Source organism: Streptomyces scopuliridis (assembly GCF_042790125.1).
Classification (GTDB): domain Bacteria; phylum Actinomycetota; class Actinomycetes; order Streptomycetales; family Streptomycetaceae; genus Streptomyces; species Streptomyces scopuliridis_A.
Window position 1 is genome coordinate 57,672 of record NZ_JBHTZS010000002.1, and the last position, 368,598, is coordinate 426,269.

Genomic DNA, 368,598 nt, shown 5'->3' on the forward strand with positions numbered 1-368,598 from the left:
TACGACACTGTGCGGGTGATCCGCGACGACATCCTCGGCACTCTGCCCGTACACACCGCCGTCCCCGCCCTGGAGCGGGCCCTCGACGCGCACGGGTGCGCGGTGCTGTGCGCGCCGCCCGGGACGGGCAAGACCACGCTGGTGCCGCTGGTGCTGGCCGGGCTGCTCGGGGACGGCTCCGTGCCGCGGCCGGTACGGCGGGTGATCGTCGCCGAGCCGCGCAGGATCGCCGCGCGTGCGGCGGCCCGCCGGATGGCCTGGCTGCTCGGGGAGCGGGTCGGGGAGCGCGTCGGTTTCACCGTGCGCGGGGAGCGCGCGGTGGGGCGCGCGACGGTGGTGGAGGTGGTGACCACCGGGGTGCTGCTCCAGCGGCTCCAGCGCGACCAGGAGCTGGCCGGGGTCGATGTGGTGATCCTCGACGAGTGCCATGAGCGGCATCTGGACGCGGACACGGTGGCGGCGTTCCTGCTGGACGTACGGGCCGCGCTGCGGCCGGAGCTGCGGCTCGTCGCGGCGTCGGCGACCACCGACGCGGCCGGGTGGGCGCGGCTGCTCGGGGACGCGCCGGTGGTGGAGGCGCGGGGCGTGTCGCATCCGGTGGAGGTGGTCTGGGCGCCGCCCGTCACGCCCGTACGGCCGCCGCACGGGATGCGGGTCGATCCGGCGCTGCTCGCGCATGTCGCGTCGGTGGTGCGGCGGGCGCTGGCCGAGCGGGACGGCGATGTGCTCTGTTTCCTGCCCGGCGTGGGGGAGATCGGCCGGGTGGCGGGGCTGCTGGGGGATGCCGGGGCCGAGGTCCTTCAGGTGCACGGGCGGGCGCCGGCGGATGTGCAGGACGCGGTCCTGGCGGGGTCGGCGGCTTCTGCGGGCTCGTCGGGCGGGCGTCGCGTCGTACTGGCCACGGCGGTGGCCGAGTCGAGCCTGACGGTGCCGGGCGTACGGGTCGTCGTGGACGCGGGGCTGGCGCGCGAGCCGCGGACCGACCACGCGCGGGGGCTGAGCGCGCTGACGACCGTGCGGGTGTCGCAGGCGGGCGCGCGGCAGCGGGCGGGCCGGGCCGGGCGTGAGGCGCCCGGCGTGGTCTACCGCTGCTGGACGGAGGCCGAGGACACCCGGCTGGCCCGCTTCCCCTCCCCCGAGATCAAGGTCGCGGATCTGGCGGCGTTCGCGCTCCAGGCCGCGTGCTGGGGCGACCCGTCCGCGGCGGGCCTCGCGCTGCTGGACCCACCGCCGGCCGGGGCGCTGGCGGCGGCGCGGTCCGTACTGACCGCGATCGGCGCGGTGGAGCCGGTGGAAGGGGACGGGAGCGGGGACCGGGGCGGGCGGGTCACGGACCGGGGCGTACGGATGGCCAGGCTCGGGCTGCACCCCCGGCTGGCGCGCGCCCTGCTGGACGGGGCGCCCGAGGTGGGCACGCGGCGCGCGGCCGAGGTGGTGGCCCTGCTGAGCGAGGAGCCGCCGCGGTCGTACGGGGACGATCTCGCGGCGGCGTGGCGTACGGCCCGCCGGGGCGAGGACGGTTACGCGGCGCGCTGGCGCCAGGAGGTACGGCGGCTGGAGCGGGCTCCGGAACTGGTCTCGTCCGCCGGAAGCCGGGGTTCCGGGTCCGATGACGCCGTCGCCGGGCTGATCGCCGCGCTCGCCTTTCCCGAGCGCGTGGCGCGGGCCCGCGGTGAGGGCGCCTGTCTCATGGTGTCGGGCACCGGCGGCGAGCTGGGCGCGGGCTCCCGGCTGCGCGGCGCGCCCTGGCTCGCGGTGGCGGTCGCGGATCGTCCCGCCACGGCGGCCTCCGCGCGGGTACGGCTCGCCGCGGTCATCGACGAGGACACCGCGCGCCTCGCGGCCGGCCGGCTGCTGGTGGCGGGCGAGGAGGTGCGCTGGGAGGACGGCGATGTGGTCGCCCGGGAGGTGGAGCGGCTCGGCGCGGTCGAGCTGTCCGTACGCGCCCTGCGCGCGCCGGACGCGCGGCTGGTGCGTGCGGCGCTGCTGGACGGCCTGCGTCGCGAAGGGCTCGGGTTGCTGCGCTGGACCCGCGAGGCGCGGCAGCTGCGCGACCGACTGGGCTTCCTGCACCGGGAGTTGGGCGGCGGCTGGCCCGATGTCTCGGACGCCGCGCTGCTGGCACGCGCGGACGCGTGGCTGGAGCCGGAGCTGTCCAGGGCCCGGCGCCGGTCGGATCTCGGCCGGCTGGACGCGGGACAGGCGCTGCGCCGGCTGCTGCCCTGGACGACGGGCGAGGCGGCGCGGCTGGACGAGCTGGCGCCGGAGCGGATCGAGGTGCCGAGCGGTTCGCGGGTACGGGTGGAGTACGGCGGGCCGCAGCCCGTACTGGCCGTGAAGCTGCAGGAGTTGTTCGGTCTGGGCGAGACGCCTCGGGTCGCGGGGGTGCCGGTGCTGGTGCATCTGCTGTCCCCGGCAGGCCGGCCGGCGGCGGTGACGGCCGATCTTGCGTCCTTCTGGCGTGAGGGCTATCGCGCCGTACGGGCGGAGCTGCGGGGCCGCTACCCGCGTCATCCCTGGCCGGAGGACCCCTCGACGGCGGTGCCCACGCGCCGTCTGAACCAGCGGCGTTGAGCGCGGACGCGCCGCCGCCCTCCGGCGGTTCGCACGGAGGGCGGCGGCGTTCGGGACATGACGGTCATGCCGCCGGCGGAGCGGTGACCTTCAGTTCGACGGTCAGCGTGGCGCCGCCCTCGGTCTCGATGCGGAGCAGGAACGTGCCTGTGGTGTCGTCCGCGTAGATCTTCGGGAGCTGGAGGGCGCCGTTGGCGTCGGTCTTCAGGTCCTTCAGCTCACGCAGCGGATTGCCGTCCGCGTCCTTGAAGTAGGGCCCGTCGGCGCGCGGGGCGGAGCCGCCCGCGGACGTGATCATGGTGGCGGTCGCGGCGACACCCGACGCGGCCTCTCCCTTGTAGGTGGCCTTGACCGAGATCTGGTCGGCGAACTCCCCGCCGGTCTCGGCCGTCAGCTCCTTGTCGCCGGTCCTGGTGAGTCCGTCCGCCTGGCGGGGCGTGACCGTCGCGGTGTACTCGACGCCGGCGACATCCTTGACGTCCACCGTGGCCCGGATCGTGAACTCGCCGGTCTGCTCGCCCGCCTGGACGGGCGGGGCGGTCGCCTCGCCGTCCTCGCCGGTGGTGAGGGTCAGCGCGGACTTGCCGGCCGTGAAGCGGGCGTCGGTGTCGCCGACGATCTCGAACCGCACCGGGACGCCGGCGACGGGCTCGCCCGCCGCGTCCACGGCGCGTACCGAGGTCCGCTCCGTGAACTGGCTGCCCGCCACGGCCGTGAGCGTGCCCGTAGCGGTCTTCTCGATCCGCTTGACGACGGGCTTCGGGGCGGGGGTGCCGGGGTCGCCCGTGGGGGGAGGCGTCGTGCCTCCGCCACCCGGCTGGGACGGGGTTTCCGGGCCGCCGGCCCCGGGGGTGGACGGATCGGTGCCGGGCTTGGACGGCTTCGGCGGCTTGGGGCTCGGCGGCGGGGTCGGGGTCGGGGTCGGAGTGGGTGAGGGGCCCGGGTCGGCGGGGCCGGTGCCGGCGGGCAGCACGCCCGTGCCGTCCGGGACCTCGTGCGTGCCCCTGTTGTAGTACTCGAACCAGGTCAGGACGGTGCTCAGATACTCCTGCGAGTGGTTGTAGCTGAGGATCGCCTGCCGCAGATCGGCGTCCACGGAGAGATCGCGGTCCGCGTGGCAGAGGTACTGCGCTGCCGCGAGCGCCGCGTCGTAGATGTTGTTGGGGTCCTTGCGGCCGTCGCCGTTGGCGTCCTGGCCCCAGGTCGCCCAGGTCGACGGGATGAACTGCATCGGGCCGACCGCGCGGTCGTGCGTGGAGTCGCCGTCGTACGCGCCGTTGTCGGTGTCGGAGATGTTCGCGAAGCCGTTGCCGTTGAGCACCGGGCCGAGGATCGGCGCCAGCGTGGTGCCGTTGGCGTCCACCCGGCCGCCGCGCGCCTGGCCGGACTCGACCTTCCCGATGGCGGCGAGCAGCTGCCACGGCAGGTTGCAGCCGGGCTTGGTCTCCGCGAGGGACTGCTCCGCCTGCTTGTACGCGGCCAGCACCGAGGCCGGTATGCCCGCTTCCGCCGGTCCGGTGCCGAGGGCCGGCAGATCGATCGAGGTGCCGGGCTTGTCGGGCGTGACGAGCGGCGGAAGCTCGGTGTAGTACGGGGAGTTGCCGGTGGCCGACGAGTCGGCGGGCGGGTTCGCGTCGGCCGCGGCCTGGGCACCACCCGGGCCGGAGGGAATGGCGCCCGGTGCCTGGGAGGCGGAGAGGGCCGCGATCGCGGCGGCGGCCACCGCGGTGGTGGTCGCTCCTCTGCGCAGGCGCCTGCCGAATAGCGCGGACATATGTCTGGCCCCTCCCGGTGGACGGCTGTTCGCGCTCCCCGCGCGAGGACTCAGGCGACCCTATGTCAACTCCTGGCCGCAGCACACCGGTCCGTGCCCGCTTTTCACCAGTTCGCTACCTGTGAGTCGCCTGGATGCCCGAAGAGCCCCCCGTCGAGGGCCCCTCGGGCCTCACTGTTCGGGCATCGCGGACCGGTGAGTACGACAGCCGTGAACGCGACAGCCATGAGTGCGGCAGCCATGAGTGCGGCAGTCGTGGGTGCGACACCCTTCGGCGCGCCGCCGGTCAGTGCGCCGCCGACTCCCAGTCCCTGCCCACGCCCACCGACACGTCCAGCGGCGCGCGCAGTTCGACCGCCGTCGACATCTCGCGGCGCAGCAGCTCCTCCACCGGCTCGCGCTCGCCCGGCGCGATCTCCAGGACGATTTCGTCATGGACCTGGAGGAGCATCCGGGAGGTCAGCCCCGCCTCGGTCATCGCGCGGTCGACGTTGAGCATGGCGACCTTGACGATGTCCGCGGCGGTGCCCTGGATGGGGGCGTTGAGCGCCATCCGCTCGGCCATCTCCCTGCGCTGCCTGTTGTCGCTGTTGAGGTCCGGGAGATAGCGGCGGCGGCCGAGCATCGTCTCCGTATAGCCGGTGGCCCTGGCCTCCACGACCGCGCGGTGCAGATAGTCCCGCACGCCCCCGAAGCGCTCGAAGAACGTGTCCATCAGGGCGCGCGCCTCGGCCGCCTCGATGTTCAGCTGCTGCGAGAGCCCGAACGCCGAGAGCCCGTAGGCCAGCCCGTACGACATCGCCTTGATCTTGCGGCGCATCTCGGGGTCGACCGCGGACTTCTTCACCCCGAACACCTGGGAGGCGACCGTCGTGTGCAGGTCCTCGCCGGAGGTGAACGCCTCGATCAGCCCGGCGTCCTCGGAGAGATGGGCCATCACGCGCAGCTCGATCTGGCTGTAGTCGGCCGTCATCAGCGACTCGTAGCCCTCGCCCACGACGAAGCCGCGGCGGATCGCCCGGCCCTCGTCGGTGCGGACCGGGATGTTCTGCAGATTGGGATCGGTGGAGGAGAGCCGGCCGGTCGCCGCCACCGTCTGGTTGAAGGTGGTGTGGATCCGGCCGTCCGCCGCGATCGACTTGATCAGGCCCTCGACCGTGACCCGCAGCTTCGCCTGCTCGCGGTGGCGCAGCATGATGACCGGCAGTTCGTGCTCGGTCTGGGCGGCCAGCCAGGCGAGCGCGTCGGCGTCCGTCGTATAACCGGTCTTGGTCTTCTTCGTCTTGGGCAGCCCCAGCTCGCCGAAGAGGACTTCCTGGAGCTGCTTGGGCGAGCCGAGGTTGAACTCATGGCCGACAGCGGCGTGCGCCTCCTTCACGGCCTGCTGCACGGCGCCCGCGAACTGCTGCTCCATGGCCTCCAGATGGGCGCGGTCGGCGGCGATGCCGTGCCGCTCCAGCCGGGCGAGCAGCTCGGAGGTGGGCAGCTCCACGTCATGGAGCAGTCCGGTGGCACCGACCTCGCCCAGCCGCTCGGTGAAGGCGTCGCCCAGATCGAGGACGGCGCGGGCCTGGGCCATCAGCGCCTCGGCCTCGGCCTGTTCGTCGGTCCCGAAGGCGAGCTGTCCGTCGGCGGTGGCGGGGGCCAGCTCACGGCCCAGGTATTCGATGGCGAGCGCGTCCAGCGCGAACGAGCGGCGGCCGGGCTTGACCAGATAGGCGGCGAGAGCGGTGTCCATCGTGACGCCGCCGACCCGCCAGCCCTGCTCGGGGGCGACGCGCATCACGCCCTTCGCGTTGTGCATGACCTTGGGCCCGGCCTCGTCGGCGAGCCAGGCCGCGAAGGCCCGTTCGTCGGCCTCGTCCAGCTGCGTGGGGTCGAACCAGGCCGCCGCGCCGCCGGCCGCGGCGAGCGCGACCTCGCTGACGCTGCCCGTGCCCAGCGACCAGGTGTCGGCCGTGGCGACACCGAGCGGCTGCCCGCCGTGCTCCGCGAGCCAGGGCGCCAGCTCGCCGGAGGCCAGCACCGAGCCGTCCAGCTCCACCCCGGCGGCCGGCGCCGGGGCCTCGTCCTCGGCGGCGCCGGGATCCACCGCGAGCAGCCGCTCGCGCAGGCTGGGGTTCCGGATCTCCAGGACCTCCAGCACGCCGATCAGGGCCGTACGGTCGTACGGAACTCGCTCCAGCTCGTGCGGGGTCTTGGGCAGCCCGACATCGCACGACAGCTCCGTGAGCCTGCGGTTGAGCTTGACCGACTCCAGATGGTCCCGGAAGTTCTGCCCGGCCTTGCCCTTCACCTCGTCGGCGCGCGCGACCAGTTCGTCGAACGAGCCGAACTGGTTGATCCACTTCGCGGCGGTCTTCTCACCGACGCCCGGAATACCGGGGAGATTGTCGGACGGGTCGCCGCGCAGGGCCGCGAAGTCCGGGTACTGCGCCGGGGTCAGTCCGTACTTCTCCTGGACCTTCTCCGGGGTGAAGCGGGTCAGCTCGGAGACGCCCTTGGTGGGGTACAGCACCGTCGTGTGCTCGGAGATGAGCTGGAACGAGTCCCGGTCGCCGGTGACGATCAGCACCTCGAAGCCCGCGGCCTCGGCCTGGCGGGCGAGCGTCGCGATGACGTCGTCCGCCTCGAACCCCTCGATCGCGAACCGGTCCGCGCGCATCGCGTCCAGCAGCTCGCCGATCAGCTCGACCTGTCCCTTGAACTCGTCGGGCGTCTTGGAGCGGTTGGCCTTGTACTCCGGGAACTCCTGGGAGCGCCAGGTCTTGCGGGACACGTCGAAAGCGACGGCGAAATGCGTGGGCGACTCGTCACGCAATGTGTTCGCCAGCATCGACGCGAAGCCGTAGATGGCGTTCGTCGGCTGACCGGTGGCGGTCGTGAAATTCTCCGCGGGCAGCGCGAAGAACGCCCGGTACGCCAGGGAGTGCCCGTCCATGAGGAGCAGGCGAGGACGGTTGTCTGCGGTCTTCTTCGATGCTGTCTCAGCCACGCACCCGATCCTGCCACGTCGCACTGACAGTCCCGGCCGCCCGGACGGTCCGCGGCGGCCCCGTACCCCTCTCTCCCCGTCCCCATACGCCCTGCGCGCGTGACGAGCCCGACATGGGCCGGATGTATCCCGGACGTATCGTGGCCACAGAGGCATGCCAAGATTGTCTACTGTAGACAATCTTGTTCAGCTCACTGAGCTCAAGGAGAGCGTGATGGCCAGCAAGCCGCCGGCAGGTGATCCAGTACAGGATTCGCCGCAGGTAACGGCGCCCAAGCACGCCGCGGCGGGAATCCCCGCGGTCGCGCATTCCCTGCTCATCTCGCACCAGCAGATGGGCGCGCGCCGGACCGCGCGGACACTCCTGAAGGTCAACCAGAAGAACGGTTTCGACTGTCCCGGCTGCGCCTGGCCGGAGGGCGACCACCGGCACACCGCCGAGTTCTGCGAGAACGGCGCCAAGGCCGTCGCGGAGGAGGCGACCGTACGCAGGGTCACGCCGGAGTTCTTCGCCGAGCACCCGGTGTCCGACCTCTTCGAGCGCAGCGGCTACTGGCTCGGCCAACAGGGCCGGATCACGCACCCGATGTATCTGCCGGAGGGCGCCGACCAGTACGAACCCATCAGCTGGGAGCGCGCCTTCGCGATCATCGCCGAGGAGCTCAACGCCCTCGGCTCCCCCGACGAGGCCTGCTTCTACACCTCGGGGCGCACCAGCAACGAGGCCGCGTTCCTTCTCCAGCTCTTCGCGCGCGAGTTCGGTACGAACAACCTGCCCGACTGCTCGAACATGTGCCACGAGTCCTCCGGCTCCGCCCTCACGGAGACCATCGGCATAGGCAAGGGCAGCGTCTCCCTCGACGACATGCACCAGGCCGATCTGATCATCGTCGCCGGCCAGAACCCGGGCACAAACCACCCCCGGATGCTCTCCGCGCTGGAGAAGGCCAAGGCCGCCGGTGCGAAGATCATTTCGGTGAACCCGCTGCCCGAAGCCGGCCTCGAGCGGTTCAAGAACCCGCAGACCCCGCTCGGCATGGTCAGGGGCGCCGCCCTCACCGACCTCTTCCTCCAGATCCGCATCGGCGGCGACCAGGCGCTGTTCCGGCTGCTCAACAGGCTCGTCCTGGAGACCCCGGGCGCCGTGGACGACGCGTTCATCGAGGAACACACCCACGGGTACGAGGAGTTCAGGGCCGCCGCGCTGACCGCCGACTGGGACGAGACCCTTGTCGCCACCGGTCTCCAGCGGGCCGAGATCGAGCGGGCCGCCGAGATGGCCCTCGCCTCGAAGCGCACCATCGTCTGCTGGGCGATGGGCCTGACGCAGCACAAGCACTCCGTGCCGACCATCCGTGAAGTCGTCAACTTCCTGCTGCTGCGCGGCAATATCGGCCGCGCCGGCGCCGGGGTCTGCCCGGTGCGCGGACACTCCAATGTGCAGGGCGACCGCACGATGGGCATCTTCGAGCGGCCCGCCCCGGCCTTTCTCGACGCCCTGGACCGGGAGTTCTCCATCACCTCGCCCCGCCACCACGGCTATGACGTGGTGCGCTCCATCGAGGCGATGCGCGACGGCGACGCCAAGGTCTTCTTCGCCATGGGCGGCAACTTCGTGGGGGCGACGCCCGACACCGAGGTCACCGAGGCCGCGATGCGCAACACCCGGCTGACGGTGCACGTGTCCACCAAGCTCAACCGCTCGCATGTGGTGACCGGCGTACGCGCGCTGATCCTGCCCACCCTCGGCCGCACCGACAAGGACATCCAGGCCGGCGTCAAGCAGATCGTCACCGTCGAGGACTCCATGGGCATGGTGCACGCCTCGCGCGGCAACCTGCCGCCCGCCAGCCCTCATCTGCTCTCCGAGCCGGCCATCATCACCCACATGGCGCGCGCCGTCCTCGGCCCCTCCTCGACCACGCCCTGGGAGGACTTCGAGAAGGACTACGCGAACATCCGCGACCGGATCGCGCGCGTCGTCCCCGGCTTCGAGGACTTCAACGCGCGGGTGGCCCGCCCCGGCGGCTTCGAACTGCCGCACGCGCCGCGCGACGAGCGCCGCTTCCCCACCGCCACCGGCAAGGCCAACTTCACCGCCGCGCCCGTGGAGTACCCCAAGCTGCCCGCGGGCCGGCTGCTGCTCCAGACGATGCGCTCGCACGACCAGTACAACACCACCATCTACGGGCTGGACGACCGCTACCGCGGCATCAAGGGCGGCCGCCGCATCGTCATGGTCAACCCCGACGACGCGCGCGAACTCGGGCTCGCGGACGGCGCGTTCACCGACATCGTCAGCGAGTGGAAGGACGGTGTGGAGCGCCGGGCCCCGGGCTTCCGGGTGGTGCACTATCCGACCGCCCGCGGCTGCGCGGCCGCCTACTACCCGGAGACCAATGTGCTGGTGCCGCTCGACGCCACGGCCGACACGAGCAACACCCCGACGAGCAAGTCCGTCGTCGTGCGGTTCGAGTAGCCGTGCCCCTCGAACAGCGGAATGAGCCGACGGCGCTAAGCGTTTGCTCAGTCATCTGATATGCAAGACGGTGCACAGAGCACGTACTTCATGTAGCGCGGGTGGTTCACATGCGCCATGCCGCCGCGTACCCCCGCACACCATCACCGCAGCCGATCGGAGCCGGGCCCATGGGTGAGCAGCCCTCCACGAAGTTCCCTCAGGAGATCATCGACGAGTACGCCGAGCTCGGCGTCGATCTGCCCGCGCTCTTCTCCGCGGGCCACCTCGGCACGCGCATGGAGGTGCAGATCGTCGAGGCTTCGGCGGAACGCGTCGTCGGCACGATGCCGGTGGAGGGCAACACCCAGCCGTACGGGCTGCTGCACGGCGGCGCCTCCGCCGTCCTCGCCGAGACCCTCGGCTCCATCGGCTCCATGCTGCACGGCGGCACGAGCAAGATCGCCGTGGGCGTGGATCTCAACTGCACCCACCACCGGGGCGTACGGAGCGGACTGGTCACGGGCGTCGCCACCCCCGTCCACCGCGGCCGCTCCACCGCGACGTACGAGATCGTCATCACCGACGAGCGGGACAAGCGGGTCTGCACCGCCCGGCTGACCTGCCTGCTGCGCGACGCCGGAACCGGCACGGACGCCGGGCCCCAGTAACGTCCGGAGCACCCCGGCCCACCCGCCCCACCCGCCAGGGCGCGTACGGAATGCCCGTACGCGCCCTTGTGCGTGCCCGGAGCGCCGCCTACCCTGCGCCCATGACCACGGCCGGACAGTGCGGGCTCCGCCCGGCCGCCCGACGCTCGCTCGCACTCTGCGCCGCCCTCCTCAGTGGCGCACTGACCGGTTGTGGAGGTGGCGGAACCGCCGCGCCCGACCCGGACACCACCCCCACCGCACACCACACCAGCCCCGCCGAGATCTGCGCCGCACTCGTCTCGTACTGGGCGAAGGAAGCCCTCAAGGGCTCCCAGTGGGCAGGGCTCGACTGGGAACAGAAGGGGTTGTCCAATGAGCAGTACGCCATCCACGAGGAGGTCGTGGCCGAGGCGCGCGCCGAGCAGGCGAAGCACGGCGACGCGGCGGCCGGAACTCTGATCGACCGCAGGACCGCCGAACGGTGCGCCGCCGCGAACGGCGCCACCGGCAGTTCGGAGAATTGGCGCGAACCGGACTGGACAGCGACCGGCACACCGCCCTCATGAGCCCCGCCAGACATCACGCTGTGTAACAACCAGGTGAACGAGGACGCCCGCGCCGCCCGCACACACATCCACGCTGCCCGCTTTCCCGCCCTCCCATGCCCGATTGGGCAGTCAGCACCAAAATGGGCCCAAGTACCTTAGCGGAACTGCGCGTTCTCAGCATGTGGTCGATTGAGGGAAAGCACGGAAACGCCCCATTCGCCCCGGCTGCAACCGCCAAGCGTTGGCCCCGGCATAACAAGACAGTCACATCCTTCGCGCACTACTCCACGACCCCCTCACCTGCGCTTAGAGTCACGGCCAGTCACCGCGCCGCCGGACAGGCGTTCGGCTCGCTCCACCTACCCGCCGGAGCGGCCCGGCGAACGCGAACGGCACCTCAGCAGAGGAGGCCGCGCCAGGGAAAGGATTCATCGTGCGACACCGTTCCTTGCTCATCCTCACCACCGTGATCACCACGGGAGCACTCACACTCACCGCCTGTGGATCTCGCGACGAAGGCAAGAGCACCGGGGGAAGCGACAAGATAACCGTCGTCATCGGTGTCGACGCGCCGCTCACCGGATCGCTGTCCGCGCTCGGCCAGGGCATCAAGAACTCGGTCGACCTCGCCGCCAAGACCGCGAACAAGACCAACGAGGTCCCCGGCGTCGAGTTCAAGATCGAGGCCCTCGACGACCAGGCCGTCCCGGCCTCCGGCCAGGCCAACGCCACCAAGCTCGTCGGCAACAAGGACGTCCTCGGCGTCGTCGGCCCGCTGAACTCCGGCGTCGCCCAGTCGATGCAGGGCGTCTTCAACTCCGCCAACCTGCTCCAGGTCTCCCCCGCCAACACCAACCCGTCGCTGAGCCAGGGCGACAACTGGGCCAAGGGCGACCTCAAGCGTCCCTTCGCGTCGTACTTCCGCACGGCCGCCACGGACGTCGTCCAGGGCAAGTTCGCCGCGCAGTACTACTACAACGACGCCAAGAAGCGGAAGGTCTTCGTCGTCGACGACAAGCAGACCTACGGCGCCGGCCTCGCCTCCATCTTCTCCGAGGAGTTCAAGCGCCTCGGCGGCACCGTCGTCGGCACCGACCACGTCACGGTCAAGGAGACCGACTTCTCCTCCACCGCCGACAAGGTCAAGGCCGCGGGCGCCGACTCCGTCTACTTCGGTGGCCAGTACCCCGAGGGCGGACTGCTCTCCGACCAGATCAAGAAGACGGGCGCCAAGATCCCCACCATGGGTGGCGACGGCATCTACGACCCGAACTTCATCTCGGCCTCCGGTGAGTCCAACGACGGCGACTTCGCCACCTCCATCGGCTACCCCGTGGAGAAGCTCGACACCGCCAAGAAGTTCATCGCCGACTACGCGGCCGGCGGCTACAAGGACCCGTACGCGGCCTACGGCGGTTACTCGTACGACGCCGGCTGGACGATCATCCAGGCCGTCAAGGCCGTCGTCGCCGCCAACGACGGCAAGCTCCCCGACGACGCCCGCAAGCAGGTCGTCGAGGCCACCAGCAAGGTCAGCTTCGACGGTGTGACCGGCAAGGTCTCCTTCGACGAGTACGGCGACACCACCAACAAGCAGCTCACCGTGTACAAGGTCGAAGGCGGTACCTGGAAGGACGTCAAGAGCGCCACGTTCCAGGACTGACCTCCCGGACGCAGCCCCCACAACACGACCGGACCGCGCGAGGGCGCAACAGCGCCCTCGCGCGGTGTCATATCCGACACGCTCATCGGAGGCCCTGCGGTGAACGAACTGCCGCAACAGCTGGCCAACGGCCTTGCCCTCGGTGCCCTTTACGGCTTGATCGCCATCGGGTACACCATGGTCTACGGCATCGTCCAGCTCATCAACTTCGCCCATGGCGAGATCTTCATGATCGGGGGCTTCGGCGCCCTCACCACCTACACCTGGCTCCCTGGCGGAACCTCCCTGGTGGTGGCGATCCCGCTCATGATCATAGGCGGCGCCATAGCCGCGGTGGTCGTGGCCACCGCCGCCGAACGCTTCGCCTACCGCCCCCTGCGCGGAGCGCCCAGGCTCGCGCCGCTGATCACCGCGATCGGCCTGTCCATCACACTGCAGCAGCTCATCTGGGCCTTCTACCCCGACGCCAAGAAGGCCGTCAGCTTTCCCGAATTCAAGGGTGAGTCCTTCCAGCTGACGGACAACCTCTACATCCAGCGGGCCGACGCCTTCATCTTCGTCCTCGCCCCCCTGTGCATGCTCGCCCTCGGCGTCTTCGTCTCCAAGAGCCGCAGCGGACGCGCCATGCAGGCCACGTCCCAGGACCGGGACACCGCCAAGCTCATGGGCATCAACACCGACCGCATCATCGTGATGGCCTTCGCCATCGGCGCCGCCTTCGCCGCGGTCGCCGCGGTCGCCTACGGACTCGACAAGGGCCAGATCAACTTCGAGATGGGCTTCCTCCTCGGACTCAAGGCGTTCACCGCCGCCGTCCTCGGAGGCATCGGCAACATCTACGGAGCCATGGTCGGCGGCGTCGTCCTCGGCCTCGCCGAAGCCATGTCGATCGCCTACATCGAGGAAATCCCCGGCATGCAGCAGCTCGGCGGCGGCGCCTGGGCCAACGTCTGGGCGTTCGTACTTCTCATCGTCGTACTCCTCGTCAGGCCACAGGGCCTGCTCGGTGAGCGCGTCGCGGATCGGGCGTGAGAACTATGACCGACACAGCCTCCTCCCGCACCACGCAGCTGCGCGTACTCGCCCTCGCCGGCGGCATCGCCACCGTGGCCAGCACCTTCCTCTCCTGGACCTACACCACCGAGTTCCCCGGCGACCTCACCGTCTACGGCTACCCGGGCGGCCTCCAGGTCCTCACCCTCACCGCCGGGCTGCTCATCGCGCTCTTCGCGCTGTCCGCACTCGGCGTCAAGGGTCTGCGCTGGCTCACCCCCACCGGCTCCACCAAGGCGCTCCAGCTGTTCGCCCTCGGCGCCCTGGCCACCACCTGGTTCACCGTCATCGCCATCGCGGTCGAACTCGGCGGCATCGTCAACCTCGAACCCGGCGGATTCGTCGCGGCGGTCGCCACCGTCATCCCCGTCGTCGCGGCCTTCCTGCTCCCCGACGACACCCGCAAGGCCACGCGGCCCAAGGAACTCGCCTCCTGGGCAGAGATCCTGATCATCGTCGCCGCGTTCGCCATCGGGCTCTTCGTCTTCACCTACGGCATCGACACCGAGTACGCCGAACTCTTCACCGGCTACCTGCTCACCGTCGGCTTCGCCGCCACCGCGCTCTTCAAGGCCGGCCTCATCGCCCGCCTCAACGGGCTCACCACCAAGTACCGGATGATCGCCGTCTCGGCCGCGTTCGTCGCCGCCGCGGCCTTCCCCTTCACCCAGAGCACCGACCAGTTCACCCTGATCGCGGTCAACATCCTCATCTTCGCGACCGTCGCCCTCGGACTGAACATCGTCGTCGGCCTCGCCGGCCTCCTCGACCTCGGATACGTCGCGTTCCTCGGCGTCGGCGCCTACACGGCCGCCCTCGTCTCCGGAACCACCGCGTCCGTCTTCGATGTGCACTTCCCGTTCTGGGCCGCCGTCCTCACCGGCGCCGTCGTCTCACTGGTCTTCGGCGTCCTCATCGGCGCGCCCACCCTGCGGCTGCGCGGCGACTATCTCGCCATCGTGACCCTCGGCTTCGGAGAGATCTTCCGTATCGCCGTCGGCAACCTCGACGGAGTCTCCGGCCCCCGCATCACCAACGGCCCCAACGGTGTCCCGAACATCCCCGACCTCAACTTCTTCGGGTACAACTTCGGCGAATCCCACACCGTCCTCGGCATCGAACTCGGCTCCTACGCCAACTACTACCTGCTGATGCTGCTCGCCATGATCCTCGTGGTGATCGTCTTCAGCCGCGCGGGCAACTCCCGTATCGGCCGCGCCTGGGTCGCCATCCGCGAGGACGAGACCGCCGCCACCGCCATGGGCATCAACGGCTTCCGCGTCAAACTCATCGCCTTCGCCCTCGGCGCCACCCTCGCCGGCCTCGCCGGCACCGTACAGGCGCACGTCCAGCACACCGTGGTCCCCGAGATGTACGTCTTCGCCGGCCCGGTCCCGCCGAACTCCGCCTTCCTGCTCGCCGCCGTCATCCTCGGCGGCATGGGCACCATCACCGGCCCCCTCATCGGCGCCTCGCTGCTCTACCTCATCCCGGCGAAGCTCCAGTTCCTCCAGGACTACCAGCTCCTCGGCTTCGGAATCGCGCTCATCCTCCTCATGCGCTTCCGCCCCGAAGGACTCATCGCCAACCGGCGCGCACAGCTCGAATTCCACGAGACCGGCCAGCTCGACGTACCCGACGACAAACCCGGCGCGGGCGTCAGCACCGCCAAGGCGGGGGCGTGAACGACATGACCACCACGACCACGAGCACAAGCACCAAGACCACCGTGCTCGACGCCAGCGGCGTCACCATGCGCTTCGGCGGACTCACCGCCGTACGCTCCGTCGACCTCCAGGTCAGCAGCGGCGAGATCGTCGGTCTCATCGGCCCCAACGGCGCCGGCAAGACCACCTTCTTCAACTGCCTCACCGGGCTCTACGTACCCACCGAAGGCAGGGTCAGCTACAAGGGCACCGTCCTGCCGCCCAAACCCCACCTGGTCACCCAGGCGGGCATCGCGCGCACCTTCCAGAACATCAGGCTCTTCTCCAACATGACCGTCCTGGAGAACGTCCTCGTCGGACGCCACACCAGGACCAAGGAAGGCCTCTGGTCCGCACTCCTGCGCGGCCCCGGCTTCAAGAAGGCCGAAGCCGCCTCCCATGAGCGCGCCATGGAACTCCTCGAATTCATCGGCCTCCAGCACAAGGCCGACCACCTCGCCCGCAACCTCCCCTACGGCGAACAGCGCAAGCTCGAAATCGCGCGCGCCCTCGCCAGCGAACCCGGCCTGCTGCTCCTCGACGAGCCCACCGCCGGAATGAACCCGCAGGAAACCCGCGTCACCGAAGACCTCGTCTTCGCCATCCGCGACCAGGGCATCGCCGTACTCGTCATCGAGCACGACATGCGCTTCATCTTCAACCTCTGCGACCGCGTCGCCTGCCTCGTCCAGGGCGAGAAACTCGTCGAAGGCACCGCGGAAGTCGTCCAGGGCGACGAACGCGTCATCGCCGCCTACCTCGGCACCCCCTTCGAAGGCGCCCCCGGCGCCGAGGAAGTCGCCGAAGTCGAGGCGGCCGAAGCGGACGCGCACCGCGACACCAGCACCACCGGTTCGGAAGGGGACGCGAAGTGACCGCACTCCTGGAGGTCGAAGACCTCAAAGTCGCCTACGGCAAGATCGAGGCGGTCAAGGGCATCTCCTTCAGCGTCGAAGCCGGCCAGGTCGTTACCCTCATCGGCACCAACGGCGCGGGCAAGACCACCACCCTGCGCACCCTCTCCGGGCTCCTCAAGCCCTCCGGCGGGCGCATCACCTTCGACGGGAAGCCCCTCTCGGGAGTCCCCGCGCACAAGATCGTCGCGCTGGGCCTCGCCCACTCCCCCGAAGGCCGGCATATCTTCCCCCGGCTCACCATCACGGAGAACCTCCAGCTCGGAGCGTTCCTCCGGACCGACAAGGCCGGGATCGAGAAGGACATCCAGCGCGCCTACGACCTCTTCCCCATCCTGGGCGAACGACGGAAGCAGGCCGCGGGCACCCTCTCCGGCGGCGAACAGCAAATGCTCGCCATGGGACGCGCGCTGATGTCCCAGCCCAAGCTGCTCATGCTGGACGAGCCCTCCATGGGCCTCTCCCCGATCATGATGCAGAAGATCATGGAGACCATCGTCGAGCTGCGCCAGCAGGGCACGACGATCCTGCTCGTCGAACAGAACGCCCAGGCGGCGCTCTCCCTCGCCGACCAGGGCCATGTCATGGAGATCGGCAGCATCGTCCTCTCCGGCACCGGCCAGGACCTGCTGCACGACGAATCCGTACGCAAGGCGTACCTCGGCGAGGACTGACCCCGCATACGTCAGGAGGCCCGCCCCGAGAGAAACGGGGCGGGCCTCCTGACGTAGGTGCGTACGGTGAGAGCCGCGGGCCTACTGGCCGCCGCCCTTCGCCGCCTTCTTCTCCGCCGCGTCCTCGATGACCGCCTCCGCCACCTGCTGCATCGACATCCGGCGGTCCATCGACGTCTTCTGGATCCACCGGAACGCCGCCGGCTCCGTCAGCCCGTACTGCGTCTGCAGCACCGACTTCGCCCGGTCCACCAGCTTCCGCGTCTCCAGTCGCAGCGTCAGATCCGCGACCTCCCGCTCCAGCGTCTTCAGCTCCGTGAACCGCGACACCGCCATCTCGATGGCCGGCACCACATCACTCTTGCTGAACGGCTTCACGAGATACGCCATCGCCCCCGCGTCCCGCGCCCGCTCCACCAGATCCCGCTGCGAGAACGCGGTCAGCATCAGCACCGGCGCGATGGACTCCTCGGCGATCCTCTCGGCCGCGGAGATCCCGTCCAGGACGGGCATCTTCACATCCAGGATCACCAGATCCGGCCGATGCTCCCGCGCGAGCTCCACGGCCCGCTCACCGTCACCGGCCTCGCCGACGACCGAATAACCCTCTTCCTCAAGCATCTCCTTGAGATCGAGACGGATCAGCGCCTCGTCCTCGGCGATGACGACACGCGTCGTCAGCGGCGGAACGTGCGACTTGTCGTCATCGTCGACGGGCTGGGGCGACTCGGGGGCGGTCACGGGGGCTCCTCGTTCCAGACAGGGTGCTGCTCCCCATGAGCCTACCGAGCTGCGGTATTGTGGTCGTGCAGCGGGTCTGGCAAAACCTTTGATTCCGTGAGCCCCGGTAGCCCAATCGGTAGCAGGCAATGCTCTCAAACAGCATTCAGTGTGGGTTCGAGTCCCACCCGGGGCACTTTTCCTTTGATTCCAAGGTGGATCACTGGGCTGGCGATCTTCACTCTTCATAGTGAACGCATCCCGATACCCCACACGGGCGGCAAAGATCCGGCGAGACTCGCGCCATGGAACCGCACAACCCTTCGATTCGCGACGAAGCGCTCGCCCTCTTGAGGCGGGGCATCCCCAATCGAGTCGTGGCCGAACGGCTCAACGTACCCCGTGGAACGGTCGGCTGGTGGCGCCACGAAGACCGCAGGAAGCGCGTAGAGCCCGTCCCACCGCGCCCTTCGCTGCTCTGCCCCATCTGCGGTGACCGCCCGCTCGACAAAGTCGCCTACTCGTATGTGCTGGGGCTGTATCTCGGCGACGGCCACATCAGCCACTACGTCAAGCACAGAGTCCCGAGCCTGCTGGTCACCATGGACGATGCGTGGCCAGGATTACAGGACGCGGCGGAGGCGGCCCTGAGGGCCGTGTTCCCGAACAACGCCATCTGTCGCCAGCAGCGCGAGGGCTGCCAGAACATCAAGGTCTACTTCAAACACCTTCCCTGCCTGTTCCCCCAGAGCGGCCCTGGCAAGAAGCACGAGCGGAAGATCGAACTGGCGGCCTGGCAGCAGGACATCGTCGACGCGCACCCGTGGGAGTTCATACGCGGCCTGATCCACTCCGACGGCTGTCGCATCACCAATTGGACCGAGAAGATCATCGGCGGCGAACGCAAGCGGTACGAGTACCCGCGCTACTTCTTCTCCAACGCCTCCGCCGACATCCTGCGGCTCTTCACGGACACCCTAGATGCCGTCGGCGTCGAGTGGAGGCACACCAACCAGCGCCGCAGCGTCCAGAACATCTCCATCGCCAAGCGCGCGTCCGTCGCCCTCATGGACGCGCGCATCGGGTCCAAGTACTGACGCCCCCGACTACTTCGGGCTGTCGTCCTCGCCGATGTGGTGTACGCGCACCAGGTTCGTGGAGCCCGCGACTCCCGGCGGGGAGCCCGCCGTGATGACGACGATGTCGCCCTTGTCGCAGCGGCCGATCTTCAGGAGCTGGTCGTCCACCTGGGCGACCATCGCGTCCGTCGAGTCGACGTGCGGGCCGAGGAAGGCTTCCACGCCCCATGTGAGGTTCAGCTGGGCGCGGGTGGCCGGGTCCGGGGTGAAGGCGAGCAGGGGGATCGGGGAGCGGTAGCGGGAGAGGCGCTTGACCGTGTCGCCGGACTGGGTGAAGGCGACCAGGAACTTCGCACCGAGGAAGTCGCCCATCTCGGCCGCCGCGCGGGCCACCGCGCCGCCCTGGGTGCGGGGCTTGCTGCTCTCCGTGATCGGGGGGAGGCCCTTGGCGAGGAGGTCTTCCTCGGCGGCCTCGACGATGCGGCCCATGGTCTTGACCGTCTCGATGGGGTACTTGCCGACGCTGGTCTCGCCGGAGAGCATCACCGCGTCCGTGCCGTCGATCACCGCGTTGGCCACGTCGGACGCCTCGGCGCGGGTCGGGCGGGAGTTGTCGATCATCGAGTCGAGCATCTGGGTGGCGACGATGACCGGCTTGGCGTTGCGCCGGGCCAGTTTGATGGCGCGCTTCTGGACGATCGGCACCTGTTCGAGGGGCATTTCGACGCCGAGGTCGCCCCGGGCGACCATGATGCCGTCGAAGGCGGCCACGATGTCGTCGATGTTCTCGACGGCCTGCGGCTTCTCGATCTTGGCGATCACGGGGACCCGGCGGCGCTCCTCGTCCATGATGCGGTGGACGTCGTTGATGTCGTCGCCGCTGCGTACGAAGGAGAGCGCGATGGCGTCGGCGCCGGCGCGCAGCGCCCAGCGGAGGTCCTCGACGTCCTTGTCGGAGAGTGCGGGGACGGAGACGGCGACGCCGGGGAGGTTGAGGCCCTTGTTGTCGGAGACCATGCCGCCCTCGATGACGAGGGTGTGGACGCGGGGTCCGTCGACGGAGGTGACTTCGAGGGTGACTTTGCCGTCGTCCACGAGGATGCGCTCCCCGGTGGTGACGTCAGCGGCGAGTCCTTCGTAGGTCGTGCCGCAGGTGTGGCGGTCGCCTTCGAGGGGTTCGACGGTGATGGTGAATTCGTCGCCGCGTTCAAGGAGTACGGGTCCTTCGCGGAACCGGCCGAGCCGGATCTTCGGACCTTGAAGGTCGGCGAGGATTCCGACGCTGCGGCCGGTTTCTTCCGCGGCTTCCCGCACGCGCTGATAGCGCTCCTCGTGCTCGGCGTAGGTGCCGTGGCTGAGGTTGAGTCTGGCGACGTCCATTCCGGCTTCGACCAGTGCCTTGATCTGGTCGTACGAGTCGGTGGCGGGCCCCAGGGTACAAACGATCTTTGCTCGGCGCATATATCGAGCCTAGAGCTTACCGACCGGTAGGGAATTGGCGCTGCATGACTACTCAACAACCGTTGCGTGAAAGGTTATTGACAAGTGTTGAATGGGCGCGTGGGCGCTCCTATGAGCATTTCTTCGGCGTCAGATCCGGTGGGGTCATCGTGAAGCGCGCGTTCACCTGGGCATAGACGGTCTGGCGCTGTGGTTCGAGATCGAGCGCCGGCGCCGCCTCGGCCGATCCCGCGCCCCCGTAGGCGCTGCGGCTGCGCAGGCCGCCGGGCGGGGCGGGCTGTCCGTACGCGGCGGTGTTCTCCGCGCCGAGGTCGGCCAGCTCGACCAGCGCGGCGAGCTGGGCGCCGAGGGCTTCGGCGTACTCGCGGGCGCGCTGGACGGCTTCCCGTACGGCCTGGCGCCGGGCGTTGCCGTGGGCCGGCGAGTCGGGGCGCAGGGCCCACCAGGGGCCGCTGACACGGGTCAGTTCGAGGTCGGCGAGACGGGTGGTGAGTTCACCCAGAGCGGTGAAGTCGGCCAGTTCGGCGGTGAGATGAACCCGGCCGTGGTACGCGCGGATACGTTCGCCGCGGCCGTGCTTGGCGAGTTCGGGGCTGATGGAGAACGCGCCGGTCTCCAGCTTCTCGACGGCGTCGCCGTAGGACTTGACGAGCGCGAGGACTTCTCCGTTGCGGCGGGTGAGGTCGTCGAGGGCGGTGCGCCGGTCGGTGCCGCGCGCGCTGACGGCGATGCCGATCCTGGCGATCTCCGGGTCGACCTCCAGCCGCGCTTCGCCGCGGACGGCGACCCTCGGCGTCTCGGGCGTGCCGTAGGGCGCGGCGGGGGTCGGTACGTCGGCGGTGGTCACGGGCGGCTCCCTCGTTGGACGGCTGCGGCTGCAACCGCGACTGCACGTACACCTTCGGCTCCACTCTCGCACCCGGGTACGACAGTCGGGTGCTGTAGCGCCGTACGACAACCGGCAGTCATCTGATCGAAACCCTGTGGGGGTGTTGCGGACGTCGCGTTTGAGCCAGAATCTACGCGCGTTGTGCAATGTTCCGAGGGAGAAGAGAAGGAAATGCCGCTGAACCGTAGGACGTTCCTGGGCAGTTCGGCTGTCGCCGGCGCGGGTGTGGCGCTGGTGGGCGGCGCGACCGTCCCGGCGGAGGCCACCGGCCAGGCTCATGGTCCCGTCACCGGACGTCCGCCCAAGCGGTACTCGTTCACCGTGCTGGGGACCACCGATCTGCATGGCAATGTCTTCAACTGGGACTACTTCACCGACAAGGAGTTCGACGACTCCGCTCACAATGATGTCGGCCTGGCCAAGATCTCCACGCTGGTCGACCGGATCCGTAAGGAGAAGGGCCGCCAGAACACGCTGCTGATCGACGCGGGTGACACCATTCAGGGCACCCAGCTGTCGTACTACTACGCCAAGGTCGACCCGATCACCGCCAAGCGCGGTCCGGTGCATCCGATGGCGCAGGCGATGAACGCGATCGGCTATGACGCGGCGGCGCTGGGCAACCACGAGTTCAATTACGGCATTCCGGTGCTGCGGAAGTTCGAGGAGCAGTGCGATTTCCCGCTGCTCGGTGCCAACGCGCTGGACGCGAAGACCCTGAAGCCGGCTTTCGCGCCGTATGTGATCAAGAAGCTGCGCACGCCGTACGGCCGTGATGTGCGGGTCGCGATCCTCGGGCTGACGAACCCGGGCATCGCGATCTGGGACAAGGCGAACGTCCAGGGCAAGATGACGTTCCCGGGTCTGGAGGAGCAGGCCGCGAAGTGGGTGCCGAAGCTGCGTTCGATGGGCGCGGACGTCGTCATCGTCTCCGCGCACTCCGGTACGAGCGGGACGTCCTCGTACGGCGATCAGGTGCCGTATGTGGAGAACGCCGCGACGCTGGTGGCGGAGCAGGTGCCGGGGATCGACGCGATCCTGGTCGGGCACGCGCACGCCGAGATCCCGGAGCGCCGGGTGGTCAACAAGAAGACGGGCAAGGACGTCGTCCTGTCCGAGCCGCTCAAGTGGGGCCAGCGGCTGACGCTCTTCGATTTCGATCTGGTGTGGGAGCGGGGCTCCTGGACGGTCGAGAAGGTCGGCTCGCAGGTCCTGAACTCCAACACGGTCCCCGAGGACAAGAAGATCACCGGTCTGCTCTCCGATGAGCACCGCAAGGTCGTGGCCTACGTCAACCAGGTGATCGGTACGTCCACGGCCGCCATGTCCACGGTCGACGCGCCGTGGAAGGACGAGCCGATCATCGATCTGATCAACCATGTGCAGACGGAGACGGTGAAGGCGGCGCTGGCGGGCGGCGAGTGGGCGGCGCTGCCGGTGCTGTCGCAGGCGTCGTGCTTCTCGCGCACGGCGGCGATCCCGGCCGGCCAGGTGACCATCAAGGACGCGGCGGGGCTGTACCCGTTCGAGAACACGATGGAGGCGCGGCTCCTGACCGGCGCGCAGATCAGGGCGTATCTGGAGTTCTCGGCGGGGTATTACGTGCAGACGGCGGCGGGCTCGCCGGTGGACACGTCGAAGCTGACGAACGCCAACAACACGCCGGACTACAACTACGACGTGGTGTCCGGTCTGACGTATGAGATCGACATCGCGAAGCCGGCCGGGTCGCGGATCGTGAACCTGAGGTTCGAGGGCAAGGATCTGGACCCGGCGGCGAAGTTCGTACTGGCCGTCAACAACTACCGGGCGAGCGGCGGCGGGAACTTCCCGCATGTGGCCGCCGCGCAGCAGCTGTGGGCCAACTCGGACGAGATCCGCAACACGATCATCGGGTGGGTACAGAAGGCGGGGACGGTCGATCCGGCGCAGTTCGCCTCGGTGGACTGGAAGCTGACGCGGGACGGCACGCCGGTCTTCTGACCCACTGGCCGTCAAGGCGCTTCGGCTGCTGTCACCGTACTTCGGTGAGCGGGACCAGACCCCTCGGTGCGGGCACCGTGCGGGTCCGGTCCCGTCCGTCGAGTCCGAAGCTGGTGAACGCGGTGCGCCGGGGCAGGGGGTAGGACTCCTTGCCGGTGAGGTGGTTGAGGATGGTGGCGCCGCGCCAGGCCGCGAGCCCGAGGTCGGGCGCGCCGACGCCATGGGTGTGGCGTTCACCGTTCTGTACGTAGACGGAGCCGGTGACTCCGGGGTCCAGGGTGATCCGGTGGTGCTGGTCGATCCGGGGCCGTCCCGAGCTGTCCCGGCGCATATACGGATCGAGTCCGGCGAGGATCCGGTCGAGCGGACGCTCCCGGTAGCCGGTGGCGAGGACGACGGCGTCGGTGGTGAGCCGGGACCTGGACGCCTGCTGGGCGTGTTCCAGATGGAGTTCGATCTTGGTCATGGCGACGCGGCCCGCGGTACGGACGGAGACGCCGGGGGTGAGGACGGCGTCGGGCCAGCCGCCGTGCAGCGTGCGCCGGTACAGCTCGTCGTGGATGGCGGCGATGGTGTCGGCGTCGATGCCCTTGTGGAGCTGCCACTGCCGGGGGATCAGATCGTCGCGTACATGCTCGGGCAGGGCGTGGAAGTAGCGGGTGTAGTCGGGGGTGAACTGTTCCAGGCCGAGCTTGGAGTACTCCATGGGCGCGAAGGCTTCGGTGCGGGCCAGCCAGTGGATCCGCTCGGCTCCGGTGGGCCTGGCGCGCAGCAGGTCGAGGAAGATCTCGGCGCCGGACTGTCCTGATCCGATGACGGTGATGTGTCCGGCGGCGAGCAGCCGGTCGCGGTGGCCGAGATAGTCGGAGGAGTGGATGACCGGCGCGGCGGGGGCTTCGACGAGTGGTTTGAGCGGGTCGGGGACATACGGCTCGGTGCCGATGCCGAGGGCGATATGGCGGGCGTGGGCGCGGCCGAGGGCTTCGACCTCGCCGTCCTGGTCGAGCTGGGTGAAGTCGACTTCGAACAGATCGCGTTCGGGGTTCCAGCGCACCGCGTCGACCTGGTGGCCGAAGTGGAGCCCGGGGAGCTGTTCGCTGACCCAGCGGCAGTACGCGTCGTACTCGGCGCGCTGGATGTGGAAGCGCTCGGCGAAGTAGAAGGGGAAGAGCCGGTCGCGGGCCCGCAGATAGCTGAGGAAGGACCAGGGGCTGGCGGGGTTGGCGAGGGTGACCAGGTCGGCGAGGAAGGGGACCTGGAGGCTGGCGCCCTCGATGAGCAGGCCGGGGTGCCAGCGGAAGACGGGGTTCTGGTCGAAGAAGGTGGTGGCGAGTCCGCCGCGGATTCCGTCGGCGAGTGCGGCGAGGGAGAGATTGAACGGGCCGATGCCGACACCCACCAGGTCGCAGGGCTGGGTGAGGTCGGTTGGCTGGGCGGTCATCGGCGGGCGCTGCCTTCCACGAGTCGGGCACCGGGGGGTCCGGGGTCGGTGGTGGTGCCTACGAAGCTCAACGAGCCTGCCCGCGAGGGGTATTGGCGCCTGGCGAAGGACGCCGGAAGTCGGCTGAAAACGCTCGTGGATCCGGCGTGCGCGACACGGGTGAGCGTGTAGGCGTACGCCGGATCACGGGCGGATCGGCCGCCGGTCCCGGACCGGTGGACCGGCGGCGGAGCGGTCAGGAGCCGGTACGCACCCGCAGCGCCCGGTGCAGGTCGTCGAGCTGGTCGACGAGCTTGCGGCGCAGCGCCGGGATCATCTCCGCGCTGTCCAGGCACGTCCGGCCGAGGCGCAGTGCCTCCTCGTCGACGGCGTACAGCGGGAAGGCGTAGCGGCCCGCCGCGTCGGCGATGGCCGGGCCGCGCCGGTCGGCGAGTGCGACGGCGTCGGCGTAGTAGCGGGGCACGTACTCCCGTACCAGCGCGGCCTGTTCGGGCTGCCAGAAGCCCTGGGCGGTGGCGGTGAAGAGGTAGTTGGAGAGGTCGTCGGTCTCGAAGAGCGTGGCCCACGCGCGGGCCTTGGCCCCGGGGTCGGGCAGGGCGGCGTGGCAGCGGGCGGCGCCTTCCTGGCCGGTGGCGCTGGGGTCGCGTGCCAGTTCGGCGTCGATGGCGTCGGGGTCGACGGCGCCGAGGACGGCGAGCCGGGTGAGGACGCGCCAGCGCAGTTCGGGGTCGAGCTCGGGGCCGCCGGGGACACTGCCGGATTCCAGCCATTCCTGGAGAGCGCCGGGCTGGGTGGCGGCGTCGATGAAGTGGCGTACGGCGGTGAGGCGCAGCCCGGGGTCCTCGCCGTCCTCGGTGCGGCGGATCAGGTCGCGGGAGATCGCGGTGAGGGTGGCGAGCGCGGCGGGCCGGTCCGTGTCGGACAGATAGCGGTCGGTGAGGTGGATGGCGGCGAAGGCCAGGACGCCCTGGACGACGGCGAGGTCCGTCTCACGCGGCAGCTGGACACGGGCGGCGTCCAGATAGGCGGTGGGGGCGAGGTCGCCGTCGCGGACCATGTCGCGGGCGGCGTTCCAGATGACGGTGCGGGTGAGCGGGTCGGGGACGCCGGAGAGTGCGCGCAGCGCGGTGTCCCAGGACGCGGCGTCGAGCCGGACCTTGGCATAGGTCAGATCGCCGTCGTTGAGGACGACGAGGGCGGGGCGGCGGCCGGCCGCGGTGACGGGCCCGGCCAGCGGCAGGTCGAGTGCGAGGAGGTCGCGCCGGGTCAGCCGGGCCGGGTCGGCGGGGTCGAGGTCGTACGCGCCGACGGTGACGCGGTGCGGGCGGCTGCCGTCGCGTACGACATCGAGGGTCCAGCCGGTGTCGGTGCCGGAGATCCGGGGGGTGAGGGTGTCGACGCCGGTGGTGCGCAGCCACTGCCCGGCCCAGGCGTGTACGTCGCGGTCGGTGGCGTGGGCGAGGGAGTCGATGAAGTCGGCGAGGGTGGCGTTGGCGAACTTGTGCCGGGCGAAGTGGGTGTTGATACCGGCGAGGAAGTCCTTCTCGCCGAGCCAGGCGACGAGCTGGCGCAGCGCGGAGGCGCCCTTGGCGTAGGAGATGCCGTCGAAGTTGAGCAGCGCGGAGGCGGTGTCGGGGACGGCGTCGGGGTCGGGGGCGACGGGGTGGGTGGAGGGCCGCTGGTCGGCGTCGTACCCCCAGGACTTGCGGCCGATGCCGAAGTCGACCCAGGTGTCGGTGAAGCGGGTGGCTTCGGTGAGGGTCTGGTAGCCCATGTACTCGGCGAAGGACTCGTTCAGCCAGATGTCGTCCCACCAGGCGAGAGTGACCAGGTCGCCGAACCACATGTGGGCCATCTCGTGGGCGATCACCATGGCGCGGGTCTGGCGCTCGGTGTCGGTGACGGCGGAGCGGTAGACGAACTCGTCGCGGAAGGTGACCAGTCCGGGGTTCTCCATGGCGCCGGCGTTGAACTCGGGCACGAAGGCCTGGTCGTACGAGTCGAAGGGGTACGGCTCGGTGAACTTCTCGTGGTACCGGTCGTAGCAGGCGCGGGTGATGTCGAGGATCTCCTCGGCGTCGGCGTCGAGATGGGGCGCGAGGGAGCGCCGGCAGTGGATGCCGAAGGGCAGCCCGGCGTGTTCGGTGCGTACGGAGTGCCAGGGGCCCGCGGCGACCGCGACGAGGTAGGTGGAGATGAGCGGGGTGGCGGCGAGGGTCCAGTGGCGTCCTTCGGTCCGGGTGGCGACGCCGTTGCCGAGGACGGTCCAGTCGTCGGGCGCGGTGACGGTCAGCTCGAAGACGGCTTTGAGATCGGGCTGGTCGAAGGCGGCGAAGACCCGCTGGACGTCGTCCATGAAGAGCTGGGTGTAGACGTAGGTCTCGCCGTCGGCGGGGTCGGTGAAGCGGTGCATGCCCTCGCCGGTACGGGAGTACCGCATCGCGGCGTCGACGCGCAGCTCGTGTTCCCCGGCGGTGAGCCCGGTGAGCGGGAGCCGGTTCCCGGCGAGCGCGGCCGGGTCGAGGGGCCGGCCGTCGAGCGTGACGGAGCGCAGGCTGGCTGGCTTGAGTTCGACGAAGGTGTCTCCGGCAGCCTGAGCGGTGAACTGTATGACGGTGCGGGAGTCGAAGGTGTCCTCGCCGGTGGTCAGATCGAGTGCGATCGTGTACCGGTGGACATCGAGGAACTGGGCTCGGGTCTGCGCTTCGTCGCGCGTCAGTACGGACATGGTGGCCATGCTGCCCGATGTGCCGCGAGCGGCGCATCAGGGTTCATTGCGCTCTGAGCGCACCCGCTGCGGAAGCTCTCAGCCGGTGCTGTCCCGTGCCTCGCCCGCGATCGTCTCGTGGTGTCTGATCACCTCGGCGATGATGAAGTTGAGGAGTTTCTCGGCGAAGGCCGGGTCCAGTCTGGCGCTCTCGGCGAGTTCCCGGAGGCGGGTGATCTGGCGGGATTCACGGGCCGGGTCGGCGGGCGGCAGCTGGTGTTCGGCTTTGAGGACGCCGACCTGCTGGGTGCATTTGAAGCGCTCGGCGAGCATGTGGACGACGGCCGCGTCGATGTTGTCGATGGACTCGCGCAGCCGGTTCAGCTCGGCCCGCACCGTCTCGTCGACGCCGGGCTGGTCGGTACCGGGGGCGTCCGTGCCGGGATGGCCGGTTCCGGGGTCACTCATGGTCATGGTCCAGCAGCGTAGAGGAGCGCGGCGCGATGGTCGGCGGGTGATCAGGATGCGGGATCTCGTTGCTCCAGCCGCCGGGGACGGCGCGCCCCTGCTGGTCGCGGAAGCGGATGGGCGGGATGCCGACGCGGCGGGTGAACAGCCGTGAGAAGTACGCCGGGTCGTCGTACCCCACGCGCCGGGCGACGGCGGCGACCGGCAGTTCCGTCGCGGCGAGCAGTTCTTTGGCGCGGCCGAGGCGGATGGCCAGCAGATAGTCCTTGGGGCTGCACCCGGCGGCCCTGCGTACGGCCGTGCGCAGTTCGGCGGGGGTCATGCCGTGGCGGGCCGCGTGCTCGGCGACCGAGAGCGTCCGGCAGGCGTCGCGGGCCAGCGCCTGGAGGACCGGCTCGCCCTCGGCGCCGGTGTCGGCGCGGGCCCGGCGCAGCGCGACGAGCAGTTCGTGGACGGCGGCGCCGGTCTCGACTTCGAGCAGCGGGTTGCCGCGGCGGGCGGCGCGGGCGATCCGCGCGATGGCCGCGCGCGGCCCCGTCGCGTCGGAGAGCGGTACGACGGGCCGGTCCGGCTCGATATAGCCGAGTTCCGTGTACGTGACGGTGGCCGGTCCGGTGAAGTCGACGAAGCACTCGTCCCAGCCGTGCTCCTCGTCGGGCCCGTAGTGGTGCGCGGTGCCGGGGGTCAGCCAGAGCAGCGCGGGCGCGGTGACGGGGGTGCGCCGCCCGTCGGCCGCGCGGAACCAGCCGCTGCCCGCGCTGATCACGACCGCCACATGGTGATCGAGGGTGCGCGGCCCGACCGTCGGCAGACAGCCGTGCTGGAGTCCGACGCCGAGGCAGACGAGCCCGAGCCGGTGGTGGACCGGGCTGGGGGTGAAGTACCGCATCCACGTGTGATACATCCGCCGCCACCTCGCCCGTTCATCGTCCGTCGGCCCGGTTGCCCCGCCGCGTCCACCGCGTCCGCTGCGTCCAAACAGAGACGATCTTTGTCCATGGACCCTGTCGCCGCCAGAGGGAGAGGGTGGATCACGGCCCGGAACCGGACGAAGACGCGGTGGAAGAACCGGGACGTGGGACGGGAGAGCGGGGACAGTGGCTGAGTTCATGGTGGGGGACGAAGACTTTCTGCTGGACGGACGGCCGGTGCGGCTGCTCTCCGGGGCGCTGCACTACTTCCGGGTCCATGAGGAGCTGTGGGACCACCGGCTCGGGATGCTGCGCGCCATGGGCCTCAACTGTGTCGAGACGTACGTCCCGTGGAATCTGCACGAGCCGGAGCCCGGCCGCTACCACGATGTGGCCGCGCTCGGCCGGTTCCTGGACGCCGTGCGCGAGGCGGGGCTGTGGGCGATCGTGCGGCCGGGCCCGTACATCTGCGCCGAGTGGGAGAACGGCGGGCTGCCGCACTGGCTGACCGGTCCGCTGGGCGCGCGGGTTCGGACCGGGGACGGCGGATTCCTCGCGCCCGTGGAGCGGTGGTACCGCGAGCTGCTCCCCCAGGTCGCCGAGCGAGAGATCGGCCGGGGCGGTCCGGTGATCATGGTGCAGATCGAGAACGAGTACGGGAGTTACGGCACCGACCAGACCTATCTGGCCCGGCTGACCGAGCTGACCCGGGCATGCGGGATCTCCGTACCGCTGTTCACCTCGGACGGCCCCGAGGACCATATGCTCACCGGCGGCTCCGTCCCCGGTCTGCTGGCGACGGTCAACTTCGGCTCGGGCGCCCGCGACGCCTTCGGGACGCTGCGCCGGCACCGCCCCGACGGGCCGCTGATGTGCATGGAGTTCTGGTGCGGCTGGTTCGACCACTGGGGCGGTGATCATGTCGTACGGGATCCGGCGGACGCGGCCGGCGCGCTGCGCGAGATCCTGGAGTGCGGTGCCTCGGTCAATCTGTATATGGCGCACGGCGGTACGAGCGCCGGCGGCTGGGCGGGCGCCAACCGGTCCGGTGAGCTGAACGACGGCGCGCTGCTGCCGGACGTCACCTCCTACGACTACGACGCGCCGGTCGACGAGGCGGGCCGCCCGACGGAGAAGTTCTGGCGGTTCCGCGAGGTGCTGGCGGACTACCGGAGCGGCCCGCTGCCCGAACCGCCGCGGCCGTGGCCCGCGCTCGCCGCTCCCGTACGCGCCGAGTTCACCGCGTGGGCGCCGCTGGACGAGGTCATGGAGACGCTCGGCGGACCGGAGTCGGAGACGGCGCTGCCGCTCACCTTCGAGGAACTGGACGTGGACCGCGGGCTGGTGCGCTACCGGCTGGAGGTGCCGGGCCCCCGGACGCCCCGGGCGCTCACGCTGGCCGGGCTGCGCGATCTGGCCGTGGTGTACGTGGACGGGGTGGGGGCGGAGGTGCTCGACAGCGAGACCGCCGCCCTGGCGAAGCCGGTGGCCGGGCCCGCGTCCGTCGAGATCTGGGTGGAGTCGCTGGGCCGGGTCAACTACGGGCGCCGGCTGGGCGAGTCCAAGGGCGTCACGGACGGGGTGCTGCACGAGCGCCAGTATCTGCACGGGGTACGGGCCCGGGGGCTGCGGCTCGACGCCTTCGACGACGCGCGGGCGGTGGCGGCGGTCCCGTTCCGCGAGCCGGACGGCGGGCCGGGGCGGGGGCTCCACCGCGCCGCGTTCGAGGTCACGGGCGCGGGCGACGCCCGGCTCTCGCTCCCCTCCTGGACCCGGGGCTTCGTCTGGGTGAACGGCCACTGCCTGGGCCGCTACTGGTCGCGCGGACCACAGGAGTCGCTGTATGTGCCCGGTCCGGTGCTGCGCGAGGGGAACAACGAGGTGTGGGTGCTGGAGCTGGAGGCCGCGGGCGAGCCGTACGTACGGCTCGCCGCGTACTAGTGCCGCGACCGGCAAGGTTTGCCCGGTCGGAGTGTCGTCCGGTGCGTGTGATCGCAAGGCGGCCGGGAGCCCTTGTAGCGGAGCTACCTGGGCTTTTGGCCAACGCGGCGAGCGCGCGTGCTGGGCGTCACGACGGGGCAAACGTTGCCGGGAGGGGCACTAGCCACGTACGTGCCGGGTTCTGGACGTACGGAGGGGCCGGTCCCGGCAGCGCGCCCGGGACCGGCCCCTCTTCAGTGCTCTACGCCTCCCGCACCTCGAACGCGTCGAGCACGAACTCCGCCGTCCTGTCGTTGCCCGTCTTGCGCAGCCCCACCCACGCCACGCCCTCGGCCGGCGCGGTGAACTCGTAGCTCAGTACGGCCGGTTCGGTCGCGACGGGCAGTTGCACACGCTCCAGTTCCCGCACCGCCGGCTCGTCCACGGCCGTCACCCAGGCGTACTGGCCCGCCTTCTCGTTCTCGTACCGGAACGAGACCCGGTAGCGGCGGCCCGGCTCGAAGCGGGCGGTGTGCGGGACGGTCCGGTAGACCAGTCCCTCGTTCTCGCCGCGCGACTTGAGCGATTCGGTGCCGTCGATGACATCGTCGATCGCCTTGCCGTTCCAGCCGCGCTGGGTGAACGGCGCGTGCCGCTGGGCGATATGCGTACGGGGGTCGGTGACATCGCCCGCGTCGCCCTTCACGAAGGCGCCCCAGCCCTGCGGCACCTGCTGGAAGTCCTCGAAGACCAGGGCGCCCGGCTTGAGGGCCGGCCGCGCGCGGACGATCCGTACGTTGTCGAACCGCACCCGCGCGCCGCCCTCCGCCGCCCGCAGTGTGAGCCGGACCGGGCCGCCGCCCTCCGGGACGGTGAAGTACGTGAACATCCGCTGGAAGCGGGTGCCGTGCTTGCGGTCGGCGGCGACATAGTTGCCGGCGGTGGAGGAGTCGGTCCAGTTCACGGCCGTGACGCCGTCGGCGGTACGCACCTCCAGGGCGGCCCTGCGCCGGAGCCCGGCCGTCTCACCGACCTCGACCTGTACGGACGCCGCGTACGCGCCGGGCGCGAGCCGCTCCAGACGCTGGCCGACCGCCGCCGCGCCCGCGCCGATCACCAGCTCGTAGTCTCCGCGGGTGTTCCGCTCCACGGCCGCCGGGCCGCTGACCGTCCAGCCGTCGAGCGAGCCGGACTGGAAGCCCGGGTCGTGCAGCGGGGTGGCCTGGCCCCAGTCCGGGTCCGCGGGGGTCTGCCGGACACGGCTCCGGTAGAGCACGTACGGCTGTCCCGCCTCGGCGTCCAGCGTCACCCGGCCGCCGCGTACCGGCAGGTCGCGCACATGCACCCGGCCCTGGTCGGTGAGCCGGTACAGGGCGGCCTTCGACAGCCCCGCCCAGCCGCGCGGCAGCCGCCATTCGCTGCTGCCACCGGCCGGGTTGAAGTGGTAGAGCTTCTCCGGGTCGGTGGCCCGGCGCGGCTCCCAGGGGAGCAGATAGCGTCCGTCCTCGTACACGACCCGTCCGTCGGTCGTGATGCGGCGGGTGCCGTCCGCGTCGGAGACGACTGTCCGTGTCGGTCCTGAGAAGCGGATCTCGTTCTCGCTCCAGCGCGCGATCGGATACGCCTGGAGGTACTTCGCGGCCAGGGAGTGCGTCCAGATCAGCTGGTAGAAGGCCGTCCAGTCGGTCTTGCCGATCCAGCCCTCGAAGCCGCCCATCCGCGGGATGCCGAGCAGCGTCGGCCACTTGTCGGCGAAGACGTCCTTCTGGTGGTTGCGGATGAACCGGATCAGCTGGGAGTTGACGCCCCGGGAGGTGTCGGCGGAGCCGTAGTCGGTCTCGGTCGCCCAGTGCGTCCAGAGCGATGAGCGCTCCAGGCCGTGGCCGTACTCGGTGGTGACCTGCCAGCCCTGCTCGCGCAGTGCGCGCTGGAGCCGGTCGGAGTTCCAGCCGGACTCCTTGAAGACGTCGATGTACAGGGTGTTCAGCGCGGGGTCGGCCTGATCGCGCAGATCCTGGAAGCGTTTGATGATGTCGCCGGAGACCAGATCGCGGCGGGCGTCGATGCGATAGCTCTGGTCGAGCCAGTCCCACTGCCTGTCGTTCTTGTCCACGAGCGTCTCGGAGAAGGCGTGGGCGACGGGGTACGACTCGGTGGCGTTGACATGGACCCCGAAGTCGCTCTGCCACCTCCTGCCCTCCCTGACCAGGGTGTTGAGGTCGTCGAGGCCGCCCGCGCGCTGGTTGTAGTTGCCCGCGTAGTCGGGGTGGGCGGAGTCGTGGCCCTCCGACTGGTAGCCCTTGAGCAGGGTGTACTGCCGCAGCCCGTCCGTGGCCAGCGAGATCCGCTTGACCTGGTCGAGCACGGCCAGGAACGGGTTGGTGGCCTGGCTGGCGAAGTTGAACGGGATGTGCGGGACGACCCGCAGATGCTGCTGTTCGGCGCCGAGCGGGCTGACCATGATGTCGCGGAAGGCGATGGCCGCGTCCTGCCAGTCGACCGCGCGGTCGGCTCCGCCCGCGCCCGCGTCGTCCCGTTTCCGGGTGACGATGACGGTGGCGTACGGCAGCGGTTCGGTGGCGTCCACCGGTGCGGTCGCCGCGCGGTGGGTCCACTGCCCGCAGCGCAGCCGCCCCTCGGTGACGCCGTCGTCGGCGCGCACGACGCGATGCCACAGCCGGCCGTTGTCCCAGGCGGCGCCGGGCGTGTCGGCGGGCCGGTCGTAGACGGTGTTGGTCTCGACCGCGCCGCCGAGCCGGTCGTGCACGACGACGGCGTACGCGCAGCCCGCCGGGTCCCGCTCCGGGGTGCCGGCGGTGATCGCGGTCAGCGTGTCGCCGCTCTTGGCCTTGTCCAGTTCGACGCGCGCGGTGAGCAGGACGGCGCCGGGCTGGTCGGCGCGTACGGACAGCAGCGCCAGCCCGGGCAGTTCCAGGGTGCCGACGCGCAGGGCGGGGGTGTCGGAGATCCGGGTGACCCGCCAGTCGACGCGCCATCCGGAGACGGCGATCTCGATGTCGATCCCGGTGCCGCCGTCGAAGGCGAGGGCGTACGCGATCCGGCCGCTCCCGGCGCGCCGGGCCGTCACATTCGGCGTGTGGTCCGTGCCGTCGATCCGTACGGAGGTGACCGGGTCGCGCTGCCCGTACAGCAGGGCGCCGGTCTCCCGGTCGGTGTACGAGATGACGCGCGGGAAGCCGGTGTCGACCCGTACGTCCAGCTCGCGGGAGCGCAGCACGGTCCCGGTCCCCCGCGCCCCGTCGGACGACGGGCCGGCGGCCGGGGCGGGGGACGCACCGAGGGCGACGCCGGCGCCCGCGAGTGCGGTGGCGGCGACGACGGTTCTGCGGCGGGGGCCGCGGTCTGCTGCGTTGGCGTACACGCTCGCTCCTCTTTCGTTCACGGATTCGGCACACGGATGGAGGGATCCGTGCACGTCAATGTGCGTCGCGAGGTGCGGGTGCGCCCATGGACAAAGGCGGGGCAGGTGTTGGACTAACCGTCCAACCGCCTGCCCCGCCTCAGTGTTCTACGGGGTGTACTGCGGGGTGTGCCGCGGGGTCACATCACAGAGTCGACGCGGCCGAGGCGATCTGCGAGGCGAAGGTCGAGACCTCGGTGTAGACACCGGGGTAGTTGGGCCGGGCGCAGCCGTTGCCCCAGCTCACGATGCCGACCTGGATGAAGGCTCCGGCGTTGTCCTTGCGGAACATCGGACCGCCCGAGTCACCCTGGCAGGTGTCCGTGCCGCCCTGGGGGTAGCCGGCGCAGATCTCCTCGCTCGCTATGATGTCGCCGCCGTACGACGCGTTGCAGCTGGCGTCGGAGACGAACGGGACGGTGGCCTTGAGGAGGTAGCGCTGCTGGGCGCCGCCCTCGGTGGCCGCACCCCAGCCGGCGACGGTGAAGTTGCCGGTGTTGTACTGCGTGGTGGTGGCGATCTTCAGCGTCGGCAGGTTGATGGGCGCGGCGAGCTTGATCAGCGCCCAGTCCTTGCCCACGCCGTTGTAGCCGGGGGCCTGGAGCACCTTGGTGGACTTGACCTTGATGGCGCTGGTGCTCTGGAGGTCGACGACACCGGCGGTGGCGGTGATGCTGGTGTTGTTGCCCGATCCGCTCACACAGTGCGCGGCGGTCAGCACGATGGTCGGCGAGTACAGCGCGCCACCACAGCCCATGGAAAGCCGGACCATGAAGGGGAATTCGCCCTGAGCGGCGCGGGTGCCGCCGACGACGGGCGGTGCGAGCGGCGCCGCGGCCTGGGTCTTGGGCGCGACCGGCGCGGGCGCGGCAGAAGCGGAGGACGGCTGGAGGCTGATGGCGGCGAGCACGACCGCACCGGCGGCGGCGGTTCTCTTGAGGACACCCAGAATGCTCAACGGTCTGCCTTTCATGGGGGGCATGAGGGATTCGCCCTCAAGGCGGGCCCCGGTCAACGCGCGTTGCACGGCGGTGACATGAGCCCGACAAGAAGGCGTGATCCGGATTATGCGGAGGGGATCAGCCACGCCACAAGAACCTGCTTTCGGCCACCCGGCAGAACCATCCGTCGGCCACCGTCCCCTGATCGGACACCCCGTCCTCTGACCGGACGCGCCGTCCTCTCAACGGACGCGCCGTCCACCGGTCAGACATGCCGCCCACCGGTCGGACGCGCCGTCCGCTGAACGGACGCGCCCGCCGGGCGTGACCCTCCGGCGCCCGGGGTGCCCCCGTACAGTTGACGCGAGCGGGCCCGGCCGTCCCGCGCGGGTGAATCCGGACGCGGGGCCGCGGGACGCAGGGGGTACGGACGTGACGAACGGCGGCGAGGTCCAGCACGGCTATCCGCATCTCGACACGGCGCGCGCGGCCATCACGGCGCTCTACCGGCGGCTCTCGGCCGACGGAATCCGCGCGTACGCCCCCAGCGTGGCCCCCGCCGATGTCGCCTTCTCCGACGTGGACGATCTCTATCTGGGCACCCAGCGCGTGGCCCACGCCCTGGTCCAGCAGCTGCGGCTGCCGGACGCGCGGGTGATCGTGAGCTTCCGCGACATGGAGCACGCGGCGAATGTCGAGCTGACCGCCGGGCCGGAGTACTTCATCGAGCTGAACAACCGCTTCCGTACCCACCGCAGGGACATCGGGGCGGCCCTCGCCCATGAGATCACCCATGTCCTGCTGCACCGCCTCGGCCTCTCCTTCCCCGGCACCCGCGACAACGAGATCCTCACCGACACCGCCACGACCTATCTGGGCGCGGGCTGGCTGCTGCTGGACGCCTATCGCAAGGACCGCGATTCCAGCCAGAAACTCGGCTACCTCACCCCCGAGGAGTTCGGCTATGTGCTGGCGAAGCGCGCGCTCGTGTTCGACGAGGACCCCCGGATCTGGTTCACCAGCCCGCAGGGGTACACGTCGTACACGAAGGGCAGGGCGCAGTCGCTGCGCGACGAGCAGCAGCCGCCGCTGACCACCGCCGGCTGGTCGGGCCGGCACCGGTACGCCAAGGACCGCCGCTACGCGCTGGACCACCCGGGCGCCGTGCCCGCCCCCGCCGCGCCCCACGCGCCGTACACCTTCGAGCGGCTGGCGGACGGGCTGCGCGTCTCGTTCCCCTGCCCCACCTGCCTCCAGCGCATCCGGGTGCCGGTCCGCGGCCGGGTGCGGGCGCGGTGCGGACTGTGCGGGAGCGTGCTGGACTGCGACACCTGAGCGGGCGGGCCCCGCCGCCGTATGCGGGTCCCCTCTCTCTCCCGTATCCCGGGCTCCCGTATCCCGGGCGACGGCGGAACCCTGGCGAACGTAGGGTCGAAGCATGACGAATGAGCCGACAGCGGGCGCCGGCGTCGAAGAGCTGTTCGCGGCGGTGGGCGGCGGCGCCGACGACACGGTGGTCCGGCTGCTGCGCGCCGGTGTCTCCGCCGAGTCGGCCGACGGAGACGGCGAAACGATCCTCTACCGCGCGGCGGTCAGCGACGAGCCCGGTCTCGTACGGCTGCTGCTCACGGCCGGCGCCGACCCCCGCCGGGCCAGCGGCCGGGACGGCGGCGATCTGCCGCTGTGCGGTGCGGCCTGCGGCGGGCACACCGAGGTCGTCCGTGCGCTGCTCGCCGCCGGTGCCCCGCCCGACGGCCGCGAGGAGTTCGGCTTCACGGCGGTCGCCTGGGCGGTCGTGCAGGGCTTCGCGGACACCGTCGAAGCGCTGCTGGAGTACGGCGCCGACCCCGATCTGCCGGGCCCCGGCGGGGAGTCGCCGCTGCTGCTGGCCGCCCGCCGCGGCTCCGCGCCCGCCGTGCGGGTCCTGCTGCGCTACGGCGCGGGCGCGCCGGACGGGGTGTACGCGCGGACGCGCGACGCGGCGCTCGCCGAGGCGCGGCGCTGGCTGACCCGCGACGTGGAACAGGAGCTGCGGGCCGGGCTGCTGAGCGCCTACGGCGACGGTTACGAGACGGTGGTGCGCCGGATCGAGGAGGACGGCTCGGAGACCGTCGTCGTCGAACTGCTGCGGGACGGCGAGCCGGTGGCCGGCCGCGAGCAGCAGAACGGGCACGCGGCCGTCGCGACGATACTCGAAACGGAGCTGGGCATTCCGACCCCGTACGAGGAGCTGGCGGGGCGGGCCCTGCACTGCGGGGACCCCGGCAGGGACGACTGGACGGAGTCGGTGTCCGCGCTCTGGCGGCGCGGTGACGAGGAGACGTTCCAGGCCGCCGCCGCGTGGTGCGCGAGCGACGAGCCGCTGCGGCGGGCGTTCGCCGCCGATGTGCTGGCGCGGCTGGGCGCGGCGGACGGGGAGAGTCCGTTCGCCGCCCGCGCGGTGCCCCTGCTGCGCGAACTGTCCCGGCACGCCGTGGAACCGGAGCTGGTCCGCGCGGTCGTGGTGGCGCTCGGCCAGCACGGCGACCCCGCCGCGCTCCCGGAGATCCTGCGCCACACCGGCCACCCGGACGCCGGGGTACGCCGCAGGGCGGCCCTCGCGCTGACCGGGCTCGTACCGGGGGACGACGGCGACGCGCTCTGGGCGCTGACGCTGCTGAGCAGGGACGCGGACGCGTCGGTCAGGGACCGCGCGGTCGTGGCGCTGGCGGGCCTGGACGCGGATACGCGCGAGCTGCGCGAGGCACTGGCGGCCCGGCTGAACGACCCGGACGCGAATACGGCCGCCGAGGCGGCCAAGGGGCTGGCGGCGCGCCGCGATCCGCGCGCGGTCGACGCGCTGGCCCGGATCCTGGGCGACGAGGACCCGGAGGGATACGCGCGCAGGACGGCGCTGGAGGCCGTGCGGTACGTGCCGCGCGGCCCGGAGCGACGGCGCCTGGAGCGGACACTCCCGCGCCGCCGCTGACGGGAGGAGCCTCAGAGGAGCCGGAGCACCCCGGGCGCCTCTTCCTCGATCAGTCGCACCAGTTCGTCGAAGACGGTCGGGCCGCCGCCGGCCCGGACGGCGTCCAACCGTCCTTGGATGGCAGCCCTGTTGTCGGGGTGCGCACGCTCCAGCCGCCGCTGGAGCGTACGCACGGTCTCCTCCTGGCCGAGTGCGCGGCGCGAGAGTTCGTGCCGGCGCCATTCGATGACGAAGTCGCCGTCGTCCGGCGTCCCGTACCCGCCGCTCAGGCAGTCGGCGAGCGCGTCGAGATTGCTCCCGAAGTATCCGCCGGGCCCGTTCACGGCCGCGCCGATCACCCGCCAGAAGCTTTCGAGGCCGGTGACCTCCGCCCCGTCGATCACATATGTCACCGTCATGGGACGGAGGTTACCTTCCGGTTCCGGTCGGCGACCGGTCAGCAGCTGTAGTTGACGAGCGAGAACGACGCGTAGTGGTCGGCGGTGTAGTAGTCCTCATTGGTCTTGTTGCCCGTGACGATGCGGCGGGCGCCGCGGGTCGAGGAGCCGGGCGTCTTGACGGTGTACTCGTGGTAGTAGCCGTTCGACTGGCTCGGCAGGATGCCTTCCCGGTTCTGGAAGACGCCACCGTCCTGCGGGTACGGGAACGGCCCGCCCGCGTCGATGAGGTCGAGGGTGTCATGGGCCTGGACCGGCAGCCTGGAGTAGCAGATGCTGCCGACCGCGGTGGGGGCGGCGGTGGCGGTGGCGGTGACTCCGCCGACGAGGAGCGTGGAGGCCAGAGCGGCGATGCCACCGAGGGTGGCGATCCGTGGGGGAATTCGCATGCCCCCATGATGACGCGCGTAGACGCGTACACGTCAATGGCAACTCTGTGGAATTTCCCGGAAGTTAACCCACCGTCCCGGGCAGCGGGCGCCCGCCCGCGCCGGGCGGCGGTCAGGAGCCGGTCTTGATGTTCTTCATGGTCAGATGGGATTCGAGACGCAGGACGCAGGACAGGCCGCTGAGTTTTCCGGTGAGGAACGCCTCGTAGGCGGCATGGTCGGCGACGGCGACGCGGACGAAGTAGTCGGGGCGGCCGAACATGCGGCGGAACTCGATGACCTCCTCGAAGGACGCCACGGTGTTCTCGAACTCCTCGAAGGTCTTGCGGTCGTTGGCACTGACTTCGACGTCGATGAGGACTTCCAGTCCACGGCCGAGGGCTTCGGGGTCGACGACGGCCCGGTAGCCCGTGATGACGCCCGCTTCCTCCAGCCGCTTGACCCGGCGCAGGCACGGCGGCGGGGTCAGACCGACACGTCTCGCCAGTTCGACGTTGGTCAGCCGCCCGTCCTGGCGCAGCTGAAACAAAATTTCACTGTCGATGCGATCGATATGCACTTCATTGCCCATAGCCAGATCCTAGAGCCACTTTCGGCAACCACATAAGGCCGATTCTTCCCTAATATTTCCATATGGGAATACCTCCGACCGTGGCCCGCGAACCTGCCACCGCGCCCCCGGCGCCCCCGGCGCTCCCGGCGCCCCCGGCTCTGGCCGCGTTCAAGGACTCCGCTTCCGTGGGGCTGGCGCTGGTGCCGCTCGGTCTCGCCTTCGGGGTCCTCGTCACACAGTCCGGTCTGGCCTGGTGGTGGGCGAGCGCGTTCACCGCCCTCATCTACGCCGGGTCGTTCGAGTTCCTGCTCGTCGGCCTGGTCGCCGCCGTCGCACCGCTGGGGACGGTCGCCCTGACCGCCTTCCTGGTCAACATCCGGCACGTCTTCTACACGCTCTCCTTCCCGCTGCACCGCGTGGGCGGGCGCCTCGCGAAGGGCTACAGCACCTTCGCCCTGACGGACGAGGCGTACGCCCTGACCACCGGCGAGCGGGCCCGTTCCTGGACGGGCCGGCGCATCCTGTGGCTCCAGCTGTACATGCACCTGTACTGGGTGGGCGGCGCCACCGTCGGCGGGCTGCTCGGCTCGCTCGTCCCCGACAGCGTCACCGGCCTGGACTTCGCCCTCACGGCCCTGTTCACCGTCCTGGCCCTCGACGCGATCCGGGACCGGCGCGATGACCTGCCCACCCCGGTCCTCGCCCTGCTCAGCGCGCTCGCGGCCCGCCTTCTTCTCCCCGGCCAGATGATGCTCGCCGCCTGCGTCCTGTTCACCACCGCCCTGCTGGCCAGGCGCCTCATCACCCGCGGGAGGACCCGCCGTGCCTGACACCCCCTATCTGATCGCCGCGGTCGCCGTCTCCGCCGCCGTCACCTGGGCCCTGCGCGCCCTGCCCTTCGCGGCCCTCTCCCGGCTGCGCGCCAGCGGCACCGTCCAGTACCTCAGCACCCGTATGCCGGCCGGCGTCATGGTGATCCTGCTCGCCTACTGCCTGCGCGACCTCCCGTTGACCACATCACGCGCCACCGCTCCCCTGGTGGCTCTGGCCGTCACCATCGGCCTGCACCTGTGGCGACGCGACGCCCTGCTGAGCATCCTCGGCGGCACCACGGTCCATGTGGTCCTGGCCAGCACCCTCTTCGCGCACTGACGGGGGACGGGGCCCGCCGGGGCGTGGTACCGCCGGTGCCACGGACACACGGAAGCCCGGCGGCGCGCCGAGCGCGGCACCGGGCTTCCGTTCCCCGTGTACGGGACTACGTGCGTCCGCTTCAGGCGGCCGTGCGGCGTCCGCCCTCGGCGCCGCGGTCCGGACGGCCGCGACGGCCACGGCTGCCGCGTGACGCACCGCCGAGACGGGCCGCGCCACCCCCGGCGCCCGAGCCTCCGCCCGCGCCCCCGCCGGTGTTCTTCCTGGCCGGACGCGACGCGCGCGTCTTCGGCTTCGCCTGGACGGGCTGCTGCGGCACCTCGATGGTGACGGCCACCCCGGAGGGCACCCGCGCGCCCGTGAGCGTCGCCAGTTCCTCGTCCGTGGACTTGATCCGCGCGGACCGGGGAGCGATCCCCGCGTCCGACATCAGTCGTGTCATCTCGCGCCGCTGCTCGGGCAGTACGAGCGTCACGACACTGCCGGACTCCCCCGCCCTGGCGGTGCGTCCGCCGCGGTGCAGATAGTCCTTGTGGTCGACCGGCGGGTCCACGTTCACGACCAGGTCGAGATCGTCGACATGGATGCCGCGGGCCGCGACGTTCGTCGCGACGAGGCAGGTGACCAGACCGTTCTTGAACTGTTCCAGCGTCCGGTTGCGCTGCGGCTGCGAACGGCCGCCGTGCAGCCCCGAGGCCCGTACGCCGCTCGCCAGCAGCCGCTTGACCAGCCGGTCCACCGACCGCTTGGTGTCCAGGAAGAGCAGCACCCGGCCGTCGCGCGCCGCGATCCGCGTGGTGATCTCCTTCTTGTCCGTCTCGTCCAGGACGTAGAGCACATGGTGCTCCATCGTCGTGACCGCGCCCTGCGACGGGTCGACGGAGTGCACGACCGGGTCGGTCAGGTACTGCCGTACGAGCCGGTCGATGTTCTTGTCCAGCGTCGCCGAGAACAGCATCCGCTGCCCGTCCGGCTCGACCTGCTTGAGCAGCGCGGTGACCTGCGGCATGAAGCCCATGTCGGCCATCTGGTCGGCCTCGTCGAGCACCGTGACCGACACCTGGTCGAGCCTGCAGTCGCCGCGCTCGATGAGGTCCTTCAGCCGCCCGGGGGTCGCGACGAGCACCTCGGCGCCGCGCCGCAGCGACCCCGCCTGCTTGCTGATCGAGAGCCCGCCGACCACCGTCGTCAGCTTCAGATTGACGGCGGTGGCGTACGGGGTGAGCGCGTCGGTCACCTGCTGCGCCAGCTCACGCGTGGGTACGAGGACCAGCGCGAGCGGAGCGCGCGGCTCGGCACGCCGGCCCGCCGTACGCGCCAGCAGCGCCAGTCCGAAGGCGAGCGTCTTGCCGGAACCGGTACGTCCACGGCCCAGAATGTCGCGGCCCGCGAGGGAGTTGGGGAGAGTCGCGCCCTGGATGGGGAACGGGGTGGTCACGCCCTGTGCGGTGAGCGTCTTGAGCAGTCCTGCGGGCATGTCCAGCTCGTCGAACGCCTCGACGGCGGGCAGCGCGGGGGTAAGGGTCTCCGGCAGCGTGAACTCCTGCGGGCGCGCGGCGGGGCGGCGGGCGGCCGACCTCGCCGAGCCGTTCGCGGGCGCCTTCGCGCGGGAGTTCACCGGGCGCCTGCCGGCGGGGCGGGCAGCGCGAGCCGGGCGTTCGGATCGAGTCATTCGGAAAAAGCCTTCCTGGGCCTGAGAACAGCGCGAGCCGGGACCCGCACCTGCACGGTGCGGGCCCCGGCTGCGAGGTACACGTCCGGAAATTAGGCCGGGACGATGTTCTCCGCCTGCGGGCCCTTCTGGCCCTGCGTGACGTCGAACGAGACCTTCTGGCCCTCCTGGAGCTCACGGAAGCCCTGGGTGGCGATGTTCGAGTAGTGGGCGAAGACGTCGGCGCCGCCGCCGTCCTGCTCAATGAAGCCGAAGCCCTTTTCCGAGTTGAACCACTTCACGGTGCCAGTAGCCATGTCATTCTCCTAAAACAGGTGCAGAGCCGGAAATCCGCACTTCACGGATTCCTCGTCGCCGCATTGAGCCCCATCCGGAGAAGCCGGCAAAAACAATAATGCGCCTGAGGAACATTCCCGTCAGGCGCACATAAAGTTCATGGGTACCAAAACTGCAACGCGGTCAGCCTAGCACGGCCCGGCACCCACGCGACGGTCACCCGTGATCCTCACGGGGCGGGCTGTCGTCGCCCCCGCGCCGTACGGTGCGCAGCGGCCGGCCCGGCCGCCAGATCTGTACGACCAGGTCGTCGCCGTCGATTCCGGTCCGCACCACCTCGCCGAGTTCCACCCGGAAGAGGTGGAACGGCAGCGGAGGCTCGACCGTCGCCGCGAACCGCGCAAGCGTCTCCTCGTCCGTGACCTCGATGGCCCGTCCGGCGACTTTGACGTCACCGTCCGCCATCTCGCCGCCCTCCCCGGGATTCGCGTGCAGCGCGAAGCGCGGGTCGCGCATCAGATCGAGCGCCTTACGCGAATTCGGCATCATGCCGAACCACAACTCCCCGAACCTGAAGGGGACTTCGAGCCCCGTCAGGCGCGGGGAACCGTCCTTGCGGAGGGTGGCCAGGACATGGTGGGTGTGCTTCGCGAATCGGCGCTGAACGGTCTCGGCGAAGCGCGGCTCCGCCGAGACGAAATCGGACCAGGTGAATGTCATGCGTCCAGCCAACACGGAATACCGGACATCTTCTGTCTCCATTTATGGCTCGTGCGTGGCGGGGCCGAGACGGACCCCCAGGGTCTCCAGGTCGGGGACGAACCAGAGCTGTGTGCCGCGGTTGCTCTCGCGGACGAAGTCCCGCAGCGAGGTGCTGTCGGCCGCGTGCCGCGCGATGTCGCCGACGACGGCGACGCGGAGCCGGTAGCTGGCGAACTTCTGGACGATGTCTCCGGCGACGCGGGTGCGCAGCCGGAAGAAGGCGTCCTCGAACCGGGTGGCCGGGATGACGACCCAGGCGGCGCCGAGGTAGAACGCGTCACCGATGAGGTCGAGCGCCTCGCGCTCGCCGCGCAGGGGGTCACCGTCGGGAGCGCAGAGGAGAACGGGTACGCCGTGGATGTGCCGGAGTTCCCAGGGGGCCTGGGGTACCTGGGGTGCCTGGAGGGGCTGCGGGGCCTGAATAAGCCGTGGGGTCTCGGTGGGTTCGCTCATGTCCGGGTCCTCCGGGTTCCTGTTCAATCCGGTTGCCCGATCAGGGCGTTGACGATCTTCAGCAGCTCGGCGGTACTGTCCAGGCCGCCCAGGATGATGACCTTCAGCACGGCCCGTTCCTCGTCGTAGACGGTCTCGACGCGCAGGCGTTCACCACCGTCCCGGCCGTGCGCGATGGCGGCCATGACCGTGTTCGTCAGACGGATGGCCGCCTCGGGGCCGATCGCGTCGATCCGCACGATGGCGGATGCCTCGGCATGGCGCCGCCCCGGTCCGGAGGACGGGACGGGAGAGGCCGCCGGGCGGCCGGTGAACGCCTCCAGATCCTCGCGCGCGATCCGGTACTGCTTGCCGATACGGGTCGCCTTCAGCCGGCCGTCCCGTACGTAACCGCGCACCGTTCGCACATGGAGGTCCAGCAGCTCAGCCACCTGGTCCACCGAGTAGTACTGCTGCGGCAATGACTCCAGCCCCTTCAGATTCCTCATCCTTCCTCAAAATACCATTCCATTGAGCGTTTCAGGGAAGGTTAGGGAAGGTCAGGGAAGCCTGCCGGTCGGATGGCGACTGTGGCCGGTCGGACCGCGAGCGTGGCCGGTCGGCCGATGCGGCGGCACGGGACGGACACCTAGCGTCGTTCGCGGATCGGCCGGCCCACCGGCACCCACACCACAAGGGGAATCGCCCGATGGAGAATCACCCACAACTCACCTCCACGAACACGGAGTTCGAGACCGATGTCAGCGAACTTCTCGTGGAGACGCTCCAGCGCGCGGTCACGTGCGAGTCGCGGACCGTGGGCACGGAGGACCTGCTCGCCACCCTGGTCATGGGCGACTCGGCGGCCGGCGAGGCGATCGCCCCCGGCATGCGGGAGGCCGGTGCGCTGAGCGGACTGATCCGCGGCCGGGCGGGGCGCGGTTGGGTGAGCGACGACCACGACGACGAGACGTCGGGCGAACCCGCCGATGAGCACGAGGTCGCCGCCGCGTGGCGCGTCGCGCAGTGGCAGACCGCACTGCGCGCCCGGAAGACGACGAAGGTGCCCAAAACGGCAGAGGCTGCGGAGGCGGCGGAGGCGGCAGGGTCGGCGGAGACGACGGAGACGGTCTCCCGGGCGGACCGGGAATGGCCCGAGCCGTCCGGGGCCCTGCGCGCCTGCCTGTTCCTCGCCCTCGGGCTCGCCCGTCTGGAGGCGTCCCCCGGTGTGTACACCCGGCATGTGGCCCGTGCCCTGCTGGATCTCCCCAACAGCAGGGCGCGGGAAGCGTACGCGCTGCGCCGGCTGGACCGGACCGCCGCGTACGCCGCACTGGACGTGCTGGACGCACGCGGCTCGCGGGAGTCGCCGGACGGGCCCGCGACCGACCGCCCGCTCTCGCACGCCGCGACCGTCCTGCGCCGGGCCGGGCTGCTGGAGGACCGGAGCAACTGGCTGGCGCGCAAGGTGATGGCGTGGACGACCCAGCACCCCGGCGACGGCACGTCCATGCTGTTCGCGGTGACGGTCGAGGCGAGTCGCCAGGCCGTACGGTGCGGGCGGAGTGCGGTGGAGCCGGTCCATCTGCTGCTGGCCGTCCTGGCCCTGGACCGGGCGCTGTCCGTCGCGGGACGGTCGCTGCCGGCCGAGGTCGCCGCCGCCAACGGGGCCGCCGGTCTGCTCCGTACGCATGGAGTACGGCCGGACGAGCTGGCCCTGTCCGCCCTCGCCGCCGACCCGTCCCCCGTACCCGATGAGGTGCCGCTCTCCGCCGCCGCCGAGCGGACCCTCGCCTCGGCCCGGCTCATCGCGGCCGAGCACCGGGCCTCCTCGGCCGGAACGGTGCACCTCCTGGCCGCGCTCCTCGATGACATGGCGGACGACGAGGAGGGCTCGGTCTCCCGGCGGCTGCGCGCGCACGGCGTGGAGCCGACCGCGCTGACGGCGGACCTGGCTCCGCGACTGAGCGCGTGAGGGGCGGCCGACCCCGCGAGGCACCCGGCGGTCCGGCCGACGCTACCGTTGCCGCCCGGAGAGACGCCGGTCAGGGACCGTCCACCGGGCAGGGGCCATCGGCCGGGCAGGGGACTGGACGAGGGGCGAGGGCAGGGATGGACATGAGCCGGCTGCCGCCGGGACGCGCGCGGCGGGCCTGGGCGCGCGCGAGGTCCGGGACGGCGCACGCCGTACGGTCGGTACGGCGCGAGGCGGCGGGAGTATGGCCCGCCGTGCGCCGGGCCCCGCGCCGTACCGTCGCCACCGAGACACTGGCCGTGGTGCCGGCGGTGGCCCTCGGGCTGATCCCCTTGCTGCTGTTGCCGCCGGAGCGGCCGGTACTGGCGGTGCTGGAGGCGCTGTACGCGGCGTGCCTGATACCCCTGCGGCGATACCGGCCGGTGGCGGCGGTGCTGGGCACGGGACCGTTGCTGGTGGGCCCCAACGTCTGGGTACTGGCGGTGGTACCGCTGATCGTGCTGTCCGCCACCCGCCGCATCACGCCGCCGCGCCGGGCCTGGCGCGCGGCGGGGATCGCCTGCGCGGTCTGTGTCGGAATGACCATCACGGGAAGCCTAATCGTGCCCGGCGCCTGGGTGGAGCATCTGGCGGGGAACGCCGCCTCGGCCGTTCTCCTCGTACTGCTCCCCGCGCTCGCCGGGACACTGCTCGGCCGGCGCCGCCCCCTGGTGAGTCTGCTGCGGGAACGCAACACGTATCTGGAGCAGGCCCGTTCACTGACGGCGGCGGCGGCGCGGATGGAGGAACGTACCCGTATCGCCGGTGAGATGCACGATCTCCTCGGCCACCGGCTCAGCCTGATCTCGGTGCACGCCGGGGCGCTGGAGATGGCCGCCGCGCGCCAGGCACCGCCACTGGCCGGGCAGGCCGAGCTGCTGCGTACGACGGCCGGTACGGCGATGGAGGAACTACGCGACATCCTGGGCCTGTTGCGGCGCGAGGAGGCGACGTCGGAGCCGGAACGGGACCGGGGGACGCGCGAGGACATCAGCGCCCTGGTGGCCGAATCCCGGCTGGCGGGCGTCAGCGTGGAGCTGGACTGGTCGGTCCCCGACTCGGCTGATCCGAGCCCGCGCACCCGTCAGTCGGTGCACCGTGTGGTCCGCGAGGCGCTGACGAACGTACTGAAGCACGCGTCCGGGGCGCCCACGCGCGTGGAGATCAGGAACAGGGACGGCGGGATCGAGGTCTCCGTCACCAACAAGGCGCCGCGCGAGGGCCGTCACCCACAGCCCGGAAACCGCAGCGGGCTGGTCGGCCTGGAGGAGCGGATCGCCCTGCTCGGGGGCTGGTTCACGGCGGGCCCGCTGCCGGACGGCGGGTTCCGGGTGGCCGCCCTGCTGCCGTCGCGTCCGCACGGAATGCCCACGGCCGCCGTCCCCCTGCCGCCCGCGAGCGAGACCGCCGGCGGACGGACGGTGGGGACCCGCCCTCCCCTGTCGACGGAAGTCCTCACCTGGCCACGGGTGCTGGGAGCGGGCTGTGCGGCGGCGCTCGTCATACTGCCCACCGCGACTTTCCTGATAATTCTTCTGACAACGGCCGTCCTAAGATGAACGCGTGATACGAGTCCTCATAGCCGACGACGAGACGCTGATGCGCGCCGGCATCCGGCTGATCCTGGAGAACGCCGAGGACATCGAGGTAGTGGCCGAAGCGGCCGACGGCCGCGAAGCCGTCGCCGCCTGCCGCGACCGGACCATCGATGTGGCGCTGCTCGACATCCAGATGCCGGGCAGGGACGGAATCGCCGCCGCCGAGGAGATCACCCGTATCTCGCCCGCCACGAACGTGGTGATGCTCACGGCCTTCGGCGAGGAGCAGAGCGTGACGCGCTCCCTGCGGGTCGGCGCGAGCGGCTTCCTGCTCAAGGACACCGGCCCCACGGACCTGATCCACTCGGTACGGCGCGCCGCCAACGGCGAACCGGTGCTGGCCCCCCGTATCGCCCGCCGGCTGATGGAACAGCACGTACGGTCCACGGAGGACGCCCAGGCCGCCCTGCGCCGGACGGAGAAGCTGACCGCCGCCGAACGGGAAGTCCTGCGGCTGGTCGGGACCGGGCTGTCGAACGCGGAGATCGCCGACCAGCTGTATCTGAGCGCCGGTACGGTCAAGGCCCACATCAGCCGGATCCTGACGACCACGGGCTGCGCCAACCGCGTACAGGCGGCGGTCCTGGCCCACGACGCGGAGTTGCTGGCGGAGCGCTGAGCGCTGAGCTGACACTCGGAGGCCGCACAATGTCCACCGTCGCGGACGCGGCGATGAGTTTGTCCGGCCCGGGGGGTCTCACCACCGTTGTCACCACCATGGGAGGAACACGTGGTTCAGCTACTGAGGGTCCAGAACTTCAATGTCTCAAGTGACGGAATCGGCGCCGGTGAGGACCAGACCCTTGAGCGGCCGTTCGGTCATGTCGATCCCGAGAGGCTGTTCGCCTGGGCCGGTGCCACAGCGAGCTGGCCCATGCGCACAGACCCGGGCGGGAGCCGGGGACTCGACGATTACCTCACGCGGGACTACGCCCGCAACATCGGTGCCGAGATCATGGGCCGCAACAAGTTCGGGCCCCAGCGGGGGCCCTGGCAGGACGACGAGTGGCGCGGGTGGTGGGGTGACGAGCCCCCGTTCCACACTCCGGTGTTCGTCATGACCCACCACTGGCGTCCCTCGTTCACGCTCTCCGACACCACGTTCCACTTCGTGGACGACGACCCGGCCACCGTCCTTGAGCGGGCGCGGGAAGCGGCGCGGGGGAGGGACGTCCGGCTGGGCGGCGGAGCCACCACCATCCGGCAGTTCCTCGACGCCGACCTCGTCGACACCCTGCATGTGGCGGTCTCGCCGGTGAAGCTCGGGTCCGGAGTACGGCTCTGGGAGTCCCCCGACGAACTGCTCGACCGGTTCCACCTGGACGTCGTGCCCAGCCCGAGCGGGGTGACGCACCACCTGTTCTGGCGGAAGTGACCGGACAGCTCTCGGGGACCTGCTCAGCCTGGCGCAGCTCCGGACGCTGCCGGAGTTCCGCGGCCGGGTGATGGCGATCTTCCAACTCGTCCACCGCGCGGGCTGGTTCCGACGCATGGGGGGTACGTGCCGCCGGGCGGTTCAGCCCGCGAGGGAACGGGACTGTTCGGCCCGAGCGGGGAACCACTCCTCCTGATCGGTCATCAGAACTTTCGACGCGGAAATTCCACGCGGAAATTCGACGCGAACAACAGAAAGGGACATCTTCCAGAGGCGGGAAACCGACGTGCCGCACGACGACATGCCGGCGCACTCGGCCCGACTCCCCACCGCACAGCCCATAAGGAACACGCTTGTCTTCTCAGATATCCATCCTTCCCCGTCGCCTGCGGCGCACGGCGACGGTGTCCGTCCTCGTCGGCACCGTCGCCGCGCTCATGGCCACGGCCTCCCCGGCCGGCGCGACACCCGTCACCGGCGCCGAGCAGCCCCGGTCCGAGGTCTCCTGCACGTCCGGCAAGGCCGGCCTCGCGGACCGGCTCCGCGAGGACATCCAGGCCGTGGTGGGGGACGCCACCCTCACGGGACGGGTCTCCGTCGCTCTGTACGACCGCACCACAGGCACCACGTGCGCGTTCAACGCGGAGCAGCGGTACGACTCGGCGAGCGTCGTCAAGGTCATCGTTCTGGGCGCGCTCCTGCGCCAGGCCCAGGACGAGAACCGGGACCTGACCTCGTCCGAGCGCACCCTCACCAGCAAAATGATCACGGCGTCCGACAACGACGCGACGACCACGCTGTGGAAGCGGCTCGGTCTCGCCCGTATCTCGGACTTCCTGCGCCTCGCGGGCATGGAGGACACGGTCCCCGATCCGGACGGCTACTGGGGGCTGACCCAGATCAACGCCTCCGACCAGGTCACGCTGATGCAGCTGCTCACCTCGGCGAACTCCGTTCTCGACGACGACCGCCGTGCCTACGCACTGGACCTGATGAACCGCGTGATCCCCGCTCAGCGCTGGGGCGTCCCCGCGGGCGCGCCGAGCGGAGCGACAGTACACGTCAAGAACGGCTGGCTGCAGCGCAGCAGCGGAGGCTGGCGTGTGCACAGCGTCGGCGCGTTCACCGGGCAGGGGCATGACTACGGCCTCGCCGTGCTGACCGCCGACAACACGGACATGCCCGCCAGCGTCACGGTGATCGAGGACATCGCCCGGAAGGTCCACGCGGACCTCAACGGGACCACGATCGCCCCGCTCCAGGAGCAGCGCCTGCAGGCCCTGCCCGACACCTCCGACGGTTCCCTGGTGCCCGACGGCAACCGGTGACCCCAGCCCCGCCGCCCGGCCCGACAGGGCCCGGACGGGCCCTCGGACGTACGCGTCCCAGGGCCGGGCGGCAGGGCCTCGGTTGACTCCCGCGACGGCTAACCGCTATCTATAAGCGGGTCGTGAGGAGGACGCATGCAGGACGTGGTGCTGGCGATGCTCGCGAAGGAGCCATCGCACGGCTACCACCTCCGCGCGTGGCTGCGGCGGGTACTCGGTCCGCTCGGGGAATCGATGAACGCGGGCCAGATCTATGTGACGTTGGCCCGGCTGGAACGAGCGGGTCTGGTCGTCCGCGAACGAACGGACGGGCCGCAGGACCGGAAGGTGTACGCGCTGACGCCGGCCGGACAGCAACGGGTGGCCACCTGGCTGACCGAGGTGAACTGGCCGAAGCAGGACCTGGCCGAGCTCCACCTCAAGCTGGCCGCGGCGCGAGCGGCCGGGCTCGCCGATCCGGTGGAGCTGGTCGCCGTGCACCGCCGCGAGTTGATGGGACGCCTGCGCCAGGCGCAGCGCGCGCTACTGGCCGAGCCGGACGGCTCGGCCGCCGGCTTGCTGCTGGAGGGTGTCGCTCTGCGGTTGCAGGCGGACCTGCGCTGGCTGCGGGCCTGCGAGCAGTTCTGGTCGAAGCCGAGGGTCGAGAACGAAGCCGAGGATGGATGAACCAGTTCGACGCGGTGTTGCGGACCCGCGACCTGTCAAGGACCCATGGCCGGGGGGAAAGCCTGGTTCACGCGGTCGACGGCGTCGACCTCGACGTACGGACCGGACAGATGCTGGCCGTCATGGGGCCCAGTGGCTGCGGGAAGTCCACCCTGCTGCACCTGCTGGGCGGCCTGGAGCGGCCCACCGGCGGAGAGGTGTGGCTGGCCGGCCGGCGCATCGACACCCTCGGCGAACGGGCCCTGGCCCAACTGCGGCGCCGGTCGGTGGGCTTCGTCTTCCAGGCCTTCCACCTGGTCGAGGAACTGTCGGCGGCGGAGAACGTGGAGCTGCCCGTACTGCTGGCCGGACGCTCGCCGCGTACGGCCCGGCGTCGCACGGACCAGTTGCTGGAGCAGGTCGGGCTGGCCGACCGTGCCCGGCATCTGCCCTGGCAGCTGTCGGGCGGACAGCGCCAGCGGGTGGCCATCGCCCGCGCCCTGGCCAACGAGCCGCTGGTGCTGCTGGCCGACGAGCCGACCGGGAACCTGGACACGGCTGCCACCCTCGACGTGCTGCGGCTTTTTGAGGGCTTGCGTACCGCGGGGCAGACCCTCGTGATCGTCACGCACGACGAGCGGGTCGCGGCCACCGCGGACCGGCTCGTGTCGATGCGCGACGGCCAACTCGTCGACGACACCTGGATGACGGACCACGGGCAGCCGGTGGGCGGCATCCACGGCTGGGAGGGCTGACCGTCATGGGCCGTATCCTGCTCGTGTTCCGCCTCGTCCGGTCCGATGTACGCCACCACCCCGGCCAGGCCGCGATTCTTCTGCTCTCCCTCACGGTCGCCACCTGCATGCTGGCCCTGGGCGCGTCGCTGGGCGCGGCGACCGAGACGCTCTACCGCCACACACGCGCCGTCACGGCCGGGCCGGACGTGGTGGCGGTCTCACCCGACAACTCCCCCGCCACGACCGCGACTCAGGTCTCGTTGACGAGCGACCCCGCGGTCACCGCCCACAGCGGTCCCTACCTCCAGTACTACTCGGAACTCACGGCGAACGGCTCCACCTCGCAGGTGGTGGTGACTGCCGCCGACGCGAAACCGGGCCCGGTGGACCGCCCTCTGGTGACCTCCGGCAGCTGGGTACGCTCCGGAGGCGTCGTGGTCGAACGCGGCTTCGCCACCGCGCTGCGCGTCCGCGTCGGCGACCACGTCACCGTCGCCGGCCGCTCCCTGCCGGTCGTCGGGACGGCCGTGAGCGCTGCCGGCACCGTCTATCCGTTCGCGCAGTTGACCGGTCCCGGCGGCGGGCCGAGTGACTACAGCGGTCTGGTCTGGATGAGCGAACAGGACACCCGGGAGCTGGCCTCCAGGGATCTGCCGGTGGCCTCCCTCCTCTACCTGAAGCTGCGCGACCCGGACGCGACCCAGGCGTTCATCGACTCGCACCGTGGCCCCTCGGTCCACGCGAACTTCCAGAGCTGGCAGTTCATGATCGTCCAGGACGCCACGATCATCGAGGCGAGCCAGCCGATCCTGGTCATCGGCAGCTGGCTGCTGAGCTTCCTCGCCATCGCGGGCGTGGCCACTCTCGCCGCGGGACGCGCCGCCCGGCAGACCCGCCGCGTGGGACTGCTCAAGGCCGTCGGCGCCACGCCCGGCCTCATCGCCGCCGTCCTGCTCACCGAGTACGTGACCCTGGCACTGATCGCCGACGCACTCGGCCTGCTGGCCGCGCGGCTCACCCAGCCCGCCATCGTCAACCCCACCGCCAGCCTGCTGACCGTCTCCGCCGGACCGAGCGGCGGCACCATCGCCCTCACCACCGTCGTCGCCCTGGCCGTGGCCGTCCTCACCACCCTCGGCCCGACCCTGCGGGCCGTGCGCACCGAAACCGTCGCCGCGCTGGCCGACACCGCGCACCGACCCGCCCACCGGGCCCGTCTGACACGGCTGTCCGCGATGCTGCCGGTCCCTGTCCTGCTCGGGCTGCGCCTGATCGCCCGTCGGCCCGGCCGCGCCTTCTCGCAGGCATGCGGCATCGCGGCCACCGTCATCACGATCACGGCACTGCTGATCATCTTCGTCCAGCGCCAGGTGAGCTACGGGATCGGCTCGTCCCACCTGGGCAGCCTGAAGGACGCGCAAAGCCGGCAGATGATAGTCGTCGTCGCCGCGGCGTTGGTCACCCTCGCCGCCGTGAACACCCTCACGACCACGTGGACCACGGCGCTGGAGGCCCGGCACACCATGGCCGTCGCCCGTACTCTCGGCGCCACCCCCGGACAGATCACGGCCGGGCTCTCGGCCGCACAACTCCTGCCCACCGTGCCCGGCGCCCTCGTCGGCGTCCCCCTGGGAATCGCCTTCTGCTGGCCCTTCAGCAACGCGGGGACGGTCTCCCCTCCGGCCTGGTGGCTGTTCGGCGCCGCGCTCACGGCCGTACTGACGACAGCCGTACTCACCGCCCTGCCCGCCCGCATCGCGGCCCGCCGGTCCGTCGCACAGACCCTCAGCGCCGAAACAACGTGAGCGGGTGCTTCCCCGAGGGAGTCACTTCTCGCCGAGGACGACCGCACCGCGCCGCCCGCTCTCCGCCCGTACCTCCGTCACCGACACCGCGATCGCGGCCAGGAGCAGGGGGAACGCGACCGCGTTGGCGACCTGGGGGATGTCGGCGGCTCGCAGCAGGCTGGCCGCGGTGGACAGCGCGAGAAGGCTCAGGGGGAGGAATCTGCGCCAGGTGGGCAGGTCACGCAGCTTGGTGACGCGCAGCGAGTACCACAGGGTGAGGCCCAGCAGGGAGATTCCGATGAGGGCGATGACGAACGGCATGAGGGGTCTCCGGTGCGGGTCGGCGGGGCTTCGGGGGGATGGCGGTGGCGATCCGCAGAGTGGTCCGCGGATCGCCACACTACTCAGGGTCGGTCAGCGGTCCGGTCAGCCTCGTGTGTAGACGATCCGGTACGAGGAGACGTAGGTCCGTGATGTACGGGTCCCAGAACCAGTGGTCCGCGGCGACCCGTCGAAGCCGTTGACGCTACGGGTCGGAGCGCCGGTCGCGGTGTCCTCCACGGTCCAGCGCGAGGTGTCGTCGTCGGAGCTGTAGTGATTGAGTTTGGACACACCGCCGTCGGCGTCGGTGTACGAGATCAGACGGCCGAGCTGGTCGTAGCTCTTTTTGATGGTGCCACCGAGGACTGGCGTACGGACGCCCTCGCGATCATGGCCCAGGAGACGCAGGACCCGCGCGGCTGGGTGACGCTCGACTGGGACAGCGAGAGCGATCCGGCAGAAGCCGAGCAACGGCCGCGCTCGTTCCCCTTCACCCTGTCCCCGGAAAGCGCCCTCGGTGAAGGTCTCCATGAGATCTCCCTGGACTCGGCCGCACCATTGATTGTGGCGTTGACCGATGAATGGTTCGAGGTCAAGAACATTCCGGACTTCGTCAACAGGAAAGAGCAACTACTCGCCGACGCCCGCATCCTGCTCGCACGGTTCGGGCGCGATGCCATCTGTTACACGACAGCCGGAAACGCTCGCACCACAAGGGATCCGGATTTCTTCCAGCCCATCAGAGGTGGAGTCGGAATCACGGAGCACCTGATGGACCTCGGGCTCCTCGTCGTATCGGCCTCCGAGGTCGGCGTTTTCTGGCGGTTCAACGCTTACTGAGCCGAAGGCGATGACCATGCGCAACTCGTTCTGCCACATACCCCGACCACGAGACCGCCCAGTGGGCCACCCAGCAGGCCGTGACCCGCAATCCGTCGACCGGCTCACCCCGTGCGGCCCCATGGCGACGCTCCTGCCGGAAAGCGGTCTCCTTCACGGGTAAACAGCCAACAGTCCCGCCGCGCTCAGCCGACACCGGGAGCCGGGTCCGTGCCCGTCAGGGAGACGCTGGCCGTCCACAGGTGTCGCGCCGTGGCGGTGTCGGCGAGGTGTTCCCGCGGCCGCTCGAACCGTGGTCTGCCGCGCAGGCCGAGTACCCGGGGGCCGATCAACAGGCCGCCGTGTACGGACGGGTCGAGGACGGCTCGGACCGCCGGCCACGCGCCCGCTTCCTTGCCCTGGACCAGGAGTCCCAGCGGCAGACCGCGCAGCCGCCGGCCCGTGGTGCGCACGTGCAGCGGCGGGCGGGAAGGTGTCAGGGCGTCCAGGGCGCCGCCGGGGTGGGACACCACGCTGATGGTGGTGGTGTGTGACGCCCGCAGCCGGCGGTCGAGTTCGAGGCCGAACAGCATCTGCGCCAGTTTCGAGCGCCCGTAGGTGCGCTTGGGCCGGTAGTCGCGGGTGCTCTGGAGGTCGTCGAGGTCCATCCGTTCGCTTCCGGCGGCGAAGCTGCCCGTGGTGACGACCCGGGCGGCGGGCGCGGCGTGGAGCAGCGGGGCGAGATACGCGGTCAGGGCGAAGTGTCCCAGGTGGTTGGTGGCGAACATCAGCTCATGGCCGGCGGCGGTCTCGCGGCGCGGTGGATCGTCCAGCAGGACACCGGCGTTCAGGACCACCGCGTCGAGGGCCTCGACGTCGAGCGCGTACACGCTCTTCCCGATCGAGGCGGGATCGGCGAGGTCCAGCGGTATGTGGCGCACGCGCGCGCCCGGTACGCGCGAGCGGATCGAGTCCGTCGCCGCTTCGGCTTTCGACGTGCTGCGGCCGGCGATGACGACCACGGCCCCGGTCGTGGCGAGCTGCTCCGCGACGAAGTAGCCGATCCCCGCGTTCCCGCCGGTGACCAGGAAGGTCTTGCCCTCGGCGCGCGGCAGGCGGTGTACGTCCCAGGTCATGACGGGTCTCCTTCGGAGGGAGCGAACGAGGCGGAACGAACGGTGTTCGTCAATGGCAGACTGCCCTTAGCGAACGTCGTTCGTCAAGCTAGGATGAGGGCCATGCCCGCCCGCCCCCGGACCAGGTCCGCGAAAACCACACTGAGCCTCGACGCGATCGTGGCCGCCACCCTGGCCCTCGTGGACGAGCTGGGGTGCGAGGCGGTGAGCATGCGGCGGGTCTCCCAGGCCGTACAGACGGGGCCCGCCTCTCTGTATGTGTATGTGCCCGACCGGGGCGCGCTGATGGCCCTCGCCCATGACCTGGCCGTGGCGGGTGTCGAGTTGCCCACCGAGGCGGACGGGGACTGGCGCACCCGGCTCGAACTGCTCGTGGACCGCGCCGTGACCGCGCTCGCCGCCCACAACGACATCGCCACCGTCGGTATGACAGGCGCTCTGCCCGGTCCGCACATCCTGCGTATCACCGAGGAGTTGCTGCGGCTGCTGCGGTCCGGCGGGATCAGCGACGCCGCCTGCGCCTGGGCCGCGGATCTGATCGGCCAGTACATCGCCTCGTCCGCGCTGGAGGAGGCGATGTGGTCCCGCGCCCGGCGGAGCCAGGAGCGGCCGGGTGGCTCGTCGGCCGAGGCGGAGAAGGCGTTCACCGGCCGGCTCGACGCCCTCTACCGGTCGCTGCCCGCCGAGCGCTACCCCACGATCCGCGCGCTGACCCCGCTGCTGACCGGGGGTGACGGGGCGACCCGTGCCGCGTGGAAGCTTCGCGTGCTCATCGACGGGCTGCTCGCCGGAGCGTGACCAGCGCCGCCGGTCCCTCGCTCCGGAGCGTCAGGGGCGCGCTCCCCGGCCCCGGCGCCGACTCCGGCCCCAGCGCCGGCCCCGACACCGACCCCGGCTCCAGTCCGGACACCGGCTCCGCCGGCCCCGGCGTCGCCTCCCACTCCCGGCCCGGCGCCGGCGCCCCCGTGGCCGCCCCCGAGGTCAGAAGCACCGCGTCGTACCGGGTCAGCATGACGCTCCCGAGCGTCGCCGGACCCTCCAGCGCGACGGCCACCACCGTCGCCCCCGGTGGTACGGGGACCGGGAGGCAGCCGCGTACGACCGCGACCGACGCCGAGACCCGCTCCCGGTGCCACATGACGTTGAAGTTGACGACCGGGCCCGCCAGCAGCAGGCAGTGCGTGGGGAGATCGCCCGGGAAGTCCGCCGGGACACCGCGCTCGTCGACCAGCTCGCGCCGGTCGCCGACCATGAGGTCCATGCCCGCGCCCTCGACCACGGTCAGCGTCCGGTCGACCCCGGGAAACGTGGAGAACGGGCCGTCGGCCGCGACGTCCGCGACGCTGATCCGCCAGTCGAAGTCCGCCGTACCCGCGCCCTCGGGCCAGGAGGCGATCTCGCGGGTGACTCCGCCGCCGTTCTTCCACGGCACGGCCGCCCGCCCCGCCGCGCGCAGGATCCGGGGCCTCATGTGACGATGCCCAACTCCCGTGCCCGGCTCAGCCATTGGGGGAACTCGCCGACCAGCCGGTCGTACAGGACGGAGTCCTCGACCCGGCGCGGGTCCTTGCCCGCGTGGAAGAACCCGGCGTTGTCGACGCGCCGCTTCGCCGGGACGGCGAGTTCGTCGAGCTTCCTGAGGAAGTCGAACTGTCTGCTGTCCGGGTCGCCGAAGCCGATGAACTGCCAGAACAGCGGCAGTTCGGCCGCCTTGCAGAGATACCGCTCGGCGGCCGGCTTGCTGACCGGGCCGCCGTCCGTCTGGAAGACCACCAGCGCCGGGGCGGTCGAGCCGCTGTCCAGGTAGTGGTCGATGACGGCGTCCATGGCCAGGTGGTAACTGGTCTTGCCCATGTGACCGAGCCCGGCGATGATCGCGTCGATCCGTCCGTGGTGGCCGGCCAGCGAGATGTCCGACTCCGCGTCGATGTCCGTGGAGAAGACGACGACGGGCACGGTGCCGTCGTCGTCGAGATGCGCGGAGAGTCCCAGCACCCGGTCGGCCAGGGCCTGAACGCTGCCGTCCTTGTAGTACTCCCGCATGGAGCCTGAGTAGTCGAGCACCAGATAGACGGCCGCCCGCTCTCCGCCCAGTCCGTTCTTCGCCAGCGAGACCGCCGCGCTCTTGTAGAGGCTGACCAGCGCCGGGGCCGTCTCCTCCACCTTCCGGAGGCTGATGGCCGGTCCGGAGGGCGCCGTTTCCGGGGCGGATGCGGTGACCATGCTGGATCCTCTGCGGTCGACGGGTGGCGAGTCTCGCGGAGTGGCAAGTCTCGCGAGGTGGCGAGTCTCGCGATTATGCCAGCCGTTACGCACGCCACGGCGCCTGCCATCGTCCGGTCGGGGACTGGGGGCAGGCGCCGCGTCTTGCGGGACGGCCCGGGAGACGCTCCCCGGGCCGACACCGCCCGTACGCCGTTGTACGGGAGTCTTTGAAACCGATGGCGCCGATGGCGCCGGTGACGTATCAGACCGTCAGCGCACGGTCCGTCGGACGGATCGGGGCCGGCAGATCGCTCGCGCCGGTCAGCATCCGGTCCACACCGCGCGCCGCCGAGCGGCCCTCGGCGATCGCCCACACGATCAGGGACTGACCGCGGCCCGCGTCCCCGGCGACATACACGCCGGGCACGTTGGTCGCGAAGTCCGCGTCCCGCGCGATGTTGCCGCGCTCGTCCAGCTCCAGACCGAACTGCTCGACCAGACCGTTCTCCTGGTCGGTGCCGGTGAAGCCCATGGCGAGCGTGACCAGCTGGGCCGGGATCTTCCGCTCCGTGCCCGGCTTCTGCTCCAGCTTGCCGCCCTTGAACTCCACCTCGACCAGGTGCAGGAACTGGACGTTGCCGTCCTCGTCGCCCTCGAAGTGGGTGGTGGAGACGGAGTAGACCCGCTCGCCGCCCTCCTCGTGCGCGGAGGTGACCTTGTAGAGCATCGGGAAGGTCGGCCACGGCTGGTGCGCGGCGCGCGCGTCGCCCGGCTTCGGCATGATCTCCAGCTGGGTGACGGAGGCGGCGCCCTGGCGGTGCGCCGTACCGACGCAGTCCGCGCCGGTGTCGCCGCCGCCGATGACCACGACGTGCTTGCCCTCGGCGGAGATCGGGGAGACGGTCAGGTCGCCCTCCTGCACCTTGTTGGAGAGCGGCAGGTACTCCATCGCGAAGTGGACACCGTTCAGCTCACGGCCCGGGACGGGCAGATCGCGCGAGACGGTGGCGCCCGCGGCGATGACGACGGCGTCGTACCGCTTGCGCAGCTTCGCCGCGTCGATGTCCCGGCCGATCTCGATCTCGGTGCGGAACTTCGTACCCTCCGCGCGCATCTGCTCGATACGGCGGTTGATGTGCGACTTCTCCATCTTGAACTCGGGGATGCCGTACCGCAGCAGTCCGCCGATCCGGTCGGCGCGCTCGTACACCGCGACGGTGTGACCGGCCCGGGTCAGCTGCTGGGCGGCGGCCAGTCCGGCCGGGCCCGAGCCGATGACGGCGACGGTCTTGCCGGAGAGCCGCTCCGGCGGCTGCGGGGTGACATCGCCGCTGTCCCACGCCTTGTCGATGATCGAGACTTCGACGTTCTTGATGGTGACGGCGGGCTGGTTGATCGCGAGAACACACGCCGACTCACAGGGGGCCGGGCAGAGCCGCCCGGTGAACTCCGGGAAGTTGTTGGTGGCGTGCAGCCGCTCGCTCGCGGCCGTCCAGTCCTCGCGGTACGCGTAGTCGTTCCACTCGGGGATCAGATTCCCGAGCGGACAGCCGTTGTGGCAGAACGGGATGCCGCAGTCCATGCAGCGTCCGGCCTGCTTGCTGATGATCGGGAGCAGCGAGCCCGGAACGTAGACCTCGTTCCAGTCCTTGACGCGCTCCTCGGCGGGGCGGGTCCTGGCGACCTCGCGCCCGGTGGTGAGAAAGCCCTTCGGGTCAGCCATTGGTCGCCGCCTCCATCATCTTCTCGGTGGTCTCGGTCTCCGAGAGACCGGCCAGCTCGGCGGCGTCCTTGGCGGCGAGCACTGCCTTGTACGTGGTCGGGATGATCTTGCTGAAGCGGTCCACCGCGGTGTCCCACTCGGCGAGCAGCTTCTCCGCGACGGTGGAGCCCGTCTCCTCCTGGTGGCGGCGCACCACATCGTGCAGCCACTGCTTGTCGGTGTCGTCGAGCTGTTCGACGGCGCCCAGATTGCCGGCGTTGACGTTGTCGGCGTCGAGGTCGATGACGTACGCGATGCCGCCCGACATACCGGCCGCGAAGTTACGGCCGGTCTCGCCGAGGACGACGGCGTGGCCACCGGTCATGTACTCGCAGCCGTGGTCGCCCACGCCCTCGGAGACGACGGTGGCGCCGGAGTTGCGGACGCAGAAGCGCTCGCCGGTCCGGCCGCGCAGGAACAGCTCGCCGCCGGTCGCGCCGTAGGCGATGGTGTTGCCCGCGATGGTGGAGTACTCCGCGAGGTGGTCGGCGCCGCGGTCGGGCCGTACGACGACCCGGCCGCCGGAGAGGCCCTTGCCGACGTAGTCGTTGGCGTCGCCCTCCAGGCGGAGCGTGACACCGCGCGGCAGGAACGCGCCGAAGGACTGGCCCGCGGAGCCGGTGAAGGTGATGTCGATGGTGTCGTCGGGCAGGCCCGCGCCACCGAACTTCTTCGTCACCTGGTTGCCGAGCATGGTGCCGACGGTCCGGTTGATGTTCCGGATGCCGATCTGGGCGCGTACGGGCTGGGCGGCCTCGGCGCTCTCGGCGCTCAGCGCGTCGGCGGCGAGCTTGATCAGCTCGTTGTCGAGCGCCTTCTCCAGGCCGTGGTCCTGGCCGATGACCTGGTGGCGTACGGCGTTCTCGGGCAGCGCGGGCACATGGAAGAGCGGCTTCAGGTCGAGGCCCTGCGCCTTCCAGTGGTTCACGGCCCGCTCGGTGTCGAGCAGTTCGGCGTGGCCGACGGCCTCTTCGAGCGTACGGAAGCCCAGCTCCGCGAGGAGTTCGCGGACCTCCTCGGCGACGAACTGGAAGAAGTTGACGATGTACTCGGCCTTGCCGGAGAACCGCTCGCGCAGCACCGGGTTCTGGGTGGCGATACCGACCGGGCAGGTGTCCAGATGGCAGACGCGCATCATGACGCAGCCGGAGACGACGAGCGGCGCGGTCGCGAAACCGAACTCCTCGGCGCCCAGCAGCGCGGCGATGACGACATCGCGGCCGGTCTTCAGCTGGCCGTCGGTCTGTACGACGATGCGGTCGCGCAGGCCGTTGAGCAGCAGGGTCTGCTGGGTCTCGGCGAGGCCCAGCTCCCAGGGGCCGCCCGCGTGCTTGAGCGAGGTGAGCGGCGAGGCGCCCGTACCGCCGTCGTGGCCGGAGATCAGGACGACATCGGCGTGCGCCTTGGAGACGCCCGCGGCGACGGTGCCGACGCCGACCTCGGAGACCAGCTTCACATGGATGCGGGCCTGCGGGTTGGCGTTCTTGAGGTCGTGGATCAGCTGGGCGAGATCCTCGATGGAGTAGATGTCGTGGTGCGGCGGCGGGGAGATCAGCCCGACGCCCGGGGTGGAGTGCCGGGTCTTGGCGACCCACGGGTAGACCTTGTGGCCGGGCAGCTGGCCGCCCTCGCCGGGCTTGGCGCCCTGGGCCATCTTGATCTGGATGTCGTCGGCGTTGACCAGGTACTCGCTGGTGACGCCGAAGCGGCCGGAGGCGACCTGCTTGATGGAGGAGCGGCGGGCCGGGTCGTAGAGCCGGTCCGCGTCCTCGCCGCCCTCGCCGGTGTTGGACTTGCCGCCCAGCTGGTTCATGGCGATGGCGAGGGTCTCGTGCGCCTCGCGGGAGATCGAGCCGTACGACATGGCGCCGGTGGAGAAGCGCTTGACGATCTCGGAGGCGGGCTCGACCTCGTCCAGCGGTACGGGCGTACGGCCGGAGGCGAAGTTGAACAGGCCGCGCAGCGTCATCAGCCGCTCGGACTGCTCGTTCACCCGGTTCGTGTACTGCTTGAAGATGTCGTAGCTGCGCGAGCGCGTGGCGTGCTGGAGCCGGAAGACGGTCTCCGGGTCGAAGAGATGCGGCTCGCCCTCGCGGCGCCACTGGTACTCGCCGCCGATCTCCAGCTTGCGGTGGCTCGCGGAGATCCCGGAGGCCGGGTAGCCCTTGGCGTGCCGGGCGGCGACCTCCTCGGCGACGACATCGAGACCGGCGCCGCCGATCTTGGTGGCGGTGCCGTTGAAGTACTTGTCGACGAAGGACTGGTCCAGGCCGACGGCCTCGAAGACCTGCGCGCCCCGGTAGGAGGCGACGGTGGAGATGCCCATCTTGGACATCACCTTCAGGACGCCCTTGCCGAGCGCGTGGATCAGGTTCCTGATCGCCTGCTCGGGCGCCAGCCCCTCGATGAACGTACCGGCGCGGACCAGGTCCTCGACGGACTCCATGGCGAGGTACGGGTTGACAGCGGCGGCGCCGTAGCCGATGAGCAGCGCGACATGGTGCACCTCGCGGACGTCGCCGGCCTCGACCAGCAGCCCGACCTGGGTGCGCTGCTTGGTACGGATGAGGTGGTGGTGCACGGCCGCGGTCAGCAGCAGCGAGGGGATCGGGGCGTGCTCGGCGTCGGAGTGCCGGTCGGAGAGCACGATGATCCGGGCGCCGCTCTCGATCGCGGCGTCGGTCTCGGCGCAGATCTCGTCGATACGGGTGGCGAGGGCGTCACCGCCGCCGCCGACCCGGTAGAGACCGGAGAGCGTGGCGGCCTTCATGCCGGGCATGTCGCCGTCGGCGTTTATGTGGACGAGCTTGGCCAGCTCGTCGTTGTCGATCACCGGGAAGGGCAGCGTGACGCTGCGGCACGACGCGGCGACCGGCTCCAGCAGATTGCCCTGCGGGCCGAGCGAGGAGCGCAGCGAGGTGACCAGCTCCTCGCGGATGGCGTCCAGCGGCGGGTTGGTGACCTGCGCGAAGAGCTGGGTGAAGTAGTCGAAGAGCAGCCGGGGCCGGGAGGAGAGCGCGGCGATCGGCGAGTCCGTGCCCATGGAGCCGATCGGCTCGGCGCCGGCCCGTGCCATCGGGGCGAGCAGGACGCGCAGCTCCTCCTCGGTGTAGCCGAAGGTCTGCTGGCGGCGGGTGACGGAGGCGTGGGTGTGCACGATGTGTTCGCGCTCGGGCAGATCCGACAGCTCGATCTCGCCGGACTCCAGCCACTCCTGGTAGGGCTGCTCGGCAGCGAGGGACGCCTTGATCTCGTCGTCCTCGATGATGCGGTGCTCGGCGGTGTCGACGAGGAACATCCGGCCGGGCTGGAGGCGGCCCTTGCGGACGACCTTGGCCGGGTCGATGTCGAGGACGCCGACCTCGGAGGAGAGGACGACGAGCCCTTCGTCGGTCACCCAGTAGCGGCCCGGACGCAGTCCGTTGCGGTCGAGGACCGCGCCGACCTGGGTGCCGTCGGTGAAGGTGACACAGGCGGGGCCGTCCCAGGGCTCCATCATCGTGGCGTGGAACTGGTAGAAGGCGCGCCGGGCCGGGTCCATGGAGTCATGGTTCTCCCACGCCTCGGGGACCATCATCAGCACGGAGTGCGGCAGCGACCGGCCGCCGAGGTGGATCAGTTCGAGTACCTCGTCGAAGGACGCGGAGTCGGAGGCGTCCGGCGTACAGACGGGGAAGATCCGCTCCAGCGCTTCCGTACCACCGCGTCCACTGTCGGCGGAGCCGAACGCCGTCGAAGCCAGCTGCGACTCGCGGGCGCGCATCCAGTTGCGGTTGCCCTTGACCGTGTTGATCTCGCCGTTGTGCGCGACGAAACGGTACGGGTGGGCGAGCGGCCAGCTCGGAAAGGTGTTGGTGGAGAACCGCGAGTGGACCAGCGCGATCGCGGTCGCGAAGCGGCGGTCGGAGAGGTCCGGGAAGAACGGCTCCAGCTGCCCGGTGGTGAGCATGCCCTTGTAGACGATCGTCCGGGCGGAGAGGGACGGGAAGTAGACACCGGCCTCGCGCTCGGCGCGCTTGCGCAGCAGGAACGCCTTGCGGTCCAGTGCGATACCCGCGCTCACGCCGTCCGCGACGAACAGCTGGCGGAAGGCCGGCATCGTCGAGCGGGCGGTGGAGCCGAGCAGCTCGGGGGCGACGGGGACCTCGCGCCAGCCGAGGACGGTCAGGCCCTCCTCGGCGGCGATCGTCTCGATACGTGAGACGGCGTCCGTGGCGTCGTCGGCGGGCAGGAAGCCGATGCCGACGGCGTACGAGCCGGCCTCGGGCAGCTCGAATCCGGCGACCTCGCGGAGGAAGACGTCGGGGATCTGAAGGAGGATTCCGGCGCCGTCGCCGGAGTCGGGCTCGGAGCCGGTGGCGCCGCGGTGTTCGAGATTGCGCAGTACGGTCAGCGCCTGCTCCACCAGCGCATGGCTGGCTACACCGGTGAGGGTGGCCACGAACCCGACGCCACAGGCGTCGTGCTCGTTACGGGGGTCGTACATCCCTTGCGGGGCGGGGCGACCGTCCATGGGCGACCAGGCGTCGGAACGCATCGGCTCTCCCGTCGTCGTCGTGGCATATGCGAGTACCGAGGGACGACGTTGGCCCTCCAAGAAATTTCGTGCAGGTTACATGATGGGCAGCTTCTCGGGAAGCGGATAGCGTGTTCCAACATGTGGACACCGCGCATTGCGGTGAATGGGGGAGCGGACGGACAGATCGCCGTCCGGTCGGCTGGGGGGAGACGGAGCAGGCTTCGTTGCCCGCGGCGCCTCCGGCTCATGCCCGGTGATTACCGACTCGAAACCGCCGGGTAACGGCTGTGGGTATGGCGCTGGCAAAGTGTCGCATCCCGGAGGCCGGAACGCGCGGGGACGTACGTTACAGGGCGGGCGTTTCCGCCCGCCCACCCTCGGGGGCCCTGTCCAGATTAGAGCCTCGCACCCGATTTCGGGACGGCCGGGACGAGGGGAAAAGTCCCGCCTCAGACGGCCGCGCCGAACAGCGCCCCGAGCCCGTACGTGAGCGCCGCGGCCGTTCCGCCGAGGAACAGCTGCCGCAGTCCGCTGTACCACCAGCTGCGTGCCGTCACCCGCGCCACCAGCGCACCACAGGCGAAGAGGCCGGTCAGCGCGAGCAGCACGGCGGGCCACAGGGCAGTGGCGCCGAGCAGATACGGCAGGACGGGCAGCAGCGCGCCCAGGGCGAACGAGCCGAACGACGACACGGCGGCGACCAGCGGCGACGGCAGATCGTCCGGGTCGACCCCCAGCTCCTCGCGCGCGTGGATCTCCAGCGCCTGCTCGGGGTCCTTCGAGAGCTGCCGGGCCACCTCGCGGGCGAGCTCGGGCTCCACGCCGCGTGACACATAGAGCGCGGCCAGCTCCTCCATCTCGTCGGCGGGGTGCTTCCGCAGCTCCCCGCGCTCCACCTCCAGCTCGGCCTGGACCAGCTCGCGCTGGGAGGCGACCGAGGTGTACTCGCCGGCCGCCATGGAGAACGCGCCGGCCGCCAGGCCCGCGAGGCCCGTGATCACGATCGTCTGCTGGGAGAGCGCGCCGCCCGCGACACCGGTCATCAGCGCCAGGTTGGAGACCAGCCCGTCCATCGCGCCGAACACCGCGGGGCGCAGCCAGCCGCCGTTCACATCGCGATGCGTGTGGTTGTCGCGGTGAGCCTCGTGGAGCGTTGCCTCGGTCTCGATGATGGACATGCTTCTCCCCCTTTTTCCTTTTCGCGGGGGCGGATCGATCCCGGCCCGCCGGAGACCGGTGCCACCCCTCTCAACGCTTCGAAAATACGCACGAAAAATGGCTCCCGCCAGCAAGGAAGGCCGTACTTACCGGCCTTGGAGCATGGCTCGGAGGAGACGTCACCCGGGTGACAGCGGGGTTTCCCGGACTCCCCCGGCCCTCCGTGTGGCAGAGATGCCGTGACACGGATGCGGTGTCACAGGCTCGTGCGAAAGGGCCACACCATGGAGTCACTCCCTCGCGACCCCGCCGTCGACGCGGTCGCGGTACTCCGAGACCGGGCGCGCGGTGCCCTGCTCGGGCTCGCCGTGGGCGACGCGATCGGCGCCCCGGCGGAGAACATGCGGCCCTCGGAGATCCGCCGCCGGTGGGGCCGTATCGAAGGGTTCGTGGCCGAGAGCCCGGCGGGCACGGACGACACCGAGTACGCGATCTTCTCCGGGCTGCTGCTCGCCCGGCACGGCTCGGCCCTGACCGTCGCCCATGTGGAGAACGCCTGGCACCACTGGCTCGCGGACCATGACGAGGGCCCCTTCCGCGGGGCCGGTTTCAGCGAGCGCGGCACGCTGGAGAATCTGCGGCGCGGGCTCGCCGCGCCCATCACGGCCCAGCACCGGCACGCCTGGAGCGACGGGCTCGCGATGCGCGCGGCGCCGTTCGGTGTCTTCGCCGCGGGCCGCCCCGAGGAGGCCGCGCGGCTGGTCGCCGTCGACGGCCGGGTCAGCCACGACGGCGAGGGCATCTACGGCGGCCGGGCGGTGGCGGCCGGGGTCGCCGCCGCGATGGGCGGCGCGGGGCCCGCGTCGGTGATCGCCGCCGCGCTCTCCGTGGTCCCGATGGACTCCTGGACGGCCCGCACCCTGCGCCGCGGGGTCGTCGCGGCGCAGCGCGCCTACCCCGACACGCTCACGATGGAGCGCGCCGTCCGCTCCTCGGTGGTCATCGGCGGCTACCCCTGGACGGATCTGGCCCCCGAGGCGGTGGGCCTGGCCTTCGGCGCCTTCGCGGCGGCGCGCGGGGACTTCCGTACGTCGGTCCTGACGGCGGTCAACATGGGCCGGGACGCCGACACCACGGCGGCGGTGGCGGGCGCCCTGGCGGGGGCGATGTCGGGGGCGGCGGCGATCCCGGAGGAGTGGTCCTCGGTCATCGGCCCGGTCCGGGGCAGCTGCCTGCCCTCGATGCGCGGCTACCACGTTCTGGACATCGCGGACCTGCTCATGCCGGACTACGACGAAAGGGTGGCGTCATGACAGCGATCGAGCGGGACCGGACACATAAGGACCAGACGTGCGAGGACCGGGCGCGCGAGGACCGGGCGGGGGCCGACGCGTCCCGCGCGCCGGAACCTTCCGGCACCGGCTGCCCGGCGACGACGGAGAACGTGGAGCCTGCGGAGGCCTCAGAGGCCTCAGAGGCCTCCGAGAATCCGTACGTTCCGGGCTCGGGCACGTTCCCGGGCGCCACCGAAGGACCGCCGGCGCCGCCCGAGGCCGGGGCTCCCCGCGGATCGGCCGGAACCGGCCCACGGTCCGCACCCGGCACGGACGGCTCCCGCGGCCTCCGGCAGGTGCCGGCCGTAGGCGGGCCGGTCAACGAGGCACCGCCGTCCGCCGCACCCGGCTCCCGGTACGCGGCGGCCGAAGACGGCGCCCCCGAGGCCCCCGGCGCCCCCCTCCGCCGGATCGAGGGGCTGCTCCTCGGGCTCGCCGCCGGGGACGCCGCCGGGTGGCCCGCCGCCCGCCACCGGGCCGCGCGGATGCCCGAGTGGACGCGCCGGCTCACCCGGGAGCTGGACACCTTCGCCGAGCAGAACGCGACCACCACCCTCCCCGTGCCCATCGCGCTCAACCAGCCGCCCGAGCCGCTCAGGCTCGGCCCGTCCGACGACGCCGAGTGGGCCGCCTTCGCCGCCGAGTCCGTCCTCACCGCCGCCGGTGATCTCTTCCAGCACCTGGGCGCCGACCGCCGGATGCGGGCCGCCGTCGACCGCGCGTGGAACTCCCTCGCCGGCGAGATCGCCGCCGCGGCTGCCCGCGCGCCCGAGGTGGAGTCGGCCGTACCGCCCCTGCGGGCGCGGATCTCCGTACGCGCGGGCCTCGGGAATCTCGCCACCGGGCTGCGCCCGCCCGCCACCGGCCATGACAACCCGCACTACTTCGACGACGCCGCGTGCGTACGGGCCGCCGTCCTCGCCGTCGTCCACCCCGGCGATCCGGCCGCCGCCGCCGCACTCGCCGAGTTCGACGCCCGGTACACCCAGGACGGCGACGGGGTGCACGGCGCCCGCGCCATGGCGGCGGCCGTCGCGACCGCGCTCGGCGGCGGGGACACCGAGGCCGCCGTCGAGGCCGCCCTCGACCAGCTGCCCGAGTCCACGGAGATCGGCCGCAATGCCCGCCACGCCGTCAAACTGGCCCATGACTTCGCCGGTGAACCGGCCGGCGCCTTCGCGCTCGTACCGCTGCTGGAGCATCAGATCGTCGACCACGTCTACAGCTACGGCATCGCCGCGGCCGAGACCGTCCCGGTCGCGCTCGCCCTGGCCCTCGCCGCCGGGGGCGGTGTCGCCGGAGCGGTGCCCGCCGCCGCCTGTCTCTCCAGGGTCGCCGACTCCGCGCCCGCCCTGGCCGGTGCGCTGACCGGCGCGCTCGGCGGGGGCGACGCCGTGCCGGCCGCCTGGCGGGACGCCTGCCGGACGCTGGCGGGGTGCGCGCTCCCCCGGCTCGCGGGGACCGATCTCGTCGAACTCGCCGGACTGCTCGCAGCCACGGAACTGACCACTCCGGGTGGACAATTCCGACATGACACCACAGAGCGCATCTCCGGCGACACCACCCCTCACTGACCGGATCACCGGCTGTCTGATCGGCGCGGCCGTCGGTGACGCGCTCGGCGGTCCCGTCGAGGGGTACTCCCCCGAGCAGATCGTGGAACGGCACGGCGGCCGGGTGTCCGGCATCGTCGGACCGTGGAACGAGGACTGGCGCACCGCCCGCCCGCTCGCCCCGTACCACAAGGGCGACGGGCACATCACCGATGACACCCTGATGACCCACGCGCTGATCCGGGTGTACGAGCGGGTCCGCGACCATCTCGACGCGTACGCGGTCGCCGACCACCTCGTCCCCGACCTGATCTCCACCCCGCGCTGGATCCCCGAGCTGGAGGCCGAGGCGCTGCCGCTCCAGCGGATCTTCCTCGCGGAGAAGTGGCTGGTCACCCGGTTGCACTACGGACATGCCGATCCACGCGAGGCGGGCGTCGGCAATATCGTCAACTGCGGTGCGGCGATGTACATGGCACCCGTCGGGCTGGTCAACGCGGCGCATCCGGCCGCCGCCTACGCCGAGGCGATCGAGGTGGCCGGCGCGCACCAGTCCTCGTACGGGCGGGAGGCGGCCGGGGTGTTCGCCGCCGCCGTGGCCGCCGCGTGTCTGCCGGCCGCCACGCCCGCGTCGGTCGTGGCGGCCTGTCTGGGCCTGGCGAAGGACGGCACCCGCGCGGCGATCGAGGCGGTGTGCGCGGTGGCCGCCCGGCACCGCGATACGGAGTCCGCGCTGCGCGGACTGCGCGAGGCGGTCGCACCGTTCGACACGGTCGGCCCGCACTACCGCGCCCCGTCGCTCGGCGCCCGCCGCCCCTCCCGGCTGCACTCCATCGAGGAACTCCCCATCGCGCTCGGCATGTTGCTGATCGGCGGGGGCGACTACCGCCGTACCGTCCTCGGCTCGGTCAACTACGGCCGGGACTGCGACTCGATCGCCACCATGAGCGGCGCGCTCGCCGGGGCGCTGGGCGGTGAGGCGGCCGTCCCCGCCGAGTGGGCGCGGGACGTGGCCGAGGCCAGCCGCCTCGATCTGCACGCCCCGGCGCGGGCGCTGACGAAGGTGGCGTACGAGGTGTTCGCCCGCGATACGGAACGCCGTCGCGCGCACGAGGCGGCCTTCATCGAACTGACGCCCTCGCAGGTGACGTCCCCTCATATCGCCGACGTTCAGCAACCGGCGGGCGTGCGATGACGGATCTGCGTCTCACCTGGGTACAGCCCGAGGATCTGATCGGCCACGAACTGCGGCAGGCCGCGCAGGACGGCCGCGACGCGACCCGGCTCGCCGACCGCTGGCACGCGGCGGGCGGCCTGCCCGCCCCGGACCGCGCGGGCGCCTCCCCCGCCCCTGCCACCCCTCGACTGCGCGCACTCGCCGGTGAGTTACTGGACGAACTGGCCGCGCTTCCCACCCCCCTCGCAGCGACCGAACCGACGGATCTGTCCGCGATCAGAGCCGCGTGCCCCTCCTGGCCGGACCCCCCGGCCGAGCCGTCGCCCGCCCTCCCCGTCCCCCGGCTGCACGCCGCCTGGCTCGGCCGGGCCGTGGGCTGTCTGCTGGGCAAACCCGTCGAGAAGCTGCCGCTCTCCGGCATCCGGGCTCTCGCCCGCGCCACCGGCAACTGGCCGCTGCGCACCTGGTTCACGGCCGAAGGGGTGCCGGACGAGCTGGCCGCCGCGTATCCGTGGAACCGCCGCTCGGCGCCGGTCTCGCTCGCCGAGAACATTGACGGGATGCCCGAGGACGACGACCTCAACTACCCCTTGCTCACGGTGCTTCTGCTCCAACGCCACGGCCGCGGTTTCAGCACCGCCGAGGTCGCGCGGCTCTGGCTGGACGAGCTGCCGGCCGGGCGTACGTTCACCGCCGAGCGGGTCGCGTACCGCAATCTGCTCGCCGGGATCGAGCCGCCGGAGACCGCCCGGTACCGCAATCCGTTCCGTGAGTGGATCGGGGCGGCCATCCGCGCCGACGTCCACGGCTGGACGAACCCCGGCGACCCGGCCGCCGCCGCCGCGCAGGCGCACCGGGAGGCGACCCTCACGCATACGGCGAACGGGGTGTACGGGGCGATGTTCGTCGCGGCCGTCATCGCCGCCGCGGCCCGGACCGGCGATGTGCACGGCTGTCTGCGGGCCGGGCTGTCCGTCGTACCCCCGCGCTCCCGCCTCGCCGGGGCGGTCGCCTTCGGGATCGCGTCCGCCCGCGCCCACCGGGACTTCGAGACCGTGGCCGACGCGCTCCACGCCGCGTACGGCCACTACCACTGGGTCCATGTCCTGCCCAACGCCGCGCTGCTGGCCGCCGCGCTCACCCACGCGGACGGCGACTTCAGCGGCTCCATCTGCCGTGCGGTGTCCGGAGGCTGGGACACCGACTCGAACGGGGCGACCGCCGGTTCCGTCGCCGGACTGCTGGCCGGCCATCCTGCCGGACTGCCCGAGCGCTGGACCGCCCCGCTCAAGAACCGGCTCGCCACCTCCGTCGCCGGGTTAGACGGCACCGGCTTCGACGCCCTGGCCGAGCTGACCCGCACCGTCACCGCCGGCCCGGCCGGGGAGGAGGCGCGTCGCACATGAGCGGCATCGTGGTGCTCGGCAGCGCCAATATGGATCTCGTCGTGTATGTCGAGCACGCCCCGAAGCACGGGGAGACCGTGACCGGCCGGGAGTTCCGCACGATCCCCGGCGGCAAGGGCGCCAACCAGGCCGTCGCCGCCGCCCGCGCGGGCGGTGAGGTCGCGATGATCGGCGCGGTCGGCGCGGACGAGTACGGCGAGCTGCTGCGGCACACCCTCGAAGCCTCCGGGGTCGACACGGATCTCCTGCGCACCGACGAGGGCGCCTCGGGCACCGCCCATATCGTCGTCGACGACCAGGGCCGCAACGCGATCGTCGTCATCCCGGGGGCGAACGGTACGGTCAGCGGGCTCGGCCCCGGCGACGAGACCGTGATCGCCGCCGCCGACGCCCTGCTCCTCCAGCTCGAACTTCCGCTGAACGCCGTGCTGGAGGGGGCGGAGGCGGCGCGCCGCCACTCCGTACGCACCGTCCTCACCCCGGCGCCCGCCCAGCCCCTGCCGCCGGAACTCCTCGCCACCGTCGATCTGCTGGTCCCCAACGAGCACGAGGCGGCCACCCTTACCGGGATCGCCGCTCCGCGCAAGGCCGCCGAGGCCCTGCTCCGGCAGGTCCCCGAGGTCGTGATCACCATGGGAGCGGCGGGGAGTCTGTACGCGACCCGCGACGCGGCGCCCGTCACCGTGACCGCTCCCCGGGTGCCCGCCGTGGACACCACCGGCGCCGGCGACACCTATGTGGGCGCCCTCACCGTCGCACTGTGCGAGGGCCGCCCCATGCCCGAGGCGATGCGCTGGGCGTCGGCCGCCGCCGCGCTCTGTGTGCGGCGCCCCGGGGCGTCCACCTCCATGCCGTACCGCACCGAGATCGAGATCGAGGTCCGATGACCGTGCCCGCCTTCAACGGCCCCGCCCCCAGCTCTCCCGCGTCTCAGCGGCCAGTACCCGCACCGCCGCTCACCGGGCTGCGCGTCCTGGACCTCGCGACGCTCTTCGCGGGCCCGCTCGCCGCCACCATGCTCGGTGACTTCGGCGCCGAGGTGATCAAGATCGAGCACCCCACCCGCCCCGACCCGTCGCGCGGCCATGGCCCCGCGAAGGACGGCGTGGGCCTATGGTGGAAGCTCCTCGGCCGCAACAAGCGCCCCATCACGCTCGATCTCGCCACTCCGGGCGGCCGTGATCTGCTGCTCCGGCTCGCCGCCGGGGCCGATGTGATCATCGAGAACTTCCGGCCGGGCACCCTGGAGAAATGGGGCCTGGGCTGGGACGAGCTGTCGGCCGCCAACCCCCGGCTCGTCCTGGCCCGGGTCACGGGCTTCGGACAGTTCGGCCCGTACTCCCACCGCCCGGGGTTCGGCACGCTCGCCGAGGCGATGAGCGGGTTCGCCGCGGTCACGGGCGAGCCGGACGGCCCGCCCACGCTGCCGCCCTTCGGCCTGGCCGACTCGATCGCCGCGCTGGCCACGGCGTACGCGGTGATGACGGCGCTCAGCGGCCGGTCCGTCACGGACCGTGGCCAGGTGGTGGATCTGGCGATCATCGAACCGATCCTCACCGTCCTCGGGCCGCAGCCGCTCTGGTACGACCAGCTCGGCTACGTACAGCCACGCACCGGCAACCGCTCCCGCAACAACGCCCCGCGCAACACGTACCGCACGGCCGACGGCTCCTGGCTGGCGGTCTCGACCTCCGCGCAGTCCATCGCGGAGCGCGTGATGCGCCTGGTGGGCCGCCCGGAGCTGATCGACGAGCCGTGGTTCACCACCGGCAGCGGGCGCGCGGACCACGCGGACGTGCTGGACGGCGCCGTCGGCGACTGGATGGCCCGGCACACCCGTGAGGAGGCCATGGCCGCGTTCGAGAAGGCCGAGGCGGCGGTCGCGCCCGTCTACGACATCCGCGATGTCATGGCGGACCCCCAATACCGGGCCCTGGACACCGTCACCGAGGTCCCCGACCCGGAGCTGGGGCCCCTCCGGATGCAGAACGTCCTCTTCCGGCTCTCCGAGACCCCTGGTGCCATCCGCTGGGCGGGCCGCCCGCACGGCGCGGACACCGACACCGTCCTGGCCGAGCTGGGCCTGTCCGGGCCCGAGATCGCCGCGCTCCGCTCGGCGGGCGCGCTGTGACGGCGCCGCTCACCTGGCTCTATGTGCCCGGGGACCGTCCGGAGGTGATGGCGAAGGCGCTGTCCTGCGGCGCCGACGTGGTGATCGTCGACCTGGAGGACGCGGTGGCGCCGGACCGCAAGGAGTACGCGCGCGCCGCCACCGCCGAGTTCCTGTCGTCCCCCCACGAGACCCCGGTCCATGCCGGATCGCCGATGAACGGGACCTGCCGTCGCTGGCCGGCCTCGCGGGACTCTCCGGGCTGCGCGTCCCGAAGGTCAGCCACGCCTCGGACATCCATCGCGTCGCCTCGCGGGCGCCCGATGTCGCGCTCTACGCGCTGCTCGAATCGGCGCTCGCCGTGGAACACGCCCACGCCATCGCCACTGCCCACCCGGCGGTCCATGGCATCGCCCTGGGCGAGGCGGATCTCCGCGCCGATCTGGGGGTACGGGACGACGCGGGCCTGGACTGGTCGCGCAGCCGGGCCGTGGTCGCGGCCCGCGCGGCGGGCCTGGCGCCGCCCGCCCAGTCCGTCTACCCCGACGTACGGGATCTGGACGGCCTCGCGGCGTCCTGCCGCCACGGCAGGACGCTGGGACTCGTCGGCAGGGCGGCGATCCATCCGCGCCAGCTGCCGGTCATCGAGCGGGCGTATCTGCCCACCGCCCAGGAGATCGTCGAGGCCGAGGAGATCATCGAGGCGGCGGCGGCCGACGCGGGAGCGCACGCGCTGCCGGACGGCCGCTTCGTGGACGCGGCGATCGTGGCGGCGGCCCGCAGGACACTGTCGCTGGCGAGCCGCCGGTGAGCCGGAAGGCTCAGCTGCCGTCCTCGGCCGCTCCGGACACCGGATCCTCGGCCTTCTCGGTGGTCACCGCGACCGGACCGGACTCATCCTCCGCGGATTCCCCGGCGTCGGCGTCCTTCGCCGGGACGACGGCGTCCTTGTCGGGCTCCACGATCTCCTCACGGCCGGGCCGCACCTTGCTGGAGACGACCAGATAGACCACGGCGAGGATGAAGACGATCATCGCGGTCCACAGATTGAGCCGGAGGCCCAGGATGTGGTGCGCCTCGTCGACCCGCATGTACTCGATCCAGGCGCGGCCCGCGCAGTACGCCGCGACATAGAGCGCGAAGACCCGCCCGTGTCCGAGCCTGAAGCGACGCTCGGCCCAGATGACCAGGGCGGCGACGCCGAGGCACCACAGGGACTCGTACAGGAACGTCGGGTGGTAGAGACCGGCCTCGCGGTTGGGCCCCTCGCTGATCTTCAGCGCCCACGGCAGATCGGTCGGCTTGCCGTACAGCTCCTGGTTGAACCAGTTGCCCCAGCGCCCGAAGGCCTGGGCGATGGCGAGACCGGGGGCCAGCGCGTCGGCGTACGGCGGAAGCGCGATCCCCCGGCGGCGGCAGCCGATCCAGGCGCCCACCGCGCCCAGCGCCACCGCGCCCCAGATGCCGAGGCCGCCTTCCCAGATCTTGAAGGCGTCGACCCAGTTGCGTCCCTCACCGAAGTACAGCTCGTAGTCGGTGATGACGTGGTACAGCCGGCCGCCGAGCAGACCGAACGGTACGGCCCAGACGGCGATGTCCGTGGTCGTCCCCGGCTTGCCGCCGCGAGCGACCCAACGCCGGTTGACGATCCAGAGGGCGACGAACAGCCCGACGAGAATGGCGAAGGCATAGCCGCGCAGCGGGAGCGGTCCGAGATGGAGCACTCCGGTCGACGGGCTGGGAATGTATGCAAGGTCCATGGCAGAACCGACGCTACAGTGCCGGGCGGGACCTACGGCAACCCGCCCGGCAACTTCTGCATAACGAGCTCACCCCGCGGGCGCCGAGCCGACCGGGATCGAGGAGGGCGCGGACGGCGTGGTCGTCCCCGCCTTCTTGCCCTTGTTGGCCTCCTTGACCCACTTCTTCAGGTTGTCGGGCGTGATGTTCTCGCTGCCCTTCTTCGGGAAGACCGACTCACCGTTGAGCAGCACGGTCGGCGTCCCGGAGAAGCCACCCGTCCGGAACGCCTCGGCGGACTTGTTCACCCAGTCGTCGTGCTTGCCGCCGTCCACGCACTCCCGGAAGCCGGGCGCGGACTCCAGCCCGTCGACCTTGCCCGCCAGATCCAGCAGATGGCTGTTCTTGGCGAAGGCGTCGTCCGTCTCCGCGGGCTGGTTCTGGTAGAGCACGTCGTGGTACGGGGCGAACTGTCCGGCGTCCTGCGCGCACGCCGCCGCGTTGGCCGCGCGCAGCGAGCCCGTACCGCCCATATTGCCGTCGATGATCGTGGCGAGGTGGTACTCGACCTTGAGCTCCCCCGCCTTCTCCAGCTCGTGAATGGTGCTCCGGAAGCCGTTCTCGAACTGGGCGCAGGCCGGGCAGCGGAAGTCCTCCCACACCGTGAGCGTGGACGGCGCGTCCGTCGCTCCCACGGGGATCGCCAGATCGTCCTTGCCCGTCAGCCCCGACGGCGCGCTGATCGGGCCGCCCGCGCTGTCGGCCTTGTCCTTGCCGGCGTTCGCGACGAGCACCCCGACCACCGCGACCAGGCCGAGGACCCCGACCACCGCCGCGGAGACGACCAGGGTCCGCCGGCGCTTCTCCCGCGTCCTGTCCGCCGCACGTTCCTGCTGGAGCCGCTCTCTCGCGCTCCGCTTTTCCTCACGGTTCTTCTCGCTCACGCCCACAGCAACGAACCGGGGAGGCGCCTACGCACCTCCCCGGTCCCAGGTCCACCCGTACGGGTGAGATCACCCGTCAGCGCTTGCGAACGCCCTCGGCCAGCTCACCCGCGAGCGCGCGCACCGCGGCCAGCCCCGCCACTTCGTCGGCCGCGTCCAGCATCCGCTTCACGAACGCGGACCCGACGATCACACCGTCCGCGAATCCGGCGACCTCGGCCGCCTGCTCCGCGTTGGACACCCCGAGCCCGACACAGACCGGCAGCGCGGTCGTGGCGCGCGTACGCCCCACCAGGTTCTTGGCCTCCAGACCCACCGAGGCACGCGTACCGGTGACGCCCATCAGCGACGCCGCGTACACAAAACCACTGCCCGCTGCCGTGATCTTCGCCAGCCGCTCGTCCTTGCTGCTCGGAGCCACCACGAACACGGTCGCCAGCCCGTGCTTCTCGGCGTGCTCACGCCACAGCGCGGACTCCTGTACGGGCAGATCCGGCAGAATGCACCCGGCGCCGCCCGCCTCGGCCAGCTCGGCGGTGAACCGCTCGATCCCGTACCGGTCGATCGGATTCCAGTACGTCATCACGAGCACCGGCTTACCGGTCGCCTCGTACGCCTCGCGGACCGTACGCATCACATCCGCGATCTTCACCCCGCCCCGCAGCGCGATGTCGTCGGCGGTCTGGATGACGGGCCCGTCGAGCACCGGGTCGCTGTGCGGCAGCCCCACCTCGACCACGTCCGCGCCCCCGTCGAAGACGGCCTTCACGGCCTCGATCCCGCCGTCCACGCTCGGGAACCCGGCGGGCAGATAGGCGATCAGCGCGGCGCGGTTCTCGGCCTTCGCCGCCGCCAGCGTGTCACTCAACAGCTGGATGTTCCCGCTCACTTGGTGCCCTCCCCGTCATACAGCCCGAAGTAGCGGGCGGCCGTGTCCATGTCCTTGTCGCCGCGCCCGGACAGGTTGACGATGATCAGCCCGTCCTCGCCCAGCTCCCGCCCCACCTCCAGCGCACCGGCCAGCGCGTGCGCGCTCTCGATCGCCGGGATGATGCCTTCCGTACGCGACAGCAGCAGCAGCGCCCGCATCGCGTCGTCATCGGTCACCGCCCGGTACTCCCCGCGCCCGCTGTCCTTGAGATACGCGTGCTCGGGGCCGATGCCGGGATAGTCGAGACCGGCCGAGATCGAGTACGGCTCGGTGATCTGGCCCTCCTCGTCCTGGAGGACGTACGACCGCGACCCGTGCAGGATGCCGGGCTCGCCCGCGGTCAGGGTGGCGGCGTGCTCACCCGTCCCGATCCCGTGCCCGGCCGGCTCACAGCCCACCAGCCGTACGTCCGCGTCGGGGATGAACGCGTGGAACAGACCGATCGCGTTGGAGCCGCCCCCCACACACGCCACAGCGGCATCGGGCAACCGCCCGGCCCGCTCCAGGATCTGCCGGCGCGCCTCGACGCCGATGACCCGGTGGAAGTCCCGCACCATCGCGGGGAAGGGATGCGGCCCCGCGACCGTCCCGAACAGATAGTGCGTACGGTCCACATTGGCGACCCAGTCGCGGAACGCCTCGTTGATGGCGTCCTTCAGCGTCCGGCTCCCGGACTTCACGGGCACGACCTCGGCACCGAGCATCCGCATCCGGGCCACGTTCAGAGCCTGGCGCTCGGTGTCGATCTCGCCCATGTAGATGGTGCATTCAAGCCCGAACAACGCGCAGGCGGTCGCGGTCGCGACCCCGTGCTGCCCGGCCCCGGTCTCGGCGATGACCCGGGTCTTGCCCATCCGCTTCGTCAGCAATGCCTGCCCCAGCACATTGTTGATCTTGTGGGAGCCGGTGTGGTTCAGATCTTCCCGCTTCAGGAACACCCGAGCGCCACCGGCGTGCTCGGCGAACCGCGGGACATCGGTCAGCGCGCTGGGGCGCCCGGTGTAGTGGACCAGGAGGTCTTCGAGCTCGGCGGCGAAGGCGGGGTCGCCCTTGGCCTTCTCGTACTCGACGGCGACCTCGTCGACGGCGGCGACGAGCGCCTCGGGAATGAACTTGCCGCCGAAGGCACCGAAGTACCCTTCGGCGCTGGGCACATGACCGTCAGGATCAGGAACGAAAAACTCGGACATCGACGAACGACTCCTCGGAGAGCGGCAGACGGGATTCACCGTATGCGCCAAAGCGAGGCACCCCCGGCATCCGGCAACGGACGCGAGGGGACGGGCCGCAGTGGCCGGTTTCTGGACGTAAAGCGTCGCAGCTCGCGCGAAGCGCGGTGACCACGCGGCGGAGCCGCATATGGACACTGCGCAGTCCAGGAACCGGTCACGGAGGCACGGCACCGTACGCACAACGCACAGCCACCGCACCCCGGGCACGGCACCGCACAACGCACAGCCACCGCACCCACAACGCACCCGCACACGGCGCGGCACCGCACACACATCCCGCGGACACCGCACCGCAAAGGCCACGCCTAACGCGCGGCCCCGCGCCATCGCATCCCGTTGACCTGACCGGGCTCGTCACCGATCACGTACCGCACCCGCCGTCCGTGCACCCGCCGCGCCGGCGCCCGGCAGCCACGCGGACGGCACCCGCGCGCGAGAGGCGCGTGGGTGTCCGGCGTCGCGGCTGCGGAGCGGGCGGCGGGCATGGCGGGTTCAGTCCCTCCCGTGCCGCAGCGCCGGATGCGCACCCGCCGCCACCAGATCCGCCACCGCCGACTTCGGGTCCCGCCCGGTCACCAGCGACTCACCGACGAGCACCGCGTCCGCCCCGGCGTTCGCGTACGCGATCAGGTCGTGCGGCCCGCGCACCCCCGACTCGGCGATCTTCACGATCCCGGCCGGAATCTCGGGCGCGACCCGTTCGAACGTGCTCCGGTCGACCTTCAGCGTCTTCAGATCGCGCGCGTTGACACCGATGATCTTCGCCCCGGCGTCCACGGCCCGCTCGACCTCGTCCTCGTCGTGCACCTCGACGAGCGGGGTGAGCCCGATCGACTCGGCACGCTCGATCAGCGAGACCAGGGCCGGCTGCTCCAGCGCGGAGACGATCAGCAGCGCCAGGTCGGCGCCGTACGCCCGTGCCTCCCACAGCTGGTACGAGGTGACGATGAAGTCCTTGCGCAGGACAGGGATGTCGACCTTGGCGCGTACGGCCTCCAGGTCGGCCAGCGAGCCGCCGAAGCGCCGCTGCTCGGTCAGTACGGAGATGACGGTCGCGCCGCCCGCCTCGTAGTCGGCGGCCAGGGCCGCGGGGTCGGCGATCGCGGCCAGCGCGCCCTTCGACGGGCTGGAACGCTTGACCTCGCAGATCACATGCACGCCCTCGCCGCGCAGCGCGGCGACCCCGTCCCTGGCCTGGGGCGCCTTCGCCGCGCGCTCCTTGAGTTCGTCAAGGCCCACGCGCGCCTGCCGCTCTGCGAGGTCGGCGCGTACGCCTTCGATGATCTCGTCGAGCACACTCACGCGAGCGGCCCCCTTCCGGGACTGGTTCGAATCAAGCTCGGTCGCTGATCAGATCGGCCATTGGATCAGGATCAGCCATATCGATGCTATCCGGAACTGGCCGGAGGACCCGCATCCGGTGGGCCGAGCATGACACCGCTCGGACCATCATGGCGCGAGCCACGAGCCGAAGGGCAGGTTTCTGATGACGCTGAAGGCCAGGATCACCCCGCCGAGGGCCCACCACCAGACGGGCCGCAGCGTGATCGTGACAGGGAGTGCCTTCCGGGCACGGACAGCCCACACCACCCAGAGGACGGCGAAGACCGGGTAGCCGACGGTGGCGAGGGCGTTGTCGCCGAGGGCGCCCAACCAGTCGCCGTGCGCGACGGCGTGGGCGCTGCGCAGCCCGCCGCAGCCGAAGCAGAGAATGCCGGTCAGGCCGTACAGCGGGCAGACCGGGTAGTGGCCGGTTTCGTTCGGGTCGACCAGCCCGACGTACGTGAAGGCGGCGGCCACCCCGGCGAGGGTGGCGAGCGGCGGCAGCAGCCGCCGCGCGGTCGACGGCGGCCCGGCGGAGGCCGCCGGAGGAGCCGGCTGGTCGGGCGCGGGCACAGGCAGGGCGTCATCCACCCGGTGATTGTCCCCGCTCGTACGAGAAGACGCAGCCCGGTCTGGCCGGACTGCGCCTCGGTGCGTTGCGGTATGCGCGAAAGGTCGCGGTATGCGCGAAAGTACGTGCGAAGGGGGAACGCGTCGCGCCGACCCGGTCCGTCAGACTGTCTGCGCCTGCGCCTGGCCCTTGGCCTGGGGCTCGGCCTCGGGCCGGACCTGCGTCCCGGCGGAGTTCTCGATCTGCTGCCGCACCGCCGCGGCCCTGGCCTCCGCCATCGCCGCCGACTCCTTCGGCTTGCCAAGACCCATGGCCCTCATCGCCATGCCGACGACACCACCGAGCAGGACCACGCCGACACCGCCCCAGAACCCGGGCTGGTTCGCCGCCACCATGAAGACTCCCGCGATGCAGAAGCCGATGATGGAGATGGTGACGCCGGTCCAGGCGGCCGGGGTGTGTCCGTGGCTGGTGCCCGCCATGAGTTGCTCCTCGTTGCTGTTGCGCTGGGTGAGTCGGACGCTCAACCCACATTGTCCCGCACGCGGTACCCGTACCGGCCCGTGGGGTCCACCGATGTGAGTCAGCTCTCCCCGCCGGTCTGCCCACCGGTCTCTGCGCCGGTCTCTTCGGGGTCTCTTCGCCGGTGGGTCAGCTCTCGCGCGTGGGATCCTCGCCCCGGTCCAGCGCCTTCCACAGGTCCTCGGGACGGTCGGGGTCCACCGCTGGCGCCGTACGGCCCGCGCGCCCGCGCCCGCCGGGACCGCCGCCGGACCCGCCCGCACCCGCGGACGCGCCGGGCCGCTCGTAGCGGCCGGACATCCCCGGCCAGCGCCGCCCGTACAGCAGGGCCAGCGCCCCCGCGAGCAGGATCAGCACGCCCCCGGCCGCGGTCACGTACGGCCACGCGGTATGGGTCAGGGCGTCGACGGTGGCGGCGCTGTCGCCGGTGGTCTTCGCGGCCTTCTCGTCGAGGGCCGCGCTGTCGGACGCGCCGAGGAACGCGGCGACGGCCGCGCCCGCTCCGCTCAGCGCCAGCAGCGCGGCGACGAGCACGCGCCCCGCTCCGCGTACGGCGAAGACGGCGACGAGCGCCGCGAGTCCGACGATGCCGAGCGCGGCCGGAACGCCGGTGACATCCCGGCCGTCGGCGTTCAGCGGCACGGAACCGCCGCCGACGGCCGCCGTGCCCTCGGCCCAGATCTGGCCGGAGGCGATCAGCGCGACGGCGGCGCCGGCGGCACCGAGCAGCAGCGCCGCGGCGAGAGCGCGACGGCCGCCACCGCCGCTCCTGGCGGTGGCCGCGGGTCCTGCGGTACGGGGCTGGGGTACGGGTACGGCACTCACGCACCCCACTATCCCCTACGGCTTCTCCCGCCCGTCCGCCCGGGGGTTACCCGGCGTTCAGCCGGTTCGCCGTGTGGACGGCGCGGAGCACCGCGGCGGCCTTGTTACGGCATTCCGTGTCTTCCGAGACCGGGTCGGAGTCGGCCACGACACCCGCTCCCGCCTGCACATACGCCGTCCCGTCGCGCAGCAGGGCGGTACGGATGGCGATGGCGGTGTCGGAGTCGCCGGCGAAGTCGAGATAGCCGACGCAGCCGCCGTACAGCCCCCGCCGGGTGGGCTCCAGTTCGTCGATGATCTGCATGGCGCGCGGCTTGGGGGCCCCGGAGAGGGTGCCCGCCGGGAAGCAGGCGGTCAGTACGTCGAAGGCACCGCGCCCCTCGGCGACCCGTCCGGTCACCGTCGACACGATGTGCATGACGTGCGAGTAGCGCTCGACGGACATGAAGTCGACCACCTCGACCGTACCGGGCTCGCAGACCCGGCCGAGGTCGTTGCGGCCGAGGTCCACGAGCATCAGATGCTCGGCGCGCTCCTTGGGATCGGCGAGCAGTTCGTCGGCCAGGGCCTGGTCCTCCTGCGGTGTGGCGCCGCGCGGCCGGGTGCCGGCGATGGGGTGGACCATCGCCCGGCCGTCCTCGACCTTGACCAGCGCCTCCGGGCTGGAGCCCACGACGTCGAAGCCCTCGAAGCGGAAGAGATACATGTAGGGCGACGGGTTGGTGGCCCGCAGGACCCGGTAGACATCCAGCGCGCTCGCGGTGACGGGGGTCTCGAAGCGCTGGGAGGGGACGACCTGGAAGGCCTCGCCCGCCCTGATGCGCTCCTTGATGTCCTCGACCACGGCCTGGTAGTCGGGGCCGCCCCAGAGCGCGGTGTACTCGGGCAGTTCGGAGGCGGGCAGCGCGGTGGGCGCGGACCGTACCGGCTCGGCCAGATCGGCGGCCATGGCGTCGAGCCGGGCGACGGCGTCCGCGTACGCCTCCTCCACACCGGTGTCGCGGTCGTTGTGGTTGATGGCGTTGGCGATCAGCAGGACGGTGCCGTCCCAGTGGTCCAGTACGGCGAGATCCGAGGTGAGCAGCATGGTCAGCTCGGGGATGCGCAGATCGTCACGGCCGTGCTCGCCGATCCGCTCCAGCCGCCGGACGATGTCGTAGCCGAGGTAGCCGACCATGCCGCCGGTGAACGGCGGCATGCCGGAGGAGAGGTCGCGGGGGGTGTGCAGGGCCACCACGGTGGCGCGCAGGGCCGCCAGCGGATCCCCGTCGAGGGGGACACCGACGGGCGGGGTGCCGAGCCAGTGGGTGACGCCGTCGCGTTCGGTGAGGGTGGCGGCGGACCGTACCCCGATGAAGGAGTAGCGGGACCAGGAGCGGCCGTTCTCGGCGGATTCCAGCAGGAACGTGCCGGGGCGCTCGGCGGCGAGCTTGCGGTACAGGCCGACCGGGGTGTCGCCGTCCGCGAGGAGGCGCCGGCTGACGGGGATGACGCGGCGGTCCACCGCCAGCTTGCGGAAGGTCTCAAGGTCCATGGTCGCTGACCCTACTCGTCGGACGGGAGGCGTTGGGTGCGGACGGTGGATCGTCGGCTCCGTACGGTCACCGGCGTGCGGGCACCCGCGTACGGTCACCGCCCGGACGTCAGCGGCCGAGCGGCAGTACGTCGGCGTCGAAGCAGGTGCGCGCGCCGGTGTGGCAGGCGGCGCCGACCTGGTCGACCTGGACCAGGACGGTGTCGGCGTCACAGTCCAGGGCGACGGACTTGACGTGCTGGACATGGCCCGAGGTGTCGCCCTTGACCCAGTACTCCCGCCGGCTGCGCGACCAGTAGGTGCAGCGGCCGGTGGTCAGGGTGCGGTGCAGGGCCTCGTCGTCCATCCAACCCAGCATCAGCACCTCGCCGGTGTCGTACTGCTGGGCGATGGCCGGGACGAGGCCGTCGGCGCTGCGCTTGAGCCGGTCGGCGATGGCGGGGTCGAGCCCGCCGGCCGGGCCCGCGGGTGGGGGCGTGCTGGTCATACGGCCATTGTGCCGCGCCCGCGGGGCGCGCGACCGGGACGTCCACTGGGCGGACGGGGCCGGGCCGCCGTAGGCTTGCCGGTATGTCGACCCATGCGAAGCGTGAACGACTTCTGCTCGCCGACCTGTTGGAGGCGGCGGGCCCCGATGCGCCGACGCTCTGCGAAGGCTGGCTGACCCGCGATCTCGCGGCCCATGTCGTGGTCCGCGAGCGCCGCCCCGACGCGGCGGGCGGGACGGTGCTGGCCGCCCTCAAGAACCGGCTCGACCGGGTGCAGGCGGAGTATCTCGCCAAGCCGTACGAGGAGCTGATCCAGCTGATCCGTACGGGCCCGCCGCGGATGTCCCCGTTCGGGCTCAAACAGATCGACGAGGTCGCGAACACCGTCGAGTTCTATGTCCACGCCGAGGACGTACGGCGGGCGCAGCCGGACTGGTCGCCCCGGGAGCTGGACAGCGTCTTCGCGAACACGCTGTGGTCGCGGCTGGAGAAGGGCGGCCGGATGATGGGCCGCAAGTCCCCGGTCGGCCTGGTGCTGCGCCGCCCGGACGGCCAGACGGCCGTGGCGCACCGCGGCACACCGGTGGTGACGGTCACCGGCGAGCCGGGTGAGCTGCTGCTCTTCGCGTTCGGCCGGCAGGCGGCGGCGCATGTGGAGCTGGACGGCGACAAGGACGCGATCGCCCGGCTCCAGGAAGCGCGCCTCGGTATCTAGTGCTGTGACCGGAAAGGTTCACCGGCTCGCGACGCCCGGCACGGCACCTCGCCGCGTTGTCGGACGCGCGCGAGTACGTCCAGTACGAGCGCGATCCTCCGCCTTGCGATGCACCGCACCGGACGCCGCGAGCCCCCGACAAACCTTTCCGGCCACAGCACTAGATCCTGTCCGCCTCAGGTTCTGGGCAGTTCGGCGCGGCGGAGGGCCTTGAAGCAGAGGCCGAGCACGCCCCCCGTACCGCATACGGCCGCGCTGACGACGAAGACCGGACCCGTGCCCCACAGGCCGACCGCCGCGCCGGTGACCGGATAGCAGAGCGGTGCGAGGCCGAGCGAGAAGAGTGTCGCCACGGAGGTCACCCGGCCCAGATAGGCCGGGTCGGCCGCCGTCTGGAGCAGGGCTCCGGTCAGCGCGCCGCTCAGCCCCGCCAGCAGTCCGATGAAGATGCCCGCGAGGACCGCGAGGGCGAGCGAGGGCGCGTAGGCGAGTGCGGCGACGGCGACTGCGCCGCCGCACAGGACGGCGGACTGTACGAGTCCGGCGCGCGGCATCCGTCCGCGCACGGTGAGCAGCAGGGAACTGACGCCCGCGCCGACGCCGAAGGCCGCGACGATCCATCCCATGCCGTCGGCGCCCCAGCCGCGCTCCTGGACGAGCAGGGTGAGTCCGATGTTGAGCGGGCCGACGAAGCCCAGTTCACCGACGGCGATCACCAGCATCAGCGGGGCGAGCACGCGATGGCGGCGGATGTGGCGCAGCCCGTCCCGCAGTTCGCTCCAGGCGGTGCCGGCCGCCGCGCCGTCCGCCGGGGGTTTCACCGTCCTTGTCGTCAGTCGTACGGCGAGCAGCAGCGGGAGCGACAGCGCGAACAGCGCCCCGGCGACGGCGAAGGCCATGACCGAGCCGCCGAGCGCCACCGCGAGCCCGCCGAGCGGCGCGCCGGTGACATTGGCGATACGGGCCGCGAGCCCCCGCATGCCCTGGACACGCGCCAGTTGGCCGGGCGCGGTGATCAGGGGCGGCAGGGCGCCGACGGCGGGCAGGAAGAGCGCGTCCACGGCCCCGAAGACGAGCGCGACCGTGATCAGCAGCCAGAGGGAGGGGGAGGTGAACAGCAGCGCCACCGCGATGCCCAGGATGACGACACAGCGCGCGGCGTCGCTGCCGATGACGACCCGGCGCGGCCCGAAACGGTCGGCGAGCACTCCCCCGCCGAGCATCAGCACGGCGCGCGGAACGGCACCGAGGGCGAGTACGAGACCGGCCTGCCCGGGGCTGCCGGTGCGGATCGCGGCCCAGGACAGGGCCATGTAGTAGACGCTGTCGCCGACCATGGAGGCGGTGTAGGCGGCGAGCCAGCGCAGTACGTTGCGGTCACGGTGAGCGGGTCTCTCCGGGACCGGGGCGGCGGGCGTGGGCAGGGCGGTGGCGCTCATGACGGCGCGATCCTCTCGGGGGCCGGGCAGGGCGGTGCCCTGGGCTGACGGTCCGGTCTCTGGCGCGGAACGGGAATCCGTACCTCAGGCGCGGAACGGGAATCCGTACACCTCAGGCGCGGAACGGGAATCCGTACAGGTGCAGCGCGACGTTCTTGCGCCCCTCGGTGTCCCCCGCGTCCTCGGCGGCCCGGCCGGCGGCCTCGTACTTCTTGACCAGCTGGTGCAGCTCGTCACTGAGCTCGGCCAGCTCCGAGGCGGTGAGCGGGGCCAGGTACTCATTGCTGAAGGCGGCGGAACGCCAGTCGGCGCCCAAGGCGCTCTGAGTGTCGAGATAGCCGCGGTAGAGATCGGCGCGCTGCTCGAAGGACATCCGGACCAGCGCGGCGTGGGTGGCGGCCTCCTCCGGCGCGTCGTGGAAGTCCGCGTCATGGAAGCTCAGCCCCTGCGAGGCCGGCCGCCACCATCGCTCCCGTCCGTCCTTCCCCTGCGGCTCGGCCTCCTCGATCAGTCCGTGATCGGCGAGTTTGCGCAGGTGGTAACTGACCAGTGAGACAGCCTCGTCCACCTGGTCGGCCAGCTGCGAGGCGGTGGCCGTACGCGCGATGTAGAGCGCCCGGTAGAGCTTCATGCGCAGCGGATGACCGAACGCCTTGAGCGTGCCGAGGTCCGTGATCCTGCGGGGTTCCGTGTCCGACATGCCTCCGAGGCTAGACAGGAAAGAAAAGTTGCGCAATATAAACTGCGCAATAAATCCTGCGGATCAGGACCGGTGCGGGCAGTTCCCTCGGTACTCCGCGATCGCCGGGCCCGGCTGGGGCAGCGGGCAGAGGAACTTCTCGTAGCGGGTGTCACTGTCGATGAACCGCTTCAGCCAGGAGACGCTGTACTTCGCGATGGTGGTGTTCGCGGTGTTCGGCGCGTTGTGGGTGGCTCCCTTCAGTTCCAGATACGCCTTGTCGAGCGAGCCCGGCAGCGAGGTGTAGAACGGCTCGGAGTGCGTGGCGACGGGCGCGACGGTGTCGCCGTCGGCCCCGACCACCAGGGTGGGGGTACGCACCTCGGGCCAGGTCTTGTCCAGGTTCCAGCCGGTCAGCGGGATGGCCGCCTTCAGTGAGGTGCGGGACTTGGCGGCCTCCAGCGTGCCGCCCCCGCCCATCGAGTGGCCCATGACGCCCAGCCGCGCCTTGTCGATCCGGCCGCTGACGGCCGAACGCCCCGTCAGATAGTCGAGCGCGGCGAGGAGTTGACGGCCCCGGCTCGCGGGCTGGTCGAGGACGGTGATGGTGTCGATGGTGAAGACGACGAAGCCCTGGGAGGCGAGCCGCGGCCCGAGCCAGGCGAGGCTCGACTGCGTGCCGGTGAAGCCGGGCACGATGGCCACGGCGCCGAAGGTGCCGTCCGCGGTGGACGTCGGGTAGTAGATCGTGCCGCCGCCGAATCCGCTGACGCCGACCGGGGAGACCGGCGTCTGCGAGACGGCGTACGGGCCCCGGGCGGCCTCGATGGACGCCACGGTCGGGGCCGGTCCGCGCTCGTACGGATTGTCCGCGGCCCCGGCGGGGCCGGCGGCGCGCGCGCCGGACGCGCCGGGGATCAGCGCCGCGGCCAGGGCGGCGGTCGCGAGCGCCCCCGCCCATAAACGCGGCGAGGGGGAGGTGGCGGGGCGTGCTGGGGAGTACGGATACACGGCGGGTGCCTCTCGGTCGTGACGGAGCCACACCGGAAGCCGCCTGAAGCCGCCGCGAAATGCCGGATGCCGCCGGGCGCACCGGAGTGGAACCGCGATGATGACTGGCGATTCCACTGTCGCGCCGCAACCGGCCGATGAGCACCGGCGAGTTCACCGGTCTTCACCAGTTCCCGCCGGTTCTCACCGGTTCTCGGCAGTTCTCACCGGACCTGACCGGCCTTCACGCGGGGAAGCCGGCCCACCGGACCCGCGCCGGGGGTCAACACCCCGGATCAGCGCACCGGATGGCCCGCCTCCCGCAGCGCCCCCTTGACCTCGGAGATCCGCAGATCGCCGAAGTGGAAGACGGAGGCGGCCAGTACGGCGTCGGCGCCCGACTCGATGGCCGGCGCGAAGTCCGCGAGCCTGCCCGCGCCTCCGGACGCGATGACGGGCACGGTGACCCGCGCGCGTACGGCCGCGATCATCTCCGTGTCGTAGCCGTCCTTCGTACCGTCCGCGTCCATCGAGTTGAGCAGGATCTCCCCCGCGCCCAACTCGGCCGCGCGGTGCGCCCATTCGACGGCGTCGATGCCGGTGCCCCTGCGTCCGCCGTGCGTCGTGACCTCGAAGGACCCCGACGGCGTGCGGCGCGCGTCGACCGACAGCACCAGCACCTGGCGCCCGAAGCGTTCGGCGATCTCCCGTATGAGGTCGGGGCGCGCGATGGCCGCGGTGTTGACGCCGACCTTGTCCGCGCCCGCCCGCAGCAGCCTGTCGACGTCTTCCGGAGTGCGTACGCCACCGCCGACCGTGAGCGGGATGAAGACCTGCTCGGCCGTGCGGCGCACCACGTCGTAGGTCGTCTCGCGGTCGCCGGAGGAGGCGGTGATGTCGAGGAACGTCAGCTCGTCGGCGCCCTCGGCGTCGTACAGCTTGGCCATCTCGACCGGGTCGCCCGCGTCCCGCAGGTTCTGGAAGTTGACGCCCTTCACCACCCGGCCGTTGTCCACGTCCAGGCAGGGAATGACGCGTACGGCGAGAGTCATCCGGCACCTCCTCGGTGTGCCTCGGGCCGGTGTGTCCCGGTCCGGTACGCCTCGACCTCCACCTCGACCACCAGACTCGGGTCGATGAAGCCGGAGACGACGATCATCGACGCGGCCGGACGTACGGCGTCGAACAGCTCCTTGTGGGCGCGGCCCACCTCGTCGGCATCCCGTACATGGGTGATGTACATACGTGTGCGGACCACATGTTCGGCGCCGAGCCCCAGCTCCTCCAGCGCCTTGACGGCGACCCCGAAGGCGGCCCTGGCCTGCTCGTACGGGCCGCCCGCCGCGATCCTGCCGTCGACCATCGCCGTGCAGCCGGCCACCAGGACAAGGCCGTTGGGGAGTTCCACCGCCCGGGAGTAGCCGATGGAGTCCTCCCACGGACCGCCGGACGCGATCTTCCGTACCTCTCCGGCGCGTGCGTCTTCCCGTACGCCGTCGCTCATCCGGACACCGTCGCCAACGCCTCTTCCAGGGTGAACGCCTTGGCGTACAGCGCCTTGCCGACGATCGCGCCCTCGACACCCTCGGGCACGAGCGTGGCGATCGCGCGCAGATCGTCCAGCGAGGAGACCCCGCCGGAGGCGACGACCGGCTTGTCGGTGACGGCGCAGACGTTCTTGAGCAGCTCCAGGTTGGGGCCCTGGAGGGTGCCGTCCTTGGCGATGTCGGTGACGACGTACCGCGCGCACCCCTCGGAGTCCAGCCGGGCCAGTGTCTCGTAGAGATCACCGCCGTCACGGGTCCAGCCGCGCCCGCGCAGGGTCGTCCCCCGTACGTCGAGGCCGACCGCGATCCGGTCGCCGTGCTCGGCGATGATCTTGGCGACCCACTCGGGGCTCTCCAGCGCGGCCGTACCGAGGTTGACCCGGGTGCAGCCGGTGGCGAGGGCCGCGGCGAGCGAGGCGTCGTCGCGGATGCCGCCGGACAGCTCGACCTTGATGTCCATGGCTTCGGTGACCTCGGCGATGAGCGCGCGATTGTCACCGGTGCCGAACGCCGCGTCGAGGTCGACCAGATGCAGCCATTCGGCGCCCGAGCGCTGCCAGGCGAGGGCCGCTTCGAGCGGGGAGCCGTACGACGTCTCCGTACCGGACTCGCCATGGACCAGCCGGACGGCCTGGCCGTCGCGGACGTCGACGGCGGGCAGGAGTTCGAGCTTCGGCACAGAGGGCCCCGGGGGCACAGATGGCATCAGAGGGTTCCGATCCAGTTGGTCAGCAGCTGGGCGCCGGCGTCGCCGGACTTCTCGGGGTGGAACTGGGTGGCCCACAGGGCGCCGTTCTCCACGGCGGCGACGAACCGCTCGCCGTGCGTGGCCCAGGTGACCTTGGGGGCGCGGATCTTGGGGTTGGTCACCTCAAGGCCCCACTCGTGCACGGCGTACGAGTGCACGAAGTAGAAGCGGGCCTCCGGGTCGAGCCCGGCGAACAGCTCACTGCCCTCCGGCGCCTCGACGGTGTTCCACCCCATGTGCGGGACGACCGGGGCCTTGAGCGGCGCGACCGTACCGGGCCACTCGTCGAGGCCCTCGGTCTCCACGCCGTGCTCGATCCCGCGCTCGAAGAGGATCTGCATCCCGACACAGATCCCCATGACGGGCCGGCCGCCGGCGAGCCTGCGGCCGATGATCCACTCGCCGCGGGCGGCGGTGAGCCCCCGCATACAGGCGGAGAAGGCCCCTACGCCCGGGACGAGCAGCCCGTCGGCGTTCATGGCGCGGTCGAAGTCGCGGGTGATCTCGACATCGGCGCCGGCCCTGGCGAGGGCGCGCTCCGCGGAGCGGACATTGCCGAAGCCGTAGTCGAAGACGACGACGTTCTTGCTCATTCCCAGATCCCTTGGATGCGCAGGACTCCGGCGATCAGACACAGCACGGAGGCGCTGCCCAACAGCACGATCACGCCTTTGGGCAGCTTCTGCTTGTGGAAGGAGTACACACCGCCGGCGAGGAAGAGCCCCACGACGATCAGAATGGTGGAGAGACCGGTCACAGGGCGCCCTTGGTCGAAGGAAGAATTCCCACCGCGCGCGGGTCGCGCTCGGAGGCGTACCGCAGAGCGCGGGCCAGGGCCTTGAACTGGCACTCCACGATGTGGTGCGCGTTGCGCCCGTACGGCACGTGTACGTGCAGCGCGATCTGCGCCTGGGCGACGAACGACTCCAGGATGTGCCGGGTCATGGTCGTGTCGTACTCGCCGATCATCGGCGCCATGTTCTCGGGCTCGGTGTGCACGAGATACGGCCGCCCCGACAGGTCCACCGTCACCTGGGCCAGCGACTCGTCCAGCGGGACGGTGCAGTTGCCGAAGCGGTAGATGCCGACCTTGTCGCCGAGGGCCTGCTTGAAGGCGGCGCCGAGGGCCAGCGCGGTGTCCTCGATGGTGTGGTGCGAGTCGATGTGCAGATCGCCCTCGGTCTTCACCGTGAGGTCGAACAGGCCGTGCCTGCCGAGCTGGTCGAGCATGTGGTCGTAGAAGCCGACCCCCGTCGAAACGTCCACATCGCCGTTACCGTCGAGATCGATCTCGACGACGACGGAGGTCTCCTTCGTACTGCGTTCCACGCGGCCGATGCGGCTCATGCGCGCTGCTCCTTCTTCAGGTCACGTACCGCGTCGAGGAACGCGTCGTTCTCGGACGGGGTGCCCGCGGTGACCCGCAGCCAGCCCGGTACGCCGTTGTCACGGATGAGGACACCCCGGTCGAGGATCCGCTGCCAGGCCGCGTGGGAGTCCTCGAAGCGGCCGAACTGGACGAAGTTCGCGTCGGACTCGGTGACCTCGTAACCGATCGCCCGCAACTCCCCTACCAGCCGGTCCCGCTCGGCCTTGAGCGTTTCGACGTACCCGAGCAGCGTATCGGTGTGCTCCAGCGCGGCGAGCGCGGTGGCCTGTGTGACGGCGGAGAGGTGGTACGGCAGGCGCACCAGCTGGACGGCGTCGACCACGGCGGGGTGCGCGGCGAGATAGCCCAGACGCAGCCCGGCCGCCCCGAACGCCTTGGACATCGTGCGGGACACGATGAGCAGCGGCCGGCCCTCGATGAGGGGCAGCAGGGAGTCGCGGTGGCTGAACTCGACGTACGCCTCGTCGACCACCACCAGGGACGGCCCGGCGGCCTGGGCGGCCTCGTAGAGCGCGAGGACGGTCCCGGCGTCGACCGCGGTGCCCGTGGGGTTGTTGGGTGAGGTGATGAAGACGACATCGGGGCGGTGCTCGGCGATGGCCTTCCGCGCCGCCTCCACGTCGATGGTGAAGTCCTCGTTGCGCGGGCCGGAGAGCCAGCCGGTGCCGGTGCCGCGGGCGATCAGGCCGTGCATCGAGTACGAGGGCTCGAAGCCGATGGCCGTACGGCCGGGACCGCCGAAGGTCTGCAGCAGCTGCTGGATGACCTCGTTGGAGCCATTGGCGGCCCAGACGTTCGCCGCGGTCAGCGGGTGCTTTCCGGTGCGGCTCAGATACCGGGCCAGCTCGGTGCGCAGCTCCACCGCGTCCCGGTCGGGGTAGCGGTTGAGGCTCCGGGCGGCCTCGCGGACACGCTCGGCGATCCGCTCGACCAGCGGCTCGGGCAGCGGGTACGGGTTCTCGTTGGTGTTCAGCTGTACGGGGACGTCCAGCTGGGGCGCGCCGTAGGGAGACTTGCCGCGCAGCTCGTCCCGTACGGGCAGATCGTCAATACCGAACGTCACTTTCCGGGCACCTTCCACGCGAACCTCGCCTTGATCGCCGCGCCGTGCGCGGGCAGGTCCTCGGCCTCGGCGAGCGTCACCACATGGTGGGCGACCTCGGCGAGCGCGTCCTCGCTGTAATCCACGATGTGGATACCGCGCAGGAAGGACTGGACGGAGAGTCCCGAGGAGTGACAGGCGCAACCGCCGGTCGGCAGTACGTGGTTGGAGCCCGCGCAGTAGTCGCCGAGCGAGACCGGGGCGTACGGTCCGACGAAGATCGCGCCCGCGTTGCGCACCCGCGCGGCCAGCGCGGCGGCGTCGGCGGTCTGGATCTCCAGGTGCTCGGCGCCGTACGCGTCGACGACCCGCAGGCCGTCCTCGACGGAGTCGACCAGCACGATCGCGGACTGCCGGCCGGAGAGCGCGGGGACCACCCGGTCCTCGATGTGCTTGGTCGCCGCGACCTGCGGCTCCAGCTCCTTCTCTACGGCGTCGGCCAGCTCGGCGGAGTCGGTGACCAGGACGGCGGCGGCCAGCGGGTCGTGCTCGGCCTGGCTGATCAGGTCGGCCGCGACATGGACCGGGTCGGCGGTCGCGTCCGCGAGGACCGCGATCTCGGTCGGACCCGCCTCGGCGTCGATGCCGATCCGGCCGGTGAAGTAGCGCTTGGCGGCGGCGACCCAGATATTGCCGGGGCCCGTGACCATGTTGGCGGGCGCGCAGCCGTCGGGGCCCGGGGTGCCGTACGCGAACATCGCGACGGCGGAGGCGCCACCGGCCGCGTACACCTCGTCGATCCCGAGCAGCGCGCACGCGGCCAGGATCGTCGGGTGCGGCAGCCCGCCGGCGGCGTCTCCTGGGTAACGGGGTTTCTGCGCCGGAGAGGCCAGGGCGATGGACTCGACGCCCGCCTCCTGGGCCGGCACCACGTTCATGATCACTGACGACGGGTAGACGGACCGGCCGCCGGGCGCGTAGAGCCCGACCCGCCCGACCGGCACCCACTTCTCGGTGACCGTGCCGCCGGGCACGACCTGGGTGGTGTGCGAGGAGCGCCGCTGCGCGCGGTGCACGAGCCTGGCGCGCCGGATCGACTCCTCCAACGCGGCCCGTACGGCCGGATCAAGCGCTTCCAGGGCGTCAACAAGGGCTTTCGCGGGCACCCGGACCCGCTCCAGCCTCACTCCGTCGAACGTCTCCGCGGCATCGATCAGCGCCGCCGTACCCCTATGGCGCACGTCCTCGCAGAGCGGGCGCACCTTCTCCAGTGCGGCTTCCACGTCGAACTCGGCTCGGGGCAGCAGGTCACGCAGGTCTCCACCCTCGGGGAGGGTGTCGCCGCGCAGATCGATTCGTGAGATCACGGGGTCAATTCTCGCAGACCGGATCAGGCCGCCGGTCGCGCGTATCACTGGCTGATACACGCCATGTTCACTCCGGGTCACCATTAGCGTTCAGCACGTCACTCAGCGGGAACAACGCATGTACGACCACCTTTCATCAGTCGCACGGACCATCCGTCATCAGTTGTACGGATCATCCGTACGCACAGGGGAAGCGGAGGCGCGGCAGTGACCGAGCCGCAGAACGACGAATCTCCCGACTGGCTCAGCGCGGCGGAACTCGGCATGTGGCAGTCGTTCCGCAACGGCAGCACCTACGACCTGAGCACGTCGGACGCCTTACTGAACGACCCCTTCGCGCCGCGTCCCTGGGGCACGGACCGCAGTGTCCGCGCCAGGGTCATCGCGCTGCTGCTGCTCAACGGCCCTGCCGCGCTGCCCGGCCGGGTCTCCGCGCTCAAGCTCCGCGGGGTGCAGATCACCGGCACGCTCAATCTCGCGGGCGGCACGATCGCCCCGTACGTCGAGCTGAACCAGTGCCGGTTCGAGAACGAGGTGGTGCTGCCCGAGTCGCGGTTCACCACCCTGCGGATGGTGGGCTGCGCCATTCCCCGGCTGGAGGCCGCCCGGCTGCACACCGAGGGAGATCTCCATCTGCCGCGCTGCCGGGTCGAGCGGGGCATCCGGCTGACCGACGCGCAAATCGGTACGGATCTGCTGATCAGCCAGATCGATGTACGGCCCGACCGGCTGGGCCGGGCGATCACCGCGGACGGAATGTCCGTCGCCCAGGACCTCCAGGCCGATCAGATCGAGACATATGGCGAGGTCAGTCTGCGCGGCGCCAAGATCGGTGTGTCGCTGAGCCTGCGGGGCAGCCGGCTGCGCGCGGCGGAGGAGCGGCGGGCGCTCAACGCCCCGCAGCTGACGGTGGAGCGGTCGCTGTACATGACGGGCGCGTGGGTGAGCACGGAGACGGGCGACCCCGGGATGACGCCCCCGCACGGCGTCGGCAACGTGGCCACGCCGTTCCTCGGCACGCGCTTGCAGCGCTTCGAGTGCCGGGGCGGGGTCCGGCTGGACGACGGGCGCTTCGGCGACGCGGTCGACATGGACCAGGCGCGGTTCTATCTCGCCCCCACGGAGGAGTTGTCGCTGCGCCGGATCAGCACCCCCGAGCTGCGGTTCAAGTGCGAGCGGGTGGAGGACGGCCGGGTCGTCCTGAGCGGCGCGAAGATCATCACGCTGGTCGACATGTCGACCAGCTGGCCGGGCCCCGGCGGGCTCGCCATGGGCGGCTTCGTGTACGAGAACCTCGTCCCGTTCGGTCACTTCCCGCTGATCAGGCGGCTGGAGTGGGTGGCGGCGGCGACCCCGGAGTACTCCCCGGAGCCGTATGAGCGCCTGGCCCAGGTCCTGCGCAACAGCGGCGAGGACGCGGACGCGCGCGAGGTTCTGCTCGCCAAACAGCGGCGGCGTCGCGAGACGCTGCCGCTCGCGGCGAAGCTCTGGGGCTACCTCCAGGACTGGACGGTGGCCTACGGCTACCGGCCGGGCCGGGCGGCGCTGTGGATGGCGGTGCTGTGGGGAGCGAGTACGGTCGCCTTCGCCCGCCACGCCCCGCCGGCGATCAAGGGCGACGGCCACCCGGCGTGGAACCCCGCGCTGTTCACCCTGGATCTGCTGATCCCGGTGATCAACCTGGGCCAGGACGGCTACTGGCTGCTGGAGGGCGGCTGGCAGTGGGCGGCGGCGATGCTGATCATGCTGGGCTGGATCCTGGCGACGACGGTGGCGGCGGGCGCGTCACGGCTCCTGCGGCGCGGGTGATTTTCACGGCTCCGTTCACCTCCGAAGGCCGGAGCCAGGTTTCTTTACTCTGCCTTGACTTTGGGCGCTACAACCTTTTCGCCCGATACGAAAGCTTCACAGCTGCCCTCTGGCGCGTCTGCGACCTGCGGTTTTCAATGGTCCGCACCATGTCATTGCTCCGCGCCCTGATCAGCACCGCGCGTATGGTCCGGCACACCCCGCAGCTCGCCGCCGGGCTGCCGCCGGACGACGCGGTGCTGCTCGACGCTCCCGACGAGCGGCTCGCTCCCGCGCTCGTCGCCGCCGCCCTCGGCGAGTACGAGCCCGCGGCGAAGCTGCTCGCGACGACGCGCGAGGCCGCCGAGTGGGAGAACCGCGACCGCTATGTGATGCGGCTGGCCGCCTTCGCGTACGGCCGGGACGGCTGGCTCACGGCCTGGCTGCGCGCCGCGCCCCGCGATCCCGACGCGCTGCTGGTCCGGGCCGAGCTGACCATCCGCAGGGCCTGGGAGTCACCGGCCCGCGCCGAGCGGCTCCGGGAGACGGGCCCGATGATCGACGCGGCGGCGGCCGGGGATCCGCGCGATCCGGTGCCCTGGCGCGTCGCGCTCGACCATGCCCGGGGCACGCACGCCACCCACACCGCGTTCGAGTCGCTGTGGGAGCAGGCCGTGCGCCGCGCCTCGCACCACTACGGCTGCCATGTCGCGGCCCTCCAGTACCTGTCCGCCGAGTGGTACGGCTCGCACCGCGAGTGCTTCGACTTCGCCGAACAGGCGGCGCACGACGCCCTGCCCGGCTCCCTCGTCCGCGCGCTGCCCGTGCGCGCCGCCTTCACGCTGCTGCTGAGCGGCGAGCCCACCTCCGTACAGGCGGACCGGATCGACGCGGCGGCCGATCTCGCGATCGCGGTCTCCGCCGAGTACGGGACGGGCGACCCGTGGCCGGCCGAGGTGCGCAATCTGCTGGCGTACGTGCTGGTGGAGCGGGGGCGGTGGGAGGAGGCGCTGGAGCAGTTCCGGCTGATCGGCCCGTACGCGACCTCCTTCCCGTGGACCTCGTTCACCGACGATCCGCTGGGCCAGTTCCTCGAATCGCGGCACGCCGTACGGATCCAAGTGGCTTCGGCGATGCCTTTGCGGAGCAGGACAGAACGGAGAGGGCCCCGCGGCCACTACGCTTGACCGTTGTGACCACCGCAAGCCTCCCTCTCTTCCCGCTGAACGCGGTGCTGTTCCCCGGCCTCGTCCTGCCTCTGAACGTCTTCGAGGAGCGCTACCGCGCGATGATGCGCGAGCTGCTCAAAACCGATGAGTCCGAGCCGCGCCGCTTCGCCGTGGTCGCCATCCGCGACGGGCACGAAGTCGCGCCGACAGCGCCCGGAATGCCGGACGGAACCGCCCTGACCGACCGCGGGCCCGCCGCCGGCTTCGGCCCCGATCCCCTGAAATCCTTCCACCCGGTGGGCTGCGTCGCCGACGCGGCGACCATCCGCGAACGGCCCGACGGCAGCTTCGAGGTGGTGGCCACCGGCACCACCCGCGTCCGGCTGCTCTCGGTCGACGCGAGCGGCCCGTATCTGACGGCCGAGGTGGAAGAACTCTCCGAGGAGACGGGCGACGGCGCGGGCACGCTCGCCGAGGGCGTGCTGCGCGCGTTCCGGAGCTACCAGAAGCGGCTGGCCGGGGCGCGTGAGCGCTCGCTCTCCGGCGACGAACTGCCCGACGAGCCCTCGGTGGTGTCCTATCTCGTCGCCGCGGCGGCGGTGCTCGACACCCCGGCCAAACAGCGGCTGCTGGAGGCCCCGGACATCGCGGCCCGGCTGCGCGAGGAGCTGAAGCTCCTGCGGGCCGAGACGGCGGTGATCCGCCATCTCCCCTCGCTGCCCGCCGTCACCCTGACGCACACACCGCCCAGCGCCAACTGACACGCCTCAACTCACCCCGGGAAGAACCGCCTTGGCGAAGAAGTCCAAGAAGCAGCAGTCCGGAGGCACCCCGGCGACGGTCGCCCTGACGGCCGCGGGCACGCCGTACACCCTGCACGCGTACGAGCACGACCCGGCGTCGCCCTCGTACGGCGAGGAGGCGGCCGAGGCCCTCGGGGTCTCTCCCGACCGGGTCTTCAAAACCCTGGTCGCGGAGGTCGACGGTGAACTGACCGTGGCCGTCGTGCCGGTCGCCGGTTCGCTCGATCTGAAGGCCCTCGCGGCGGCCGTCGGCGGCAAACGCGCCTCGATGGCGGACCCGGCGGCCGCGGAACGTACGACAGGTTATGTACGCGGGGGAATCTCCCCCCTGGGGCAGCGCAAGCGGCTACGCACCGTAGTGGACGCGTCGGCGGAGGCCCATGCGACGGTCTGTGTCTCGGCGGGCCGCCGGGGCCTGGAGGTCGAGCTGTCCCCGGCGGATCTGGCGGCCCTCACGTCGGCGGTCCTGGCGCCCATCGGCCGGAGCTGACGCCCGTCTAGGCCCTGTGCCGGCCGTCCGGCGCGGTGTCCTCGGGCGCCGGACCGTACGGCACCGGGCCCCAGTCGTCCCAGCGGGGCTCCGGATCGCGCGGACCGAACAGCGCCGTCAGGGCCAGATGGACCACCATCGCCGCGATCGGCCACGCCAGCAGCGCGCCCTTCGCGTTCAGCGCGAGCGGCGCGTCGAACGTGACGCCCTTGCCGACCGCCCTGGCATGCGCCACCACGTCCGACGTGGGGCCGAACCAGACGCCGACCCGCCAGGCGAGCACCGCGCCCAGCAGCCCGCCCAGCGCCAGGCCCACCACCAGCGGGATACCGCCGCGCCTGCGGAAGAGGAAGACCAGCACCGCGCTGACCACCCCGAACGCGAGCGCCAGCAGCATGAACGTACCGTCCGCCGCGATCGCCTCCTCGCCCTCGGTGTCCTTGAGGAAGACCGCCGTCTCGTCCGAGATCAACGGGACACGGGGCGACAGCCACAGCCACAGCAGCCCGAGCCCCAGACCCAGAACGGCGACCGCCACCATCACCACGACGGCCTGGCGCAGTTCGGTCCTCATATCGGGCCCCTTCTCCGCTTCGGCCCCGGGATAGGGCGATCCCCCGGCCGGCGGTGTCTGCCAGGGATCGTCGTGCGGCGGTTGGTGGGGCGGCGTCAAAGGTGCGGTCACTGTGCCATCGTGCCAGTCCTGGCCAGGGGGTGCCTCATCGGACCGCCGCCCTCCGGTACGCCCAGGTCGCCACGGCCAGCGAGCAGACACCGACAGCCGCGCACACCGCGAGGTCGAAAGCGACCACCGGCCAGTCGGGACGGGCATCGAACGAACGGGCAAGAGCCTCCACCCCGTACGTGGAGGGCAGCAGGTCACGCGCGTAACCGATCGGTGCCGGCAGCCGGTCCGCGGGCAGCACACCCAGCAGCAGCGCCGCCGACATGCCCAGCTGGCCCAGCAGCGTCGCCAGCTCCTGACGGGGCGCGAGCAGACCGAGCGCCGCGCCCAGACCGGCGAGCGCCGCGCCCGACAGCGGAATCACCGCGACCAGCACCCAGAGATGGGTGAGCGGCAGCTGGAAGAGCACACTGCCGGCGACGGCCGTGACCGCGGCGCCGGGCACCGTGAACGAGGCATAGGCACCGGCCGCGCCGAGCACCACCGCCGCGGGCGGCACGGGCAGGGTGGCGTAGTGGTCGAGCCCACCGCTCGCGCGCAACTGACCGAAGTACTGGGCGAGCAGATTGAGCGCCACGAACGCGACGACGAGCACACTCGACCCCGCGACCACCGCCCGCGCCTCGTCGCCCCCGTCCACAACGCCCCGCATCAGGATCATGATCCCGACCGACTGGAACGTCGCCACGAAAAGCAGCGGGATCCGCGCGACCCGGGCCCGGGACAACTGGGCGCGGTACACGGCGGCGAGCGAGGGCAGCAGCCGCGCCCGGGGCGCGAGCGGCGCGGGCGCGCCGTCCACCGGCCCGTTCACGGTCTCCGCCGCCGTCCTGACGCTCCCGGACACGGCCTCCGCAGGCACGATGCTCACCTGGTGCTGCTCCTGTTCGGTACGGGCGTACGTACGTCGCTCGCGAAACGGCCGCTCACGCCTTGACCAGCCCCTTCGCCCGGCCGCCGAGCGCCAGATAGACATCTTCCAGACTCGGCGTCGCCAGCGTGAAATCGTCCAGCGCCGCGAAGGCCGCGCCGCCGGTCACCGCGGCGACCGCCGCGCGCGCCTCGTCCGGCGCGAGCCGCAGCACCCAGCGGCGCCCCGACTCCTGCGCCGAATCGCGCAGCGCCGCGACCTCGGGAACGTCGAGCGGCGCGCGCTCGCGCCACACGAGCTCCACCCGCACCTCACCGGCGATCTCTTCCTTGAGCCCGGACGGGGTGTCGCAGGCGATGACCTTGCCCCGCTCCAGCACGGCGACCCGGTCGAGCACGGTCTCGGCCTCGATGACGTTATGGGTGACGAGCAGTACGGTCACGCCGTGCTCGGCCCGCCGCCGGTCCACGGCGGCCCACACCGCGCGTCGCGCGACCGGGTCCATACCGGTGGTCGGCTCGTCCAGAACCAGCACGGGCCGCTCCCCCACCAGCGCGGCGGCGAAGCAGGCCAGCCGCCGCTGGCCCCCCGACAGCTTCTTCAGCGGGCGTCCGGCGATCTCGGTGAGCCCCAACTCCGCGAGCACATCGTCCCGCTCGGCCCGAGCCACCCGCAGCGGCAGCCCACGCAGCCGGCCGGTGGTCTCCGCCGCGAGCGCGACGGTCAGCTCGTCCAGCGCGGTCGACTCCTGGCCGAGGTAACCGATGAGCCGCGAGGCGCGCTCGGGATGCCGCACCAGATCGTGCCCGAGGACCTCGACGTCACCGGAGTCGGGCCGCATCAGGCCGGTGAGCTGGCGTACGAGCGTGGACTTGCCCGCGCCGTTGGGCCCGAGCAGCCCGAAGATCTCACCGCGCCGCACGTCGAGCGAAACCCCATCGGTGGCCCGCACCGCGGACGTCCCGGGGACGCCACGCCTGCCGCGCGCGGCGGGGTACGTCTTGACCAAGTCGCGCACCACGCACACCGTACTCACGAGGAAGGACCTTACGTTGTACGGGTCCGGCCCGTTTCGGCTGGGGCCGGTTTCCGGTGCGGGTGCGCCTCCCGGCGGGGGGCCGTGGGTCCGGGGTGCGTTTCGGCTGGGGTCGGCGGTTGTGTGCGGGTTGTCGCCGGGTGGCGCTCCGGGGCTCGCGCCCGGGACGGCATGATTTACGGCGCGTACCGGGCCACAGTCAGGACACGGGCGTTCGCGCGCCACAAATCACGCTTTAGTGTCCCGGACACGACCCCTGCGCGCCCCCCTTCACCGCCCGCACAGGCGGCCCGGGTCGTGCGCGGGGGCGAGCGGGCCCGCCGGGGGGAGGGGGTCGGGGTCGGAGGAGGTGCGTGTCCGGACGTAAAGCGTCGCAGCTCGCGCGAAGCGCGGTGACCACGCGCCGGAGTCGCACATCGATCGCAGCGCAGCCCGGAACCTACGGCGAAGCCGTATCCGCCGCCGCGCGCACATCGATCTCCCGCCAGAACCCCGCCCGAATCGCATACCGGTCATGCTCATCGATCTGGTCGTCCTTGTGCGCCAGCAGACCGAACCGCGCCGCATACCGCAGCAGCTCCCCGTCGATACGGTGCGGCACCCGCGGATACATCACCGACAGCTTCTGCACATGCCCCGCCTCCGGCAGCCGCTCCATCCACCGCCGTGCGAACACCTGCCCCACCTCGAAGGGATCGCCCCCCACCGTGGTGATGTCCTCCTCCCGGTCCGCCCAGCGCTGCTCCGCGCTGGTCAGCTGGGCCAGCGTCGGCAGCGAGGCCGTCTCGGGCGGCTCGCCCGCCGTGCCGCTGCCCGGGCGCTCGATCCACCCCTTGTCGGAGGACCACCGCAGCGTCGCCCCCGCCGGATGCTGCGCGGACTGCTGCCCGGACGGGCCCGGCGTCGGGGCGCCGGGGCCGCGCAGGCCCGCCAGGTCCTTGGGGGTCGGGACGCCCTTGCCGCCCGTGCCGGCCGATGGGGGCTCCGCGCCGGCTCCCGCGGGGGCAGGCGCGGGCGATGAGCCGTTCCGCCCGGCACCCCCGGAGGCGGAGGCCGCGGCGCCCGCCGCCTCCGCCTCCGCCGCCCGCTCCGCGGACGCGGCCAGCGCCGACTCGGGCAGCGGCGCCGAGAGAATCGCCGCGATCTCGGGCCGTGGCGCGGGCGGAGGCGCGCAGACGCCGCCCAGGTCCTTGGCCCGTACCGCCTTGGTGATCCAGGCCCGGTCGAGCACCCGCCGCTCGTCGGCCTCGGCCACCAGGTCCTCGGACTGGTTGTAGTCGCCGTCGGCGGCCTGCACGGCCCAGAGATGGACGGCGACGCCATGCTCCTTCGCGGACATCAGGCCGGGCAGCAGATCCCCGTCCCCCGTCACCAGCACCACGTCCGAGCAGGCGCGATTTCTGGCCAGCTCGGTCAGCTCCGCGTGCATCGCCGCGTCCACACCCTTCTGCGCCCAGCGCCCGTCGCTGCGGGTGAGGGCGCCGAGCCGGACGGTGACGCGCGGCATGACCCGCAGCCGGCGGTGCTCGGGTTGCGGGACCCGGTCGGGGGCACCGTCGAACCAGTAGATACGGAGCAGCGGCTGTTCCGTATCGGCCTCGGCCCGTTCTCGCAGGCCCTGGATGAGGGCGGCGTGGTCGACGGTGATGCGGGAACGGGCCGGTTCTCCGGCGAGGAGACTCGCGGCGGCGCCCAGCAGATAGCCGGCGTCCACCAGGACGACGCAGCGGTCCACGTGTTCCACCTTCTTTCGGGAACCTCGGGATCGTGAGATCGGGAGTTACTGCGGGTTTCCTTCGAGTCTGCCCGACGGCAAGAGGCTTAACGTCCGGAACTCGATCATCGGCGTGGCGTATCCGCGCGACAGAACCGCTCAGGCCCCTGACGAGGGACCACTACACACGGCAATGATCCAAAATGCGCCGTTTGGCGGTGTATGTGAGGCTTGACGCGGCCTGGCATCCAACCCCCGGCAGGAGGCAGCACCATGGCCAAGAACAAGAACCGGGATCGCAGCAACAGGCAGCAGGCCCGCTCGGACGCCGAGCGCGGCAGCGAAGAATCGAAGTCCTCGCCGATGGAGGACCGGTCCGAGCAGGTGCAGTCGAGGATCACGCCGCCGGATGAAGCCCACAAGGGCAAGCAGAAGCGTTTCGGCCACAACTGACCCCACCACCGCCGTCCGTAACCGTATGAGGGGCATCCCACGAGCTGTGGGTGCCCCTCATACGCGTCTTCATCGAACCGTGGCTGTTATCCGGCCAGGCAGGACGGGCCCAGCAGGACCTTCAGGTCACCGAAGAGCGCCGGGTCGGGCTGGACGCGGTGCCGGTCGAGCCGGAGCACCGTGGTCTTCCGCGCGCCCTGGAGCTTGATCCTGACCTCGGAGTTGCCCCGGTGGTGGCTGAGGATCTCACCGAGCCTGCTGACCATGGGCGGGGTGAGCTTCACCGTCGGGATGGTGATGGTGACAGGCGCGTCGGTACCCGCCGATGACACGTCCGGGACCTGGAGCTCCATGGCGACCAGGCGGGGGACGTCCTCGCGCTTGTCGAGCCGGCCCTTGACGAAGACGACGGTGTCCTCGACCAGTTGTGTGGAGACCAGCTGATATGTCGCGGGGAAGAACATGCACTCGATGGAGCCGGCCAGATCCTCGACCGTCGCGATCGCCCACGCGTTGCCCTGCTTGGTCATCTTCCGCTGGAGACCGGAGATGATGCCGCCGATGGTGACCACCGCGCCGTCCGCGTGCTCACCGCCGGTCAGCTGGGAGATCGCGGCGTCGGACTTGTCGGACAGGACATGCTCGATACCGAACAGCGGGTGATCGGAGACATACAGACCGAGCATCTCCCGCTCCTGCGCGAGGAGATACGACTTGTCCCACTCGATGTCCGAGAACTCGACGTCGAGTCCGAAGCCGGGCTCGCTGGTCTCCTCATCGCCCATCCCGCCGAAGAGGTCGAACTGCCCCTCGGCCTCCTTGCGCTTGACCTGGACCACGTTGTCGATCATCGGCTCGTGATGGGCGACCAGCCCCTTGCGGGTATGGCCCATCTCGTCGAAGGCACCGGCCTTGATCAGCGATTCGATGGTCCGCTTGTTGCAGACGACCGCCTCGACCTTGTCGAGGAAGTCGGGGAACGTCGCGTACTTCCCCTTCGCCTTACGGCATCGGATGATCGAGTCGACCACGTTCTGGCCGACGTTGCGGACGGCCGTCAGGCCGAACAGGATCACGTCGTCGCCCTGCGCGGCGAAGTTCGACAGCGACTCGTTGACGTTGGGCGGCAGCACCTTGATGCCCATGCGCCGGCACTCGTTCAGGTAGACGGCCGACTTGTCCTTGTCGTCCTTCACGGAGGTCAGGAGCGCCGCCATGTACTCGGCGGGGTGGTTGGCCTTGAGGTACGCGGTCCAGTAGGTGACCAGTCCGTACGCGGAGGAGTGCGCCTTGTTGAACGCGTATCCGGCGAACGGCACCAGGACGTCCCACAGCGCCTTGATCGCCTCGTCCGAGAAGCCGTTCTTCTTGGCGCCCGCCTCGAAGAGGACGAAGTTCTTCGCCAGTTCGTCGGCCTTCTTCTTGCCCATCACGCGGCGCAGGATGTCGGCCTCGCCGAGCGAGTACCCCGCGACGATCTGGGCGGCCTTCTGCACCTGCTCCTGGTAGACGATCAGACCGTAGGTGAGCCCGAGCACCTCCTTGAGGGGCTCCTCCAGCTCCGGGTGGATCGGGGTGATCTCCTGGCGGGCGTTCTTGCGCTCCGCGTAGTTCGTGTGCGAGTTCATTCCCATCGGGCCCGGCCGGTAGAGGGCCGAAACGGCGGAAATGTCCTCGAAGTTGTCGGGCTGCATCTGGCGCAGCAGGGAGCGCATGGGGCCGCCGTCGAACTGGAAGACACCGAGCGTGTCGCCGCGGCAGAGCAGTTCGTAGGTCTTCGGGTCGTCGAGCGGCAGCGAGAGCAGGTCGAGGTCGATGCCCTTGTTGGACTTCACCATCTTGACGGCGTCGTCCATGATGGTCAGGTTGCGCAGGCCGAGGAAGTCCATCTTCAGCAGGCCGAGCGACTCGCACTGCGGGTAGTCCCACTGTGTGATCGTCACACCGTCGGTGTGCCGGACCCAGACGGGGACGTGGTCGGTGATCGTCTCGCTGGACATGATCACGCCGGCCGCGTGCACGCCCATCTGCCGGACCAGGCCCTCCACACCCTTCGCGGTGTCGATGACCTTCTTCACATCCGGCTCGTTCTCGTACATCCCCCGGATCTCCCCCGCCTCGCTGTAGCGGGGGTGCTTGGGGTCGGTGATGCCGTTGAGGTCGATGCCCTTGCCGAGGACGTCGGCGGGCATGGCCTTCGTGAGCCGGTCGCCCATCGCGTACGGGTAACCCAGCACCCGCGCCGAGTCCTTGATGGCGTTCTTCGCCTTGATCTTGCCGTACGTGCCGATCATGGCGACCTTGTCGGCGCCGTACTTCTCGGTCACGTAGCGGATGACCTCACCGCGCCGGCGCTCGTCGAAGTCGATGTCGACATCGGGCATGGAGATGCGCTCGGGGTTGAGGAACCGCTCGAAGATCAGGCCGTGCTCGATCGGGTCGAGGTCGGTGATGCCCATGGCGTACGACACGATCGAACCGGCGGCGGAGCCACGGCCGGGGCCGACCGCGATGCCGTTGTTCTTCGCCCACATGATGAAGTCGGCGACCACGAGGAAGTACCCCGGGAAGCCCATGTCGATGATGATGCCCATCTCGTACTCGACCTGGCGCATACGGTCTTCCGGGATGCCGTTCGGGAAGCGGCGGGCCATGCCGCGCATGGTCTCCTCGCGGAACCAGGAGACCTCGGTGAAGCCCTCGGGCACCTCGAACTTCGGCATCAGGTTCCGCTCCTGGAACCAGCCCTCGGTGTCGATCTGGTCGGCGACCAGGCGGGTGTTGGCGCACCCCTCCTGCCAGGCGTCGGACAGGTCCACCGCGTACATCTCGTCGGTCGACTTGAGGTAGTAGCCGGTGCCGTCGAAGCGGAAGCGGTCCGGGTCGGAGAGGTTCTTGCCGGTCTGGATGCAGAGCAGCGCGTCGTGGGCGGTGGCCTCGTTCGCGTACGTGTAGTGCGAGTCGTTGGTGACCAGCGGCGGGATGCCCAGCTTCTTGCCGACCTCCAGCAGCCCGTCCCGCACCCGGCGTTCGATCTCGATGCCGTGGTCCATCAGCTCCAGGAAATACCGGTCCTTGCCGAAGATGTCCTGGTACTCGGAGGCCGCCTTCAGCGCCTCGTCGAACTGGCCCAGCCGCAGCCGCGTCTGGAGCTCCCCCGACGGGCAGCCGGTCGAGGCGATCAGCCCCTCCGACCACTGCGCGATGGTCTCCTTGTCCATCCGGGGCCACTTCTGGAGCCAGCCCTCCTTGTACGCGTCCGAGGAGAGCCGGAAGAGGTTGTGCAGCCCGGTCCGGTTCGCCGCCCAGATCGTCTTGTGCGTATAACCACCGGAACCGGACACGTCGTCCCGCTTCTGGTGCGGCTGGCCCCACTGCACCTTCCGCTTCAGCCGCCGGGATTCGGGCGCCACGTACGCCTCGATCCCGATGATCGGCGTCACCCCCGCCTTCTTCGCCTGATGGAAGAAGTCATAGGCGCCATGCAAATTGCCATGGTCCGTCATCGCGATATGCGACATGCCCATCTCTTTGCAGGCGTTGAACATGTCCCCCAGCCGCGCGGCACCGTCCAGCAGCGAGTACTGGGTGTGGACATGCAGGTGCGTGAACGGCGGCTTGGTCACGGCGAGGGCCTCCAGCGAGCGGACGACACGGTGTGGTTTCCAGAGGTGAATCTGTTGTTCTCCAGGGGTGAACCCGGGGTCCCACAGCGCTGCGGACAGTCTGGGGGGACAGCCTCGAAGTCTACGTCTCGGGACTGACAGTGGCGGGCACTCGCGAGTAGCGTCACGCGTTGCCCACTCCGAGGGGCGCCGGGCCCCTCACTCCACTGTCATGCACCAGGAGGCACCCCGCGATGTCGGTCCCGCGACCCGTTGAAGCAGCTGACGAGCAGCGCGGCGAGGAGATCCTCGCCGTTTTCGACACCGCGTTCGGTGAACTCCTGGCGGCCGATCCCGCCGCGTTCCGGGTGAAGTTCCGGAAGATGGCGGCCTCCGCGTTCGCCTTCTACCGCGGCACGGCGTGCCTCTTCTACCACGACCTGGAGCGGGAGCGTGCGGCGAGCGGGGTCACCGGCCCCTTCCTCGACGAGCGCACCGGACGGGTGTGGATCCACGGCGATCTGCACGCCGAGAACTTCGGTACGTACATGGACGCCAACGGCCGGCTGATCTTCAACGTCAATGACTTCGACGAGGCGTATGTGGGCCCCTTCACCTGGGACCTGAAGCGCTTCGCCGCCTCCCTCGCCCTGATCGGCTACACCAAGGCACTCAGTGACGAGCAGATCACCGAACTGGTGGAGATCTACGCGGGCGCCTACCGCGAGCGGATCCACGCGCTGGCCACCGGTGCCAAGAACGACGAGGTCCCGCCCTTCACCCTGGACACGGCGCAGGGCCCGCTGCTCGACGCCCTGCGCTCGGCCCGCTCGCTGACCCGCTTCGGGCTGCTCGACTCGATGACCGAGATCAGGGAGTACGAGCGCCGCTTCGCGCCCGGCGGTGGCTCCATAGAGCTGGACGCCGCCACCCGCTACAAGATCCTCGCGGCCTTCGACGGCTATCTGGAGACCCTCCCCGAGTCCAGCCTGGCCCGCCCCGACTCGTACCGCGTGAAGGATGTCGTCGGGCGGCGGGGCATCGGTATCGGCTCCGCGGGGCTGCCCTCGTACAACATCCTGCTGGAGGGCAACAGCGACGCCCTGGAGAACGATGTCGTGATCTATATGAAGCAGGCGCAGACCCCGGCGGTCTCGCGGCACATCACGGACCGGGCCGTACGGGAGTACTTCCAGCACGAGGGCCACCGCACAGTGATCTCCCAGCGGGCGCTCCAGGCCCACGCCGACCCCTGGCTGGGCTGGACCGAGCTGGCCGGGACGGGGCAGCTGGTGGCGGAGGTCTCGCCGTACGCCGTGGATCTGGACTGGTCGGATCTGGACGATCCCGAGGAGATCGCGGCGGTCGTCGCCGACCTGGGCCGCGCGACGGCCACGATGCACGCGGCGGCGGACAACGAGAGCGGCCACTCGCTGGTGCCGTTCTCCACGGAGCGCTCCATCGACGCGGCGATCATGGCCGACGAGGAGGGCTTCGGCGCGCTGCTGGTGGGGTTCGCGCACGCGTACGGGGCGCGGGCCAGGGCCGACCACCAGATCTTCGTCGACCTGTTCCGCAACGGCCGGCTGGGCTGAGACCGGCGCGGGACAAGGCCGGGGCCCGGGCCCCGGCCCGCCGGACTTTTAAGGACCGCTTACAGGGACGCATGGCACACTCGGCGACGATGGACATATCAGGGACGCGGCTCAGGGCGGCGCGGGCAGCACTGTTCACGGCACTGGTCGTGACACTGTCCGCGGGCTCGCATGTGCTGCTGTCCCGGGCCCCGCTGCCCCTGACCGTCGTCGCCGCGCTCAGCGTCGTGGTGTTCCTGGTCGCCTACGCGGCGGCGGGCCGCGAGCGGGGCTTCTGGCGGATCGCGGCCCTGCTCGTCCCGCTCGAACTGGCCGCGGACACCGTCTTCACCAGCGGCCAGAGCGTCTGTTACGGCCCGGCCGGCGGCCCCGTCGCGGGGCCGCTGCGCTCGGTCGGCCTCGATGTCCTGTGCGGGGGCGCCTTCGGTACGCCGCTGCCCGGGGTGGTTTCCCCCGAGTCCACCGCGTCCACGCTGCTGAACTCTCCCGACCCGGCGCTGCCCTGGCTGCTGCTGGCCGCGCATGTCGCGATCGGGCTGCTCGCCTCGCTCTGGCTGCGGCACGGCGAGTCCGCGCTCTCCCGGCTGGTCAGGGCCGCGGGCGCGGGCGCCTTCCGCCCGCTGCTGATCGCCGTCGCGGCGGCGGGCACGGTCCGCCGGGCCGTACGGCGCGGGCCGCGCCCGGCCGCCCGCCCGCGGCCGTCCCGTACCCGCCTTCTCGTGCACTCCGTAGGACGGCGGGGGCCGCCGCGCCCCGCGCTCAGCGCTGTCTGAGCCGCGCCCCGTCCCCCAGCAGTTACGTCATCACACGGAGTGAACCATCATGAGCGCACGCAACAACCAGGCCAACAAGGCGGCAGCCCGCGAACGGCTGCGCGAGGAGCGCGAGCGGCAGGCGAAGAAGGACAGGATCCGCCGCCAACTCGTCGTCCTCGGCTCGGCCGTCGTGGTCCTCGCGATAGCCGGCGGTGTGGGCTTCGCCGTCGTCCAGGCCAACAAGCCCTCGCACTGGGAAGCGGTGAAGGACGAGACGTCCGTCGTCGCCCCCAAGAACACCGAGGGCACGGACGGTACGACCGTCGTCATCGGCAAGGCCGACGCCAAGAACACACTGGAGCTGTACGAGGACTCCCGCTGCCCGGTCTGCGCGACCTTCGAGCAGACGGTCGGCGAGACCGTCCAGAACGGTGTCGACTCCGGCAAATTCAAGATCAAGTATGTCGGCGCGACCTTCATCGACAACTCCGACAACGGCACGGGCTCCAAGAACGCCCTGTCGGCGCTCGGCGCGGCGCTCAATGTGAGCCCCGAGGCGTTCCTCCAGTACAAGACCGCGCTGTACTCGGCGAAGTTCCACCCCGAGGAGACCAACGACAAGTTCGCCAAGGACAGTTATCTGATCCAGGTGGCGGACTCGGTGAGCGCGCTCAAGGGCAACAAGGCGTTCCAGAAGGACGTCACGGACGGTACGTACGACGCCTGGGCGATGAAGATGTCCGCCACCTTCGACAAGAGCGGGGTGACCGGCACCCCGACGCTGAAGATGGACGGCAAGAAGCTCACCGCCGAGGGCACCGACAACCCGCCGATGACGGTCGCGGAGTTCAACGCGGCGGTCACCAAGGCCCTCAAGGGCTGAGGCGCCGAGACGGGGCCGCGCCCGGCGCGCGGCCCCCGGAGCGGTCGCAGAGCGGCCCTCAGAGCGAGTCGATGAAGGCGAGCGCGGTCCGCCAGGTCTCCTCGGCGGCCCGCTCGTCGTAATCCGGCAGCTCGGGGTCGGTGTAGAGGTGCCCTGCCCCCGGGTAGCGGTAGATCTCCACATCGGCCCCGGCCTGCCGCATCTTGAGGTACCAGGCGGTCAGCCAGTCGTGCGACTCGAACGGGTCCGGGTCCGCGACATGCAGTTGTACGGGCAGGTCGTCCACGGACGCGTTCTCCGCGATCTCGGACGTACCGTGCAACAGCAGCAGCCCGCGCGCCTTGGTGTCGCCGAGCGCCAGGGTCTGCGCGATCGAGCCGCCGAGCGAGAAACCCGCGTACACCAGACCGCGTTCCGAGTACGGCGCGGCGGCCAGCACCGCGCGGCGCAGCAGCTCGTCCTTTCCGATCTTCTCCTTCAAGGCCATACCCTCCTCCACAGAGGTCGCGGTTTGGCCCTCGAAGAGGTCGGGCACGCGCACCTGATGCCCGGCGGCACGCAGCCGGTCCGCCGCGGCGTGCACGGCCGGGCGCGGACCGTAAACGGAATGGAAGAGCATGATGTCCATCCGGCCATCCTGCCAGCCCGTACCGGAACCCGATGAGGGAGCCATGGAGAACGTACTGCGCCCACTTCTCGTGCTCGGCGGCTCGGTGCTGCTGACGCTCGCGCTCGGCTGGGCCGTCGATCTGGTGCTGCGCCGCGCGGACACCCGGCACTCCGAGACCCCGCTGTGGGGTCTGCTGCGGCGCTGCCGGCTGCCGCTCCAGGTGGTCCTGCTCACGGCCCTGCTGCGCGGTTCGTTCCGGGAGACCGGGTGGCGGATCATCGAGGACCACCACGACGGGATCGGCCGGGCGCTCTCGCTGGTGCTCATCGGCGCCGGTGCCTGGCTGGTGGTACGGATCGTGTGGGCGGCGGTGGAGTCCACGTACGCCCGCTACGCGGCCACGACCCGGGACGCCGCCCGGATCCGCCGGGTCCGTACGCAGGTGACGCTGATCATGCGGATCGTGACGGCGGTCGTCGTGGTGGTCGCCGCGGCGGCGATCCTGCTCACCTTCCCGGACATGCGGGCCGTCGGCACCTCGATACTCGCCTCCGCGGGCATCATCGGCATCGTCGCCGGTGTGGCCGCCCAGTCCACGCTCGGCAATCTCTTCGCGGGCTTCCAGATCGCGTTCGGGGACATGGTGCGGATCGGCGACACGGTGGTGGTGGACGGCGAGTGGGGCGTGGTCGAGGAGGTCACGCTCACCTTCCTCGCCGTACGGACCTGGGACGAGCGGCGCATCACGATGCCGGTGTCGTACTTCACCAGCAAGCCCTTCGAGAACTGGTCGCGCGGCGGGGTCCAGATGACGGGCACCGTCTTCTTCCAGCTGGATCACTCGGCGCCGATGGGGCCGATGCGCGAGAAGCTCCACGAGATCCTGCTGGCGTGCCCGGCCTGGGACGGCAGGGCCTGGAATCTGGCGGTCACCGACACCGCCACGACCACGATGGAGGTGCGCGCCGTGGTCACGGCCAAGGACGCGGACGACATCTGGACGGTGCGCTGCGCGGTACGGGAGCAGCTGATCGGCTGGCTGGTGGAGAACCATCCGTACGCGCTGCCGAGGATCTCGACGGATCTCGCGCATGGACTCCTCCCGCGCGGCCGGAGCCCGCTGCCCACCGAGCGGACCGAACGGACCGAACGCACGGAGCGGAACGAGCGGAACGAACGCGCCGAGCACGACGAGGGAGCGCGCGAGGAGGGAGCGCGCGACGAGGGCACCGGGCGGCCCCGCACGGGCCGCGGCTGAGACCCCGCACACGCCGCACACGCTCACTCAGCGCATGCTGCGCACGTCCAGGTGGCGCAGGACGCGGTCCACGATCTCGGGGTCCGAGCCCGGCTCGTTGCGGGCCGAGAGCACCTCGTGGCGGGCCGCCGACATCATCTCGCGCTGAATGCGCTGGACGGTCTTGATGCGCTCCACCCGCTTGGTGACCCACTCGCGCCGCTCGTCGTCGATCAGATCGGGGCTGATCCGCACCCCGATGTCGCTCGCGCCGCGCTGGAGCCGCTCGCTGATCTCCTCCGGCAGGTCCTCGACCTCCTCGATCTCCCTGAGCCGGCGCTTGGCGGCCTTGGCGGCGCGGATCGCGAGCGAGTGCTCCAGCTCGCGTTCCGCGTCCGTGTCCGCCCGTACGCCCAGCTTCCGCACCAGCCAGGGCAGGGTCAGGCCCTGGATGACCAGGGTGGCCATGATGACCGCGAACGCGATGAAGATGATCTCCTCGCGGCCGGGGAACGGCTCGCCGCTCTCGGTCTTCAGCGGGATCGCCAGCGCCAGGGCGACCGAGGCCACCCCGCGCATCCCGGCCCACCACATGACCACGGTCTCGCGCCAGCTGGTCGGGATCTCCTCGTCGTAGTTCCGGAGTTTGTGCATCCGCAGGGCCAGCCAGGTCGCGGGCAGCAGCCACAGCAGCCGTACGAACACGACGACCCCGATGACCGCCGCGCCCCAGCCGAGCATCTCGTACGCGTGGCCGCCGGCGGCGCCGAAGGCGTTGTGGAGCTCCAGCCCGATCAGCCCGAAGGCGACCCCGGTCACCAGGGTGTCGACGATCTGCCAGAAGGAGTTGCCGGCCAGCCGCCCCATCACGTCGTCGGCGTCCGCCGTGTGCGTGGCCAGGAACAGCGCGGTGGTCAGGACGGCGAGCACACCCGAGCCGTGCAGCTCCTCCGCCAGCACATAGCTGACGAACGGCACCAGCAGCGAGAGTCCGATCTGCAGCGTCGCGTCACCGAGCACCGACATCAGCTTGTTGGAGATCCAGCCGAGCGCCAGCCCCACCGCCACGGCGACCACCGCGGAAAGGACGAGCGAGCCGACCGCGCTCGGCCAGGAGAACGTTCCGGTGACGGCCGCGGCGATCGCCACGTGGTAGAGCACGATCGCGGTGACATCGTTGAAGAGCCCCTCGCCCTCCAGGATCGAGACCAGCCGCCGGGGCAGTCCGAGGGAGCCCGCGACAGCGGTCGCGGCCACCGGATCGGGCGGGGCGACGAGCGCGCCGAGCGCGACCGCGGCGGCGAGCGGCAGTCCGGGCACGACGGAGTTGGCCACCGCCGCGACCGCCGCCGTCGTCACGAAGACCAGCGCGACCGCGAGCAGCAGGATGGGGCGCACATTCGCCGTGAACTGCCGCCAGGAGGTGCGCTGTACGGCGGCGTACAGCAGGGGCGGCAGCAGAAGCGGAAGGATGAAGTCCGGCGGCACCTGCACGTTCGGCACGAACGGCAGCAGCGCCAGGACGATCCCCACCAGGGTCATCAGCACCGGCGAGGGCAGCCCCAGCCGCTCCCCGAGCGGCACCATGACCACCGCGCCCAGCAACAGCACGAGCAGCAGCGCCAACTGGTCCACGGCGGCCCCTCCAGTGTGATCGAAAGCGTTACGGCAGGAGCGTCCGGCGCATCGACCGGTGCGCGATGCCCGCGTCCTGGAACTCGGGGCCGTACGCCGCGTATCCCAGCCGCTCGTAGAAGCCCAGCGCGTGCGACTGCGCGTGCAGGTCCACCACCGTGAGACCGCGTTCGCGGGCGGCGTCCTCGACGGCCCGTACGAGCGCCACGCCGATACCGAGACCGCGGGCCGACGCGACGACCGCCAGCCGTCCCAGCGAGCCGACGGACGGGTCACCGCCGGTCCTGTCGGCGGCCTCGGGCCCGTACAGCAGCCGCGCGGTGCCCAGCGGCGCCCCGTCCTCGCGGATCGCGAGCAGCTGGAGCGCCTTCTCGTCACGGCCGTCGTACTCGATGTCCTCGGAGACCCGCTGCTCGACGACGAAGACCTCCTTGCGGACCGCGAAACACGCCTCGATGTCCGCCGGTCCGGCCGCGATCCGCACCTGGAAGCCGGCGCCCCGGCCGCGCGGGGTCATCCGTTGCTCTCCGCCCTGACCTTGTCCAGCGCGGCCTGGAGGTCGTCGGGGTAGTCGCTGGAGTACTCCACCCACCGCCCGTCCGAGGGGTGCTCGAAGCCGAGCCGCACGGCGTGCAGCCACTGCCGGGTCAGCCCCAGCCGCTTGGCCAGCGTCGGATCGGCGCCGTAGGTCAGATCGCCCACGCAGGGGTGGCGGTGGGCGGACATATGCACCCGGATCTGGTGCGTACGGCCCGTCTCCAGCTTGATGTCCAGCAGCGAGGCCGACCGGAACGCCTCGATCAGGTCGTAGTGCGTCACCGACGGCTTGCCGTCGGCGGTGACCGCCCACTTGTAGTCGTGGTTCGGATGGCGTCCGATGGGGGCGTCGATGGTCCCGCTCATCGGGTCCGGATGGCCCTGCACCAGCGCGTGGTAGCGCTTGTCGACGACCCGCTCCTTGAACTGCGCCTTGAGCAGCGTGTACGCGCGCTCCGACTTGGCCACCACCATCAGGCCGGAGGTCCCGACATCCAGCCGGTGCACGATGCCCTGCCGTTCGGCCGCCCCGGAGGTGGAGATGCGGTAGCCGGCGGCGGCCAGGCCGCCGATGACGGTCGTACCGCTCCAGCCGGGGCTGGGATGCGCGGCGACGCCGACCGGCTTGACGATCACCACGATGTCGTCGTCGTCGTGCACGATCTCCATGCCCTCGACGGGCTCGGCCACGATCTGCACGGGGACGGCGGCCCCCGGCATCTCGACCTCCAGCCAGGCCCCGCCGTTCACACGCTCGGACTTCCCGACCACGGAGCCGTCGACCAGGACCTTCCCGGAGGCGGCCAGCTCGGCCGCCTTCGTACGGGAGAACCCGAACATACGGGCGATGGCGGCGTCGACGCGCTCGCCCTCCAGGCCATCGGGCACGGGCAGGGTTCTGATCTCGGGAAAGCTCACCTGTCGAGTATGCCTTGTGGCGACAGGGCGCCGGACCGCGCGCCCTCGCACCCCCGGTCCCTGCGTAATGCTCAGTCCTTGTGAACGGTCCCGTCCGGGTCCAGACCACGGAACGACAGCAGCACGATGAGGATGCCGCCGCAGACGATCGCGGAGTCGGCGAGATTGAAGACCGCGAAGTGCGCGGGCGCGATGAAGTCGACCACGGCACCCTGGAAGACGCCGGGCGAACGGAAGATCCGGTCGGTGAGATTGCCCAGCGCGCCGCCGAGCAGCAGACCCAGCGCGATCGCCCAGGGCAGGCTGTAGAGCTTGCGGGCCAGCCGCGCGATCACCACGATCACGGCCGCGGCGATACACGTGAAGATCACCGTGAACGCCTCGCCGATACCGAACGCGGCGCCCGGATTCCTGATCGCCTCGAACTTCAGCAGATCGCCGATCACTTCGATCGGCTCGTGGTGCTCCAGCTTGGCCACCACGAGCATCTTGCTGCCGAGGTCCAGCAGATAAGCCACCACGGCCACGGCGAAGAGAGCGGCGATCCTGCGCTTCCCTCTGGGCTGCTCGGCGGCAGCCGCAGCCTCGTCGTCAACCTCCGGCGTACCGATGCTGCGCTCCGCCTCTGCCACGTAAGTTCCTCAACCCTAGGTGCCTGACTGAGGACGAGCGTACGGCACACGCGTACGCGTTCAGCCGCGACGTTCCTGTTTCTGCTTGTCCTCCACACAGAGTGTGGCCCGCGGAAACGCCTGCATCCTGGCCTTTCCGATCGGCTTTCCGCAGACCTCGCAGAGCCCGTACGTACCGGTGTCGAGCCGCTGGAGGGCCCGCTCGGTCTGCTCCAGCATCTCGCGGGCGTTGGCGGCGAGCGACATCTCGTGCTCGCGCGTGATGTTCTTCGTGCCGGTGTCCGCGTCGTCGTCACCGGCCCCGTCCCCGGAGTCCCGCATCAGCCCGGCCAGCGCGGTCTCCGACGAGGTGATCTCGGCGCGCAGCCGGGCCGCCTCGCTCTCCAGCACCGCGCGGGCCGCCGCGACCTCCTCCGGCGTCCAGGGATCCTCGCCCGGCCGTACGGCCAGCTCCTCCGGGGGTGTGGCGGCGGCGCGCGCGGTGGCGACCGCCGTCACGGCCCCCGATCCACGCCGGCCGGCCGCCGGACCCCCGCCGCCCGCGGTCTTCTTCGCTCCCACCGTGCTGGCTCCCGTCTGTTCCGCGGCCTGGGCCGCCCCCTCGGCCGCGGACGCGGCCTTCTTCGCGGTCTCACCGGCGGCCGCCCGGCCGGGCGCCGCCTTCCCGGCCGCGGACTTCTTCGCGGCCGCCTTCTTCGCCGGTGCCTTCTTGGCCGCTTTCCCGGCCGTCTTCCTTGCCGTCTTCTTGGCCGCTTTCCTGGCCGCGGACTTCTTCGCCGGCGCTTTCCTGACCGGTGCTTTCTTGGCCGCTGTCTTCTTCGCCGCTGTCTTCTTCGCCGCCGACTTCGCCGTGGTCCTGGCCGCGCTCCCGGTCGCCGGTTTCGCCGCGGTCGTCTTCTTCGCGGCGGTCTTCTTCGCCACCATGGCCGCGGCCCCTTCACATAGCGTGATCTTGCTCGCGAATCGTGCTGGGACGATAAATCGACCCCAGCCCCGCGGCAACGGGGCACGCCGCCGGATCGACCCTCCCCACGTCGGCGACAAGACCAGCCTGCATCGGTTGTGCCCAGCTCGCCGCCCGGTAATCCGCCGAGCGGCCACCGCCGGTCCCGCTGCCGAGCCCACCAGGGCCGGTATAACCATTCGGGTCATACGTTCGGCCGTACGGCGCTGCCGGCGTAAACCGGTCGGCCGCGCCCCGCCCGGCCCCGTACACTGGGCCGAGCGAGAGGCGTGGATGGGGACGAGTAGCGTCGTACGCGGCCATGAGCGACCCGGGGACGGTGAGAGCCCGGGGGCAGAGCGCGAGGTGAAGCATCACCCCGGAGCCGCCGGAAGAAAGCCCCGGTCCCACCGGAGCGAGTAGAACCGGCAGCGCGAACCCCAATGAGGGGGCCGCGGGCGGCGCACGCCCGGGGCCAAGGAGGGTGGTACCGCGGGAGCACTGCTCTCGTCCCTCCGACGGAGATGCCGCAGTTCCGCCGGAGGAAGCGCCCCATGACACCAGTGACCCCGCCCCAGTACCGCCAGGTGCCCGCCCAGGTCGACCTGCCCGCGCTGGAGCACGCCGTGCTCGATTTCTGGCGCGAGAGCAAGGTCTTCGACAAGAGCCTCGAACAGTCCGAGGGCCGCCCCGAGTGGGTCTTCTACGAGGGCCCGCCCACCGCCAACGGCATGCCGGGCGCGCACCACATCGAGGCCCGGGTCTTCAAGGACGTCTTCCCGCGCTTCCGCACCATGCGCGGCTACCACGTCGCCCGCAAGGCCGGCTGGGACTGCCACGGCCTGCCCGTGGAGCTGGCCGTCGAGAAAGAGCTGGGCTTCACCGGCAAGAAGGACATCGAGGCGTACGGCATCGCCGAGTTCAACGCCAAGTGCCGCGAGTCCGTCACCCGGCACACGGACGCCTTCGCCGAGCTGACGACCCGCATGGGGTACTGGGTCGATCTGGACGACGCGTACCGCACGATGGACCCGGAGTACGTCGAGTCCGTCTGGTGGTCGCTGAAGGAGATCTTCAACAAGGGCCTGCTGGTCCAGGACTACCGCGTCGCGCCCTGGTGTCCGCGCGACCAGACGGGCCTGTCCGACCATGAGCTGGCCCAGGGCTACGAGACGGTCGTCGACCCCTCGGTCTTCGTCCGCTTCCCGCTCACCTCGGGACCGCTCGCGGGCGAGGCGGCGCTGCTGGTCTGGACGACCACCCCCTGGACCCTGGTCTCGAACACCGCCGTCGCCGCGCACCCCGATGTCACCTATGTCGTCGCGACGAACGGCGAGGAGAAGCTCGTCGTCGCCCGGCCGCTGGTGGAGAAGGCGCTGGGCGAGGGATGGGAGACCACCGGCGAGTCGTTCACCGGCCGCGAGATGGAGCGCTGGACGTACGAGCGCCCCTTCGCGCTGATCGACTTCCCGGACGGGACCGAGGCGCACTACCTCGTCAACGCCGAGTACGTCACGACCGAGGACGGTACGGGCCTGGTCCACCAGTCCCCGGCCTTCGGCGAGGACGACCTCAAGGTCTGCCGCGCGTACGGCCTCCCGGTCGTGAACCCGGTCCGCCCCGACGGCACGTTCGAGGAGAGCGTCCCGCTGGTCGGCGGGGTCTTCTTCAAGAAGGCGGACGAAGCACTCACCGAGGACCTGCGCGAGCGCGGCCTGCTGCTGCGCCATGTGCCCTACGAGCACAGCTACCCGCACTGCTGGCGCTGCCACACCGCGCTGCTCTACTACGCGCAGCCGTCCTGGTACATCCGTACGACGGCCATCAAGGACCGGCTGCTGGAGGAGAACGAGAGGACCAACTGGTTCCCGGACTCGGTCAAGCACGGCCGGTACGGGGACTGGCTGAACAACAACGTCGACTGGGCGCTGTCCCGTAACCGGTACTGGGGCACCCCGCTGCCCATCTGGCGCTGCGAGGACAACCACCTGACGTGCGTGGGCTCGCGCGCGGAACTGAGCGCGCTGACGGGCACCGACCAGTCGGCGCTGGACCCGCACCGTCCGTTCATCGACGAGGTCACGTTCGGCTGCCCCACCGAGGGCTGCTCACTGGAGGCCGTCCGGGTCCCGGAGGTCATCGACGCCTGGTACGACTCGGGTTCGATGCCGTTCGCGCAGTGGGGCTACCCGTACAAGAACAAGGACCTCTTCGAGAAGCGCTACCCGGCGCAGTTCATCTCGGAGGCGATCGACCAGACGCGCGGCTGGTTCTACACGCTGATGGCCGTCGGCACGCTGGTCTTCGACAAGTCGTCGTACGAGAACGTGGTCTGCCTCGGCCATATCCTCGCCGAGGACGGCCGCAAGATGTCCAAGCACCTGGGCAATATCCTCCAGCCGATCCCGCTGATGGACCAGCACGGCGCGGACGCGGTCCGCTGGTTCATGGCGGCCGGCGGCTCCCCGTGGGCGGCCCGACGCGTCGGCAACGGCACGATCCAGGAGGTCGTCCGCAAGACGCTGCTCACGTACTGGAACACGGTCGCCTTCCAGGCCCTGTACGCGCGCACCTCCAACTGGGCGCCGAGCGAGGCCGATCCGGCGCCGGCCGACCGCCCGCTGCTCGACCGCTGGCTGCTGAGCGAGCTGCACGCGCTGGTCGACCAGACCACCCAGGCCATGGAGGCGTACGACACCCAGCGCACCGGCAAGCTGCTCTCGGCCTTCGTCGACGATCTCTCCAACTGGTACGTACGCCGCTCGCGCCGACGCTTCTGGCAGGGCGACAAGGCGGCGCTGCGCACGCTGCACGAGGTGGTCGAGACGGTCACGCGGCTGATGGCCCCGCTGACCCCGTTCATCACCGAGCGGGTCTGGCAGGACATGATCGTTCCGGTGACGGCCGAGGCGGAGGAGTCGGTCCACCTGGCCAGCTGGCCGGAGGCCGACCTCACGGCGATCGATCCGGCGCTCTCGCGGCAGATGACGCTGGTGCGCAGGCTGGTCGAGCTGGGTCGCGCGACGCGCGCCGAGTCGGGCGTGAAGACCCGCCAGCCGCTCTCCCGCGCGCTGATCGCGGCGACGGGCTTCGAGGACCTCTCCCCCGAGCTGCGCGCCCAGATCACCGAGGAACTGAACGTCTCCGCGCTGGCGACGCTCTCCGAGGTGGGCGGCTCGCTGGTCGACACCACGGCCAAGGCGAACTTCCGCGCACTGGGCAAGCGCTTCGGCAAGGGCGTCCAGGCGGTGGCCAAGGCCGTCGCCGAAGCGGACGCGGCGGCCCTCTCCGCCGCGCTGCGCGACGGTACGGCCACGGTGACCGTGGACGGCGAACCGGTCTCGCTCGCCCCCGACGAGGTGATCATCACGGAGACCCCGCGCGAGGGCTGGTCGGTCGCCTCGGACTCCGGCGCGACGGTCGCCCTGGACCTGGAGATCACCCCGGAACTGCGTCTCGCGGGCCTGGCCCGTGACGCGATCCGCCTCATCCAGGAGGCCCGCAAGAACAGCGGCCTCGACGTGGCGGACCGCATCGCGGTCCGCTGGACGGCGTCCAGCCCGTCCACCACGGAGGCCCTGACCGCGCACGCCCCGCTGATCTCCGAGGAGGTCCTCGCCACGGACTTCGCCACGGGCGAGGCGGACGACGCATACGGCACCCCCTTCACGGACGAGGGCCTGTCGCTCACGTTCCGCCTGCGCAAGATCTAACGCCCCACCCGGAACGGCCCGGCCCGGCACCCCCGGTCCGGGCCGTTCCGGGTGCCCGCGGCGGGGCTCGGCCCCAGCCGCGGGTGCGCCCAGGGGCCAGGGAGCCGGCGCACCGAAGCCGGGCCGCACCGGCGCCGCGAAGCCGGCGCACCCGGGGGCGCGGGCCCGGCCCCGCCGTCCGCACCCCCACCGGAACGGTGAGGGGCCGGGGCCCAGGGCAGCGCCCCACGCCGCGAAGCCAGCACACCCCGGCCGCACCGGAACGGAACAGCCCAACGCATCAGCGCCGCGAAGCCGGCGCACCCGGGGCGCGGGGCCCGGCCCCGCCGCCGCCGCATCCACCCCACCGGAACGGTGAGGGGCCGGGGTCCGGGGCAGCGCCCCGGTTTCGGGAAGGGGCGGGTCAGGGGAGAGCCCCGCGCAGCGGCCCACCCACGCGCCCGCGCCAGCCACCGCACCCGCACCCGCACCCGCACCCGCCCACAAAAAGGGCTGGACCCGAGGTAAAAACCCCGGGCCCAGCCCCTCAGCCTGCCGACGGCTACGCGCTGCTCACGCGCACCCCGCCCCTCAGTTGTCGTCCTCGTCGATCAGAAAGCCCCGCATCGGCGACGGCGCCTGCTGCATCGGCTGCGGCGCCTGCGGCCGCACCGGTGCCATCGGCTGGGTCATCGCCGGCGACATCTGCTGCTGACCGCCGTACGACGGACCGGGCGAGGGCGTGTGGCCACCCATGGAGCCGCCCATGGACGGGTTGCCGCCCATGCTGTGCCCCATCGCGCCCGCACCGGCCGGAGCCATGGACGGCGACGGCGGCAGCGACGCGGTCGCCGGGGTCCGCGGCGGGGCCAGCGAGTCGTCGGCCTGGGTCTCCAGCTGGCGCAGCTGGCTCTCCAGGTAGGACTTCAGCCGCGTACGGTACTCGCGCTCGAAGCCGCGCAGGTCCTCGACCTTGCGCTCCAGCGTCGCGCGCGCGGACTCCAGGGAGCCCATCGCCACGCGGTGCTTCTCCTGCGCGTCCCGCTCCAGCGCGTCCGCCTTGGCACGTGCGTCCCGCTCCAGACCCTCGGCCCGGCTGCGCGCCTCGCCGACGATCTTGTTGGCTTCGGAGCGCGCCTCGGCGATCGCCTGGTCGGCGGTCTGCTGGGCGAGCGAGAGAACCCGCGCGGCGCTGTCGCCGCCGGGGCCCTGACCGGGCTGCGGCATCCCCGGGCCGTGGCCGCCCATGGGGCCGCCCATCGGACCACCCATGGGGCCGCCCTGCTGCATGGGACCGCCCTGGCCCATCGGACCGCCCTGCTGCATGGGACCGCCCTGCTGCATGGGGCCGCCCTGCATCGGGCCGCCCTGCTGCATGGGGCCGCCCTGGCCCATCGGGCCGGGGCCGTGCTGGCCGCGCGGGTCGTGACCCTGCGGACCGGGGCCGTGGCCGTGCGCACTCGGACCCGCGGGCAGCTGCGGAGCACCACCGGGCAGCTGGGGCGGACCCATCTGCGGGGGCTGCTGCTGCTGCGGCGGTCCGGATATGGCGGCGGGTACCGGAGCACCCGGCCGTTCCTGCTGTTCAGGAGGCTTCCGCATACCCTGCTGCTGTTGGTTCTGCGCGGCGGCACGCGTGGCGGCGGCCAGCTTGGCGCGCAGGTCCTCGTTCTCGCGGAGCAGGCGGGTCAGTTCGGCCTCGACCTCGTCGAGAAAGGCATCGACCTCGTCCTCGTCGTAGCCTTCTCGGAGGCGGACGGTCGTGAACTGCTTGTTCCGCACGTCCTCAGGGGTCAACGGCATCTCTACTTCACCTCTACGTAGTCGTCGGCAGTCGGCAAGACCGTATCGTTCACATTCCCCTCGCCAGGTTGCTCACAAGCGAGATCAGGATGTAAACGATGATCATCAGAACGAAGAAGGACAGGTCGAGTGCCACGCCCCCGAGACGCAGCGGCGGAATGAACCGCCGCAGAAGCTTGAGCGGTGGATCGGTGACAGTGTAGGTGGCCTCCAGAACGACCACCATCGCCTTGCCGGGCTGCCATGAGCGGGCGAACTGGAAGACGTAGTCCATGACCAACCGGAAAATAAGCACGATGAGGAAGCACATCAGAGCGATGTAAACCACCTGTAGTGCGACGCCCATCCCGCTGCTTCCCTCTCCCCTGGCTCACTCTGGTCCGGCCGCCCGCCGGGACTTTCCCGCCGTGCGACCGGGTCGTTCCCGGTGCTGCTTCCTAGCTCTGGTTGAAGAACCCGCCCTCTGCGATGCGGGCCTTGTCCTCCGCCGTGACATCGACGTTAGCAGGAGACAGCAGGAACACCTTCTGGGTCACTCGCTCAATGCTGCCATGGAGACCGAAGACAAGTCCCGCGGCAAAGTCGACAAGTCGCTTCGCATCGGTGTCGTCCATCTCGGTCAGATTCATGATCACGGGAGTGCCCTCACGGAAGTGTTCCCCGATAGTACGGGCCTCGTTGTAGGTCCTCGGGTGCAGTGTGGTGATGCGGTAGGGCTCCCGCTCGGACACAACCTTGGGCATGATCACCGGTGCGTTCTTCTCCAGGCTCGGACGTTCAGGTGTGATGGACGCCACGGGGGCGATTCGGGCGGGACGTCCGCTTTCTGCCGCTAGCGACACCGGCTCGCGTTCACGCTGCGCGGGTGGCTGGGGCACCCGTACCGGCTCCTCCCGCTCCTGCTGGCGCACGGGCTGGTGACGCCGGTGTTCCCGCTCGGGCTCCGGCTCGGGTTCGAAATCATCGTCGGGGTCGAAGCCCCGGCCGTCGTACCCATCGTCCTCCACGAGGCCGAGGTAGACCGCCATCTTGCGCATCGCGCCGGCCATGCTCTGAGTCCTCCGCTCTGTGGTGGATCGGCCTCGTCACCAAGTGCCCGCGATCCACGAGGTCTGTCCGCTTTTTGGCGAAATGACCATATTTTCTGCTGTGGTCCGACTTGCTTCGCGACGTTACCCGAGGCTGGGTCGGACTCCGAGTACCGCCGTACCGACGCGTACATGTGTCGCACCGGCCTTCACAGCGTCCTCAAGGTCCGCACTCATCCCTGCTGAGACCATGTTCGCAGCCGGATGGTCCGCGCGCAGGCGGGATGAGAATTCCAGCAGCCGCTCGAACGCCGCCTGTTGCCGTCCCGCGTACGGTCCGGCGAGCGGCGCCACGGTCATCAGACCGCCGAGCCGCAGTCCTGGTGCACCGGCCACCGCTGTGGCCAACTCCTCAATTCCGTCGGGTGCCGTGCCGCCCCGCGCACCGCGTTCGCCGGACTCGGCGTCGAGGGCGACCTGAATCAGACAGGTCAGCTCGCGCTCCGCGCGCACCGCCGCGGCGGAGAGTGCGGAAACGAGCTTGATCCGGTCGACAGACTGCACGACTTCGGCGTAACTGGCTACGGAACGGGCCTTGTTCGTCTGCAATTGACCAACGAAGTGCCAGGTCAGCGACAAATCCGCACACGCGGCGGCCTTGGGCGCGGCATCCTGGTCACGGTTCTCGGCGACGTGCCGCACGCCGAGTTCATGCAGCAGCCGGACATCGCTCGCGGGGTAGGTCTTGGTGACCACGATCAGGGTCACCTCGTCCCGCGCGCGCCCGGCGGCGGCGCAGGCGGCGGAGATACGTTCCTCCACCGCCGCCAGATTCGCGGCGAGTTCGGTCTTCCGGTCCTTCATGTGCTTATCAGTCCAGCCAGACATAGCCGGCGAGCCGTCCGGTGGTGCGGTCGCGGCGGTACGAATAGTGGTCGTCCGACTCCAGTGTGCAGACGACCGAGCGCTGCCGGTCCCGGACCCCGAGCGTGTCGAGCTGTGCGTGGACCCCGGCGACGACATCCACGGCCGGGGTGTCCCAACTGGTCTCGGAACGGGCCTCCGGCACGGCGGCGGCGACCTCGTCCCGCATCCGCGCCGGGACTTCGTAGCAACGGCCGCAGACGGCCGGTCCGGTACGGGCGGTGATCCGGGACGGTTCCGCGCCGAGTGTGATCATCGCCTCGACGGCGGCCGGTACGACCCCCGCGACCAGACCGGGACGGCCGGCATGGGCGGCGGCCACGATCCCGGCGGCCGGATCGGCCAGCAGCAGGGGGACGCAGTCCGCGGTGAGTACGGCGAGTGCCAGTCCGCGCCGCCGCGTGACGATCGCGTCGACGGCCGGGATGTCCGAGCTCGTCCACGGTCCGTCGACGACGGCCACCTCGCGGCCGTGCACCTGGTTCATCCAGACGACCCGCGCGGGGTCGATCGCCAGGGACTTCGCGGCGAGTTCGCGGTTGGTGCGGACGGCGCCGGGGTCGTCGCCGACCGCGCCGCCGAGATTGAGCTGATCGTACGGAGCGGCGCTCACCCCGCCCCACCGGTCGGTGAAGGCGAAGTGCGCGCCGCTCCGTGTTTCGTGCTGTCGTATCACTTCAAGAAGTCCGGGACGTCCAGTTCCTCGGCCTGGCTGTCCTGGTAGGGACGGGCCGGGGGAACCTGCGGCGGGTTCACCGGGGAGAGCGGCTTCTCGTTGACCGTCGGAACGGGCTCGGGCCTGGCCGGAACGTCCTCGCGCGGGGGTACGGTGCCGAGCCCGGAGGAGCGGCCGGTGTCCGAGGACCGGGAGGGCGCCGGCTGCTCGTCGCGCTTCGCGGAGCCCGCGCCGAGAACCGTCTCGCGCCGGGTCGGCGGCTGTCCGCCGTCGAAGCCGGCCGCGATCACGGTGACCCGTACCTCGTCGCCCAGGGCGTCGTCGATGACGGCGCCGAAGATGATGTTGGCCTCGGGGTGGGCGGCCTCGCTGACCAGTTGCGCCGCCTCGTTGATCTCGAAGAGACCGAGGTCGGAACCGCCGGAGATGGAGAGCAGGACACCGCGGGCGCCGTCGATGGACGCTTCGAGGAGCGGCGAGGAGATCGCCATCTCGGCGGCGGCCACCGCGCGGTCGTCGCCGCGGGCCGAGCCGATGCCCATGAGCGCGGAGCCCGCCTCGGACATCACGGACTTGACGTCGGCGAAGTCGAGGTTGATCAGGCCCGGGGTGGTGATCAGGTCCGTGATGCCCTGGACACCCGACAGCAGCACCTGGTCCGCGGACTTGAACGCGTCGAGGACGCTGACCTGGCGGTCCGAGATGGACAGCAGCCGGTCGTTGGGGATGACGATGAGGGTGTCGACCTCTTCGCGGAGTTCGGCGATGCCGTCCTCCGCCTGGTTCGCGCGACGGCGGCCCTCGAAGGTGAACGGGCGGGTGACCACACCGATCGTGAGGGCGCCCAGCGAGCGGGCGATATTGGCGACGACGGGCGCGCCGCCGGTGCCGGTGCCGCCGCCCTCGCCGGCGGTGACGAAGACCATGTCGGCCCCCTTGAGGACCTCTTCGATCTCCTCGCGGTGGTCCTCCGCCGCCTTGCGGCCGACTGCCGGGTTGGCTCCGGCGCCAAGGCCGCGGGTGAGTTCGCGGCCGACGTCGAGCTTGACGTCGGCGTCGCTCATCAACAGGGCTTGCGCGTCGGTGTTGATCGCGATGAACTCGACGCCCTTGAGGCCGACCTCGATCATTCGGTTGATGGCATTGACACCACCGCCGCCGACACCGATGACCTTGATGACTGCGAGGTAGTTCTGCGGTGCTGCCACGTCGAAGGCCTCTCGCCTCGAGTTACGTGTCGTCGCTTCGCTGATGTGGCGCCGCGACGACTGATGCCGATGGGACGGTCCGAAACGCCGACCCAAACCCTCACGTTGAAGTTCAGGGTTACCAGTGTGTCCGCTTCTTGGACTCTTCCGGACAGGACACTAAGTCGACAAGTGGCGCACGTTCAACGAACACGCCGAACCTCCCGTTTTTCTTTTCACCCTATGTGATCACCCATAGCGCTGACCAACCAGGGTGCTGGCCAGCACATATGCGCGTCAACTCCCTGACGCCGCAGGCGCGGTGGGTGCGCTCACATCGAAGTGCCCCGCCCTGGGGACGGCTTTCATGAGAGCGGTGAGCGCACGCGCCTTGGCCGTGCCGTCCTCTCCGCTTCCCCACATCACCGTACGGCCGCCGGTCAGCTCCAGGGAGATCGAGTCGTACGAACGGACCCGTACGACCCTGATGTCCCTGGCCACTTTCTCCGGCACTTCGGCCCGGACCCGTACCGCTTCACGCATCAGCCGCTCCGTTCCGAAGCGTTGCGTCCCGGCTGACCTGGCCACCGTCAATTCGAGGAGGGGGACACTCTTGGGTGCCTTCTCGACCGTGGCGAAACGTACACCCCCGGCGTCCACTTCGATGAACTTTGCTCCCTTTTCGAGAAGCAGCGCGGGCTTTCGCTCGATCACTTTCAGCCCGATGCCGTTCGGCCATGAACGGACCACCTCGACCGAATCGATACGCGGCAGCTTCCGGCGCAGCCGGGCCTCAATCCGGTCCGTGTCGACGGAAATCAGCGGAGCCCCGACCGGCACGGCGGCGGCGGTCTCGACCTCGGCGCGGGTGAGCACGTCGGTGCCCGAGGCGTTCACCTTCTCCACCCGCAGCCACGAGGAGCCGTACAGCGCCCAGATCCCGCCGCCGACCAGCAGGGCGGCGGCGATGAGCGCGATCAGCACACGGGGAGAGAGACGGAGGCGGCGGAGGCCGAACCGGCGGGCCGGCGGCCCCTCGTCGGGGCGGCCGGACTCCGACCGCGGTCGGGCGCCACGCTCTGCGGTCGTCGGTCCGGCCACGCTCCCCTGCCTCCCTGCGCCGCTACGCCTGGCGGCGTGCGGCGATCGCCTCGTACACCATTCCTACGAGCAGATCATCGGCGTCCCGACGGCCGAACTCGGAGGCCGCGCGGGACATCTCGTACAGCCGGTGCGGATCGGCGAGCACCGGGAGCACATGGCCCTGGACCCACTCGGGGGTCAGTTCGGCGTCGTCAACCAGCAGTCCACCGCCGGCCTTCACCACCGGCTGGGCGTTGAGCCGCTGTTCACCGTTGCCGATGGGCAGCGGTACATAGGCGGCCGGCAGTCCGACGGCGGAGAGTTCGGCGACGGTCATCGCGCCCGCGCGGCAGAGCATCATGTCGGCCGCGGCGTACGCGAGGTCCATCCGGTCCACATACGGTACCGGGATATAAGGCGGCATTCCGGGCATGTTGTCCACGCGCGGCATTTCATTCTTCGGACCGACCGCGTGCAGGATCTGAATTCCCGAGCGCTGGAGCACCGGAGCGGTCTGCTGGATCACCTCGTTGAGCCGGCGCGCGCCCTGCGAGCCGCCGGAGACGAGCAGCGTCGGCAGATTGGGGTCGAGGCCGAACGCCGCGCGCGCCTCGGGGCGTACGCGAGCGCGGTCGAGGGTGGCGATGGTGCGGCGCAGCGGGATGCCGATGTAGCGGGCGCCGCGCAGCTTGCTGTCCGGGGTGGAGACGGCCACACCGGCCGCGTACCGAGAGCCGATCTTGTTGGCCAGTCCCGGCCTCGCGTTGGCCTCATGGACGATGATCGGCACCCCGAGCCGTTTGGCGGCCAGATAGCCGGGCAGCGCGACATAGCCGCCGAAGCCCACCACGCAGTCCGCCTTGGTGCGCTCCAGGATCTGCTCGGCGGCCTTGATCGTGCCGCGCAGCCGCCCGGGGACGGTGATCAGTTCGGGCGTGGGTTTGCGCGGCAGCGGCACGGCGGGGATCAGCCCCAGCTCGTACCCCCGCTCCGGTACGAGCCTGGTCTCCAGTCCGCGCTCCGTGCCGAGGGCCGTGATCCCCACGGTGGGGTCCTGCCTGCGCAGGGCGTCCGCGAGGGCGAGCGCGGGCTCGATGTGGCCGGCGGTCCCCCCACCGGCGAGTACGACATGCACCGAAATTCACCGCTCTCCGGACGGACGCTTCTTGACGCGCCGTCTCATCGTCTTCCATCTCACCCCGGGCCGTCGCATGGCCAGGGCCGCTTTCGCGGCGGGATCCTCTCGCGCGAACGCGATCAGCAGCCCGATAGCGAACATGGTCGGCAGCAGGGCCGACCCTCCGTAGGAGAACAGCGGGAGCGGGACTCCGGCGATCGGCAGCAGGCCGAGCACCGCACCAATGTTGATCACGGCCTGCACCGTGATCCAGGTGGTCACACCTCCCGCGGCGTACCTCACGAAGGGATCCTCCGTGCGTCCGGCCACGCGGATACCCGCATAGCCTAGAGCCGCGAACAGCGCGAGTACCGACAGCGTCCCCGCCAGACCCAGTTCCTCCCCAGTGATGGCGAAAATGAAGTCGGTGTGCGGTTCAGGCAGTTGACCCCACTTTTCCACACTCGCGCCGAGGCCGGAACCGAACCATCCGCCGGAGGCCAGCGCATAGATCCCGTGGACCGCCTGCCAGCACTCCCCGTCCGGGCCCAGATCGATCGCGCCGACGCAGGAGAACCGGGACAGCCTGTTCTCGCTGGTCTTGATCAGCGCGAAGCCGATCAGCCCGGCGACGGCCAGCACCCCGGCGAAGAGCCGGGTGGGCGCCCCGGCCAGCCAGAGCAGTCCGAAGAGGATCGCCGCGAGAATGATCGCGGTCCCCATGTCGCCGCCGAGCATGATCAGTCCGAGCAGCAGCAGCGCGACCGGGACGAACGGCACCAGCAGATGTTTCCACTGGGTCAGCAGCCGCTTGTCCTGTTTACGGGCGAGCAGATCGGCGCCCCAGAGGATCAGCGCCAGTTTGCCGAACTCGCTGGGCTGGAGCTGGAACGGGCCGCCCAGATAGATCCAGTTCTGGTTGCCGTTGACGGAACGCCCTATCCCCGGGATCTGGACGAGCGCCATCAGGAAGACCGTACCGACCAGCAGCGGATACGAGAGCGCGCGGTTGAGCTTGACCGGCATCCGGGAGGCGAGCAGCAACAGGCCGGTGCCGAGGACCACGGCGAGGAACTGCTTGCGGAAGAAGTACGTGGAGGGCAGCGACAGCTGGAGCGCGTAGATCATCGACGCGGAGTAGACCATCACCAGACCGAGCACGGTGATCAGCAGTCCGCTGCCGAGGATCAGGTAGTACGCGGTGAGCGGCCGGTCCCAGGCGCGCCGCATCCGCTCGTAGAAGCGCCGGGGGCCGCCGCGGGGGCGGCGGGGGGCGCCGCTCCTGCCGCCCCGGCGCCCGGCGGCGGGCGGCCGGCGTACGGCGGCTCCGGCGGCCCGGCCGTGCAGCAGGAGCCCTGCCAGGCGCCCCACGCGGGCGCCCGCACCGGCGTGTGCGCTCTCCTCGGGGGTCTTCGCACCACCCGGCGCCCCCACGAGCGCGGGAGCGCCCGGAAGCGCGCCCAGGTAGCCCCAGCCGCGCCGGACAGGCCCCGGCGCGGGCCACGGATCTCGGTCCGTGGTGTCGTCGGCCGGCATCGTCGCTGTCCCCTCCAGTCGTGCCTGGCGCGGCTGGCGCGGGTGGTCAGTGGGCTGCGGCCTGCTGCTGCGACACCGGGTCAGGCGTGCTCGGCGGCGAGGGCGTGTACCGCGTCCGCGAACGCCTCGCCCCGCTTGTTGTAGTTGACGAACATGTCCATCGAGGCACAGGCCGGGGCCATCAGCACCGTGTCCCCCGGCTGCGCGAGCCGTGCCGCTTCGCGGACCGCGGCCGACATCGCCCCAGTGTCGGTCCGGTCGAGGTCCACGACCGGGACTTCGGGGGCGTGTCGCGCGAGGGCTTCCCGGATGAGCGCGCGGTCCTTGCCGATCAGGACCGCACCGCGCAGCCGCTTCGCGGACGCCCCGACGAGTTCGTCGAAGGTCGCGCCCTTGGCGAGACCGCCCGCGATCCAGACGATCGGGTCGTACGCCGCGAGCGACGCCTCCGCGGCATGGGTGTTGGTGGCCTTGGAGTCGTCGATGTACGTGACGCCGGCGATCTCCGCGACGCGCTCGATCCGGTGCGGGTCGGGGCGGAAGGCGCGCAGCCCGTCACGTACGGCGGCCGGTTCGACACCGTACGCGCGTGCCAGCGCCGCGGCGGCGAGCGCGTTGGCGATGTTGTGCGGCACGGGCGGGTTGACGTCGGAGACGTGGGCGAGCTCCTGGGCCCGCTCGCGGCGGTTCTCGACGAAGGCGCGGTCGACCAGGATGCCGTCCACGACGCCGAGTTGGGACGGTCCGGGGGTGCCGAGGGTGAAGCCGATCGCGCGGCAGCCCTCCTCGACGTCGGCCGCGCGCACCAGGTCCTCGGTGGCCGGGTCGGCCACGTTGTAGACGCAGGCGACGCTGTTGCCCTCGTAGATCCGGCCCTTGTCGGCCGCGTACGCCGCCATGGAGCCGTGCCAGTCCAGATGGTCGGGCGCGAGGTTGAGCACGGCGCCGGAGTGGGCGCGCAGGCTCGGCGCCCTGTGCAGCTGGTAGCTGGACAGCTCGACGGCGAGTACGTCGTACGTCTCCTCGCCGGTGACCGCGTCCAGCAGCGAGACGCCGATATTGCCGACGGCGGCCGTACGCAGGCCCGCGGCGGCCAGGATCGAGGCGAGCATCCTGACGGTCGTCGTCTTGCCGTTGGTGCCGGTGACGGCGAGCCAGGGGGGCGCGCCGGGTTCGCGCAGCCGCCAGGCCAGCTCGACGTCGCCCCAGATCTCCACCCCGGCCGCCTCGGCGGCCAGGAAGAGCGGCTTGTCCGGCTTCCAGCCGGGGGCCGTGACGATGAGTTCGGTGCCGTCGGGGAGCGTCGCCCCGTCGCCGAGGCGGACGGTGACGCCCAGCTTCTCCAGCTCGGCGGCCTGGGCGCGGGCCCGCTCGTCGTCGCCGTCGTTGACGACGGTGACCTCCGCGCCCAGTCCGCGCAGCACCCGGGCCGCCGGGATCCCGGAGACCCCGAGACCCGCGACGGTGACCCGCTTGCCCTGCCAGTTCACTTCTCGGCCGCCCAGCCCGCGTAGAAGAGCCCCAGACCCACGATGACGCACATGCCCTGGATGATCCAGAAGCGGACCACCACAAGGACTTCGGACCACCCCTTGAGTTCGAAGTGGTGCTGGAGTGGCGCCATCCGGAAGACGCGCTTGCCGGTCATCTTGAACGAACCGACCTGGATGACCACGGACATGGTGATCATCACGAAGAGGCCGCCGAGGATGGCCAGCAGGAACTCCGTACGGGAGCAGATCGCCAGACCGGCGAGAGCGCCGCCGAGTGCGAGCGAGCCGGTGTCCCCCATGAAGATCTTGGCCGGTGAGGTGTTCCACCACAGGAAGCCGAAGCAGGAGCCCATCAGCGCCGAGGCGACGACCGCGAGGTCCAGCGGATCTCGTACCTCGAAACAGGCGTTGGGGTTGGTCAGGGTCGTCGCGTTGGCGCAGGACTCCTGGAACTGCCACAGACCGATGAAGGTGTACGCGCCGAAGACCATCACCGAGGCTCCGGTGGCGAGACCGTCGAGACCGTCCGTCAGGTTCACACCGTTGGACATCGCGAGAATCATGAACAGCGCCCAGACCACGAACAGCACGGGGCCGATCGACCAGCCGAAGTCCGTGACGAACGACAGCCTGGTGGAGGCGGGGGTGTTGCCGCGGTAGTCGGCGAACTGGAGCGACAGCACCGCGAAGGCGATACCGACGATCAGCTGCCCGGCCATCTTCGCCTTGGCCCGCAGGCCGAGCGACCGCTGCTTCACGATCTTGATGTAGTCGTCGAGGAACCCGACGAGCCCCATCCCCGCCATCAGGAACAGCACCAGCACACCCGAGAAGGTCGGGTCCTCACCGGTGATCACCTTCGCCAGGGCGTACGCGATGAGCGTGGCCAGGATGAAGGCGATGCCGCCCATGGTGGGCGTGCCCTTCTTGCTGCCGTGCGTGCGCGGGCCGTCGTCCCGGATGAACTGCCCGTATCCCTTGCGGGCCAGGAGCTTGATCAGCAGCGGGGTGCCGATCAGGGTCAGGAAGAGCCCGATGGCTCCCGCGAAGAGGATCTGCCTCATCGGCCGGCGACCTCGCCCTCGGTGGCGTTCTCGACCAGTGCCTCGGCGACTCGCTCAAGACCGGCTGACCTCGAAGCCTTCACCAGCACGACGTCTCCCGGACGCAGTTCACTGCGCAACAGGTCGATCGCCGCCTGCGCGTCGGACACGTGCACCGACTCCTCACCCCACGAACCCTCGTTGTAAGCGCCCAGTCGCAGCCAGGACGCTTCCCTGCCCCCGACTGCCACGAGCTTGCTGACGTTGAGCCGGACGGCGAGCCGTCCGACCGCGTCGTGCTCGGCGAGCGATTCGTCACCCAGCTCGGCCATCGGGCCGAGCACCGCCCACGTACGGCCCCCCGTGGCCCGTGAGGCACCACCCATGGCGACCAGCGCGCGGAGCGCCGCTCTCATGGATTCTGGGTTCGCGTTGTAGGCGTCGTTGACGATCGTCACGCCGTCCGAGCGCTCGGTGACCTCCATACGCCAGCGGGAGAGGGTTCCCGCCTCGGAGAGCGCCACGGCGATCTCGTCGACGGACATGCCCAACTCATGGGCGACGGCGGCCGCGGCGAGCGCGTTCGACACGTGGTGCTCACCGTACAGCCGCAGCGTCACGTCGCTGCACCCGGAGGGTGTTCGAAGCCGGAAAGCGGGCTGTCCGGTCTCGGTGAGGCGGACGTTCTCTGCCCGTACGTCTGCTTCGTCTGACTCTCCGAACAGGACGGTACGGGCCTTGGTGCGGGTGACCATCGCGCGCACCAGCGGGTCGTCGGCGTTGAGCACCGCCACCCCGCCCTCGGCCGCGGACGGCAGGGACTCGACCATCTCCCCCTTGGCCTGGGCGATCTGCTCCCGGCCGCCGAACTCGCCGATGTGGGCGGTGCCGACGTTGAGTACGAGGCCGATCCGGGGCGGGACGAGTCCGGTGAGGTAGCGGATGTCGCCGATATAGCGCGCGCCCATTTCGAGGACGAGATAGCGGGTGTCCTCGACGGCCCGCAGGGCGGTCACCGGCAGGCCGATCTCGTTGTTGAGATTGCCCTCCGGCCAGATCGTGGGCCCGCTGCGCTGGAGCAGCTGGGCGATGAGGTCCTTGGTGCTGGTCTTGCCGGCCGAGCCGGTCAGCGCGACAGCGGTGGCGCCGAGGCGCTCCACGACGGTACGGGCGAGGGCGCCGAGGGCGCGTACGACATCGTCCACGACGATCGCGGGCACCCCGACGGGGCGGGTGGCCAGTACGGCCACCGCGCCCGCCTCGACGGCACGCCGCGCGTAGTCGTGGCCGTCCACGCGCTCTCCGGCGAAGGCGGCGAACAGGCTGCCGGTCTCCACCGCGCGGGAGTCGTAGACGACGGATCCGGTGACACGGACGGCCGGATCCGGTATGTCGTGCGGCTGCCCGCCGACGATGGCGGCGATCTCGGCGAGAGAGAGGGCGATCACTGGGTCATCCCTGACTGTTGTTCTCGTGACGGTGCTCGTGGCCGGGCTCATGGCCCGGCTTCTGGCGGAGGGAGCGCTCGATGGCCTCGCGCAGGACCTGGCGGTCGTCGAAGGCGCGTACCACCCCGGCGATGTCCTGGCCCTGCTCATGGCCCTTGCCGGCGACCAGTACGGTGTCGTCGTCCTGGGCCAGGGCCACCGCGGCGGCGATGGCGGAGGCCCGGTCGGCGTCGACCAGGACCTCCCCGCGCTCATGGACCGGCACCTCCGCGGCGCCCGCGAGCATCGTGGCGAGGATCGCGAGGGGGTCCTCGCCGCGCGGGTTGTCGGAGGTCAGTACGGCGGTGTCGGCGAGCCGGGCCGCCGCCGCGCCCATCGGGCCGCGCTTGGTCTTGTCGCGGTCGCCGCCGCAGCCGAGGACGATGTGCACCTTGCCCTTGGTGACCTTGCGCAGGGAGCGCAGGACCGATTCGACGGCGTCCGTCTTGTGCGCGTAGTCGACGACCGCGAGATACGGCTGGCCGGCCTCCACCCGCTCCAGCCGGCCCGGCACCCCGGGGACGGCGGCGATGCCGTCGGCGGCGGTGTGCGGGTCGATCCCGGCGACGGCGAGGGTGACGATGGCCGCCAGGGTGTTGGCGACGTTGAACGGTCCCGGCAGCGGCGCCTCGGCCCGGACCCGCTCCCCCTGGGGGCCGATCGCGGTGAAGGTGGAGCCGCCCGAGCCGACCTCGACGTCCTCGGCGCGCCAGTCGGCGTCCGGGTGGCCCTCCGCGGAGAAGGTGGTGACCGGTACGGTCGCCTCCGCGACGAGCCGGCGGCCGTACTCGTCGTCGAAGTTCACCACGCCGGTCTTGCTGCGCTCCGGGGTGAAGAGCCGCGCCTTCGCCTGGAAGTAGTCCTCCATGCCGGAGTGGAACTCCATGTGCTCCGGGCTGAGGTTGCTGAAGACGGCGACATCGAACACACAGCCGTCGACGCGGCCGAGCACCAGCGCGTGGCTGGAGACCTCCATCGCGACCGATTCGACGCCCCGCTCGCGCATGACGGCGAAGAGCGCCTGGAGGTCGGTGGCCTCGGGGGTGGTGCGCTCCGACTTGATGCGCTCGTCGTCGATGCGCATCTCCACGGTGCCGATGAGGCCGGTGCGGTGGCCGGCGCCGCGCAGTCCGCCCTCGATGAGATACGCCGTGGTGGTCTTGCCGGAGGTGCCGGTGATCCCGATCTGGAGCAGATCCCTGCCGGGGTGCCCGTAGATCTCGGCGGCCAGCTGCCCCATGCGGCCCCGCGGGTCCGGGACGACCAGGACCGGCAGGCCGGTGGCCTCGGCCCGCTCGGCGCCCGCCGGGTCCGTCAGGATCGCGGCGGCCCCGAGGTCGGCGGCCTGGGCGGCGAAGTCGGCGCCGTGGAAGCGCGCGCCGGGGAGGGCGGCGTACACGTCCCCGGGGCGTACGGCCCGCGAGTCGTGGGTGATGCCGGTCGCTTCCCCGGGGCCCCTCACCTCCTCCCGGTCCGGTGCCGCGGCGCCCAGCCGGGCCGCCAGCTCCGCGAGGGAGGTCGGGCGTACCCGGTCCGGACGGGGCGCTCCCGGATGGTTCACAGGGGCGTCCTTCGGGGTGGTTCGGTACTGATCAGCTTGTGGCACGGCGGTGAGCGTACCGGGCTCCGCGGGCCCTGAGCCACGTGAGGGGGAGTGGTGCGCGGGGGGTTCCGGGTGGTTCCCGGAATCGGGGGTGATGGTTGTCACTGGGGCTTTCCCTGGGGTCACTCGCCGGGTTTGAAGGTGACCGGCAGCCGGGCGGGTTTACTGCCGGTCGGTTCGACCTGCAGGGTCTTGAGAGCGAACTCCATGACCTTTTTGTAGATGGGGCCGCAGATCTGTCCGCCGAAGTAGCTGCCCTTGGTGGGGTTCTGGATGGCGCAGTAGACGGTGATCTGCGGGTCGTCGGCGGGCGCGAAACCGGCGAAGGAGGCGGTGTAGCCCTTGTAGACGCCGAGCTTCGGGTCGACCCGGTTGGCCGTACCCGTCTTGCCCGCGACGCGGTAGCCGGGGATGGCGGCCTTGGTGCCGGTCCCCTCCTCGTTGCCGACGACCGACTCCAGCATGGTGGCGAGCGTCCTGGCGGTCTGCTCGCTCACCACACGGGTCTTCTTGGGCGCGGGGGCGGCGGTGAAGCGGCCGTCGGGGCCCTGCGTGCCGCGGACCAGGGTGGGTTCGATCCGTACGCCGCCGTTGGCGATGGTCGAGTAGACCGAGGCGGCCTGCATCGCGTTGAGGGAGAGGCCCTGGCCGAAGGGGATCGTGTACTGCTGTGAGGTGGACCAGTCCTGCGGCTCGGCCAGGATGCCCTGGGTCTCGCCGGGATAGCCGAGACCGGTGGGCCGGCCGATGCCGAACTTGGTCAGATACGAGTGGAGGACCTTGTTGGCCTCGGGCTGCGTCTTGCCGAGCTGGCCGGTCGCCAGGATGGTGCCGATGTTGCTGGACTTGGCGAGAACGCCGTTGAGGGTCAGGTTCCAGGTGGGATGGTCGATGTCGTCCTTGAAGAGCCGGTCACCGCGGTGCAGCCGGTTCGGGACGACCACATGGGTGCCGGGGGTGGCGGCCTTCTCCTCCAGTACGGCGGCCATCGACATGACCTTGCTGGTGGAGCCGGGCTCGTACACGTCCTGGAGGGCCGCGTTGCCCATGGCGGCGGAGTTGGCCGCGGAGACGTCGTTGGGGTCGAAGCCGGGCGCGTTGGCCATGGCGAGCACCTCGCCCGTCCTGGTGTTCTGGACCACCACATAGCCGCGGTCCGCCCTGGACTCCGTCACCTGCTCGCTGATGGCCTGCTGGGCGGCCCACTGGATGTCACGGTCGATGGTCAGCTCGATGTCGGAGCCGGGCACGGCGGGGGTTTCGTGGGAGCTGGCGGTGGGGACGCGGCGGCCACCCGACTGGGCGTAGGTGACCTTTCCGTCCTCGCCCGCCAGCTGCTTGTCCAGCATGGATTCGACACCGCCCGCGCCGCGGCCCGCGGCGTTGACGTATCCCAGTATCCCGGCGGCGAGGTCGCCGTTGGGGTACACGCGCTTGCTGCTGGTCTCCTGGAGGACGCCCGACAGCACGCTGACGGTGCCGCCGGCGGCCTTCCCCCTGGCGGCCCTGCTCGCCTTGCTCGCCTTCTCGGCGAGCACGCGCTTGAGGTCCTTGATCTGGTTCCAGACCTGCGGGGTCTGGCGGCGTGACAGCACGGTGTAGCGGGGGGAGTCGGGGGTCCTGAGCTTCTTCACGATGACCTCGGTGTCCACCCCCAGGATCGGGGCGAGCAGCGCGGCGGCCTGTTCCGGGGCGTCCGGGACCTTGGTGAAGTCGGCGGTGAACATCGACGGGTCGGCGGTGATGTCGTACGCGTCGACGCTGGTGGCGAGGGCGATCCCGGAGCGGTCGGTGATCTTCCCGCGCTCGGCCGCGATGGTGTGGCTGAGGTAGCGGCTCTTCTCCGCCTTGGCCGCGTACGCGCTGGCGTCGACCGCCTGCACCTGGAGGAGCCTGACGACGAACACCAGCATGACGAGGGTCAGTCCGAGGCTGACCAGCCGCAGCCGGGGGCGGGGGCTGCCGAGCCTGATCTGCCGCGGGCCCCGGGGCCCTGGGCGGCGGGCGGCGGGCCGGGACGCGGGGCGGGACCGTCCGTCGTTCCCGGACCGCGCGGGCTTGGGCACCCGGCGGCGCGGGGGTTCCTGGGAGGGCACTGGGTCACCTGCCGGGGGTCGTCGGGGCCGGCGTGCCGGTTGCCGGTGCGGGGGCCTGCCCGGGGATCTCACGGGCGGCGGTGGCGGAAGGGGACGCAAGAGGGGAGGTGAAGGGGGAGGAGGAGACCGGGGCGGAAGGCGCGGGAGACGGCGACGAGACCGCCGAGGGCGGGATCTCCTCCATGGGGGAGGCCCCGTCGGCCGACTGGGCCGACGGCTGGGCGGAGGGCGACGCCCCCGCGCCGGGCACACCGCGGACCGTACCGTCCGGGTTGAGGAAGGCGGGGCTGCCGCCGGGCACCATGCCGAGCTGACGGGCCCGGCGCTCCAGGGCGTACGGCGCGGAGCGGTCGTCCACGTCCCGTTGCAGGGCCTGCTCCTCGTCGGTGAGGTCGGTCGTCCGTTTCTTGAGCTCGCTCAGCTGGAACGAGCCCTCGTTGAGGGAGGAGTTCAGCAGCAGCAGGGTGATCAGACCGCCGCCGAGGAGCAGCACGACCAGCAGGACGAAGGGGGTGCGCGCCGCCGAACTGGCTCCGGAGGGCATCAGCTGGGCGAGCCGCGCGGCCCGCCCCCTCAACTGCTTGGCCGGTCCGCTCACAGAGCGTCCTCCCGGATCCGCTGCGCCCCCCGCAGCCGCGCCGGGGCCGCGCGGCGGTTCTCCTCGATCTCTTCCTCGGTGGGCAGTTCGGCGCCGCGGGTGAGGAGTTTCAGCCGGGGCTGATAGCGCTCGGGGACGACCGGCAGACCGGGCGGCGCGGTGTTGGCGGCCCCGGCGGCGAAGACCTGCTTGACGAGACGGTCCTCCAGCGAGTGGTACGAGAGGACGGCGATCCGGCCGCCGACGGCGAGGGAGGCCACGGCGGCCGGGACGGCCCGCTCCAGGACGGACAGCTCGCCGTTGACCTCGATGCGCAGGGCCTGGAAGGTGCGCTTGGCGGGGTTGCCGCCGGTGCGCTTGGCGGCCTGCGGGAGGGCGTCGCGGATCAGCTCGACCAGCCGGGCGCTGTGCGAGAAGGGCTCCTTCTCGCGCTCCCTGACGACCGCGGAGACGATGCGCTTGGCCTGCTTCTCCTCGCCGTAGGCGCGCAGGATCCGGACCAGTTCGCCGGGCGGGTAGGTATTGAGGACCTCGGCGGCGCTGACGCCGGAGGACTGGTCCATGCGCATGTCGAGGGGGGAGTCCTGGGCGTAGGCGAAGCCGCGCTCCGCCTCGTCCAGTTGCATCGAGGAGACGCCGAGGTCGAAGAGCACGCCCTGGACGCGGGGGATCTCCAGCCGGGCGAGCACGTCGGGCAGTTCGTCGTAGACCGCGTGGACGAGGGTGGCGCGGTCGCCGAACGGGGCGAGCCGCTCGCCGGAGAGCCGCAGCGCCTCCTGGTCGCGGTCGAGCGCGACGAGCCGTGCCTCGGGGAAGGTGGAGAGCAGGGCCTCGCTGTGTCCGCCGAGACCGAGGGTGCAGTCGACGACGACCGCGCCGGGCTCGGCGAGGGCGGGGGCCAGCAGGTCGAGACACCGCTGGAGCATCACGGGAACGTGCCGGACCTGATTCATGCGCGCCCCTCACGGTCCGCGGGCGCGCGGCTGCCCGTGATTCGCTCGCTGCGCTCGCTCATGCGCCCTCTCAGATCCGGCGCGGCCGTACGTACCGCCGGGTCCCCGCCCGCTCAGAAGGGGAGGTGGTCCGCCGGCGCCGGAAGAGGCGTCGGCCGACCGCCGAGCGGGAGGAGGCCGAGCCGCACGTACGCCGCGACATGCGGGAATATTGTGGTGGGTTCGGAATGTGTTCGGGATGTGTCCGTGAACTTCGCGTCACTTTAGTCCACTCGCTCTTCCGGTCAATCAACCGGTCAGCGCGTCGCAAGGGTCACTCACCACAAGACCATAAACCGCACAATTCACTCACTCGGCCTCGCCGGACTCACCCGTGTGGGTTAGGTCACACCAAGGTACGTTGACGTTCTTTGTCCGCTCTCGCAGCAGGCTGAACGGCGCGGCGACGACTACCGTCATAGGTATGTCGACTTCCGCACACCTCCCCGCAGAGCCCGTCCAGGCTCCCACCGGCGCGGCCCGCACCGGCGGGACGGTCACCGACCGGCTCATCGACGCCAATCTCCTCTACGCCGCCGGGTTCGGCGATCCCGGCATGGACGCGCGCCCCGTACTGCGGGTCGCCGTGGTCGCCTGCATGGACGCCAGGCTCGACCTGCACGGCGCGCTCGGGCTCTCCCTGGGCGACTGCCACACCATCCGCAACGCGGGCGGCGTCGTCACGGACGACGTCATCCGCTCCCTCACCATCAGCCAGCGGGCGCTGGGCACACGCAGCGTTGTCCTGATCCATCACACCGGCTGCGGCCTGGAGAGCCTGACCGAGGAGTTCCGGCACGAGCTGGAAATGGAGGTCGGGCAGCGTCCGGCCTGGGCCGTGGAGGCGTTCCGCGATGTCGATCAGGACGTACGGCAGTCGATGCAGCGAGTAAGGACGTCGCCCTTCCTGCCGCACACCGACGACATCCGGGGTTTCGTCTTCGACGTGAAGACGGGGCTGCTGCGGGAGATCGACCCCGACGCCGGCGCCGGCGCGGGCGCCTGAGCACCGTCACCGGACAGGCCGTCACGAGATAAACAGCAAAGCCGACATATCACACCCACTTATCCACAGGCGGATGACACGAAGCGGTAACGGCAACAAGAATGCGTGTGTGACACCGCTCCGGAACCATCCGGAGACGGTGTCCGTGTTTCGGGGAGGGCCGGGCCGTCTGATGAGCGTCGGCCCGAGGAAAGGGCCGAGGAGGGCCGGGTGACGACCTATGACGATCGAGCGAGCCTCACAGATCTGACCACCACAGCGGAGCGGGTGCGCGCGTCGGTGGAGGGTGTGATCGAGGGCAAGCCGGAGGTCGTACGGCTTTCGCTGACCGTGCTGCTCGCCGAGGGACATCTTCTGATCGAGGATGTCCCCGGCGTGGGCAAGACGATGCTGGCCAAAGCGCTCGCGCGCTCCATCGACTGTTCGGTGCGGCGCATTCAGTTCACCCCCGACCTGCTGCCCTCGGACATCACCGGGGTGTCGATCTACGACCAGCAGCGGCGGGACTTCGAGTTCAAGCCGGGCGCGATCTTCGCTCAGCTCGTGATCGGCGACGAGATCAACCGCGCCTCGCCCAAGACCCAGTCGGCGCTGCTGGAGTCCATGGAGGAGCGCCAGGTCACGATCGACGGGCAGACCTATGAACTGCCCAGCCCCTTCATGGTGGTGGCCACGCAGAACCCGGTGGAGATGGAGGGGACGTACCCCCTGCCCGAGGCACAGCGCGACCGCTTCATGGCCAGGGTCTCGATCGGCTACCCGAGCGCGGAGGCCGAGTTGCAGATGCTGGACGTGCACGGCGGGATATCGCCGCTGGACGACCTCCAGCCGGTGGCCCACGCGCACGACATCGTGAAGCTGATCGACGCGGTGCGTACGGTCCATGTCGCCGAGTCCGTGCGGCGGTACGCGGTCGAGCTGGTCGCGGCGACCCGTAACCACCCCGACCTCAGACTCGGCGCCTCGCCCCGCGCGACGCTCCATCTGCTGCGCGCCGCGAAGGCCGCGGCGGCGCTGAGCGGACGGGACTACGCGCTGCCGGACGATGTGCAGTCCCTGGCGACGGCGGTGCTCGCGCACCGGCTGCTGCCCACGGCCCAGGCACAGCTGAACCGCCGTACCGCCGAGCAGGTCGTGCTGGAGATCCTGCGGCGCGTTCCGGTGCCGACGGCGGGCGGCGGCCAGGGCCCCGGGCGCCAGGCGCCGGGCGGCGGACCGCTCTACGGCCAGCAGCCCGGCGTACGGCGGCTGTGATGACGGCCGGGGGGCCGGTGGCCGAGGGCGGCGAGGAGAAGGACGGGATGCGGGCCGCGCTGTCCGGACTGACCACGCGCGGCCGGTCGTTCCTCGCGGCCGGGGTCGCGGCGGCCGTCTGCGCCTATGTCCTGGGCCAGTCCGATCTGCTGCGCGTGGGACTCCTGCTCGCCGTGCTGCCGCTGATCTGCGTGGCGGTCCTCTACCGCACCCGCTACCGGGTCGCGGGCAGCCGGCGGCTGTCGCCCTCCCGGGTCCCCGCGGGCTCCGAGGCGCGGGTGCAGCTGCGGATGGACAACGTCACGCGGATGCCCACCGGGCTGCTGATGCTCCAGGACCATGTGCCGTACGTGCTCGGGCCGCGCCCCCGGTTCGTGCTGGACCGGGTCGAGCCGGGCGGCCGGCGCGAGGTGTCCTACCGGGTGCGCTCGGACCTGCGCGGGCGGTATCCGCTCGGACCGCTCCAGCTGCGGCTGAGCGACCCCTTCGGGATGTGCGAGCTGACCCGCTCGTTCAGCGCGTACGACACCCTGACCGTCGTCCCGCGCACCGAACCGCTGCCACCGGTACGGCTCGGGGGCGAGGCGTCGGGGTACGGCGAGGGGCGGCAGCGCTCGCTGTCGCTGGCCGGCGAGGACGATGTGATCCCCCGCGGCTACCGGCACGGCGACGATCTGCGCCGGGTGCACTGGCGCTCCACGGCCCGCTACGGCGAGCTGATGGTGCGCCGCGAGGAGCAGCCGCAGCGGGCCAGATGCACGGTCCTGCTGGACACCCGGCGAAGCGCCTACCAGGGCGCGGGCCCCGACTCCGCCTTCGAATGGGCGGTGTCGGGCGCGGCCTCCGCCGTGGTGCATCTGCTGGAACGCGGCTTCGCGGTACGGCTGTTGACCGACACCGGCAGCTCGATGCCCGGCGAGAGCGCCGACGGCTTCACCGGGGCGACGCAGGACTCCGCCGACTCCGCCGGACTGATGATGGACGCGCTCGCGGTCGTGGAGCACTCCGACGGCATGGACCTCTCCCCCGCGTACGCGGTCCTGCGCGGCGGCACCGAAGGACTGCTGGTCGCGTTCCTCGGCGATCTGGACGAGGAGCAGACGGCGGTGGCGGCCCGGATGCGGCAGCGCAGCGGCGTGGCCGTCGCCTTCGTCCTGGACAGCACCGGCTGGACGCAGGGCGACGGACCCGCGGGGCCCGTCGAGGACCGGCTGCGGCAGCTGCGCGAGGCCGGCTGGACGGCGCTCGCCGTGCCTTCGGGGGCCGCGCTGCCCGAGCTGTGGCAGCGGGCCGCGCGGCAGCGATCGGAATCGGCCGTCACGGGCGGTACGACAGGCTTCTCCGGAGGATGGTCATGAGCGGTAGCGGAAGGCTGGCGCTGTGCGCTTTCGCCGCCACGCTGATGGCGGCGGGCGCACTGCTGCCGCTGGTCGAACCGGCCCTCTGGCTGCTGCACGCCGGGATCATGACGGCGGTCGTCGGCGGGGTCGGCGCGCTGACCCGCCGGGTGCCGCTGGCCAGGACCCTGACCGTGGCGCTCCAGGGCCTCGCCGCCCTGCTGATGCTCACGGTGGTCTTCGCCCGGGACCAGGCGCTGCTCGGCTTCGTACCGACCCCCGAGGTCTTCGCGCAGTTCGGCCGGCTGCTCACCGAGGGCGGCGAGGACGTCGGGCGGTACGCGATACCGGCGCCCGCGACCGACGGCATCAGGCTGATGCTGATCGGCGGCGTGCTGGTCATCGGGCTGGCGGTGGACGCGATCGCGGTGACCTTCCGCAGCGCGGCCCCGGCCGGGCTGCCGCTGCTCGCGCTCTACTCGGTCGCGGCGGGGCTCTCCGGCGGCGCCGGGGGCTGGCTGTGGTTCCTGCTCGCGGCCGCCGGATATCTGCTGCTGCTCCTGGCGGAGGGCCGGGACCGCCTGTCGCAGTGGGGCCGGGTGTTCGGCGGCGCGCCGCGTACGGGCCGGTTCCCGTCCGGCCCCGACGCCTCGGACGGGCGCGCCCCGGTCCGTACGGGACGCCGTATCGGTGTGGTGGCGCTGGGTGTCGCGCTGGTGGTCCCGGCCGCCCTGCCCGCGCTGGACGGCGGTCTGCTGGCCGGCACCGGCGGCGGAAGCGGCTCGGGGGTGGGCGGCGGGGGCACGATCTCCGCGGTCAACCCGCTGATCTCGCTCCAGGACAATCTGAACCAGCCGGAGGACCGCGAGGCGCTGCGGTACCGGACGAACGCGCCGGACACCCAGGACATGTATCTGCGGATCATGGCGCTGGACAGGTTCGACGGCACGTCCTGGCGGTTCTCGCAGCGCAAGGTCGAGGACGTGCCCGACCGGCTGCCCGGCTCCCCCGGGCTGGGCCCCGGGGTCAGCACGACCGAGATCAGGACCAATATCACCGCCGCCGGCTGGTACCGGCAGAACTATCTGCCGATGCCCTATCCGGCGACCCAGGTGGACATCGAGGGGCGCTGGCGCTTCGAGCCCGCGGGCCGGACGCTGGTGGGCGACCGCGGGCAGTCGACGCGCGGCGCGCGGTACGAGGTCAGCAGCCTGCTGGTGAACCCGACCCGGGAACAGCTCGCCTCGGCGCCCCCGGCGCCGTCGGCCCTGCGCCGTGAGTACACGGAGGTACCGGCGGTCCTGCCGGACATGGTGAAGTCGACCGCGCTCGATGTCACCCGGGGCGCGGCCAACGACTACGAGAAGGCCGTCAGGCTCCAGGACTGGTTCGCGCGGGACGGCGGCTTCACCTACAACACCGAGGTCGACTCGGGCACCGGCGTCACGGCGATCACACGGTTCCTCAGGAACAAGGAAGGCTTCTGCGTCCACTTCTCCTTCGCGATGGCGGCGATGTCCCGCACGCTGGGCATCCCGGCCCGGGTCGCGGTGGGCTTCACACCGGGCACCCCGCAGCCGGACGGCAGCATGTCCGTCGGGCTGCGTGACGCGCACGCCTGGCCCGAGCTGTATTTCGAGGGCGTCGGGTGGACCCGGTTCGAGCCGACGCCGAGCCGGGGCAGCGCGCCCGACTACACCCGCCAGGACGTGCCGTCCGACGGGCCGAGCGACGCGGCCAGTCCCGACACGAGCGACACGGCCGCCCCGTCCGTCGAGCCGTCCGCCTCGGACAGCTGCCCCGCGCCGTCGCGGCAGCTGGGCGAGTGCGGCACGGTCGCTCCCGGCGCCGCCCTGCCGCCTACGGACTCGGGTTTCCCGCTGGGGACCGTGATGTGGATCGTCCTGGGCGGGCTGGCGGTGGTGGCGCTGCCACTGCTGCCTCTGCTCTGGCGGACCAGGATCCGGGCCCGGCGGCTGGGCTCCGGGGGGCGCACCTCCGCGGACGCGACGGCGCGCACGCTGGCGGCCTGGCGCGAGATCACCGATACGGCCTGGGACCACGGCGTCCCGCCCGATGAATCACGGACGCCGCGGAAGGCGGCGGAGCGCATCGTGCGTCTGGGCCGGCTGGAGGGGGCGGCGGCCGACGCGGTGCACCGCGTGGCCGGATCCGTGGAGCAGGTGCTGTACGCGCCGGAGCCACGGCCGGGTACGGGCCTCGCCGACGACGCCCGGCGGGTCCGGGAGGGGCTGGGCGCCTCGGCCGGCCGCTGGACCCGGCTGCGCGCACTCCTCGCGCCCCGATCGTCCGTACGGGTGGTCTGGGCCGCCTCGGAGCAGTGGACGTCCCTCACGGCCCGCTGGGGCCCTCAGCGGCTCTCTCAGGCCACCAGGGCGGCCACTGTGCGCTGGCGCCCCTCGCGTCAGCGCGGCTGAGCGCGCCGGGGCCGGAAGCGCCGCTCAGGCGCCCCCGGCCCCGGGAAACAGCCCCGGGAAACAGCTTCGGCGAACGGCCTGGAGAAACACGTAGCGAAACCTGGAGAAACGGCCTCGCGGAAACGACCGAGGGGCGAACGCCTGACGCGTTCGCCCCTCGGTCGTACCGTTCGTCGTCCGGGTCACTGACCCTGTTCGTCGCGGCGGCGCTGCCACCGCTGCTCGATGCGGTTCATCATCGAGCGGCGCTGTCTCGATGGTGCGGCCGCGGGGCCGCCGGATGGGCCGCCCGCCGCCTGCTGCTGACCTGGTTTGGGCGCTTTGCGCCAGCCGGTGACCGCCAGGACCGCACAGCCCAGCATGACGAGGAACCCCACCACGCTGATCCAGATCTGCTGGGCGACCATTCCGGCCATGAGGAGCGCGATACCCACCAGGAAGCCTGCGACCGCCTGGTAGACCCGTCGCCGGGTGTACGTACGCAGCCCGCTTCCCTCAAGCGCTGTCGCGAACTTGGGATCTTCGGCGTACAGCGCTCGCTCCATTTGCTCGAGCATTCGCTGCTCGTGCTCCGAGAGCGGCACGGAGTCCTCCTAGTCGTCGGTCGCGGGGGGCGACCGGTATGCGGCTCCTTCAAGGATAGGCAGGGAATCGCCCCCGTGAAACCCGCCCTCAACGCCAATTCGCCATTCCGGGCCGCCATGTCGGCTCGGCCGCTGAGGCGTTGATTCCCCAACCATCGATCCGTCATGCCGGATGGTGTACCCCGATCATACGGCGCCCAACGCCCCACCGGGGGGCCTGTGGCGTACTCCATGTACGGCTGCGTGGCTGATCAGCCACGTGACCAGCGTCCCGGACGTGCTCCGGACGGCCCAGGACGGCTCCCCGACGGCTCCCGGACAGCCCCGGGATCGCTTCGCTCCGGCTCATCGGCGGCTCATCGGCGGGGGAAAACGCGTCAGTCCCGCTTCTCGCCCAGGACGTGCAGCTGGGTGGCGATGGAGTGGAAGGCGGGCAGCTCCGCCGCCGCGGCTTCCAGCTGGAGCAGCGCGTCCAGGGCGCCCGGCTGAGTGTCCACGAGACCGCCCGGGACCAGGTCCGCGAAGACCCGTACGCCGTGCACGGCGCTGACCCGGAGGCCGGCTCCGGAGGCAAGTTCCGTGAGCTGCTCGGCCGTGAAGCGCCGGGGCACCGGGTCGCCCGCGCCCCAGCGGCCCGCCGGGTCGGTGAGCGCCTGCCGGGCATCGGTGAAATGCCCGGCGAGCGCCCTGGCGAGCACGGCGCCGCCCAGCCCCGCCGCGAGCAGGCTGAGCGCCCCGGCCGGGCGCAGGGCCTCCACGGCGTTCCGTACGCCCTCGGCCGGATCGTCCACGTACTCCAGGACGCCGTGGCAGAGCACCGCGTCACAGCCGCCGCGCTCGACCACGTCGAAGAGACCGTGGATGTCCCCCTGCACCCCGCGCACGCGATCGGCGACCCCGGCCTCGGCCGCCCGGCGCTCCAGCGCGAAGAGCGCGTTCGGGCTGGGGTCCACCACGGTCACGCGATGCCCCAGACGGGCGACGGGCACCGCGAAGCTGCCCGTCCCCCCTCCGGTGTCGAGCACGTCCAGAACGTCGCTGCCCGCCGCCTTGGCGCGGCGGCCGAGGGCGTCTTTGAGGACCTCCCAGACCACGGCGGTACGCAGGGAGCCGCGAGGGCGGGAGGGCGTCTCCCCACCGGCAACAGGGGAACGGTCCGACACGGCAGTTGACTCCTCGGCGCGGTGCCGCCCCTGGTGGCGGGGCGTGAACGGTGCAGGCTCCGCCCACCCTATTGCCTTGGCCGCGCCTCCCGGTCACCCAGCGGCATCGCCCTGCCGGGGATGTTCGGCGCCCGGCCGGGGCAGGACCGGTTCGAGCACGAGCAGCCGCTCGACCAGGCGCAGGAACATGCCGGCGTCGCGCAGCAGATCGTCCGCGTCACGGCCGGAGGCCGCGCCGGGTATGCCCGCCTCGGCGCGCGCCCTGCGCGGGGCGCCCGAGGCGAAGAGCGCGCTCCATTCGGACAGCTCGGGCGCGATCTCGGTGAGGACCTCCCAGGCGCTCCTGATACGCCGCCGCCGCTGCGGGGTGGTCTCCGGGCGGCCACGGGCGGCGAGCACCGCGGCGGCAGTGCGCAGGGCGGCGAGATGGGCGGTGGCGTAGCGCTCGTTCGGAACGTCCAGCGCGGCGGCCTCGTCCAGGCCCGCGTGTGCCTGGGCGAGGAGAGCGAGGGCCGCGGGCGGGGCCGTGGCCCGGCGCAGGACGGGGTGGACATCGCCCGGCGGACCGGTCGGGGCAGGGGCAGGGCCGTCTGTACGGCGCCGACGTGCGGCACCGGCGTAGGAGCTGGCCATGACGGAACCTCCTGTCGTCGTGTGACGGTGCTGTAGCCGTATGTGTCCATGGTGCGGGGCACCACTGACAATCAGCCCTGACCTGCGACTTTGCCTCGCACGTGGGTTCGGAGTAGCTTTTGAACTGACCAGTCAGTACAAAAGGTGGGGGCGGCCCGTGGACAGCCGGGAACGCGCGGACAGCGACGAACGCGAGGGCGGCGGGGAACGCGCGGACAGCCGACGGGACGGTCCGCACGGCGCGGCCGTCGTCGCCGAGGACTTCGGGCTCAAGGGCGCGCGTGGCTGGGCGTTCCGCCATGTCCACGTCGACGCCGCGCCCGGCACGGTCATCGTGATCGAGGGCCCCTCGGGCTCGGGGCGCACCTGTCTGCTGCTCGCGCTCACCGGCCGCATGCGCCCCACCGAGGGCCGCGCCGAGATCGCCGGTCTGCCCCTGCCCCGCGCCATGGCGGGCGTACGCCGGATCAGCGGCCTCGGCCACGTCCCGGGCGTCAGCGATCTCGATCCGGCGCTGACCGTCGCCGAGCATCTGCGCGAACGCGCGCTGCTGCAAAGCCGGTTCGGCGGATCGCCGCGCGCCCTGCTGCGGCCACGCGCCCGGCGGACGGCCGAGGCCCGGGACCGTATCGACGCCGCGCTGACGGCCGCCGGGCTCCACACGTCCGCGCTGCCCAAGGGCGAGCGCACAGCGGTGCGCGATCTGGAGCGGCTGGAGGCGCTGCGCCTCTCGGTCGCCCTCGCGCTGATCGGCCGGCCCCGGCTGCTCGCGGTGGACGATCTGGACCTCAAGCTCTCCGACGCCGACCGCGCGGAGGCCTGGCGGCTGCTGGGGTCGGTCGCCAAGGCCGGCACGACCGTGCTCGCCGTGTGCGGCCAGGCCCCCGAGGGCGCGGACGCCGCCGTCCGGGACACCGTCATCCGTACGAACGAGGAGGGGGCGGCCGATGCGCTCGCCGAAACTGGCCGCGCTTGAGCTGAGGCGGTTCGGCAGGGGGAAGCTGCCGCGCGCCGCGCTCGTCGCGATCCTGCTGCTGCCGCTGCTGTACGGCGCGCTGTATCTGTGGTCGTTCTGGGATCCGTACGGACGGCTCGACCGGATCCCCGTCGCGCTCGTCAACGACGACAAGGGCGCCACCGCGGCGGGCCGCACGATCGCGGCCGGTGACGAGATCACCCGGGGCCTGCGCGAGAGCAAGGTCTTCGCCTGGCACGAGGTGAGCGCGGCCGAGGCGCGCGAGGGCGTGGAGGACGGTTCGTACTACCTCTCCCTGACCATGCCGGCCGATCTCAGCGAGCGGATCGCCTCCAGCTCCGGCGACGCCCCCGAGACAGGCGCGCTCCAGGTGCGGACGAACGACGCGAACAACTACATCGTCGGGCAGATCTCCAGGACCGTGTTCTCCGAAGTACGGACCGCCGCCTCGACCAACGCCTCCCGCTCCTTCCTCGACCGGATCTTCATCTCCTTCTCGGACATCCATGACGCCACCGCGAAGGCCGCCGAGGGCGCCGACGAGCTCAAGGGCGGTATCGGAAGGGCCCAGAAGGGTTCGAAGGACCTCGTCGACGGGCTGAAGACCGCCAAGGAGGGCAGCGGTGAACTGGCCGGCGGACTGAAGAGGCTCGGCACCGGCGCCAGTGATCTGGACACCGGTGCCCACCAGGTCGCCGCCGGCACCCAGTCGCTCGCCGACAAGATCAACTCAATGGCCGGGAACGTCCGTCCGTACCTCAAGGACAACGGGAAGACGATCGGCGACGCGGCGCGGCTCGTGGCGGACTCCTCCCGGTCGATACGGGACGACCTCGGGCTGCTCGTGAAGGCCGCGCCCGGCGCCGCGTCGAAGGCCCGCCTGGCCTCCGACGAGCTGAACTCCCTCTATGCGGAGCGCTGCGAGAACGTCCCCGCCGCCCCCGATCCCGCCGCCGGCGGCGACGCCGGCACCGCCTCCGCGGGTCCGGACACCGGCGCCTGCCCGTCCCTCAAGCGCGCCAGGACCGCCGCCGCGGACGTGGCCGCCGTCGCCGATGACGTCAACACCCTGGTGACGAACAGCCACGGCGATCTGAGGGCGCTGGACGGCCGGCTCGCCACGCTCCAGAAGCAGGCGAAGGCGCTCGCCGAGCACGCGCCGAAGCTGGACGAGGATCTGGAGACCGCCGTCACGAAGATCAACGCCCTCAACACCGGTGCTCAGAAGGTCGCCGAAGGGGCGGGCCGACTGCACACCGGACTGACCGACGCCAAGAAGGGCTCCGCCACCCTCAACACCGGTGTCGGCAAGCTCAGTACCGGCGCGGACACCCTCGACGGCGGGCTGTTCAAGCTGGCCGACGGGTCGGCCGAGCTGGCCGGAGGGCTCAGCGACGGCGTCGGAAAGATCCCCGACTACGACAAGACCGACCGGGACCGGCGGACGGAAGTGATGGCCGACCCCGTCCAGCTCGCCTCACGCTCGCTGCACGCCGCGCCCAACTACGGCACCGGCTTCGCCCCGTACTTCATCCCGCTCTCCCTCTGGGTCGGCGCGATGGTGGCGTACATGCTGATCCAGCCGCTGAACCGGCGCGCGCTCGCCGCCGGTGCCCCGGCCTGGCGGATCGCCCTCGCCGGCTGGCTGCCGGTCGCGGCGATCGGAGTGCTCCAGGTCGGCGCGCTGATCTCCGTACTGCACTGGGCCATCGGCCTGGAGATGGCGCGCGCCGCCGGAACGGTCGGCTTCCTGGCGCTGGTCACCTGCTGTTTCACCGCGATCGTCCAGTGGCTCAACGCCCGCTTCGGACCCGCGGGCCGGATCCTCGTACTGGCCCTGCTGATGCTCCAGCTGACCTCGGCGGGCGGCACCTACCCCGTCCAGACCAGTCCGGGCTTCTTCGGCGCCATCCACCCCTTCCTGCCGATGAGTTACGTGGTCGACGCGCTGCGCAGGCTCATCTCGGGCGGCGGACTCGGCCCCGTATGGCAGGCCTGTGCCGTGCTCGCCGCCTTCACCGCGGGCGCGCTGGCGCTGACCGCCCTGTCCGCGCGGCGCAGGCAGGTGTGGACGCTCGACCGGCTCCACCCCGAGCTGAGCCTGTGAACACGGAGGACCTGTGACAGCGGAGGACCGGTGGCAGCGAGGCACCTGTGGCAGCGAAGGACCTGTGACAATCGTCGCCATGGACAGCAGTAGCACCCGCCGTCAGGCCACCCGGCAGAAGCTCTACGAGGCCGCGGTGACCCTCATCGCCGAACAGGGCTTCTCGGCGACGACGGTGGACGAGATCGCCGAGCGCGCCGGAGTCGCCAAGGGCACGGTCTACTACAACTTCAAGAGCAAGACGGAGCTGTTCGAAGAGCTGCTGCGGCACGGCGTCGGGCTGCTCGCCTCGTCCCTGCGTACCGCGGCCGACACGACGGCGGAGCGCGGCGGCAGCAGGATCGAGGCGCTGGACGCGATGATCGGGGCCGGTCTGGTCTTCATCGACCGCTATCCCGCCTTCACGCAGTTGTACGTCGCCGAGCTGTGGCGGACCAACCGGGCCTGGCAGTCCACGCTGCTGGTGGTACGGCAGGAAGCCGTCGCGGTGGTCGAGCGCGTGCTCCGGGAGGCCGTCGAGGGCGGTGAGCTGAGCGACGAGATCGACGTTCCGCTGACGGCGGCGGCGCTGGTCGGGATGGTGCTCGTGGCGGCGCTCGACTGGCAGGCGTTCCAGCCGGAGCGGTCGATGGACGACGTGCACGCGGCGCTCTCGCGGCTGCTGCACGGCCGGGTCGGCGGACGCTGAAACCGGCCCGTACAGCGGGGACAGCGCGGACATACGTGCGCCGGTCCGGTGAGGCTCCATCCCTCTGAGCCTCACCGGACCGGCGCGTTCCCCCGTACCCCGTTATTCCCCGTACCCCCCTGCCCCCGTACCCCCGTTCCCCGTTCCCCGTTCCCCCGTGATGCCGGAGAGCCCGCTCCCCCGTGATCCCCCGTGATCCCCCGTGGTCGCTGGGCTCCCCGTCTGCACCCCCGTTACGTCAGGGGAGCCGCGCCGTTCCGCCACCCCGTGTCGGCGGTACCGGCGCCGCGCCCCTTCCGTGGTCCCCACTCTTCCGTCCGAGCAGGTCGGAGCCCATCCGCGTGCCTACTCATCTCCCCCACTAGGTACCGGTACTCAGTCCTGCGTACTCCCGCCTAAAATCGCTGCCATGGCACGGATTGCGGTGATCGGCGCCGGGATGGGCGCCATGGCGGCGGCCGCCCGGCTCGCGGTGGCGGGTCAGCGGGTGACGGTGTACGAACGCGCGGCGACGTACGGCGGATCGGTGGGCCGGTTCGAGCGGGACGGGTTCGTCTTCGACACCGGGCCCGGTCTGCTGCATCTGCCTGCCGTCTACCGCGATCTGTTCGTCAAGACCGGCAAGGAGCCCCTGGAGAGCCGCGTCCGGCTCGGCCAGGTGGATCCGGCGAGCCGGCACGTCTTCGCCGACGGCACCGACGTACGGCTGCCCAACGCGTCGCGCGGCGGGGTGGTCTCCGCCCTGGACGCGGCGCTGGGCGCGGGCGCCGGGGAGCGCTGGGGGGAGTTCCTCGGCCGGGCCCGGGACGCCTGGGACCGCTCGCGCCGTCCGTTGCTGGAGGAGCCGCTGTGGCCGGACTGGCGGGTGCTCGGCCGGGATCCGTATCCGGCCGTACGGCAGCGACGGCTGCTCCGCGGCGCCCGGCAGGCCACGACGGTCGCGGAGATCGGCGCCTGGGAGCTGGCCGACCCGCGGCTGGCGGCCCTGTTGGACGGTTACGCCCTGTCGTACGGGCTCGACCCGCGGCACGCCCCGGCGAGCGCCGCCCTGCTGCCGTATCTGGAGCAGACCTTCGGCAGCTGGTATGTCGGGGGCGGCATGCGGGAGTTGGCCCGCGCGGTGTACGAACGGTGCCTGGCCCGCCGGGTGGAGTTCGTCTTCGGCGCCGAGGTCACCCGGATCGTGGAGAAGGACGGCGCGGCGACGGGCATCGAGCTCGCGGACGGTACGGTCGCGGAGGCCGACCACGTGGTGGCGGGGATCGCGCCCGGCCCTCTCGTGGAAGGGCGGCTCGACGCGGACGGTGACGTACGGCCGGCGGCCGTCGCCGCCCTGCCGCCCGGCCGGTTCACGGTGCTGCTGGCGCTGCGCGGCGCCCGCGAACCCGGCGCCGCGCACCGGACGGTGGTGCACTCCCCCGACGGAAGCGCCGAGGCGGCCGAGGTCTTCGCGGGCCGGACCGCCGCGCGGCCCACGGTCACGGTGCTACGGCCCGACGACGCGGAGACGCGCCCCGACGACGGCCACGAGGCGGTCACGCTCACCGCGACAGTGGCCGCGCACGGCCAGGTCGACTGGTCCGACGCGGCGCTGCGCGAGCGGTTCGCCGAGGTGCTGGTGGCGGCTGCCGGGGCGGCCGTGCCGGAGATCGCGGAGCGGCTCATGTGGCGCGAGGTGCGTACCCCGGCCGATACGGCGGCGCTGACGGGGGCCGCGGGCGGTTCCGTACCGGCGCCCGCACTGGCCGGGGCCGGGGGCCGGCTGCTGCTTCCGGCGAACTCGACCCGGTTGTCCGGGCTGTACCGCGCGGGAGGCTGGGCGCATCCGGGCGGCGGGCTCGCCCACTCCGGGATGTCGGGGGCGCTGGTCGCCGGACTGATCGTCGAGGGGGCGGACTTCCGCGGCTCCCAGTGAGCCACGCCCACCGCCACCGCGCCCGCTCAGTCAACAGGCGCCCCGCCGAAGACTTCTGACGTTCCGCCACACCATCCCGCCATCGATCAGTAGCGGTACTGCTGCTCGTTGTAGTCGGGGTCCGGATAGCCCTGCCGTCGCGGCTCTTCGTGGGGCATCGGCGGAAACTGCTCCCCGTCGCGCTCGCGCTGCTGCGGGACCCAGACGCCGCCGGGCGGGGTGTCGCCCGCGTACTGCTGCTGGCCGCCGTACGGGTCGGCGTACTGCTGCTGGCCGCCGAAGCTGTCGTACGAGCCGTACTGCTGGCCGCCGTTGGCCGAGCCGGCGTACGGATCGCTGTACGCGGCGTACTGCTGCTGGCCGGCGTCGTAGCCGTACTGCTGCGCGTAGGCGTCCTGGCCCCGATACATGTCCTGGCCGGAGTGGTAGGCGTCCTGGGGTACGTAGCCCTCCTGGCCCGCCGGCTGCTGCTGCCCGTACCCCGGATACGCGTCGTATCCGCCGCCGTACTCATGCGCGCCGACGCCGGCCGTCGCGCCCGCGCCCCCATGAGGCTGCTGGGGCTGATGTGCCGCACGGGCCGCGTCGTCGTATATCCCGTACTGCCCGGTGTCATCGGGCAGCGGCTCCGGCTCGTACACCGCGGTGGCCGGCGCGGGCGGCTGCTCCGGCTCGTACGCGGCCGGTTCGTACGCCACCGGCTCGTACTCCAGGTCCGAGACCTCGAGCGCGGGCTCGCGCTCCTCCGCCTGCTGCTGCCCGGCCTTGCGGCGACGGCTCGCGCCCGGACTGCCGCCTATCGCCCAGCCCGTCGAGAAACCGCGGCGGAAGGACAGCGTCACATACGTCTGGCCGACCGCGAACGCGATCGCGCCCAGCGCGATGACGAATATGGAGGGGATCAGTACGCCGAGGACGACGCCCATGAACCCGGTGAAGGCGAGCAGTCGCCAGCGCAGCCGCGCCTTGTACTGGAGCAGCACCTCACCGAGCAGCCACAGGGCCACGATGCCGAATGCGATGTAGAGGACCGTCCAGCCCATGCCCGCCCCTCTCCTGGGCCCACCACCCCGGGACAGGGCGGGTACGACCGGTCACGACTGCTCGTGCAGTCCGAGATTCTCGTAGATTTCGAGCGTCGCCGTGGAGTTGTTGAGCGTGATGAAGTGCAAGCCGGGGACACCCTCGGAGAGCAGCTCGGCACAGAACTCCGTCGCGAACTCGATGCCAATGGAGCGTACAGCGGCGGGATCCTCCTTGACCGAGAGGATCCGCTCTTTCAGCTCGGCCGGGAAGACCGCGGTGGAGAGCTGCGGCAATCGCTCCAGCATCTTCACACTGGTGACCGGCATGATTTCCGGAATGATCGGCGTCGCGCAACCTGCCGCGGCGACCTGGTCGCGCAACCGCAGATAGCCCTCGGGGTCGAAGAACATCTGCGTGATCGCGTAATCGGCGCCCGCGCGGCACTTGTCCACGAAGTGCCTGATGTCGGTGTCCCAGTCGGTGGAGCGCGGATGCATCTCCGGGAAGGCCGCCACTCCGACGCAGAAGTCCCCTGACTCCTTGATCAGCCTGACCAGTTCGGCGGCGTAGCGCACACCGTCGGGGTGCTTGATCCACTCACCCATGGGGTCACCGGGCGGATCGCCGCGTACGGCGAGGATGTTGCGGATGCCGGCGTCGGCGTACTGCCCGACCATGTTGCGCAGTTCGGCGACGGACTGGCCGACGGCCGTGAGGTGCGCGACCGGTGTGAGTGTGGTGTCGGCGGCGATCCGCTCGGTGGCCCTGACCGTGCCCGCCCGGGTGGAACCGCCCGCGCCATAGGTCACCGAGACGAAGCTCGGGGCGACCGCTTCGATCCGGCGCAGCGCGTTCCAGAGGTTCCGCTCGCCCTTCTCCGTCTTAGGCGCCCAGAACTCGAACGAGAACGAAGTTTTGCCGGTCGCGAGCAGATCACGCACGGTCAGCGCGTGATCCGATCTGGTCGAAGCTGTGCCTAGGGCCATATGTGCAGGCTATCGAGGGTGCGGCGGTCTCCCAACTGGACGAGGGGCTTTTGCCCGGATTGCCGGTTAAGTGGCCGCGCTCCCGTACGGGGCACTCCGGTACGCCGCACGGCCGTCATCTGTACGCCGCACAGCCGTCATACGGCCCGGTCGCGCACACGCTTCGCCAGGGCCGCGGTCGCCGCCGCCGGGTCGTCGGCCTCGGTGATCGCCCGCACGACCACGACCCTGCGCGCCCCGGCGTCCAGCACCTCGTCGAGATTGCCCGCGTCGATCCCGCCGATCGCGAACCACGGCCGCTCCGTGGCACGGGACGCGGCGTACCGCACCAGACCGAGCCCCGGCGCGTGCCGGCCCGGCTTGGTGGGGGTGGGCCAGCAGGGGCCCGTACAGAAGTAGTCCACACCGGGCTCGGCGACCGCCACGTCCACCTCGGCCTCGGCGTGGGTGGAACGGCCGATCAGCGGCCCGTCCCCGAGGATCGCGCGCGCGGCGGGGACGGGCAGATCGCCCTGTCCCAGATGCAGCACGTCGGAGCCGATGGCATGGGCCACATCGGCGCGGTCGTTCACGGCGAGCAGCCGGCCGTGCCGACGGCAGGCGTCGGCGAAGACCCGCAGATGGTCCAGCTCCTCGGCCGCCTCCATGCCCTTGTCGCGCAGCTGCACGATGTCCACACCCGACGCGAGCACGGCGTCGAGGAACTCGGGGAGATCCCCCTGCCGCTTACGGGCGTCCGTGCACAGATAGAGCCGGGCGTCGGACAGCGACGCGGAAGCCGCGGACTCGGAAGCCGTGGACATGGAAGGTCCCCCCGTGGTGTTGGGTCGGCGGCGCACGGCGGCCTGCGCACGACCGGAGGGTCGTACGGGGCCGCCGCACACCGCGGATGGTGATGTCAGACGGCGAGCGCCTGGGCCCGGCGCTTCACCTCCGTGCCGCGATTCTCACTGAGCGCCTGCGCGGGCGTGCCCGGCAGGCTGGGGTCGGGGGTGAAGAGCCACTCAAGCATCTCTTCGACGGTGAAGCTGTCGTCCCTCAGGAGCGTCAGGGTGCCGGCGAGGCCCTTGACCACCTTGCTGCCGTCGATGAAGGCGGCGGGCACCTGGAGCGTCCTGTCCTCGCCGCGGCGCACCGCGATCAGCTGGCCTTCCTTCACCAGCTGCCGCACACGCGTCACCTCGACATCGAGCATTTCCGCGATGTCGGGCAGGTGAAGCCACGCGGGGACGAGAGCATCGATCTTTGCGTCAATCTCGGTCACAAGGACAAGCGTGCCATCCCGGACTGACAGACGGTAGCCGAGGAGCCCCAATCGGGAGCCCGCCCCGGCGTCCCCGCGGTCCCGGCCCGGATCAGAGCACGGCCTTGCGCAGCGGTACGGACGGGTCCGCGGTCCGCTCCGGGTCCAGCCGCGCGCCCGCCTCGATCAGCTTGCGCCCCTGCGCCAGATCCCGGGGCCTGCCGACGGCCAGCAGCGCGGTCGGCGCCCCGTCCCGCAGCCACACCACCGACCAGGCGCTCTCGGCCGGATCCCCGCGCCACACCAGGGTGTCGCCGTCCGCGTGATGGCCCGCGTACTGCACGAAGCGGCCGAACTGCTCGGACCAGAAGTACGGCACGGGATCGTAGACCTCGTCGGTCTCGCCGGTCACCTGCGCGGCGACCGTGCGCGGCCCCTGGAGCGCGTTGTCCCAGTGATGTACGAGCAGTCGCTCTCCGTAACGGGCCGAGGGGAACGAGGCGCAGTCACCGACCGCGTACACCCCCGGCAGCGAGGTCCGCAGCCGCTCGTCCGCCACGATGGCGCCGTCCGGGCCCAGCTCGATCCCCGATCCGGCCAGCCAGCCCGTCGCGGGCCGCGCGCCGATACCCACGACCACCGCGTCGGCGGCCAGCCGGCGGCCGTCCGCGAGGATCACCGCGCCCGGTTCGACCCCGGCCACCCGGGCGTCCGTCAGCAGGTCGGCCCCGCACTCCGCGTACCAGCCGGTCATGGGCGCGGCGACCTCGGCGGGCAGCGCGCCCGCGAGCGGCCGGCCGGCCGCCTCGACGACCGTGACGGCGCAGCCCGCCTCCCGGGCGGCCGTGGTGAACTCCGCGCCGATCCACCCGGCGCCGACGACCACGACCCGCTGCCGGCGGCCGAGCACGGGACGCAGCCGCTCCGCGTCGTCCAGCGTGCGCAGCAGATGGATCCCGGGCAGCGACTCGGTGCCCGGCAGCGTGATCGGCTCCGCGCCGGTCGCGATGACCAGCACGTCGTACGGGACGGGTCCGCGCGCGGTGTCCACTTCCCGTGCGCCGGGGCGCAGTCCGGTCACGTCCAGGCCGAGCCGGAGCCGGACGCACAACGCCGCGAAGTCGATGTCGAAGGCCGAACTCTCCGCCGTACCCAGCAGGACCGCCTTGGAGAGCGGGGGCCGGTCGTACGGCGGATGCGGCTCGGCGCCGAGCACGGTGACGGGGCCGCCGAAGCCCCTCTCCCGCAGGGCCACCGCGGTCTGCACCCCCGCCATGCCCGCGCCGACGACGACCACCCGCGGCTGCCCGGCCGGTTCGGGCTCCCGCTGTCCCTGCTCTTGCTCGCTCACCCGATCACCTTAGAGGCCGGACAGCTGACGGAACGTCGGCCGGGACCTGTTCCACCACGCTCGTGCCGCTGCCCTCCTGGGACTCCCACTCCCAGGTCTCCTCCAGCCGCACCCGGCCGTCGGGCAGGTCGGTCACGGTGGAGACGCAGTGCCCGGACGAGGTCGCGCCGTCCCGTTTCAGCTGTACGTACCGGAAGTCCAGCCGGTCGCCCTCGCGCGTCCCGACGAGATATCCGCGGACCACGTCACCGCCCTCGTACTCGGCGCGGATCAGACCGTCCTCCTCGTGGTAGACGAAGCGGGTGCTGGTGCCCACCTGCCCCGGTGCCTGGTCGGCGACCGGCGAAAGGACGAGTCCGTCCAGTGAACGGGCCACGGTGATCGCTCCCTTACAGCGCGGGGGACAGAGCGTTAGTCTGGCTTTCGACACTACCTCGCGGGAGTCCGGACGCACCGGGCTGAGAGGGAGGCTGAGGCGGCCTCCGACCGTACGAACCTGATCCGGGTCATGCCGGCGAAGGGAGGGGCTGGATGCCCATGCAGTCACCCCATGAAGGAACCGGTACGGGCTTCGACGTCCTCGTCATCGGGGGCGGGATCATCGGCCTGGTCACCGCCTGGCGGGCCGCGCAGCGCGGGCTGCGTACCGCCGTCGCCGACCCCGATCCGGGCGGCGGCGCGGCGCGGGTCGCGGCGGGGATGCTCGCCGCCGTCACCGAACTCCACTACGGCGAGGAGACGTTGCTCGCCCTCAACCTCGCCTCCGCCGCCCGCTACCCCGGCTTCGTCGCCGAACTGGAGGCGGCGAGCGGGCAGGACACCGGCTATCGCACCTGCGGCACCCTCGCCGTCGCCCTCGACACCGACGACCGCGCCCAGTTGCGCGAACTGCACGCCTTCCAGCAGCGCTCGGGGCTGACGTCCCAGTGGCTCACGGGCCGTGAGTGCCGGCGCCTGGAGCCCATGCTCGCGCCAGGCGTGCGCGGCGGTCTGCGCGTCGACGACGACCACCAGATCGATCCGCGCCGGCTGGCGGCGGCCCTGCTGACCGCGTGCGAACGGGCCGGAGTGGTCTTCCACCGCGCCCACGCCGACCGGCTCTCCGTCGTACGCGACCGGGCCACGGGCGCCGTCCTGGCCGACGGCCGCGCGCTCACCGCGGACCAGGTGGTACTGGCGGGCGGCAGCCTCAGCGGCCGGCTCGGCGGCCTGCCGGCCGATGTCCTGCCGCCCGTACGGCCCGTCAAGGGCCAGGTCCTGCGGCTGACCGTGCCCCGTACGTACGCGCCGTTCCTCTCCAGGACGGTACGGGCCGTCGTGCGCGGCAGCCATGTCTATCTGGTGCCGCGCGAGAACGGCGACCTGATCGTCGGCGCCACCAGCGAGGAACTCGGCTGGGACACCACGGTCACGGCGGGCGGGGTGTACGAACTGCTGCGGGACGCGCACGAACTCGTCCCCGGCATCACGGAACTCCCGCTCACCGAAACCCTCGCCGGGCTGCGCCCCGGCTCACCGGACAACGCGCCGCTGCTCGGGCCCACCGCGCTGCCGGGACTGTCCCTGGCCACCGGCCACTACCGCAACGGGGTGCTGCTCACGCCCGTCACCGGCGACGTGATGGCCGCGGTGCTGACGACCGGTGAACTGCCCCCGGAGGCCCGCGCCTTCTCCCCGTCGCGTTTCCCTTCGCGCCCCGCGGCCGTCGCGCCCATCCGTCAGGAGCAGACCGCATGAACATCTCCGTGAACGGCGAGCCCCGCGAGCTCGCCCCCGCCACCACCCTCGACGCCGTCGTCGCCACGCTCACCGCCGCGCCCTCGGGGGTCGCCGCGGCCGTCAACGAGACGGTGGTCCCGCGCACCCGCTGGTCCGGCACACCGCTCAGCGACGGCGACCGCGTCGAAATCCTCACCGCGGTCCAGGGGGGCTGAACCATGGACGATCCGCTGACCATCGGCTCCACCACGTTCGCCTCCCGGCTGATCATGGGCACGGGCGGCGCGCCCAGCCTCGACATACTGGAACGGTCCCTGATCGCCTCCGGCACCGAACTCACCACGGTCGCGATGCGCCGCCTCGACCCCGCGGTGCATGGCTCCGTCCTGTCCGTACTCGACGCGCTCGGCATCCGCGCGCTGCCCAACACGGCGGGCTGCTTCACCGCCGGCGAGGCGGTGCTCACGGCGCGTCTCGCCCGCGAGGCGCTCGGTACGGACTGGATCAAGCTGGAGGTGGTCGCCGACGAGCGCACGCTGCTGCCCGACCCCGTCGAGCTGCTGGACGCGGCGGAGACCCTGGTCGACGACGGCTTCACGGTCCTGCCGTACACCAACGACGATCCCGTGCTCGCCGCGAAGCTGGAGGACGTGGGGTGCGCCGCGATCATGCCCCTGGGCTCGCCGATCGGCTCCGGGCTCGGTATCCGCAACCCGCACAACTTCGAGCTGATCGTGGAGCGGGCGGGGGTGCCGGTGATCCTGGACGCGGGCGCGGGTACGGCGTCGGACGCGGCGCTGGCGATGGAGCTGGGGTGCGCGGCGGTGATGCTGGCGTCGGCGGTGACGCGGGCGCGGGAGCCGGTGCTGATGGCGGAGGCGATGCGGTACGCGGTGTCGGCGGGGCGGCTGGCGTGGCGGGCGGGACGGATGCCGCGGCGGCGGTTCGCCCGGGCGTCGTCGCCGGCGGAGGGGGTGGCGTGGCTGGACCCGGAACGCCCGGCGTTCCCCTAGAGCGGGGGGCGGCGGGTCGGGGTGCGTTTCGGTCGCGGTTTCGTACGGCAGGTGCCGGAGGCGGTGCGCCGTCCGGCGGGGTACGGGTGCGTGCGTCGTCGGCCGGGGGCCGGGGGCTCCGGAGGTACATGTCCGGACGGCATGCTGTGCTTTCCCGGGGGACACCCCCGGACCCCCGTACGGCGCACCTGGCCACAGTCGGAAGACGGGCGTCCACGCGCCACAAATCACGCTTTAGTGTCCGGACACGCACCTCCTACACCCCCGGCCCCCGGCACCAGCGACAGCCCGCACCACGCCCCCGCCGGACGGCGCACCGCACCCGGCACCCCACGGACCAGCACACGAACACCGGCACCAGCCGAAACGAACCGGACCCCGGACAACGGCCCCCGGCCGACTCGTAGACTCGGGCGCGTGGATACGACCCTCAAGGACCCCATCGTCGGGCACGTGCTCGACGGCCGCTACCGCGTAGACGCGCGGATCGCCGTCGGCGGTATGGCCACGGTCTACCGGGCCGTCGACACCCGGCTCGACCGGGTCCTCGCGCTCAAGGTGATGCACCCCGCCCTCGCCGCCGACGCCACCTTCGTGGAGCGCTTCATCCGTGAGGCCAAGTCCGTGGCCCGGCTGTCGCATCCCAATGTCGTCGCGGTCTTCGACCAGGGCGCCGAGGGCGCGTACGTCTATCTGGCGATGGAGTACGTCGCGGGGTGCACGCTGCGCGATGTCGTGCGGGAGCGCGGGGCGCTGCGGCCGCGGGCCGCGCTGGACATTCTGGAGCCGGTGCTCGCCGCGCTGGGGGCGGCGCACCGCGCGGGGTTCGTGCACCGGGACATGAAGCCGGAGAACGTGCTGATAGGGGACGACGGCCGGGTCAAGGTCGCCGACTTCGGACTCGTGCGGGCGGTGGACGATGTCACGAACACCACCGGGACCGTCCTCGGCACGGTGTCGTATCTGGCTCCCGAGCAGATCGAGCACGGCACGTCCGACCCCCGCGTCGATGTGTACGCCTGCGGGGTCGTCCTCCACGAGATGCTGACCGGCGCGAAGCCGCACGGCGGGGAGACCCCCGCGCAGGTGCTGTACCGGCATCTGAACGAGGACGTGCCCGCGCCGTCGGCCGCCGTGCCCGGGCTCGCCGTGGAGCTGGACGAGCTGGTCGCGGCGGCGACCGCCCGTAACCCCGAAGTGCGCCCCGCCGACGCGGTGGCGCTGCTCGCGCTGGTCCGGGAGGCGCGGGCCGCGCTGACGGACGCGCAGCTGGACGCCGTACCGCCGGGGGCCAGGCCCGAGCCGGAGGCAGGGGCCGGGGCCGACAACCGTACGGCGGTGATTCCGCGCGTCCGGCCGGTCGAGCCGTTGGAGGACGAGGCGCAGAACCGCACCAGCCGGCTCGACATGGCGCCTCCGTCCGACCGCCCGTCGGGCGGCCGCCCGGCCATGCCCCGTCGCGGCGTCGTCGCGGCGGTGGTCGCCGTACTGCTGGTGCTCGGTATCGGTACCGGCGTCTGGTACATCAACTCCGGGCAGTTTACGCGCGTCCCCTCGCTGCTCGGCCAGAGCGAGCAGGAGGCCAGGAAGCGACTCTCCGACGCGGGGCTGGAGGTGAAGGTCACCAGGGACTTCAGCGACTCCTTCGACCGCGGCACGGTCATGGGCAGCGACCCCGAACCGCGCGCCCGTATCCGCGGCAACGGCTCGGTGACGGTCGTGATCTCGCGCGGCCCGGAGATCGTCAAGGTCCCGGATCTGGAGAGCATGCCGCTGGGCGAGGCCAGGCGGGCGCTGCAGAAGGCGGGACTCGCGGCCGGGGTCGTCACGCGGGAGTTCAACGACAGCATCCCGCAGGGCACCGTGATCGGTTCGACCCCGGCGTCCGGGAGCGAGGTACGGCCCGATTCCGGGGTCGCGCTCGTGGTGAGCAAGGGCAGCCCGGTCGACGTTCCGGATGTGACCGGTCAGTCCGTGCGGGATGCCACGGCGGAGCTGGCGGACAAGGGTCTGAAGGCCAAGGTCGCGGCCGAGCGCGTGAACGCCCCCGAGGACGCGGGGTCGGTCGCCCGGCAGTCCGCGGCCGGGGGCGACCGGCTGGCCCGGGGCGATACGGTCACGCTGACGGTCTCCAAGGGGCCGCGGATGATCTCCGTACCCGATGTGACCGGCAAGAAGACCGGCGAGGCCAGGCAGCTGCTGGAGGACGCCGGCTTCGAGGTCACCGTGGACCGGGGCTTCCCGTTCCTGGGGGACACCGTGAACAAGCAGTCGGTCGAGGGCGGTCAGGAGGCCCCCGAGGGCAGCACCATCACCATCACGACCAAGGGGCTCTAGGAGCTATGCGCAACCCTGTCGGCGGCCATGTCCCCGTGGCCGGCGGCCTCGCCTCGACCGGCCTGGCCTACGCACGGGAGCTGGGCGCCGAGACCGTCCAGGTCTTCGCGGCCAATCCGCGCGGCTGGGCGACGCCTCCGGGCAATCCGGCGCAGGACGAGGAGTTCCGCGCGCGGTGCGCGGCGGAGGAGATCCCGGCGTATGTGCACGCGCCGTATCTGATCAACTTCGGTTCGCATACGGAGGCGACCGCCGAGAAGTCGGTGGAGTCGCTGCGGCACAGCCTGCGCCGGGGCCGGGAGATCGGCGCGCGGGGCGTCGTGGTGCATACGGGCTCGGCGACCGGCGGACGGCCCCGCGAGGTGGCGCTCGCGCAGGTACGGGAGCGGATGCTGCCGCTTCTCGACGAGCTGACCCATGACGACGATCCGTTCCTGCTGCTGGAGTCGACCGCCGGACAGGGCTTCTCGCTCTGCTCCAGGACCTGGGACTTCGGCCCGTACTTCGAGGCGCTCGACGCCCACCCCAAGCTGGGCATCTGTCTGGACACCTGCCATATCTTCGCGGCCGGGCACGATCTGGCGGGCCCGCACGGGATGCGGCAGACGCTGGATCTGCTGGTGGACACGGTCGGCGAGGGGCGGCTCAAGCTGATCCACGCCAATGACTCCAAGGACGTGGCGGGCGCGCACAAGGACCGTCACGAGAACATTGGCGCGGGACACATCGGCGAGGAGCCGTTCCGTGAGCTGTTCGCGCATCCGGCGACCGAGAACGTTCCGCTGGTGATCGAGACCCCGGGTGGCAAGGAGGGGCACGCGGCGGATGTGGCGCTGCTGAAGAAGCTGCGCGACGGCTGACGCCGGGTCACGGACGGCTTACAACTCCGGGCCTTCGCCCGGGAGTTCCTGGTAGGAGTAGCGCTGCTCGGCCCAGGGGTCGCCGATGTTGTGATAGCCGCGCTCCTCCCAGAAACCGCGACGGTCGGCGGTCATGTATTCCACGCCCCGGACCCACTTGGGCCCCTTCCAGGCATACAGATGCGGTACGACGAGCCGTACGGGGAAGCCGTGCTCGGCGGTGAGCAGTTCACCGTCCTTGTGGGTGGCGAATATCGTGCGGTCCGAGAGAAAGTCGGCGAGGCGCAGATTCGAGCTGAAGCCGTACTCGGCCCAGACCATGACATGGGTGACGCCCGGCGCGGGCGGCGCGAGTTCCACGACCGTACGGGCCGGGACGCCGCCCCATTCGGCCCCCACCATGCTGAACTTCGTGACGCAGTGAAGATCACCCACGACCGTGGAGAACGGCAGCGCCGAGAACTCCTCGTGGTTCCAGCAGTGCTTGTCGCCGTCGGCGGTGGCTCCGAAGACCCGGAACTCCCAGCGTTCCTGCCGGAATTTCGGTACGGGCCCATAGTGGGTCACCGGCCAGCCGCGCTGTAGACGCTGCCCCGGTGGTAGCTCGGACTGTTCCGGCTCGTGACGTTCCCGGCTTTCCGGCTGACCCATGCCTTCCATGGTGACAGACCGCGAGGGGTGGTCATGACCAGGTGCGGGACATAATCGGGCAACTCACACTAAGCATGCACTTACTGGACGGTGCTCGGTGACGGTGCGAGGATGCGCGCATTCTGCCCCGTCACTCGCCTGGAAGGAGCCTCTGCGATGCAGGGCGACCCCGAGGTCATCGAATTCCTCAATGAGCAGCTGACCGCCGAATTGACCGCCATCAATCAATATTTCCTGCACAGCAAAATGCAGGAGAACAACGGGTGGACCAAGCTCGCGAAATACACCCGGGCCGAGTCGTTCGACGAGATGAGGCACGCGGAGCTGCTCACCGACCGGCTCCTTTTTCTGGAGGGGCTGCCGAACTACCAGCGGCTTTTCCATGTGCGGGTCGGACAGACGGTGACCGAGATGTTCGAGGCGGACCGGGAGGTCGAGGTCGAGGCCATCGACCGGCTGAAGCGCGGAATCGAAGTCATGCGGAGCAAGGCCGACCACACCTCGAAGGGGATTTTCGAATCGATCCTCAAGGACGAGGAGCACCACATCGACTATCTCGAAACGCAACTGGAGCTGATCGAGAAGCTCGGTGAGCCGCTCTATATCGCCCAGCAGATCGAGCAGCCCGACAGCTAGGCCGCTAGGCCGCTTTTCGAAGGGCCGGCGGGGCCGCGCTCTCCGGTACGTCGAGCTCCGCGAGCGCGGGGACGCCGCGGTCGAGCAGCTCGCGGCGGGGGCAGCCGCCACGGCCGAGAAGGGACTGGATACGGCGTACACACGAACCGCAGTCGGTGCCGGCCTTGCTGGCCGACGCTATCTGGCGGGGGGTGCAGGCGCCGGCGGCCGCGTGTTCCTTCACCTGTGCTTCGGTGATGCCGAAGCAGGAGCAGACGTACACGCGGTTCACCTCCCGGAGGGTTCGCTGGTTCAGGCCACCCCGTATTCCCGGTGAGGCTAACCTAACCTTACCTGCCACCCCCGCCGGACAAAAGCCCGGGAAACACCGATGGGGCACGGATCACATCGATCCGTGCCCCATCGTGGCGTTCCGGCCCGCCCGGGCGTTCCTACTGGTCGCGGTACATCTCGGCGACCAGGAAGGCCAGGTCGAGCGACTGGCTGCGGTTGAGCCGCGGGTCGCAGGCCGTCTCGTAGCGCTGGTGCAGATCGTCGACGAAGATCTCGTCGCCGCCGCCCACGCACTCGGTGACATCGTCGCCGGTCAGCTCCACATGGATACCGCCCGGGTGGGTGCCGAGGCCCTTGTGGACCTCGAAGAAGCCCTTGACCTCGTCGAGCACATCGTCGAAGCGGCGGGTCTTGTGGCCGGAGGCCGCCTCGAAGGTGTTGCCGTGCATCGGGTCGGTCACCCACGCCACCGTGGCCCCGGAGGCCGTGACCTTCTCGACCAGCTCGGGGAGCTTGTCCCTGACCTTGTCGGCGCCCATGCGGACGATGAAGGTCAGCCGGCCCGGCTCGCGGTCGGGGTCGAGGCGGTCGATGTAGGTCAGCGCCTCGTCGACCGTCGTCGTCGGGCCGAGCTTGATCCCGATCGGGTTGTTGATCTTCGAAGCGAACTCGATGTGCGCGCCGTCCAGCTGGCGGGTGCGCTCACCGATCCAGACCATGTGACCGGAGACGTCGTACAGCCGGCCGGTACGGGAGTCGATCCGGGTCAGCGCCGACTCGTAGTCCAGCAGCAGCGCCTCGTGCGAGGAGAAGAACTCGACCGTGCGGAACTCCGCCGGGTCGGTGCCCGCGGCCTTCATGAAGTTCAGCGCGTTGTCGATCTCGCGGGCGAGCTGCTCGTAACGCTGGCCCGACGGGGACGACTTCACGAAGTCCTGGTTCCAGGCGTGCACCTGACGCAGATCGGCGTAGCCGCCGGTGGTGAAGGCGCGGACCAGATTGAGCGTGGCGGCGGACGCGTGGTACATCCGCTTGAGCCGCTCGGGGTCCGGGATCCGGGCCTTCTCGTTGAAGTCAAAACCGTTGACGGAGTCACCGCGGTACGTCGGCAGCGTCACACCGTCACGGGTCTCGGTGCCCTTGGAGCGCGGCTTCGAGTACTGCCCGGCGATCCGGCCGACCTTCACCACCGGCACGGACGCCGCGTAGGTGAGGACGGCACCCATCTGAAGGAGCGTCTTCAGCTTGCTGCGGATGTGATCCGCGGAGACGGCGTCGAACGCCTCCGCGCAGTCGCCGCCCTGGAGCAGGAACGCCTCGCCCCTGGCGACGGCTCCCATCCGGGCGCGCAGCTGGTCGCACTCCCCCGCGAAGACGAGCGGAGGATAGCTCTCCAGCTCGGCCACGACCCCGCGCAGGGCTTCCTGGTCCGGATACTCCGGCTGCTGGGCAGCGGGAAGATCTTGCCAGGAGGGCACATGGGCCGCGGGGTTCTCAGCGTTGACTGTCACGCGCTCCAGATTACGTGGTCGCGGGCAGTGGTACAGGCGGCGCTCACAGTGTGGAACGGCGGATGCGCTAGGGTGCCGCTCATGTTCGCGCTTTCGCATCAGACCTGGTGGTGGACCGCTCGCTCGGCGGCCCACTGATTCACGCGCGCACCACGCATCGCGAAGGCCGCCCGAGGGGCGGCCTTCAGTGTTTTCCGGGTCCGGGCTTCGGACCGGAGAAGCGGGCCGTTCCTCCCCCTCCACCCGGAAGGAACACCCCCGATGACCGACGGAACACCGCGGACGCTCGTCGCACGACTCCTGGACGACGACGGCCCGCCCTTCGCCCTCCTCCGCCGCCGCACGCCCGGCCGGGACCACGATGTCGTCGAGCTGCTGATCGGATCCGTACACGAGGCCGGCCGGCTCGCCGAGCTGCCGGACGGCGCCGGGCCCTCGCTCGCGCTCGTACCGTTCCGGCAGATCAGGGAGCGCGGCTTCGACGTACGGGACGACGGGACCCCGCTGGCCGTGCTGGTCGCGGACGAGTCGTACGAACTGCCGCTCGGTGAGCTCCTCGCCCGGCTGCCCGGCCATGCCGTACGGGTCGAGGACGGCGCGTTCGACATCGACGACGAGCGGTACGCGGAGATCGTGCGGCGGGTGATCGAGGACGAGATCGGCCGGGGCGAAGGCGCGAACTTCGTCATCCGGCGGACCTTCGAGGGCCGGGTCCCCGGCTTCGCACGGGCCGACGCCCTCGCCCTCTTCCGGCGGCTGCTCACCGGCGAGCGCGGCGCGTACTGGACGTTCCTCGTCCACACCGGCGACCGCACCCTGGTCGGCGCCAGCCCCGAGGTCCATGTCCGGATGAGCGGCGGGACCGTCGTGATGAACCCGATCAGCGGGACCTTCCGCTATCCGCCGGAGGGCCCGGCCCCGGAAGCGCTGCTGGAGTTCCTGAGCGACCGCAAGGAGACGGAGGAGCTCTCCATGGTCGTCGACGAGGAGCTGAAGATGATGTGCACCGTCGGCGACCGGGGCGGGGTGGTGATCGGCCCCCGGCTCAAGGAAATGGCCCATCTCGCGCACACGGAGTACGAGTTGCGGGGCCGTTCGTCGCTCGATGTGCGCGAGGTGCTGAAGGAGACGATGTTCGCGGCGACGGTCACCGGCTCGCCGGTGCAGAACGCCTGCCGGGTCATCGAGCGCCATGAGGCCGGCGGGCGCGGCTACTACGGGGGCGCGCTCGCGCTCATCGGGCGCGACGCCGGCGGGGCGCAGACCCTCGACTCCCCCATCCTGATCCGTACCGCCGACATCGACCCCGGCGGCGGGCTGCGGGTGTCGGTCGGGGCGACGCTCGTACGTCATTCGCGCCCGGCGAGCGAGGTCGCCGAGACCCACGCCAAGGCTGCGGGCGTGCTGGCGGCGCTGGGCGTACGGCCGGGCCGGCCGCGCGACGAGTCCGCCCGCCCGCGGCTCGCCGACGACCCGAGGATCCGGGCCGCACTCGACGCGCGGCGCGCGGACCTCGCGCCGTTCTGGCTGAAGATGCGGACGGCGTCCGCGACGCTCACCGGGCACGCGCTGGTCGTCGACGGCGAGGACACGTTCACCGCGATGCTGGCGCATGTGCTGCGGTCGTCGGGCCTGGAGGTGACGGTGCGGCGCTACGACGAACCGGGTCTGCGCGCGGCCGTGTACGGACACGAGGGTCCGGTCGTCCTGGGCCCCGGCCCCGGCGACCCGGCGGACACGACCGACCCGAAGATGCGGCTGCTGCGCGGGCTGGCGGCGGGACTGCTCGGTGACCGGCGGCACGGGCTGCTCGGGGTCTGCCTCGGACATGAGCTGATCGCGGCAGAGCTGGGCCTGGAGACGGTACGCAAGCGGGAGCCGTACCAGGGCGCGCAGACCAGGATCGATCTGTTCGGGCGGGAGGAGACGGTCGGCTTCTACAACAGCTTCACCGCGCGGTGCGATGACGCGACGGCGGGGGAGCTGGCGGCGCGGGGGGTGGAGGTGAGCCGGGACGCGGGCAGTGGGGAGGTGTACGGGCTGCGGGGCGACGGGTTCGCGTCGGTGCAGTTCCATCCGGAGTCGGTGCTGACGCTGAACGGGGCGGGGCTGGTGGCGTCGCTGCTGGCGATGGCGTGCGGCGGGGGTGCGGTTCGGCTGGGGCCGGTTTCCGGGTGCGGGTAGTTCGGTACGGGTGGCGCGGTGCGCCTCCGGCGGGGGGCGTTGTCCCGGGTACGTTTCGGCTCGGGCCGGTGGTGCGGTGCGGGTTGTCGCCGGGGTGCGCTCCGGGGCTCGCGCCCGGGACGGCATGATTTACGGCGCAACTGGCCACAGTTGGAAGACGGGCGGTCGCGCGCCACAAATCACGCTTTAGTGTCCCGGACACGACCCCTGCGCGCCCCCCTTCACCGCCCGCACAGGCGGCCCGGGTCGTGCGCGGGGGCGAGCGGGTCGGGGTCGGAGGAGGTGCGTGTCCGGACGTAAAGCGTCGCAGCTCGCGCGAAGCGCGGTGACCACGCGACGGAGTCGCATATCGATCGCAGCGCAGTCCGGACACGCACCTCCGGAGGCCCCGGCCCCCGGCACCACCCACCGCGCCCCGCACCACGGCCCCCGCCGGACGGCGCACCGCACCACGACCCCCCGCCGGACGGCGTTCAGCCGAAGAAGACCCCCGCCTCCTCGTACAACTCCGGCCGCACCGTCTTCAGTTGCGCCGTCGCCTCCGAGATCGGGACGCGCACGATGTCCGTACCCCGCAGCGCGACCATCTTGCCGTAGTCGCCGTCGCGCACCGCCTCGATCGCGTGCAGGCCGAAGCGCGTGGCCAGCCAGCGGTCGAAGGCGCTCGGGGTGCCGCCCCGCTGGACGTGGCCGAGGACCGTCGTCCTGGCCTCCTTGCCCGTGCGGCGCTCGATCTCCTTGGCCAGCCATTCGCCGACGCCCGACAGCCGGACATGGCCGAAGGAGTCCAGCGTGCCGTCCTTCAGGACCAGGTCGCCGTCCTTCGGCATCGCACCCTCGGCGATGACCACGATCGGGGCGTACGACGCCTTGAACCGGGAGGTCACCCAGGCGCAGACCTGGTCGACGTCGAAGCGCTGCTCCGGTATGAGGATGACGTTCGCGCCGCCGGCCAGGCCGGAGTGAAGGGCGATCCAGCCCGCATGACGGCCCATCACCTCGCAGACCAGAACGCGCATATGGGATTCGGCGGTGGTGTGCAGCCGGTCGATCGCCTCGGTGGCGATGCCGACCGCGGTGTCGAAGCCGAAGGTGTAGTCCGTGGCCGAGAGGTCGTTGTCGATGGTCTTGGGTACGCCGACGCAGGGGATGCCGTGCGTGTCGGAGAGCTGGGCCGCCACCCCGAGGGTGTCCTCGCCGCCTATCACGATCAGCGCGTCGACGCCCTGCGCGGCGAGGGTCTCCCTGATGCGGCGGACACCGTCCTCGGCCTTGAGGGGGTTGGTCCGCGAGGAGCCGAGGATGGTGCCGCCGCGGGGCAGGATGCCGCGTACCGCGGGGATGTCGAGCCGTAGGGTGTCGCCGTCCAGCGGTCCTCGCCAGCCGTCCCTGAACCCGGTGAATTCGTAGCCGTACTCCTGGACACCCTTGCGTACGATGCCGCGGATGACCGCGTTGAGCCCGGGACAGTCGCCGCCCCCGGTCAGTACTCCGACGCGCATGGAAAACACTCCCCTTCGCCATCGATCGGGTACCCGGGCCACAGGAAGGGTGACTCAGGTCACTCCGGCATGGTGCGCAGGGTCAATTGCGTTGCACCAGAGGGCGGATGGAGGCTTGTGAGGATTCTCCGGGCGCGGGCCGGCTCAGACGTCGTCGAGGCCGCGTTCGATGGCGTACCGCACCAGCTCGACGCGGTTGTGGAGCTGGAGCTTGCCGAGGGTGTTCTGCACATGGTTCTGCACGGTGCGGTGCGAGATGACCAGACGTTCGGCGATCTGTTTGTACGAGAGGCCCTTGGCGACCAGCCGCAGCACTTCGGTCTCGCGCTCGGTCAGTTCCGGGGCCTTCGGTTCGTCGGGGGCGGCGGGCGCGGGCTCGGAGGCGAGTCTGCGGTATTCCCCGAGCACCAGGCCGGCGAGGCCGGGGGTGAAGACCGGGTCGCCGACGGCGGTGCGGCGTACGGCGTCGGTCAGGTCTTCCGTACGGGCCGACTTGAGCAGATAGCCGGTCGCGCCGGACTTCACCGCCTCCAGGACATCGGCGTGCTCGCCGCTGGCGGAGAGCACCAGGACGCGGAGTCCGGGAAGGGAGCCGACCAGCTCCTTGCAGACCTGAACGCCCGGCATACCGGGCAGATTGAGGTCGAGGACGAGCACCCGCGGGGTGGTGGCCTTCGCGCGGCGCACCGCCTGCGGACCGTCCTCGGCGGTCGCGACCACCTCGAAGCCGGCGGCCTCCAGATCGCGGGCGACTGCGTCGCGCCACATCGGGTGGTCGTCGACCACCATCACCCTGATCGGGTCGGTCTGTTCGCTCATCGCCGTGTCTCCCCCCGTGGAACCTTCAACTCGACTTCCGTGCCCTGCCCCGGCACCGAGATCAGCTCGGCCGTGCCGCCCAGGTCCCGCAGCCGGCCGCGGATCGAGAGGGCGACGCCGAGCCGGCCCTCGCCCTCGGCCTGGGCGAGCCGGCCCTCCGGGATGCCGGGGCCGTCGTCCCGTACGGTCACGATCACTTCGTCCGGCCATTCCTCGACCAGGATCCAGGCGCGGGCGTCGGTGCCCGCGTGTCTGCGGACATTGTCCAGGGCGGCACTGACAGCGGCCGCCAGTTCCTGGGCGGCGGCCGGCGGCAGGAGGACCGGAGCGCCCGGTTCCGAGAAGGTGATCCGGGAACCGGCGTACGGCGCGAGGAGCGTGCGCAGGTCGCACGGTTCGTCGTTCCGGCCGGCCGCGGGGACCGCCGTGTCCTCGGTCGCGCGGGAGGCGGGCACCAGTCCGCTGGAGACCAGGGTGCGCAGGGCGATCTCCTGTTCCCCCGCCAGCCTGCCCAGTTCGGCGGCCTCGCCGCCCAGCGCCGTACCGCGCCGCTGCACCATCGCGAGCACCTGGAGCACGCTGTCGTGGATGTCACGGGCCAGCCGCTCGCGCTCCCGGGTCGCGGCCTCGATCTCCAGGGCGCGGGCGAGGGTGCGTTCGGAGGCGCGGGCGACCTCGACGACGTATCCGATGGCGATGGAGGCGACCCAGACGAGCAGGACGTTGTGGAGAGTGTCCCGGCTGGGGTGCGCGCGCTCGATGAGGTTGGCGACGGCGACGACGGAGGAGGCGACCGCTGCCCAGCGCCAGCCGCCCTTGATGGCGAAGGCGAGGACCGAGCCCGCGGCCCATATCGACGGCAGGGTGGGGCCGTCGATCTGCTGGGCGTGGGTGTCGGCGAGCGGCGTGAGCAGGATGCCGGTGACCGCGACGGTCAGATCGGCGACGAGGAAGCGCTTGGTGCAGCTGACGGCGTTGGCGACTCTGGGGAGCGTGGCGAGGGTCCATACGGCCAGGAACGCGAGGAACCAGGCGGCGATCCAGGGGCGTTCGAACCGCTCCCGCTCATAGACGAAGATCAGGACCGCGTAGACCATCGTCAGCACGCGGTACGCGGTCAGCGCCCGCCACAGCGGCTGCTCCACGGACATCCGTACGACGCGCTCGCGCCTGGCCACTCGCCCCCCCTGTCCCACCGCGGCCGGTTCGCCCCGGGCTCACTCCCCGGCGGAGCCCGCCGACTTCGCCGCTTCCGCGAGTTGGCGCTTGGCCGCCGTCGCGTAGATGTCGACATACTCCTGGCCCGAGAGCTTCATGATCTCGTACATCACCTGGTCGGTGACCGAACGCAGGATGAACCGGTCGCCCTCCATGCCCTGGTAGCGCGTGAAGTCCAGCGGCTTGCCGATCCTGATCCCCGGGCGCATCAGCTTCGGGACGACCTTGCCGGGCGGCTGGATCTTCTCCGTGTCGATCATGGCGATCGGGATGACCGGCGCACCGGAGGCGAGCGCCACGCGTGCGAGGCCGCCGGGCTTGCCGCGGTAGAGACGGCCGTCGGGCGAGCGGGTGCCTTCCGGGTAGATACCGAAGAGTTCACCGTTCGCCAGGACCTTGATGCCGCTCTGGATCGCGGCCTCGCCCGCGCCCCGGGCGCCCGAGCGGTCCACCGGAAGCTGTCCCACGCCCTTGAAGAAGGCGGCGGTGAGCTTGCCCTTCACGCCGGGCGAGGTGAAGTACTCGGCCTTGGCGATAAAGGTGACCTTGCGGTCGAGCACGGCCGGGAGGAAGAACGAGTCCGAGAACGAGAGATGGTTGCTCGCGAGGATCGCCGGACCGTCGGCGGGAATGTTCTCCAGGCCCTCCACCCAGGGCCTGAAGGCAAGCTTCAGCGACCCTCCGATGGAGAACTTCATGGCGCCGTAGATCAACTCGAATGCCTCCTGTGTGCTGTCGCACTGACCTTAACCCGTGGGGCTCGCGCGCTCTCCTTCATGGGTACCCGACGGATCTGGTCGGTGTCGGTCCGGTCGCGTACGGTGAAGGACATCGTCCGATCCCCACGAACAGGAGACCCCGGTGCCGGTCCTTCCCGGAGCCGAGCCGTACCGCCATGAGGGCGGCGAGGTCGGCGTCCTTCTCTGTCACGGATTCACCGGTTCCCCGCAGTCGCTGCGCCCCTGGGCCGAGTACCTGGCCGAGCGCGGGCTGACCGTATCGCTGCCGCTGCTCCCCGGGCACGGCACGCGCTGGCAGGACATGCAGGTCACCGGCTGGCAGGACTGGTACGCGGAGGTCGACCGGGCGCTGCGGGAGTTGCTGGAGCGGTGTGCGCGGGTCTTCGTCCTGGGGCTCTCGATGGGCGGGGCGCTGGCGCTGCGGCTGGCGGCCAGGCACGGCGAGGAGGTCGGCGGGGTCGTGGTGGTCAACCCCGGGATCAAGGTGCACGGAGCGGCGGCGTACGCGCTGCCGGTGATCCGTCATCTGGTTCCGACGACCAGGGGCCTGACGAGCGATATCGCCAAGGAGGGCGCGCGGGAGGTGGGTTACGACCGGGTGCCGCTGCACGCCGCGTACTCACTGCGGAATTTCTTCCGGCTGGTGGACACGGATCTGCCGCAGGTCACCCAGCCGTTGCTGCTGCTGCACAGCTCCCGGGACCATGTGGTGCCGCCGGCCGACTCGGCCAGGATCCTGTCCCGGGTCTCGTCGGTGGATGTCCGTGAGGTCCTGCTGGAACAGAGCTACCACGTGGCGACGTTGGACCATGACGCGGAGCGGATTTTCGAGGAGAGTCACGCGTTCATCGGCCGGCTCGCTCCGAGTGTCGGGAAGAAGGGGAGCACCACCGGTGGCTGAGCATGACGCGGACCGTGAGCCGCAGCCGATCGACGAGGACGCGGCCTGGGCCGCGATCGTGGCCGGGTACGGGGAGGAGCCGGCGGATCCGCCGGGCACCAAGCCGTTCAAGTCGGTGGACGATCAGGCCCTGCTGGAGAGCGAGCGGAACAGTACAAGCCCGGGGGCCGGGCCGGAGGCGGCGGCTCCGGACAAGAAGCTGAGCAAGCCCCCCGAGAAGGACCCGGAGAAGAAGGCCGCGAAGGAGCCGGATCCGGACGCCGAGGACGGGAAGCCCGCGCTGGGCGGTTCGGTGATCTTCGCGCCCGGCGTCGGCGGGCCGCGTGACTACCAGCTGGCGGAGGCGCGGGAGGACGACCTCGACGAGAGCGACGAGGGCCATTTCGTCCCGCCGGAGCCGCCGCCGCTGCCGGAGTCCGACGCGACGGCCCGATTCGCCTGGCTCGCGGTGATCGGCGGTCCGGTGCTGATGCTGATCGCCGTTCTGCTGCGCTGGGACATGACGTGGTGGCTGAGCACGCTCTGCATCGGCGGCTTCCTGGGCGGTTTCGCCACGTTGGTGGCGCGGATGAAGCACGATGACGACGACAGCGACGACCCGGGGCGCGGCGCGGTGGTCTGACGGGCTCGGGGAGATTCAGAAGGCTCGGGGAGATTCAGAAGGCCGGTACGCGGAGGGCGGCCAGCACCGGAAGGTGATCCGTCGCCGCCCTCAGATCGGCCTCGTCGAGGCCCGGCAGACCGTGCGGCACCCCGCAGCCGAGCACCTCGATGCCGCGCGTGGCGAAGATCGCGTCGATGCGCCGGCGCGGGTGCTCGGCGGGCGAGGTGTACTCGCCGCCCCAGGGCGCGACGGCCCGGCAGTCCTGGAGTTCCCCGGCCAGCAGCCGGAAACTCCGGCCGGTGGGGCGGTCGTTGAGGTCCCCGGCGACGATGGTGTGCGGCACGTCCATGGCCTTGAGCCGGTCGAGCGCCATCCCCGCCTGCGCGTGGCGCTCGGCGGACTGGAGGCTCAGATGGCAGCTGAGCAGCCCGATCCGGGCGCCCCCGATCCGTACCACCGCCGTCGCGAATCCCCGCCGGTGGAGGCCCGGGGTGAGCGGCAGCAGGATGTCCTCCGTCCGTTCGACCGTGGCGCGCAGCGAGCAGAGCAGCAGCGGTCCCGCCGCGGTGGCGCCGCCGCCGAGCACCACGAGATCGGTGTGCGCCGCCAGCCAGGCCGCTCGTTTGCGCCAGCGGAAGAAGCGCGGCGCTTCCTGGACGAGGACCAGATCGGGCGCACAGGCCCTGATCACCCGGGCCAGAGCCTCGTTGTCGTCGCGCATCGACCGGATGTTGTAGCTGAGCACCCGGATCACCGCCGAACCATCCGGCTCGGTACGGGAGTCGGGCAGCGTGGGCATCGCCATGCGGCCAAGATATCGGCAGGCGGGGACGGCCGTACACGCCGACACCAGGGGCCCCGGACATGACGGCGCCCGCCGCACCGATGACACGGTGGCGGCGGGCGCGATCGCGTCGCGTCAGCCCGCGGTCAGCCCTGCCGGGCCAGGTCCGCGGCTCCCACGAGCCCTGCCTCGCCGCCCAGTTGGGCCGCGAGCACCTGGGCGTGCGGGCGCCACTCGCCGCCGATCAGCCAGCGCCGGAAGGACTTGCGGATCGGGTCGAGGACCAGTTCGCCCTCGTCCGACACCCCGCCGCCGACGATGAACGCGGACGGGTCGAAGAGCGAGGCCAGATCGGCGAGACCGGCACCCGCCCAACGGGCCAGCTCACGGAAGGAGTCGATGGCGACGGGGTCACCGGCGCGGGCCGCCGCGCTGATGTGCCGGCCCTCGATGCCCTCCGGGGTGCCGTCGCCGAGACCGAGCAGCGTCGCGGCGTTCTCGGGCGTCGCGTTGGCGCGCTGCCTGGCGTACCGGACGAGAGCACGCCCTGACGCGTACTGCTCCCAGCAGCCCTGGCTGCCGCAACCGCACAGCAGTCCGTCGGGCACGACCCGGATGTGCCCGAACTCGGCGGCCACACCGAAGCGTCCGCGGCGCAGCTTGTTGCCGATGATGATGCCGCCGCCGAGCCCCGTGCCGAGCGTGATGCAGATGACGTCGTCATGGCCCTGCCCGGCGCCGAACCGGTACTCGCCCCAGGCGGCGGCGTTGGCGTCGTTCTCCACGACGACCGGCAGTCCGACCCGCTGCTCGACCTTGTCCTTGAGCGGTTCGTGACGCCAGTTGATGTTCGGCGCGAAGAGGACGGTCGCGCGCTTGTCGTCCACATAACCGGCGGCGCCGATGCCGACGGCCTCGATCTGGTGCCCCTCGCCGGCACCGGAGACCGCGGCGCAGATCGCGTCCACGATGCCTTCGGCGGTCGGCGGTGTGGGTACCTTGTGCGTTTCCAGGATGGTGCCCTCTTCGTCGACCACGCCGGCCGCGATCTTCGTGCCGCCGATGTCGACGCCGATGGTGAGTCCCATGTGTCCCTCAGTTTTCGGTCGAGCCCCGCTAGGCCGGACAGGGCCTAGGGCCAACCGTACCCGAGGGCGGGCACCGCCCCGGCCGCTCCGGCCAGGGACATCGCTGTCCGCCCGGTGGTCAGTCCAGGTCGATCCGGCCGTCCGGACCAGGTCCTTCGTCCCTCGGGTCGGTGGGATCGCCGGCCTTCTCCGTCTCCCGTGCGGGGCCGGCCGGCGGCGGCGTCCCCTGGGTCCAGCGGGCTTCCTGGGACTCGACGGCGGAGCGGTAGGCGGCGAGCAGTTCATTGCCCGCGGCGGCGAGATGGTCGAAGACTCCGGGGTTGCGCTCGATGACCGGCTCGACGGCGGCCTTGGCCTGGTTGATGAACTGCTGAACGGCGCCCTGCGCGGCCACGCCGAACAGCGGGCCGGGCAGCGAGGACACCTTGTCGGCGACGGCGTCGACCAGCTTGCGCAGTTCCTCGGTGGCGGAGCCTGGCTGCGGTCCGTAGGTGGCGCGGCGGCGCGCCTTCTCGGCCTCCAGATCCTCGGCGCATGCCGTGGCCCAGGCGTCCGAGTCGGCGGCGGGGCGCTCGGTGGCATCGCTCATGCGGCACTCCTGCGTCAGAGACAGGGTCTTCCGCCATGGGCAGCGGAAGGGTTCGTACCTTCGACCGTACCCGAACGGAGGTACGTCGTTCAGTGCGCGCGCGGCCACAGATCGGGGTCCGGGGTGAATCTCACCCGCAGCACACCGTCCGTGAGGGCCGCCCCGGTGACGGTGCAGCGGCGGAGCGCGGACGGCAGCGGAACGATCCGGCGGAACGGGCCGACGGTGAGCAGGAGTTCGTCGTCCCTGCGTACCAGCGCCAGTTCGCTCTTGACCGCGCCGGGCAGCGGCAGGCACCAGACGAGCAGATTCTCCTCGGCGAGCCGGTCCTCGACCGGCCAGGGGTCCGCGACGGGGGTCCCGGCGGCGCCCTCGGGCGCGCTGTCGAGCAGGGCGAGGTCGTCGAGACCGCGCGGGTCCCGGCCCAGATGACCCACCACATGGACGGGCGTCCCGGCCGGCCATGCCTCGTGCCACTCGTCGAGGCACTTGCGCTGCTGGGCGACGAGCGTCGCGAGCCAGGGGTCCGCGGCGTCGCCGGGCAGTATGCGGTTGGGTACGAGCGCGTCGACGCGCAGTCCGTGCAGCGCGATCCCGGCGCGGGCGGCGCGCAGGGCCTCGGCCGCCGCGGGACCGGGCTCGGCGACCAGCCGCAGGGTCGTCGCGGGGTCCTCGACGAGCGACTGGACGGCGGCCAGTTCGGCGTCCCACCGGGCGGCCGTCTCGTACAGCCACTGCGCGGGCATGGGTATCCCGGCGAGCTGGGCCATCACCGGGCGCAGCGCGCGGGCGGCCTGCCGCTCCTGGGGCAGCAGCCGGCGCAGATAGCGGCGCAGTTGCGCGGGCAGGGCGAGCAGGGCCAGGGCGTCCCGCAGCGGCGGCAGGTCGACGACGAGGACGTCCCAGTCGCCGGCCGCGGCCCGGCGCAGGGCGTGCAGCAGGGCGGACTGTTCGCTGCCCGGCAGCTCGGTGAGTTCCTCACCGGCCAGCTTGCGGGCGCCGAGGAGGTCGAGCACGGTGGCGGCCCGTTCCTGGAAGGCGAGCGTCTCCGTACGGAAGTGCACGCCCGGGTCGACGCGCGCGGCCCACAGGCCGTCCCGTACCGGAGCGGGGTCGTCCGGCGGGCCGGCCGGGGTTCCGAGGACATCGCCGAGCGGGTCGGCGGAGAGCAGCAGGACACGTCCGCCGCGCCGGGCGGCGGCGAGCGCGGTGGCGGCGGCGATGGTCGTACGACCCGCCCCGCCGGGGCCGGTGACGAGGACCGTACGCATCGGCGTCAGGCTCCGGGGACGGATTCGACGCGCTTCTTGAGGCCCGCGAGGGCCCGGTCGATGATGACCTTCTCGGCCTTGCGCTTGATCATGCCGAGCATCGGGATCTTGACGTCGACGGTCAGCCGGTAGGTGACCTCGGTGCCGGAGCCGGCCGGCGTCAGCAGGTACGAGCCGTCGAGGGCGCGCAGCATCTGGGACTTCACCAGTGTCCAGCTGACCTCGTTGTCGCCGGTCCAGGTGTAGGCGAGGGTGTGGTCGTCCTTGATCGCTCCGGCGTCCAGCACCAGCCTGACCTGCTCGGCACGGCCCCGGCTGTCGGTGGCCAGCACCTCGGCCTCCTTCACCTCGCCGGTCCACTCGGGGTAGCGGTCGAAGTCGGCGATCACGCCCATGACGTCGGCCGGTGCCGCCTCGATCGTGATGCTCGAACTGGTGTGTTCCGCCATCGCCGTGCTCCTCCGGTGCTGGGGCTGTCCCGGCTTCTGGATATGTGTGGTGCAGGCTATCGCGAGTGCGCCGGTCACCATTCCATGGCCCACGGCCGCCCGGTCGACGCGAAGTGCCCCACGTTCACGCACTCCGTGGCGCCGATACGCATCCGGCGGGCCAGCGGCTGATGGACATGCCCGAACAGGGAGTACCGCGGCTTCGTACGGCGGATCGCGTCCAGCAGCGCGGTGCTGCCGCGCTCGAAGCGGCGGGCGACCGTGTCGTACGTCAGCTCGGGCACGTCGGGCGGAATGTGCGAGCACAGCACATCCACCTCGCCGAGTGCCTCGACCTTGGCCGCGTACTCCTCGTCGGAGATCTCGTACGGGGTGCTCATGGGGGTACGCAGGCCGCCGCCGACGAAGCCGAAGACCCGGCCGCCCAGCTCCACCCGGTCACCGTCCAGCACGGTGGTGCCCGGCCGCGCGTACTCCGGCCAGAGGTCCGGGATATCGACATTGCCGTATGTCGCGTACGTCGGGGTGGGGAACGCCGCGAACAACTCGGCGTACTGGCGCCGTACGCCCTGCTCGATGGCGGTCCTCGGATCGAGCCCGGACTCCGCCCACAGCTCCCGGCCGAACCGCCGGGCCTCGTCGAAACGGCGGGCGGTGCGCAGCGCCACGATCCGGTCGGCGTTCCCGACGCCGAAGAGATCGGGGAAGATGCCGCGCGAGTGGTCCGCGTAGTCCAGAAAGAGAACGAGGTCACCGAGACAGATCAGGGCGTCGGCGCCGTCGCCCGCCTTCGCGAGATCCCGCGCGTTCCCATGGACATCACTGATCACATTGACTCGCATACCTCGCATGGCGATCACCCTAGAACCCCGATTGCGGCCCTGGTAGAGGGGCCGGACCTGCGGTTCCTTCCGCCCTGACCGCGGTGTCGGACGGGTTGGACTACTCTGCGCGAAGTACCGCACAGTACGTGTGACGCACGGAACATCTGGCCGGGACCCTCTATCGGTACGTCAGTACCGATGGGTAACGTCCGGGCAGTCCAGTCGTGCTCGCCCCACCGAGCACCTGCCCGATCTTGGACCGCAGCCGGCGCGCACAAAGCCGTGGCGCCGGCGCCCGATGAGGAGCAGCAGTCTTGCGCGAGTTCAGCCTTCCGGCCCTGTACGAGGTCCCCTCGGACGGCAACCTGACGGATCTCATCCGCCGCAATGCCGCGCAGCACCCCGATGTCGCGGTCCTCGGCCGCAAGGTGGCGGGCGCCTGGACGGACGTCACCGCCACCCAGTTCCTCGCCGAGGTACGGGCCGCCGCCAAGGGCCTGATCGCGGCCGGCATCCAGCCCGGCGACCGGGTCGCACTGATGTCCCGTACCCGCTTCGAATGGGTACAGCTCGACTTCGCGATCTGGAGCGCCGGCGGGGTCACCGTCCCGGTGTACGAGACCAGCTCGGCCGAGCAGGTGCAGTGGATCCTCGGCGACTCGGGCGCGGTCGCGGCGATCGTGGAGAGCCCGGAGCACACCGCGAAGGTGGAATCGGTACGGGACGGCCTCCCCGGTCTGCGCGACGTCTGGCAGATCGACAACGGCGCGATCGCGGAACTGACCGCCGCCGGCGCCGGGATCACGGACGCGACGGTCGACGAACGCGCCGCGACCGCGAAGGCCGACGACCCGGCGACCATCGTCTACACCTCGGGCACCACCGGCCGCCCCAAGGGCTGTGTGCTGACGCACCGCAGCTTCTTCGCGGAGTGCGGCAACGCGGTGGAACGCCTCAAACCCCTCTTCCGCACGGGCGAGTGCTCCGTACTGCTCTTCCTGCCCGCCGCGCATGTCTTCGGGCGGCTGGTCGAGGTGGCGGCCGTGATGGCACCGATCAAGCTCGGCTGCCTGCCCGACATCAAGAACCTCACCGACGACCTGGCGACCTTCCGGCCGACGCTGATCCTCGGCGTCCCGCGCGTCTTCGAGAAGGTCTACAACTCGGCCCGCGCCAAAGCGCGGGCGGACGGCAAGGGCCGGATCTTCGACAAGGCCGCGCACACGGCGATCGCGTACAGCCGCGCGCTGTCCACCCCGCAGGGCCCGTCCCTCGGGCTGAGGATCCGGCACAAGATCTTCGACAAACTCGTCTACGGCAAACTCCGGGCGGTCCTCGGCGGACGCGGCGAGTACGCGATCTCGGGCGGCGCCCCGCTGGGCGAGCGGCTGGGCCACTTCTACCGGGGCATCGGCTTCACGGTGCTGGAGGGCTACGGCCTCACCGAATCCTGCGCGGCGACGGCCTTCAACCCGTGGGACCGGCAGAAGATCGGCACGGTCGGCCAGCCCCTGCCGGGCTCCGTCATCCGCATCGCCGACGACGGAGAGGTCCTGCTCCACGGCGAGCACCTGTTCACGGGCTACTGGAACAACCCCGAGGCGACCTCCGAGGCCCTCGCGGACGGCTGGTTCCACACCGGCGACATCGGCACGCTCGACGAGGACGGCTACCTCGCGATCACCGGCCGCAAGAAGGAGATCCTGGTCACCGCGGGCGGCAAGAACGTCGCCCCGGCCGTCATCGAGGACCGCATCCGGGCGCACGCGCTGATCGCCGAGTGCATGGTCGTCGGCGACGGGCGCCCGTTCGTGGGCGCGCTGATCACCCTGGACGAGGAGTTCCTGACCCGCTGGGCCAAGGACCACGGCAAACCCTCCGACGCGACGGCGGCGACGCTGCGCCTGGACCCGGAGCTGCTGGCGGAGGTGCAGCGGGCGGTGGACGAGGGGAACGCGGCGGTGTCGAAGGCGGAGTCGGTACGGAAGTTCCGGGTGCTGACGCGGCAGTTCACGGAGGAGGCGGGGCATATCACGCCGTCGCTGAAGCTGAAGAGGAACGTGGTGGCCAAGGACTTCGCCGACGAAATCGAAGCGATTTATCAGGGCTGAGGGGGGTTCGTTTCGGCTGGGGCCGGTGGGTGTGTGCGGGTTGTCGCCGGGGTGCGCTCCGGGGCTCGCGCCCGGGACGGCATGATTTACGGCGCGCAGCTGGCCAGCGTTTAGACACTGGCGTTCGCGCGCCACAAATCACGCTTTAGTGTCCCGGACACGACCCCTGCGCGCCCCCCTTCACCGCCCGCACAGGCGGCCCGGGTCGGGCGCGGAGGCGAGCGGGCCCACCGGCGGGAGGGGGCCGGGGGTGTAGGAGGTGCGTGTCCGGACACTAAAGCGTGATTTGTGGCGCGCGGACGCCCGTCTTCCGACTGTGGCCAGGTGCGCCGTACGGGGGTCCGGGGGTGTCCCCCGGGAAAGCACAGCATGCCGTCCGGACATGTACCTCCGGAGCCCCCGGCCCCCGGCCGACGACGCACGCACCCGTACCCCGCACAGCGCAGCGCAGCGCACCGCCGGACGGCTAAAGCAACGACCTGAGCCGCGACGCCAGCAAGTCCCAGCGCCACTTCTCCTCCACCCAGTCCCGCCCCCGCTCCCCCATCCGCCGTCTCAGCTCCGGGTCCAGCAGCAGTGCCACCACCCGCTCCGCCGTCTCCGCCGAGGCGACCCCCGGCGGCCCCCCACGCACCACCCACCCCGTCTCGCCCTCCAGCACCGCGTCCGGCGCCCCGCCCGAGTCGCCCGCGATCACCGGGAGCCCCGTCGCCGACGCCTCCAGGTAGACGATCCCCAGGCCCTCGACGTCGAGGCCGCCGCGACGGGTGCGGCATGGCATCGCGAAGACGTCTCCCGCGCCGAAGTGGGCGGGCAGTTCCGACCAGGGGACGGCGCCGGTGAAGCGTACGGAGTCGGCCACGCCCGTGTCGGCCGCCAGCTTCCGCAGCGCCGCCTCGTACGGTCCGCCGCCCACGATCAGCAGCACCGTGTCCGGCACCCGCGCCAGGATCGCGGGCAGCGCGAGGATCAGCGTGTCCTGGCCCTTGCGCGGGACCAGCCGGGAGACGCAGACCACGACGGGCCGGTCCGCGAGGCCGAGCCGTTCGCGGACGGCCTGGCCGCCCGAGCCCGGGTGGAAGGTCTTGTCGTCGACGCCGGGCGGCAGTTGGACCATGCGCGCCGCCGCCTCCGGGGTGAGCGCGGCGGCGATGCGCGAGCGCGTGTACTCGCCGAGGTAGGTGATCGTGTCCGTACCTTCGCCGATACGGCGCAGCAGTTGCCGGGAGGCGGGCAGCTGGGCCCAGCCGGCCTCGTGGCCGTGTGTGGTGGCGACCAGACGCCGTGCGCCGGCCGCGCGCAGGGCGGGGGCCATCAGGCCGAGCGGGGCCGCCGCGCCGAACCAGACCGACTCGCAGCCGTGCTCGCGCAGCAGCCGGGTGGCTCTGCGGGTGACGCGCGGGGTCGGCAGCAGCATCGTCGTACGGTCGCGCACGACGGTGAACGGCTGCTCCGCGTCGAACGCCGCCGTCGCCTCCGCGCCCTCGCGCCCGCGCTTCCACGTGGACGCGTAGACGACGACCCGCTCGGGGTCCAGCCGGAGCGCCATGTTGTGCAGGAACGCCTGGATGCCACCGGGCCTGGGCGGAAAGTCATTGGTCACGATCAATGTCTTGTGCATCGCCGCAGACAGTACCCAACGCACCGGCGGCCCCGCCTCGTGGCTCCCGCACAGCCCCGCCCGGCATCATGACTCCCGCGAGCACGTACGAGTCGGACGAGGATGAGGCGGTCATGACGGGCGCGCACGGCACACGGTTCCCGGTCGCGGTGTGGGCCCTCACCAGGGCGGCGCTGCTGCTCTGCGTCTTCAAGGTCATCACGCTGCCGGGGCCAGACGTCACCGGGGACGTCGCGGTGATCTACCACGGCTGGTACGAGGTGCTGAAGACCGGCACGTACCCGCTGGACGATGTGACCTGGCAGTATCCGCCGGCCGCGGCGCTGGCGATCGTCTCGCCCGCGGTGCTGCCGTTCCTCGGCTACGCCTCCGCCTTCTTCGTGCTGGCGCTGCTCTGTGACGCGCTGGCGTTCGGTCTGCTGCTGTACGCGGGCAGGCGGACGGGCCGGTCCATACGTGGTGCGTGGGTATGGGTGGTGGGGGTGCCGCTGCTGGGTCCGACGGCGTACGCGCGCTATGACCTGATGGTGACGGCGGTGGCGGTCGCGGCCCTGCTCGCCGGGGTGCGCCGGCCGCGGCTGCTGGGGGCGCTCGCCGGGTTCGGCGCGCTGCTGAAGGTGTGGCCGGTCCTGCTGCTGGTGGGCACCCCGCGCGGCCGGGCCACCCGGCGGTCCTGGGCGACGGCCGCGGCGGTGGCGGCCCTGCTGGTGGTGGTCTGTTCCCTCGCGATGCCCGGGGCGCTGGCGTTCCTCACCTTCCAGCGTGACCGGGGCACGGAGATCGAGTCGCTGGGCGCGCTGGTCTTCCAGGTGGCGAGGCATTACGGCTGGAACGGGAGCGTGCTGCTCAACTACGGCTCCGTGGAGTTCGTCGGGCCGTATGTCGCGCTGGTCAGCAACGCCGCGCTGGCGCTGACCGTGCTGGCCTTCGGCTGGCTGCTGGTGTGGCGGCTGAGGGCGCGCGAGTTCAGCGCGGGCACGCCGTACGACGCGGCGTTCGCGGCCGTGCTGCTGTTCACCACCACGAGCCGGGTGATCAGTCCGCAGTACATGCTCTGGCTGGTCGGTCTGGCGGCCGTCTGTCTGACGCTACGGGCGAGCCGGATGGCCCTGCCCGCGCGGCTGGTGGTGGCCGCGACCGGCGTGACGCTGCTCGAATTCCCGCTGCTGTTCTCGCATGTGGTGGCCGGTGACCCCTTGGGGATCCTGCTGCTGGCCGTACGGAACGGGCTGCTGGTCGCGGCGACCCTGACCGCGTGTGTGCGGCTGTGGCGGGACACGGTCTCCGGGCCCCGGCGCGACAGGGACGCGCTCGCGGTCAGGCCAGACGCTGACGCAGAAAGTCGCGCCAGCGCGCGGTGAGGTTCTCCGGCGTGGTGGAGAGCACGTCGTGCGCCGCCTTCTCCACCGCCCCCGCGCGCCCCGGGTGCGCGCCGACCGCCCGGTAGAAGTCGGTCAGCCGCCGCTCGCCCCAGTCCCGGGCGATCAGTTCGCAGGCCAGCCAGCCGCCCTCGTAGGAGCGGGCCAGCCGGTCGGCGTCGCCGCCGAAGGCGAAGTCCTGGTCGGTCGGCAGCCCGGCGGGCGTCTCCCCTCGGCGTACGGCGCGCTGGAGTTCGGGGGCGATCTCGCCGGCCGTCCGGTCCGTACGCCGGTACGCGACCCAGTCGGCGAAGCCCTCCGAGAGCCAGGCCGGGGTGGCGGCCGAGGTGGCGGCGCGGGTCGCGACATGGGTGGTCTCGTGGGTGAGGACGATCCGCTGTCCGTAGGCGCTCAGGGCGCCGTACGCCTCGGGATTCACCACGATCCGGTCGGCGGGCGCCGCGCCGGGGGAGCCGACCTCGCCGGTGGTGACCGCCGCGATGCCGCGGTATCCGGCGGCGGGCGCCCCCAGCAGTCCGGCCATGGATTCCAGGGAGTCCGGTACGAGCAGCACCACCCGGCGCGCCCACGGGCCCGGCCAGGCGCCGTCCACGGCGGGTACGGCCCGGTCGGCGGCGGCCGCGATCCCCCGCAGCCGCGCGGCGGCGGCTTCTCCGGCCCCGACGCCGAGGACGAGGCTGTGGGCGCCGCGTACGGCTCGTACCTCGCCCTGCTGCCAGAGCTGTGGGGAGCCGCCCGCGCCCGGCCGGTCCCCGGTCACGTACCAGCGTCCCCCGCTCTCCTCCAGCGTCAGCGTGCGCGGGGTGGAGACGGGCGCGGTGTCGTAGCCGGCGAGGCGGTAGCGCAGTTCGGTCTGGACGGTGGCCCGGCCGCCGGTCCGGTCGATGCCGGTGAGGTGGTACGTCCAGGAGCCGAGCGGCACGTCCGCGAGGTTCTCGAACTCCTCGCGCGCGGTGGCGCGCAGGGTGCGCGCGGAGGGGGCGAGGACGGCGAGATACGCGTCCTCGTCCCGGTCCAGCACGGCCGCGGCCCGGCGCTCCAGGGTCCGCCCGATCGCGTCGGTGGCGGTGTCCGTGGTCTTCTCGGGGGCGGTGCAGCCCGCCGCCAGCAGCAGCGCGACGAGCCACGGCACGGCCGTACGTCCCCACGCGCCGTGCCGTCCTGCCGCGGTACGCGCCCGACCTGCCACGCCGCCGATCGTACGGGGTGGCGGGTCCGGATCAGACGCGTGTGACCGACGAGACCGGCATCATGCCGACGGGGTCGTAGCGCACCGAGGCTCCCGGGTACGGGGCGTGGATCACCTGGCCGTTGCCCACGTACATGCCGATGTGGCTGGCGTCGTCGCGGTACGCCACGAGGTCACCGGGGCGCGCGGCGGAGAGCGGGACCTGCCGGCCCGCGTAGCGCTGCGCCTGGGAGGTGCGCGGGAGTCCGACGCCCGCCTGCGCGTACGACCACTGGGTGAGCCCGGAACAGTCGAAGCCCGAGGGCCCGTTGGCGCCCCAGACGTAGGGCCGGCCCACCGCGTTCTGGGCGGCGCGTACCGCCGCGGCGGCGCGTGCCGAGGCCGGCGCGCCGCCCAGGAGCGCGGAGCCCTCGCCGCGGTCGGAGCGGGAGGCCCGGTCGTAGGAGTCGCGGTCGGCGGTGGGCAGCGAGTCGAGCAGCCGCCGCGCCTCGGCGAGTTTGCGCTCGACGGTGCGCTTGTGCCGGGATACGGCGGCCCGGCTGCGCTCCAGCTCGGTGAGGTCGTGGGCGGCTTCCATACGCACCTGTCCCAGCCTCCGCTGGGCCTGCTGGAGTTCTCTCAGGGTGCCGGACTGGCGGGCGCCGACCCGGTCCAGGACGGAGGCCTTGTCGAGATAGCTGTCGGGGTCGGAGGAGAGCAGCAGGGCGAGGGCGGGATCGATACCGCCCGAGCGGTACTGGGCGCCGGCGAGCGAACCGAGCGCCCCGCGCATCGTGTTGACGCGCTCCTGGCCACGGGCGGCGCTGTCCTGGGCCCGGTCGACCAGGCCGCGCAGCCGTCCCGCCTGTTCGTTGGCCTTGTTGTACAACTCGGTGGCCTTCTCGGCCTGTTCAAACAGCCGGTCGACCTTGGCGCGGGTGGCCTCCGGCGTCTGCTGCGGGTCGGCGCCCGCGGGGGCGGCTCCGAGCGCAGCCGCTGCCGTGGCCGCCGCGGCGGACACTGCGATGGCGCTGCCGCGGGCGCCGAGGCCCAGGCCGGGCTGTGAGGGGCGGCGATGGGACACCACAGGAAGCCGCACTTCCTTCCGCTGTACGCACTGACGCAGCCCCTGCCGCCCGACGGGCGGACCGCTGGCCGGAGCTGCGCGCAGCAGACAGTAGCCGTGCGACCACGGAGCGACCAACGACCGCCCCGGGCACACAAAGCGGCGCCCCGCCGGAGACCACAAGGTCATCGGCGGGGCGCGGCGTCAGCGTACGTAGCGTGAATTCGCCCGAATGGGCGGGTGTCAGCGCCCGTCAGACCATCCGGACACCGAACTGGAAGGGCATGTTGTTGATGGACTCGTAGCGGACGTTGGCACCGGGCTTGGGGGCGTGCAGCACTTGGCCGTTGCCCGCGTAGAAGCCGACGTGGTGCAGGTCGCCGTAGAAGATGACCAGGTCGCCCTGCTTGAGCTGGCTCATGCCGATGCGCGTACCGGCGCTGGCCTGGGCCTGGGAGGTACGGGGTATGGCGGCGCCGGCCTGCGCGTACGCCCAGGAGGTCAGTCCGGAGCAGTCGAACGAGCTGGGGCCGCTGGCGCCGTAGACGTACGGGGTGCCGATCTTGCTCTGGGCGGCGGCGAACGCGGCGGCGGCGACCTGCGAAGAGGGCACGGAGTTGCCGAGGTCGGCGCGCGAGGAGGTGCCGCCGTCGCGGCTGGCGCGGGACTCCTCCTCCTTGGCGAGCGCGGCGCGCTCCTGCGCGGTGAGCGTGTTGAGCAGCTTCTGCGCCTCGGCGAGCTTGGCCCGGACCTCGTCCTTCTTCTCGCCGAGCTGCTTACGGGTGTCCGCGAGGTCCTTGACCTTGGTCTGGGCCTCCTGGCGCTGCTGCGCGAGGTTCCGCTGCTTGGACTGGATCTGCTGGAGCGTGTCGGCCTGCTTGGCGCTGACCTGGTCGAGCGTGGACGCCTTCTCCAGGTAGCTGTCCGGGTCCGAGGAGAGGAACAGCTGGACGGCGGGGTCGATGCCGCCGGTGCGGTACTGGGCGCTGGCCATCGAACCGAGGCCGTCGCGCAGGTCGTTGAGCTCGTCCTGGCCGCGGGCGACCTTGTCCTGGAGGGCTTCGACCTGCTTTTCGAGCTTGCCCTGCGTCTCCTTGGCCCCGTTGTACTTCTCGGTGGCCTTCTCCGCGTCCTCGTAGAGCTTGTCGACCTTCTCCTTGACGTCTTCCTTGCTCGGCTTCGGCTCGGCGGCCTGTGCGGCCTGGGAGCTGAGAGCAACCGCGGCGGCGGCGGTAGCGGTGAGCACGGTCACACGGGCGCGGCTCGGCTGCTTGGGTCGACGGTGGGACGCCACGGAGGCGAGCTCCTTCTTCCTCAGCCGCCTACCGGGCCATGGGGACGTGACGTCCCGGCTTCCTGCGTCCATCCCTCCAGCGAACTGGACCGAAACGGGCTGAACTGCATGAAATCGGCGGTCCCTTCGCTGCCACCCCGGATGGATGATCAACCGCGCGAAGGTTCGAGGCCTGACCTTAGTGACCTCCTCGTGATCAGTTCAAATCCTTCCAAGGAAAAACTCCGTCGGGACGCACATAATTTACAGACACCGCACAGGCAGTCATGGACATTTGACGCTGCGCTCCGACAATGAGCGATCAATTCGGTCATTGTTCGCATGACTTGACCAGTGCCGCGATCGGCGCGCGATCGGTATCAGACGCGCGAAAGCCGCTTCAGCAGCAAGGCGGACGCGACCGGCCTGGCACCGGCCTTGGCGACCCCGTCCGCGACCTCCCGGTCGGTGGAGACGACCACCACGGGCCGGCCCGGCGGCTCGGCCCTGACGAGCTGGCGGATCAACTCGTCCGCCGTCACGCCCGGTTTGGAGAACAGCACCCGCACCCCGCGCGGCGGGGCGAGCAGCACCGGCGCCGCCAGCTCCGCGCCGTCGAAGACACAGGTCATCTCGGCGCCCGTCTGCGCCGCGAGCATGGCGAGCCCGCCCAGCAGCCGCAGCCGCTGCTTCTCCAGCGGCATCGTCGGATAGCCGGTCTTGGTGACGTTGTAGCCGTCCACGATCAGATGCGCCTGCGGCAGCGCGAGCAACTGGTCGAGCAGCGCCGGATCCGTCTCGGAGAGCGCGCGGGCCGCCACGTCCTTGGGCGACATCCGGCCGGGCTCCACCGCGTCGACCGTGTCCGCGGGACGGGCGGCGGCGGGCGGCAGCGCCAGTTCGCGCCGTAGCCCCTGCGCCGACTCCAGCACCGTGTCCAGCAGCAGCCGCAGCCGCATGTCCTCCACCGAGCGGCCCTCACGGGCGGCCCGGCGGCTCGCCTCGACGGACGCCTCCGCCTCGGCGAGACGCGCCCTGATCCGGCGCGTCTCGCTCTCCGCGGCCGAGACCTGCGCCGCCGACTCGGCCCGGAACGCCTCGGACTCCGCGTGCGCGCGGCGCAGCGCGGCCTCGCCCCGCTTCACATCGCTCTGGGCGCTGCGCAGCTTGCGATGGAGCGATTCGGCCTCCTTGCGGGCCGCCTCCAGCTCCGTACGCAGCCGTTCGGTCTCGCTCTTCGTCAGCGCCCGTGCGACGGCCAGCTCCTCACGGAGCCGCTCCAGCTCCCGCCGGGTCTCCGCGCCGGCCCGCTCGGCGTCCGCCCGCTGGGCCTCCTCGCCCGCGGCGGCCACCAGCTTCACCCACCCCGGCGGTCTGAGGACATACGCGGCGGCGGCGACATCGACGGGATCGGCCGCGGCGGGGGGCGAGCCCGCTTCCAGGGCCGAGGCCAGCTCGGGCTGGGAGTGACTGATCCGCTCCCCGATCCGCTGCCGGAACACCGGATCGCTCTCCAGGGCGGCGGCCATCGCGTTCCCCGCGAACTTCGCCCGTCTGTTCGGGGTGAACCGGGCGTACTGCCGCAATTGCGCGGGGAGTTCGGTGACGGTCAGCCCGCCGAAGGCGTCGGAGACCAGCGCGACGACCCGGCGCCGTACCCCGTCCGGGAGCGGGCGGTCGAGCGCCTCCGCGGCGTCACCGCCGGCCGCGCCGGCCGGCTCAGCACCGCTCGCGGGCTGCTCCACGATCCGTCACCCCATCTACCCCTTTCGGGCGGCTCCCTCAGGAACCGGTCCCCGGCCTGTCCACCAGCTCGATCTGGTCCACGGCGTTGCACCAGCGGCACCGCACCGACTCGATGGTCTCACTGACCACCTCGCGCTCCTCGACCTTCGGCTCCCCGGCCAGGTCCAGATGGACGTACTCCACGGTCTTCGACGAGCGGGTCACATCGAAGCGCGTGAGATTGCCGCACAGCGTGCAGCGCCATCGGGTAGCGGCCGTCGGCTGGGGAACCGTCGTCATCGTCGCCGTCCTCTTTTCGCAGTTTCCGTCGTCCCTCGTGCGGTGTCCCGCGGTGTTCCGTCGGAGCGCGGATATGCCGGAACACGTTGTGATGCCAGCAACCCTACGGCCTGGCGGCCACTCCAGGGGGCGGCGAGGCGCTCTGTACCAGTCGGTCCCGGTAGGCGATGCTCTGTCCATGATCAAGTGGCGGACGGCGGCCGACGGCCCGGTCGTGACGTATGGACTGATCGGCCTCTGCTGTCTGGCCTTCCTGGTCAGCCCGCTGTCGGGGTTCAATCCGGGGTACGGGAAGGGGGACACGCTCCTCGCGACCCAGAGCGCGTATTTCGAACGGTGGGGCGTCATCCCGGTCAATCTGATGCACGGCACCGCGCACGCCCTGCTCACCCCGCTGACCGCGCTCTTCGTCCACGGCAGCTGGCTGCATCTGCTGGGGAACATGCTCTTTCTGTATGTCTTCGGGGCGATGGCCGAAGAGCGGATGGGCCGGGCGCGGTTCGCGCTCTTCTATCTCGCCACCGGCTACTTCGCGCTGTTCGTGTACGCGGCGGCCAACGCCGACTCGGACCAGACGCTGGTGGGGGCCTCGGGCGCGATCTCGGGGGTGCTCGGCGCGTTCCTCTATCTCTTCCCCAGAGCCCGGGTCACCAGCCTCTTCCCGTTCCTTCTCTTCCTGCCGCTGCGCTTCCCCGCCTGGATCGTGCTGATCTTCTGGTTCGTGCTCCAGTGGGTGGCGGCGCACGGCGCGGACGCCGGCCCCGGGGTCGCCTATCTCGCGCACCTGGTGGGGTTCGGCGCGGGCTTCCTCTACGCCTGGGTGCGGTACTGGCGTACCGATAGAGTGAAAGACCAAACCGCGGCCACCGAGGGAGAACGCCAACCGTGATCACCGCGATCGTGCTCATCAAGACCAGCGTCGACCGGATCCCCGAGATCGCGGAGTCGATCGCGGCCCTCGACAGCGTCAGCGAGGTCTTCTCGGTCACCGGTACGTACGACCTGATCGCCATGGTCCGGGTCCCCAAGCACGACGATCTGGCCGATGTGATCCCCGGCCGGATCAGCAAGATCGAGGGCGTCGAGGCCACGGACACGCATGTGGCGTTCCGTACCTACTCGCAGCACGACCTCGAAGCCGCCTTCGCCATCGGGCTCGACGCGTAGGGCCTGTCCGGCCGCCGTCAGTGCACGGCGTCGGCGGCAGAGGGTGCGCGGCGTGCGCGGATGAAGAAATCCTCATCCGGCCCTCATCCCCGCCTCTCCCCCGCTCGGCACGATGACGGACATGGCCTTCTCTCCTCGCCTGGCGGCCCTGGCGGCAGTCGTCGCCATCCCGCTCGGTATCGCCGCGACCAGCTACGCGATGACGGACAGTCCCGACGCGCCCAGGGTGCCGCCCAAGGTGGAGCTGACGCCGAGCCCCTCGGGGAGCGGCAGCCCCGGCGGCACCCCGGGCGACGCCGTCGTACCGGGGCCCTCGGCCACCGACGGTGACGACGATGACGACCGCGGTGACGACACCGGTGAAGACGGCTGACTCCCGCCGTATCTCCGCCCGGGTACGGATCCTCCTCTGGCTGCTGGTGGTGATGGCGGTCGCGCTGGCCGCCGTGGCCGCCACCACCCGCTCGATCCTGCTCCGGGACGTCGACCAGCGGATCAGCCAGCTGCTCACCCAGGAGACCGGCGAGTTCGCGAACTTCGTCAGCCAGGGTGTCGATCCGGAGACCGGCCGGCCGTTCAGCGATCCGCGCCGGCTGCTCCGGGTGTTTCTGCAGCGCCAGTACTCCGACCCGGACGAGGAACTGCTCGGCCTGACCCGGGCCTCCGTACCCGAACCGCATGTGATCCGGCAGCGCCGCGATCTGCCCGACCGGACCGCCCTGTGGCGGGACGACGCGGCGCTGACCCGGATCTTCGCCTCCGAGGCGGCCTCCGGCACGCTGCACCGCCCGCAGGGTGAGCTGCGCTGGGCGAAGGTCGTCATCGACCCCGCCGGAGACGCGGCGCCCGGCGCGTTCGTCGTCGCCTTCCACGCGGACCAGGAGCGGGCCGTCGCGAACGAGACGTTCCGTACGCTGCTGGCCATCTCGGGGGTCGCGCTGCTGATGACGACCGGCATCGGCTGGGCGGTCGCGGGCCGCATACTCGCGCCGGTACGGGTCGTACGGATGACCGCGGCGCAACTCACCGAGCAGGACCTCACCCGCCGTATCCCGGTCGAGGGCCGGGACGACATCGCCGCGCTCGCCGAGACCTTCAACGGGATGCTCGACCGGCTGGAGCGGGCGTTCGCCGCGCAGCGGGAGTTCGTCGACGACGCCGGGCACGAGCTGCGTACGCCCATCACGATCGTGCGCGGCCATCTGGAGGTGATGGGCGACGACCCGGCCGACCGGGAGGAGACCGTACGTCTGGTCACCGACGAGCTGGACCGGATGAGCCGCATCGTGGAGGATCTGCTGCTGCTCGCCAAGGCCGAACGGCCCGACTTCATCAGCCAGGAGCCGGTCCAGCTCGCCGAGCTGACCGCCGACGTCTTCGTGAAGGCGCGGACACTGGGCGACCGGGAATGGCTGCTGGACGGGGTCGCGGACCGCGAGGCGCGGCTCGATCCGCAGCGGATCACCCAGGCGATGGTGCAGCTCGCGCAGAACGCCGTGCAGCACACCGTGCCGGGGCAGCGCATCCGGATCGGCTCGCGCGCGCACGGCGACCGGATCGAGCTCCATGTCACCGACAACGGCCCCGGCGTCCAGCCGCAGGACGCGGAGGTGATCTTCGAACGGTTCCGGCGCGGTACGGCCCGCCGCGGCGCCCGCACCAGCGGCGCCGGCCTCGGCCTGGCGATCGTCAGGGCGATCGCCGAAGGCCACCGGGGCCGGGTCGAACTGCGCCCCACCGAAGGCGGCGGCGCCACCTTCGTACTCATCCTGGAGACGAGTTCATGAACCGCATCCTGATCGCCGAGGACGAGGAGCGCATCGCCTCCTTCGTGGAGAAGGGGCTGCGCGCCAACGGCTTCACCACCACCGTGGCCGCCGACGGCGACGCCGCCCTGGAGTACGCCGTCACCGGCGGCTTCGATCTGGTCCTGCTCGACATCGGGCTGCCGGGACGCGACGGCTTCACCGTGCTGCGGGAGCTGCGCGAGGCGCGGGTGACCCTGCCGGTGATCGTGCTGACGGCGCGCGATTCCGTACGGGACACCGTGGCCGGACTGGAGGGCGGCGCCGACGACTGGATGACGAAGCCGTTCCGCTTCGAGGAGCTGCTGGCGCGGATACGGCTGCGGCTGCGCACGGCGGCCCGCGCGCCCGAGGTGACGATGTTGCGCAGCGGCGACCTCAGCCTGGATCTGCGTACCCGCAGGGCGCGTTCGGGCGAGGAGACCGTCGATCTGACGGCCCGTGAGTTCGTGCTGCTCGAACTGTTCCTGCGCCATCCGGGCCAGGTGCTCTCACGCGAACAGATCCTCTCCCATGTCTGGGGCTACGACTTCGACCCGGGCTCCAACATCGTGGACGTATACGTACGCGCCCTGCGCAAGAAGCTGGGCGCGCAGCGGCTGGAGACCGTACGGGGCATGGGCTACCGGATGCCGTGACGGCGCCGGCCGCGTCTCGGCGGCCAGATGAACTTCCTTTCACAAAGCGCTCATTCGGGGCTCACCGCGCGGTCCGAGACTGATCGTCGTGACCCTCTCGTTCCGGCAGGCCAGCTGGCTCTGCGCCGTACTCAGCCTCTGCGCGCTGCTCGCCGTGCCCGGTTCCCTCCCGGGCCTGAGCGGCGACGCGCGGCTCACCCTGGGCGTCTTCGCCCTCGCCACCTGCGCCTGGATCGCCACCCCGGTGGACGACACGTATATCGCCCTGGGCGCCGGGCTCGCGCTGACCGCGACGGGGGTGATCAGCAGCGAGACGCTGTTCGCGACGCTCGGCGACGAGACGGTGTGGCTGCTGATCTGCGCGTTCGTCCTGGCGGCCGCGGTCACCGGAACCGGGCTCGCGGGACGGGCCGCGGCCTTCCTGGTCGGCGGGGCCCGTACCGTACGGCAGTTGACGCATCTGACCACGGCGGCGCTGGTGGTCACCGCCTTCGCCGTCCCGGCCACCTCGGGGCGCGCGGCCCTCGCCCTGCCGGTCTTCCTGGCGCTCGCCAAGGCGCTCGCCGACCGCAGGCGCCTCGTGGTGATGCTCGCGCTGCTCTTCCCGACCGTCATCCTGCTCTCCGCCGTCGCCACGCTGATCGGCGCGGGCGCGCATCTGATCACCGTCAGCGTGCTCTGGGAACAGACCGGACAGCGGCTGGGGTTCGTCGAATGGCTGCTGCTCGGGCTGCCGCTCGCCGTCGTCTGCTCCCATCTCGCCGCCGAGGCGGTGCTTCTGACGACCACGACACGCGCCGACCGGCGCGGACCCGTCCGGATCACCGCCGCGCAGATCCAGGAGCACTCGGACACCCCGGTCGACGGCCCGCTGACCTCGTCCGAGGCGCGCTGCGCGCTGCTGCTCGGGACCGTGGTCGTGCTGTGGTGCAGCGAGCCGCTGCACGGAGTGTCCCCCGCGGTGGTCGCTTTGATCGGCGCGGTCGTCGCCGCGTCCCCCGCGCTCGGGACCGTCGGGCTCAGGGACGGGCTGCGGACCGTGCCCTGGCCGCTGCTGCTCTTCATGGCGGCGACCATGGCGATGGGGGTCGCGCTCGCCGAATCGGGAGCCGCCGCGTGGCTGGTCAGCTGGGTGCCCGGCGGCTCCGCCATCCCGCCGTGGGCGTTCCTCACCGGGGTGGTGCTGATCAGTACGGCGGCCCATCTGGCCCTCCAGTCCCGCTCCGCCAGATCCTCCGTACTGGTCCCGCTGGTGGTCGTCGCGGCCATCGGCGCGGGCGTCAACCCGATGGCCGCCGCGCTCGCCTCGACCGCCGCGGCCGGGTTCTGCCACACCCTGCCCGCCTCCGCGAAACCCGTCGCGCTCTTCGCCGACCTGCCCGGCACCCCCACCTACACCCCGCGTGATCTGCTCCGGCTCTCCGCCGTCCTCGCGCCGCTCACAGCAGCCCTCGTCCTGCTCTTCGCCCTCGCCGTCTGGCCGCTGCTCGGCGTGCCCGTTCGTCTGGAGACCCAGCCATGAGCTATCGCATCGCCATCGCCCCCAGCGGTTTCAAGGAGTCCCTCTCCGCCCGCCAGGTCGCCGAGTCCATCGCCGAGGGCCTGCTCAGGGTGGTCCCCGACGCGGAGGTCGATCTGATCCCACTGGTGGACGGGGGCGAGGGCACCGCCGAGGCGCTGGCCGCCGCGACGGGCGGCAGGCTCGTCCCGTACACCGCGACCGGCCCGGTCGGTGACCCCGTCAGCAGCCACTTCGCGCTCCTCGGGGAGACCAGGCCCGGTACGGCGACCGCCGTCGTCGAGATGGCCGCCGTCGCGGGCCTCTCGCTCGTACCGGCCGGCCGCCGCGACCCGGGCGCCACCACGACCCATGGCGTGGGGCAACTCATCGGCGCCGCACTGGACCTGGGCGTCCGGCGCGTCCTCGTCGGCTGCGGCGACTCCGGTACATCGGACGGCGGCGCCGGGGCGCTGCGCGCACTGGGCGCCCGGCTCCTGGACGTCCACGGCCGGGAACTTCCCCCGGGCGGCGCGGCGCTGCGCGGACTGGACCGTATCGATACGAGCGGACTCGACCCGCGGCTGTCCGGCACCGAACTGCTGGTCGCCTGCAATCCGTTCAACGTGCTGTGCGGCCCGCGCGGGGTGGCCCGGGTGTTCGGCCCGCAGAAGGGCGCGGGCCCGGCCCGGGTGGAGGAACTGTCCCTGGCGCTGGAGCGCTGGGCGGCCGTCCTCACCCGGGACCTCGCTCCCGGAACCGACCTGCGCACCGCCCCCGGCACCGGCGCCTCCGGCGGACTGGGAGCCGGTCTGGCCGCCCTCGGCGCGCGCCTGCTGCCCCGCTTCGACGTACTGCTCGACCGGCTCGACCTCGACGCCCGGCTGGCCCGCGCCGATCTGGTGATCACCGCCGAGGGCGCGCTCGACCACCAGACCGTACGCGGCAAGATCCCGGCCGAAGTGGCCCGCCGCGCCCACGCGTCGGGAGTGCCCGTCCTGGTGCTGGCCGGCACCATCGGACAGGGCGCGCACGAGGTGCGGGCCGTGGGGGTCGACGCGTACAGCTCGATCCTGCCCGCGCCGGTGGCGCTGCCCGAAGCCCTGGACCGCGGGGGCGAGTTCCTCGCCGACGCGACCGAACGCGCCCTGCGGATGGTGCTGTTGGGCACCCGTCTCGCACCCGCCGCGGCCTGAGGCTCAGCCCCGGTCGGGGACGCAGCGGCCGTCCTCCGTACGGTAGTTCCACCGCGCGCCGTCGGTCACCAGCTCCCGCACGGCCCGGACGAACCGGTCGACATGCTCGTCCGGCGTCCCGGCGCCGAAGCTGACCCGGATCGCGTTGAGCGACCGCTCGCCCGGCTCGGCCTCCGGGGCTCCGCACTCCCCAGGGTCCTGCGGGTCGCTGCCCAGCAGCGTCCGTACGAGCGGGTGGGCGCAGAAGAGCCCGTCCCGTACACCGATGCCGTACTCCGCGGAGAGCGCGGCGGCGAAGTGCGAGCTGTTCCACCCCTCGACCACGAACGAGAGCACGCCGACCCGCGGCGCGTCCTCGCCGAACAGCGAGAGCACCTTCACCTCCGGCACCCCGGCCAGCCCGTCCCGCACCCGGGCCACCAGCCGCTGCTCGCGCGCGACCAGCGTGTTGAACCCGGCGTCGGTGAGCGCCTTGCACGCCGAGGCGATCGCGTACACCCCGATGACATTGGGCGAACCGGCCTCATGACGGGCCGCCGTGGTGTGCCAGTCGACATCCACCCCGCCGTCGGCCCGGCGCGCCACCTTACGGCTGGCGCCCCCGCCCGCGAGATACGGCTCCGCGCCCTGGAGCCAGTCGGCCCGCCCCGCGAGCACCCCGGACCCGAACGGCGCGTACAGCTTGTGCCCGGAGAACGCTACCCAGTCGACATCCAGCCCGGCGATGTCCACGGGGTGGTGCGGCGCGAGCTGAGCGGCGTCCAGCACGATCCGGGCACCCCCGGCGTGCGCGGCGGCGGCCAACTCCCGTACGGGCCACAGCTCACCGGTCACATTGGACGCACCGGTCACACAGACCAGCGCCGGCCCCTCGGCCCCCCGCCCGGCGAGCGCCCGCTCCAGCGTGGCGACGGCCTCGCCCGGCGTCCGGGGAGCGTTCAGATACGTCACCCGCGCGTCCCGCCAGGGCAGCAGGGAAGCGTGGTGCTCGGCCTCGAACACGAACACCTCGCACTCCGCGGGGACCACGGCCGCCAGCAGATTGAGCGAGTCGGTGGTCGAGCGCGTGAAGACGACCTGGTCATCGGGGCGGCAGCCGAGGAACTCCGCGACCGTGCGGCGGCTGTTCTCGAACAGGTCGGTCGAGAGCTGCGAGAGATAACCGGCGCCCCGGTGGACACTGCCGTAGTACGGGGCGTACGCGGCGACGTCGTCCCACACGCGCTGAAGGGCGGGGGCGCTGGCCGCGTAGTCGAGCGCGGCGTAGGTCACCTCGCCACCGGTGACAAGCGGAACGGTCACCTCACGCCCGAGCACGGGCAGCGGGGCGGCGCAGGCGGGGTCGTCGGACGGGGTCGTGGTGGCGGCGGCGTTCGGGCGTGCGGACATGGCGATATCTCCCGGCGGGACAAGTCGGAACGGCTTCAAGTCCCCCGCGGCGCGCGGCTGGCGCCGCGGTGGTGGCAGGGGTGTGCCTCGACACACGGGGCTTCCGTGCGGAGGGTGTTGAAGAGGGGGCGCGACCGCCCTAACGCATTCGCTTGCTCACGAGACTGCTCCCTTGAGGACCAGGACCCCAAAGGTGGCAGGGGTCCGCGCTTGCCGCAGACCTCGCTGCCTACGGCCTGGTCTTCACCCGGGGCACCCCGCCACGGACGGAGGGTTGCCGGACAGCGAGCCGGGGCCGTAATCGCTGTCACTCATGACCTTGCCGACGATTATGCCATATGGGGTAGGCGGGTTCGTGGCTGGGGTGCGGTGTCATGGCGCCGGGGGCCGCTACCAGCCGCCGCCTCGGCTGAGCGCCTGGGGCCGCGCACGGCCACGTGGGCCGTGGCGGGAGGGGGCCGGGGTCGGAGGAGGTGCGTGTCCGGACGTAAAGCGTCGCAGCTCGCGCGAAGCGCGGTGAGGAAAGCAGTCCGGACACGCACCTCCGGAGACCCCGGCCCCCGGCACCAGCGACGCACCGCACCACGACCCCCCGCCGGACGGCGCACCGCACCACGGCCCCCGCCGGACGGCGCACCGCACCACGGCCCCCGCCGGACGGCGCACCGCACCCCGGCCCCCGCCGGACGGCGCACCGCACCCCGGCCCCCGCGGGACGGCGCACCGCACCCCGGCCCCCGCGGGACGGCGCACCGCACCACGGCCCCCGCCGGACGGCGCACCGCACCACGACCCCCCGCCGGACGGCGCACCGCACCACGACCCCCCGCCGGGAGGCGCACCGCACCGCTACCCTCAGGTCCCATGACGCACCAGCACACCAGCGAGCACCACTTCGAGACCCGCGCCATCCATGCGGGCAACACCGCGGACCCCCTCACCGGCGCCGTCGTCCCGCCCATCTACCAGGTGTCCACCTACAAGCAGGACGGCGTCGGCGGCCTCCGCGGCGGTTACGAGTACAGCCGCAGCGCCAACCCCACCCGTACGGCGCTGGAGGAGAACCTCGCGGCCCTTGAGGGCGGCCGGCGTGGGCTCGCCTTCGCGTCCGGGCTCGCCGCCGAGGACTGCCTGCTGCGTACGCTGCTGGCGCCCGGCGACCACGTCGTGATCCCGAACGACGCCTACGGCGGCACCTTCCGGCTCTTCGCCAAGGTCGTCTCCCGCTGGGGTGTGGACTTCTCGGTCGTGGACACCTCGGACCCGGCGGCCGTACAGGCCGCGCTCACCCCGCGTACGAAGGCGATCTGGGTCGAGACCCCCTCGAACCCGCTCCTCAACATCACCGACATCGCCCAGCTCGCCGGGATCGCGCGCTCGGCCGGGGTGCGGCTCGTCGTCGACAACACCTTCGCCAGCCCCTACCTCCAGCAGCCGCTGGCGCTCGGCGCCGACGTCGTCGTCCACTCGACGACCAAGTACATGGGCGGTCACTCCGACGTCGTCGGCGGCGCCCTGATCGTCGACGACGCGGAGCTGGCCGACGAGCTGGCCTACCACCAGAACGCGATGGGCGCCGTCGCCGGTCCCTTCGACGCCTGGCTGGTGCTGCGCGGCATCAAGACCCTCGCCGTACGGATGGACCGGCACAGCGAGAACGCCACGCGCATCACCGAGATGCTCACCTCGCACCCCCGTGTCTCCAAGGTCCTCTACCCGGGGCTGCCCGAGCACCCGGGGCACGAGGTCGCCGCCAAGCAGATGAAGGCGTTCGGCGGGATGATCTCCTTCCAGGTCAAGGACGGCGAGGAGGCGGCGGTCGCGGTCTGCGACCGCGCGAAGCTGTTCACGCTCGGTGAGTCCCTCGGCGGCGTCGAGTCCCTGATCGAGCACCCCGGCCGGATGACGCACGCCTCGGCGGCGGGCTCGGCGCTGGAGGTGCCTTCCGACCTGGTCAGGCTCTCGGTGGGGATCGAGTCCGCCGACGATCTGCTGGCGGACCTTCAGCAGGCGCTGGGCTGAGCGGCCCTTCACCGCTGACCGCTCACCGCCGCTGGAGGCCGACCGGCCGGACCGTCACCCGGTCCCGGACCGTCACCCGGTACGGGCCCCCGGTCCCGGACCGTCACCCGGTCCCGGTCCCGGACCCGTCACCGGTCCGGACCCTCACCAGTCCTCCAGCGGCGGTGTCGTCTCCGTCGGCGGCACCGACCACGGATGCGCGGCCGACGCCCAGACGCCGAACACGATCACCGCGACGATCAGCAGCGTCCAGAACACCCGCCGCGCGGCCCGGCGTCTGCGCAGCAGCCGGGCGCCGCGCCGGGTGGCGCGGCGGACCATATCGGCGGGTACGTCGGGGCGTGCCGAATCCAGCATCATCCGCAGCACCTCGGCGCGCTTCCGGTCGACGCCTCTCATGGGCCCGCCCCGGTGCGCCGCCGCCGCGACGGCTCCCGCATCTCCGCGACCGCCCGCGCGCACACCACGCGGACCCGCTCCTCCGTGAGCCCGATCAGCGCCGCCGTCTGCTCCTCGGCCAGCCCTTCGTACAGGCGCAGCACCAGGACGATACGTTCCTGCGGACCGAGCCGGCCGAGCACGCCACCCGCCCGGCCGTCCCGCCGGGCCGGGTCGCGCCAGGCGGCCTCGCGGGCGAAGCGCAGCACCAGCTCCCGGCGGGCCCGGTCGTACGGATCCTCGCCGTCGGCGCCGCTGAGCCGGTCCCACTCCGCGTACGTACGGGACAGTGCGGTGATCAGCAGGCGCTGGGCCCGGGGGGTGGCGTCGGGCGGCTCGCCCGTGAGCAGTACGGCCGCATGCAGCAGCCGGCCGGCCGCGCCCGCTGCGAACGCCTCGAACTCCCGGGCGCGGCGGCGATCCAGGGCAGCCCGTCGCTCTCGCACGACCTCATATGAGGCCAGTCAGGGGTGCAGGGTCAAGAGGGCGTACCCGCGCGGGCGCCCGCGCCCACGTCCGCGCCCACGCCCGGCTCATCCGTTCCGCCCGTACCGCCCATACCGTCCGTGCCGCCTTCATCACCCGTACCGCCGTCACCGGAGGGCAGTCCGGCCGCCCGCGCCGAGAGCGCGCCGTTGAACCGGGTGAGCAAGGTGGTGAAGGAGTTCCGCTCCTCCTCCGTCCAGCCGCCCGTGACCTGCGCCATCAGCTCGCGCCGTGACGAGCGGACCTCTTCGAGTCTGGCCAGTCCGCGCGGCGACAGTTCGAGCACGACCGCGCGGCCGTCCTCCGGGTGCGAGGTGCGCTTGACCAGGCCGCTGTCGACCAGCGGCGCGACCTGCCGGGTGACCGTCGAGGAGTCGATGCCCATCCCGGCGGCCAGCGCCTTGACGCCCATCGGGCCTTCCTGGTCGAGCCGGTTGAGCAGCAGATACGCGGCGCGGTCCATCGAGTTGCGGACCTGGCCCACACCGCCGAGCCGGGTCTGTTCGGCCCGCCGGGCGAAGACGGCCACCTGGTGCTGGAGGGCATCGAGGAGGGCGGCGTCGTCCGTGGGTTCGGAGGCCGTCTCCCTGGAGACCGACGCAGCGGAAGTCATGTCCTGAATGGGGGGCATGGCTGGGGGCTCTCTCGTGCGGGGGTCGGTTGGTGGGGGACAGAGTACGCGGGGATGGCTTGGACCGTACCTGTCCTGCGTAAACCTAACGCCGTACCCGAACCTGTATCCGATCCTTCCCCACCCCGGACCTGCCCCGGGCCGGAGTCCGTGCCCGCTCCGTACCCACCCCCGGCCGGCGCCCGTCCGTGAACGTCGACGGCCGTGCGGCCCATGAGCTGCGAGACTGGCACTCATGAGCTTCGGTACGTCCCGCCCGGTGCCGCGCCGCCAGGCGCGCCACCACGCACACCGTCCTCCGTACCCCCTGATGCTCGATGACATCCGGGGGGCCCAGAAGATGCTGTCCGGCGTGGCGCGGATGACCGCGATGGAGGGGAGCAGATATCTGACGCAGCTGGTCGGCGCACCGGTCCTCTTCAAGTGCGAGAACCTCCAGCGGACCGGCTCGTTCAAGCTGCGCGGCGCGTACGTACGGATCGCCGGCCTCTCCCCGGAGGAGCGCGCGGCGGGCGTCGTCGCGGCCAGCGCCGGCAACCACGCCCAGGGTGTCGCGCTCGCCTCCACCCTCCTGGGCGTCCGGTCGACCGTGTTCATGCCGGTCGGAGCGCCCCTGCCGAAGGTCGCGGCGACCCGTGACTACGGCGCGGAGGTGCGGCTGCACGGACAGGTCGTGGACGAGACGCTGGCCGCCGCCGAGGAGTACGCCAGGAACACCGGCGCGGTCTTCATCCACCCCTTCGACCACCCGGACATCATCGCCGGACAGGGCACGGTCGGCCTGGAGATCCTGGAGCAGTGCCCGGAGGTACGGACGATCGTCGTCGGGATCGGCGGCGGCGGGCTGGCCGGGGGCATCGCCCTCGCGGTGAAGTCGCTGCGGCCCGACGTCCGGGTGATCGGCGTCCAGGCGGCGGGCGCCGCCGCGTATCCGCCCTCGCTCGCGGCGGGCCGGCCGATGGTGGTCGAGTCACCGCAGACGATGGCGGACGGCATCATGGTGGGCCGCCCCGGCGACATACCGTTCCAGCTGGTCCAGGAGCTGGTCGACGAGGTGCGTACGGTCTCCGAGGACGAGCTGTCCAGCGCCCTGCTGCTCTGTCTGGAGCGGGCGAAGCTGGTGGTGGAACCGGCCGGGGCGAGCCCGGTGGCAGCGCTCCTCAGCGATCCCGGCTCCTTCCGCGGCCCGGTGGTCGCGGTGCTCTCGGGCGGCAACGTCGATCCCGTACTGATGCAGCGGATCCTGCGTCATGGCATGGCGGCGGCCGGGCGCTATCTGAGCCTGCGGCTGCGGGTGACGGACCGGCCGGGCGCGCTGGCGACGATGCTCGGTGTGCTGTCGGTGGCCGACGCCAATGTGCTCGATGTGAGCCATGTACGGACCGATCCGCGGCTCGGGCTGACCGAGGCGGACGTGGAAGTGCATCTGGAGACGAAGGGGCCCGCGCACTGCACGCAGGTGGCGGCGGCGCTGCGGGAGGCGGGCTACACGATCCTGGGCTGAGAGCCGAGAACACATGAAGGCCGGTACACCCGTGGGTGTACCGGCCTTGCCTCAGCCCTGGTAGGGCTTGGCGTTGAGGATCTTCACGGAGGCGGTCCTGCCGTTCGGCAGCTCGTACTCCGCGTCCTCGCCGACCTTCTTGCCGTTGACACCGCTGCCCAGCGGGGACTGCGGCGAATAGGTCTCGATGTCCGAGCTGGCGTACTCACGCGAGGCCAGCAGGAAGTCCAGGGTGTCGTCCGGGTCCCCGTCGAAGGCGATCGTCACGACCATGCCGGGCTCGACGATCCCGTCGTCCGCCGGGGCCTCGCCGACCTTCGCGTTCTGCAGGAGCTGGGTCAGCTGGCGCACTCGGAGCTCCTGCTTGCCCTGCTCCTCCTTGGCCGCGTGGTACCCGCCGTTCTCCCGCAGATCGCCCTCCTCACGGGCCGCCGCGATCTTCATAGAGATCTCCGTGCGCGCGGGACCAGACAGGTACTCCAGCTCGGCCTTCAGCTGGTTGTACGCCTCCTGGGTGAGCCAGGTGACGTTCTCACTGGTCTGGGTCACAGGTGCTCCTCGTAGGTACCGGGAATACAAAGCAACGCCCTACCCAGAAGAATGTGCCTTCTCGGGTGGGCGAAACCACGAGCCTAACAATTTCGTGGCGCAAGGGGGAGGACGAAAGCCATCAGAATTACATCGGCGCAGGTCAGCGTGGGCCATCGGGGGCACTGGCGGCGGGTCCCCACGCCGTTTCCGTCCGCTTGACGCCGGGAAACCCGCGTCGCCCGGGGCAGGGGCTCAGTCCGACGTACAGCCCAGCAGCTCGGTACTGGTCGCGCTGCCCGTGGTACGCACCGTGACGACCCGGTCGATCCGCGTCTCGCCCGCGCCGAAGCGCATGTCCAGCCGGCCGACCTCCGCGCCGTTCTCCGCGAGGGAGCGCAACGTACAGCTGCCGGCGGCGTCCCGGTCCTTGCGGACCTCCAGATGCGCCTCGACCTCGGTGGCGGAAACCCGCTTGAACTTGATGAGCTCGCCGGAGACACTCCGTTCGACCACGTAGTGATAGCCGAACCAGCCGATCAGGCCGAGCAGCGCGACGCCGAGCACCGCGCCGACGATCTTCAGCCCGCGGTCCGCGCGCTGGTCCGCCGAGCGGCCGTAGCGGCTCCGAAGAGGCTCCTCGCGCACCACGGACATGATCGTTTCCCTTCGGAGTCGGGCAACCCGGAATTTCCGCCCCCCGATATCCGTCACTATAGAAGCCGTCCGATGCGACACATCACTGAGGATCGAGTCTTGACTGAGCAGCTGCGACTGATGGCCGTTCACGCCCACCCCGACGACGAGTCGAGCAAGGGCGCGGCCACCATGGCCAAGTACGTGTCCGAGGGGGTGGACGTGCTGGTCGTGACCTGCACGGGAGGCGAGCGCGGCTCCATCCTCAACCCGAAGCTCCAGGGTGACGCCTATATCGAGGAGCACATCCACGAGGTACGCAAGAAGGAGATGGACGAGGCGCGGGAGATCCTCGGCGTCAAGCAGGAGTGGCTGGGGTACGTCGACTCGGGTCTGCCCGAGGGCGACCCGCTGCCGCCGCTGCCCGAGGGCTGCTTCGCGCTGGAGGACGTGGACGAGGCGGCGGGCCGTCTCGTACGCCTGATCCGGTCGTTCCGGCCGCAGGTCATCACCACGTACGACGAGAACGGCGGGTATCCGCACCCGGACCACATCATGACCCACAAGATCTCGATGGTGGCGTTCGAGGCCGCGGCGGACAAGGAGAAGTACCCGGAGGACGACTTCGGTCCCGTCTGGCAGCCGGAGAAGCTCTACTACAACCAGGGCTTCAACCGGCCGCGTACGGTCGCGCTCCACGAGGCGCTGCTCGCCCGGGGACTTGAGTCCCCGTACGGCGAGTGGCTGGAGCGCTGGAAGGAGTTCGAGCGCGTGGAGCGGACGCTGACCACGCATGTTCCGTGTGCCGACTTCTTCGAGATCCGCGACAAGGCGCTGATCGCGCACGCCACCCAGATCGACCCCGACGGCGGCTGGTTCCGTATCCCGATGGACATCCAGCGGGAGGTCTGGCCGACGGAGGAGTACGAGCTCGCGAAGTCGCTCGTCGATACATCCCTCCCCGAGAGCGACCTGTTCGCGGGCATCCGCGACAATGGCTGATATGTATGCGACTCAGGCGATGGCGTTCGCGGCTCCTCTCGCCAAGGAGCTCGACGAGAACAAGGTGACGCCCGGTGTGCTCGGGTTCATCGTGTTCGCGGTGATGGCGGGGGGCGTGTGGATGCTGATGAAGTCGATGAACCGGCACATGAGCATGGTCAACTTCGAGGAGACCCCGGCGCAGACGCCCGCCGCGTCCGCGCAGTCCCCGGAGCAGCCCGCGGCGCAGTCCGCGAAGAGCGAGCCGAAGCCGGCCGCCTCGCAGGGCGAGTAGCGGGGCCTTCGCTTCCCGCGCCCGGCCCCATGACACCCGCGGGTGTCATGGGGCCACAGGCGATGGTCATGTGACGGCCGTCACCGGTACGCCCATCACCTCCCGTGCGTGGCGGTTCGGGACCATCCCCAGGTGCCAGGCCTGCCAGCCGTCCTCCAGCCGTACGCCCCGGCCCAGCATGACCCCGAGCGTTGCCACGGACTCCGCGAGTTTGCCGTCGCGGAAGGCGTGGCCCGCGGCCGAGAGCTCGGAGAGTTCCTGTTCGGCGACGACCGAGCCGACCTCGATGCCGCCCGCCGAGGCGTACGGCAGGAGCGTGCAGCGCAGGAAGCGGGACCAGTCGGCGCCGCGGTGGTCGTCGTACGAGGCGAAGAGGGCCGCCGCCTCGTCGCAGAGCTGGAGCGCCTGGCCCGGACGGTTGTTGCCGGCGTCGATGATGGCCAGCTCCAGACAGGTCCACGCCTCGCCGTGGGCGACGCCGATGCGGCGGAAGTCCGCGCGGGCGTCGGTGAGCAGCTGGCGGGCGAAGCCCGAGTTGCGGAGGTTGCCGGTCTGGGCGGCGCGCTGGTCGCGGGTGACCCGGCCCGAGTGGTGCCGGGCGCAGGCCAGTCCGTACACGTCGCGCATCCGGGAGAACATCGTGCGCGCCCGCTCCAGTTCGCGTACCGCCTGGTCGCGGTCGCCGGTCTCCTCCAGCGCCTGGCCCAGGTAGTAGAGCGTCCACGCCTCGCCGCGCGCGTCCTCGTTGTCGCGGTGGCGGGCGAGGGCGTCGCGCAGTTCGCCGACCGCCGGGGCCGGGTCGCCGTCCACCAGGCGGGTACGGGCGAGCTGGGTCATCGCCCATGCCTCGCCGCGGCCGTCACGGGTCCTGCCGTACAGATCGAGGGCCGCGCGCAGCTCCGCCTCCGCCCGCGCCACCTCGCCCAGCCGCAGGTACAGCTGGCCCAGCTGGAAGTGCGTCCACGCCTCGCCGTGCAGGGACTCGTTCTCACGGTGCAGGACGAGCGCGCGGGAGAGGAGCGTGAGCGCCTCGGCCACCGAACCCCGGTCGCGTTCGACGGCCGCCAGGGCGTGCAGCGTCCAGCCCCGGTCACCGGCCAGCGGTTCAGGGGACTGGAGTGCCAGTGCCTCGCGCAGCTTCGCCGACGCCTCGGTCAGATTGCCCTGGTGGTGCAGGGTGATGCCGAGCGAGCAGAGCGCGCGGGCGGCGCCCGCGTCGTGGTCCGCCTCCCGGTAGAGACCGACGACCGTGGTCAGAGTCGTACGCGCCTTGTCCAGCTCGCCGAGCTGGCGGGCCGCGATGCCCGTGCGCCACTGGACCGAGCGGAGCAGCAGCCCCTGGCCCACCGCCTGCGTCAGCTCGTTGATCTCGCCCAGCCGGTAGAGGTCGCCGCGCAGCAGGCAGTAGTCGCAGAGCGCGCCCAGCAGGTTCAGTACGGCCTGCTGGTCGACGCCCTCGGCGTGCCGCAGCGCGGCCGTGATGAAGCTCGACTCGTCGTCCAGCCAGCGCAGCGCGGACTCCAGCGAGGAGAAGCCGTGCGCGCCCGCGGCGGTCTTGAAGAGGTCCGCGCGGGTGGAGGTCTTGCCGTCGACCAGCCGGATCACGGAGTCGGCCAGCTCGCCGTAGTTCCGGATCAGCCGCTCCTGGGCGGCCGTTCGGTCCTCGGCGCCCTCCTCGTCCCGCAGCCGTGAGTGCGCGAAGATCCTGACGACGTCGTGCAGCCGGTAGCGGCTGGCCCGTACGTGGTCGATCAGCCCCGCCCGGGACAGCTCGGCCAGCAGTCGGCTCGCCTCCTGCTCGTCCGTCGCGAGCAGCGCCGCCGCCGCTGCCGCGCCCAGGGAGGCGCGGCCGGCCAGCGCGAGGCGGCGCAGCAGTCTGCGGGCCTGGTCGCTCTGGTCGGTGTAGCGCACCCACAGGGCCCGTTCGACCGGGTCGACCGGGCCGTACGCGTCGAGGTCCGTGGCCAGCTGCTGGGCCGTGCGCTCCCCGAGCGAGGACCCGGCGATCCGCAGGGCGAGCGGCAGACCGCCGCACAACTCGCCGACGCGGTCGGTGGACTGCGCGTCGTACGGTCCCTCCGCCGACGCGGCGGACGGTCCGGCCACGGCCCGCAGCAGCTCTTCCGCGCCCGCCGTGTCCAGCGGCTCGACGGGCAGCTGGTGCACCCAGGCCGGTACGTCGTCCGGCAGAGCGAGCCGTTCGCGCGCCGTCACCAGCACCAGGCTGTCGGACCGTTCGGGCACCAGCGTCCGCACCTGCTCAGGATCGGAGGCGTCGTCCAGGACGACCGTCACCGGAAGGCCCGTCAGATGCTGGTGGTACAGCTCGTTCAGCCGGCGCAGCTGCTGCTCCGGGGAGGACCCCTCGCGGAACAGCAGCTGTTCGCGCGGCGCGCCCAGCCGGTTGAGCAGATGCAGCAGCGCGTCACGGGTCGACAGCGGCGCCTCGAAGGAGCCGCCGCCGCGCAGGTCGACCACGCAGGCGCCCCTGAACTGGTCCTTGAGCTGATGCGCGGCCCGTACGGCGAGTTCGGTACGGCCGGAGCCCGGGGCGCCGTACAGCACCACGACCGTCGGCTTCGTCTCCGTCGACACGCGGGCCGCGTGCACCCACTGCGCGATCTGCGCCATCGCCGCGCGCCGTCCGGCGAACGGCCCGTCCGGCTCGGGCAGATGACCGAAGGACTGCTCCAGCACGCTGCGCCGGCGGGCGGCCGCGCTGCGGTCCCCGCCGCGCAGCTGCGGGACGACGGTGGGCTTCTTGGCGGTGCGCCGGGTCGCGGACGTCAGCACCCGCTGCTGGTCGAGGAACGGGCGGATGCCCCGTACCTCCAGCGCCGTCAGCCACTGGAGCCGCAACTGCTCGGTGCCGCCCGGCTGGCCGGCGGCCCCGGCCCTGCGGTGCGCGGCCGGCCAGTGCGAGGCGGTCACCTTGGCGACGGTGGTCGCGGCCCCGGCGACCGCGACGACGGCTCCGGCGCTGAGCGCGATGCCCGTGGCGGTGCCCAGCGCGACATCCGCGCCGACGGCGGCGACGGCGGCGACGGACGTGACCAGTGCGGGCGTTCCGAGGGACTGCCTGCTGAACCGCTCCGACAGCGGAGGCCGCTCGGCGCGCTCCGCGTCCAGCGCCCGTACGTACGCGGCGTACTCCTCGTCCGCACCCGCGGCCATGGCATCCAGGGCGCCGCGCCCGCGGGCCAGCAGTGTGTTCCCCTCGGTCCGCCCGCCGGAGCGCCGTACCTCTTCCTCCACGGCACGTACCAACAGCCTTTCGGCTTCGGCCCGGTGGCTTTCCCGCATATGCGTCCCCCTCCGAGAGCATGGGTGAGAACCGACATTGTCCTGCGTGCGCGGCGCGAGCGCGAGGGGCGCCCGCCGGTGCGTGTGTCTTCCGCGGTCGCCCGCGGGCTGCGGCAGGATGGGACGCATGGCGAACCGACTGGCCCATGAGACCTCCCCGTACCTCCTCCAGCACGCCGACAACCCCGTCGACTGGTGGCCGTGGTCGCCCGCGGCGTTCGAGGAGGCGCGGCGGCGGGATGTGCCGGTGCTGCTGAGTGTCGGGTACAGCAGCTGTCACTGGTGCCATGTGATGGCGGGCGAGAGCTTCGAGGACCCGACGACGGCCAGGTACATGAACGCCCACTTCGTCAACGTCAAGGTCGACCGCGAGGAGCGGCCCGATGTGGACGCCGTGTACATGGAGGCCGTCCAGGCGGCCACCGGGCAGGGCGGGTGGCCGATGACGGTGTTTCTGACGGCGGACGGGGAGCCGTTCTACTTCGGTACGTACTTCCCGCCCGCGCCCCGCCACGGCATGGCGTCCTTCCCGCAGGTCCTGGAGGGGGTCAGTGCCGCGTGGCGGGACCGGCGCGGGGAGATCGCGGAGGTCGCGGCGCGGATCGTGGGGGAGCTGGCCGGGCGGTCGCTCGCGTACCGGGGGGAGGGGGTGCCCGGTGAGGAGGATCTGGCGCAGGCGCTGCTGGCGCTGACCCGGGAGTACGACGCGGTACGGGGCGGGTTCGGCGGGGCGCCGAAGTTCCCGCCGTCGATGGTGGTCGAGTTCCTGCTGCGCCACTACGCCCGTACCGGCGCGCAGGGCGCGCTCCAGATGGCGGCCGACACCTGTGAGGCGATGGCCAGGGGCGGGATCTACGACCAGCTGGGCGGCGGGTTCGCCCGGTATTCGGTGGACCGTGAGTGGACGGTGCCGCACTTCGAGAAAATGCTGTACGACAACGCGCTGCTGTGCCGGGTGTACGCGCATCTGTGGCGGGCCACCGGATCCGATCTGGCGCGGCGGGTGGCGCTGGAGACGGCCGACTTCATGGTGCGTGAACTGCGCACGGCCGAGGGCGGGTTCGCCTCCGCGCTGGACGCGGACAGCGACGACGGCAGCGGCGCGCATGTGGAGGGCGCCTTCTACGTGTGGACGCCGGACCAGCTGCGCGAGGTGCTGGGGGAGCCGGACGCGGCCTTCGCGGCGCGGTACTTCGGGGTGACGGAGGAGGGCACGTTCGAGGAGGGCGCGTCCGTGCTGCAACTGCCGCTGGACGGCGGGGTGGTGGACGCCGAGCGGGTCGACTCCGTACGGCGGCGGCTGCTCGCGGCGCGCGACGGGCGGCCGAGGCCGGGGCGGGACGACAAGGTCGTGGCCGCCTGGAACGGGCTCGCGATCGCCGCGCTGGCCGAGACCGGCGCCTACTTCGACCGGCCGGATCTGGTGGAACGCGCCACCGAGGCCGCCGATCTGCTGGTGCGGGTGCATCTGGACGACGCGGCGCGGCTCGCCCGTACGTCGAAGGACGGCCGCGCCGGCGCCAACGCGGGGGTGCTGGAGGACTACGGCGATGTCGCCGAGGGTTTTCTGACGCTCGCGGGGGTCACCGGCGAGGGGGCGTGGCTGGAATTCGCCGGGTTCTTGCTGGACATTGTGCTCGACCAGTTCGTGGCCGAGAGCGGGACGCTGTACGACACCGCGCACGACGCCGAACACTTGATCAGGCGGCCCCAGGACCCCACGGACAACGCCACACCGTCCGGCTGGACGGCCGCCGCCGGGGCGCTCCTCTCGTATGCCGCGCACACCGGCTCCGAGCCCCATCGCACGGCCGCCGAAGGGGCGTTGGGCGTGGTGAAGGCGCTCGGGCCGCGGGCGCCGCGCTTCATCGGCTGGGGGCTCGCGGTGGCCGAGGCGCTGCTCGACGGGCCGCGCGAGATCGCGGTCGTGGAGACGCCGGGGACAGCGGCTGAGGGTGCGGCGGCTGCGGCGGGCGGGAACGGGCCGGAGTGGAGCGCGCTGCACCGTACGGCCCTGCTGGGCACCGCGCCCGGCGCCGTCGTCGCGGCGGGAGTGGCCGGAAGCGATGAGTTCCCGCTGCTGGCGGACCGTCCGCTGGTCGGCGGGGAGGCCGCCGCGTATGTGTGCCGCAGGTTCGTCTGTGCCGCGCCGATGACGGAAGTAAGCGCACTAAAGGGAGAGTTGGGCGTTTTCGAGTAACGTATGGCCGATTTCCGACGGGTGGTGAATCGGCCTGAAACGCAGAATTCACCCAATCGGCCCCCCGGCGGTCACAGGTCCCCCTTATTGTCTCCACAAGAGTCACAACAGGTGCGCACGGGGGGACTGTGCGCACGAGGGGGATGCAGGGGTCTGCCGACGGCCAGGGGGGCCTGCCGCGGCGGGCCCTGGCCGAGGGGGGCCATGTGTTCACGTCCTTATTCATCGCTGCCATTTCACTGGCGCTGTTCTGGATGGCCGCGTTCACGCTCTGGTGGCAGATGCATGCCTGGCGTACGCCGGAAACGCTGGCGGCGACCAGGTTCGACCGGCCCGACGGGGGTCGCGAGAGTTCGTTCTCGCTGCTCCTGCCGGCCCGTCATGAACAGGCCGTACTGGAGCACACCATCGAGCGGCTGCTGGAGTCCGGCCACAGCGCGTTCGAGATCATCGTCATTGTCGGGCACGACGACCCGGAGACCGCGGCGGTCGCCGAACGGGCCGCCGCCCGCGCCCCGCACCGGGTCAGGGTCGTCGTCGACACTCATGAGGCCAAGAACAAACCCAAGGCGCTCAACACGGCGCTGCCGTACTGCACCGGCGAGGTCGTCGGGGTCTTCGACGCCGAGGACCAGGTCCATCCGGAGCTGCTGACCCATGTCGACCACGCCTTCCGCACCACCGGCGCCGATGTCGTCCAGGGCGGCGTCCAGCTGATCAACTTCCACTCCAGCTGGTACAGCCTGCGCAACTGCCTGGAGTACTTCTTCTGGTTCCGCAGCCGGCTCCATCTGCACGCCCAGAAGGGCTTCATCCCGCTCGGCGGCAACACCGTCTTCGTCCGGACCGACGTGCTGCGCGAGGCGGGCGGCTGGGACCAGAACTGCCTGGCGGAGGACTGCGATCTGGGCGTACGGCTCTCCAGCGCCGGCAAGAAGGTCGTCGTCGCGTACGACTCCGACATGGTGACCCGCGAGGAGACCCCGGGCTCGCTCCTGGCCCTGCTCAAACAGCGCACCCGCTGGAACCAGGGCTTCCTCCAGGTGTACCGCAAGAGGGACTGGCGCCAACTGCCCACGCGCGGGCAGCGGATGCTCGCCCGCTACACGCTGATGACACCCTTCCTCCAGGCGTTCACCGGTCTGATCATCCCGCTCAACGTGGCGGTCGCGCTCCTCCTCGACGTACCGGTGACGGTCGCGTTCGTGACGTTCCTGCCGCTGGTCACCGCCATGGTGACGTTCGTCTTCGAGGTCGTCGGGCTCCATGACTTCGGCAGGCAGTACGGACTGCGCGTCCGGCTCACGCACTATCTGAAGCTCATCATCGGCGGCCCCTTCTACCAGGTGCTCCTGGCGGGCGCGGCGATCCGCGCCGTCTGGCGCGAGCAACGGGGGCGCGGCGACTGGGAGCTGACCAGTCATGTCGGCGCGCATCTCATCCGAGAGGACGTCCACGCGTGACCTCCACCCTCCCCGCGGTGACGACGGAGCAGCCGGCCACCGTCCCCGCGCAGCCGGGACATGCCCGCGGCGGCAGCGGGACCCGGCTCACCGTCCGCCCGGTCGTACGCTTCCGCCGCTCCCGCGCCGATCTGCTCCTGTGCGGGGTGCTCCTCGTCGCGATCCTGCTCGTCCAGGGCTGGAACATCCAGCACTATCCGGCGCTCAGCGACGACGAGGGCACCTATCTCGCCCAGGCGTGGGCCGTCCAGGAGGGCAGGGGCCTCGCCCACTACACCTACTGGTACGACCATCCGCCGCTCGGCTGGATGCAGATCGCCCTTCTGACCTGGCTGCCCTCGCTCCTCTCACCCGAGACGATGACGGTCGCCCCGATGCGCCTCGCGATGCTGCTGGTCAGCGCGGCGAGCGCGGTCTTCCTCTACGTACTGGCCCGGCGGCTCCGGCTGCCGCGCTGGGCCGCCGGACTGGCGATGGTCCTGTTCGGGCTCTCGCCGCTCTCCGTGGTGCTCCAGCGGGAGATCTTCCTCGACAACATCGCCGTGATGTGGATGCTGCTCGCGTTCTGTCTCGCGGCCTCGCCCAGCAGGCATCTGTGGCACCACTTCGCGGCCGGACTCGCCGCCGCCGTCGGGGTGCTCACGAAGGAGACCATGCTGGTCGTCCTGCCCGCGCTGCTCGTGACGTTATGGCGGCACAGCCATCGCGACACCCGGAAGTTCGCGGTGACCGGCGCGGTCACCGCGTGCGCGCTGGTCGGGCTCTGCTATCCGCTGATGGCCCTGCTCAAGGGGGAGTTGCTGCCCGGCGACGGCCATGTCTCGCTCTGGGACGGCATCACGTACCAGATGAGCAGGCCCGGATCCGGCTTCGTCCTCGACCCGGGCAGCGGTTCGTACGAGGTGCTCCAGTCCTGGCTGTACTACGACCGGGTGCTGCCGCTCGGCGGGATCGCGGGCGCCGTCCTGCTGACGCTCACCCTGCGCTGGTCGGTCACCGCGCGGGCGCTCGCGGGGCCCGCGCTGGCCGTGCTGATCCTCACCGCCGTCGCCCTGCGCCCGTCCGGCTATCTGCCCGCGATGTATGTCATCCAGGGGCTGCCGTTCCTGGCGCTGGTGCTGGCGGGCGGCGCCGCGTCCGTCACCCACGCGATCCTGCGCAGACGGCGCGGCCCGCGGGAGGGCCGTACGCTCACCACCCTCCGCTGGACGGCGCTGGCGGCGCTCGCCGTGACCGCGCTGGCCGTCGTCGTACCCCGGTGGTACGACGGCGCTCGCACCGCGCTGACGGCCGACGCCAACGCCCCCTATCAGCAGGCCGCTTCCTGGATGGCGACGGAGGTGCCCGACCCGTCGCGGGCGCGGGTGCTGGTCGATGACGCGCTCTGGCTGGACCTGGTGCACGCCGGGTACGAGCCGGGGCTCGGCGCGATCTGGTTCTACAAGGCCGACCTCGACCCGGCCGTCACCAGGACCATGCCGGACGGCTGGCGCGATCTGGACTATGTGGTCGCGTCCCCGACCGTACGGCGCGACGCGCGCGATCTGCCCATGGTGCGGGACGCGCTGGAGCACTCGACCGCCGTCGCCGTCTTCGGCGACGGCGAGGACCGGATCGAGATCCGACAGATCGCGGGAGGCGACGCGCGATGAGCATTCTTCCCCCCATCGGTGCCGGGGAGCGCGGTGAACCGGAGCTGGAGGCGACCGTCGTCGCCGAGCCGGGCGCCGTCACCGTCATCATCCCGACCTTCAACGAGTCGGCGAACGTACGGGAGTTGCTGCGGCAGCTCACCGACGCCGTACCGGCCAGGCTGCCCTGCGAGGTGCTCTTCGTCGACGACTCGACCGACGACACCCCCGAGGTCATCGCATCCGCCGCACAGGACTGCCCGTTCCCGGTGAGTGTCATCCACCGCGAGAGGCCCGAGGGCGGTCTCGGCGGAGCGGTCGTCGAAGGGCTCAAGGCCGCCGGGTCCGACTGGATCGTCGTCATGGACGCCGATCTCCAGCATCCGCCCGCGCTCGTACCCGATCTGGTCGCGGCCGGGGAGCGGGCCTCCGCCGATCTCGTCGTCGCCAGCCGCTATGCCGACGGCGGCAGCCGGGCCGGACTGGCCGGCGGCTACCGCGTCGCCGTCTCCCGCGCGGCGACCTGGCTGACCAAGGGGATCTTCCCGGCCGGGCTGCGCGGGATCAGCGACCCGATGAGCGGGTTCTTCGCGATCCGGCGCTCCGCCGTCACCCCCGAGGCGCTGCGTCCGCTCGGCTACAAGATCCTGCTGGAGCTGGCCGTACGCTGCCGGCCCGAGCGGCCGGCCGAGGTGCCGTTCGTCTTCCGCGACCGGTTCGCGGGCGAGTCGAAGTCCACCGCGAAGGAGGGACTGCGCTTCCTGCGCCACCTCGTGGAGCTGCGTACGGCCGCGCCTCTGCCCCGGATGATCGCCTTCGGACTGATCGGGCTCACCGGCTTCGTACCGAACCTGCTCGCGCTGCACGGGCTGACGGCGGCCGGGGTGCACTATCTGCCGGCCGAGGTGGTGGCCAACCAGTTCGGTGTCCTGTGGAACTTCCTGCTGATCGAGGTGCTGCTGTTCCGCGACCGGCGGGCGCACCGGCACTGGGCGGACCGGATCGGCCGGTTCGCGCTGCTCGCCAACGCCGATCTGCTGCTCCGTATCCCGCTGATCGCGCTGTTCGTCGGGCGGCTCGGGATGGGCGTGCTGACGGCGACCGCGTGCGCGCTGCTGGCGACGTTCGTGCTCCGGTTCGTGGGGACGGAGGCGCTGGTCTATCTGCCGAAGCGGAAGCGGAAGCGGCAGCGGCAGCGGCCGGGCGGGCGCGCGGGGCGCGCTCAGGCCCATGTCACGAGTGACGCGCCGGCCGCGCGTACCGAGGGGAGCGTGCGCCGATGAGCCCCGTCCTCGCCCGTGTCTCACCGCGCCGGTTCCGTACGTCGCGCCGTACCGCCCTTCTCGCCCTCCTCGCCATGACCGGCGGCCTGTTGTTCGCCACCCAGCAGCCCGCGGCGGCCGGGGCGAACCTCGTCAGGAACCCCGGGTTCGAGACGCCCGGCACGGACGGCATGCCGTACTGCTGGGAGCGGTCCGGCTGGGGCGACAACGACTTCTCCTTCGACACCGTCGCCGACGCCCACTCCGGAACCGCCGCGCTGCGGGTCACGCTGACCCGCCGGACCGACGGCGACCGCAAGGCGCTGATCACGGAGTCCGCGCAGTGCGCGCCCGCGGTGGTGCCGGAGCGGCAGTACGACCTGTCCCTCTGGTACAAGTCGACGACCCCCGACGCCGCGATCACGCTCTTCCGGCATGACACCACGGCCGGCTGGCAGTACTGGACCGACCTCAAAACCCTTGAGCCGAGCGCCGGTTACCAGCGGGCCGAGGTCCGTACCCCCGTCATCCCGCCCGGCACCGACCGGATCAGCTGGGGCGTGTCGGTGTACGGCACGGGCAGTGTGACCACCGATGACTATGTGATGGAGGAGGTCGCCCCGCCGCCCGTCGAACCGGAGTGCACCGGCACCGCCGAGGAGTGCGCCAACGGCCGCTGGCAGGTGCTGCCGACGGAGAACCCGGTGCGTTCGATGCACTCGGTCGTGCTGCACAACGGCAAGGTGCTGCTGATCGCGGGCTCCGGCAACGACCCGGAGATGTTCGAGGCCGGTACGTTCACCTCCGCGGTCTACGACCCGGCCGACGGCTCGTACCGTACGGTCCCCACCCCCGACGACATGTTCTGCTCCGGCCATGTCCAGCTCTCCGACGGCCGGGTGCTGGTGATGAGCGGCAACAAGGGCTATCCGTCGGCGGACGGCACGGTCGGCTACCAGGGCTTCAAGGACTCGTACGTCTTCGACCCCGCCACCGAGACGTACACCAGGACCAACGACATGAACGACGGGCACTGGTATCCGTCGGCCACGATCATGGGCAACGGCGATGTGATGTCCTTCGGCGGGCTGCGTGAGGACTCCAGCGGTTCGGTGACCGCCGAGCGCTGGTCGGCGGCGCAGGACAAGTGGCTGCCGACCGGACAGGTCAACCAGACCTGGTCGTACTGGGGGCTGTACCCGTCGATGATCCTGATGCAGGACGGACGGCTCTTCTACTCCGGCAGCCATGTCTTCGGCAACGGCACGCCCGGCACCGGCTCGTCGGTCTACGACTACGACGCCAACACGGTGACCGACATCCCGGGGCTCCAGAACAAGGACGAGCGCGACCAGTCGGCCAGCGTGCTGCTGCCGCCCGCGCAGGACCAGCGGGTGCTGACCATCGGCGGCGGCAATATCGACTCCAACCCGGAGGCGAACCGGCTGACGGACCTGATCGACCTCAAGCAGCCCAACCCCCGTTACACACCGGGCCCGTCGCTGCCGCAGGGCACGGTCGACCTCGGCAACGGACCCCAGCCGCAGACGGGGGCGCAGGGCAAGATGTACGGCTCCGCCGTGCTGCTGCCCGACGGCAAGGTCCTGGAGACGGGCGGCGCGCTGCACAACCGCGCCAACCCCGTCTACGAGTCCTCGCTGTTCGACCCGGTGACGGACACCTTCGATCCGGTGGCGGCCGACCCGGAGGCGCGCGGCTACCACTCGTCGGCGTTCCTGCTGCCCGACGGCCGGGTGATGACGACCGGCGACAACCCGGGCAACGGCTCCTGGAACCACCGGGTGTCGCTCTACACCCCGCCGTATCTCCTCAAGGGGCCCCGTCCGCGGATCACATCACTGCCCGACAACCAGTGGCTGTACGGAGACACGCAGCGGATCACGGTCGACCGGCCGATCGCCAAGGCCGAGCTGATCCGGCCGGCCGCGGTCACCCACTCCTCCGACCCCAATCAGCGGTTCGTGGATCTGCCGCTCTCGGTGGACGGGAACACCGTCGATCTCAATGTCACGAGCAACCCGAATCTGGCGCCTCCCGGCTGGTACATGCTCTTCGCGGTCGACGCCAACGGCGTTCCCTCGGTGGCCGAGTGGGTCCAGCTGGGCGGGCCGCCGGCGCTCGCGGCCGAGGCGGCGGAGTCGGCGCACGTCCACGACTTCGCGGGCGAACTCGCCAAGAGCCCCGAGAAGCCGCGGAAGAAACGGACCTCGGCGCCGGTGAGCCCGCGGGTAGCGGGGTGCGACCGGCACTACGGCACGGCGGACGTCTGCGTACCGACGGTCTTCCCCGAGACGGTGCGCGGGAGCACGAAGGCGGCGACGACGAAGGCGCGCTGCGACTGGCTCGCGGCGAACGACTACGGGCGGCTGAGGGTCAACGGCGGGGACGATCCGCTCCGGCTGGACCCGGACGGGGACGGGACGGCGTGCGGGAAGGGGGACGTGGGGACGCGGCGCTGAGGCAACGCGTACGCGGCGCCCGGCACTTCACCGCGTACGCGCCCTTTCGCACTTCATTGCGATGTCAGTGCTCCGCCATATCATCTGTTCCAGCTGTTCCCGGTCGCGGTCCTACGATGCGATCGTGGTCGACAACGCGAGGGGGGCGTTGATGTCCGACGTGGAATCCGGTTCCGGCACACCCGGGCTGCGAGGCATGGAACGGCTGTCGCGCGACCTGCCCCACGGGGTGGAGCTGTTCCATCTCAAACCCGAGGGCAGCGTGTTGTTCGCCGACCGGGACGGGGCGCGCGAGCTGGGCCCGAGCGAGGAGTTCCTGCGCTTCATCGACGACGGGCAGTTCGCCCACTATCTCGTCGGTGACGCGCGGACCTCGCCCGAGCGCCCGTCCAACGCCACGTTCAAGCTCGGGGTCGTCGGCCCGCGCAGCGCGTTCACGCCGCACGCGCACGGCGGCGAGCACATCGTGCTGAGCCTCGGTCACGCCGCCTGCGGTCTCTACGACGCGCCGCGCGGCCGGGTCACCGAGATCCGGCTGTTCCCCGGGGCCATGATCCGGATCCCCGAGATGATGCCCCACTCCTTCGCCAACCGCGGCTCGAAACCGCTCAACATCCTCGCCGCCAACACCGGTTTCGGTATCGACCACGAGGACTACGCGATCACCGCCGACGAGGCCGAGCGCCGCGCCGTGGACGAGGCCAGTGACGACGGCGTACGGCACGGCCACGGCACGCTCGGCACCGTCACGCGCGTGGGCACCGACTACGGGCTGCTGGCCGCCGCGCTGCGCGACATCGAACGAATCCAGCGCGTCAGGGGCATCGGCGCCACCACCGTGCGGGAGCGGCTCGCCGCCGGGCTCCGGCGCGCCGCGTCCGCGCTGGAGGGCCCACGATGATCTGCCCGTTCTGCTCGGCGAACCTGCTCTACAAGGAGCGGCCCAACCGCACGTGCTCCCGGTGCGACCGGCGCTTCGCCCTGGAGCCCAGGACCAACTCGCTGCGGATGAGCGACCTGCGGCTGCGCCGCCTGCTGGAGAAGCGCACCGACGGCGGCCGGCTGAAGATCTCCGTCAACCAGCTCGGGGCCGCGGCGCTGCCCAGGACGGCGGGCAAGAGCCAGAGCCCGGTCGTGGAGGCCCTGGGATGTCTGTGGGTCCCGCTGCTGGTCGGCACCATCCTGCTGGTCGCCGGACTGGGCCCCGCGGACATGGACGGCTTCGTCATCGCCGGCGGAATCCTCGTCCTGATCTTCGTCATCGGTATGCTCGCGGCCCTGATAGGCGGCCGGAAGCAGCAGACGACGGATCCGCTCAGCGGATTCCGCTCGCTCATACGCAACGACTGGACGGATGTGTACGGTTCGCTGCCGTCCGGGGTCGTGGACGACTTCCCGTACCGGACCGTCCATGTGCCGGAGGGCGCGCGGATCGCGCTGCTCTGTCCCGACCGGGCCGTCGCCGCCTTCGTGGTCGCCAACGGGATACCGGAGCGGTACGGAGTCGTCGTCGCCACCGAGATCGAGCGGCTGCCCGAGGGGATGCCCGTCGTCGTCCTGCACGACGCGAGCGCGCCGGGCTGCCGGCTCGTCATGCGGGCGCGTGAGGAGCTGCCCGGCCGTACGGTGATCGACGCGGGGCTGCCGCCGCGCGCCGTCATGAGTACGCCGGGCGTGCCGGCGCGGCGCGGCGACAAGCCGGCCCGGGACCTCGTCCAGTGGCTGGGCGGGAGCGGCACGCTCACCAAGGCCGAACTGGAGTGGCTGGCCAGGGGCTGGACCGTCTCCCTGGTCGCCGTCCGGCCCGCCAGGCTGTACGCGGCCGTCACCAGGACCGTCGAACGCGTGGCCGCCACGACGCGTACGGACCCCGAGCGGCGCGAGGCGGAGGCCGTCGGATTCCTCACCTGGCCCGGCGAGGCCGGCCGATGACCCCACGCGTCGCCGCGGGCATCGGCGACCGGCTGCTCGACCGCGCCCTCGCCACCGCCGTCGAGCGCGCGGGCGCGCCCGGCCGGATCCGGTTCACCGAGCGTCAGCTGTACTACGAGATGTGCCGCGTCCTGCGCCCGCTGCGCGCGGTCCCGCGCAGGCTCCCGCTGACGCCCGCGCCGCCCGTACGGTACGAGCGGTACGAGGAGGCCCTGCGGCGGTACGGGGCGGTGCCGGGACTGCTGGCGTCCGGGCCTGCCGCCGCTCCGGCCCCCGCGCGTCGCGAGCCCTCGGAGCGCGCAGAGCCCTCCGAGCCCTCCGAGCCCGATCTCTATGACTACGGACTGCCCCGGCTGCTCGTGTGCCAGAGCCGCCAGGTGGCCCGGATGCTCCTCGCCAACGATGTGCATCTGGAGGCCGCCTGCCCGGTGTTCGCCGCCGACGATCTGCCCCTCGACCCCCGGCTGGTGACCGGGCTCGGCAGGGTGGACGGCGCGACCGTGCACGTACTGCACGACGCGAGCGCGGACGGCATCGCGCTCACCGCGCGGGTGCGTGACGCGGTCCCCGGCGTACGGGTCTCCTCGATGGGCCTCGTGCCCCGGCACGCGACCGCGCTGCATCTGATCGCGCCGCGCGGCCCGGCACCGGACCCCGGCGCGCCCGCACTGCCCGCCGCGCTCGAACCCCGCGAGCGCGACTGGCTCGCCGAAGGGCGCTACGCCGAGGTGGAGTCCGTCCCACCGGCCCGGCTGCTGCGTACCGTGCTGCGGCTCGTACGCGGACCGAGGACGCCCGGCCCCTCGGTGTGGACCGGGCTGCGTGAGCTGCGTACGGCCGGATTCATGACATGGCCGACGAACCGACCAGGGGATACGAGGACTACAGGCGATGAACCGGCCCCGCGAGACCCCGTACAGGGATGAGCTGCTCGCCGACAGCAGCGTCCACCGCCGCTACGAGGACGGACGTGAGGAGTGGCGGCGGCGCGACGGCGGCACGCGCGTGCGCTGGCACGACAACCAGGGCGCTGCCGGCACCGACGAACTGCTGGGCGGGCGCGTCATCAAGCGCAGTTACTCCGACGGCAGGGTGACCTACGGCCGGGACATCGGCTACGGCCGTACGGTCTGGGACCGGGGCGGCACGGTCCTGGTCAACAGGACCTCGTTCGGCGGGCGCATGGGCGTGCTGCTGGGCGGGCTCGGGCTGGTCACCCTCGCCCTCACGGCCGCCCAGCTCCCGCCGGAGCAGCTCACGCCCGAAGAGGAGGAGGAACTGCGCCAGCAGCAGCAACAGCAGGCGGCGGCCCAGAACTCCTCCGGCGGGGGCGACGCGGGCGGCGACAGCGGCGACTGGGACGCGGGCGACGGCTGGAACTCCGACGACGACGGCGGCTGGAGCGACGACGACTTCGGGTGATCCGGCGTCCGGCCGGCCGTGCCCGCCGGTGGGAGAGACCGTAGGGATTCGTGCATCGAGGGGAACTGAGAGGAGGGGCGACCGTGGCGCGCTTCTGTGCCTGCCTGGCGGCGACACCCGAACGGGCGGCGGGACATCTCGCGGCGATGGGCTCCGCCGTGGGCGCCGGTGCGCCGGGCGCGGCGCTGATCGAGGACGAACCGGGCCCCGCCACCGGCCCGTTCACCGCGTACGGCCGTACCGCCGTCGGCGAGGTCACCCTCCACAACCGGCCCGAGCTGTTCGCCGCGCTCGCCGGTGCCGGTGCCCCCGCCCCGCCCGGCTGCCCGGACGGCGAGCTGCTGCTGCGCTGCTGGGTACGGCTCGGCGCGGCCGGGATCCGGGCGGCGGAAGGCATGTTCGCGCTCGCCGTCCACGACGCCGGTGAACTGGTCCTGATCCGCGACCATATGGGCGCCCGTACGCTCTTCTACGCCCGTGCCGACGGCTGCTGGGCCGCGTCGACCTCGCTGCGCGCCCTGCGCCGCTGGCCCGCGCTCGGCACCGGCCTCGAACTGGCCGCCGTACGCTCCTTCCTGACCTTCGCCTACCTCCCCGGGGAGGAGACGCTGCTGCGCGGCGTACGCGAAGTGCTCCCCGGGCGCTGTCTGCGGCTCGCGGCGGACGGGGCCGTCACGGAGGAGCACTACTGGGAGCCCCGGGAGCTGATCGAGGACGACGGCGCGCCGCCCGAGAGCTACGCCCTGCGCCTGCGCGAGCTGCTGGAGGACGCCACGGCATGCCGGCTGCCGGAGGCCGAGGCCGTGGGGGTGCTGCTCTCCGGCGGGGTCGACAGCTCGCTGGTGACCGCGCTCGCCGCCAAGCTGCACGCCCATCCCGTGCACACGTACTCCATCAGCTTCGGGGACGAACTCCCCAACGAGCTGGGGTACTCGGGCCTGGTCGCCCAGCACTGCCACACCCGCCACCGGGTGCTCACCGTGTCCGGCGACGCGGTGGCCGCGCGGCTCGCGGAGGCCGCCGCGCTGCTCGACAGCCCGGTGGGCGACCCGCTGACCGTGCCCAATCTGATGCTCGCCGAGGCCGTGGCGGGCGACGGGCTCGGGGTCGTGCTCAACGGCGAGGGCGGCGACCCGGTGTTCGGCGGGCCGAAGAACCTGCCCATGCTGGTGTACGAGATGCACCGCGGCGAGGTGGCGGGCGGTGACGCCGAGGACGCGCGCGAGACGGCGTATCTGCGCTCGTACCGCAAATGCTTCACCGATCTGCCCGAACTGCTCACCGCCGACGCGCTGGACGCCCTGGCCACCGCGCCGGGGCCCGAGCGGTTCGTCGCCCCGTATCTGCGGCCCGCGGCCCGGGACGGCAGGATGGACCATCTGCTCAACCAGCTGCTGCACTGCAATCTGCGTACCAAGGGCGCCCACCACATCCTCACCAAGGTCGAACGGCTCACCGCCTCCCAGGGGATCCAGGGCCGCGCCCCGCTCTTCGACCGCCGGGTGGTGGACCACGCCTTCGCCACGCCGCCCCGGTGGAAGCTGCACGGCGCGGCCGAGAAGTGGGTGCTGAAGGAGGCCGTACGGGACCTGCTGCCCGACACGGTCGTGGACCGGCCGAAGAGCGGTATGCGGGTGCCGGTCCAGCAGTGGCTCGGCGGGCCGCTGCGGGAGCTGGCGGGCGATCTGCTGCTGGGCCGCGAGGCGCGCGCCCGGGGGCTGTTCCGGCCGGACACGGTGCGCTCGTGGATGCGGGGGGAGGGCACGCTGCTGCCCAGGCAGGGCGGCAAACTGTGGCTCGTGCTCACCCTCGAACTGTGGCTGCGCGCCTACGACGTCAGCTGATGGAGGCTTCCTTGAACACCGTGCCGCTCGTCGATCCCCGTACCGGCCGGATACGCGGCAGCTCGCCCGTCGCGCGAGGCCCGCAGGTCACCGCCGCCATCGGCGCGGCCCGCCGGGCCTTCGACGGCTGGCGGGCGCGCACCCCGAGGGAGCGGTCCCGGGCGCTCGACCGGCTGGCCGGGCTGATCGAGGAGCACGCCGGAGAGTACGCAGCTCTGGAGCGGGCGGGCACCGGCAAGCCGGCGCACGAGGCGGCCGGCGAGGTGGCGAACGCGGCGGACCTGTTCCGGTTCTACGCCTGGGCGGCGCGCACCCAGCCCGCGCCCGCCGCCGGAGGCTTTGTCGCCGGACACGAGAGCTGGGTTCGCTGGGAACCGCTCGGTGTGGCCGGGGTCGTCGTCCCCTGGAACTATCCGCTGATGATGGCCACATGGCGCTGCGCGCCCGCGCTCGCCGCCGGGAACACCGTCGTCGTCAAGCCCGCCGAGACCACCCCCGACTCCCTGCTGCTGCTCGCCGAACACGCGAGGGAGGCGCTGGGCGAGGCGGTCGTGCGGACGCTGCCCGGCGACCGGGAGACCGGGCGGCTGCTGGTGGGCGGCGCGATCGACATGGTGGCGTTCACCGGGAGCGCGGCGGCCGGGGCCGATGTGGCGGCGCGCGCGGGCACCCGGCGCGTCAGCCTGGAACTGGGCGGCAACAGCCCGGTCGTCGTCCTGCCGGACGCCCCGGAGGACACCTGGACGGAGCTGGCGCTCGCGACCACGTACAACGCGGGCCAGAGCTGCGCCGTCCCGGCGCGGGTGATCACGCTCCGCGAGAACTACGAGGCGGCCGTTTCCCTGCTCGGCGACGCGATGCGGGAGCGCCGGGCGGGCCGGGACTTCGGCCCGCTCAACAGCGCGGACCAGGCGGCGCGTTACGACCGGATCGTCGCCGCCTCGGCGGCGAAGGTGACGGCCACGGCCGAGAGCGCGCTCGACCCGGGCGAGGAGGGCGGCTTCTGGCGGCCCGCGTGCGTGCTCGCCGACCTGCCGGACGACGATCCGGCGGTGGTGGACGAGGTGTTCGGCCCGCTGCTGACGGTGCAGGCGGCGGAGAGCGTGGAAGACGCGGTGGCGCTGGCGAACGGCGTTCCGCAGGCACTGGCCGCCAGCGTATGGACCCGGGACGTGGCGGCGGGGCTCGACCTGGCCGGCCGGCTGAACGCGGGCGAGGTCTGGCTCAACTGCCATCTGGTCCAGACGGCGGAACTGCCGCACGGCGGCCGGGGTTCGTCGGGGCACGGCACGGACCTGAGCACGCTGGCCCTGCACGAGTACCAGCGCCCGAAGACGATCACGGCGCGTCTGACGCTGACGCCCCGCTTCCGCTGAGGGGGAGGTGGGCGAGGCCCTGGGTTTCCCAGCGGCAAGCCCCCGGCGGCCGGGGCCGATGGACCCGGACAAGACCTAGAGACGCAGACCGTCGGCGACGCTGTCCAGGGCGTCGTGGACCAGGACGCGCAGATCGTCCTGGTTACCGCGCTCGCCCCAGTAGAGAGTGACCTCGCGCACCACACTCAGCATGGCCGCGATGAAGATCCGCAGCTCCAGATCGTCCGGCGCGCGGCCGGTGCGCTCCGCGAGCACATCGCCGAGCAGCTTCGCCGACACCGACATGGTCTCGGTCATCCGGGCACGCACGGCCGGGACTTCGACCATCAGCTTCGTGCGCTGTATCGCCTCGTCGTACTCGCTCGTCAGCATGGACTGAAGCGTCTGGTCGAAGAGGAAGCGAATGGATTCGAGGGGGGATTCACCGGCCGGTCGGGAGCGCAGGACGGACGCCATCACCGGGTCGTACTCGTCGGTGAGGACGATGTCCTCCTTGGTCGGGAAGTAGCGGAAGACGGTGGACGGGGAGACCTCCGACGCCTCCGCGATCTGCTCGACGGTCGTCGCCTCGTACCCCTGCTCCGCGATCAGTCCGTAGGCGGCTCTGCGGATCGCGGCCCTGGTCTTGCGCTTCTTGCGTTCACGCAGGCCGGGCTGGGGCTGCTGCGTGGTGAGGGGAGTGTGAGAGAGGGCGGCCATGCTCCTCATTGTCGGGCATCCCGGGGCGCCGGGGCCATGAGCGGACCGGGATCCCCGTGCGTCAGGAGTGCTGGTACGCCACGAGCGAGATACCGACGAAGTGCGTGACGAACGCGGCGAGGGTGAAGGAGTGGAACACCTCGTGGAAGCCGAACCAGCGCGGTGACGGGTTGGGGCGCTTGAGTCCGTAGATCACGCCGCCCGCGCTGTAGAGCAGCCCGCCGACGACCACGAGCACGAGCACGGCGATCCCGCCCGCGCGCATGAAGTCGGGCAGGAAGAACACGGCGGCCCAGCCCATCGCGATATAGCACGGGGTGTAGAGCCAGCGCGGCGCCCCGACCCAGAAGACCCGGAAGGCGATGCCCGCGGCGGCGGCGGCCCACACCGCCCAGAGCAGGGTCCGGCCCGTCGAGTCGGGCAGCAGCAGCATGGTCAGCGGGGTGTAGGTGCCCGCGATGATCAGGAAGATATTGGCGTGATCGAGGCGGCGCAGGACGGCCTCGCCGCGCGGGCCCCAGGTGCCGCGGTGATATATCGCGCTGACGCCGAAGAGCAGGCACGCTGTGAGTACGTAGATCCCGCACGCGATCCGCGCGCGGGTCGAGTCGGTCAGGGCGATCAGGGCCAGCCCCGCGATCAGGACGGCGGGGAACATCCCCGCGTGCAGCCAGCCGCGCAGTTTCGGCTTGACCGGGCTCGGCAGCTGGATCTCGACGGGCCCCCCTTCCGCGTGCTGGGGGACGGTCCGCGAGGGGTTGTCGAGCGGATCGGGAGCGGCGTTAGTCATGACTTCATGCTACCTACGGGCCCGTAGGTTACGACCTGGTACGGAAGATCCTTACGGACTGGCCGGAAGATCCGGGGTGCCATGTATGTGCCGTCGAGATGACGTGTGCGTGCCGCGCGAGTGGCGATGCTCACGTGTGAGGCCCTCTGGACAGATGGGCGGATGAGTCGGATGATCAAATGAGTGCGGTCGGCACCGGATGAGCGGCTACGAAGCATCCGGGTCGCAGCCCCCAAGGGGCACAACCTCAAACACCCTCATCAAGGAGCAATCGTGGCGCGCGACATCGCGGCTCCCACTACCGTCCCCACCAACCACCAGGAGCTGATCTCCTGGGTGGACGAGATCGCAGCACTCACGCAGCCGGACAGGGTGGTCTGGTGCGACGGGTCCGAGAGCGAGTACGAGCGCCTGTGCGAGGAGCTCGTCGCCAAGGGCACCTTCACGAAACTCGACCCGGTCAAGCGGCCGAACTCCTACTACGCCGCCTCCGACCCCACCGATGTGGCGCGCGTCGAGGACCGCACCTTCATCTGCTCCGAGAAGGAGGAGGACGCGGGCCCGACCAACCACTGGAAGGCGCCGGCGGAGATGCGGGAGATCTTCACGGGGGACGAGGGTGTCTTCCGCGGCTCGATGCGCGGCCGGACGATGTACGTCGTCCCGTTCTGCATGGGCCCGCTGGGCTCATCGCTCTCCGCGATCGGCGTCGAGATCACCGACTCCGCGTATGTCGCGGCCTCCATGCGCACCATGACCCGCATGGGACAGCCGGTCCTCGACGAACTGGGCTCCGACGGCTTCTTCGTGAAGGCGGTCCACACGCTGGGCGCGCCGCTCGCCGAGGGCGAGGCGGACGTGCCGTGGCCGTGCAACTCGACCAAGTACATCTCGCACTTCCCCGAGTCCCGCGAGATCTGGTCGTACGGCTCCGGCTACGGCGGCAACGCCCTGCTGGGCAAGAAGTGCTACGCGCTGCGTATCGCCTCCGTCATGGCGCGTGACGAGGGCTGGCTCGCCGAGCACATGCTGATCCTCAAGCTCACGCCCCCGCAGGGCGAGTCGAAGTACGTCGCCGCGGCCTTCCCCTCCGCGTGCGGCAAGACCAACCTCGCCATGCTGGAGCCCACCATCTCCGGCTGGACCGTGGAGACCATCGGCGACGACATCGCCTGGATGCGGTTCGGTGAGGACGGCCGGCTCTACGCGATCAACCCCGAGGCGGGCTTCTTCGGTGTCGCGCCCGGCACCGGCGAGCACACCAACGCCAACGCGATGAAGACGATGTGGGGCAACTCGGTCTTCACCAATGTGGCGCTCACCGACGACGGCGACGTCTGGTGGGAGGGCATGACGGAGGAACCGCCCGCCCATCTCACCGACTGGAAGGGCAACGACTGGACACCGGAGTCCGGCACGCCCGCCGCCCACCCCAACGCCCGCTTCACCGTCCCGGCCGGGCAGTGCCCGATCATCGCGCCCGAGTGGGAGGACCCCAAGGGGGTCCCGATCTCGGCCATCCTCTTCGGCGGCCGCCGCGCCTCCGCCGTACCGCTGGTCACCGAGTCCTTCGACTGGCAGCACGGCGTCTTCCTCGGAGCCAATGTCGCCTCCGAGAAGACGGCGGCCGCCGAGGGCAAGGTCGGCGAGCTGCGCCGCGACCCGTTCGCCATGCTGCCGTTCTGCGGCTACAACATGGGGGATTACATGGGTCACTGGGTCAAGGTCGGTGCCGGCAAAGACCAGTCGAAGCTGCCGAAGATCTACTACGTGAACTGGTTCCGCAAGAACGAGGCGGGCAAGTTCGTCTGGCCCGGCTTCGGTGAGAACAGCCGCGTCCTGAAGTGGATCGTGGAGCGGCTGGAGGGCAAGGCCGAGGGCGTCGAGACCCCGATCGGCATCCTGCCGACCAAGGAGGCCCTGGACACCGCGGGCCTGGCGCTGTCGGACCCCGAGCTGGACTTCCTGCTCTCGGTCGACAAGGAGGTCTGGCGCGAGGAGGCGGCGCTCGTCCCCGAGCACCTCAACACCTTCGGCGACCACGCGCCCAAGGAGCTGTGGGACGAGTACCACGCCCTGGTCGAGCGCCTGAGCTGACCCGCCGCCCCACCGGCACCCGCTGACCCGCACCCCCGGAGCCCCCGCACGGCTCCGGGGGTGCGGCGGTCCCGGGGCACCGTCCCGGCCGTGACCGTATGCGTCGAGTGCGGCAGGGGACGACATGACTCCGTCGCCTGAGTCGTCGCCTAAGTTGGCGTCCATGCGGTGGCGTTCCGGTCGGCCAGTAGGAGGGCCAGTGGCCCGGCGGGCAGCAGGAAACGGCCTTCTTCCGCGGCTGTGAGGGCATCGCCGACGCGCCACCACGTGAGCTTGAAGTCGGCTTCGGTGGGGGTGAGTTCCTGGGGTCCGCAGGTGAGTTCACGCGCCTCGAACAGGTGGACGCGGGCGGTGGAGCCCAGCGTCATGGCGTACGAGCCGAGCGGGCGCCATGATTCGGCGGTGACGCCTGCTTCCTCGCGCAGTTCCCGGCGTGCGCATTCCCAGGAGGTTTCGCCGTCTTCGCGGCGTCCGCCGGGCAGGAAGAGGTATTCGCCTCCGTGGGCAGGAAAGTGGGCGCTCAGCAGGGCGACCAGGCCATCCGCGTCGCGCGCCACGACCACGGAGGCATCGCGCGTTACTCCCTCGCTCATGGGGCCCGAGCGTAGCGGTCAGCCGTGCACCCAGGCCGCGTACGGCACGTTCCACACCGTGGGGTGAGCGATGCCGCGCCCGTGGTAGCCGTCGTCTCCGTACGCGTCGCCGTGGTCGGCGCACAGGATGACCAGCCACTGTTTCTTTGCGGTGAGTCCGTCGAGCAGCCGCCCCAGGTGTGCGTCGGCATACGCGAGGGCCGCGGTCTGCGAAGCCGTGGTGTCCGCGCTGCTGTTGAGGTAGTGCCCGTGCGGTACATGCGTGGCGGAGATGTTGACGAACAGGAACAGTGGGCGTCGTCCGTCGTATGTGTCGGCGAGTTCGAGGGCAAGGTCGACCTGATGGCGGGTGGAATCGATCTCCGGGGAGCAGAACTCGGGCCGCCAGTGGGCTTCATGAAACATGGCGGGCAGGACTGATCCGAGGGGAGTTTCAGCAGAGAAGTACGTGACGCCGCCGACGCACACGGTGCGGTAGCCGTGCAGGGTCAGGCCGTCGAGCAGATTGGGGGCGTCGAACTGGAACGTCTGGGGCGGGACGGTCTTGAAGGCCGGCGGGCGGCATTCCCACAGCCGAGGCGGTTGGTGGGGCTGTGGGAGCTTGGGCAGGAAGCCGGAGAAGAACGCCATGTGGGCGGGCAGGGTGAAGGTGCCGGGGGTCTGCCGGCGCTCCCACTTTCCGCCGGGCAGAAGACCGGCGAGGCGTGGGGTGCGACCTTCGCCGAGGGCGCTGTGGGCGACGTCGTGGCGCAGTGAGTCGAGGGTGACGAACAGGATGTCGGTCCCGGATTCGATGATCTGGGCTGCGTCGATCACAGGCGGTCTCCGTCGGTGAGCAGGGGATGCCAGGGCTCGATGGTTCCTTTGGCCTGCGTGTTCACGGGGAGCGGGACGCGGTCTTCGGCGATCAGGCGTCGAATGTCCGCCAGACCGTTGGAGTCGTCGAGGAGGCGGCCCTGCTGGCTGTAGAGCCGGATGTGCACGGTGACGTCGTTCCCGGGGCCGTCCACGGACAGCCATGCGCCGGGAACTCCTCGTAAGTCCTTCAGCGTGAGGAGCAGCCGGTCTTCGGTCTGGTGGCCGAGGTAGCGGACGTTGCAGGCGTAGTGCTGGGCGTTGATCGCGCCGCGGCAGAAGGAGTCGGCGAACGCGGTGGTGGCAGGGTGTCCGTCGTGCGCCACGGCGATGCGTGTCGCCTTCTGGGTGACGACCAGGCAGGCAGCAAGCCACCAGGCAACACCCTCGTGGATCTGACCAGGGAACCGGCCGACCGCGCCGCCGTTGCGGATGACAGCGTCAGAGTCGATGGGGTTGAGCATGCTCGTTCTCCAGGTAGGTGGTGATCCAGTCGGCGAGGGTCTCGGGGGTCTTGCCGTCGGTATCGACCCAGATCGCACTACGGTCAGTGGCGGCCACCGTCGCGAAGTTCTTCAGGAGTTGGGGCAGACGACCCGGAACGGCGAGGAGGTCGGTGTCGTCCCTTTTCACGTCCGCCTTGCCGGCCAGCCGCTCGCGCAGCGTGGCCTCGGAGCAGCGCAGGTAGAAGGTGTGGGTAGGAGTCTCCAGGTAGGCGCGGAACGGCTCCAGGAGACGGGTGACGTGGTCGACGTCCACGCGGTGTACGGCCGCGTGGCAGGCGATCACGGAGGAGACGTAGCGGTCGGCGAGGACCGGGCCGAGGGCGCGAGTCAGACGCATCGAGTCGGAGGCGTGAAGTACGCCGGACAGGTAGAACGCGAACTGGGGCAGGGGCCGCAGTTCGGTGTTCACCGCTGAGGACCAGTCGGTGTGCGGTCGCGGCAGCGTGTGCACACTGGTTGCCCCCATGCGCTTCGTCAGCAGACGGGTCAGTGTGGTCTTCCCGATGCCTGAGACGCCTTCGAGCACGATGAACGGACTGCGCGGACTCTCGTCGTACAGGGGCTGGTAGGCGGGCGGCAGGCTCACAGGGTCCCCTCGGTGAAATGAGTGATGTGCCGGGCAACGGCCTCGACGAGGCGCTCCGGGTTCGCCAAGAGGTTGTTGACGTTCATGCGCAGGTCGTCGCGGAGCAGGCAGGGCTGTACGCCTCCGTTGTGGTCGACGCGCAGGGCCCAGAAGCCCTCGACGCACTGCGCGCGCAGCGGGCAGGTGCCGCACTGGCCAACGTGGTGGCGGCCCAGATTCCGATGGATCACATCGATCTCGACTCCGTCGACGCGGAAGACGCGGCGGCCCTGCCCGACACCGACGACTTCGGCGTGCTCGTCCGAGGTGAGCGTGCGCAGGTAGGTCACGATCGCGTCGGCGGACACAGCGGAGGCGGCTCGCGCTTCGTTGAAGTCGGTGCTGACCAACTCGATGAACTGCACCGGCAGGCGCCGCTCAAGTGCGAAGTCGACAATGTGCTCGACTTCGTGGGCGTTCTCCTTCTGGAGCAGAGTGTTCAGCTCCACCCGCTCAAAGGTCTCGCGGGCTGCCTCGATGCCGTCGATCACGGTGTCGATGCCGACGCGGGTGCCGGCGATGGCGCGCAGGGTGTCGTCGGAGAGGTAATGCAGCGACACCTTCACCTTGTCCAGACGGGTGCGGGCCAGCCAGGACTGGTGAGTGCGGATGCGGGTGCCGTTGGTGATCAGGGTGTACGAGGCGTCCAAGGCGTGTTCAGGCAGTCGCTCCAGAACAGTGCGGGCCATCGGGGAGGTCAGGGGCTCTCCGCCCGTGAAGTAGACGCGTTTGAGCCCCGCGTTCATCAGGGCATCGATCAGTGTCAGGTAGCCGTCCGGGGTGAGCGTGCGGCTGCGCGGCTGCTGCGAGCGGTCGTGTCGGGTCAACGGGGGCGGCACATCGCCTTCGTTGTGGCAGAACCAGCAGGCGATGTTGCACCGCGGGGTGAAGGAGACACGGAGCTGGCCACGCAGGGCCGCGAAGTTCTGTAAGGCTGTGCGGTCGACGTCGGCGACGGCAACAGGATCGGGCAGTGGGTACATCCTGACCTCCAGACAAAGTGCACGCGCCGCGGCGGATACCGCTCGCGTTCTACAGATCCACGCTTTGGCAGGTTGTGCCTTGCATCCCGGTACGGGGCGCCATGCTCTGCGGTTGGGTGAGCACGTCACGCGTCGTCTCCCATCAGGTCAAGGACGGCGAGGATGGCGAACGCGAACCTGCGGAGGTGGGCTACGGCCCGGTCCGGGTCCGGACGCTCGTCGCTCAGGGCGATGAGAAGCCGCAGTTCCTCGGCGGGGTACATCGCGACACGGTGCGGCACAACCTGCATGAGGTGACTCGTCGCACGGCGGAAACGGTTGGTGATCCGCCCGGCTTCCTCTGGAAGCAGAAGGGTGGCCTTCCCCTGGTGGCGACGCTTCGGCAGAGGCAAGCCGAGGCGGACCAGGAGGTCGTCCGTCCTGCGGGCTCGCCCTGCCGGCGCGGGCAGGGCCCGATCCCCGAGGACGTCCTCCAGCGTGTCGAACAGATCGTCGCTGATCTCCTCGTCCGCCAGAGAACGGGACAGTGAGAAGGCGAGCCTTCGCAGCGTCTCGTCTTCGGAGGAGAATGAACGGAAAAGCAGGTTGCCTGTGGCGTTGTCCACGGCGACCATCACGACCTTCCCTCAGGGGCGCGGAGGATGGCCCAGGTCGTGGTGCCGTCGTTGCTGACACCCCAGGTCCAGGCGAGCTCGGCGACGAGGAACAGGCCGCGGCCCGACTCGTCATCGTGGCCGGCCGGGCGCATCCGGGCCGGAGTTGGGCTGCTGTCGGTGACCTCGATGCGGACTTCTTCGTCGCGGTGGCGGACTCGCAGCCGGCCGTCTCCCTTTCCGTGTTCGACGGCGTTGGTGACCAACTCGGAGACGACGAGCACGACGTTCTCGGTGAGTGGCCCGTGGACGTTCCACTGCCGTAGGAAGGCCCTGGTGATCCGGCGCATGTGGCCGACGCGAACAGGGTCCGGGGTGAATGCCACGTCGAAGACACGCGAGGTCCGCTGCAGCCGCTTCGCAGCGGGCGACGGGAAGGAAGTGGCAGGCCTCATCGGCGGTCTCCAAAGAGGGTGGAGCGGGGGAGCACGCGGCAGGCGGCGTCGATCCGCCCTGGCGGACGTTCCGCCTCGTGTTCGGTGGCCTCGGCTCTTCAGGGGCTGTTGGGTGGACGACCTGACTGACTCACAGAGAGTCACGGGAATGGAGCCGTCTGTGAGAATCCTCCCGATTGGGCAACGGACGGAGCTACCCCCAGACCGCCCTCGGATCGCTATCCCCGGAGTGAAGGCAGTCCTCGGATCCTCCTCGGAATGGGTAACTACCTTTGGAACGGCTCCTGTTCGGGAATTCATTGTTCTATCGTCGCCAGTGGTGACGTGCTGGGCTTACCTCGCCAAGGAGGGACGATGAAGACGGTCTTCCGGCATCTGCTCGAGGCCCAGGGGATCAAGGGGTATGAGGCGTTTCTGCCGTTCTACCGGGCTGCGGCAAAGACTCTTCCCGGGGGGCCGTACGACGAACCCGCGGATAAGACGTTCCAGGGGTGGGTGTACGAGGGCAGACGACCCCAGAACGCCTTCCGACCCCCGATCGTCGCGATGTTCGGCCGCGGCATCGAAGACCTTTGGCAACAGGTTCCAGACGGAGCCCAACCTCAGTCGATGCCGCGGCTTCCCAGTGGATCACTTTCTGAGTGCCACATCGACTCCGGTATGGCACTGGGCGAAATGAAAAGGACGGGCGCAATGGCCGTACGACGCGCAAGAAAGTTCCTCATGGACGCAGACCGGGCACGTGTGGGTGAGAACTCGCTTCCTCTCCTGGAAAGCGAAGTGGCGCGATTGGTCACCAAATACCCGCGTGTACCGCTGGGCGACATCTGGGAGGACTTGCTCGATGCGCATGACCGCGTCCTTCACCTCATTGAGACGGCGCGATTCAGCCCGTCGCAACTCCGGGATGCCAACTTCCTGGCCGGCGTCCTGAGCTTCGTCGTTGCGAAGGGCTGTAACGACCTCGAAGACCGCGACCAGGCCCGGACGATGACGCTTGTGGCGGCGGCCTTCGCCAAGGACGCACAGCACGCCGGGCTGATGGCTCTCGTCAACGGCCTCCAGTCGCTCATCGAGTACTGGGCTGACCGACCCACGGACGCCTTCTTCTACGCGCAGAGGGGAGCGGCCCTTGCGGCCGATCTGCGAGGCACTGTCGCCCCTTGGCTGCTCGGTCTCAAGGCCCGTGCCGCGGCCAGTCTGGGCAATGACGATGCGGTGCGTGCAGCCAATGAGACAGCGGCTGCCATGCGCGAGCGGATCGTTCCGGACGAACTCGACCAACTGGGTGGCCTGCTCACCTACTCCGACACCAAGCAGCTCTACTACACGGTGGAGGCCGAAACTTTCCTTCGTCATGGCGACGACGGTCTGGCCCGCCAGGCGGAGCAGGCCGTGGTGGGATTCAGCGACCGGGAATCCCCCGACTGGGCCTTCGGTGATCTCGCCGGCGCACAGTGCAACCTGGCGCTTGTCCGATTGTTCACCGGAGACGTGGACGGTGCTCGTGAAGCCATGAACTCTGTTCTGTCCCTGCCTCCGGCCTACCGCAACAACGGCATCGTGGTTTCGGCCGTGCGCGTGCGTGAAGCCCTTGGCCACGGCCCAGTACGAACAGCGGTTGCCGCGAGGGACCTTCGCGAGGAGATCGCGGCCTTCCCGCCTCGGCGAGCAGCCCTCCTGCCGGGTGGCCGGTCCTAGACGAGTAGGGTGCGCTCCGTGTACCCGATCACGCGCTCCAGCCGCCGCCTCGCACTCCGTGAGTTGTGCCTCAACGACGTGGACGCCGTGTTCGCGATCTATGGCAGCAGCGAGGCGACGCAACACCTCTCGTTTGAGCCCCGCAGCAAGGCTGAGGTGGAGAACATAGCGGTTCGGGCCATCGCGTCTGCCCAAGCTACGCCGCGCAGCGAATACGCGCTCGCCGTGACCGATACGCATACAGGCGAGATGATCGGGTTCGGTCGGCTGGCTGTCGACCCGCATCAGCAACGTGCCGCAACCATGGGCTTCGCCCTGCGCCCCGCGTCCTGGGGCGTGGGGTACGGCCTGGAAACGGTGCGACTTCTCTGCGGCCTCGCCTTCGAGGAACTGAATCTGCACCGAGTATGGGGCGCCCGATCTCCGGAGAACCTAGCCTCCGACCGCACCATGACCGCGGCGGGCATGGTGCGCGAGGGCATCATCCGCGAGCACATCCGGAAGAACGGCGAATGGCGGGACTCCGTGGTGCACGCGATCCTCGACCGGGAGTGGTCTCCCGGCGAGCACTGATCGCACGCAGCGTCCCGTGACAACCCGCAACTACTCGTACTGACAAGGGGATGCACTGGAGGGTTCGCTGCGTACACGTGCTGATTCCGGTCAGTGCTTGCCGCGGTCCTCCAAGTACCGCGTATGCGTCTCCTGTCTGCGGGACTCCGCCTCCCGCAGCGCCGTCGCCACCGCGTGCGCCTCGTCGTACAGCACCGTCAGCTGGCGCTCCAGATGGCGTTCCGGCGGCTCGGTGCCCGGTTGGAGGCGGGTCCACCAGCGGGTGCGTACGAAGGTGTCCACCGACTCCGGGATGTCCTGGCGGACCGCCCTGGACAGGGTGTGGACCGCCTCCGGGTCCAGGGCCAGGGCGTCCGTGACCCAGCCGGGTTCCAGCAGGGCGGCCAGCGTTTCGGTCAGCTCGGTGAGCCGGCCGGCCGCCGCGGGAGGCAGGTCCACCTCGTCCAGATAGGTCATGAGCTGTGTGAAGTCGCCGCGCAGCTCGTCCAGTTGCTCCGAAGGATCGGTGAAGGGCGGCGCCTCGGGGCGCTCGGGCGGGGCGAGCAGCGCGCCCGCGCCGTACAGCCCGGCGACGACCACCGGCCAGTACGCGCCCGCGAGTCCGGTGAAGGTGAGGGCCAGTCCCGCCAGCCCCGCCGCGCTGCCCGTGAGGTTCTTGCGGGACTCCAGGTATCCGAGAAATCTACTGGTAGCCACGGATCTCCTCGAAGGCCCCGTCGAGCGAGCCGCGCGTCGCGTCGAACAGCCGCCCGCCCGTCAGTTCCGCGATCCGCGTCAGCTCCGCGCGGTCCGAGTCGCCGAAGAGGACCGGGAAGACGGGCGTGGCCCGCTGGGCGGCCGGCAGCTTCGCGTAGAAGGCGTCGAAGTCGCCGGGCCCGCTCCCCGCCGTGTTCTCGCCGTCCGTCATCAGCACGATCGAGGTGAAGGCGTCGGCCCCGCCCGTGCCCAGCCGCTCGTACGCCTCCCGCAGGCTGCTGTAGACGGCCGTGTCGCCGGACGCGGTCAGCGCCCCGGCGTCCCGGCGGATCCCGTCCAGCGCGGCGGCCGGGTCGCGCGGGTCCACCGTATGCGTACGGACCCGCTTCACCGACGAGCCGAACGGCATCAGCGTCACCTCCTCGCGGTCCCGGAAGCGCTCCCCGGTCGCGGAGTCGTCCGTGCCGGTGAGCCCGGCCAGCGCCGCCTTCAGCCGGGACAGCCGTTCGCCCTCCATCGAGCCCGAGGTGTCCAGTACGTACACGGTGCGCGAGGGCCTGCGCAGCTGGTTCTCGTACGAGTCGAGCAGCCCGTCCGCGACCGAACGCGAGCCGGGGAAGGGCAGTTCGCGCCGCTTCTCGGTGTCCAGTCCCGCCGCGGGCTTCACCGACGGGACGACCGGGCGGCGGAAGGTCTGCTCGGCCAGCGCCCGCTGCGCCTGCTCACCGCGCAGATACGCGGTGAGCGCCTGGCCGGACTCCCGGGCCTCCTGGGAAGCCGAAGTCAGCAGTGTCAGTGGGTAGTCGGCGGTCACCACCCCGTCCTTCGGGCGGATCACGGTGAGCCCGGTGTGGCTGTCGCGGTTCATGGAGAGCAGCACCGACTCGTAGTTGACCAGCGCGTCCACGCTGCCGCGCCGGGTGTACGCCGTCGCGAGCCAGCCGGAGGAACCGGACGTCAGCTGCTGCCCGGTGAAGAACTCCTTCAGCTTCGGCGCCGCCCGGCGCACATCCGCGTCCGTCAGCGCGGACTGCGCGCCCGACAGCCCGGAGGCGACCGAGATCAGCGCGGAGAAGCCGGAGTTGGAGCGTACGGGGTCGGTCATCCCGTACGTCAGCTTCCCGGCCAGCACCGCCTGGTGGACCTGGGACCAGGTGACCTCGTCCGGCCGCCAGCCGAGCCGGGCGACGGTGGCCGCCTTGACGCCGAGGGCGACGGGGGAGGACATGACGGGTGTCTCGTTGGTCAGGCGCTCGGCCGCGCCCGGACGCAGCCGCAGATAGTCGTTGGACGACAGCCACACCGCGTCGTACCTCCCGTCGGCCTTGCCGGACGCGATCAGCTCGGCGGCGTCCAGCGTGCCGGTCCAGGTGGGGCGCACCTTCACGCCGGTCTTCTGCTCGGCCTCGTCCAGCACGCCTTGCATATCGGCGAGTTCGCTGGAGGCGAGCACCCGCAGCGTGCCCGGGTGGTACGCGGTGTCGGCGCCTTTCCCGGACCCCTCGGAACCGCCGCCCGACGAGCAGGCGGTGGCGGTGAGCAGGGCCGCGATCAGCGCGGCCGTCAGCCTCAGCCGTCGTCTCACTGGTCTCACTGATCTCACTGATCTCGCCGATCTCACCGGTCTCACTGGAGGCCGCCTTCCAGCGCGCCCGCGGACCGGGTCCGCTCCAGATGCGTGCTCGCGATCTTGAGCTCCGCCGTCAGAGATTCCACGGTCGACGCCATCGACTCCGTCGCCTGGATCTTGTACGTGTCGATCGCGTCCAGCGTCCGGTAGATCTGCTGGAACGCCGACCGCAGCGTCTCCGCCCCGACCGCCGGGTCCGCCGCGATGCGCTGGATCTCACCGCTCTGGGTGGCGAGCATTTCCGCGTTGCCCCGGATCAGGTCCTCGGTGGTCGAGCGCAACACGTTCACCTGCTCGGTCACCTTGCGCTGGTTGTCCAGGGCCGAGGCCAGCATCACGGCGATCCGCAGCGCGGAGACCGTGGTGGTCGCGGCCCGGTCGACGCCCTTGATCAGCTCCTCGTTGTTGCGCCGTACGACATCCATCGCCAGATAGCCCTGCGCGCACACCGCGAGCTGGGTCAGCAGGTCCTGGTGCTTCTGCCGGACCGGGAAGAGGACATCGGCGCGCAGCGCGTCGGCCTGCGCGGGGTCCGTCGCGTCGACGGCCGCGATGCGCTCCCCGACCGCGGTGTCGAGCGCGTCGGTGAGGACCGCGTACTCCTGGAGCTTGCCCATGGTCTCCCACAGGCGGGTGCGCTCGGTGTGCAGCGCGGCGTTGTCGCGCCGCAGTTCGTCCTGGCCGCCCCTGAGCGAGCTGACGATCCGGTTCAACGTGGCCTGCGAGGAGGCGTACTTGGCGGCGTGGTCGCGCAGCTTGTTGCCGCCGGGCAGCCGGGAGAGGAGCCGGCGGGCGCCCTTGCCCGGGGTGTCGCGCGGGTCCAGGTCCTCGACCGTACGGCGCAGTTCGACGAGCGAGGACGACACCCGGGCCTGGGCGTCCTCGCCGCCGGACGCGAGCGAGCGGACCGTACGGTCCAGCATCCGGTTGGACTGCTGGGCGGCGCCGCGGATCTCGCCGGAGCCGAGGGCCGCGATCTCCCCGATGCGCGTGGTGAATTCGGGCGAGCGCGCGTCGAGGCCGGCGAGCGAGCCGACATAGTCCGTGGCGCGCCGGGTCATCTCCTCGCGTACGGAGGCGTCGAGCGGTACGAGCCCCGCCGCCTGTTCGGTACGGACCGGGGCGACGGGCTCGGGCGGCGTGAGAATCAGCTCGCTCGGCGCGCCCGCCGTGTTCTCCGTGGTCATCTGGTCCCCCTGGGTGTGTGCCGATGCCGGGAAGGCATCAGGACCGGCTCCGCCGCGCCATCGCCTGAAGCCACTGGGTGGTGGGCACGGGCGCCTGGTGGACGCTGGTCAGTGTCTGGTCGAGATGGGCCGTGTAGGCGGCGGTCGCGGCGGTGAACTCGGCCGGGACGCCCTGCGGGCGGAAGCCGTGGCGTACCGCCAGCTCGCGCAGCCGCTTGTCGGTGGTGAGCAGCTCGCCAAGCGCGCGGCCGTCGTCGGTGAGCGGGACGAGGGTGTGGTCGCTGGTGACCGTGGTGTCCGGATAGAGCACCACCAGATCGCCGACGTCCTGCTTCTGGAGCAGCATCGACGCCACCTGCGACTCGTACACCAGCACCAGCGGATTGCCCGCGCCGCTGATGAAGTCGCGGAACGGCGCGTCGGAGCTGGTCTTCTGGGCGCCCTGCGGCGCGATCAGTTTCCTGAGCAGCGGCGCGGTACGGTCGACGCCGCCCGCGTCGCTGACGAGTCCGCCGTTGGCGACGAAGGACGCGGCGGCGAGATAGAGCGCCCCGGAGTTGGAGGTCTCGGGGTCGGTGCTGCTGATGAAGACCGTCCCGTTCAGCTCGGCGTGCGCCGAGGCGCCCTTGAGCTGCTGCCAGGTGCGGTCCGCGCGGACCGCGTCCAGGAACGGGCCCATCCGGAACGTGCCACGCCCTTCCGCGCCCGGCTTCCCGGTGAGAGCGGCCAGCCCGTTGCGCGCCAGCACCTCGGCGACCGGGCGGTGCGCGACGACGACCAGCGGCGAGTAGAAGGGCCGCAGCACGCCGCCCTGTACGCCCTGCTTCGTGGCCAGCTCCTTGCCCGGGGCCTCGGACGCGGGAAAGGCGAAGTCATAGCCGGTGAGCGGCAGTTCCTCCATGGCCCAGGAGCCCGAGGCCTCCGTCCTGACGGCGAAGCCCTTGTCCGCCAGGGCCTTCACCACATCGGGGTCCGCGAAGAACTCGCTCTTCTCCGAACCGATCACACCCCGCACGGTCTTCGTTGCCGTGCCCGAGCCCTGGTCTTCCCGTCCTGCTACGACGGCCGCTGCCACGCCGCCGATCAGCAGCACCGCCAGAACGATTCCTACGATGCGTTTCACGAGGGAAGCGTGCTCCCAGAAGCCAATGTTCTGGGGGGAGTTGGGTGTACGGAAGGTGAAGGGCCGATCCCGGTGCGGAACCGGAGGGGCGCGTTCACGTGCGGCGCGCCCGCACCTGGACGCGACCTGGCTCACGTCATGTGTGGCACCCGGTCCGCGCGCCTCCGCGGCCCGTGGACCGGGGCCGTCAGGGGGCGCCGACGAGACGCGGTTCGCGCAGCGCGGCGGTATGCGCGTCCATCCGCTCGGCGGAGAGGATCGCCGCCGCCGTGTCGGCGCGCGAGGCGGCGACGACCAGGGCGCGGCCCGCGAGGGCGAGGGCACGGCGGTGCAGCGCGGCCGGATCGGCGCCGGTGAGCCCCGCGTGCCGGGCCGGCGGGGCCCCGCGCAGCCTGGCGATCTGTCCGGCGATGGACTCGGCGGCCTCGTCGAGCCCCAGCTCGTCCGTGACGGCGAGCAGCGCGGAGAGATGCCCGGCGAGCTGGATGTTCAGCTCTTCCTCGCGGCTGCGGTGCGGAAAGTCGGCGGTGTCGGCCAGCGCGTGGACCGACTTGGTACGGATCGGCTCGTACATGGGAGGGCCTCCTGGCATCGTCAGGAGACCATCCTACCTTGGATTCAGTCTAAAGTTGAGTGCGGTCCGGCAACTGGGTGCGGTCCGGCAGCTGTCGGCGGGTGATCACGTGATCGAGCCCTACGGCTGCGCGTATCCGCCCAGGAAGGTCCCGATCCTGGTCACCGCGTCGGCCAGATCCTGCGCCGCCGGCAGCGTCACGATCCGGAAGTGGTCCGGCTCCGGCCAGTTGAACCCCGTACCGTGCACGACCATGATCTTCTCGGCCCGCAGCAGATCGAGCACCATCTGCCGGTCGTCCTTGATCTTGTAGACCTTGGGGTCCAGCCGGGGGAAGAGGTACAGCGCGCCCTTGGGCTTGACGCAGGTCACGCCCGGGATCGAGGTGAGCAGTTCGTACGCGGTGTTCCGCTGCTCCAGTATCCGGCCGCCCGGCAGCACCAGATCCTGGATCGACTGCCGGCCGTTCAGCGCCGTGGCCACCGCGTGCTGCGACGGCATATTGGCGCACAGCCGCATATTGGCCAGAATCGTCAGCCCCTCGATGTACGAGCCGGCGTGCCCCTTGGGCCCGCAGACCGCCAGCCAGCCGGAGCGGAACCCGGCCACCCGGTAGTTCTTGGAGAGCCCGTTGAAGGTGAGGGTGAGCAGATCGGGCGCGACGGCGGCGGTCGGGGTGTGCGTGGCCCCGTCGTAGAGGATCCGGTCGTAGATCTCGTCGGAGCAGACGACCAGATCGTGGCGCCGGGCGATCTCGGTGAGCGCGCCGAGCATCTCCTCGCCGTATACGGCGCCGGTCGGATTGTTCGGGTTGATGATCACGATCGCCTTGGTCCGGTCGGTGATCTTCCGCTCGATGTCGGCGAGGTCCGGCATCCACTCCGCCTGCTCGTCGCAGCGGTAGTGCACGGCCGTCCCGCCCGCGAGGGAGACCGACGCGGTCCACAGCGGATAGTCCGGGGCGGGGACGAGCACCTCGTCGCCGTCGTCCAGCAGCGCCTGCATCGACATCTGGATCAGCTCGGAGACGCCGTTGCCGAGGTAGATGTCCTCGACGCCCAGCTCGATGCCCTTGGTCTGGTAGTGCTGCATCACCGCGCGCCGCGCGGACAGCAGCCCCTTCGCGTCGCCGTAGCCGTGTGCCCCGGACAGATTGCGGAGCATGTCCTCAAGGATCTCCGGCGGGCACTCGAAGCCGAAGGCCGCGGGGTTGCCGGTGTTGAGCTTGAGGATGCGGTGGCCCGCTGCTTCCAGCGCCATCGCCTCATCGAGGACCGGGCCCCGGATCTCGTAACAGACGTTGGCGAGCTTCGTCGACTGGATGACCTGCATGGCGGCCACCTTACGGCGCTGTGGGCGGGGGTGCTCGGTGGTTTTGGCCACGTCCGGGCGGGTTCGCCCCCCGCCGCGCCGTCGCGCGGGCCGGGTCGCACCGGGTAACGAGTGGATTTCTCCGGTTAATTTCCGCGGTCGGGGGGTTGGCGCGGTCGTGGCGGCTGGCTATCGTTCACGCACTTCACCCAATCGTTCGACTGAACGAATAACGCGAAGGGTGCCCGGTACATGTCCGACACCTCCCAGCGAACACCGCCCGGGACACCCCGGCAGACAGCCGAGCAGTCGATACCCCGGCGGTCCCTCCTCGCCGCCGCGGCGGCGGGCGGCGCCGCACTCGGCGCCTCCTGGCTGCTCACCGGCTGCTCCGGCGCGGGCTCCGGGCCGGGCGCGGGCCCCGCCGCCGGCGCCGTGCCCGCCGCCGCCCCGTCCGGCCGGCCCGCCCCCGGCGGCACCCTGCGCATCGCCCGGCCGCCCGCCTCCGAGGCCGAGACCCTGGACCCGGCGAGCGCGCTGTCCGCGTACGAATACCTGGGCGCCCTCTACAACCGGCTCGTCCGCATCGGCCCCGACGGTCATCTCGCCCCCGACCTCGCCGAGTCCTGGGAGCCCGACGACCGGGCCAGGACCTGGACCTTCCGGCTCCGCCGGGGCGTCGCCTTCCACGACGGCCGCCCCTTCACCGCCGCCGACGCCGCCTACACCCTGCGCCATATCCTCGACGCCGCGACCGCCTCCCCGCAGGCCGCCGTCCTCGCCCCGCTCGTCGACCCGAAGACGCTGCGCACCCCCGACCCGCACACGCTTGTCGTACCGCTGAAGACCGCCAACGCCGAGTTCCCCAGCCTGCTCACGCACTACAACTGCTACGTCGTCCCCGACGGCAGCGCCCGCTCCATCGGCCGCACCGGCATCGGCACCGGCCCCTTCAAGCTGTCCTCCTTCACCTCCGCGGGACCCGGCCGCGTCACCGCGTACGAGGACCACTGGGCCGGCCGCCCGGTCCTGGACGCCATCGACTTCTCCTCCGTCGCCGATATGCAGGCCCGCTCCAACGCCCTGCTCGCCGGACAGGTCGATCTGCTCTCCCAGACCAATCTGGACTTCGCCACCGCCCGGGTCGTCGCCGCCTCCGACCGCGCCACCATCGCCCGCGCCAAGGCCGCCCAGTGGTACGTCCTGCCGATGCTCACCACCGAGAAGCCCTTCACGGACGTACGGGTACGGCAGGCGATGAAGCTCGCGTACGACCCCGAGCACATCCTCAAGGTCGCTCTCCAGGGCGCGGGCACCGCCGGCTGGGACAACCCCGTACCGCCCATCGACCCCCATCACATCGCCGCGCACCCGGTCCACGACCCCGAGCAGGCCCGCCATCTGCTCAAGCGGGCCGGTCACGAACGGCTCGCGGTCGACCTCTACACCTCCTCCTACGACCCGATCTTCACGCCCATGGCCCTCGCCTATCAGGAGTCCGCCGCGCGCGCCGGGATCCGGATCCGGGTGAAGACGGCCGCCGCGGACTCCTACTACACCCAGATCTGGATGAAGAAGCCGCTGATGGCCACGTACTGGTTCACCGGCAGGCCCGTCGACCAGCTCCTCAACCAGGTCTTCCGCGGCGGCTCCGGCTACAACGAGACGGCCTGGTCCGACCCGGCGTTCGACGCGCTCCTCGACCGGGCGCGGGCCGAGACCGACGACGCCCGCCGACGCGAGCTGTACGGCGAGGCGCAGACCTTCGTCATCGAGAAGGGCGGGGCGATCACCCCGATGTTCGCCGACCGGCTCGTCGGGATCTCCCGGCAGGTGCGCGGCTACGCGGAGTACGGCTTCGAGTTCGACTATCTCGGCATCGGCCTGAAGGGGGCGTGAGGAGCGTGTTCACCTTCATCGCCCGCCGGGTCGTCTCCGCGCTCGGCACGCTGCTGCTCTCGTCCGTCCTGGTCTTCCTCGCCGTCCAGGCGCTGCCCGGCGATGTCGCCACGCAGGTGCTCGGCAAGGACGCCACCCCCTCCGCCGTCGCCGCGCTCCGCGAGAAACTCAGCCTCGACCAGCCCGCCTGGGAGCGTTACACCGAGTGGGTGAAGGGCGCGCTGCACGGCGACTTCGGCGTCTCGCTCGTCTCGGGCAAGGCCGTGGGCGGCGAGGTCGCGCAGTATCTCGGCAACTCGCTGCTGATCGCCCTCGTCACCGTCCTCTTCGCGGTCACCGGCTCGCTCGTGCTCGGCGTCGTCGCGGGGCTGTACCGGGACCGCTGGCCCGACCACCTCATCTCCACCGTCAGCCTGGTCGGGATGAGCGTCCCGGAGTTCGTCGTGGCGACCGTGCTGGTGCTCGCCTTCTCCGTCGCCCTGCCGCTGTTCCCCGCCGTGGTGCTCTACGGCCCCGGCGCCACCACCGGACAGCTGCTGCCGGCGGTCTGGCTGCCCGCCGCCTCGCTCGCGGTCGTGATGGCCGCGTACATCGTGCGCATGGCCCGTACCTCGGTCATCGACGTGATGGCGAGCGAGTACGTCACCACCGCCCGGCTCAAGGGCCTGTCCTCCTGGCGCGTGGTCACCCGCCACGCGCTGCCCAGTGCCCTGCTGCCCACCCTGCATGTGATCGCGCTGAACGTGGCCTGGCTGATCGGCGGCGTCGCCGTCGTCGAGAACGTCTTCAACTACCCGGGCATCGGCAAGCTGATGCTCTCCTCCGTACAGAACCGCGATCTGCCCGTCATCCAGGCCATCGCCCTGATCAGCGCGGTCGTGTACGTCCTGTGCAATCTCGCCGCCGACCTCGGCGCGATGGCCCTGAACCCCAAGCTCCGTACCCGAGGAGGCAGGGCCCGATGAGCACCGCAGTCATCAGAACCTGGCGGACCGTACGCTCCTCCCGCGCCGCCACCATCGGACTCGCGATCGTCGCCGTCCATGTGGCCGTCGCGCTGCTCGCACCGCTGCTGACGTCCTACGCGCCGACCGTGGGCGACTCCTCCCGGGCGCTGCTCGGACCGGGCGCGGACCACTGGGCGGGCACCGACCAGTACGGGCGCGACGTACTGACCCGGGTGCTGTACGGCGGGCGGTACGCGCTCGGCGTCTCGGCCGCCGCGACCGTCCTGACCGTCGCGCTCGGTACCGTGCTCGGCTGCGCCGCCGCCCTGCGCGGGGGCCGGCTGGACGACGCGCTGATGCGGGTGCTCGACGCGGTGCTGTCCGTGCCGTCGATCCTCGCCCTGCTGGTCATCGTCACGGCGCTCGGCTCGGGGCCGTGGGTGATCGTGCCGGCCATCGCCGTCGTCTACGTACCCCAGGTGGTACGGGTCGTACGCGGCGCCGCGCTCGCCGTCGTCCCCGCCGACTACGTCACCGCCGCCCGCGCCCGGGGCGAGGGGATCTGGCCGGTCCTGCGCCGCGAGGTGCTCCCCAACATCACCGACGTGGTGTGTGTCGAGTTCGCGATGCGCGCCTCCTGGGTGGTGCTGCTGATCAGCTCCCTGTCGTTCCTCGGCTTCGGCGCCAATCCGCCCACCCCCGACTGGGGGCTGATGGTCGCCGAGAACCGCACCGCCATCACCGTCGTACCGATGGCGAGCCTCGCGCCGATCATCGCCCTGGCCACGCTCGTGGTCGGGCTCAACCTCGCCGCCGACGGCCTCTCCAAGGCGTGGGGCGTCGACCGGACAAGGGAGGGATCCTGATGGACCCCATCGTTTCCGTGACCGGACTGGGTGTCGCCTACCGCTCGGGCGGCGCGGACATCCCCGTCGTCGCCGATGTCTCCGCCGAGGTCCACCCGGGGCAGACCCTGGCCCTGGTGGGCGAGTCGGGCAGCGGGAAGTCGACCGTCGCCGCCACGCTCCTCGGCCATCTGCGGCATGGCTCGCGGATCACGGCGGGCACGGTACGGGTCGACGGCAAGGACGTATTCGCCCTGCCCGCACGGGAGTTGAGACGGCTGCGCGGCGGTACGGTCGCGATGGTCGCGCAGAACGCCGGACACGCGCTGACCCCGTCCATGCGGATCGGCAAGCAGATCGGGGAAGCGCTGCGGGACAAGGCCGCCGGACGGGCCGCCACTTCCGCCGCCGTGCTGGAACTCCTCGAACAGGTCCGTCTGCCACGCCCCGCCGAACTCGCCCGCCGCTACCCGCACGAACTCTCCGGCGGCCAGCAGCAGCGCGTGGCCATCGCCATGGCCATCGCGGCACGTCCCCGGATCCTCGTCCTCGACGAACCCACCACCGGCCTCGATGTCGTCACCCAGCGCGGCGTCCTGGACCTCATCGGCGCGCTGCGCGCCGAACTCGGCCTCGCCGCCGTCCTGGTCAGCCATGACCTCGGGGTGGTCGCGCACATGGCGGACCAGGTGACCGTGCTGCGCGCGGGCCGCGTCGTGGAGTCCGCGCCCACGCGCCGGCTCTTCGCCGCCCCCGCCGAGCCGTACACCCGGCGCCTGCTGGCCAGCGTCCCGCGCCTGACGGACGAGGGGCTGGCGCTGGTCGGGGAGGACGGCAGCCGGGAGATCCGGCCGAGGGCCGTCCTGCCCGCCGACGCGCCGGAGGCCGTGGCCGTAAGGGATGTGACCATCGACTACGGCTCCACCCGCGCCGTCCACGGCGTCTCCTTCCAGGTACGGCGCGGCGAGATCCTGGCGCTGGTGGGGGAGTCGGGCAGCGGAAAGTCCACGCTCGCCTGGTCGCTGGCGGGCCTGCGGGCGCCGTCCGGCGGCACGATGACCCACGAGGCGGGCGACCTCACCCGCCCTTCACGCCGGCGTCCGCCGTCGCTGCGGCGGAAGATCCAGCTCGTCTTCCAGAACGCCGACACCTCGCTGAACCCCCGGCGCTCGGTGGGCGACGCGGTACGGCGCCCGCTGCGCTTCTTCGGCACGACGGCCACCCGCCCCGAAACCGCCGCCCGCGCCCGCCGACTCATCGCCGACGTACGCCTCGACCCGGCCCTCGCCGACCGGCTGCCCGCACAGCTCTCCGGCGGCCAGCGCCAGCGCATCGGCATCGCCCGTGCGCTGGCCGGCGAACCGGACGTGCTGATCGCCGACGAGATCACCACCGCGCTCGATGTCTCCGTCCAGGCGGAGGTGCTGCGGCTGCTCGACGATCTGCGCAGGGAGCGGCAGCTGGCCTGCCTCTTCATCAGCCATGACCTCGCGGTGGTACGCGGGATCGCCGACCGGGTGATCGTGCTGCGCGACGGGGTGGTGGTGGAGGAGGGGCCCACGGAGGAGGTGTTCGGGGCGCCGAAGCACGCGTATACGCGGGGCTTGATGGCGGCGACGCTGAATGGCAGCCCGTCCGGCGATTGAGGACCGGGGTCCGGGGCGGAGCCCCGGTTACGGGAAGGGGCGGGTTGGGGAACAGCCCGCCGCAGGCGCATCGCACCCGCACAAGAGGAGCAACGTGAAGTACCGGCACCACTTCGACCACGAGGTCCACGTAGAGGACCTCCACATCCCCACCCGCGACGGCACCCGCCTCCACGCCCGCGTCTGGCGCCCTGCCGGCGCCGGCACCGCCCCCGTCCCCGCCCTCCTCGAATACCTCCCGTACCGCAAGAGCGACTGGACCGCCCCCCGCGACGCCCAGCGCCATCCCTGGTACGCCGGGCACGGCTACGCCTCCGTGCGGGTCGATCTGCGCGGCAGCGGGGACTCCGAGGGCGTGATGCTCGACGAGTACACGGAGACCGAGCTGGCCGACGGCGTCGATGTCGTCAACTGGCTCGCCGCGCAGCCCTGGTGCTCGGGCAAGGTCGGCATGTTCGGGATCTCCTGGGGCGGCTTCAACGCCCTCCAGATCGCCGCCCTGCGCCCCGAACCGCTCAAGGCGATCGTCACCGTCTGCTCCACGGACGACCGTTACGACAACGACGTGCACTACACCGGCGGCGCCGTCCTCGGGATCGACATGCTCGCCTGGGCCGGCACGATGCTCGCCTTCACCGGCCGGCCGCCGGACCCGGCGCACGTCGGCGCGGACCGGTGGCTGCCCATGTGGCGGGAGCGGCTCGACGCGATCGAACCGTATCTGCACACCTGGCTCGCCCATCAGGAACGCGACGACTACTGGCGGCACGGCAGTGTCTGCGAGGACTACACGGCCCTCGACGCGGCCGTCCTCGCGGTGGGCGGCTGGGCCGATCCGTACCGGGACACCGTGCTGCGGCTGGTCGAGCATCTGGACCCGGCGCGGGTACGGGGGCTGATCGGGCCCTGGTCGCACCAGTACCCGGACCGGGGGCTGCCGCCGGGCCCGGCGATCGGCTTCCTCCAGGAGACCCTGCGCTGGTGGGACCACTGGCTGAAGGACGAGGAGACCGGGGTGATGTCCGAGCCGCTGCTGCGCTCCTGGCTCAACGACCCCGTCCCGCCCGCCCCTTCGTACGCGACGATGCCGGGCCGCTGGGTCGGCGACGACAACTGGCCGTCGCCGTCCGTGAGCTGGGACGCGCGTCCGCTGGGCGACAGGGGCGCGGCTCCCGTGGTCGTTCGGTCGCCGCAGCACACCGGGGTCGACGCGGGCCGCTTCTTCCCCTTCGGCAACCCCGCCGATCTGCCGCCCGACCAGCGCGAGGAGGACGGCCGTTCCGTCTGCTTCGACTCGGCGCCACTGACGGGGCGGGTGGAGATCCTGGGCCGTCCGCGTGTCCGGCTGCGGCTCGACAGCGCCACCCCGCGCGCCCATGTCATCGCCCGGATCTGCGATGTCGCGCCCGACGGCTCGTCCACGCTCGTCACCCGGGGCGTGCTCAACCTGATGTCGCGGCACGGCCGGGAGCGGGCGGACGCGTGGGTGCCGGGGACGTACGAGGACGTCGAGTGGGAACTGACCGCCACCGGCTACGCGTTCCCGCCGGGACACCGCGTCCGTGTCGCCGTCTCCGACGCGTACTGGCCCTGGGTCTGGCCGCACGGCGAGCGCGGCCGGCTGACGGTGCTCCCCGGTGAGAGCGCGGTGCTGCTGCCCGTACGGGACCCGGCGTACGACAGGGGCCGCGCCCCCCTCCGCTTCGAGGAGCCGGAGCAGGCCCCGCCGCTGCCGGTGACGGCCGGCCCGCCCGCCGGGCCGCGTACCCCCGAGCGAGTCGTACGGCACGAGGTCGCGACCGGGGAATGGACCCTGGAGGTGGACCCGAACTACGGCGGCTCGCGCACCTATCCGGACGGCCTGCGGTACGAGGAGAGCGCGCGCGAGACGTACCGTATCCGTGCGGACGATCCCCTGTCGGCCGTGGCGGAGTCCCGGTGGACGATCCGGCTGCGGCGCCCGGACGGCTGGGACGCCGAGATCACCACCCGTACGGAACTGAGCGCCACGGCAACGGAGTTCGTCATGGACAGCGGGCTCGAAGCACGGGCGAACGGAGAGACAGTGGCCAAGCGCGGCTGGCACAGGACGACCCCCAGGACATCCGGATGACGGCGCGGACACCGCGGCGCGCGGTCGACGCCTCCCGGCGCACCCGCCAGCCCACCGAGGTCCGCCGCCGGCTCATCGCGGAGGCCGCGGTGCCGCTGATAGCGGAGCGCGGCTCGGCGGCGGTCGGGGTACGCGATGTCGCGGCGGCGGCGGGGGTGTCGGTCGGCACGGTCACGTACCACTTCGAGAGCGTGCAGGAAGTCCTCTCCGAGGCGATGGTGCTGCACATCGAGCGCTACTACGGCGCGCTCAGCGAGGCCGCGGACCGGGCGACCCGCGCGGCGGAGGGGCTGCGGCTGCTCATCGACGCGCTCTTCACGGACGACACCGACCGGCACTGGCGGATGTGGTTCGACTACTGGAACGCGGGCGACCGCGACCAGGCGTTCGCCCGCGGCCAGGCCGCCCGCTACGAGAGCTGGCACGGCGAGATCCGCGCCCTGGTCGAACGCGGCCGTGCCGAGGGCGACTTCCACTGCGACGACCCGGCCGACTTCGCCGTACGCTTCGCCGCGCTGGCCGACGGCCTGGCCCTCCAACGCCTCCGCCAGTCCCCACCCCTCACGACGACGGACGCGCGCCGGCATCTCCGCCGGCTGGTCGAGGTGGAACTGGAGGGATAGCGGAACGCGGGTGTGCGCGGGCCTGGCCTTCGTAACTTACTTAAAGTAAGGTGCTGAGGAATTCGGCCATGCCTGGCCGATGGCGGCCCTGTCCAGCCGGGCCCGCCCGTGTCTTCCGAGAGGTCATCGTGTTCATCGCCTATGCCGTCGTCGGCATCCTGCTCGCCGCCGTCCTGACCGGCTCCGCCGTCGGTACCTTCACCCGGCAGGAGAAGATCGTCGGCTCGATGACCGGGCTCGGCGTGCCCGAGAGCTGGCTCCCGCGCCTTGCCACGCTGAAGACGGCGGGCGCCGTCGGGCTGATCGTCGGACTCTGGGTGCCGCCGCTCGGCGTCGCCGCCGCGATCGGCGTGGTCCTCTACTTCATCGGCGCCGCCGTCGCGCATCTGCGGGCCAAGGACTACGCGATCGCGCCGGTTGTCGTCATCTTCCTGCTCGCTGTCGCGGCGCTGGTGCTGCGTCTGGCCTCGGTCTGAGGGCAATCCCGGTTCGGGCCACCGCGTCGGCCGGGTCCGGATCACCCATCAAATCGCTGGTTGAATTCGCGTTCATGATGGACGAACAAACAGGACCAGGAATCGGTGAAGGGCGTAATCAGGCGGCACTGGCGTATCTGGAGGGGTACGAGCGGGAGCACGGCGCCTTTACTTCTGCGGAGAAGCAGGAAGCCGCAGACGTCTGGGCGCGGGCCGAGGAGCGGGAGCGGCAGCGGTGCGACCCTCATCTACGCGATGGTCGATCAACCTGATCGATCTGGTGGTGATGCTCACCGTCCCGTCCGGCGCACCGACCTTCCCGCCAGGGCGCTTGTCCGGCGGCCGTCCTCGATCACGAAGCGGCCGTCGATCAGCACATGCGGAATGCCCACCGGCAGCGTGCGCGGTTTCTCGAAGGTGGAGCCCGCCGCGACGGTGTCCGGGTCGAAGAGGACCAGGTCCGCGCGGTAGCCCTCGCGGACCAGGCCACGGTCGGGGAGGCGGAGGCGGGCGGCCGGGCGGGCGGTGAGGTGGGCCACGCACTCCTCCAGGGTCAGGACGCCCAGCTCCCGCGCGTACCGGCCCAGATACTGCGGGAACGTGCCGTACGCGCGCGGATGCGGCTTCGCGCCCTGGAGGATGCCGTCGCTGCCGCCCGTGTGGACGCGGTGGCGCATGATCTGCCGGACGTTCTCCTCGTGGCCCACATGCTGGAGGATCGTCGAGCCGAGCCGGTCCTCGATCAGCAGCCGGCGCGCCGTGGTCCACGGCGCCTCGCCCGCCCGCGCCGCCGAGTCCGCGACCGTCCTGCCGACATGGTCCGCGAGAGCGGGGGCCGTGACCCCGGAGATCTCGATGGTGTCCCACTCGATGGGCACGCCATGACAGCCGTCCGCGCCGATGACCTCCATGTGATGGCGGATCCTCTCGGCGGTCGCCTCGTCGCGCAGCCGCTCCAGGATCGCGTCGGGACCGCCCTCGCTCGCCCAGCTCGGCAGCATCGCGACGAGCGTCGTACACCCCGGCGTGTACGGATACGTGTCGAGCGAGATGTCCGCGCCCGCGGCCAGCGCCTCGTCGAGGAGCGTGAGCAGTTCGGGCGCCCTGCCCTTGTTCACGCCGAAGTTCATGGTGGCGTGGGCGAGGTGGAGGGCGCAGCCCGCGTCCCGGGTCAGCGTCACCATCTCCTCGTACGCCTGGAGCGCCCCGGCGCCGTACGAGCGGTGATGCGGGCAGTAGTAGCCGTCGTAGCCCGCCACCACCCGGCACAGCTCGGTGAGTTCGGCGTCGGCCGCGTACATGCCCGGCGTGTAGGTCAGCCCCGAGGACATCCCGACCGCGCCCTGCTCCATCGACTCGGCCACCAGCCGCTTCATACGGGCGAGTTCGGCGTCCGTCGCGGGCCGGTCGTCCCAGCCGACCGCGTACATACGGACCGTGCCCTGCGGGATCAGATACGCCGCGTTGACCGCGATGCCGCGATCCAGCCGGTCGAGATATTCGCCGACCGTGCGCCAGTCGAAGTCGACGGTCGTATCCCCGGGCGCACCGCCGTTCCAGCCGGTGATCGTCTGCCGGACCTGCGTGAGCGTCGCGTCGTCCACCGGCGCGTACGACAGCCCGTCCTGGCCGATCACTTCGAGCGTGACGCCCTGCGCGGCCTTCGCGGTGTGCTCGGGGTCGCGCAGCAGGGCGAGATCGCTGTGCGCGTGCATGTCGATGAAGCCGGGGGAGAGGGCCAGCCCGGCCGCGTCGAGGACGCGGGCGCCGGACGGGCGCGGCTCGCCCTCGCGCCGTATCGCCGCGATCCGGCCGTCCTCGATGCCGACATCGGCGCGGTACGACGGGCCGCCCGTGCCGTCGATGACCCGTGCGTCGCGAATGACGAGATCCATGTGCGAAGGCCCCCCGGAGGTCAGAAGAATGTACGGATGAGATCGGTGACCGTGCCGTCCGCCTCCACCAGCGGGATCAGCTGCCACTTGTCGAACGACGTACAGGGGTGGGACAGCCCCATCCCGACCCAGTCACCGACCTCCAGAGCGGCGTCGGATGTCGTGGTCAGCCAGCCGTGCTGGTCGGACAGGCGCGCCACGGTGATCCCCGTCGCGGGGCGGATCTCGCCGGTGCGGCCGTCCCGTACGACCTGTGCCACCGGCATGTCGAGGTCGTACGCCGCGTCCCGCTTACCGGCGTTGACGAACGCCTGCTCCGGCGACGGGCGGGAGACGACCTGCGCCCAGAGCCGGAAGGCGGGCTGGAGGGAGCCCTCCTCGGGGACCCGGTTGAAGGGGGTGAGATGGCGGTAGTGGACGTCGTCGTGCGAGACGTACGCGCCGGAGCGCAGCAGCTTCAGCACGGGCCGGGAGAGGGCGGGGACGTCCGCGAACACGTCGGCGACCGCGTCGAACCAGGCGCTGCCGCCCGCGCTGAGCACGATCTCGTCCGTGCCGTCGAACCGCCCCGCCGCGTCGAACTCCGCCGCCAGCGCGACCAGTCGGCGCAGCCAGGCGCGGACGCTCTCGCCGTCCGCCCCGGGCACCTCGCCCTCGTAACCGGCGACGCCGGTCAGCCGCAGGGTCGGTACGGCCGCCACCGCGTCGGCGACCGCCGCGCACTCCGCCTCCGTACGCGCGCCGGTACGCGCCCCCTCGCCCGCGCCCAGCTCGACCACGACCTCCACCGGACGGCCGGCTCCGGCGGCCCGCAGGGCCTCGTCCATCAGCTCGACGCCGCGTACGGAGTCGACGTAGCAGACGAAGCGGAAGCCGGGGTCGCTGTCCAGCTCGGCGGCGAGCCAGCGCAGCGCCGCCGCGTCGACCACTTCATTGGCGAGAAAGATCCGCTGGACGCCGAACGCGCGGTAGACGCGGGCCTGGTGGGGTACGGCGGCGGTGATGCCCCAGGCGCCGTGCTCCAGCTGGCGCGCGAAGAGCCGAGGGGACATGGAGGTCTTGCCGTGCGGGGCGAAGGCGAGGCCGTGGCGCTCGGAGTAGGTCTCCAGGAGCGCGAGGTTGTGCTCGACCGACTCGGCGGAGAGGGCGAGGACCGGGGTGGTGAAGCCGCCGGTGAACAGGGAGCGGCGCTCGGCGGCGAGAGCGCCGACGGTCAGGCCGTCCGCGTCCGGAGGGAGGGACTTGAAGCGGTGGTCGACGCGTTCGCCGCTGAGTGCGTCGAGCGCCTTGAGCACGCTCGGACTGCTCGCCTCCTTCGCCTCCTTCGCCTCCTTCGGCCCGTCCAGTCCGTCCGGCCCGTGCAGCCCGTTCAGCTCGTCCGTTCGTCGGCCGGCGGCCATGGAGCCTCCCCACTATCGATCTCGTTGCACTACATGCAATGGCCATTGCGCATATCGCTGAGGGCTGTCTAACATCCGAGCCGACAGCGGGTCAATGGTGACCCCTCCACGGTGACCGACCCAGGGTCGGCCGAGCGGCGAGGAGCCTCAGAGTGACCGGAACCGTAGACACGGACCTCCACCCCGGCGTGGAGGTCGTCTGCCTCGGTGAATCCATGGTCACCTTCCTGCCCTCGCTCCCGGGCCGCCTCGCCGACGTCCCCTCCTTCGCCCGTACGATCGGCGGCGCCGAATCCAATGTCGCCTGCGCGCTGGCCGCCGCCGGGCACACCGTGAAGTGGGTCAGCCGGGTCGGCGCCGACGGCTTCGGCGACCATCTCGTCGACGCGATCGCCGCGTACGGGGTCGACACCTCGGGCGTACTCCGCGACCCGGACCGGCCCACCGGCATCTACTTCCGTACCGCGACGGACCGCGCCACCGACGCGCACGAGGTCGCCTACTACCGGGCCGGCTCCGCCGCCTCCGCGATGGCGCCCGGGACCCTGCCGTACGACGACCTGTGGGCCGGGCGCGTGCTGCATGTATCGGGCATCACGGCCGCGCTCTCGGACGACTGCCTCGCCCTGATGCGCGAGCTGACCGGCCGCGCGCCGGGCCGCCCGCTGGTCTCCTTCGACGTCAACCACCGGCCGGGACTCTGGCGCGACGGCTCGGGCGCCCGCGTCCTGCTGGACCTCGCGCGGGGCGCCGATCTGGTCTTCGTCGGCGAGGACGAGGCGGCCGAGGCGTGGGGCCTGCACGGCGGGGACGCGATCCGGGCGGCGCTCCCGGAGCCGGCGACGCTGGTGGTGAAGCGGGGGAGCGCGGGGGCGACGGTGTACGAACGCGAGGTGGGCGGCACGGTCCGTACGGGCCTGGCTCCCGTGCCGGGCGCCGACACGGGCCCGGCCTTCGTGAGGGGCGCCGACACGGGCCCGGCCTCCGTGAGGGGCGCCGACGCCGTCACCTCCGTGCCCGCCCTGCGCGTCGATGTCGTCGCGCCCGTCGGCGCCGGGGACGCCTTCGCCGCCGGATTCCTCTCCGCGACCCTCCGCGGCCTGCCCGCCGCCGCCCGCCTCCGGCACGGCCACCTGATGGCCGCCGCGACCCTCACCGTCCCCGGAGACCTCGGCACACCACCCTCCCGGGCCGACGCCGACCGGCTCGTGGACCTCGACGACACCGCCTGGGGCACACTTCGTCTCGGCCCCGGCTGGACGGCGGCCACGGAGCGAGAGGTACGTACCCCATGAGCCAGACCGTCGACCGGGCGCTGAGCATTCTGCCGCTGCTCGCCCAGGGCCCCGCCGATCTCGGGCAGGTCGCCGACCGGCTCGGCGTGCACAAGTCCACCGCGCTCCGGCTCCTCCGTACGCTCCATGAACACGGGCTCGTCTACCGCCAGCAGGACAACCGCTACCGCCTGGGCGCGCGGCTCTTCGCGCTCGCGCAAGAGGCCGTCGAGAACCTCGACATGCGCGACATCGCCCACTCCCATCTGGTCGCTCTCAACAGCCAGTGCGGTCACACCGTCCACCTAGCCGTGCACGAGGACGGTGAAGTCCTCTATATCGACAAGGTCGAGAGCCGCTACCCGGTCCGGATGTACTCGCGGATCGGCAAACCGGTCGCGATCACCGTGGCCGCCGTCGCCAAGCTGCTGCTCGCCGACCTCCCCGAGGCCGAGCGCCGCGTGCTCGCGGAACGCCTCGACTACCCCATGTACACGCCCCGTTCGAGCCCCAATGCGGCCGCCTTCCTCAAGGAGCTGGCGACCGTGCGCGAACAGGGCTGGGCCACCGATCTCGGCGGCCACGAGGAATCCATCAACTGCGTCGGCGCGCCCATCCGCGGCGCGGACGGCCGGGTCGTCGCCGCCATGTCGGTCTCCGCGCCGAATGTCGTCGTCACCGCGGAGGAACTCCTCACCCTGCTCCCGCTGGTGCGCCGTACCGCCGACGCGATCAGCAGGGAGTACTCCGGCAACACCCACCCCAGCAAGGACGCTTCATGACCGAGAAGACCGAGAAGACCGAGAAGACCGCGCCGACCTCCAAGACCGCGCTCACCCCGGCGACCCACACCACCCCGCCCGCGAAGTTCTCGCACGGCGTCCGCAAGGGCAACATCCTCCAGGTCGCGGGCCAGGTCGGCTTCCTCCCGGCCGTCGAGGGGCAGCCGCCCACCGTCGCGGGCCCGACGCTGCGCGAGCAGACCCTCCAGACCTTCGCCAACGTCAAGGCGATCCTGGAGGAGGGCGGCGCGAGCTGGGACGACGTGATGATGATGCGCGTCTACCTCACCGACGTCGACCACTTCGCCGAGATGAACGAGATCTACAACACCTACTTCGGTGAGCAGGGTCTGAAGGAGGCGCCCGCCGCGCGCACGACGGTGTACGTGGGCCTGCCCAAGGGGCTGTTGATCGAGATCGACGCGCTGGCCGTCCTCGGCTGAGCCGCGTCTCCGTACCGCCATACGGCACGACACCGTACGGCACGGCGCCCCGGCCACCTGCCCGCCCGCCCGGGTGCCGTGCCGTGACCCCCCCTGCCCACGAACCAGAGGCTCCCCATGCTGCTCGCCGCTGACGCACCACCGGAGACCCCGCCCCACACGGGGGGTCTGCTGCTCCTGATCGACGGTACCGCCGGTCTGCTGACCGTCGCCGCCCTCGGCATCGTCCTGCTCCTCTTCCTGATCATCAAGGTCAGGCTCCAGCCCTTCGTGGCGCTGCTCGGTGTCTCCATAGCCGTCGGTCTCGCGGCCGGCCTGTCCGTCACCGAACTCTTCGGTACGGTCCAGAAGTCCGCCGCCGTCTCGATGATCGAGACCGGGATGGGCGGCATCCTCGGCCATGTCGCGATCATCATCGGACTCGGCACCATGCTCGGCGCGATCCTCGAAGTGTCCGGCGGCGCCGAGGTGCTGAGCGCCCGCCTGCTGAACCTCTTCGGCGAGAAGCGCGCCCCGCTCGCCATGGGCGTCACCGGTGTCGTCTTCGGTATCCCGGTCTTCTTCGACGTCGGCATCTTCGTCCTCGCGCCGATCGTGTACGCCGCCGCCAAGCGGTCCGGCAAATCGATCCTGCTGTACGCGATGCCGCTGCTCGCCGGTCTCTCGATGACCCACGCCTTCCTGCCCCCGCACCCGGGCCCCGTCGCCGCGGCCGGACTCTTCAAGGTGGATCTCGGCTGGGTCATCCTGATGGGCGTCATCGTCGGCGTCCCGGCCGTCCTCGCCGCGTGGGCCTACGCCGCCTGGATCGGGCGGCGCATCTTCGTCGAGGTCCCGCAGGACATGGTCGAGGCGGCGGAGGAGTCCAAGGCCGCGGTCGCCGCCGAGCAGCGCGCCTCGGGTATCACGCCCCGGGAGACGCCGGTCGCGCTCGGCACGGTCCTCGCGATCATCGGCACCCCGTTGATCCTGATCCTGCTCGCGACCTTCTCGTCCATCGCCCTCGACCCGTCGACGGGCCGCTCGGTCATCGAGTTCTTCGGCCACCCCTTCGTGGCGCTGACGATCGCGCTGCTGCTCGCGTACTACCTGCTGGGCATCAGGCGCGGCTGGTCCCGCAAGTCCCTGGAGACGGTCTCCACCGCCTCGCTCAAGCCGGTCGGCAACATCCTGCTCGTGGTCGGCGCCGGCGGTGTCTTCGGCGCGGTCCTCAAGGGCAGCGGGATCGCGGACGCCCTCGCCGACACCTTCAACGACGTCGGCCTGCCGGTCATCCTGCTGGCCTGGCTGATCTCGGTCGTCCTGCGCGTCGCCCAGGGCTCGGCCACGGTCGCGATCGTCACCACGGCCGGGATCGTCGTCCCGCTGGTCGAGGGCCAGGGGCTCTCGCAGGCGCATCTCGCCCTGATCATCATGGCGATCTCGGCGGGCTCGATCTTCGCCTCGCACGTCAACGACGGCGGGTTCTGGATGGTCGCGAAGTACTTCGGCATCTCGGAGCGCGACACCCTGAAGTCCTGGACGGTCCTGGAGACCGTGCTGTCGGTGGCGGGCTTCGTGGTGGCGGCGCTGCTGAGTCTGATCATCTAGGTCCGGCAGGTCTCGTACGTCCTGTAGGTCTCGTAGGTCCCGTAGGTCGTTCAGGTCATGCAGGGCATGTAGGTCAGGTCGGGATGGGCTTGGTCTGCGTGCAGTTCTTCCACTCGACCCAGGGGCGGGCGCCGCCGCTCTTGGGGCCGGTGGCATAGGTGGGGTTGCCGGTGATGGTCTGTTCCTTGCCTTCGTGGGTGATCTCGATGCCGAAGAGTTTGAAGCCGAGGGTGAACTGCCCGGCGGAGATACCGAAGCCGACGCCGAGCGACGCGTTCCACCAGTCGGTGTTGGCCTTGTAGTCGAGTCTGCTGAGCTTTCCCTTGTCGTGGAGGAGCCGTTCGAGAGGGCTCGCGTCGGAGCCCGGGACTTCGGCGGCGTCGGAGGGGGAGGGCAGTGGGTTGCTGGCGGGGGCGTCGCCGCGCCCGCGCAGCCAGTCCTCGACGAGGGTGCTGTCGGTGTCGTTGTCGAGGATGAGTTCGGCCGACTCGGTGTGGATCTGTGACTGGGTGCTTCCGCCACCGCCGCCGACGTCGATCGTCACGGGACCGGCGTTGGCGCCTCCTTCGACCTTGATGCCGGTGCCGTCCCCGGCTTCCTGGCTGGTGGTGATGACCAGCTTCTCCGGGCGGTGTTCGGCGCCGTCCTTCTCCTCCTGGTCGTAGGCGGCGGCGTCGTAGGTGACCGCGACCTGCTGCATCCGCTCGCCCGTGGCGACCCCGCCCAGACCGGCCGAACCCTTGACGGTGAAGGTGTAGATGAAGGTGATCTTCCCCGCGTTGGCGCCGGTGTTGGTGCGCATGACCACGACGTCCTCGGTCATGGTGCCGTTGAGGACCTCGCCGGAGATCTTGCCGAGGTCCTTGGGACCGTCGCTCTTCCCGGAGTCCTTGCCGCTCTTGCCGTTGCTCTTGAACTTTCCGCCGAAGCTGACATTGCCGGAGGCTTCGATGGAGGTCTTGGTGATGTCGACGTCCGGCGCCAGCTCCGGTTCGAGATCGGGTTTCTTGGAGGCCGCGTCCTGGGTGCAAGCTCCCATCGCGGCCCCGGGGTTGTAGCCGCTCTGGTATTTGCAACCGTCGTTCGCCTTGAGGTACGCGGCGAACTTCTGCGCGTCCTCCAGGTTGGCCGCCAGGTCCGCCTGGGGATCGCCGGACTTGTTCCCGTTGAAGAGCCACTGCCCGCCATTGCCGCTGCCCGCCAGGAAGGTGCCGCTCAGCTTGGCGCTGCCGCCCCAGTCCTTGAGGCCCGGGATGCCGGCGGAGATGCTCGCTGTCACCCCGCCGCCGGTCTCGGTCACCCGCTCCAGGGTGACGGTGCCGTCGGACCACTGCTGGAGCTTGACCGTCTCCGAGGTGCTGATCTTGATGAAGGCCACCTGGATGACGACGGTGTCCTTGGTCTGGTCCTGGGACAGCAGACATCTCGCGGGCTCGAACGGATCGCCGTTGGGCACGAAGGGATCCCCGGGACCCCCGCCTCCGTTTCCGCCATCCCCGTTTCCGCCGTCACCGTCGTCGCCCGCGTAGTCGCCGGTGGAGCATGCCTCGGCCCCGCTGAGCGGGTGAAGTATTCGGCACACCGCGCTCTTCAGCCCGGTCGCCTCGTCGGCAGGCACGCTCAGACCGACGATGGCCGCCACGACCAGGGACACGACGCCGACCATCGCGGCGTACTCGGCGCCGCTCTGCCCCCGGTCGCTCCGTCCCCGGCCATGTCCGTGCCTCTGCCCATGCCTCTGCCCATGCCAACTGTGGAACCCGCCGGCGTCCTTCACTTGTTCTCCCAGCTCACGCCATTGTCGTGACCCCCCGAGCGGGCAGCAGCCTAAGGACGGGGCAGGGCCCATACGCAGGCCCACGGGCCCACACAGGGGCCCAGCCGGGGCCGTCCTGGCAGGAGTTCACCTATCGGTTGATCAAAGGTCCCCACAGGGCCGCCTGTTGGCTTCCGTACGAGCCCCGGGTCCCATTTCCCGGCGATCGGCCGCCCGCCACCGAACCCTCACCGCAGGCCCTCTTGCGCGATCACCCTCACCCCGCTTTGGTGACTCGGGTTACGTAGAGAGACAAGTGGGAGGCGACGACACGCATGGCAGACACCACGGACACCGGCACGGATGAGGCCGTCTCCCGTCCCCGCAAGTCGAGTTGGACGTATATCGGCCCCGGCATCGTCGTCGCGGCGACCGGTGTGGGCGCGGGCGATCTCGTCGCCACGCTCATCGCGGGCAGCAAGTTCGGCTACACCCTGATGTGGGCGGCGGTCATCGGGTGCGTCGTGAAGATCTCGCTCGCCGAGGCCACCGGCCGCTGGCATCTCGCCACCGGCCGCACCCTCTTCGAGGGCTGGCGCAGCCTGGGCCGCTGGACGACGGTGTATTTCGCGGTGTACGTGCTCGTCTGGGGCTTCGTGTACGGCGCCACGGCGATGTCCTCCAGCGCACTGCCGATCGTCGCGCTCTTCCCGGACGGGCCGGGGCTCAAGACCTGGGCGGTCATCACGGGGCTGATCGGGCTCGTCTTCGTCTGGTTCAACCAGTACGCCGTCTTCGAGCGGGTCATGACGGTCCTGATCGGTGTGATGTTCGTGGTCGTCATGTACGTCGCGATCCGTGTCGCGCCCGACCTCGGCGCGAGCTTCGCGGGCCTGGCGCCGGTCCTGCCGGACGGCTCACTGCTCTACACACTCGGCCTGATCGGCGGGGTGGGCGGCACGATCACCATGGCCGCGTACGGCTACTGGGTCAACGCCAAGGGCTGGACCAACACCGGCTGGATGAAGGTGATGCGCCTCGACAACCGGGTCGCGTACATCACCACCGGCCTCTTCGTCGTCGCCATGCTCATCATCGGCGCCGAGCTGCTGCACTCCTCGCACATCGCCCTGACGAAGGGCGACCGCGGCCTGATCGACCTCGGCACGATCCTGGAGGACCGCTTCGGCGGGACCACGGCGAAGCTGTTCCTGGTCGGTTTCTTCGCGACGTCGTTCTCGTCGCTGATCGGGGTGTGGCACGGGGTGAGCCTGATGTTCGCGGACTTCGTGGAGCGGATCCGCAAGGACCGCGTGGGGGTGGCGGCCGACGAGACGAGGAAGACGACGGAGGAGGTCGCCTCCGGCGAGCGCGAACGCTCGGTGCCGTTCCGCGCGTATCTGCTCTGGCTGACCTTCCCGCCGATCTCGCTGCTGTTCCTGGACGAGCCGTTCGGCCTGGTGGTCGTGTACGGGGTGCTGGGGGCGTTCTTCATGCCGTTCCTGGCGCTGACGCTGGTGTGGCTGCTCAACTCGTCGCGTACGCCGAAGGAATGGCGGAACGGGATTCTGAGCAATGTGATGCTGTCGGCGGCGGGGTTGTTGTTCGTGGTGCTGTGTGTGCAGCAGGTGCGGGACATTCCCTGGTAGGGCCTATGGCTCGGCTCGGGGGGCGTTGAAAGTATCGAGCCACCCCTGCGTGGAGAGCGTGTATGGGTGCTCGGGACCGAGTACGCGCCGTCGTGCGGAGAGTACGGCGGCCATTTCCACCGCCGCGAGGTCGTGGTGGCCTTGGTCGTGGAGGACGCAGGCCAAGTTGTGGCGGATGGTGAGGGTGGTGGGGTGGTTTTCGCCGAGGGTGTTGCGTTGGGTGGTGAGGATGTCTTCGTAGATGGTGCGTGCTTGGTCGAAGTGTCCTTGCTCGTGCAGCAAGCCGGCGAGGTTGTTGCGGGTGCTGAGGGTGGTGGGGTGGTTTTCGCCGAGGGTGCCGCGTCGGGTGGTGAGGATGTCTTCGTAGATGGTGCGTGCTTGGTCGAAGTGTCCTTGGCCCGTCAGGACGCCGGCGAGGTTGTGGCGGACGATGAGGGTGTCAGGGTGGTTTTCGCCGAAGGTGCCGCGTCGGGTGGTGAGGATGTCTTCGTAGAGGGCGCGTGCTTGGTCGAGGTGGCCTTGGTCCTCCAGGACGCTGGCGAGGTTGTTGCGGGACACCAGAGTGCGGGAGTGGTCGTCGCCCAGGACGCTGCCCAGCTGGCGCACGAGCTCTTCGAGTAGCGTTCTGGCCTGGCTCAGCTGTCCCTGGGCATGCAGGCTTCGGGCCACCAGATCGGCCGCCGACGAGCTGTCCAGGAACAGTCCGTTGTCGTCCGAGTCACCCTCGAAGGTCAGGATGTGCACGGCATGCGGCGTCAGCGCCGACCACAGCGGCCATCGCTCCACATCCTCCGGCATGCCTGCCTCGTCGCTCTCGGCGGCCTTGTCCAGCAGCCGCGCATTCAGCGCGTACCGCCCCGGACTGCCGTGCGCGTCCCGGACCAGCGGGTGCAGCGCGACCGTGTCCACCCCGCTCGCCGCAGCCAGATCCACCAGCCCCAGCCCCGCCAGCGCCTGCAACGTGTTCCAGATCTCGGCCCCGCTCACCCCCGCGAACGCCTCGTCCTCGCCCAGCACCGCCGGGTCGGCCAGGATCAACGGCACCGGCGCGTCCGCGAAGTTGGCCAGTACCTCCAGCAGCGGCCGTACGCAGCGGTGACCGCGCTCGGTCAGCAGGTCCAGGGACATCCGCCAGATGCCCGCCAGCGCGGTGGCCGTGCCGGCGTGCGGGAAGGCGCCGCCGTCGTCCAGTGACGCGCGGAACTCCGCGAAGGTCGCCGTCTCCCCGGCGTCCCGGAAGCGTGCCGGACGGTGCCCCACGGCCTCCAGATAGCGGCCCACGGTGTTGAGCGCGAGCGGCAGCCCGCCCAGCCGGCGGGCCAGTTCCGCCGCTTCCTCGCGGGAACCGGCGGTGGGGCCCGCCAGGCCCAGCAGGACGTCCGCGCCATGCTCGTCGCCGAGAGGCGTCAGCCGGTGCAGGACCGCGTGAGCGCCCCAGGTGCCCGGCTGCCCGTCGCGGCTGGTGACCAGGACCAGCCCGCCCGGCGACCGGTGCGGGCGTATGAGACCCGTGCCCCGCGCGAGCTGCCCCGGGCCGTCCAGCAGCCGCGCGTCGTCCGCGTTGTCGACCACCAGCAGCCAGGGGTCGGTCAGCGCCGACAGCCGTCGCCAGAGCTGGTCGACCAGTTGGCCCCCGGTGATCTCCGCGTCCGGTACGCCGAGTTGGCGGGCGAGTGCGGTCAGGCCGCCCATGAAGCGGGACGCGTCCTGGGCGCCGATCCACCAGACCTGGTCGGTCTCGCGTTGGAAGCGGTGGGCGAGGGACACGGCGACGCTCGTCTTGCCGACCCCGCCCAGCCCCTGTACGACATGGACCCGCCCGGCGTCCACGCCGCGTACCGAGTTCTGGAGGCGGTCCAGCAACGCGTCCCGGCCCCTCAGCGTGCGCTGGGACGCCGAGCCGTGCGGGACCGCGAGCGTGATCTGGTCGCTCTCCCGCGTCGAGAAGCCGGAACCGGTCAGGGCTGGCCCGGCTCCGGCGCGGGAGGGTTTACGGGTGCCGGTGCCGATCCGGTCGTGCCGTAGTAGTGGTTCGTGTTGTTGATGACGGCCGCCGTGCTGCCGCTGCCCTTCACGTCCACCTTGTCGGTGGCGATCAAGGAGCCCGCGCCGCTGCTGGTGATGGTCGTCCCGCCCCCGGACTTCAGTTCGGCCCGCAGTTCTTCGCTGAACGTCGCCAGCTCCCGGGCCAGTTCGGCCCTCAGCTCCTCCGGCGCGGCCTCCAGGACGTCCACGAAGCGGTCTTCCCACCTGTCGGCCTGGCGTGTCTGCCCCGCCTCGTCCGCCCCGTCCAGCTCCGCCGCCGTACGGTCCAGCCGCTCCAGCGTCACCCGTTCCAGCTCCGCGTTCCCGGAGCCCCGCCCGAACCAGCCCGCGACGCGCGTACGGAACGACTCCCACGCCTGCGTACCGGCGGCCGACGCCGCGCCCTCGACCACCGCGATCCCACCGGCCGCCGCTGCCGCCGTCACTGCCTCCGCCAACATGAATCCCCCCGAATCCCGCATCCCGGATCCCGGATCGCGCATCCCGGATCTCCGAACTCCGTTGCATCTGAGGGTCCTTCTTATCGCAATTCCTCCGGCCCCGGACACACGGCAGCGCCGTCGGGTGGGGTACGACGGCGCTGCCGGCCCTGTGGGGGCTCGGGGTGGTATCGCGGACTACGGGAGGCTGTGGACGTGCGGGCCGACCGCGTTGGACCAGGCGTTGCCGGCCGTCGCGTCCCAGTTGGTGGACCAGGTCATGGCGCCACGGATACCGGGGTAGGTCCTGGACGGCTTGAACGAGCCGCAGTTCGTGCCCCGGGCCAGGCAGTCCAGCGCGTTCTTCACGATGGACGGATCCACGTAGCCGCTGCCCGCGCCGCGCGTGGAGGCGGGGACGCCGAGGCCGACCTGGGAGGCGTCGAGGCCGCCTTCGAGCTGGATGCAGGCGAGGGCGGTGAGGAAGTCGACGGAGCCCTGGGAGTAGACCTTGCCGTCGCAGCCGAGCATCGAACCGCTGTTGTAATACTGCATGTTGACGACGGTGAGGATGTCCTTCACGTTCAGCGCGGTCTTGAAGTACTCACCGGACGTGGACTGCATGTCGATCGTCTGCGGCGCCATCGTCAGCACCATGCCCGCGCCCGCCTTCGCGGACAGCTGGCGCAGAGCCTTTGTCATATAGGTGGAGTTGAGGCCGTTCTCCAGGTCGATGTCGACGCCGTTGAAGCCGTACTCCTGCATCAGGGCGTACGCGCTGTTGGCGAAGGCGGTCGCGGAGGCGTCGCTGTTGACGGAGATGGTGCCCTTCTCGCCGCCGACCGAGATGATCACCGACTTGCCCGCGGCCTTCTTCGCGGCGATGTCCGCCTTGAAGTCGGCGACCGAGGCGTAACCGACCGCCGGGTCGAGGTTGAAGGTGATCTGACCGGGCGTGGTCGTCGCGTCGGCGAACGAGACGGCGATGATGTCGTACTGCGACTGCACGTCACGGAGCTTCTGGACGGCCGCGCCGTTGTTGAAGTTCTGCCAGTAGCCGGTCACCGCGTGCTTCGGAACGCCGGGGCCCGGGTTGCCGCCGCCGCTCTGGGCGGTCCTGGCGGTGACGGTCGCGGACTTCGCGGACTCACCGGCCGCGTTGGTGGCGGTCACCTGGAAGTCGTACGAGGTGTCCGCGGCCAGCCCTGTCACGGTCGAGGACGTGCCGCTCGCCGACTGGACCTTCGTGCCGGACCGGTAGACGTTGTAGCCGGTCGCGCCGGACACCGCGCCCCAGTTGAGGGTCACGGACGACGAGGTCACCGACCCGGCCGCCAGCCCGGAGGGCGCGCCGGGCACCTGGGGCCCGGGGTCGCCGCCCCCGCCGCCGTCGGGGCCGAAGACGGACACGTCGTCGGCGTAGTAGGCGCTCTGGCCGTACCACCCGTGGGTGTAGACGGTGACGGACCTGGTCGAGGCGCCGGTCCTGAAGGTGGTGGTGAGCTGCTTCCAGCCGGAGCTGTCCGGGGTCCAGGTCGACACATCGGTGGTGCCGGTCCCCTCGGCCCCGAGGTACGCGTATCCGCCCTGGACCCAGGCGCTCAGTGTGTACGTCGAGTTGGGCTGTACGGCGACGGCCTGGACGCACTTGGCGTTGTCCTGGCCGGCGGGGGTGGCCCGGAGCGCGGCGGCGCCTCCGTGCACGGGAGATCCGACCGTGACACCGCTGCCCGCGGAGCAGGTCCAGTTGGTGAGCCCGGACTCGAAGCCCGCGTTCTTGGCCACATTGACGTCGGCGGCCTGCGCGGTGCCGGTGAGCCCGGTCAGGCTCAGCGCGCCGGCGGCCAGTACGGCCACCGTCCCGCCGATCCAGGTTCTGATACGTCCTCTGCCGCCTGGTGCACGTTCCACTTGCTGCCTCCGGCTGGGGTTCGGGGATGGAGGTACCTGAGAGGGGGAACGGTGGCCACCGTCGGGCGTAAAACTGGTCCAGACCAATCAAGTTGTCAAGACCTGTGGCAGGAGGTCGTATACGAAGGGAGGGGGCGGAGGGGATGGGTACGGGGGCCGGGTGCGCTACGTGGCGTCCCCCGGCGCTCCGCCGGCCGCGAAGGTGACCACGAGATCGGCGGCGGACCGGCCGGGGGCGACCAGGCGGGCGTTGGCCTCGTCGGACTCCAGGACGAAGCGTTCGGCCTCGGCGGGCTCCTTGCCGAAGCGCTCGTGGCGGGCGATCAGCCTCCGTACCCGCTCCTCGTCCGCCAGATCGACCCACCAGGTCTCGTCGAGCAGCCCGCGCACCTCGCTCCAGGGGCCGCCCGGCCCGTCGTCCAGCAGGAGATAGTTCCCCTCCGTGATCACGAGCGGCACTTCGGGCGGGACCGGGATGGTCCCCGCGACCGGCTGCTCCAGCTCCCGGTCGAAGCCGGGCGCGTACACCGTCTCGCCCGCCCGCGCGGCCCGCAGCCGGCGCAGCAGGGCGGTGTAGCCGTACGGGTCGAAGGTCTCCGGAGCGCCCTTGCGGCCCAGCAGCCCCAGCCGGCGCAGCTCGGTGTCGGCCAGGTGGAAGCCGTCCATCGGGACCAGGACCGCGCGGTCCGCGCCGAGTTCACCGGCCACATGGGCGGCGAGCGTGGTCTTGCCGGCGCCGGGCGGCCCGGCGATTCCGAGGATGCGGCGGTGGCCGGGGCCGTCCGCGCCGCCCGCGCCCGCGCCCGCGCCTGCGGCGGCCAGGCGCCGCGCGCGCTCAAGGAGTTGGCGGAGCTGCTGTGGTTGCCGGAGCTGCTGGGGTTGCCCGGGTCGCTGCGGAGTCATGCGCAGAGCGTATTTCGGGGACGCGGCCCAGGCGTCAGTCCTCCTGGAGCCGCTCCGTCGCGTACCCCGTCACGCACCCGACCACCAGCACCGCGTTCGACATCAGCAGCCCTTCGGCCGCCAGGTCCTGCCACTGGAGCGACATGTTCAGCGCCTGCGCGGCCACCGGCACGGCGAGGACCGCCGTCAGATGCTGCGCCGGGGCGTCGCGGTACGGCTCCCGGTGGACACGGCCCGCCGCCCACGCGGCGACGGCGATGCAGGTGGCGTTCGGCAGATGGATCAGCAGCAGGCGGCCGACGAACGTCTCCAGCTTCTCCTCCGAGGCCAGGTGGTCGTAGACCAGCGTGGCCTGGAGGTACTCCGTGATGAGCAGCATGACGATGCCGGCCGCCCAGGCGCGCATGAGCGCGAACACCGGCGCTCCGCCTCCGTCGTCCCGGCGTGCGGGCGCTCTCGGGTAGTCGTACCGCGTCATCGCCTCTCGCCTCCGAACGGATGGCTGAACAGATCGCCGTGCATCAATTCCTCGTACTTCAGATCGTTCGTCAGATCGTTTTCAGATCGCCGTGAACACCAGCACCGCCGCGAAGCAGGCCGCCGCCAGCCCGCACCCCGTCACCAGCAGTACGTACTGCGCCACCGGCGACCAGTTGCCGCGCCCCGCGACCGTCGCGGTGCGCTCGGGGGCCGCCGGATCGTACGCCACCGTGACCTGCGAGCCCACCCGCACGGCGCCCGTCGCCAGATCCTCGAACTCGACGCTCCGCCCGTCCGGGGTGCGGAAGGAGAAGACGTACCGGCGCGCCTCCGAGCGGTTGTACGGCTCGCTCTCGATCCGTACGCACACACCGGCCGCCCGGCCGCCCGGCCGCCCGCCCGCAGCGCGCGCGCAACCGCCGCCAGCCGCCGCGCGTAGTGCGCCGCCAGCCAGCCGAACAGCAGGGTCATGCCCCCGAAGAAGACGTAGTCACCGCCCGGGATGTCCATGCCGGCCGCCTACGTGAGCGTGATCGAGTCGATGATCTTCGTCAGATCGCCGTCGCCGAGTCTCCCCTTGGCCGCGTCGACCCGTACCGCGTACGACGTCTGCGCGGAGTCCAGCCCCGCGACGATCACGCCCTTGATCCGGGAGCCCTTCTCGGTGAACTCGAAGTCGATGCGCCGGGCCTCCGTCCTGCCCTCGGGGCCCGCCACCTCGATCTTCCGCTGCTTGCCCAGCGTCGAGCCGAGGGCGATGCCCGCCTCGGCGCCGATCGCCGCCTCCTCCACCGAGTCGGCGTTGGTGAAGTCCAGCTGGACGGTGATCATTCCGATGTCCTTGCCGCCCTCGGAGAGCGTCGCCGCCGCCGCGTTGTACTTACTGCGTTCACCGGCGCTCTGCGGGGCGAAGGCGGGCGGGTGGGCGACCGTGAGCGCGGAGGTCCTGAGCGTGCCCCAGCCCTCGGGCACCACGCCGGCCGTCGTGTCCGTACCGCACCCGGCCACCAGCGCGACGGCGGCGGCGCAGGCGGCTGCCGCGGCCGGCCACCGGACTGTCCTCGCGCTGCTCGGGCTGGTCGGGGTGGTCATGGCGGGTGTCCTCATGGCGGGTGTGCTCCTGTCGCCGGCCGGGTCAGTTCGCACAGTAGCTGTACGGGAGGTAGGTGCGGCTGTCCCCATGGGGTGCCCCCAGGAACTGCGCCTTGTCGAGCGTCTCCTCCTTCTTCTCGGTGGAAACCGAGAAGCCGAGGCTCAGCCCCAGATTGAGTTCGAAGCCGTACTCCGCGGCCTCCGTCTTTCCGGTGTAGTCCGTCCGGCTGGAGAGCCCCTCGTCGAAGAGCAGTTGCCCGAACGGATCGTCCGCGCCGGGGCGCTTCGTCGGCGCGTGGTCGTCGAACATGTAGGTGAAGGGCGCGGCGTTGTCGCCATGGCCGTCCAGCCACTCCTGGGCGATCCGGCGCTGCTTGTCGCCGTCGGAGCCCGGCGGGATGACCACCGAGTTGGTGACGACCTCGATACCGGTGGACCCGTCGGTGCCCTTCGCCCCGCCGCTGCCGCCGCGCTTGTCGTCGCCGTCCTTGCCGTTGTCGCCACCGGCCTTCACACCGTCCTTCGTGGCGCCGTTCTCGACCGTGCGGGTCATGTCGATACGCAGCAGCTCGCCGGTCTTCTTGTCGTGCGTGACCGTGATCGTGCCGGTCCGGGTGGTGGACGCGGAGGCGTCCCCGCTGATGGGCCCGGCCTCGTAGCCGACCTTGCCGCCGTACTCGACGGCCGCGCTGTACGTGTACGCCTTCGTGCCCTTGAAGTCGTTGTCGGTCCAGGTCACCTCGGGCGAGAACTTGAAGTTGCCGCCGAGGGTGGCGCTCAGCTTCTTCTCGTCGCCCGCCGACAGCTTGAGCCCGCCCGCCGCGCTCGCTTCCAGGCCGACCTTGCCGTAGCTGATGTGGCGGTTGCCGAGCTTCTCCTCGATCCGCTCGCGCAGCTCCTCCTCCTTGGCCATCGGGCCCTTGCCGAAGAGGTAGAGGATGCTGTTGCCGAGGCCGCCGCCGCGCGCGTTGGTGTTGCGGTTGGCCAGCTCGTACGTCTTGAGCTCCTCGATGTCGTCACGGAACGACGCGGCCTGCTCCTCGCTGTCGAAGACCCAGGTGTCGCCGTTGGTGACCTTGATGCCGGCGCCGAGTTCGACCTTGTCCGCGCCGAACTTGCCTATCATCGCGCCCGGTTTCCAGTCCTTCTTGGCGGCGACGGAGGCGGCGTCCGTGAACGTCATCATGACCTGCTGGTCGTTGGCGTCGACCTTGCCGTCCTTGTTGAGGTCCTTGTTCGACTGGAACGTCGTCTGCTGGAAGCCGTACTCCTCGCCCCACTCGATGAAGAGGACCTTGGCCTTGGCGCCGGCCTTGTCGGTGACCGAGGAGATCTGGCAGAGCGGCGGTTCGTAGTCGGCGTCGGTCCGGGGCGCGGACCGGTCCTTGCCTCCGCCGCCGCCCGCGTCGCAGGGGCCGCTGAAGGTGACGAGACAGCGCAGACCGGCGGCGAGGGTCTGGTCGACCCCGGTACCGACCAGTGCCCCGACGACCGCCGCCACGACCACGATGACCCCCGCGTACTCGGTGGCCGTGGCCCCTCGGTCGGGCGCGTGGCCCGGCGGTGTCTGTCGTCGTATCCGGCGTCTCATCCGGCCCGTCCCCCTCCGTGACCGAGTGCCTTTCGCACGCGGAATCGGAATGGGAGCGTACGGGCGCGGTCCATGCCCGTTCGTGGGCCCGTGGGCCCAACTCGGGCCCAAACTGGAGCGATTGGATGCGGAATTCGACCAAATGGAATATTAATTGAAACGGCAGTGAACAACTGACTGCTTCGCCCGCTTTGCCGGAGGTTGAGGCCCGTACGCCTGGCATCGTCATCTGATAGGTGTTCTCTGCACGGTACGAGGTGGATAAAGTGCTGAAGCAGAAGCACGGAGCAGCAGAGAACTGCTGGCCGTCGGGACTCCGGCGGCCGGAGCCGAACGGGGAACCAGCGTGCCGACCGCGATTGCTGTCACCAGCCCTGATCTGGTGCTACCACCGACGGACCAGCAGACGCCGACCGCGGCGCTGCTCCAGTCACCCGACGCCCAGCCACTGGACGCCGCGCTCGCCGACATGCAGGTCCTCGTGGAGCAGCACGGCTATGTCGTGGCGCTCTACCCGGCGTCGATCTCCGCTGCTCATGAACGACGTCTGCACACCGTCCGGTCGGTCCTGGAGACCGACCGGATCGCGCTGCTCAAGCTCGATCTGCCGCCGCTCGGCGTGGCCGTACTCGTACGCCAGCTCAGACAGTTGTCCATCTGTGATTTCAGTGCCGGTATCGTCGCCTCCGCGGCCCGGCTGCTCTCGCACTACATCTACGCCGGGGCGCTGCTCAACACCGTGACCAGGCTCGACCGGGTGCCCGTGAGCCTCAAGACCCACGCGAAGTCCTGGGTGCCCGGCTCCCAGTTCGGGGTGCTCGCCAACCCCACGCCCCAACTGATCAAGATCGGCGGTTCCGGTGAGCTCGCGGGACCCGAGTTCGGGACCCAACTGATCGTCGGGAAGGGGCAGTCGCAATCCGACTGGGTGACCAAGACCCTCGCCCCCGCCTGGCGCGTCCAGGGAATCCAGGAAAGCGCTCTCCCGGCGGATTCGCCGCGCTGGTGGGGCACTTCCAAGATGATCGAGTTCGCCGCGTTCCTGCCTGACATCTCCGTGCTCTATCAGCTGGTCTCGTCCGTACGAAGAGAGGTGTGTTCCTGGTGCGGTATCGAACTCATAGGTGACCGCTGCGGATTCTGCTCGGCGCCGCTCGCCGCGCCGGAGAACCACCTGGGCGCCCCGGGTGTCCTGAACCACGGAACGTCCACCTAGCTCCATCCGGACGGCGGCGCCGCGCGCAGCGCCGTACGTGGCCGGAAGCGCTCTCTCGCACGGGAACCTCCGGCCTCCCGGTTCCGTCTCCTCCCCCGACTTCCCCTACCCCCGCCCGCGCGTCAGACTCCCCACCCCGGCCTCACGCACCGACCTCACACTCCGACTTCACACCCCGCCCTCACACTCACGTCACCGAACGAGGTTGTCCCGCTCATGAATTCACGGCAACGCCGCGGCGTCATACTCCTTCTTCTCTCGGTCCTCTGCGCCTTCGCCGCGTTCGCCGGTGTCCTCTCCGTGATCAGCGATGTGAATTCGAAGGTCGGACCCGAGGTGGCCGCGTACCGGCTGAAGGCGGATGTCGCGCCGTACACCCCGCTCACCGAGGGCCAGTTCGAGAAGATCAGCATGCCCAAGCGCTGGCTCTCCGAGAACGCGGTGACCGATCTGTCCGTCGTCAACGGAAAGATCGCCGTCACCCAGCTCAAGCAGGGCTCGCTGCTCCAGGACGACATGATCGTCAAGCGGCCCGCGCTCGCCAATGACGAGCAGGAGATCGCCATCATGATCGACGCGTCGACCGGTGTCGCCGGGAAGATCCTCCCCGGCGACCTCGTCAATATCTTCGCGACCTTCGCCGCCGAGAACCAGGGGACCGAGGCCCAGTCCCGGATCATCGTCCCCAACGCCAAGGTCCTCGACGTCGGCAAGCTCACCGCGCTGCAGCCCGACGAGAGCAACAACAGCCGCAGCGCGGCGACGAAAGCGGTGCCGATCACCTTCGCGCTGAAGACCAAGGACGCCCAGCGCGTCGCGTACGCCGAGTCCTTCGCGAAGCACGTACGCCTCGCGCTCCTCGCCGACGGCAGCCCCACCACGCTGCGCCCGGGGGAGAACACCTACACCCTCGAAGGGGACAAGTGAGGGACGCATGAGCACCAGAATCCTGCCGGTCGTCGGGGACGCCGACGCCGCCCGGTCCATCACGACTCTGCTCAGCCAGCTCCCCGACGCCGAGCCGGCCGGACCCGTCGGTGACTCGACCTCGCTGATCGACACCCTGGCCAGGCTGGCCGCCGAGTCGATCGACGAGCTGCCGGAAGTGGTTCTGGTCCATGAACGGATCGGTCCGGTACCGGCGCTCGAACTGATCCGGGAAGTGGCCCTGCGCTTCCCGGCCGTCGGGGTCATCCTCGTCACCACGGACGCCGGTCCCGGGCTCTTCGCCGCCGCGATGGACTCCGGTGCCCGCGGTCTGGTCGGACTGCCGCTCTCGTACGAGGAACTCGCCCAGCGCGTACAGGCGGCGGCTGCCTGGTCGGTGGGCGTACGGCGCCATCTCGGCCAGGGCGCCGATGTGTTCACCGGCCCCGGCGGTACGGTCATCACGGTCAGCGGCGCCAAGGGCGGCGTCGGTACGACCATGGTCGCCGTCCAACTGGCGCTGGCGGCCCGGACGTCCGGCATGAACACCGCGCTCGCGGACCTCGACCTCCAGGCCGGCGACATCGCCTCGTACCTCGATGTCCAGTTCCGGCGGTCGATCGTGGACCTCGCCTCCATCCAGGACATATCTCCCCGGGTTCTCCAGGACGCGGTCTACATCCACCCGAGCGGCATAGGAATGCTGCTGGCGCCGGGGGAGGGGGAGCGCGGCGAAGAGGTCAACGAACGGTCCGTACGGCAGATCGTCAGCGCCCTGCGCAACCGCTACGAGGTCGTGGTCATCGACTGCGGCACGCAGATGAACAGCGCCAACGCCGCCGCGATCGAGATGGCCGACACGACCTTGCTGCTGACGACCCCCGACGTGGTGTCGGTCCGGGCGGCCAAGCGCATGGTGCGGCTGTGGGACCGGCTCCAGATCCGCAAGGCGGAGGAGACCGTGATCGTCGTCAACCGCCATACGCGTAACACCGAGATCCAGCCGCCGCTGATCGAACGGATCACCAGCACCCAGGTCGCGCGCGTGACCATCCCGGCCAACTTCAAGGAACTCCAGGCCGCGGTCGACGCGGGCCGGATGCAGGACCTGGAGTCCAAGTCCACGGTGAAGCAGGCGATGTGGGGGCTGGCCGGGGAGCTGGGGCTGGTGAAGACGACCGAAGGCGGGGAGAAGAACAGCAAGTTCAAGGGAGACCGCGGATCGGTCGGGGTCCTGCGCGGACGACCGAGGCAGCACGACTGATGAGGCCAGCCCACCAGCCGGAGGGGGAGCGTTGAAACATGAGTGTCCCAGGAACAGACGCACGACGATACGGAGAGGGCCCGGCCACGCGGCCGGGCCGCGGCGACCGCCGGCGCGCTGAGCGGTCGCGACTCCGGGAGGACCGGCCGCGCGGTGCGTGGTCGCGCGGTGCGTGGCTCCGTGACGACCGGGGGCAGCTCGCCGTCGAGTTCGTCGGCATGGCCCCGGTCATCCTGGCCACGGTGATCCTGCTCTGGCAGGCCGCCCTGGTCGGCTACACCTTCTCGCTCGCGGGCAACGCGGCGGACGAGGCGGCGCGCGCGGGCACGGTCGCCGAGACGGAGACACGGAACGCGGCCTGCGAACGGGCCGGGGCCGAGGATCTTCCCGAGGCCTGGAGCGCCACGATCAGGTGCACGGACGACGGCGAGGACCTGGTGAAGGCCGAGGTCGATCTCGAAGTGCCGGTGCTCTTCCCCGGCTTCAACATCCCGGTCACGGTCCCGGGCCGGGCCTCGGCCATAAGGGAGAGCTGACCCATGGCGAAGCGCACAGCGCGCGACGCGCGCGAACGCGGACAGATCGCCCTCGAATACGTCGGCGTCGTCACCATCCTGCTCTTCCTCGCCCTCGCGGCGATCCAGCTGGGGCTGGCCGGGTACGCCGTACAGCAGGCGAGTACGGCGGCGCGGGCGGCGGCCCGCGCGGAGACGTACAACGATGTCACCCTGACGGCACAAGCGGCCGGGGAGGCCGCGACGAGTGACTGGCTGACGGTCGAGATCGACGGTCCGGACGTGAGCGGTGACGAGGTGACGATGACCGCGAGGGTCAAGATCCCCGCCATCCTGCCCATCTTCGACAATCTCGGCGAGGCCCGCAGGAGCGCCACCATGCCCCTCGACTGACCCGGCCGTCCGGCCGCACCCTGGCCGTAGACGTACCACCGCACCACCGCACCACCCGAGCACACCAGCAGAACCTGGGAGTTGAGGACATGAGCCTGCGGGCGCGCATCAACAGCCCCGAGCCGACGAACGGGCAGAGCGAGGAGAGCCTCCTCGTCGGGGTCTACCGCGCCAAGCTCCTGGAGGAGATCGACCTCGCCGAGATGTCCGCGCTCGCCGCGGCCGAGCGCCGGGCCCGCCTGGAGCGGGTCCTGAGCCACATCATCAGCAGGGAGGGCCCGGTCCTCTCCACCATGGAGCGGTCCCAGCTCATCCGCCGGGTCGTCGACGAGGCCCTCGGCCTCGGCATCCTGGAGCCCCTGCTCGAAGACGCCTCCATCAGCGAGATCATGGTGAACGGCGCGGACCAGGTCTTCGTCGAGCGCGGCGGCCGGCTGGAGCAGCTGCCGATGCGGTTCACCTCCAACGAGCAGCTGATGCAGACCATCGAGCGCATCGTCTCCACGGTCAACCGCCGCGTGGACGAGGCGAATCCGATGGTCGACGCGCGGCTGCCGTCCGGTGAGCGTGTCAACGTGATCATTCCGCCGCTCTCGCTGACCGGGCCGATCCTCACCATCCGGCGCTTCCCGAGGGCCTTCACCCTCCAGGAGATGATCGGCCTCGGCTCGCTGGACGAGCAGATGATGATCCTGCTGGCCGGGCTGGTGCGCGCGAAGTTCAATGTGATCGTCTCCGGGGCCACCGGTACGGGGAAGACGACGCTGCTCAACGCCCTCTCCGGACTCATCCCCGACGGCGAACGCATCGTCACCATCGAGGACTCCGCCGAGCTCCAGCTCCAGCAGTCCCATGTGATCACGCTGGAGAGCCGCCCCTCGAACGTGGAGGGCAAGGGCCAGGTCACCATCCGCGACCTCGTCCGCAACTCCCTGCGTATGCGCCCCGACCGCATCATCGTCGGTGAGGTCCGCGGCGGCGAGACGCTCGACATGCTCCAGGCGATGTCCACCGGTCACGACGGATCGCTCGCCACCGTCCACGCCAACAGCGCCGAGGACGCGCTGATGCGACTCCAGACCCTGGCCTCCATGTCGGAGGTCGAGATCCCGTTCGTGGCGATCAAGGACCAGATCAACAGCGCCGTCGATGTCATCGTGCAGCTCACCCGGCACGCCGACGGCTCCCGCCGGGTCACCGAGATCGCCATCGTGGACTCGCACGGCCGCGAGGAGTACCGGATCGTCTCCGTCTGCCGCTATATCGCCCAGCCCGTCTCCCCGGACGGGCGGGTGCACGGGAAGTTCGAGTACTACCCGCTGCCGCGCCGGATCGCCGACCGGCTCTACCTCAAGAGCGAACCCGTCCCGCCGGCCTTCGGGGTCGCGCACGCGGAGGAGGAGCTGGCCGTACGCAGAACGGCGGCCTGAACCAGTCCGACTCCGTCCCGCCCCGACACCGTCCCCTCTCCCCTCTCCACTCCCCACCTCGTCCACCGAGAAGGTCCCGCACGACATGGATAATCTTCCGCTCCTGACGATCGGCGTCACGCTGCTCACCTGTGTGCTCGCCGTCATCGGTGTGCACGTCTACTCGTCGGGGAAGGCCCAGCGGCAGGTACTCGTCGCGCGCATGTCCCAGACAGGACAGATCAACACGGCGTCCGGCCGCCGCCGGCGCTTCGTCGGCATCGACCAGTGGCTGCGTACGACGAAGCTCGGCAAGCGCATCGAGCGCAAGATCGCGGTGACGGGCCTCGATCTGACCCCCGGCGAGTACTTCGTGTACGTGGTGGCCGGGCTGCTGGCGCTGTACTTCACCATCGGCGCGATCTTCGCCCAGTTCTTCGGCATCCTGGCCGCGCTGATCGGCGTCTGGGGCGGAAACGCCTTCCTCAACTGGCAGCGCGCCAAGCGCACGGAAGCCTTCATCAACCAGCTGCCCGAGCTGACCCGCGTACTCGCCAACGCCACCCAGGCCGGACTGGCGCTGCGTACCGCCCTGGCGATGGCCGCCGAGGAACTCGACGATCCGGCGGGCGAGGAGCTGCGCAGGGTCGCCGACCAGCTCGCCGTCGGCCACTCCATGGACGACGCGCTCGGCGAGCTGGCCGACCGGCTGCCCTCGCGCGAGCTGGTCGTCCTCGTCACCACGCTGGTGCTCTCCAGCCGGGCCGGCGGCCAGGTGGTGAGCTCGCTGCGCAACCTCACGGAGACGCTGGACGAGCGCAAGGAAACCCGCCGAGAGGTCAAGACCATGCTCTCCCAGATCAGGGTCACCGCCGTGGCGGTGCCGATGCTCGGACTCGGCTTCCTGCTGGTGATCAACTCCATGTCCGCGGGAGCGCTGGACAAGATGACGGGATCGGTGCTCGGCCAGGCCGCGGTCGTCGTGGCCTTCGCGATGTACGGCGTGGGCTTCTTCCTGATTCAGCGTATGTCCCGGGTCCAGGTCTGAGTCCGGGTCCGAGGAAGGAGGAGAGAACATGATGGGTCTGCTGCTCGCGGTCGTCGTCGGACTGTCCGTCTACGGAGCGTTCCAGGGCGTCCGCCTCTATCGCGCCGACGCCAAACTGCCCGGTGACCTCGCCATCGCGCTGGAGGTCGGCGCCACCCGTACCACCGCCGTCGGCTCCGGGATAGACCGGCTCGGCATGCGTTACGCCCCGTCCGTGCTCCGCATGATGGGCCCCAAGCGCGTCGACGCGCTGCGCCGACGGCTCGACATGGCCGGTAACCCCGGCGGTATGACGGTGGACCGCTACGCCGCCCGGCGCGCGGTCTACGGATTCCTCGGCGTGTTCGCCGCGCTGGCGCTCGTCGTGCGCGGCCAGCCGATCATCGCGATACTGGCCCTCGCGTACGGCCTGGTGTGGACGGACGTCATCATCCGCTCGCACATCGCCCGCCGGAAAGAGGACATCGAGCGCACCCTGCCCGACTTCCTCGACGTCCTCGCCGTCGTCGTCTCCGCCGGTCTCGGCTTCCGGCAGGCGCTGGAGCGCGTTGCGGAGAAGTACAAGGGGCCCTGGTCCGACGAACTCCGGATCACCCTGCGGCAGATGGACATGGGCGTCAGCAGGCGCGAGGCGTTCGACCAGCTGCGCCGGCGCAACGCCTCCGAGCAGGTGTCGATGTTCGTCACCGCGCTCCAGCAGGGCGAGGAGCTGGGTGCCCCGATCGTGGACACGCTGATACAGATCGCCAATGACATGCGGCGCACCGACGCGCAGAACGCACGGCGCCGGGCCGCCCAGGCCGTACCGAAGACCACGCTCGTCGTGACGATGGTCATGCTCCCGGCCACCATGCTGCTGATCGTCCTCAGCTTCTACTACGGCTCCGGTGTCGACTTCGGGGACATCCTCGGCCAGTGACCCCACCACGGTGGCGGTGGCCCGGCACAGGGGCCCGGCACCGGCGACCACATGACGCGTGAGCCCGATCCCCAGTACGGGAGGTGACCCCCATGGCCCAGAAGACCCTCATCCTCACGGGCGGCAACAACAGTGAGGTGCCGCGTTCTGCCACCGCCGACCCGAAGCACGTGCCGGCGCTGCCGATCCAGGTGAACGCCCTTCAGGCGCTGTGCCGGCAGGTCTTCGGTTTCCGGCTCGCGATGATCGCCCTCGCCGCGCCCTTCGCCCTCAGGAGTACCGCGTCGGGCGTGGGGATCTGGCTCGTCGGCTCGGCCGTGCTCGTCACCTTCATGGTCTCCTACGTCCTGCTGCGCGACTGGGAACGCTTCGGACCGTTTCTGCTGCGCCACCCGCTGCTGCTCGCCGCCGACATGTTCTTCGGCGCGCTGCTGCTGGCCACGGCCTCCCCGGACTCGACGCTCGCGTATGTCACCATCTGCACCCCGCTGCTCGCCGGGCTGGTGTACGGCTGGCGCGGCGCCGCGCTCTTCGCCGTACTCCAGTCACTGATCGTCGCCGGGGCGTACGCCGTCAACAGCGAGGCGGAGGCGGGCTTCAACGCGCTGCTGCTGCCGGGGCTGTGCGTCATGGCGGGCGCGATCGGCAGCACGCTGCGCAACCTCATGCTGGGCTTCGGCACCGCGAGCCAGGCGCTGACCGAGGCCCGCGCCCGGCTCGCGGTCAGCGGCGCGGTCGAGGAGGAACGCGCCAGGCTCGCCCGCGAGATGCACGACTCGGTGGCCAAGACGCTGCACGGTCTGGCCATGGCGGCGGACGGGCTGGCCGGCTCGGCGGACCGGATGGAACCGCGCACCGTCAAGCACCAGGCCGAACTGGTGGCCCGCTCGGCGCGCCGGGCCGCCGCCGAGTCGCGGGAGCTGCTGTCGGACCTGCGGCGGCAGTCCGGACTGGACGGCGGAATCGACGTCCTGGGCGAACTCCACTCCCGTACCGACGACTTCGGCCGCCGCCACAGCGTGTCCGCCACCTTCCGGCGGCTCGGTGACCTCCCCGTACCGCCGATCCCGCACGCCGTGGCCCGGCACGCGCTGACCATCGCCACCGAGGCGATGGAGAACGCCCAGCGCCACGCGAAGGCCGAATCCGTCCATGTCTCGGCGGGCGTCGCCGGGGACCTGCTGCGTATCAGCGTGTACGACGACGGACAGGGCCTGCCGCCCGGCACCACCCTCGACGATCTGCGCCGGGCCGGGCACTTCGGGCTGGTCGGCATGGTCGAGCGGGCCGCCTCCATCGGCGCCCGTATCCGCATCGGCAGGGGCCGGGCGGCGAAGGGGACGGAGGTACGGCTGGAACTGCCGCTGAACGCCCTGCGACCTACAGAGGGGGGACAGTGGCCGCCGAGCCCCGTCCCCCAGCTCAACTGAACCCGAACGAACCATTCATTCGTCCCCACACCTGAGAGGAGGCCGCAGCCATGCCGGACGACATCTCCAGCACTTCCGGGCAGCACTGGACGCAACAGGCCCATGCCTCGCAGCACACGTCCTCGCACACCACACCGCTCAGCTCGGAACAGACCGCCGGAGTCCCCACATCCGCACCGCCGGCGGCATCCGGAGAACTCCCCGACTTCCCCCGGACGATGCCGGCCGCGCCGCCCCTGCGCGTCGTGGTCGCCGACGACAACCCGGTGGTACGGGCGGGCCTTACCGTCCTGCTGTCCGGACGCGACGACATCGAGGTCGCCGCGGAGGCCCAGGACGGCCGCCAGGCGTACGAACAGGCCGTACAGCACCGGCCGGACGTGATCCTGCTCGATGTGCGTATGCCGGGCGTGGACGGGATCTCCGCCCTGCCTCATCTGGTGCGGCTGGCCCCGGTCCTGATGATGACGTACAGCCGTGAGAGCGAGATCGTCCACGAGGCGCTGCGACTGGGCGCGGGCGGCTATCTCGTCCACGGCGAGTTCACGGCGGACCAACTGGTCGAGGCCGTACGGGACATCAAGCAGGGCAGGGCCCACTTCACCTACTCCGCGTCCAGCGCGCTGCTGGCGACGGTACGGGGCGGCGCCGGCGGGCGGCCGGAGGGCGGGCAGCTGCCGGAGGGACTGGGCACGGCGTTCACCGGCCCCGGATATTTGCCCAGCGTTCCCGAGCAAACGTCCGCGTCTGCACATGCAACCCCTGCTGGGCATTCGCCGTACTTTCCGTCAACCGACGCCCAGGTCGGTGCGGTTGACCCAGAGTTGAGCACGCAACAATTTGCTCAAGACCCTTCGCTTTCGCAAGCGAATGTGGGACATTCTCTTCAGGGGCGGCAATCGTCCGGGGCGGCCTCGGCGGCCCTGTACTCCGAACTGAGCCAGCGGGAGGTGGAGATCATGGACCTGATCGGGTCGGGAATGACCAATCAGCAGATCGCCGCGGCCTGCTTCATCAGTCAGAAGACCGTCAAGAACCACATCAACCGCATCTTCGCCAAGCTCAACGCGGGCAGCCGCGGGGAGGCCATCGCCCTGTGGCACGGCATCGCGCGCGGGGGGTCGGCGAACCATGGCTGAACGCGCGCGAGACGACCGGACGTCCGGGACGGCGGCGGGCTCCCGCATGCCGGGCTCCGGGATACCGGGGTCCGCGATACCCGGCGGGGCCCAATCCCCGCGTTGGGCCCTGAGTTGGGCCCGCAGGCCCATGCTGAGGGGGGCGTCCCCGGCGTACGTTTCTCATGTCGCCAGCGAGACCGGCCAGGAGGAAGCCGGAAACGCGAGTGACACCAAAGACTCGTACGAGTCGGCCGGTACACGGCCGGCCGACACCGGAGGAGAACACCATGTCGAACATCACGCTGAAGGCCGCCACCAACGCCAAGCTCTACGTCGGCACCTGGGCGAACACGGCCGTCACGGCGATGAAGCGCCGCAGCGACAAGGGTCAGGGCGCCGTCGAGTACGTGGGCGTGATCGTTCTGGTGGCGCTGATCATCGTGGCCATCGTGGGCACCGGTGTCGCGGACGACATCGCGAACGGCCTGTCGGACAAGGTCAGCGAGATTCTGGACGCCAGCTGACCGTGAAGCGTTCCGGTGAGGCAGGGCAGGCCGCTCCCATCTACATCACGATGGTGGCGGGCCTGCTCTTTCTCGCGCTCGCGCTCTTCACGGTCGGTCAGGCCGGTGCGAAGCACAGTGGTGCGCAGTCCGCGGCGGACGCCGCGGCCTTGGCGGCGGCCCAGGAGTCCCGCGACGATTTCGTCAGCGTGAAGGTCCTGGAGAATCTGCTGAACCCCGCATTTTTGGACGACATCTTCAACGGCGACCCCATGGGCACCGCGGTCGGATGCGACGCCGCGGAACGTTTCGCCGACCGGAACGAGGCCGTTCTGGTGACGGACGAACGCGGCGAAGGCTGCCGCGCCATGGAGGACAGGTGGGGCTTCACGGTCCACGTCGAGACCAAGAAGCCGATGGGTGCCACCATCCTGCCGGGAACCGCGGACAAGAAGGCCGAGGCGTTCGCCACGGCGGTCGTGGAACCCCGGTGCACCTTCAAGCCCGCTGAGGATGAGGAGAATCCGCCCACAGACGGCGAGGAACCGCCGCCGGACGGGGAAAACCCGGACGACACCGAGCAGGCATCACCGGGCTCGCTCGAATGTGGCGGCACTATGTGGCCCATCGATCCGGAGCATCTCGACCTGCTCCCGGACTCGGCCGATCTATTCTCCGTCCGACTGGCCCAGGACTGACCACCGCGAGCGAACGCAAAGGAACAGGATTAATGAGTCTGTGGCATGGGGCGAAGGCCCGTAGGGCGGCCGGGGCCGCTCTCGCTGTCGTGGCGTTGAGCGTCTCCCTGACAGCCTGTGGGGGCGGCGACGCGGACAACAAGGAGCAGAACACCGGCGCGTCGTCCTCCGCTCCTGGCGACGAGAAGCCCAAGGAGAGTGAGGGGAGCGGCGGCACCACCGTCCCCGACACCAGCAAGACCTTGGCAACGATCAACGGCAGCAACGGGTTCCAGTTCGTCATCCACACCGCGACCCGCGACGACGGTGGCTTCCTCACGGTGACGGGGACGATCAAGAACACCAGCGGCAGTGACCAGTCGGCCCCGGTCCAGTGGAACGGCTCCGAGTCGCAAGTGAAGCGGACGGGCCGTTCCCTGGCGGGTATGACGCTGGTGGACAAAGCGGAGAAGAAGCGTTACTACGTCCTGCGCGACACGGATGGCTACCCGCTGACCACGACCGGCATCAGCCGTATCGACGGCGGTGGGAGCGAAGCCTTCTTCGCTCAGTTCCCGGCTCCGCCGTCATCCACGAACCAGGTCGACCTCCAACTGCCGCTGATGCCCTCCGCGACGATTGAGATCTCCTGATGCGTGCCACGACGCCCCGCGCACGCAGGGCATCCAGGCGCCCGGCGGCGACGGCGCTCGCCGCCGTCGTGCTCCTCGCCGGTGTGCAGTTCACCATGGCACCCGGCGCGCGCGCCGACGAGACCCCCAGTACGCCACCCGGCACCGAGTCGACCTCGCCACCACCCCAGGTCGACGGCAACGCCCCCGGCCTCAAGCTCCGGGCGGGCGCCACCCTCGCGCCGGCCAAGGTGCTCGACATCATCTCCGTCGTCGAGTCCGAGGGCGGTGAAGAGCGCCGCGAGGACACGAACGAGAACGTCAAGTTCGCGCTCCAGGCCGAGGTCCTCTTCGGCAAGGACAGCGCCAGGCTGTCGTCCGCCGCGAACTCCCGTATCGCCGCCATCGCCGAGGAGATCAAGAAGCAGGGCGCGACGAAGGTCCGGGTCTTCGGCTTCACGGACGACCTCGGCTCGGCCGCGCACGGCGACGTGCTCTCCAAGCAGCGCGCCGAAGCCGTGCACGGTGTGCTGCAGGGGCAACTGACCTCCGCCGGGGTCACGTTCGAGATCCGTGGCTACGGCGAGCAGTACCCGATTGCGGACAACAGCACCGAAGAAGGCCGCAAGAAGAACCGTCGCGTGGAGGTCTCCTTCCCGCGCGGGGAGAGCTCGTAGGCTTCCGAGTCACCAGTCACCAGTCACCAGTCACCAGTCAGCTGCCGAGGGGGCGGGTCCACAGCCGGTTTGTGGACCCGCCCCCTCGGCGCGTGCGCGGTCAGAGCAGGTGGTCGGCCTTGCCGGCCTTGATCTCGCGGATCAGATTGCGCAGGGCGTCGCGGCTGTCGGTGAGGTAGTGGTCCTCTTGGCCGCGTACGGAGATGTAGCCGTTGCCGTCGTCGTCCGTGCCTATGCGGAAGCAGTTGTTGCCCTCGCCACAGAAGGCGTCTTCCCAGTGGATCTCTGACATGTCGGCCTCTCTCAGAGCTCGTGTGCGATCCCGTGGATGAAGTCACGCGACTGTTCGGTGCTCAGAGCGTGCTCCTCCATCCAAGCGAAGTGCGCCCGGTATTTCATGAGTTCGCCCTCGGCATGGCTGAACACGGGGCCGTGGGCCGAATCGAGCTGAACGGTGTCCAACTGCGGCACAGGTCCCTCGGCATAGAGAACGGCATGACCCGCGCCCGGGAAGGCCCCGGCCCGAACCGGCAGTATGCGCAGTTCGATGTGGTCGCGCTCGGACATGGTGCACAGATGACGAAGCTGCTCGCGGGTGGCCCGGCGTCCCCCGAACTGCATACGGAGCGCCGCTTCGTGGACGTACCCGGCGTACCGCAGCGGGTCGGGCCGGTCGAGCACTTGCTGACGCTCAAGACGGTGGGCCACACGCAGTTCGACCTCGGACGCGGAGAGCGGAGGGAGGACGGCGGTGAACACGGCGCGTGCGTAATCGCTCAGGTGCAGAAGCCCCGGAAGGTGAACTGTCTGGAGCGTGCTCAAACGCGTGGCGTGCCACTCCAACTCGGCGATGTCCAGCAGCCCTTGAGGCAGGGCGCCGCGGTACGTCTCCCACCACCCCTTGCCTCTGGCCACCGCCATCGAGGCGAGGGCGTCGACCAGCGCCTTGTCCTCGCACCCGTAATTGCCGGACAGCGTACGTACGCGCTCGACGCTGAGCCCGGAGCGGCCGGACTCCATGTTGGGCACGTTGGTGCGGGGAACGTCCAGCAGTCCGGCGGCGAACTCCGTGGTCATGCCCGCCGCCAGGCGCATCTTCCGCAACTCGGCGCCGAGCCGGCGCTGTCGCTCCGTGGGTGAACTCCTCGGCGGCATTCCGACCCTCCCGCTCATTCCTGCCTGAGAGACCTCAGTCTGCCGATGGAGCGCATACCCGGTCCACCGACCGGCGACATCCACGAAGAGTAGTACACGTACTCCCGAATGCCCTACAGTCGGTAACGCATCGCTCACGCAGCTGAGTTGAAGTGCATCACGCGGTCCTGCCCGCAGCTCCTCCCCTGGGAGGGCCGGTCCCGCGTCAGGGAGACAAGCCACTGCTCAGCCGCGACGCGGAACATGACCCAACTCGCCCCGTCCGAGGGAGACATCCATGCCGCTCATGCGCGCCACGCACTGCCCGGTGGCCCAACCCGTCCTCGCCCACGCGGGCCTCGCCGGCCGCCGCCGCAACCGGTTGCCCCGTCTTGAGAGCCTGGCCTACAGCTTCACCCTTCCCGGTGAACCCCATTGCGCGGCCGCCGCGCGTGCCGCGATCCGGTCCGCGCTGGAGGTGCATGGACTCGCCCCGTACGCGGACCTGGCTGTACTCGTCGCCACAGAACTGATCGCCACAGCGGTCAGACTGACGCCGGACCGGGAGCTCTACCTCTCCCTCCGCCACCGCACGGACGCCCTCCGCCTCGTCCTCTGGGACCAGCATCCGCGCCACGCCGACCCCGACGACGTGAGCCTCTGCGCGGAACGTCGCCGGGGCGCGCTCTGGCTGCTCGCGGCCAGTGTCGATGAGTGCGGTGGCGAATGGGGCACGGCCGAGGCGGAGCCGCCGCAGCGAGGGGTCAAGTCGTGGGCGGTACTGCCGTGTCGACGCCTCGACGCGGGCGGGAAGCGTCCCTGAACCGGCGTTCGTCGGGTCGGGGCCCGGGGGCCCGGGACCTATTCGTGGGTCCCGGGCCCGTGGGATCACTGCCCGCGCGGTGCTGCTTTCAGGGGGATGGGGACGGGATCGGGCTATTAGCTGACCAGAAGTCGGAATGGACGGACGGATCAGGGACCTTCGACCCTTCGAAGGGGGTCCCGTTGGCACTCGTCCTGGGTGGGGCGACCTCCGACTCGATGAAACACGGAGTGACGACGCTGAAGAAGAACTGGCCCTTGCCGCCGACAAGGACACTCATGCGGAAGTCCTCGGGGGTCCGAGCGTTGATGGCCGGGAATTCCTTGCTGGCGTTCATGCTGGTGATCGTGTAACCCTGTTTCTTCCAGTGGCGCTCGACCACGCCGAGCAGACTTCCGCGTCTGGCCTCCGAGACGATGGTCATGACCGCAACGCGCCGAGTCACAGAGCTGGTGGTCTTGCCGTCGATGGTGTAGTCGCCACATCCGCCGTCCGTGGACCCGTCATGCACCCAGTTCAACGTCGGCTGGACTGACGACATGGTGCTCAGCAGGATCGCGTCGGCCTTCTCGGCTGCCTCCTGAAGACTGATCTTGCTGACCACGCGCTTTTCCATTCCTTGCTCCCCTGGCGTTTCCAGAATTGAACATCCGGTTGCACTGATCGCGAGAGCCGTGACCAGAGCAATGCGTAGCACCTTCACCGAGGCTCCTGGGTCGTGATCTGGTCGCTGCGACCCGCGACGATCAGAGCAATGTTCTGGGCGGACATGGGGTCCTTTTCGGGGTCGAAGTAGTTCGAGTGGGCCGGCGTGGGCCCCTGACCGTCGATGAACGGGCGCGGTCCGTCATCTACCTTGAAGCGCTTCGCGCCGAAGTCATCGTGGGCCGGATCCGTCCCGAACCAGAGTTGACTCTCGTCCTCCGACGACATGTATCCGGCTGTGCCACCGGCAACGCCGCCCACCACGCCGCCGGCAATGCCACTGATCGGGCCTCCTACGAGCCCCAAGGAGGCTCCGGCGGAGGCGCCGCCTGCCACACCGGCGCCGAGAGCACTCGACTCGTCCTCGCTCGGCAGCATGGTCACGGGGTCGTTGTCCGCGGCGCCGACGTACACATGGCCCTTGCCCACCCCGAGGTCCTCGGCGGAACTCGCACCGGTGCCGGGGCTGCCGAGCAGGACGATGTCATCCGCTCCTGGGATTCCGCCGTCCCGCTGCGCCGCCTGTCCCACGGTGAATGAACCGTACGAATGGCCGATGGCGGTCACATGCGGATCAGGGTTCTGGTTCGTCGCCGAGATCCCCGCCATGAACTCGTTGTACGCAACGGCCCCGACCTTGCCATCTCGCTCGAACATCACGCCCGCGTTGTCGATCAGCTTCTCTGCGGGCAACTGCGGTGCGTCATATCCGAGCCACACGATCGCGGCGCTGGAATCGTCGATGTCACTTGCGGCCTTGGCGGTGTCGCGTGCGCGCTGCACATCGTTACGGGCGAATGCCTCGTCCAAGGATGTCCCGAGACCCGGAACGTACGCGGACACATTCCTCGACGCGTCCGGGTTGCCGAACGACACGATCGCGCGGCCGTTGCCCTCGTCCCCGATACCCAGCAGATACATCGGCGGCACGCCCTTCTCCGGCTCCGCCCGTAACTGCTCGTCGATCGACCTCAGCCCCGCCAACTGGGCCCGCGCCTGTTCCCCGTCCTGCCCCTCCAGCTTGCCGATCAGCAGCTGCAAGTTGTCTCTGTTGGCCGTGTCGCGCACGTCGGAGGGGATTCCGTCCAAGTTGCCGATCTCATTCGGGTACACCGCCAGATACTCCTCGCGCTGCTCCCGCGTGAGGGACGTCCACCAGGCCTTGCGCTCCGCCGGGGACTTGTCGCCGGGGATGTCCTTCTTCAAGTAGTCGTCCGCCGCGCCCCGAACGGCCGCGGCGTCGGCGGCGGCGTCCGTCCAGGTCTTCGTATCGACGGTGAGGCCCGGGGCCGCCTTGAGTCTGCCGAGCGTCTTGCTGAAGCGGCTGTCGATGTCCTGGGCCTCGTTGACCGCACGCAGGATGCGGTCGGCGATGGCCTGTGCCTTGGCGTGGTTGGGGTTGGGATTGGTCAGCGGTGGTGCGCCCGAGGGGGCTCCCAGCGAGGGGCCGTACGGCGTGCCCGCCGGAGACCCGTTCGTGCTGCCGCCCGGGAGTTCCTTGCCGTCGATGATGTTCTCGCCACCGGCCGGGTAACTGACGGACCCGTCCGCTCGCACCGCGAACTTCAGATTCGCCGCGTCCTCCAGAGCGTCCTTCAACCTCCGCTGCGCTCCGCTGCGCTCCGCTGCGCTCCGCTGCGCTCCGCTGCGCTCCGCTGCGCTCCGCTGCGCTCCGCTGCGCTCCGCTGCGCTCCGCTCAGTTCGAACGCGAGGCTGTTCAGCGTCGTACGGACCAGTCCGCACTCCGTGTAGATGTACTCGAAGTTCCGGTCGAGCCGCTTCAGCCGCCCCAGTGCGGCCGTCGCCGCCTCGCCCTTCTGCGACTTCGAGAGCTGGTTGGCCATCTCATTGCTCACCCGGTCGCGAGCCGCGTCGGCTCGGTTACTGGCCTCGCCCCAGCCGTCCGCCGCGTCCTGGAACTCCGACCACTTCAGGTCGCGTAATCGCTGCCACGTCAGCACAGCGGTCACTTCTCCCTCGGGTCACTCGGCGTGTCGATCCCCTGCAGCGACGATTTCACCTTCACGTCCTGCTCTCCCAGGTCCTTGCCGACCAAGCGCAGCTTCGGGGCGAGGGATCCGCATTCGTCCCGCACGGACCCCAGCCGGTCCTCCCACGAGGTGAGCACCGACGTCAGCACGCTCGCACTCGCCAGTCCTTCATTGCGCGCGGCGACACCCGTATGCGCGGATGACAGCCTGCTCTTGGCGGTCGCGGTGCTCGTCCGTAAGGATTCGGCGACTCCGGCCGCGGTCGTCCACGGCCGGCCGGTGTGTTTCAGGTCGCCGTCGGAGGCCGCGTTGCTCGATCCGCCTGCCGACGCCGACGCCGACGCCAACGACATCCGCGCGTTCGCGGCATTCCCTCTTTCCTGACCAGCCAGGTCGATCAGCTGTCTCCAGGATTCCGAGTACGCCTCGGTTGTCATGTTCGCCCTTCCCCAATTATCCGTGTTGCGGCTCGTGCCGGATCAAGCTATCCAATGCGCTCTGCTGCACCGTCGTGAAAATCGCGCACTTCGATTGCCGTGCGGGAGCCGTGAGTTGGGTCCTGGGGCCCAAGACCGGCCAGGTATACGCGGATATCCTGGCTGGATGTCGCCATCGGGGGTTGTGCGTCAATTGCGTTGTGTGCGTCGTCGCGCGCGGAGGGCCTTACGGAGGTCCATGCCGCGTACCGGCACCAGGTTGCTCGGGCTGCGTCGGGCGCAGCGGGGGCAGGGGGCCGTGGAGTATGTCGGTCTCGTGGCGGTCGTCGCCGCGATCGTCGGCACGCTGGTGCTGACCGGTGTGGGTCCGACCATCGCCGAAGGGCTCAGCACGCAGGTGTGCCGGATCACCAGCGGCGACAACTGCGGGGGCGGCGGTGGAGGCGGGGACAACACCGAAGCCGCGGACGACCAGGGGGACCAGGGAGACCAGGAGGATCCCGCCTCCGACTCCGCCGACTCCGCTGATTCGGGCGGTGGCGAGAAGCCGCAGACCCAGATCGACTACGAGGCCGCCCTCAAGGAACTCCACGACGCCCAGGCCGCCGAGAAGTCCGACTCCGACAAGGCCAAGGAGGCCGCGAAGGAGCTGGCGAAGATCCTGGCCGACGAGCTGGGGATCACCGACGCCCTGGACTGCGTCACCAAGGGCGACATGGGCGCCTGTACGGAGACGCTCGTCAACGTGCTGCTCAGCCTCATCGGCGGGGCCGTGGGCAAGCTCGCCGCGAAGTACGGCGCGCCGTGGAAGTGGAAGAAGGCCGTCGAGCTGATCAGAAAGCTGAAGAAGCACGGCGGTGATCTGTACGACGGCATCAAGGGCCTGATCAAGAACCGCAAACGCGTCAGCGAGGCCGAGGACAAACTCGCCGACGCGAAGCGGAAACTCGACGCCGAGAACAAGGGCAAACCCAAAGACGGCGACAAGGAGACACCGGACAAGAAACCCACCACATGCCCCGTCCGGCACAGCTTCCTGCCCGGTACGCCGGTGCTGCTCGCCGACGGCACACGACGCGCCATCGACCGTATCCCGGTGGGCACCCGCGTCCTCGCCACCGACCCGGTGACGGGCGTGACGGAGCCCCGTGCCGTGCAGCGGACCATCGTCACGTACGACGACAAGCACTTCACCCGGCTCACGGTGCTGGGCGGCGGCGTACCGGCCCGCCTCACGGCCACGGACACGCACCCGTTCTGGCTGAGCGACGAGCGCCGCTGGGCCGAGGCCGGCGAGCTGTCCCCGGGTGACGAACTGCGTACCCCGACGGGCTCGACGCGTACGGTCACCGCCGTCTCCCGCTACACACAGCGGCAGACCACATACGACCTGACCGTCGCCGGCATCCACACCTACTACGTAGGGATCGGCTCCGCCGCCGCACTCGTCCACAACAACGACTGCGACATGTCCCCGGAGGACGTCGAGGCGGCCAGGAAGCCGGACGTCGGCGAGGGCGACGCCAAGAAGTTCAAGGACCACTTCCTCCGGCACAAGAAGCTCATCGAGGACGCCCTCGGCACGAAGTACAAGAAGCTGAAGGAGGACGGTCCCCGGTTCCGTGAGGACATCGGAAAAGCCATCAAGGACGGCACATTCGAGCTGGTCGGGAAGGGTACGTTGAAGAAGGGCGAGCCGGAGGGGCTGATCTATCGTGGCAAGGGCGTGACGGTCGTCCTGCGGGAGAACGGCGACTTCTGGACGGCGCTCAAGAGCGGCGAAGGACTCGACACCTCGATCGAGATCACCCAGAAGGTCCCCAAGAAGAAGTAGCCGAAGCGGAAACGGCCCGAGCGGAAACACGCGAAGAAGGGGTAGCCGGGATGAGCAGCCAGTGGCGGCCGGTCGAAGGGGCGCTCCGCGCCCACCATGTCCGCGATGTGCTCGTCCCCGGCTGGATCGACCGGGACGGCGACGTACCGGAGTTCCGGCCGCAGCCGATGGCCGTATGGCTGCGGCTGGACGACGGCTTCCTGCGTTTCGAGTCCACCGGCCAGTACGACCGGCTGGCCTCCGCCCAGGTGCCGACGGTCAGTTGGGCGGACATCGGGGTACTGGCCGACGCCGAGGACGAGGTGATCGTCGCCTCGTACGGCGAGCAGCTCTTCGGCGACGGCAGGAGCGAATGGCGCTGTACGCGGATCCGGGTCTATCCGGGCGGCGGCGCGGAATGCCGGTGCCTCGCCCTGGACTTCGAGGGCGGCCATACGCTCTTCCTCGACCCCACCTGGACGTTCGGCATCCGGCTCGGCAACGAGGCGCAGGAGAAGTGCTGGGTGGAGCTGTACGGGGACGGCGCCTGCGGAGTCGAGACCACGCTCGTGCCGGGCGGATAAGCAGGACAAGGCGCGGACCGGGAACGGACCGGGCCCCCGGTTTGGGCCCGGACCCACGCGTGTACGGGGCCCCAGGGCCCATGACCCGGCGCCCCGGAGCGCATAGCGTCCGCCTCGCTGGAGTCGCGTACGTCCGGAACACAGAACCCGGACGCCCACGCGCGAGCCGCCGGAGACATCGACGGGGGAACGTGCACATGCTCTGCAACTTCTTGATCAGCCAACGGCTTGAACCGTCCGAGCTCATCGCCGCACTGGCGTACGCGACGAGGGTGCGGCCCGGCCAGGTGGACATCTGCGCCGAGGTGGACAGCCAGGACGCGCGCGACTGGGAGGCGTTCGTCCTCTGTACACACCACCGGGTGCGGGGCGATGTGGCGATGAGCCTGGACATACAGGTGCAGCCCGCGACCGTCGCGTACGGCGCGCCCGAGACCGAGGCGGAGCTGGCCGTGGCCTTCGCCGCCCGTACGGGGGTCGCGGTGCTCTATCCGGACGACCGCGTCGACTCGGAGACGTACTGGCTGGCGGCCCCGGCAGGCGGATCGTCCGCCACGCTGGTGACCCGGGCGCGGCTGGTGGCCTCGGATGTCGCCTCGGCCGACGAGCGGCCGGTGTACACCGTGAGCGCCGTGGAGGCAGCGGTGGCCGCCTTCCCCGGTGCCGAGGTGACACGGCTCGCCGAGCCGGCCGGCCTGAACGTGCCGAGCGACACGAGCCAGTTGGGGGTGTCCGGATGAGCACACGCGGCGAAGACACGCGGGCGCCGGCCACACCCGGGCTTCACACACCCGCGCTTCACACACAGGGGCCGGACACACGGAGCCGGGTCACACGGAGCCCGCACACAAAGAGCCCGCACACACGGAGCCGGCTCACACAGAGCCCGGACACACGGTGCCCGGACACCCCCGGAACGGCACGGCGGGTGGGCCTGGCCGCCGTGACCGCCGCGCTCGCGCTCGGCCTCATCGGCGCCTGCGGGGGCGGGGAGCAGAGCGACGCGAAGGAAGCCGGCAGCGAGGCCCCGGCCACCCCGCCCCCTGCCACCTCGTCGGCCACCCCGTCGCCCGCCGCACCCTCGCTCGCGGCCACCCCCCGCCCGGATCTCACCGGTATCGGAGCGAGCGGCGGAAAGGTCCTCACACAGGGCGAGTTGGACCGGGCGGTCCTCGCCGACGGCGATGTGTCCGGCTTCACGTCCGGCCCGATGGACGCCCCGCCGCCCGGGGGCGAGACCGCCGACAGGAGCGAGTGCCTGCCCCTCACCGCCGTGCTCAACGGCAAACCGGAACCTCTCGCGAAAGCCGTCGCGTACCGCCAGCTCGTCGGCCCCGAGAACGACCGCCCCGCCGTCTCCGAATTCCTCACCACCCACGGCACACGGGACGCGAGCACCCTGTTCAACCGGCTGCGGGCCGCCGTCACGGCGTGTGCGGACGGCTTTACGGCCTCCGGAGGTGACAGCCCCTCGAAGTACCCGGGCGTGAAGCCGCTGAGCCCGGTCAAGGCCGGGGACGACGCGCTCGCCTATCAGCTGACGGGGGACTTCGAGGGCGATCCGGTCCCGCTCGTCTTCCATCTCGTACGGGTGGGCGGCACGGTCGCCACGTTCTACACCGCGAACTTCGAGAACGGCGCGACCCCGCAGCTGCCGCCCGCCCTGCTCACCGCCCAGGCCACCAAGCTCATGTAGCTCGCCCCTCGACCTACGCGGAGGGCTCCCCGTCCACGCTCACACTCAGCCGCACCCCGCGCCGCAGCCCCCACCGCTCCATCGCCCCGCCCTCCGCCTCCAGCACATGGCGGGCCCGCCAGCGCGGCAGGGGGAGCCGGCCCGGCTTCAGCGTGTGGACGTCGATGACCTTCAACTCCTTGTCCAGGTACGCCACATCGATGGTGAAGCGCATCCTGAAGGTGTGCACGCTGTTGCACGGAGTGATCAGCAGCGCGCCCGCCATCCCGTCGCGCCCGAGCAGCCCGCGCCGCCGTGTCCCGTACGACGCGGCGATCTCCAGCGCCACCGGTACGTCCTGCCCCGCCACCGTCAACTGCCCTGTGCCGTTACGCCAAGTGCCCATGGCCGTAGACCGTAGCGCCCGGAGTCCGGCCGGGCGGCCCCGGAGGGGTGAAGACGGGCCCTGGGACGCCGGGAGTGGGCCCCTGGACCCATGACCGGGCCCGGCGGGGCGCCCTAGGGTCGGTGGTGTGTACGCCACGTTGATCGTCGTCGCCGCGCTCTGGGGTACGGCCACCGGACTGCTCCTGCCGCGTGCCGCCTACCGGCTCTCCGTCGATCCGGAGGACGCGTGGCGGGACAGCTGCCCGGCCGGACACCCGATCACGGGGCCCGCCGGCGGATGGCTCGGCGTCGCGAGGTGTACGGGGTGCGCGGTGGCCGCGTCCTCCGGTACGGCGGAGAGCACCGGTGCCGACGTCAAAAACCCTGGCGTCGGCACCGGCCACTCCGCCGCGACCGCCCCCGCCGGTACAGCGAGCGATACGGCGACGGGTCCCGAAGCCGACAGCGAGTCGGGCTCCCACACCGGCTCAGGCTCAGGCCCAGGCACAGGCGCAGGCTCCGCGGGCGCTTCCACGAGCACGGCGGTCGGCGAATCCAGTGCCCGCGCCCGCTACGCGCCCTCCCTCCCCATACCTCTCCTCACCGCCCTCGTCTGCGCGGTCCTCGCCGCCGCCACCGGCCCCCGCCCCGAACTCGCCGTATGGCTGCTGCTCACGCCCTTCGCCGTACTGCTGGCCCTCGTCGACCGCGCCGTCCACCGGCTGCCGGACCGGCTGACCCTGCCGCTCGCGGCGGCGGCCGTCGTACTGCTGGGCGTGGCCGCACTGCTCCCCGACGGCGGAGGCGGCGGCAACGACGGCACGGGCCCCGGCGGCTCGTGGCCGACCGCGCTGCTCGGCGGACTCGTCCTCGGCGCCTGCTACTTCGTGCTGTTCCTGATCAACCCGAACGGCCTGGGCTTCGGCGATGTCAAGCTCGCCCTCTCGCTCGGCGTCGTGCTCGGCTGGTACGGCTGGCTCGTCCTGTTCGTCGGGGCCTTCGCCGGTTTCCTGCTGGGCTCGCTCTACGGGTTCGGGCTCATCCTGCTGCGCCGGGCCGGGCGCAAGTCCGCGTTTCCCTTCGGCCCCTTCATGATCGTCGGCGCGCTGGCCGGCATCGTCCTCGGCGCCCTCGCCGCCGCGTAACGGACCCCCGCGTAACCGACCGCCGCCCGACGGTCCGTACGGCCCGACAGACCGTACGGACCGTACGGCCCGAAAAGCGTTCGCGGGCCCGGCGGCGCCACTGCCACGATCACCCCATGCCGCATACCCACACCCGCACCTTCGAAGAGCTGATCGCCGAGGCTGAGGCGGTCTCCGTCGACGGCTGGGATTTCTCCTGGCTGGACGGCCGGGCCACCGAGGAGCGCCCCGCCTGGGGTTACGCCCGGTCGATGGCGGACCGGATGTCGCGCGCCACCGCCGCCCTGGACATCCAGACCGGCGGCGGCGAGGTCCTCGCGTCCGTACCGACGCTTCCGCCGCTCACCGTGGCCACCGAGTCCTGGCCGCCGAACGTGGCCCGTGCCACCGCCCTGCTGCACCCGCTCGGCGTCGCGGTCGTCGCCGACCCGGACGAGCCGCCGCTGCCCTTCGCGGACGGCGCCTTCGATCTGGTCGTCAGCCGCCACCCCGTACACGCCTGGTGGGAGGAGATCGCGCGGGTGCTGCGCCCCGGCGGCCGGTACTTCTCCCAGGAGGTCGGCCCGGCCAGCGTCTTCGAACTCGTCGAGTACTTCCTGGGGCCGCAGCCGCCCGAGGCACGGGCCGCCCGCGACCCCGAGCGGGCCAGGGAGACGGCCACGGCGGCGGGCCTGGAGGTGGTCGATCTGCGCTCGGCCTCCCTCCGTACGGAGTTCCGCGACATCGGGGCCGTCGTCTACTTCCTGCGCAAGGTGATCTGGATGGTGCCGGGCTTCACCGTCGAGGAGCACCGCGACCGGCTCGCGGCGCTGCATCGCCGTATCGAGGCCGAGGGGCCCTTCGTGGCGACCACGACACGCTTTCTCATCGAGGCGGTCAAGCCCGTACGCGGTCACTGAGGCCCCGTACGCGGTCACCGGGGTTCCCGTACGCAGCCGCTGAGGCCCCCGCGTCAAGCCGGCACCCTCGCGGAGCTCGCTCCCGAGGGTCACGGCGCGGGGTGGCAACTACTCGCCATCGCGCGCGCCGGGAGCCCTGAAATGCCTGGTGCCACGGGCCTCACTCCACCGACCACCGTTTTCGGAGCGCCGGCACGGCCCGTCGCGGCGCCCACCATCAGTTATGAAGGGTTATGGTGGAAACCCCCCCTCGGGCCGGTCCGTATCCCCCCCACGGACCGGCCCGTTTTCTGTGTCAGCTTCTGTGTCAGCCCCGTCCGGCCCAGATGTTCGTGCCCGCCGTGTCCACCGCGAAGCCGTCGATCTCCTTCAGCTCCTCGGCGGAGAGCTCCGGCCCGGCCAGCGCCGCGACGTTCTCCTCCAGCTGCTTCGTACTCGACGCCCCGATCAGCGCGGATGTCATCCGCGGGTCGCGCAGCACCCACGTCAGCGCCAGCTGCGCCAGCGACTGACCGCGCCGCCGCGCGATCTCGTTCAGCCCGGTCAGCCGCCGCACGACCTCGTCCGACAGCAGACCGGGGTCCAGGGACTTGCCCTGGGTGGCCCGCGACCCCTCCGGGATGCCCTTCAGATACTTGTCCGTCAGCAGCCCCTGGGCGAGCGGCACGAAGGAGATACAGCCCATCCCGGCCGCCTCCAGGGTGTCCAGCAGCCCGTCGTCCTCGGTCCAGCGGTTGATCATCGAGTACGAGGGCTGGTGGATGAGCGCGGGCACGCCCATCTCCTTCAGCAGCCCGGCCGCCTCCGCGGTCTGCTCCGCGGTGTACGAGGACACCCCGACGTACAGCGCCTTGCCCTGCCGCACGGCGGACGCCAGCGCCCCCATCGTCTCTTCCAGCGGGGTGTTCGGGTCGAATCGGTGGGAGTAGAAGATATCGACGTGGTCGAGCCCCATCCGCTTCAGGGACGCGTCCAGCGACGACAGCAGATACTTACGGGAACCCCATTCACCGTAAGGACCGGGATGCATCAAATAACCGGCCTTGGTCGAAATGATGAGTTCATCCCGATAGGCCGAGAAGTCCTGCGCGAAGATCTTGCCGAAATTCAGCTCGGCGGATCCCGGCGGCGGACCGTAGTTGTTCGCCAGATCGAAGTGCGTGATGCCGAGATCGAAGGCGCGGCGCAGGATCGCGCGCTGTGAATCGAGGGTGCGGTCGTCGCCGAAGTTGTGCCAGAGGCCGAGCGAGATCGCGGGCAGTTTCAGGCCACTGCGTCCGCTGCGCCGGTACTCCATGGAGTCGTACCGGTCGTCGGCTGCGAGGTATGAGGGAAAATCAGTCACGCTTCTCTCCTTATCACGTACTTGTGACAGCCCGGGTTGGGTTCCCGTGGGGCCCGCGCAGTAATGTGACGGCTTCGGGGTCCCCGGGCCGGCCCCAGGATCCCGTCAGTGGACGCGCCGGTCCCCATGGAATCGAGAGGGTGGACTCAGTGAACCTGCGCGACCTGGTGTATCGGCTCTACGCACGCCGGGTGGAAGGCCGCCTCGACCACACCCAGGTGCCCAAGCACATCGGAGTCATCCTCGATGGCAACCGTCGCTGGGCGCGGGCGGCCGGTGGCACGGCCGAGCAAGGACACAAGGCCGGCGCCAACAAGATCCAGGAGCTGCTGGGCTGGTGCTCGGAGACCAAGGTCGAGGTGGTCACGCTGTGGCTGCTCTCCACGGACAATCTCGACCGTCCCGAGAACGAACTGACTCCGCTCGTCGCCATCGTCGAGAACGCGGTCCGCGATCTGGCGGCCGACGGCCGCTGGCGCGTGCACCACGTCGGCACGCTCGATCTGCTGCCCGCCCATACGCAGACCGTTCTCAAGGAGGCCGAACAGGCCACCGTCGACAATGAGGGAATACTCGTCAATGTCGCCGTGGGTTACGGCGGCCGGCAGGAGATCGCGGACGCGGTCAGCTCTCTTCTGCTCGACCACGCGAGCAAGGGAACCTCTTTCGAGGAGCTCGCCGAGATCGTCGACGTCGACCTGATCTCCTCCCATCTCTACACGCGCGGCCAGCCGGATCCGGATCTGGTCATCCGCACCAGCGGAGAGCAGCGTCTCTCGGGCTTCATGCTCTGGCAGAGCGCCCATTCGGAGTACTACTTCTGCGAAGTCTTCTGGCCGGCCTTCCGTAAAGTCGACTTTCTGCGCGCGCTGCGCGACTACGCCGCACGTCACCGGCGTTACGGGACCTGACCTCCCCCTTCTTCCGCCAGGACGCCACGAGGCGACCGCTCGGCGCCGCCCGGTGCCCGGCCGATTCCGCCGGGCCGGCCCGCTCGCTTCACCCACGGTTCATCCACCGTCCGCCCTACGCCCTGGCATGGCGGCGCGTGTTCGAGGGAATACCTCCCCCAGGTCGACGTCCAGAACAAGTCAGCGGGCGTCGCATCTCAGCGGACGGCATGGGGCCGTCCGCCCGGGAGGCCCTTTGCACCAGGACGACCGTGCGCCGAGTCGTACGGGCGACATGGAGGGCCGGAGTCCGGCCCGCGCATGGGGTCAGGACCCGGCCCACCCGCCCGCGACGCCGTCGCACCCCGACCTCATCCGAGGGGGTACGTCCTTCCGTGGTGACCAGCACAAAGCGCCGCATGCCCGACAGGCGCACCTACGTTCTCGACACCAGCGTCCTGCTGGCCGATCCGAACGCCATGTCCCGCTTCGACGAGCACGAAGTGGTGCTCCCGATCGTGGTGATCACGGAGTTGGAGGCCAAGAGACACCATCCGGAGCTCGGCTACTTCGCCCGGCAGGCGCTGCGCCTGCTCGACGACTTCCGAATCCGGTACGGCCGTCTCGATGCCCCCATCCCCCTGGGCGACCTGGGAGGCACGCTGCGCGTCGAGCTCAACCACTCTGATCCCGGCATCCTGCCCGCCGGCTTCCGCTTGGGGGACAACGACTCACGGATTCTCGCGGTGGCCCGCAATCTGCAGGCCGAGGGGTATGACGTCACGGTGGTCTCCAAGGACCTGCCGCTGCGTATCAAGGCGTCATCGGTCGGGCTTCTCGCCGAGGAGTACCGCGCCGAACTCGCCATCACCGAGTCGTCCAGCTCCTCCGGCTGGACGGGGATGAGCGAGCTGGCCCTCGCCGCGGATCAGGTGGACCTTCTGTTCACCGAGGACTCCCTCTATGTGCCCGAGGTGAGCGACCTGCCCGTGCACACGGGTCTGGTGCTCCAGTCCGAGCGCGGCAAGGCGCTCGGCCGGATCACCGCGGAGGGCCAGGTCCGGCTCGTCCGCGGGGACCGCGAGGCCTTCGGGATCCACGGCCGCAGCGCCGAGCAGCGCATCGCGCTCGATCTCCTTCTCGACCAGGAGATCGGCATCGTGTCGATGGGCGGCCGGGCGGGGACCGGCAAGTCGGCGCTGGCTCTCTGCGCGGGGCTGGAGGCGGTCCTGGAGCGCAGGCAGCATCAGAAGGTGATGGTCTTCCGGCCGTTGTACGCGGTCGGCGGACAGGAGCTGGGCTATCTGCCCGGCACCGAGGCCGAGAAGATGAGCCCGTGGGCGCAGGCCGTCTTCGACACCCTCTCCGCCGTCGCCGGCCGTGAGGTCATCGAGGAGGTGCTGGGGCGCGGCATGCTCGAAGTGCTGCCGCTCACGCATATCCGGGGCCGGTCCCTGCATGACGCTTTCGTCATCGTCGACGAGGCCCAGTCCCTGGAACGGAACGTACTGCTGACCGTTCTGTCCCGTATCGGGGCGAACTCCCGGGTGGTGCTCACGCATGATGTCGCCCAGCGCGACAATCTCCGGGTGGGGCGTTACGACGGAATTGTCGCCGTCGTCGAGAAGCTCAAGGGACATCCGCTCTTCGCGCATGTCACGCTCACCCGCTCCGAGCGTTCACCGATCGCGGCGCTGGTGACCGAAATGCTGGAGGACGGTCAGATCTAACCCCGTATCACCCCACTTGGCGCCGCCCGGCGAAAGCGCAGCAGCTTAGCCGGGCGGCGCTGTGTCGCGCCGCAATTTCCGTGATTCTCCTGGGACAAACAGGATGTGAGCTTTCCCACGCAACGAAGAATTGCCTCCCGCCGTTACCTTCCGGCAGAGTCTTGCTTCCGTCAGGCCCCGCATGCGGCACACGCGCATCTCCAGAGATGCGGCACCACACAACTCAACAACTGCCGCCGTATGCCGCCCGTGCACCACGCGGCAGTCCCCGTAGGGGGGTTGCCCACCGGGCCCGTGTCTCCCGTGACCCCGCAGTACGGAGACCAGTGCCAGGGGCACGATTGCGTCCGCGAGGTCACGTGTGCGGATGATGCTGGAAGGACACCGTGTGAGCCGGATCTCGGTCCGGGGATTCGCCGTGGCATCTGCCACTGCGGTCACCACCGTCGGCGCTGTCGTGGGTGTCGCCTCGGGCGACCCCCAGGTCTCGGACGACAATTTCGAGGCGACCGCAGCCGACATGACGCTCCTCGCTGACATCCCCGCGGGCCAGCAGGCCCAGGTGCAGACCGCGTCGCTGACGCAGCAGGCCGATGTACAGGCCGCCGCCGCCGACGCGACCGCCAAGAAGTCGGCGGAGGAAGCGGCCCGTATCCAGGCTGCCAAGGACGCCAAGGCGAAGAAGCAGGCCGCGGACGACGCGGCCGAGCGCGAGCGCAAGGAGGCCGAGGAGCGCGCGAGCCGTGAAGAGGCCCGCTCCAAGGCGACGTCCGGCTCCTTCCCCCAGCAGGCCTCGTACACCGTCGCCGAGGTCAAGGCGATGGCGCGGCAGATGGTCCCCGCGGACCAGTTCCAGTGCTTCAGCAACATCGTGAACCACGAGTCCACCTGGAACTACCGGGCGCAGAACCCGTCTTCCGGTGCCTACGGTCTCGTGCAGGCGCTGCCCGGCTCCAAGATGTCCTCGGCCGGCGCCGACTGGCAGACCAACCCGGCCACGCAGATCAAGTGGGGTCTGAACTACATGGACGGCCGTTACGGCAGCCCCTGCGGCGCCTGGTCGTTCTGGCAGGCCAACAACTGGTACTAGACGACGTGACCGGCTGAACCAGGTCCCGCCGACGCTCAACCTCACGAGGCCCCCCGCCGTCCTACGGCGGGGGGCCTCGCACGTGTACGGTCGATTCGAACGTGCTCCGGGGGGAGTGAGTTGGGGACAGCGCAGGGGGGAAGAGGAAGCTTCATGTCGAAAGTGCCCGCATGGCTCGGTCAGGTCGGTGCCGAACTGACCCGTATGGGAGAGCGGCTGGACCAGCGCAGGGCCGAGGCCGAGGAGGCCGACCGGCCGGTCCCCAGGACCGCGCCCGAGAACGTCCCCCCGCCCCCGGCGTACGCCCCCTCCGTCGCCACCAAGCCCGACCCCGTCTCCGCCATCCCCTGGGGGATGCGGGTCGCGGGCGAGGCGGCCTGGCGGCTGCTCGTCCTCGCCGGGCTCCTCTGGGTGCTGATGCGGGTCATCGGCGCCGTACAGCTGGTCGTCATGGCCTTCGCCGCCGGTCTGCTGATCACGGCGCTCCTCCAGCCCACGGTCGCCTGGCTCAAGCGGCACGGCATGCCGCGCGGGCTGGCCACGGCCCTCACCGCGGTCGCCGGCTTCGTCCTCATGGGACTGGTCGGCTGGTTCGTGGTGTGGCAGGTCATGGAGAACATCGACGATCTCTCCAACCGCGTCACGGACGGCATCAACGAGCTGAAGCGCTGGCTGCTGGACAGCCCGTTCCATGTGACCGAGGCCCAGATCAATGACATCGCGAAGACCCTGAGCGATGCCGTCGGTTCCAACACCGAGAAGATCACGTCCGCCGGGCTCCAGGGCCTGACCGTGATCGTCGAGCTGCTGACCGGCATCGTCCTCGCGATGTTCTCGACGCTCTTCCTGCTGTACGACGGCAGGAAGATCTGGCACTGGACGCTCAAGCTCGTCCCGGCCCAGGCCCGTGAGGGCGTCGCCGGAGCCGGGCCGCGCGCCTGGCGCACCCTGACCGCGTATGTGCGCGGCACGGTCCTGGTGGCGCTGATCGACGCGCTCTTCATCGGCCTGGGGCTCTACTTCCTCAATGTCCCGCTGGCCGTGCCGCTCGCGGTCTTCATCTTCCTCGGCGCCTTCATCCCGCTGGTGGGCGCGCTGGTGTCGGGCGCGCTGGCGGTGGTCGTCGCGCTGGTGACCCAGGACGTGTTCACGGCGCTGATGGTGCTGTGCGTCGTCCTCGGGGTCCAGCAGATCGAGGGGCATGTGCTGCAGCCCTTCATCCTGGGCCGCGCGGTACGGGTGCATCCGCTCGCCGTCGTGCTCTCCGTGGCGATCGGCAGTCTGGTCGCGGGCATCGGTGGGGCGGTGGTGGCGGTGCCGCTGGTGGCGGTGACCAATACGGTCGTCGGCTATCTCCGGGCGTACAGCGCGGGCCAGACCCTGCCTGCCGCGCCGGTGCGGGAACCGGCCCCGTCTCCGTCCTCCCCGGCCCCGTCCCCCTCCGAGGAGACTCCGGAAGCCCCGGCCGCGGCTCCGGCGGCCGGGCCCGTCACCGCCGAGGCGGGGGACGGCCGGGAGTGATCTCCGAGCCGGAACTGGAAGGCGAGGACGGCGGGCGGGACCGTACGCGACCGCCGGCCCCGGAGGCTCCCGGACCGCCCGACGGGTCCGGGCCGCCTGACGGGTCCGGGGCGTACCGGTCCGGGACGGACGGGTTCGGGACGGTCGTCGGCGACGGACTGCCGACGCTGCCGCCGCACCGCGTCCGGTGGCTCTGGGCCCTCGGCGGCGCGGTGGTCGCCTCCGCCGTCTGGGCGGGCGGACTGTACGCGTACGACAGGACCGGGCCGGATCTGCGCGGCTACCGGATCAGCGAGGACGTCTGCCAGGACGCCGATCTGTCCGCGCTCTCCGAGATCCTCGGTGCGCGGCGGGAGTCGCGGCACGCGGTGGAGGAACAGCGCGCCATCGACCGGTCCTTCTGCGATGTCACGATGATGCCGGGACGGCCGGGCGAGGCGAAGGACGACGCCCTGCCGACGTCGTACTCGTCCGTCACCGTCAACTACAGCCTGCACAAGGAGACCGATCCGGCACCGGAGTTCGAGGCGACGCTGACGCCGCTCGCGCTCTCTCATGTCATCGAGCGCAAGACCAAGCGGATCCCGGAACTGGGCGAGCGCGCCTATCTGATGACGGACTCGGGCGGCTACACGCCGGAGCTGAAGGTCCTCGACGGCCGGGCCGTGTTCTCGATCGGGATCGTGAGCCAGTCCGTCGTCCAGGGCCCGCCCGGCGACGGAGAGCCCGCGGATCCGGAACCGATCGATCCCGCGGTCCTCGAACCCGCCATGGTCGAGGACATGAAGGCGCTGATGGCCGCCGTCAAGGAATAACGAGGAAAGACGAGGCATGACGCGGCGGACAGGCTGACGGGACCGGCCCCCGTGCTCCACCCGGAGGCCGGAGCGCGGGGGCCGGTCCCGTACGGGCCCTACTCGGCGGGTACGGCCTCCGCGAGCACGGCCTCGGCGTCGAGCGTTGTACCGACCGCCTGGATCACCGAGGCGATCTTGAAGGCTTCCTGGATCGTCTCCCGGTCCACACCGGCCGTGCGGAGCACCTGCTCGTGCGAGTCGAGGCACTGGCCACAGCCGTTGACGGCCGAGACGGCGAGCGACCACAGCTCGAAGTCGACCTTCTCCACACCGGGGTTGCCGATGACGTTCATCCGCAGACCGGCCCGCAGCGTCCCGTACTCGGGGTCCGACAGCAGATGCCGGGTCCGGTAGAAGACATTGTTCATCGCCATGATCGCGGCGGCCGACTTGGCGGCGGTGTACGCCTCGGCGCTCAGGTTCGCCTTCGCCTCCGGCTCCAGCTCGCGCAGCACCCGCGCCGAGCGCGAGGCGATCGCGCAGGCCAGCACGGTGCCCCAGAGCTGCTGGGCCGGCAGCCCGCTGTTGCCGATGACCGAACCGAGGTTCAGCCGCAGGTCCTTGGCGTAGTCGGGCAGGGCCGACTTCAGTTCATCGAGGGCCATCGGAGATCACTCGCCCGACAGGAGCTTGACGGGGTCGAGGGTGTTCTCGCCCTTGTTCCAGTTGCACGGGCACAGCTCGTCGGTCTGCAGGGCGTCGAGCACCCGCAGGACCTCCTTGGGGTTACGGCCCACGGAACCGGCGGTCACCATCGTGAACTGGATCTCGTTGTTCGGGTCGACGATGAAGACGGCACGCTGCGCGAAGCCGTCCGCGCCCTCGATGCCGAGGTCGCGCATCAGCTCGTGCTTGGAGTCGGCGAGCATCGGGAAGGGCAGGTCGCGCAGGTCCGGGTGGTCCTTGCGCCAGGCGTGGTGCACGAACTCGGAGTCGCCGGAGAAGCCGAGGATCTGGGCGTCACGGTCGGCGAACTCGTCGTTCAGCCGGCCGAAGGCCGCGATCTCGGTCGGGCACACGAAGGTGAAGTCCTTGGGCCAGGCGAAGATGACCTTCCACTTGCCCTCGTAGGTCTTGTGGTTGATCTCCTCGAACTCCTTGCCCTTCTCCAGCGAGACACAGGCAGTCAGTTCGAACGAGGGGAACTTGTCACCAACGGTGAGCACGGGCGCTCCTTGCGGGGGCGGGAAGTCCCTTTTGGGGGCTTCCGGGTGGTCGGACGGCTCACTGATGGTGGCACAGTCGGCATTGATCACAGAAATAGCTAGACTCGGTCGCCGTGATCGGAGGTGCCTATCAGTGAGGTCGGTTCAGTGGGGTCGGGGTCGGGGTCGGGGTCGGTGAGGTCGGAGCCGGTGGGGTCGGGGTCGGTCGCGCAGCATGTCAGGCAGTCCGGCCCGCGGGGCAAACAGCCCAGCCTGTCCCAGCTGCGCGCCTTCGCGGCGGTGGCCGAGCATCTGCACTTCCGGGACGCGGCCGCCGCGATCGGGATGAGCCAGCCCGCGCTCTCCGGCGCTCTCTCGGCGCTGGAGGAGGTCCTCGGCGTCCAGCTCGTGGAGCGTACGACCCGTAAGGTGCTGCTCTCCCCGGCCGGTGAGCGGCTGGCCTCCCGGGCGATGGCCGTACTGGACGCGGTGGGCGCGCTGGTGGACGAGGCCGAGGCGGTACGCGCGCCCTTCACCGGCGTTCTCAGGCTCGGCGTGATCCCGACCGTCGCGCCGTATCTGCTGCCGACGGTGCTCCGGCTGGTCCACGAGCGTTACCCGGAGCTGGACCTCCAGGTGCACGAGGAGCAGACCTCCTCCCTGCTGGACGGTCTGGCGGCGGGCCGGCTGGATCTGCTGCTGCTCGCCGTGCCGCTCGGCCAGCCCTCGGTCACCGAACTGCCGCTCTTCGACGAGGACTTCGTTCTGGTCACCCCCGACGGTCACCCCCTCGGCGGCTGTCACGGCCTGCCGCGCGAGGCGCTGCGCGAGCTGCCGCTGCTGCTCCTGGACGAGGGACACTGCCTGCGCGACCAGGCGCTGGACATCTGCCGGGAGGCGGGCCGCACCGACGGGGTGCCCGTGACGACCACGGCGGCCGGTCTGTCCACGCTGGTACAACTCGTCGCGGGCGGCCTCGGGGTCACGCTGCTGCCGCGTACGGCCGTACAGGTCGAGACCGGCCGCAACGACCGGCTCGCCACGGGATACTTCGCGGACCCCGCCCCGGCGCGCAGGATCGCGCTGGCGATGCGCACGGGGGCGGCGCGCGGCGGGGAGTTCGAGACCTTCGCGGACGCGCTGCGGGAGTCCCTGCGAGCCCTCCCGGTGCGCCTGGCCGCTCCGGCTCCGGGGCCCGCGCGCGCGCCGGGGCAGGGCTGACACCGCACGCGCCGTACGGTCACTCCGACCGCAGGCCGTCCGGTCGCGTCATCCGCCACAGCGCCGGCAGCCCGGCCAGCGTCACCAGCAGGATCATCGCGATGCCCGCGCCCGCGAAGGGGACGAAGACCCACCAGTCGGCGACCGGTTTGGCGACCATGTCCAGCAGTACGGCACCGAGGGTCAGGCCGCCCGCGATGGCCAGCAGCGTGCCGAGCGCGACCGGGATCGCGGTCTGCCAGAGCACCGACCAGGCGAGTGTCGAGCGGCGGGTGCCGAAGGCCACCAGGACCGACAGCAGGCGTCGGCGCTCGCGCAGTTGCTCGATCTGGGCGACCAGCATGCTCGCGGCGATCAGGGCCATCGTGGCGGTGCCGCCGGCCAGCAGGCCGGTCTGTACGCTCGCGTACTGTTTGTCGCGTTCGATGGCCTTGGGGGTGAACACCTGCATCGTCGGGTCGAGCGCGGCCGCCGTGTTGCGTACGTACTCCTCGGCGTCCGCGACCCGTTCGTCGATCCGGATCGTGGCGGTGGTCAGCGCGTCGGGCATGCGGCCCGGGTCGAGGGCGCCCGGGGTGGCGAGGATGCCGTCGGTCTTCCTGCCCACCGGGTCGGTCCTGGCCTCGACCGTACGGGCCGACGCGGGCAGCGTCCACAGCGAGGGCGCCGGAGCGCCGTTCACGGTTCGGGTGCCGAGGCTGACCGGTTTGCCCGGCCTGGCCGTCTCGTCGACCCAGTCGTTCTGCTCCTGCTGCCCCGGGACATGGGACACGAAGGCGTCTCCGTCCTCGCAGGACGGCAGCTCGGCCAGCTCCCGCAGGGTGGCGCAGGCGCCGACGGTCAGGGTGGTGGTGGGCTGGATCTCGTGCCGGGCCACGGGCCCCGGCCTGACCGCATAGCTCTCGGCCACGGCGACGGCCGCCGTGACGCCCTCGGTGCCGCGGAAGCCGTCGGTCATCTCCTGGGCCAGCCGCCCGCTGCCGTACGACGCCTGGACGGTGATGTTCGCGCGGGTCGGGTCCTGGCCGGTGGGCCTGACGAACTCCTCGTGCATCGCGGCGAACATCATCTGGACGGCGATGGCGCCCGCCACCGCCGCGGTGATGCCGATGACCGCCCGGGACGCCGAGCCGCCGCTCAGCTGGAGCCGGCGGGCGGCGAGCTGCCAAGGCACCGGTCCGCCGGTCAGTCCCGCCACCACGGCCTCGACGAGCCAGGGCAGCAGGGTGGTCAGCCCGGCCAGCACCAGGACCGCACCCGCCGCGATGGGGTACGGGTCGACGGCGGTGCCCTCGCCGACCGTTCCGACCGTACTCAGGACGGTGACACCGGCGACCGGCATCAGCAGCCGCCACCACAGCCGCCGGCGCCGGGGGCGGGCCTCGCGTACGACACCCAGCGGTTCGATGGTGACCGAGCGCAGCGCGACCAGCGTCACCACGACCGCCGTCACCGGTACGGCCGCCACGATCAGCGCGGCGAGCGCCGGAGCCGGAGCCAGATCGGCGGGGAAGGCGCTGAGGTTCCACAGCCGCACCCCGCCCGCCAGCGGCCGCAGCGCCATGAAGAGCCCGAATCCGGCGAGCAGACCGAGCGCCGCGCCGAACAGCGCCTCCCCGGCCGCGATGCGCCGGGTCATCGCGATGTCGGCGCCCACCAGCCGCAGCGCGGCGAGTCTGCGGTCCCTGCGCTCGCCGCCGAAGCGGACGGCGGTGGCGATGAAGATGACCACCGGCATCAGCAGCACCACGGAGATCAGGACGATCAGCACGATCAGGTACGGGTCGAGCGGCGAGGGCTGGACGACGGAGCCGTAACCGGCCGTCCGATGGCCGCCCTTGGCCTGGGTGAGGGTGTCGCTGCCCGCGTAGAAGCGCAGTTCCTCCGGGTCGAGCAGACCGGCGTCGGTGATGGTGCCGGTGACGCGGTGGCCCAGCCGCTCCTTGAGCAGCGCGCCGCCGGGCGAGTCCAGCAGCTCCCGCAGCGCGGGGGAGACCACCATCTCGCCGGGCCCCGGGATCTCCGCGACACCGGGCGGCAGTGGCGGGCGGGCGCCGTCCGGGCGCAGCAGCCGGCCGCCTACGGTGGAACCGCGGTACTCGGTCCCGGCGTTGATCCACACCAGCGTCGTGTCCGAGCGCGGTACCGGCGCCGCGTCCGCCGCCTCCGCGACGGCGCGGGCGCCCTCGCGCTCGGCGCGCGCGTCGATCATCCGCGGTACGGACGCGGCGAAGAAGAGCAGCGTGACACCGAGCCCGACCCCCACGGCGGTCAGGAGGGTACGGATCCAGCCCTCGCGTCCGCCCGCGGCGGCGAACCGTATACCGAGCCCGAGATCACGGGGCCAGGTGCGGAGCCGGCCGGGCGCCCGCTTCGGGACCGGGGGAGCGTATGCGGTGGACGGGGGGCGGTCGAGGAGCGTCATACGGTGAACTCCGACTCGCGGACCCTTCCGTCCCGCACGATCACCTCTCGGTCCGAGTAGGCGGCGACCCGCGCCTCATGGGTGACCAGGACGACGGCGGCGCTGGTGGACCTGGCCGCCTCGGTCAGCAGCTCCATCACCCGCTCGCCGTTGAAGGAGTCGAGCGCGCCGGTCGGTTCGTCGGCGAAGATCACGCGCGGTGAGCCGGCCAGGGAACGGGCGACCGCGACGCGCTGGCCCTGTCCGCCGGAGACCTCGCCGGGGCGCTTGGCCCCGATGTCGGCGACCTCCAGCCGCTCCAGCCACTCCCGCGCGGCGCGTTGGGCGTCCTTGCGCCGGACGCCGGTGAGCCGCAGGGGCAGCGCCACGTTCTCCAGGCAGGTCAGTTCGGGTACGAGCTGGCCGAACTGGAAGACGAAGCCGAACTCGGAACGGCGCAGGGCGCTGCGCTCCGCGTCCGGCATATCGGTCAGCACCCGGCCCCGATAGGTGATCGTGCCCGAGTCGGGGGACACGATCCCGGCGAGGCAGTGCAGCAGCGTCGACTTGCCGGAGCCCGACGGACCCATGAGGGCGACGACTTCGCCCGGGTGGATCGAGAACGTCACTCCGTCGAGCGCGGGGGTCGGTCCGTACGACTTGCGCAGTCCGTCGGCGATGAGCAGGGAGCCGGCGGGGGTCATCGGCGTACCGCGGTGGCGAGCCGGTCCAGCCGGGCCGCGGTCAGCTCCAGCCAGCGCAGATCGGCCTCCAGATGGAACAGCGCGTGATCGCAGATCAGCTGGTCGGCGAGGTCGCCCTCGCGCTTGCGCGCGGTGAGTTCGCGCATCTTCCGCAGATGCTCGGCGCGCTGCGTGTCGAGCAGATCGGCGGCGCTGCGGCCGGTGAGCAGCGCGATGACGACCTTGGTGTAGAGGGTCGACTGGAGGTACGGCTCCGGGCTCTCCGGCTGTGCGAGCCATGTGGTGACATCGGTGACACCGGCCTCGGTGATCGCGTATCTCTTGCGCTCGGGACCGCCGCCGCTCTCGACGCCGTCGACCGCGACGAGCCCGTTCTTCAGCAGCCGGGACATGGTCGAGTAGACCTGTCCGTAGTGCAGGGGGCGGTCGCGGCCGAATTGATCGTCGAAGGACCGCTTGAGGTCGTATCCGTGGCGCGGTCCCGACTCCAGGAGTCCGAGAAGAGTGTGACCGATTGACATGTGAAGCACTCTACACCGTGTGTATACATCACTTGCATAGCGTGTGTCCGGCGGGCTTGTCCGGCGGCCGTACGAGAGTAGGTCACTCCGGCTCGGGTGTCACCGGAGTAGCTGATTCCGCACCCGTCGGCGGGCGCGACTTCGGCGGCCGGCCCCGGCGCGGGATCGGCGCCGTGTCGGTGGGGAGGCGGCCCGCCTCGCCCAGGGCCCGGCGGAGCAGGAACTCGATCTGCGCGTTGGCGCTGCGCAGCTCGTCGGACGCCCACCGCGCGAGGGCGTCGTACACCGCCGGGTCCAGTCGCAGGAGAACCTGCTTGCGTTCGGTCACTGGTAGAGCGTGCCCGTGTTCACGACCGGCTGGGCGGCCCGGTCCCCGCAGAGCACGACCAGCAGATTGCTCACCATCGCCGCCTTGCGCTCCGAGTCCAGCTCCACGATGTCCTGCTCGGTGAGCCGGGTGAGCGCCGCCTCGACCATGCCGACCGCGCCGTCCACGATCAGCCGGCGGGCCGCGACGACCGCGCCCGCCTGCTGGCGCTGGAGCATCGCCGAGGCGATCTCGGGCGCGTAGGCGAGATGCGTGAAGCGGGACTCGATGATGTGGACACCGGCCGCCTCCACCCGTGCGTGCAGTTCGACGGCCAGCTTCTCGGTGATCTCCTCGGCGTTGCCGCGCAGCGAGAGACCGGACTCCTCGTGGGCGTCGTACGGGTACTCGATGGCGATGTGCCGTACGGCCGCCTCGGTCTGCGTGGAGACGAACTCCAGGAAGTCGTCCACCTCGAACATCGCCTGCGCGGTGTCCTCGACCTTCCAGACCACGACCGCGGCCAGCTCGATCGGGTTGCCGTAGGCGTCATTGACCTTGAGGACGGCCGTCTCGTGGTTCCGTACCCGCGTCGAGATCTTGGTGCGGGAGGTGAGCGGGTTCACCCAGCGCAGTCCGTCGGTACGGATCGTGCCGCGGTAGCGGCCGAAGAGCTGGACGACCCGGGCCTCGCCCGGCGCCACCATGTTCAGCCCGCACATCGCGAAGAACGCGGCGATCCCGACGAGTACGCCGATCACGATCAGCGCCGCGCTCAGCCCGGCAGGGCCGACCGTCGCGCCCAGGACGACCAGGGCGACGCCGGCCACGAGGCCGAGCAGTCCGAGCAGCAGGGCGAGCCCGCCGCCGATGCTGTGGGCGGGATTCTCCCGGACCCGTGGTGCGGGCATCTCGGGTATGTCGTCCGTCGCCGATGACGTAGGTGTGCTGGTGGAGGCCATGTTCCATCCCCGTTTCCGGTCCGCTGCCGCCGATGGGCGGTAGCTAGCATTGTGATTACACATTATGCCCTGACGCAACCCTCCGGCGCTCCCAGGAGTCGGTTCACGTAGGTAGGTGCTGATTGTCACGTCCCAAAAGCCATGATCAGCGCCCTTTTGTCACAGCGAGCGGTGTTAGCTTTCTGAGCTGATTCCGGTGGGTGAGCAGCTACGGACACGTTCAGACGGAGCGGACAAGAGAGCGGAGCGAGACGGCGATGAGCCGAGCGGAAGCCAGACGGGGGAGCCGGCGCGGAGCGCGCCGCGCCGCGAAACCGGGCGGCATACGCCGCTTCTTCACGCTGAGAAGACTGCTCGGTACGTTCTTCGGGCTCTGTCTGCTCGCCATGGGCGGGCTGCTCGTGCTCTATTGGCTGGTCCCCGTGCCGAGCGCCAACGCGCAGGCCGAGATGCAGAGCAACGTCTACAAGTACAGCGACGGCACGATCCTCACCCGCACCGGCGAGATCAACCGCGAGATCGTCGGGCTGGAGAAGATCCCCAAGGATGTCCAGCACACCTTCGTCGCCGCCGAGAACAAGTCCTTCTACCGGGACTCCGGCGTCGACATCAAGGGCACGACCCGCGGCCTGATCAACACCCTCTCCGGCAAGGGCAAGCAGGGCGGCTCGACCATCACCCAGCAGTACGTCAAGAACTACTACCTGAACCAGGACCAGACGGTCACCCGCAAGCTCAAGGAGCTGGTGATCTCCCTGAAGGTGGACCGGAACACGAGCAAGAGCGAGATCCTCGCCGGGTACATCAACACCAGCTACTACGGCCGCGGGGCGTACGGCATCCAGGCCGCTGCCCAGGCGTACTACGGGATCGACGCCTCCGCGCTGAACGTCTCGCAGGGCGCGTATCTCGCCGCGCTGCTCCAGGCCCCCAGCCAGTACGACTGGGCGGCGGCCACCGCCACCGGCAAGAAGCTGGTCACCGAGCGCTGGAACTATGTCCTCGACAACATGGTCGAGCAGAAATGGCTCGATTCCACCACCCGCTCGGGGCTGAAGTTCCCGGTGCCGCAAGCGCCGAAGGCCGCCCCCGGGATGGAGGGCCAGGCCGGCTATCTCGTCGAGGCCGCCAATGACGAACTGGCCCGCGAGGGCGTCGACAAGGCGGAGATCGCCAAGGGCGGCTGGACGATCACCCTCAATATCGACGCGAAGCGGCAGCGGGAACTCGTCCAGTCCGTCGACAAGCAGTTGGAGAGCAAGCTCGACCGCAAGAACAACAAGACGGACGCGACGGTGCAGGCCGGCGCCACCTCCGTCGACCCGAAGACCGGCCGGGTGGTCGCGCTCTACGGCGGTACGGGCGCCACCGAGCACTGGATATCCAACGCCACCCGCACCGACTACCAGCCCGCCTCGACCTTCAAGCCGATCGTGCTCGCCTCCGCGCTGGAGAACGGCGCCGAGACCCAGGACGGCCGGAAGATCGGCGTCGACACGAGATACGACGGCACCAGCAAGCGGCCGGTCGAGGGCAGCGACACCCCGTTCGCCCCGGAGAACGAGGACAATCGCGACTACGGCCGGGTCAGCGTCCAGACCGCGATGAACAAGTCCATCAACTCCGTCTTCGCGCAGATGGTCGTGGACGTCGGCCCGCCCGAGGTCAAGAAGACCGCCCTGGACCTGGGGATGCGGGACAGGGGCTTCCCCGAGCGGCCCGCGATCACCCTCGGCACGATGAACGCCTCCACGTGGGACATGGCGGGGGTGTACGCGACGCTCGACAACCACGGCAGGAAGATCACGCCGACGATCGTGAAGTCCGCCGAGCACAAGGACCGTACGGTCGAGCTCCCCGACCCGGTCGGGGATCAGGTGATCAGCCGGGAGACGGCCGACACCGTGACCCATGTCCTCCAGGGCGTCGTCGACAACGGCTCGGGCTTCGAGGCCAGCACCCCCGCCTACGACGCGGCGGGCAAGACCGGTACCTCCGAGAACAACAAGTCCGCGTGGTTCGCCGGCTACACCCCGCAGCTCACCACCGTCGTCGCGCTGTTCGGCGAGTCCACGAAGGAGGGCGGCGGACAGGTCACGCTCACCGGCACGGCCAACTCCGGCCGGGCCAACGGCGGCGGCTTCCCCGCCAGGATCTGGGCCGGCTACACCCTGGACGCGCTCAACGGCGGCTCCGACGCGACGTTCGACCTGGACATCGCGACGCCCGTGCCGGAGACGCCGTCGACGCCGGCGGCCCCGAGCACCCCGGAAGAGACCCCGTCCACGGATCCCTCGCCGTCGGCGCCCCCGGAGCCCGCCCCGTCCGACCCGACCCCGAGCCCGCCGCCCTCCGAGCCACCGGTGGAGAGCTCACCGGGCACCGAGCCCGGCGGAGGAGGCCCGAGCAGCCCGGGGAACAGCGAGTCGCCCGGGGTCCCGCCGGGCGCGGACAGCCGCCCCGACGACTGGTCCTTGCCCGGCCGCCCGTAGGCCCTGTCCGACGCCGTCGCGGGAGGCGGTCGCCGTGCGGGGCGTGGTCGCCGTGCGGGACGCGGGGGGCCGCCGCGCGGGGGGGGGCGCCGCCCGCCGGCCCCGCGCCCCCGCAGCCCCCCGGCCGCGAGCTGGCGATCCCGGGGGGGGGGGGGTGGGGGCGGGGGGGGCGGGGGTGGCGGGACGCGCTGTGATCAGCGCCTCCGGCGACCGCGTCCGCACGTCAGCCGCCGTTCGCCTTCTTGGCGATCCGGTCGCCGATCTTCTTGTCGATGTTGCGCCAGTACTGGAGCGCCCGGTCCAGAACGGGACGGGACACCCCCTGCTTCAGATGCCCGGAGACATTCGACACCAGCCGGTCACGCTGCGCGTCGTCCAGCACCTGGCGGACCTGGGTGCCCGCCTGGCCCCAGTCGTCGTCCTCGCGGTGCAGCTTGTACGCCTCGCGCACCATCTCACCGGCCGCCGCCCAGCCCGCCGGGTCGCCGAACCGGTCCACATCGGCCGCGGGACCGCCGTACGAGTTCGGCGCGTACGGCCTCGCCGCGTTCGCCGCCTCGTACCGCATCGGGCCGTCCTTGGCGTACGAATTGACCTGCGAGCGCGCCCTGTTGGGCGGCAGCTGCGCGTAGTTCGGGCCGATCCGGTAGCGGTGCGTGTCCGGGTACGAGAAGAGCCGGCCGAGCAGCATCTTGTCCGGGGACGGGCCGATGCCCGGCACCAGATTCGAGGGCTCGAACGCGGCCTGCTCGATATGGATGAAGAAGTTGTCCGGATTCTTGTTGAGCGTCATCCGGCCGACATCGATCAGCGGGTAGTCGCCGTGCGGCCACACCTTGGTCAGATCGAACGGATTGAAGCGGTAGTCGGCCGCGTCCTCGAACGGCATGATCTGGACCTTCAGGCTCCAGGTCGGCGCGTTCCCGGACTCGATCGACTCGTACAGATCACGGCGGTGGTGGTCACCGTCCGAGCCCGCCATCTCGTCGGCGTCGGACTGGCTCAGGTAATCGATGCCCTGATCCGTCTTGAAGTGGTACTTCACCCAGAACCGCTCACCGGCGCGGTTCACCCACATATAGGTGTGCGAGCTGTAGCCGTTCATGTGCCGGAAGGACTTCGGGATGCCCCGGTCGCCCATCAGCCAGGTGACCATGTGCGCGGACTCGGGGGAGAGCGTCCAGAAGTCCCACTGCATGTCGTTGTTGCGCAGCCCGGTGGCCGGGTGGCGCTTCTGCGAGCGGATGAAGTCCTGGAACTTCATCGGGTCGCGGACGAAGAAGATCGGCGTGTTGTTGCCGACCATGTCGTAATTGCCGTGTTCGGTGTAGAACTTCAGCGCGAAGCCACGGGGGTCGCGCCAGGTGTCGGGCGAGCCGAGCTCACCCGCGACCGTCGAGAACCGGGCCAGCATGTCGGTGCGCCTGCCCGGCTGGAAGAGGTCGGCCTTGGTGAACTGGCTGACATCATGGGTCACTTCGAAGAATCCGTAGGCACCCGCGCCCTTCGCGTGGACCACTCGCTCAGGGACCCGTTCCCGGTTGAACTGGGCCATTTTCTCGATGAGGTAGTGGTCCTGCATCAGGATGGGGCCGTCGGGGCTGATGGAGAGCGAGTGCTCGTCGCTCTCCACCGGAATGCCGGCGTTGTTGGTCGTGTAGGGAGTCTTGGGGGATGACGCGGACACGTGCGGGCCTCCCGTCGCTAGCGGGCCCGGGAGCTGAGGGGGCCAGGGGACCAGGGAGTGATCCCAGGCCCTGTCCCGGGCTGGGACAGCGGTCACTACGGCCGCCTGCCCCAGCTAACCTCTACGACACCTTGTCGGCAACATGTGCCTTTGGGGTGGTTTCACCCGCTGCGTGCTTCAGACCTGTCCCGACGTACTCGCCTAGGCCCGTGTGGGGATCTCGAACCAGACCACCTTGCCGGTGGAGAGCCGGGTCGCCCCCCAGCGCCGCGCCAGCCGGTTGACCAGGAACAGCCCCCGGCCGCCCTCGTCGGTGTCACGGGCCCGCCGCTGCCGGGGCAGCTGCGGGGAGTCGTCCCCGACCTCACAGCGCAGTACGTCCGTACGGAGCAGCCGCAGCGTCACCGGCCGCTCCGCGTACCGCACGGCATTGGTCACGACCTCGCTGATCAGCAGCTCGACCGAGTCGCTCAGCTCCTCCAGGTCCCAGCGGGCCAGCGCCCGCCGGGCCAGCCGCCGTGCCCGGCCCGGAGCCGCGTCCTCCGGTTCCAGGAACCAGTACGCGACATCACTGGGCGCGATCCCGTCGAAACGGGCCGCGAGCAGCGCGATGTCATCGTCCCGGTCACCGGGGCCCAGTACGTCGAGGACGTCGTCGCAGAGCGCCTCCAGCGGCGGCGAATGGTCGGGCCCGGTCAGCTGCGCGGTGGCCGCGAGCCGCTCCCGGAGCTGCTCGATCCCCGTCCACACGTCACGCAGCCGGGACTCGACGAGCCCGTCCGTGTAGAGGAGCAGGGTCGCTCCGGCGGGCGCGTCCAGCTCGACGGCCTCGAAGTCCACCCCGCCGACCCCGATCGGCGCGCCGGGCGGCACCCGGAGCACCTCCGCCCGGCCGCCCAGGTGCAGCAGTATGGGCGGCGGATGACCGGCGTTGGCGATGGTGATCCGGTGCGAGACCGGGTCGTACACCGCGTAGAGGCAGGTCGCCATCCGGTCCGTGCCGAGCCGCTGCGCCTGCTCGTCCAGATGGTGCAGCACCTCCTGGGGCGGCAGGTCGAGACCGGCGAGCGTCTGCGCCGTCGTCCGCAGCTGGCCCATGATCGCCGCGGAGGTCATGGAGTGGCCCATGACATCGCCGACGACCAGCGCGACCCGGCTGCCGGGCAGCGGGATCGCGTCGTACCAGTCGCCGCCGACCCGCGCGGTCTCGGCGGCCGGCAGATAGCGGGAGGCCAGCCGTACGCCGGTGGGCTGGGGCAGATTCTCCGGCAGCATCGTGCGCTGGAGCTCGTCGGCGATATACGCCTCGCGGCCGTACAGCACCGCCTTGTCGATGCCCAGCGCCGTGTGCGTCGCCAGCTGCGCCGCGACCAGCAGATCGTTCGGCTCGAAGGCGGCGCGGTCCGGCCTGCGCAGGAAGACCGCGGCGCCGATGACCCGCCGCCGGCCGCGCAGCGGCGCGAGGATCGCGCGGTGCCCGGACGGTACGGTCCGGTCGGCACCGAGCAGCTCGGGCAGCGCGGCGCGGGCCGCGGCCGAGTCGCCGAAGACCGGGCGTACGCCCCGCAGCACCTCGGAGAGCGCGCCGCCCGAGCGCACCTCGCACAGCTCGGCGGCCGGCATCACATCCGACTGCGGGTCGAGGATCGGCAGCCGCAGACCCTCGCTGATCTGGAGCGGGATACCGCCGCTGCCCTCCGTGTCGTCGTCGGTCAGCCGCAGCCGGTCCGTACGCCGCAGCCGCAGCACGAACGGCGACACCGGGCGCTCGTCACCGACGGGCAGCGGATCGCGCAGATAGACCAGTATGGCGTCGGAGAACGTCGGCACGGTCGCCCGGCAGAGCCCGAGCACGATCTCGTCCAGGTCTATGCCGCGTGCGATACGCCGGGTCGCGGCCCCCACGAAGCGCAGCCGGTCGCCTTCGCGCCGCGCCGTCGCGACGGGGTCCGGCGCCGGGGCCGGCACCGCGGGCTGCGGCACGGCGGAGGCACCGGCCTCCTGCCGCGGCCGGGTGCGTTCCTGCGGCCGGGCAACCAGGGGCTGCCGGCCTTCGTGGGAGGGGGGATGCTCCGTCACGCGTGGGATTCCGTCCGTCCGGGCCGGGGGTGCGATGCGATCGTTTCGACTGGCGAAACTACCGCTCGGCAGGCGGCGTCGACAGGGCGGCAGCCCTTGCGCACGGCTCCACCCCCTCGTAGTGGCTCACGGTCGTAGTTGTGCGGTCGTCGCGGGCGAACAGTGTGACGTGCGGTGTCGTGTCATGTGCGGGGTGACCAACAGTCAGTTGGCTTTCCGCACCGGTCTGTTGCCCCGCTCCGGTCTTCCGGAGGACGATCCTACGTTTCAACCCCGGGGGCGTATCAAGGATCTCACGAGGTCGTATGCGTCCGAGCGCGTTCCCGGACGTGAATCAGTCACTTCACCCGCCCGTTCTCCGCGTTTCCCTCAGGGCATCAGCCGTGCCGCTGTACGGCCCCAGTCCGCGGGCAGTTCCGGCACCGGCCAGTGCGGCTCGGGCCGCCAGTGCTCCCAGCCGTCGCTGAACGGGGCGCCCCATGCGTTGATCACCTCGACCGCCGCGCGGCCGGCCTCCCTGACGCGGCGGGCCTGCGCCGGTGCCATCAGGCCGTCGTGCTGTGCCTGCGCGAACTCGTCCTCGTCGCGCCAGCGCCAACTGCGGTCCGGGTAGACGTCGATGTCGAGGAAGTGGTCCTCGGAGTCGATACCGCCGGCCCAACGGGTGTGCGGCTCCTCCAGGTTGACGTACCAGTTCTGGAACCGCCAGCCGCGCTCCCACCACAGCCACACCGACCAGGGCTCGCCGGGTCTGGCCAGCTTCAGCACGCCCATCCCGTACCACCGGTCGCGCACCACCGTGCGCGGCTTGGTGTAGCGGGAGGCCAGCGGCTCGCGGTGGACCGGGGTGCCGTCCGCGAGGGCCGGCCGCACACACGGGGTGTCCGGCGCGAGCCAGGCCGCGAGCAGGTCGTCGGTGTCCCGCACGACCGTGACGGGACGGCAGATGTGCACGCGGTCCCCGGCGTTCTCCCGGTACCGCCACAGGATCTGTGTGCCGGGCGCCCAGTGCTGCCCGTTCGTCGCCCTCACCGTCGCTGTCATGCGCAGATCTTAGGCGGTGTCGTACGGGGTGCCACGGCACTCCTCACGTATTCACGCCCGCGTCATCCGAGGCTTCACGGGCGCGTCATCCGCAGCACATCCAGCGCCTCGTCGAGCTGCTCCAGTGTGAGATCCCCGCGCTCCACATAGCCGCCCGCCAGCACCGCCTCGCGGATCGTCATGTCCTCGGCGAGGGACCTCTTGGCGACCTTCGCGGCCTCCTCGTACCCGAGGTACTTGTTCAGCGGGGTGACCACGGACGGCGACGACTCGGCGTACTGGCGGGCCCGCCCGGCATGGGCCGTGATGCCGTCGACCGTACGGTCCGCGAGCAGCCGGGAGGCGTTCGTGAGCAGCCGTACGGACTCCAGAAGGTTCTTGGCGATCACCGGGAGCATCACGTTCAGCTCGAAGTTCCCGGCGGCGCCGGCCGTCGCGACCGTGGCGTCATTGCCGATGACCTGCGCGGCGACCATCAGCACGGCCTCCGGGATCACCGGATTGACCTTGCCGGGCATGATCGAGGAGCCGGGCTGGAGATCGGGGAGGCTGATTTCGGCCAGTCCGGTGCGCGGGCCCGAGGCCATCCAGCGCAGATCGTTGGCGATCTTGGTGAGGGAGACGGCGAGCGTACGGAGCTGGCCCGAGGTCTCCACGAGTCCGTCGCGGGCGCCCTGCGCCTCGAAGTGGTTACGGGCCTCCGTCAGCGGCAGCCCGGTCGCGCGGGCGACTTCCGCGATGACGGCCGCGGCGAATCCCGGCGGCGTGTTGATGCCGGTGCCCACCGCCGTACCGCCGAGGGGAAGCTCGGCGAGCCGGGGCAGCGAGGCGGTCAGCCGCTCGCCCGCGTACCGGATCTGCGCGGCGTAGCCGCCGAACTCCTGGCCCAGGGTGACGGGCGTGGCGTCCATCAGATGCGTACGGCCCGACTTCACGACGTCCCGGAACTCCTCGGCCTTGCGCTCCAGGGAGGCGGCGAGATGGTCCAGCGCCGGCATCAGTTCGCCGGTGACGGCGGCGGTCGCGGCGATATGGATGCTCGACGGGAAGACGTCGTTGGAGCTCTGCGAGGCGTTCACATGGTCGTTCGGATGGACCTCACGGCCGAGGCGCTCCGTGGCGAGCGTGGCGATCACCTCGTTGGTGTTCATGTTCGAGGAGGTACCGGAACCCGTCTGGAAGACATCCACCGGGAAGTGCTCGTCCCAGCGGCCCTCCGCGACCTCGGCCGCCGCGTCCTGGACGGCGTTCGCGATGTCCTTGTCGATCACGCCGAGACCGGCGTTGACCTTGGCGGCGGCGGACTTGATCCGGGCCAGGGCCTCGATATGGGCGCGTTCCAGCCGCTGTCCCGAGACGGGGAAGTTCTCCACCGCGCGCTGCGTCTGGGCACGCCACTTCGCGTGCGCGGGGACCCGTACCTCGCCCATGGAGTCGTGCTCGGTCCGGTACTGGTGCTCGTCGGTCGTCATCGTCGTCGTACCTCCTGCAAGGGTGAGCGTCCGGCTGATCCGATGTGTTCCCCGTACGTTCCCGGGGACGTTCCCCCGGGACGTTCCTCCGGGAGTGTCGTGGAGACGGGAACGCCCTCCCCGGAGGAAGGCCGGGGAGGGCGCGTCGAAGAGGCCGTGCGGGGCCTGTGCGGGAGAGCGTCAGGCGAGACCGGGGCCGCGGACCGGGATGCTGGTGAACGTCGGCGCCGGGGCCGGCTCGGTGAAGAAGTCGTTGCCCTTGTCGTCCACGACGATGAACGCGGGGAAGTCCTCCACCTCGATCTTCCAGACCGCCTCCATGCCCAGCTCCTCGTACTCGACGACCTCGACCTTCTTGATGCAGTCCTGGGCGAGCCGGGCGGCCGGGCCGCCGATCGAGCCGAGATAGAAGCCGCCGTGCGCCCCGCAGGCTTCGGTGACCTGCCGGGAGCGGTTGCCCTTGGCGAGCATGACCTTCGAGCCGCCCGCCGCCTGGAACTGCTCCACGTACGAGTCCATCCGGCCGGCGGTCGTCGGGCCGAACGAGCCGGAGGCGTACCCCTCGGGCGTCTTCGCCGGGCCCGCGTAGTAGACCGGGTGGTCCTTCAGATACCGCGGCATCTCCTCGCCCGCGTCCAGCCGCTCCTTGATCTTGGCGTGCGCGATGTCGCGGGCCACGACGAGCGGGCCGGTGAGCGAGAGCCGCGTCTTGACCGGATACTTCGTCAACTCGGCGAGGATGTCGTCCATCGGACGGTTGAGGTCGACCCGCACCACCTGTCCTTCGTCGAGGTGCTCGTCGGTGGTCTCCGGGAGGAAGCGCGCCGGGTCCGTCTCCAGCTGCTCCAGGAAGACGCCCTCTGCGGTGATCTTCGCGACGGCCTGCCGGTCGGCCGAGCAGGAGACGGCGATGGCGACCGGCAGCGAGGCGCCGTGCCGCGGCAGCCGCACCACCCGGACGTCATGGCAGAAGTACTTGCCGCCGAACTGGGCGCCGATACCGATCTTCTGCGTCAGCTCGAAGACCTTCTCCTCCAGCTCCTTGTCACGGAAGCCGTGGCCGGTCGGTGAGCCCTCGGACGGCAGCTCGTCCAGGTAGTGCGCGGAAGCGTACTTCGCGGTCTTGAGCGCGAACTCGGCGGAGGTACCGCCCACCACGATCGCCAGATGGTACGGCGGGCACGCGGCCGTACCGAGCGAACGGATCTTCTCCTCCAGGAACTTCATCATGGAGGACTCGTTGAGGACGGCCTTGGTCTCCTGGTAGAGGAACGACTTGTTGGCGGAGCCGCCGCCCTTCGCCATGAAAAGGAACTTGTACGCGCCGCCGTCGGTCGCGTACAGCTCGATCTGCGCGGGCAGGTTCGAGCCGGTGTTCTTCTCCTCCCACATGGTGAGCGGAGCCATCTGCGAATAGCGCAGATTCAGCTTCGTGTACGCGTCGTAGATACCGTGCGAAAGGGCTTCCTCGTCGCCGCCGCTGGTCAGTACGTTCTGCCCGCGCTTGCCCATCACGATCGCCGTGCCGGTGTCCTGGCACATGGGTAGCACGCCGGCCGCCGCGATGTTCGCGTTCTTGAGGAGGTCGAGCGCGACGAACTTGTCGTTCGAGGACGCCTCGGGGTCGTCCACGATCCTGCGCAGCTGGGCGAGATGGGCCGGGCGCAGATAGTGCGAGATGTCATGCATCGCCTCCGCGGCGAGCGTACGCAGCGCCTCCGGCTCGACCTTGAGGAACGTACGGCCGTCGGCCTCGAAGGTGGAGACACCTTCGGCGGTCACCAGCCGGTACGGGGTGGTGTCCTCTCCCAGCGGAAGCAGATCCGAGTACGCAAACTCCGGCATTACGGCCATTCCTCACTCGACAGACAGCGGCGTGGCCTCCATTGGCGACGCGCGACGCGTCCTCCAGCGTAGGGCGCGGCACCGACAGTGACGCTGTGAGGTAAGGCTCAGTCGCGACGCCACGCCGGGGCCTGGCGGTTCTGCTACTAGTCGCGATCTATCGCGTTTCGCTACCCTGGGGCCGTGGACCTCGAAAAGCACCCTCAGAAGCCGGTCGCGCAGCAGCCGGTCGCGCCGGCGGAGCCCCCGGCCATCCGGGCCTCCGACGCCGACCGTGACCGGATCGCGGACATCCTCCGCGAGGCCCTGGCGGAGGGCCGGCTGGACGCCGAGGAGCATGCCGAGCGGATCGACTCCGTCTACCGGGCCAAGACCCTGGCCGAACTGGAGCCGCTGGTACGTGACTTGCCGGCCACCGGCGCCGACGGACGCCGTGCCGTGCCGGGCGCGTCCTCGTCGGCCTCGTACGGATACGGCCCGGAGGACCCCACGGCCCCTGCCGAGAACCTGGTCGCCGTCTTCAGCAGCACGACCCGCAAGGGCCGCTGGCGCATCGGCAGCAAGACCAACGCCTTCTCGCTCTTCGGCAATATCGAGATCGATCTGACCGAGGCGCTCTTCGGGCAGCGCACCACCGTGATCAACGCGACGTCCATCTTCGGCAATGTCGAGATCACGGTCCCCCAGAACATCTCGCTGCGCGGCAACGGCACCGGTATTTTCGGCAATTTCGAGGTGCTCACGCTGGAGGCGGAGGAGCAGGACGCGCCGACCGTGGTCGTGAACGGATACTCGGTGTTCGGCAATGTCGAGGCCAAACCGAAGCGCGGCAAGTTCATCGCCGATCTCCGCCATCAGCTCCGCAAGCACCTCGGCCACTGACCCACCTCGGCCACTGACCACTGACCGGCCCGTTGTGGGGGCGCGTCCGTAATTCCGTACCGCGTTCCGGACTCCGAACTGGCTGCCACTCAGTGCATAGGCGTGCGTACAGCGGGTAGGGAAAGCCTCATCGTCTCTCGCTCGCGAAGCCGTCGTCAGGAGTAGACCGTGCTGCAACTGCCGCATCAGCCCCTGCAGGTCGCCGCCGTACCGCCCCAGCGGAGTCCCGCTCGGGAGGATCAGGCCGGGCCCTGGCATTCGGAGGCGGTATGCCGCCGGGACGAAGCCGGATTGTTCTTCGCCCCTTCCAAGGAGCCGACAGCCGCGAGACTGGCGCGGGAGGAGGCCGCGAAGCGGGTCTGCGCCCGCTGTCCGGTCATGGTCGACTGCCGGGAGCATGCCCTGCTCCAGCCCGAGCCGTACGGGGTGTGGGGCGGGCTGACCGCGGCCGAGCGCCGGGTGGTGCTGGCCCGTCGCCGGCGCCGCGAGGTGGAGCTGCGCAAGGCCGCCGCGGCGGGCGAGCGGATCGCCGCCGCCGGTTGAGGCGTGGCGGTACGGGCAGGCCGACGCGTATGCCGTCGGCACATAGTCGGTCCAGGTCGGCACATGGTCGGTACGCAGGGGGCCGGTACGCACCACGTGGACGCGTGTCCGGAGGGGGCGCCCCGCCGCACAGCTGGGGCGCCCCTCCGCTGACTACTTGGCCCGGTCGAAGTCGATCGTGCTGTAGGCCCGCAGCTTCGAGAGCCGATGGGTCGAGTCGATCTGCCGGATCGTGCCCGACTTCGAGCGCATGACCAGGGACTGGGTGGTCGCGGTCTCCGAGCGGTAGCGCACTCCGCGCAGCAGCTCGCCGTCCGTGATGCCGGTGGCGACGAAGAAGACATTGTCGCCACTGACCAGATCGTCGGTGGACAGGACGCGGTCCAGATCGTGCCCGGCGTCGATCGCGCGCTGCCGCTCGACGTCGTCCTTGGGCCACAGCTTGCCCTGGATGACACCGCCGAGGCACTTTATGGCGCACGCCGAGATGATGCCCTCGGGCGTGCCGCCGATGCCCATCAGCAGGTCGATGCCGGTGCCTTCGCGCGCGGCCATGATCGAACCGGCCACATCGCCGTCGGAGATGAACTTGATCCGGGCGCCCGTCTCCCTGATCTCCTTGACGATGCCCTCGTGGCGGGGGCGGTCGAGGATGACGACGGTGACATCGTCCGGCGAGGAGTGCTTGGCCTTGGCGACCCGGCGGATATTGACCGCGACGGGCGCGTTGATGTCGACGAAGTCGGCCGCCTCGGGGCCGGTGACCAGCTTGTCCATGTAGAAGACCGCGGACGGGTCGAACATGGCCCCGCGGTCGGCGGCGGCCAGGACGGCGATCGCGTTCGGCATGCCCTTGGCGTTCAGGGTGGTGCCGTCGATCGGGTCCACGGCGATGTCGACCTCGGCGCCGGTGCCGTCACCGACATGCTCGCCGTTGAACAGCATCGGGGCTTCGTCCTTCTCGCCCTCGCCGATGACGACCACGCCGTTCATCGACACGGTGGAGACGAGCGTGCGCATGGCGTTCACCGCCGCGCCGTCCGCGCCGTTCTTGTCGCCGCGTCCGACCCACCGGCCGGCCGCCATCGCGGCTGCTTCGGTGACCCGGACCAGCTCCAGGGCCAGGTTGCGGTCGGGTGCCTCGGGAGACACCTCAAGGGGAGGCGGAAGTTGATGCTCGGTCATCGGAGCGCACCTTTCTGTACGGCGACGGCCGGAAAAGAGGGTGATACGACTCTATCCGTACATCGACAAATTGAGCAGAGGGCCCCACGTATGAGCGCCGTGCCGTGATGCGACGATGGTGCGGTGGCGAGTAAGCGAGGCAAACAGACGGTGCGGGACCTGGTCCTGTCGATGGCGGTCATCGGACTCGTCGTCGCCGGGATGTATGTGTTCATCCCGCATGACGAGAAGGCGACCCCGGTCAAGGCGGTCGACTACCGGGTCGAGCTGCTGACCGCGCGGCGCGCGGCGCCGTACCCGGTGCTGGCGCCGGCGGGCCTGGCGGAGACCTGGAAGCCGACGTCCGTCTCGTACAAGCGTGAGAGCGACAACGCCTGGCACCTCGGGTATCTGGCCCCGGACGGCGAGTACGTCGCGGTCGAGCAGTCGACGGGGGCCCCGGAGAGGTATGCCGCCAAGGTCAGCCAGCAGGCCGCGGACACCGGTAGGACGCAGCAGGTGGCGGGCGAGACCTGGCAGCGCTGGGAGGGGCCGAAGTACGACGCCCTGGTCCGCACGGACGGGGACGCGACGACGGTGGTGACGGGTACGGCGTCCTACGAGCGGCTGGCCGAGATGGCCGCCGCGCTGGAGGCCGAGGCCCCCGAGTCCGGGAAGGCCGAGTCCGGGAAGGTCTGAGGTCGCGGAGTCCTGACGGACGAGGCCGCCGTCTCTCGTACGGGTTGTACGGGACGGCGGCCTCGTTCGTGTGCCGGGCTCGGGCGCCGGGCCGCCCGGCTCGGCTCAGACGGTGGTGATGGCCTCGTCGAAGGAGAGGCGCGGGGAGCGCGGGTACCAGGCGTTGTCGCCGGGCTTGCCGATGTTGATGATCATCAGCGGGGTGTGGTCGCCGTCCAGGAACTCCTTCTGGACACCGGCGGCGTCGAAGCCGGTCATGGGGCCGGCGGCGAGACCGGCGGCGCGGACGCCGACGATGAAGTAACCGGCCTGGAGGGCGGCGTTCAGCGAGGCGGCCCGCTCACGGGCTGGGCGCTCGCTGAAGAACGCGTCCTTGGCCTGCGGGAAGGCGGGGAAGAGGTGGGGAAGCTCCTCGTGGAACTCGTTGTCGGCGGCCAGGATCGCGACCAGCGGGGCGGTGGCGGTCTTGGCCTGGTTGCCCTCGGCCATGAGCGGTACGAGGCGCTCGCGGGCCTCGGCGGAGCGGACGAGGACGACGCGCAGCGGTGACTGGTTGAAGGCGGTCGGGCCGTACTTGACCAGGTCGTAGATGGCCTGCACCTGCTCCTCGGTCACCGGCTCGTCGGAGAACGTATTGGCCGTGCGTGCCTCACGGAAGAGGAGGTCCTGAGCGGCGGGGTCGAGAACGAGGGACATCTGGAAAACCTTCCGGGGGCGATGGATCAGGCAAACAGCATTCACCGTACAAGTGGATGTGTGAACCTTCAACTAAAACCTGGGTGACTCGACTCACAGCCGCCCGGCAGCCCCCGGACGTCAGATCACCGCATGTCAGCGCCGTCCTGTTCCGGGGACTCGTCCGCCAGCGACGCGTCGAGCCGCGCCCTGGCTCCGTCCAGCCAGCGGCGGCACACCTTCGCCAGCTCTTCGCCCCGCTCCCACAGCGCCAGCGAGTCCTCCAGTGACGTACCGCCCGCCTCCAGCCGCCGTACGACCTCGATCAATTCGTCCCGCGCCTGCTCGTAACCGAGCGTCGTGCCCTCGTCCGTCCTGGCCATATGGTCCACCCTCGTTACGCGTAGTTACGCGCGCGTGCGCGCGGTCCGACAACGATTTCTTCAGTGATCACGTCAGCGATCACGTCTGCGATTCCGTCAGCGCTCACATCTGCGCTCACGTCTCGCTCACTCGGCGACCCGCACCGTGAACTCGCCCTCCGCCACCCTGGCCCGCAGCTCCTCGGCCGCGGTGACCTCCTCCGGGGAGCGTACGACCGTCCCGTCCGGCCGCTGGAGCACCGCGTACCCCCGCTCCAGCGTCGCCGCCGGAGACAGCGCGACCACCCGGGCGCGGGTGTGCGACAGCTCCGAGTCCGCGCGGTCCAGCAGATGGCGCAGCACCCGCCGGCTCCGGTCGGCGAGCGCGTCCACCTCGGCCGCCCGCTCGTCCACCATCCGGTGCGGGCGCTCCATCACAGGCCTGGCCAGCGCGTGGGCGAGACCGCGCTCCTCGCGATCGAGCAGCCCCCGCACCGTTCGCAGCGCCCGGTCCCGCAGGGCCTGTACGCGCTCCTGCTCCTCCCCGACGTCCGGCACGATCCGCTTCGCGGCGTCGGTCGGCGTCGACGCCCGTACGTCCGCCACCAGGTCGAGCAGCGGCGCGTCCGGCTCATGGCCGATCGCGGAGACCACGGGCGTACGGCACGCGGCCACCGCCCGTACCAGCTGCTCGTCCGAGAACGGCAGCAGATCCTCCACGCTGCCGCCGCCGCGCGCCACGACGATCACATCCACCTCCGGCAGCGTGTCCAGCTCCTTGACCGCCTGGACGACCTGCGCCACCGCGTTGACCCCCTGCACCGCGGTGTTACGGACCTCGAAGCGCACCGCGGGCCACCGCCGCCGCGCGTTCTCCAGCACATCGCGCTCGGCCGCCGAGGCCCGCCCGCACACCAGCCCGATCAGCTGAGGCAGAAACGGCAGCGGCTTCTTGCGGTCGGCGGCGAACAGCCCCTCGGCGCTCAGGGACTTCCTCAACAGCTCCAGCCGCACGAGCAGTTCACCGATCCCGACGGGCCGTATCTCCGTCGCCCGCAGCGACAGCTGCCCACGCGGCGCGTACCACTCGGGCTTGGCCAGCACCACGACCCGCGCGCCCTCGGAGACCACATCCGCGATCGCGTCGAAGACCTGCCGGTAGCAGGTCACGCTCACCGAGATGTCGTACGACGGATCGCGCAGCGTCAGAAAGACGACGCCCGCCCCCGGTCTGCGCGAGAGCTGGGTGATCTGTCCCTCGACCCAGACCGCACCGAGCCGGTCGATCCACCCGCCGATGAGCCGCGACACCTCGCCGACGGGCAGCGGAGCCTCCGCGGATGTATTGAGAGCCATATACGGGAGCGTATCGGCCGCCTCTGACATCGTTCCGGAATCGGCCCCGCGGGCACGGATCCGCCGGTACGGCCTTCCCCGGCCCCGGCTACGGCGTACCGGAGCGCCCCGCCTGCGGCGTATCGGTGAGCCCCGGCTACGGCGCGCCGGAGAGCGGGGCGGGCCTGCCGCGTCCCCGCTGCACCAGCAGCACCACCAGACCCACCGCCAGCCAGATCGCGCCCACCAGCCGCGCCGAGCCCGCCGCCTCCACGATCACCGCGATCAGGATCCCCGCGCCGATCACCGGCAGGACCACATGGGCGAACCAGCGCACCGGCCTCTCCCGGCGCCGTACCGCGAACCACCCCACCACCGACGCGTGCAGCAGCACGAACGCCGTCAGCGCCCCGACGTCCACCACCGAGACCAGCCGGTCGAGACCGTCGGCGCGGCGGGCCGCCCACACGGCCGCCAGCAGCGTCACCACCGCGGCCAGCAGCAGCGCCACCCGGGGTACGCCCGAGTCCGTACGCGCGAGCGCACGCGGCAGCCGGCGCTCGCGGCCCATGGCGAAGAGCAGCCGGCCGGCCGCCGCCTGCGCGGCCAGCGCCGCGAACGCCGCGCCGATCGCCTTGCTCACCGCCACCAGATCGTGCAGCCAGGTGCCGACCGAGGTGTCCACCGCGTCATAGAACGCGGAGCCCTGCGCGGCCGGATCCGCGGCCAGTTCCGCCGAGGTCATCGGTTCGAGCAGCGCCACCAGATAGGTCTGCGCGATGAACAGCGCGCCCGCCAGCACCAGACAGAACAGCACGGCGCGCGCCACCTGCCGCGATCCGCCCGTCACCTCTTCCGCGAACGACGCGATCGCGTCGAAGCCCAGATAGGACAGCACGGCCACGGACACCCCGCTGAGCACGGCGGCCGGGGAGAAGCCCACATCGCTCGTGAACGGCGTGGACCAGCCGCGCGTCCCGCCGTCCTGCACGAGCACCGCGACGGCCGACACGACGAACACCAGCAGGACGAGAATCTCCAGGGCGAGCACCGCCATCCCGACCCGGGCCGCCGCCCGTACCCCCCAGAGGTTGAGCAGGGTGGTGATCACGACCGCGATCGCGGTCCACACCCAGCGGTCCACGGACGGAATCAGCGCCTCCATCGCGATCCCGGCGAAGAGATAGGCGACCGCCGGGATCAGCAGATAGTCGAGCATCGCCATCCAGCCGGCGATGAATCCGGCCTCTTCGCCGAGACCCTTGCGCGCGTACGCGAAGACGGAGCCGGCCTGCGGGGCGACCCGCACCATCTGCGCGTAACTGAAGGCGGTGAAGGCCATCGCGACGGTCGCCACGACGTAGACCAGAGCCACGGCGCCATGGGACTTGGCGTCGAGCGTGCCGAAGACGCCGACGGGCGCCATGGGGGCGATGAAGAGGAGCCCGTAGACGACGAGGTCGCGGAAGCCCAGCGTCCGCCGCAGTTGGCCGCTCCCGGATTGCCGGGGCGCGGCCCCTGGAGGGGCGTCGGGCGAGGCGTCCGGCCGGTCCTGTGGCGACCCGTCCGGCGGCCGGTCCGACGACCCGTCCGGTGACCTGCCCGACGGCCTGTCCGGTGACCTGTCTGACGGCCTGTCCGACGGCCTGTCCGGTGGCTGGTCCGACGACCGGTCCGATGACCTGTTCGACGACCCGCCCGACGGCCCGTCCGTACCGGCGCCGGTGTCGGCCATCGCGTCCCTCCGTCGATCGCGTAGGCCCAGTCTCGGGCCGCCGCCCGCCGTCCCGCCTCTTCTGGGCGGCCTTACGATGGGACACATGACTGCCACGTCCCGCCCGTCGCCCGCCGCCACCCCCAGTGGAGACGCCGCGCGCCGCGCCGGCAAACGCGTCCTGCTCGCCGCTCCCCGTGGTTACTGCGCCGGTGTCGACCGCGCCGTGATCGCCGTGGAGAAAGCCCTGGAGCAGTACGGGGCTCCGATCTACGTCCGTCACGAGATCGTCCACAACAAGTACGTCGTCAGGACCCTGGAGAAGAAGGGCGCGATCTTCGTCGAGGAGACGGCGGAGGTCCCCGAGGGCTCGATCGTCATGTTCTCGGCCCACGGCGTCGCGCCCGTCGTCCACCAGGAGGCGGCCGACCGCAGGCTCGCCACGATCGACGCGACCTGCCCGCTGGTCACCAAGGTGCACAAGGAAGCCGTCCGGTTCGCGCAGGAGGATTACGACATCCTGCTCATCGGCCACGACGGTCACGAAGAGGTCATCGGCACGTCGGGCGAGGCCCCGGACCACATCACGCTGGTCGACGGCCCGGACGATGTCGCCCGGGTCGAGGTGCGCGACGAGTCGAAGGTCGTCTGGCTCTCCCAGACCACGCTGTCGGTGGACGAGACGATGGAGACGGTCGGGGCGCTCAAGGAGAAGTTCCCGCTGCTGATCTCGCCGCCGAGCGACGACATCTGCTACGCCACCCAGAACCGTCAGATCGCGGTCAAGCAGATGGGCGCCGACGCCGATCTCGTGATCGTCGTCGGTTCCAAGAACTCCTCCAACTCGGTCCGGCTGGTCGAGGTCGCCCTCGGCGCGGGCGCGGGCGCCTCGCACCTGGTGGACGGCGCCGACGAGATCGACGAGGCATGGCTCGACGGCGTCTCCACGGTCGGTCTCACCTCGGGCGCGTCCGTCCCGGAGGTCCTGGTCGAAGGCGTGCTGGAGTGGCTCTCGCAGCGCGGCTTCGAGGATGTCGAGATCGTCAAGGCGGCCGAGGAGTCGATCACGTTCTCACTGCCGAAGGAGCTGCGCCGCGACCTGCGCGCCGAGGCGGCGGCCCTCTCGGAGAAGTAGGGCGCGGGCGGTATCCGACGGGTCGGCGGGACCAAAGAGGCCGTCCGGGAAGTCGCTGTCAGCATCTGCCCGTAACGTTGTGTCCATGAACGTCTTCGGAGTGGACATCGGTGGCTCGGGCATCAAGGGTGCGCCCGTGGACCTGGAGCGCGGCGATCTGGTCGAACCTCGCCACAAGGTGCTGACCCCGCACCCGGCGACGCCCGAGAGCGTCGCCGACGGTGTGGTGGAGGTCGTGCGGCATTTCGGCTGGTCGGGCCCGGTCGGCATCACCTTCCCCGGGGTGGTCACGGGCTCGGTGATCCGTACGGCCGCCAATGTCGACAAGGCCTGGATCGACACGGACGCGGGGCAGGTGCTCGGTGAGCGGCTGGGCCTGCGGACGACCGTCCTCAACGACGCCGACGCGGCGGGGGTGGCCGAGATGGCCTTCGGCGCGGGCAGGGGCCGGAAGGGCACGGTATTCCTGCTGACCTTCGGCACGGGCATCGGCAGCGCGCTCTTCATGGACGGCAAGCTGGTGCCCAACACCGAGCTGGGCCATCTGGAGCTGGACGGCCACGAGGCGGAGAAGCGTGCCTCCACGAAGGCCAAGGAAGACGCGGACATGAGCTGGCACCACTGGGCGCACCGCGTCCAGAAGTATCTGGCCCATATGGAGATGCTGTTCTCGCCGGAGCTGTTCATCATCGGCGGCGGGGTGAGCCGCAAGGCCGACAAGTTCATCCCCCTCATCGAGGGGATCAGGGCGGAGATCCTCCCGGCGGAGCTCCAGAACAACGCGGGGATCGTGGGCGCGGCGATGTCGGCGGCGGGCAGGTAAGGCAGCGGACAGGCCCCTAGGACCGGTCCGCCGGGCAGGGCCTAGCCGCGCCGTACGGCGCGGGGGACGGTGGCTCTGGGCGCCCTGTTCCCGGGTCCGGGGCCGGGACCGGCCGCTCGGTACGCCGTGGCCCCGGCCCGGGTCGCGCCTGCCCTGGCCGCCGCGTCCCGGGCGCGCTGGCGCCGCCCCATCTGCCGTACCTTCCGTACGGAGGCGATGAGCCCGGCGATGAGCGTGCCGCCGTACAGCCAGCCCGCGTGAACGGCGAGGGTGGTGACGAGCGCCATCGTCTGCGCGCCGAAGCCGCCGCTGCCGTCGGCGATCGGATACGCGCCGACCGCGAAGGCGATCGGCACGCTGATCGGAGCCGTGACCAGGTCGGCCGTCCGTACCCAGAGCGCGGTCACCGCGCTGACCAGCAAGAACAGCACCCCGTACACCAGCGGCGCGCCGTCGAGGAGCAGCCGGTCCAGAAACGCGATGGCCAGCATCGTGGCGGCGGCGAACAGGCCCGCGCCGAGCCCGGTGAACCGCGGATTGGGCAGTCCGCGCAGCCGCTGCGCCAACGGCGACACCCGAGGCCGGGGCGGCCGGGACGGGCGGGGCGGCCGTGGCGTCATCGGAGCCCGGTAGACACCGGTGGCCCCGGTACCGGTCGCGGTACGGGGCCCCGGGGGGCGCTGTCGACGCTGCTGCGGCTGACGTGTCCTGTGCTGCTCCACCGGACCAACGTAGGTGGCCCGGGGCGACGAAGCGGGCGTTGGACACGCCCTTTGGGCGAGCTTGGCGTTGAGTTCGACGTCAGGGGGCGGGGCCGAGGCACCCGGCGCCCGTCGCTCGCGGCTTCGGCCGCCCGTAAACTGGGAGATCGGCCCGTCCAGGGTCACCCAGGCCATCAGCCGGTCCTCACTTCAGGAAGTCGCCAACGTGTCGCTCACGATCGGAATCGTCGGCCTGCCGAATGTCGGCAAGTCGACCCTGTTCAACGCCCTGACCAAGAACGACGTGCTGGCGGCCAACTACCCGTTCGCCACCATCGAGCCCAACGTCGGCGTGGTCGGCGTGCCGGACCCGCGTCTGGACAAGCTCGCGGAGGTCTTCGGCTCGCAGAAGATCCTTCCGGCCACGGTCGACTTCGTCGACATCGCCGGCATCGTGCGCGGCGCCTCCGAGGGCGAGGGCCTGGGCAACAAGTTCCTGGCGAACATCCGCGAATCGGACGCGATCTGCCAGGTCATCCGGGCCTTCAAGGACGAGAACGTCGTCCATGTCGACGGCAAGGTCTCGCCCAAGAACGACATCGAGACGATCAACACCGAGCTGATCCTCGCCGACCTCCAGACGATCGAGAAGGTCCTCCCGCGCCTCCAGCGCGAGTCGCGCATCAAGAAAGAGGTTGTGGGCCAGGTCAAGGCCATCGAGGAGGCCCAGGCCATCCTGGAGACCGGCGAGACCCTCTTCTCGGCCGGCATCGTCCAGGGCACCGAGAAGGCCGAGCCGCTGCGCGAGCTGCACCTGCTCACCACGAAGCCGTTCCTCTACGTCTTCAACGTCGACGAGGACGAGCTGACGGACGACACCTTCAAGGACGAACAGCGCGCCCTGGTCGCCCCCGCCGAGGCGATCTTCCTCAACGCCAAGCTGGAGTCCGACCTCGCGGAACTGGACGACGACGAGGCCCTCGAACTCCTCCAGTCGGTAGGCCAGCAAGAGCCGGGCCTCGCCACCCTCGCCCACGTCGGCTTCCGCACCCTGGGCCTCCAGACCTACCTCACGGCGGGCCCCAAGGAATCCCGAGCCTGGACGATCAAAAAGGGCGCGACGGCCCCCGAGGCGGCCGGCGTGATCCACACCGACTTCCAGAAGGGCTTCATCAAGGCCGAGGTCATCTCCTTCGCCGACCTGATCGAAACGGGCTCGGTGGCGGACGCCCGCGCGGCGGGCAAGGCCCGCATGGAGGGCAAGGAATACGTGATGCAGGACGGCGACGTGGTCGAGTTCCGCTTCAACGTGTGAGCGGTTCGCTCCTGCGGGCCAGGTCCCGGGACTGGCCGCATTCGAGCATGGAGGCGGTGCGCCACTCAGCTCACCGTCAGTTCGCTGATGCCCGACCGCCGTTCGCCCGCCGGCGCGTGCACCGTCACCCGGACGTGGCGCGCCGGGGTTCCCGGTTGTAGTGGCTGCCAGGTCGTTCCGTCCGTCGAGGTGTGCACCTCGTACGACGCCGGGCGCGGGGGCGTCCAGTGTGGGGTGACCGAGGTGACCGGGAGCGGGTGGCTCAGGTCCACCGTGAGTGCGGCCGTGGCGTCCGTGGGTACCCAGGAGGTGGCTGGGCTGCCGTCGACGGCGGCCGGGGCGTAGAGGCCGGGTTCTTCCGAGGTGGCGGTCGTCGGGTGGCAGCGGGCCGCGTTCGGTGTCGGGGCGAGGTCCGGGCGGCGGGTGGGCAGCGTGAGGGTCGAGCTCAGCCGTCGGTCGCCGGCCGGGGTGTGCACGGTGAACGGGGTGCCGGAGGTCAGCCGGACCGTCGTCTCGCGGGTGCCGATGGCCAGGTCGTACGTACGTCCCTGCCAGCGCAGCCCGCGCAGGTGCACGCCGTTCGGCAGTTGCGGCGGCAGCGTGGGGTCCAGCCGTACGCCGTCGGCGCGCAGCCGCAGCCCCGTCAGTCCGTGCGTGAAAACCTGGAGGAAACCACCCTTTCCGGTGAGGAAGTCCTGCGCGGGTGAGCCGGAGTGCGGATCGTCCGCCCCCGCCTTGGTGCCGCGCGCCTCCGAGAAGAGCGCGAACGGCCCCCGGACGAAGGGCCGGACCGCCCGCTGGAGGTATGTGTACACCGCGCACCCCGGCTCCCCGATGGCGGCGGCGTCGATCGCGTGGACCGAGTCCGTCATCGCGGGTCCGTCCGGGTCGGTGCGCTCGGCGTAGTAGTCGAGGGTGGCCGCGGCGGCCCCGGCGGGCATCGGCCACTCCAGCGGATAGGTCAGCAGGACCGTGTCCGCCTGTTTGATCCGCGAGCCGTCGTACCCCGCGTACTGGAGATAGATCGTGCGCCGCGCGTCGTACGGGATCCGGATCCGGTCGGCGATGTCCGTCCACCGCGCGGGGGCGCGCTCACCGACGAGCGCGGCGGTACGGGTGGCGTCGCGCAATACGGTGGCGGCGCCCGCGTTCGTGAAGACCCCGTCGGTGACGCCGTTGCTGTACTCGTCGGGGCCCGCCACCTCCCTGACCGAGTAACTGCCGTCGTCGTTGGCCGTGACCCGGGAGGCCCAGAACTCCGCGATCCCCTTCAGCAGCGGCCAGCCGCGCTCCCGCAGCCAGGCCCGGTCGCCGGTCGCTTCGTAGTACTGGCGGACGGCGAGCGCGATATCGCTCTGGAGGTGGTTCTGCGTGACGCAGTGCGGCGGGTTCCAGCTCTGGCACTCGTTCCAGAGCTCGCCCCGGCCTCCGCTGGTCCATGGATAGAACAGTCCCCTGAAGCCGAGCTTCCCGGCGTTCTCGGCCGCCGCGGCGCGGGTGCGGTAGCGGTACTCGACGACGGAGCGCGCCAGTTCGGGGCGAGTGACCAGCAGACCCGGGAACATCCAGGTCTCGGCGTCCCAGAAGACCAGGCCCGCGTAGTTGTCGCTGCTCAGCCCGGTCGGCGCGAGGCTGTCGGCGGAGCCCTCGCGGGTACCGGTCAGCAGCCCGTACTGGGCCGCGCGCAGCCACGCCTGGAGTTCCGGCTGCCCCGGTACGTCGATATCGGCGGCCCACAGGGGCGACCAGGCGGCCTCGTTGGCGGCGAACAGCGCGGGCCAGCCGCGCCCGGCCGCCCGCCGGGACGCCTCCACGGCGGCGGCGCGCGGGTCGCGCGAGGTGAGGGCCGTGTCGATGCCGACGTACTTCACGAAGTCGTACGTACGGTCCGCCCGGACCGTGACCGGGCCCCGGACGGCGGGCCGCAGCGCCGAGGCGACGGCGCCCGCCGTCCCCGTACCGTTCGCCCGGAAGGTGTCGACCCGTGAACCGTCCCAGGAACGGGAACGGGAACGGGACCCGTCCTGCGGTCCGGTACGGGTGACGCGCCGCGCGCCGCGCCAGTCGAGACCCCCGTCGAGGTCCACCGCCCCGGTCCAGCGCGGGGTCAGGCGCAGCCGTACGGCGCCGGTGTGCGGGTCGGAGCGGTCGGTGAGGATCTCGTACGTCAGGTCGGTGGCGCGGCCGTCGGCCGTCGTCCAGCGCAGGCTGGTGCGGACCACTCCGCAGCGCAGCAGAACGCTCTGGCGGTAGCGCGAGATCCGGCTGTCCGTCCCGAACGTCTCGCCGCCCACCCGTACGTTGAGGGTCGTCCAGGCGGGAAGCGCGGCGATGACCTGCCGCCCGGCGGTGACGGTCGGTTCATGGGCGTACAGCCCGGCCGCGAAGGCGCCGTCGTAGCGCGGAGTGTAGAGCGGCCAGCCGGTCGTGGTGCCGGTCTCGGCGTAACCGGCGCCCGTGGGCGGGACGCGCGTCCCGAGATAGCCGTTTCCGGTGTACGCGTGGTGGCTGTCGGCGGGGTCGATCCGGGTGGCGGTGGGCGACCAGCCGGGGTCGGCCTCCTCCCCGCAGCGCGTGCCGCCCGTCCCGTCGTCGGCGTACGAGACCGGAGGGACGGCGACCACGAGCGCGCCCGCGAGAAGGGGCGCGACAAGGGGCGTGAAGAGGGGCGCGAGGGCGTGTGTACGCGAGAAACTCACGGGGACGACCGTAGGAACGCCGGTACGGTGCGGGTGCGCACGGCGCGCGTGGTGAACGGCTGAACGGCCGGACCGGCTGATGGGAGCAGAGGACATGTCATATCCGGAGCCCCGCTACACCGGCGACCAGGGCGAGATCAACGTGACCCACCGGCCCGCCGGCACCCCCGCCGACGTGCGGTCACCGTCTGGCGGCCGGACGCATTTCGTGGCGTCCTCGCAGTCCACCGGGGGCGAGTTCGGGCTGTACCGGATGGACATGGTCCCGCACGGCGGCGGGCCGGGACCGCACTTCCACAAGACGATCTCGGAGTCCTTCTACGTACTCGACGGGACGGTACGGCTCTACACCGGGGAGGGCTGGATCGACGCGGAGAAGGGCGACTTCCTGTACGTGCCGCCGGGCGGGCTGCACGGATTCCGCAACGACGCGGACGAACCGGCGTCGCTCCTGATCCTGTTCGCGCCGGGGGCGCCCCGCGAGGAGTACTTCGAAAAGGTCTCCACGGTCGGCGGGATGACGGAGGAGGAACGGTCCGCCTTCTACATCAGGCACGACACCTACTGGGCGGACTGACCGTCTGCCCTGACCGCTTGCGCCGACCGCCTGCGCCGACCGCCTGCCCCGACCGCCTGATCTACGACCCGGCGCGCGCGGCGCGGTCGCGCGGTGGTGCGCCCGGTGCGGCAGCGGGGCGCGATGGGGCGTACCTGCGGTAAGTGCCTGCTTAAACGCAAGTCATCACTTCGGGTGAAACTCTGGCCCATGCTTGCGGTGATCAACCGACGGTTGCCACGCTGTTGCTGTCTGTCAACCTGATGGGAGTGGCCCGTGGCCTTCGGTGAGCAGCCCGCCTATCTCCGCGTTGCGAGCGATCTACGCGAGAAGATCGCCAATGGCGCCCTGCCGCCGCATACCCGGCTGCCCTCGCAGGCCCGTATCCGCGAGGAGTACGGCGTCTCCGACACGGTCGCGCTGGAGGCGCGCAAGGTGCTGATGGCCGAGGGACTGGTCGAGGGCCGCTCCGGGTCGGGTACGTACGTCCGCGAGCGCCCCGTCCCCCGCCGGATCGCCCGGTCCGGGTACCGGCCGCCGTCCGGCTCCAGCCCGTTCCGCCAGGAGCAGGCGGCGACGGGCGCGCGGGGCACCTGGGAGTCCCGCAGCGAGCAGGACCAGGCCGGGCCGGAGGTCGCCGCCCGGCTGGGGATCGAGCCGGGCGACCGTGTGATGCGTACGCGCTATGTCTTCCGGGAAGGGGGCGAGCCGATGATGCTCTCCACCTCCTGGGAGCCCCTGGCGGTCACGGGGCGTACGCCGGTGATGCTGCCCGAGGAGGGGCCGCTCGGCGGCTGCGGGGTGGTCGAGCGGATGGCCGCCATCGACATCGTCGTGGACAACGTGCTGGAGGAGGTCGGCGCGCGCCCCGGGCTGGCGGAGGAGCTGATGGCCCTCGGCGGGGTGCCCGGCCATGTCGTGATGGTCCTGGAGCGGACGTACTACGCGTCGGGGCGGGCCGTGGAGACCGCGGAGGTCGTCGTTCCCGCGGACCGGTACCGCATCGCGTACCACCTCTCCGTGAAGTGAAGTGCAGTGCAGTGAACTGAAGTCACGGCAGGTCAGGTCGAGTGACGGGCGGTCCGGCCGCCCGGCCTACGGCCCGGCGCGCGCGGGGAGTTGACGGCGCGTACGGCCCGACGTGTGCGGGTGTATGCCGGCCGCCGTCCATGGGCCGAACGGGCATGCCCGCGTCCCGCCGTACGGGCCGATCGGGCGCGCCCTGGGAGCCCGATCGGGCGTGCGGGACGGCCAGGGGGCGCGCGGGGTCCGTCGCCGCCCCGGTTTTCGGCGTTTTCTTGGCCGGATGCGTATCTCTTTGTACAAACACGTATCCGCTCTGTGAAGGTCAGGCGTAGGCTCCGGCATATGCGGATTGCGGTTTCCTGGAGATCTTCGGAGAGATGCAGGTCGGCGGCGGGAGGAGCGCGATGAACGACGGCGGAGCCATGCTCCCGTGGCTCGTCATACGGGAGGACGACAACGGCAACCGCTATCGCGTCGGCAGATATGCCACCCAGGACGAGGCGCAGAAGATAGTCGAGAGCCTCGACGGCCGCGGAGCGCAGCGGATCTACTGGGTGGAGCGCGTCAGCCAGACCACCGGCTAGCGTCTCCCCGTGCGCCGTACGGCACGCCCCTGGTCGAGCCCGCGTTACGCTCCGGCGCATGAGTGATCGTGTGGTGGTGGCGGGAGCGGTGTACGACCGGGGGCGGTTGCTGGCCGCCCGGCGCAGCGCGCCCCCCGATGTGGCCGGCCGCTGGGAGCTTCCCGGCGGCAAGCTGGAGCCGGGGGAGACGCCCGAACAGGCGCTGGTGCGTGAGCTGCGGGAAGAACTCGGCGTGGAGACGGAGCCGGTGGAGCGGATCCCCGGTGAGTGGCCGCTCAAGCCCGGCTATGTGCTCCAGGTCTGGACGGCCCGGCTGCTCTCCGGCGAGCCCCTGCCGCTGGAGGACCACGACGAACTCCGCTGGCTGGGGCCGGACGAGATCCATACGGTGGACTGGCTCGACCAGGACCGGCCGGCCGTGGCCGAGGCGGCCCGCCGGCTGCCCGCCGCCTCCACGCCGACCCGTCGGATCCCCTGAACTGGGCGTCGCCCGGGGCGCGGAGAGTACGCGAGAAGCGCGCGACGCACGCGCGGGCGATGCGCGGCGCGCGAGGAATGGCCGGCGCGCGAGCAATGCGTGGCGAGTGCGCGGCGAGTGCGCGGCGGTGTGACCACCGGTACGTCATGTGCGCGGGGGGCGTAGTCCGTTTGTCCCGGTGGACATCCCCTGTGGCGACGGCTGCGACGGTAGCCGCGATGGATATCGGGTATGTGCTGATTAACCCCCGTAAAAGGGACGCGGGTCTGCCGTCGGTCTGGGGATGTGATCGGCTTGATCGACACAGAGGGTGACGCATGTGCCGAATGGACCTTCCCTGCCGAACTCGATGCCGTACGCTCCGCCCGCCACGCCGTCCGTGACACGCTCCACGCCTGGCGTCTGCCACCGTCGGTCGGCGATATGGCAGTCCTGCTGGTGAGCGAGCTGGTGACCAATGCCCTGCGCTACACCTCGGGGCCGATCGGTGTCCGGCTCGCCGTACGCCCCGTCGAGCCGGGGCCTGGCGACCCGGGCGGTCCCGACGGCGCCGAGGGCACCGCCGTCACGGAGCGTGCCGCGCTGCTGGTGGAAGTCTCCGACCCGCTGCCCGAACCCCCCACCGAACGTCCCGCCGGTCCCGACGACGAGGGAGGCCGGGGGCTCCAGCTTCTGGCGGTTTCCGCCCGGCGTTGGGGCACGCGCCGGGGGAAGACTGGTAAGACCGTGTGGTTCGAGCTGCCCCTCCCTGGTTAGAAGTCTGGAAGGGAGAACGATCACAGCGGACTCGGCTCAAAAAGAACGAGACCGTGCTGTGATCGTGAACGCCGTGTCGGCTGGGGCCGTAGTGCTGAATACTGCGGGCATGGCCGGTCCGGTGCGTGAGCTGGAGGGGACGGTCGCGTGAGCGAGATATCTGGGGCGGCGGGCGACGTCGTATGGCAGAGCAGTCCGCCGGGCTCGATCTATGACTACATCAAGGTCGCTTCGTTCTCGATCGGCCCCGACGGGCTGGTCGACCAGTGGAGCGAGCGGGCCGCAGAGCTGTTCGGGGTAGGTGCCGACGAGGTCAGGGGCCGGGACCCGGTCGAGGTGTTCATGCCCGCCGACCAGCGCCCGCGAGGCCATCGCAGGGTCAAGGAGATCCTCGACGGCAAGGAGTGGACCGGCCTCGTCCCGTTCCGTACGAACGGCGTCGGCGGGCAGTACGGGCTCGCCGAGGTCTATGTGATGCCGAGCGAGACGGAGCGTGGTGAACGCGCCGCGCTCTGTGTCGTTGTCGACGTCAGAGCCCTGCGCCGGATCGAAACCGACCTCGCCGCCTCGCAGGCCATTTTCGGCCAATCTCCCTTTGGCTTCCTGCTGTTCGACACCCGGCTCCGGGTGCAGCGGGCCAACCAGCGCTTCGCGACCGTCTTCGGCGGCCGGGCCGACGACCATCAGGGCCGTACGGTCCACGACTATCTCTCCCGCCCCGAGGCCGAGCGGATGACCGCCGCGCTGGAACGCGTCCTGAAGACCGGAGAGTCCGTCACCGACCTCCAGATCGTGGGCACCCGGCCGGGCGACGCGGAGCGCCGGCACTGGTCGGTCAACCTCTACCGCGTGCACAGCGGCTCCGGGCGTTCCATCGGGGTCGCCGGGGTCGGCACCGATGTCACACGCCGTCACATAGCGGCCAGGGAGGCCGCGAGCGCCCGCCGCAACCTCGCCCTGCTCAACGAGGCCAGTGCCCGCATCGGCAACTCCCTGGATCTGGAGACCACCGCGCGCGAACTGCTCGGCGTGGCCGTCCCCGGCTTCTGCGACCTCGCCTCCGTCGACCTCTACCAGAGCCTGCTCACCGGCGAGGAGGCGCCGCCCGGACGCTGGGGCTCCTCGGGGGCCGATTCCGGCGGCGGCAGTGCCCGGCTGCGCCGGGTCGCCTTCGCCAGCGCCGTCTCCGACGTACCGCTGACCGGGCCGGGCGGCGAGGGCGACGGATATGTCCCGCCGGAGGTCGGCGCCGTCCACCGGTTCCCGTTCAGCTCGCTCAGCGCGGGCGCCCTGCGCACCGGCCGGGTGCAGACCATCCCCGGCGAGGCCGGCAGCCTCGTACAGTCCACCTTCGCCGTACCGATGGTCGCTCACGACAGCGTCATCGGGCTCGTCCAGTTCTCCCGTACGAAGGGCAGCGAGCCGTTCGGCGAGCGCGACCGGGCGCTCGCCGTCGAACTCGCCGCGCGCGCCGCGGTCTGTATCGACAACGCCCGCCTCTACCGGCGCGAGCACGAACGCGCCCTGATCCTGCAACGGAGCCTGCTCCCGCCCGGCGACCCGGAGGCCGCCGGGCTGGACATCGCCTGCCGTTATCTGCCCGGCAACACGGCCACGGAAGTGGGCGGCGACTGGTTCGACGTCATCGAACTGCCGGGCCACCGCACGGCGCTGGTCGTCGGCGACGTCATGGGGCGCGGTCTGCGGGCCGCCGTCGCCATGGGCGAGCTGCGCACGGCCGTACGTACGCTGGCGCTGCTCGACCTGGAGCCCGCGGAAGTGCTCTCGGCGCTGGACGAGATCGCAGCGGGACTGGGCTCGCCCAGCGGCGCCCAGCAGGCCTCGCGTGTCGCCCACAAGTCGCGCGACGCGGACCTCGCGGAGGTCTATCTCGCCACCTGCGTGTACGCCGTCTACGACCCGGTCACCCGGCGCTGCACGTTCGCCAACGCCGGTCATCTGCCGCCCGTCCTCGTCGAACCGGGCGAGGAGGCGCTGATGCTCGACGTGCCGCCCGGCATGCCCCTCGGCGTGGGCGGTGAGCCGTTCGAGCAGGTGGAGGTCGATGTGACGGAGGGCGCGCTCCTCGCGCTCTACACGGACGGGCTGGTCGAGTCCAGGGACCAGCCGCTGGACGAGGGCCTGGGCGCCTTCCGCGCGGCTCTCGCCCATCCGTCCCGTCCGCTGGAGGACGTCTGCGACCACGTACTGAACACGCTCGACACCCGGCACGGCGAGGACGACATCGCCCTTCTGATGGCCCGTATCCAGGGGCTGCCGGCCGAGGCGGTCGGGGACTGGCGGCTGCCCCGCGAGCCGCGCTCGGTGGGCCGGGCCAGGGAGCTCGCCCGTACGCAGCTGCTCGCCTGGGATCTCGAACCGCTGGTGGACACGGTGGAGCTGCTGGTGAGCGAGCTGGTCACCAACGCCATGCGCTACGGCGAGGGTGAGATCCGGCTGCGGCTGCTGCTCGACCGTACGCTCGTCTGCGAGGTGTGGGACGCGGGGCTGGTGCAGCCGAGGCGGCGGCGGGCCCGCGACACCGACGAGGGCGGCCGGGGTCTCCAGCTGGTCGGGCTGCTGAGCGCGGCGTGGGGTTCGCGCCGGACGCCGCGCGGCAAGACCGTCTGGTTCGAACTGGCCCTGCCCGACGGCGACTCGTCGGCCGAGCCGACCGTCGAGCAGCTGCTGAGCATGTTCTGACGCGGGGCCCGGGACGGTCGTCGGCCCGCGCCCCGGGCCCGTTCCGTCAGCCGCTCTTCAGCGCCGCCAGCCGCGCTTCGACCTCCGCGCTGTCGCCGAGACTGTCCAGGTGCTCGAACTGGGCGTCCAGCGACGAGGCCGCCAGCTCCTGCTTGCCCATCGCCCTCGCCTCCTCGCGCCGCACCTTGTCCTCGAACCGGCCGAGGTCGCTGGTCGGGTCCAGGACGTTGATGTTCTTGACCGCGTCCATCATCCGGTTCTGCGCAGCGGCGGACTTGGACCGCGCCACCAGCTCGTCGCGCTTCGCCTTCAACTCGTTCAGCTTCACCTTCATCCGTTCCAGACCGGTCTTGAGCTTGTCCACGACCTCCGTCTGGGAGGCGATGGTCGGCTCCGCGGTCTTCGCCTCCTTCTCGGACTGGAGCTGGCGCTCCAGCGCGACCTTGGCGAGGTTGTCGAACGTGTCCGCCTCCTCGGTCCGCCCCGCCGCGCGCAGTTCGTCCGCCTTCTTGCTGGCGGCCAGCGCCTTCTCGCCCCACTCACGGCCCGCGGCCACATCCTCCGTGTGGTCCTGCTCCAGCAGGCGCAGATTGCCGATGGTGCCGGCCACCGCCTCCTCCGCCTCGGCGATGTTGTTGGTGTAGTCGCGGATCAGCTGGTCCAGCAGCTTCTGCGGGTCCTCCGCCTGGTCCAGCAGGGCGTTGATATTGGCCTTCGCCAGCTGGCTGACCCGGCCGAGGATGGTCTGCTTGGTCATGGCTCTTCTCTCCTTGTGGGGAAAGTCCTTGTGGGGAAAGGTGATTCGTCGGCGAAAGGTGATTCGCCGGAGAAACGTGGTTCGTCGGGGACACGTGATGCGTCAGAACCGGCCGCCGCCGCCCATCCGGCCGCGCGTCCCCCCGCCGCCGAAGCTGCCGGGGCCGCCGCCCCGATAGCCCCCGCCCCGGTAACCCCCGCCGAACCCCCCGCCGCCGAGGCCGCCCCTGCCGCCCAGCAGGCCGCCGAGGAGGATCCCGCCGAGCACGGCGCCACCGAGCCCGGCGCCCGCTCCCTGGACACCGCCGCCGCCGTACCGGCTCCCGAACGACCGCACGTCCTGCTCGGCGAGGTCCTGCGCCGTCCTGGCCAGCGCGTCCGCCCGCTGCGCCTCGGCCAGCGCGCCCTGCGCGTCGCCCGACACCGAGGTGGCGTGCGCCAGCTCCAGCCGTCGCTGTGCCTCCATCAGGCGGGTACGTGCCTGACTGCCGACCGCCCCGCGATGCGTGCCGATGTAGTCGGCGGCGGCGCCGATCGCCGAGCGCGCGGTGAGCATCGCCTGATCGAGGAGCGTGCCGGCCCGGCGGCTGCCCTGCTCGCGCTCCCGCGCGCCGGTCAGCGCCTCGTCGAGGACCGCGTCCGCCTCCTCGACCCGGCGCAGCGCGTCGATCGGGTCGTACCGTCCGGAGTCCAGCTCGCGCCGTACGCCCGAGACCACCGCCTCGGCGCGGCCGATCCGGCCCTGGAGGTCGGCCGTGGACATCCCCTGCGTCGTGCCCTTCAGCAGCCCGCGCGCGTCGGCGAGATCCGTCTCGGTCTCGGTCAGCGCGCCGGGCAGCTTTCCGGCCGCCTCGGTCAGCTCCTGCGCACGCCGTTCGACCGTCTCGACGAGCGTGGCCGTCTGTCCGACGGCCGCCTCCGCCGCCCGCACATGCACGGCCGCCTTGCCGTTGTCGCCCGCGGCGGTGAAGCCGCGGGCCTCGTCCAGCGCGGTGGACGCGAAGACGAGCCGGTCCTCCGCCTGGGAGACGCTGTCCGCGACGGGCGCGGCGGCGGAGTCGGCGTACTGCTCGCGCATCGCCGCGAGCGTGTCCCGCGCCGTCGCGACCCGCCCGGTCAGCTCGCGGAAGGTGGCCCCGACGGTCTCGACGGCCTGCGGCGCGTTCCGTTCCAGCGCCCGGAGCCGGTCGAAGCCCTCGGACTCGGCGTCCAGCCGGCTGTTGGCCTCCGCGCAGCGGGCGAGGATCTCGTCCAGCATCCGGCGGCGGGTCGGGTCGTCCTCCGGGAAGGCGTCGTCCAGTTGCTGGCGCAGCCGGAAGGCGAGCGTCAGCTGCCCCTTCGCGAACGCCACGGCATCGGTGAACGGCGCCGCCGCCTCCTCGCCGAACTGCGCCGTGGCGAAGCCCAGTTCCTCCTGGCTGGTGCGCAGCGCGTCGTCCGTCTCGACGAGGACCTGCTTCGCCCGGCTGTCGAGCTCGGGCAGCGGAGTGGACGCGGGCCCTTCCGTACCGCCGGGGGAGCCCCAGCCCTGCCGCCGCCCGCCCTGCGGTGTCGTACGGGCCGTCATGCGCCGCTTGCGTTTGGCGAAGGAGTACGCCCCGATGGCCGCCGCCCCGAGCACCACGACGACGGGCAGCACCAGATTGGTCGCCGCGCCTCCGTCGGCCGCCGGACCGCCCGGGTCCGCCACGCCGGGTGTGATGGCGGGCGTGGGCACCGGCCGGCCCGCGAGCACCGCGCCGAATCCGTCCGCGGCGCCGATCGCCGCCGCGGACCAGTCGTTCTGCCGCAGCGCGGGCTCGACGGCGGTGCGCGCGACCGTGGCGAGCTGGTCGTGGGTGAGGGGCGAGTCGATGTCCGCGGAGTAGGCGTACTGCCGGTCGTGGGTCGCGACCGCCAGCAGGAGGTCGTCACGGCCCAGGCCGTTGCGGGTGGCCGTGGCGTCGGCCCAGCTCTGCGGCGAGCGCCCGGAGAAGTCGCGTACGTACACGACGAAGAGCTGCACCCGCCGGTCGTTGTAGAGCCGGTCGAGAGCCCGGCTCACCGCGGTCCGCTGAGCGCCGAGCGCCCCCACCTTGTCGGTGATCTGCCCCTGCCGGTCGAGCGGGATCGGCTGCTCGGCGGCGGCCCGCTGAGCCGTGGGTACGACGAGCCACCACGCCATGACCAGCGCGGCCAGGAGGGTTCTGGCTATACGCGTCCTACGGCGGCGGGGCGCGGGGAGGCTCACGGGTGGCGTCACATTTCGGAGGTTATGTCCGCTCAAGGGCGGGCGCGACCGGACGTAGAGCCTCCTGGAACGGGTGCCGCGCCGTCATCGGACGGCGCCCGCGCATAGCCTGAGCGTCCCCGTGACCGGCCGGTCACGGGCACACGGGGGAGGGTCGGCCTTGCGGGCACAACTGCGCGGATTCGGACGGACACTGATACGGGCCTGGCGCGCTCCCCGCGCGCGGTGGCCCAAGCGGGTCGCGCTGGCGCTCGCCCTTCTGCTCGTCGTACCGGCCGTCACCGGCGCGGTCGCCCTGCGCCTCAGCTACGCGGGCGACCTCCAGGACGGCACCCGCACCCGCGGCAAGGACGCCATCTGGCTGGGCCACGCCTGGGTGGACGGCCGGAAGAAGGACGCGGATCTCGCCGCCTTCGCACAGCGGATCCGCGGCACCGGGATACGCGACCTGTACGTCCACGCCGGGCCGCTGGAACACGACGGCACGCTCCCCACGGCCCGTTACCCGCGCGCCCGGTGGCTGATCGACGCCGTCCACCGCGAGATCCCCGGCGTACGCGTACACGCCTGGCTGGGGGACAAGCTCGGGACCGAGACCCCCGACGGACTGCGACTGGAACGGGCCGCGTCCCGCGCCGCCGTGGTGGGCTCCGCCCGGCAGATCCTGGACGCGGGCTTCGACGGCGTCCACTTCGATCTGGAGCCGCTGCACTCCGGCGACCGCGACTATCTCTCGCTCCTGGACGATCTGCGCGCGCTCACCCGGGCCCGGGAGGCGCCGCTCTCCGTCGCCGCCCACCAGATCGATCCGCTGCCCGCGCTGCACTCCGTCGCCGACGCGCTCACCGGACACCCCAAGTGGTGGTCGCAGGCGTTCTTCGCGCAGGTCGCCCGGCGGGTCGACCAGATCGCCGTCATGTCGTACGACACGGCGATGCCGCTGGAGAGCCTGTACGGCGGCTATGTCGCGCAGCAGACCTCGCTCGCCCTCGAAGTCACGCCGGAGGACACCGATCTGCTGATGGGGCTGCCCTTCTACTACGAGGACGACCTCAGCCACCACGGCCACGCGGAGACCGTCGCGGCCGCGGTCCGCGGCGTCAGGCTGGGCCTGGGGCGCACGGACCGCGACCGGGACCGCTTCGGGGTCGCGATCTATGTCGACTTCGCGGCGACGGAGCAGGACTGGACGTCCTACCGCGAGGGCTGGGGCCGCCCGGACGAGGCGTAAAGCCTGTCCGGACGGGGGTCCGAGCCGTGGCCTCAGATGCTGAACCGCTCCTTCGCCAGCAGCGGCCGGACCCGCGAGGTGAATCCGCCCGTACGGAACGGCCGCTGGAGCAGTCCGGGACGCAGCTCCTGGGCGAGCGCGGCGGCGATCATGCCCTGGTCGAGCGCGAGGACGAAGTCGCTGACCCGGCCCGTCCCGACATTGACGGAGTCACGGAAGCCGTAGCGGTCGTCGTACGCGCCGAAGTCGGCCGCGATCGCCTTCAGATTGGCGATGGCCTCCCCGCGCGCCTGCGGCAGCGCGAGGAACGACGCGTGCGGGGTGACGACCCCGTTGGTGTACGCGGACGCCGGCGGCAGCGGCTCGCCGTGGGTGACGAAGGTGCGGTCGGTGTTGGAGGCGTAGCCGTCGATCTGCATCCCGATCGCGTCGACGCCGTACTCCTGATACCCGCCCTCGGGCACATTGGAGGGCGAGAAGCCCCAGTACCCGTACCCCGTCTCCGCCAGCCCGTGTTCGATCTGGGAGCGCACATAACGGTCGTGCGTGGTGCCCCAGGAGCGCGGCGACCACTCGGTCTCGGGCACGAAGAGCGGCACCATCAGCGCCTCGAACATCGAGCCGCCCCAGGTGGGGACGAGCTTGCGGCCCCGGTAGGTGTAGTGGCCCTGGAAGAGCCGGACACCGTCGATGGTCTCGTACGCGCCGCCCGGCGGCTGCTCCTGGCCGTGCTCCGGGATCATCGTGCGCAGCATGTGCCAGTAGTGCTCGCCGGGGAGCGAGCCGTCGGCGATGCCCAGGTAACTGGCCATGCGGGGCTCGGTGTTGAGGGCTCCGTAGTGGTGCCCGGTGGGTTCGCCGTTGTCGGTCCAGAAGCCGCCGCGGAGCTGGCCGGGGTACTTCACCGGGTCGGCCGGGTCGTACGGCGTGTAGTAGTACGACCAGTCCGCGGTGGCGAGGATCGCGGCGACCCGGCCGCGCAGCCGCGGCTCCGCGTCGGCGGCGATCCGCAGGCCGGTGACGAGCCAGGCGTTGTCGACGGAGGAGAGGAAGGGACGGACCGGATCGCCGGTCTCGGGCCAGCTGGTGAGGACCGAACCGTCGTACGCGTCGTACCAGTTGAGCCAGAAACCGTGGTGGCGTTCGAGCCGCTCGATCGCCGAGACGGTGTGCGCCAGTCTGCGGTACATGGTGTCCCGGCCGATGAAGCCGAGCCCGGCGGCGGCGACGGTGGACCACAGACCGCAGCCGATATTGGTGGGTGAGGTGTTGCGCGAGGGGACGGGGGTACCGGGCCGGGAGATGTCGATCTTGTCGGCGGTGAGACCGAAGTCGGTCGTCATCGCCTCGATCGAGCGGTAGGTGTCCTGGAACCAGCGGCGCAGCAGGGGTATGTCGGAGGAAGGCCCGGCGGCCGGCCGGGAGGGGGCGGGTGCGGCGAGGGCGGGTGTGGATACGGCTCCGAGGGACAGGGCGGCGGCCCCGGTTCCCGCTGCGGCGAGAAACGTGCGACGGTCCATAAGAGTCCAGCTCCTGTTGACGGGTGTGGAGTTGTGGCGGGTGGTACGTACGGGGGCCGACGACGGTCAGGTGCCGTCGGCCCCCGGGTCTGGGGCGGCGGGGTGGATCGGCCGTGGGGCTCAGCTGTGAGGCTCAGCCACGGGGTTCAGCCGCGCGGTTCAGCCGTGGAGTTCGGCCGTGAGGCTCAGCCACGGGGTTCAGCCGCACGGTTCAGTCGTGAGGCTCAGCCGTGGGCCAGGCGCAGGAAGCGGATGCCCGGGTTGGGCAGTTCGACGGTCAGCTCGGCGGTGCCTTCGGCGTCCGCCGTGACGGGCGCCAGCACCTCGGCGGGCAGCTCGTCGGCGGCGCGCAGCTTCTGCCACTGCTGGTCGTCGGGCCAGTCACCGCCGTCGAGGCCCTTCCAGACGGCCTGGATATTGGCGTGGTGCTCATCGACCCTGCGCGACTCGACGGTGTAGCCGGCGCCCGGTACGAGCCCGCTGACGCGGACGGTCGCGGCGCGGTCGAGCACGGCCGCCCCGTCGATCTTGGACTGGTCGAGGGTGCCGTTCCAGAGCAGGACGTCCACGGTCGATCCGTCCTCCGCGCGGGTGGCGAGGGACTCGACGAGCGCGCCCGCTCCGTCGCCGCTGACGGCGGCGGGGATCCGGCCGCCGGTGAGCTGGGAGAGGAGATACAGCGCCCAGAAGCGCGGCTTGCGCAGATTGCCCACCGTCAGGAGCCCGAAACCGCCGTGGAAGAGCCGGGGCGGCCAGCCCAGTTCCTCGAACTGGTCGGAGGCCACCCAGTAGGAGAGGCAGTCCGTGGACGACAGCGCGCTCTTCATCCCGCGCAGCACGAACGGCGCGGCGAAGACGGAGTCGCTGACGCGGTGGAAGTGCGTGGGCGTGACGCCCCACTCCGTCCACAGGATCTCCGGCTCGGGCCTGCCGGTCACCTCGGCGAAGGCGCGGGTCATCGGACGGAAGTCCAGCGGTGCGTTGCCGTAGGTGTGGGTGGAGACGAAGTCGACGGGGACGTCGTGCTCCTGGCAGTACTCCAGCAGCGCGCCGACCCAGCCGGCCGCGGCGGAGGAGGGCCCGCCGACCCTGATCCGCTCGTCCACGCCCTTCACGGCGCGTACGGCGACCTCGTAGAGCCGGTGGTAGTCGTCCTGGGTGCCGTTCCAGAACACCTCAAGATTGGCCTCGTTCCAGACCTCGAACTCCCAGCCGGCGACGGTGTCGCGGCCGTACCGCTCCTGGAGGTGGACCGTCAGCTCGCGGCAGAGGTCGCCCCAGCGCTCCCACTGGGCGGGGGTGGAGACCAGGGCCTTGTAGTCGAAGACCGTGTAGTGCGGGTCGGAGGCGAGTTCCTTCGGCATGAAGGAGAGCTCGACGACGGGCTTGAGGCCGGTGGCCAGGAAGCGGTCGTAGACGGTGTCGAGGCCGGAGAAGTCGAACGAGCCGTCGGCGCGTACGGCCACGGTCTCGGGCAGGAAGGTGCCGTGCGCGCGGACGGAGCGTACGCCGATCTCGTCGCGGACGATGGCCAGCGCCTCGCCGTACTCCTTCGCGACATCGGAGCCGCCCGCGCCCGGCTTGTCCCAGGCCAGCAGCGAGAAGTGCTCGGCGCCGATCATCCGGTTCCAGACGCCGGGGAGTTCGGTGGCGGGGGCCCCCGCGTCCACGGCCACGGTGACCCCGGCGGGGCGCGAACCCGCGGCCCTGGCGGAGCCGGGCACGGCCTCGGAGAGCGCGCCGGCGCCGGTGTCCGACCAGGTGGCGACCTTGTAGAAGTAGCCACGGCCGGGCTGGGCCAGCGTGTCCGCGTACGGCGGGTGCGGTACGGCGAGCACATCGCCGCCGAGGTGGTCGAGCGGCTCGAAGGGGCCCTCGGCGGAGTCGGCGCGGTGCACCAGATAGCCGAGCGCGCCCGGCACCGGCCGCCAGGTCAGCAGCACATGGCCGGTGCCGTCCTCGGCGGACAGACCGGTGGGAGCGGGAAGCTCACCGATACCGGTGAGTCGCCCGTCACTGGGCTTCCCGATGCGCGACTCCCAGTCGGCGCGAGCGGCGGACTTTTCGGTCATGAAAGTACAAACCTTTGCTTGGAGGGGGGTGCGGAGCTACAGAAGCGCGCGGAGACAGAGGGAGGGAGGGACGGGCGTGGCGGGGCCGGCGTGGAGCTGCCGGCGTGGAGCGGCCCGCCGCTATTTGATGCCGGCCGTGGCGATGCCCTGAGTGAAGTACCGCTGCAGCACGATGAAGACGAGCAGCACCGGCAGCACCACGAGCAGGGAGCCCGCCATCAGCATCCCGTTGGAGCCCTCGGACTGATTGGGGTCGGTGGCAAAGGTCGCCAGCGCCACCGGAAGGGTGTATTTCCCCGGGTCGTTGGTGGCGATCAGCGGCCAGACGAAGTTGTTCCAGGAGCTGAGGAAGGTGAGGATCGCGAGCGTCGCCAGGGCGGGTTTGACCAGCGGCATCACGATCCGCCAGAAGATGTACCACTCACCGGCGCCGTCCATCCGGGCCGCTTCCAGCAGCTCGTCCGGGATCGACTGCATGAACTGCCGCATCAGGAAGACGCCGAAGGCCCCGGCGGCGAACGGCAGCACCAGACCCGCGTACGAGTCGATCAGTTGCAGCTTGCTCATCAGGACGAAGAGCGGAAGCAGCATCAGATTGCCGGGCACCATGAGCGCGCCGAGCACCAGCGCGAACAGCTTGTTCCGGCCGGCGAACCGCAGCTTGGCCAGGGCGTATCCCAGCATCGAGCAGAACACCAGATTGGAGACGGTCACCAGCACCGCGACCAGCGTGGAGTTGAAGAAGTAGAGCGGCAGGTCGAGCCGGTCGAGCAGGCGCGAGAAGTGCTCCAGGGTCCACTCGGTGGGGAGCCACACCGGTGGGCTGGCCGCCAGCTCGCGGTCGGTCTTGAAGGCGGACAGCGCCATCCAGAGGAACGGCGCCGACATGACCAGCAGCCCGAGCGACAGCAGCACGTACACGCCGGGTTTCCCGCGCCGTCCGGTGCGCCCGTTCCCGCGCGGTGCGGCCTGCCGGGTCGAAGTCTCTGCGGCACTCATTTCGTGTTGTCCTTCAGCAGACGGAGCTGGAGCACGGTGATGCCCATGATCACGACGAAGAGCACATACGCCATGGCGCTCGCGTAGCCCATGTGGAAGAAGTTGAAGCCTTCGCGGTACATGTTCAGCGAGACGGTGAGGGTGCTGTTCGAGGGGCCGCCCTCGGTCATCACGAACGGCTCCTCGAAGACGTTGAGATAGCCGATCGTGGTGATGACCGTGGCGTACAGCATCGTGGGCCGCACCAGCGGCACGGTGATCCGGCGGAACTCCTGCCAGGCACTGGCGCCGTCCAGCCGCGCCGCTTCCCGTACATCGGTGGGAATGGCCTGGAGCCCCGCGATGAAGAGCACCATGACCGTGCCGAGATTGCGCCACACCGCCATCAGGATCAGCGACGGCATGGCCAGCGCCTCGGAGCCGAGGAAGTCGGGTGTGGTGAGGCCGACTTCGGAGGCCAGGCCCGATATCAGCCCCTCGGACGGATCGAGGACGAAGGTCCAGACGACGGCCACGGCGACGATGCTGGTCACCACCGGGGCGTAGAAACCGACCCGGAAGAAGGTCCGCGCCCGGTCGATCCCGCTGTTCAGCAGGACGGCGGCCACCAGCCCCGCACCAACGGTGAGCGGCACCCCGACGACCACGAAGTACGCCGTGTTGAAGAGGGCCTTGAGGAACTTCTCGTCACCGAAGAGCTTGGTGTAGTTCTCGAAACCGATGAACTCCGCGGAGAGCGGGTCGGTCACGTTGCGCAGCCCGAAGTCGGTGAAGCTCATGGCGAGCGTGGCGATGATCGGGAAGGCCATGAAGACGGTGAACAGCACCAGGAAGGGGGTGGAGAACAGCCACCCGGCCAGATTCTGCACCCCCAGGGAGCGCGGCTCACGGCCCTTCGCGCCGCTCGTCGGTGGACTGGCCCCGGCCGGGGCCGGGGTGGCGTCCGCGGCGGATTCGGTCGTGGTGCTCATGACGGTTACTCCACGAGCCCTTCGATCTCGGACTGCGCCTTGTCGGCGGCGTCCTTGGCCGAGGACTTGTTCTGGGTCACCGCGCCGAGGGCCTCGTCGACCTTCGAGGTGATCTCGCTCCACTTGGCCAGGACCGGCGTGCCCTTGGCGGACTCCATCTGCTCACGGAAGACCTGGAGCCCCGGGTCGTCGGAGAGCTTGCCGGAGTCCCAGGCGCTGGTGTTGGCGGGCAGATCGCTGGTGCGGGTGAACCAGTCCTTCTGGCCCTCGGTGCCGGTGAGGTACTTGATGAACTCCGTGGCCGCGGCCTTGCGCGTGCTGTCCTTGGAGACGACCAGACTGGAGCCGCCCGCCATGGAGACGGACGCCTTGTCACCGGGGACCTTCGCGACGCCCCACTTGCCCTTGAGGTCGGGGTAGTCGTCATTGATCAGGGTCATGATCCAGGGGCCGGAGAAGAACATCGGCACATCACCGGAGTTGAAGTCCTTCAGCACCTCGTAGCCGGGCGGGGTGCTCTTCTTGGTGAGCCCCTTGTCGAAGTACGAGGCGTACTCCGTCATGGCCCTGATGGATTCGGGGCTGTTGATGACCGCCTTGCCGTCCTCGGACACGATCTCGCCGCCGGCCGAGTACAGGAAGGGGTACCAGCTCTGTACGGTGTCCAGACCGCTGGGCTGGAGGTAGAGGCCCCACTTCGTACCGGCCTTGTCCTGGTAGGCGGAGGCGAGCTGCCCCAACTCCTGCCAGTTGGCCGGTGCCTTGTCGATGCCGGTCTTCTTCGCGAGGTCGGTGCGGTAGTAGAGGACGCGCGTGTCGACGTACCAGGGGACGCCGTACACCTTGCCGTCCACCTCTCCCTGCTTCCAGGCGGCGGGGAAGAAGTCGTCCTTCTTGAAGGTGGCGGTGTCGACGGGCTCCAGCACGCCGAGTTCGGCGAACTCGCCCATGTACGTGCCGCCCATCTGCGTCACATCGGGCAGGGTGCCGGCGGCGGCCGCGGAGACCAGCTTCTGGTGCGCGACCTCCCAGCTGATGGGGGTGACCTTGACGGTGATGTGGGGGTTGGCCTTCTCGTACACCTTGGCGACGTCCGCGAGCTTCTCGCCCTCGGCGCCCATGGCCCAGACGGTGAGGGTCTGCTTCTTGTCGGCGGCGACTCCCTCTCCCCCCGAGCTTCCGCACGCGGTGATTCCGAATGCCACCGCGAGTGCGGTGACGGCAGAGGCGGTTCTGGCGGTGCGGTACATGGACGGCTCCTCCTTGAGCTTTCCGGTGTATGCGCTGCCTGTAAGCGCATACATCACTCTGTCGTCGTGCTTCGGAAAACCGCAAGGGGTGCCTTGGTCACACTCGTGCAACATGTGCGACATGTGTGCATGGCATCTATGTGCGGGCCACCCGTGTGTGCGGCTTCCGTAAGGTAAGCCGGGCTGATGGTGCTTCAAAAGCGGATGTGATGGATTCCGCTTATCGCTGGTGGGCCGCGGCGGGTGGGCTACTGTCGCGACCATGCCCGCGTTCGTGCATGGCCTTCCCTTCGACCACGGCTTTCCCTTCGACCCGGCCTACGGCAGGACCCTCGATCAGCTGCTCACCATCGCCGCGCCTGCCCCGCCGGAGGGATTCGACACGTTCTGGCGGGACCGTTACGAGGCGGCGCTACGGGTGGCGACGGCGCCGGCGGTGGGCCCCCAGGAGGACGAGCGCGACGGATTCCGGATCTTCGGGGTGTCCTTCACGTCGGTCGGCGGGCTGCGCCTCGGCGGCTGGCTCGTACTGCCCGCCGAAGGGCCGGTGCGGTACGGATTCGTCATCGGCCACGGGTACGGCGGACGCCAGGAGCCGGGGCGGGACGTGCCGCTTCCGCTGCCGGGCGGCGCGGCGATCCTGCCGTGCGTACGGGGGATGGGTTCCCGCAGCCGCAGACCGGGTATCCCGGGCGACGCCGACCGTCATGTCCTGCACGGCATCGAGTCCCGTGACACGTATGTCATCGGCGACTGCGTGGCCGACCTGTGGTGCGCGGCGTCCGCGCTGCTGGATCTGGTGCCGGAACTGGTGCCGGAACTGGGGGCGGATCCGGGCGCGGATCCGGTGGCGCGTGGCGGTGTCCGGCTCGGCTACGCGGGCGAGAGCTTCGGCGGCGGCCTCGGCGCGCTGGCCCTGCCCTGGGACGACCGGTTCGCCTGCGGCCGGCTGACGGTACCGACCTTCGGCAACCATCCGCTGCGGCTGACCCTGCCGTGCGCCGGGAGCGGCGAGGCGGTACGGGCCCACTACCGCGATCACCCCGAGGTCATGGACGTACTCCCGTACTTCGACGCCGCCACGGCCGCGAGCCGAATCCGCGTTCCGATGCTGGTCGCACCGGCCCTGTTCGACCCTTCGGTCCCGCCACCGGGCCAGTTCGCCGTCTACAACGCACTCGCCGGCCCGCGCGAACTCCACGTCCTGACGGCGGGCCACTTCGACCACGCGGGGAACGAGCGGGAGGAACGTGAGCTGCGGGCGGCGGACCGGCGCTTCTTCGCGGAACGGCTGGGCTGAGACGTTCGCGGGTGGCTGGGTTGAGGCGTTCGGGGAGCGGCTGGGTTGAGGTGTTCGGGGAGCGGCTGGACTGCGACCGCGCGGACCGTTGGAGAGGCCCGGCCGGTGACGGGGAGAACCCGCCACCGGCCAGGCGTCCGGGTCAGGACTTGCGGAGAGTGACCTCGGTGGTCTGGTATCCGGTGTTGACGGTCACCGGATAGTCACGGTCGTCCGCCTTGCCGATGCCGCGGAGCGTCGCCGTGCCGGGCTGGAATGTCGTGCCGGGCTCCATGCTGGCGAAGGAGACCGTCCAGGGGGCCGGGGTTCCGGGGGTGCACACGACGGTCTGTTCCTCGTACCAGCCGATGGGCTCCACTCGCTTCTGCGTCTGCGAGACATTGCCGGAGAGTGTGAAGCGCGTCGGCTTGTTGCAGGTCAACGAACCCCCGACGGTGATCTGGCCGCTCCGGGTGTCGATCTGGCCCTCGGGGTCGAGGCTGAGGCCGACGGCCAGTTCCGCCGGCGGCTCGGCGGTCCGGGCGTGGACCTCGCCGCGTACGGGCTGCGTGGAGCCGTTGCAGTACTGCTCGAACTCGGCGTCGAACTCGCGTATGTAGCCATAGGGGCCGAAGGCGATGTGGGAGATGGTGAAGGACCCGGTGCTGGTGTTGCACCACCGGTCGTCCGCGCCGAACTCCACCTCGGGATCCTCCGGTTGGGCATAGGGCCAGCGCGATGCCCCGGTGTAGGTGGCGCCGGAGGTCAGCCGCTGGCCGTCCGGGGCGGCCAGGTGAAGACTCCAGCGTTTGCCTTCGGCCGTAACGACCGTGAGGCCCGCGGAGTTCTCGTCGGTGGATCCCTGGATGTCGAACATCTCGACCGCCCCGGCCGTGTACTGGTGGGACTGCCCGTCCGAGACGAACTCGCCCGGCTCGCCGCCGAAGCTGAGCGTTCCCGTCACTGCCGCGTGGGCCTGCGCGGTGCCTGCCAGCGGGGCCGCCGACACCGCCAGGGTCACGGCCGCGGTGAGGACGGCCGCCGCACGGGCCAGGATGTGTCCCAGCACGCTGCTCTTCATTACGTTCTTCCTCCAGATGGGAGCGATTCCGGTCCTGGTGGACCGGGATGGTGGCTCACGCACGCATCACTGATGTCAGGTACCGGTCAAACTGGACCTGGGGGGGCGGCCGTGATGCTCCTCAGTGACGCACCGGAACGCTAACAGCCACCACTGACATCGCCGGGTGGGTGCGGGTGGGTGCGGGTGGGTGCGGGTGGGTGCGGGTGGGGCGCGGGGGTGGAGTGGGGTGGTGCGGCACCGGCTCAGCGGGCTGATGGGGGTGGGTGGTTGGGACTCATGCCCCGCTGGTGGCGGTTCGACCTCGACTGCGGGTCAGGACCGAGAGGTATCCGGGGTGACCCGGAGGGTTTGATGACGGGTGGGGGCCGCCCCTCAAGGCTTCAGTTTCGCGGTTGCGGGTTGAGCGTCAAGGGCGCTCCTTCGTCGCGTCGGCAAGCCGATGACCTTCGGTCCCCCTTGACTCCCAGCCCTCCACCGCAAGTGCTGCTTTGAGGGGGGCGGCCCCGGGGGGAGGGGTCCCCGGAGGGGATCCGTGCAGGGGGACGGTCCTTTGCCGACTGCTGGCCGGTGGGTGGGGGCGCGGGAGTGGAGTGGGGCGGCCCGGCACCGGCTCAGCGGGCAGGTGTGAGTGGGTAGTTGGGCCTCATGCCCCGCTGATGACCCACCATTGCCGGGCACACCTGCCATCTGACCTGTATGTCCCACTTTGGTGGGCTCTCTTGGGGCTCCTCCGGCCGGTGATGCGTCCCGCTGCCAGGAAACCTGGCTCCACCGCACATCACGGCCCTTCAGGGGTCCTCTGGCCGTCCCATCAGTCACACCCGCCCCACCACCCACGCACCCCCACCAGCGGGGCATGAATCCCAGCCATCCACGGGGGCAAGGCGCTGAGGCGGGGCCGGGCCGCCCCATTCCACTGGTGCGCACCCACCCACCGGGTCGCAGGCCGGGAACGGACCGGCCCCATGAACCCAGCCCTCCGGGGACCCCTCCCCCCGGGGCCGCCCCCCTCAAAGCAGCACTTGCGGTGGAGGGCTGGGAGTCAAGGGGGACCGAAGGTCATCGGCTTGCCGACGCGACGAAGGAGCGCCCTTGACGCTCAACCCGCAACCGCGAAACTGAAGCCTTGAGGGGCGGCCCCCACCCGTCATCAAACCCTCCGGGTCACCCCGGATACCCCTCGGTCCGCACCCGCAGCCCGCACCGGTCCGCCACCCGTACTCGCTACCCGCACCCGCAGCTCGCCCTGCGGGTCACCGAGACCGGGAGCATCAGGGAGACCGGTTCGCGGGTGGGTTCCGCGAGTCGTTGTACGAGCAGTTCCACCGCCTCCTCGCCGAGGCGGCGGATCGGCTGGCGTACGGTCGTCAGTGCCGGTCGCACCATGCGGCTCAGCGGGATGCCGTCGAAGCCCGCGACCGCGATGTCCTCGGGTACCCGTACCCCGCGCCGTTCCAGTGCGTGGAGCGCGCCGATCGCCATCTGGTCGTTGGCGAAGAGCATCGCCTGCGGGCGGCCACCCTCCCGGTCGGCGCGGTCGAGCAGGGTTTCGGCGGCCCGTTCCCCCTCGGCCTGGGTCATCATCGCGGCGCGCAGATCGGGTTCGTCCGGGACCGGCAGCCCGGCCTCGGCGCAGGCGTCCCTGAACCCCCGGAACCGTGCCTCCGCGTCCGGTGAGTCCTTCTCGCCGCCGACGAAGACGAGCCCGCGCAGGCCGTGGTCGCGGATCAGGTGGCGGGTCAGTTCCCGTTCGCCGTCGGAGTTGGCCACTTCGATGTGGTCGAGATGGTCGATCTCGCGCGGTCCGGCCAGCATCACCACCGGCAGTCGGCGCGAAATCACCTCAAGGTCCTCGGTGGGGACCGTCCGCGCCAGTACCGCGAAGCCGTCGACCCGCCCCGCGACCTTCGCCACCAGCGACTCGGGCCCGCCCTTCAGGGACGCCGCGATCAGCAGCGCGTAGCCGTGCCGCCGCGCGGCCCGCTCCATGCCGCGGATGATCTGGTCCGAGTAGAGCATCACCGCGGAGTCGTCGTATGTGTCGTCCGCCTCGGCCTCGGCGTCCGGATCGGAGTAGTCGGGGAAGCAGAGCCCGAGCACGCCGGTGGTCCTGCTGGCCAGACCGCGCGCGTTCTCGCTGGGCACGTAACCGAGCACGCGCGCCGCTTCCAGTACCCGGTCCCGGGTCTGGGCGCGTACGGAATCAGGGTTCCGGTAGACCCGCGAGACCGTCGCAATGGAGACGCCCGACCGCTCGGCGACGTCGTACACCGTGGGGGCACTCACCCGACCGACCCGTCCCCTTCTTCTTCGCTCATTCTCCGCCGACATTCACGTGTGTCATGAAAGCGCATTCACCCTAGGCGCCCCGTCGGCCGGGGAGCAAGGCGGCCCCCCGGCCACACACGTGAGGGGCCCGCACCGTTCGCGCGGGCCCCTCACGTATCTCCCTTATCTCCCGTATCTACGTCACTCGCCGCTACGTCACTCGCCGCGCCGCCGGATCTTGTTGCCCAGCCACACCAGTGGGTCGTACTTCCGGTCCACGGCCCGTTCCTTGAGCGGAATCAGCGCGTTGTCGGTGATCTTGATGTGTTCCGGGCACACTTCCGTACAGCATTTGGTGATGTTGCAGTAGCCGAGGCCATGCTCGTCCTGAGCGGTCTTCTTACGGTCGAGCCCCGATTCCCCGGCCGCGTCCAGCGGATGCATGTCCAGCTCGGCCACCCGCATCAGGAAGCGCGGCCCGGCGAACGCGGTCTTGTTCTCCTCGTGGTCCCGCACCACATGGCAGGTGTCCTGGCACAGGAAGCACTCGATGCATTTACGGAACTCCTGCGAGCGGTCCACATCCACCTGCTGCATCCGGTACTCCCCGGCGGCCACCCCCGGCGGTGGTACGAACGACGGCACCTCCCGCGCCTTCGCGTAATTGAAGGAGACGTCCGTCACCAGATCGCGGATCACCGGGAAGGCGCGCAGCGGGGTGACCGTGATCGTCTCCTCGCGCGAGAAGACGGACATCCGGGTCATGCACATCAGCCGCGGCCGGCCATTGATCTCCGCGCTGCACGAACCGCACTTGCCCGCCTTGCAGTTCCAGCGCACCGCCAGATCCGCCGCCTGCGTCGCCTGGAGCCGGTGGATGATGTCGAGGACCACCTCCCCGTCGTTCACCTCGACGGCGAAGTCCTTCAGCTCACCGCCCTCCGCGTCGCCCCGCCAGACCCGGAACTTCGCGTCGTATGACGTCGACGCGCTCGCGCTCGTACCCGTACTCGCACTCACTCGTGAAGCTCCTCTTCGGCGAGGTACTTGACCAGCTCTTCCTTGTCGAACAGGGCGAGCAGGTCGGGACGTATGGGCTCGGTCGTCCGGCGCGTGAGCGCGATCCGGCCGGCCGTGGGACCGGTGGCCGTGGGACCGGTGGCCGGGACCTCCTCCGTGCCGGTGAGCCGGCAGTACAGATTGATCCGGCGCCAGTCGGAATCCATGCCGGGCCAGTCCTCCCGGGTGTGGCCGCCGCGGCTCTCGGTACGTTCCAGGGCCGCCCGCGCGACGCACTCGCTGACCAGCAGCATGTTCCGCAGATCGAGCGCGAGGTGCCAGCCGGGGTTGAACTGGCGGTGCCCCTCGACCCCGGCCCGGCCCGCCCGTACCCGCAGCTCGGCCAGCTTCTCCAGCGCCTGCTCCATCTCCTGCTCCCGCCGGATGATGCCGACCAGGTCGTTCATCGTCTGCTGGAGCTCCTGATGGAGGGTGTACGGATTCTCGGCGGGCCGGTCGCCCGGACCGTCGGAGCCGCCCGCGCCGAACGGGCGCAGCGCCTCGGCCGCCGCCGCGTCGATCTGCCCCTCGTCCGGGGCCGGGCGTACGGGGAGCCCGGCGGCGTACGCGGCGGCGTGCAGCCCCGCCCGCCGGCCGAAGACCAGCAGATCGGAGAGGGAGTTCCCGCCGAGCCGGTTGGAGCCGTGCATTCCGCCCGCGACCTCGCCCGCCGCGTACAGCCCGGCGACCCCGGGCGTGGCGGCGGTCTCCGAGTCGACGGCGATCCCGCCCATCACGTAGTGGCAGGTGGGGCCGACCTCCATCGCCTCCGCCGTGATGTCGACATCCGCCAGCTCCTTGAACTGGTGGTACATCGACGGCAGCCGGCGCCGGACCACCTCGGCGGGCATCCGCGTCGAGACATCGAGGAAGACACCGCCGTGCGGAGAGCCGCGGCCTGCCTTGACCTCGGAGTTGATGGCGCGGGCCACCTCGTCGCGGGGGAGCAGTTCGGGGGGACGCCGGTTGTGGTCCGGGTCGTCGTACCAGCGGTCGCCCTCGTCCTCGGACTCCGCGTACTTCTCCTTGAAGACATCCGGGATGTAGTCGAACATGAACCGCTTGCCCTCGGAATTGCGCAGCACCCCGCCGTCGCCGCGCACCGATTCCGTGACCAGGATGCCCTTGACCGAGGGCGGCCAGACCATGCCGGTCGGGTGGAACTGCACGAACTCCATGTTGAGCAGGGGAGCGCCCGCGAGCAGCGCCAGCGCATGGCCGTCGCCGGTGTACTCCCAGGAGTTCGAGGTCACCTTGAAGGACTTGCCGATGCCGCCCGTGGCGAGCACGACGGACGGGGCCTCCAGCACGAAGAAGCGGCCGGACTCCCGCTCGTAACAGAAGGCGCCCGCGACCCGGCCGCCGCCCCCGGCGCCCTCGGCCCCGCCGCCGTCCGCCGAGCCGCCGTCCTCCGGGCCGTCCTCCTTCAGGATCCGGGTGACCGTGCACTCCTGGTAGACCTTGAGCCGCGCCTCGTAGTCCCCGTACTCGCGGAAGTCCTCCTGCTGCAACGCGACGATCTTCTGCTGGAGCGTGCGGATCAGCTCCAGCCCCGTACGGTCGCCGACATGGGCGAGCCGCGGGTACTCGTGCCCGCCGAAGTTGCGCTGGGAGATCTTTCCGTCGGGCGTACGGTCGAACAGCGCGCCCCAGGTCTCCAGCTCCCAGACGCGGTCCGGCGCCTCCTGGGCGTGCAGCTCCGCCATCCGCCACTGGTTGAGGAACTTCCCGCCGCGCAGGGTGTCGCGGAAGTGCACCCGCCAGTTGTCGCCGGAGTTCACATTGCCCATGGAGGCGGCGATCCCGCCCTCGGCCATCACCGTATGGGCCTTGCCGAAGAGGGACTTGCAGATGACGGCGGTACGAGCGCCCCGCTCGCGCGCCTCGATGGCGGCGCGCAGGCCCGCACCTCCCGCACCCACCACCACGACGTCCCACTGCCGGCGTTCGAGTTGCGTCATATCGGAAGGCTCTCCCTACAAAGAGGCGCGGATCGTCAGAAGAGGCGCGGGTCGGCGAAGGCTCCGGTGGCGAGCAGGTACACGTAGAAGTCGCAGAGGGCGACGCTGATCAACGAGGCCCACGCGAGCTGCATATGGCGGTTGTTGAGCTTCCCGGCCCAGCCCCACAGCCGGTAGCGCACCGGATGCTTCGAGAAGTGCCGCAGCCGGCCGCCGATGATGTGCCGGCAGGAGTGGCAGGAGAGCGTGTACGCCCAGATCAGCACGATATTGACGAGGAAGATCAGCGAGCCGAGCCCCATATGGCCCCAGGCGTACTCCTCGTCCCGGAAGGTCAGCACGGTGTCGTACGTGAGGATGCAGGCGACCGGCACGGCCGCGTAGAAGAAGTACCGGTGGATGTTCTGCAGGATCAGCGGGAAGCGGGTCTCACCGGTGTACTTCGCGTGGGGCTCGGCGACGGCGCAGGCGGGCGGCGAGGCCCAGAAGCCGCGGTAATACGCCTTGCGGTAGTAGTAGCAGGTCAGCCGGAAGCCCAGCGGGAAGATCAGGATCAGCAGCGCCGGGGACAGGCCCCACCAGCTGCCGAAGATCTCCCAGTTGGGGCCGTCGCGCATGGGCGCGCAGTTCTCCGCCAGACAGGGCGAGTAGAACGGCGAGACATACGGCGCCGCGTAGTAGTCGCTGTTCGCGAACGCCCGCCAGGTCGAGTACACGATGAAGGCGAACAGTCCGGCGGCGGTCAGAGCGGGCGCCAGCCACCAGCGGTCCGTCCGCAGATGGCGCGGCGCGATGGCGGCGCGCGAGGCGCCGTGCACGCCCGTACCGCCGCGCCCGTCAGTACCGCCGGGTACGCCCGTACTGACGGCTGGTGGTTCTGTACCGGTGGCCAACGAGGACTCCTGACGTCTAGGGAGCCCGCCGGTCGCGTACGCCTAAGCCCTCGTCGTCCGAGTCCGTCCACAGCGCGCTGTTGTACGGGGTGTCGGGGATGGTCACCAGGTCTTCGACGCGGCCGGCCGGCTGGGGTCGGGACTCGTTCTCACGCAGGAGCGCGAGACTCCGCTCCAGCCGTCCGACCGTGCGGACCAGGTCGTCCAGGCTTCGCCTGACCGCTGTCACATCGTCCTGCAGGGACATGAGTTGCCCTCACTTCCACGGTCTCGTGGCGGCATGCGGCCATCGCGAGGGTTCCCCCTCGGACAGCTCTCTCTCGGCTCTCTGCGTGCGCCTGAGAGTGTTCCGCGTCACATCCCCGCTTGTGAAGCCGTAAGTCACTAGTTTTCGGCGAGCCGGTCCGTCCCGGGGTGCGCTTTGAGCCAAGCGCCGCGGCGGGGCGGGTTCGGCCGCACGGGTGGGTTTGATCGCACGTCACGACGTGTCTGCGCCGCCGCTGACTCGCGGTCCCCTTCAGTGAGTGGGCAAATAGGTGTGATCATCTCTAAATTCCACAAACAGGACGAAGAGGTACAAGCCATGTCCCACGTCGGCGCCCCACGCGGGAGGACATGCTCCCGAACGCTCCGCTCCCGAACACTCCGCTCCGTCGCGCTTCTCACCACCGCTGTGCTCGCCCTGTCCGCGTGCACCTCGGAGGAGGACGGAAGCGAGCCCTCGGCCGCCGCCGCCCCGGACATCTCGGCCGTGAAGCGTGACGGGGTCGCCCAGGGCGGCACCATGCACTGGGCGGTCGACACCATGCCCGCGACGCTCAACGCCTACCAGGCCGACGCGGACGCGGCCACGGGCCGGATCGCCGGTGCCGTACTGCCCGCCCTTTTCACGCTCGACAAGAGCGGCCGGCCCCAGCGGAACCCCGACTATCTGGAATCCGCCAAGATCGTCGAGCGCGAGCCCAAGCAGGTCGTGCTCTACAAGCTCAATCAGCAGGCGGTGTGGAGCAACGGCCGGGAGATCGGGGCGCCGGATTTCGTGGCGCAGTGGCGTGCGCTGCGCGGCAAGGACTCCGCGTACTGGACGGCACGCAACGCCGGGTACGAGCGGATCGAGAAGATCGAGCGCGGTGCCAACAACCTTGAGGTCAGGGTCACCTTCAACAAGCCGTACGCCGACTGGGAATCGCTGTTCAGCCCGCTCTACCCCAAGGACGTGACGGGGACGCCCAACGCGTTCAACGACGGTGCCCGGAAGGGCCTGAAGGTGACGGCCGGTCCCTTCACCGTCAAGAAGGTGGACAGGAAGGCCAAGGAGACCACGCTCGCCCGTAACCCCCACTGGTGGGGAGAGCCGGCCAAGCTCGACCAGCTGGTCATGCGCACGGTCCCCAGGGGAGAGAGCGCGGGGGCGCTCGCGGCCCGCAAGGTCGACATCGTCGAGATCGACACCACCGTGGTCAAGCGCATGGCCCTGGCGGAGAAGGACGCCGAGTCCGGCGGCGGGCAGCCGCTCACCCACGGTCCTGGCACCACCATCACCCCCGGCTCCGCGCTCCGGTCCTGGGCGCTGGCCAACGGCTCCGACGAGGAGAAGGCCGAGGAGGCGCAGGAGGCGCGCAAGCGGACCGTCGAGTCCATCGCGCGGTACGCGCGGGAGCAGAAGGGACTGCGGGGTTACGAGATCCGCAAGTCGCTGGAGCCCGCGTTCACACAGCTCGCGCTGAACGGCGAGTCCGGGCCGCTCGCGGATGAGCGGGTACGGCGGGCGGTGGCCCGCGCGATCAACCGCCAGGAGCTGGCCGACACGGTGCTCAAGCCGCTCGGACTGCCCGCGAAGCCGCCCGGCAGCCATCTGGCGCTGATGGGCCAGAAGGCGTACGCGGACAGCAGCGAGGCGCTCGGGAAGCAGGACACCGTCGAGGCGCAGGCCCTGCTGGCCGACGCCGGCTGGACGCCGGAGGGGTTCAAGAAGAAGGAGACCGGCGCCAAGGCGGGCAGCAAGGCCCAGAAGAAGCGGGCCGCGGAGGGCGAGGAGGGCGACGAGGAGCTGACCGAGGAGGAGGCGGAGGCGGCGGCCGAGGCGGCGGCCCAGGCCAAGCGCCCCGACGCCAAGACGGAAGAGGCCGAGAAGAAGAGGGCCGAGGAGCAGAAGCGCAAGTACGAGGAGAAGGCCGCGGCCGAGGAGAAGAAGAAGGGCGAGAAGGACGACAAGGGCGACAAGGGCGACGACAAGGACGCGGGCGCCGACGTCCCCTCCGACGAGGGCCTGTACATCGTCGGCGACAACAAGCCCGGCCAGACGGCCCCCCGCGCCGAGTCCGCCACGCATGTCCTCGCCCCCGCGTCCGCCGCCCGCTTCCAGGGCGCCGCGCTGCTCCGGCAGGCCGAGGCCGTGGACGACTCCGACAAGAAGCCGGGCGGTGTGGCGGGCGCCTACGCCCCGCGCGGCACGGCCGCCGCCTCTCCCAGCCCCTCCGCCTCGACCGTCCCGAGCGGCCCGCTCGGCAAGGACGGGAAGCCGCTCAGCCTGCGCTTCGTACTGCCCTCCGGGGCGGGCGCCGAGTCGCTGCGCGCGGTCGGCGAGCGGATCTCGCGGATGCTCGACCGCATCGGCGTCGGTACGGAGATCAGCAAGGTCTCGGACGACGAGTACTTCAAGGACCACATCGCCTCGGGCCAGTACGACCTGGCCCTCTACTCCTGGCCCGCCAGCGCCTTCCCGGCGACCGACGGCCGGCCGATCTACGCCAAGCCCGTACCCGCCAGCGACGGTTCGCTGCTGGTGGAGCAGAACTACACCCGCGTCGGTACGGATCACATCGACCAGCTCTTCGCCAGCGCCGCCGCCGAGCTGAACGAGGGCAAGTCCCGCGATCTGGTCCGGCAGGCCGACGCCCGTATCTGGGCCGCGGCCGGATCCATCCCCCTCTACCAGCGTCCGCAGCTGGTCGCGGTGAAGCCGACGGTGGTGAACGCGGGAGCCTTCGGCTTCCAGACCCCTCGCTACCAGGACATCGGATTCAGGGAGGGCGGGGCCGCCGGCCCGGACGCGAAGAAGAAGAAGTAGCGAAGAACCGGCGACAGAACCGGCAGGGGAAGCGTACGTACGGCGAAGACCGAGCGAAGAAATAACCGGGCCGCTTTCCAAAACCGCAGGTCACAGCATTTTCATAACCTCAGAACCCCATCAATTCGCTTGCCCGCCGGCCTGTCCGGCGGGCAAGCTCGTTGTTGTCCCTGACCCGGGCAGCTCCACACCCTCCCGCGCCGTCCCCGGCGCGGTCTCCCGCGCATCCCCAGGCGCCCCCGCACAGCCCCCGCACCGTGATTTCGGCCTCTCCGATCGGGCTGGGAAGCCCGCGACGCCTCGGCCCCGTACCATGGGAACCAGCCGTGGCGTGTCCGCCCGGCGGGCGTACGAGGAAAAACAACGCCGCATCCCACGATCGAGAGAAGCGCCAGCCAGCATGCCCACGCGCCACGACATCCGTAACGTCGCCATCGTCGCCCACGTCGACCATGGCAAGACCACTCTGGTCGACGCCATGCTGAAGCAGGCCGGCGCCTTCGCCGCGCACGCCGCCGAGCACCTCGACGACCGGATGATGGACTCGAACGACCTGGAGCGTGAGAAGGGCATCACGATCCTGGCCAAGAACACGGCCGTGAAGTACCACCCCAAGACGGGTGGCGACCCCATCACGATCAACATCATCGACACCCCCGGCCACGCCGACTTCGGCGGCGAGGTCGAGCGCGGTCTGTCGATGGTGGACGCCGTCGTGCTTCTCGTCGACGCCTCGGAGGGCCCGCTTCCGCAGACCCGCTTCGTGCTCCGCAAGGCGCTCGCGGCGAAGATGCCGGTCATTCTCTGCATCAACAAGACGGACCGCCCCGACTCCCGGATCGCCGAGGTCGTCGACGAGACGTACGACCTCTTCCTGGACCTGGACGCGACCGAGGAGCAGATCGAGTTCCCGATCGTCTACGCCTGCGCGCGGGACGGCGTCGCCTCGCTGACCAAGCCGGAGGACGGCACGGTCCCGGCCGACAGCGACAGCCTGGAGCCGTTCTTCACCACGATCCTGGCGCATGTCCCGGCGCCGGAGTTCGACGAGTCCGCCCCGCTCCAGGCGCATGTCACCAACCTGGACGCCGACAACTTCCTCGGCCGTATCGCGCTGTGCCGCGTCGAGCAGGGCGAGCTGAAGAAGGGCCAGACCGTCACCTGGATCAAGCGTGACGGCACGATGTCCAACGTCCGTATCACCGAGCTGCTGATGACCGAGGCGCTCACCCGCAAGCCGGCCGAGAAGGCGGGCCCCGGTGACATCTGCGCCATCGCCGGTATCCCGGACATCATGATCGGCGAGACCCTGGCCGACCCGGAGAACCCGATCGCGCTGCCGCTGATCACGGTCGACGAGCCCGCGATCTCGATGACGATCGGTACGAACACCTCGCCGCTGGTCGGCAAGGGCGGCAAGGGCCACAAGGTCACCGCCCGCCAGGTCAAGGACCGTCTCGACCGCGAGCTGATCGGTAACGTCTCGCTGCGCGTCCTGGACACCGAGCGCCCCGACGCCTGGGAGGTGCAGGGCCGCGGTGAGCTGGCGCTGGCCATCCTCGTCGAGACCATGCGCCGGGAGGGCTTCGAACTGACCGTCGGCAAGCCCGAGGTGGTCACCAAGCAGGTCGACGGCAAGACGTACGAGCCGATCGAGCGCATGACGATCGACTCCCCCGAGGAGCACCTCGGCGCCATCACGCAGCTGATGGCGACCCGCAAGGGCCGGATGGAGACGATGACCAACCACGGCTCGGGCTGGATCCGCATGGAGTGGATCGTTCCGTCGCGCGGGCTCATCGGCTTCCGTACGGAGTTCCTGACGCAGACGCGCGGTACGGGCATCGCCCACTCGATCTTCGAGGGCCACGAGCCGTGGTTCGGCGATCTGCGTACCCGTAACAACGGCTCGCTCGTCGCGGACCGCGCGGGTTCGGTGACCCCCTTCGCGATGATCAACCTCCAGGAGCGCGGTGTCATCTTCACCGAGCCGGGCACCGAGGTCTACGAGGGCATGATCATCGGTGAGAACTCGCGCTCCGACGACATGGACGTGAACATCACCAAGGAGAAGAAGCTCACCAACATGCGGGCCGCCTCCGCGGACACCACCGAGAACGTGGTGCCGCCGCGGAAGCTCTCGCTGGAGCAGTCCCTGGAGTTCTGCCGCGACGACGAGTGCATCGAGGTCACGCCGGAGACGGTCCGCATCCGCAAGGTCGTCCTGGACCAGAAGCAGCGCGGCCGTACCGCCTCGCGCGCCAAGCACGCCTGACGCGACCGGGGCGGGCGTACCTTGCCTGCCGTCCGGACGGTACGTCGGCCCGGCCACCGCGAACGCGCGGCGGCCGGGCCGTTCGTCAACCGCATTCCTCGGCCACCTGTCCGGATTCCGAACATCGCTCTCCGGAACATGTGTTAACAGTCCGTTTCGCGTGTGTCTGTCTGCGCTAATTTTGTCCGGATTTCGGGCCTGCAGGGTACTTCGATGTTGTCAAAACGAGACCCTTTAAGTGTGGTTTACAGCTCTGCCGTACTCAATAGTTGCTTCCATTGAGCTCGGGTCAATGGGTCAAGCGCCATGGGGGGCGCCGACTCACGAGCACACTCAGGGCATTTGATGAGCCCGCTGTCAGGGGTGTCAGCGCGCGTAGATAATGCCCTTCTCGTTTGTGACTAGTGGACTCATGAGGAGGAACCCATGCGTGGTGCCAGGAGCGCCAAGTGGGTAGTCGGCGCGATAGTCGTGGCTCTGGCGGCGACGGCCTGTGGTGGCGGCGGAGACGACAGCGGCGAGTCGGCTTCGAAGGAGAAGGGCAAGCCCGCGGGCTACGTCTCCATCGACGTCGGTGAGCCTCAGAAGCCGCTGATCCCGGCCGACACGAACGAGTCGCTCGGCAGCTACGTGATTCAGTCGATCTTCACCCAGCTGCTCGACTTCGACTCGCAGGGCAAGATCGTTTACACGAACGCCGAGTCGGTGAAGTCGACCGACAACAAGACCTGGACGGTCAAGCTCAAGCCCGGCTGGAAGTTCCACGACGGCACCCCCGTCACGGCCGAGTCGTACGTCAAGGCGTGGAACTGGTACGCCAACATCAAGAACAACCAGCAGAACGCCTTCTGGTTCGAGGACATCGCCGGCTACGCCGACGTCCACCCGGAGAAGGGTGACCCGAAGGCCGACGCCATGTCCGGTCTGAAGGTCGTCGACGACACCACCTTCACCATCGAGCTCTCCGCGCCGGTGCCGTACTACGAGTACAAGCTCGGCTACGCGACCTTCGCGCCGCTGCCGGAGGTCTTCTACAAGGACACCAAGGCGTTCGGCCAGGCCCCGGTCGGCAACGGTCCCTACATCTTCGAGAAGTGGGACCACAAGAAGCTCATCCAGGTCAAGGCCAACCCTGACTACCAGGGCCCGAACAAGGCCAAGAACAAGGGTGTCCTGTTCAAGAACTACGCGACCGTCGAGGCCGCGTACCAGGACCTCCTCTCCGGCAACCTGGACATGATCCGCCAGGTCGGCCCGAAGGACCTGCCGAAGTACAAGCAGGACCTCGGCGACCGCGCGATCGACCAGCCGTACGCGGCCATCCAGAGCATCGTGCCGGCGTTCTACTCGAAGACCTTCAAGGGCATCGACCCGAAGGTCCTCCAGGGCCTGTCGATGGCGATCGACCGCGACACGATCACCAAGACGGTCCTCAACGGCACCCGCAAGCCGGCCACCAGCTTCACCCCGCCGGGTGTCGCCGGTAACCAGGACCTGGGCACCGACGTCTTCAAGTTCAACCCCGCGGAGGCCAAGAAGCTGGTCACCGAGGGCGGCGGCGTTCCGGACAACAAGATGTGGATCCAGTACAACGCCGACGGTGGCCACAAGGAGTGGGTGACCGCGGTCTGCGAGTCGATCCGCAACTCCACCGGTGTGGAGTGCATCCCGGACGCCAAGCCGGACTTCCAGACCGACCTGGAGGCCCGTGACAACGACCAGGTCAAGGCCGCCTACCGTGGTGGCTGGGTCGCCGACTACCCGCTGAACGTCAACTTCATGCGGGAGCTGTACGGCACCACCGCCGAGGCGAACAACGGCCGGTTCTCCGACAAGGAGGTCGACGCGGCCTTCAAGAAGGGCGACAACGCCAAGTCCCTGGAGGAGTCGATCAAGGCTTACCAGGACGCGGAGAAGCTCGTTCTCTCCAAGATGCCGGCGATCCCGCTGTGGGAGTACAAGACCAACGGCGGCTACTCCAAGGCTGTGGACAACGTAACGGTCGACTTCCACGGTGACTACAACATCACCGAAGTCACGGTCGTCAAGTAACCAGCCCGAGGGTTATCCCCCCACTCGGCCATCAGCCGCCGACGCAACGGCGGTAGGCCCCCCGGGCTGCAGTTATCCATTCGGAGGCAAACATGGGGCGTTATGTCGCGCGGCGACTGCTCCAGATGATCCCGGTCTTCCTCGGGTCAACCTTGCTGGTTTTCTCCATGATGTACGCCCTGCCCGGTGACCCCGTGCGCGCGCTCGCCGGAGAGCAGACAGTCGATCCGACGCAGATCGCGGCGATGAAGAAGGACCTCGGTCTCGATCTTCCGCTCTGGCACCAGTACTGGAACTATCTTGTCGGCCTGTTCCAGGGCGACTTCGGCACACAGATCGCCAGCGGGCGACCCGTCGCCGACATCATCTCGGAGGCATTCCCGATCACGGTCAGACTGACCCTGTTCGCCTTCACCTTCACCGTGCTGGTCGGCATCTCCATCGGCGTCTTCGCCGGGATGAAGGCCGACACGCTCCGCGACCGCGGCCTGCTGATCCTGACGCTTCTGCTGATCTCCGTTCCCTCGTTCGTACTCGGCTTCCTCGGCCAGTACTTCTTCGCCTTCCAGCTCGGCTGGGTGGACCCGAACGTGAGCGGCGAGGCGAACTGGAACGAGCTGTTCCTACCGGCCGTGGTACTCGGCTCCCTCTCACTGGCGTACGTGGCACGTCTGACGCGTACCTCCATCGCCGAGAACCTGCGCTCCGACTACATGCGCACCGCCGTGGCCAAGGGACTGCCGCGCCGGCGCATCATCGGCGTACACCTGATGCGCAACTCCATGATTCCGGTGGTGACCTTCCTCGGTACCGACCTCGGCGCCCTGCTGGGCGGCGCGGTCGTGACGGAAGGCATCTTCAACGTCAAGGGTGTCGGCTACAACATCTTCGACGCCCTCAGGCACCGCGAGGGCGCGACGGTCGTGGGCATCGTGACCCTGATCGTCGTCGTGTATCTGGTCACCAGCCTGCTCGTCGACCTGCTCTACGCGGTCCTGGACCCGAGGATCCGTTATGCCTGAGGCACTCAAGGACACCGTCAAGGACGAGGCCGCGGCGGCTCCGGTCGCCCCGCGGGCCGACGGCAAGGTGGGCAAGCCCCGCAGCCTCTGGTCGGACGCCTGGCACGATCTGCGGCGCAACCCGCTGTTCGTCGTCTCCGCCGTGCTGATCCTGTTCCTGCTGACGATGGCGGCCTTCCCGCAGCTGTTCACCAGCGCCGATCCGCGCTACGCGGACCTCGCCAAGCACTATCTGCAGAAGCCCAACTGGGGCCACTTCTTCTCCGAGGACTGGTTCGGGTACGACATCCAGGGCCGGTCGATCTACGCGCGCGTCGTCTACGGCGCCCGTGCCTCGATCATGGTCGCCGTTGTCGTCACCGGACTCGTCACCGTCCTCGGCACCCTGGTCGGCATGCTCGCCGGCTACTTCGGCGGCTTGATCGACTCCCTGCTGTCGCGGGTCACCGACATCTTCTTCGCCGTGCCCTTCATGCTCGGCGCGATGGTGGTGCTGACCTCCTTCACCGAGCGTTCCATCTGGGTCGTGATCCTGTCCCTCGCCTTCCTGGGCTGGACACAGATCGCCCGTGTCGCGCGCGGCTCGGTCCTCACCATCAAGCAGGCGGACTACGTGATGGCGGCCAAGGCGCTCGGCGCCTCCACCAGCCGTATCCTGCTCCGGCACATCATGCCCAACGCGATCGCCCCGGTGATCGTGGTCGCGACCATCGCGCTCGGCGGCTATATCTCCGCCGAGGCCACGCTGTCGTTCCTGGGTATCGGTCTCGCCGAGCCGTCCGTCTCCTGGGGTGTCGACATCTCGTCGGGCCAGGAGCAGCTGCGCAACGCCGCGTTCGTCCTGATCATCCCGTCGGTCATGGTGTCGATCACTGTTCTGGCCTTCATCATGCTCGGCGATGCGGTACGCAACGCCCTCGACCCCAAGCTGCGCTGAGGGAGGCGTACATGACCATCATCGATGACACGACGGCGGACGTTCCTTCTCCGCACGGCTCGCCCGAGGACGGCGGCCCGCTGCTCGAAGTCCGCGACCTGCACGTGGAGTTCCACACCCGCGACGGTGTGGCCAAGGCGGTCAACGGAGTCAACTACAGCGTCAGCTCGGGCGAGACGCTCGCCGTGCTGGGCGAGTCCGGATCCGGCAAGTCCGTGACCGCGCAGGCGATCATGGGCATCCTCGACATGCCGCCGGGGCGCATCCCGCAGGGAGAGATCCTCTTCCGCGGCCGGGACATGCTCACGATGAGCAACGAGGAGCGCCGGCAGATCCGTGGCCAGAAGATCGCGATGATCTTCCAGGACGCGCTGTCCTCGCTCAACCCCGTGCTCTCCGTGGGCTACCAGCTCGGCGAGATGTTCCGCGTCCACCAGGGCCTCTCCAAGAAGGAGGCCAAGGCCAAATCCATCGAGCTGATGGACCGGGTACGCATCCCCGCGGCCAAGGACCGGGTCAACGACTACCCGCACCAGTTCTCCGGCGGGATGCGCCAGCGCATCATGATCGCCATGGCGCTGGCGCTGGAGCCCGACCTGATCATCGCGGACGAGCCGACCACCGCGCTGGACGTGACCGTCCAGGCCCAGGTCATGGACCTGCTGGCGGAGTTGCAGCGCGAGTACAACATGGGGCTGATCCTGATCACCCACGACCTCGGCGTCGTCGCCGATGTCGCGGACAAGATCGCGGTCATGTACGCGGGCCGGATCGTGGAGACCGCCCCCGTGCACGAGCTCTACAAGCGCCCCGCGCACCCGTACACCCGGGGCCTGCTCGACTCGATCCCGCGCCTGGACCAGAAGGGCCAGGAGCTGTACGCGATCAAGGGGCTGCCGCCCAACCTCACGCGGATTCCGGCCGGCTGCGCCTTCAACCCGCGCTGCCCCTCGGCGCAGGACATCTGCCGTACGGACATCCCGGCCCTGCTCTCCGTCACCGAGCGGGACGGCACGGAACTGCCCGGCCGCGGCAGCGCGTGCCACTTCTGGAAGGAGACGATCCATGGCTGAGCCGAAGAGGAATGACGACTCCATGGACGCGACCCCGAACGTCACCGAGGTCGAGACGGCCGACGCCGCCACGGTCGACGAGTCCGTCGCCGCCATCGAGGCGCCGGCGCAGCGGGGCGAGCCGATCCTTCAGGTGCGCAACCTGGTCAAGCACTTCCCGCTGACCCAGGGCATCCTGTTCAAGAAGCAGGTCGGCGCCGTCAAGGCCGTGGACGGTGTCTCGTTCGACCTCTACCAGGGCGAGACGCTGGGCATCGTCGGCGAGTCAGGCTGTGGCAAGTCCACCGTGGCCAAGCTGCTGATGACGCTGGAGCAGGCGACCGCCGGCGAGGTCTTCTTCAAGGGCCAGGACATCACCCGGCTGTCGGGCCGCGCGCTGAAGGCGGTCCGCAGGAACATCCAGATGGTGTTCCAGGACCCGTACACCTCGCTCAACCCCCGGATGACCGTCGGTGACATCATCGGCGAGCCCTTCGACATCCATCCGGAGGTGGCGCCGAAGGGCGACCGGCGCCGCAAGGTCCAGGAACTGCTGGATGTCGTGGGTCTCAACCCGGAGTACATCAACCGCTATCCGCACCAGTTCTCCGGCGGCCAGCGCCAGCGCATCGGCATCGCCCGCGGTCTCGCGCTCAACCCCGAGATCATCATCTGCGACGAGCCGGTCTCGGCCCTGGACGTCTCGGTCCAGGCCCAGGTCATCAACCTGATGGAGAAGCTCCAGGACGAGTTCAACCTCTCCTACATCTTCATCGCGCACGACCTGTCGATCGTCCGGCACATCTCCGACCGGGTCGGTGTGATGTACCTCGGCAAGATGGCCGAGATCGGTACGGACACCCAGATCTACGACCACCCGACGCACCCCTACACCCAGGCGCTGCTGTCGGCGGTCCCGGTCCCCGACCCGGACGCCCGTGAGGGCCGCGACCGGATCATCCTCAGCGGTGACGTCCCGTCACCGGCGAACCCGCCCTCGGGCTGCCGCTTCCGGACCCGTTGCTGGAAGGCGCAGGACAAGTGCGCCACGGAGGTCCCGCTGCTGGCGATTCCCGAGCGCTTCAAGGGCACGGACGGCCACACCGCCCACGAGTCGGCGTGCCACTTCGCGGAGGAGAGGGACGTCGTCCACGCGGCGTGATCCGTAGCCGTACGGGAACGTACGGAGACGAGCGGGAGAGCGGCGCCCCGGAACGCAAATTTTCGGGGGCCGGGCCCCGGGGTGGGGAAACCCAACAGATGGTGGTGTTTTTTAAGGTGACC

At 70.8% G+C, this 368,598-nt stretch carries 325 protein-coding genes, 1 tRNA gene, 1 pseudogene and 2 riboswitches; of the genes and pseudogenes, 150 read left to right on the forward strand and 177 right to left on the reverse strand.

The window, feature by feature from the left end:
- Positions 1-15: 15 nt before the first annotated feature.
- Entirely contained in the window at positions 16-2,574 is a 2,559-nt protein-coding gene (hrpB, locus tag ACFRKB_RS02515; protein WP_383102635.1) for an ATP-dependent helicase HrpB, read from the forward strand.
- A 64-nt stretch (positions 2,575-2,638) separates the two neighbouring features.
- Here the strand turns inward: hrpB and ACFRKB_RS02520 are convergent, their stop codons facing one another.
- Both ACFRKB_RS02520 and polA read right to left on the reverse strand, forming a co-directional pair.
- On the reverse strand, positions 2,639-4,348 hold the full coding sequence (locus ACFRKB_RS02520; RefSeq protein ID WP_383102637.1) for a lytic transglycosylase domain-containing protein: 1,710 nt from the start codon (positions 4,346-4,348) through the stop codon (positions 2,639-2,641).
- A 286-nt stretch (positions 4,349-4,634) separates the two neighbouring features.
- Positions 4,635-7,343 (reverse strand): DNA polymerase I, encoded by a 2,709-nt coding sequence (polA, locus tag ACFRKB_RS02525; RefSeq protein ID WP_383102639.1) that lies wholly within the window; start codon positions 7,341-7,343, stop codon positions 4,635-4,637.
- Between the two features lie 214 nt (positions 7,344-7,557).
- Between polA and ACFRKB_RS02530 the strand changes: the two genes are divergently transcribed.
- From ACFRKB_RS02530 to ACFRKB_RS02565, 8 genes are all read left to right on the forward strand, one after another.
- Entirely contained in the window at positions 7,558-9,822 is a 2,265-nt protein-coding gene (locus tag ACFRKB_RS02530) for an FdhF/YdeP family oxidoreductase (RefSeq protein ID WP_383102640.1), read from the forward strand.
- Positions 9,823-9,992: 170 nt separating this feature from the next.
- Positions 9,993-10,472: a PaaI family thioesterase gene (locus ACFRKB_RS02535; protein ID WP_383102641.1), complete on the forward strand. Its 480-nt coding sequence runs from the start codon at positions 9,993-9,995 to the stop codon at positions 10,470-10,472.
- Positions 10,473-10,573: 101 nt separating this feature from the next.
- On the forward strand, positions 10,574-11,020 hold the full coding sequence (locus ACFRKB_RS02540) for a hypothetical protein (protein WP_383102643.1): 447 nt from the start codon (positions 10,574-10,576) through the stop codon (positions 11,018-11,020).
- Between the two features lie 415 nt (positions 11,021-11,435).
- On the forward strand, positions 11,436-12,665 hold the full coding sequence (locus ACFRKB_RS02545) for a branched-chain amino acid ABC transporter substrate-binding protein (RefSeq protein WP_383102645.1): 1,230 nt from the start codon (positions 11,436-11,438) through the stop codon (positions 12,663-12,665).
- 99 nt (positions 12,666-12,764) lie between these two features.
- Positions 12,765-13,697: a branched-chain amino acid ABC transporter permease gene (locus ACFRKB_RS02550; RefSeq protein WP_365973949.1), complete on the forward strand. Its 933-nt coding sequence runs from the start codon at positions 12,765-12,767 to the stop codon at positions 13,695-13,697.
- 5 nt (positions 13,698-13,702) lie between these two features.
- Positions 13,703-15,403 (forward strand): branched-chain amino acid ABC transporter permease, encoded by a 1,701-nt coding sequence (locus ACFRKB_RS02555; protein WP_383102646.1) that lies wholly within the window; start codon positions 13,703-13,705, stop codon positions 15,401-15,403.
- A 5-nt stretch (positions 15,404-15,408) separates the two neighbouring features.
- A complete protein-coding gene (locus tag ACFRKB_RS02560; RefSeq protein ID WP_383103257.1) occupies positions 15,409-16,299 on the forward strand; it encodes an ABC transporter ATP-binding protein in 891 nt (296 codons plus the stop codon).
- Entirely contained in the window at positions 16,296-17,012 is a 717-nt protein-coding gene (locus tag ACFRKB_RS02565; protein WP_383102649.1) for an ABC transporter ATP-binding protein, read from the forward strand. The genes ACFRKB_RS02560 and ACFRKB_RS02565 overlap by 4 nt, the downstream gene beginning before the upstream one ends.
- 81 nt (positions 17,013-17,093) lie before the next feature.
- Here ACFRKB_RS02565 and ACFRKB_RS02570 read toward each other — a convergent pair whose 3' ends face one another.
- Positions 17,094-17,753, reverse strand: coding sequence for an ANTAR domain-containing response regulator (locus ACFRKB_RS02570; protein ID WP_383102651.1), 660 nt, complete (start codon positions 17,751-17,753; stop codon positions 17,094-17,096).
- A gap of 100 nt (positions 17,754-17,853) precedes the next feature.
- Between ACFRKB_RS02570 and ACFRKB_RS02575 the strand changes: the two genes are divergently transcribed.
- Together ACFRKB_RS02575 and ACFRKB_RS02580 are read left to right on the forward strand one after the other, a co-directional pair.
- Positions 17,854-17,928, forward strand: a tRNA-Leu gene (locus ACFRKB_RS02575).
- A 109-nt stretch (positions 17,929-18,037) separates the two neighbouring features.
- Positions 18,038-18,829, forward strand: coding sequence for a helix-turn-helix domain-containing protein (locus ACFRKB_RS02580; protein ID WP_383102653.1), 792 nt, complete (start codon positions 18,038-18,040; stop codon positions 18,827-18,829).
- 9 nt (positions 18,830-18,838) lie between these two features.
- On the opposite strand, the gene pyk is transcribed toward ACFRKB_RS02580, so the two are convergent.
- Both pyk and ACFRKB_RS02590 read right to left on the reverse strand, forming a co-directional pair.
- Positions 18,839-20,272 (reverse strand): pyruvate kinase, encoded by a 1,434-nt coding sequence (gene pyk / locus ACFRKB_RS02585; RefSeq protein WP_383102655.1) that lies wholly within the window; start codon positions 20,270-20,272, stop codon positions 18,839-18,841.
- Positions 20,273-20,381: 109 nt separating this feature from the next.
- Positions 20,382-21,119: an SIMPL domain-containing protein gene (locus ACFRKB_RS02590; protein WP_383102656.1), complete on the reverse strand. Its 738-nt coding sequence runs from the start codon at positions 21,117-21,119 to the stop codon at positions 20,382-20,384.
- A gap of 213 nt (positions 21,120-21,332) precedes the next feature.
- Between ACFRKB_RS02590 and ACFRKB_RS02595 the strand changes: the two genes are divergently transcribed.
- The gene (locus tag ACFRKB_RS02595; protein ID WP_383102658.1) at positions 21,333-23,144 is read left to right on the forward strand and encodes a 5'-nucleotidase C-terminal domain-containing protein; all 1,812 of its coding nucleotides are present in this window, start codon (positions 21,333-21,335) and stop codon (positions 23,142-23,144) included.
- Positions 23,145-23,175: 31 nt separating this feature from the next.
- Here the strand turns inward: ACFRKB_RS02595 and ACFRKB_RS02600 are convergent, their stop codons facing one another.
- The 4 genes from ACFRKB_RS02600 to ACFRKB_RS02615 form a co-directional block, all read right to left on the reverse strand.
- Positions 23,176-24,585 (reverse strand): lysine N(6)-hydroxylase/L-ornithine N(5)-oxygenase family protein, encoded by a 1,410-nt coding sequence (locus ACFRKB_RS02600; protein ID WP_383102659.1) that lies wholly within the window; start codon positions 24,583-24,585, stop codon positions 23,176-23,178.
- A 235-nt stretch (positions 24,586-24,820) separates the two neighbouring features.
- Positions 24,821-27,313: an aminopeptidase N gene (gene pepN / locus ACFRKB_RS02605; RefSeq protein ID WP_383102661.1), complete on the reverse strand. Its 2,493-nt coding sequence runs from the start codon at positions 27,311-27,313 to the stop codon at positions 24,821-24,823.
- 78 nt (positions 27,314-27,391) lie between these two features.
- A complete protein-coding gene (locus ACFRKB_RS02610) occupies positions 27,392-27,760 on the reverse strand; it encodes a chorismate mutase (protein ID WP_383103258.1) in 369 nt (122 codons plus the stop codon).
- Entirely contained in the window at positions 27,753-28,664 is a 912-nt protein-coding gene (locus tag ACFRKB_RS02615; protein ID WP_383102663.1) for a helix-turn-helix transcriptional regulator, read from the reverse strand. Before ACFRKB_RS02615 ends, ACFRKB_RS02610 begins: the two co-directional genes overlap by 8 nt.
- A 193-nt stretch (positions 28,665-28,857) precedes the next feature.
- On the opposite strand from ACFRKB_RS02615, the gene ACFRKB_RS02620 reads away from it, so the two are divergent.
- Positions 28,858-30,612 carry a glycoside hydrolase family 35 protein gene (locus ACFRKB_RS02620; protein WP_383102664.1) on the forward strand — a complete coding sequence of 585 codons (1,755 nt, stop codon included), beginning with the start codon at positions 28,858-28,860 and terminating at the stop codon, positions 30,610-30,612.
- Positions 30,613-30,853: 241 nt separating this feature from the next.
- Here ACFRKB_RS02620 and ACFRKB_RS02625 read toward each other — a convergent pair whose 3' ends face one another.
- Both ACFRKB_RS02625 and ACFRKB_RS02630 read right to left on the reverse strand, forming a co-directional pair.
- Positions 30,854-33,973, reverse strand: a complete 3,120-nt coding sequence (locus ACFRKB_RS02625; protein ID WP_383102666.1) for an endo-alpha-N-acetylgalactosaminidase family protein — start codon at positions 33,971-33,973, stop codon at positions 30,854-30,856.
- A 184-nt stretch (positions 33,974-34,157) separates the two neighbouring features.
- Positions 34,158-34,994 carry a S1 family peptidase gene (locus tag ACFRKB_RS02630; RefSeq protein WP_383102667.1) on the reverse strand — a complete coding sequence of 279 codons (837 nt, stop codon included), beginning with the start codon at positions 34,992-34,994 and terminating at the stop codon, positions 34,158-34,160.
- 391 nt (positions 34,995-35,385) lie between these two features.
- Between ACFRKB_RS02630 and ACFRKB_RS02635 the strand changes: the two genes are divergently transcribed.
- Both ACFRKB_RS02635 and ACFRKB_RS02640 read left to right on the forward strand, forming a co-directional pair.
- Positions 35,386-36,288 (forward strand): hypothetical protein, encoded by a 903-nt coding sequence (locus ACFRKB_RS02635; protein WP_383102669.1) that lies wholly within the window; start codon positions 35,386-35,388, stop codon positions 36,286-36,288.
- Positions 36,289-36,391: 103 nt separating this feature from the next.
- Positions 36,392-37,921, forward strand: coding sequence for an ankyrin repeat domain-containing protein (locus ACFRKB_RS02640; RefSeq protein WP_383102671.1), 1,530 nt, complete (start codon positions 36,392-36,394; stop codon positions 37,919-37,921).
- Positions 37,922-37,932: 11 nt separating this feature from the next.
- On the opposite strand, the gene ACFRKB_RS02645 is transcribed toward ACFRKB_RS02640, so the two are convergent.
- From ACFRKB_RS02645 to ACFRKB_RS02655, 3 genes are all read right to left on the reverse strand, one after another.
- Positions 37,933-38,319, reverse strand: coding sequence for a barstar family protein (locus ACFRKB_RS02645; RefSeq protein ID WP_383102673.1), 387 nt, complete (start codon positions 38,317-38,319; stop codon positions 37,933-37,935).
- A gap of 38 nt (positions 38,320-38,357) precedes the next feature.
- The gene (locus ACFRKB_RS02650) at positions 38,358-38,747 is read right to left on the reverse strand and encodes a guanyl-specific ribonuclease (protein ID WP_383102675.1); all 390 of its coding nucleotides are present in this window, start codon (positions 38,745-38,747) and stop codon (positions 38,358-38,360) included.
- Positions 38,748-38,859: 112 nt separating this feature from the next.
- Positions 38,860-39,318 (reverse strand): Lrp/AsnC family transcriptional regulator, encoded by a 459-nt coding sequence (locus tag ACFRKB_RS02655; RefSeq protein ID WP_383102676.1) that lies wholly within the window; start codon positions 39,316-39,318, stop codon positions 38,860-38,862.
- 167 nt (positions 39,319-39,485) lie between these two features.
- Here ACFRKB_RS02655 and ACFRKB_RS02660 point away from each other — a divergent pair, with 167 nt between their 5' ends.
- Both ACFRKB_RS02660 and ACFRKB_RS02665 read left to right on the forward strand, forming a co-directional pair.
- Entirely contained in the window at positions 39,486-40,130 is a 645-nt protein-coding gene (locus ACFRKB_RS02660; RefSeq protein WP_383103260.1) for an AzlC family ABC transporter permease, read from the forward strand.
- Complete coding sequence (locus ACFRKB_RS02665) at positions 40,123-40,452, forward strand: branched-chain amino acid transporter permease (protein WP_383102677.1); 330 nt, start codon at positions 40,123-40,125, stop codon at positions 40,450-40,452. Before ACFRKB_RS02660 ends, ACFRKB_RS02665 begins: the two co-directional genes overlap by 8 nt.
- A 121-nt stretch (positions 40,453-40,573) precedes the next feature.
- On the opposite strand, the gene ACFRKB_RS02670 is transcribed toward ACFRKB_RS02665, so the two are convergent.
- The 5 genes from ACFRKB_RS02670 to ACFRKB_RS02690 form a co-directional block, all read right to left on the reverse strand.
- Positions 40,574-42,124, reverse strand: coding sequence for a DEAD/DEAH box helicase (locus ACFRKB_RS02670; RefSeq protein WP_383102679.1), 1,551 nt, complete (start codon positions 42,122-42,124; stop codon positions 40,574-40,576).
- A 92-nt stretch (positions 42,125-42,216) separates the two neighbouring features.
- Positions 42,217-42,420 (reverse strand): cold-shock protein, encoded by a 204-nt coding sequence (locus ACFRKB_RS02675; RefSeq protein ID WP_015607926.1) that lies wholly within the window; start codon positions 42,418-42,420, stop codon positions 42,217-42,219.
- Between the two features lie 196 nt (positions 42,421-42,616).
- A complete protein-coding gene (locus ACFRKB_RS02680) occupies positions 42,617-43,120 on the reverse strand; it encodes a pyridoxamine 5'-phosphate oxidase family protein (RefSeq protein WP_383102681.1) in 504 nt (167 codons plus the stop codon).
- Positions 43,121-43,162: 42 nt separating this feature from the next.
- Complete coding sequence (locus ACFRKB_RS02685; protein ID WP_383102683.1) at positions 43,163-43,615, reverse strand: DUF4180 domain-containing protein; 453 nt, start codon at positions 43,613-43,615, stop codon at positions 43,163-43,165.
- 23 nt (positions 43,616-43,638) lie between these two features.
- Positions 43,639-44,103 carry a helix-turn-helix domain-containing protein gene (locus ACFRKB_RS02690; protein WP_383102685.1) on the reverse strand — a complete coding sequence of 155 codons (465 nt, stop codon included), beginning with the start codon at positions 44,101-44,103 and terminating at the stop codon, positions 43,639-43,641.
- 200 nt (positions 44,104-44,303) lie between these two features.
- Here ACFRKB_RS02690 and ACFRKB_RS02695 point away from each other — a divergent pair, with 200 nt between their 5' ends.
- The 8 genes from ACFRKB_RS02695 (at position 44,304) to ACFRKB_RS02730 (ending at position 53,096) form a co-directional block, all read left to right on the forward strand.
- Positions 44,304-45,569, forward strand: coding sequence for a Clp protease N-terminal domain-containing protein (locus tag ACFRKB_RS02695; protein WP_383102687.1), 1,266 nt, complete (start codon positions 44,304-44,306; stop codon positions 45,567-45,569).
- Positions 45,570-45,712: 143 nt separating this feature from the next.
- Positions 45,713-47,167, forward strand: a complete 1,455-nt coding sequence (locus ACFRKB_RS02700) for a sensor histidine kinase (RefSeq protein ID WP_383102689.1) — start codon at positions 45,713-45,715, stop codon at positions 47,165-47,167.
- A gap of 4 nt (positions 47,168-47,171) precedes the next feature.
- Positions 47,172-47,825 (forward strand): response regulator, encoded by a 654-nt coding sequence (locus ACFRKB_RS02705; RefSeq protein ID WP_383102691.1) that lies wholly within the window; start codon positions 47,172-47,174, stop codon positions 47,823-47,825.
- A gap of 111 nt (positions 47,826-47,936) precedes the next feature.
- Positions 47,937-48,581, forward strand: coding sequence for a dihydrofolate reductase family protein (locus ACFRKB_RS02710; RefSeq protein WP_383102692.1), 645 nt, complete (start codon positions 47,937-47,939; stop codon positions 48,579-48,581).
- A gap of 353 nt (positions 48,582-48,934) precedes the next feature.
- A complete protein-coding gene (locus tag ACFRKB_RS02715) occupies positions 48,935-49,909 on the forward strand; it encodes a serine hydrolase (RefSeq protein WP_383102694.1) in 975 nt (324 codons plus the stop codon).
- 135 nt (positions 49,910-50,044) lie between these two features.
- Positions 50,045-50,575: a PadR family transcriptional regulator gene (locus ACFRKB_RS02720; protein WP_383102696.1), complete on the forward strand. Its 531-nt coding sequence runs from the start codon at positions 50,045-50,047 to the stop codon at positions 50,573-50,575.
- Positions 50,572-51,309 (forward strand): ABC transporter ATP-binding protein, encoded by a 738-nt coding sequence (locus ACFRKB_RS02725; protein WP_383102697.1) that lies wholly within the window; start codon positions 50,572-50,574, stop codon positions 51,307-51,309. The genes ACFRKB_RS02720 and ACFRKB_RS02725 overlap by 4 nt, the downstream gene beginning before the upstream one ends.
- A gap of 5 nt (positions 51,310-51,314) precedes the next feature.
- A complete protein-coding gene (locus ACFRKB_RS02730) occupies positions 51,315-53,096 on the forward strand; it encodes an ABC transporter permease (RefSeq protein WP_383102699.1) in 1,782 nt (593 codons plus the stop codon).
- A gap of 21 nt (positions 53,097-53,117) precedes the next feature.
- Here ACFRKB_RS02730 and ACFRKB_RS02735 read toward each other — a convergent pair whose 3' ends face one another.
- Positions 53,118-53,399, reverse strand: a complete 282-nt coding sequence (locus ACFRKB_RS02735) for a hypothetical protein (protein WP_383102700.1) — start codon at positions 53,397-53,399, stop codon at positions 53,118-53,120.
- A 105-nt stretch (positions 53,400-53,504) separates the two neighbouring features.
- A complete protein-coding gene (locus ACFRKB_RS02740) occupies positions 53,505-53,690 on the reverse strand; it encodes a hypothetical protein (RefSeq protein ID WP_383102702.1) in 186 nt (61 codons plus the stop codon).
- Here ACFRKB_RS02740 and ACFRKB_RS02745 point away from each other — a divergent pair.
- A complete protein-coding gene (locus ACFRKB_RS02745; RefSeq protein WP_383102703.1) occupies positions 53,673-54,239 on the forward strand; it encodes a hypothetical protein in 567 nt (188 codons plus the stop codon). The genes ACFRKB_RS02740 and ACFRKB_RS02745 overlap by 18 nt on opposite strands.
- A gap of 185 nt (positions 54,240-54,424) precedes the next feature.
- Here ACFRKB_RS02745 and ACFRKB_RS02750 read toward each other — a convergent pair whose 3' ends face one another.
- Positions 54,425-55,354 carry an SDR family NAD(P)-dependent oxidoreductase gene (locus tag ACFRKB_RS02750; RefSeq protein ID WP_383102705.1) on the reverse strand — a complete coding sequence of 310 codons (930 nt, stop codon included), beginning with the start codon at positions 55,352-55,354 and terminating at the stop codon, positions 54,425-54,427.
- A gap of 102 nt (positions 55,355-55,456) precedes the next feature.
- On the opposite strand from ACFRKB_RS02750, the gene ACFRKB_RS02755 reads away from it, so the two are divergent.
- Entirely contained in the window at positions 55,457-56,152 is a 696-nt protein-coding gene (locus ACFRKB_RS02755; RefSeq protein ID WP_383102707.1) for a TetR/AcrR family transcriptional regulator, read from the forward strand.
- Here the strand turns inward: ACFRKB_RS02755 and ACFRKB_RS02760 are convergent.
- The 5 genes from ACFRKB_RS02760 to ACFRKB_RS02780 form a co-directional block, all read right to left on the reverse strand.
- Positions 56,124-56,825, reverse strand: coding sequence for a HutD/Ves family protein (locus ACFRKB_RS02760; protein WP_383102709.1), 702 nt, complete (start codon positions 56,823-56,825; stop codon positions 56,124-56,126). The genes ACFRKB_RS02755 and ACFRKB_RS02760 overlap by 29 nt on opposite strands.
- The gene (locus ACFRKB_RS02765; RefSeq protein ID WP_383102710.1) at positions 56,822-57,577 is read right to left on the reverse strand and encodes a vWA domain-containing protein; all 756 of its coding nucleotides are present in this window, start codon (positions 57,575-57,577) and stop codon (positions 56,822-56,824) included. Before ACFRKB_RS02765 ends, ACFRKB_RS02760 begins: the two co-directional genes overlap by 4 nt.
- Positions 57,578-57,821: 244 nt before the next feature.
- Positions 57,822-59,282: a glutamate synthase subunit beta gene (locus tag ACFRKB_RS02770; RefSeq protein WP_383102712.1), complete on the reverse strand. Its 1,461-nt coding sequence runs from the start codon at positions 59,280-59,282 to the stop codon at positions 57,822-57,824.
- Complete coding sequence (gene gltB, locus ACFRKB_RS02775) at positions 59,275-63,858, reverse strand: glutamate synthase large subunit (protein ID WP_383102714.1); 4,584 nt, start codon at positions 63,856-63,858, stop codon at positions 59,275-59,277. The genes ACFRKB_RS02770 and gltB overlap by 8 nt, the downstream gene beginning before the upstream one ends.
- A 431-nt stretch (positions 63,859-64,289) precedes the next feature.
- On the reverse strand, positions 64,290-65,018 hold the full coding sequence (locus tag ACFRKB_RS02780) for a VIT1/CCC1 transporter family protein (RefSeq protein ID WP_383102716.1): 729 nt from the start codon (positions 65,016-65,018) through the stop codon (positions 64,290-64,292).
- Between the two features lie 264 nt (positions 65,019-65,282).
- On the opposite strand from ACFRKB_RS02780, the gene ACFRKB_RS02785 reads away from it, so the two are divergent.
- From ACFRKB_RS02785 to ACFRKB_RS02815, 7 genes and pseudogenes are all read left to right on the forward strand, one after another.
- Positions 65,283-66,311 carry an ADP-ribosylglycohydrolase family protein gene (locus ACFRKB_RS02785; protein ID WP_383102717.1) on the forward strand — a complete coding sequence of 343 codons (1,029 nt, stop codon included), beginning with the start codon at positions 65,283-65,285 and terminating at the stop codon, positions 66,309-66,311.
- Positions 66,312-66,628: 317 nt separating this feature from the next.
- Positions 66,629-67,906: an ADP-ribosylglycohydrolase family protein gene (locus tag ACFRKB_RS02790; protein ID WP_383103262.1), complete on the forward strand. Its 1,278-nt coding sequence runs from the start codon at positions 66,629-66,631 to the stop codon at positions 67,904-67,906.
- A complete protein-coding gene (locus ACFRKB_RS02795) occupies positions 67,863-69,080 on the forward strand; it encodes an ADP-ribosylglycohydrolase family protein (protein WP_383102719.1) in 1,218 nt (405 codons plus the stop codon). Before ACFRKB_RS02790 ends, ACFRKB_RS02795 begins: the two co-directional genes overlap by 44 nt.
- Positions 69,077-70,468 (forward strand): ADP-ribosylglycohydrolase family protein, encoded by a 1,392-nt coding sequence (locus ACFRKB_RS02800; protein ID WP_383102721.1) that lies wholly within the window; start codon positions 69,077-69,079, stop codon positions 70,466-70,468. The genes ACFRKB_RS02795 and ACFRKB_RS02800 overlap by 4 nt, the downstream gene beginning before the upstream one ends.
- Positions 70,465-71,355, forward strand: coding sequence for a ribokinase (gene rbsK, locus ACFRKB_RS02805; RefSeq protein ID WP_383102723.1), 891 nt, complete (start codon positions 70,465-70,467; stop codon positions 71,353-71,355). The genes ACFRKB_RS02800 and rbsK overlap by 4 nt, the downstream gene beginning before the upstream one ends.
- Entirely contained in the window at positions 71,352-72,599 is a 1,248-nt protein-coding gene (locus ACFRKB_RS02810; RefSeq protein ID WP_383102725.1) for a CaiB/BaiF CoA transferase family protein, read from the forward strand. Before rbsK ends, ACFRKB_RS02810 begins: the two co-directional genes overlap by 4 nt.
- 47 nt (positions 72,600-72,646) lie before the next feature.
- Positions 72,647-73,389, forward strand: a pseudogene (locus tag ACFRKB_RS02815) (HpcH/HpaI aldolase/citrate lyase family protein).
- Positions 73,390-73,399: 10 nt separating this feature from the next.
- Here ACFRKB_RS02815 and lgt read toward each other — a convergent pair.
- The 11 genes from lgt to hisI all read right to left on the reverse strand — a co-directional run bounded on the left by lgt (position 73,400) and on the right by hisI (position 82,687).
- The gene (lgt, locus tag ACFRKB_RS02820) at positions 73,400-74,338 is read right to left on the reverse strand and encodes a prolipoprotein diacylglyceryl transferase (RefSeq protein ID WP_383102727.1); all 939 of its coding nucleotides are present in this window, start codon (positions 74,336-74,338) and stop codon (positions 73,400-73,402) included.
- 69 nt (positions 74,339-74,407) lie between these two features.
- Positions 74,408-75,262 (reverse strand): DsbA family protein, encoded by an 855-nt coding sequence (locus ACFRKB_RS02825; RefSeq protein ID WP_383102729.1) that lies wholly within the window; start codon positions 75,260-75,262, stop codon positions 74,408-74,410.
- 76 nt (positions 75,263-75,338) lie between these two features.
- Positions 75,339-76,151 (reverse strand): tryptophan synthase subunit alpha, encoded by an 813-nt coding sequence (gene trpA, locus ACFRKB_RS02830; protein ID WP_383102731.1) that lies wholly within the window; start codon positions 76,149-76,151, stop codon positions 75,339-75,341.
- On the reverse strand, positions 76,148-77,383 hold the full coding sequence (gene trpB / locus ACFRKB_RS02835) for a tryptophan synthase subunit beta (protein WP_383102733.1): 1,236 nt from the start codon (positions 77,381-77,383) through the stop codon (positions 76,148-76,150). Before trpB ends, trpA begins: the two co-directional genes overlap by 4 nt.
- Before the next feature lie 347 nt (positions 77,384-77,730).
- Complete coding sequence (gene trpM / locus ACFRKB_RS02840; protein ID WP_383102734.1) at positions 77,731-77,910, reverse strand: tryptophan biosynthesis modulator TrpM; 180 nt, start codon at positions 77,908-77,910, stop codon at positions 77,731-77,733.
- A gap of 7 nt (positions 77,911-77,917) precedes the next feature.
- Positions 77,918-78,727: an indole-3-glycerol phosphate synthase TrpC gene (gene trpC, locus ACFRKB_RS02845; protein ID WP_383102736.1), complete on the reverse strand. Its 810-nt coding sequence runs from the start codon at positions 78,725-78,727 to the stop codon at positions 77,918-77,920.
- A 147-nt stretch (positions 78,728-78,874) separates the two neighbouring features.
- Positions 78,875-79,339 carry a DUF2752 domain-containing protein gene (locus tag ACFRKB_RS02850; protein WP_383102738.1) on the reverse strand — a complete coding sequence of 155 codons (465 nt, stop codon included), beginning with the start codon at positions 79,337-79,339 and terminating at the stop codon, positions 78,875-78,877.
- Positions 79,340-79,480: 141 nt separating this feature from the next.
- Positions 79,481-79,801 carry an HGxxPAAW family protein gene (locus ACFRKB_RS02855; protein ID WP_383103264.1) on the reverse strand — a complete coding sequence of 107 codons (321 nt, stop codon included), beginning with the start codon at positions 79,799-79,801 and terminating at the stop codon, positions 79,481-79,483.
- 169 nt (positions 79,802-79,970) lie between these two features.
- Positions 79,971-80,675: a TIGR02234 family membrane protein gene (locus ACFRKB_RS02860; protein ID WP_383102740.1), complete on the reverse strand. Its 705-nt coding sequence runs from the start codon at positions 80,673-80,675 to the stop codon at positions 79,971-79,973.
- Between the two features lie 37 nt (positions 80,676-80,712).
- Entirely contained in the window at positions 80,713-82,200 is a 1,488-nt protein-coding gene (locus ACFRKB_RS02865; RefSeq protein ID WP_383102742.1) for an anthranilate synthase component I, read from the reverse strand.
- A gap of 109 nt (positions 82,201-82,309) precedes the next feature.
- Entirely contained in the window at positions 82,310-82,687 is a 378-nt protein-coding gene (gene hisI / locus ACFRKB_RS02870) for a phosphoribosyl-AMP cyclohydrolase (protein WP_249950758.1), read from the reverse strand.
- Between the two features lie 83 nt (positions 82,688-82,770).
- On the opposite strand from hisI, the gene ACFRKB_RS02875 reads away from it, so the two are divergent.
- Positions 82,771-83,403 carry a TIGR03085 family metal-binding protein gene (locus ACFRKB_RS02875; RefSeq protein ID WP_383102744.1) on the forward strand — a complete coding sequence of 211 codons (633 nt, stop codon included), beginning with the start codon at positions 82,771-82,773 and terminating at the stop codon, positions 83,401-83,403.
- 176 nt (positions 83,404-83,579) lie between these two features.
- Here the strand turns inward: ACFRKB_RS02875 and ACFRKB_RS02880 are convergent, their stop codons facing one another.
- The 11 genes from ACFRKB_RS02880 to hisD form a co-directional block, all read right to left on the reverse strand.
- Positions 83,580-84,842 carry an MFS transporter gene (locus ACFRKB_RS02880; RefSeq protein ID WP_383102746.1) on the reverse strand — a complete coding sequence of 421 codons (1,263 nt, stop codon included), beginning with the start codon at positions 84,840-84,842 and terminating at the stop codon, positions 83,580-83,582.
- A gap of 112 nt (positions 84,843-84,954) precedes the next feature.
- A complete protein-coding gene (locus ACFRKB_RS02885) occupies positions 84,955-85,542 on the reverse strand; it encodes an ArsR/SmtB family transcription factor (protein WP_383102748.1) in 588 nt (195 codons plus the stop codon).
- Positions 85,543-85,605: 63 nt separating this feature from the next.
- A complete protein-coding gene (gene bdeA / locus ACFRKB_RS02890) occupies positions 85,606-86,454 on the reverse strand; it encodes a bis(hydroxyethyl) terephthalate hydrolase (RefSeq protein ID WP_383103266.1) in 849 nt (282 codons plus the stop codon).
- 353 nt (positions 86,455-86,807) lie between these two features.
- Complete coding sequence (gene hisF, locus ACFRKB_RS02895) at positions 86,808-87,563, reverse strand: imidazole glycerol phosphate synthase subunit HisF (RefSeq protein ID WP_383102749.1); 756 nt, start codon at positions 87,561-87,563, stop codon at positions 86,808-86,810.
- On the reverse strand, positions 87,560-88,015 hold the full coding sequence (locus ACFRKB_RS02900) for a RidA family protein (RefSeq protein WP_383102751.1): 456 nt from the start codon (positions 88,013-88,015) through the stop codon (positions 87,560-87,562). The genes hisF and ACFRKB_RS02900 overlap by 4 nt, the downstream gene beginning before the upstream one ends.
- Positions 88,012-88,737 (reverse strand): bifunctional 1-(5-phosphoribosyl)-5-((5-phosphoribosylamino)methylideneamino)imidazole-4-carboxamide isomerase/phosphoribosylanthranilate isomerase PriA, encoded by a 726-nt coding sequence (gene priA, locus ACFRKB_RS02905; protein ID WP_365976913.1) that lies wholly within the window; start codon positions 88,735-88,737, stop codon positions 88,012-88,014. Before priA ends, ACFRKB_RS02900 begins: the two co-directional genes overlap by 4 nt.
- Positions 88,738-88,763: 26 nt before the next feature.
- Entirely contained in the window at positions 88,764-89,399 is a 636-nt protein-coding gene (gene hisH, locus ACFRKB_RS02910; RefSeq protein WP_383102753.1) for an imidazole glycerol phosphate synthase subunit HisH, read from the reverse strand.
- Complete coding sequence (locus ACFRKB_RS02915) at positions 89,396-89,563, reverse strand: hypothetical protein (protein WP_365976896.1); 168 nt, start codon at positions 89,561-89,563, stop codon at positions 89,396-89,398. Before ACFRKB_RS02915 ends, hisH begins: the two co-directional genes overlap by 4 nt.
- Positions 89,560-90,153, reverse strand: coding sequence for an imidazoleglycerol-phosphate dehydratase HisB (gene hisB / locus ACFRKB_RS02920; protein WP_383102755.1), 594 nt, complete (start codon positions 90,151-90,153; stop codon positions 89,560-89,562). The genes ACFRKB_RS02915 and hisB overlap by 4 nt, the downstream gene beginning before the upstream one ends.
- Positions 90,150-91,259 (reverse strand): histidinol-phosphate transaminase, encoded by a 1,110-nt coding sequence (locus tag ACFRKB_RS02925; protein ID WP_383102756.1) that lies wholly within the window; start codon positions 91,257-91,259, stop codon positions 90,150-90,152. The genes hisB and ACFRKB_RS02925 overlap by 4 nt, the downstream gene beginning before the upstream one ends.
- Positions 91,256-92,605: a histidinol dehydrogenase gene (gene hisD, locus ACFRKB_RS02930; protein WP_383102758.1), complete on the reverse strand. Its 1,350-nt coding sequence runs from the start codon at positions 92,603-92,605 to the stop codon at positions 91,256-91,258. The genes ACFRKB_RS02925 and hisD overlap by 4 nt, the downstream gene beginning before the upstream one ends.
- A gap of 207 nt (positions 92,606-92,812) precedes the next feature.
- Between hisD and ACFRKB_RS02935 the strand changes: the two genes are divergently transcribed.
- From ACFRKB_RS02935 to ybaK, 4 genes are all read left to right on the forward strand, one after another.
- Positions 92,813-94,414 carry an oxidoreductase gene (locus tag ACFRKB_RS02935; RefSeq protein ID WP_383102760.1) on the forward strand — a complete coding sequence of 534 codons (1,602 nt, stop codon included), beginning with the start codon at positions 92,813-92,815 and terminating at the stop codon, positions 94,412-94,414.
- Between the two features lie 137 nt (positions 94,415-94,551).
- Positions 94,552-95,580, forward strand: a complete 1,029-nt coding sequence (locus ACFRKB_RS02940; RefSeq protein ID WP_383102761.1) for a hypothetical protein — start codon at positions 94,552-94,554, stop codon at positions 95,578-95,580.
- Between the two features lie 5 nt (positions 95,581-95,585).
- Entirely contained in the window at positions 95,586-96,323 is a 738-nt protein-coding gene (locus ACFRKB_RS02945) for an LON peptidase substrate-binding domain-containing protein (RefSeq protein WP_383102763.1), read from the forward strand.
- 31 nt (positions 96,324-96,354) lie between these two features.
- Positions 96,355-96,855: a Cys-tRNA(Pro) deacylase gene (gene ybaK / locus ACFRKB_RS02950; protein WP_383102765.1), complete on the forward strand. Its 501-nt coding sequence runs from the start codon at positions 96,355-96,357 to the stop codon at positions 96,853-96,855.
- Between the two features lie 7 nt (positions 96,856-96,862).
- Here the strand turns inward: ybaK and ACFRKB_RS02955 are convergent, their stop codons facing one another.
- The 4 genes from ACFRKB_RS02955 to ACFRKB_RS02970 form a co-directional block, all read right to left on the reverse strand.
- Positions 96,863-97,540 carry a DUF2567 domain-containing protein gene (locus ACFRKB_RS02955; RefSeq protein ID WP_383102767.1) on the reverse strand — a complete coding sequence of 226 codons (678 nt, stop codon included), beginning with the start codon at positions 97,538-97,540 and terminating at the stop codon, positions 96,863-96,865.
- A gap of 34 nt (positions 97,541-97,574) precedes the next feature.
- On the reverse strand, positions 97,575-98,411 hold the full coding sequence (locus ACFRKB_RS02960; protein ID WP_383102768.1) for an ABC transporter permease: 837 nt from the start codon (positions 98,409-98,411) through the stop codon (positions 97,575-97,577).
- 55 nt (positions 98,412-98,466) lie between these two features.
- The gene (locus ACFRKB_RS02965; RefSeq protein WP_383102770.1) at positions 98,467-99,429 is read right to left on the reverse strand and encodes an ABC transporter ATP-binding protein; all 963 of its coding nucleotides are present in this window, start codon (positions 99,427-99,429) and stop codon (positions 98,467-98,469) included.
- 457 nt (positions 99,430-99,886) lie between these two features.
- Positions 99,887-101,191, reverse strand: a complete 1,305-nt coding sequence (locus ACFRKB_RS02970; RefSeq protein ID WP_383102772.1) for an NYN domain-containing protein — start codon at positions 101,189-101,191, stop codon at positions 99,887-99,889.
- 243 nt (positions 101,192-101,434) lie between these two features.
- Here ACFRKB_RS02970 and ACFRKB_RS02975 point away from each other — a divergent pair, with 243 nt between their 5' ends.
- Entirely contained in the window at positions 101,435-101,614 is a 180-nt protein-coding gene (locus ACFRKB_RS02975; protein WP_383102773.1) for a hypothetical protein, read from the forward strand.
- Positions 101,615-101,700: 86 nt separating this feature from the next.
- Here ACFRKB_RS02975 and dnaE read toward each other — a convergent pair whose 3' ends face one another.
- Positions 101,701-105,240, reverse strand: a complete 3,540-nt coding sequence (gene dnaE, locus ACFRKB_RS02980) for a DNA polymerase III subunit alpha (protein ID WP_383102775.1) — start codon at positions 105,238-105,240, stop codon at positions 101,701-101,703.
- 233 nt (positions 105,241-105,473) lie between these two features.
- Here dnaE and ACFRKB_RS02985 point away from each other — a divergent pair, with 233 nt between their 5' ends.
- From ACFRKB_RS02985 to ACFRKB_RS02995, 3 genes are all read left to right on the forward strand, one after another.
- Positions 105,474-106,814, forward strand: a complete 1,341-nt coding sequence (locus ACFRKB_RS02985; protein WP_383102777.1) for a DUF2252 domain-containing protein — start codon at positions 105,474-105,476, stop codon at positions 106,812-106,814.
- Positions 106,815-106,903: 89 nt separating this feature from the next.
- Positions 106,904-107,587: a hypothetical protein gene (locus tag ACFRKB_RS02990; RefSeq protein WP_383102779.1), complete on the forward strand. Its 684-nt coding sequence runs from the start codon at positions 106,904-106,906 to the stop codon at positions 107,585-107,587.
- Positions 107,588-107,636: 49 nt separating this feature from the next.
- Positions 107,637-108,452, forward strand: coding sequence for a DsbA family protein (locus ACFRKB_RS02995; RefSeq protein ID WP_383102781.1), 816 nt, complete (start codon positions 107,637-107,639; stop codon positions 108,450-108,452).
- 58 nt (positions 108,453-108,510) lie between these two features.
- Here the strand turns inward: ACFRKB_RS02995 and ACFRKB_RS03000 are convergent, their stop codons facing one another.
- Positions 108,511-109,080, reverse strand: a complete 570-nt coding sequence (locus tag ACFRKB_RS03000) for a dienelactone hydrolase family protein (protein ID WP_383102783.1) — start codon at positions 109,078-109,080, stop codon at positions 108,511-108,513.
- 43 nt (positions 109,081-109,123) lie between these two features.
- Here ACFRKB_RS03000 and ACFRKB_RS03005 point away from each other — a divergent pair, with 43 nt between their 5' ends.
- Positions 109,124-110,320: a mechanosensitive ion channel family protein gene (locus ACFRKB_RS03005; protein WP_383102785.1), complete on the forward strand. Its 1,197-nt coding sequence runs from the start codon at positions 109,124-109,126 to the stop codon at positions 110,318-110,320.
- Positions 110,321-110,347: 27 nt separating this feature from the next.
- On the opposite strand, the gene ACFRKB_RS03010 is transcribed toward ACFRKB_RS03005, so the two are convergent.
- The 5 genes from ACFRKB_RS03010 to ACFRKB_RS03030 all read right to left on the reverse strand — a co-directional run bounded on the left by ACFRKB_RS03010 (position 110,348) and on the right by ACFRKB_RS03030 (position 114,945).
- Entirely contained in the window at positions 110,348-111,934 is a 1,587-nt protein-coding gene (locus tag ACFRKB_RS03010) for a Na+/H+ antiporter (protein WP_383102787.1), read from the reverse strand.
- A 28-nt stretch (positions 111,935-111,962) separates the two neighbouring features.
- Positions 111,963-112,451: a GNAT family N-acetyltransferase gene (locus tag ACFRKB_RS03015; protein WP_383102789.1), complete on the reverse strand. Its 489-nt coding sequence runs from the start codon at positions 112,449-112,451 to the stop codon at positions 111,963-111,965.
- Positions 112,448-113,389: an RluA family pseudouridine synthase gene (locus ACFRKB_RS03020; RefSeq protein WP_376584845.1), complete on the reverse strand. Its 942-nt coding sequence runs from the start codon at positions 113,387-113,389 to the stop codon at positions 112,448-112,450. Before ACFRKB_RS03020 ends, ACFRKB_RS03015 begins: the two co-directional genes overlap by 4 nt.
- 71 nt (positions 113,390-113,460) lie before the next feature.
- The gene (lspA, locus tag ACFRKB_RS03025; protein WP_365977155.1) at positions 113,461-114,021 is read right to left on the reverse strand and encodes a signal peptidase II; all 561 of its coding nucleotides are present in this window, start codon (positions 114,019-114,021) and stop codon (positions 113,461-113,463) included.
- Between the two features lie 60 nt (positions 114,022-114,081).
- Positions 114,082-114,945 (reverse strand): TraR/DksA family transcriptional regulator, encoded by an 864-nt coding sequence (locus ACFRKB_RS03030; RefSeq protein WP_383102792.1) that lies wholly within the window; start codon positions 114,943-114,945, stop codon positions 114,082-114,084.
- 582 nt (positions 114,946-115,527) lie between these two features.
- Here ACFRKB_RS03030 and ileS point away from each other — a divergent pair.
- Entirely contained in the window at positions 115,528-118,677 is a 3,150-nt protein-coding gene (gene ileS, locus ACFRKB_RS03035; protein ID WP_383103268.1) for an isoleucine--tRNA ligase, read from the forward strand.
- Between the two features lie 570 nt (positions 118,678-119,247).
- Here ileS and ACFRKB_RS03040 read toward each other — a convergent pair.
- From ACFRKB_RS03040 to rsmH, 16 genes are all read right to left on the reverse strand, one after another.
- Entirely contained in the window at positions 119,248-120,459 is a 1,212-nt protein-coding gene (locus tag ACFRKB_RS03040; protein WP_383102793.1) for a DivIVA domain-containing protein, read from the reverse strand.
- 49 nt (positions 120,460-120,508) lie between these two features.
- Positions 120,509-120,805: a YggT family protein gene (locus ACFRKB_RS03045; protein WP_030353517.1), complete on the reverse strand. Its 297-nt coding sequence runs from the start codon at positions 120,803-120,805 to the stop codon at positions 120,509-120,511.
- A gap of 91 nt (positions 120,806-120,896) precedes the next feature.
- Positions 120,897-121,508 (reverse strand): cell division protein SepF, encoded by a 612-nt coding sequence (locus ACFRKB_RS03050; RefSeq protein ID WP_383102795.1) that lies wholly within the window; start codon positions 121,506-121,508, stop codon positions 120,897-120,899.
- Positions 121,509-121,631: 123 nt separating this feature from the next.
- Complete coding sequence (locus ACFRKB_RS03055) at positions 121,632-122,351, reverse strand: YggS family pyridoxal phosphate-dependent enzyme (RefSeq protein ID WP_383102797.1); 720 nt, start codon at positions 122,349-122,351, stop codon at positions 121,632-121,634.
- 7 nt (positions 122,352-122,358) lie between these two features.
- On the reverse strand, positions 122,359-123,087 hold the full coding sequence (gene pgeF / locus ACFRKB_RS03060; RefSeq protein WP_383102799.1) for a peptidoglycan editing factor PgeF: 729 nt from the start codon (positions 123,085-123,087) through the stop codon (positions 122,359-122,361).
- The gene (gene ftsZ / locus ACFRKB_RS03065) at positions 123,084-124,295 is read right to left on the reverse strand and encodes a cell division protein FtsZ (protein ID WP_383102801.1); all 1,212 of its coding nucleotides are present in this window, start codon (positions 124,293-124,295) and stop codon (positions 123,084-123,086) included. Before ftsZ ends, pgeF begins: the two co-directional genes overlap by 4 nt.
- Before the next feature lie 276 nt (positions 124,296-124,571).
- A complete protein-coding gene (locus tag ACFRKB_RS03070) occupies positions 124,572-125,375 on the reverse strand; it encodes a cell division protein FtsQ/DivIB (protein ID WP_383102803.1) in 804 nt (267 codons plus the stop codon).
- A 22-nt stretch (positions 125,376-125,397) separates the two neighbouring features.
- Positions 125,398-126,492, reverse strand: a complete 1,095-nt coding sequence (gene murG, locus ACFRKB_RS03075; protein ID WP_383102804.1) for an undecaprenyldiphospho-muramoylpentapeptide beta-N-acetylglucosaminyltransferase — start codon at positions 126,490-126,492, stop codon at positions 125,398-125,400.
- Positions 126,493-126,498: 6 nt separating this feature from the next.
- The gene (gene ftsW / locus ACFRKB_RS03080) at positions 126,499-128,010 is read right to left on the reverse strand and encodes a putative lipid II flippase FtsW (protein ID WP_383102806.1); all 1,512 of its coding nucleotides are present in this window, start codon (positions 128,008-128,010) and stop codon (positions 126,499-126,501) included.
- Between the two features lie 80 nt (positions 128,011-128,090).
- Positions 128,091-129,500 carry a UDP-N-acetylmuramoyl-L-alanine--D-glutamate ligase gene (murD, locus tag ACFRKB_RS03085; protein ID WP_383102808.1) on the reverse strand — a complete coding sequence of 470 codons (1,410 nt, stop codon included), beginning with the start codon at positions 129,498-129,500 and terminating at the stop codon, positions 128,091-128,093.
- Positions 129,497-130,567, reverse strand: a complete 1,071-nt coding sequence (mraY, locus tag ACFRKB_RS03090; protein WP_383102810.1) for a phospho-N-acetylmuramoyl-pentapeptide-transferase — start codon at positions 130,565-130,567, stop codon at positions 129,497-129,499. The genes murD and mraY overlap by 4 nt, the downstream gene beginning before the upstream one ends.
- Positions 130,564-131,994, reverse strand: coding sequence for a UDP-N-acetylmuramoyl-tripeptide--D-alanyl-D-alanine ligase (locus ACFRKB_RS03095; RefSeq protein WP_383102812.1), 1,431 nt, complete (start codon positions 131,992-131,994; stop codon positions 130,564-130,566). Before ACFRKB_RS03095 ends, mraY begins: the two co-directional genes overlap by 4 nt.
- Positions 131,995-131,998: 4 nt before the next feature.
- A complete protein-coding gene (locus tag ACFRKB_RS03100) occupies positions 131,999-133,741 on the reverse strand; it encodes a UDP-N-acetylmuramoyl-L-alanyl-D-glutamate--2,6-diaminopimelate ligase (protein WP_383102814.1) in 1,743 nt (580 codons plus the stop codon).
- A 17-nt stretch (positions 133,742-133,758) separates the two neighbouring features.
- Positions 133,759-135,732, reverse strand: a complete 1,974-nt coding sequence (locus tag ACFRKB_RS03105; RefSeq protein WP_383102815.1) for a peptidoglycan D,D-transpeptidase FtsI family protein — start codon at positions 135,730-135,732, stop codon at positions 133,759-133,761.
- A gap of 4 nt (positions 135,733-135,736) precedes the next feature.
- Positions 135,737-136,330: a cell division protein FtsL gene (gene ftsL, locus ACFRKB_RS03110; RefSeq protein WP_383102816.1), complete on the reverse strand. Its 594-nt coding sequence runs from the start codon at positions 136,328-136,330 to the stop codon at positions 135,737-135,739.
- The gene (gene rsmH / locus ACFRKB_RS03115) at positions 136,327-137,283 is read right to left on the reverse strand and encodes a 16S rRNA (cytosine(1402)-N(4))-methyltransferase RsmH (protein WP_383102818.1); all 957 of its coding nucleotides are present in this window, start codon (positions 137,281-137,283) and stop codon (positions 136,327-136,329) included. The genes ftsL and rsmH overlap by 4 nt, the downstream gene beginning before the upstream one ends.
- Positions 137,284-137,683: 400 nt before the next feature.
- Here rsmH and ACFRKB_RS03120 point away from each other — a divergent pair, with 400 nt between their 5' ends.
- The 4 genes from ACFRKB_RS03120 (at position 137,684) to ACFRKB_RS03135 (ending at position 143,357) form a co-directional block, all read left to right on the forward strand.
- Positions 137,684-138,328 (forward strand): beta-class carbonic anhydrase, encoded by a 645-nt coding sequence (locus tag ACFRKB_RS03120; RefSeq protein ID WP_383102820.1) that lies wholly within the window; start codon positions 137,684-137,686, stop codon positions 138,326-138,328.
- A gap of 210 nt (positions 138,329-138,538) precedes the next feature.
- The gene (locus tag ACFRKB_RS03125; RefSeq protein ID WP_383102822.1) at positions 138,539-139,582 is read left to right on the forward strand and encodes an AAA family ATPase; all 1,044 of its coding nucleotides are present in this window, start codon (positions 138,539-138,541) and stop codon (positions 139,580-139,582) included.
- The gene (locus ACFRKB_RS03130; protein WP_383102824.1) at positions 139,582-140,940 is read left to right on the forward strand and encodes a DUF58 domain-containing protein; all 1,359 of its coding nucleotides are present in this window, start codon (positions 139,582-139,584) and stop codon (positions 140,938-140,940) included. The genes ACFRKB_RS03125 and ACFRKB_RS03130 overlap by 1 nt, the downstream gene beginning before the upstream one ends.
- Complete coding sequence (locus ACFRKB_RS03135) at positions 140,937-143,357, forward strand: transglutaminase TgpA family protein (RefSeq protein ID WP_383102826.1); 2,421 nt, start codon at positions 140,937-140,939, stop codon at positions 143,355-143,357. The genes ACFRKB_RS03130 and ACFRKB_RS03135 overlap by 4 nt, the downstream gene beginning before the upstream one ends.
- 182 nt (positions 143,358-143,539) lie before the next feature.
- On the opposite strand, the gene ACFRKB_RS03140 is transcribed toward ACFRKB_RS03135, so the two are convergent.
- The 3 genes from ACFRKB_RS03140 to ACFRKB_RS03150 form a co-directional block, all read right to left on the reverse strand.
- Complete coding sequence (locus tag ACFRKB_RS03140) at positions 143,540-143,941, reverse strand: DUF3040 domain-containing protein (protein WP_030353498.1); 402 nt, start codon at positions 143,939-143,941, stop codon at positions 143,540-143,542.
- 377 nt (positions 143,942-144,318) lie between these two features.
- Entirely contained in the window at positions 144,319-145,104 is a 786-nt protein-coding gene (locus ACFRKB_RS03145; RefSeq protein WP_383102828.1) for a methyltransferase, read from the reverse strand.
- A gap of 93 nt (positions 145,105-145,197) precedes the next feature.
- Positions 145,198-145,737, reverse strand: a complete 540-nt coding sequence (locus tag ACFRKB_RS03150) for an SAV_6107 family HEPN domain-containing protein (RefSeq protein WP_383102830.1) — start codon at positions 145,735-145,737, stop codon at positions 145,198-145,200.
- Positions 145,738-145,894: 157 nt separating this feature from the next.
- On the opposite strand from ACFRKB_RS03150, the gene ACFRKB_RS03155 reads away from it, so the two are divergent.
- From ACFRKB_RS03155 to ACFRKB_RS03170, 4 genes are all read left to right on the forward strand, one after another.
- Complete coding sequence (locus ACFRKB_RS03155; protein ID WP_383102832.1) at positions 145,895-146,713, forward strand: ATP-binding cassette domain-containing protein; 819 nt, start codon at positions 145,895-145,897, stop codon at positions 146,711-146,713.
- Positions 146,685-148,820: a YhgE/Pip family protein gene (locus ACFRKB_RS03160; protein ID WP_383102834.1), complete on the forward strand. Its 2,136-nt coding sequence runs from the start codon at positions 146,685-146,687 to the stop codon at positions 148,818-148,820. The genes ACFRKB_RS03155 and ACFRKB_RS03160 overlap by 29 nt, the downstream gene beginning before the upstream one ends.
- Before the next feature lie 79 nt (positions 148,821-148,899).
- Positions 148,900-149,508: a TetR/AcrR family transcriptional regulator gene (locus tag ACFRKB_RS03165; RefSeq protein WP_383102836.1), complete on the forward strand. Its 609-nt coding sequence runs from the start codon at positions 148,900-148,902 to the stop codon at positions 149,506-149,508.
- 409 nt (positions 149,509-149,917) lie between these two features.
- Positions 149,918-151,423: a phytoene desaturase family protein gene (locus ACFRKB_RS03170; RefSeq protein WP_383102838.1), complete on the forward strand. Its 1,506-nt coding sequence runs from the start codon at positions 149,918-149,920 to the stop codon at positions 151,421-151,423.
- Positions 151,424-151,509: 86 nt separating this feature from the next.
- Here the strand turns inward: ACFRKB_RS03170 and ACFRKB_RS03175 are convergent, their stop codons facing one another.
- The 6 genes from ACFRKB_RS03175 to ACFRKB_RS03200 form a co-directional block, all read right to left on the reverse strand.
- Positions 151,510-152,466 (reverse strand): hypothetical protein, encoded by a 957-nt coding sequence (locus ACFRKB_RS03175; RefSeq protein ID WP_383102839.1) that lies wholly within the window; start codon positions 152,464-152,466, stop codon positions 151,510-151,512.
- Positions 152,467-152,517: 51 nt separating this feature from the next.
- Complete coding sequence (gene metF / locus ACFRKB_RS03180) at positions 152,518-153,435, reverse strand: methylenetetrahydrofolate reductase [NAD(P)H] (RefSeq protein ID WP_383102841.1); 918 nt, start codon at positions 153,433-153,435, stop codon at positions 152,518-152,520.
- A 137-nt stretch (positions 153,436-153,572) separates the two neighbouring features.
- On the reverse strand, positions 153,573-154,238 hold the full coding sequence (gene thiE, locus ACFRKB_RS03185; RefSeq protein ID WP_383102843.1) for a thiamine phosphate synthase: 666 nt from the start codon (positions 154,236-154,238) through the stop codon (positions 153,573-153,575).
- Between the two features lie 95 nt (positions 154,239-154,333).
- A complete protein-coding gene (locus tag ACFRKB_RS03190; RefSeq protein WP_383102845.1) occupies positions 154,334-154,699 on the reverse strand; it encodes an Rv2175c family DNA-binding protein in 366 nt (121 codons plus the stop codon).
- A gap of 91 nt (positions 154,700-154,790) precedes the next feature.
- On the reverse strand, positions 154,791-155,954 hold the full coding sequence (locus ACFRKB_RS03195) for an NAD(P)/FAD-dependent oxidoreductase (RefSeq protein WP_383103269.1): 1,164 nt from the start codon (positions 155,952-155,954) through the stop codon (positions 154,791-154,793).
- A gap of 79 nt (positions 155,955-156,033) precedes the next feature.
- Entirely contained in the window at positions 156,034-156,405 is a 372-nt protein-coding gene (locus tag ACFRKB_RS03200; protein WP_383102846.1) for a hypothetical protein, read from the reverse strand.
- Between the two features lie 50 nt (positions 156,406-156,455).
- Positions 156,456-156,569, forward strand: a riboswitch (TPP riboswitch).
- Between ACFRKB_RS03200 and thiO the strand changes: the two genes are divergently transcribed.
- The 5 genes from thiO (at position 156,561) to ACFRKB_RS03225 (ending at position 161,958) form a co-directional block, all read left to right on the forward strand.
- Positions 156,561-157,766, forward strand: coding sequence for a glycine oxidase ThiO (gene thiO, locus ACFRKB_RS03205; protein WP_383102848.1), 1,206 nt, complete (start codon positions 156,561-156,563; stop codon positions 157,764-157,766). It overlaps the preceding riboswitch by 9 nt.
- On the forward strand, positions 157,763-157,963 hold the full coding sequence (gene thiS, locus ACFRKB_RS03210; protein WP_383102850.1) for a sulfur carrier protein ThiS: 201 nt from the start codon (positions 157,763-157,765) through the stop codon (positions 157,961-157,963). Before thiO ends, thiS begins: the two co-directional genes overlap by 4 nt.
- 3 nt (positions 157,964-157,966) lie before the next feature.
- Complete coding sequence (locus tag ACFRKB_RS03215) at positions 157,967-158,761, forward strand: thiazole synthase (protein ID WP_383102852.1); 795 nt, start codon at positions 157,967-157,969, stop codon at positions 158,759-158,761.
- Between the two features lie 417 nt (positions 158,762-159,178).
- A complete protein-coding gene (gene pknB, locus ACFRKB_RS03220) occupies positions 159,179-161,098 on the forward strand; it encodes a Stk1 family PASTA domain-containing Ser/Thr kinase (protein WP_383102853.1) in 1,920 nt (639 codons plus the stop codon).
- 5 nt (positions 161,099-161,103) lie between these two features.
- Positions 161,104-161,958, forward strand: coding sequence for a deoxyribonuclease IV (locus ACFRKB_RS03225; RefSeq protein ID WP_383102855.1), 855 nt, complete (start codon positions 161,104-161,106; stop codon positions 161,956-161,958).
- A gap of 18 nt (positions 161,959-161,976) precedes the next feature.
- Here ACFRKB_RS03225 and ACFRKB_RS03230 read toward each other — a convergent pair whose 3' ends face one another.
- Positions 161,977-162,609: a sulfite oxidase-like oxidoreductase gene (locus ACFRKB_RS03230; RefSeq protein ID WP_383102857.1), complete on the reverse strand. Its 633-nt coding sequence runs from the start codon at positions 162,607-162,609 to the stop codon at positions 161,977-161,979.
- Positions 162,610-162,765: 156 nt separating this feature from the next.
- On the opposite strand from ACFRKB_RS03230, the gene bfr reads away from it, so the two are divergent.
- On the forward strand, positions 162,766-163,245 hold the full coding sequence (gene bfr / locus ACFRKB_RS03235) for a bacterioferritin (RefSeq protein WP_383102859.1): 480 nt from the start codon (positions 162,766-162,768) through the stop codon (positions 163,243-163,245).
- A 4-nt stretch (positions 163,246-163,249) separates the two neighbouring features.
- Here the strand turns inward: bfr and ACFRKB_RS03240 are convergent, their stop codons facing one another.
- Positions 163,250-163,516 carry a (2Fe-2S)-binding protein gene (locus tag ACFRKB_RS03240; RefSeq protein ID WP_383102861.1) on the reverse strand — a complete coding sequence of 89 codons (267 nt, stop codon included), beginning with the start codon at positions 163,514-163,516 and terminating at the stop codon, positions 163,250-163,252.
- 160 nt (positions 163,517-163,676) lie between these two features.
- Positions 163,677-165,029, reverse strand: a complete 1,353-nt coding sequence (locus ACFRKB_RS03245; RefSeq protein ID WP_383102863.1) for a class II 3-deoxy-7-phosphoheptulonate synthase — start codon at positions 165,027-165,029, stop codon at positions 163,677-163,679.
- 261 nt (positions 165,030-165,290) lie between these two features.
- On the opposite strand from ACFRKB_RS03245, the gene ACFRKB_RS03250 reads away from it, so the two are divergent.
- On the forward strand, positions 165,291-167,213 hold the full coding sequence (locus ACFRKB_RS03250; protein ID WP_383102865.1) for an anthranilate synthase family protein: 1,923 nt from the start codon (positions 165,291-165,293) through the stop codon (positions 167,211-167,213).
- 473 nt (positions 167,214-167,686) lie between these two features.
- Here the strand turns inward: ACFRKB_RS03250 and ACFRKB_RS03255 are convergent, their stop codons facing one another.
- The 4 genes from ACFRKB_RS03255 to ACFRKB_RS03270 all read right to left on the reverse strand — a co-directional run bounded on the left by ACFRKB_RS03255 (position 167,687) and on the right by ACFRKB_RS03270 (position 171,465).
- A complete protein-coding gene (locus ACFRKB_RS03255) occupies positions 167,687-168,715 on the reverse strand; it encodes a 6-phosphofructokinase (protein WP_383102867.1) in 1,029 nt (342 codons plus the stop codon).
- Between the two features lie 144 nt (positions 168,716-168,859).
- Positions 168,860-169,534 carry a response regulator gene (locus ACFRKB_RS03260; RefSeq protein ID WP_383102869.1) on the reverse strand — a complete coding sequence of 225 codons (675 nt, stop codon included), beginning with the start codon at positions 169,532-169,534 and terminating at the stop codon, positions 168,860-168,862.
- A complete protein-coding gene (gene macS, locus ACFRKB_RS03265; protein ID WP_383102870.1) occupies positions 169,531-170,712 on the reverse strand; it encodes a MacS family sensor histidine kinase in 1,182 nt (393 codons plus the stop codon). Before macS ends, ACFRKB_RS03260 begins: the two co-directional genes overlap by 4 nt.
- 39 nt (positions 170,713-170,751) lie before the next feature.
- Positions 170,752-171,465, reverse strand: coding sequence for a lysophospholipid acyltransferase family protein (locus tag ACFRKB_RS03270; protein WP_383102872.1), 714 nt, complete (start codon positions 171,463-171,465; stop codon positions 170,752-170,754).
- 148 nt (positions 171,466-171,613) lie between these two features.
- On the opposite strand from ACFRKB_RS03270, the gene ACFRKB_RS03275 reads away from it, so the two are divergent.
- Positions 171,614-172,393 carry an alpha/beta hydrolase gene (locus ACFRKB_RS03275; protein ID WP_383102874.1) on the forward strand — a complete coding sequence of 260 codons (780 nt, stop codon included), beginning with the start codon at positions 171,614-171,616 and terminating at the stop codon, positions 172,391-172,393.
- Entirely contained in the window at positions 172,302-173,015 is a 714-nt protein-coding gene (locus tag ACFRKB_RS03280) for a hypothetical protein (RefSeq protein WP_383102876.1), read from the forward strand. The genes ACFRKB_RS03275 and ACFRKB_RS03280 overlap by 92 nt, the downstream gene beginning before the upstream one ends.
- Before the next feature lie 34 nt (positions 173,016-173,049).
- Here ACFRKB_RS03280 and ACFRKB_RS03285 read toward each other — a convergent pair whose 3' ends face one another.
- The 6 genes from ACFRKB_RS03285 to ACFRKB_RS03310 all read right to left on the reverse strand — a co-directional run bounded on the left by ACFRKB_RS03285 (position 173,050) and on the right by ACFRKB_RS03310 (position 178,020).
- Positions 173,050-173,802 (reverse strand): endonuclease/exonuclease/phosphatase family protein, encoded by a 753-nt coding sequence (locus tag ACFRKB_RS03285; protein WP_383102878.1) that lies wholly within the window; start codon positions 173,800-173,802, stop codon positions 173,050-173,052.
- Positions 173,803-173,927: 125 nt separating this feature from the next.
- Positions 173,928-174,869 carry an ROK family glucokinase gene (locus ACFRKB_RS03290; protein WP_365977899.1) on the reverse strand — a complete coding sequence of 314 codons (942 nt, stop codon included), beginning with the start codon at positions 174,867-174,869 and terminating at the stop codon, positions 173,928-173,930.
- A 118-nt stretch (positions 174,870-174,987) separates the two neighbouring features.
- On the reverse strand, positions 174,988-175,458 hold the full coding sequence (locus ACFRKB_RS03295) for a DUF5304 domain-containing protein (protein WP_383102880.1): 471 nt from the start codon (positions 175,456-175,458) through the stop codon (positions 174,988-174,990).
- Between the two features lie 89 nt (positions 175,459-175,547).
- Positions 175,548-176,729: an ArsA family ATPase gene (locus ACFRKB_RS03300; protein WP_383102882.1), complete on the reverse strand. Its 1,182-nt coding sequence runs from the start codon at positions 176,727-176,729 to the stop codon at positions 175,548-175,550.
- A gap of 5 nt (positions 176,730-176,734) precedes the next feature.
- Positions 176,735-177,178 (reverse strand): SRPBCC family protein, encoded by a 444-nt coding sequence (locus ACFRKB_RS03305; protein ID WP_030355401.1) that lies wholly within the window; start codon positions 177,176-177,178, stop codon positions 176,735-176,737.
- 74 nt (positions 177,179-177,252) lie between these two features.
- On the reverse strand, positions 177,253-178,020 hold the full coding sequence (locus ACFRKB_RS03310) for a metallophosphoesterase family protein (protein WP_383103271.1): 768 nt from the start codon (positions 178,018-178,020) through the stop codon (positions 177,253-177,255).
- A 296-nt stretch (positions 178,021-178,316) separates the two neighbouring features.
- Between ACFRKB_RS03310 and ACFRKB_RS03315 the strand changes: the two genes are divergently transcribed.
- Positions 178,317-180,113: an AMP-dependent synthetase/ligase gene (locus tag ACFRKB_RS03315; protein ID WP_383102884.1), complete on the forward strand. Its 1,797-nt coding sequence runs from the start codon at positions 178,317-178,319 to the stop codon at positions 180,111-180,113.
- 466 nt (positions 180,114-180,579) lie between these two features.
- Here the strand turns inward: ACFRKB_RS03315 and ACFRKB_RS03320 are convergent, their stop codons facing one another.
- Entirely contained in the window at positions 180,580-181,734 is a 1,155-nt protein-coding gene (locus ACFRKB_RS03320; protein ID WP_383102885.1) for a glycosyltransferase family 4 protein, read from the reverse strand.
- Positions 181,735-181,847: 113 nt separating this feature from the next.
- Between ACFRKB_RS03320 and ACFRKB_RS03325 the strand changes: the two genes are divergently transcribed.
- A complete protein-coding gene (locus tag ACFRKB_RS03325) occupies positions 181,848-183,095 on the forward strand; it encodes a glycosyltransferase 87 family protein (protein WP_383103273.1) in 1,248 nt (415 codons plus the stop codon).
- Here the strand turns inward: ACFRKB_RS03325 and ACFRKB_RS03330 are convergent.
- The 5 genes from ACFRKB_RS03330 to ACFRKB_RS03350 all read right to left on the reverse strand — a co-directional run bounded on the left by ACFRKB_RS03330 (position 183,052) and on the right by ACFRKB_RS03350 (position 188,645).
- Positions 183,052-184,302 carry a hypothetical protein gene (locus ACFRKB_RS03330; protein ID WP_383102887.1) on the reverse strand — a complete coding sequence of 417 codons (1,251 nt, stop codon included), beginning with the start codon at positions 184,300-184,302 and terminating at the stop codon, positions 183,052-183,054. The two genes, ACFRKB_RS03325 and ACFRKB_RS03330, sit on opposite strands and share 44 nt — an antisense overlap.
- 31 nt (positions 184,303-184,333) lie before the next feature.
- Positions 184,334-185,368: a C40 family peptidase gene (locus tag ACFRKB_RS03335; protein ID WP_383102889.1), complete on the reverse strand. Its 1,035-nt coding sequence runs from the start codon at positions 185,366-185,368 to the stop codon at positions 184,334-184,336.
- Between the two features lie 232 nt (positions 185,369-185,600).
- The gene (locus ACFRKB_RS03340; protein ID WP_383102891.1) at positions 185,601-186,641 is read right to left on the reverse strand and encodes a C40 family peptidase; all 1,041 of its coding nucleotides are present in this window, start codon (positions 186,639-186,641) and stop codon (positions 185,601-185,603) included.
- A gap of 359 nt (positions 186,642-187,000) precedes the next feature.
- A complete protein-coding gene (locus ACFRKB_RS03345) occupies positions 187,001-188,365 on the reverse strand; it encodes an NYN domain-containing protein (RefSeq protein WP_365977871.1) in 1,365 nt (454 codons plus the stop codon).
- Positions 188,366-188,402: 37 nt separating this feature from the next.
- The gene (locus tag ACFRKB_RS03350; RefSeq protein WP_383102893.1) at positions 188,403-188,645 is read right to left on the reverse strand and encodes a hypothetical protein; all 243 of its coding nucleotides are present in this window, start codon (positions 188,643-188,645) and stop codon (positions 188,403-188,405) included.
- A gap of 178 nt (positions 188,646-188,823) precedes the next feature.
- Here ACFRKB_RS03350 and ACFRKB_RS03355 point away from each other — a divergent pair, with 178 nt between their 5' ends.
- The 7 genes from ACFRKB_RS03355 to ACFRKB_RS03385 all read left to right on the forward strand — a co-directional run bounded on the left by ACFRKB_RS03355 (position 188,824) and on the right by ACFRKB_RS03385 (position 194,949).
- A complete protein-coding gene (locus tag ACFRKB_RS03355; protein ID WP_383102895.1) occupies positions 188,824-189,534 on the forward strand; it encodes a rhomboid family intramembrane serine protease in 711 nt (236 codons plus the stop codon).
- Positions 189,531-189,812: an Lrp/AsnC family transcriptional regulator gene (locus ACFRKB_RS03360; RefSeq protein WP_030355412.1), complete on the forward strand. Its 282-nt coding sequence runs from the start codon at positions 189,531-189,533 to the stop codon at positions 189,810-189,812. Before ACFRKB_RS03355 ends, ACFRKB_RS03360 begins: the two co-directional genes overlap by 4 nt.
- Before the next feature lie 121 nt (positions 189,813-189,933).
- Positions 189,934-190,185: a small hydrophilic protein gene (locus ACFRKB_RS03365; RefSeq protein ID WP_383102896.1), complete on the forward strand. Its 252-nt coding sequence runs from the start codon at positions 189,934-189,936 to the stop codon at positions 190,183-190,185.
- On the forward strand, positions 190,148-191,599 hold the full coding sequence (locus ACFRKB_RS03370; protein WP_383102898.1) for a sensor histidine kinase: 1,452 nt from the start codon (positions 190,148-190,150) through the stop codon (positions 191,597-191,599). The genes ACFRKB_RS03365 and ACFRKB_RS03370 overlap by 38 nt, the downstream gene beginning before the upstream one ends.
- The gene (locus tag ACFRKB_RS03375) at positions 191,596-192,255 is read left to right on the forward strand and encodes a response regulator transcription factor (protein ID WP_365977875.1); all 660 of its coding nucleotides are present in this window, start codon (positions 191,596-191,598) and stop codon (positions 192,253-192,255) included. The genes ACFRKB_RS03370 and ACFRKB_RS03375 overlap by 4 nt, the downstream gene beginning before the upstream one ends.
- An 88-nt stretch (positions 192,256-192,343) precedes the next feature.
- The gene (locus tag ACFRKB_RS03380) at positions 192,344-193,777 is read left to right on the forward strand and encodes an SLC13 family permease (protein WP_383102900.1); all 1,434 of its coding nucleotides are present in this window, start codon (positions 192,344-192,346) and stop codon (positions 193,775-193,777) included.
- Positions 193,774-194,949, forward strand: coding sequence for a glycerate kinase family protein (locus ACFRKB_RS03385; RefSeq protein WP_383102902.1), 1,176 nt, complete (start codon positions 193,774-193,776; stop codon positions 194,947-194,949). The genes ACFRKB_RS03380 and ACFRKB_RS03385 overlap by 4 nt, the downstream gene beginning before the upstream one ends.
- A 3-nt stretch (positions 194,950-194,952) precedes the next feature.
- On the opposite strand, the gene ACFRKB_RS03390 is transcribed toward ACFRKB_RS03385, so the two are convergent.
- Positions 194,953-196,338 (reverse strand): aminotransferase class V-fold PLP-dependent enzyme, encoded by a 1,386-nt coding sequence (locus ACFRKB_RS03390; RefSeq protein ID WP_383102903.1) that lies wholly within the window; start codon positions 196,336-196,338, stop codon positions 194,953-194,955.
- Positions 196,339-196,539: 201 nt separating this feature from the next.
- Positions 196,540-196,657, reverse strand: a riboswitch (SAM riboswitch).
- Between the two features lie 545 nt (positions 196,658-197,202).
- Between ACFRKB_RS03390 and ACFRKB_RS03395 the strand changes: the two genes are divergently transcribed.
- Complete coding sequence (locus tag ACFRKB_RS03395) at positions 197,203-198,360, forward strand: cystathionine gamma-synthase (RefSeq protein WP_365973512.1); 1,158 nt, start codon at positions 197,203-197,205, stop codon at positions 198,358-198,360.
- Positions 198,361-198,504: 144 nt separating this feature from the next.
- On the opposite strand, the gene ACFRKB_RS03400 is transcribed toward ACFRKB_RS03395, so the two are convergent.
- From ACFRKB_RS03400 to ACFRKB_RS03410, 3 genes are read right to left on the reverse strand one after another with little or no spacing between them, the layout of a single operon-like run.
- Entirely contained in the window at positions 198,505-198,759 is a 255-nt protein-coding gene (locus ACFRKB_RS03400) for a hypothetical protein (RefSeq protein WP_383102904.1), read from the reverse strand.
- The gene (locus ACFRKB_RS03405; protein WP_383102906.1) at positions 198,756-199,244 is read right to left on the reverse strand and encodes a sigma factor-like helix-turn-helix DNA-binding protein; all 489 of its coding nucleotides are present in this window, start codon (positions 199,242-199,244) and stop codon (positions 198,756-198,758) included. The genes ACFRKB_RS03400 and ACFRKB_RS03405 overlap by 4 nt, the downstream gene beginning before the upstream one ends.
- Positions 199,245-199,276: 32 nt before the next feature.
- On the reverse strand, positions 199,277-199,915 hold the full coding sequence (locus ACFRKB_RS03410; RefSeq protein ID WP_383102908.1) for a MarR family winged helix-turn-helix transcriptional regulator: 639 nt from the start codon (positions 199,913-199,915) through the stop codon (positions 199,277-199,279).
- A gap of 310 nt (positions 199,916-200,225) precedes the next feature.
- Between ACFRKB_RS03410 and ilvA the strand changes: the two genes are divergently transcribed.
- Positions 200,226-201,419, forward strand: coding sequence for a threonine ammonia-lyase (gene ilvA, locus ACFRKB_RS03415; RefSeq protein WP_383103274.1), 1,194 nt, complete (start codon positions 200,226-200,228; stop codon positions 201,417-201,419).
- A 51-nt stretch (positions 201,420-201,470) separates the two neighbouring features.
- Here ilvA and greA read toward each other — a convergent pair whose 3' ends face one another.
- Together greA and ACFRKB_RS03425 are read right to left on the reverse strand one after the other, a co-directional pair.
- Positions 201,471-201,968: a transcription elongation factor GreA gene (gene greA / locus ACFRKB_RS03420; RefSeq protein WP_383102910.1), complete on the reverse strand. Its 498-nt coding sequence runs from the start codon at positions 201,966-201,968 to the stop codon at positions 201,471-201,473.
- Between the two features lie 234 nt (positions 201,969-202,202).
- A complete protein-coding gene (locus tag ACFRKB_RS03425; protein ID WP_383102912.1) occupies positions 202,203-202,604 on the reverse strand; it encodes a DUF4307 domain-containing protein in 402 nt (133 codons plus the stop codon).
- A 99-nt stretch (positions 202,605-202,703) separates the two neighbouring features.
- On the opposite strand from ACFRKB_RS03425, the gene mca reads away from it, so the two are divergent.
- Both mca and ACFRKB_RS03435 read left to right on the forward strand, forming a co-directional pair.
- The gene (gene mca, locus ACFRKB_RS03430) at positions 202,704-203,585 is read left to right on the forward strand and encodes a mycothiol conjugate amidase Mca (protein WP_030355750.1); all 882 of its coding nucleotides are present in this window, start codon (positions 202,704-202,706) and stop codon (positions 203,583-203,585) included.
- Position 203,586: 1 nt separating this feature from the next.
- Entirely contained in the window at positions 203,587-203,859 is a 273-nt protein-coding gene (locus ACFRKB_RS03435) for a hypothetical protein (protein WP_383102913.1), read from the forward strand.
- A 66-nt stretch (positions 203,860-203,925) separates the two neighbouring features.
- Here ACFRKB_RS03435 and ACFRKB_RS03440 read toward each other — a convergent pair whose 3' ends face one another.
- Positions 203,926-207,162 carry a tetratricopeptide repeat protein gene (locus tag ACFRKB_RS03440; RefSeq protein WP_383102915.1) on the reverse strand — a complete coding sequence of 1,079 codons (3,237 nt, stop codon included), beginning with the start codon at positions 207,160-207,162 and terminating at the stop codon, positions 203,926-203,928.
- A 127-nt stretch (positions 207,163-207,289) separates the two neighbouring features.
- On the opposite strand from ACFRKB_RS03440, the gene ACFRKB_RS03445 reads away from it, so the two are divergent.
- From ACFRKB_RS03445 to ACFRKB_RS03495, 11 genes are all read left to right on the forward strand, one after another.
- Positions 207,290-209,362 carry a thioredoxin domain-containing protein gene (locus ACFRKB_RS03445; RefSeq protein ID WP_383102917.1) on the forward strand — a complete coding sequence of 691 codons (2,073 nt, stop codon included), beginning with the start codon at positions 207,290-207,292 and terminating at the stop codon, positions 209,360-209,362.
- A gap of 206 nt (positions 209,363-209,568) precedes the next feature.
- Positions 209,569-210,825, forward strand: a complete 1,257-nt coding sequence (locus ACFRKB_RS03450; protein ID WP_383102918.1) for a glycosyltransferase — start codon at positions 209,569-209,571, stop codon at positions 210,823-210,825.
- Positions 210,822-212,477 (forward strand): ArnT family glycosyltransferase, encoded by a 1,656-nt coding sequence (locus ACFRKB_RS03455; protein ID WP_383102919.1) that lies wholly within the window; start codon positions 210,822-210,824, stop codon positions 212,475-212,477. The genes ACFRKB_RS03450 and ACFRKB_RS03455 overlap by 4 nt, the downstream gene beginning before the upstream one ends.
- Positions 212,474-213,739 carry a glycosyltransferase gene (locus tag ACFRKB_RS03460; protein ID WP_383102921.1) on the forward strand — a complete coding sequence of 422 codons (1,266 nt, stop codon included), beginning with the start codon at positions 212,474-212,476 and terminating at the stop codon, positions 213,737-213,739. The genes ACFRKB_RS03455 and ACFRKB_RS03460 overlap by 4 nt, the downstream gene beginning before the upstream one ends.
- A 74-nt stretch (positions 213,740-213,813) precedes the next feature.
- On the forward strand, positions 213,814-216,198 hold the full coding sequence (locus tag ACFRKB_RS03465) for a galactose oxidase-like domain-containing protein (protein WP_383103276.1): 2,385 nt from the start codon (positions 213,814-213,816) through the stop codon (positions 216,196-216,198).
- A gap of 151 nt (positions 216,199-216,349) precedes the next feature.
- Positions 216,350-217,099 (forward strand): cupin domain-containing protein, encoded by a 750-nt coding sequence (locus ACFRKB_RS03470; protein WP_365973530.1) that lies wholly within the window; start codon positions 216,350-216,352, stop codon positions 217,097-217,099.
- Positions 217,096-218,130, forward strand: a complete 1,035-nt coding sequence (locus tag ACFRKB_RS03475) for a hypothetical protein (protein WP_383102923.1) — start codon at positions 217,096-217,098, stop codon at positions 218,128-218,130. The genes ACFRKB_RS03470 and ACFRKB_RS03475 overlap by 4 nt, the downstream gene beginning before the upstream one ends.
- The gene (locus ACFRKB_RS03480) at positions 218,127-219,056 is read left to right on the forward strand and encodes a hypothetical protein (protein WP_383102924.1); all 930 of its coding nucleotides are present in this window, start codon (positions 218,127-218,129) and stop codon (positions 219,054-219,056) included. Before ACFRKB_RS03475 ends, ACFRKB_RS03480 begins: the two co-directional genes overlap by 4 nt.
- Positions 219,022-219,552 (forward strand): hypothetical protein, encoded by a 531-nt coding sequence (locus ACFRKB_RS03485; RefSeq protein WP_383102925.1) that lies wholly within the window; start codon positions 219,022-219,024, stop codon positions 219,550-219,552. Before ACFRKB_RS03480 ends, ACFRKB_RS03485 begins: the two co-directional genes overlap by 35 nt.
- Positions 219,553-219,635: 83 nt before the next feature.
- On the forward strand, positions 219,636-221,396 hold the full coding sequence (locus ACFRKB_RS03490) for an asparagine synthetase B family protein (RefSeq protein WP_383102927.1): 1,761 nt from the start codon (positions 219,636-219,638) through the stop codon (positions 221,394-221,396).
- Positions 221,397-221,416: 20 nt separating this feature from the next.
- On the forward strand, positions 221,417-222,772 hold the full coding sequence (locus ACFRKB_RS03495) for an aldehyde dehydrogenase family protein (RefSeq protein ID WP_383103278.1): 1,356 nt from the start codon (positions 221,417-221,419) through the stop codon (positions 222,770-222,772).
- A 75-nt stretch (positions 222,773-222,847) separates the two neighbouring features.
- Here the strand turns inward: ACFRKB_RS03495 and ACFRKB_RS03500 are convergent, their stop codons facing one another.
- Both ACFRKB_RS03500 and trhA read right to left on the reverse strand, forming a co-directional pair.
- The gene (locus ACFRKB_RS03500) at positions 222,848-223,471 is read right to left on the reverse strand and encodes a TetR/AcrR family transcriptional regulator (RefSeq protein WP_383102928.1); all 624 of its coding nucleotides are present in this window, start codon (positions 223,469-223,471) and stop codon (positions 222,848-222,850) included.
- A 61-nt stretch (positions 223,472-223,532) separates the two neighbouring features.
- Positions 223,533-224,261 (reverse strand): PAQR family membrane homeostasis protein TrhA, encoded by a 729-nt coding sequence (gene trhA, locus ACFRKB_RS03505; RefSeq protein WP_383102930.1) that lies wholly within the window; start codon positions 224,259-224,261, stop codon positions 223,533-223,535.
- Between the two features lie 273 nt (positions 224,262-224,534).
- Here trhA and ACFRKB_RS03510 point away from each other — a divergent pair, with 273 nt between their 5' ends.
- The gene (locus tag ACFRKB_RS03510) at positions 224,535-226,358 is read left to right on the forward strand and encodes a phosphoenolpyruvate carboxykinase (GTP) (protein ID WP_383102932.1); all 1,824 of its coding nucleotides are present in this window, start codon (positions 224,535-224,537) and stop codon (positions 226,356-226,358) included.
- 149 nt (positions 226,359-226,507) lie between these two features.
- Here ACFRKB_RS03510 and ACFRKB_RS03515 read toward each other — a convergent pair whose 3' ends face one another.
- The 7 genes from ACFRKB_RS03515 to ACFRKB_RS03545 all read right to left on the reverse strand — a co-directional run bounded on the left by ACFRKB_RS03515 (position 226,508) and on the right by ACFRKB_RS03545 (position 230,968).
- Positions 226,508-226,951, reverse strand: a complete 444-nt coding sequence (locus ACFRKB_RS03515) for an NUDIX hydrolase (RefSeq protein ID WP_383102933.1) — start codon at positions 226,949-226,951, stop codon at positions 226,508-226,510.
- Positions 226,952-226,969: 18 nt separating this feature from the next.
- Positions 226,970-227,767 carry an STM4013/SEN3800 family hydrolase gene (locus tag ACFRKB_RS03520; protein ID WP_383102934.1) on the reverse strand — a complete coding sequence of 266 codons (798 nt, stop codon included), beginning with the start codon at positions 227,765-227,767 and terminating at the stop codon, positions 226,970-226,972.
- Positions 227,764-228,270: a hypothetical protein gene (locus ACFRKB_RS03525; RefSeq protein ID WP_383102935.1), complete on the reverse strand. Its 507-nt coding sequence runs from the start codon at positions 228,268-228,270 to the stop codon at positions 227,764-227,766. The genes ACFRKB_RS03520 and ACFRKB_RS03525 overlap by 4 nt, the downstream gene beginning before the upstream one ends.
- Positions 228,248-228,898, reverse strand: coding sequence for a nucleoside/nucleotide kinase family protein (locus tag ACFRKB_RS03530; RefSeq protein WP_383102937.1), 651 nt, complete (start codon positions 228,896-228,898; stop codon positions 228,248-228,250). The genes ACFRKB_RS03525 and ACFRKB_RS03530 overlap by 23 nt, the downstream gene beginning before the upstream one ends.
- A complete protein-coding gene (locus ACFRKB_RS03535; protein WP_383102939.1) occupies positions 228,895-229,920 on the reverse strand; it encodes a radical SAM protein in 1,026 nt (341 codons plus the stop codon). Before ACFRKB_RS03535 ends, ACFRKB_RS03530 begins: the two co-directional genes overlap by 4 nt.
- A 125-nt stretch (positions 229,921-230,045) precedes the next feature.
- On the reverse strand, positions 230,046-230,534 hold the full coding sequence (locus ACFRKB_RS03540) for a hypothetical protein (protein WP_383102941.1): 489 nt from the start codon (positions 230,532-230,534) through the stop codon (positions 230,046-230,048).
- Positions 230,534-230,968, reverse strand: coding sequence for an ATP-binding protein (locus ACFRKB_RS03545; RefSeq protein WP_383102943.1), 435 nt, complete (start codon positions 230,966-230,968; stop codon positions 230,534-230,536). The genes ACFRKB_RS03540 and ACFRKB_RS03545 overlap by 1 nt, the downstream gene beginning before the upstream one ends.
- A gap of 354 nt (positions 230,969-231,322) precedes the next feature.
- On the opposite strand from ACFRKB_RS03545, the gene ACFRKB_RS03550 reads away from it, so the two are divergent.
- Positions 231,323-232,669 carry a hypothetical protein gene (locus ACFRKB_RS03550; RefSeq protein WP_383102944.1) on the forward strand — a complete coding sequence of 449 codons (1,347 nt, stop codon included), beginning with the start codon at positions 231,323-231,325 and terminating at the stop codon, positions 232,667-232,669.
- 18 nt (positions 232,670-232,687) lie between these two features.
- The gene (locus ACFRKB_RS03555) at positions 232,688-233,242 is read left to right on the forward strand and encodes a GNAT family N-acetyltransferase (RefSeq protein ID WP_383102946.1); all 555 of its coding nucleotides are present in this window, start codon (positions 232,688-232,690) and stop codon (positions 233,240-233,242) included.
- 90 nt (positions 233,243-233,332) lie between these two features.
- On the opposite strand, the gene ACFRKB_RS03560 is transcribed toward ACFRKB_RS03555, so the two are convergent.
- The 6 genes from ACFRKB_RS03560 to ACFRKB_RS03585 all read right to left on the reverse strand — a co-directional run bounded on the left by ACFRKB_RS03560 (position 233,333) and on the right by ACFRKB_RS03585 (position 239,784).
- Positions 233,333-233,938: a hypothetical protein gene (locus ACFRKB_RS03560; protein WP_383102948.1), complete on the reverse strand. Its 606-nt coding sequence runs from the start codon at positions 233,936-233,938 to the stop codon at positions 233,333-233,335.
- On the reverse strand, positions 233,925-235,523 hold the full coding sequence (locus ACFRKB_RS03565) for a substrate-binding and vWA domain-containing protein (RefSeq protein ID WP_383102950.1): 1,599 nt from the start codon (positions 235,521-235,523) through the stop codon (positions 233,925-233,927). The genes ACFRKB_RS03560 and ACFRKB_RS03565 overlap by 14 nt, the downstream gene beginning before the upstream one ends.
- Before the next feature lie 41 nt (positions 235,524-235,564).
- The gene (locus ACFRKB_RS03570; protein ID WP_383102952.1) at positions 235,565-236,755 is read right to left on the reverse strand and encodes a toxic anion resistance protein; all 1,191 of its coding nucleotides are present in this window, start codon (positions 236,753-236,755) and stop codon (positions 235,565-235,567) included.
- 37 nt (positions 236,756-236,792) lie between these two features.
- Positions 236,793-237,878, reverse strand: coding sequence for a hypothetical protein (locus ACFRKB_RS03575; protein WP_383102954.1), 1,086 nt, complete (start codon positions 237,876-237,878; stop codon positions 236,793-236,795).
- Between the two features lie 187 nt (positions 237,879-238,065).
- Complete coding sequence (locus ACFRKB_RS03580; RefSeq protein WP_383102955.1) at positions 238,066-238,452, reverse strand: SCO4983 family protein; 387 nt, start codon at positions 238,450-238,452, stop codon at positions 238,066-238,068.
- 120 nt (positions 238,453-238,572) lie between these two features.
- Positions 238,573-239,784 carry a pyridoxal phosphate-dependent aminotransferase gene (locus ACFRKB_RS03585; protein ID WP_383102957.1) on the reverse strand — a complete coding sequence of 404 codons (1,212 nt, stop codon included), beginning with the start codon at positions 239,782-239,784 and terminating at the stop codon, positions 238,573-238,575.
- A 231-nt stretch (positions 239,785-240,015) separates the two neighbouring features.
- Between ACFRKB_RS03585 and ACFRKB_RS03590 the strand changes: the two genes are divergently transcribed.
- The 7 genes from ACFRKB_RS03590 to ACFRKB_RS03620 all read left to right on the forward strand — a co-directional run bounded on the left by ACFRKB_RS03590 (position 240,016) and on the right by ACFRKB_RS03620 (position 248,312).
- The gene (locus ACFRKB_RS03590) at positions 240,016-241,662 is read left to right on the forward strand and encodes an ABC transporter substrate-binding protein (protein ID WP_383102958.1); all 1,647 of its coding nucleotides are present in this window, start codon (positions 240,016-240,018) and stop codon (positions 241,660-241,662) included.
- Between the two features lie 5 nt (positions 241,663-241,667).
- On the forward strand, positions 241,668-242,627 hold the full coding sequence (locus tag ACFRKB_RS03595) for an ABC transporter permease (RefSeq protein WP_383102959.1): 960 nt from the start codon (positions 241,668-241,670) through the stop codon (positions 242,625-242,627).
- On the forward strand, positions 242,624-243,475 hold the full coding sequence (locus ACFRKB_RS03600) for an ABC transporter permease (RefSeq protein WP_383102961.1): 852 nt from the start codon (positions 242,624-242,626) through the stop codon (positions 243,473-243,475). Before ACFRKB_RS03595 ends, ACFRKB_RS03600 begins: the two co-directional genes overlap by 4 nt.
- Positions 243,475-245,100, forward strand: coding sequence for a dipeptide ABC transporter ATP-binding protein (locus ACFRKB_RS03605; RefSeq protein ID WP_383102962.1), 1,626 nt, complete (start codon positions 243,475-243,477; stop codon positions 245,098-245,100). Before ACFRKB_RS03600 ends, ACFRKB_RS03605 begins: the two co-directional genes overlap by 1 nt.
- A gap of 94 nt (positions 245,101-245,194) precedes the next feature.
- On the forward strand, positions 245,195-247,213 hold the full coding sequence (locus ACFRKB_RS03610; protein ID WP_383102964.1) for a CocE/NonD family hydrolase: 2,019 nt from the start codon (positions 245,195-245,197) through the stop codon (positions 247,211-247,213).
- Positions 247,210-247,836 carry a TetR/AcrR family transcriptional regulator gene (locus tag ACFRKB_RS03615; protein WP_383102965.1) on the forward strand — a complete coding sequence of 209 codons (627 nt, stop codon included), beginning with the start codon at positions 247,210-247,212 and terminating at the stop codon, positions 247,834-247,836. The genes ACFRKB_RS03610 and ACFRKB_RS03615 overlap by 4 nt, the downstream gene beginning before the upstream one ends.
- A gap of 68 nt (positions 247,837-247,904) precedes the next feature.
- Complete coding sequence (locus ACFRKB_RS03620; RefSeq protein WP_383102966.1) at positions 247,905-248,312, forward strand: DoxX family protein; 408 nt, start codon at positions 247,905-247,907, stop codon at positions 248,310-248,312.
- Positions 248,313-248,602: 290 nt separating this feature from the next.
- On the opposite strand, the gene ACFRKB_RS03625 is transcribed toward ACFRKB_RS03620, so the two are convergent.
- Positions 248,603-250,207 (reverse strand): N-acyl-D-amino-acid deacylase family protein, encoded by a 1,605-nt coding sequence (locus ACFRKB_RS03625; protein WP_383102967.1) that lies wholly within the window; start codon positions 250,205-250,207, stop codon positions 248,603-248,605.
- A gap of 20 nt (positions 250,208-250,227) precedes the next feature.
- The gene (locus ACFRKB_RS03630) at positions 250,228-251,607 is read right to left on the reverse strand and encodes an alanine racemase (RefSeq protein WP_383102969.1); all 1,380 of its coding nucleotides are present in this window, start codon (positions 251,605-251,607) and stop codon (positions 250,228-250,230) included.
- A gap of 152 nt (positions 251,608-251,759) precedes the next feature.
- On the opposite strand from ACFRKB_RS03630, the gene ACFRKB_RS03635 reads away from it, so the two are divergent.
- The 4 genes from ACFRKB_RS03635 (at position 251,760) to ACFRKB_RS03650 (ending at position 255,696) form a co-directional block, all read left to right on the forward strand.
- The gene (locus ACFRKB_RS03635) at positions 251,760-252,902 is read left to right on the forward strand and encodes a sugar kinase (RefSeq protein ID WP_383102970.1); all 1,143 of its coding nucleotides are present in this window, start codon (positions 251,760-251,762) and stop codon (positions 252,900-252,902) included.
- Positions 252,899-253,663, forward strand: a complete 765-nt coding sequence (locus tag ACFRKB_RS03640) for an IclR family transcriptional regulator (RefSeq protein ID WP_365973567.1) — start codon at positions 252,899-252,901, stop codon at positions 253,661-253,663. The genes ACFRKB_RS03635 and ACFRKB_RS03640 overlap by 4 nt, the downstream gene beginning before the upstream one ends.
- Positions 253,660-254,106, forward strand: coding sequence for a RidA family protein (locus tag ACFRKB_RS03645; protein WP_383102972.1), 447 nt, complete (start codon positions 253,660-253,662; stop codon positions 254,104-254,106). The genes ACFRKB_RS03640 and ACFRKB_RS03645 overlap by 4 nt, the downstream gene beginning before the upstream one ends.
- 117 nt (positions 254,107-254,223) lie before the next feature.
- The gene (locus ACFRKB_RS03650) at positions 254,224-255,696 is read left to right on the forward strand and encodes a GntP family permease (protein ID WP_383102973.1); all 1,473 of its coding nucleotides are present in this window, start codon (positions 254,224-254,226) and stop codon (positions 255,694-255,696) included.
- Positions 255,697-255,769: 73 nt separating this feature from the next.
- On the opposite strand, the gene ACFRKB_RS03655 is transcribed toward ACFRKB_RS03650, so the two are convergent.
- Entirely contained in the window at positions 255,770-257,350 is a 1,581-nt protein-coding gene (locus tag ACFRKB_RS03655; protein WP_383102975.1) for a hypothetical protein, read from the reverse strand.
- Positions 257,351-257,787: 437 nt separating this feature from the next.
- Here ACFRKB_RS03655 and ACFRKB_RS03660 point away from each other — a divergent pair, with 437 nt between their 5' ends.
- On the forward strand, positions 257,788-259,101 hold the full coding sequence (locus ACFRKB_RS03660; RefSeq protein WP_383102977.1) for an Nramp family divalent metal transporter: 1,314 nt from the start codon (positions 257,788-257,790) through the stop codon (positions 259,099-259,101).
- Positions 259,102-259,104: 3 nt separating this feature from the next.
- Here ACFRKB_RS03660 and ACFRKB_RS03665 read toward each other — a convergent pair whose 3' ends face one another.
- From ACFRKB_RS03665 to ACFRKB_RS03700, 8 genes are all read right to left on the reverse strand, one after another.
- Positions 259,105-260,964: a tetratricopeptide repeat protein gene (locus ACFRKB_RS03665; protein WP_383102979.1), complete on the reverse strand. Its 1,860-nt coding sequence runs from the start codon at positions 260,962-260,964 to the stop codon at positions 259,105-259,107.
- A gap of 95 nt (positions 260,965-261,059) precedes the next feature.
- Positions 261,060-261,587, reverse strand: coding sequence for a hypothetical protein (locus ACFRKB_RS03670; protein ID WP_383102981.1), 528 nt, complete (start codon positions 261,585-261,587; stop codon positions 261,060-261,062).
- 177 nt (positions 261,588-261,764) lie between these two features.
- Positions 261,765-263,477, reverse strand: coding sequence for a chitinase (locus tag ACFRKB_RS03675; RefSeq protein WP_383102982.1), 1,713 nt, complete (start codon positions 263,475-263,477; stop codon positions 261,765-261,767).
- A gap of 165 nt (positions 263,478-263,642) precedes the next feature.
- Positions 263,643-264,380, reverse strand: coding sequence for a nucleoside/nucleotide kinase family protein (locus ACFRKB_RS03680; RefSeq protein ID WP_383102984.1), 738 nt, complete (start codon positions 264,378-264,380; stop codon positions 263,643-263,645).
- Positions 264,381-264,414: 34 nt separating this feature from the next.
- Positions 264,415-264,858, reverse strand: coding sequence for a hypothetical protein (locus tag ACFRKB_RS03685; protein WP_383102986.1), 444 nt, complete (start codon positions 264,856-264,858; stop codon positions 264,415-264,417).
- 81 nt (positions 264,859-264,939) lie between these two features.
- Complete coding sequence (locus tag ACFRKB_RS03690; RefSeq protein WP_383102988.1) at positions 264,940-265,230, reverse strand: DUF3592 domain-containing protein; 291 nt, start codon at positions 265,228-265,230, stop codon at positions 264,940-264,942.
- A gap of 149 nt (positions 265,231-265,379) precedes the next feature.
- Entirely contained in the window at positions 265,380-265,952 is a 573-nt protein-coding gene (locus ACFRKB_RS03695) for a hypothetical protein (protein ID WP_383102989.1), read from the reverse strand.
- Between the two features lie 43 nt (positions 265,953-265,995).
- Positions 265,996-267,543, reverse strand: a complete 1,548-nt coding sequence (locus tag ACFRKB_RS03700; protein ID WP_383102991.1) for a hypothetical protein — start codon at positions 267,541-267,543, stop codon at positions 265,996-265,998.
- 346 nt (positions 267,544-267,889) lie between these two features.
- On the opposite strand from ACFRKB_RS03700, the gene ACFRKB_RS03705 reads away from it, so the two are divergent.
- The 14 genes from ACFRKB_RS03705 (at position 267,890) to ACFRKB_RS03770 (ending at position 280,274) form a co-directional block, all read left to right on the forward strand.
- Positions 267,890-268,759, forward strand: coding sequence for a hypothetical protein (locus ACFRKB_RS03705; RefSeq protein WP_383102993.1), 870 nt, complete (start codon positions 267,890-267,892; stop codon positions 268,757-268,759).
- Between the two features lie 216 nt (positions 268,760-268,975).
- A complete protein-coding gene (gene cpaB / locus ACFRKB_RS03710; protein WP_383102995.1) occupies positions 268,976-269,686 on the forward strand; it encodes a Flp pilus assembly protein CpaB in 711 nt (236 codons plus the stop codon).
- Between the two features lie 7 nt (positions 269,687-269,693).
- Complete coding sequence (locus tag ACFRKB_RS03715; protein ID WP_383102997.1) at positions 269,694-270,950, forward strand: AAA family ATPase; 1,257 nt, start codon at positions 269,694-269,696, stop codon at positions 270,948-270,950.
- Between the two features lie 218 nt (positions 270,951-271,168).
- A complete protein-coding gene (locus ACFRKB_RS03720; RefSeq protein WP_383102999.1) occupies positions 271,169-271,486 on the forward strand; it encodes a hypothetical protein in 318 nt (105 codons plus the stop codon).
- A gap of 3 nt (positions 271,487-271,489) precedes the next feature.
- Positions 271,490-271,858: a TadE/TadG family type IV pilus assembly protein gene (locus tag ACFRKB_RS03725; protein ID WP_383103000.1), complete on the forward strand. Its 369-nt coding sequence runs from the start codon at positions 271,490-271,492 to the stop codon at positions 271,856-271,858.
- Between the two features lie 89 nt (positions 271,859-271,947).
- Positions 271,948-273,288, forward strand: a complete 1,341-nt coding sequence (locus ACFRKB_RS03730; protein WP_383103002.1) for a CpaF family protein — start codon at positions 271,948-271,950, stop codon at positions 273,286-273,288.
- 85 nt (positions 273,289-273,373) lie between these two features.
- Positions 273,374-274,315, forward strand: coding sequence for a type II secretion system F family protein (locus tag ACFRKB_RS03735; RefSeq protein WP_383103003.1), 942 nt, complete (start codon positions 273,374-273,376; stop codon positions 274,313-274,315).
- Between the two features lie 31 nt (positions 274,316-274,346).
- A complete protein-coding gene (locus tag ACFRKB_RS03740) occupies positions 274,347-275,234 on the forward strand; it encodes a DUF5936 domain-containing protein (protein WP_383103280.1) in 888 nt (295 codons plus the stop codon).
- Positions 275,235-275,326: 92 nt separating this feature from the next.
- Positions 275,327-276,664 (forward strand): sensor histidine kinase, encoded by a 1,338-nt coding sequence (locus ACFRKB_RS03745; RefSeq protein WP_383103004.1) that lies wholly within the window; start codon positions 275,327-275,329, stop codon positions 276,662-276,664.
- 50 nt (positions 276,665-276,714) lie between these two features.
- Positions 276,715-277,803 carry a response regulator gene (locus ACFRKB_RS03750; RefSeq protein WP_383103005.1) on the forward strand — a complete coding sequence of 363 codons (1,089 nt, stop codon included), beginning with the start codon at positions 276,715-276,717 and terminating at the stop codon, positions 277,801-277,803.
- A gap of 269 nt (positions 277,804-278,072) precedes the next feature.
- Positions 278,073-278,309, forward strand: coding sequence for a hypothetical protein (locus ACFRKB_RS03755; protein ID WP_030353018.1), 237 nt, complete (start codon positions 278,073-278,075; stop codon positions 278,307-278,309).
- A gap of 2 nt (positions 278,310-278,311) precedes the next feature.
- Positions 278,312-278,986, forward strand: a complete 675-nt coding sequence (locus ACFRKB_RS03760; protein WP_383103007.1) for a pilus assembly protein TadG-related protein — start codon at positions 278,312-278,314, stop codon at positions 278,984-278,986.
- 32 nt (positions 278,987-279,018) lie between these two features.
- A complete protein-coding gene (locus ACFRKB_RS03765; RefSeq protein ID WP_383103009.1) occupies positions 279,019-279,618 on the forward strand; it encodes a hypothetical protein in 600 nt (199 codons plus the stop codon).
- Positions 279,618-280,274, forward strand: coding sequence for an OmpA family protein (locus ACFRKB_RS03770; protein ID WP_383103010.1), 657 nt, complete (start codon positions 279,618-279,620; stop codon positions 280,272-280,274). The genes ACFRKB_RS03765 and ACFRKB_RS03770 overlap by 1 nt, the downstream gene beginning before the upstream one ends.
- A 100-nt stretch (positions 280,275-280,374) precedes the next feature.
- Here the strand turns inward: ACFRKB_RS03770 and ACFRKB_RS03775 are convergent, their stop codons facing one another.
- The gene (locus ACFRKB_RS03775) at positions 280,375-280,566 is read right to left on the reverse strand and encodes a hypothetical protein (RefSeq protein WP_326810764.1); all 192 of its coding nucleotides are present in this window, start codon (positions 280,564-280,566) and stop codon (positions 280,375-280,377) included.
- A gap of 11 nt (positions 280,567-280,577) precedes the next feature.
- Entirely contained in the window at positions 280,578-281,429 is an 852-nt protein-coding gene (locus ACFRKB_RS03780; RefSeq protein ID WP_383103011.1) for a helix-turn-helix domain-containing protein, read from the reverse strand.
- A 277-nt stretch (positions 281,430-281,706) separates the two neighbouring features.
- Here ACFRKB_RS03780 and ACFRKB_RS03785 point away from each other — a divergent pair, with 277 nt between their 5' ends.
- Complete coding sequence (locus ACFRKB_RS03785; protein ID WP_383103012.1) at positions 281,707-282,231, forward strand: ATP-binding protein; 525 nt, start codon at positions 281,707-281,709, stop codon at positions 282,229-282,231.
- Between the two features lie 88 nt (positions 282,232-282,319).
- Here the strand turns inward: ACFRKB_RS03785 and ACFRKB_RS03790 are convergent, their stop codons facing one another.
- Genes ACFRKB_RS03790 through ACFRKB_RS03805 form a run of 4 tightly spaced genes read right to left on the reverse strand, consistent with a single transcriptional unit; the run spans position 282,320 to position 285,364 of the window.
- Positions 282,320-282,934: a hypothetical protein gene (locus tag ACFRKB_RS03790; RefSeq protein WP_383103014.1), complete on the reverse strand. Its 615-nt coding sequence runs from the start codon at positions 282,932-282,934 to the stop codon at positions 282,320-282,322.
- Positions 282,931-284,535, reverse strand: a complete 1,605-nt coding sequence (locus tag ACFRKB_RS03795; RefSeq protein ID WP_383103016.1) for an alpha/beta hydrolase — start codon at positions 284,533-284,535, stop codon at positions 282,931-282,933. The genes ACFRKB_RS03790 and ACFRKB_RS03795 overlap by 4 nt, the downstream gene beginning before the upstream one ends.
- The gene (locus ACFRKB_RS03800) at positions 284,532-284,906 is read right to left on the reverse strand and encodes a hypothetical protein (protein ID WP_383103017.1); all 375 of its coding nucleotides are present in this window, start codon (positions 284,904-284,906) and stop codon (positions 284,532-284,534) included. Before ACFRKB_RS03800 ends, ACFRKB_RS03795 begins: the two co-directional genes overlap by 4 nt.
- Positions 284,903-285,364 (reverse strand): hypothetical protein, encoded by a 462-nt coding sequence (locus ACFRKB_RS03805; RefSeq protein ID WP_383103019.1) that lies wholly within the window; start codon positions 285,362-285,364, stop codon positions 284,903-284,905. Before ACFRKB_RS03805 ends, ACFRKB_RS03800 begins: the two co-directional genes overlap by 4 nt.
- Before the next feature lie 238 nt (positions 285,365-285,602).
- Between ACFRKB_RS03805 and ACFRKB_RS03810 the strand changes: the two genes are divergently transcribed.
- The 4 genes from ACFRKB_RS03810 to ACFRKB_RS03825 all read left to right on the forward strand — a co-directional run bounded on the left by ACFRKB_RS03810 (position 285,603) and on the right by ACFRKB_RS03825 (position 289,457).
- Positions 285,603-287,198 (forward strand): polymorphic toxin-type HINT domain-containing protein, encoded by a 1,596-nt coding sequence (locus ACFRKB_RS03810; RefSeq protein WP_383103020.1) that lies wholly within the window; start codon positions 285,603-285,605, stop codon positions 287,196-287,198.
- A gap of 50 nt (positions 287,199-287,248) precedes the next feature.
- Positions 287,249-287,761 carry a hypothetical protein gene (locus ACFRKB_RS03815; RefSeq protein ID WP_383103022.1) on the forward strand — a complete coding sequence of 171 codons (513 nt, stop codon included), beginning with the start codon at positions 287,249-287,251 and terminating at the stop codon, positions 287,759-287,761.
- A gap of 197 nt (positions 287,762-287,958) precedes the next feature.
- A complete protein-coding gene (locus ACFRKB_RS03820; RefSeq protein ID WP_383103023.1) occupies positions 287,959-288,501 on the forward strand; it encodes a hypothetical protein in 543 nt (180 codons plus the stop codon).
- Positions 288,502-288,689: 188 nt separating this feature from the next.
- The gene (locus ACFRKB_RS03825) at positions 288,690-289,457 is read left to right on the forward strand and encodes a hypothetical protein (protein ID WP_383103025.1); all 768 of its coding nucleotides are present in this window, start codon (positions 288,690-288,692) and stop codon (positions 289,455-289,457) included.
- A 13-nt stretch (positions 289,458-289,470) separates the two neighbouring features.
- Here ACFRKB_RS03825 and ACFRKB_RS03830 read toward each other — a convergent pair whose 3' ends face one another.
- Entirely contained in the window at positions 289,471-289,842 is a 372-nt protein-coding gene (locus tag ACFRKB_RS03830; protein WP_383103027.1) for a DUF192 domain-containing protein, read from the reverse strand.
- Positions 289,843-289,969: 127 nt separating this feature from the next.
- Between ACFRKB_RS03830 and ACFRKB_RS03835 the strand changes: the two genes are divergently transcribed.
- Together ACFRKB_RS03835 and ACFRKB_RS03840 are read left to right on the forward strand one after the other, a co-directional pair.
- Positions 289,970-290,968 carry a prepilin peptidase gene (locus ACFRKB_RS03835; RefSeq protein WP_383103029.1) on the forward strand — a complete coding sequence of 333 codons (999 nt, stop codon included), beginning with the start codon at positions 289,970-289,972 and terminating at the stop codon, positions 290,966-290,968.
- 116 nt (positions 290,969-291,084) lie between these two features.
- Positions 291,085-291,867, forward strand: a complete 783-nt coding sequence (locus tag ACFRKB_RS03840; protein WP_383103030.1) for a class I SAM-dependent methyltransferase — start codon at positions 291,085-291,087, stop codon at positions 291,865-291,867.
- 307 nt (positions 291,868-292,174) lie between these two features.
- Here ACFRKB_RS03840 and mgrA read toward each other — a convergent pair whose 3' ends face one another.
- Positions 292,175-293,212 carry an L-glyceraldehyde 3-phosphate reductase gene (gene mgrA / locus ACFRKB_RS03845; RefSeq protein WP_383103031.1) on the reverse strand — a complete coding sequence of 346 codons (1,038 nt, stop codon included), beginning with the start codon at positions 293,210-293,212 and terminating at the stop codon, positions 292,175-292,177.
- A gap of 149 nt (positions 293,213-293,361) precedes the next feature.
- On the opposite strand from mgrA, the gene ACFRKB_RS03850 reads away from it, so the two are divergent.
- The 5 genes from ACFRKB_RS03850 to ACFRKB_RS03870 all read left to right on the forward strand — a co-directional run bounded on the left by ACFRKB_RS03850 (position 293,362) and on the right by ACFRKB_RS03870 (position 299,258).
- Positions 293,362-294,123, forward strand: a complete 762-nt coding sequence (locus ACFRKB_RS03850) for an isoprenyl transferase (RefSeq protein ID WP_383103282.1) — start codon at positions 293,362-293,364, stop codon at positions 294,121-294,123.
- Positions 294,124-294,497: 374 nt separating this feature from the next.
- The gene (locus ACFRKB_RS03855; RefSeq protein ID WP_383103033.1) at positions 294,498-295,832 is read left to right on the forward strand and encodes a PhoH family protein; all 1,335 of its coding nucleotides are present in this window, start codon (positions 294,498-294,500) and stop codon (positions 295,830-295,832) included.
- A gap of 388 nt (positions 295,833-296,220) precedes the next feature.
- Complete coding sequence (locus ACFRKB_RS03860; RefSeq protein WP_383103035.1) at positions 296,221-296,922, forward strand: aggregation-promoting factor C-terminal-like domain-containing protein; 702 nt, start codon at positions 296,221-296,223, stop codon at positions 296,920-296,922.
- 153 nt (positions 296,923-297,075) lie between these two features.
- Positions 297,076-298,443, forward strand: coding sequence for an AI-2E family transporter (locus ACFRKB_RS03865; RefSeq protein WP_383103036.1), 1,368 nt, complete (start codon positions 297,076-297,078; stop codon positions 298,441-298,443).
- Positions 298,440-299,258 (forward strand): hypothetical protein, encoded by an 819-nt coding sequence (locus ACFRKB_RS03870; protein WP_383103038.1) that lies wholly within the window; start codon positions 298,440-298,442, stop codon positions 299,256-299,258. The genes ACFRKB_RS03865 and ACFRKB_RS03870 overlap by 4 nt, the downstream gene beginning before the upstream one ends.
- A gap of 98 nt (positions 299,259-299,356) precedes the next feature.
- Here ACFRKB_RS03870 and ACFRKB_RS03875 read toward each other — a convergent pair whose 3' ends face one another.
- Both ACFRKB_RS03875 and ACFRKB_RS03880 read right to left on the reverse strand, forming a co-directional pair.
- A complete protein-coding gene (locus ACFRKB_RS03875; protein ID WP_383103040.1) occupies positions 299,357-299,905 on the reverse strand; it encodes an alkyl hydroperoxide reductase in 549 nt (182 codons plus the stop codon).
- 6 nt (positions 299,906-299,911) lie between these two features.
- Complete coding sequence (locus tag ACFRKB_RS03880; protein WP_365973618.1) at positions 299,912-300,466, reverse strand: peroxiredoxin; 555 nt, start codon at positions 300,464-300,466, stop codon at positions 299,912-299,914.
- 189 nt (positions 300,467-300,655) lie between these two features.
- Between ACFRKB_RS03880 and ACFRKB_RS03885 the strand changes: the two genes are divergently transcribed.
- Complete coding sequence (locus ACFRKB_RS03885) at positions 300,656-301,666, forward strand: hydrogen peroxide-inducible genes activator (protein ID WP_383103041.1); 1,011 nt, start codon at positions 300,656-300,658, stop codon at positions 301,664-301,666.
- 19 nt (positions 301,667-301,685) lie between these two features.
- On the opposite strand, the gene ACFRKB_RS03890 is transcribed toward ACFRKB_RS03885, so the two are convergent.
- From ACFRKB_RS03890 to ACFRKB_RS03910, 5 genes are all read right to left on the reverse strand, one after another.
- Positions 301,686-304,091, reverse strand: coding sequence for an FtsX-like permease family protein (locus ACFRKB_RS03890; RefSeq protein WP_383103042.1), 2,406 nt, complete (start codon positions 304,089-304,091; stop codon positions 301,686-301,688).
- On the reverse strand, positions 304,088-304,774 hold the full coding sequence (locus ACFRKB_RS03895) for an ABC transporter ATP-binding protein (protein ID WP_383103043.1): 687 nt from the start codon (positions 304,772-304,774) through the stop codon (positions 304,088-304,090). Before ACFRKB_RS03895 ends, ACFRKB_RS03890 begins: the two co-directional genes overlap by 4 nt.
- Positions 304,771-305,295 (reverse strand): PadR family transcriptional regulator, encoded by a 525-nt coding sequence (locus tag ACFRKB_RS03900; RefSeq protein ID WP_383103045.1) that lies wholly within the window; start codon positions 305,293-305,295, stop codon positions 304,771-304,773. The genes ACFRKB_RS03895 and ACFRKB_RS03900 overlap by 4 nt, the downstream gene beginning before the upstream one ends.
- Positions 305,296-305,377: 82 nt before the next feature.
- Positions 305,378-305,674 (reverse strand): type II toxin-antitoxin system antitoxin, encoded by a 297-nt coding sequence (locus ACFRKB_RS03905; protein WP_383103284.1) that lies wholly within the window; start codon positions 305,672-305,674, stop codon positions 305,378-305,380.
- On the reverse strand, positions 305,620-306,564 hold the full coding sequence (locus tag ACFRKB_RS03910; protein ID WP_383103047.1) for an SPFH domain-containing protein: 945 nt from the start codon (positions 306,562-306,564) through the stop codon (positions 305,620-305,622). The genes ACFRKB_RS03905 and ACFRKB_RS03910 overlap by 55 nt, the downstream gene beginning before the upstream one ends.
- Positions 306,565-306,821: 257 nt before the next feature.
- Here ACFRKB_RS03910 and ACFRKB_RS03915 point away from each other — a divergent pair, with 257 nt between their 5' ends.
- Positions 306,822-309,056 carry a transglycosylase domain-containing protein gene (locus ACFRKB_RS03915; RefSeq protein ID WP_383103049.1) on the forward strand — a complete coding sequence of 745 codons (2,235 nt, stop codon included), beginning with the start codon at positions 306,822-306,824 and terminating at the stop codon, positions 309,054-309,056.
- 223 nt (positions 309,057-309,279) lie between these two features.
- On the opposite strand, the gene ACFRKB_RS03920 is transcribed toward ACFRKB_RS03915, so the two are convergent.
- The 5 genes from ACFRKB_RS03920 to ACFRKB_RS03940 all read right to left on the reverse strand — a co-directional run bounded on the left by ACFRKB_RS03920 (position 309,280) and on the right by ACFRKB_RS03940 (position 317,183).
- Positions 309,280-310,743, reverse strand: coding sequence for a catalase (locus tag ACFRKB_RS03920; RefSeq protein WP_383103051.1), 1,464 nt, complete (start codon positions 310,741-310,743; stop codon positions 309,280-309,282).
- Positions 310,744-310,944: 201 nt separating this feature from the next.
- Positions 310,945-312,822, reverse strand: a complete 1,878-nt coding sequence (locus tag ACFRKB_RS03925; RefSeq protein WP_365973626.1) for an ATP-binding SpoIIE family protein phosphatase — start codon at positions 312,820-312,822, stop codon at positions 310,945-310,947.
- A 369-nt stretch (positions 312,823-313,191) separates the two neighbouring features.
- On the reverse strand, positions 313,192-313,866 hold the full coding sequence (gene fomD, locus ACFRKB_RS03930) for a cytidylyl-2-hydroxypropylphosphonate hydrolase (RefSeq protein ID WP_383103053.1): 675 nt from the start codon (positions 313,864-313,866) through the stop codon (positions 313,192-313,194).
- A 74-nt stretch (positions 313,867-313,940) separates the two neighbouring features.
- A complete protein-coding gene (locus ACFRKB_RS03935; RefSeq protein WP_383103054.1) occupies positions 313,941-315,338 on the reverse strand; it encodes a class II fumarate hydratase in 1,398 nt (465 codons plus the stop codon).
- A 180-nt stretch (positions 315,339-315,518) separates the two neighbouring features.
- Positions 315,519-317,183: a fumarate hydratase gene (locus tag ACFRKB_RS03940; RefSeq protein WP_383103056.1), complete on the reverse strand. Its 1,665-nt coding sequence runs from the start codon at positions 317,181-317,183 to the stop codon at positions 315,519-315,521.
- Between the two features lie 183 nt (positions 317,184-317,366).
- Here ACFRKB_RS03940 and ACFRKB_RS03945 point away from each other — a divergent pair, with 183 nt between their 5' ends.
- Both ACFRKB_RS03945 and ACFRKB_RS03950 read left to right on the forward strand, forming a co-directional pair.
- Positions 317,367-318,065, forward strand: a complete 699-nt coding sequence (locus tag ACFRKB_RS03945; protein WP_383103057.1) for a DUF1707 SHOCT-like domain-containing protein — start codon at positions 317,367-317,369, stop codon at positions 318,063-318,065.
- Positions 318,066-318,233: 168 nt separating this feature from the next.
- Positions 318,234-318,608: a WhiB family transcriptional regulator gene (locus ACFRKB_RS03950; protein WP_365973631.1), complete on the forward strand. Its 375-nt coding sequence runs from the start codon at positions 318,234-318,236 to the stop codon at positions 318,606-318,608.
- A gap of 153 nt (positions 318,609-318,761) precedes the next feature.
- Here the strand turns inward: ACFRKB_RS03950 and glpX are convergent, their stop codons facing one another.
- Positions 318,762-319,793, reverse strand: coding sequence for a class II fructose-bisphosphatase (gene glpX, locus ACFRKB_RS03955; protein WP_383103059.1), 1,032 nt, complete (start codon positions 319,791-319,793; stop codon positions 318,762-318,764).
- A gap of 123 nt (positions 319,794-319,916) precedes the next feature.
- On the opposite strand from glpX, the gene ACFRKB_RS03960 reads away from it, so the two are divergent.
- Positions 319,917-320,471, forward strand: a complete 555-nt coding sequence (locus ACFRKB_RS03960; protein ID WP_383103060.1) for a DUF4245 domain-containing protein — start codon at positions 319,917-319,919, stop codon at positions 320,469-320,471.
- Positions 320,472-320,576: 105 nt separating this feature from the next.
- Here ACFRKB_RS03960 and ACFRKB_RS03965 read toward each other — a convergent pair whose 3' ends face one another.
- The 4 genes from ACFRKB_RS03965 to ACFRKB_RS03980 all read right to left on the reverse strand — a co-directional run bounded on the left by ACFRKB_RS03965 (position 320,577) and on the right by ACFRKB_RS03980 (position 324,578).
- Entirely contained in the window at positions 320,577-321,167 is a 591-nt protein-coding gene (locus ACFRKB_RS03965; protein WP_383103062.1) for a malonic semialdehyde reductase, read from the reverse strand.
- A 125-nt stretch (positions 321,168-321,292) separates the two neighbouring features.
- Entirely contained in the window at positions 321,293-321,529 is a 237-nt protein-coding gene (locus ACFRKB_RS03970; RefSeq protein ID WP_383103063.1) for an exodeoxyribonuclease VII small subunit, read from the reverse strand.
- Between the two features lie 126 nt (positions 321,530-321,655).
- Positions 321,656-322,864 carry an exodeoxyribonuclease VII large subunit gene (gene xseA, locus ACFRKB_RS03975; protein ID WP_383103065.1) on the reverse strand — a complete coding sequence of 403 codons (1,209 nt, stop codon included), beginning with the start codon at positions 322,862-322,864 and terminating at the stop codon, positions 321,656-321,658.
- Positions 322,865-323,000: 136 nt separating this feature from the next.
- A complete protein-coding gene (locus ACFRKB_RS03980) occupies positions 323,001-324,578 on the reverse strand; it encodes an amino acid permease (protein WP_383103067.1) in 1,578 nt (525 codons plus the stop codon).
- A 76-nt stretch (positions 324,579-324,654) separates the two neighbouring features.
- Between ACFRKB_RS03980 and ACFRKB_RS03985 the strand changes: the two genes are divergently transcribed.
- Complete coding sequence (locus tag ACFRKB_RS03985) at positions 324,655-325,692, forward strand: 4-hydroxy-3-methylbut-2-enyl diphosphate reductase (protein WP_383103068.1); 1,038 nt, start codon at positions 324,655-324,657, stop codon at positions 325,690-325,692.
- Between the two features lie 85 nt (positions 325,693-325,777).
- Positions 325,778-326,515, forward strand: a complete 738-nt coding sequence (gene ppgK, locus ACFRKB_RS03990) for a polyphosphate--glucose phosphotransferase (protein WP_383103070.1) — start codon at positions 325,778-325,780, stop codon at positions 326,513-326,515.
- A 41-nt stretch (positions 326,516-326,556) separates the two neighbouring features.
- Here the strand turns inward: ppgK and ACFRKB_RS03995 are convergent, their stop codons facing one another.
- Positions 326,557-327,237, reverse strand: a complete 681-nt coding sequence (locus ACFRKB_RS03995) for a DUF6542 domain-containing protein (RefSeq protein ID WP_383103071.1) — start codon at positions 327,235-327,237, stop codon at positions 326,557-326,559.
- A gap of 205 nt (positions 327,238-327,442) precedes the next feature.
- Between ACFRKB_RS03995 and ychF the strand changes: the two genes are divergently transcribed.
- Positions 327,443-328,531 carry a redox-regulated ATPase YchF gene (ychF, locus tag ACFRKB_RS04000; RefSeq protein ID WP_383103072.1) on the forward strand — a complete coding sequence of 363 codons (1,089 nt, stop codon included), beginning with the start codon at positions 327,443-327,445 and terminating at the stop codon, positions 328,529-328,531.
- A gap of 65 nt (positions 328,532-328,596) precedes the next feature.
- Here the strand turns inward: ychF and ACFRKB_RS04005 are convergent, their stop codons facing one another.
- Positions 328,597-331,230, reverse strand: coding sequence for a discoidin domain-containing protein (locus ACFRKB_RS04005; protein ID WP_383103074.1), 2,634 nt, complete (start codon positions 331,228-331,230; stop codon positions 328,597-328,599).
- A 94-nt stretch (positions 331,231-331,324) separates the two neighbouring features.
- Here ACFRKB_RS04005 and ACFRKB_RS04010 point away from each other — a divergent pair, with 94 nt between their 5' ends.
- The 6 genes from ACFRKB_RS04010 to ACFRKB_RS04035 all read left to right on the forward strand — a co-directional run bounded on the left by ACFRKB_RS04010 (position 331,325) and on the right by ACFRKB_RS04035 (position 337,333).
- Positions 331,325-331,807, forward strand: coding sequence for a cupin domain-containing protein (locus ACFRKB_RS04010; RefSeq protein ID WP_383103075.1), 483 nt, complete (start codon positions 331,325-331,327; stop codon positions 331,805-331,807).
- A gap of 255 nt (positions 331,808-332,062) precedes the next feature.
- Positions 332,063-332,815: a GntR family transcriptional regulator gene (locus ACFRKB_RS04015; protein ID WP_365973647.1), complete on the forward strand. Its 753-nt coding sequence runs from the start codon at positions 332,063-332,065 to the stop codon at positions 332,813-332,815.
- A gap of 401 nt (positions 332,816-333,216) precedes the next feature.
- Positions 333,217-333,396 carry an SPOR domain-containing protein gene (locus ACFRKB_RS04020; protein ID WP_365973648.1) on the forward strand — a complete coding sequence of 60 codons (180 nt, stop codon included), beginning with the start codon at positions 333,217-333,219 and terminating at the stop codon, positions 333,394-333,396.
- A 58-nt stretch (positions 333,397-333,454) separates the two neighbouring features.
- Positions 333,455-333,874: a (deoxy)nucleoside triphosphate pyrophosphohydrolase gene (locus ACFRKB_RS04025; protein ID WP_365973649.1), complete on the forward strand. Its 420-nt coding sequence runs from the start codon at positions 333,455-333,457 to the stop codon at positions 333,872-333,874.
- Positions 333,875-334,159: 285 nt separating this feature from the next.
- Complete coding sequence (locus ACFRKB_RS04030; protein WP_383103078.1) at positions 334,160-334,630, forward strand: ATP-binding protein; 471 nt, start codon at positions 334,160-334,162, stop codon at positions 334,628-334,630.
- A 147-nt stretch (positions 334,631-334,777) separates the two neighbouring features.
- Complete coding sequence (locus ACFRKB_RS04035) at positions 334,778-337,333, forward strand: SpoIIE family protein phosphatase (protein ID WP_383103079.1); 2,556 nt, start codon at positions 334,778-334,780, stop codon at positions 337,331-337,333.
- A gap of 46 nt (positions 337,334-337,379) precedes the next feature.
- On the opposite strand, the gene ACFRKB_RS04040 is transcribed toward ACFRKB_RS04035, so the two are convergent.
- Both ACFRKB_RS04040 and ACFRKB_RS04045 read right to left on the reverse strand, forming a co-directional pair.
- Complete coding sequence (locus ACFRKB_RS04040) at positions 337,380-338,090, reverse strand: PspA/IM30 family protein (protein WP_365973652.1); 711 nt, start codon at positions 338,088-338,090, stop codon at positions 337,380-337,382.
- A gap of 102 nt (positions 338,091-338,192) precedes the next feature.
- Positions 338,193-340,253 (reverse strand): TPM domain-containing protein, encoded by a 2,061-nt coding sequence (locus tag ACFRKB_RS04045; RefSeq protein WP_383103285.1) that lies wholly within the window; start codon positions 340,251-340,253, stop codon positions 338,193-338,195.
- Between the two features lie 226 nt (positions 340,254-340,479).
- On the opposite strand from ACFRKB_RS04045, the gene ACFRKB_RS04050 reads away from it, so the two are divergent.
- The gene (locus ACFRKB_RS04050) at positions 340,480-341,550 is read left to right on the forward strand and encodes a glycoside hydrolase family 18 protein (RefSeq protein WP_383103081.1); all 1,071 of its coding nucleotides are present in this window, start codon (positions 340,480-340,482) and stop codon (positions 341,548-341,550) included.
- A gap of 32 nt (positions 341,551-341,582) precedes the next feature.
- Here the strand turns inward: ACFRKB_RS04050 and ACFRKB_RS04055 are convergent, their stop codons facing one another.
- The 5 genes from ACFRKB_RS04055 to ACFRKB_RS04075 form a co-directional block, all read right to left on the reverse strand.
- On the reverse strand, positions 341,583-343,070 hold the full coding sequence (locus ACFRKB_RS04055; protein ID WP_383103082.1) for a glucoamylase family protein: 1,488 nt from the start codon (positions 343,068-343,070) through the stop codon (positions 341,583-341,585).
- Between the two features lie 224 nt (positions 343,071-343,294).
- Positions 343,295-345,142, reverse strand: coding sequence for a GH39 family glycosyl hydrolase (locus tag ACFRKB_RS04060; RefSeq protein WP_383103083.1), 1,848 nt, complete (start codon positions 345,140-345,142; stop codon positions 343,295-343,297).
- A gap of 120 nt (positions 345,143-345,262) precedes the next feature.
- Positions 345,263-346,141: a carbohydrate ABC transporter permease gene (locus tag ACFRKB_RS04065; protein WP_365973656.1), complete on the reverse strand. Its 879-nt coding sequence runs from the start codon at positions 346,139-346,141 to the stop codon at positions 345,263-345,265.
- Positions 346,138-347,112 (reverse strand): carbohydrate ABC transporter permease, encoded by a 975-nt coding sequence (locus ACFRKB_RS04070; RefSeq protein WP_383103085.1) that lies wholly within the window; start codon positions 347,110-347,112, stop codon positions 346,138-346,140. The genes ACFRKB_RS04065 and ACFRKB_RS04070 overlap by 4 nt, the downstream gene beginning before the upstream one ends.
- 5 nt (positions 347,113-347,117) lie before the next feature.
- Complete coding sequence (locus ACFRKB_RS04075) at positions 347,118-348,362, reverse strand: sugar ABC transporter substrate-binding protein (protein ID WP_383103086.1); 1,245 nt, start codon at positions 348,360-348,362, stop codon at positions 347,118-347,120.
- A 262-nt stretch (positions 348,363-348,624) separates the two neighbouring features.
- Here ACFRKB_RS04075 and ACFRKB_RS04080 point away from each other — a divergent pair, with 262 nt between their 5' ends.
- Positions 348,625-349,662, forward strand: a complete 1,038-nt coding sequence (locus tag ACFRKB_RS04080) for an acetylxylan esterase (protein WP_383103088.1) — start codon at positions 348,625-348,627, stop codon at positions 349,660-349,662.
- 142 nt (positions 349,663-349,804) lie between these two features.
- On the opposite strand, the gene ACFRKB_RS04085 is transcribed toward ACFRKB_RS04080, so the two are convergent.
- From ACFRKB_RS04085 to ACFRKB_RS04110, 6 genes are all read right to left on the reverse strand, one after another.
- A complete protein-coding gene (locus ACFRKB_RS04085) occupies positions 349,805-350,722 on the reverse strand; it encodes a hypothetical protein (RefSeq protein ID WP_383103089.1) in 918 nt (305 codons plus the stop codon).
- A gap of 1,227 nt (positions 350,723-351,949) precedes the next feature.
- Positions 351,950-353,056 carry a LacI family DNA-binding transcriptional regulator gene (locus ACFRKB_RS04090; RefSeq protein ID WP_383103091.1) on the reverse strand — a complete coding sequence of 369 codons (1,107 nt, stop codon included), beginning with the start codon at positions 353,054-353,056 and terminating at the stop codon, positions 351,950-351,952.
- A 153-nt stretch (positions 353,057-353,209) separates the two neighbouring features.
- Positions 353,210-354,013: a succinate dehydrogenase/fumarate reductase iron-sulfur subunit gene (locus tag ACFRKB_RS04095; RefSeq protein WP_383103093.1), complete on the reverse strand. Its 804-nt coding sequence runs from the start codon at positions 354,011-354,013 to the stop codon at positions 353,210-353,212.
- Positions 354,010-356,013 (reverse strand): fumarate reductase/succinate dehydrogenase flavoprotein subunit, encoded by a 2,004-nt coding sequence (locus tag ACFRKB_RS04100; RefSeq protein WP_383103095.1) that lies wholly within the window; start codon positions 356,011-356,013, stop codon positions 354,010-354,012. The genes ACFRKB_RS04095 and ACFRKB_RS04100 overlap by 4 nt, the downstream gene beginning before the upstream one ends.
- A 35-nt stretch (positions 356,014-356,048) precedes the next feature.
- Complete coding sequence (locus ACFRKB_RS04105) at positions 356,049-356,906, reverse strand: hypothetical protein (RefSeq protein WP_383103096.1); 858 nt, start codon at positions 356,904-356,906, stop codon at positions 356,049-356,051.
- A gap of 16 nt (positions 356,907-356,922) precedes the next feature.
- Entirely contained in the window at positions 356,923-357,153 is a 231-nt protein-coding gene (locus ACFRKB_RS04110; protein WP_383103098.1) for a hypothetical protein, read from the reverse strand.
- 336 nt (positions 357,154-357,489) lie between these two features.
- On the opposite strand from ACFRKB_RS04110, the gene ACFRKB_RS04115 reads away from it, so the two are divergent.
- The 7 genes from ACFRKB_RS04115 (at position 357,490) to ACFRKB_RS04145 (ending at position 368,476) form a co-directional block, all read left to right on the forward strand.
- On the forward strand, positions 357,490-359,976 hold the full coding sequence (locus ACFRKB_RS04115) for an ABC transporter family substrate-binding protein (protein ID WP_383103099.1): 2,487 nt from the start codon (positions 357,490-357,492) through the stop codon (positions 359,974-359,976).
- A 400-nt stretch (positions 359,977-360,376) separates the two neighbouring features.
- Complete coding sequence (typA, locus tag ACFRKB_RS04120) at positions 360,377-362,251, forward strand: translational GTPase TypA (RefSeq protein WP_383103100.1); 1,875 nt, start codon at positions 360,377-360,379, stop codon at positions 362,249-362,251.
- 426 nt (positions 362,252-362,677) lie between these two features.
- A complete protein-coding gene (locus tag ACFRKB_RS04125) occupies positions 362,678-364,303 on the forward strand; it encodes a peptide ABC transporter substrate-binding protein (protein ID WP_383103101.1) in 1,626 nt (541 codons plus the stop codon).
- Between the two features lie 92 nt (positions 364,304-364,395).
- Positions 364,396-365,325: an ABC transporter permease gene (locus tag ACFRKB_RS04130; RefSeq protein ID WP_383103102.1), complete on the forward strand. Its 930-nt coding sequence runs from the start codon at positions 364,396-364,398 to the stop codon at positions 365,323-365,325.
- The gene (locus tag ACFRKB_RS04135) at positions 365,318-366,262 is read left to right on the forward strand and encodes an ABC transporter permease (RefSeq protein ID WP_383103104.1); all 945 of its coding nucleotides are present in this window, start codon (positions 365,318-365,320) and stop codon (positions 366,260-366,262) included. The genes ACFRKB_RS04130 and ACFRKB_RS04135 overlap by 8 nt, the downstream gene beginning before the upstream one ends.
- Before the next feature lie 11 nt (positions 366,263-366,273).
- Entirely contained in the window at positions 366,274-367,335 is a 1,062-nt protein-coding gene (locus tag ACFRKB_RS04140) for an ABC transporter ATP-binding protein (RefSeq protein ID WP_383103106.1), read from the forward strand.
- On the forward strand, positions 367,328-368,476 hold the full coding sequence (locus ACFRKB_RS04145; protein ID WP_383103107.1) for an ABC transporter ATP-binding protein: 1,149 nt from the start codon (positions 367,328-367,330) through the stop codon (positions 368,474-368,476). Before ACFRKB_RS04140 ends, ACFRKB_RS04145 begins: the two co-directional genes overlap by 8 nt.
- Positions 368,477-368,598 lie beyond the last annotated feature (122 nt).

Bases quoted from the DNA above. Each gene is read 5' to 3' on its own strand.
- lgt (WP_383102727.1), bottom strand. From the start codon at position 74,338: ATGGACCTTGCATACATTCCCAGCCCGTCGACCGGAGTGCTCCATCTC.
- ACFRKB_RS03170 (WP_383102838.1), top strand. From the start codon at position 149,918: ATGGCACGGATTGCGGTGATCGGCGCCGGGATGGGCGCCATGGCGGCG.
- ACFRKB_RS02580 (WP_383102653.1), top strand. From the start codon at position 18,038: ATGGAACCGCACAACCCTTCGATTCGCGACGAAGCGCTCGCCCTCTTG.
- ACFRKB_RS03900 (WP_383103045.1), bottom strand. From the start codon at position 305,295: ATGTCAATCGGTCACACTCTTCTCGGACTCCTGGAGTCGGGACCGCGC.
- ACFRKB_RS02900 (WP_383102751.1), bottom strand. From the start codon at position 88,015: ATGAGCGACGGCGTACGGGAAGACGCACGCGCCGGAGAGGTACGGAAG.
- ACFRKB_RS04010 (WP_383103075.1), top strand. From the start codon at position 331,325: ATGTCATATCCGGAGCCCCGCTACACCGGCGACCAGGGCGAGATCAAC.
- ACFRKB_RS02855 (WP_383103264.1), bottom strand. From the start codon at position 79,801: ATGGCGGGCACCAGCCACGGACACACCCCGGCCGCCTGGACCGGCGTC.
- ACFRKB_RS03535 (WP_383102939.1), bottom strand. From the start codon at position 229,920: ATGTACCCACTGCCCGATCCTGTTGCCGTCGCCGACGTCGACCGCACA.
- ACFRKB_RS03195 (WP_383103269.1), bottom strand. From the start codon at position 155,954: ATGGCGGGGGTGCAGACCGCGGTGGCCCTGCGGGAGAGGGGCTTCGGC.
- ACFRKB_RS03135 (WP_383102826.1), top strand. From the start codon at position 140,937: ATGAGCGGTAGCGGAAGGCTGGCGCTGTGCGCTTTCGCCGCCACGCTG.
- ACFRKB_RS02680 (WP_383102681.1), bottom strand. From the start codon at position 43,120: ATGACATTCACCTGGTCCGATTTCGTCTCGGCGGAGCCGCGCTTCGCC.
- ACFRKB_RS04140 (WP_383103106.1), top strand. From the start codon at position 366,274: ATGACCATCATCGATGACACGACGGCGGACGTTCCTTCTCCGCACGGC.
- ACFRKB_RS02610 (WP_383103258.1), bottom strand. From the start codon at position 27,760: ATGAGTGACCCCGGAACCGGCCATCCCGGCACGGACGCCCCCGGTACC.
- trpB (WP_383102733.1), bottom strand. From the start codon at position 77,383: ATGTCCGAGTTTTTCGTTCCTGATCCTGACGGTCATGTGCCCAGCGCC.
- ACFRKB_RS02880 (WP_383102746.1), bottom strand. From the start codon at position 84,842: ATGAGCGCCACCGCCCTGCCCACGCCCGCCGCCCCGGTCCCGGAGAGA.
- ACFRKB_RS03620 (WP_383102966.1), top strand. From the start codon at position 247,905: ATGCCTGGCCGATGGCGGCCCTGTCCAGCCGGGCCCGCCCGTGTCTTC.
- ACFRKB_RS03585 (WP_383102957.1), bottom strand. From the start codon at position 239,784: ATGCAGGTCATCCAGTCGACGAAGCTCGCCAACGTCTGTTACGAGATC.
- ACFRKB_RS03985 (WP_383103068.1), top strand. From the start codon at position 324,655: ATGGGACACATGACTGCCACGTCCCGCCCGTCGCCCGCCGCCACCCCC.
- ACFRKB_RS03545 (WP_383102943.1), bottom strand. From the start codon at position 230,968: ATGAGGCCTGCCACTTCCTTCCCGTCGCCCGCTGCGAAGCGGCTGCAG.
- ACFRKB_RS03830 (WP_383103027.1), bottom strand. From the start codon at position 289,842: ATGGGCACTTGGCGTAACGGCACAGGGCAGTTGACGGTGGCGGGGCAG.
- ACFRKB_RS03350 (WP_383102893.1), bottom strand. From the start codon at position 188,645: ATGACGACGGTTCCCCAGCCGACGGCCGCTACCCGATGGCGCTGCACG.
- thiE (WP_383102843.1), bottom strand. From the start codon at position 154,238: ATGTCCACGGCTTCCGAGTCCGCGGCTTCCGCGTCGCTGTCCGACGCC.
- ACFRKB_RS03625 (WP_383102967.1), bottom strand. From the start codon at position 250,207: ATGGATCTCGTCATTCGCGACGCACGGGTCATCGACGGCACGGGCGGC.
- ACFRKB_RS02560 (WP_383103257.1), top strand. From the start codon at position 15,409: ATGACCACCACGACCACGAGCACAAGCACCAAGACCACCGTGCTCGAC.
- ACFRKB_RS02695 (WP_383102687.1), top strand. From the start codon at position 44,304: ATGGAGAATCACCCACAACTCACCTCCACGAACACGGAGTTCGAGACC.
- ACFRKB_RS04080 (WP_383103088.1), top strand. From the start codon at position 348,625: ATGCCCGCGTTCGTGCATGGCCTTCCCTTCGACCACGGCTTTCCCTTC.
- ACFRKB_RS02990 (WP_383102779.1), top strand. From the start codon at position 106,904: ATGGACATATCAGGGACGCGGCTCAGGGCGGCGCGGGCAGCACTGTTC.
- ACFRKB_RS02530 (WP_383102640.1), top strand. From the start codon at position 7,558: ATGGCCAGCAAGCCGCCGGCAGGTGATCCAGTACAGGATTCGCCGCAG.
- ACFRKB_RS03440 (WP_383102915.1), bottom strand. From the start codon at position 207,162: ATGCGGGAAAGCCACCGGGCCGAAGCCGAAAGGCTGTTGGTACGTGCC.
- ACFRKB_RS03605 (WP_383102962.1), top strand. From the start codon at position 243,475: ATGGACCCCATCGTTTCCGTGACCGGACTGGGTGTCGCCTACCGCTCG.
- ACFRKB_RS03005 (WP_383102785.1), top strand. From the start codon at position 109,124: ATGGAGAACGTACTGCGCCCACTTCTCGTGCTCGGCGGCTCGGTGCTG.
- ACFRKB_RS03045 (WP_030353517.1), bottom strand. From the start codon at position 120,805: ATGGGCGTCGCACTACAGGTGGTTTACATCGCTCTGATGTGCTTCCTC.
- ACFRKB_RS02780 (WP_383102716.1), bottom strand. From the start codon at position 65,018: ATGTCCATCATCGAGACCGAGGCAACGCTCCACGAGGCTCACCGCGAC.
- ACFRKB_RS02700 (WP_383102689.1), top strand. From the start codon at position 45,713: ATGAGCCGGCTGCCGCCGGGACGCGCGCGGCGGGCCTGGGCGCGCGCG.
- ACFRKB_RS03660 (WP_383102977.1), top strand. From the start codon at position 257,788: ATGGCAGACACCACGGACACCGGCACGGATGAGGCCGTCTCCCGTCCC.
- ACFRKB_RS03645 (WP_383102972.1), top strand. From the start codon at position 253,660: ATGACCGAGAAGACCGAGAAGACCGAGAAGACCGCGCCGACCTCCAAG.
- ACFRKB_RS04100 (WP_383103095.1), bottom strand. From the start codon at position 356,013: ATGACGCAACTCGAACGCCGGCAGTGGGACGTCGTGGTGGTGGGTGCG.
- ACFRKB_RS03940 (WP_383103056.1), bottom strand. From the start codon at position 317,183: ATGCCGGAGTTTGCGTACTCGGATCTGCTTCCGCTGGGAGAGGACACC.
- ACFRKB_RS03650 (WP_383102973.1), top strand. From the start codon at position 254,224: ATGCTGCTCGCCGCTGACGCACCACCGGAGACCCCGCCCCACACGGGG.
- ACFRKB_RS03460 (WP_383102921.1), top strand. From the start codon at position 212,474: ATGAGCATTCTTCCCCCCATCGGTGCCGGGGAGCGCGGTGAACCGGAG.
- ACFRKB_RS02555 (WP_383102646.1), top strand. From the start codon at position 13,703: ATGACCGACACAGCCTCCTCCCGCACCACGCAGCTGCGCGTACTCGCC.
- ACFRKB_RS04085 (WP_383103089.1), bottom strand. From the start codon at position 350,722: ATGAAGAGCAGCGTGCTGGGACACATCCTGGCCCGTGCGGCGGCCGTC.
- ACFRKB_RS04040 (WP_365973652.1), bottom strand. From the start codon at position 338,090: ATGACCAAGCAGACCATCCTCGGCCGGGTCAGCCAGCTGGCGAAGGCC.
- ACFRKB_RS03590 (WP_383102958.1), top strand. From the start codon at position 240,016: ATGTCCGACACCTCCCAGCGAACACCGCCCGGGACACCCCGGCAGACA.
- ACFRKB_RS03445 (WP_383102917.1), top strand. From the start codon at position 207,290: ATGGCGAACCGACTGGCCCATGAGACCTCCCCGTACCTCCTCCAGCAC.
- ACFRKB_RS03425 (WP_383102912.1), bottom strand. From the start codon at position 202,604: ATGTCCGTGGTGCGCGAGGAGCCTCTTCGGAGCCGCTACGGCCGCTCG.
- ACFRKB_RS04090 (WP_383103091.1), bottom strand. From the start codon at position 353,056: ATGTCGGCGGAGAATGAGCGAAGAAGAAGGGGACGGGTCGGTCGGGTG.
- ACFRKB_RS03775 (WP_326810764.1), bottom strand. From the start codon at position 280,566: ATGTCAGAGATCCACTGGGAAGACGCCTTCTGTGGCGAGGGCAACAAC.
- ACFRKB_RS04055 (WP_383103082.1), bottom strand. From the start codon at position 343,070: ATGGACCGTCGCACGTTTCTCGCCGCAGCGGGAACCGGGGCCGCCGCC.
- ACFRKB_RS02985 (WP_383102777.1), top strand. From the start codon at position 105,474: ATGTCGGTCCCGCGACCCGTTGAAGCAGCTGACGAGCAGCGCGGCGAG.
- ACFRKB_RS03500 (WP_383102928.1), bottom strand. From the start codon at position 223,471: ATGGCCGCCCTCTCTCACACTCCCCTCACCACGCAGCAGCCCCAGCCC.
- ACFRKB_RS03970 (WP_383103063.1), bottom strand. From the start codon at position 321,529: ATGGCCAGGACGGACGAGGGCACGACGCTCGGTTACGAGCAGGCGCGG.
- ACFRKB_RS04130 (WP_383103102.1), top strand. From the start codon at position 364,396: ATGGGGCGTTATGTCGCGCGGCGACTGCTCCAGATGATCCCGGTCTTC.
- ACFRKB_RS02540 (WP_383102643.1), top strand. From the start codon at position 10,574: ATGACCACGGCCGGACAGTGCGGGCTCCGCCCGGCCGCCCGACGCTCG.
- ACFRKB_RS03965 (WP_383103062.1), bottom strand. From the start codon at position 321,167: ATGTCCCTCGTTCTCGACCCCGCCGCTCAGGACCTCCTCTTCCGTGAG.
- ACFRKB_RS03805 (WP_383103019.1), bottom strand. From the start codon at position 285,364: ATGACAACCGAGGCGTACTCGGAATCCTGGAGACAGCTGATCGACCTG.
- ACFRKB_RS02685 (WP_383102683.1), bottom strand. From the start codon at position 43,615: ATGAGCGAACCCACCGAGACCCCACGGCTTATTCAGGCCCCGCAGCCC.
- thiO (WP_383102848.1), top strand. From the start codon at position 156,561: ATGCCCATGCAGTCACCCCATGAAGGAACCGGTACGGGCTTCGACGTC.
- ACFRKB_RS03470 (WP_365973530.1), top strand. From the start codon at position 216,350: ATGTCCGACGTGGAATCCGGTTCCGGCACACCCGGGCTGCGAGGCATG.
- metF (WP_383102841.1), bottom strand. From the start codon at position 153,435: ATGGCCCTAGGCACAGCTTCGACCAGATCGGATCACGCGCTGACCGTG.
- ACFRKB_RS03980 (WP_383103067.1), bottom strand. From the start codon at position 324,578: ATGGCCGACACCGGCGCCGGTACGGACGGGCCGTCGGGCGGGTCGTCG.
- ACFRKB_RS03715 (WP_383102997.1), top strand. From the start codon at position 269,694: ATGAGCACCAGAATCCTGCCGGTCGTCGGGGACGCCGACGCCGCCCGG.
- ACFRKB_RS04045 (WP_383103285.1), bottom strand. From the start codon at position 340,253: ATGGCGTGGTGGCTCGTCGTACCCACGGCTCAGCGGGCCGCCGCCGAG.
- ppgK (WP_383103070.1), top strand. From the start codon at position 325,778: ATGAACGTCTTCGGAGTGGACATCGGTGGCTCGGGCATCAAGGGTGCG.
- ACFRKB_RS03890 (WP_383103042.1), bottom strand. From the start codon at position 304,091: ATGACGCTCCTCGACCGCCCCCCGTCCACCGCATACGCTCCCCCGGTC.
- ACFRKB_RS02675 (WP_015607926.1), bottom strand. From the start codon at position 42,420: ATGGCTACTGGCACCGTGAAGTGGTTCAACTCGGAAAAGGGCTTCGGC.
- ACFRKB_RS03915 (WP_383103049.1), top strand. From the start codon at position 306,822: ATGAGCCGAGCGGAAGCCAGACGGGGGAGCCGGCGCGGAGCGCGCCGC.
- ACFRKB_RS02940 (WP_383102761.1), top strand. From the start codon at position 94,552: ATGGTCCGCACCATGTCATTGCTCCGCGCCCTGATCAGCACCGCGCGT.
- ACFRKB_RS02615 (WP_383102663.1), bottom strand. From the start codon at position 28,664: ATGTATCACACGTGGATGCGGTACTTCACCCCCAGCCCGGTCCACCAC.
- ACFRKB_RS02645 (WP_383102673.1), bottom strand. From the start codon at position 38,319: ATGACGGTGACATATGTGATCGACGGGGCGGAGGTCACCGGCCTCGAA.
- ACFRKB_RS03130 (WP_383102824.1), top strand. From the start codon at position 139,582: ATGACGGCCGGGGGGCCGGTGGCCGAGGGCGGCGAGGAGAAGGACGGG.
- ACFRKB_RS02725 (WP_383102697.1), top strand. From the start codon at position 50,572: ATGAACCAGTTCGACGCGGTGTTGCGGACCCGCGACCTGTCAAGGACC.
- ACFRKB_RS02750 (WP_383102705.1), bottom strand. From the start codon at position 55,354: ATGACCTGGGACGTACACCGCCTGCCGCGCGCCGAGGGCAAGACCTTC.
- ACFRKB_RS03055 (WP_383102797.1), bottom strand. From the start codon at position 122,351: ATGAAGGACCGGAAGACCGAACTCGCCGCGAATCTGGCGGCGGTGGAG.
- ACFRKB_RS03465 (WP_383103276.1), top strand. From the start codon at position 213,814: ATGACCGGCGGCCTGTTGTTCGCCACCCAGCAGCCCGCGGCGGCCGGG.
- hisH (WP_383102753.1), bottom strand. From the start codon at position 89,399: ATGAGCAAGAACGTCGTCGTCTTCGACTACGGCTTCGGCAATGTCCGC.
- ACFRKB_RS03395 (WP_365973512.1), top strand. From the start codon at position 197,203: ATGACGCACCAGCACACCAGCGAGCACCACTTCGAGACCCGCGCCATC.
- ACFRKB_RS04070 (WP_383103085.1), bottom strand. From the start codon at position 347,112: ATGAGCACCACGACCGAATCCGCCGCGGACGCCACCCCGGCCCCGGCC.
- ACFRKB_RS03325 (WP_383103273.1), top strand. From the start codon at position 181,848: ATGACGGGCGCGCACGGCACACGGTTCCCGGTCGCGGTGTGGGCCCTC.
- fomD (WP_383103053.1), bottom strand. From the start codon at position 313,866: ATGACAGCGACGGTGAGGGCGACGAACGGGCAGCACTGGGCGCCCGGC.
- ACFRKB_RS03895 (WP_383103043.1), bottom strand. From the start codon at position 304,774: ATGACCCCCGCCGGCTCCCTGCTCATCGCCGACGGACTGCGCAAGTCG.
- ACFRKB_RS02690 (WP_383102685.1), bottom strand. From the start codon at position 44,103: ATGAGGAATCTGAAGGGGCTGGAGTCATTGCCGCAGCAGTACTACTCG.
- trpM (WP_383102734.1), bottom strand. From the start codon at position 77,910: ATGCCCGCCGCCCGCTCCGCAGCCGCGACGCCGGACACCCACGCGCCT.
- hisB (WP_383102755.1), bottom strand. From the start codon at position 90,153: ATGAGCCGCATCGGCCGCGTGGAACGCAGTACGAAGGAGACCTCCGTC.
- ACFRKB_RS03150 (WP_383102830.1), bottom strand. From the start codon at position 145,737: ATGGCCAGCTCCTACGCCGGTGCCGCACGTCGGCGCCGTACAGACGGC.
- ACFRKB_RS03390 (WP_383102903.1), bottom strand. From the start codon at position 196,338: ATGTCCGCACGCCCGAACGCCGCCGCCACCACGACCCCGTCCGACGAC.
- ACFRKB_RS03570 (WP_383102952.1), bottom strand. From the start codon at position 236,755: ATGACCACGGAGAACACGGCGGGCGCGCCGAGCGAGCTGATTCTCACG.
- ACFRKB_RS03230 (WP_383102857.1), bottom strand. From the start codon at position 162,609: ATGGGTCAGCCGGAAAGCCGGGAACGTCACGAGCCGGAACAGTCCGAG.
- ACFRKB_RS03735 (WP_383103003.1), top strand. From the start codon at position 273,374: ATGGATAATCTTCCGCTCCTGACGATCGGCGTCACGCTGCTCACCTGT.
- ACFRKB_RS03745 (WP_383103004.1), top strand. From the start codon at position 275,327: ATGGCCCAGAAGACCCTCATCCTCACGGGCGGCAACAACAGTGAGGTG.
- ACFRKB_RS03365 (WP_383102896.1), top strand. From the start codon at position 189,934: ATGGCCTTCTCTCCTCGCCTGGCGGCCCTGGCGGCAGTCGTCGCCATC.
- ACFRKB_RS03295 (WP_383102880.1), bottom strand. From the start codon at position 175,458: ATGAGCGATGCCACCGAGCGCCCCGCCGCCGACTCGGACGCCTGGGCC.
- ACFRKB_RS03475 (WP_383102923.1), top strand. From the start codon at position 217,096: ATGATCTGCCCGTTCTGCTCGGCGAACCTGCTCTACAAGGAGCGGCCC.
- ACFRKB_RS03400 (WP_383102904.1), bottom strand. From the start codon at position 198,759: ATGAGAGGCGTCGACCGGAAGCGCGCCGAGGTGCTGCGGATGATGCTG.
- ilvA (WP_383103274.1), top strand. From the start codon at position 200,226: ATGCTCGATGACATCCGGGGGGCCCAGAAGATGCTGTCCGGCGTGGCG.
- ACFRKB_RS02785 (WP_383102717.1), top strand. From the start codon at position 65,283: ATGGAGTCACTCCCTCGCGACCCCGCCGTCGACGCGGTCGCGGTACTC.
- ACFRKB_RS03030 (WP_383102792.1), bottom strand. From the start codon at position 114,945: ATGGTGGCGAAGAAGACCGCCGCGAAGAAGACGACCGCGGCGAAACCG.
- hisI (WP_249950758.1), bottom strand. From the start codon at position 82,687: ATGACCAGCACGCCCCCACCCGCGGGCCCGGCCGGCGGGCTCGACCCC.
- ACFRKB_RS03040 (WP_383102793.1), bottom strand. From the start codon at position 120,459: ATGCCGTTGACCCCTGAGGACGTGCGGAACAAGCAGTTCACGACCGTC.
- ACFRKB_RS03765 (WP_383103009.1), top strand. From the start codon at position 279,019: ATGAGTCTGTGGCATGGGGCGAAGGCCCGTAGGGCGGCCGGGGCCGCT.
- ACFRKB_RS02975 (WP_383102773.1), top strand. From the start codon at position 101,435: ATGGCCAAGAACAAGAACCGGGATCGCAGCAACAGGCAGCAGGCCCGC.
- ACFRKB_RS02535 (WP_383102641.1), top strand. From the start codon at position 9,993: ATGGGTGAGCAGCCCTCCACGAAGTTCCCTCAGGAGATCATCGACGAG.
- ACFRKB_RS03525 (WP_383102935.1), bottom strand. From the start codon at position 228,270: ATGCTCAACCCCATCGACTCTGACGCTGTCATCCGCAACGGCGGCGCG.
- ACFRKB_RS02995 (WP_383102781.1), top strand. From the start codon at position 107,637: ATGAGCGCACGCAACAACCAGGCCAACAAGGCGGCAGCCCGCGAACGG.
- ACFRKB_RS02865 (WP_383102742.1), bottom strand. From the start codon at position 82,200: ATGGACCTTGAGACCTTCCGCAAGCTGGCGGTGGACCGCCGCGTCATC.
- ACFRKB_RS02770 (WP_383102712.1), bottom strand. From the start codon at position 59,282: ATGGCTGACCCGAAGGGCTTTCTCACCACCGGGCGCGAGGTCGCCAGG.
- ACFRKB_RS03290 (WP_365977899.1), bottom strand. From the start codon at position 174,869: ATGGGACTCACCATCGGCGTCGACATCGGCGGCACGAAGATCGCGGCC.
- ACFRKB_RS02795 (WP_383102719.1), top strand. From the start codon at position 67,863: ATGACACCACAGAGCGCATCTCCGGCGACACCACCCCTCACTGACCGG.
- glpX (WP_383103059.1), bottom strand. From the start codon at position 319,793: ATGACCGAGCATCAACTTCCGCCTCCCCTTGAGGTGTCTCCCGAGGCA.
- pepN (WP_383102661.1), bottom strand. From the start codon at position 27,313: ATGTCCGTACTGACGCGCGACGAAGCGCAGACCCGAGCCCAGTTCCTC.
- xseA (WP_383103065.1), bottom strand. From the start codon at position 322,864: ATGGCTCTCAATACATCCGCGGAGGCTCCGCTGCCCGTCGGCGAGGTG.
- ACFRKB_RS03435 (WP_383102913.1), top strand. From the start codon at position 203,587: ATGTATGCGACTCAGGCGATGGCGTTCGCGGCTCCTCTCGCCAAGGAG.
- ACFRKB_RS03875 (WP_383103040.1), bottom strand. From the start codon at position 299,905: ATGGCCCTCGATGAACTGAAGTCGGCCCTGCCCGACTACGCCAAGGAC.
- ACFRKB_RS03725 (WP_383103000.1), top strand. From the start codon at position 271,490: ATGGCGAAGCGCACAGCGCGCGACGCGCGCGAACGCGGACAGATCGCC.
- ACFRKB_RS02655 (WP_383102676.1), bottom strand. From the start codon at position 39,318: ATGGGCAATGAAGTGCATATCGATCGCATCGACAGTGAAATTTTGTTT.
- ACFRKB_RS03580 (WP_383102955.1), bottom strand. From the start codon at position 238,452: ATGTACGAGCCGATCCGTACCAAGTCGGTCCACGCGCTGGCCGACACC.
- ACFRKB_RS03730 (WP_383103002.1), top strand. From the start codon at position 271,948: ATGAGCCTGCGGGCGCGCATCAACAGCCCCGAGCCGACGAACGGGCAG.
- ACFRKB_RS03385 (WP_383102902.1), top strand. From the start codon at position 193,774: ATGAGCTATCGCATCGCCATCGCCCCCAGCGGTTTCAAGGAGTCCCTC.
- ACFRKB_RS03670 (WP_383102981.1), bottom strand. From the start codon at position 261,587: ATGTTGGCGGAGGCAGTGACGGCGGCAGCGGCGGCCGGTGGGATCGCG.
- ACFRKB_RS02730 (WP_383102699.1), top strand. From the start codon at position 51,315: ATGGGCCGTATCCTGCTCGTGTTCCGCCTCGTCCGGTCCGATGTACGC.
- ftsW (WP_383102806.1), bottom strand. From the start codon at position 128,010: ATGCCGGCCGACGACACCACGGACCGAGATCCGTGGCCCGCGCCGGGG.
- ACFRKB_RS02640 (WP_383102671.1), top strand. From the start codon at position 36,392: ATGACGAATGAGCCGACAGCGGGCGCCGGCGTCGAAGAGCTGTTCGCG.
- bfr (WP_383102859.1), top strand. From the start codon at position 162,766: ATGCAGGGCGACCCCGAGGTCATCGAATTCCTCAATGAGCAGCTGACC.
- ACFRKB_RS04025 (WP_365973649.1), top strand. From the start codon at position 333,455: ATGAGTGATCGTGTGGTGGTGGCGGGAGCGGTGTACGACCGGGGGCGG.
- ACFRKB_RS04125 (WP_383103101.1), top strand. From the start codon at position 362,678: ATGCGTGGTGCCAGGAGCGCCAAGTGGGTAGTCGGCGCGATAGTCGTG.
- ACFRKB_RS03815 (WP_383103022.1), top strand. From the start codon at position 287,249: ATGAGCAGCCAGTGGCGGCCGGTCGAAGGGGCGCTCCGCGCCCACCAT.
- mraY (WP_383102810.1), bottom strand. From the start codon at position 130,567: ATGAGGCAGATCCTCTTCGCGGGAGCCATCGGGCTCTTCCTGACCCTG.
- ACFRKB_RS03740 (WP_383103280.1), top strand. From the start codon at position 274,347: ATGGGTCTGCTGCTCGCGGTCGTCGTCGGACTGTCCGTCTACGGAGCG.
- ACFRKB_RS03630 (WP_383102969.1), bottom strand. From the start codon at position 251,607: ATGGCCGCCGGCCGACGAACGGACGAGCTGAACGGGCTGCACGGGCCG.
- ACFRKB_RS03810 (WP_383103020.1), top strand. From the start codon at position 285,603: ATGCCGCGTACCGGCACCAGGTTGCTCGGGCTGCGTCGGGCGCAGCGG.
- typA (WP_383103100.1), top strand. From the start codon at position 360,377: ATGCCCACGCGCCACGACATCCGTAACGTCGCCATCGTCGCCCACGTC.
- ACFRKB_RS04135 (WP_383103104.1), top strand. From the start codon at position 365,318: ATGCCTGAGGCACTCAAGGACACCGTCAAGGACGAGGCCGCGGCGGCT.
- ACFRKB_RS02765 (WP_383102710.1), bottom strand. From the start codon at position 57,577: ATGGTCACCGCATCCGCCCCGGAAACGGCGCCCTCCGGACCGGCCATC.
- ACFRKB_RS02600 (WP_383102659.1), bottom strand. From the start codon at position 24,585: ATGACCGCCCAGCCAACCGACCTCACCCAGCCCTGCGACCTGGTGGGT.
- ACFRKB_RS03250 (WP_383102865.1), top strand. From the start codon at position 165,291: ATGACCGACGGAACACCGCGGACGCTCGTCGCACGACTCCTGGACGAC.
- ACFRKB_RS03935 (WP_383103054.1), bottom strand. From the start codon at position 315,338: ATGACGACCGACGAGCACCAGTACCGGACCGAGCACGACTCCATGGGC.
- rbsK (WP_383102723.1), top strand. From the start codon at position 70,465: ATGAGCGGCATCGTGGTGCTCGGCAGCGCCAATATGGATCTCGTCGTG.
- ACFRKB_RS04115 (WP_383103099.1), top strand. From the start codon at position 357,490: ATGTCCCACGTCGGCGCCCCACGCGGGAGGACATGCTCCCGAACGCTC.
- ACFRKB_RS03680 (WP_383102984.1), bottom strand. From the start codon at position 264,380: ATGACTCCGCAGCGACCCGGGCAACCCCAGCAGCTCCGGCAACCACAG.
- ACFRKB_RS03485 (WP_383102925.1), top strand. From the start codon at position 219,022: ATGAACCGGCCCCGCGAGACCCCGTACAGGGATGAGCTGCTCGCCGAC.
- ACFRKB_RS02720 (WP_383102696.1), top strand. From the start codon at position 50,045: ATGCAGGACGTGGTGCTGGCGATGCTCGCGAAGGAGCCATCGCACGGC.
- ACFRKB_RS03225 (WP_383102855.1), top strand. From the start codon at position 161,104: ATGCGCAACCCTGTCGGCGGCCATGTCCCCGTGGCCGGCGGCCTCGCC.
- ACFRKB_RS03700 (WP_383102991.1), bottom strand. From the start codon at position 267,543: ATGAGACGCCGGATACGACGACAGACACCGCCGGGCCACGCGCCCGAC.
- rsmH (WP_383102818.1), bottom strand. From the start codon at position 137,283: ATGAATCAGGTCCGGCACGTTCCCGTGATGCTCCAGCGGTGTCTCGAC.
- ACFRKB_RS03780 (WP_383103011.1), bottom strand. From the start codon at position 281,429: ATGCCGCCGAGGAGTTCACCCACGGAGCGACAGCGCCGGCTCGGCGCC.
- ACFRKB_RS03375 (WP_365977875.1), top strand. From the start codon at position 191,596: ATGAACCGCATCCTGATCGCCGAGGACGAGGAGCGCATCGCCTCCTTC.
- ACFRKB_RS02810 (WP_383102725.1), top strand. From the start codon at position 71,352: ATGACCGTGCCCGCCTTCAACGGCCCCGCCCCCAGCTCTCCCGCGTCT.
- ACFRKB_RS03755 (WP_030353018.1), top strand. From the start codon at position 278,073: ATGTCGAACATCACGCTGAAGGCCGCCACCAACGCCAAGCTCTACGTC.
- ACFRKB_RS03640 (WP_365973567.1), top strand. From the start codon at position 252,899: ATGAGCCAGACCGTCGACCGGGCGCTGAGCATTCTGCCGCTGCTCGCC.
- ACFRKB_RS03320 (WP_383102885.1), bottom strand. From the start codon at position 181,734: ATGCACAAGACATTGATCGTGACCAATGACTTTCCGCCCAGGCCCGGT.
- thiS (WP_383102850.1), top strand. From the start codon at position 157,763: ATGAACATCTCCGTGAACGGCGAGCCCCGCGAGCTCGCCCCCGCCACC.
- ACFRKB_RS03215 (WP_383102852.1), top strand. From the start codon at position 157,967: ATGGACGATCCGCTGACCATCGGCTCCACCACGTTCGCCTCCCGGCTG.
- ACFRKB_RS02735 (WP_383102700.1), bottom strand. From the start codon at position 53,399: ATGCCGTTCGTCATCGCCCTCATCGGAATCTCCCTGCTGGGCCTCACC.
- ACFRKB_RS03600 (WP_383102961.1), top strand. From the start codon at position 242,624: ATGAGCACCGCAGTCATCAGAACCTGGCGGACCGTACGCTCCTCCCGC.
- gltB (WP_383102714.1), bottom strand. From the start codon at position 63,858: ATGCGTTCCGACGCCTGGTCGCCCATGGACGGTCGCCCCGCCCCGCAA.
- ACFRKB_RS02885 (WP_383102748.1), bottom strand. From the start codon at position 85,542: ATGTCGGACACGGAACCCCGCAGGATCACGGACCTCGGCACGCTCAAG.
- ACFRKB_RS03355 (WP_383102895.1), top strand. From the start codon at position 188,824: ATGATCAAGTGGCGGACGGCGGCCGACGGCCCGGTCGTGACGTATGGA.
- ACFRKB_RS03165 (WP_383102836.1), top strand. From the start codon at position 148,900: ATGGACAGCAGTAGCACCCGCCGTCAGGCCACCCGGCAGAAGCTCTAC.
- ACFRKB_RS03540 (WP_383102941.1), bottom strand. From the start codon at position 230,534: ATGGTCGCCGTGGACAACGCCACAGGCAACCTGCTTTTCCGTTCATTC.
- ACFRKB_RS03260 (WP_383102869.1), bottom strand. From the start codon at position 169,534: ATGAGCGAACAGACCGACCCGATCAGGGTGATGGTGGTCGACGACCAC.
- ACFRKB_RS04110 (WP_383103098.1), bottom strand. From the start codon at position 357,153: ATGTCCCTGCAGGACGATGTGACAGCGGTCAGGCGAAGCCTGGACGAC.
- ACFRKB_RS04020 (WP_365973648.1), top strand. From the start codon at position 333,217: ATGAACGACGGCGGAGCCATGCTCCCGTGGCTCGTCATACGGGAGGAC.
- ACFRKB_RS02650 (WP_383102675.1), bottom strand. From the start codon at position 38,747: ATGCGAATTCCCCCACGGATCGCCACCCTCGGTGGCATCGCCGCTCTG.
- ACFRKB_RS03685 (WP_383102986.1), bottom strand. From the start codon at position 264,858: ATGACGCGGTACGACTACCCGAGAGCGCCCGCACGCCGGGACGACGGA.
- ACFRKB_RS03615 (WP_383102965.1), top strand. From the start codon at position 247,210: ATGACGGCGCGGACACCGCGGCGCGCGGTCGACGCCTCCCGGCGCACC.
- ACFRKB_RS03785 (WP_383103012.1), top strand. From the start codon at position 281,707: ATGCCGCTCATGCGCGCCACGCACTGCCCGGTGGCCCAACCCGTCCTC.
- ACFRKB_RS03750 (WP_383103005.1), top strand. From the start codon at position 276,715: ATGCCGGACGACATCTCCAGCACTTCCGGGCAGCACTGGACGCAACAG.
- ACFRKB_RS02760 (WP_383102709.1), bottom strand. From the start codon at position 56,825: ATGAGGCCCCGGATCCTGCGCGCGGCGGGGCGGGCGGCCGTGCCGTGG.
- ACFRKB_RS02670 (WP_383102679.1), bottom strand. From the start codon at position 42,124: ATGACTCGATCCGAACGCCCGGCTCGCGCTGCCCGCCCCGCCGGCAGG.
- ACFRKB_RS02595 (WP_383102658.1), top strand. From the start codon at position 21,333: ATGCCGCTGAACCGTAGGACGTTCCTGGGCAGTTCGGCTGTCGCCGGC.
- ACFRKB_RS03515 (WP_383102933.1), bottom strand. From the start codon at position 226,951: ATGAGCGAGGGAGTAACGCGCGATGCCTCCGTGGTCGTGGCGCGCGAC.
- ACFRKB_RS02875 (WP_383102744.1), top strand. From the start codon at position 82,771: ATGTCGACCCATGCGAAGCGTGAACGACTTCTGCTCGCCGACCTGTTG.
- ACFRKB_RS03720 (WP_383102999.1), top strand. From the start codon at position 271,169: ATGGCCCCGGTCATCCTGGCCACGGTGATCCTGCTCTGGCAGGCCGCC.
- ACFRKB_RS03410 (WP_383102908.1), bottom strand. From the start codon at position 199,915: ATGCCCCCCATTCAGGACATGACTTCCGCTGCGTCGGTCTCCAGGGAG.
- ACFRKB_RS03480 (WP_383102924.1), top strand. From the start codon at position 218,127: ATGACCCCACGCGTCGCCGCGGGCATCGGCGACCGGCTGCTCGACCGC.
- ACFRKB_RS03370 (WP_383102898.1), top strand. From the start codon at position 190,148: ATGACGACCGCGGTGACGACACCGGTGAAGACGGCTGACTCCCGCCGT.
- ACFRKB_RS03175 (WP_383102839.1), bottom strand. From the start codon at position 152,466: ATGGGCTGGACGGTCCTCTACATCGCATTCGGCATCGTGGCCCTGTGG.
- ACFRKB_RS03280 (WP_383102876.1), top strand. From the start codon at position 172,302: ATGACGCGGAGCGGATTTTCGAGGAGAGTCACGCGTTCATCGGCCGGC.
- ACFRKB_RS04060 (WP_383103083.1), bottom strand. From the start codon at position 345,142: ATGACCGAAAAGTCCGCCGCTCGCGCCGACTGGGAGTCGCGCATCGGG.
- ACFRKB_RS04145 (WP_383103107.1), top strand. From the start codon at position 367,328: ATGGCTGAGCCGAAGAGGAATGACGACTCCATGGACGCGACCCCGAAC.
- ACFRKB_RS03550 (WP_383102944.1), top strand. From the start codon at position 231,323: ATGAAGACGGTCTTCCGGCATCTGCTCGAGGCCCAGGGGATCAAGGGG.
- ACFRKB_RS04075 (WP_383103086.1), bottom strand. From the start codon at position 348,362: ATGTACCGCACCGCCAGAACCGCCTCTGCCGTCACCGCACTCGCGGTG.
- trhA (WP_383102930.1), bottom strand. From the start codon at position 224,261: ATGACTAACGCCGCTCCCGATCCGCTCGACAACCCCTCGCGGACCGTC.
- ACFRKB_RS02800 (WP_383102721.1), top strand. From the start codon at position 69,077: ATGACGGATCTGCGTCTCACCTGGGTACAGCCCGAGGATCTGATCGGC.
- ACFRKB_RS03255 (WP_383102867.1), bottom strand. From the start codon at position 168,715: ATGCGCGTCGGAGTACTGACCGGGGGCGGCGACTGTCCCGGGCTCAAC.
- ACFRKB_RS03840 (WP_383103030.1), top strand. From the start codon at position 291,085: ATGCCGCATACCCACACCCGCACCTTCGAAGAGCTGATCGCCGAGGCT.
- ACFRKB_RS03820 (WP_383103023.1), top strand. From the start codon at position 287,959: ATGCTCTGCAACTTCTTGATCAGCCAACGGCTTGAACCGTCCGAGCTC.
- ACFRKB_RS02755 (WP_383102707.1), top strand. From the start codon at position 55,457: ATGCCCGCCCGCCCCCGGACCAGGTCCGCGAAAACCACACTGAGCCTC.
- ACFRKB_RS03310 (WP_383103271.1), bottom strand. From the start codon at position 178,020: ATGCGAGTCAATGTGATCAGTGATGTCCATGGGAACGCGCGGGATCTC.
- ACFRKB_RS03000 (WP_383102783.1), bottom strand. From the start codon at position 109,080: ATGGACATCATGCTCTTCCATTCCGTTTACGGTCCGCGCCCGGCCGTG.
- ACFRKB_RS03865 (WP_383103036.1), top strand. From the start codon at position 297,076: ATGTCGAAAGTGCCCGCATGGCTCGGTCAGGTCGGTGCCGAACTGACC.
- pyk (WP_383102655.1), bottom strand. From the start codon at position 20,272: ATGCGCCGAGCAAAGATCGTTTGTACCCTGGGGCCCGCCACCGACTCG.
- ACFRKB_RS02520 (WP_383102637.1), bottom strand. From the start codon at position 4,348: ATGTCCGCGCTATTCGGCAGGCGCCTGCGCAGAGGAGCGACCACCACC.
- ACFRKB_RS03305 (WP_030355401.1), bottom strand. From the start codon at position 177,178: ATGGCGGAACACACCAGTTCGAGCATCACGATCGAGGCGGCACCGGCC.
- ACFRKB_RS03050 (WP_383102795.1), bottom strand. From the start codon at position 121,508: ATGGCCGGCGCGATGCGCAAGATGGCGGTCTACCTCGGCCTCGTGGAG.
- ACFRKB_RS04065 (WP_365973656.1), bottom strand. From the start codon at position 346,141: ATGAGTGCCGCAGAGACTTCGACCCGGCAGGCCGCACCGCGCGGGAAC.
- ACFRKB_RS03910 (WP_383103047.1), bottom strand. From the start codon at position 306,564: ATGGCCTCCACCAGCACACCTACGTCATCGGCGACGGACGACATACCC.
- ACFRKB_RS03770 (WP_383103010.1), top strand. From the start codon at position 279,618: ATGCGTGCCACGACGCCCCGCGCACGCAGGGCATCCAGGCGCCCGGCG.
- ACFRKB_RS03285 (WP_383102878.1), bottom strand. From the start codon at position 173,802: ATGGCGATGCCCACGCTGCCCGACTCCCGTACCGAGCCGGATGGTTCG.
- ACFRKB_RS03695 (WP_383102989.1), bottom strand. From the start codon at position 265,952: ATGACCACCCCGACCAGCCCGAGCAGCGCGAGGACAGTCCGGTGGCCG.
- cpaB (WP_383102995.1), top strand. From the start codon at position 268,976: ATGAATTCACGGCAACGCCGCGGCGTCATACTCCTTCTTCTCTCGGTC.
- hisF (WP_383102749.1), bottom strand. From the start codon at position 87,563: ATGACTCTCGCCGTACGCGTCATTCCCTGCCTGGACGTGGACAACGGC.
- ACFRKB_RS03015 (WP_383102789.1), bottom strand. From the start codon at position 112,451: ATGACCCCGCGCGGCCGGGGCGCCGGCTTCCAGGTGCGGATCGCGGCC.
- ACFRKB_RS02630 (WP_383102667.1), bottom strand. From the start codon at position 34,994: ATGCCCCCCATGAAAGGCAGACCGTTGAGCATTCTGGGTGTCCTCAAG.
- ACFRKB_RS03160 (WP_383102834.1), top strand. From the start codon at position 146,685: ATGCGCTCGCCGAAACTGGCCGCGCTTGAGCTGAGGCGGTTCGGCAGG.
- ACFRKB_RS03300 (WP_383102882.1), bottom strand. From the start codon at position 176,729: ATGCGTACGGTCCTCGTCACCGGCCCCGGCGGGGCGGGTCGTACGACC.